Source organism: Microcystis sp. BLCC-F210, from assembly GCF_042134685.1.
In the GTDB taxonomy this organism is placed as follows: domain Bacteria; phylum Cyanobacteriota; class Cyanobacteriia; order Cyanobacteriales; family Microcystaceae; genus Microcystis; species Microcystis aeruginosa_D.
Genome location: NZ_CP169647.1, coordinates 975,789 through 1,372,500 on the forward strand (window position 1 = coordinate 975,789; position 396,712 = coordinate 1,372,500).

Below are 396,712 nucleotides of genomic sequence, written 5' to 3' on the forward strand. Positions count from 1 at the left end.
ATGTCATGAAACCTTAAAATGAGAACTGCTGGGGTTGAGTCGTAGTCATGGTTATCTGCCGTGAATAATAAGCTGTCCGTGTGTTTAAACTGCTTGTTGAGGTGAGACAAGGGGCAGCAGTAAAGGGATTGGGGGAGATTCAGCTAATCTAAGGATAGGTGGTTAAAGTGGGTCTTAGCCTATTAAGTACCTAAGCAAAATTAATTACACATATCTAACCCCCTCTTGCCTTTTGCCTCTTGCCTTTTGCCTATCTTTACTAGGAAATTAATTTTGCACGACTACTTATTTGTGTTAATCTCATCTTTACAGATCAAAACCCTAAATCGTCTAAGGAGACAATGGCCGCTAATTCTCGGAATAAATCGCCTGTTTTTCTCGGCTGTTCTGGCAGGATCGCTATTTTTTGCCTCTTGATGCTATTATCGGCGGCAATAGGCTGGTTAATCGGGAAACAGTGGGTTAAACACAGCAATCAAACCCAAACCGTTAAACCCGTTTTTGCCACAGAAGAAAATAATTTTAATTCTGCCACAGATCGGGCATGGCAACGGAAAGCTGAGATGAGAAAGCGTCGTCTAGAGTTGGGAATTGATAGTCAGTTTTTTAAAAATCTCGTCAATGAATTGTTTAGCCTCCGCTATGGAGATATCAAAGAGGAAAAACAGAAACAGGAACAAAGAGATATTCTAGCAGCAGAAATACTCGATCGCTTGGAACGTCTTGATTTTGGCACTAGAGAAGCATTAGGTAGCTACGACGAACAACAGCGAGAAAAATGGCGAGAACAAGTAAATCAATTACGATTAAGCAGTAGAGTCCTTAATTTACTTACTGATACTGCCTTTTTTCAGCTATTTCCTGAATTGACAGAAAGACCAAATTTTGATGGCAGTCTGGGGCAATTGTGGAGCGGCTTGGCCTGGAATCAGTTACAATCTTTACAGTCCGGCCTATCCTACCAAGCGATCGAAAGTTTAGACGCAGGGGGAGAGGAGGTTATCGAGGCAATTATCAGCGAGGGACAAGGAAAAGCATATGCGATAAAATTGCGTTCCAGTAATCGGTTAGACTTAAATTTAGAGGCGGAAGGCGAAGTTTTTATCTATTTCTACTCTCCCACCGGTAATATTACCCTTTTAGACAAGTCTAGCGATCGGCAATGGTCTGGTCAATTACCCGAAGAAGGATTTTATGAATTAGTTATTCTCCCCCAGTCTTCTACCCCCGTCCACTTTCGCTTACAGTTAAAATTAAGTCAATGAATTTAACTGTCAGGAGACAGTTATCAGTTATCAGTGATCAGTAAACTGATAACTGAAAAGCTCCCCACTTCCCCACTTCCCCACTTCATAATTTATAATTTATAATTTATAATTCATAATTTATAATTTATAATTCCCCAACCCCTAATCTGCTTTTTTACTTTTTCCCATGTCTTTAACTTTCCAGGCTGTTATCGCTAAATTAAATGAATTTTGGGCTGATCGCGGTTGTTTAGTTGCTCAACCCTATGATACCGAAAAAGGTGCAGGAACCATGAGTCCCCACACTTTTTTAAGAGCAATTGGTCCGGAACCTTGGGCCGTTGCCTATGTGGAACCCTGTCGTCGTCCTACGGATGGCCGTTATGGCGAAAATCCCAATCGTTTTCAGCATTACTATCAATATCAAGTCCTAATTAAACCCTCTCCTGATAATATTCAGGAAATCTATTTAGACTCCCTGCGGGTGTTAGGAATTAACCCAGAAGATCACGATATTCGCTTCGTGGAAGATAACTGGGAATCTCCCACCCTTGGTGCTTGGGGTGTGGGTTGGGAAGTGTGGTTAGATGGTATGGAAATCACCCAATTTACCTACTTTCAACAGTGTGGGGGTATCGATTGTCGTCCCGTGGCGATCGAAATTACCTATGGTTTAGAAAGATTAGCCATGTATCTGCAAAATGTAGAGGCAATTAATAAAATTCAATGGAATGAAAATATACTCTACGGCGATATTTTTCTGCAAAATGAGATCGAACAATGTACCTATAATTTTGAGGCTTCTAATCCTGAGTTATTATTTAGTTTATTCAGTTTATATGAACAGGAAGCTAAACAATTAATCGATCGCTCTCTGGTGATTCCCAGTCTAGATTATGTTCTCAAATGTTCCCATACTTTTAATTTACTCGATGCTAGAGGTGTAATTGCTGTAGCGGAAAGAACCCGTTATATCGGCAGAATTCGCAATTTAGCTCGACAGGTTGCTCAATTGTATTTACAGCAACGAGAAGCTTTAGGTTTTCCCCTACAAACGGTTTAGCAATCTGGTGCATCACCAAAGATGCACCCCTAGCAAATGTACTGCCCTTCTTTTAATAACTTCCTGGCTCTTCTAGGTTGTGTGTGATAAGTTTAACTTACATTATCATTGATCGATCTTTGTGCCCTTTGTGTCTCTGTGGTTCGTTCCACTCCCTCTCTAGGAGGAATGTATCTTAGAGTACATTTTACCCACCAAATCCAAGAGAGCCACTTCCCTTTTACCAAAAATCCCATTTATACTAAATCTTGTTTAAAAACTATAGGATAGTGGGTAAGAAAAAAAGATGTTAGCGATAACATCTTTTTGGCATTTTTTACAATTTAACTTCAATATCAACCCCTGCGGGTAAGTCTAATTTCATCAAAGCATCGATTGTCTTAGAAGAGGGTTGATAAATATCAATAATGCGGCGATGGGTGCGGGTTTCAAAATGTTCACGGGAGTCCTTGTCAACGTGAGGGGAACGCAGGACACAATAAATCTTTCTTTTTGTCGGTAGGGGAATTGGTCCGATCGCTGTGGCGTTAGTTCTATTGGCAGTATCGACAATCTTCTCACAGGAAGTATCAAGTAAGCGCCGGTCAAAAGCTTTCAAACGAATGCGAATTTTCTGTTGTTGTAACGTAGCCATAATTTCACCTATTGCAATTGTCAAGGTACAAGATCAAGACAGTAACGGAGCAGTTTTTTGTCATTAACTGCCCCGTTAATTAGTAGATTAGCCTACTTAATAATTTTCGAGATAACGCCAGAACCGATGGTGCGACCACCTTCGCGAATAGCGAAGCGCATACCCTCTTCAATCGCGATCGGGTTGATCAGTTCCACAGTCATTTTGATCCGGTCTCCCGGCATGACCATTTCTACGCTGCTGCCATCATCGGCGGTGTAGTCTTGGATAGTGCCAGTTACGTCGGTTGTCCGCACATAGAACTGAGGACGATAGTTTTTAAAGAAAGGAGTGTGACGACCACCCTCTTCTTTACTTAACACATACACCTCACCTTCAAACTGGGTGTGGGGTTTGATTGTACCCGGTTTAGCGATCACCATGCCGCGCTCGATGTCGGTTTTTTGGATACCACGCAGGAGGATACCAGCGTTGTCACCAGCCATCCCTTGGTCGAGACTTTTCTTGAACATTTCGATCCCGGTGACGGTGGTCGGGCGAGTTTCTTTGATCCCGACTAATTCCACGTTATCGCCCACTTTCACAATACCGCGTTCGATCCGACCGGTAGCTACCGTCCCCCGACCGGTAATCGAGAATACGTCTTCTACCGCCATCAGGAAGGGTTTATCTACCGCCCGTTCGGGGGTGGGGATATAGCTATCTACCGCGTCCATTAATTCATAAATCGCATCTACCCACTCGTTTTCGCCTTTTTGGGCCTTGGGATTTTTGGTCATGTAGTCGAGGGCTTCTTTAGCAGAACCGGCAATAATGGGGATATCCTCGCCGGGGAAGTCGTAATTGGTGAGAAGTTCCCGCACTTCCAGTTCCACGAGTTCCAGTAATTCCTCATCATCCACCATATCTTTTTTGTTGAGGAAGACCACGAGGTTAGGTACACCCACCTGACGAGCCAGCAGGATATGTTCCCGGGTTTGGGGCATCGGGCCATCAGCGGCCGAGACCACGAGAATACCACCATCCATCTGTGCCGCACCGGTGATCATGTTTTTTACATAGTCGGCGTGGCCAGGGCAGTCCACGTGTGCATAGTGGCGATCGGCAGTTTCGTACTCAACGTGAGCGGTGTTGATGGTGATCCCGCGAGCCTTTTCTTCGGGAGCTGCATCGATTTCATCGTATTTTTTAGCTTGGGCATTACCCAGAGCCGCTAGGGTCATAGTAATAGCGGCGGTGAGGGTAGTTTTGCCGTGGTCAACGTGACCGATCGTACCGATGTTAACGTGGGGTTTCGTCCGTTCAAATTTAGCGCGTGCCATTTACTTTCTGTTCCTTTGTTTTTTTTCTTCTTCAGGTGGGTGAACAGTAATCAGTCGCCAGAGATCAGTTTTAAGTTAGCAGTTATTAGGGTTGACCGATCGAATTTAAATGATCGGTTTATTCCCACTGCTCACTGCTCACTGGTCACTAATTAACCGTTTCCTTTACTTTTGGTGATAATCGCCTCAGCCACGTTGCGGGGGACTTCTTCGTAGTGGCTAAATTCCATGGTGAAGATGCCCCGTCCTTGGGTTTTGGAGCGAATATCAGTGGCGTAACCAAACATTTCCGCTAGGGGAACTTTAGCGGAGACTTTGGCGATGCCGGTCTCGGTTTCTTGACCTTCGATTTGTCCCCGACGGGAGTTAAGATCACCGATGACGTTACCGATGAAGTCTTCGGGTACTTCCACTTCGACCTTCATCATCGGTTCTAGGAGAACGGGACCAGCTTTCATCACCGCTTCTTTGATCGCCATGGAACCGGCAATCTTAAAGGCCATCTCGGAGGAATCCACATCGTGGAAAGAACCATCTACCAAGGTTGCTTTCAGGTCGATGACTGGATAACCCGCTACGATCCCCGATTCGCAAGCTTCTTTCATCCCCTGTTCTGACGGGTTGATGTATTCTTTGGGGATAGCACCACCGACAATTTTAGAGACGAAGACAAAGCCTGACCCCGGTTCACCCGGTTCCAGTTCAATGACGACGTGGCCGTACTGTCCTTTACCGCCACTTTGACGGATAAATTTACCCTCGGCCCGCACGGGTTTGCGGACGGTTTCCCGATAGGCAACTTGGGGAGCGCCCACCGTCGCTTCAACTTTGTATTCCCGCAGCATTCGATCGACGAGGATCTCTAGGTGCAGTTCTCCCATCCCGGCGATTACCGTTTGATTGGTTTCGGGATCAACTTTGACCCGGAAGGTGGGATCTTCATCGGAGAGAGCTTGCAGAGCTTTGCTGAGTTTCTCGATGTCCTGTTTGGTTTTCGGTTCCACGGCCACGGAGATAACCGGTTCGGGGATAAAGAGGGATTCTAGGATAACCGGGTTTTTCTCATCACAGAGGGTATCCCCGGTAATGGTGTTTTTCAGTCCGATCGCCGCCCCTAGATCACCGGCCCGCAGTTCATCCACTTCGATCCGTTCGTTGGATTTGAGGACGATCAGGCGAGCGATCCGTTCTTTGGTTCCTTTGGTGGAATTGTAGGCGTAGCTGCCTTTGGCTAGTACACCGGAATAGACCCGCAGGAAGGTTAAACGACCGAAGGGATCGGCCATGATTTTGAAGGCCAGGGCCGAGAAGGGCGCATCGTCCTTAGCTTCCCGGATTGCCTCGCTGCCATCGGGAAGAATCCCTTTAACGGCGGCTACTTCCGAGGGTGAGGGTAGGTAATCGACGACGGCATCGAGGAGCAGTTGTACCCCTTTGTTTTTGAAAGCCGATCCGCAGAGGACGGGAACAATTGTACCAGCAATCGTCCCTTCTCTGAGACCGCGTTTGATTTCGGCTTCGGTGAGTTCTTCACCTTCTAGATATTTTTCTAGGAGTTCTTCATCCGCTTCTGCTACAGCCTCCACCAGCTGTACGCGGAATTCTTCGGCCTTTTTCAATAAGTCTTCGGGAATGTCGGTTTCTTCTATGTCCTTCCCTAGATCATCCTTATATATGTAGGCGCGCATTTTGACGAGATCAACGATCCCGCTCAGTTCGCTTTCTGCGCCGATCGGCATTTGGATGGGAACGGCGTTAGCTCTAAGGCGATCTCTTAATTGTTCGTAAACTTTAAAGAAGTTCGCTCCCGTTCTGTCCATTTTGTTGATAAAGGCAATCCGGGGTACTTTGTACCGATCGGCTTGTCTCCAGACGGTTTCTGATTGGGGTTGTACACCGCCAACAGAGCAGAAAACCGCCACTACTCCATCGAGTACCCGCATGGAACGTTCCACTTCAATGGTGAAATCGACGTGGCCGGGGGTGTCAATGATGTTGATGCGATGATCTTGCCAACTGGTACTGATGGCGGCGGCGGTGATGGTGATTCCTCGCTCCCGTTCCTGTTCCATCCAGTCGGTAATTGCTGTTCCGTCGTGGACTTCACCCAGTTTATGGGCGACTCCCGTGTAGAACAGGATTCTTTCTGTTGTCGTTGTTTTGCCCGCGTCTATGTGAGCGGCGATTCCGATGTTTCGCACTCTCTCTAGCGGGATAGTCCGTGCCACAGCAACCTCCTTGCTTTGCTTGCCAGTGATGGGGTTTTGTTCTAGGATTTTTTACACTATTTACAATTCTATACTTTTCTTGACAGTTTTTTGGCGGCAGCAGTGTAGTCCACCGCCCTTAAAGTATCTTTAAAGTATCTTTCTTAGTAACGATAGTGGGCAAAGGCTTTGTTCGCCTCTGCCATCCGGTGGGTTTCTTCCCGTTTTTTGATTGTGCCGCCAGTTTCGTTGGCCGCATCCATGATCTCGTTGGCTAGTTTACCTGCCATGGTTTTGCCGCCTCTGGTTCTGGCATAATGGACTAACCAGCGTAGCGCTAATGTACTGCCACGGTTGGTGCGTACTTCCATCGGGACTTGATAGGTGGCTCCACCGACCCGGCGGGCTTTCACTTCCACTAGGGGAGTGGCGTTTTTAACGGCTTTTTCAAATACTTCTAGGGGTTCTTGACCGGTACGTTCGCCGACGGTTTTCAGGGCATCGTAAACGATGTTAGCGGCTAGGGATTTTTTGCCGGATCGCATGATCCGGCGGATGGTCATGCTGACTAAACAGCTATTGTAAACGGGATCGGGGGGAATAGGACGTTTTTTGACGTTTTTACGGCGAGACATCGGAATATTCCTGAATTTTCTAGGTTAACTTTAACTTTTGCTTGACAGTCGGATGATTACAGCCCATCTCAAACCCTCTCCTGCGAGTTTTCAGTCTCTTGGGTTAACTTTGACCGACTCGGTGGGAGTATTTTTTTTGGTTAATCAATTCCCTGTTTATTTAGCGGCGGGTTTGGGGCGTTTGGTTCCGTACTTAGACCGCGCCTTTTGACGGTTTTTCACCCCAGTGGCATCGAGGGTGCCGCGAATGATGTGATATCTGACTCCGGGTAGGTCTTTGACCCGACCGCCCCGAATCAGGACGACCGAGTGTTCTTGCAGGTTATGACCGATACCCGGGATGTAGGCTGTCACCTCAAATCCAGAGGTCAAACGTACCCTAGCCACTTTCCGTAGGGCTGAGTTGGGTTTTTTGGGTGTGGTGGTATATACTCTTGTACAAACTCCCCGACGTTGAGGGCATTGTTTGAGGGCGGGAGATTTGGTTTTTCTTTTCGCTTTGGATCTTTCGTCGCGTATTAATTGCTGAATGGTGGGCATGATAGGGCTGTATCTAAGGTTACTCTGAACTCCTTTTACCGAAGGTCAAATCGTTGACAAAAGGCCATTATAGCAAATTGTCGCTGTTGTTGTCAAGTCGCTTATCGTGCTTTTCTGAGGTTTAGAGGTTTAGAGATTGTCTTTTTCTTGGGCAGCGGCGGCACTTAATTTGAGCGTTATTAGGCTATAAAACCATATTTTCGTTGTTTTGGCTTGATAGTGCAGTTTTAGCAATAATTATCACCTGATTTATCGGCTAATATCTGAAAAACTGTCTCTAGCTAACCTTATTTTCAGAACTGGTGTCTAGACTATTAGCTCTTAACGCTATATTTAGAGCTTTTGTACTGGATGCACCAGAGGCTACCATAAAATATTGTTAACCTCAAAGGTTAACAATATTACAAGGGTCATCTACAATGGATATTGTCTTTAAGGAAAAAAAATTTGAGAACGAATGCAATAGCCAAAGACTACTGAAAAAACAGTATGGAGAGAAGATGGCTAAGAAAATCAGGCAAAGACTCGACGACTTAAAAGCAGTTATTGTCCTGGAGGAAATGCGAGCGCTGCCGGGACGTTGCCACGAATTATTATATAACCGGGCCGGACAACTATCCCTAGATTTAGTTCATCCCCTCAGACTAATTTTTGAGCCAGCTAATATACCGATTCCTCGAAAAGCAGACGGGGGAATTGATTGGAAGAAAGTAACCGCAGTCGTAATTATTGGCATAGATGACACCCATGACTAATACTATTGAGAACAGATATGCACCGGATTTTATTTCTCCACCGGGAGAAACCCTTGCCGAAATCCTAGAAGAAAGAAATATGTCTCAATCGGAACTTGCCCAACGTATGGGCAGACCGAAAAAGACTATCAATGAGATCATAAAAGGTAAAGCGGAGATTACTATCGATACCGCTTTACAGATAGAGTTAGTGTTAGGAACTCCCGCCAGTTTCTGGATAGAGCGCGAAAGACTTTATCGGGAATATTTAGCAAGAAAAAACGAGAATCAAAGATTAAAAGGTTATTTAGGCTGGTTAAAACAAATTCCTTATCGGCAGATGACTGAATTAGGCTGGCTCAAGTTTTATGAGGATAAAATAGAGCAATTACGAGAGAGCTTGAATTTTTTTGCCGTTGTCTCCCCTGAGCAATGGGAGGAGATTTGGGGGATAAATTTATCGATTGATTTTAGAAAGTCTCAAGCATTTGATAGCGATAAAGGGGCAATAACGGCATGGTTACGTCAAGGAGAAATAGAAGCATCGAAAATTAATTGTGCTGATTACAACGAGTTAAAATTCAGAGATGCCTTGCGACAAATTCGTTCGTTAACTGTTAAGTCTATCGAGGTATTTCAACCGCAAATGATCGAGCTTTGTGCGGCAGCGGGAGTTGCCTTGGTTTTTGTTCCTGAACTTCCGAAAACAAGGGTATGCGGTGCTACCCGTTGGTTAGGTTCTCAGAAAGCTTTAATTCAATTGAGCGATCGATACAAAACAAATGATCATTTTTGGTTTTCTTTTTTTCATGAAGCTGGTCATATTTTATTACATGGGAAACGAATTTTATTTTTAGAGGGGCAAGATATTCAAGATACAATTAAAGAAAAAGAGGCGGATATTTTTGCGGCTAATTTCTTAATTGATTCCAGAGATTGGCAGAGATTTGTCGCCAATAATTCTCTTAGTAAAAAAGCTATTAATCAATTTGCCGAACAACTAGGAATACACCCTGGTATTATTGTTGGTAGAATGCAACATGAGCAAATTATTTCTTATCAAAACTGTAATGATCTCAAGGACAAATATTGTCTAAATACGCAGGATTCCTTTTTGGTATTGACGAGCGACTCCCCAAAAGGAAAACTTCCTATCTCACCCTTGAGATAACTGCTGTAAGCGGAGATTACTACGGATAAATTTGGCAATAATTGACAAAATTGCAATAAAATCAAAAAAAGTCAGGGAGAGGATAGCTATGCTCGATCTTGCGAAATTAGCGGCAAAAATGCCAGGAATCAGTCAACATTTTCAACAGGAAGTGACAGCTAGTCGTGAGCGAGTGCAAAGGGCTAAAATTCTTTTAGAACAGGCTCAACGGCAACAGGAAAAACTGCTAGAACTCTATCATAACTGGCACGATCGCCTAATTTTCTCTGTCGCGCTACCGATCGAACCTCTCGACACCCGCATTACTATCCTTCCCGCTCCCGAAAGTCATAGCGTTTTTGCCACGGATGGTTCCCAAATTGCCCCTTCTCACCACGAAATCGCCTACTGTTATCTAATTAATATCGGTAGGATCATGTTGCACTATGGTCAAAATTTACACCCGCTCCTCGATAGCATTCCCGAAGTCTATTACAAATCAGAAGATCTCTACATTTCTAAACAGTGGGGTATTCGCGTGGATGAGTGGATGAGTTATCGTCGGACGGTATTAGAAAGCCAAATGTTAGCGGAAATGGCTACTCGTTGGGTAAAACCCCCCGGCGCCCATTATGAACCAAATTTAGCCCTTGTGGATGGTTCTTTGATCTATTGGTTTATCGATAGTCTCCCCCCGGAAGCAAAAGATTTAATTTTGCCACCGATTTTTCAGTCTTGGGACGATTTGCGCTCGGCTAAAATCCCGCTTATGGGTTATATTAGTGCTTCTCGTAGCACGGAAAGCTTAAATTTCCTGCGTTTACAATCTTGTCCCCATGATACTCCCAATTGCCTGATCAATTGCGGTGATTTAGACCCAGAAAAAACTCCTTGTCGCGTTGTCGATCCTCTCCGGGATGCTTCTCTCTGGGGTTATTTATTGGAACCGGGGCAAAGAAGTCCTTTTTGGCGCAGTTCTTTGAAGATACTCGATCTTTATGGGGATGAGCATCGCATTTACTTCTGTTATCTCCATGTGGGGACGGAAATCGCTAGAGTAGAGGTTCCTGCTTGGGTGGTGGAGGAGGGAGAATTACTCGATCGCTCTTTGAGTATTTTACTGGCCCAGGTGTTAAAAGGTTATGGTTATCCGATCGCCTTAGCGGAAGCGCACAATTTAGCGGTGATTAAAGGTGGCGATCGCTTGCGTTTTTTTGCCCTTTTGGAACAACAGATGATTAAAGTCGGTTTACAGGATGTGGGAACATCTTATAAGGAAGCGAGAAAGCGCAGTAGTATTGCTTAATTGAGGAGGCAGCAGATGGGGAGTGGTCACTGATAACTGATAACTGATAACTGGTCACTGATAACTGGTCACTGATAACTGAAAAAGGTGGGAATTACCCACCTTAAACTTAATTTTTGCTGAATTTGTCTAGCGACTGCTACGATCTTGGTCTAAGACGCTGACGGGGAAATTATTATAACTAACGTGATGTTTGCTAGTTTTTTGAATTTCTTCTTTGATTTGATCTAGATCAACATAGCGATCGGCTACATTAATTAAACTATCACTGGTCATCGATCGCAAACTAACCACCTCCACTCGCGCACCACGGTAACTGACGGAATCGGCAGCATAGGCCAAATCCCCATCACCACTGACAATGACTGCGGTATCATAGGAACCCACTAGGGCCATTAAATCCACGGCAATTTCCACGTCGAGATTGGCTTTTTTGGAACCATCGGGTAATTGTACTAGATCTTTAGCGATGACTCGATAACCGTTGCGACGCATCCAGAGGAGAAATCCCTGCTGTTTTTCGTTAGTGCGATCAACTCCAGTATAAAAGAAGGCACGCAGGAGACGAGAACCGGCAGTTAAACGACAAAGTAATTTGGTGTAGTCAATTTCGATACCTAATTGCAGAGCCGCATAGAATAAATTAGAACCATCGATGAAAATCGCCACACGACCGCGATTTTCTAGCACTTGTTCGGGGGTGAAGACTGGGGCTGTGTCATAATCATCAAACATTTTATTTTTCCTCGTTTGTTAAAAGTTTAGTGTTGGGTGTTTGCCAGTTGTGTCCGAAAGGACAACAGACCTTAGAAAATAGAGTTATTAAAAAATTCCATTAGGAATCGTTTAACGGTAGTTCTAGTTTAGAAAAGATCGGTTCAGGTGTTCCTAGTTGTGGATTTGTGGGTAATCCCCATTGACAGTGTTGGGAAAAAGAGACACTATCAGGGGAGTTTTCCCCATCTTCCGAACTGAAAGCATTAAAATCAATAACAAAACCTAGTTGTTGATAAATTTTACTGCTCAAGGTCGGTATCATCGGTGAGAGTAGGTATGCACAGAGTCTTACGGATTCCAAAACTGCGTAGAGAACTTGTTCTAGCGCTGCTTGTTGTTTCTGTTTAAATAAACTCCAGGGCGCACTCTCATCGATAAACTTGTTACTAGCGCGAATTAACGCCAATATTTCTTCACAGGCTTGGTTAAATTGTAGCGCATCATACTTCTGTTCAACAATAACCCCTAGATTGATCCCCATATTCTTAAGATGATTATCGTTGGGGATATCTACGCCAGTCAACTGGGGAGGGATATTTTGGCAGTATTTTTTAACCATACCTAGGGTGCGATTGAGGAGGTTGCCTAAATCGTTGGCTAAATCTGCGTTAAGAATATTAACAAATCTGGTTTCCTGAAAATCGCCATCCTGTCCTAATTCAATCTCTTTAACGAAATAGTAACGGACGGCATCGGCTCCATAGCGCTCAACCAAATCGAAGGGATCGAGGGTATTACCGAGACTTTTGCCCATTTTCCGCCCGTCTTTGGTCAAAAAGCCGTGGCCGAATACTCTTTTGGGCAAGGGTAAACCAGCCGACATTAGCATAGCTGGCCAATAAATGGCATGGAATCTTAATATATCTTTACCGATCAGATGCAGATCGATCGGCCACCATTTGGCCAAGGCATTTTCTAGGGTGGGTTCGTCTTCGGGGTCGAGAAGGGCGGTAACATAGCCAAGAAGGGCATCAAACCAAACGTAGATGGTGTGCTGACCATCGTGGGGAATAGGAAACCCCCAAGCGACATTAACCCTAGAAATAGAGAAATCCTGTAGTCCTTGGTTGACGAAGTTAAGAACCTCATTACGTCGGCTTTCTGGTTGAATAAAATTGGGTTGTTCTTGGTAAAGTTGTTCTAGTTGTGCTTGGTATTTAGAGAGACGGAAAAAATAGTTTTCCTCGTCGCGCCATTCGGCGGCCAGGTTAGTGTGAATGGGACAACAGCCATTATCTAACAGTTCTCTTTTTTCCTTAAATTCTTCACAGGCAACGCAATACCAACCCTGTTGGCGATCGAGATAGATATCGCCCTTTTCCCAGACTTTTTCAAAAAATTCGTTAACAATTGCCTGATGACGCGGGGCAGTGGTACGACTAAAGCGATCATACTGGATCTGTAGCTTTGCCCAGAGATTGGCAAAACTGGTGGCAATGCGATCGCAGTGTTCCTGGGGATTGAGTCCTTTGGCTGCCGCAGTCCGTTCGATTTTCTGTCCGTGTTCGTCGGTTCCTGTAATTAGGAGGACAGAATTGCCCTGTAACCGCTTCCATCGTGCCATAACATCCGCTACGATCGTCGTGTAAGCACTACCGATGTGAGGGATATCGTTGACATAATAAAGGGGTGTTGTCAAAGCAAATGTTTTTCGCTCATTCAAATCATTCATGAAATTTATTTTTTTAAATAGACGAGGCCGCCGTAAGGCTGATCCGTAGATGATTGGGAGATAATCCCGATATTTTATGATCCTCTAATTCTGTTTTATCCTTTAGTTGTGATCTAAGTCAATAAAAACAATCTTAAGGCCGATTTTTTTCTCCATGACGCTGCTTACCCCCCTATCTACCTCTCGTTTAATTCTTGATACCACACGCACGAGTCTGTTTACCGTCGGTCAAGAAAATCTACCCGGCCAAGGAGTGGCGATCGTGGTAAGTAACCATCGCAGCTTTTTGGACGCGCCGATTTTAATTCAAGCTTTGGGCAAAACTCTCCCGATCGCCTGTCATCACTACATGGGAAAAACGCCGCTTTTGCGGGAATTAATCGGAGAATTGGGCTGTTTTCCCTTTGATGCCCCTGAAAAACGCCACAGGACTTTTTTTCGGCAAGCAACGGATTTTTTACAGTCTGGACGATGGATCGGTTTATTTCCGGAAGGTGGATCGCCGATGTTAAATTTGACTTATCCTCGTCAAATTAGCCGTTTTCAAAGCGGATTTGCCCATTTAGCCCTGCGTTGTCCCGTGGAGAATCTATCGGTCTTACCTGTGGCTATTCTCTCCGAGTCGGAAACTGCTATTAGTCCTTTTCCCGTGCGTTTGCTGCGCTTATTAGATACCACAGAACCTTTATTCGATCAAGATGGCTGGCATCCTGTTGTATTTTATCATCGTGTCAAGGTGGCGATCGGTCGTCCCTACGAAATTACTGAGAGCGATCGCTCAGATTATCAAGGTAAACAAGGAAAAAAAGCGATTAATCGTTTAATTGGTCATTGTCAGTCGGAAATTAGCGATTTATTGCTGAAAAGCTAAGTCAGGAGACTAACTCATAAGTAGGTAGGCGTTAAAAATCATCAGATCCCCCCGCCTATCGGCACCCCCCTTATCAAGCCATCCATTAGTCACATCTTTCGGGAGCATCTCACCTTTGCAATAAGCATAAATACTTAGTAGAAAAATAGGCTTTTCGAGGGTAATTCTTGTTTTAATTCTCCATGTACGCGGTCTTTAAAAGCCTCTATTTCGTTCCAAGACACGATTAAGAGTGGCTTTTAGGCAAAGTATAATTACTCATCGCGTAAGTGAGATGCTCCCCATCTTTCTTAACATGAAATTTGACAAAAAGAGAAAAGTGTGCAAGATGGCTCAAGGGGGTTCTATGGGGGGACCAATTTGATGAGATAGTTTCCAAGTCTGGCTGATATCATGTAACCTTCGCAGTCCCAACCAAATAGTTTTAACACCTGGTTCACCGTTAACCCGTTCGGCAAAAGCTCACGGCCGAAGCCTGAGAGAAGCCGAAGGGTCGCCTTTTCTACCTAAAAACCCCCCAAGAGAAGCAATCATTCTGACCGCTTCCCTAAAGGAGGGCGGCTTTTCAGGCGGCGGCTCCTTTTTATGAATAGTGGCACACAAAGATTGCCATTCATGTTCTTCCAAAAAACTTTCACAACTCTCCTCTCCGTGTAAGCGTGCTTGATAGGTTAACCAGAGTAATCTCCAGGCTACAATTGAATCCCACATTCCGCACCCTAAGCTGTCACAGAGAGAAATTACGGAGAGAAAAAATCAAAGTGAGCATAAAAATAAACATAAGGAGCGAAAAAAGGCATTTGAGAAACAGTAAAGCACCAAAAATGGCATCAAAACCTATTCTCAATAAGGAGCAATAAGAATTAACACCACCTAGAGGACTCAACAGATAAATAAATGAAGAGATTCAAGAGACAAATCATAAGTTAGACTAATCAATTAAGGTAAAAAACGAAATTATAGACATAGTAAAATGGAGCTATAAATCAAAGAGATTAGCTCATCTTCACTTATAGAAATTAAATTGATAGAGATAATAATTAGGTGACTAATTGATAGTAACGTAAACAATCATCTGGTAAAAGACGCAAGATAAAATCTCTGTCCTTATTCCAATTAGAAATATGTTCCTCCTGATTGAGTGTAATCAAATGAATACAATGAAAGCATTGAAAAATCCAGCGTAAAGTAGGGGAATTAGTTGCTTTACCTAATTGATTTTTAATTGTTGATTTAGACTCTTTCAGAGCATTTCTAATTTGACGTTGAGCCAATGTATAAACCAAGAGACATAAACCCATAATCATTCCCATAGACTCTATTCTCTCAGGACTTTTAAGGAAAATACTATCGGCAAAAAATAATGGGTCTTTGAGAAAACCAAACCCCCGTTCACATGATTGTTGAGCTTTATATTCCCTGAGCATAGAATCATCACTAAGTTCCTGTGAATCTAAAACATTCGTAGCAATAATAAAACGTCCTGCACTCAGCAATTCTGTATTAATTTTACTTTCATCCTGGCAGACTGTAGCTAATATTTGGTAGGATATTTCATTGAGAGAATCTTTTTTATTAGATTTGGCTGGAGTCACCTTACTTTCGTTAATTTGGTGATATTTGAACTGGGTTGATAATTTTGATAATGCCTTGATAGCATCGGCTTCACAAGCAAATCTCTCTTGTGATAACTTTTTCAAATCAAGAACCGCTTTTGATTCGGCTTTGGTAATTTTTTGGGTGAGTTTACGCAGGTCTGATTCTCTTCTTTCTTGACTTTGTACTACTAACCATCTTTGTTCTATTCCTGCATAATTTTCCGTTTTTGATACTAATTTATATCCTGGTATTGTACTATCAATAAATTCTGATTCTGGGATTGTTGATATTAATGATTTTGCTGTTTTTATGCTTAATGGTACTCGACATAACCACTGTAAATCCGACATCATTTTCAGGTTTGATTCTGTATATAATGCTGAGTCAGCAACAATGAGACTATTAACTTCTAATTGTTTTTGATATTCTACTGCTATTTGACCAAAGCATGATGAATCTCCTTGGTTTCCTGATGCTAGTTTTAAAAATATTGGGATGTCTCCATCTCCTGAACATATCCTTTCTATGATGAACTGTTTTAAGTCCGGCCGATGGTCACGAGAATAACCATAAGTGATGGTTATTTCTTTTGGTGATTTTACTGCTATTTCTTCTAATTCTTGGTTATTTCCTATTTTTTGACTCTCAAATATTACTTCTGGTAAGCTAGCGTTATACTGCCCATGTACGTGCATTGATGATGAGTCTAGATGTGATGTTGATAGTGATACTCCAAATTTTTTGGCGGCTTTTACTGCGATGATAAAAAAGATTGTATCTAATCCTTTTATAAATAGTTTATCCATGACTCTCCCCAACTTATCGTCGTTGAGATATTCTGGTTTTACTCCTGTTCCTATTAGATGTTCACAGGCGATTGTTTCAAAATATTCGGGAAACATATATAAGGGTTTGGAAACAAATCCTAACCCGTTGATTATCATGGCTTTTACTACTTGACCTGCATTTACTTTTTCGTCTTTTTCGACTCCTATCAATTCGTTTATTATTTCTACTATTCCGATTGAGTCTATTATTCCTGCCACTATCCCTAGATGGTCTATGTTCTGAATTTCTATTTCTTGGGGTTTTAATTTCACAACAGATTCCTCCACTACTTCTATTGTAATCAATTATTTCTTGTTTTCTGAACAATTATTTTTTTCTCTTGAATTTTCTCTTTCTCGCTCCATACCCCTTTTAATGCTATATATTCTCATTAACCCTTTTAACCTTTGAATTAATTTTAGTTACTATGTACTACTTTAATGGCTTTTTTGATCTGTGACAGTTGAGGGTGCGGAATGTGGGCTAGAGTGATTAGTAACTACAGTATTAAGTTTTATGAAGGGAGGGAATGATCCAGAATCGCGACTATAATGATTAAACAGATCATTCCTGTGTCGGCGAGAGCGAGAAAATATGTCTGCCACTGAATACGAAGCAATTATCGGTTTAGAAACCCACTGTCAACTGAACACCAGCAGCAAGATATTTTGTTCCTGTCCCACCAACTTCGATAGTCCCCCCAATACTAACGTCTGTCCTGTCTGTTTGGGTTATCCGGGGGTGTTACCCGTCCTTAACCAAGAAGTCCTGGCCAGTGCCGTTAAACTGGGATTAGCTATCGATGGTAAAATTACATCTCATAGCAAATTTGATCGCAAACAGTATTTTTATCCCGACCTGCCGAAAAATTATCAAATTTCCCAGTATGATCTCCCTATTGTCGAACAGGGTCAACTAGAAATCGAGATCGTCGATAAAAAAACTAAGGAAGTTAGCCGCAAAATTATCGGCATTACCCGTCTGCACATGGAAGAAGACGCAGGAAAACTGGTTCATGCTGGCAGCGAACGTCTCTCCGGTTCTACCCATTCCCTCGTAGATTTTAATCGTACAGGTGTACCATTATTGGAAATTGTCTCGGAACCGGATTTACGCACCGGCACCGAAGCGGCGGAATATGCCCAAGAATTACGGCGTTTAGTGCGTTATCTCGGCATCAGTGACGGTAATATGCAGGAAGGTTCCCTGCGCTGCGATGTCAATATTTCCGTTCGCAAAAAAGGCGCTAAAAAGTTCGGGACTAAGGTAGAAATCAAAAATATGAACTCCTTTAGTGCTATCCAAAAAGCCATAGAATACGAGATTGATCGACAAATTGAAGCGATCAAAAATGGCGAACTAATCGTACAGGAAACCCGTCTTTGGGAAGAAGCTACTCAACGGACGATTAGTATGCGGAAAAAAGAAGGTTCTAGCGATTATCGCTATTTTCCCGAACCGGACTTACCCCCCCTAGAAGTTTCCCCCGAACAGTTAAAAGCTTGGGCGGAAGAATTACCAGAATTACCCGCTCGTAAACGTCGTCGTTATGAAGAAGAATTTGGTCTTTCTCCCTACGATGCCAGGGTTTTAACCGATGATCGCACCGTGGCCGAATATTTTGAAACTGCGGTAATTGCGGGGGCAAATGCGAAATTAGTCGCTAACTGGATCAGTCAAGATATCGCCGCTTACTTGAATAATAATAAGCTGACGATCACAGAAATTGCCCTGCAAGCGTCAGACTTGGCGGAATTAGTTAAACTGATCGAAACGGGAACAATTAGCGGCAAAATTGCTAAGGAAATTTTACCAGAACTTCTCACCGAAGGCGGTTCACCAAAAACACTGGTGGAAAAGAAAGGATTAATACAAATTTCTGACAGTTCTGCGATCGAAAAACTGATCGAGGAAATTATCGCCTCCCATCCAAGCGAGTTAGAAAAATTCCGGGCTGGTAAAACCAATCTTAAGGGATTTTTTGTCGGTCAAGTCATGAAAAAAAGTGGCGGTAAAGCCGATCCTAAATTAACTAGCCAAATCTTAGATCAAAAACTTTCTGGTTAGTTATATTCAGTGATCAGTAATCAGTGGAAATTATGAATTATGAATTATGAATTATGAATTGGGGAGGAGGGAGAAGAAATAAAAACACTCTCCTGTCTCCTATCTCCTGACAGCTAAAATAACCGATAACTGAAAATGCCAAATTCCCCAACAAACTCGCAATTAAAGCCTAATAGCCCAAAAATTCTCGCTGTTGTCAATGGTAAAGGTGGTGTGGGTAAAACCACCACTGCGGTCAATTTAGCGGCAATTTGGGGGCAGAATCAGCGTGTTTTGCTGGTGGATGCGGATCCGCAGGGTTCCTCCACTTGGTGGGTAGAAAGAAATCAAGCGGGTATGGTATTTGATTTAGCCAAGCAAATTAATACAGAGAAATTAGGAGAATTGCGTCAAATTATCGAGTACGATCTGATCGTGATTGACACACCACCGGCTTTGCGTTCCGAATTACTTACGGCAGTAATAGCAGAATCAGATTATTTAATTTTACCGACTCCTCCCGCACCGATGGATTTAATGGCTTTAATTGACACGGTACGCACGGCAGTTAAACCCCTAGGAATTGCCTATCGGGTTTTGTTAACAAAAGTGGATTCTCGTAGTCTTAAGGAAACTTTGGAAGCACAAAATACTTTATTAGAATTAGGTATTCCCGCCTGTCATGCTTTTGTCAGAAATTATAAGGCCCACGAAAAAGCCGTTTTAGACGGGGTAGCTATTACCAATTGGCGGGGTAAAAATGCCCAAGAAGCCAGCGCCGATTATCGTCGTGTAGCCGAAGAATTAGAAAGGGATTGGTAGATTTATGGACAGGTTTTCTAAGGACAATATTTTTGCAGTAAAGAAATCACTAAATCTAGACCATCGGGCTGAACTTGAATAGTATAGGCTTCGGCTTCAATTTGTCTGCTAAAACCCTGATAATTCATAAAAAATCTTCTGGTCATTGCCGGTGGTTCTATGGCTAAATTAAGAGCTTTAACTGTTTGGCCCCCATGACAAAGTTGAGCGGCATGGACAGCTTCATGAATTAATGTTGGTCGGGCAATACCTAAGTCAAAAACTAGGGGATGAATCCAAATAATTCTAGTTTTACTATCAAATAAACCGTAGGCTCCTCGCACTGGTGGTGGGGCAAGTTTGACGATGAAATTGTGTTTTTCTAAAGCTTTTTGCAGCCGTAAAAAATCAGGATTCGCCGCCGCTAAATTTTCTCCCGCAGCTAATTGTATCCCTAGAAAAACAGCAGCAATTGTGTAATAAATGCCCATCGGGTGATAGTTCCTATTAAAGAAAAATCAAAATTAGCAGGAGGTTATTCATTGATGAATCGAACCATCGGGGAGAATTGTTCCCGTTAAAATTGCTCCAGTTAATTTCACCATAATACGCTTACCAAAGCCAATTTTTGCCCCGCGTAAATCTGCCGCCGACAGATCTGCCCCACTTAAATCCGCTCCGATGAGATTGGCTTCCTGTAAATTTGCGCCTTTAAGGTTAGCTTCGAGGAGATTGGCGCGAAAAAGATTAGCTTTGTACAGATTAGCCTTTTCTAGGTTAACTTTGTGCAGGAAGCTATCGCTTAAGTCGGCATGGCTTAAATCTGCCCCGATGAGACTGCGACTAGAGAAATCTTTTTCCTTCAGGTTGGCTCCCTGTAAATCGGCTCCGTTTAAATCCCGATAGTGAGGGCGCCAGGCGGCATGATTGTGGACCTGATGGTTATTCTGGGAGTGGCTGTGTTGACTATGGGTTTGTTGACTATGGGTTTGTTGACTATGGGTTTTATGACTGTGGGTTTGGGAATTTTGGCTGGGTTGGCTAGAGTGAGGCTGATAGGGGGACGCAGTTTTATAGGCGTGGGCGGGCTGTTTTTCAGTTTTAGGGGGGGAATTGGAGCGTTTAGGAGAATTTTGATGAATTTGCCGCAATTGTTCCCTAGCGTGGTTAATTTCTTGCAGTTTAGCGGTGGCTTTTTCCAAAAGACGCTGATTATCTTTGGGAATGCGATCGGGATGCCAAATAAACACCAAATCTTTGTAGGCTTGATTGATCTCATCGAGAGATGCCCCATGATCTAACCCTAAAACTTTATAGTATCGCTCCAATTCTTTCATCATCGAAGTCCTAATACAAGGATAAAAGCATTAACGGCCACAATTTCTCTGAGTCTTGTCGGATTTTCTAGGAGAGGATTTCTTTTAGGATAATTTGACTCTGGGAGAGTTGCCATAAAATTTGAAAAAATGTCTGGTAATTAAGAAAATCTCGTTTTTCTATCCTGTTTTGTGGCGTAACTGTATAGCACATAACAGCAAAATTAGCAAACTTTTGATACAAAACTTAATTTTTGCTGTGGGGAATGATGAATTATCAAGTGGGGAGATTTGGTCAGTTATCAGTGAACAGTAAACAGTAATCAGTGAAAAGACAGCACTGTTGTTGTCGTCCATATGCTGCTCACTTAACACTCCAGGTTCTTCGGTTTGTGTTATGCAATGGACGAGGTTATAAGGGATGAAATCCTTATAGAGAAAGACATTTAGCGATTTTTGTCAATTGTTTTTGCTCTAGAACGAACTAATCAATTAAGTCTCTTGCCAGATAAGGATTTAGTCGATTTATGCCACCCGATGGAACCATCCCAAGTAACCACTGATAACTGATAACTGATCACTGATAACTGAAAAAGCTGCCTCCTGACTGCTGTATGATAAAACTTGTCCCGATAGGATAAATCAAGGTCGTGAAATTTGGTCAGTGGGTGGGGTTTATCTGTTTAATAATGGCTCTCTATGTATTGTGGCAGATTCGACAGCTATTATTATTGATTTTTATGGCGATCGTGTTTACCGTAGCCTTAAATAGATGTGTAAAAGGATTGCAGAGATTGGGGATTAAAAGAGGTTTGGCTATTTTAATTACCCTGCTGACGAGTCTAGCAATTGTGATTTTATTTTTTATAATTATTGTTCCCCCCTTTATCGAACAGTTTCACAAATTAATTGAGCTTTTACCGAAAGCTTGGGATTTAGTCCGCAATAACTCGATTCAATGGCGACAACAGTTTCAATTTGATTGGTTGCCATCGCTGCCAAATTTAACTGATTTAGTCCAGCAGTTACAACCTTTAGGAACTTTTGTTTTTAGTAACTTTTTTACCTTCTTTTCTAACTCAGTTGCGGCAATTTTACAATTATTATTCGTGCTGGTGTTAGCAATGATGATGTTAGCCAACCCCCAACCCTATCGACAAGCTTTCCTAAAATTATTTCCTAACTTCTATCGTCGTCGTGCCGAGGAAATTCTTACCCTATCGGAAGCGGGTTTGGGTAATTGGTTGTTGGGAATTGCCATTAGTTCAACTATGGTGGGATTATTCAGTGGTTTCGGTCTTTTCGTTCTACAAATTAATCTAGTTCTCGTTCATGCTATCCTAGCAGGATTGCTCAATTTTATCCCTAATATCGGACCGACTGCTAGTGTGATTTTTCCCATCCTCATTGCTGTTATCGATGCACCTTGGAAAATTGTCGCTATTCTGATTCTCTATTTTATTATCCAAAATGTCGAAAGTTATTTGCTGACACCCACTGTCATGGCTAAACAGGTATCTTTATTACCGGCAATTACCCTAATCGCTCAAATTTTCTTTGCTCAAATGTTTGGCATCTTGGGTTTATTATTGGCTTTACCTTTGACAGTGGTAGTAAAAACATGGTTAGATGAATTATTATTCAAAGACATTTTAGATCAATGGGATCACGTCCATAACAAATCTTAAATCATCTCAGCAAAAGTCATGAAATTAATCATTCTTACTCTCGTTATTTTATCTAATATTTTTGCTGCTCTCCCAGCTAAGTCCGAAACGGTTTTGGAAAAAATTAAACGCACGGGATTATTAGAAGTAGCGATGAGAGAAGATGCCATTCCGTTTGGCTATCGAGATAGTAATAATAATTTACAGGGATTGTGCTTAGATTTTATCCAATTGCTTAGAGAGGAACTTAAACACAAATTAAACCTCCAGATCATCAGTGTCAAAATTTATAAATCGACTTTATTTAATCGCTTCCAGTTATTGGAAAATAAAACCGTTGATTTTGAGTGTGGTCCGAATAGTATCAGAAAAAATATACCTGATGGTGTCAGTTTTTCTCGTCCTTTTTTTGTCACGGGAACTCAGTTTTTAGTTCGGAGTGATAATCAGAAGAATTTTAACTTTTCTTCGTCCCTAGAAGGTATAAGTATTGGAGTTTTGCGAGATACCACCACTCAAGAATTATTAAGACAAAAATATCCTCTTGCTACCTATCAAGAATTTCAAGGAGTGACGGGAAGACTGCGAGGTATCCAAAGTTTAAGAAGGAATAGAATAGATGCTTTTGCTAGTGATGGGATTCTGCTAATTGGAGAAGCTGTCATTCTCGGTTTATCCCTAGGAAAAGATTATCAACTTATCCCCCGCAATCCTTTAAATTGTGATTATTATGGTTTTATTCTTCCCGCTAATGATACCCAATGGCAAGAGTTTATTAATGGGGTTATCGTCACCAGTGAGAACAGAAATATTTTTAAAGCATGGTTTGCTGAAGTTGCTGCCTATTTTAGAGATACCTGGCAGTATTGTCGTAATAATACCGAAAAATCCCAGTAAAACTTAACGATTATGCACAAAAAAAATGATTTATTTTGGTTGATTGGTTGCGCGACAATAATTCTGTTTATTTGCAGTGCTATCAGACATATTTTATTTCAATCTAATGCTCTCGATCTTGGTTGGTTCGATCAAGGAGTTTACCTAATTTCTCAAGGTAAACCACCGATTATATCTTTTGTTGGCTACCATATCTTAGGCGATCATATCGCTTTTATTCTCTATCCTATAGCCTTACTTTATAAAATTTATCCTAGCGTTTATTGGCTGCTTTTCTTACAAGCTTTTTCCCTTTCCCTTGCCATTTTTCCCCTCTGGCAATTGGCTATACAAGCGGGATTAAAAGAAAAACAAGCTTATACATTAGCCTTAGTTTATCTGCTCTATCCCCTGATTTTTAATGTTAATCTCTTTGATTTTCATCCAGAGGTTATAGCAGTGCCAGCCATTTTTTGGACAATTTTGGCGGCAAGATTAAATAATCTCTGGGGATTTTGTCTAGGAATCATTATTATTCTCGGTTGTAAAGCAATTCTCTCTTTAACATTGTTGGGAATGGGTATCTGGTTACTTCTCTGGGAAAAGAAAAAAATCCCCGGAATAATTGCCATGATTACTGGCATTCTTTGGTTTATTATCACCACGAAATTATTAATTCCTCTTCTGACAGGAAAATCGGCAGTTATTGAAATGGCTGATTCTCGATATAGTTATCTAGGAGATAGTTTACCGGCAATTATCTTTAATCTTTTCCTCAAACCCGATCTTGTCTTGGGAAAAATCTTTACTGGCAATAATCTAGAATACCTCATCCTATTAATTATTCCCTTAGTTTGGGGTTTATCCTGGCGCTATTCTGCCCCAATAATTGCCGCTATTCCCGCACTCGCTTTAAATTTATTAGCAGATCATGCCCCACAAAAAAACTTAACCACTCAATATTCCCTGCCAATTTTGCCCTTTTTATTTCTAGCGGTTATCGCCACTTTAGCCCATAATAGTAACTGGTTGAAGCAGCCTAAATGGATAATTACTTGGGCAATTATTGCCTTTTTTGCCTTAGCTAAATACGGCTATTTTTGGTCACTATATTTAAATTCCCTCGATACTTGGTCCGCTACCCAAAAAGCTCTCACTCAAATTACCACCAGTGAGAGTGTCTTGACTACTTCTAGAATTGCCCCCCATCTTACCCATCGGGAAATGATCAAATTAGCGATCAAAGGTTCCCAATCCCTAGATTTAAATCAATTTAATTATATCCTACTCGATCGCCGTCATCCCGGTTGGTCTAGTTCACCAGAACTAATTAATGATCACTTAAATAAACTGAATCAAAATGAGAACTTCCGGTTAATCCTTAATCAGGATGATGTGTTTTTATATCGGGCCTTGACAACCCCTCAAGAAACAAAATAATTTTTCGTTCCACCGATTTCAATAAATTTTCTTTATCGATGGGAAACCAGACAATATCAGCATCGGCACGAAACCAAGTGCGCTGACGTTTAGCAAATTGACGGGTATGGAGGATAATTAGATCGATCGCCTGTTCTAAAGAAACTTCCCCGAGGAGATATTGCTTAATCTCTGCATAACCCAAAGTCTGCAAAAGTGGCAAATCCCAACCGTATTTATCCCCCAAATTCTGCACCTCTGCTACTAATCCTTTTGCAATCATTTGATCAGTACGAACAGTGATCCGCTTGTCTAAACTTTCTGGGGAACAATCTAAACCAATTTGTAAAATTGGATAAGTGGGGGGATTTTCTCCCTGCTGACTAGAGATAGGTTTTCCTGTCAGATAAAAAACCTCTAAAGCGCGTAAAGTCCTTACCTGATCATGGGGATGAATTTTTTTAGCGGCATCTTCATCTACCTGGGTCAGAATTTGATAAAGATAGGATTGTCCTAAAGCTTGTAATTGCCGTCTTAAATCCGGTTGAGGAGAAACCCTCGGTATTTTTAAACCTTTGACAATGGACTTGATATAAAGTCCTGTACCACCGACCAAAAACAGAGGAGAATAGTGGAGATTGCTGATTAAATCCTCAGCCTGTTCTTGGTACTGTGCTAGGGTAAAATTATCTTGAGGATCACAAATATCAATTAGATAATGGGGAATCCGCTGACATTCTTCTAAGCTAGGTTTAGCGGTACCAATATTAAATTCTCGATAGATTTGTCGGGAATCGGCACTGAGAATTACTGAATTAAACTTTTCAGCCAATTGTAGGGCCAAACTGGATTTTCCTGTGGCAGTTGCCCCACAAATAACAATTAAAATAGGTAAAGAGGAAGGCTGCATCTCATTTTCGTAAATCTACCAAGTTGGGATTTTTAAGGGGAAACTCTCGGTTAAAATCGGGCTTTACTTGCGATTTTATCACTCAATCCAAGCTTTTGGGGGGTTCTACCCCCCAAACCCCGGAGCGCATTAGCTTTTCGGTGGGATGCTTACACGCAGTTGTTCATACATTTGTACCAATTTCAGAGTCACTGATAATTGCTGATTGTCGGTATTTCTGCAAATGTGAGATGCAGCCAAGAGGAAAGAGGAAGTAGTCATCGATTTTACATGACAGTAATCAGTAATCAGTGAAAAGACAGGACTGTTAAGCTAAGACGCATTTAAACAGGGTATTGTTAAGCTGATTAACAGCTGATCAGCAAGAAATTAAGTTTGTGATTAATTTTCGTTCAACAAAAAAAACAGCACCCATAAGGATGCTGTTTGTCAAGAAAATGTTACAAAACTTAAGCTAAAGCCGCCATTTTCACATCGTTGTGAGCGAGGATATTTTGTAACTCCTCCGCGTCCACGGTTTCTTTTTCCACTAACATTTGCGCTAACTGGTCTAAGATGGCGCGGTTATTGACTAAAACCTCTTTAGCGCGACGATAGGCCTGTTCCACTAAGTTACGCACCTCCTCGTCAATAGCTGCCGCAGTTTCATCGGAGAAATCTCGATCGGAAGCAATATCACGACCTAGGAAAACATTACCATTTTGACGACCTAAAGCCACCGGTCCCAAGCGATCGCTCATGCCGAAACGAGTGACCATTTGCCGCGCTACTCGTGCCACCTGTTGCAGGTCATTAGAAGCACCCGTAGTCACTTCCTCCTCACCGAAGATAATTTCTTCAGCTAAACGACCCCCCAAAGCTACAGCCATCTGATTTTGCAGATAAGCGCGAGAATATAACCCGGATTCCATGCGATCCTCGCTAGGAGTGAACCAAGTTAAACCCCCAGCGCGACCGCGAGGAATAATACTAATTTTCTGGACAGGATCATAATCCGGCATTAAAGCACCCACCAAAGCGTGACCAGCTTCATGGTAAGCAACTAAAGTTTTGCGTTTTTCGCTCATGACGCGATTTTTCTTCTCAGGACCGGCCAGGACACGATCGATCGCATCGTTGATCTCATCCATGGAAATCTCGGTTAAATTGCGACGTGCCGCTAAAATTGCGGCTTCGTTGAGCAAATTAGCCAGATCTGCACCAGTAAAACCGGGGGTACGACGAGCGATTTTATCGAGATCCACGTCTTGGGCCAAAGTTTTGCCTCTGGAGTGGACATTAAGGATTTCCTTACGGCCAGCGTAATCGGGACGATCCACCACCACTTGGCGATCAAAACGACCCGGACGTAATAAAGCGGCATCCAATACATCAGGACGGTTAGTGGCGGCGATAATGATAATACCTGTATTACCTTCAAAACCGTCCATTTCCGTTAATAATTGGTTGAGGGTTTGTTCCCGTTCATCGTTACCACCCCCTAAACCGGCACCCCGTTGACGACCAACAGCATCAATCTCATCGATAAAGACGATACAAGGTGCATTCGCTTTCGCTTGTTCAAATAGGTCGCGGACGCGAGAAGCACCCACCCCGACGAACATTTCCACGAATTCCGAACCGGAAATGCTAAAAAACGGGACTCCCGCTTCTCCAGCTACTGCGCGAGCAAGCAGGGTTTTACCTGTCCCCGGAGGACCGACTAAAAGGACTCCTTTGGGGATTTTTGCCCCAATTGCCGTGAAGCGATCGGCATTTTTGAGGAAGTCCACCACTTCGTTTAATTCTAATTTTGCCCCTTCAATCCCGGCCACATCACCGAAAGTAACCTGGGTTTGGGGTTCCATCTGTACTCTTGCTTTCGATTTGCCGAAGTTCATCGCTTGGGAACCGGGGCCACTTTGGGCGCGACGGAGCAAGAAAAATAGACCAACAAGAAGTAAAATCGGGAAAAAGAGGCTACTGAAGGCTCTTACCCATACTCCTTCTTCTCTTTGAGGCAGTACGGAAATATCAACGTTATTTTCTGCCAAGATGTTGATTAATTGCGGATCGTTGGGTAGGTTAACCAATACGTTTGTACCGTCTTGGGTGGGTACGATCGCCCGTTGCCGGTCGGCACTTAAGCGCACGGTTTCTACTTTACCTTCCCGTACTTCCTGTAAAAATTCACTATACTTCCAAGTTTGTTGCACTGCTGGCTGGCGATCGAAGAAAGCTGAGGCCAAGGCAAGGACTACGATTAACAATAGGGCATATAGTCCCGCATTGCGCCATTTTTTGTTATTACCGTTTTTGTTCACGCTGTCGAACTCCTGATAAATTGAGGATGATCTTATCGGTTGTCAAGGGGTTGTTAATTTATGTTAACGTTTCTCAGGAACAGTGGACAGGTTTTTTTAACGTATCTCGACTTAGTTCGTACATACATAGGGTTTGCTGAATAAATCTGAAACCCTTGTTGGGCAACACTTTTATATCTTTTGGAAATCAAAAATTACTGGATATGGGAATGATCGGGAGGAAAATTCAGAGACTTGTTTCCTGAAAATTAGGTAATTGACCCCAGCGGTTCGGCGGTTCGGCGGTTCGGCGGTTCGGCTGCGCTCACCGTCGAAGTCTCGCCGAACTCTTGTCGAAACTACTGAGCGTTGGACAAAAGCTCAAACCGAAGTCTCACGGCCGCAGCCCACACCCCATACCCCACCCCCACCAACAAACTTTTGAGATACGAGATACGGGATATAGGGATAGTTAGGGAGAGAAATGTAAATGTACATTAAATTCTCGCTTAAAATACAGTTTTTTAGGGTATGTATGAAGTTATCGGAAAGTCGGTTCATGGGATGCTAAATTTATTCATGCAAAATTTTCGAGTAAAGACGGCTGCGACTTCAGTGGCGATCGCAAGCATGGGTACCTTTGCTATCTCGATGACAGCACAAGCAACAACAGTTGCAACAGTGGGAACAAACTTCACGGGAACTTCCATCTCCCAAAGTGGCTTCTTTCCTCCAGACACGATGGGAGCAGTCGGACCAAACCACATCGTCGAGCTAATTAACGGTTCCTACACAGTCTATAACAAAAATGGCTCCGTTCTAAGCCGCATCTCCCTCAACCAGTTCTGGCAGAATGCAGGGGCAACGCCTGCGGGTAATTTCGCTTTCGATCCGAGAGTAAATTACGACCCCTTCAGTGGGCGCTGGTTTGCTGCGTCGGTGGACAATACTAGGGGGATCAACAATTTCCTGGTTGCTGTTTCTCAGTCGTCCAATCCACTGGACGGTTGGAATGGCTATGCTATCCCTAGCGATACTCCCGCTAATACCCGCTGGGCTGATTTTGACACCCTGGGTTTCAACGGACAGAGTGTCACCCTCTCTGCCAATATGTTCCCCATTGGTTCAGGTACTATCACAACAACCATCCTAACTTTGGATAAAGCGCAACTAATAGCAGGAAACCCCACCGGGACAATTTTCCAAAATAACAACCCCAATGATACCGGCTTCACGGTCCAGCCAGTGGTTGACCTGGATAACCGCAACAACCCCCATCCCTTGTTATCCGGCTACAATACCCCAGCTGGCCAGTTCAAGCGATCAGATATTACCGGAAACCCAGCCACAGCAACACTCAGCACGACTGGAGGAATCATATCTGTTACCGCCTATGATAATCCGCTGACGGCGCGACAACCGGGCGGACCCAATAACGTCAATACGGGAGATCTTCGCTTCAGTTCCAATGTGGTTTATCAACTCGACTCTCTAGGGTCTAATTCCTTCTGGGGTGTTCAAACAGTAAAAAGTCCTGTCAGTGGAGCAGCTTCGGCACTGCGCTGGTTTGAGATTGATGCTAATACCAATTCGCTCCGCCAAGAGGGATTAATTTATGATCCGACCGGACTAGAAGATTATTATTATGGCTCCCTTGCAGTCAATGATCAAAGGGAAGTGGTCATCGGTTTTAGTTGTTCAGGGCCTAACCTATTTATGGCTCTTCGGTTTGTGTTATGCAATGGACGGGGTTTATAAGGGATGGAACTCTTATATAGAAAGGCATTTAGCGATTTTTGTCAATTGTTTTTGAGCTAGAGCGAACTAATCAATTAAGTCTCTTGCCAGATAAGGATTTAGTCGATTTATGCCCCCCTATCGAACCATACCAAGTAACGAAGAACCCTATTTATTAGCAGTTGTGCTGTGGTTGGTGAAGATTCTGGCGGAACGACAACCTTTGGTAATCGTCTTCTCCTAAAGCAGGGATCGGCCTCTTACCAACGATTAGATAGCAGCAACAGGAACCGCTGGGGCGACTACAGTGCTACTGTCCTCGATCCTTCTGATCCGACGGGGAGAACTTTCTGGACTTTCCAGGAGTTTGCTGCTGGTAGTACGGAATGGTCGACTCAGATTACTGAAATTAAACTCAGTAAAGTTAATGTACCAGAATCCAGTTCTATTTTCAGTCTCCTCGCCCTCGGCACTCTCGGTGCAGCTTCAACCCTCAAGCGCAAACTGAAGCCATAAAAGTCGGCTGAATTGCTTATAAAATACTATAAATGCCCCTTCATTCAGTCAGTTGATGGCGTTTTATTTTTTGCCTTTTTTGCCTGGGCTTCTACTTATTAAATTTTATTAATTAATTGCTCAAAAGTAGTTTCTTGTGGTAAAACAAGATTTTTTGGATCGATAGAGTAAAATTTAATAAATATTGTAATTCTATACCATAAAGGGAGTTAATTACAGTAGTTATCTTAATGGTGAAATAACTTCTTTATTTGAGGGGTAATTGTCTAGATATTAATTAAGCTTAAAGATGGCATAGCCAACGCATAATTGAAACCAGTTGATTATCATTGGTTAAGTTAGCGGCATTGGTGAGTTTTTTTTGTCTCTAATTGCTGATAAATTTCCCTGGCCATTTTTGTTTCAATAGCAGCGCCGATAAAAAAAGTATAAGGATGCTTAGAGATTTTTCTAAAAGCATCATCAATTCTCTGCAAAGCAGTACGAGCAGTTTTCCAATGTTCATCTGCTCCTGCGGGATCAATCCCACCTTTCAATTCTCCCAAAGCAATGTATAAATCAGCAGATTGTAAGGTTTGTTTTTTGTTTTTTTGATTAGCTAATTGCGTCGAATCACATTTTAAAAGGCACAAATCAATATTGTTGTTATTAACAATGGGAACATTGACATTATAAATTATTGTTCTTGGTTGGCTGTTATTTAACCAGCTAACACCTCTAACCAAGATTTCTAGATTAGGTGTCATTTCTTCAGCTTCTCTCCATTGATTATTACTAGAATTGAGCCAATCATAAGTAATCCCTGCTACTCTTAAAGTTGCTAATAGAGAACGAGTAAATTTACTTTGAGCTAAGGAGCCACCCGCGTTTCTCATTATTCCTCCTAAAGTGTCACCCCGAATCAATAGAAATCTATAGACTAACTCCTCGACAAAATTAGTCCCCGCAGGTTCCAGAAAATTGACAATTAATTCTTGAATTGCTTCTACCTTGTCTTGGGGATGTAAATAATTTTTAGCTTTATCAGAAATTCCCGATGCAGTTAATAAAGCCGATTGAATATCTGGGATGTTTAGTAAATCTCTAGGATTGTTTGCGGTTTGGGCAATAATTTTTAAGGTTCTTGCTTCTGCAATTAAAGGAGTAGCTCTCTGATTTTTTTCTAAGGCTAGAGCAATAAATCCTGAACGGATAGCTTCATAGGTAGTCTCCAAATCACAACTTTGATTTAAATGCAAGAGATAGGGTTTTTCCATTAAGGCTTTCTCCACACATAAATACATTTTCTTAAAGATTCTCTACCATGAGATCCCATTTGCTGACTACTATTACCTTTTCCCTGAGGAACTACTAAAATATTTTCTACTTTAAATCCAATTTCTTCGGCGATTTTTGACAAAATTAAATCTACAGAAATACTAGCTCCCGCATAACGAACGTTATCATTAATCATACAAAAAATACCAGAGGATTTCATAACCCGAAAACATTCATAAATTAGACAAGACATTTCCAGAAAATAACCCCTGATCATCCGAGGAATACCATGGTTATTTAAGGCCTTGCTTGATTTTAATTCCTCTAAATAACCCAGGATACTTTCTAATAATTTTTGACGATCAGTTATGGCAATGGCTGGCGACCAATGTTCATTTATTTTTAGTAACTCCTTCGGTTTATTTTCAACAGTGCAACTAAGCATTTGTTGACGTAATTGTTTTAATTGTAGTTGATCTATTCCCAATAGAGCCAATTCCAAAGCGTAGATACGAGTATAATCATAGCGATTACAATAAGGAGGAGAAGTAATAATAGAATCGTATTTTTCTGAGGAAATCTCTGGCAAAATCTCAAGACAAGAACCTTGATATAGTTGAATTTTTCCCCGAGGATAATCTCTAGAAAAAAGTTCCAATTGTTGCTGACTAGGCTCTAAATCTGCGAGAATTTCTCGTAACTTGCTATGTAGGGCAGTTTTAAAGTCTAAAATTTTTCCTTTGTCAAATATATTTTTGCCCTGTTGTTTACCAGAACGATAATCCCAACGGAGGTATTGACCATCTTTTCTAGTATAGCTAATTGATTCGAGAATAGAAAGTAAGGCAAATTTTAATATCGCTTGCACTCGCTCATTCTCTTGGGCAATCAAACCTAAGTAACTTTCTATACAAGCCTGATTTTCTTGGGGATATGCTCCTTGAGTAATTGGTAATTCTAATAACTGAACTTTGTCATCTACCTGTTGCCAAAGGCTATGGTTAGACCAATACTCTAGACGATGTATATCATCACTATTTAAGCCATTTTCTAAAATTTGTCTAGTAATAATTAATTCCTGTCCAATCGGCAATAGTTCTATTCCATCTGCTAATAAACCCCTAGCCGCCGCCGCAAATAAAGTTGTTCCGCTGCCGGCGAAAGGGTCTAGTATTTTTCCTTGTTTGATACCATATTTTTCTAGAAGATAAACTATCAGATCAACGGAAAAACCCTCTTTATATTTATACCAGCGATAAACCGGTTGGTTCTTATTACCTTGAAAACTCACTAGAGTACGAGATAATTGCTCAGAATCAAGTAATTTGTCTTGAAAATAATTAAATAATTCTCGATCGAGATGGTTGATTTCTAACAATCTTTCTGCTACATTAACCGAACTATTAATCATTTAGGTTTACTGGCGAAATTGCCGAAAAATAATTATCAGAGTTTATCTTTATTTGATCGGTAATTTTAATCAGTGGGGAAAGGGCGATACTTAAGTAGCTGGTTATAATTAAATTGAAGATAGATTTTAGGTTCGATCCCCCCTTAATCCCCCCTTGATAAGGGGGGAACTGATCGTTTTTAACACCTACCTACTTAAGGGTTAATTCTCGCACCGATTCCCCTAGATTTAATCTCAATCCCCTAGACAAATGCCCAAACCCCTGGCGGTTTTGACTAAAGTTTCTTCGAGATCGACGATGCGATAGGTTTTAATCGCCTCCTCAATGGGAACACTGACCACTTGCCGATTTTGCCAGGCCACCATGCGATCGAATTCTCTCCTGGCGATTAGATCCACGGCTGCCACACCAAAAGCCGCCCCCAGTAAGCGATCCATCGGAGAAGGAATGCCCCCCCGTTGAATGTGGCCCAGGAAAGTCACTCTCGTTTCGGCCCCGGTTTCCCTGGCAACTTCTTCAGCTAAATAGCGACCGATACCCCCGAGACGATCTTCCCCTAGGGCTTTCTTTTCCACTAGGCGATCGCCAGTTTCGGTACGCACAGCCTCGGAGACAATAATCAGAGAAAACTGTTTATCCATACGCTGCCGCTGCCGGATCTTCTCGCAGACCTTCTCTAATCGGTAGGGAATTTCGGGGATGAGAATGATATCGGCCCCCCCCGCAATACCGGCAGCCAGGGCGATATGGCCGGCATCTCTACCCATAACTTCTAGAATCATCACCCGGTTATGACTAGCGGCGGTAAAATGGAGGCGATCGAGGGCTTCTGTGGCGATATTAGTAGCTGTATCGAAGCCGATGGAGACTTCTGTAGCTCCCACATCATTATCGATGGTTTTGGGGATACCAATCAGATTAATGCCTCCCTGTTGGGCAATACGGCGCAAAATCGCCAGACTACCATCGCCACCGATGCCGATCAGGGCATCCAGTCCTAGACTATGATAGCCGTCGATGATGTCCTGAGAGCGATCGATCAGGGTTCCATCGGGCATCGGGAAAGCGAAGGGATCCCCCTTATTGGTAGTACCGAGAATTGTTCCTCCCATCACTAACAGGCGATCGACTCCTTCAATATCAAAGATAGTTGTTTTGGGGGGACGGTTAATTAATCCGTTAGTTGCTTCTCGAATACCCACCACTTCCCAGCCATAATTGCCAGTGGCATGGTGGACAACGGCACGAATGGCGGCATTTAAACCCGCACAGTCGCCACCACTGGTGAGAAGTCCAATTCGTTTTTTTTCACCCATAGCTTTAGCTTTTTGTCAGGAGATTAACAAATCTATATTTAGGGAAAAGTTGCGGATAATGCCTAAAAATTAAGAAAGTTTCTAGATCGTCCCTGACAGCTAGGGGAAAAATTTGCCTCTATCCCCTCAGTAATCGATCACGAGCAGGGTATGCAGGGCGACACGGATTCCCACTATACTAGAAATTATATAGCAATCTTAGGGTATTTGTCAACCCTAATATACGAGAAATTTTCTGATAACTGATAGCCAATCAATTTAACTATTTACTGCTTGCTGAAGACGGGATATATCCCAACCTTTTTGATTGAGAAGTAGCCAAGACTGCATTAAATCTGGACCGTGTAACTCCCCCATCAAAGCGGCGCGTAGAGACTTCATCACTAGACCTTTTTTCACCCGATGGGCTTTAGTTGTTGTCTCCACAATACCCTTAGCAACTTCTCCAGTCAAATCGGGAGTAATAGCGGCAAGAATATCCTTAATAATATCCTTAACTCCCTCTAATTGTAATTGACTTAAAGCCTCCTGATTATAATTAGCCACAGGGGTTAAAAGTAAGCGACTTTCAGCGACAGCATCGCTTAAACGAGTTAAACTCGGACCGATGAGAGTAGCCAAACCGATCAACCAAGCTCGATCGGCTTCAGCATCAAAATTATACCCTGCTTCTTGCCAGTAGGGGAGAAGTAAAGGCACTAATTCCTCAGCGCTTAAACGATGGAGATATTGACTATTAATCCAGTCCAATTTAGTCCAGTCAAATTTTGCCCCCGCTTTATTTACCCGTTCTAAACTAAACACTTCAGCAGCCGTTTCAAGGGTAAAAATTTCTTGAGTAGAATCGGGAGGAGTCCAACCGAGGAGAGTCATGTAATTAACCAAAGCTTGCGGCAAAAAACCCAGTTTTCGGAAATCATCGATCGAAGTGACTCCATCCCGTTTAGATAACTTACGACCCTCCTGATTTAAGATCAAAGGAGTGTGGGCAAACTCCGGCACTTTTGCCCCTAAAGCTTCGTATAAAAGAATTTGTTTAGCCGTATTAGCGATGTGATCTTCCCCACGAATAACATGGGTAATTGCCATATCGATATCATCAACAACTACCGCTAAATTATAGAGAGGCTGACCGAAGTTTTTCTCGGCATTTTCGGAGGTACGAGCGATCACCATATCTCCCCCTAAATCACTACCTTTCCAGATGACTTTTTCCCGGATTAAATCCTGCCAAATAATTTCTTGATCGTCGTTAATAATAAAACGAATTACTGCTTTTCTCCCCGCTTGCTCGAATTCCGCTTGTTGTTCGGGGGTGAGATAACGGTGACGATTATCATAACGGGGGGCAAGATTGCGGGCTTTTTGTTCTTCCCGCATTTTTTCCAATTCTTCTGGGGTACAATAACAACGATAGGCTAAACCTCGATCGAGCAGGGTTTGAATGGCCTGACGATAATAATTAAGGCGTTGAGTTTGAAAAAAAGGACCTTCATCCCAATTCAGTCCTAACCATTGTAGGCCCGCTTGAATATTTTCCGTATATTCTGGTCGAGAACGTTCTAAATCTGTATCTTCTACGCGCAAGATAAATTTCCCTCGGTGATGATGGGCAAAAAGCCAGTTAAACACTGCTGTACGCGCTGTTCCAATGTGTAAATTTCCCGTGGGACTCGGGGCAATACGAACTCTCACTGTCACGATCTAACTCCTAGGTTTTTTGCGGCAACGATATCCCATGTTATTGTAAATTCACCTAGGCAAACTGGCGAAATTAAGAAAATTATCCAGCCAGCAAACTGACAGTTTTCAGCGCAGGTTGCCAGCAGCAATTTTCAGTTTTTTTGTACTGATTAAGCTCTGATTGTTAGTACCGAGTAACCGCACTGGGCAACTGGAGAACAATCGGGGCGATGATTGTATCATAACTGCTAAGTAGTTGGACAAAAGTAAAGTTAACGGCTCTTTTGGATTTGGTGGGTAAAATGTATTCACAAGATACAGTCCTGCTGGTGAGGGAGTGGAGGGAACCACAGAGACACAGAGGGCACAAAGATTGATCCCTCATAATGTAAGTTGAACTTATCGCACAGAACCTAGAAGAACCAGTTAACTGTATTTCGACAAGCTCAATGACCACATTTCGACAAGCTCAATGACCACATTTCGACAAGCTCAATGACCACTGGCTTTTTTTGGAGTTGATCGAACCATGTTGCAAGGATGGATTCAAATCGCGCTCACAATCCTGATAATCGTGGCAATCACTCCCTTTTTCGGGCGCTATATGGCTAGGGTGTTCATGGAACGGAGAACCCTACTCGACCCACTGTGCGATCGAGCCGAGAATCTTCTCTACAGCTTCGTCGGGGTGAAAGGAAAAGAGAATATGACTGGCTGGCAGTACGTCCGCGCCGTTCTCTACAGTAACGCGGTGATAGCAATTCTGGTTTTTTCCCTGATTGCGGGCCAAGGAGTCCTTCCCCTCAACCCGACGGGGATCCCCGCCCCCACTTGGGACACCACGCTACATACTGCCATTTCCTTTATCACCAACACCGACCAACAGCATTATTCCGGAGAAACCAGCCTCAGCTACGGGAGTCAGATCTGGGGTCTTGGCTACCAGATGTTCACCTCGGCCGGAACCGGTCTAGCGGTGGGGATCGCCTTTATTCGAGGACTGACGGGGCGACCGTTGGGCAATTTCTACGTCGATCTGATCCGAGCGATCACCCGGATCCTCTTACCGATCTCGATCGTGGGGGCAATTGCCCTGATCATCGCCGGAGTCCCGGAAACCCTCGCTGGCCCTGCGATCTTGCCGACACTAGAAAACCCCAACCTGAGTCAGGCGATCGCCCGCGGTCCAGTGGCCCACTTCGAGATTATTAAGGAATTGGGAGAAAACGGCGGCGGCTTCTTCACCAGCAACTCGGCCCACCCATTAGAAAACCCGAATGGATTCGTCAATCTGGTGCAGTTGGTGGCGATTCTCTCGATTCCCACCTCCCTGATCTATACCTACGGGGTTTTCGCCGATAATCTCAAGCAAGCTCGGTTAATCTATCTAATTCCCCTCAGTATTTTAATCGGCTTTACGATCATCACCGCGATCGGGGAATATAACGGCAATCCAGCGGTTAACTCGCTGCTAGGGGTCGATCAAGCGGTTAACTTCGAGGGCAAAGAAGTACGCTTCGGTTGGGCGCAATCGGCCCTGTATGCGGTAACTACCACAGCCACCATGTGCGGTGCGGTGATCGCCATGCACGATTCCTTGATGCCGAACGGTGGCTTCGCCACCCTCTCGAATCTGTTCCTGCAAATCGTTTTCGGAGGCCAGGGAACCGGCACCGCCTACCTGTTTGCCTATCTAATCCTCGCAGTATTCGTCACCGGGCTAATGGTGGGAAGAACCCCGGAATTCCTCGGGCGCAAAATTGAGAAACGGGAAGTGGTATTAGCCAGTTTTTTAATTCTGCTGGTTCACCCGATCGCCATCCTCATCCCCGGAGCGATCGCGCTTGCCTTTCCCGACTTTCAGGGCATCAGTAACCCCGGTTTTCACGGATTATCTCAAGTTATCTACGAGTACGCTTCCGCCGCCGCCAATAACGGGTCGGGATTTGAGGGACTAGGGGATTCCCAACCCTCGCCAATCGCAATCGCAGATGGAGCAAAACCGACGCTCACAGCCCTTTGGTGGAATCTCAGCACCTCCTTAAGTTTACTGGCCGGACGGTATATCCCGATCGCCGCCCTGCTGTTGTTAGCCGATGGGATGTCCCGCAAACAACCAGTTCCCGCCACCACTGGAACCCTCCGCACTGATACCAGACTCTTTAGCGGCGTGACGGCGGGGGTGATTTTAATTCTCGGAGCGCTGACTTTCTTCCCGATATTAGCCCTCGGGCCGATTGCGGAAGCCTTTCAAATCCCGCGGATGATCGGCTAGGAGTTTAGACAATTTATGAGAACGAACAAAGGAAATTCTAAGTCCCCCCGACCGTTGCGAGTGCCGAGAGGTCGCCGGGACGACCGCCGCCATACCCCCAAGGTAAACCGGACCGGTCTCTATCAACGCGCGATCCGAGAGTCCTTCGTCAAACTCGACCCGCGCATCGCCGTGCGTAACCCAGTCATGTTCGTCGTCTGGTTAGGAACGATCGTCACGGCCTTGGTCACAATCGACCCGAATCTATTCGGCACAATCGCCGCAGACAGCGGACAGCAATGCCTACTTAACGGCATCATCACCCTGATCCTCTTCTCCACGGTGCTGTTCGCCAACTTCGCCGAGGCGGTCACCGAAGGACGGGGGAAAGCCCAGGCCGATGCCCTGCGATCGACCCACAGCGACACGATCGCCCGAAAAATCCTAGCCGACGGATCGATCGAGTCGGTCAGTTCCACGGCCTTGCATCGGGGCGATCGGGTAAAACTGCTGGCCGGGGACGTGATTCCCGCCGACGGGGAAGTGATCGAGGGAATCGGTTCGGTGGATGAATCGGCGATCACCGGAGAATCGGCCCCCGTCCTCAAACAACCCGGCACCGACATCGCCAGTTCCGTCACCGGTGGTACGCGGCTTCTCTCGGACGAGTTGACAGTGCGGATCACCCAAGACCCCGGCCAGGGTTTTATCGATCGCATGATCTCCCTGGTGGAAGGGGCCGAGCGCACGAAAACCGCCAACGAGATCGCGCTGACGGTACTTCTAGCCGTGTTAACCCAAGTCTTTTTAATTGTCGTCGCCACAATTCCGCCGATCGGGAACTATATCGCTGGTTTTCTGGAAACGAGCCTCAGTCCTGCGGTTGCGAATACCTTTCGAGCCAGTTCCAGTATCGCCATCTTGATCTCGCTCCTCGTCGCTCTCATTCCCACGACGATCGGCGGTTTATTGAGCGCGATCGGCATCGCCGGCATGGATCGTGTGGCCCAGTTTAATGTCATCGCCACCTCTGGACGCGCGGTGGAAGCCTGCGGCGACGTGAACACCCTCCTTCTCGACAAAACGGGAACGATTACCCTCGGCAACCGGCTGGCTGACGAATTTATCCCCGTCAACGGTCATAACCTCGAGGAATTAGCCCAGGTCTGTCTCGCGGCCAGCCTTTTCGACGAAACCCCGGAAGGACGCTCGATCGTTGCCTTAGCCCGGAATTTGGGCGCAACCCCCCCCATCGATGGCCAACCCGGCGAGGCAATCCCATTCTCGGCTCGTACCCGCATGAGCGGCACCGATAGAGACGGAGAGGAATACCGTAAGGGTGCTGTAGAAGCGATTAAAGGTTTCGTCCGTTCTAGGGGTGGTTCCGTTCCCGCCAGCCTTGATCAGGCACAGGAAAGGGTTTCCCGTTTGGGGGGGACTCCCCTGGCTGTCTGTCGGGGTAACGATATCTACGGGGTTATCTATCTCAAAGACATCGTGAAACCGGGATTAAAAGAGCGTTTCGACCAATTACGGCGCATGGGGGTGAGAACGATCATGCTCACCGGCGACAACCAGATCACGGCCTCGGTGATTGCGGCGGAGGCGGGGGTGGATGATTTTATCGCCGAGGCTACCCCGGAAGATAAGATCGAGGTGATCCGTCGCGAGCAATCCCAGGGCAAGTTAGTTGCCATGACGGGGGACGGCACTAACGACGCACCGGCACTGGCCCAGGCTAATGTCGGTGTGGCGATGAACTCTGGAACCCAAGCGGCGAAGGAGGCGGCTAATATGGTGGATCTGGATTCTGACCCGACCAAGCTGATCGATTTAGTGACCATCGGCAAACAGTTATTAATTACCCGCGGCGCCCTGACCACGTTTTCGGTAGCTAACGATATTGCTAAGTATTTCGCCATTATCCCGACAATTTTCGCCGCCGCTGGGATCGGTGCTTTAAATATCATGGGTTTGAAAAGCGCTCAATCGGCGATCGTCTCAGCCCTGATCTACAATGCCCTGATTATCCCCGTTTTGATTCCCCTAGCACTTAAAGGCGTTCAATTTCGCCCCCTCACCGCTGACCAACTATTGCGACGCAATATCCTTATCTACGGCGTGGGAGGCATGATTGCGCCGTTTATTGCGATTAAGATTATTGATGAGATAATTTCAGCGATCGGGTTGAGGTAATGGCAAAATCTGCAATATTTAAGCCTAGTTTATTCGGATTGAGGCACTCGAATCGGGATTTTACCCAAAAAGAAACCTGGGGGAAAAATCAATTTAATTCCTCATTTCCAGCTTCTTTGTGCGCTTACTTAGATGGGAAAGGACTGAAAAATGTATATCTGAAACTTGATGAAAATTTAAAAATTCAACCTGCGGAGTTAAGTACAAAAGAGTTATACGGTCTAGCTCCCGATTCCGATAATTTATTTTACGCTTTCGAGAGTCAATTTAGAGGAAAAAGCAAAATGATCACAATCGATTTATTCGCTGGTTGTGGTGGTTTATCTTTAGGTTTCCAGAAAGCGGGGTTTACTATTGTGGCTGCATTTGATAATTGGATACCTGCTATAGATGTCTATAGAAATAACTTTAGTCATCCGATATTTAATGTCGATTTATCTAGAGAATCTAATCAAGAAATATTGGCTCAATATAGTCCTGAGATTATTGTCGGCAGCCCTCCTTGTCAAGACTTTTCCAGTGCCGGTAAGAGAGACGAGGGTTTAGGACGAGCGAATCTAACGCTCACATTCGCTGAAATTGTCACCAGAGTAAGTCCCCAATGGTTTGTTATGGAAAATGTGGCTAGAATTGAGAAAAGTAAAATACTCATTCAAGCAAAACAAATTTTTAAAAGCCATGGTTATGGTTTAACTGGAAAAGTTATTAATTCTTGTTACTGCGGAGTTCCTCAAACTAGAAAAAGATATTTTCTGATCGGTAAAATGAAGGAAGAAGACGATTTTTTAATCGATGAAATCAATGACAATTTATCAAGTCAACCTCTGACTGTATTTGACTATATGGGCAAAGAATTAGATATAGAATACTATTATAGACATCCTAGAAGCTATCAAAGAAGGGCGATATTCAGTATTTATGAACCTAGCCCTACTATTCGAGGAGTAAATCGACCAGTTCCCAAAACCTATCGACAACATCCCGGTGATGCTTGTCATCTCAATGAAAAATTAAGACCGTTAACAACGAGGGAGCGAAGCTATATCCAAACTTTCCCTAAAGACTTTATTTTTACTGGAACAAAATCTAATCTAGAACAAATGATTGGCAATGCTGTCCCTGTTAATTTGGCTAGATATGTGGGCCAATGTATTCTTAACTATGAATTGAAAAAGGGGAAAAAGATAACCTATCGACAACTACAGCTATTTTCTTGATTTACTGGCAAAAACAAATCTCCCAAAAACTCTAATTATTATGAAAGCATCCCTTAGAAAACACCGATTTTTCTGGTATATTCTCTTAAATTTCTGTCTAACAATTCTCTTCTCCTCCATCGTTCAAGCTTCTACGGGAAGCACTATCGATAGGGGGCAAGCTTCCGCGTTAACTCTTTTAGGATTGGTCGCCTTTGCTTTATTTATCTACCTATTTTTTGTCATCTTTATACCGGAGAGGTTTTAATTATGAGTTTTGCACGCGAGGCCGGTAGAGCCATCCGTTCTACCCTAGTTCTCTGGGTGATTACTGCCCTGATCTATCCTTTCTCGATGATCGCCATCGGTCAAATTCTTTTTCCCTGGCAAGCGAACGGGAGTTTAATTACCAATAATCAAGGTCAAGTGGTGGGTTCGGCTCTAATTGGGCAACCTTTCACCAGCGATCGCTATTTTAATAGTCGTCCGAGTACCACCGCCTACAGTACGGCCGATCCAAAAAACGATCCTAACAAGACCCTGCAAACCGGAATTTCGGGAGCGAGTAACCTAGCTCCCAGTAACCCTGTATTGATTGATCGCATTAAAGGAAAACCCGATCCCGATCCGGCAAAAGCTATAGAGGGGGAGATTCCCCGATTAGAGAAAGCGGCAATTAAACCCACTGCGGACCTAGTATATACCTCCGGTTCCAGCCTCGATCCCCATATCACCCCAGAGGCCGCTAGAGCGCAGATCGAGCGGGTGGCGCGGGTGCGGGGATTACCGACGAATCAAGTGGAGATCCTGATTATCAAAAACACCGACGATCGCTTTCTCGGTATCTTTGGCGAACCGGGGGTTAACGTGCTGAAACTGAATCTGGCTCTAGATGCGATCGCCAATACCCGATAGGCCTCTGATACTAAATCCTGTTTAAAAGGTATAGGAAAGTGGGAAGAGAGAGTTTGCTTTTAAAAACCCCAACTTAGTAGATTGGCTCTCTTGGGTTTGGTGGGTAAAATGCATTCTAAGATACATTCCTCCTAGCGGGGGGGTGGAACGAACCACAAAGACACAAAGGACACAAAGATTGATCGATCATATAGTAAGTTAAACTTATCACACAGAACCTAGAACAGCCACGGATTTAGTATGCAGTCGCTAAAAAACTAACTGGGAGAGGATTGTTGACTTGATCTTACCTTGAGATTCACATTTAAAACCCTGATCGCGCCAAGCTTCTAAATCAACAGAATTTAAGGGAATGACTTGCCTACAGGGGGGAGAGATTAATTGTCCGACAAAAGCCCAAATTATACTTCTAGTCAGATCTAACCCAGTTTTTAGCTTTGATTCCTGATTACCCGGAATACCAATTTCTCGAACTGCATCGATTTCTACTGCTATACCGTGGGATTGCAAGTGAATTGCTGCTAACCATTTAGCGCGAGGTAAATGAGTAGGAGAGGTGACAACTTTTACTTTATGTACTCCCCATTGTTTTAAAATTGGCACAGCAAAGAAAAAATTGTCGAAGGTAGAATCGGCGCACTTTTCTAACCAGACGTTAGTTTTTGGTGCTTTTGCGCGTTTAAATAGTAATAAAATACAGGGTTCTTTCGAGCCTTCGGAAATTAAAATCGGTATATTGGGATATTGCCGGGCTAGATTGGCTACATAAATTTCCCGACGAATGCTGCCCCCCAAAACTAAAATGGCATCAACGGGTTTTTGTTGATTAATTGGCCAGCAGATGGCTAGATTAATCACTAAATTAAGGATAATAAACCCAAAAACCGCAATCAGAGTTAGTTTTAACCATCTTTGCCAATGCCGGTGTTTACGAGCAAGATTTTTTGTTTTTTTCGCCATTGTTTTAGAGACGGTGTAGGGTAGCTCAAAAAATAGATTTACTTCAGTATTGCACCGCCTAAAACCCTTATGAAGCCTTAGTTTATTCTCAATTAGTGCGAAGATTTTCTCAATAATTCCAATTGATCGAGGTAAGCTAAAACGCATCTAAGATGCGTTTTAGCAAGACAGGAGGCAAGAGTAATAAGCGGTTGAGAGTTTTTTGAATTATCAAGATATGTAACTTAAGTGCGTCTAAGCTTACCCCCTAGTAATTGATAAGGGAAAAAAGTAAGAGATTTCACCCAGATTACACTGATAGACAAAATTAATAAATCAACTTTGCTGTAACTCATACTACTCAGTCCTCTATGCTAAGATGATCCAAAAAACGCAAGTTTTTAAGTTGATGGGCAAAAAAGTTTAACTTTATTCAATAACCAAGGCGTTATTTATGGGACAGCTCGAAAAATCAAATTTTGAGTGACGGAGCCTCTTGTTAGTTATTTAAAGTTATTCCCTCTTCACCACTGTATATCGGGGAGATTTCCTCGACCGAAACTTTGTTAAAAAAATCTCTTATTCGATGTGTCCTGTAACAATTGTGCTTTGATAATTTTTTCTTCGGGGTTGAGTTTGACTAATTGTGAACCTGTTCCGTCTTTACCCGTAACTGTCACAGTTTCCACCTCTAAGGACAGTTTTCGATTCTGATTGGTACTTAATAATACTATACTCCCCGCCCTGGCTGCTACCATGGCCGCTAAACTATCCTGTTTGTTAACGAATTGTAAAGCGGGTGAACCAAGATCGCCTAATTGTGATAGGCGCAAATTCTCGATCGCCAGTCTTTTCCCGTAACCTAATCCCGAAATCAGCAGCAGATTTTCCCGATGAGGGAGAGAAACACAGCCAGCCAGATTTTCCCCGTAGCGCAACCGCAAAATTCCTACACCCTGTGCAGATTTACCCATAATTGGCAATAATTCCTCGCGCACGGGATAACGCAACACCCGACCGCTACTGGTGGCGATCGCTAAGTCCTGGCCCTCGTGAGTAAAAATAGCAGCATATAGGCGATCGTCTTCTTTCAATTTCATCAGGGACAAACCACGACTACCAACCCCCTCTAATTCATTGATGGGAAGTCGTTTTATTCGCCCCTGTTGACTCAGCAAAAGCAATTCTTGATTTTTTTGAGGTTCTGTCAAGAAAAATTGATTTAACACCGCTTCTGACTCTTTTTGGGCGGTTTTGGTCAGCAGACTAGAGATTAATACTGGTTGATTCGCTTGCGGGGGGACTTCCCGGGTCGTAATCGGGTAAGCTTTGGCATTATCGAGGATAACTAGGAAATTTTCCCGTTTTTCGATCGCCTGTTGATAGATAATTAAACCCTGGTCTGGCGCTCGCTCTTCTGGTGTCGTCCAACTAATTTTATCTTCGGCATCAAGCAATAAAATCGCATTTTCTGGGGGTTCTTGAGGCGTAAATAGGCTTAAACTGGGTGTATTCTCACTCTCGGACTTTTTCTTAACTTTATTCTCCTGTTTTTTAACTTCTGCCTTGAAAGAGGGTGTGGGGTGTGGGGTGTGGGGTGTGGGGTGTGGGGTGTGGGGTGTAGGTAAGGAAACCTCTTTCGTCTGTGGGGGTGAAAATTTTTTCATCGGGACTGTCTCCTGTTTTTTCACCACAGAATCCTGTTTCTTCCCTGCTGTCTCCTGTTTCCTGTCCCCCGACTTGCCGGTGCGAATTTTTGTCCGTCTGCTATCGGCGAATTTTTTCTTTAAAGAGCGCAATTCTTTTTTCAGAGACTTGAGAAACTCCTGACGGTTATGGAGGAGAGTTTCCAACTGTTGAATTTTTGTTTGCAATTCCGTCGCTTCCGTCTCTAACTTTTGTCTTTCCAAACCGGTTAAACGACGTAGGGGCATAGCCAAGATAGAATCAGCTTGAGGGTCACTAATGCCCAATTCTGCCTGAAAACGATACTTAGCCGTCGTCCCATCGGGAGCATTTTTGAGAATATCCACCACTCGATCGATATTCTGCAAAGCTAATAATAAACCCTCCACTAGGTGTAAGCGATCGCTGGCCTGTTGCAACTCATCGCCATACTGACGGGTGAGAGTCGTTTCTCGAAAGCGCAAGAATTCCTGTAAAACTTCTTTTAAAGACAACTGCCGGGGTTGATTATCGACCAAAGCGAGGATAATCGCCCCGAAATTAGTCTGTAGCGCCGTTTGTTGGTATAAAGCGGCCAAAACCTGCTGCGGTTGACTTTCCCGCTTTAATTCAATCACCACCCGAATGCCTTCGCGATTGCTTTCATCGCGGATATCGGCAATTCCCTCCAATTTCCCTAAATTGACTAATTCGGCGATTTTTTCAATCCATGCCGCCTTATTTACCTGAAAAGGCAACTCAGTAACCACAATTGCCGTCCTTTCCCTTCGGCGCTTGCCCTCAATGATAATGGTTTCAGTTTTCGCCACTCCGCGCACGGGAATAATCCCCCTACCGGTGCGATAGGCCTCGCGAATGCCGGTATCATCTAAAATTTCGCCTCCCGTGGGAAAATCGGGACCAGGGATAATTTCTACTAACTTTTCCTCGCTTAAATCGGGATTATCGATCAAAGCGATTAAACCTTCCACCACTTCCCCTAAATTATGGGGAGGGATATTAGTCGCCATCCCTACCGCAATACCCGAACAACCATTAAGAATCAGTATCGGTAACTGAGCGGGTAAAACAACTGGTTCCTGTTGAGAATTATCAAAATTATTGCTAAAATTAACGATCGCTTCGCTAATTCCCCCTAAAACCGCCTGATCACCGATGCCGGCCAAACGGGTTTCTGTGTAACGCATGGCTGCCGGGGGGTCGTTATCGATCGAACCAAAGTTACCATGGCCCGATAAAAGTGGGTAACGACTGGAAAAATCCTGTACCATACGAACCAGTGCTTCGTACACTGACTGATCACCGTGGGGATGATATTTACCCAAGACATCCCCCACCACCCGCGCGCATTTGCGAAAAGGGCGATCGGGAGTTAAACCCAGTTCGTGCATAGCGTATAATATGCGACGATGGACTGGTTTTAAGCCATCCCGTACATCCGGCAAGGCTCGCCCCACGATCACACTCATGGCATATTCTAGATAGGAGCGTTCCATCTCTTGGTGTAAGGCCGTGGGTATAATTTGACCACTAGCTAAGAAATCCAGTTGTTTGGCCATGAGTCTCTCGTTTTTAATCTGTCTAGCTGTGAATCATAAGGCATTTTGCCCTTTTTAACCTTGTTTATCCCTGAGCATCCCTATGACAACTGTTTTGATTGTAGAAGACGACCCGATAAATTTTCGCGTTTTTGCCAAAATTTTGACCAAACGAGGTGGTCTAGAGGTCAAAGGGACTGAAGATGTGGAAGAAGTGCTTCGTATTGCTCGGGATAAGGAAGCGGACGTGATCTTAATGGATGTCTCTCTCTCCCATAGTGTCTATGAAGGGAAAGCGGTGGATGGTATTAAAATCAGCCAAATTCTCAAAGCTAACCCCGAAACCGCCGATTTACCTGTTATTCTCGTCACCGCTCACGCTATGGAAGGCGATCGAGAAAATTTTCTCAAGCAGAGTCGGGCCGATGGTTATATTTCTAAACCAGTGGTTGATCACCAAGCTTTTGTTGAGCAAATTTTGGCGATTATCGATCAGAAGCCGGTCTAAGCTTTGAGTCTTCTTTTGTTAGTATATCAGTATTGATCTAGATCAGCTGCTTTCAGTTTACTCCTAAGGGACTTGCGTAGGAATAATATCCCAGCCAGAAAATCGCTCTGTAGAAGAACCAGACCAGCCAGATGGCACATTATCAAAGCGCAAGTCCCTAACATCTCGAAGGCTCTCCCCCTACTTAGGGTGATCAGCAAACCTGAGCGATCGGAGGGCGCAAGCATTGCGCCCCTACAGTAACGGATTTTGTCCACAATGTAGGGGCGAACTGCGTTCGCCCAAAAGGTACATTATCAAAGCGCAAGTCCCTAACAGCTATCTCCCTAATCCTCTACTCTGCCATAGATGGCGTAGGCTCGATCGAGCGACCAGGCCCACATCTGATCCCCTAGGGAAAAATGCCACCATTCCCCCTTATGTCGGCTAAATCCCGCCTCCTCCATCACTTTCGCCAATAAAACTCGTTTTTGATGATAACTCTGTTCTCGTGGGCTTTTTGCGGCGATGTAATAATCGGGATGCGATCGCTCTCCGATCTCATCGATTTCTCCCCCCATGTCGATGGCTTGTCCCTTCTCGTCCACTAGGGTAATATCGATCGCCGCTCCGGTACTATGGGGGGGTGGGGTGGCGGCATTATCGCTGGGAATTGCCCAAATAGTGTAAACTTCTGTTAAAATTGCTTGACTTTCTGCCTCCGATAGTTTCTCTTTGGCTAATCCTTTTGTGTCTAGGAGAGTCTGAAAAGTATAATCGACCATAAATTGTTGCACTTCCACCGGTCGATAGGCATCAAAAATCAAAATTTGCCAACCGGGTTGATAGACTTGCAGACGGTTTTGAGCGTCAATCAGAGCATTTAACACCCCTTGTCGCAAAAAATAGGGAGATTTACCCCGATAATTAGCCCCCAATTTCTCGTAAGCATGGGGAGAAGGGATAACAAACTTATCTGCGGGTATAGGTACTAGGGGTTCCCCACATTCACGAATAGGAATTTTTTGGTAGGGTTTCATCGCGTGGTCGGGAAATGGTAATTTTATTGATGGTCAACTCGATCGCCAGTTTACGGGTACAATAAACCCGTTATTCCTCCTCCTCATCGGTTGTCGGGAATTTCATGCTGGCCCAAGTTAACTGTTTTTGTGGGTCTTTTTCTGGTTCACTAAAACTCTCTTTGAGTTGTTCTTTCACCTGAGCAATATTGCCACTTTGAGCGGCATTCTTTAGATCATAGACATAACGAGCATTTTCGATCGCTTCCTCTTTACTACGAGAACTAGATTCAAAGCATTTTTCTAGATCTTTGTAAATACCCTTGCGAGAGATTTTGAGAAAATATTGACGTTCTGTATCGATTAGTTTAGCCAATAATTCTAGGTGCATGGAATCCTCGGCACAGATATCCGCGAGTATATCCCATTCTTCACTCCCCAAAAGATTATTATCCGCTCCCGGTCGCGGGTCTTGAAAAGTTTCTCCAGTCACTTGTTTATAAATCTTCGGTAATTGGTCATCAAATTCGTGCTTTTCTTCCCTCCAAATCCGGCGAATTTCGCTGAGTTCCTCCGTGGTAATTAGGGTAATATCTTTCATCTCCTCTGGGGCATTAGTACGCACGCTCTCCTGAGCCTCTAATACCCTTCTCAGCCAATATTCTCGCCATTGTTTAGTATAAGGGCCCGGTATGGGTTCGATCGATATTTCTCCATTTAAGTTTCTTTCAAATAATTGTACTTTCCCAAAGATACGGCGAAAATCCCGTTTTGGTCGGTCATCTTCTATATCTAATTCGTTGCGAAGGTCTAAAAGCGGTTGTAACCATTCTTTTTCTTGGTCATTCTGTATCATTGCCTCCATCGATTTATCTTTATTCACCAACGTACACACCCAACAACCAAAGCGCGAATCTCCACAGCTAGGAGTGGAAGTATCTACCACTAGGGGACATTCATTATCCGCAGTCGCTCCTCGATACATTGCTAATAATTCTTTGTTATCTCCTCCCCAGGGATTTTCCCACTGCATTAAGTACATCCATACCTCGTCAGTACGCCAATCTTCTATGGGAGTATAAACAAGAGAATTAATCAAGTGAGTATGAGGACTAAGACGCTCCCTTAATCTCCCTACTTTATGTCTTTCTATGGTTACTGATCGTGCGGAGCTTTCCGTTTTTCGCGCACCTAAAATAACTATTGCCTCACCATTTTCTCTAACAACATCTCGAATAAAATAATTAACAGGTTGTATTTTCATCCGTTCAGTACACCAGCGAAATCCTCGTCGTGGTGCAGGATAGCCCTTCCCAATCAAACAAACCCAAAAAGTTTCCTTAACAGAAGGATTGATCTGATAAGGTTTAATAGGTATTTGATGATCTTTCGCCGCTATTTCCAATTTTTTTATACATTTGTTAACCCAACCAGAAACAATAGGATTTTCAACCAAAGTATCTGTTGTAATAACATAAATTGTTTTATGTCTTTTTTCTTCTGGCAAACTAGCGATCGCATTCCAAACCAATTGTAAAACTGCCGTACTATCTTTTCCCCAAGATACACCTATGATCCAGGGAATACTGTCTAGACAATATAACTCTTGTATTTCTTGAGTAATACTTTTGATATCTTCTACGAACTCCTCTATAGCACGATTAGGAAAAATAGAAGTTGTTTTTTCAAGCATAATGTTATCAACAAAAAGATAAACTAATTTCTAAAAATATTCTGACGATGCCATTGGATAGCTTCAAGTTTTGGATAGTGATTTTCTAGATTGGGTAATAAAATATTCATACCATGAAAGTCTTTAATGGCTTTAGCATTAGGAGAAATTTCTTGAAAGTCTTTACTAATCATAATTTTGTATTGATCGTCAATAGTAAATAGTCCTTGATCGAATGCCCAATGATGATTTTTACAAAGAGATAAACCATTGTTTATCTGGTTATCATAGAATCTGGCAAAAGGTTTAATATGTGCGCCATCGACAATACTTTGTGTCAAGGAGTGGATTACTTTAAGACCGCAAAAAGAGCATTGATAATCGTATAAATGGACTACTGACTTGCGAAATAACGCATCTCTAACTATAGACTTTCTAAAATAATATTTTATCTGTGTTTCTCCTGCATCTAAAACGCTACGATCTAGTTCAGTGTCATCATTTTGTTGTAAGACTTGATTAATTTCTAAAATATCTTCTAATTGCTTTTGACTAGAAGAAAACCAAGCTTCTATTAGAGTATCAATTAGCTGTCGTCTAGCTTCCGGTTCCTGTAAAAGTTTATACAATTCCTGATCTAAAATCGCATAATCTACATCTGCTCTAATTTTAGGAATAGTTTGAGGACGGCCACCACTATAAATATCACTAAACTTTAGCTTCCAAAATCCGTCATTTTTTAGATGAAAGAATGGTAAAGCTAACCCACCTTTAAAAGTATCTGGGTTTAAACGCTTCCAATACTTATCAAAAGTATCGATTAAGTCATCAGAAATATATATTTTATTGTCTTGAATTTGAGAATCACTAATTAACTCAATTACTGATAATAATAAGATAGGCTTATAAGGTGCTTCACCACTTTGCTTAGACTTATTGACTTTAATTTTGGAAAATAAGTCACAATAATATTTTAAATTGCGTAGGGGAAGACTATCGACCATAGGGGGGGGGGGAGATATGCGGGTAAAAAAAGGAAACTATTACCAGCATACAGAAAAACATCCCAGCGAGATAGAAAAATATAGAAAGCTTACAGAGGTCGTCATAATAACATCAATCGAGTGCGGCTAACGAGCGATCGCACACTACGGAACTTATGTACTATGATCAACCCTTAATCCAACTTTAAAAACCCGCTCCCCACTCCCTCCTATACCTTTTAAACAGGATTTAGCATCACTTTCCCGGGTTGAGGGTTTGAGTCTGGTTAGAGATTTAAAGAATAACTCCACCGTCCACGGGTAAAACCACACCGGTCATATAGGGGTTGATAATCAAACTCAATACTGCTAGGGCGATTTCTTCGGGTTGCCCTAAATGTTCGACAGGTAGAGCAGAAACCGCCCATTTGCTCAGGTCGGAGCGTTCCGAATCACCTTGACTGGTCCAGATGCTTGTATCTTCTATTAATCCGGGGGCAACAACGTTAACGCGAATAGGAGCGAGTTCTAGGGCGAGGGCGCGTCCAAATACGGCTACGGCACTATTAGCGGCGGCTATGACAGAAATTCCGCCCATTTTGGAATATTTGAACATAGTGACGCTGGATGTCAGGGTAATAGAACCGTCCTTGGCCAAAGTTTTCAGGGAGCCGCGCACTGCTAAAAAGGTTGCCCAGAATTTATCCATACCTCCCTGGGCCGTTTCTGTGGTCATTTCAGTTAATAAGGCTCGCGGCATATTTCTGTCTCCCAGAGAGGTGACTACTAAATGGTCAAAGTTGCCAATTTCTGCAAAAAAGGTATTAACAGAATCTTCTTGTAAAAAATTAACAGTTTTGGCTTCAATCTCCCCCGAAATTAGGGCAACAGCGGCAGCTAATTTCTCTTCAGAAGCATGGGAAAGCACGACTTTTGCCCCTAGGGAGAGCAATTTTCGAGCAATCGCTAGGTCAATCCCGGAGCTTGCACCAATAATAACGACTTTTTTACCCGATAAGGAATCAAACATTTTTTTGTCTCCAAAAATTCAAGAAAAACTGACAACTATTACAGTATATTGACTGGCTTTTGGGCAGCAACTAACCAATAAGTTATGGCCGAGGAACTTAGCAAATTATCGAGAGGCTTAAGGTTTAAATTATAGGTTTCTTCGTCTAATTTTCCCGATTGCAATTCCTCTGTTAACCAAGACTTAAGATGGCGAAAATGTCTGAACCAGCACTCCTCCGTCACCTCGACAAATTGAACATCTTTAAACCCTGCCTGTTGATAAAGATTTTGATACTCTGCCCTATCTTTGACCGTGTTTGCTTGGGGAACTGTCCAATCCCCTAAAAGTTCTGTTGTGGCAAAACTCAGATCTGAGAGAATTAAGGTTCCCCCCGGCTTTAATACTCGCCAAGCTTCTTGTAAGAATTGCTGTCTAGTATTAAAATAAAAAGCCGCTTCTACACAAATAATTTGCTCAAAAGAATGATCGGCAAAATCCATCTCCACTGCGTCCATTAACAGAAATTTACCCTCGGGAAAATTCAAGAGACTTCTGGCAATTTGTGTCGGAGAAATGTTAATCCCCACAATTGCTGTCAATGGGTAATATTTGAGAAGATAATGGGTAGTTGCTCCTAAACCACACCCAACATCAAGAATTGTTCCCTGTTTGTTGGGAATAAATTCTAAAAGTTTCTCCATCAGAGTACAGGATGCTTCCTGTTGATCTTGGGTATGGGAGAGCCAATAACCGACATTAAAAAACTCTCTTTTACCATAAAACTCTCGAATCGAAGGAGTACAAATTAAATCATCAAATCTACTAATCCATTCACTTTTATCCATTTTTACAGTCACTTACTCTCTCGGAGGAAAACTACATTAGTCTAACACGATTGGGTTTAGGGGGACAAGGAGAAAGTGATCTGGAAGAAATTTCTGTTAACTGCTTGACATTTGTCCCACGAAGGATTATTATGGACTGGAATACCTGAATCAAGCAAAATTATCTGAATAAATCTAGGCTTTTTACAGGAATTTATTGACACCAATAAATATTGACCTGTGAGCATTAAAATAGGTAAACGTATAGATATTTTTAGCTGATATGAAAGAATCGCCTAAAGTTGTTTTATTGTTGACCCATAGTGGCGATTTTTTCACTATTGACCGCGTGGCTGAGGCGATAGAAAAAAAAGGAGCAACACCTTTTCGCTTAGATACTGATAAATTTCCCTTAGAGGTTCAACTAACGGCCCAATTTAATGGGAAAAAAAGTTTTTATCAATTAACCTATAACCATCAATCTATTGATAGTGAACAGGTGCAATCTGTTTGGACAAGACGTATTTGGCAGCCTGAACTAACAGGGGATTTAGACCCTCAGTTTCGGGAGGCTTGTGTGCGAGAATCCCAGACGACTTTGGCTGGTTTTTGGGATAGTTTAAGGTCAGCGCGTTGGTTAGATAATTTAGCGCAAATTGAGAAGGCTAAAAATAAGTTATTACAACTTCGTTTGGCCTCAGAAGTTGGCTTGATTATTCCCCCTACTTTAGTGACCAATAATCCTGATGCTGCCCGGGAGTTTTTTTCCCAGGTTCAGGGACGAATGGTTAGTAAATTGTTAACTGCGATCGCTCATAGTATGGAGTCGCCAGAATTTTTTCTTTATACCAGTAGGGTGAAAGCAGAAGACCTTGAGGAAGCGGAATCTTTACGTTATTGTCCTATGGTTTTTCAAGCGGAAATTCCTAAACAATTAGAATTGAGAATTGTCGTGGTTAATGGACAAACATTTGTGGGTGCTTTAGAATCTTCTCAGTATAATCATTCAGCCGTAGATTGGCGAAGACCGGGTATTGATCCGGGTGCTTGGCAACATCATACTTTACCCGATTCACTATTGCAGCAACTTCAGATTTTTATGGCTAATTTAGGTTTGAATTTTGGGTCCTTTGATTTTATCTTAACTCCTGGGGGTGAATACGTTTTTTTAGAAGTTAATCCGGGGGGTGAGTGGGGAATGTTAGAACGGGATTTAGATTTACCTATTTCCAATGCGATCGCTGATTTTTTAGTATGCTAAAAATCAAACCAAAACCTAATCAGGATTTTGAGGATTTTAGGATTATCAAGATTCTCAATCCCCAATCTCATCGGGATTTTGAGGATTTTAGGATTATCAAGATTCTCAATCCCCAATCTCATCGGGATTTTGAGGATTTTAGGATTATCAAGATTCTCAATCCCCAATCTCATCGGGATTTTGAGGATTTTAGGATTATCAAGATTCTCAATCCCCAATCTCATCGGGATTTTGAGGATTTTAGGATTATCAAGATTCTCAATCCCCAATCTCATCGGGATTTTGAGGATTTTAGGATTATCAAGATTCTCAATCCCCAATCTCATCGGGATTTTGAGGATTTTAGGATTATCAAGATTCTCAATCCCCAATCTCATCGGGATTTTGAGGATTTTAGGATTATCAAGATTCTCAATCCCCAATCTCATCGGGATTTTGAGGATTTTAGGATTATCAAGATTCTCAATCCCCAATCTCATCGGGATTTTGAGGATTTTAGGATTATCAAGATTCTCAATCCCCAATCTCATCGGGATTTTGAGGATTTTAGGATTATCAAGATTCTCAATCCCAAATCTCATCAGGATTCTCAATCCAAAATCCAAAATCATCAGGGAGATTTATGACTGTTTTACTTGTTACTTTTAGCCACGATAATGAAAGTATTCCTCTGGTAATCAAAGCCATAGAAACCATGGGTAAAAAAGCCTTCCGTTTTGATACTGATCGCTTCCCGACAGAGGTAAAAGTTGATCTTTACTCAGGGTATAAAAAAGGCGGAATTATTACCGATGGAGACCAAAAATTAGAGCTAAAAGAAGTTTCTGCTGTCTGGTATCGACGCATGAGATACGGACAAAAATTACCCGATGGGATGGATCGTCAATTTCGCGAAGCTTCTCTTAAAGAATGTCGGTTAAGTATTCGAGGAATGATTGCTAGTTTATCTGGGTTTCATCTTGATCCAATTGCTAAGGTAGATCATGCTAATCATAAACAATTGCAGTTACAAGTGGCGCGACAATTAGGTTTATTAATTCCGGGGACTTTAACTTCTAATAATCCTGAAGCTGTCAAGCAATTTGCTCAGGAGTTTAAAGCGACGGGAATTGTGACTAAAATGCTTTCTCAATTTGCTATTTATGGAGACAACCAAGAGGAAATGGTTGTTTTTACCAGTCCTGTTACTAAGAAAGACCTAGATAATTTGGAAGGTTTGCAATTTTGTCCAATGACTTTTCAGGAAAACATTCCTAAAGCTTTGGAATTACGCATTACTATCGTCGGTGAACAAATATTTACGGCAGCGATTAATTCTCAACAATTAGACGGCGCTATCTACGATTGGCGAAAAGAGGGAAGAGCGCTCCATCAACAATGGCAACCCTACGATTTACAGAAAACTATTGAAAAACAACTACTTGAATTAATGAAATATTTCGGTCTTAATTATGGTGCAATTGATATGATTGTTACACCAGATGAACGTTATATCTTTTTAGAAATTAATCCCGTTGGCGAGTTTTTCTGGCTAGAACTTTATCCTCCTTATTTTTCTATCTCCCAAGCGATCGCTGAAATCCTCGTCAACTCATAAACCAACCAATACAGAGTCAGAGTATCTTATCGCAATTATCCTATCTGGTGAGGGACAGAAGTTATCGCTTTTGAATTAGCAATGGGGAGCAGAGAACAGGGAAGAAAATTTGCGGATATGATGACTCTGAATACCGCTATAAGTGTCACCGATGGGAGTGCGGGTAAGGTAAGTATTTGACTTGAGTAAGACGGCAATGTATGTTACTATCACAAGGTAATCGCAGCTATCTTGAAAAAGCTGCCACTCAAAACTAGGAATGACCATGAATTATCCCAATACCGAACAAAGTAAAGCAATCCCCTTCTTTGCTCGTTTTTTATCTGCGGACCAAGACGAGGCCCCGACTCCCGATTCCCCCCCCGATTCTAAACCGGCTCCCATTTGGACTTGGAAATGGCCTTCTGACTGGGAAGATAGTTAATTAATTTAAAAATTGCTTTCAGTAATTCAGACAGAAATAAACTGCCGCCATAAGTCAAGCAGGAGTAGGATTTATGGCGGTTTTTTGTTGCATTTAGGGTTTGCTAAACAAGTCAATTGGCCGGTGGAGGCAGCAGGGTAGAGAAGGGAGAAAGTGCTTAGTTAAGTTATAACTACTCTTCAGCAATTTCGACTGCTTTGGGAGCAACGGGTTCTTCGGCAGCAATTTCGACTTCAATAGCCTTTTTTAGGTTAAGTTTTAGAACTTGAGAAATTGGTAAACCTTCCACCTCATTGATGAGATATTCTTGAGTTTCTGTTTCACGACGTTTTAGATAGACCGTTTTAAGCAGTGCCTCAATGCCATAACCCGTCACAATGTCGCCAATAATGATAGAGAGGCCTAAGACCCCAAGTCCACCAATTAGTCCCAGTGGACTGCCTAACCCAAAAAGTGCGTAAATCATAGGATAAGCAGTAGTGCTGGAGGCGGCAACGGCAATAATAAAAATAATGCCGGGGAGTCCAAGAGAAGCAAGTTTTTGAACAACTTCATCCAGAGAAATTCCCCAGGAGACAAGTTTTTTGTTGATTTCTGTGGGATTAATTCCGAGAAAATCATTGGGAATGGCTGTTTCAGTAGTTTCCGTCATTGATGAGACTCCTAAAATCACTAGGTTGGATTGGTTGGTCGGGATTTCAGTCATAAGTAGTCGTGCAAAATTAATTTCCTAGTAAAGATAGGCAAAAGGCAAGAGGCAAAAGGCAAGAGGGGGTTAGATATGTGTAATTAATTTTGCTTAGGTACTTATAAAATCCATGGTAAGGCAAAAGAATACAAATCGGCTGTCTAGCAATCAGATGCCTTGCAGCATTCTACATTAGTCTTACCGTTCACACAACTTGTAGAAAGTCGTCAATTCTTAGATTAAATTCTGTTTAAAAGATAGAGGAGATTGGGGAGAAACAATTGATAACTGAGTTTTTAAAGTTGAATTGGCAGTTAACCATAAGTACCTAAGCAAAATTAATTACACACTTCGATGAAGCTTTTGCCTCTTGCCTATTGCCTCTTGCCTATCTTCACTGGGAAATTTATTTTGCATGACTACTTACTTAAAAACGGGTTTGCTATCAAATCTCAAGGCAAACTTTTAATTCTTCGGCTAAAATCTGGACATGGGGTTCCACCATAATCGAGACATGATTTCCTAGTACGAAATGAATCTCAACTGGCTCTGTAGAAAATTCACTCCAGCCTAAGGAGGAATCCTCGCAATCTCCAGCTATTAAATCTTTATTTGGATCATCAGCTAATTCCTCACTGGCCCGTATAATCGTGATTTTACCGGGATAAATCTGTTTAGGGAGATAATCAATCAGACATAAACAGCTATTTTTATAGGCTTGGACAATTTTTTCAAGCTGCCTAGTTTCCGCATTGGGAGGAAGCATATTAGCCAGTTTAAAAAAGTTTAAGGCGTATTTTAATTGTTCCTCCACTGTTAAGACTTGAAGAGTTTTATAGGAAATATCGATGGTTTTATCTAAATAAACTTCGATACCTTTGCTGACTTCAGCTAACCACCGCGCATGATCCCAATTAATATAATCAAGCAAAATTTGTTTGTCTTTATAAGTGGGTGCTGAAGAATCAATGATTGCTAGTAATGCCACTTGTTGACCCTGATTAACCAACTGTTGAGCCATTTCAAAAGCCACATTACCACCGTAGGAATGTCCCCCCAAAAAGTAGGGTCCTTGGGGTTGTAAATCCTGCATGGCTTGAAGATAAATACTGGCTATATCCTCAATGCGACTGATTTCTCCAAACTGTTGATAGAGATCATTTTCAAAACTGTAGAAAGGTTGATTTTTTCCTAAACAACGTCCTAAATGGTAAAAATAAAATGGTCTTCCTCCAGCGCCTGGAACACAGAAGAAAGGCGGCTTTGAACCCTGGGGTTGAATGGGAACTAAACAAGACTGGTTAGAGGAATCTGCCTCGGTTTGGATAATGGTCGCTAACTGTTCAATAGTTGGGTTTTGAAATATTGTAGTTACGGCAATTTCTTTGCCTAACTGTTCTTTAATTTGGGTGATTAAATAAGGAGCTAAAAGGGAATGGCCACCGAGATCAAAAAAGTTATCCTGCACGCTAATTTTGTCAATCTTTAGCACTTTTGACCAAATTTGCACGAGGTTTAATTCTAACTGATTACGCGCTTCAATAAATCTGTCTGAATCACTGGGGTTACTAGGAGCTTTTAACGCACGGCGATCAATTTTTCCGTTAGCTGTTAAAGGGAAAAACTCCAGCAGCACAAACGCACCCGGAACCATATAACTGGGCAATTTATCGCTAAGAAATTGACGCAAATCGCCACTTGTTAGCTTTACTCCTAGCTTAGGCACAATATAAGCAACTAACTGTTTTTCTCTGGGATTGTCTTCACGAACAATCACACATGAAGACTGTACCGCCTGATTTTGACTAAGTACAGCCTCAATTTCTCCCAATTCAATACGGAAGCCGCGAAGTTTTACTTGATTGTCAATCCGTCCTACATATTCAATATTACCATCGGGTAAATAACGCGCTAAGTCTCCCGTTTTATATATTTTTGACGGCTCATTGCCCCTCTTATTAAGGGGGGTTGGGGGGATCACTTCATCCTTCTCAAAAGGATTAGGGATAAATTTTTCTTGGGTTAATTGGGGACGATTGAGATAACCCTGCGCTAATCCCAGACCCCCAATATGTAATTCTCCTACTACACCAATCGGGACAGGTTGGAGATAGTTATCTAAAATGTAAACCTGTGTGTTGGAGATTGGACAACCAATGGGGATTGACTTTATTGTTGCCTCTAGTTGTTTAGGAATAAGATAGCAACAGGTAAAAGTTGTACTTTCTGTTGGTCCATATCCATTAATAATTTGCGTCAATGGCAAGGTTTCTAGTGCTTTATGAACATGAGCAACCGAAAGTGCTTCTCCACCAATTAGTAGCTGTTTAATTCCTGATAAAGCTTGGGAATCATCGTCAATAATCTTATTGAACAAAGCAGCCGTTAGCCATAAAATAGTAATGCCATGTTTGTCTATTGCATTTCTTAAACTTGTAGCGGTAGGAATATCTTCCGTAAAAATCACACATCTCGCACCATGTAATAAAGCGCCCCAAATCTCAAAGGTAGAAGCGTCAAAAGCAATGGGAGCCATTTGTAAAAATCTTTGTGTTGCATCTAGATGTGCGTAATTTATGCCAAACAAAAGACGATTAACGCTACGATGAATAACCTCAACACCTTTAGGTTTACCTGTAGAACCAGAAGTATAAATAACGTAGGCTAAATTATCCGCAGAAACTGCGCTGTTAAGATTCTCCTGACTTGCCTGATTAATTTGTGACCAATCTTTATCTAAACAGATAACAATAGCCTGATGATTTGGCAGGGAAGTCTGTAAAGATTCGCAGGTTAATATTATTTTAACCTGAGTATCTTGGAGCATAAAGCTAATGCGTTCTTGGGGATAATCTGGGTCAATCGGAACATAAGCACCACCAGCTTTTAAGATTCCTAGTAACCCCACAATCATGTCTAAAGAACGTTCTAGACAAATCCCCACTAATTCCTCTGGTTTTACTCCTAATTTTTGCAGGTAATGGGCTAATTGATTAGCTCGATTATTTAATTCATTGTAGGTTAATTGTTGCTCTGAATATACAACTGCTACTGCGTCGGGGGTGCGTTCTACCTGTTCTTCAAATAACTGATGAATACATTTATCAGAGGGATAATCTGTATGAGTTTCGTTCCACGATGATAACAATTGATTACGTTCTGCATCACTTAACATCGATAACTCAAAAATTCCCATATTGGGATTAGCTGCGATCACAGCTAAGAGATTCTGAAAATGTTGCCCCATTTGGTTAATGGTGCGAGCAGCAAACAAATCGGTACTATAACACCAAACCGCTTCTAAACGATCAGAAACTTCCCAAAAATTTACCTCTAAATCAAATCGCGCTTTAAGCTCCACAGATAAAGGCAAATTCTCCATCTTTAAGCCAGATAAACTGGCCTCAGATTGGGGAGTATTTTGCAGTGAGAACATTACCTGTACCAAAGGATTATGACTTAAATCTCGGTTTAATTGTAATTTTTCTACTAACATTTCAAAAGGCAAATCTTGATGAGCATAAGCTGATAAAGTTGTTTGCTTTACTCGTTCTAATAACTCCAGAAAACTGGGATTTCCCCCTAAATCACCCCTTAAAGCCAAAGTATTGGCAAAAAATCCCATCAATTTCTCAATTGCCGAACTATTACGATTAGCGATGGGAGAACCCACCAAAACATCTAATTGACCACTATAACGAGAAATTAGGACAAAAAAGGCCGCCAGTAAAGTCATAAATAGCGTTGCTCCTGACTCTTGACTTAACCGTTTGAGGCGTTGTGTTAAGTCTTGATTCAGTCGAAAAACCTGTCCATCACCCCGGAAACTAGGAATTGGAGGACGGGGATAATCCGTCGGCAATTCTAAAATAGTAGGCGCATCTTGTAACTGTTTTTGCCAGTAATTAAGTTGACGGTCCAAGACTTCACCGGTGAGCCATTGACGTTGCCATACGGCAAAATCGGCGTATTGAATCGATAATTCAGGGAGAGGGGAAGGCAACCCCCGGACAAAGGCCGCATAAAGTTGAGATAATTCACCAAAGAAGATGCTCAAAGACCAACCATCGTAAATAATATGGTGCATCTTCAACAGCAATACATACTCTTGAGAACCCAGTTTAAGTAACTTAAATTGGACTAATGATTCCTTGGCTAAATCAAAGGGTTTTAAGGAGAAAGCAATCGCTATTTCTTGCAGATGTTCTGTTTGTTCATTCTTTGATAAATTTTGTAAATCTTCCAGGGGTAAACTGACGGGTGAAGGGGGAGCAATGCGCTGAATTGGTTGCCCGTCTACCATAGGAAAAGTGGTTCTTAAAATTTCGTGACGGCGAATTAGTTCACTGAGACTTTGTTCTAAAGCCAACAGATTGAGGTTTCCTTCTAACCGTAAAGCGTCTAACAGATTATAGGAATGACTATCGGGAGAAAGTTGCTGTAGAAACCAGAGTCGTTGTTGAGCAAAAGAGAGGGGTAAATCCTGATCCCGTGACACGGGAATAATCTCTAAATCAACAGCATTAGTCGGGATTTTAGCCGCTTTTAAAAAGGCCAAAATTTCAGGTTTTTTGGCGGCGATTTCTTCTTTAATTTCTGGGGTCATAACCCCTTTGGGAGCCTGAAAACGAAGTTTTTCGCCTTCCAGCCATAGTTTAATGTCTAAACCCTTTAAATAGGCTAAAAATTCTCCTACTTTCACTTACCAATTGCCTCCAAAGTTGTTGTTAAATTAGCTCTAAATCACGAAGTTTGCTCTGAGGATGAAAAAGTCGATCAGATTGCTATTGATTAGGATCAATATTTGTCCTTTGCCGTTTTAGCGGTCTTGCTAAACTATTAAGAGCAGCTAAAACTTTAACTGTTTTTATAATTCACCATCCTCATAATCTTCCAAGCTTTCAGTCATAGCTGTTTCTCCGGGAGTAACGCTAAGAACTTCAATAATTTGGGCTAAATTAGCGATAGTTGGGTATTCCAGCAGATTTTGTAAAGACAATTCCACCGAGAAAAGATCGCGGGAACGGGAGATAACCTGAGTTGCTAACAAAGAATGTCCTCCCAATTCAAAGAAATTATCCTTAATCCCAATACGTTCGACTCCCAAAACTTCACTCCAAATTTGAGCTATTTGAGTTTCAATCGGGGTACGAGGTGCGAGAAATCCCGTAGCTAAATTGCGTGTAGCTGTATCGGGGGTAGGCAAAGCCTGTCGATCTACTTTACCATTAGGAGTCAAAGGTAGGGCATTAAGCAAAACAAAAGCCTGGGGAACCATATAACTAGGTAGCTTTTGTTGGACAAATTCCCGCACCTGTGGCACTAACTTCTGGACTAATTTACCATATAGGGGATTATTCGTATAATCAGTCCAGGATTTGGGAATAATCGTCTCATCATCCCAAAAATTGGGGTATGGTTTTTCATCAATTTTATTTATTATCGGTTCTAGGATGGCATTCTGGCGACAGAAAACCACATCAAAAGAACCATCTTGACTACCTTCCCACCAACTGAGATGAACAGTGTAACCTAACTGTTCTCCCAGTTGCCACATTTGCTCAGGATTAATCCCTATACCGCTATTTTTTGCTAACAATTGCCGCAATTCTCCCACCGTTGTTACCCCGGGAGAATTTTCTAAACAGTCTAAAATTTGTAGTGCCTTTTGTAATCGTTGATTGGGTACATCTCTGATACCTAAATATTCTGGTTGTTCCAGTTTCAGTTTATCTTGTAGTTGCCCTAAAGAAAACCGATCCCGCTGCCAATTTAGCCAAGGAATTGTCGTTTTTTGCCCATCAGTATCCAGATGTAAAGTAACATCATAGCGGAATTGGGTTAACTCATTGTCAGCCTGACCCCGTTTCGGGGCAATTTCTACCCAAGAAATTCGCGGAAAGCGTTGTTTAAGCGCGATAAAGAACTGAGGTGCAATTAACAATTCTTCTTCGGTAGCTACACTTTGATTCACCTGTTTTTGCCATTGTTCAAGGGTTTTATTAGCTTCAGCGCGAGCTAATTGTACCGCCGCGTGGTAAGGCTCTAGTAAGGACAAACTACGAATATCACCTAAGAAAATCTTACCCCGATCTGCAATCGCCTTCACTGCTCCTGCGATAACTTGTAATAGATAATCCACACTAGGGAAATACTGAACAACAGAGTTAATTACTACTCGATCGAAAGTAGCTTGGGGAATGCCGGTAAAATCATCGGCTGTTCGGTGTAATAATTTTACTTTGCCCTCTAAACCCTCAATTGTGCCACATAAATGTTCGAGGTTATTAATGGTAGCAGCGGAATAATCGGCTCCCCAATATTCCTGACAATGTTTCGCCACACGGAATAGCAATAATCCACTTCCGCAACCAATTTCTAACACTCGTTGTGGTGGTTGATTTCCTAAAATTCGGATCACTGTCTGATCAACCCATTCCCGCATTTCTGCTGGGGGAATAGCTTGTCCTGTATAACTACTATTCCAACCACTAATATTAAAAGTGGGGTCTTCAATTTGAGGTTGGGGTTTACTGTAGGATTCTTCGTAAATCTTTTGCCAATCACTAACATATTCACTCTGCCATTGAGCAAGCTGTTCAGGCAATACTTGATCCTTGAGAGCCGGAACTAAGTAGGCTACTAAATTAGTATTAAGCTGGTCATGATCATGATCACTTGCCTGATCAGCGCGAGCTATCACAACCGCTTCTTGTACTAAGGGATATTGGCTCAAAACTGCTTCAATTTCCCCTAATTCAAGGCGGAAACCCCTTACTTTAACCTGATTGTCAATTCGTCCCAGATATTCAATTTTTCCATCAGGTAAATAACGAGCTAAATCCCCTGTTTTATACAAACGTTTGCCTTTTGACTGTTCCTTATTTTCTAAATAGATAAATTTCTCTGCTGTCAATTCTGGGCGATTCAAATAACCTCTGGCTACCCCGGCTCCTCCGATGTGTAATTCCCCGGGTACACCGATAGGAACCGGTTGTAAATGGGAGTCTAAAATATAAACCTGCACATGAGGAATTGGCCGACCAATAGTTATTTTTTCATCAACCGGCGTACATTTAGCTACCGTTGCACAAACACTTCCTTCTGTGGGTCCATAACCATTAAAGAAATTTCGTCCCTGGGACCATTTTTTCACCAATTCAGGAGAACAAGCTTCCCCGGCGACAATAATAGTTTGCAGAGAGGAAAGATTTTCCCAAGGTAGTACCGCTAAAGCTGATGGCGGTAGAGTAATATGAGTAATCTTATTCTCCCGTAATTGCTTGATTAAGGGTAAACCGGGCATTAAATTTTCTTTACTTGCCAAATAAAGTGTCGCTCCTGCTCCCAAAGCCATCAAAACTTCCCAAATACAGGCATCAAAACTAAAAGAAGCAAACTGAAGCACTCGACTCTGAGAAGACACAGCAAAAGTCTGAATTTGTGCCAGAGCAAGGTTACACAACCCTTGATGTTCAACCATCACCCCTTTAGGTTTACCCGTAGAACCAGAAGTATAAATCACATTAGCTAAATTAGAAGCTGTTACCTTCCCCGTCAAATTATCCCGGTTCATTGGTTTAATTTCTTGCCAAGTTTCAGCTAAAAAGATGGTTTTGCCTCGATGATTTGGGAGTTTATCAATCAGTGAACTTTGGGTTAGTAATAAGGGTACTTGACTATCCTCTAACATAAATTGTAGGCGTTCTTGAGGATATTCCGGGTCAAGAGGTAGATAGGCAGCACCGGCTTTAAGGATGCCTATTAATGCCGCAATCATGTCTAAAGAGCGCTCTACACATAAACCGACTATTACCTCGGTTTCTACACCTAAAGATCGTAAATAGTGAGCTAGTTGATTGGCCCGACTATTTAATTCTGCATAGGTCAACTGTTGATTTTCAAAGACTACTGCTACTGCATCAGGGGTACGCGCTGCTTGTTCCTCGATTAATTGATGAATACACTTGTTATAGGAGTAATCAGCTTTTGTCTCATTCCAACCCTCTAATAGTTGATACTCTTCCTCTGGGTTTAATAAGGGTAGTGAAGCTAATGATTGACGGGGATTTTCTACAATTGCCGCTAACAAAGTCTTAAAATGAGTCATCATACGGACAATGGTTTCAGCATCAAATAAATCCCTGTTATAAGAGCAAAAACCGCCCAATCCTTCGGCTGCATCCCAGAGGTAAAGTTCTAGGTCAACCCTAACTGAATCAAGTCCTGATGGTATCTCCTCAATGTTTACTCCGGGTAAATCCCAGGGAGAACTAGGAGCATTCTGAAGGGCAAAAACTATCTGTGTTAAAGGATTACGATCTAAATGACGCTCAATTTGTAATTTTTCGACTAACATCTCGAAGGGTAAATCTTGATGGTCGTAAGCATCTTGAGTAGTTTGTCTGACCTGCGCGAGAAAATCTTCAAAGGTCGGGTCTTGAGATAAATCAAATCTTAACACTAAAGTATTGACAAAAAAGCCGATTAACCCTTCAATTTCGGTGCGATTACGGTTAGCAATTGGTGAACCAATTACCACATCTGTTTGTTGACTATAACGAGATAGTAACACAGCAAAACCCGCTAGTAATGTCATAAAGAGAGTGCTACCGGACTCTTGACTGAGTTTTTTCAGTTGTTGCGTTAGTTGACTATCTAGTTGCAGTCGCTCCGTCCCTCCGCGAAAACTTTGGATTGCTGGCCGGGGACGGTCTGTGGGAAGTTGGTGTAGTAGGGGAACCCCGGTTAATTGTTGCTTCCAGTAGCTTAATTGACGGTCTAATACTTCATTAGTTAACCATTGACGCTGCCACACGGCAAAGTCAGCATACTGTATTGATAAATCAGATAAATCTGCTTTTGTATCGGTGCAGAAACTTCGATAATAGACCGATAATTCGTCAACTAAAACACCTAATGACCAACCATCCGCCGCAATATGATGAATAGCTAATAATAGTACATATTCCTCTGTCTTGACTTGCCATAATTTGACTCGTAATACTGAACCTGATTCGAGATCAAAGGGTTCGGATGCTGCTGCTAATAACAGGTTTTTTACCTGTTGCTCAGAATGACTGAGGTTTTGCAGATTGACAACTGGTAAGGTGAAGGTTACATTAGGATCGATCGCTTGTATTGGTTTGTTATCTTTGAGTTTAAATTGAGTCCGTAGGGGTTCATGGCGTTGAATAATTGCCTGGAAAGCTTTTTCTAAGGCTTTAACATTGAGATTTCCGCGCAAACGCATCGTTAAATCAATAGTATAAGCCCCACTTTCTCCTTCTAATTGATTCACAAACCAGAGACGTTCCTGGGCCCAGGATAGGGGAATATCATCCTCTCGATTAACGGGGACAATTGATGGTAGCTTTAACCCTAAACCTGTTTGCAGTTCTTTTAAAATTACCCCACTTAACTGAGCAATGGTTGGCGATTCAAACAGATAACGCAAGGGTAAAACAATCTCAAAGGTTTCCTGTAAACGAGAAATAACTTGAGTTGCCAACAGAGAATGGCCCCCTAATTCAAAGAAATTATTCTCAATACTGACTCGTTGTAATTTCAGTACCTCACCCCAAATCTGCGCCATTTTTTCTTCAATGGGATTACGGGGAGCTATATATTCACCTTGGCTCTGTAAATCGGGAACAGGTAAAGCACGGCGGTCTATTTTGCCATTGGGAGTTAAGGGGAAAGTATCAAGAAGGACAAATGCCGTTGGAACCATATAGTCGGGTAATTTTGCTCGCAAAAATTGCCGTATTTCGTTAATTGTCAGGTTGATTTCGGGTTGCGGTACAACGTAAGCAACTAAGCGTTTATCCCCTAGATTATCTTCACGAACAATCACACAAGAAGACTGTACCGCCTCATTTTGGTTGAGTAACGATTCAATTTCTCCCAATTCAATGCGGAAGCCACGCAGTTTTACCTGATTGTCAATCCGTCCTAAATATTCGATTTTACCATCGGGTAAATAACGGGCTAAGTCTCCCGTTTTATATAATTTTGACGGCTCATTGCCCCCCTTATTAAGGGGGGTTGGGGGGATCAGTTCATCCTTCTCAAAAGGATTAGGGATAAATTTCTCTTGTGTTAATTCGGGACGGTTAAGATAACCCCTCGCTAATCCCATACCACCAATATGTAATTCTCCTGGAACACCAATCGGGACAGGTTGTAAATGGGAGTCTAAGATATAAACTTGGGTGTTAGCAATGGGACGACCAATAGTTACTTTCACAGTTTCATCTGTCCATTTTTCTACCGTGGCACAAACGCTGGTTTCTGTCGGTCCATAAGCATTAAAGAAATTTCTACCCGTAGCCCATTGTTTGCTCAATTCTTCTGAACAAGCTTCTCCCCCCACAATAATAGTTTGTAACTCGGGGATTTCTTCTAGGGGCAAAGCCGCTAAGGCTGAGGGGGGTAAAATAATATGGGTGATACCATAATCTTTTAATATTCCCATTAATGGCAACCCGGGCATTAAAGCATCTTTGCTGTCTAAATAAAGGGTTGCACCTGCTCCTATTGCCATGATAATTTCCCAGATAGAAGCATCAAAATTGAGGGAAGCAAACTGGAGAAGGCGAGAGTTTGACTGTAAGTTAAAGGTTTTAATTTGCGCTTGAGCTAGGTTAAATAGTCCCCGATGTTCCACCATTACCCCTTTGGGTTTTCCTGTAGAACCAGAGGTATAAATGAGATTAGCTAAATTATTGGCTGTTACTACTCCTGTTAGGTTATCTTGGCTGTTTTGGTTAATTTCTTCTGTGAATCTGTCTAACAAGATTAGCGGCGCTTGATGTTCGGGTAATTTATCGATTAATCCCTCTTGAGTTAGCAATAATGACAGTTGAGCATCAGCGATGGCAAATTGTAGCCGTTCACTGGGATAATCTGGGTCGAGAGGTAGATATGCACCACCCGCTTTTAAGATTCCTAATAATCCCACTATCATCTCTAAGGAACGCTCAAGGGAAATGCCGACTAAAGTATCAGCTTTTACGCCTAATTTCCGCAGATAATGGGCTAGTTGATTAGCACGACAATTTAACTCATTGTAGGTTAATTGTTGCTGGGAACATACCACTGCTACCGCGTCGGGTGTACGTTTTACCTGTTCCTCAAATAATTGATGAATACACTTATACTCAGGATAGTCAACTTGAGTATTATTCCACTCAATTAATAACTGATTAGTCTCACTTTCTGTCAGTAAGGGTAATTGGGAAATCCGCGCTTGAGGATTGGCCACAATTCCCCCTAATAAGTTGAGAAAATGCCCTGATAATCGCTCAATAGTGCTACTCTCAAACAAATCAGTATTATATTCCCAGATACCTTTTAAGCCATCATCGTTGTTAACCATAGCCAAGGTTAAATCAAACTTAGCTGTAGTATTTTCTGGAGGCAAATCTGTCACCGTTAATCCCGTCATTGCAATCTCAGACTTGGGTGTATTTTGCAGGACAAAAGCGACTTGAAATAGGGGAGTATGGCTCAAATCCCGTTCCGGTTGCAACGCTTCGACTAACATTTCAAAGGGTAAGTCTTGATGCGCGTAAGCATCCATTGTCACTTCCCGAACACGGGTTAATAACTGACTAAAACTCGGATTATCTGATAAATCCGTCCGCATCACTAAAGTATTAACAAAGAAGCCGATTAAACCCTCAATTTCACCGCGATTACGATTAGCGATGGGAGTTCCTACTAAAATATCATTTGACCCTGTATAACGATACAATAAAGCATCAAAAGCAGCCAACAGCGTCATAAATAATGTCACCCCTTGTTGGCGACTCAATTCATTCAAAGCTTGGCTAAGTTTGGGGGAAAGGGAAAATTCTTGCTGAGTACCGACAAAGCTTTGCACCGCAGGTCGAGGGTGGTCTGTGGGAAGAGATAATAAAGGGGGTGCAGCTGTTAGTTGATTTTGCCAGTAATTTAATTGAGTTTGTAGGACATCCCCTTGTAACCATTGTTTTTGCCAGAGTGCAAAATCTCCATACTGAATCGGTAAGGGAGCTAAATTTGCGGGTTGATTCTGCACATAAGCATTATATAAGCTGGTCAATTCGTGAATCAACACTTCGATTGACCAACCATCACTAATAATGTGGTGCATACAGACTAATAAGAGATGTTCCGTCTCCGATAGCACCACTAAAGTGATTCTGATTAAAGACTCTTTGGCTAAATCAAAGGGTTGAGTGGCTTGTTTTTGCTTTAATTGCTGTGTTTTTTCTGCTTGCTCTTGGATGGGTAAATCTTGTAAATCAACGACCGATATTGTCTCCCTTGTTGTTTGAATAATCTGAGTCGGTTGTCCATCAATCGTGACAAAATTAGTCCGTAGTACCTCATGGCGATCGCAAATTTCTTGCAAACTTTGTTCTAAGGCCTTTTGATTGAGGTTGCCTCGGAAATGCAACACCATCGGTATATTATATAAAGCGCTATTTGGTTGCAATTGATCTAAAAACCATAAACGCTGTTGAGCAAAAGATAGAGGCATTTCTGTATCCTTAGTTCTCGGTAAAATGGGGGGTACTGTTAGCGTCAGATTTTGCTGCTGTAATTGTCCAATAAGATGCGCTAATTCGGCCACCGTCGCTGCACCAAATAAACTCCGCAAAGGTAGTTCTATTTTAAATAAACTCCGAATCCGGGAGACTAATTGAGTTGCGAGGAGAGAATGGCCGCCAATTTCAAAGAAATTATCATAAATTCCCACTTGCTCTACTTTGAGTATTTCTGTCCAAATTTGCACCAACATCTCTTCAATTCCATTGCGTGGTGCTACATATTGATCCCGGCGATTCCCTATCGTATCTGGTGCGGGTAAAGCGCGACGATCTACTTTACGATTAGTAGTAAGGGGTAAAGATTCCAGAAAAACAAAAGCTTGAGGAACCATATACAAAGGCAATTTACTGGACAGAAACTGACGCAGTTCACTAATCATCGGTATCCGTTCATAATGAGCTACTATGTAGGCGACTAAATATTTATCCCCCGGAGTATCTTCCCGAATAATTACACAAGATGTTTGTACATCAATATTTTGGTTAAGTACCGCTTCAATTTCTCCCAACTCAATACGGAATCCGCGAATTTTAACCTGATTGTCAATCCGGCCAAAACATTCAATATTACCATCGGGTAAATAACGCGCTAAATCTCCCGTTTTATACAACCGATTGAAAGCCGCATTAGCAAAGGGATTATCAATAAATTTTTCAGCAGTTAATTCGGGACGATTCAGATAACCCCGCGCTAAACGAACACCGCATAAATGCAATTCTCCCTTAACTCCAATGGGTACAGGTTGCAGATTTTGATCCAAGATATATGCTTTTGTGTTAGCAATGGGACGACCAATCAGCACCGAATTGATTTTTTCTGACTGATAATCTAGCAAGTCATGAACTATGGCAGTTACAGACGCTTCTGTGGGGCCATAGACGTTAATACATTCAACCCGTTTCCCGACCATTTGTCGCCAAATATTGACGGTTTCTGGTAACACTGCATCCCCTCCCACGGCGACAACTCGCAGACTTGATGGTACAGTAGCTAATGATTGGGAAACGGCGATTGCCCATTCATGCCAATAGGCGGGGGTAATATTTAAAACAGTGAGGCTTTCTTGTTCGATAAAATCAGCAAAATCAGTCAAAGTTGCGAACATTTGCCCCGGTCTTAAAACCACTGTGCCACCTTTTAACCAGGTGGGAAAAATTTCTTCGGCAGCGACATCAAAGCCAAAGGAAGCAAACTGTAAAACGCGATCAGATTCTGTTAAACCGAATACTTCACTAATGCCCCAACTATGATTAACTAAGGCTGCGTGAGTTAACATCACTCCTTTAGGTTTACCTGTGGAACCAGATGTATATAATAGGCATAGTAGATTTTCTGGAACCACTTCACTGAGGGGATTTTCTCGACTTTGAACTGTCAATTTTTCGGCTAATTTATCTAAGACAATTACCCCCACATCTTCTACTGGCAAAGAATCGAGTAAACTTTCTTGAGTTAGCAGTAGAGAAATTTGGGCATCTTCTGCCATATAAGTCAACCGTTGCTGAGGATAATCTGGGTCTAAAGGTATATAGGCTCCCCCAGCTTTGAGAACTGCTAATAATCCGACAATAACTAACAGTGAACGCTCTAGATAAATGCCGACTAAAACTTCTGAATTTACCCCCAAAGATTGTAAATAATGGGCTAATTGATTCGCCTGAATATTTAATTCTTGATAGGTTAATTCTTGACCCTCAAAGACCACTGCTACTGCAGCTGGTGTTCGTGCTGCTTGTTCTTCAAATAAATGATGAACGCACTGATGGAAAGGATAGTCTTTCTCGGTGGCATTCCAGTCTTCTAATAATTCTTTTGCCTCGACTTCGGTTAATAATGGTAGTTGGAAAATTGGCTGTTGTGGGTTAACAACCAATGCTTCTAGTAGGGTGATGAAATTTCCTGTTAATCGTTCAATGGTACTGCGATCAAATAAATCGGTATTATATTCCCATACCCCTTGTAATCCTGCACCGGTATTCTCCATAGCCAGGGTTAGATCAAATTTGGCGGTGTCATTTTCTGTGGTGAGGGGAGTGGCAGTTAAGTCTATTAGTTCTAAGGGAGATGGGGGACTATTTTGCAGCAGAAAATCCACTTGAAATAAAGGCGCGTGACTTAAATCTCGTTCAGGTTGTAGGGCCTCTACCAACATTTCAAAGGGCAAATCCTGATGAGCATAGGCATCCATTGCCATTTCCCGTACTCGACCTAATAACTGATTAAAATTGGGTTTACCTGACAAGTCAATTCGCAGGACTAAAGTATTGACAAAAAAGCCGATTAAACCTTCAATTTCCCTGCGATTACGGTTAGCAATGGGAGTACCAATTAAGATGTCTTCCTGTTCTGTATAACGGTAAAGTAAGACAGCATAAGCTGTTAGCAGGGTCATAAATAAGGTGACACCCTGTTCCTGGGTCAATTGGGTTAGTTTTTCGGTTAATTCTAGGGAAAGGCTAAAGGGTAGATGTCCCCCAGCAAAACTTTGTTGATTGGGTCGAGGTCTATCTGTTGGTAAAGATAGAAGGGCCGGTGCGCCGGCTAACTGTTTTTGCCAGTAGTCTAGTTGCTGTTGCAATACCTCTCCCTGTAGCCATTGTCTTTGCCAAAGGGTAAAATCTCCATACTGGATAGATAGGGGATTGAGAGGCGAAGATAAACCCTGAATATAGGCATTATAGAGGGCGGTTAGTTCCTGAAGAAATACCCCCATTGACCAGCCATCACTGACAATGTGGTGCATACAGACTAATAAGAGATGTTCCGTTTCAGATAACACCAATAAAGTGATTCTGATTAAGGGTTCACCAGCTAAGTCAAAGGGTTGAATCGCTTGATTTTGTGCTAACTCTTGGGACGCAATTGCTTGTTCACTACCAGATAAATGCTGTAAATCCACAACCGTAACTGTCCAGGTTCGTGCTTGTATAACCTGGGTAGGGATACCATCAACGGTAATAAAGTTGGTGCGTAAAGCTTCATGGCGATCGCAAACTTCTTCTAAACTCTGAATTAAGATTTCTGAGTTCAGGTTTCCCTCTAAACGCAAGGCCAGGGGGATATTATAAAAAGAACTATTCGACTCAAATTCAGCCAAAAACCAGAGACGAGTCTGAGCAAAAGATAGGGGTAATTCTGCTGCTTTGTCCCTGGGTAAAATCGGCAGTTCAGTGATTTGTTCTCCTTCGGAAAGCCGTTTTATTTCTTGGGACAATTCGGCGATTGTCGGTGCAACAAATAACTTGCGTAAGGGTATTTCTACCTGAAAAGCCTCACGGATGCGCGAAATTAGTTGCGTTGCTAATAATGAATGTCCACCCAACTCAAAGAAGTTGTCGTGAATCCCCACCTGTGCAACTTTTAATACTTTTGCCCAAATCGAGGATAATATCTCTTCAATGGGGTTACGCGGCGCGATATACTGTTCTTGGCTTTGAAATTCGGGAGCCGGTAAAGCACGGTAATCAGTCTTACCATTAGGCGTTAAGGGTAGGGATTCCAAAATGACAAAGGCACTAGGAATCATATACTCTGGTAACTTGGCTTTCAGGAATTGCCGCAGTTGAGTAATATTAAGTGAATTTTGCTCTTTTGGAGTGGAAATAATCTCTATTTGGGGAATAATGTAGGCGACTAAACGTTTCTGATTTGTCTCATCTTCTTGGGCAATAACAACAGCCGTTTTTACTGCATTGTGCTGACTAAGAACGGTTTCAATTTCTCCCAATTCAATGCGAAAACCCCGAATTTTTACTTGATTGTCAATGCGTCCTAAATACTCAATATTACCATCGGGTAAATACCGACATAAATCTCCTGTTTTATATAATTTTGACGGCTCATTGCCCCCCTTATTAATGGGGGTTGGGGGGATCAGTTCATCCTTCTCAAAAGGATTAGGGATAAATTTTTCTTGGGTTAATTCGGGACGGTTAAGATAACCCCGCGCTAATCCCAGACCCCCAATATGTAATTCTCCTACTACACCAATCGGAACAGGTTGTAAATGGGAGTCTAAGATATAAACTTGGGTGTTAGCAATGGGACGACCAATAGTTACTTTCACAGTTTCATCTGTCCATTTTTCTACCGTGGCACAAACGCTGGTTTCTGTCGGTCCATAAGCATTAAAGAAATTTCTCCCTCTGGCCCATTGTTTACTCAATTCTTCTGAACAAGCTTCTCCCCCCACAATAATTGTTTGTAACTCTGGTATTTCTTCTAGGGGCAAAGCTGCTAAGGCTGAGGGGGGTAAAATAATATGAGTAATACCATAATCTTTTAATCGCCCCATTAATGGCAACCCAGGCATTAAAGCGTCTTTTGTGTCTAAATAAAGGGTTGCACCTGCTCCTATTGCCATGATAATTTCCCAGATAGAAGCATCAAAATTGAGGGAAGCAAACTGGAGAAGGCGAGAGTTTGACTGTAAGTTAAAGGTTTTAATTTGCTCTGTGGCTAGGTTAAATAGTCCCCGATGTTCCACCATTACCCCTTTGGGTTTTCCTGTAGAACCAGAGGTATAAATGAGATTAGCTAAATTATTGGCTGTTACTACTCCTGTGAGGTTATCTTGGCTATTTTGGTTGATTTCTTCTGTGAATCTATCTAACAAGATTAGCGGTGCTTGATGTTCGGGTAGTTTATTGATTAATCCCTCTTGAGTGAGCAAGAATGACAGTTGAGCATCAGCGATGGCAAATTGTAGCCGTTCACTGGGATAATCTGGATCGAGAGGGACATAAGCACCACCCGCTTTTAAGATTCCTAATAATCCCACTATCATCTCTAGGGAACGCTCAAGGGAAATGCCGACTAAAGTATCAGCTTTTACGCCTAATTTCCGCAAATAATGGGCTAATTGATTGGCACGACAATTTAACTCATTGTAGGTTAATTGTTGACCTGAACAGACCACTGCTACTGCGTCGGGTGTGCGTTTTACCTGTTCCTCAAATAATTGATGAATACACTTATACTCAGGATAGTCAACTTGAGTATTATTCCACTCAATTAATAACTGATTAGTCTCGCTTTCTGTCAGTAAGGGTAATTGACTAATTGCTTGTTCTGGATTAGCAATAATCCCGGTTAATAGGTTAACAAAATGTCCTGATAGTCGCTCAATTGTGCTTTGATTAAATAAATCTGTATTATATTCCCAAATTGCAGTTAATCCAGCTTCTTTTACCTGTATAGATAAACTTAAATCGAACTTAGCTGTCTTAAATTCCAAAGGTTGATGAGTGGCTTTTATTCCTTCTAAAGCTATTTCATTGATAGGTTCATTATCTAAGCCAAACATTACCTGAAACAAAGGAGTATAACTCATGTTTCTTTCAGGTTGTAGGGCCTCTACTAACATCTCAAAAGGTAAATCTTGATGGTCGTAAGCATCCGTTGCTGTCTCTCGTACCTGTTTTAATAACTCGCTAAAACTGGGATTTCCAGCTAAATCTGTTCTTAAGACTAAGGTATTGACAAAAAAGCCGATTAACCCAGCTAGTTCACTACGAGTACGGTTAGCGATGGGAGTACCGACTAAAATGTCTGTTTGTCCCGTATAACGATAGAGTAGGGTCCCAAATGCGGTTAAGAGGGTCATAAATAAGGTGACACCTTTTTCCCGACTCAGCTTATTTAACCCTTGACTAAGTTCTGGAGAAAGGATACATTTGATCCTATCTCCCTGAAAACTTTGTTCTAGAGGACGGGGATAATCCGTGGGTAGATGTAATAAAGCTGGTGCGTCCGCTAACTGTTTTTGCCAGTAATTTAACTGGTTTTCTCGGATTTCTCCCTGTAAATATTCCCTTTGCCAAATGGCAAAATCTGCGTACTGGATTGGTAACTCTTGTAAAAGAGGTTCTAAACCTTTAGTATAGGCATTATAAAGGGTTGTCAATTCCTCAATAAATACCCCCATTGACCAACCATCAGAGACAATATGATGCAGACAAATCAGCAAAAAATGTTCTGTGTCTGATAACTTAAGTAGGGTGGACCTAATTAGGGAGTCATTGGCTAAATCAAAGGGTTGATGGCTGTGAATTTCTAGCCATTTTTTGATTTCCTGTTCTTCTCGATATTTTGGGCTGTCTTTACCATTAATAAGCGTTAATTGCCAATTACTTTCTGGTTTGATTATTTGTACAGGATTTCCCTCAATAGTGGCAAAATTTGTGCGGAGGGACTCATGGCGCTGAATAATTTCTTGTAGGCTTTTTTCGAGGACATCTACCTGAAGACTTCCTGTTAAATGCAAGGCCAGGGAAATATTATAAAAGGGACTGTTGGGTTCTAATTGATCTAAGAACCATAAACGCTGTTGAGCATAAGATAGGGGTAATTCTTCAAAATTCATTTTCTTTTTCTTGGTAAAATAGTTGGAACGATGGTATCGGATTTTTTCTGTTTTAACTGTTCAATCCCTTGGGCTAATTCTGCTAGTGTGGCCGAGTTGAATAACTGACGTAAAGGAAGTTCAACTTTCAAGCGATCGCGTATCTGTGCTACTAATTTAGTGGCTAGTAGGGAATGACCTCCCAGTTCAAAGAAGTTATCATTTATACCCACTTTCTCGACTTTTAGCACTTCTGACCAAATAGTTACTAATATATCCTCAATTGGGTTACGCGGCGCAACATATTTGTCTGATGTTTCACTACTAGATTCTGGTGGCGGTAAAGCTCGACGATCTATCTTACCATTAGCAGTAAGGGGTAAGGCATCTAAAATAACGAAAGCATTAGGTATCATGTAACCGGGTAATTTAGCTTTCAGAAATTGCCGTATTTCGTTAATGGTAATCGTTTTTTCCGATTGTGGCACAATGTAGGCCACAAGACGCTTATCTCCTGTTGTATCATCCCTCACTATTACTACTGTTTCCCAAATCTGGGGATGAGATGCTAATAATGCTTCGATTTCCCCCAACTCAATCCGAAAACCCCGAATCTTAACTTGATTGTCAATACGTCCTAAATATTCTAACTCTCCCTTGGGTAAATAACGGGCTAAATCTCCCGTTTTATACAATTTTGACGGCCCATTGCCCCCCTTATTAAGGGGGGTTGGGGGGATCACTTCATCCTTCTCAAAAGGACTAGAAATAAACCTTTCTGTTGTTAATTCAGGACGATTGAGATAACCTTTTGTTACTCCTGCACCCCCCACATACATCTCCCCAGGTACACCAACCGGTACAAGTTGTAAATGTTGGTCTAGTAGATATACCTGTAAGTCGGGAATGGGACGACCAATCACACTAGCTGTACTATCCAAGTCGGTCATACTTAATGGTCGATAGGTGACATGAACGGTAGTTTCTGTAATTCCGTACATATTAACTAATTGGGGGCATTGGTCGCCATGGCGCTGAAACCAAGGTTGTAAGCTGTTAATTTCTAAAGCTTCTCCTCCAAAAATAACTAAACGTAAGCTTAAATCGTTATCTGTTGTCGATGAACGATCCCCCCTAACCCCCCTTGATAAGGGGGGAAAACTTCCTTTTAAGGATTCTTCAACTTGAATTAACTGACGAAAAGCGGTAGGGGTTTGATTGAGAATTGTAACTTTTTCTTGACATAATAGCTGATAAAATGCTTCGGGGGAACGGGTCACTAAGTAGGGTACAACTACCAAGCGTCCACCATATAACAAAGCTCCCCACATTTCCCACACCGAGAAGTCAAAAGCGTAGGAATGAAATAGACTCCAGACATCTTGACTATTGAAATTATACCAAGCATCTGTAGCGGCAAATAATCGCACGACCTTGGAGTGATTGACTAACACCCCTTTCGGTTTACCTGTGGAACCGGAAGTGTAAATAACATAAGCTAAGTTATCTGGAGTGACGGTGTTTTCTGGATTTGACTGGCTGTTTTCGGCGATTTTTTCCCAGTCGGTATCTAAGCAAATAATCGAAGCTTGATGTTGAGGTAGAGTTTCTCCTAACTTTTGTTGCGTTAACAGCACTGATAATTGAGCATCTTCTAACATGAAGCTTAACCGTTCACTGGGATAATCTGGGTCGAGAGGGACATAAGCACCACCCGCTTTTAATATCCCCAATAACCCCACAATCATGTCTAAAGAACGTTCTAGACAAATTCCCACTAATTGCTCAGGTTTTACTCCTAATTTCCGCAAATAATGGGCTAACTGATTAGCTCGACAATTTAACTCATTGTAGGTTAATTGTTGACCTGAATATACAACTGCTACCGCATCGGGTGTGCGTTTTACCTGTTCTTCAAATAACTGATGAAGACACTTGTCAGTAGGATAATCTACCTCAGTATTATTCCAGTTGATTAGCAACTGTTGTTGTTCAACTTTAGTCAATAAAGGTAATTGAGAAATTTCCTCAATTGGATTAGTAATAATCCCCTCAAGCAAAGTCAGAAAATGACCGTTCATTCTTTCAATAGTCTCGCTATTAAATAGGTCAGTATTATATTCCCAAACCCCCATTAATCCCGTCTCTGTATTTTGCATTGATAGGGTTAAATCAAACTTAGCTATTTCACCTTCTAAGGGTAAAGAATCAATAGTTAAACCCGTTAACTCTATTTCAGATAGGGGAGTATTTTGAAGGACAAACATTACCTGAAATAGAGGAGTATGACTAAGATTTCTCTCTGTTTGTAAGGCTTCTACTAACATTTCAAATGGTAAATCTTGATGAGCATAAGCACCTAAAGACATTTCTCTCACTCTCATCAATAATTCCTGAAAACTAGGATTTTCTGAACAGTCAGTCCGCATTACTAAACTGTTCACAAAAAAGCCGATTAAACTCTCTATTTCACGACGGTTACGATTAGCTATAGGTGTGCCTATTAAGATGTCTGATTGTCCTGTATAACGATAAAGTAATATCCCATAAGCTGCTAACAATGTCATAAACATTGTTACCCCTTGTTGCTGACTTAATTCTGTTAGCTTTTGGGTGAGTTCAAGGGATAGTTGAAACTCTTGATGTGCCCCAGTAAATGTTTGGACTGCTGGACGAGGTTTATCTGTTGGTAGTGGTAAGAAAGTTGGTGCTTCTGCTAGTTGTTTTTTCCAGTAATTTAATTGGTTTTCTAAGACTTCTCCCTGTAGCCATTGTCTTTGCCAAATTGCAAAATCAGCGTACTGAATTGGTAAGGGTTTTAAGGGTGAAGATTGACCTTGATTAACAGCATTATATAACGCTGTTAATTCTTCAATAAATACACCCATTGACCAACCATCACTAATAATATGGTGCAGACATAATAATAACCAATATTCGTGATTATTCAGCACGATTAAGGTGGCTCTTACTAATATTTCGTGAGCTAAGTCAAAGGGTTTAAATGATTCTTCTTTGACTAATTTTTTAGCAGCAATTGCTCGTTCTTCCAGTGATAAATATTGTAAGTCAATTACTGATAATGTCCAATTTGTTACTGTTTGAATAACTTGAGTTGGTTGTCCATTAACGTTAACAAAGTTGGTTCTTAATGCTTCGTGACGCTGAATAATTTCCTCTAAACTTTGTGTTAAAGCAGATTGATTAAGATGGCCTTGCAAACGTAAAGCTACAGGAATATTATAGAAAGCACTATTAGGTTCTAATTGGTCTAAAAACCACAAGCGAGTTTGAGCGTAAGACAACAATAATTCAGACTGTTTATCCCTTGAGAATATGGGGGGTGCGGATAGGGTTAAATCCTGTTGCTGTAATTGTTGAATTTGTTGGGATAATTCTTCAATTGTTGGTGCTGCAAATAGACTACGCAAAGGGATTTCTATTTGTAAATTAGTGCGAATGCGGGAGATAAGTTGGGTAGCTAATAATGAGTGTCCTCCTAGCTCAAAGAAGTTATCATTTATGCTTACTTGTTTGACTTTTAAAACTTCAGACCAAATTGTTACCAGTATTTCTTCAACGGGGTTACGTGGTAAAATAAATTTATCTGTTCTTTCGTAACTTTGTTCGGGTGCAGGTAAAGCGCGACGGTCAATTTTACCATTAGGTGTTAAGGGTAATGATTCGAGCATTACGAAAGCACTGGGAATCATATATTCTGGCAGCTTTTCTTTTAAGAATTGTCGTAATTCATTGGGAGTTAGTGTTGCCTCTTTTTGAGGGACAATGTAGGCAACTAAACGTTTATTTCTTGGTGTATCTTCGCAGGCAATAATAACCGATGATTGCACTTGAGAATGTTGAGTTAATACTGTTTCAATTTCCCCTAATTCGATACGGAATCCCCGGATTTTAACTTGGTTGTCAATGCGTCCTAAATATTCGATATTACCATCAGGTAAATAACGCGCTAAGTCTCCTGTTTTATAGAGACGAGAATCTGAGTAATTACTAAAAGGATTAGGAATAAATTTTTCTTGTGTTAATTCGGGACGGTTAAGATAACCTCTTGCTAATCCGGCTCCACCGATGTGTATTTCTCCTGGAATACCTATAGGTACTGGTTGTAAATTTTGGTCTAGTATGTATAACTGTGTATTGGCAATAGGGCGACCGATAGGAATTGAACCGGAAATGTATTTCCCCATAGGTACTTGGTAAATACAACAACCTACAACTGTCTCTGTCGGTCCGTATTCATTGACTAGCAGGGTTTCTGGAGCAAATTCTTGCCAAAAAGCGATGTTTTCTCCTAACAAGTTTTCACCACCGATGATGAATGCCCTGGTTCGACTTGCTGCCTCTCGTGGCGATAATTGCTGATTAAGCAACTCTAGATGAGCAGGTGTGATTTTAACCAAGCTTAAGTGAGAATGGTGACGTAAAGAGTTACTTAGAGTCTCAACGTCTTGGTCTTCAGCCAGGATTTCTACTTGATTACCCACCAATAACGGCGAAAAAAGGCTAGTAATCGTCAGGTCAAAACCTAGGGGAGAGTGAACCAGTGTCCCTGTTCCCTGTTCAACATTATACGCCTGCGTACACCAGCTAAGGTAGTTAACCAGTCCTTGGTGGGGAATCAAAGTCCCTTTGGGTAATCCTGTAGAACCTGAAGTATAAATTACATAGGCTAAATTTTTAGAGGTAACAGTATTAATTAAATTCGACTTACTTGACTCAGAAATAAAAGTCCAATCACTGTCTAAACAGATAAGTTGCCCTTGATGTTCAGGTAATTTATTAATCAATTTATGTTGAGTTAGTAACACCTTAACGGCAGCATCTTCTAACATAAAACTAATTCGTTCAAGCGGATACTCAGGGTCAAGAGGAACATAAGCACCACCCGCTTTTAATATCCCCAATAACCCCACAATCATGTCTAAAGAACGTTCTAGACAAATTCCCACTAATTCCTCTGGTTTTACTCCTAATTTTTGCAGGTAATGGGCTAACTGATTAGCTCGACAATTTAATTCATTGTAGGTTAATTGTTGCTCTGAATATACAACTGCTACCGCTTCGGGTGTGCGTTTTACTTGTTCTTCAAATAACTGATGAATACAGTAATGATCAGGATAAGACGTTTGAGTTTGATTCCATTCTACTAATAATTGCTGTTTTTCCGATTCAGTTAGTAACGGTAATTCCCCGACGGTTTGCTGAGGATTGGCTACAATTCCTTTTAACAAAGTTTGGAAATGACCTACCATGCGGGTGATTCCTTCAGGGGTAAATAGGTCGCTATCATATTCCCAAAAACCTTCTAAATAAGCTCCTTTTTCGGTTTCGATTTCTTCTAAAACTAAGCTGAGATCAAATTTAATTCTCTGGTTTTCGACGGCTAAATATTGAGCCTTTAAATTAGGTAATTCTAAAGCATTGAGGGGGGCATTTTGCAGCGCAAACATGACCTGAAATAAGGGATTATAACTTAAACTTCGTTCGATTTCTAACCCATCAACTACTTGCTCAAAGGGGACATCTTGATTAGCATACGCTTCTAAAACAACATTCCGAGCTTGCTGTAATAATCCCGAAAAAGTCGGATTTCCTTCTAGGGAATTCCGCAGCACTAAAGTATTGACAAAAAAACCAATCAAAGGTTCAATTTCTTGTCGGTTTCTGTTGGCGGTGGGTGTCCCGATTAAAATATCATCTTGACCACTATAACGGAAGAGTAAAGTGTTTAAAGCAGCCAGTAAGGTCATAAATAAGGTTCCCCCCGACTTTTGGCTCAACAGTTTCAGTTTTTCGGTGAGTTCTGAGTTAATTTGAAACGAGATACTATGACCTCGAAAATTGGGAGTAGCTGGACGGGGTTTATCGGTTGGAAGTTCTAATAAAGGAGGAGCAGCCGTTAATTGTTTTTTCCAATAATTTAACTGATTTTCTAAGATTTCACCTTGTAACCATTGTCTTTGCCATACCGCAAAATCCGCATATTGTATGGCTAATTCGGGTAAATCTACGGTTGAATTAGATAAAAATGCTTGATAAAATTCAGATAATTCTTTAAATAAAATGCCCTTTGACCAACCATCGATAATAATATGATGGAAAACGTTAACCAAAATATAATTTTCATATCCCAGATCAAACAGAGTAGATCGTAATAGGGGAGCTTGAGTTAAATCAAAGGGTTTTTGTAGTTCTTCAATAATCTGTTTATCAATTTGATCTTGGGAAATATCTTTTAAATTAATAACTAATAATTTAATCTTTAGAGATGGAGCAATTTCTTGAATAGGTTTTCCTGCAACCATTGGAAAGGTTGTGCGTAAGCTCTCATGGCGTTGAATAATAGCATTAATTGTTTGCTCTAAAATATCAATGTTTAAGCGTCCCGTTAAACGGATAGTTAAGGCTTCATTATAAGCCGAATTTTGCTGATCCATCTGATAGAGAAACCACATTCTCTGTTGAGCAAAAGATAGGGGTAAATCTTCAGTTCTGGCAACGGTATTAATAACCGATTCAAGGGGTTTAGATGGTGTTGTTGCGCTTCTTAAAAAAGTGATAATTTCTGGTTTTCTTGTCCTGATTTCTTGCTTAATTTCTGGTGTCATCGCTCCCTGGGGAGCTTGATATTTTAACTTTTCTTCCTCAAGCCAAAGCTTGATGTCTAAACTATTTAAGTAAGATAAAAATTCTGCGACTTTCATTAATAGTATCCTTTTCCTTGATTAATATTCTGATATTTTTGGAATGGGGGTGATGTTTGGCTGGGTTCAGTAGCCCTAGCTTGAGCTACTGTTAGAGATATAATCAACGTTTTTCATAAATTTAAGTAGCCTCAAAGACTAAACAATATAGACCAAACAAAAATTATCAATGGTAGGGAGTCGGTGGTTATTGTTAAAATCAGTTGCTATGGGAGCAACCGCTTACATACTCCATAAAAAGACTGTTTTAAACCGAAGCTATTCATAGCACATTCTGGATGATAAATTTTAGTGATGGATACAATTTTTTACATTTTTTCCAAAATGGCTCTGAAAAGCTTAAGTTTTAGTTAAGCTATTTTCATAATTCTCCTTCTTCATAATTTTCTGAGGCTGCTGCCATAACTTTATCACCATGATGCCGCAAAATCTGTTATCGCTTTGAGGAAACGAGGAACATAATCGGCGCACCTCATTGCTGTGAAACCTGTATCCCGAAATCCTATCACAGAAAAAAAAATTTGTCATGGTCAACGAAATCCGCTAATATGTGGTATTCTGAGAAGCGCTCACTAGCTTTTGCTATCAAAACAATGGTCACTTGTAGTAAGATAACGAGGGTTAAAGAAGCACGGAAGTATGTTAAGTAGTCGTGCAAAATTAATTTCCTAGTCAAGATAGGCAAAAGGCAAGAGGCAGGAGGCAAGAGGTGGTTAGATATGTGTAATTAATTTTGCTTAGGTACTTAGCACAACTCAAACACAATAACCTTAAAATTGTCGGGGAGCCTTAGATTTTCGCCAATTGCCTTCTACACAGGGGAGGGTTTCTCCTGAAACTAGAACCCAACAGACAACCTCAGGATTAACTCCGCCAATCCAACCAAAATCTAAAATCATTCCGGCAAAATGTCCACAACTCAAATATAAATGCTATATGTCCGCCAAAGTCCCTCAAGCTCAAGATCGATCGACGACTAATATTATTTCCGATGTCAGCAAATTTTGGCACAGTGTCAAGCTGATCGCTGCTCCCTATTGGTATCCTACAGAATCGGGGGGAAGGGCTTTTTCCGATGTGATGAAAGCTTGGGCAATGCTCATCCTACTAATCGGGGCAATCCTAGGAGTTGTGGGATTAAATGCCTTCAATAGCTTTATTAGTAATTACTTAGTTGATGTCATTCTTGAAAAAAATGATTTTGATAAATTTGTCAGAACTTTGGTAGTTTTTGCGGTTGGACTGCTCTTTGTCACCATTTTAGTTGGCTTGCTTAAATTTCTCAGAAAAAGAATCGCCCTGGATTGGTATGCTTGGCTCAATGACTGGATTCTCACAAAATATTTGCATAATCGCGCCTATTACAGAATTAATTTTAAATCCGATATCGACAACCCAGATCAGCGTTTATCCCAGGAAATTGAGCCGATTACCAGTAAAGCTCTCTCCTTTTTTGCAGTTGCTCTAGAAAATGTCCTAGATATGATCACTTTTTTAGTGATTCTCTGGTCAATTTCTTCCTCTGTTGCCATTATTTTAGTCGTTTGGACAATTCTCGGTAACGTCATTGCTATCTATTTTAACCAAGCTCTAAATAAAATTACTCAAGAAGAATTAGAACTTAAGGCTAACTATAATTATGCTCTAACCCACATTCGTAATCATGCGGAGTCAATCGCTTTCTTTGAGGGAGAAAATCAGGAATTAAATATTATTCAGCGGAGATTTAATAAACTCTTAAACAGTGCTAAACGTAAAATTGATTGGGAGAGAGGCACAGAAATTTTTCGTCGAGGCTATCAGGCGGCAATTCAAGTATTTACTTTCGTCATTTTGGGTCCTTTGTATATCAATAGTGAGGGCATTAGTTTCGGACAGGTTGGGCAAGCCTGTTTAGCAGCTAATTTGTTTGCTACGGCACTGGCGGAATTAATTAATGAATTTGGCACTTCGGCACAATTTAGCAGTTATGTCGAACGTCTATCGCAATTTTCCCAAGCCTTAGAAGAAGTCATTAAACAACCAGAAAATTTAAGCACGATTACAACTATCGAAGAAACCCAATTTTCCTTTGAAGATGTCACCTTGCAAACCCCCGATTATGAACAGGTAATTGTCGAAAACCTCTCCCTTTCTGTTCAGCCTGGACAAGGTTTATTAATTGTCGGTCCGAGTGGTCGGGGTAAAAGTTCTTTGCTACGCGCAATTGCCGGTTTATGGAATGCCGGAACCGGCCGATTAGTGCGTCCCCCCCTAGAAGAAGTATTGTTTCTGCCCCAACGTCCCTATATAATATTAGGAACCTTGCGAGAACAGTTACTTTATCCCAATCGCAATCAAGAAACCAATGAGATAAAATTGAGGGAAGTTTTGCAAGAAGTCAATCTCCAAAATTTACTAAATCGAGTCAATAGCTTTGATACAGAAGAGCCTTGGGAAAACATTTTGTCCCTAGGAGAACAACAACGTTTGGCTTTTGCCAGGGTATTAATTACCCGTCCCAGTTTTACTATCCTAGATGAAGCCACAAGTGCTTTGGACTTAAACAATGAGGAAAATTTATATCGGCAATTGCAGAAAACTCACACAACTTTTATTAGTGTCGGACATCGGGAAAGTCTCTTTAACTATCATCAATGGGTTTTAGAACTCTCTAGTAATTCCCATTGGCAACTGCTGACAGTGGAGGAATATCGCCGACAAAAAGCGAAAGAAATTATTGATATTTCTGTGGATAATTCTCAAGCTAGGCTCGAAGATTTACCGAATCAGGAAACCGAGGTCAATCCTAAAATCAATCCTGCCGGGGAACCACCCCCCGAATCGCCAACGACAACAATCTTAACAGAACCCCTAGAAGGACTTTCCCATGCACAAATGAAGGAATTAAGCGACTATTCTCTTAGTAGCATTAGAAGCAAAGCCAGTCAGGGAAAATCAATTACGGGTAAAGATGGACTGACCTATCGCTATGACAAAGACCCTAAAATCTTAAAATGGCTAAGAGTTTAGCCGATGAGAAACGGGTCAAAAAACAGGTTCTTCCGAACTTACAATGTAGAAAATTCCCCAAGCTCCCTCTCTGTCCAGCAATGCTCTAAAGTTGATAAATATCAATCTAACAAAAACTCAAAGCTTTACTATACAAGCTTTACAAGCATAAGTTGTTAATAGTTTTACATGACAGGTTCGGTAGAGCCAAAAAACAACGTTAAACCATTACATAAATTAGCTACCAAAAAAATGAATCAAACCCTGGTCAATCAACAACAGTTCTTCCAAGAAATCGTCCAAGATATCGAGCAAAATAAAATTGCAATTGCGGCGAAAAAACTGCGTCAACAGGAAGCAGATAGCTGTGAAATTCCGGCTCAGTGGCTCTGGAAAACAGCAGCAGCTTTGGAAACCAACGACTGGAGCATTTTATCAGAAGATTTCATTAATTTGAATTTTATCGGGAAAAATGGTTATTTCCTGATGATTGCTCCCTATCGCATCAATCGTCAGGGAGAAAGACAACTCACTTTGAGTGCGATTTACGGAAAAATTCACCAAAATAATCAACCTTCTATCGAACAACTAGAAAGCTTAACTCATGAAAAATTTGGCAGTCTAAGACAACCGATTCCCAGAAATTTATCCTTTACTGAAATTGCTATTTGTGGCACGATTAAAGGTGAAAAGGGTGAGGCTTTTATCGTTCCCCATAGATGGACTTTTCCAGATAGTGTTCAGGGGCCAGCTTTAAATAATGCCAGTGAGCAAAAAAGACGCTTTTCTGGTTCTAGCTACGAATGTATCCGAAAAATTTTTGAGCCAGAAACGGCCGATTTACTATTAGGACCCCTAGAGGATCAAATTAATGGTGAACGCTATCGTCATCTCGATACCCAATTCCATGAAGCGGGTCATGCTAGTGGGTTAGGATTTGACTTGAAACTCAAAAATAAACTGTTTCAAAACTATACCTATGCTGGAGTTGAGGAGTGGCGCTCAGATAGTTTAGGCTTTGAATTTGCCGATTGTGCTTTACCTGCTGAAGAAGCCGGAAAATTAGTCGCTGTTAATTTCTGTATTCGCTTCGGTTTAGATGCTCACCGTTTAGGGGGTTTAGAAAAAGATGTGGATGTCCACGCTAGTTTGATCAGTTTGGAATATCTCTTGCAAAATGATGCTATTTATCTCACAAAAAATGGTCAATTGGCCCTGCGTAATGTTAGTTATCCAGGCTTACTAAAAGCGGTAGAAATGCACCGAACACAAGCTTTGTCTCTAACGCGAAGGGAGTTGAATCTAAATAGTCCAACGGGTCTTTTTGCTCTGTATAAAGTCGAGATTCATCCCGCAACCCAATTAATTTTTCAGGGACTAATTGTAGAGCGATGCCGCGGAATTTGGTCAGAGTTACAATAAGTACCTGGGGTTTGCTGATAACCGGCCAGGGGAGGGATGTCAATCAGCCATGTGCATCCCACCAAAGCCTATTGATGGCGATGGGGATTGGGGTCAACTCCTCTGAGTTTCTGGCCACAGCAAGTGCCGGACTGGGAATATTAGTCGTTGACTTCTAAGTAGCTGTTTGCAATTAAATAGAAGATAGGTTTTGCACTCGATCCCCCCTGCCCCCCTTAATAAAGGGGGTGCCGACAGGCGGGGGGATCTGAGAGTTTTTTACGCCCATCTACTTACACATTTATTTATATATGTATCGCTAGATAACTAAAATGTGTTAAACTGGGGGGTAGAATTCTGGGAAATCACGACCGATAGATCAGTCTCTGATTAGTCAGAATCCCTGAACCCCTGATTACCTCTTTCTCCCCCGGTCGGTGACAAAACCAATGGCTGAACAACGCTCTGTACTAAAATTTAATGGCATCGATGATCATATTGATCTATCCCAGGGATTTCTTGACATCGATCAGAGTATTACCATTACATTTTGGGCAAAAGGGGAAAATAATTTATCCACAGAAACGACTCTTTTAGAAGCTGTTAATCGGGAAAATAACCGCGTTCTACATATTACCCTGCCCTGGGGCGATCCCGTGAAACCTGCGATTTTTTGGGATGCGGGAAATGAAGAAGGTTTCGATCGAATTGAAAAAAAAGTCAAGATTAAAGATTATAGTGATTGGACTCACTGGGCCTTTGTCAAAAATGCCACCACAGGCCGAATGTTAATCCACCGTAACGGGATCATATGGCATCGTGGCAACGGTCATAACCGTGCCTTAACCGGAATTGAAAAAATCATCTTAGGAGCCGCTGTTAATCTCTCCCATTATTGGCAAGGTTGTCTCGCCGAACTTTCTGTTTGGAATCAAGCACTTAGCCAAGAAGAAATCGAAAAAACGATGTATCAATCTCCCAGGGTTGATGACCTTAGCCTAGTCACTTATTTATCACTCAATGGCAATGCAGAAGATCAAACAAGTTATAGCAATCATGGTATTCTTTATGGGACAACCTGGCAACTAGATAGTCTTCCCGCCAAACCGACCTCGCCCCCTAAATCAAAAACTCAGACTAGCAGTAAAGTTAGAAGGAATGCAAAAAGGATAACAATGGTCAACGAAATATTTAACTCCCTTGAAGAAGAAGAAGTAATTGAACAGGATGCTCCAGCCGAACATCAAGAACCCTCCCCAGAAGAGAATCCAGAATCAACTATAATCACCGAAGAAGCTGCCCTTACCAGCAATGAAATGGAGGAAATTACTGAAAAAGCAATTTCTCAACCAGATATACTGACTTATTCAAACCAGAAAAAACGGTTAATTATTTGTTGTGATGGTTCTTGGGAAGACTCGGCCAGTGCTTACCCCACCAACGTGGTTAAATTCGCCGAATCCATTAAATATATTGCCGAAGATCAAACCCCTCAAATCGTCTTTCTGTCAGGTTCTGGCAGCCCAGAAGATAACGAATTCATCAAAAGTTTAGGAAATGAAACTTTTGGCTGGGGACTCGATCGAATGATTCAAGATGCCTATCGTTTTCTTGTCCTTAACTACAATCCCAAAAGCGAAGATGAAATTTATTTATTAGGTTTTAGTCGCGGAGCATATATCGTTCGATGTTTGGCAAGTTTTATCGATAAATGCGGAATCCTAAAACCCTCTAAGATTAAAGAAATTCCCCAAGCTTATCAACTATATCGAGATCACACCGTTAGTTCCGATAGTGCCAAAGCTCAACAATTTCGTGCCGCTAATGCCAAAAAAATTGAGACAGAAAAAGAAGATTTTCAAGATCGTATTCCAGTCAAGATGTTAGGTTGCTGGGATACAGTTGGCAATTTGGGTATTCCCGATTTAACTCCCTGGTTTCCCCTAGCGAAGTTTTATCATAAAAAATATGAATTTAGTAATACAAAATTAAGTCCGATTATCCAAAATGCTTTTCATGCAGTTGCCATTGATGAAAAACGGAAAAACTTCCCTTCCACTGCGATCAAAGCCAATCCCGAAAATCCTGAACAAGTTGTCAAAGAAGTTTTATTTGTCGGTGAACATACCTGCCTAGGTGGTGGCAAAAAAGAATATCAAGGACTTTCCGACTACCCCTTACAATGGATGATTAATCAAGCCAAAAAATTGGGATTAGAGTTTAACTCAAATACCTCTGAATCCGAGGAATTCCAAATTAAACCAGACCCGACCATCAAGTTCGATAATACGGTCAAGGGATTGTCGGCCTTGGGAGGTGAGCAGTCGCGACATTTCAACACAAAAGTTGTTACCGTTCATCACAGTGTAGTCAAACGATTAAAAGCTTTTTCCGATTATCGTCCCAAAAATCTTGAACCGTTTCTTCAAGCCTTACTTGACAGCGATCAGAAGAAAGAGTAACCTTGCTTTAAAATTAAATGAATCCTGCGCTAGAAATTTGAGGTGATTTTTATGGAACTCGATAACATTATTAAAAAAGTAGCAGGTGCTTATTTAGCTTCGGCTATTATTGCCGTCATCGTGCTAATTGTGACCCTCGGACAACCCTTTGTAGTTTTTCTGAGTATCGGAGCGATGGGGTTAGTTACTGTCTTGGGAGATGCGATCGCCGAGTACGGAATTGAAGCGGTTCTGAATTCTTTTTACACTGAGCGAAGTAAAAAAGAATCCCTGGAAACACTTTTAGCTGAAATTGATACTTTACCTCTGACTGATGACCTGAAATTAAAAACCAAAAAACACTTGACTGACCATCAAGAACAGACGGTAAAGCAGCAAGAAACGGTAACTGAGCCAACTCCTGAAAATCCTCAAACAGTTGTTATTGAAAATGAACCAGTTATTGAAGTTGAAAATGTTTAATTAGGTATTGCTCCCTCTTGTAATAGCTGGGAGCAGCCGATGATTATTGGTAAGTACTGAGGAATTTTTTGGTCTAAGATAGCTATGCTAAATAGGAACTCTCCACATCTGATGACCTATAAAAAAATTGCCATTTATGAGCAAAGCTATCAACTTCCTGTATTTAAAAATAGATACCTAAAAAACTTTCAGAAAATCATCAAAGAACGTCGAAAATTAATTCAAGAAGGAGTTCGCTACCATTACTATTTTGGTAAGATTATTAAACGAAAAGAAAAAATTACTCAACAAGAAATCCTGATGGAGACGCAGTTATTAATTAAAGACTATAATTTATTAATTAACGGACTAGAAATCTATCAAGACGGATACTATCGTTTTTTACTCCAACTCAGTGACAATCTCAAAATTTTATTTTCCCAAAAATATCAAGAATTAAAAATCTTAGACTACGAGAGAATAAAGTTAGAGATTAAAAATAATAATAATCAAAATATTCTCAATCAACTCAAGCTAGAAAAACAGGAAAATTTTCGGGCAATTTTGCTACTGGGAAAAACATCTTTTTTGATGTTGAGAAAAACGAAATTACTAGGGGAAGGAGTGCAGAAATTAGCCGAGGATACTCAAAAGCAGAAAAAAATTGTGCAAGCAATTATTCAAGAACTCAAAATTTATGAGGAATTAAATCATTACCAACTCAAATCCCAACAAGTTCGCCAAGAAATTGCTAATCTTGCCCAAAATGCGATTAATTTTGAAAACTACTTACAGGACTATTTTGCTCCTTTTCAATTATTAATAGAAGAAGTCCTTAAGGTGGATGAAGAATTTTATGCAACAGTGGGAGAAATTAAGTATTTGGTAGATAATATTTTTCCACCTCAACCTGATCTTTTAGAAACGTCAGATTCCGCCATAAATTCTGAGTTTTTGTTAAATTTTCTAGCAACTGGTTACGAGAAAGAAGCAAGGTTAAAAGAGGCTTTTTCCTCTGAGCAATTTGATGATTACTTATTCAATGAAAGTGAATGGTCAGCACAATTTATTTCCCTAGAAAAAACCATCAATAAATTATCTGCTCATTTAGCGGAACAAGAGGTTTGTCAAAAAGACACTATCCCCAAAATTCCCCTGGCAATAGTTGTTTCTCAATTCCCTCAAAACAATCTTGACAAATCTTCTAGTTCTAAAAATTCCCCGACTTCTCCAAATATCTTAACTCAAGAATCGGCGGATCTTGATTATAGTCAATTACAAGATTTGCTAAAAAAGCAACAGTGGCAAGCGGCCGATCGCCAAACGACCAAACTACTATTAAAAATTTTGGGTAGAACCTACTGGAATGAGGTTTATCCTCAAGATATTGCTCAATTACCTTGTTCAGAACTGAAAAAAATTGATCAACTTTGGCTGCATTATAGTCATGGTCATTTCGGGTTTAGTATTCAGCAGGCTATTTTCTCTAGTCTCGGTGGTTTAGTGGATTATGAAACTCAAAAGAAACTTGGCGATCGCTTAGGTTGGCGGAAGGAAGGTCAATGGCTCAATTATGAGCAACTAAACTTTCAATTAGAGCTGAATTCTCCCCTCGGTCATTTACCGGTTCATTGGTTGATTTTTGAGGAAAATCTTGGTTATTCATCTGCGAAAGCTTCTGATCATCAAAACTCCGTGGCTTTCTGGAGAGTTGGTAATTGGTTATTATGGCAACTTCACCTCGTTTTCAGCAAAATTCAAGCCTGTGGAATTATTCCTCTTTCTGACTTTTAAAGCCATTATCCCATTAAAAACTGATTGGGTATCCCTACCAATTTCTTGACCGATAGTTAATACTAAATCTGGTTATTAAAGACTGATTATTTATTCCCCTTTTTGCCTTTTGTGAGCAGAAAACGGGTCTCTCCGAGAAACCCGTTTTCTGAGCGTTAATATCGCCAAAAAATCTCCCCTTTTTACTGGAAATAAAAAGGGGGAGAAAATATTAGATAGCTTTAGGATTCAGTCATCCATTCCGTATGGAAAAACTCGCCTCTGGGTTTATCAGTACGTTCGTAGGTATGAGCGCCAAAATAATCCCGTTGTGCTTGGGTGAGATTTTGCGGTAAATTGGCCCGACGATAACTATCAAAATAGTCCAAAGAAGAACTAAAAGCTGGAACAGGAATTCCCAACTTATTAGCTAAGACTAACACCTCACGCCATGCCTCTTGGCGATCGAGGATACTTTGCTTAAATTCCGGCGCTAACAACAAATTCGGCAGGCCCGGATTTTCCGCAAAAGCTTTGCGAATTTTATCCAAGAAACCAGCCCGAATAATACAGCCCCCCTTCCAGATCCGGGCTGATTCCGGCAGACTGATATTATAGTTAAACTCCTGAGAAGCTTTAGCGATTAAAGCCATACCCTGGGCATAGGAACACATTTTCGAGCAGTAAAGAGCATCACGCACCTTATCCACAAATAGTGCCGCATCCCCCAGATAGGTTTCCCCAGGTCCTGGTAACTCTTTTGCGGCGGCCACCCGTTCATCCTTATAAGCGGACATCACGCGAGCATTAACCGCAGCATAAATGGTCGGAATTGGCACCCCCAACTCCAAGGAACTTAACACAGTCCAGCGTCCTGTTCCCTTTTGTCCCGCCGAATCCAAGATTAAATCTATCAGATGATGACCAGTTTCCGGGTCAACGTACTTAAAGATATCGGCGGTAATTTCAATTAAATAAGAATTAAGCTCATCGGTGCGGTTCCACTCGGTGAAAGTTTCCTGTAACTGCTGATTGCTTAGTCCTAGACCATTTTTCAGCACATCGTAGGCTTCCGCAATTAACTGCATATCGCCGTACTCGATGCCATTGTGAACCATTTTCACATAATGGCCCGCACCACCAGATCCCACATAGGTGACACAGGGACCATCATCGACTTGAGCGGCAATTTTAATTAAAATCGGCTCTAATTCCCGATAGGCGAACTCTGTACCCCCCGGCATCAGGGAAGGACCGTGCAGAGCGCCTTCTTCGCCACCACTGACCCCCATGCCGACAAAACCGAGTTTAGTGGTCGATTCTAGGTCGCGGGTGCGTCTTTCCGTGTCCTCGTAGAGGGAGTTACCGCCATCGATAATCATATCTCCTTCTTCGAGAAGGGGTTTTAATTGTTCGATCACGGCATCCACCGGCGGGCCAGCTTTTACCATGACCAGAATTTTGCGGGGACGCTCTAAAATTTGGACGAATTCTTCTAAACTATAGGCCGCCTTGACATCTTTGCCGACGGCGCGAGTTTCCATAAATTCTTTAGTTTTGCTGGCGGTGCGATTGTAAACAGCAATGGGAAAACCCCGACTCTCCACATTGAGAGCGAGATTTTCTCCCATGACAGCTAGTCCGATAACACCGAAGGTACGTTTAGTCATAGAAATTCAGTCTCGGCTGATGCGTTCTTCTTCCCCTTTTAGCGCCTACTTTCCCTAAGATAGCTAAACTTTCCCTATTTCTTAAGCCTTGACTAATCAGGAGTCAGGAGATAGGAGTCAGTAGCCGGTCGTCAGGATATAGGAGTCAGTAGTCGGTCGTCAGGATATAGGAGATTATTTTTTTTATTCTCCCAACTCCCTGCTCCCCATCTCCCCAATTCATAATTCATAATTCATAATTCATAATTCCTCAAAAAAATTAATGGTAATGTTAAATTAAATTAAATTAAGAAAATCCTCATTCTTGTTATATGCAGTTAACTTGGCTTGATAGTAATTCTTGGTTAATCGAAATCGGGGGAAAACGCCTGCTTCTCGATCCTTGGTTGGTAGGTTCCCTGACTTTTGGTAATTTAACTTGGCTATTTGAGGGTAAAAAAACCGCTAATCATGCCATTCCCGAAAATATCGATCTGATTCTTCTCTCCCAAGGTTTGGAAGATCACGCACATCCTCCTACTTTACAGGTACTCGATCGCCAAATTCCCGTGGTAGCTTCTCCGAATGCCGAAAAAGTGGTTCGAGCGCTCAATTATACCCATCGCATCCCTTTAACCCACGGTGCTAGTTATATCTTTGACAATGCGATCAAAATTACTGCTGTCCCCGGTTCTCCAATCGGGCCGACTCTGGTGGAAAATGGTTATGTTATCAAGGAATTAGCGACAAATCAGAGTATCTACTACGAACCCCACGGTTATCATTCTCCTAGCCTCGATTCTCTTGGTAAAATCTCCGTGATTATTACTCCTTTGATTGACTTAAAAATACCTTTCCTTGGACCGGTAATCAAAGGACAAGAAAGCGCCTTAGCAGTCTGTCAACGCTTGCAGCCTCAATATATTATTTCTACGGCTGCCAGTGGTGATATCGAGTTTAAAGGATTATTGATGGCGGTGTTAAGTGCTGGGGGTAGTCCCGAATCTTTTCAAGAATTATTAACATCCCATGACTTGCCGACAAAAGTAATTGATCCTCGTCCTTGGCAACCTTTTACAGTGGAATTAGGCGAGTGCGTCCCTGGTTTGAGCTAATCTGATTTAAGGGAAGAATAGAAAAAAGTTAAAACTTTCTTCCCGATTTTTATCTAAAACAGTAGAACTTTTTAATTGTTTGAAAAAACTGGCTCTCTTGAATATTGGATGTAAAATGGGTAAAACCCCACACCCTACCCCTAGTAAAAACTTTTTCAGCAAACCCTAATTAAAAGTGGCTCTTCTCTGCTAAATTATCTATGAATCAGTTGCCCTTATTTTCTCAGTTAAAATCAGTGCGAGACTTTTATCAACCTGATGCCGAAATAATTCTTTGTCAAGGAGATAGCAATAATTTTATCAAGACTATACCAGATAATTCTGTGAGCTTGATTATTACTTCTCCTCCCTACAATTTAGGAAAAGACTACGAAAAAAAAATCTCTTTGGATACTTATCTGGAAACCCAAACCAAAATTCTGCGAGAATTCTCTAGGATATTGCAAGATAATGGTAGTATTTGCTGGCAGGTGGGAAATTTTGTTCAAGAGGGTGAAGTTTATCCTTTAGATATTTTTTATTATCAGCTATTTAAACAAATGGGTTTCTTTTTAAGGAATAGAATTGTCTGGCATTTTGGCCATGGATTACATACCTCTAAAAGATTTTCTGGCAGATATGAAACTATTTTATGGTTGACAAAAACCGATAAATACACCTTTAATCTTGATCCAGTGAGAATCCCCGCTAAATACCCCGGTAAGCGTCATTTTAAAGGTAAAAATATCGGTAAACCCTCTGGTAATCCTTTAGGGAAAAATCCGAGCGATGTTTGGGAGTTTTTAGCACAAGAATGGGATGAGTTACTATGGGATATTCCTAACGTTAAATCTAATCATCCAGAGAAAACTATCCATCCTTGTCAATACCCGATCGAATTAGTAGAAAGATGTGTTTTAGCCTTGACAAATGAGGGGGATTGGGTTTTTGATCCCTTTGCTGGAGTCGGAACTTCTCTGATTGCTAGTATTATGCACAATCGTCGAGTGATGGGGAGTGAAAAAGAAGCAGAATATGTGAAAATTGCCAGGGAAAGAATCGCCGCTTATTTACAAGGAAATCTCAAAATTCGTCCTTTAGGAAAACCTATTCATCAGCCTAATGGTAAGGAAAAAGTTGCTCAAATTCCCGAAGAATGGCACAATAATATATAGGAAGTAATACTGAATCTCCCCCCCAGGTAGATGGATTTATGAATCCATCTACTATGAGTTGATGCTAAATCTGGTTATTAAAAACTGATTATTTATTCCCCCTGTAGAAAACGGGTTTCTCGGAGAAACCCGTTTTCTGTGCGTTACTCAACGGATTTAGTATAACTCATCTGACAATGATTGATAAGTTTTTTTGTCACCATTTTTAGAGAAAACTTTGCAGAATTGTGGCGGTTTCTTGTCCAGTTTTTTCCCAACTAAAAAGCTCGGCGCGTTGGAGACTCAAGGATTGTAATTTAAGACGTAATTGTTCATTAGTAGCGATTTGCTGCATTGCCTCTCTCATCTCATCAATGCTATAGGGATTAATTAAAATTGCCGCATCTCCTGTGACTTCCGGGAGAGAGGAAAGATTAGAAGTAATTACAGGAGTTCCACAGGCGATCGCTTCTAGTACAGGTAATCCGAAACCTTCCCAAAGGGAGGGATAAACTAAAGCAGTTGCTTGGTTTAAAAGTTGCGGCAATTCTTCATAGAAAACATAGTTTAAAAATTGCACTCGTTGAGAGATTGATAATGCTTCTACCTGTTCCTGTAGAGCCGGGGTGAAACGGGGGTCAAATTGACCGACAATTAATAATTGATATGCGGGATCGATTTGGGAAAAAGCAGTAATTAAACGAGCGAGATTTTTATGAGGATCATAACGACCAAGATAGAGAAAATAGGGACGAGTCGCCAGATTTAGAGGACGAAAATTGTGAGAATCATATCCAGAAAGAATCACGGTTATTTTGTCAACAGGTATGTTAAAAAACTTATTAATATCGGAGGCAGTTGCTTGGGAAACAGCGATAATATGTGCGGCTTTTTTCAGGACTTGGGGTAAATAGTATTTAGTATAAAAAGTTAGGGGAGAAAATTTCGGGAATCGCAGGGGAATTAAATCATGAACTGTGACAATATAGCGGCAATTTCGATAAATAGGTGCTTCGGGAATGGGAGTAAATAATAGGGAAGACTTTAATTGTTGATAGGTTTGATGGAGTTGGGTTTCTGTCCAAATTAAGCGCCTAATATTGCCTTTAGTTCCCTGTTCTTGGGTGAGGTTTGCCGACACAGGATAGGTGTTAAAATCTGGGTAACTATTAGAAGTGATTAGGGTAGGATTTAAGTTAGCTAATTGGGGAATGATATTTTTAGTATAGGTAGTCAATCCAGTATATTTAGTACCAAGAAAAGCGAGATTGATTAATAATTGATGATTTCTATTCATAGATATTAGCTAGTTATTATAAAAGAAAACGATAAGCTTTTATAGTAGCTTGTGCGGTTTTTTGCCAAGAGAATTTTACTGCTTGTTTTTTTCCTTTCGTGATTAAGTCTTGACGGAGAGAGGTATCACTAATAACTTGATAGATTGCCGCAGCAATTTCTAGGGGATTATCGGGATTAATTAATATTGCCGAGTCTCCGGTGACTTCGGGTAAGGATGCCGTATTAGCAGTTACCACAGGACAACCTAAAGTCATCGCTTCTAAAACCGGTAATCCAAAACCTTCATAAAAAGAAGGATAGACAAAAACATCGGCTTTTTGATAATAATCCGCAACTAAGTCATCAGCAAGATAATCAAGATGTTGGATACTATCTCGGAAGGGAGACTGAGATATTTTATCGAAAATTGGTTGATACTTCCATCCTTTTTTGCCAATCAGAATCAGATTATGGTCTAATTTATACCTGTCCTTGAGATAGTTAAAAGCGGTGATGAGATTAATAATATTTTTTCGTGGTTCTAGGGTACTAACAAAGAGTAAATAGGGTTTAGTGATAGGTAGAGATGGGGGAGAATTGGGGAGGGAAGAATAACGACTTGCGAGGGGAGTAACAAAAATTTTTTCTGGAGTTACATCTAAATATTCGATAATATCTCGTTTGGTACTTGCGGAGTTAGCAATAACTAAATCTGTCCATTGTAGAGATTGTTTAATCCGTTGGGTGTAGGTTTTGACAATCCCCGTGACAAACTCAGGATATTTAATAAAAGTAACATCATGAATAGTCATAACTTTGCGACTCTGACGACAAGGATACACCACATGATCCAATCCGTGGAGAATATCGGGAGAATCAAGAAAGTTTTCTAGATAGGGAATTAGAGGATTAGGAAATCGGGTTAAGATATTGCTAAGACTGACGGGAATTGGTAAACATTTAACCTCTGGATAGGATTGCAGTTTTTCAGGAATAGAAAGATTACCCCGCAGCCAGTTTTTTACCGATGGTTGAAAACAGAGGGACAGGGAAAAGTTTTCTTGGTTTTGTAATTTAGCTAATTCGGCAATCAGGTGATAAGCATATAATCCAATTCCACTAGGATTCTGTCTTATCGGTGTACCATCAACTAAAATTTTGAGCATTTGCGGTTAGATGAGATTGACGGGATAGATATTTTTAAAATTACACATTCAATTGTCAATTTTGCTCGGTTAGGACAAGATTAAAATCGACAATAAAGTCCACCCTAATAGTTAATCTTACCCTATAGCGCCCCTAAATAGCAGCCTTTTTGGGCTAGGTTACGGTCAATACTTAATTTATCGGGCAATTTTTTCGATTATTGTCCCCTCACCCACCCTACGACTAGGATTGTCAACGGGTACTTATAAGCTATGAATCTCCTTGACGAAAAACACTGTAATTAGTTATAATCACGGAAGAATAGCTTCCCTGTACTTGTGCTGATCAGAAAAAGTTATCTCAGGGATGAAGTAGTCCCCCAGAGAAAAACTAATATCTGGTAATGCCGAAAAATCTTGATTAACTAATGTTTTCACTATGTTTAATCCCTTAGTATCTTTTAAGTCACTAGAAAGGCCATGAAGGTGAGGTTAAATGTCTAACTTTTTCCCAAGATGGTAAACTTTTGGCTAGTGCCGGAGATGATGGTAATATTCTAATCTGGGAATGGAGAAAAAATCAGAAGTTTTCTTTAACTAAAAAAATTGATAAAGTTTTTGAAGATGATATCAATAAAATGCTTGGATATCTAGAGGATGGGATTAGCAATATATTTGGAAATAAGGGTAGAATCGCTATACCTAAAATTAATGATATGTTCTCAAAACAACCTCAAGTAAAGGTTTCGGAGATTGATGACATATTTCCAAGACATAGACATAAAAGAATCAGGCTCTTCGTTACTCTTTATGCTAAATTAACAGACAAGATGCCAAGACAACATACTTCTAACCCAAAAATTACGAAAGTTTCTAAAGCCATAGCCTCGCCGTTTTATTAGTGGCTCTTCGGGACTTGTTATGGTTCGATGTGGGGGCATAAATTGACTAAATTTTTATCTGGCAAGAGATTTGATTGATACTAAATCTGGTTATTAAAAACTGATTATTTATTCCCCTTTGCCTTTTGCCTCTTGCCTTTTGCCTCTCCTCATAACTAGCCTGTACTCAACGGATTTAGTATGATTAGTTCGCTCTAGATCAAAAACAACTTACAAAAACCGCCAAATGTTTTTCTACATAAGAGTTCCATCCCTTATAACCCCCGCCCATTGCCTAACACAAACCGAAGAACGGGAACTTTGACGATTACCTTTTAACAGAGATTGTAACTTAGCTCGACGTTGGTTATAAAATTGATTCAGGCTTTTTAACGGTCTGCCATTGATCAACAAAGGGATAAAATCCGGTTGATTTGAAGTTACAGCCATCAAATTATTTATACCTAAATCTATCGCAGTTATCTTTTCATTAGGAGCGAAGAACTGTTCAGTTTTCTCATAAATTACCTCGATTACATAACAATCACATTTAGGAACTATTCTGACTTCTGCTAGGCACTCCGTCACTCTCGTCGGCAACGCAATTGAAGTCCCTGATAACTTGACTAACCCTTTGACAAAGCCTCGATTAGAGGAATTACTGTCATGGGATGTGACGATTCCGCCAAGCAGACAAATGGGACTTTATTTTCCTGCAAGTTCCTGGTTACCGATCCTTGTTTGCTGAACTAGCGCCGCGATATTTGAGAGATGAGGAACGAACTGGGTTAGCCACTGTGGGATTATTGGTGATTTTAACCTCCGCACCGCGATATTTACCCCCTCGCTCCTTGACAGGAGCCTCGGCAACTGTTGGCTCAATATAGGCGGCGCCACGGTACTTTTTCTCGCCAGCAGTTTCTGGAGTGGGGACGGGGACATTCTTTTGTTCTTCTCGTCCTTGCCATAAAAAGGTGACGACAATCACAACTGTCAAGAGAATTAATAGCTGAATCTGCCAAGGAGCTAAAACTAGACTCAAAACTAGGCTAATTACCGTAGCGGCACTGGCCAGATAAGCGATCTCATCGCTGGACTTCTGCCAGAAATAGGCAGCCAAGGCAGCGGTGAATAGTGGCAACAAAAACAAATAGGACATTCTGGGTACACCTCACCTTGTTACGCAAGTGAACCAATCTCCCTATATATTACCTCCCTCGCTTCGATCGGCGAAAAATATTAATTTAGCTTATGGGAGCTATAAGTTTTATTTTGTCAATCCTTCTTTACAATTTGTAAAAATGTTGTTACATTTATTCACATGAGCTAAAAGTTAAAGCAAAACAGCTAAGACAGCAAGCCAGTTCAGATCGTCTCGAGGAGTATCAAACAACTTATGGTTCGTTTGTCTCGATACAACGGTGAAAAACTGGGTTTACTAGCTTAAAAAGTTTTCGGGGTTTGGGTTTGCCCCCTTGACAGATTTGCTTGAGTTCTCCTACATAACTTAGCGCTACCTCGGCTGGACACCGAGGTTTTTTATTTGGTTACAGTGTTTTTGAGCAAATAAACCCTAGATAGGGTTTGCTGAAAAAGTGTCTTGGTGAGGTTAGAGTGTGACGTTTTAAAGTTTTTAGATTTATTCAGCAAGCTCTACTTAATTAAAAACTAACTTCGTTTTGATGCACGGAATCCAAATAAAACTTGATCACATCTTCTGATGTACCCTGACATTGCAACTGACCTTTATTTAGCCAAATTGCTTGGTCACAGGACTCTTGAATTAAAGTCAAATCGTGGGAAACGACTAAAATAGTAGCGTTAGAGTTCCAGAATTTTTTTAAACGTCGTTTACACTTATTTTTAAAACTTTCATCCCCGACGGAAAGGACTTCATCAAGAATAAGAATATCGGGGTGAACCTCTGTTGCGATCGCAAATCCTAAACGAGCCACCATACCAGAAGAAAGAGATTTCACCGGCGCCCCTATATATTCTTCTAACTCAGCAAAGTCAAGGATATCTTTGGTTTTTTCCTTCATTTCCTGACGCGAGAATCCCAGCATTACCCCATAGAGAATAATATTATCTTTTACTGGTAAATCTGCATCAAAACCTGCCCCTAATTCAATTAGAGAGGCAATTTGTCCCCTAACTCTCACCATTCCCTTTGTCGGTTCTAGAATACCACAAATAACTTTTAAGAGGGTAGATTTTCCTGCGCCATTAGCTCCAATGATACCTAATTTTGCTCCAGAATTAATGACTAAATCTATATTGTCTAGAACTAATTTTTTGGCTGGTTGACGATATTTACCTTCAAGGAGAGAGAAGATTGTCCTTTTCAGATCGTAGGAGAATTCTTCTTGAGTACGTCTTTGGAGAGACACTTGATCGAGTCGAATTACTTCTGTCATTTATAATAAATCCATAAATAAATGTCGCCATAGTCGGAAGCAAGTCCAACCAATTCCTAAGATGATAATCCCACCAAGTAGAGATTGAAAAATCAAACCAAAATCCGGTAATCCCGGGGAAAGGGACAATTGGCGAATACTTTCAATTACTGGTAATAATGGGTTTAATAGCAGAAATGGTTGTACGGAGGGAGGGATAATTTCTGGGGGATAAAAAATCGGGCTGCTAATCCAAGCGACAAAACAAACAATTTCGTAGAAATAGGGTAAGTCTCTGAAGAAAACGTATAGGGTACTAACGAAAAAACCCACTCCCGTGCAAACAAGAGAAAGACCAGTCACAGGAAGAATCAGAGCAATTACATTAATTAAACTTTGAGACTTCCAGAGAGTTACTATAGCCAAAAGGGGAAAGATACTAATAGCAAATTGGAAAATATTTGCCACTACCATAGAAACGGGAAAAATGCTAACTGGCAGGCGAATTTTATTTAAAATACTGCCATTACCAACGATACTAGGTAAAGCTTGGTTAGTGGAAGCATTAAAGAAATTTATTACGACTAAACCAGTGAAAGCCGCTAGGACATAGTTAACTATAGAATTATCAAAATAAGAGGCGAAAACCGTACCGAAAATTGCCGTGTATAGTGCAGTCATAATCACGGGATTTAACAAAGACCAGTAAACCCCCAGAAAAGAACCCCGATAGCGTCCCTTGAGATTACGTTCCACTAAAACACTAAGCAATTCGTAATATCGCCGCGCTGTTGACCATCTAGTTTTTGTCTGGAGATCGGTCATAGGGATAATTGTCATTTCTTCAGTATTCAGTGCCTTATTCTAAACGATTACCGTCAATCTTGTCTATCGATCGAGAGGGGACTCTAATTTTTGTCCAGTCCCCGACGACTCTCCCTTTGGGGAAAAAGTTCCCCTGCTGGGCTATTTATCCGGCTCAAAAAGCTGAAAAACCGCTAAAAGTCTCTTTTTGTAGGGTTGAATTCGTTTTTTAGGGGCAGCCTCAGCTAATTGACCTAGACTCTAAGTAAGTGGTTCTGATTAAATAGAAGACAGATTTTGCCTTTGATCCCCCCTGAACTCCTTGATAAGGGGGGTGGGTATCCCCCCTGCTCCCCTTAATAAGGGAATCTGACAATTTTTGACAACTACTTAATTAGCAGTTTTGCCCAGAAAATAGACACCAGATCAAAGTCAAGAAATGCCGATTTAAACAGAGCTAATCTCAGAAAAACTGGAGTCAAAAACTAGTAACTGAACAATTTCTCTACGAATCAACTAATAATTTAATCTAATTGATGTCCCGTCAGTGCAACAAAGATATCTTCGAGGTTAGAAGGGCGACACATCACCCCAGTTTTATCGCTCAAACTGTCAAGATAGGCATTAGCATCAGCCACAGTGGGGAAGAATTTATAATCGATTTTATCGCCAACTTGTTTCATAACTAAACCCTCACCATATTTAGTGCGAAAATCCGCTAGAGTTCCTAATTCGATTAATTTGCCCGCATCCATAATACCAATTCTGCCCGGTTTTCCCATAGCATTATCCTGACAGAGAAATTCCACTTCTTCCATGTAGTGAGTGGTTAACAAAATTGTCATTCCTTGCCGGTTTAAATCGCGAATTACTTCCCACAAACGACGACGATTTTGGGGGTCTAAACCGACAGTCGGTTCATCGAGAAAGAGGATTTTTGGTTCGTGAAGAAGCGCACGAGCAATCTGTAAACGTCGTTTCATCCCTCCGGAAAGAGTTTTGGCAAGGGTAGATTTTCGATCGCTTAAACTGACATAATCTAAATAGCGATCGATTAATTCCTGCCTCTGGGGATTGGGGATATGGTGCATCCGTCCGTGAAATTCCATATTTTCCCAGACGGTTAATTCCCCATCAACGCTAATCTGTTGCAAGACTACCCCTATATTTCTTTTCACCTGATCGCGGTATTTTTTCACATCATACCCCGCCACTTCAATTTCTCCTTGACTTGCTTCGGTTAGGGTGATAATCATGCGGATTGTCGTCGATTTTCCCGCACCGTTGGGACCGAGTAAACCAAAGATTTCCCCTTTTTCGATGGCAAAGGAAAGCTCGTTAACTACCGGGAGATTGTTATAGATTTTAGAAACTCGATCGAGAGCAATAGCGGCGGTCATAGTTACAAAAGTTAATATTCTAGCTATGGATTAGTGTAACCGAATTAGCCCAACTCGACGGCGATTTTATCCTTCCCCTCGGGATCATCCTATCGACTTTGGTTTTATCTCATCACAATCAGATTAGAATACGGATAAAAAATTTTGACTTTGCTGGTATCAGATGCGAGTTTTTCTGCCAATTCTCTGTTTATGTCTAGGAATAGGGGAATTTTTCCTCAATCCCCCCATTAGTCCCGTCAATTCCTTTCCCGCAACCACGGTAACTCGAACGGAAACCCGTTTGCTGCTGAATTTAAAAAAAAGACGGGTTTTTGTTTACCAAGGACAGAAAATAATCGCTTCTTACCCAGTGGCGATCGGTCGTCCGGGTTGGGAAACCCCGACGGGACAATTTAGGGTGATTCAGATGGTGCGGGAACCAGTCTGGGAACATCCTTTCAGCGGTCAACTGGTGCCATCGGGAAAAAACAACCCCTTGGGGGCCCGTTGGATTGGATTTTGGACTGATGGCGCGAATTTTATCGGTTTTCACGGTACACCCCAAGAAAATCTCATCGGCCAGGCCGTCTCCCACGGTTGCGTCAGGATGCGCGATCGAGATATAAAAGCTTTATTTGAAAAGGTAAAAATCGGCACTTCGGTGATAGTAATCGCTCAATAAGTAGGGTCTGCTCAAAAAGTTTCTTGGTCAGGTTAGGAGTCGGTCGTCGGTGGTCAGTCCCGATGAAAAAATTTTCACCCCCACAGATGAAAGAGGTTTCCTTCCCTACACCCTACACCCTCTTTCAAGTCAGGAGTAATTTAGATAGTCAACAGTTTAAAATGAGAGAAACTAAGCCAAGAGGATAAGCGGTGAATATTATTGAACTAATCGGGATCGTGGCGGGAATATTAACCACTGTCTCCTTTTTACCCCAAGTGATTAAAACTTGGCGTTATCGTTCGGCTAAGGACTTGTCCCTCACTATGTTTATTTGCTTTTGTCTGGGGGTTTTTCTCTGGCTAATCTACGGGATTTATATGAGCAGTAAACCGATTATTATTGCTAATTTTGTTACTTTTATCTTAGCGGGGACAATTCTCTATTTTAAGATTAAATATGATTAAATTGACAATCCCTTGCAGCCCTCTTGGCTCACGTCATGACAATTCTACAATTTATCCCCACATCTAGGGGCGAGGATAGGATTTTTAGGTTAATTTATTGTTAAGATGATCATCTTTGACCATTGAGACCAAATTTGGGGTCAAGAAACATGAGCGATCGCATCGAGTGGATTAATGCCCTATCAACCCGTCCCTCCCTAGAAGCGGCGGTGACGGAAGTAGTGGAAAAAGTGCGAGATAAGTTAGTTGGATCGGCAGATATAGCCATAATTTTTATTTCTTCTGCCTATGCCAGCGACTATCCCCGTTTAGTTCCCTTAATCTTAGATAAACTCCCTGTTCCTGTCCTGATCGGCTGCGGTGGGGCGGGGATTGTCGGCATGGGTGACAGGGAAAAAGCGCGAGAAATCGAAGCGAGTCCGGCTTTAAGTCTCACCGTCGCCCATTTGCCTAATGTGGAAGTGCAGTCCTTCTATATCGAAGCGGCGGAAATGCCCGATCTCGACAGTTCCCCCTCTAGTTGGACAGAATTATTAGGGGTAGAAGCGGCCAAAAATCCCCAATTTATCCTTTTAGCCGATCCTTTTTCCAGTCGCATCAATGATCTGTTAGAGGGTTTAGATTTTGCCTACCCCGGTTCGGCCAAAATCGGCGGTTTAGTCAGTGGTGGCATGATCGAACGTTCTGGGGGTCTATTCTACCACGATCAACAAAAACCCCGTAATAGCTATCTCTATCGTCAGGGAACCGTAGGAATCGCCCTTTCTGGCAATATTATCGTCGAAACTATCGTCGCCCAGGGTTGTCGTCCCATTGGGCCGATTTATCAGGTAAGTGAGGGAGAACGCAATATTGTCATCTCCATGACCAGTAAAGAGGCCGATGGGACTCCGCAACCACCTTTAAATCTACTGCGGGATTTAATCCCCTCCTTAAGGGAAAAAGACCGAGAATTAGTGCAAAACTCCCTTTTTATCGGTATTGCTAGGGATGAGTTCAAAATGCAGTTGCGGGCCGGGGATTTCTTAATTCGCAGTGTTTTGGGAGTAGATCCTCGTCAAGGTGCGATCGCAATTGGCGATCGAGTTCGTCCGGGGCAGCGGGTACAATTTCACCTGCGCGATGCTGACACTTCCGCCCTAGATTTAGAATTACTTTTGCAAGCTTTTCCCCAAGAAAAACCTGATAGTTCAGAGGTACTAGGGGCTTTAATCTTTTCCTGTCTCGGTCGCGGGGAAAATCTCTACGAAAAACCCGACTTTGATTCGGGTCTTTTTCAGCGTTATTTCGCCAATGTTCCCCTCGCTGGTTTCTTTGGCAACGGAGAAATCGGGCCGGTGGCCGGTCGCACTTTTTTACACGGTTATACCTCGGCCTTTGCCCTCTTTCGTCAGGGAATTTAATGTTATACTAAATAGTTAGTACGCTAGGGAGTAGAACAATGGTAAAAGCCCAATCTTTCTCTGAGTCGGAGATTATCTATGCCGATAGTGATGGTAAACCGATGGCCGATAATACCAAACAGTTTCGCTGGATTGTGACGATTAAGGAAAATCTCGAATGTTTATTCGCAGACAATGACCATGTGTTTATCGCCGGCGATCTGTTGTGGTATCCGGTCGAGGGGGATAATAAAATCTGTCAAGCGCCGGATGCTATGGTGGTGTTTGGCAGACCCAAGGGCGATCGAGGTTCCTATAAGCAATGGTTAGAAAACCAGATTGCGCCGCAGGTGGTCTTTGAAATTCTCTCTCCGGGCAACACTAAAGCGGAAATGCGCCGAAAATGGCAATTTTATCAGCGTTTTGGCGTAGAAGAATATTATCTCTACGATCCCGATACTAATTATCTACAGGGTTGGTGGCGCAGGGGTGATCAATTGGAGATGATTCCCGCGATCGATAATTGGCAGAGTCCGCTTCTACAGATTCGTTTTCAACTGGAGAGTCCCCAGTTAGCTATTTTTTATCCCGATGGCTCGCGGTTTTTGACCACCCTAGAAATCAAGCAAAAAGCGGAATTAGCCGAACAACGGGCCGATGCCGCCGAACAGCAAGCCCAACAAGAACGTCAACGGGCCCGGGAAGCTGAGGCAAAATTAGCCCGCTTAGAGGCGCAATTACGGGCAATGGGGATTAATCTAGAGGAAAGCTAACGAGAGGCGGGAAGGACGGGATTTAACCAGTGGAGAATCTCATCTTTGAGACGGGAATTATCCCGGGCAAGTCCCTGTTTTAACCATTGGCCGATCGCATCGAGGGGAGTAAATACTTCTCCGGTTTGCCAACTGACATCTTGACTCAAGGGAGTGAGATGATTACCCGGGAGAGTTCGCAGGGCAATTAAATCATTAAAGCGTTTTTTTAGCAGGGGATTTAATACCAGAGATTGATCGATCGTGTCGTCTTGAAAACGGATTAAAAGATTGCGACGAATGGCATAATCTTGGAAAATTAACTCGTTTGTTTCTTCGGGGGAAGGGGTAAATTCGAGGTTAAAAGTGGTGTCAATTTGCAAAGGTTCGATAAAAGGAATAGCCCGACGAATGGGATAATTATTAAAGGAAATGAGGATATTTCCCGCCCGTTCCACTTCGTAGAGACTACCGATTAATAAATGTAGTTTACACCCCATACTGTGACCCAATCCGTAGATGGGGAGATAACCTTGGGGCAGACTATGATTCCAGCGCAGACGTTCAATAATATTATCAAAACGGTTTAAAACTGTGCGGGCGATCGATTTGTGATCGAGGGTATTAACAAAGGGAGTCGCGACAATAGCGTATCCTGAATTCCCAAGACTTTCTAATAACCAACGATAGGTAATATTCGGGGCTGCCGCTACAAATGCCCCCCCTAAAAAGTGGATGATACCCCTGGGACGACGGGGGAGAAAAACCCAATTACCCGCTATTTCTTGCCAATTCATAGTTAGTTATCAGTGAATTAATAACTTCTTAGTCACTCACCAAATAAAGACCACTCCCTATTATACTAAATCCTGTGGAAAAGGGATAAGCTAAGACGCATTTAAACCGCTTATTCTTAGATTAGCGGAACCTCCCCCAATCCCTTTGCTGTTGCCTTTTGCCTCTTGCATGAGTGCCTCGTCTCAACAAGCAATTTAAATTACGAACAGCTTAGGAGATTAGCCAGAGAGCAGCCCGCCGGATCAGGATAACTGTTCGCCCAAGTTATAAAAAATCGGTAGGAATAGTTCTAGGGCAGTTTTTTCTTAATAAAAGCCACTAATTGCGACATTTGTTTCTTGATAGTTTCCATTTCTGTTTGCATTTGGGCAATTTGGGCATGGAGAGTCTGAATATCAGTGCTATAATCCCCAGTGAGTTGCTGTAGTTTCGGGCTAGAAACTGTTGGTTTGGGAGAATACTGTTTTGCCTTAGCCATCGCTTCTTTAATCGCTTTTAGCAATTGTTTTTGGTCGAAAGGCTTTTCAATAAAGGCAAAATATTGGAAAGGTTCGGGGATTTTCTCTACCACCTCCTCTTTCCTTCCCGACATTAACACTAGGGGGATACTTTTGAGATTATCTTTGGTTTGGATTTGCTGAAACACCTCCCAACCGCTCATTTTCGGGAGAAGGAAGTCCAAAATAATCAAATTCGGTTTTTGGGTACGGATGAGATTATAACCCTCTAATCCGTCTTTAGCTTCGAGAAATTCAAAGTTACCCTCTGGTAACATATCGCGAATGTGCATCCTGATCACTTTACTGTCATCGATAACGATAATTTTATGATTTGACACGATAGACACCTTAGAAAAGAGACAAAAGATAAGCTCGATGATTCGAGGGGGTATTGAGGAAAACTTTCGGGATAGGCATCGAGGATTCCCAAAAACCCCTTAGAAGTTAACATACATCATAAAGAAAAAACCTCGGTTAATGTCCGAGGCTGCTGTTGTAGGAGAACTCAATGCAAAACAAAGGAAGATACCAAAACCAAAGAGGTTTTTATCGGTAAATCACCTTCGTTGTCCCATTGTAACCCCTGTTCAAGCCTATCGGGATGAAGTAGCACTTTTTAGGGCTAAATAACCTAAACCGAGACATAAAAGCGCATTTACGCCCAAAAACGCCTGAGCGATCGCACCAGAACCTAACCAGATCAGAGTAGGATGGATAATAGCGCTGATACCTAAAGTCACCGCCATGGCTAAACTGACTCCCACCGCTAACCATTTTGCTTGGGGATGACTCAAAAGCAGAGCAATCAGGACAAAGGGCAGGATAACACTGGCAAAAAGCGGATTAAGGGCAGAACTTCCCTGAATAACGCCTCCTAGGTCAGAAAGAGAACTACCCATCACTCGGAAAGGCCATTGGGGTAAATCGAAGATATAAAGACCTCTGAGGAAAAATAAGCCAGAACTGCCAAAAATTAGACCAGCATTCAAAAATCCGTTCCAGGGGAAGGGAAAATAATTTCTCAGCCACCAAGCGAGGAGATAAGAACCCAAAACCATAGCCATTTTGGGTAAAACCGCCACCGCACCGCCATCAATCCAGAAACGGGGATTGAGATAACCGTTATCGCGCAACCAACGCCAAAAATCCCGGAAAGTAATCTGTCCTTTTAATGCTAATTGTACGGCATTGCCTGCGTCTAATTGTCCGGCACCAAAATGATTAAAGGGATCATCATTGATCTTACGGGCTGACTGTTGCAAAACCTCTAAAACTGCATTGGGTTCTTTAATTCCCGTAGCCTTAATTAAAGCTACCACCCCAGCAACGTGAGGGGCTGCCATGCTGGTTCCCTGAAAACCGAGGAACGCCGGTTCACCCCCCTTAGCGGGATCGATGGTTTCTTGGATAATTTTACCCGTATCGGAGCCGCCGGGGGCAGCAATATCGATTCCGGCTCCGAAATTAGAATAGGGGGCTTTATTTCCGGAAGCATCTACCGCAGAAACGCCGATAACGTGGGGAAAACGGGCAGGATAGGCGGCGGAATTATCATCGGCATTACCGGCAGCGGCGACGATTACCACACCTTTACTATAGGCGTATTCGATCGCCTCTTTCATTACTTGGGTTTCGCCTCCACCCCCTAAACTCATATTGATGACATCGGCTTTATTATCGACGGCAAAACGGATCGCTTCGGCAATATCTCCCACGGTTCCCCCACCCGTCCCGGAAAGCACCTTGAGGGGCATAATTTTGGCTTTGTAGGCGATGCCAGCTACCCCATAGTTATTATTGGTCGATTGGGCAATTGTTCCCGCTACATGGGTTCCGTGACCGTTATCGTCCTCGGAATTGCTGCGATCATTGACGAAGTCGTAGCCTTCCACAAACTCGGTTTCTCGCAGATCGGGAACTTTTGATACACCTGTATCAATGACGGCGACGGTAATTCCTTCACCGTGATTTTCTTCCCAAGCGCGTTCGATGTTAATTCCCCGCAGGTTCCACTGTTTGCTATAGTCGGGGTCATTGGGGGCGATAAAAGCATGATAAATATAATCGGGTTCGATCGATTCGGTGTATTTTTTTAGGTCGGAATTGCGGAGAGTTTTCAGTAGTTTGCTATCTCCTGCCACGGTGTAAAGATGTTCATCAATGGAAAAAATACTATTTAAACTAGTGGTTTTTCCCGCTTTTTTGTTAACAGTATTTAACTGCTCATCGAGGACGCTGACTGGTACATCGTCCTTAAAATCGATTAAAATTGATTGATATTCGCCCCGATGTGCTAATCCAGTAAAGTTAAAGAGAGCAAATCCCAGACCGATAACAAATAGGGCTAACAATAAAATTTTTTTCATAGATTTCCTAAGAATGGATCATTACAAGCCAAGGTTTTTTTAGTTTCGATGAGAAAATCTGAGGGAAGTTCCCCTATTTTTGTCTCGATTGAGAATAGGACTAACCAGTCACAAAAAGTCACCTGTTGTTTATTTTAAGCTCGATCGCCGATCGCTGTTAATTGCCGACTGGCAAAAATAGCTTCGTAGTGGCGATAATGTTTAAATTCGAGGAGATTATAGAAAGGATCCTCTAGGAAAAAGGTTTTATGTTCGGTTATCTCCCCATTAAAGCGAGTTTTTGGTTCTAGATAAAATTTTAGTTGATTGACTCGTGCTTTTTCGAGAAGATTGTCCCAATCCCTGGCATCCGGCAGAATTAGACCAAAATGGCGGGGATAAATGCTATTTTGGGGAGTAAGAGGCATTTCGGTGACGTGAGCGACTACCTGATGACCATAGAAATTTAAGATTATCGCTTTCTCGGTTTCCCTTCCTGCTAAACAACCTAAACCATCACAGTAAAAGCTTTTAGCAGTGGACACATCGGTAATCGGAATAGCGAGATGAAAAATTGCGGGTTGATTCATGGCGATCAAGTTTATCGGCATTCTACTAGGTTCCATTCTAGCGATCGAGGGACGACTTTTCCAAGAATTTTTTTAAATTGGCAATTACCTAGGATTGGCCGAATAAATCTAAAAACCTTATTGGATAATATCTTTAGGCTTTGTTTGACATCAAAAAGTGCTGGCCTTTGCAGTAATCGGGGGGGAAAATTAGGCACTTTTTCCCTGAAAATCGATAAAACCCCACACCCTACACCCCACACCCTACACCCCACACCTTACCTAAAGACTTTGCGCAATTCTAAAACCAGCGTGTTGATAAAAATTCCGGCGAAACCAATTGCGATAGTAGGGTAGAATTTCTGTGCCGTTAGTCACCCAAGCTCCTCCTAACATCATTTTATGTTGACTATTAAAGAAAGGAGTGGAATTGTCAGTATAGAGGTAATGGGGTTCAAAGTTAGTTAGGGGATTAAAATCATCTTCTAGCCATTCCCAGACGTTACCGCGTAAGTCATAAATTTCTGAGTTATTGCCTGTATTTTTTAACATTCCCACGGGATTGGGAGAACAGAATTTTAAATTGAGGTTATAGTCATCAAAGTTATCGTTTTCTAGGGTATAACATCGATTTTTTTGACTGCCATAGGTAGCTAAATTCCACTCAGCTTCCCTCATTAAACGTATTCCTTGACCTTGAAAACGACAGTAGGCGATCGCTTCATAATAGTTCACTTCTACTGGCCAATCGAGAGGTAAATCGAGAGCATCAAACATGGCTCGATATTGATAATTTCCGCGCTCATCTACCAGCCAAAATTTAGGATATTTGACTCGATAATGATTTTTCCATTGCCAAGCTTCCTCATCCCAATAGCAGGGATTTTCGTAGCCACCATCATGGACAAATTCTTTAAATTCTCCGTTGGTAATCATATATTTACTCACCAGAAAATTGTTAACTTGAACTTGACGATAACCATACTCGTTATCCCAACCATAAACAGGAGAATCCTGGGGTTTACCAATTTCTACTATTCCCCCAGAAACCTCCACCATTTGATTAGGACTAGCTTGACCAAAAGAAGGGGCATAATGCCAACCGGAAGGACGTTGCAGACAATCTAAGGGCAGTTGTCTGAGTAACATTGAAGATGTTTCAAAGTGAACACGCTGATGCTCAATTCCCATCATTAATGACCAGAGAGAATGCTGCGGATGAATAGGAAGATTGAGGGGTACATTTTTAATTATTTCGACCACAATTTCATAGACTTGTTGCCGATATTCCCAAACTTTATCCACCCTAGGCCACTGAATATGAGCGATGGCAGAGTTTAATTCTTCAGGAGTTGCTGGATCTACTCCCACTCCAAACAATAATTCATAGTCAGGATTAGGGCTTTTTTTTAATAGGTTAACCAGTTGCAATTTATTCAGATAAAAAGCGGCAGCGTGACCTAAATAAAAAATGAGGGGATTTCTTAAATCGTCAGGGTTACAATAAAAAGCTTCTTCTTTGATGATGCTTTTTAACAGCAGCTCCTCTAATTGCCAAGCATTTTCAAAATAGTCTAGTATATTTTCTCGACTACAGTTACTTAGAGAAATAGGAGCCTGTGCTTGCATCTTTTCCATGTTTTAATGCCTCTATTACTGCTAATAATTTTCTCATTATTTACAGGGGTAATTGACACAGAATTAAACCGAATAAATTTTCAGGATCGGTGAAAACCTTGAGCGGGTTTAATCCTTTTGATTCTAGGTCTTTTTGCATAGTTGCTAGGTTGAATTTACGGGAGATTTCCGTTAAAATACTCTCCGATGCTTGAAAATTAACTGTTAAATCAAGTTTTTTGAGATGCACAGGGTGATTTTTTTGACAAATTAAATATATTTCAATTTGAGATTTATCTTGATTATAGATAGCTTGATGACTAAATAAGTCAAGGTTAAAATCAGCTTGAAAACGCCAATTTAAATGGGAAAGTATATTTAAATTAAAAGCGGCTGTTACCCCTTGAGCATCATTATAAGCTGCTTCTAGAATTGCCGCTGGTTTTTGCAGATCAATCCCTAATAAAAAATAATCTCCAGCTTTTAATACAGTGGCAATTTTTTGTAAAAATTTGTCACATTCAGCTGCAGAGAAATTACCGAAAGAACTTCCCAAGAAAAAAATCATTCTGGTATTATCGGCAGCATTTTGATAGTAGGCTAGAGCCTGTTCATAGGTTCCAATTAACCCCTGAATTGGTAAATTAGGATATTCTTTTTGTAATTCTATGGCACTAGCTTGGAGAATAGTTTCACTAACATCAATAGGTACATATTTAGAGGATTTTTTTTGCTGATAGTAAGCGTCCAATAACAGACGAGTTTTAGTGGAACTACCACTACCTAATTCGATCAATTCGCATGCTCCTGTATAAGCGACAATTTCTTGAGCATATTCCTGGAGAATAGCCGCTTCTGTCCTAGTGGGATAGTATTCTGGCAATTGACAGATTTCTTCAAAAAGTTGCGAACCTTGCCGATCATAAAAATATTTAGATGGTAAACTTTTGGGAGTTTTAGTTAATCCTTCAATCACATCTTTACCATCATCTCTAACTATATTTTGTCCCGTAGCAACGGTGGCTAAATACTCAATTTGTAACAGTTCTTGGTTAGGTTGTTTAAGTTGCATAGATTCTTCGATTATTCTCCAGTTTTTTGATTGTTCTCGATCGATACCGAGGATGAAATCCACTTGGACAGCTTCAATGCTGGCAGAGATTATTGTTCCCGGATAATCTTACCACTAAAACGCCGCAAAATTTCTCTCTCGTCTAGATAAACAAAGTTTATGGATCCTCAATAAAAGCTGTTAAATCGCTCAAGATGAGTGCTGATGTTATTCAAGTAAAATTACTGGTTTAATTAATCAGTAAAGACTGCATTTCCTCTAAGCTAAGATTTTCTTGGATATAGCGAGGATTAAGGGGATGATAGGGACTAGCAAGACGATCTATCCTAATAATTCTAGCCGTTTCAGGAATGATCGGAATATCGGGATCGTAGGGAGTGCTGCGGGTAAGGGAACTAGAAAAACCTTTAAAAATAGAGATTTCTTCCTCCTCCTCATCCACAGCAATAGTCACTAATAAAACCTCCTGGGGATTTTTGAGGGTGTATTGTTCGAGTTGTTGACCAATATTCATAGAAAAATGGCTAATCATCGATAGCTAAAAACTTACTGTTGTAAAGCTGAACGTCCCTGTTTGCCAAGGCGAATAAGAAGAAAATGGGAAAAATAGAGAGTATAAAAAGAGAGACCAACCAAACCAAAAAAGCCCAAAACATTAGCGGTAGCTTCTGAATGAAAAATCTCGCGAAACTGCCAGGGTGCTTCCTGCCAAACCTGACAATAGGGAGAATTTAGCAATTCCCCTGACATAGCACAGGAGAGAAAAGGTAAGGTAGAAATCGCGCCCAAAGGACAATAAATCGTGACTGCCCAACGCCAAGCAGTGGTGACAAATTTAATTGGACTGGAGGGTAAATCTTTAATTTCATCGTTAATATCCACCCAAAACCAGAGGGAAATCGGGATTAAAATCTTAGCTAAAAAACTGGTGACAAAACCAATCGGCCAGGAAGCGATCATTAAATATACGGTAATTAATAAAAGACTAGCCACTCGCCAATAGATAATCAACAATTTTTGTAATGATTCGATTTTTGCAAATAAAGACCAAATTAACAAAATTGCCGGAATAATCACCGTAAATAGGACGGCTAAACGATAATCTATCCAAACGAGAGGACGAAACCAAAGTTGATTCATAAATTATTTAGACATAATTACACTGTCAACATTTTACTGTCTTCCGGTGCGGGAGCCAAAATCGGCCACAGCTTGACCAACAAACAAAAAAACGAGGGGCGATCCCTTTATAGCTGAGATCGCCCTAAAGCTAGGATTCTACTGTGAGGAGAGAAAAAACCGTTGCCCGACTCCATTAATCGTCATAAACGCGACACTCGGCGGCATCGGGATTATCATCACAATACTTTTGGAAGTAGGTTTTTTGGGGGTGGTCCTGACGTTGGTGAGCGGCTTCTGCTTGTAATTCTTCCACCGCATCCCAAGCGGCGGCGCATTCGCCAGAGGTGGCACCTTCCGTACTACAGACGGTTCTGGCGTTTTCTAGCTCTTCTTGAATTTTATCTTGGATATTGCTCATGATTCCTCTGGAATTGATCTATTGACACTCTAACAATTATACAGTCACCTTCTCAAACCATAGGATCGGTTATCCCACTCGATCGCCTTTCCTGTGCTATGAAGCCGATCCTAGCGCAATTTTTGAGGAATTTAACATCAAGATTTCCTGACGGGGCCAATTTTTAGCCTACATTCCTCACTGGAGAAATGCCAGAGGAATTTTTCCCCAGGATAGACAGCGAGCAGAACCATATATCGAATCTCCCGACTTCGGGAGAATTGGGGGAGATTCGGCTAATCTGAGAATAAGCGGTTTAAATACGTCTTAGCTTATTGTCGTCATTCATCAATTACCCCCAATCCCAGAGACATTATGGCTAAGATTATTGGGTAGAGGAGGAACAAGAGAGAGAGCTATCGATGAATTAGCCAGATTATCGCCGAATAATCCCCTAAAATCGGCTTCCTTAAACTTATTGTATAATTCGAGTAGAAATCTAGAAGCGTTATCGAAAAAAACACAGGAGGATAGGGAGTTTATTATGCGTTTAGCTCCACTTTACCAACAGGATAGGGAACAAGCGGTTCAAGAAGGGGTACAGCAGGAAGCATTAAAGTTGGTTATTAGACTTCTTCAACGACGTTTCGGTGAAATACCGCAAAATCTTGAGGAAACCATCCGTAACCTTCCTGTGGAGCGGTTAGAAGACTTAGGACTCGCTTTATTAGACTTTGACAATCTGACGGATTTAGATGACTGGTTGCATCCGTGAGCAATGGCGATCATCTCATTCATCCTTGATTATTCTATAGTTAAGGGGTCAACATCGATCGCCATACTTACCTTGGCTAAAACTAAGCTTTTCAAAGGACGCAAAAGACCACTGATATCAGCCTTGTCTCCTGATAATTTTAACAGAATTTGCCAGCGATAACGGTTAGCCACGCGCATAATTGTTGCGGGTGCGGGTCCCAAAATATCCCAATCGGAACCGAAATTATTAACACATTCCTCTGCGACATTTTCAGCACTTTTCTGCACTGCTTCCCCATCTAAACCACTAAAGCGAATTAAGACTAAACTGCCGTAGGGAGGATAATTTAACCCCTCTCTCTGCATTAATTCCGTCTCGACAAAACCCTCATAATCGTGGGTTTGTACTGCTCTAATCACGGGATGTTCGGGAGTATAGGTCTGGATAATTACCTTTCCTTCTGTGTCTCCCCTTCCTGCTCTCCCTGCTACTTGAGTGAGGGTTTGAAAAGCGCGTTCGGAGGCGCGATAATCGGAGTGATAAAGTAAACCATCGGCTGCCATTACTCCTACTAAAGTAACTCGATCGATATCTAATCCTTTGGTGAGCATTTGGGTTCCGACTAAGACATCGAATTCACCATCAGTAAATAGTTTTAATAGTTCCCGGGGAGCATTTTTGTTGCGGGTGGTATCACTATCAAAACGCAGGCAGCGCAAATCAGGAAATTCTTTGCTTAATTCTTGGGTGACGCGCTGAGTACCAGTACCGAAAAATTTTAGATAGGGAGAACCGCATTCAGGACATTGTTTCGGATGGATGCGACCATAGTTGCAGTAGTGACAGCGGAGTAATTCTTGCGCTCCCGGTTCGGTGTGGTGATAGGAGAGGGAGACATCACAGTGGGGACACTCCAGCACATAACCGCAACTTCGGCAAGATACAAAGGTACTATGTCCCCGACGACTGACAAATAAAATTGCCTGTTCTCCCTTGTCGCGCAGGGTTTCCAGCGCTGAACGCAGGGATTGACTGAAAAGAGAACGATTACCTCGCTGCAATTCTCGTCGCATATCGACGATTTCCACCTGCGGTAAGGGGCGATTTTGAATACGATCGGGCAAAGATAGGTAAAGAGGGGGATTAGCTTGGGATTCTAGCCATGTTTCTAGGGATGGCGTGGCCGAGCCTAAAATTACGGGACAATGGTTTAATTGAGAGCGCCATTTAGCCACGGTACGCGCGTGATAGGTGGGAAGTAATTGACTTTGTTTAAAGCTGCTATCGTGTTCTTCATCGAGGATAATCATGCCTAGATGGGGTAAAGGGGCAAAAATCGCCGATCTCGTCCCGATAATAACTTGTGGGGTTCCTGTCAACATCTGTCGCCAAGTATCGTATCTTTCTCCTTCCGAGAGGGCGCTATGATAAACATAGACTCGATCGCCAAAACGGGCCACAAAACGATCGGTTAGTTGCGGTGTTAATCCAATTTCGGGGACTAAAACCAAAGCAGATTTACCCGCTGCTAGGATAGGTGCGATCGCCTGTAGATAGACTTCTGTTTTACCCGATCCCGTCACTCCATGTAAGAGAGTGCTTTCACCACCTTTTAGGGTTTGAATAGCTTCTAAAGCCTGTTTTTGGCTAGAAGTGAGTGTTTTTGGTTGATCCCTGCTCATAATCGCCGAGGATAAGCGGAGAAATTCCCGCTCCTGAACAACTACGTAACCCTTGTCAATGAGTGGTTTAAAATGTTTTGTCCCCGCAAGTTGTGCCAATTCTGGCAGCCACATTTCCCCTCCCTGGTGACGTAAAATTTCGACAATTTTGCGTTGATTTTCGGTTAAATCCGTAGGAAAGTCGGTTATCAGCAAGGTAATAGCTTTTTTTAGCTTAATATTAGGACTTTTGGGTGCTTCTAGATAACTTTCTACCCAACCGCGCTTAACTAAGTCTCGGATACCGTAATTAGCATTTTTTACTTTTTCTTGCAGGTATTTCGCCGAATAATCGCCTTCTTTTTGATTTTTGAGCAGGGATAAAATCTGACGGGAGAAGGGAGTACAAAAAACTTCCGCACCGGGAGGAATCGCTTCTGGTTTTAATCTGATGCGACGTTGAGAACTTCGCAGTAAACCAGGAGGTAAAGCGACGCGAACAACGGTGATTAAATCCGTGGCATAGTATTGGGCGATTTTCGTCAATAACTGCCAATAATTATCGGGGAAAAAGCCCTGAGCAATCACATCTTCCACGGGACGAATTTGACTTTCTTCCAGTCCTGCGGGCAAATTTTCGAGAAATCTAAGAGCAATTCCCCCTATGACCTGAGAACCGAAAGGAACGCTTAAAATATCGCCGATTTCTACCGTTAAATCCGAGGGGACACTATAGGTTAATATTTGCTGATCCTCTTGACTATCTCTGGGATAAGGGCGATCGACCAAAACCTCTAACCACAGTTGCCCAGTTGTGGTTAATTGGTAAGGTGTGCGAGGTTCCCCTACAGTTAGGGTAGCATGGCGATCGAGCATGGTTATCAGTTATTAGCTGTGGATAGTCTTAAGTGGAAAATTGCCGTTTTCCGTTGCCATCTCCTGAAGCTTAAAAACCTAAAGTTCATTGATTTAAAGCATCTTTAAGAGCAGTGCGAGCGGCCAGATGATTGCGAGTCGAGGTGAGAATTTCCGATTCTCGTTGCAGACGACTGACTGTATCGACCATTTCTAATAAAGCTTGTTGCTCCCCGGCCACACCGTAGAGATTACCCGCCACCCAGTAGGATAATTCGAGGGGAAGACTAGGCAAATCGTCGGGGAGTTCAATTTTTTGAGCGGTTAATTTTGCTGACAAATGAACCACATCCCGCAGCAGTCGATCCACTTCTTTGGCCAGAGGTCGCAGATCTTGGGTGGTGGGGACATCTTCAATCCACTCCACTAAACCGACGCGATAGGGTTTTTCCCGGATGTATTCTAGGACGCGGAAGCGCTGTTGACCGATGGTGAGAATTTTTAAGCGATCATCCGGAAGACGTTGACAACGGACAACTTCCGCACAACTTCCCACTTTAGCGATTTCTCCCGTGGACGGATCTACCATTAAGACCCCAAAACGCCGATCCTCTTCCAATATCGTATTCATCATAATCCGATAGCGAAACTCGAAGATGTGCAGGGGCAGGGGACGACCCGGAAATAAAACAACTTCGGGTAGGGGAAAGAGAGGTAATTCTCTAACGGCAATGGAAGAAGTGGCCATAGGTTTAGTAAAAAAAAACCGATCTTCTCTTATTTTTACACAATCCCCCCTGAACCGCTAGGTAGGGGTAATGGACAGGAGTCAATCTCGACGTACAGAAATACTAAAAAATTAACAAAACCCTTATGGAGCTTCTCAGAAAAAATTCAAAAGAGGCTACTGGGTACATTTTTCACTTGAAAATGGACGTTCGGCGATGCTCAGTCGAGCCGTCGAGCCGCTTTACCGTTGACTGTATCTGAAGTAGAGCGATTCTGTGGAGTTGGCTGTCTAGCGATCGCTAACTTGATCGTAACAGATAGTGTCATCAATCTCTAGAGTAAGCGATTTCCTCTGTAGCCATGTTTAGATAGCTAGTACATTTACACTAGAGAAGTTCAGTTATATCAAAGAATTTTAGTTATCTGGCTCTTCGGTTTATGTTATGCAATGAACGGGGGTTATAGAGGATGTAAACCTTGTATAGAAAGGCATTTAGCGATTTTTGTCAATTATTTTTGTCTAGAGCGAACTAATCAATTAAGTCTCTTGCCAGATAAGGATTTAGTCGATTTATGCTCCCCTATAGAACCATACCAAGTAACGAAGAGCCTTTTTTTTAGCATACTTACTCTCCAGCTAATCGAAGAACATCATTGACAACTTTATCAGTTAGCCACATTCCTTGATGGCGTAACTTAGCAATAACGGGAGCAACAGAAGATAGATAGCCCTGCTGCTTCGCTTTAACTAAAACACCAAGCGTTCCTGAATATTTTAAGCGATATAAATTGGCAATACGTCGGGCTAATTGATCATCAAAAATCAGTAAACTATCTGGATTTTCTAATCCCAAAGCTAATACCTCTGCTTCTCCTTGCCCTAAATCAATAATAGCTGGAATTAGACTGACTGATTTAACCAGAGTAATTGAAATCCCTTCAATTGCCTGAATATTGGGAACATCAATTCCTTTATTTTTACCGATTGCTAATTCTTCGACCACTGCTGGAGGAGTCAGGATTTGAGAATACAAGCGTTGGAGTAATTCCAAGTAGCCCACTTGATGTAAGTACAGTAGAGGAGAGGTGTTGACAATGATTTGAGGATTAGGCATTGACAATATCTTGTTCCAATTGTTCAGTCGTTAAAGAAAAAGGGGAGACTTGATAACGTCCCAAAATAGTTAAAAATTCTACCCGTGACATACCGGCTAATTGTGCCGCTCGCCCTGAAGATAACTTATCAAGTTCAAAAAGTTTAACGGCTGCCAATATTTTTAATTCTCTTGATAGATTTTCAGGAGTTTCTTTGAGACTAATTAAGATTTCTTCAGGGATTTCCAGGGAAATAGTGCTCATTTTCTTTCTCTCTCAATAATTGTCTCTATTCTACACCAATAAAATTAGTCCTTCTCTGTGAGCAGAATCAGTAACGGGTTTCCCCCCTCCAACCGACAGAATAGGCAGGTGCAGCCTATCTTGTCTTTAAGGATTTGGAAACCAAACCTCTGCGGTTTTATGGCAATGTATGGGTAGCGGATGGGGTTTCAGGTGGGGTTGCTAATTTTAGCGAATAAAAAAGGCAAGCTCTATCGATCGAGAACTTCTTTTAACGCAATTTAGTTCAAATGTACGGGGGGAGAAAGAGATAATTGTTGCATAGTGAAATACAGATGATTATGGTAGAAAAAACTGATTGAATAGCAGAAAACTACCCCAACCCTAACGAGAACATCTCAATTTGTCAATGACTCTCAAACAACTACCTGACTTAGAGAATCTTGATTCTGGCTTTTTTGTAAGAGTTGAATGGGTTGATGAGTAACCAGAGAATAGAGAACATCAGGGTCAGAAACGTTGAATCCTGTAATAAAACTTTACATTGACAAGTATGGTTCTTCGTTACTTAGTATAGTTCGATAGGGTGGCATAAATCGACTAAATTCTTATCTGGCAAAAGACTTAATTGATTAGTTCGCTCTAGATCGAAAACAATTGACAAAAATCGCTAAATGCCTTTCTCTATAAAAGTTTCATTCCTTATAATCCTGTACGTTGCATAACACAAACCGAAGAACCTTATTTAGGGTTTGCGGCAAAAAGCTTTTCGGTGGTGGCAGGGTGTGGGGTAGTGGGGTAGTGGAGCATTTGGCTGAAATTTCCCTAAACCCCTAAATCCCTATCACCCTATCTCCCGACTCCTGACTCCTGACTCCGCGAGCAGCAATTCTCATTTTGAAACGATTTTGCGTTGTTTCAGCGATCTAGAGATTCGTTAAGAATTATTAACCCCTCTGGGTGCAAGGGTTTTAATGTCATGAAACCTTAAAATGAGAATTGCTGCTCCGCGAGGGATTAACTTGCTTGGGAAGAAACCTCAAAACCCGATAACTCGCGAAAACGGATCTCATCGCGGTGGGGATCAGAGCGACTAACTTGTACTTGAAAGCGATCGCCTAAAGATACCGAGCGCTCAAAACGATGGGGTAATTCTAACCCCAATTCCTCCAATAAAATCAAGCCTAAATTTTCCTCTTCCCGCAGCCAGCGTAATACCAGAGCTTGCCAGACTTGATCTCCCTGTCGTCGCAAAAATTCCAAACTCCAATAACGATTAGTTTGTCGTTCCACCGAGGTGGCTTCCACGGCCGAACTAGCGACACTATAGAGAATTTCCTGCATTCTATCCCGGGTAAAAGGCAGTTGATCGCCCCGAAGATGGGCTTTTAGTTGAAAATGGGTTAAAAGGTCAGTATAACGGCGAATTGGCGAAGTTACTTGGGAATAGGTATTCAATCCCAGACTAGCATGACGGTTAGGAATCGTCGTCATCTCACTGCGCGGCATACAGCGACGCAAGGCACAGGAACGCACCGGGCCCGCAGGTAGTAAAATTAACTCCTCATCGGGGGGTAATTCCGGTTGTGGTTGTCCGCGGAAAGGCACGGGGATCTCGTGTTCTTGACAGTAGCGACCGGCGATTTCTCCGGCTAAAATCATCATTTCCGCTACTAATTGCCGAGATGGGGAAACTTCCTGCAATTCTACGATAATTTCGTCGTTAGCCTTCACCTTAATAGATGATTCTGGCATTTGGATGTTAATCGATCCCTGAGATTTGCGCCATGCGTGGCGTTGTTTTGCCCAACGGTTGAGAATCTTCACTTCCGGTTCATGCTGCAGATCCAGATGTAACATTTCGTCCACATCTTCGTAGGTGAGGCGATAGGTAGGTTTAATTGTACTAGGATGGATGCGATAATCGGCGATCGCCCCCGTTTCATCGAGGATTACCCCAAAACTCAATGCGGGACAAAGTTTACCCTGTACCAAACTCATTGGACCGGCGGCCAACTCTAGGGGAAACATGGGAACCATTCCCGTGGGAAGATAGAGACTGGTACTGCGACGACGCGCTTCTAGGTCTAATTCGTCATCGGGAAGCACTAAACGGCTAGGATCGGCAATATGAATCCAGAGACGATGACCACCATCCGCGAGAATTTCCACCGATAATCCGTCATCGATTTCCTCGGTACTTTCATCGTCGATGGTATAAATTTTTTGGTGGGTTAAATCAAGACGATTGTTGACATCCGCATCCGCAGGGGGATTGAGTAAATTAAGACGCGTCACATCAAGTACCTTTTTCGAGAATTGAACAGGGTAGGAACTGCGTCGCAGGAAAAGGTTTTCGTGACTACTCCACCATTTCAAATCGACTAACAATTCAAAAGCAGCCTCGGGGGTTTGGGAACGGCCCAGCAGCGAGAGTATGTCCATGACTGCCGGATATTTTTGTTCGGGTTGGAGGATAAATTTTTCTAGAGATTCCAGACGACTTCGATCGCTTTCTGACCATTCTACCGTTTCACCGGCTAGGGCCTGTTGGAGACGTTGGAGAAATTGGCTTTTTTCCCGTTGACGCTGTTGTTCCACCTCTAGCTGGTGTTTGATTTCCTCTACCTGATTTTCCGAGCGGGCCTCGTAACCATCCCCTTTATTTTTAAAATAAACTTTATCATCACTCAAGAGACAATGGGCTGCATAGCAAAACTGGGGACTGCGATCGGAAAAGAGGATCTCGGCCATGGTTTCGGGAGTGACTAACTGATTTTCCCCAGCTAATAATTCCCAGGCCACTTCTAAACCACTAGGGTCTAGATAGGGTTGGACTTCCCGCAGAAAATTGCCAATCTCCTTATGGTTGGACGGACCACCCTTGATAATGTAATCGAAGCGTTGGGGACGCAGTTTATGCGGGTTTCCCCCTTGATCGATGACGATCCAATCTTTTTTCCCTTCTGGGCGATCGATCACCCCTAAGCGCCTTTCTCCTTGCACCCGAAATTCTACCAGCGTTCCCTTTTCCACTGCTTCCCCTTACTGCCTATCTATTTTGTCTATTTTCTATCATCCTCGATCGATTACTCGATCGGCAAGAGCAATCATCAATCCCCACCCACTAGATAGGTATAACGTCGCAAACTGCGTTCATAATCCTGTAGGAGTAATTGGGATTCTTCCACCGTCATGCGATTTTCCTGCAAAGCTTGTTCACAACGAAGACGAATTCTTTCTAACAGGTCTTCCGCAGAATACTGCACATAACCTAATACTTCCGTGATCGTATCTCCTTTGACTAGATACTCGATATCGTATCCCTTGGGACTCATCTGAATATGTACCACGTTAGTATCGCCAAAAAGATTATGTAAATTGCCCATAATCTCTTGATAAGCACCCACCAAAAACATTCCTAGATAATAGGGTTCTGGAGAATGTTTCCCGTTTTTGTACTCCAACGGATGCAATTCTAAAACAGATTTTACGTCCCCGCGCAAATCGATAAACTGGGCAATTTTCCCATCACTATCACAGGTTAAATCGGCGAGAATTCCTCTTTGAGTAGGTTCTCGATCGAGACGATGGATCGGCATAATTGGAAATAGTTGATCGATCGCCCAACTATCGGGAACTGACTGAAAAACCGAGAGATTGGCATAATAAATTGAGGCCATAATTTGCTCTAAGTCTTCCAAGTCATCGGGAACATAATCCTCTTGTCGGGCCACTTGCAGAATTTTGTGACAACAAGCCCAGTACAATTGTTCGGCTCTCGCCCGTTCTTTGAGACTGAGATAACCGAAATTAAACAGACTAATCGCCTCCTCTTTGAACTGTCCCGCATCGTGATAAGCTTCCTGATAATTGCGCTCATCGATACCCGTGTAGGTTTCCCAGAGATTACGGAGGATGAGGTGTTCTTTCCCATTGCAGGGATCGGGGGGATTTTGGGGAACCTCACTACTACCCAAGATATCAAAGACTAACACCGATTGATGAGAAGCGATCGCCCGGCCACTTTCACTGATGAGAATTGGGGGTGAAATCTGGGCATCTTCACAAGCTTCTTTGACTTCAGCCACGATATCATTGGCATAATTCTGCATATTGTAGTTTTTTGAGGCGTAGAAGTTAGTTTTTGAGCCATCGTAATCGACCCCTAAACCACCCCCCACATCGAGATAGGTCATATTTGCCCCTAATTTCGCTAATTCCACATAAATCTGACTAGCTTCGCGAATGGCATCCTTAATGACGCTAATAGCGGAGATTTGCGACCCGATATGATAGTGCAGCAGTTGCAGACAATCTAACATCCCCGCTTGTTCTAATTCCGTCACCACCGTCAAGATTTCCGGGACGGTTAAACCGAATTTTGCCCGGTCTCCCGTGGAACATCCCCAACGGCCCACCCCTTTTGTCCCCAGTTTCGCACGCACTCCCAAATGTGGGGCAATTCCTAACTGACGACTGACGCGCAGGGTTAAATATAATTCTTCCAATTGTTCGATGACAATCAAAGGCCGATGACCGAGACGAGTGGTCAAAAGAGCAGTTTCTAGGTATTCTTTGTCCTTATAGCCGTTACAAATTAGCAATGGTTGTGTTTTATCATTTTTGCCGCTTAAGACAGGTTCTAGGGTAGCTAAAGCAATCATTAGCTCTGGTTTTGAACCAGCCTCCAACCCAAATTGATAGGGTTTGCCAAAACGCACTAAAGACTCGACGATGTGACGGTGTTGATTGCACTTGATCGGATAGACACCGCGATAGACATTGGGATAATTATAACGGGCGATCGCTCGATTAAAACAGGCATTCAGACGCTCGATCCGGTCTTCCAAAATATCACTAAACCGAATTAGTAAGGGCAAACCGATATTTCGCCGCTTAATTCCTGAAACTAACTCGTATAAGTCCAAAGAACCTCCCCTTTCTCCTTGGGGCGAAACGGTAATATTTCCCGCGGCATTAATCGAGAAATAGGGTTCTCCCCATCCTTGGATGCGATAGAGATTTTCGCTATCTTCGATCGACCAGTGTTTAACGGGGGCAACTTTTTCGAGGTTGTCACCGTCAGAAGGGGTCAGATCGACTGGAGATAATTGCTTTTCTAGTTTCTTAAGTTGAGTTTTACCCGCCATTGTCTATCGATCGCTCCGTGTGAGACTCAGATATTCTATCTTAAGTCAGACTTCCTGTCTGCGACCAAGATTCCGATCGTGATAGAATCTATTAGCCATCAGGAGGCAAAAGGCAAGGGGCCGCTTTGTACACCCTAAAGCCCACCCCCCAATCTCCCCATTCCCCCATCACCCCAACACCCTTCTACCAAAAATTTTATACTGAACTGCTTATGAATTTATTAGACTCAAAAGGACGTTTATTCGGTAAATTTAGCTTGCTTGATATTGGAGCGGCCTTAGTAATTTTATTGACAATTATCGGTATTTTTGTTGTACCGGGGACAAGTGGTAAAAGTACGATCGCTCAAGTTACCAAAGAACCCATAGAAGTGGATGTTATTGTCCGAGGTTTAAGTGTTCTCAATCCCAATGCTTTGATTAATCAATTCAATACCGAGAAGAAAACTAATATTGTTATTCGTAATCAACCGGCCGGTCAAGTGGATATAAAAAATGTTAAAGCTTTATCGAGAAATGTCTTAGTTCCGCAGCCAGATGGTAGTGTGAAAGTCCTACCCGATCCCCGCACAGAAAACTATTCTCAAGATATGATTATGACTCTCAGTGGTCAAGCGGAAGTTACCGATACCGGTGCGGTTGTTGGCGGTCAAAAGGTGAAAATTGGCACTTTAATCGAGTTGGAAGGAGATAATTATAATTTCAACACCAGTGTTATCGATGTCCGTTTACCAAAAAGGTCTTAATCAGTAATCAGTGACCAGTGAGCAGTGACCAGTAATCAGTGACCAGTAATCAGTGACCAGTAATCAGTGACCAGTAATCAGTGACCAGTAATCAGTGAAAAGACAGTAGGAAACTTCTAAGTACCTAAGCAAAATTAATTACACATATCTAACCACCTCTTGCCTCCTGCCTCTTGCCTTTTGCCTATCTTGACTAGGAAATTAATTTTGCACGACTACTTATTTAATAACACTGCTCACTTGAAAACTCAAATCCGATAACTGATAACTTACCCACTGATAACTGATAACTGATAACTGATAAGGGGATTAACTGCTATTTATACACCGCCTTTAGCTCGTTTGATCGAGCAGTTACAAAAATTACCCGGGGTGGGACCAAAAAGCGCCCAACGTCTGGCCCTGTATATTCTCAAACGACCGGAACAGGATGCGATCGAATTAGCCCAGGCGATCGTAGCAGCGAAAAAACAAGTAGGATTATGTCAGGTTTGTTTTCATCTTTCGGCCGAACCGATCTGTGAAATTTGCCGCAATCCCAACCGAGAAACGGGGACTATCTGTGTGGTAGCTGACTCCAGAGATGTGATTGCTTTGGAGAAAACTAGGGAATATTCGGGCAAATATCACGTTTTAGGGGGTGTTATCTCACCTATGGATGGTATTGGACCGGATCAATTAAATATACAGTCTTTAGTCACCAGAGTCAGCCAGAAAAAAATTCAGGAAGTTATCTTAGCTATCAGTCCCAGTGTCGAGGGGGAAACCACGACTTTGTATATCGGGGGTTTACTAAAACCCTTCACTAAAGTTACCCGTATCGCTTTTGGGTTGCCCATGGGCGGCGATCTAGAATACGCTGATGAAGTAACTTTAGCGAGAGCTTTAGAAGGTCGTCGGGAATTATAGAGCAGGGTGTGATACTAAATCCAGTTATTAAAAACTGATTATTTATTCTCCGTTTTGCATGAGTGCATGAGTAGAAAACGGGTTTCTCGGAGAAACCCGTTTTCTGTGCGTTACTCAACGGATTTAGTATGAGGTTTTGATCAGTTGACTTCTTGGCGAATAATCGAGCATTTGTAGCCGAAGATACAGTTTTATACTGCGTCTTATGCATAGTTGCAGAATTTGTAGCTGCAGAAATCTTTGGGGGGGAATCACCAGCAACTGCACGGGAGAAAGAGAGATCGCTGTTAAAGACTTTAAAGGCCGTTCTAGAATCGCCATTTCGCCGAAACAGTCGCCGTTTCCACAGATTTCCTAGGACAATTATTCGGCCCGACTACTCAACGGGTTATTGAGATTGCCAGTGCCTGGACGTTTAACACTATGGGATTGTAGGAGTGAGATCGCCTGTTGATACTGGGGATCATCCTTAGTTCCCAGCAAAGAAGGATCATCGCGGAAGCGCAGCTGTTGTTCCCGGGTTAACTCGATCTGCACATCGGGTTTAATGCCTTTTTTGTAGATATTTTCGCCGTTGGGGGGATAATAACGGGCAATTGTCACCGCTAATCCAGAACCATCGGAGAGGGTGTGTACCGATTGGACGGTACTCTTGCCATAGGTCGATGTACCTACTAAAGTCGCCCGGCCATTTTCTTTTAGCGCTCCGGCGAGGATTTCGCTGGCACTCGCTGAACCTTTATTAACCAAGACTATTAGGGGTAAATCGGTAATAGCGGTGTTATTGGCAATAAATTGGCGATCTCCGCCCCGTCGATCAACGGTGCTAACGATTTTGCCCTGTTTCATCCACATACGAGCGATATCGACACTAGCAAATAGTAAACCGCCGGGGTTGCCCCGCAGATCGAGAACATAGCCAGATATCTGTTGTTGACTTAATTCCTCGATCGCCTCTTTCATTTGTTCGGCTGCGTGGGAACTAAATTCATCCAGTTTGATATAACCAACTTTCACCCCACCTTCCTGTTTAAGGGTATAGCTAACGGAGGGGATTTCGATATCTACCCGGGTCAAAGTCACTTCAAATACCCCTTGATCGGGACGGGCAAGCTGTAAACTAACGCTAGTACCCACTTCTCCCTGTAGTGCCTCCATTGCCTGTTCTAGGGTCATTAAAGCGGTGGGTTTGCCATTAATTCTGATTAGGCGATCACCGCTTTTCACTCCCGCTTCCTTGGCGGGGGATTTTTTCACCGTATCGACAACGACCAGATCGCTAGTGCGTTTATCGAGAGCTAAACGTACCCCAATTCCCGATAATTCCCCGGAAGTTTGACTAGTGAGGACAGCAAATTCCCTAGGAGTTAAAAAACGGGTATAACTATCACCCAATTCCTTTAAAGCTTCGCGAATTGCTGTGTAAGCTTGTTGGGGATTAGTATAATTTCTACTTAACAATTCTTGACGTTTTTTTTGCCAGTCAATTTGATGGAAACCACGATCTACAAATTCATTATTAACAATTTGCCAAACTTGGTCGATGACTGCTTTCGGGTTATCTTCTAAGGGTTTTTCCCCTTTGGCTGCGGGGGTGAAGACCATCAGGGAACTAACTGCTAGGGTAGCGATCGCACCTCCAGATAGGAGTTTCTGCATGGAAACGAACGAGGGACGCGACTGGTTCATAAAGACAAAGCCAAAATAAGATTGACGTTTCAATAAAGCCATTCAAAAAGCGGGAGCATTTTGCCTTCGAGGGAGGTGAGGAGCAGTGTTAACTACGACTTTCGTATAGATAAGGGAGTTCCTTGTCTGGCTCTAGTATCCACTATAATTCTAGTTCTATAAAATCGAGCAATATCTGGCGATGAATTTTTCCTAAAGGACGAGTCTGATTAATCTTCTGGGAATAGTATTCCCCTTGAAGGATGGCAGCCGGGGGTAATAATGCTAAATCTTGCCCTTCCGTTTGCACTAATTTTTCTAATTCCACGGTCAGGGGTACATGATAAAGATAACGAGAGAGATTATCATCGTTATAACAGCGAAAATGGCGTAAACTAGGAGCTTCGTAGTTAATTTCTTCTTGTAACTCTCGTTTTAACCCTATTTCTGGACTTTCACCCGCTTCTAAGTGACCACCAAATAAACCCCACACCCCCGGATAGAGAATTGTCGGGATGTCGTCGCGCAACTGCATTAAAAAGCGACCGTCCTGTTCTAAAATCGCCAAAGCAACAAATGTCATCAGTTATCAGTTTTTTAGTTATTGGTTATCATACTAAATCTGGTTATTAAAGATTGATTATTTATTCTCTCTAGCTAAGTAGTCGTCCAAAATTAATTTCCTAGTCGAGACAGGACTCTCTTAGGTTTGGTAGGCAAAATGTATTCTAAGATACAGTTCCGCTGGCGAGCTAGTGGAAGGAACCACAAAGACACAAAGGACACAGAGATCGATCCTCTGTAAGTTAAACTTATCACACAGAACCGAGAAGAACCAGCGGGATTTAAATGCGTCTTAGCTTATTCTTCCCACTTCATAATTCATAATTCATAATTCATAATTCCCAATGATAACTGATTAATTGTGCATAACTCGACCGAAACTCCATAATTTTTGATAATAATAACGACTGACGTTATCCCTATCATCGGTGAGTAGATTAATAGCGATACCATTATTACCTGTTTCTTTTCCTGAACTGTGAATATATTGATTATTCCCTAGATATAAAGCCACATGATTAACTCTTTTATCACCAAAAAAAATTAAATCTCCTGGGAGTAATTCCTCTCGGTTTATTTTTTGACAAAAAGCCTCCTGTTGATAGGAATCCCTCGGCAACCAAACGCCAAAAGTGGTAAAAGCAGCTTGGATTAATCCTGAACAATCGTAATTAGGTGCAAGGGTTCCACCCCAGAGATAATGATTGGTACGATTCATTGCTTCCTGAGTAAAAGTGATAATCTCAGGAATATGTTTTTCTATGTCCGAACGAGTTAGAGGAATTTTTTGATAAGCTGTGGCGGCCGCTGCAATTGCATCTAAATCTTCTCGGGATAACCAAGCTAAATAATTATCTTCCCTTAGCTGAATTTGTAGCCCTTTTTCGGTAATTTCTAGGGAAATAAATTTTAATTGTCTTCCCTGTTGTGCTTGGGTAGCTAACTCTTGACAACTGGGAGAATTGTAGAGATTTAAGTCTCTTAGACAGAGATATTCCTGGGTGGATGATGGGGGAAGGGAGATGATTTGCATAAAAAATAGCACTAGCTACTGGCTACTGATCCCTAACCCTAACAACAATTTTTGATTTTTACAACAGGTCTAGGATGGTCCGTTCCTTAACAATATGTTACAATAGCCGGCGAGAGGGGGGTGGCCAATATCTGGAACTTTTGGGCTAGAGATAGATTCTATCGATCAACAGTCACCTCCTAGAGTAAGCTTTTAATCAGATGTTGAGGTTAGTCTATGGCCAATGTTTCGGGGCGGTTTGAAAAGCAAGAATACAGCCAAAACTCAGAAAATACCGTCGCGGTGGTCAGTTCAGTCATGTCCGGTTTAAAAAAAGCATCTCCCTTGCAAAAGGGCTTATTTTGGGGAATAACCCTCAGTTTTACAGCCCTAGTTTCCGCCACTGTTGGGGCTGCCGTCGCTTTAATTAGTCCCTTACCCGCACCAATTGGGGCCATCTTCCAAAAAACATCTTTTCCCACCCAAACAGACATCCTTGAGGATCAAGCTTGGAATAGCTTAATTAATCAGCAGCTTTCTCGTCCTGTTAATATTTTAGTTATGGGCATCGATCGAGTTTTAGATGCCAAAAACAGCGACGATGTATTTAAAGGTCGCAGCGATACCATGCTCCTAGTGCGCTTCGATCCCAGCGATAACACCGTGAGAATGCTGTCTATCCCTCGCGATAGCCGCGTCAGAATCCCCGGCCACGGTTTCACTAAAATCAACGATGCTAACGTTCACGGCGGACCAACTCTAGCGGCAGAAGTGGTCAATAATACTTTAGGGGATGTCACCATTGATCGCTATGTGCGGGTGACTACCGATGCTTTTAAGGAATTAGTCGATTTAGTCGGGGGTGTAGAAGTTTATGTACCCGAACGAATGTATCATAAAGATGTCACCCAAAAATTAGAAATTGATTTACAAGAGGGTTGGCAAAATCTCAACGGCGACCAAGCAGAACAATTTGCCCGTTTTCGTAACCCGCAATACGGCGATATTGGTCGCGTACAAAGACAACAAATTTTATTAAAAGCACTCCAAAAAAAGATTTTTAGTCCGACAATTCTCCCCAGTCTCCCGAAAGCAGTACAGGTTTTACAACAATATATCGATACGAACTTAAGCGTCGAGGAAATGCTGGCTATTGCTAATTTTGGCCGGGAAATTAAACAGGATGACTTAAGAATGATCCTACTCCCTGGCCGGTTTAATAGCCTTGAGGAATACGATGGTCGCAGTTATTGGATTTTGAACCGTCGCGAAATTAGAACCATCGTGGCTAATAATTTTACCGATAACTACGCGGGGGGAGAAACCTCCGTTTATAGTCTGCGGATTGCCATTCAAAATGCCACCCATACCAAAGGTTTAGCCCGTCGTACTCGTAATTATCTGGCCAAACGGGGCTACACAAATGTTTATATTAGCGACGACTCCTCCCAAAAGCTAGAAACCACCGCAATTATTGCCCAAAAAGGTGATATTCAGTCCGCTAACCTCTTGAAAAATCAATTGGGAATCGGTAAAGTAGAATCATCCTCCACTGGTGCTTTAGACTCAGACCTAACTATTCGGGTGGGTGATGATGTGGCCCAGTTTCTCGACGCTCAACAGTAACAATGTTGAAAAATTTTTTCAGTCTGGTTTTAATTATTTTGCTGGCGATTCTGTGGCTACTTTTCGCGGCCCGTCCGGTGGCCTTGGCCCAAGATAAAACGATTAACTATAGTTTTGCACAGCTGCAAGATCGGGATTTTTCCCATCAGGATTTGCGCGGAGGGGTTTTTGCGGCTGCCGCAATGCGGGGAGTTAACCTAGAAGGGGCCGATTTATCCTATAGCATTCTCACCGAGGCTGTCCTCTTAAAAGCTAACTTAAAAGGGGCTGATTTAACCGCCTCTTTAGTGGATAGAGTTACCCTAGATTTTGCCGATTTAACTAATACTATTTTTACCGATGCGATCGCTACTCGCAGCCGTTTTTATGACACAATTATTACCGGGGCCGATTTCACCAACGCGGTAATTGATAACTATCAGGTCAAGTTAATGTGTGAACGGGCCGATGGCATTAATCCCGTCACGGGAGTGGCCACCAGAGATAGTTTAGGCTGTAATTAGCAATTCCGAGCAGATTCTAGCTGACTGCTCAAAAATAGCCTACCCCCTACACCCCGGCTATCTCGATCGAGACAGCAGAGGTGTAGAATGAAAATACTGAGCGAGGCTAGAGAAAGGAGAGAGACTCTTGATAATCGTCATCGATAACTATGATAGTTTTACCTACAATTTGGTCCAGTATTTGGGAGAATTAGCAGCTGAGTTCCCGATCGCCTTGCCGATCGAGGTCTATCGTAATGATAAAATCGATCTGGCCACGATCGAACAAATGCGGCCGGATGGGATTGTCATTTCCCCCGGTCCTGGTCGTCCGGTCGATGCGGGCATATCTCTGGAATTAATCGCCAAATTTGGCCCCCATTTGCCAATTTTGGGGGTTTGTCTGGGTCATCAAAGTATCGGTCAGGTATTCGGGGGGGATGTGGTCTCGGCCCCGGTCTTGATGCACGGCAAAACTTCCCCAATCTATCACAACAGTGAAGGGGTATTTCAAGGCTTAGAAAATCCTTTTACTGCCACCCGTTACCATAGTTTAGTGATCGATCGCTCCACCATGCCGGATAATTTAGAGATCACGGCCTGGGTAGAAGATGGTACGGTCATGGGAGTCCGTCATCGGGATTACCCCCAGATTCAAGGGGTACAATTTCATCCCGAAAGTATTTTAACCACTGCCGGCAAGGAACTTTTAAGAAACTTTCTCCGATCCCTCTAGTGTTTACTAATCCCCAACCCCTGAAATTAACCTTAACTTGATTAATTCTGCATCTACATTTATGAAAAGGCGAGATTTTATCTTATCGGTGGGGACAAGTTTCTTAACCGTGGCAGTAAGCTCAGTTTTAGCGGAAACTAAACCCAAACCCACTAACCCCACTCCCGCTCAAAAACCCGATGATTCCCTCTTAGTTCAATGGTTGGGTCATAGTTGCTTTTTATTCACTGGAGGAGGACAAAGAGTCCTCGTTAATCCTTTCCGGTCCATTGGTTGTACGGCGGGTTTTCCTTTGCCAAAAGTAGAAGCAGATATCGTTTTAATTAGTAGTCAACTCTGGGATGAAGGGGCTGCCGAGGGTTTACCAGGTAATCCGAAAATTTTATTTGAGCCGGGGGCCTACGATCTGGGTAAATTAAAATTCCAGGGTATTAATATCGCCCACGATCGCATGGGAGGGAAACGTTTCGGCATGAATGTGGCCTGGCGTTGGACCCAAGCAGGGATTAGTATTGTCCATTTAGGGGGGGCAGCAGCCCCGCTCGAATTAGAACAAAGAATTCTACTAGGTTCGCCGGATTTAGCTTTTATTCCCGTGGGAGGTGGTCCAAAAAATTATAATCCCCAAGAAGCAAAACAGGCGATCGAAGTTTTACAGCCGCGAATTGCTGTCCCGACGCAATACTTCACCAGTGCCGCCGATAAAAAGGCCTGTGAATTGGTGTCTGTAGATGAGTTTCTCAAGTTAGTCAAGGATAAAAATATCCGTTTAATCGGGGACAATAAATTACGGATTCGTGCCGCCGATTTACCGAAAAAAGGGACGCTCATTCGCGTGTTTGACTACCGCAATCTGTTACAGAAATCCTAATTTTTAGGAGCCAATGACCTGGGCCTATTGATTAACTAATTCCCAATATTCCCTAGGTTACATTGTTGCTAAATCACCCTACAGCCCTGATCATAAATCAGGGTTATAATTATTTTTAATAAATTTTCGGCTCTTCTAGGTTCTGTGTGATAAGTTTAACTTACTATATGATCGCTCTTTGCGTCCTTTGTGTCTTTATGGTTCGTTCCACCCCTTCGCTAGGAGGAATGTATTTTAGAATACATTTTACCCACCAAATCCAAGAGAGCCTGGAAAATTGACTCTTCTAGGTTCTGTGTGATAAGTTTAACTTACAATATGATCGATCAGTCTTTGTGTCCTTTGTGTCTTTGTGGTTCGTTCCACCCCCTCGCTAGGAAGAATGTATCTTAGAATACATTTTACCCACCAAACCCAAGAGAGCCGATTATCTGGTGAGTGGGGATAAATCGGATTTGCTAAAACTAGCCTCGTAGCGACTGTCTTGATTGTCAAGGGGTAACTCAAAAAACAATCAAGGAGTTGCTGTCGAACCTAAAATCTCAAGCCAGAAAAAAGCGCAGCAAAAACTAAGTCGCTCAGGTTAAACCAAAGCAAGCGCAACCCTTGATCAGCAGCAATTCTCATTTTGAAACGATTTTGCGTTGTTTCAGCGATCTAGAGATTCGTTAAGAATTATTAACCCGTCTGGGTGCAAGGGTTTTAATGTCATGAAACCTTAAAATGAGAATTGCTGGTAGGGTGTGGGGGAGTTTTTTGCAGTAAACAGTAAACAGTGAACTGAAATAACTGATAACTGCTATAACCCCCCCCAAACTAATCGGGATACCCAAAAGGGAATTAACAAAAATAAGGCAATAAAATCAGCCCATCTTAACTGTAATTCGTGCCAGCGTACTTGATGCTGATCGGGACTGGTAAAACCGCGAACCTCCATAGCGATCGCTATTTGTTCCGCGCGTAAAAGCAAATTATCTAGTAATTTTTCCACGACTGTTAACCAGACGTTTAAACTTCTTTTAATCCCTAATTTTTGCCAATCGATCGCCCTAGTTCGCACTGCCCTGGCTAGATTTTGCACTTCTTCTAAAACCAGAGGAATAAAGCGCAAAGAGAGGGTCAGAGTCAGAGAAATTTCTGTCACTGGCACATTAAATCGCCGTAAAGGACTGATTAAATTCTCTAAACCTTCGGTAATTTCTTCCGGGGCCGTCGTCAATAAAAAGAGATTAGTGCTATAAATTAAAGTAAAAATTAGGGTACTAATTCTCACTGCTAATTCCAAAGAACGTCGGGTAACAAATAAACGGCCTTTATCCCATAAAACATACTGATAATCACTTGCTGGCGGTAAATTCAGCCCTTCATCTGGTAAACGCGGCTGAATACTCACCGCTAAACCATCGGGAGTGATGGCAGTAATCAGAAAGACGATAATCGCTAAAAATATCAGCCAGCCCATCTGTTGCCGCCAGACCCGGGGGGGGATAGGTGCAAGCAGGGTTAATAATATTAATAATCCCACCAAAGCTAAACGCCACCAAGCATTAGCCAATAAAGGTGCTGCTAAAAACGCCATTAACCAGATAAATTTTACCCTGGCATCTAGTTGATGTAGTCGGGTGATCGGTTGATCGAGATAAAGACCGATGGGCAAACTTCGCAATAAATCCATAAATTAGACCTTGGTGGCTCTGTTAACCGTTTTTTCCACTTCTCGCGCCGGTTTGCCGCGCCAGATTAAGCGGATCGGGGTTCCTTTAAAGCCTAACTGTTGCCGGAATTGCCCTTCGATGTAACGGCGATAGTTATCATTAAAGCGCTGGGGATCGTTAACGAAAAGGGCGATCGTGGGGGGTTGACTCGATACTTGCGTGCCATAGTATAGTTTCCCCTGTTTTCCGCCTCTGGTGGTGGGGGGATTGTGCCATTTAACCGCATCTTCGATCACATCGTTGATTACCGAGGTACTAACGCGACGACGGTGAGATTCGGCGGCAATATCGACTAATTCGAGGATTTTGGTGACTCTTTGCCCCGTCATAGCACTGACAAAGATCATTTCTGCCCAATCCATGAAATACAACCGATCCTGGAGCATTTTGGTGTAAGTATTGATGGTGTAGGTGTCTTTCTCCACCGCATCCCATTTATTGACCACTAGCACCACTGCACGCCCTTCTTCAATGATTCTTCCCGCTAATTTTAAATCCTGCTCGGTGACACCATCTAGCACATCGATGACGAATAGCACCACGTCAGACCGGCGAATTGCCTTAAAAGCACGGTTAATACTGAAAAATTCGGCTCCATAGTCCACATTCTTCTTACGGCGAATGCCTGCCGTGTCAATTAACCGATACACCTGTCCCTCTCGTTCAATTAAAGTATCGATCGAGTCTCTGGTGGTTCCCGAAATCGGACTAACGATCGCCCGTTGTTGTCCGGTTAAAGCATTGAGGAGACTGGATTTACCCACGTTAGGACGGCCGATAATTGCCACTTTAATCTCTTCATTTTCGGGAATTTCCGCCCCTGGTGGCAAATATTTAATTAGAGTATCAAGTAGTTCGCCTGTACCAGAGCCGTGAATGGCCGAGATGGGGAAGGGTTCACCGATGGCTAATTCCCAGAATTCCGTCGCTTGCAGGATACCCTGTTCCACCGATTCACATTTATTGACTGCCAAAAGTATCGGGACATTTTGCTGTCGTAACCAAGCGGCAATTTCTCGATCGCCGGCGGTAATTCCTGCCTGGCCATCGACAACAAAAATCGCCACACTTGCCTCTGCTAGGGCGATTAAAGCCTGTTCGCGGATTAAAGGGAGAAATTCGCTGTCATCGTTAAAAACTAGCCCTCCTGTATCGACAATTTGAAAATCTCGATCGCACCAGAAAGCCGGTTGATAGGTGCGATCTCTGGTAATCCCGGGTTGATCAAAAACGATCGCCTGTTGATCTCCAGCGATACGATTGACGAGGGTGGATTTGCCCACATTGGGACGACCGATAATAGCGACGACAGGCAGTTTCATAAGAGGGGGAGGGGGCGTAAATTCAAGGCCCAATATTCTATCATAGCGATTTGCGATCGAACTTGGTTGATTTAAATGTTGGTTTGCACAAAGATAGTCAGGAGACTATTTTTATTTATTCTCCCCGCACCTCACTTCCCCACTCTTCTATAGCTTTTAAACGGGATTTAGCAATCTAAGACGTATCTAAACCGCTTATTCTTAGATTGGCCGAATCTCCCCCAATCCCTTTACTTTTGCCTCTTGTCTCGTCTCAACAAGCAATTTAAATTAGGAACAGCTTATGGCCGGTCTAGTGACCCAGAAAACAAGGAAGCGCGAGCGATTCATGTTAATTTTTATTAAGAAGCGATCTTTGATGAGAACAGACAACTATGAACTTCGAGATTCCCAGTGCCGTAAAAACTTGGTCACAATTTGGCCATCCCATTCTCATGTGGGTTTTATTAGGATTAACTATCTATGCGCTCTATTCGGGGCTACAATGGCGACGGACGCGGACAGCAGATAAAGACCTAAAAAAAGAATTATTACCCAAAAATTTTCGCACCAAACACTATCAAATTGGCTCCCTAATCCTCGCTTTAATGGTGTTGGGAACGATCGGGGGTATGGCGGTGACTTATATTAATAACGGTAAATTATTTGTTGGTCCCCATCTACTGGCCGGTTTAGGAATGGTGGGTTTAATCTCGATCAGTGCCGCTTTAGTGCCTTTAATGCAAAAAGGCAACGAATTGGCTAGAATCACCCATATTACCCTTAATGTCGTCATTTTAGGTCTTTTTGGCTGGCAAGCCTTCACAGGAATGGATATAGTCCAGCGTATTCTTAGCAAAATGTAAGAAACTCCGGAAAGATAGGATGCGTCCGATGACGCATCCAACCCTAAATCTCATACCTCTTCGACTAAATTTTCAATATCTCAGTCGGAAAACCGACCAGAGGCTAATAAATCAGCCATTTGTTCTTCCCAAAGTCCACAGTCTTGCTCGTAGGATACCATCATCGGTTTGTCTCCTTCTAAGCTCAATGGCTCTTCGGTAACTGTTATGCAAATAATTAACTTAAAATAAAATTCGATGAGAGAGCCTACGCCCAAAAATAGCTGAAACCCATACAGGAAAAGGTTTAAGGCATAAACTGGTTAATACAAAAAGATAGACAATCGAGTTAAGATTTGATATAATAGCCAAAAACCAGAGTATTTTACTTATGATACTTGACAAATTTTTGAACCTAGAAGGAACCTCTATTCAAGGCTATCTACACCTAGAAAATATCGGTATAGTTTGACCAGTCGAATCGAAAAATCAAAAAGCAATCTGTCCTCGTTGTGGGTTAGAGAGCGATAAACTCCACCAAAATCATCGACATTTAGTCAAAGATTTACCAATCTCAGGACAACCAGTGTACCTACAAGTTAATCGTCGTCAATTTAAGTGCGGTAATTGTCAGAAACCCTTTAGCGAAGAGTTAGATTTTGTCGCCAAGAAACGAACCTATACGAAAAGACTAGCCGAGAATATACTCGAACAATTAAAAGAAGGAGATATTTTAAATGTTAGCCGAAGAAATGACGTAACGGAAGAAGAGATTCAAAGAATGATAGAGGACATAGCTGAAGAAATTACAGAGACAGACCTATCGAAATTAAAAAGACTAGGAATTGATGAAATCGCTCTAGTCAAAGGACAAAAAAATTACTGTGCGGTTTTAGTAAATTTAGATACGGGAAAACTAATAGCTATTCTAGAGAAGCGAACACAAGAGGAGTTGAGGGAAACGCTTACAGGGTGGGGAAAAGAGGTGTTAGAGCAAATTGAAGAAGTCAGCATAGACCTTTGGTTGCCCTATAAAAATTTGGTGAAAGAATTGATGCCATCGGCCGAGGTAGTCGCCGATAGATTCCATGTAATGAAACAAATTAATCAAGAGTTAGACGAACAAAGAAAAGCAGAAAAAAGAGCCGTAGAAGCGCAGAAAAATAAAAAACAGAAAGCGGAAAAAGAAGCGAAGCTAGAAGTTTTAAAGCGAAGTAAATATAGCTTGTTAAAAAATGAAAAAGATTTAACGGAAACTCAAAAAATCAAACTAGAAGCTATCAAAGAAAATTTCCCAAATTTGAAAAAGATGCACGAGTTAAAGGAAGAATTTAGAAAGATTTATGAAACCTCAGAGAATCCGACAGAGGGAATGCTATCCATCTCGGAATGGTTGGCAAAATCCTCCAGTGTTTTTACTAAGAGTTGTCAAACAATCCGAAACTGGTTTGGAGAAATAATTAGTTATTTCGAGCAAAGGACAACAAATGGGGTGGTCGAGGGAATCAACAATAAACTTAAACTAATAAAACGGAGAGCCTATGGCTTTAGAAACTTTCGGAATTTTTGGGTTAGAAGTATGTTATCTTGGCATCTTGTCTGTTGATTTAGCATAAAGGGTAACGAAGAGCCAGCTCAATTAACATTACATTTGTGGTGTCATAATGTGTTGTTTTCCTGATTGTCTGAAGATTGAACGCGAAAGGGAGGCGCGACATAATCGGAAGGTAAATAATTTTCGGGAATGGTTGTTGTATTTCCATCTCGTAGGGAGGTGTAACTGGGAGAGAGAATCTCAATCCCAGCTTCATTACACTTATCTTGAATATTTTGATGGAGTTCTGAATAAATTATTACCATCAAATTGGGTTGGTTAGTGTAAGCATTTAATTGATAACTGATGTAAAAATTATCTAGGCTAGTTTGCAGGACAAAAGGTGCGGGTTCTTTGAGAATATGCTCAGTTTCTAGAGCAGCTTCAATTAAAGTTTTGTGGGCTTTTCGCCAGGGCAGATCGTATCCTAGGGTAATCGTTGTCTGAATAATAAGATTTCTGTTTAACTCCCGCGAGGAAATACTAAAGTTAATCACATTACTACTTAATAAAGATGAGTTAGGAATAGTAATGATTTTATTAGTGGGAGTGCAAATGCGAATAACTAGGAAGTTTTTTTCAATTAGATCGCCAATTACCTCTCCTACCTGAATGTGATCTCCGATGCGAAAAGCACGGGTATAGATAAGAATAATTCCCCCAATAACATTGGCGATTGCTGAGGTTGAACCAAGGGATAAAAGAAGACCAAGAAAAACAGAAATGCCTTGAAAAGCTGGAGAATTAAAACCGGGCAAATAGGGAAAAGCCACTATTGCTGCTATGGCAATAATTATGACTAATAGGATATTGTAAGTAGGTGTAGCCCAATCAGTATAAAAACCCGGAATAATCAGATTTCCTCTTTCTATTGCTGTAAAAAAGGGCTTGATTAGCCCGATTAAGTAGTAGGTTATAAAAATAATTATGGCAATAATAAAGGCATTGGGAAGATATTGGCCAATGGACGATAAAACCAGTTCTAATGATTGATAAAAATAACCTAAAATACTCTCGCCAAAAACTCTTGTCCAGGGAAATAAACGAAGTACAAATGTGGCATAATTAAATAATAATAAAAACAGAAAAAATAAGCGAATTATCCGAAGAAATCGCAACCAAAAAAAGCTGATTTTAGAGGAAGATATGATCTCAACATTCCCGATTTGAATGCCCGGTATTAAGGATTCAATCAAACGTCTAATGAAGGGAAATAGTTTTCCTGAAATTTTGATAACTGCAAAGCTAATAATCAAGAAAGCAAAACTAGCTATAACCGTATAAATTATGTTCTTAAGTAGTTGTTCGGGTTTTCGATCTTGGCGATATTGAGCGATAGCGACCTGAATTTTTTGTAAAGCTTGTTGAGCTAAAAGCTCCGGTGTCGAACGATAGGCTTTTGCATCTCGCTCCGTCACCGTTAGAATTACTTCTTGATCTACACTTAAATAAAGTGAGTTATCATCAGGGAGCTGCTTAATTGTCAGGTTCTCCACAGGAATAGAATCATTTTGAGCAATTCTTTCAATTCTCCGGGTAATAGCGTTAGCTCTCTCCTCCGCCGAAAATGAAGAAACTCCCCGCCGGATAAAAAAGAGGGGTTTTCCATCTAACATAACTGGAAAACCGTCAATTTTGTTTTCCAGTTGTGTCGGATTTTGCGCTATTCCCATAAAAGGGGTGCTTAGAGTCAGTAATAAAACTAAGATAAATATTACCAAGATATGCCCAGTTTTTTTCATCCATCTTCTAGTTCTAGATGGTATAGTTGGCATGAAATATCTTTGATTCATATCGAACAATGGTACAAATTGCATAGGATTAAGTCAGATTTTGATCTTTGTCGTAGGGTAAGATTCAGCGATTACTATCTTCAATAAGATACGGATGTACTGAATTGAGACAGGAGGAGAATTTTCATATAGGAAAGCTATTCTTGCAACATTTCGGGAATCATTAAATAACTACCTCCTAAAAACAAAAGTGAACCCGATAAAAAGGAGAAATTTGTTCCCCATTCCTGACAGCAAATCATTGTTCCTTGTCCAAAAAAGCCGAAAATACTGCCACTCAAAAAGCCAAGAGAACCACCTAAATTTAACACCACTATCCACCATTCTATATCTTGAAAATGCCAAGACCAATAACTATGAGAAACTTCGACAATAGCCAAATAACTAGCGGTGCAGAAATGAAGGAAAATAAGGGTACTAGGAATCCAAATTAACAGATCATCACTCTGCCAACTTAAACCCTGTACCATAGCAAAAAAACAATTAATATAGCAATAATCGAGACGGATAAACAATAGGAAAGCATCCCCTGGGTTGCTACCAGCTGCCCCATCCTCCTACTATTAACACTTGTATCGGAGCTTTGATAACAAGCCACCATACAAAAGCCTTGATCGAGAAATTCCCTCCAATTGAGTTGATCGCAATTGGGAAAAACTAGCCCCCTACCATCATAACAGTAGCGCACTGCATCCTAAATCCTGTTTAATTACTGCTACTATGGCAATAGTACCTCTCGTCTGACTTCCACCAGAAGTCTGTTTATAGCTTCGGGAATCGTCAAAACCGAGATGTAGTTAAGATTGGACACCACAAAGGCTAAAACATGGATTGTTATTTATGAGCCATTTATCCCTATCCGAACAGATTACCGAGGAACTTCTAGCAATCCTGGTCGAAGAAGAAGACACCTATCCCTGGGATGTAACCGCTGTTGAGAGTCATGATCCCTTAGACGTGACAGAAACTCCTTTTTCTCTGTGTGAAGGTTTGGAAACAGCAGCGATCGCATCACAAGCTCATAGATTCTTTGACAGTTTACACCAAAAATTCCCGACAGTTTCCGTTTCACCCCAGTCTAATATCTTTGATAAATTTGCTTCTTTACTACCGGACGAATATTTAAATCGTCTAGTAGAAAGTGCTGAAAATCTAGTTAATAGTCAATTAGACCACCTTGATCGCCTTGTTGTTTGTCTTAGCGAGCTTTTTCCCCAATGGTCTTCAGAAGATTTACAGGTTTTTGCTCGTCCCTACGCCTATACTATGCGTAATGGCGAGAGCAAAACCAATATAGAAACCGAAAATTGGCAAAATCTTTCCGAAATTGAACAAATTCGCCGGAGTGCAGCCATTGCCAGCCAGATTTTTCGCGACTTGTCTTCCCCGGAATAGTCATCTGGTTATCAGCTGCACTGCATTGAAACTGCCTATTAGACCTCGACCTAATATTATCTTAAGACTAAAAGTTTGGCTCTCTTGGGTTTGGTGGGTAAAATGTATTCTAAGATACATTATTCCTGGCGAGCAAGTGGAAGGAACCACAGAGACACAGAGGACACAAAGATTGATCTATCCTCTATAATTTAAACTTATCACACAGAACCTAGAAGAGCCGATTTTGGAGAAAACTAAGCCATGCGAACTGCTCAAGATGTAATTAAACAAATATCTGGTTTGTCTCAGAAATTGACAAAGGTTCCTCCTGAGCAGTTTATTCGTGATTTGCCTGATGAGCTTTGTACCATTTTAGAGGCAGACGCCTGTGTTCTTTGGCAAAAGGATAAAGATAATTTTTTTACTGTACTAGCAAAATCGAGACAAGTAAGTGAGGATTACAAGCTATTAAAATTAGACGGGAATCTTGAGCAGATCCAAAAAGGTTATCAGAAAAAAGGTATTTTCTTGTCTTCTAATCTTCAAGGAAAGTGTGTTAAGCTTGTCCATCGGGAACAAATTCAACAGCAAGGTTGGATTTCAATGTTAAGTGCTCCTTTAGTGGTGGGTGGTGAAATTATCGGTATTTTAGATATTTTTACAAGCAGTGAACATCATTTTTCAGACACAGAACAAGAAGCCTTCAAACTTTACGCAAATCTGGTTGCTTTATCTTTTGAGAAGGCTTTATACCAAGATAAGGAAACTTTAAAAAAGTTAACAAATATCATGATAGCTATGCTTAGTGCGAAGGAGATTCATGAGATTATCAACTATCTTTTAACTGGGGCATTAGATTTAGTAAGTTTAGGTATCAATTCTCCGGAGAAAGAAAGCTTAGTTGGTGAAATCAGTATGTTAGATTATTTTACAGGAGAATTAGAAATTATTTGCCAGAGTAAAAATATAGAGCAACATCCTCACTTAAAATTGGGAGAAGGTTTAACGGGTCGAGCATTAAAAGAAAAGAGTGTCGTTAGAGTCAATAATCTTTCTGATAGTAAGGACTATAAGCAATACTGGCAAGAGGCACATTCAGAGATTGCTGTGCCAATTTTTGTAGAAAATATTCCTGTTAGACGGGAAGATAAGGTTACATTAGGTTCTAAGCTGATCGGTGTTTTGAATATCGAAAGCCGAGAATTAGATGCTTTTTCAGAAATAGATGAAAAGTATCTCGGTTTATTAGCTCGATATGCGGCGATTTTAATTGATAAGCAACAATTCGATCACAAGTTGAGTGACTTGCGAGAAAGAGAGAGAGAAATCACTAATTTAGTGAGACATAATGAGATTATGGAGAAAGTAATGGATAGTGTTTTTGATGTTTTAGATTTTCACATGGTTAACATTTCCTTAGTTAATTTTGAAGCTAAAAGGATTAAAACAGAGTTTGTTAAAATTCGAGGAGAAGATGATTTATTAGTAATAGAGCAATTTAAAAAAGCGGCTGATCACCCCTTGGAGAGTACTGATATTCAAGCTTGGGTTGTTAACGAAAAAAAGATTGTTGTCCCCCAAGACGTAAATGATTCGCGTTTTAACACTACAATTCGTGATAAATTTGGACACAAGAGGCTAATTAGGGTTTTTATGCCGATGATTGACCCTTTTAGCAGTCGGGTAATTGGCACCTTAGAAGCAGGCTATCTTAAGACTTATCGAGAGGATATTTATGAACGAGATGTACAAATCCTAGAAAATTTCGTTGATCATGTCGTTTATACTTTAGAACGTAAAAGATCGGGATTTTTAGACAAAATTGCTCATGAAATTCGCTCTCCTCTAGTCGGAATAAGAAGCAATGCCAGTTTTCTACAAAAAAGGTGGTCAGAGTTACCCGACGATTTAATTGATCGCAAGCTAGAGGATATTTTGACTGACAGTGCTATTCTCTTATATCAGTTCGCCGATCTAGAATATATCCTGAAGGGTCATATTACTGGAAAAGCTAAAATCGAGAGAACTTTTATTTTTAGAGATGTAATTATTAAAACCATTAATCAATTGCGTCCCCTTATTGTAGAAGCTGGTTTTTCAACTGATAACATAAAATATGAGCAGATTGATCCTTCTTTGTTCAAGGTTCAAATTCAAACCGATAAACCTAAAATCAATCAAGTTGTTTATAATTTATTGATTAATGCCATCAAATATGCTAAGGTTGATCCTAATCAGTTTAAAATCATTGTTGATATTGACAATAAAAACCGAGATGCCTATATTCTCAAATTTAAAGATTGGGGTATTGGTATTAAGGACGCTGATAAAGAGAATATCTTTAGAGAGGGCTTTCGCTCTTCCGAAGCCATCACTAAAAATGTTCTTGGGTCTGGTTTAGGATTGGCTATTTCTAAAAGCATCATGAGAAATTTAGGGGGTGATCTAATTTTGGCTAATCTTGCTGAACCTACAGAGTTTCATTTAATCATACCTAAAAAATTTTCATTTCCCATTAAAGCTAAAGCTTAATTTACAAATTAATGAGAAACTAGAGGATAATGACTATGAAATCCAAAATTTTATTTGTAGATGATGAACTTACAAACATGAATAGTTTCATTTTGGAACTACAACTTACATTAACAGATTATGAAGTTGTTCAAAAGAGAGATGTAGATTCTGCGTTTAAATATCTTGAGGAGAATTATGGCGAGATTAAATTACTGATCTTAGATATTCTTATGCCATCGGGAAAGATTACTGAAAATATGGATACAGCAGATGGAGTAGAAACCGGACTTCGTTTTCTAGAAAAGGTTCGGGAAAGGTTCAGCGATTGCATTTCAATCCTTATTTTTACCAACACACGTAATGACATGACAAAAAAAGCAGAAGATTCTAAGAAGCTACGTATTCTTTATAAACAAGATTTATTACCTTTTGAACTAGCAGAAGAAATTCAAAAAATCTTAACTGATTGAGTTCAATGAAATTCATGAAAATACACTATTCACAATTTATTTTAATCAAAAATAGAGGTTGATATGCCTGCAATAACAATCGAACATCTTAAAAAACAAAAACAAGAGATTGAATCTAATGTTAAGGAGCTTGCAATTAAAGTTTCGGAAACTCTTATTTGTTCTGAAAATTTACTTTCTCCAGTGGGGAATAAAAAATTAGAGACACAAAGACTTGAAACGTTGGACAGAAAAATTCAGTCATTGCTAAGTGAAGTTACCACTGGGGAGCATGGACAAATTCTTAAAACGGATACCGCACTTAAACAAGAAATTAAAGATTTACGAAATCATCATGAATATTTATCCAGAAAGATACAGCTTTTTTATCCTGATACTTCAGACAACTTTAAGAAAGCAATTTGGTGGTTTCTAGACTCAGGAATAAGCGATGGGTTATCTCTGATACAAGACGTTAAGGGTAAACCGCCCTATAATGATCAGGAGATTCAAAACTTATTTAAAAAAGCTGAAACAAGGCTTGCCCAAACTTCCCAAGAATCCCCTGAAACTATGATAGCGATCGCTGAAATTAAAGATCATGCCCCTGAACAGCCCTTACAAATGGGTCAATCCTATTGTCTTCAGACTGGCATTAAAAATGAAGGTTTAGACGAAGAAGATCCAGATCTTGCTGAATTAGATGTTGTCGTTTGGGCCGAAGGAATGGAAATCTTACCTAAATGGACACAAACTTATTTGCTAAACAAAAATCAAGAATTATCCTTGATACAGTTTCAGCTAAAACCGACTAGCTTAGGAAAGAAGAAAATTCGCGTTGAATTTTACTATGAACTTCATTGGTTAGGTGAAGTCAAATTTGAAACCCAAGTGGTGGAAGCAAAACAGCTTGTGAATATCTAAACTATTACGTCTATCTTCACATTGAGGAATAAAATCATGCCTGAGCAAGGAAAACTTTCTAAAATAAAATATCAAAGTTATCCAATAGATATAGCTTTTAGAATTGAAAAATCTGATGGTAGATACGAATTATTGATTAGAATAAGTGGCTATGAATCGAAAAAGTTTTCTTTGCAAATCAGAGAACATGATTTAGCACAACTCAGTGAAGAACTGCATAAAAAACTTAGTAATATGGTCAGGAATAACGGTGATATTGATTTAACAAATGAGGACTTATATTCTCTTGCCAAAGTAGGAAATGATGCTTTTATACAGATTTTTGGTAATATTGATGAAGCTCTTTTAGAAATTATTAAAGAAATTATTGCGGATGGAGATAAATGTCTTGAAATTACTTCTGATGAATTTCTTTTTCCTTGGGAATTAATTTATCCTAACGATCCCCATGAAAAAGAGACGCTTTCTATTAAAAGCTTTTGGGGATTAAAACATATCGTTAATCGCGTACTTTGTTTGAAAATACCATCACCATCACTGATAAATTTCTGTCCAAGATTAGGACTATTGGCTTATGAAGGACTACCGACCGTAAAATCTTCAGAAGTTCCTCAATTTTATGATTATCAAAACCAGAGTCTTATCAATCTCATACACTTAGTTTTTACAACAACAGAAGCGGAAGATTTGAGAACTGAGTTTAAAACATTTTGGCAAAATGATTTTGACTTAACGCATTTTGCTTGCCATGCTCAACATGATAATGCTTATGGAAGATCTTATATTCGTATTAATGAAAATTTTGATGTTACCATTCAGGAACTTCGTACTTTTGGTATTAAAATTAAAGACAAGCCTCTGGTGATCATTAATGCTTGCGAAGCTGGAATAATGAATTCGTTATCTGTTTCAAATTTTGTCAATATTTTTTTAAATCTTGGAGCAAGGGGAGCTATTGCAACAGAATGTACGGTTCCTGATCAGTTTGCGGCTGACTTTTCAAGAAAGTTTTACGAATACTTTTTAGAGCAGAAGCGACCACTAGGAGAAAGCCTACTAGCAACAAGACAATACTTCTTAAACGAGTATAATAATCCTTCAGGTTTGCTATACTCTATGTATGCCCCTCCCAATATTCAATTAGCAGGAGATTAACCATGAGTGATGACACTATTTTAGTACGAGCTAGTGATGCCACCGTAAGACGAGGTGACGGGCCAAAAGAACTGAAAGTGGAAGTTCTTGCAGAAAACGTAAACCTCTTTTTAACTCAAGTTGAAACCATTCTGCAAAAGGCTCCTGATCAAGTAGGCAATTTTCACTTTACCGAGTTTTCCGTTTCCGCAGAAGTTTCTGCCGATGGCAAACTGGTTTTGTTTGGTTCTGGAGTGGAAACAGGCATTAAAGGCGGTTTAACTTTTAAATTTCAAAAGAAAAGTTAACAAACATTGCCCACAATTCTTTGGAGACACAAACTTGCTTTAAGTTCAAAAACACACAAATTAAGGGCTCTTCGGGACTTGGTATGGTTCGATATGGGAGCATAAATCGACTAAATCCTTATTTGGCAAGAGATTTAATTGATTAGTTCGCTCTAGATCAAAAACAATTGACAAAAATCGCCAAATGTCTTTCTATATAAGGGTTCCATCCCTTATAAACCCCGTCCATTGCATAACACAAACCGAAGAGCCGGAATCTAACCAAATAAAAATGACCTTAATTGTCTCATATTTTTTCAGTGAAATTGAATTAGCAAAGATAAGTACCTAAGCAAAATTAATTACACACTTCGATGAAGCTTTTGCCTCTTGCCTATTGCCTCTTGCCTATCTTCACTGGGAAATTTATTTTGCATGACTACTTAGATACACATTTCAGCTTAGAACTATTCATTTAGACAAACGTAGGGTGCGTTAGACGGCCAAAATTTCTGCTTTAACTTCAAGCTAACAATCCGTCGTAACGCACCACCACCATTGACTATGATTGGAATGATTGAATGATGGACTACAATGATGGATAATTATAGGAGGATGCTGTCTGGACTGTGATTAGGAGAGATTGTTAAATCCCTACAATAATTTTTATTATTTCATCATCAAAAAAAGGATTAATTATGATCAAAAAAATTAAAATCGCCGATGCTCAAACCGATTTACAGAGTCTCGTTAAATCGGTTACAGAAGATAACAAAATTTATGCCATTGAGAATCAGGAGGACTCTGTAATTTTGATTTCCCAAAAAAACTATGAAAGTTTACAAGAAACCATCGAATTACTATCTATTCCCGACTTAAGAGAAAGCTTACAACTATCTCTACAGCAAATTAATGAAAATGAAACCTATTCTCTTGAGGAAGTGTTGGGAGACATTGATTAATGGTTTATGAAGTTAGATTTACCAAAGAAGCTAAAAAAGATGTTGATAAGCTAACCCCTAAACTTAAGAAAAAACTGAAATCAATTATCCAAGATACCCTGAGTATTTCTCCCTATAGTGGCAAAAAATTAGTAGGAGATTTAACGGGTTTCTATTCAATTCGCTTAAGTTATCAAGATAGAATAATTTACACCATTAATGATGAACAGAAGTTAATCTATATTCATCGTGCTAAAACCCATTAGGCTCTTCTAGGTTCTGTGTGAGCATGGTATAATAGTAACACAGAATAGGAGGTGGGTTATGTGGATAAATTTTGATCAACTCCTCGATTTACAAAATGTAACAGTGGTCAATTATCAAAAAATTGCTCAGACAATTTTCCTAAAGCTTGCTCTTTTAAATGAAACAATTGAATGTCCGAATTGCCATCAAACCTTAGACAGAATCAATCAGACAGAGTATAATCTAGTCAGAGACTTGTCAATATTAGGTAATCCAGTATATTTAGAAGTACCACGCCGTCAGTTTCATTGTCAAAAGTGCCAAAAGTATATCAGCGAAAGACTGAGTTTTATGAGATTAAGACAGCATCATACAATTCGCTATGAATCGATGATTTATGAGAGAGTAAAAAATTGTAGCATCGAAGAAATAAGTCGAGAAGAAGGGTTAGGATGGGAAGAAGTTGAGTTAATATTTAATCACTGTGCTAAAGAACTAGAAAAGGAAGAGTGGGAAGCACCAGAACGAATAAGCTTAGATGAATTTAGTAACTTAAAAGGACATAAAGATTTCATAACAACGGTCGTAGATCTGGACAAGAAAATTTTACTAGATGTGATTAAAGGACATAAGCAAGAAGAATTAATGGAAGCCTTAAAAGCACAGCCAGACGCAGTTCGGGAGAAGGTGAAAGAAGTGAGCGTCGATATGTGGTCAGGATTTACGGCAGTGATCAAGGAATTATTTCCCAATGCTAAAATCATCTATGACCGTTTTCATGTAATGGCTATCATCAATGACGAGCTTAATAACTTGAGAAAGTTAATGGGGGTGCATGAAAAAGGATTACCTCATTTATTATGGAAGAATAAAGAGGACTTAAAGGATGAGCAAAAACAACAACTAGAAGTTATCCTGAAAGAACATTCATGCTTAGGAATAGCCTGGGAAATGAAAGAAGAAATTAGACAAATTTATCAAAGTTGTAGAACGTTCAGAGGTGCTGAGAGAAAATTGGAAAAATGGATAAGAATAGGCGGGATATTATATCAAAGTAGTGCCAGCATGATCCAGAAGCATTTGCCAGGTATTTGTAATTACTTTGAAAATCATACAACCAACGGATTAATTGAGGGAATGAATACCAAAATAAAGCTTATTAAAAGAATGAGTTATGGATTTACCAATTTTGAACATCTTCGACTTAAGCTGTTTGCTTGCTTTAATTCATAACAAAAATTAACACACAAAAACCAGAAGAGCCGCACTTTCTGGGACAGCAGAGAAAGAACGAGTTGGTTCTCTAGGTTCAGATCTTAATACACCTAAAAATCTAATTATCGCTCTTTCGGGAGTCTAGGAATATCCTGATTGTGTCTAATACTAAATCCAGTTATTAAAAACTGATTATTTATTCTCCCTTTTAGTAAGTAGTCGTGCAAAATTAATTTCCTAGTAAAGATAGGCAAAAGGCAAAAGGCAAGAGGCAAGAGGCAAAAGGCAAGAGCGGGTTAGATATGTGTAATTAATTTTGCTTAGGTAATTATATAAGTTAAACTTATCAAACAAAGTCGAGAAGAGCCCTTTTTAAGTTTCTTATCTTTTTGTTAATCAAAGATGTGACCAATGGATGCCCTAAAAGGGGCGAGGTTTTAAACCCAAAATTCTGATAAAGTAAAAATCGTCCCAATACCTTGACTGGTTAAGGGAGAGAACGTCAATAGTTTGTTAAATAGTACATATAAACCAATGCTACGTCTTCGCTCGATTATTTCCCTAGTTTTAGTCCTAGTTACTACCCTGCTGGTTAGTTGCAGTGGTCCCCAAGCAACTATCCCCACCGTTTACAGTCCCCAAAAAATCGAACAGTTACAGGTTTACATCCAACCCATAGAAGGATTTCGCGAAAAAATGAGCGTTTTGCAAGACCTCATCGCTGACAAAAATTGGGTAGATACTCGCACCTATATCCACGGTCCTTTGGGGCAATTGCGTCAGGAAATGGTAGGATTATCCCGTAATTTACTGCCCAAAGACCAAGAAAAAGCCAAGCAGTTAGCGAAAAATCTTTTCGTTCACTTTGAACGTATCGATGCGGCAGCCAAAGAAAAAGATGCTAGTCTCGCTGCTAATCAATTCCAAGAAGCATTAAAAGACTTCGACGCTTTCTTAAATATTGTTCCTAGTTAGTTTTTATCAGTGATCACTGATCAATTATCAGTGATCACCGACCAGGCCGCAGCTAAAAAACCGATAAATGCTATTTTGGTTTAGTTTGGACGCTAATAGGGCCATTAACCATGGTTTGACAGGCTAAACGATAATTTTCGGGTTTTTTCTTCAGACAGCGCTGTTCAAAGTCGGTTTTAGCGGAGAGATTTTCCAGACCCTCGACAATTGCCACTATACAAGTACCACACTGACCGTAACCGCCACAATTCATCAATTTACCGCTAAAAGTGTAGATATCAACGCCATTCTGGATTGCTTTCTCTCGTAAATTCGCTCCATCTGCCGCTACTACGATCTTATTCTCTTTGACGAAGTTGATGTTACCCATGACTGTATTACCCTAAATTTTTGCAAATTAATATTAAAAAATATTAAATTTTTTTGATTGTAACATTTTTGGCTCGTTCCTCTAAATATTCGGCGATGGCAATAGCGATCGCTTTTTTACCGATAAATTTCCCCAGTGCCGCTTTTGTGACCAAATAAGCCACCTGTTCCCCGTGATCGCCCTTTTCCTCACCCCTATTAGCAATGACCGCCTGATAGCCCTTTTCTAGGCGTTTACGGGCGATTTCCAGTAACTCCTCCTGACTGACTCCCTCCTGATACTTGAAAGTCACCATCTCTAAATCGGGAAAATTTTCTCTCACCTTGTCAATCACTTTTTCCGTCGGCACAAAATTAAGATTTAACTGCCCTCCACTGGGAATCTTACCAGAAAAAGGGCTTTCTAAGCGATAATCGGCCACGGCTGCCGAGAAAATCCCAAATTGATAATCTTTACTCCCTAATTCTCCCATCACCTTCCCTAGATACTCGTCATAAGTTTCAATAATTTCGTGGGGTAAATAAGCGGGGGGTGTATAGCTGCCGCGTCCGTGGATTAACTGCACCTTAGCCCCGCGCAGGTACAATTCTTCTGCGATAGCGACTCCTAACTGTCCAGTAAAACGATTGGTTAAACGACGGATATTATCGATAATCACGGGTGTAGGTCCACCGGTGACTAAAATCGTCCTATTTTTCAGCACAGAATTACTGAGAATCCCACAGACTGCCACGGTAATCTCTTTTTCTCCGGGGAGATTGTGCTTACCGTAATCATCCCGGGGTGGCATAATCTCGACTCCCAAGCGATCGAGAGTTTGTAAAGATTCGCTCAGAATAGCATTATGTAAACTGCCGTGCATGGTGGGGACGAGCAGAATTTTAGTTTTTCCCTTTTCCTGTCGTCCCAAGGCCGAGGCCAAGCATGAAGTGATCACTCCGTCAGCGATTCCGTAACGAAACTTATTAATCGTGTTATAGGTAGCAGGGGCGACTAAATAAAGATCAAAGGGAGATTGATCGCTTAAATGTTCTGCTTTTGCCGTTAATTGACTAACTACGGGATTAACCGTACTCCATTCCAAAGCTTCCTTAGTGACGTATCTTAAAGCTTCTTCCGAGACAAAAGCCACGACTGTAGCCCCGAATTTCCGCAAAGATCGGGCAATTAGCGGCGCTTTCATGGCCGCAATCCCTCCTGTCACCAGTAAAGCAATCCGTTTACCCCAGAGATGATGATTTTCTAAGGGTACTTCGCGATCGCCTAAGTCTGAATCCGTGGGAGAGGAAAAATTCCAAGTCATAAATTTTCAGTGATCAGTAAACAGTAAACAGTAATCAGTGAACCGAAAACTCAAATCTGATCACTGATCACTGATAACTGATCACTGATAACTGATTTCAAGATTTGTCTATCCCTGACCGAGAAACTGGTTATGCTAGTAAATAAAGGGTTGCTTCGGTGTTCTTATGATTGACAAAATTTTAACTAAAGTTCGATCGCTTGCCAAGCCGTTATTAGTTCTAGGATTAGTGACAACGCTGATTTTAGGCAATATTCCCAGTGCTTTAGCGGCATCGGGGGGTAGAATGGGTGGCGGTAGTTTTCGCGCCCCTAGTCGCAGTATTAGTCCTTCTAGAGGTGGTGGTTACAGTTCCCCGGGTTACGGTGGAGGTATTGGGTTTCCCTTCCTCTTACCCTTCTTTTGGGGTGGTGGTGGCGGTGGTTTAATTTCTCTGTTAATCTTTTTTGCTATTGCCAATTTCCTCGTTAATGCTTTCCGTAGTCGTGGAGGCAGTGATGAGAATGGTATGGCTGTTGAACAGGGATATGAAACCGTCTCCGTGGCTAAAGTACAGGTGGGTTTGTTGGCTAATGCCCGTTATCTGCAACAAGAATTAAATCAAATCGCCCTAACTGTAGATACTAGCACCTCTGAGGGACGGGTCGAAGTCTTACAAGAATCGGCTCTGGCCCTATTACGTCATCCAGAATACTGGGTTTATGGTAACGTCGATTGCCAACAAACCAGCCTCAGCAGTGCAGAAGCAAAGTTTAATCAGTGGTCTCTCAACGAACGCGGTAAACTAACGGCGGAAACCTTAACTAATTACAATAATCAATTGCGTCAAGGTTCTACAGAAAATATTTTACCCGAATCGGCTGGAGAATTAGCGAAAAACGCGCCAGAAGGCTATATTTTGGTGACTATTTTGGCTGGCATTGTCGGTAGATTTTCTCTACCTAAAATCAATGATTCCCAAGACTTGAAACAGGCCCTGCAACAAATTGGTAGTATGGGAGGCGATCGACTTTTGGCAGTAGAAGTGATTTGGACTCCTCAAAGCGAGGGTGATATTCTCAGTCAAGACGACATTCTCGCTAATTATCCCGATCTAAAATTGGTGTAATTTGTCGGGTAATAATGCTAGACTTTGGCTAAAATCTCCCTGTAAAGGGGGGATTTTTTGATTATTAAGGAATTGCTCCTCTAAATAAGTACCTAAGCAAAATTAATTACACATATCTAACCCCCTCTTGCCTTTTGCCTTTTGCCTTTTGCCTATCTTTACTAGGAAATTAATTTTGCACGACTACTTACTAAAAGGGAGAATAAATAATCAGTTTTTAATAACTGGATTTAGTATTAGACACAATCAGGATATTCCTAGACTCCCGAAAGAGCGATAATTAGATTTTTAGGTGTATTAAGATCTGAACCTAGAGAACCAACTCGTTCTTTCTCTGCTGTCCCAGAAAGTGCTTCTATCGACTTCTAAATGGGATATTTTCAACATGAAAACTAAATTATCTCAGCTTTATGAAACTGATTTTAATTTGTGGATTGAGCAAACCGTAAATCACTTAAAAAAAGGCCACTTAGATGCCCTTGATTTAGATAACTTAATCAAAGAAATATCTGATATGGGATGTAATAATAGACGGGAGGTATTTAGTCGTTTAAAAGTTCTCTTGATGTACTTACTTAAATGGCAATATCAACCGGAAAAATGCACTAATAGCTGGATAAATACCATTGATGAGCAAAGAGAACAATTAGAGCTTATTTTAAGGGATAGTCCTAGCTTAAAAACCTATTTGACCGATATTTTCACAGAATGTTATCAAAGAGCAGTGCGAGGGACAGTAAATGAAACTAATTTACCAAAAGAAACTTTTCCGGTTGATTGTCCTTTTAGCCAAGAACAGGTTTTAAATTGGGATTATTTTCCTGAAAATAGCTTTTGAACAATAGCAGTTTTATGATAAAATTGCCCTGCTGTCAAGACTGCTTTTTTTCTTGCCAAATAGCTAAGGCCATTTGATGAACAAATCGCCAAGGTAGATGATGCTGACGGGCAATTGCGGCACAATCTTCGTATTCTGGTTGTACGGTAATCGGTTGATTAATTGACTCTTTGTAGGCAACTTTTAGCCGAATTTGTCCATAGACAGTATCGATCGATTGTATCTCTCTTTTTAAGACTGATCGCTCTTGAATTGTCCTTCTAATGCCTAAAGTTGTGGTTTCCTGAAAGATCATATTTTCACAAATAGCAATTTTATCCAAGGCACAAATTACTGTCAAAAGTATCCCCAAACGAGATTTTTTCATAGTAATTGCTTGACTAAATACATCCAAGACACCCACTTGTAATAAAGCCTCACTTAAATAAGCGATCGCTTGCGGATTTAAGTCATCAATTTGAGTTTCTAACACTGCCACAGTTTCGCTTTCATCTAGCTTTTCTGGTGTTTTTTTTCCTAACCAAAGCCGGACAAGATTGGGAATCGGTAAATCTTTTGTCCCTGCTCCTAAACCGACCTTTTCTAACTGCATTTTCGGCGGTTTACCGAAACTTTTAGCTAAAGTTGTCACAATAGCTGCCCCCGTGGGTGTTACTAATTCTGCTTCGATGTCATTACTATAAATTGGTACTTGTCGCTTACTTAACAATTGTACTACTGCTGGTACGGGAACTGGTAAACGACCATGAGCGGCCTGAACTGTACCGCCGCCGGTAGGTAGAGAAGAACAGTATAATTCACTCACCGATAGCCAATCCAAACCCAAGCAAGTCCCGACGATATCGATAATGGCATCGGTTGCCCCGACTTCGTGAAAATGGACTTTTTCCGGTGCGATCCCGTGAACAGATCCTTCTGCAATCGCAAGTTGTTGAAAAACCTCTAAACTCCATTCTTGGACTTTCTGGAGTAAATTTGCCTGTTTAATTAAATTTTCAATCTCCGGTAAATGGCGAGTGGGAGTATGATGGTGATGGTGGTGATGATCAGAGGACTTCTCGGCAGTGACATCGACGTGAATCTTAGTGGCAATTTGACCGCGACGATGCACTTTTTCGGCCTTTAACTGATATTCATCCTCGATTCCTAAAGTTTTTAGTTGTGCGATCAGGTATTCTAAGGGAACTCCTAAATCTACCAATGCCCCTAAACACATATCCCCGGCGATTCCCGTGGGACAATCCCAATAGGCGACGATTTTGCTATCATGGCTATTATTTACTCTCTCCATCCGGAAAATCCCCAACAACGTTATATCCAAGAGATCTGTCATGCCCTGAAAAATGGGGCAATTATGCTTTATCCTACCGATACCGTCTATGCGATCGGTTGCGATCTCAATGTGAAATCCGCCGTCGAACGAGTTCGCCAAATCAAGCAACTATCTAATGATAAACCCTTGACGTTTCTCTGTTCTTCTTTGTCGAATATTTCCGAGTACGCAGTGGTCAGCGATCATGCTTATAAGATTATGCGACGAGTTATACCCGGTCCCTACACTTTTCTCTTACCGGCGACTAAATTAGTACCGAAAGTTGTGATGAATCCGAAGCGGAAAACCACTGGTATTCGGGTTCCCGATCACGTTATCTGTCACACTATTCTCGAAACCCTAGAAAATCCCATTATCTCTAGTTCTGCTCATCTTCCCGATCAGGAGGGGGATTTTCCCACTAAGGGGTTAGAAACCGCTAGGCTATTCGATGACCTCGATCATATCGTTGATTTAATTATCGAAGATGGTTCGGCTCCCGGTTCGGAAGTGTCAACAATTGTTGATTTTACCGGCGATCAACCGGATATCGTGCGTCAGGGTTTGGGTTGGCCGGAATTACAACAATGGTTATAACGAAGGCAAAAGGCACAAGGCACAAGGCACAAGGCACAAGGCACAAGGCACAAGGCAAAAGGCACAAGGCAAAAGGCAAAAGGCAAAAGGCAAAAGGCAAAAGGCAAAAGGCAAAAGGCAAAAGGCAAAAGGCAAAAGGCAAAAGGCAGCTTTGCTCTCCCCACACCCCACACCCCACACCCCACACCCCACAACTTCCCCACTTCCCCACACCCCACACCCCACACCTCACAACTTCCCCACTTCCCCACTTCCCCACTTCCCCACTTCCCCACTTCCCACACCCCACAACTTCCCACTGATAACTGATAACTGATAACTGATAACTGATAACTGAAACTGTATCGGTTATTGCGACTTTTTATTTCCTGAAAACCGCCTTGTGGAAGTCAAGTTAGTTGCTTAAGATAGAGGTAATCGCAGTCAGAGAAAACCTCTCAAGGAAATTATTACTATGGCTTTCACTCTTTATTCTCCCTTCCTCGAAATTAATTCTGTCCAACGTCAAATCGACCAACTTTTTCAAGAAGTATTACCGACAACTTCCTTCGGATCTCGTCCTCCAGTGGAAATCTCTGTTAACGAGGATTCTGTGGAATTAAAAATCGAATTACCTGGCATGGATATTAAAGATATCGATGTAGAGGTTAGCAAGCAAATGGTGGCGATTAACGGGCAACGTGAATGCCCTGCCGAGGTAGAAAACAGCGAATTTTATTATGGTAAATTTAGTCGCTTGATTACCCTACCAGTGGAGGTGCAAAATAGCCAAGTTACCGCTAACTATCAGAACGGTATTCTTTATCTCACCCTACCGAAAGCGGTGGCAGAAAAAAATAAAGTGGTTAAAGTTAATCTTGGTTAGATGAGAAAAAGACTGGAGAATTTCTCCAGTCTTTGGTTTTATTTGTAGTCGCTAACTGTTAATTGGATTCTTTGCTATTTAGGTTGACGGGACGGGGTTGAATAACACCAAAACCGCCGTGATTGCGTTGATAGATAACATTGATTTCGTTAGTGTCTTTGTTGCAGAACATAAAGAAATCGTGATCGACTAATTGCAATTGTGTTAGTGCTTCCTCAATAGTCATCGGTGGCATGGCAAAATATTTCATCCGCACTACTTCCGCAGGTAATTCAGGAGTGCGATCGCCAATTAGGTTATCATCTAAGGGTTTCTCTTGCACCACCTCGCTAGTTTTAACGGTGGTGTGGGTGCGATGATCCACCAGTCTTTCTTTATACTTGCGGAGTTGACGAGCGATTTTATCAGAAACTAAATCAATACTTGCGTACAGATTTTCGCTTCCTTCTTGAGCGCGAATCACTGTTCCATTAGCATAAACCGTTACTTCTGCCTTGTGGCGATCAGGAATGCGCGCATTCTTTTCCACGGAGAGGTGAACATCGACTTTTGTGGTTATGCCGTTAAAATGTTTCACCGCTTTCTCCAGCTTTTGTTCCACATAATCATGAATAGGTTCGGTGACAGCGATATTATTGCCCTGAATCAATAGCTTCATACTCACTACTCCATCTAAAAATTTTGCTATGGACTGCCCACATCAACTATTTTTAAGGGGTGTTGATGCTAGGAATTTAATCCTCAAAAAACTGCTCAATCGCGCTGTTGAGTGAAAGTCAATTAGAGGTCACAGTCTAGATATTGTCGGTGTTCTCGTTCTCCTTTTTTTGTCGGATCGCGCGGAAAATTCATCGGGTCGAGCGCCTATTTGCAACTGGATTTATTTACCTCTATTCTAACAAGTTTCTCTAAACCTTTTCTTAACAGAAGTGCGAAGTTCTGTTAACTTTTATTTAAAGAAACCGATTTTGGCCGCCGGCAGGGGAATCTGGTGATTGTTTCTCCCGTGGGACGGTTAACCTCGGAATAGATGGGATAACCCTAGATTAGCACTTAGTATTCTCCCCAACATCTATATCTTCCCTTCTTTTAATTTTCCTTTGCGCTCCTTTACATTTCTTAAATAATTTGACAAATTTCGCAATGAATGCCTAAAAAATACCTCGTCTCTGTGGGCTAAAAATTCGGGCAATTACTCCCGCTGCTCTCGTGCCAACAGCGATCGCTAGTGCCGGCGAGAATTGCTAATCCCGACGCTGACTCGGATGTTAAGTTTGTTAAATTTAATCTTGACAAATTTCCAGCACAGTTAAGAGCGATCGCTTATTGCTTTTTTCAATATTGGTAAGTTAATCCTAAGCTAAAACCTCACTTAGAAACAGCCCAAGAACGCACTTCACCTAGAGTTACAGGGGTGCGATCGCTAACATCAATAGTAAAGCGAAAAACTCGTTTAGCGCGCAGACCATTTTCGGGATCAAAGAATTTTAATTTCACATCCCAGCATTCACTTCCGTAGCGACAAAAGGGGCTTTTTTCCACTTCAATACTGTGTAATTCCATTCCCATTGCTACTGCTTGGGAGAAGGTTTGTACCGCTTGAAAGGCGTTAGTAGCGGCAAAATTTAAGGCGCGATCGCGGGCGATTTGTCCGACGTTGCGTAAGTCATAATAAATGCGATTTAAGAAACTGGTTAGAGAACGCCGCATCCTCGCTTCATCGGCGATTTCATGTTCGGTGCGAACAGTTTCTATGGCTGATTCAATCAAAGTATTAACTTTCCAGCCATACATTCCTCGCGGACTATTAACTTTAATGACGGGAACAATTTGACCAGAAAAAAGTCTCACGGTTTCCTCGGTCAGCATACCCGGGATACTCACCCTTTCAATATAATCTTCGTTAGCTTCTGGCAATATTTGACCCGCTAACATATATTGCATGACTTGATAAATCTCGGCGGCAAAAGCTCCCACGGGTTTAATTGCATAGATGGGAGTTAGTTCTAAATTGACTGTCCAAATTAAAGACTTAGTTTCTGATAAATTACTTTCTAAATAATCTACCATTTGCCGCGCATCGTAGGGATTGGATGGTAATTCAAGATTATCGATCGCGATGGTTGGCATTAATTGTTTAAAGGTGTCCCGACGCGCTTCTGTGCCGAAATCATAGCCTAAAGTTCCTAACACATAAACGAGGTTTGAACGTTGACTAGGAACTACATTATTTAAGACAATATTATTGTTTGCTTGATTATTTTGTATCAATCCGGTTGAGGAAACATTTTCTGAAGCATTGCTAGGAGCGATCACCAGTTCTAGTGTCGCTGCTGTTGGGGTGGTTACAGTTGTTCCCTGAGTCGCCATCTCGGTTGTATTGGATGGGATAACAGAGGTTGTCACGGTCATCGGAATTACCGCCGATTCTATGATATTATTCGACGAATTGTTATCCGCTTCAACAGTTTGTAATTTCTCTCCCGTCAGCAGTTCATAAGCACCCGCAATATTGATTTTTCCCAATAAACAGCGTTCCGGTTCTTCTACTTCCTTAGGGTCGCAAGGGATGGCACTATTTGTCAAAGCGGCCCTTACTGCTTCAGCATCAGGAGATAAACCCTGTTCTAATTGTAAACTCATTAATAAAGCGGCTGTTCCTGTCACAATTGGAGCAGCACAGCTAGTACCTTTTTTGCGGATGGGGTCATCGGTTGCGGGTTGAGCGCCTAAAATATTTTCGCCTGGAGCGAGAATCCCTTGACTTGCATATTTACCGCCAAAATTACTAAATTTAAATGGCTCACCTGTATCTTTCATCGCTCCTACGGTCAGGACATTTTCTAACACCGCAGGAACACACCAACACTCTCCCTTATCATTACCTCCAGGAGCAATCACCAGGATATTATTAGCTTGAGCCTGACGAATTGCTTTATCAATAAATTCGTGCGCTAATCCGCTTTGAGTTGGATGACAAGCGGCACAATGAATAATATTCACTCCCTGTTCAATCGCGGTACTAATTGCGCGAGAAAGATTGAGAGGATTAATAAAATCATCGTTGCTATAGGTGATGGGAATATTAATTACAGTAGCGTTAGGAGCAATCCCTTCTACCGGTGAATCTGGCTGTCCACAAATGGTGCTGATAATATGGTTAGCATGGAAGCGCAAATGTAAACTAGCGCGGATGTTTTCATCGGGGATTGCTTCTTTCAGCAGAGCCTCTTTTTCTTCATCACTTTTGCCACTTTTTTCTACATCTAAAAAGGCTTGTAAGTGTTGCGGATCGATGGGAAATTCTTCCGACCAATAGGGATCAAGGCGGGTAATATTTGCTGATTGGAAACAGGCGCGATCTAAATCAATTGGTCCATCAAGAACGGCGATTTTGATGCGTGGATCGCCTTTTGTCTGGGAGCGAAGAGAGGTCATCCCGGGGATAGCATTGAGATCAGGCATAGTTTTTGCAGGTTTTCAAGAACAGTTATAGAATAAAAGCTAGACAACAAAAATAGGGGAATTAAAGATGAGTTCAATGACCCAAACGGTACAATCCTCAACCACAATTCAGGAACCTTCGACCACGGCGTATTGCGCTTCCCCTTTACCCGACCACACCCAACTCCCCGATAAAGATGGAAGTTTTGTGAAAAACTATCAAGAGCCTCCCCAAGCAGACCTTTTAACGCATACTATTACACCCCTTTTAGAGCAATTACATCCTGACGGTAATTACTGTCTGGGTCGAGATTGTGGGATTTATTGGCGATTACCAGAGTATCCAGAATCCCTAGAAAAGGGTGCTGTTGCTCCCGATTGGTTTTATGTTCCCCATGTCCCCACGACTATTGATGGTCAAGTTCGCCGTTCTTTTGTGATGTGGAAAGAAACCATTGAACCGGTTATTGCCTTAGAATTTGTCTCTGGTAATGGTGAAGAAGAACGGGATAAAACGCCTGTTAAGGGTAAATTTTGGATCTATGAGCGAGCGATTCAAATTCCTTTTTATGGGATTTATGAAGTTAACAAGGCCCAGATCGAGATGTACCAGTTAGTTAATGGTCGTTACCAAAAAATGACTCCTAATCAGCGCGGTCATTATCCCATTACTCCTTTAAAGGTAGAGTTAGGAATTTGGCAAGGGGAATACCAAAATCAGTTCTTTCCCTGGCTTCGCTGGTGGGATGCGGAAGGTAACTTGTTGTTAACTTCCCAGGAATCTACTCAACAGGAACGACAACGAGCCGAACAGGAACGACAACGAGCCGATCGCCTAGCGGAACAGTTAAGGGCCTTGGGGATAGAACCGGAAGATTAATTGAATGTGTCTAACACCAGATGCGACCCCGACGAAACGGCGGATCATTGGGATTCGCTTTACGGTCTTGGAACATCAATTTCCAACGTCCGTAATCTTCTAAACCAGTGGCGGGAATATATTTAGCTTTAGGTTGAGTTGTTTCTGGTTGCTCAATCTTGGGTTTTTCTGTGGTTGGTTGGTCAACATTCGCAGCAGCGGGTGTTGATTCTGGCGCACCTTTAGGTTTACTAGCCATTGTTTGATTTCCTCCAGTGTTTTTTACTAGGTTTTAGAAGTCGATACTAATAACGGAAACCGCCAAAAGAGGACATTTTCAGATAGCCATAGTGAGGGTATTGAAACTGAGCCGGATCATTGTAGTTAGCGCCATGAACTAACTTAACCAAAATAGATACCAAGTCTTCGCCATCACCGTGAATAATATCGACGCATTCATGGGGATGAATAAAATGGGGTCGTTTGACGGGAGCAGACTGTTTGGGAAGTCTCATGGTTGTTTTCGGGTAAATAATGGGGGTAGGGGCGAAGCATTCGGGCATAACCTATCGCTGAAACCTTAGATTTCCTATCCGAATGCTTCCCCCGTACTTGAAGTCAGAAGTCAGCGCAGGGGAGAGGACTAATAAGGAGAAGACCAGGAACGAACTTCGCCCAAGGTGACAGGAATTAAGTCACTGACATCAATGGTAAAACGGAAGATTTTACGAGCGCGGCGGCTATTTTCCGGGTCGAAGAATTTTAACTGTACGTCCCAGCAATCGCTATCCAGCCGACAAAAAGGACTCTTAGAAACATTAATACTATCGAGTTCCATCCCTGCACCCACAGCCTCAGAAAAAGTTTGCGCTGCTTGGAAAGCATTAGTCGCGGCAAAATTGAGGGCGCGGTCTTGGGAAGTTTGCCCTAAATTGCGTAAATCGTAGTAGATGCGGTTCAGGAAACTGCTCAAAGTGCGGCGCATTTGGCTTTCTTGGGCTTCTGTTTGTTCTGCACGGCTTCTATTGCTGCACTGACTAAAGTATTAACGTGCCAACCATAAATTCCCCGGGGACTATCCGGTTCAATAACGGGAACAACTTGTCCTGAGAACAGGCGTACTGTCCGCCCAGTAATCCGTCCCGGAATACTGACCCGCTGGATATATTCGGCGCTGTCTTCTGCTTGCACTTGTCCTGAAAGAAGTTCCTGTAAAGCCGCATAAACTTCCCGGGAAAAAGAGCCAAGGAGTTCAATCGCGTAAATTGGCGTAAGTTCCAAATTCAAAGTCCAGATTAAGGATTTAGCCTCCGAGAGGTGGTCAGCCAGGTAATCCACCATCTGACGGGCATCGTAGGGATTAGAGGGAACTTCAATCAGCAATTCTCATTTTGAAATAAATAGAGCATTAACCCCGATTTTGGCAGGGAAAATATAGTACGAAGCAACTATTTTCTAGAAGAGGCGAACAATAAAAAAACAATTGGCTAGACAAATTAAGTATAAATACTCAAGCAATCAAAGAGGTTGGCTGAGAACGAACGGGGTTAAATCAGGAAGATAGTTCTGTTTTTAGAATAGAGAATTCAAGGGAAATAAAAATTTATAATTATTGTCAGCTAAGGTAAAATGGGTGAGATAGAAATCCACCAGCACGTCAAATTATTCCAAGATGGCTCAAAAAGCGGCAACCCTAGAAATTTCGGAATTAACGCAATTTTTACATCAAGAATTAGATGATTTACCCGATGAGAGGAAACCTGGAAATAATAGAAAATATGAGATAAAAGATGCCGTGATGGCTGCATTTTCAGTCTTTTTTACTCAGTCGCCGTCTTTTTTAGACCATCAACGTTTAATGAAAAGCAATAAGGGAAAAGATAATGCTGAAAGTTTATTTTCAATTAAAAAAATTCCTGGGGATAATCAAATAAGAAATTTGCTAGATCCAGTGCCAGCATCTAATATCTCTAGGACTTTTCAAAAAGTCTATGAATGGTTAAAAGAAAAGGGAGTTTTGAAAAAGTTTCTCTACTTAGATGGAGAAATATTAGTGGCGTTAGATGGCACAGAATATTTCTCATCCAAGAAAATTAATTGCCCTCATTGTAACTGTCGTAATCATCGAAATGGAACTACAACTTATTTTCATGGCTGTGTCACACCGATAGTAGTTTCTCCTAAGCAAAAACAAGTAATTAATTTAGAGCCAGAATTCATTAAAAAACAAGATGGACATCAAAAACAAGACTGTGAAAATGCGGCCGTTAAAAGATGGTTAAATAGGAATCATAAAAATAAGTATGGTTATACTGTAACTCTTTTAGGAGACGACTTATAGCATTTCTGATTCACAAGAGGTACATTCTCGATCCTGAACAGCTTAATCAGCAAAGGTTTAACTGTGCTGCACAGATGCGAGAAACGCTATATATTCTCACGAACCTGTCTGTAAATTAGCGGTAAAACAAGGTTATAATTTTATTTTTGTTTGTTTGGAAACGTCGCATAAAACTTTATATGAATGGCTAGAATTTTTAGAAAAAAGTGGCGAAGTTAGGACCGTTGAAAAGAAACAATGGGATGGACGAAAAAATCTAATTTATCGTTATCGTTATGCTTCTAGAGTTCCCTTAAGAGAGGGGGACTCAAGTCTCGAAGTTAATTGGTGTGAAGTGACTGTTATCAATGAAAAAACCCAGAAAACTATCTACCAAAATAATTGGATAACTAATCATAAAATCACGGAAAATAATGTCGAAGAAATTGTCAAAGCTGGACGTAGCAGATGGAAAGTTGAAAATGAAGGCAATAACGTTCTTAAAAATCACGGTTATAATTTAGAGCATAACTTTGGTCACGGTCAGAATCATTTGTGCGAGTTCTTATTGTCTTTAAATTTACTAGCTTTTTTATTTCATACCGTGTTGGATTTAGTTAATTACACCTATCAAAAGATTCGTGAGCTATTAGTAACTAGGACTTCTTTCTTTAATGATATTCGTACCCTATTAAAATTTATTTGGTTTAAGAATTGGTCGGAATTTTTCTCATTTATTCTAACCGAATATGTCCCATTTAAAAAAGTAAATTCTAGTTAAAAATGTCAATTTTTCGAGAGAAGGAAAGATTATTTTATTCATTGAAAAAACCACAAATTAGGTCAGAATTTCAGCTAAATTTATGAGTTGAGATAAGTTTTTTATGGGCAGATATTTTAAAACTGTCTCTTGAAGCTAATTATGATGATTATCTTGAAAAAAAATGATAATTAGACAGAAGTTCTCTATGTGAACAAGAGAACTTTATCTTCTTTTGTTTTCAAAATGAGAATTGCTGATATTTCTCTCGTTACACATCTCGACGGCGCGAATTAGCCAATCTTCGGCTTCTCCCATATCAGTGAGGGCCCCGCCGCTAATATTAATCACTTTTGCTCCGTTTTCGGCGGCTTGTTCAATCGCCCTCGCTAAATCGAGTTGGGAGAGTTTGCGGTTATCGTCAGAGAAGACGGGGACGAGTAGGCCTCGACACTGGGGGGCGATGCCAGGGATTTCGCTGTTGGGTTGTGCAAAGATGAGGCTGGCAATATGGGTTCCGTGAGTGGACATTTGCCCCGCGGTGGCTTGATGCTGGACGAGGGTGGATAAACGGGTTAGGTCTGCCCCGTTGAAGCAGGGATGGTCGGTATCAACTACACCATCAAGAATGGCGATGGTTATTTCTGATGTACCTTTGGTTTGTTTTTGTAGTTCTTTTAGTCCTGGAATAGTTGGGAGATTAGTCATTAGTAATTTTCTAAGCTATTTGTAATAGTTTTGGCGAGGGCAAAGGTTTATTTTCTTGGGTATATATATCTACCAAATCTTCTAAAACTTCTTGGGCATTATCAAGGGCTTCTTGATAGGTGCTGCCGTGAGTTCGAGCGTATTTTCCCCATTCGGGTAAACTGGCAATATAGGCATTATCTTCTTCAGACCATTGAATTAAAATGCTATATTTCATGATTAATTATCTCCTTGTTCTAATTGTTCTAATTCTTTAATTGCTGTCATAATATCCTTTTCTTGATAGGGTTGGGCATCTTTACCATCTTTACCGGAAAGAACGATGGGATTTGACATTAAAGGATGTACCCAATAGGAATGACTGCCTTTTCCTCGTTTAGGTAATAGTGTAAATCCTGCTTTTTGTAACATTTGTTTTAATTCTCTAATCTTTTTTGGCACTTTTTAGAATGATCGCTGTTGTTTGAGGGAGTTTTTTTGAATGTCAGCAACTATCATAAGTTCAAATAAACTTTTTTGTTGCAATAATCTCTTTCATTCATCTTCTGTTAATAAGGTTTTTAATTCATCAATAATATCTTCTAAAGGTTGCGGTTTTAATTCCCCTCTTTGAAAAGCTTCCCTCGCTTCTTTAGCATTTCGGGCTATTTCGTCTCGATAGGATTCTATCATTTGATTTTTGACAATTTCTATTAACATTTCTCTCTGTTCAATAGGTAGTTCATTAACTGTCATAAGAGCTTGTTCTAATGTCATCATAATTTATCCTCTCTTGATTGTTGTAAAAGGTAATAGGTTCGACAGTAATCATTGGTTTGAATTTTCTTGATTAAATACTTGAAAAACTTTTAAATTAAGTTGACCAAATGTAGAAGATTTTACTAAGTCATCATTGCTAAAATTACCAATTTCTGTATAAGTATTTTCTCTTAATTCTAAGACTAAAATGGTTTGAGTTTGAGGATCAACTATCCAGTATTCGGGAATACCACAATCTTGATATTGGCTTCTTTTGGCGATGTAATCTCTCTCTCTTTGGATTTCCCCGGGACTAACCACTTCAATGACTAATAAGGGGGGTAACATGGAAAGAAGAATCGTATTTCTCTGGGAGAGTAATTGAATATGTTCTTCTCGAATAATGGTTAAGTCAGGGTAACGGTTTTTCGGTTCGCCTCTCACTTCTAATTCTAAACCATGTCCTCTGACTCTCCGATGTCCAACAAGTGAGGCAAATTTGAGAAAAAGAAAGTTAGCGATTTCAAAGTTAAGTCCTGATTCTGGTGGCATTTCTACCAATTCTCCGTTAAATAATTCATAGTGTTCCTCTGAATTATCCTCATAATGTAGATATTCAACGAAGGTTTGAAAGCGGGGTTTTGTGATTAACATAAAACTTACTCCGTTTTACAGAATTTAAATATGCCTAGAAAACCTCGAAATCTTCAAGCTGGTTATTCCTACCACGTCACCACACGCTGCAATAACCGAGAATTCAAATTATCCAAGCGGGAATGCCGGGAGGTATTTCTTTATGCCATCAAGAAGGCTTTAGACAAACACCAGTTTAAGCTTTATGCTCTCTGTATCATGTCTAATCATGTCCATTATCTCATTGAACCTGCCCAACCTGAAGATTTACCCAAAATCATGCACTTCCTCAACTGGTACACGGCGATGTGTTTTAATCCGATGCTCAGAAGGACAGGACACTTTTGGGAAAAGCGTTATTTTTGCGATGGTTTCCCTCCTTCAGATAGAGAAAGAGCATTAAATACCTTACGTTACATTCACGGCAACCCGAAAGCCGCCAAAATGCGTTCTGGTTTTTTCTACGATTTCAGTAACTACGGCAGTTATGAACGTTTAACCGATGATGGCTTAACTCAATGGCATCCTGCTTTTCTTAAACTGGGTGACAGCTTAGAAGAATGTGCCAGAAAGTACAAAGGCTTTTGCCAGAAATACAAACCCAAGGAGAAGAACACCGCTACCCGATGCCACTGGGGGAGTAAGCTATTGGCAGGGGTTCATCTCCCTGAATCTAAATCTTCTAGCACTCGTGAACCAAGGAAAAGGGAGACAACAGAAGAGCAAAAACCTGTACTCCCCCGCTCCCTCTCTCCCCTGCTCAGCGTGCCAGGTATCCGAAAGCCCTGCTTTAACTAGGGTTATACGTCAATTCATTGAGGCAAACCGTGCGCCCTGGCAAGGAGAAAAAGACTTTTGACATTTTTTGAGGTTCGTGCTAGAATCGGGGAGATTACTCTGCGTCGTCTCCCGCAAAAGGACTCCAGGACTCCCATCGCTCCTCAAAAAATCCAAAATCCGTCCGAATAATCAGACTGGGGGGCGATCGCATTACCATCACGAGAGACGGTAGCGGTATTTTCCCGTTGGACAGGAGCAGCATTGCGGGGTGTCAGCTTTTTGGTTTTCATGGGGTAAGTCAGACCTAATTGTTGTTGATTCCAATCATACTAATTCTTTTCTGCCGAATCAATAGTTTTATTCTGAGTTTTTATCTATCTTTGTTATAGTTTTTTATCTATATTTAAGGTCATTACAGTTTTTCTGTTTAAATTTCCCGAAGAAAAAAACCACCAGATGCAAATACTGGGGAGCAGGGAAGAATGATACCCTTAGCTTGATGCGATCGCTTTCTTAATCAAGATCAAACATAGCATCTAAATCTCTATATCCACTAACTACTCTTGCGATTTCAATTCCGTTTTCAAGAGGAAAATAAAAGATTAGATAATCTTCTACAGGAAAACTTCGTAAACCCATAATCAATTCATTCCTGTTTTTTCCCATATTAGGAAAACTAGCTAAGATTTCAAATTTATCAAGAATCTTATCTAACAACTGATTGGCAGCTTGAATATTAGAATAAGGAATCCGATCATTGATAATTTCTAAATCCTCTTTAGCCTTTGAAGATATTAAAATAACCGTCATAATTCAATATCCACTATCCTGAAGATTTGTGGCTTTTAATCTGTTAATGAATTCTCTACCATCAAAACTTTCCCCACGCCTTAACTCTTGCACACCAATCATGACTTCCTGTTTCAATTGCTCAAATCTTCCTCGATAAATTCTGTCTCTTTCTGCCAATAAACGCAATCCCTCTTGAATAACGGCTAAATCATCTTGATATTTGCCTGTTTTAATTTGTTCAGCAATCAAATTTTCTATTTCTGGTGTCAGTTGGATAGTGTTCATTGCTTCTCCATAATTACTTTTATATCATCCTAGCTGATTATTATAGCGCAGACTTTTTAGCATCTTATAATTTTAACAGATTTTGGACAAACTGCGAGATAGACAGGTTCATCTCCCTGAATCTAAATCTTCTAGCACTCGTGAGCCAAGGAAAAGGGAGACAGCAGAAGAGCAAAAACCTGTACTCCCCCGCTCCCTCTCTCCCCTGCTCAAGAAGCTTCTCCCTGACAAAAGTAGCTGGTTGCAATTAAATATAAAATGTGGGATGGGCATCTTGCCCGTCCACAGGCTGGAAGCCTGTTCCACTATCTAACAATTAAGGCTCTTCGGTAACTGTTATGCAAATAATTAACTTAAAATAAAATTCGATGAGAGAGCCTACGCCCAAAAATAGCTGAAACCCATACAGAAAAGGACTTAAGGCACAAATAGGTTAATACAAAAAGATAGACAATCGAGTTAAGATTTGATATAATAGCCAAAAACCAGAGTATTTTACTTATGATACTTGACAAATTTTTGAACCTAGAAGGAACCTCTATTCAAGGCTATCTACACCTAGAAAATATCGGTATAGTTTGACCAGTCGAATCGAAAAATAAAAAAGCAGTCTGTCCTCGTTGTGGGTTAGAGAGCGATAAACTCCACCAAAATCATCGACATTTAGTCAAAGATTTACCGCTCTCAGGTCAACCAGTGTACCTACAAGTTAATCGTCGTCAATTTAAGTGCGGTAATTGTCAGAAACCCTTTAGCGAAGAGTTAGATTTTGTCGGCAAGAAACGAACCTATACGAAAAGACTAGCCGAGAATATACTCGAACAATTAAAATCAGGAGATATTTTAAATGTTAGCCGAAGAAATGACGTAACGGAAGAAGAGATTCAAAGAATGATAGAGGACATAGCTGAAGAAATTACAGAGACAGACCTATCGAAATTAAAAAGACTAGGAATTGATGAAATCGCTCTAGTCAAAGGACAAAAAAATTACTGTGCGGTTTTAGTAAATTTAGATACGGGAAAACTAATAGCTATTCTAGAGAAGCGAACACAAGAAGAATTGAGGGAAACGCTTACAGGGTGGGGAAAAGAGGTATTAGAGCAAATTGAAGAAGTCAGCATAGACCTTTGGTTGCCCTATAAAAATTTGGTGAAAGAATTGATGCCATCGGCCGAGGTAGTCGCCGATAGATTCCATGTAATGAAACAAATTAATCAAGAGTTAGACGAACAAAGAAAAGCAGAAAAAAGAGCCGTAGAAGCGCAGAAAAATAAAAAACAGAAAGCGAAAAAAGAAGCGAAGCTAGAAGTTTTAAAGCGAAGTAAATATAGCTTGTTAAAAAATGAAAAAGATTTAACGGAAACCCAAAAAATTAAACTAGAAGCTATCAAAGAAAATTTTCCAAATTTGAAAAAGATGCAGGAATTAAAGGAAGAATTTAGAAAGATTTATGAAACCTCAGAGAATCCGACAGAGGGAATGCTATCCATCTCGGAATGGTTGGCAAAATCCTCCAGTGTTTTTACTAAGAGTTGTCAAACAATCCGAAACTGGTTTGGAGAAATAATTAGTTATTTCGAGCAAAGGACAACAAATGGGGTGGTCGAGGGAATCAACAATAAACTTAAACTAATAAAACGGAGAGCCTATGGCTTTAGAAACTTTCGGAATTTTTGGGTTAGAAGTATGTTATCTTGGCATCTTGTCTGTTGATTTAGCATAAAGGGTAACGAAGAGCCATAATTTTCTGTGTTTTTTCATTAATGACCGTGACTTCACACCAATTAACTTCGAGACTTGACTCGACCTCTCTCAGAGGAACTCTAGAAACATAACGATAACGATAAATGAGATTCTTTCGTCCATCCCATTGTTTCTTTTCTACGGCTTTAACTTCTCCACTTTTTTCTAAAAATTCTAGCCATTCATATAAGGTTTTATGAGAAGTTTCAAGACAAACAAAAATAAAATTATAACCTTGTTTTAGAGCTAACTCACAGATAGGTTGGCGAGAGTATAAGTCATCTCCTAACAGGGTTACAGGATAACCATACTTCTTTTGATGATTCTTATCTAACCATCTTTTAACAGCCGCATTTTCACAATCTTGTTTTTGCTGCCCATCTTGTTTTTTAATAAATTCTGGTTCTAAATTAATCACTTGTTTTTGCTCAGGAGAAACCACAATTGGCGTGACGCAACCATGAAAATAAGTTGTCGTTCCATTACGATGATTGCGGCAATTACAATGGGGACAACTAATTTTCTTTGAAGAAAAATATTCCGTACCATCTAAAACTATTAAAATTTCCTCATCTAAGTAGAAAAATTTTTTAATAACTCCCTGTTTTTTTAACCATTGATAGACTTGTTGAAAAGAGCCAAATATTGTGGCAGCTGGGATAGGATATAACAGGTTTCTGATTTGATTATCACCAGGTATTTTTTTGATACCAAATAAACTTGAAGCATTATCTTTTCCCTTACTACTTTTCATCAAACGTTGATGCTCTAAAAAAGAAGGTGACTGAGTAAAAAAAACCGAAAAAGCCGCCTTAACTGCATCTTCTACCTGATATTTGGTATTGTTTCCTGGTTTTCTGTCATCGGGTAAGTCATGTAATTCTTGAACTAAAAATTGTATTAATTCAGGAATTTCTAAAGTCACAGCCTTTTTCGTCATCGCAGAACAGTTTGATTAATTAATATTTCCAACTTAATAATTTTACCTCAACAGACAACAATCATCAATTTTTATTTGGTTCTCTTTCTGATGTAGAGAACTTTTGTTCTAGATTTCTCCCATCTTTCAAATATTTTGAGTATAAATACTCTATATACTCACTTCTCTGCGATGCAGTCGCACTCGCGGGAGCGCATTTTGTAGCTTGCTTAAAGCTTTGTTTCTGTCTGTATCACTTGTTACTTTTTAAAATGAGAATTGCTGCCCTGAGTTAACTAGGGTTGTACGTCAATTCCTTGAGGCAAACCGTGCGCCCTGGCAAGGAGAAAAAGACTTTTGACCTGATTTGAGGTTCGTGCTAGAATCGGGGGGTCTACTCTGCGTCGTCTCCCGCAAAAGGATTACTGAAGTACCGTGACCGGTGGTCAGCCAGCAAGGGGGTGATCGCATTGCCATCACGAGAGACGGTAGCGGTATTTTCCCGTTGGACAGGAGCAGCATTGCGGGGTGTCAATTTTTTGGTTTTCATGGGGTAATTCCGACCTTATTGTTGTTGAGTTCAGTCATACCACCTTTTTTCTGCTGATTCAATAGTTTTATTCTGAGTTTTTATCTATCTTTGTTATAGTTTTTTATATATGTTTAATGTCATTACAGTTTTTCTGTTTAAATTTCCCGAAGAAAAAAACCACCAGATGCAAATACTGGGGTAGTAAACTTTGCCCGATTTCATCACTTTCTATGTTCTAAAACTTTAGCAAAATCTCTTACTTCTCTTAATAAATTAGGGGATAAAGCATTGATGATTTCTAAAACTTCGCCAATGATTAATTCTTGTTCTAGTTGAATATCAGCTTTTGCTAAAGTTAATAAAGCCAAAGTTCCCCCTTCATCATTGATAAACTCTACCTCATAAGCTTGTTGATCATCATAACAATGAACAACCGCTCCTTGAGTTCCCTTTTTTAAACCATGTTCTTGAATGTCATGGGTTAAAGTAATTACATCTAGCTCTTTGATCATAATTCTGGTTAGCCTTTATTTTTTAAAAATGGTCGAGCAGTAACAAACCTGGCTCTTCTAGGTTCTGTGTGAGCATGGTATAATGGTAACACAGAACAGGAGGTGGGTTATGTGGATAAATTTTGATCAACTCCTCGATTTACAAAATGTAACAGTGGTCAATTATCAAAAAATTGCTCAGACAATTTTCCTAAAGCTTGCTCTTTTAAATGAAACAATTGAATGTCCGAATTGCCATCAAACCTTAGACAGAATCAATCAGACAGAGTATAATCTAGTCAGAGACTTGTCAATATTAGGTAATCCAGTATATAGCGGTTCTCGCATCTGTGCGGCACACTTAAACCTTTGCTGATTAAGCTGTTCACAATCGTGAATGTACCTCTTGTGAATCAGAAACGCTATATTTAGAAGTACCACGCCGTCAGTTTCATTGTCAAAAGTGCCAAAAGTATATCAGCGAAAGACTGAGTTTTATGAGATTAAGACAGCATCATACAATTCGCTATGAATCGATGATTTATGAGAGAGTAAAAAATTGTAGCATCGAAGAAATAAGTCGAGAAGAAGGGTTAGGATGGGAAGAAGTTGAGTTAATATTTAATCACTGTGCTAAAGAACTAGAAAAGGAAGAGTGGGAAGCACCAGAACGAATAAGCTTAGATGAATTTAGTAACTTAAAAGGACATAAAGATTTCATAACAACGGTCGTAGATCTGGACAAGAAAATTTTACTAGATGTGATGAAAGGACATAAGCAAGAAGAATTAATGGAAGCCTTAAAAGCACAGCCAGACGCAGTTCGGGAGAAGGTGAAAGAAGTGAGCGTCGATATGTGGTCAGGATTTACGGCAGTGATCAAGGAATTATTTCCCAATGCTAAAATCATCTATGACCGTTTTCATGTAATGGCTATCATCAATGACGAGCTTAATAACTTGAGAAAGTTAATGGGGGTGCATGAAAAAGGATTACCTCATTTATTATGGAAGAATAAAGAGGACTTAAAGGATGAGCAAAAACAACAACTAGAAGTTATCCTGAAAGAACATCCATGCTTAGGAATAGCCTGGGAAATGAAAGAAGAAATTAGATAAATTTATCAAAGTTGTAGAACGTTCAGAGGTGCTGAGAGAAAATTGGAAAAATGGATAAGAATAGGCGGGATATTATATCAAAGTAGTGCCAGCATGATCCAGAAGCATTTGCCAGGTATTTGTAATTACTTTGAAAATCATACAACCAACGGATTAATTGAGGGAATGAATACCAAAATAAAGCTTATTAAAAGAATGAGTTATGGATTTACCAATTTTGAACATCTTCGACTTAAGCTGTTTGCTTGCTTTAATTCATAACAAAAATTAACACACGAAAACCGGAAGAGCCGAGACTTTAGCCACTGCTCCTAAGCAACATTTCTCCAGCATGGGACTTAATCGATTATTCTTGCTTAATCCTAGTTTATCGGCTTGTTTCTCGCTTATCTTGACTTTCCCTATGATACTGCTTACGCTTTTGGTTCGCCCTGCTTGGGTTCCTGTTGCTGATTCAAAAAAAAATTGCCTATGGCAGGACCAAATGTAGTCAGCCAATGGTCTCGCAGGGCGGTTTCAATGCCCTCAAAGCTACGTAGTTGTTCTTCTGGGGTATTATCGACTAGAATTTGAGCAATGGCTTTTAAATGTTGATATAGTTGTTCTTTTTGGTCTGTATTCATGATTCTACCGTTTAATTGTTTCTCTTTATTTTGCCTTAGCTAACGTTTTTAGTCTCTAAGCATTTATACTTATTGCAAAATTGGGATGCTCCCTTTTTACCTTTAGATTAGCTGATGGTTGGGAGGGCGGGATATTGAGATTGATGACCATAGAATTTTGTTGATTTATCGCTTTACTTCCTTATTTTATTGGAAGTCATGATAAGTATGAGGCATTTTTTGGTAAGTTAGGATTTAGAGAGTTGCGTTGCCGAAGGCACACTGTGTGATCACTCGTTTTCAATTATGGGTAATATCAATTATGGCTAAAATGTTTCCCCCAGATGCGCCTTCTAATCCTGATTTACGGGGAGAATCAGACGTATATCATTTACTATCTCAACTTGACGATGATTTTTACATTTTTCAAGACAGATACTGGATTTTTAAGAATAAATATGGAGCTAGAACTGAAAGAGAAACGGATTTCTTGTTAGTTCATCCCCAGAAAGGTCTATTGATTATTGAAGTCAAGGGAGGAACTCGATTTTCTTACGACGGGGAACATGATAAGTGGAAATCGGGAGATAATATTTCTTATCAAAATCCCTACAAAAAACAATTAGCTAACTCAAATAATTTGCCGTTATTCCTAAAAAGTAAACTACCTAGTTTGACAAATCATTGGATAACTTGTGGATATGCAATTTGTTTTCCTCATATTGATATTTTAGAGGGAAATTTAGCTCCCTTTATGGAAAGAGAAGTTACTTTATTTAGAGATGATCTGAAAAATCTAGGTGAGAAAATCAACGAAATATATAGTCATTATAGTAATAATAGTCATAAACATCTTGGTAAAAATATAGTAGAAGAAATTAAAACTTTAATTACCCGTAATTCAGAATTTAGAAAATCCCTCAGTGCAGAACTAGAAGATGAGAAACAAACTATAATTAAGCTGACTAAAGAGCAACAAGAAATTTTAGATGGTTTTTATAAAGTTAAAACTCCAATCCTTATTGATGGACCTGCGGGAACAGGAAAAACTCAACTCGCAATCTCACAAGCTATTTCAGATATTCAATCTGATAGATTGGTTTTATTCATTACTAATTCTCAGGATTCAAAAGATTATATCTATAAGGAAATTTCGCTTAATGTTGAAATTAATAATGATCTTTTAAAGATATTTACGCTTAAAGAACTTAGTTTATTACAAAAAGTTTTAGAAAATAAAGAAAATTTAGAAGAAGTCAGAATTATTATTGATGAGGCACAACAATTAGATGGTGATTTTTTGAGAAAAATAGCTGACTATGCTAGTCAAATGTTTAATCTATCAATTTTAATTTTTAAAGATGATTCTCAAAAAACTAATGAAAATTATATACAAGAGATATTTAAACCCTTTAATTATACCCTGCAAAAAGTAATCAGAAACACAATTAATATTTTTGATTCTTACGAAGAATATATTAGTCCAACCTATAAAGTAAAAAAGCCTGTCAGACAGTTTAAGGAAGTCATCACAGATTATTACATAACTGATGAAGACTTAATTAAAGCCATAAAAAGCAATATTTTGGCATTAATAAAGGATGAAAAGGTTTTACCTAAACACATAACAATCCTCTTTTCTAAACAACCAAGTCAAAACTTTCTTGACTCGATAGCATCAAAAATTTCTACTTTCAAATTTAAGCGATTCTCTCTCGCTAGTCCTCTTCATCCACAAACAATTACTTGGTCAACTATTTACGATTTTCAAGGCTTAGAAAATCATATAATTTTATTAGTGGAATTAGAACCAGAACCCATTTCTGAGACCATTCGCTTAAGAAGATTAAGATATATTGGTCGCTCAAGAGCTTGTAGTATTTTATACATCTTTTTAAGAAAAGATATGTCTTCAGATATAATTGATATTGCCGATATATTTTAAAATTTGTAAAAGTCATTAAGTCATCTAATCCTTCACTCTCACTATTCTAATCCTTCACTCTCACTATTATTCGATAGCTCAGTAAAATCAAAGTAATCACAAAAGTTGAAATTATCTTTATGGGAAAAAATTGATGACAAAACCCTTGAAATAGTATGAGAAATTGGTCGAGGTAAATAATTTTCTACATTTTTACGAAATAAATTTTCATCAAAAGTCTGGCCATTATCTTGATGAGATAAGATCCATAATGCGTACAATGAGTTGAGATTTAAGTCAATGGATTTTGTAGAAAGAAAGGTTTGAAATTGAGCAATTAGTTTTTCACGCAATCTTTCACGATTTTTAATCATCATGAGAATATATGGCGGATCTTTTTTTCGAGGTTTTACTAAATGATGAATTAATCTTGTTCTGGCATAATCCATGATATTTTGATTCTTAAAAATATCATTCATTGCTTTGTATGCGGAAGATATTATGTTATTAGGAAATCCAAAGATAATAAATTCAACAACAGTCCAAGTATTTTTTTTGATTGTTTTTGGATACTTACAAATGATTTCTGGGATTTTATTGATTAATTGTATAACCAAGTTTTCATCGTAATCATGATCATTTTTTAAATAAAATAAATAATTAGTTATTCGATGACAATCTTTTTCTTGAAGGTTGGCTGTAAGATTAATAGTATTTATGTCAAAATCTTCATCTTCATCTTTTTCTGTTTTCTGATTATCTTCCCAATGTTCCTCATTTATAAGTTCATTACCATAAGCTATTTGATGATCTTTTCTAAAAAAATCTTTGACATATTTAGGATTATGTATAATTTCCGTTTTTGCCGAGTTTAAGTTTAGTCCTATCCTATGTAGTTCTTCTTGCAAAATATTAACCGCTTTGATTACTTCATCTTTAGTATTAGTAATAATTTTAATATCATCAACGTATCGAGCATAATGAAAGCCATAAGCAATCATCAATTCATCTATTTTACTTAGTAAAATATTTGCCAAATAGCCATCAGTTCCATTACCTACTAAAAGTCCTTGTTCTTTTTTTTCTAACTTTAATAATTTATCAGCAACTGAGTAAAATTCAATTTCTGGCTGCAATATTTTCTGCAACAACGGTTTATATTTTTGAGGTAGAATACTCCCTGTTAAATCAAAAAGATTATTGATTAAGTAATGAGGTGATACACTATCATAAAATGATGTTATGTCGGCGTTTAATAAATAAGACTCTCTCTGCTCTTTTTTAAATTCTTTAATAAGATTTTCCCCCCATTGGATGAATTCTTTATATTGATCATTATAAGGTTTAAACAAATGGATAAATCCACTGAGTGATCGTCGAGTTCGGTTAGCATAGCTTGTTTTAATAAAAGAATTTTCAACTGCCAAGGAAAGGACATTAATCAAATGATATCTAATTGCATATTCTTTGAAAGGCAAATATACACATCTTCTAATAAAGAAATCTTCTTTGGGATAAGCATAAGCAAATGACTCATCTGGTATATAAGGTTGTTTTAAAGAGTAGATATTTTTAATATATTCAACTAAAAGGTTGATTTTATTTTGATTTTTACAATTAATACTTAGTTCAAAAAAATCACAAAATTGATCGTCATTAAGCCTACTATACATTGCATAGGAAATCGACATTTTAATTAATTTTGTATCCGTTAAATAGTCTTCTATGTTAAAATTAAGCATAAATATCCTCTTGGCTCTAAATCTATATTAGAGCTATATTGCCGTTTATTTTTCCCTTAGAGCCAAATTTTTTAAGATTCTTTCGATGTTTGCAGTTTCTCATCTCAGCAAAAGAGAGAAAACAGCGATCGCAAACTGCGCCTTCAAATTCTTCAAACTCCCACAAAGCAGAAATCTTAAACTTTTTCTCACGATTTGGACATTTAGACAACAACTTTAAGTTATGCTTCTCACACCTCCCAACCGACTTAAACTGCCATTCAATTCTATGACAAAGCAAGTCATCATTTCTGTTCAAATTGTCTCATAAAAGCTCGATCGATCCGATCTTTCCATAACCATAATAACGGTGATTGCCAGCCAAAACCGCCCCAAGATGCGATCGCTTTTTGGTCTCCTGTCCCGATTAAACTTAGATAATTTTTCTGGGGAAAATAGGGTTTTAGGGGCTGATTTTGCAGAATTCTGACTAAATTATCGAACAGGGGTTTTCCTTGTCGGACGGCAAAAACTCCCGCTTTCGGACGGGGATAATCTGGAATCGTGGCAATATCTCCCACGGCAAAAATATGGGGATGGGAAAGAGATTGCAGATAATTATTCACTAAAATAAACCCTTTTTCATCTGTCAGTAATCCCGAAGCTTTAATCCAACTAGGGGCCGAGGCAGCCGTTACCCAAATTGTATAATCTACGGGCAAAACTAACCCCGATGAACAGATAATCTGATCTGCTTGCACTGCCGTCACATCCGTTGATAAATATAATCTAATTCCCCTTTGTTGACAAATATTCTCTAAACGTTGACCGACCCAATTATTATGGGCTGGTAGGAGTTTTTTTCCTCGATGAATTAGAGATAAATTCAAATTACTGCTAGAGTTGAGAATTTTGGCCAAACGGGACTGCATATTTAAAGCCAATTCAACTCCGCCTGCGCCTCCACCAACAATGACGATATTTAAAGTATTATTGGGGTTACTAACCGCTTTTTTGAGGATTTCTTGCCATCCTTGCCGAAAAATCGGTACTGGTTTGGCGGGAATAGCGTACTCTTTAGCACCGATAACATTATCCACTGCTGGGATACTGCCGATATCGATCGAGAGATAATCAAAGGGAATCTGTAAAGAATTATGACAAATTACTTGACATTTTTCTGTATTTATGCTACTAGCCTTAGCTAAACAGAATTGTGCTTGAGAATACCTAGCTAGAGAAGGTAAATCGATATGAGTCTCGGCAAAATCATAAAAACCGGCGATGTGGCCGGGTAACATTCCCGAATAGGGGGTATGGGTGACATCGGTAATTAAAGTTAATTGAACGTTTTTTAGGGGTGATTGCCCCCAAAGACGAAGAGCGATCGCATGACTATGGCCACCACCGATAAAAACTAGACGCTTGACTAAATCCATAAAAAAAGGGGATTGCTGGCGGAAAAGTTAAATTCTAATGAATATATCTTCTGACACAGAAATTCTGTTGCAAGATCGAGGGTAGATAGACAAAAACTCAAGACATCGGGGCCAGGAACTTTTAACCAATGACAGTCAATTGGGATTTTGATCTTTTCGGACTCGATATTCTTAAGTAAATTCTATCTATTATCTTCGCTTCCCAATAGAGAGAAGTCTATGCAAGAAGTTTATATCGTGGCCGCTGTCCGGACTCCAATTGGTCGTTTTGGTGGGGGATTAATCGGATTATCCCCGGCCGATTTAGGGGCAACAGTGATGAAATCCGCCCTAGAAATCGCTAATTTGCCCCCAGAAGCCCTCGATTTGTACATTTTCGGCAATGTTTTGGGATCGGGTCATGGTCAGTTAATCCCCCGACAAGCGGCGATTAAAGCGGGAATTCCCGTAAGCGTGGACGGATATCGGGTGGATATGGTTTGTTCTTCGGGAATGATTGCCGTTAGTAACGCTGCCACCTCAATTCGCGCCGGAGAAGCGGATCTCGTCCTCGCTGGTGGTATTGAATCCATGTCCCAAACTGGCTTTTTTCTCTCCCATCGGGCCCGGTGGGGTTATAAATTCCTTATGGGGGCGCCGGAACAATTAACCGACCTATTACTCCACGATGGCTTAACCGATGCTACCACGACTGAGGGCATGGGTTCCCAAGTCGATCGCCTCTGTCTCGATCGCGGTGTCTCTCGGCAAGCATTAGATGAAATTGCCGCTTTATCCCACCAAAGAGCGGCCACAGCCACAGAAAAAGGCTGGTTTAACGGTGAAATCGTGCCAATTGAGCTTAAATCTAAGAAAGGTTCCACAATTATCGCTCAAGATGAGGGTATTCGTTCCGATAGTACCCCGGAAGGTTTAGGAAAACTGCGGCCGGCTTTTAATCCGTCGGGAGTTTTAACCGCGGGGAATAGTAGTCAGATTTCCGATGGGGCCGCCGCTATCCTTTTAGCCAGTCAAAAAGCTGTGGATCAGTACGGTTTAAAACCAATTGCCAAAATCCTTGGCGGTGCTGTGGGTGCTGGAAAAACCGATCGCTTTCCAGAATTTCCCGTCCTCGCGGTGAAAAAATTACTGGCATCCCTAGATAAAACGATCGAAGATTTCGATTTAGTGGAAAATAACGAAGCTTTTGCTTTAAATAATCTCCTGTTTGAGATGGATCTGGGGTTAGCAAGGGAAAAACAAAACGTTCACGGTGGTGCGATCGCATTAGGTCATCCCATCGGTGCTTCCGGAGCGCGGATTCTGGTGACGTTAATTAACGCGTTGAAAGTACAGGATAAAACCCTCGGTATGGGGGCCATCTGTCATGGGACCGGTGGCGGAACAGCGATCGCAATTGAAAGAGTTTAGGAGGAAAAAGCTATGGTATCTCTGGGACTAGAGGAAAAAGTTATCGTCGTTACGGGCGGAAATCGAGGCCTTGGGGCGGCTATTGTCTCTCTTTTGATAGATTTGGGGGCCAAGGTGGCCTACACGGATTTAGTCGCCGATAATCCCCAGGGTTTAGGCATTGTCGCCGACGTGACTAAGTTGGAATCCATGGAGGCGGCAGCTCAACAAATTGAAGCGGAATTGGGACCGGTTTACGGTATCGTCGCTAACGCGGGGATTACCAGAGATAACTTTTTCCCTAAATTAACGCCGCTAGATTGGGATTTGGTGATTAATGTCAACTTAAAAGGGGTTAATCACACGATTAAACCGTTTATTGAGGGAATGTACGAACGACAAGCGGGATCGATCGTTTGTATTAGTTCTATTTCTGGTGATCGCGGTAATGCCGGCCAAACTAATTACGCGGCCACAAAAGCGGCAGTTATCGGTTTAGTCAAATCCTTGGCGCGAGAAGCTGCCCGTTATAATATTCGCGCCAATGCGATCGCACCGGGGTTTATTAACACGGAAATGACTTTAGCGATTCCCGATAAAGTTCGCGATAAAATCACCGCCGAAATTCCCTGTCGTCGCTTCGGTGAACCCGCAGATATCGCCTGGGCAACTGCTTATTTACTCTCTCCTGTTGCCAGCAGTTATGTCTCTGGAGAAGTCCTCAGAGTTAATGGGGCCCATCACACCTGATCAGTTATCAGTTATCAGTTATCAGTTATCTAATTCAAAGATGGAAAATGTGTTTGTTATTGTCCCTGCTAAGTTGCTTGATTCAGTGGGTGAGTTTCGTTTTCTGACAATAGGACAGTCAAAATCACAAAAGCTGTTAGTCATATCCCATACAGAAAGAGAAAATGAGATTCGCTTAATTAGCGCCCGTTTAGCTAGTAAACAGGAGAGAAAAAATTATGAATCAGGAGTCTGAAGAAACGATTAATGACGAGATGCAAACTGAATATGACTTTTCCGGTGGTATTCGTGGCAAATATTATCAAGCTTATCGACAGGCTAGTAATGTGATAATTCTCGATCCCGATGTGGCGGAAATTTTTCAAGATTCAGCCTCAGTCAATGAAGCGTTAAGATTACTAGCAAAAATTGTCAAGTCTGGAAAAATATGACTTATCAGTTATCAGTTATCAGGTGTAGGGTGGGTTAGTAAACTAGAGAAATTAGAGTTAAAGGAAAAGGGCAAAAATAATGGATAAACCGACACAAGCTTGGAGTGAAATGGCCGCCGATTACGTCAATCTTTGGACGGAAACCGGAGCAAAAATGTGGTCAAGTTGGTTTGATATGATGGGAGCGATACCGACTCCTATGGGCAATATTAAACCAGAATTGCAAGAGGCAACCCAGCGCTATTTTGATAATCGGGATTTATTGATCAAATTCCTAAAATTATCGATGGAAGCTTGGGAAAGTATCTTTCCGAAAATGCAAACAGGAGAAGACTGGCAAACAATTTTAGATAATTATACCCAACAGATGCGCGGCCAACTGAATAGTTTTACTACCACCACTTCCCAAAGTAGTCAAGATGTCAGTCAACTATGGACAATTTACCTGCAACAATTACAAAGTCTCAATCATTTATGGTTCGATCCTTTCGTCCTGTCAAATGACACAATAACCAAAGCTTGGTTAGGTAACACTTCTTCCTTGATCGAACTCAATAATATCTATTGGCAGAAGTTTTATGATGAGACTTTTGGCCAATGGTTACAGATGCCTTTATTGGGATTGCCACGAGAATTTAACCGCAAATTACTCGATAGTTTTGAAACTTGGCGCGTTCTTTATCAAGCTAGTATTAACTATCAAATTGTGCTGGCTGATATTCAAGTTAAATCCTTTGAAGCTTTAACTAAAAAATTAGTTTTCTTAGCAGAAAAAGGTCAACCTGTCAAGGATTGGCGAGAATTTCAAGATGTGTGGAGTGTCGTCGCTGATGATATTTTTGAAAAGGCTTTTTGTCAACCAGAAAACCTAAAAGTAAGGGGAAAATTTATTAATTCCCTCAATGATTATCGCCTCAAACAGCAGGATTTAATGGAAATTTACCTGCGCTCAATGAATCTGCCTACCCGCAGCGAAGTCGATGAAATTCATCGGACTATCTATGAATTACGCAAAGAGGTAAAAAGTCTCAAAAAAGCTTTAGGAGAAAAACCAGCAGTAGAAAGTAACAATTAGTTAATTGTGCTTGATAATCAGTTATCAGTGACCAGTTATCAGTTATCAGTTATAATTCATAATTCATAATTCATAATTCCCACTCCCCACTTCCCTATCACCCTACTTCCCTAGGAGAATTAAATTATGTGGCCATTTTTGACGCAAGTTAAACTGGAAGACTTTACCCAAGATTATCTAGAATTAACTCAGAAAAATCTCAAAGGTTTAGACAATCTCAAACGAGTTAAAGAAGAAGATATTCAGTGTGGAATCTCAGAAAAAGAAGCAGTTTATCGGGAAGATAAAATCATTCTCTACCACTTTAAACCTGTGGTTGAAAAACCCTTCGAGATTCCCTTGCTGATGGTTTATGCTTTGGTTAATCGTCCCTATATGGTAGATTTACAGGAAGGGCGTTCTTTAGTGGCAAATCTGCTAAAATTAGGCTTAGATATCTACTTAATTGATTGGGGATATCCAACCAGAAGCGATCGCTGGTTAACCCTTGATGACTATATCAATGGTTATGTGGATAATTGCGTCGATTTTATTCGTCAAAGTCACCATCTCGACAAGATTAATCTCTTAGGAATCTGTCAGGGAGGAACCTTTAGTTTATGCTACAGTTCCCTCTATCCCGATAAGGTAAAAAATCTGGTGACAATGGTGACACCGGTGGACTTTTATCAAACCGAAACCCTCTTAAATATGCGCGGGGGATGTTCCTTGGGTTCCGAAGCATTAGACATCGATTTAATGGTAGATACCATGGGTAATATTCCGGGAGATTTTCTCAACTTAGAGTTTCTGGAATTGAAACCTTTACAGTTAGGTTATCAGAAATACCTCGATTTTCCTGACATCATGGAAGACGAATCGAAATTAGTTAATTTTCTGCGTATGGAAAAATGGATTTTTGATAGTCCCGACCAAGCAGGAGAATCCTATCGACAGTTTCTCAAGGATTTCTATCAGCAAAATAAACTGATTAAAGGGGAAGTGATGTTAGGAGATAAACGGGTAGATTTACACAATCTGACTATGCCAATTCTCAATCTTTATGCGGATAAAGATCACCTTGTCCCTCCCGCTTCTTCCCTCGCTTTAGGGAATTATATCGGTACTTCTGACTATACCGCTTGTGCTTTCCCCGTCGGACATATCGGAATGTATGTCAGTGGCAAAGTGCAACGGGATTTACCCCCCGCTATTAGCGATTGGTTAAAAGCAAGAGCTTAACAATCCTTGCATTTATCCCCTTTTCCTGTTTTGGGAGAGGGGTTTATACTAAATCTGTGGCTGTTCTAGGTTCTGTGTGATAAGTTTAACTTACTATATGATCGATCAATCTTTGTGTCCTTTGTGTCTTTGTGGTTCGTTCCATCCCCTCGCTAGGAGGAATGTATCTTATACTAAATCCGTTGAGTATAGGTAACATATCAGGATAGGCAAGAGGCAAAAGGGGAAATAAATAATCAGTTTTTAATAACCGGATTTGGTATTAGGTTAAACTTTAATTCCTAATACTTGTGTATGGGTTCCCCGCGCTTGGGTGACACCGATGGTTCTTTCCGATGCTTCAATCATCGGCCGACGCAAACTAACGACAATAAACTGCGCTTGTTGTGCTTGTTTTTGGATCATTTTAGCCAATTTTTCTACATTAGCCCCATCTAAAAACATATCCACTTCATCAAAGGCATAAAAGGGAGAAGGACGATATCTTTGTAGGGAAAAAATAAAGCTTAAAGCGGTTAAAGATTTCTCACCTCCAGACATAGAACTTAATCGCTGTACGGGTTTTCCTTTCGGATGGGCTACCAGATTTAAGCCACCATTAAAGGGGTCATTTTCGTCTTCTAATTGTAAGTAACCATCACCGTCGGACAGGGTGGCAAATATATTCTTAAAGTTTTCGTTAACGGCAGTAAATGCTTCCTGAAAAGCATTAAATCTGAGGGTAGTAAAGTTTTCTATGCGTAAAAGTAGTTCGGTTCTTTCTCCTTCTAGAGTTTGCAGTTTTTCTGATAGTTCATCTAATCTCTCTTTAGTTTTTTGGTGTTCTTCTAAAGCTAACATATTCACAGGTTCTAAAGCTTCTAATTTCTTTTGTAACTGCCGAATATCGCTTTGGATTTTCTCGAAATCTCGATCGCTTTCAGGAATTTCGGGCAAGGGATTGGGTAAGTCGCTTTCTAGTTGACTAATTTCTGTCTGTAAAGTGGTTAGTAATGCTTGTCTTTCCTCTTGATTGTTGACTAACTTTTCCAATTGCCAGATGGCCTGTTGTTGTTGGTTTTGTTGTTGTCGTAAAACTGTCTCTAATTGGTCTCTTTTTTGCTTGGTTTCCCCCAGTTGTTGCGATAATTGCTGTAAAGCTTGATTGATTTCTAAAATATGGCGATCAAGTTTTTCTATCTCCAGATTACCGATATTTCTCTGATTAACTGCATCGGTGATTATTTTCTCAATCTCGGTAATTCTATCCGCAGACTCTTGACTTTTTTCCTCTAGTCTGATCTGTTGATTTTGTAGATCTTTTAACTGTTCGCGGACTGTCGCGAGGTGATTTTCTTGGGTTTGTAACTGCAATTCTTGAGCGCGAATTATTCCCTGTACCTGTTGCCATTCACTATGGGTATGATTGGCCTCTAAAGCAGTTAATTTCTCCTGTTCTTGCTGTAAAAATAACTCTAACTCAGGAATTTCTCTGGTTAATACCTCTAACCGTTGACGAGAAATAGTAATTTCCTCTTGCTGTCCCGATAATTGACGGGTTAAATCCTCTTTTTCTGTGGTTAAACGTTGTAAATCTTTGCTTAATTGTTGTAGAGATAATTGATTTTCCCGATGACTTTGACGGCTTTCGGTTAACTGTTGGGTTAACTGACTGATAAGATGATTAACTTGGGTGATTTTTTCTTCGTTGCGGGTCAGAATGCGATCGATTTCTGCTAATCTTTCCCGTAGAGATTCCGCTTCACTAGACTCCTTGGCAGAAATTTTACCAAAACGCAGCCCCGATCGCGTCGGTTGGCTGCCTCCGGTCATAGCGCCAGTCATCTCTAATAACTCGCCATCCAAAGTAACGATGCGATATTGATTGATATAATAACGGGCAGAGTCTATATCCTCAAAAACCACCGTACTGCCAAAAATATAGTTAAAAACCTCCCGATACTGGGGTTGAAACTTAACCAAATTCACCGCTAAATCCAGATAACCCCGCGCATGACGCACAGAGGAAATATCTTGGGGACGGGGGGGACGAATTTTATTCAGGGGTAAAAAAGTGGCCCGACCGATGCGACGCTGTTTTAGTAAGGCAATTCCAGCGGCCGCAACGCTATCATCTTGAACGACTACATGACCTAAACGACCTCCTGCGGCGATTTCAAGAGCAATTTGATAACGTTCCTCTACTTCGCCCAATTGTGCCACTAATCCGCAGATTCCGGGCAAATCTGACTGTAATAATATTTGAGTGGCATAGGTTCCCTGGGCCTCCTGTTGCGCTTGCTTGGTCGCTTCCAGTTTATCTAATTCCCTCTGTTTGTCCCGTTGTTCCTTGAGCAGACGTTTTTGGGTGTCCTGACTGATAACGTGATTTTGTTCAGCAAGGGTGAGTTTTTGGGCTAAATTTTGGATATCGGGGGCTGCTTGATTAATTTTTTGTAATATTTCTTGACTTTCTTCGGTTTTTGTGCTAGTGACTTGCTCTAATTCTTGCAGACGTTGACCAGCTTCTACTATATTAGTTTGCAATCGATCACATCTTTCGGTCAATTGGGCCCGTTGGCTACGGTAGGGGTTTAATTGTTCCTGAAGACGGGTAATATTGCGGGAAAGGTCGCTTTGTTCTTTTACCCAAGCTTCTGACGCTTCCGCGAGACTACTTGCTTGCAGACGATGGGTTTCTAGGGTTTCCCTTGCGGTTTGGGTTGTCCGTAGGAGACTGGGTAAAATTTCAGTTTCTAAACGGCTTTTTTCAGCAGTAATCTGGTTTAATTCGAGATTGTAGCGATTAATTTCCTCTAAAAGTCTGGTTTTCTGTGCCTGAGATTCTTTTTCGAGGTTTTCTAGCTCTTTTTGTCGTTGTTGCTGTTGTTGTCGTTTGGCCTGTTGACTCGCTAATCGGGAAGTCAGGGACAGGTGTTCATCTTCCCCGAAAGCTTTGACCTGTTGATTGAGTTTCTCTAATTCTTGACTATTTTGGGCGATTTGTTCGGATAAATTGGCGATAGCCTCCGTTAAAACCTGTTTTTCCCTTTCTCCAGCTTGAATTTGTCCTTGTACTTGCTGGCAGCGCTGCTGGAGATTTTGCCAATGGAGGACAATTTCCCATTGTTGTTTTTCTTGGACTTGGGCCTTGAGTTTTTGGTATTTTTCGGCTTTAATACGATCGAGTGCTAATTTCTCCAGAGATTTTTGCAATTCTGTGGCAATAATTTGGCAGCGTTCTTCCCTTTCTTTAACCGAATCGATATTCTCCTTAGTTTTCTCAATTTTGCGGTCAAATTCAGCTACTCCTGCCAATTCGTCGATAATTTCCCGTCTTTCCTTAGCATTCATGCTGATAATTCGGGTTACGTCCCCCTGTAACACCACGTTGTACCCTTCGGGATAGATGCGTAAACGGTTTAATTGGTCGTGAAGTTCGCTAACCGTACAGGTTTCCCCATTGATATAGTAGGTAGAAGTATAGCTGCCACCCTTAGCCACTTTTAAGCGTCGGGAAACCGTCCAATCCCTATCGGTTGCGTCAGGAATATCGGCAATATCAAAAGTCACCGAAACACTCGCTTCTGAGCTATGACGTTGACTGTTATAGCTATGATTGACTAAATCCGGTAATCTTTCGGCCCGCATTCCCTTGGAAGTAGCTAATCCCAAGCAAAATAACAATGCGTCGAGAATATTCGACTTTCCTGAACCATTTGGACCGGAAACCACCGTAAACCCCGGTAAAAAGGGTATGGGAGTTGTTCCCCCGAAGGATTTGAAGTGTGAGAGTTCGACCTTTTTGATGTAAACCATGGCAATAAGCAAAAAGTAGGCAAGCTATCAGCTGTCAGCTTGAATCGATAAGGGATAAATCCGGTTTATCCTTGACAATATCCTCAGACTTGACCGGAGATGAGTTTGATTAGTTGCGTAGTTGGAAAATTTTATCAAGATACCCTTATAGAAAAATATAGCTGATAGCCCCCTTAGATGGCTTGAATCCATTCCTTGACTTGGTACTCTGTCCAGATGCCATTTTGCCAGTAGGGATCCGCTTCGATTAATTCTCGCACTTCTGACTCGCTGGCTGCCTGATAAATTGCGAAAACTTGGCTTAAATCTGCCGTTGGTCCGATAGTAATGAGAATTCCCCGTTCTTTCTGTTGATTTAATCCCTCTAGATGCGCTTGACGATAGGGTGCGCGTTTTTCCAGCACATTTTCACAATAACTACCCCAGACAACAAATTTCGGCATATTTGACCTGTACTCTCTTGCTCTGTTGCTATTTTACGATCGAATCGTCAATCAGGCTAAATTGCTATGGAAAAGTGGGTGAAGTACACAGATACTGTAGAATGGAGATGGTTGGGGTGATGATTTACAAACTTATTCGGATCGTTTACGGGGTTCTCAAATCAGGAAAAAGGCAGCCTATAATTATTTTTTAAGATAAATACGAACTCCTTGAACTTCATCAACTAGCCGATAATTTTTCTTGATAAACCTAGCAATTTCAGGAAAAACTTCGTGTCCCTGAGTTTCTCTATCGGTAAAGAAAAACATTCTTGGAGCTACAGCATCAACAAATAACTTAGCATTAGAATTAATAAGATCGTCTGCGTATCTTTTCAGAAAATATTCCTGCAGTGAACCTGGTAGGATTTGCCAAAGGGAAACACTATCTATTGTCGCTGTTACCAGTCCCGTGTCAACATATAACTCTGATGCCCATCCCCAGACAGCCATAGATTCACCAGGAGAAGCATACTTTAGAATAGTTTTAGCAATCGGACTAAGATAATTTTTAGCAAATACTCTGCGATTATCGAGGTAAACATTATCTGATGTTATCGTTGTGGCAAATTCTAAAAAACTACTAGCAACTGTAATAAAAATGACACCTTTTAAAAGAGAGAAATTTAAGTTTGAACGGGTTAATTTTGACACTTGTAAGACTTGTGCCAGTTCACCTATAAAAACACCGATGAGAAATCCAATAGGTATGATTAGAAACAGTAAATAATGAGTAAACCCGTTCCCCGGTCTAATAATTGAATAACTCGATGCTGCCCAAATAAATAAACTGTAATAGACAAAGCAAAATGTCTGGGACTTTTCTTGATTTTGGCTTAAGGAAACACGCTTTAATATTAGAAATGGTACTCCTAATATCAAGACAATTGCTGTTAGTAAAAATAATATCCTTGTATCTGGCACTCTTATTAACATCCGAATAAATATGTTGATTTTTCTGAAAAAGCTTAGTTGATTTACGTTTCCCATCAAACCATGGGTAGAATAAATCAATAAATTTTGTTGTATATAAGATTTCCAGAAAGCATCATAGATTGAGAAAATTGTTAGATATAGTATGACCAGAGCCGAGAACAACATTCCCCCAAGAAAGAAAGCAGCAAAACTCCTGATAAATTGACCGCTTGCGCTGCTTTTTAGCCAGAGTATGTGCAAAAATATACAAGCAATTGAGAAAGCTATAGGAACTGACTGAATTTTGGCAAAAGGAGTAGTTCCCAGGATAAAACCCAAGGCAAATATCAGGCGATTAGGATTAGATGAATTACCAGCATAATATTTACAAACGATTAACAAAGCCACACTTAATATTGCCACCGAAAAATGTTCACTTGTATAATGCACATAGTCGAAAAATGTCATGAAGGCGACAGTGGTAACCACAGGAACTATTGCTAGGCGAGAAAGGCTCTTATCGTAGAGAGTGGATAAAGTATAATAAAGACAAACAATAGCAGCAATGATCATGATTAAGCCGATCACTCGACTACTAGCATATTCAATTCTGAACCCGAAAAAAGCTGGTAGAGTCAGAGGATAGACATTGAGCGGTCCAGATGAACCTGTATCTACCGCACGCCAGAAAACTGGATCTTTCAACAGTTTTATTGCACCTGCGGTAAATAGTGCCTCATCTGGGTTTAGCATTGGTGGCAAGAAACCTGGCCAGCGTGCTGCTAAAATAAAAGTCACTAAAGACGTAATAAATATTAGATTTGACAATAAAAATTTCTGGAGCTTACTCGTGGGAGTTCTCAGGAATATGAGAGGAGAAAAAGCTAAAAAAATGAAGATAATAAAAGTGACTATTACCGATATTCTGTAAATAATTGACAAAGATTGAACATTTGCCAAGTTACTAAGTAGCCACCACCGTAAATCAATTTGGTTATTTACCATTTTTTCACTCTTTGGGGATCAATCTAAAGGAGAGTGGCTTATATTATAGTCTGTCTTAAGCATTTTTTCGATGTTTACAACTGAGAATAATGACAACTGAACCCTCATCGTCTAATTCTCGCACTTCTGACTCGCTGGCTGCCTGATAAATTGCGAAAACTTGGCTTAAATCTGCCGTTGGTCCGATAGTAACGAGAATTCCCCGTTCTTTCTGTTGATTTAATCCCTCTAGATGCGCTTGACGATAGGGAGCGCGTTTTTCCAGCACATTTTCACAATAACTACCCCAGACAACAAATTTCGGCATATTTGACCTGTACTCTCTTGATCTGTTGCTATTTTACGATCGAATCGTCAATCAGACTAAATCGCTATAGAAAAGTGGCAAGTAGCAGGTTTTTCGGTTATCAGTAAACAGTCATCAGTGAACTGAACAGTCAAATCTGATAAGTAATAACTGCAATAGTTAATTTTTGTAAAAAGTAGTTGACAAATTGCCAGTGCTTTCAAGTGGGATTTACGTCACTTAACTTCTTGTTAATAGCCTAAACTTCTATGGTTACTATTGAACTTATTCAATAGACTGGGGCTATTAATTAAAGGAGGTAAGGAGATGAACGTAATTATCGAGTGGAATGACGTTTTTTTAGAAACCATTCGGAAAATTGGTGGCGGTCCGACACCGATTGCCCGGGCGGGGGCGATGTTACAGGTGGCGATGTTTAACGCCATTAATGCCCTTTCGGGGAATTTATACAGTCCCTATCCCAGCAATTTAAAGTTAACGCCCCATCCCGGTACTTCTCCTGAAATAGCGGCGGTTTATGCGGCCCATCGTATTCTTAGCCGGATTTATGTCAATCTGACCATGACTTTTAATACTGCTTTGGATACATCCCTGCAAAGATTAAACGTGGTTAAGATGTCCGATGCCGATACCAAAGGTAAAACGTTTGGGCAGGCCGTGGCCGATTCGATTCTCACCCTGCGTCAGAATGACGGTTCTGGCCAACCTCCCCTGTATAAACCGGGTAATCAGCCGGGGGATTGGCGACCGACAGGATCTGGGGATGCAGTTGCCCCCCAATGGCCAGACGTGACTCCCTTTGTCATGACTTCTGGTAGTCAATTTCGGCCACCCTTTCCGGGTAACTATGCTAATACAATCGACCTTCTTCGTAGTCCTGAATATGCGGCCCAGTTTAACGAAGTCAAACTGTTAGGGGCGGCCAATTCCTCTGCGCGTACTGCTGCACAGACTAGAATTGCCTTTTTCTGGGCCAATGATGTGGACGGAACCTATAAACCCCCCGGCCATCTGTTCCGCATTACCCAAATTGTCGCCCAACAAAGAAATTTATCTCTACTGGAAACAGCGCGTTTATTTGCCCTAGTGGGTTTAGTCATGGGTGATGCCGCTATTGTCGCTTGGGATGCTAAGTACCGGCTACCGATTAATCTCTGGCGACCGGAAACAGCGATCCGTCTGGCCGATCAAGATGGTAATCTTTTAACCGAAGCTGATCCCAATTGGCAACCCCTATCAATTAATACCGCTGGTCAGCGTTTTAGTCCCGCTTTCCCTGCCTATACTTCGGGTCATGCCACTTTTGGGGCGGCCCACGCCGGGATTATGCGTAATTTCTTTGGCACTGATAACGTCACTTTTACCGCCGACACGGACGATCCTAACGCCGAGGGGATTAAACGCACCTATAATAGTTTTAGTTCGGCAGCTTTGGAAAATGGTCGCAGCCGTGTTTATCTGGGGGTTCACTTCCAATGGGACGGTGACCACGGTTTCTGGTCGGGTACACAGTTGGCTGATTTTGTCTATGCCAGAGTTTTACAGAAAGTTTAGGTAGAGTAACCGATAAACTACGCCTACCCATTAGTTTGAGGTAGGCGTTTTTAGCTAAGGAAGTCTCAAATTAGTTAGGGACTTTTGCGGAGGACAAGACCTATTCCTCCCAAAGTAATTAAACCGATAACGATAGAAGGTTCAGGAACTTTGCTAAAAGTTAGGCTACCTTGTCCTGCAATACCCAAGCGAGGAGTATAGGTAAAAGCCGCTTCACTGAGGTTAAACAATCCGCTAGTCAGGGCAAAATTAGCGATGGGAAAGAAAGCATTAGTAGAGGTGACACTATAATCGATGCCGAGAAAAGTCCCATCGAAATAATTAGCCACAGGAGGGGCATCGGCCGAAGCGAGATTAAAGCTATGGTCGAGGAGATTAAAACTAATATTGGTCAAGGGGGTAGATTCAAAATCTATGCCTGTAATCCCCGCATCATCAAAACTGGCCGAACCGGAATAAGTCCCATTCAGACTTCCAGAAGTTATAACACCTTGAAAATTGTAGGTGATATTTGCCGCTTGTAAACTATTGACATTGGAACCAAAATATGCTAGGGCTAAACCTGTGATTACAGCAACTTTATTCATGGAAATTACTCCTTAAAAAAAACGGTGGGCATTGATAGCCCACCCAAAAAAACTAGAACAGGAAATTGGCAAGGTTATTCAAGGCCGCCACCGCAACGTTATTAATTAACGCTAGGGATAAAGGACTTGCGGCAGTTCCAAAACCATCAGCATCGATATTGAGAACCGTACTACTACCACGAGCAGTAAAAGTGATATAACCATCAGCAATGGGATTACTGCCGGTGTAATTCAAACTATTAAGCAGTTGCGTGAGAACAATTTTGTCGCTGCCGACGGTAAAATCAGTGATAGTATCACTGCGATCGCTCAAACTGACATAAACAAAGAAATCATTACCACCTAAACCAGTTAGGGTGTCGCGACCTTGGAACCCGACTAAGACATCATCACCGGTAGTACCTATTAGATTATCAATGCCGGCCGTACCCGAACGAGTGGAACGAAGAACCTCATCGCTGCGGAAATTGAGGTTTTGCAGACGGGTATCAAATTCTCTGCTCGCATCTTCCCCTAAAAAGGGTTGATTGAAGAAATTCGCCCGTAAATACTCTGCAAAAGCGTCCTGTTCCGTACCATCGGGGGCAAAAGTTGCATTTCCAGTGAAGTTGGGTGTACTGCCTAGCAAATTGACGCGATTGCGCTGGGGAATGGTATAACCATCCCCGCCATCAAGAAGAAAAGAAAGCGTTACCATGCGGAAGCTACGATTAGCATCACCGACAATTGCGCCATTTTGCACCACCACATCGATAACTGTGCCGTTTTCATCCTTGATTACCAAAGATTTTATCCGACTACCCGTAGGATCATCGAGGTCGAAACTGAAGGCTATTCCTCCCACTTGCGGGAAACGTCCTTGGGAATTAGCAGGGTCGTTTGTACTAGCCGCCAGTCCGTATTCCAAAATCCCCTTTAATTCAGTAGCGGTGACAGTGGTGAGACTGAGGGAATTATTAAAACTGAGGGCATTTTTAATCGCTACTTCCGAAATTCCCCCGGCCGGTTTCACCCCCGGTACTTCTTCCGGTGCTACCCGTACTGCTTCCGCACCAGTGGGAACGATGATACTGCCAATGCTATTGCGAATACCACCGCCATTTTTCAGGGAAATAACCACGTTAGCATCGGTTTTTTTGGCCTCAGCTAGGTTAGCATCGGCGGTAATATTGCCGAGGTTGGTTTCCTGTTGGCGAACTCCATCTAATCCTGTCCCCGACCGTTGACCATTGAGGAAAACCCTGGTAAAACCGAAGAAATTGCCCTCTTGAGCGTTAATAACCTCTCTGAGGGCATTGGTAATCCCCCGAATTTCGGGGTCTTCTAATCCTGTTCCCCCCACTTCCGTCACCCCTTGGGCATCGGTGGCGTAAGCGCCGCTAATATTGGGATTGTAGCTTTCGGGAATGATATGACCACTGCTATCAAAATCGAGAACTAAGCGTCCGACGTACTTATAATTGGCATCGGTATTAACTACCGCTACCGGTTTTCCCTCTGGGTTAGTTTTGATAATGGGGTAAACGCCCTGGAAGGTGTCTCCGGCGCGTAAACGGTCATTTTCGTCGGTTAAACGAGTATGGGAACCACCAGCGACGATAATATCGACATTGCGTAAACGTTCTGCTAGGGACTGTTCGATCGATAATTGTTGCATATGGGCTAACAAAACGACCTTATTCATCCCCGGATTAGCGGCCACAAGTGCATCGACGGAAGCTTGAATAATGGCCGCTAAAGCATCAAGGTCATCTGGATTAGCAGGAGAAACTCCCACGTTACCCGGACTGGAAATTGAGCGTAAAATTGGGGTAGTTGCCCCAACAATGCCAATTTTCTCACCATCGGGCAGAGTAATCACCGTACTCTTAGCGATTTTATTAGCAATGGTACTCGCTTCCTGACCATCGGCAGTCACTAAACTGGCTAAGTTGGTATCGGGGGCAAAATTAAGATTAGAACTGAGATAGGGGAAATTTGTACCAGGATAGTTGCCACTGGCAAGAATTAGATTACGGACAACTGCTGTACCTTGGTCAAATTCATGATTACCAAAAGCGTTCGCTTGTACGCCCAAATTGTTGAGAATCTGGATATCGCCGCGGCCAACTGCCCCGAATACCTGTTCGCTGGCCCCGAAAAATAGCCCCGGAATGTAGGCATCTCCAGACGCAAGGGTGAGGGTATTGGCAAAACCTGCTACACCATCGTTATCGATGTCCTGCTGTTTGAGGGCATTTAACACCGCACTCATGCGCGGGGCATCATCAAGGGCTGAAATTCCGCCTTCGTTGTCGGAAAAATGGAATAATTGCAGTTTAAAGGGTTGAGGTGTGCTTAAATTTAAACCAATTAAAACGGGATCGTGATCACTGGTACGATAGGGGTTAACTTGGTAGAGTGCAGAGGGGTTTAAGGGAGGATTGGAGGGATTTTCTCCGGGGTCAACGATATTGTCATCGTAGTCAAAAACACTAGGTTCATCAGCGTTAATGTGCCATTCCGTCACTCCCGTTACCTGGGAGGCTAAACTAGCATTAGCGAGAGCATGGTCGAGATAACCAGCTTGTCCATCGAAAACGTAAGAATAAGCGTTAATACCCCCAAATTGATTGACTAAGTTTGTATATCCGGCGGATTCGAGCGCTCGAATTGGGTCTTCTTGGGCGTAGGCATTGAGATCTCCGATAATTAAATAATCCCTATCACCGCTATTAGTGGGATCCGTGGCTATCCAATCCCTTAAGGCTAAGGCCGCATTGGTACGACTGGCATTCCAGAAACCTTGACCATCCCCTCGATCGAAGTTAGGATCACTTGTATTAGTTAAACCCGATTGACCTTTTGATTTTAGGTGATTGACGACTAAATTAAATTTGGCACCGGTATTGACCTCTTGGAAGGCTTGTGCTAGGGCGGGACGATTGCGAGTATCATCGAAACGAGGATCAACGCTACTGTCTAAGACCTTAAAATCACCTACAGGGGTCACTTTAGCGGGTCGATAAATCAATCCCACCTTAATCGCATCAGTGCCAATTGTACCTGTGGGGATGAAAGCGTAGGTTCCTGCACCCGCAACGGCATTTAAAGCGTTAACAAGGGCAGATATCGCCCCATCGCCGTTATTTTCCAATTCTATCAACCCGAAAACATCGGCATCAAGACCGATAAGCGCCGTGACTAATTTCTCCTCTTGACGCTGGAATTCGTTGACACTATTGGCACCCCTGGCATTATTAGTGCCATTGGCGATGGTGGTAAAGTAATTAAGGACGTTATAACTGGCAATTTTTAGGCGACCACCCACATTAGTGGGCGTTTCTGAGCGATTATTGACCGCTTGGAAGTCCACACCTTGGTTATTCTGGACGCGATAGACTCCGAAACGTTGGTCTAAAACTCCGGTTAATCCCGTTACTGTGTCCCCTGCTCGTAAAATATTACTGGTACTGAGGGGATTGCCACCACGTCCGAATAAAGTCGTCGGAAAAGTGAGATTACTACCATCATCTAGGGTAATTCGTCGCAGATTATTACTCGCTTGTAAAGTATTGGCATCTGTCCCCGGATTGGTAACGTTAGTGGGTTGTTGTAAACGTCCCCCGGAGGATAAAACCACACTACCAAAACGACCAAGTTGGAAATATTCGGTTAAAGAGAGAGTTTCGGCGAAAGTTGTCCGCATTCCCTCAAAAGCTTCTAAAACTTGCGGTTGAGCATTCGCGTTCGAGAGATTGCTAATAGTGGCGGCCGTGGGTAAGGGATTATTATTAGAAATAATTAACGCTTCTGTGATGCTGCTCAGTTGGGTTAAGGATACCCCCGCGTTACCGAATTCACTAACTGTTCCTGTAATTCTAACTTTATCGCCGATAGTAACGTTAATAATCGGGATATTGCCTTCAAAAATAAATAAACCTTCGGAAGTCAGAGGATTACTATCGCTGTCGCTATCTTCCTCCTGGAGATAAAAACCACTTAATCCCGTATTACCCTGGAAATCTCCCACCACGATCGCTTCTACAGTCACCAATTGATTTAAAATTGGACTGACTAAACTCGTGCCTTGAATTTCATGGATTTTTACGAGGGTAGGAGTGGGCGGAACAATTGTACCGGAAGCGGCTAAACCAGTCACGGCAATATCATCAATTGCGTATTCATCGCGACTACCGCTACCACTAACATCATCTCCTGTCCAACGCAGGAAAAAATTACTATTAGCGGCGATACTTAATCCAGAAAGAGTGATAGAACGAGTTACCGACTGCCAACCAGAGGTATCGGAAGCCTCCGGGGTGATAAAATTCAAACTGCTAACAGCAGTAAAAATATTTCCGTCCCCAGAATAGGAAAAATTGAAAGAATTAGCCCTAGGTTGGTCGTTGCGAAAGCGGATGATATAGGAAAGAGTAATCGAATCCACTAAGCTATTAGTGACATTCTGTAAGCGTAGGGTGATAGCGCCGGGGGTAAAATCATCTCCTGTGGGTTGTACCCCAAAAGCATTATTTCCCGAAGCGACGCTGAAAGCATAAACTCCCCCAGTGGTGACAGGGTTAGATGTCTGTCCTCTGGCAAAATCTCCTAAAGAAGTACGGGTGTCCCCATAGGTCATGCTGCCATCGGAAAGACCGGAAATAATCCAAAGGTCGGAATCTAGCTGACCCAGACTCGGAATCGGGGCGAATCCTGAACCAGTAAAAGTATTAAAATTTTCTGTAAAGGTAGCGTTACTCATACTGTAGTGATGAAGATGCCTTTACTACCCTAGAGTTCAAGGATTAATGACTGGTAAACTCTTCTTTAATGACCTGTAAACCTTTGGTTAAAAGAGATTATTCGTTAAATTCTAGCTTTTTTGGTTCTTCGTTACTTGGTATGGTTCGATATGGGGGCATAAATCGACTAAATACTTATCTGGCAAGAGATTTAATTGATTAGTTCGCTCTAGATCAAAAATAATTGACAAAAATCGCTAAATGCCTTTCTATATAAGGGTTGCATCCCTTATAAACCCCGTCCATGGCATAACACAAACCGAAGAGCCAAAAAAACTAAAAATTTTGTTAGAATTTCATCCAGATTTATGAGTTGAAATCGATTTTTCGTGGACAAAGTTCTTAAAACCTGTCTATCTCCAGCGTTGGATGATAATTATCTGTCAAAAAATAATGCTTCTACACAAGTTCTCTATTTAAATAAGAGAATTTTATCTGATTTTGGCTCTTCTCGACTTTGTGTGATAATTTTTGCTTATAGAATCGTGAAATATTTACCTAGAAAGACTTTTAGGACTATTTTGCTGAAGAAACTATCAGTATAGACCCCGTTTCCACACAGAAACCAGAAGAGCCTGATTTTTTTCAAAATGATAATTGCTGGGTCATTATACAGCAAGCTGTTTAGCCACATCGTCACTCCGTCAGGTATTTATTGCTGGAAAATTATCCTGAAAGACAGCCTGTAGATTAGTTAACTTTTCAGAAAGGGAGAGAGTGCCTAAAATCCCCATTTGTGAGCCATTTTCAGCCCCTCTGAAGATTTCACTAGGTGTCATATAACTAAGTTGTGCATACCCTGGATTACCATAAATCCGTGAAACAAAAAAGGGTTGTAATAATTCTGATCGTGAATCTGAATAATCGGGTTGACATCGATACTGTGATGGTGTTTTAGATTTAGAGGGAACATAACTGAAAGAAATATAACCTTCTTGCCGTTTCTGTACAAGCAGCAATTCTCATTTTGAAATAAATAGAGCATTAACCCCGATTTTGGCAAGGAAAATATAGTACGAAGCAACTATTTTCTAGAAGAGGCGAACAATAAAAAAAACAATTGGCTAGACAAATTAAGTATAAATACCCAAGCAATCAAAGAGGTTGGCTGAGAACGAACAGGGTTAAATCAGGAAGATAGTTCTGTTTTTAGAATAGAGAATTCAAGGGAAATAAAAATTTATAATTATTGTCAGCTAAGGTAAAATGGGTGAGATAGAAATCCACCAGCACGTCAAATTATTCCAAGATGGCTCAAAAAGCGGCAACCCTAGAAATTTCGGAATTAATGCAATTTTTACATCAAGAATTAGATGATTTACCCGATGAGAGGAAACCTGGAAATAATAGAAAATATGAGATAAAAGATGCCGTGATGGCTGCATTTTCAGTCTTTTTTACTCAGTCGCCGTCTTTTTTAGACCATCAACGTTTAATGAAAAGCAATAAGGGAAAAGATAATGCTGAAAGTTTATTTTCAATTAAAAAAATTCCTGGGGATAATCAAATAAGAAATTTGTTAGATCCAGTGCCAGCATCTAATATCTCTAGGACTTTTCAAAAAGTCTATGAATGGTTAAAAGAAAAGGGAGTTTTGAAAAAGTTTCTCTACTTAGATGGAGAAATATTAGTGGCGTTAGATGGCACAGAATATTTCTCATCAAAGAAAATTAATTGCCCTCATTGTAACTGTCGTAATCATCGAAATGGAACTACAACTTATTTTCATGGCTGTGTCACACCGATAGTAGTTTCTCCTAAGCAAAAACAAGTAATTAATTTAGAGCCAGAATTCATTAAAAAACAAGATGGACATCAAAAACAAGACTGTGAAAATGCGGCCGTTAAAAGATGGTTAAATAGGAATCATAAAAATAAGTATGGTTATCCTGTAACTCTTTTAGGAGACGACTTATATTCTCACGAACCTGTTTGTGAATTAGCGATAAAACAAGGTTATAATTTTATTTTTGTTTGTTTGGAAACGTCGCATAAAACTTTATATGAATGGCTAGAATTTTTAGAAAAAAGTGGCGAAGTTAGGACCGTTGAAAAGAAACAATGGGATGGACGAAAAAATCTAATTTATCGTTATCGTTATGCTTCTAGAGTTCCCTTAAGAGAGGGGGACTCAAGTCTCGAAGTTAATTGGTGTGAAGTGACTGTTATTAATGAAAAAACCCAGAAAACTATCTACCAAAATAATTGGATAACTAATCATAAAATCACGGAAAATAATGTCGAAGAAATTGTCAAAGCTGGACGTAGCAGATGGAAAGTTGAAAATGAAGGCAATAACGTTCTTAAAAATCACGGTTATAATTTAGAGCATAACTTTGGTCATGGTCAGAATCATTTGTGCGAGTTCTTATTGTCTTTGAATTTACTAGCTTTTTTATTTCATACCGTGTTGGATTTAGTTAATTACACCTATCAAAAGATTCGTGAGCTATTAGTAACTAGGACTTCTTTCTTTAATGATATTCGTACCCTATTAAAATTTATTTGGTTTAAGAATTGGTCGGAATTTTTCTCATTTATTCTAACCGAATATGTCCCATTTAAAAAAGTAAATTCTAGTTAAAAATGTCAGAACTCTTGAAGAAAAAAAAGAAAGTTGTTCATAAAAAAAACTAAAAATTTTGTTAGAATTTCATCCAGATTTATGAGTTGAAATCGATTTTTTGTGGACAAAGTTCTTAAAACCTGTCTATCTCCAGCTTTGGATGATAATTATCTGTCAAAAAATCATGCTTCTACACAAGTTCTCTATTTAAATAAGAGAATTTTATCTGATTTTTTTCAAAATGAGAATTGCTGCTTCTGGATCGAGTCGATGGACGCGTACTCGGAACTCGCCTTTTCTTTGATCCGCCTCAAGCCAGGAAAACACCCCGATTTTTCTAGGGGTCTAACGGCTATGCGCCTTATCCAGCAAGCCTTTTAGTCGCCTTGTCACCCCTTGAAAATCGAGACTCATGGACTCCTCATCGGTCAACTCTTCCATTCCAAAGATAATTGTCCGGTAGTTGCATCCAAAAAGTCGGCTGAGATAGCTAATGCCCCCATACCCTAATTTCAAGGCTTCAATCGCCGCATAGCGGCGACTATCTTTCTCCGATAACGACTGATAGAATCGTTGCATTTGAGTTTCGATTTCAGGAGGATAGGGACTCATCTTACCCACTGTATTGTTCTTTGTCTCCTCATCCTATCAGCTTAACTCGCTAGTTTTACATTTTATTTAATCCACGATCCTAACTTCCTTCAATAGTAGGTCAGTTTCTTTTTGAGCAGCGGTTAATTCAGCTTGAGCAGCAGTTAATTCAGCTTGAGCAGTCGCTAATTCGGCTAAGATTCGCCATACGTCTTCGGATGTAGTTGCCATAGATGATTTTTTCCTTCTGATGTGGTCTATTACTATTTTACTAAATTTTGCCGATTCATGAAAAAAAAGTGTTGCTGCCTTTGGCTAAGATAGAGCGATTACATTTCAATTTTTAATAAGGTCGAGGTTGAAAATTATCAGGAATATCTAATTCAAATACTTGGTCATGAATCCGAGCCACATAAAACCCTTCTTGCAGAATTTTTTCTCGTAATTCGTTGGATAAGTCAACCCATGCTAGTATGCCATAGAGTTTTTTATCTTTGTGTTCAGGAAAAAAGCTGCGAAACCGTTGCAAAATACTTTTTAATTGTGTAATAGATTCTTCTCTAGCATGACTTTTAACCTCAACGATATAGGCAGTATTTAGCTCACCATTAGTATAGGCAAGAACATCAATTTCTAGGTGTTGTCCATTTTTACTGACTCGCACACTGGGACTGATAACTTCCATACCAAAGCGTTGTCTGAGAATCGTTTCCATTGAGGGAAGAGCAAGTCCTTCGGTAAAGCTGCCGAATTTTGCACCAAGTCCCCCAATTTGCCGTCCTAATTCTTTGAGTTGTCGGTCGGTTTCCTGTTGTCGTCGCTCGGTTTCCTTCTGTTGTCGGTCAGTTTCCTTGAGTTGTCGGTCAGTTTCTTTTTGAGCAGCAGTTAATTCAGCTTGAGCAGCAGTTAATTCAGCTTGAGCAGTCGCTAATTCGGCTAAGATTCGCCATACGTCTTCGGATGTAGTTGCCATAGATGATTTTTTCCCTCTAATTTGGTCTATAGCGTTTCTGATTTACAAGAGGTACATTCACGATTGTGAACAGCTTAATCAGCAAAGGTTTAAGTGTGCCGCACAGATGCGAGAACCGCTATATTACTATTTTACTGAATTTTGCCGATTCATGAAAAAAAAGTGTTGCTGCCTTTGGCTAAGATAGAGCGATTACACTTCAATTTTTAATAAGGTCGAGGTTGAAAATTATCAGGAATATCGAGTTCAAATACTTGGTCATGAATCCGAGCCACATAAAACCCTTCTTGCAGAATTTTTTCTCGTAATTCGTTGGATAAGTCAACCGATGCTAGTATGCCATAGAGTTTTTTATCTTTGTGTTCAGGAAAAAAGCTGCGAAAACGTTGCAAAATACTTTTTAATTGTGTAATAGATTCTTCTCTAGCATGACTTTTAACCTCAACGATATAGGCAGTATTTAGCTCACCATTAGTATAGGCAAGAACATCAATTTCTAGGTGTTGTCCATTTTTACTGACTCGCACACTGGGACTGATAACTTCCATACCAAAGCGTTGTCTGAGAATCGTTTCCATTGAGGGAAGAGCAAGTCCTTCGGTAAAGCTGCCGAATTTTGCACCAAGTCCCCCAATTTGCCGTCCTAATTCTTTGAGTTGTCGGTCGGTTTCCTGTTGTCGTCGCTCGGTTTCCTTTTGTTGTCGGTCAGTTTCCTTGAGTTGTCGGTCAGTTTCTTTTTGAGCAGCAGTTAATTCAGCTTGAGCAGTGGCTAATTCGGCTAAGATTTGCCATACGTCTTCGGATGTAGTTGCCATAGATGATTTTTTTCCTCTAATTTGGTCTATTACTATTTTACTGAATTTTGCCGATTCATGAAAAAAAAGTGTTGCTGCCTTTGGCTAAGATAGAGCGATTACATTTCAATTTTTAATAAGGTCGAGGTTGAAAATTATCAGGAATATCTAATTCAAATACTTGGTCATGAATCCGAGCCACATAAAACCCTTCTTGCAGAATTTTTTCTCGTAATTCGTTGGATAAGTCAACCGATGCTAGTATGCCATAGAGTTTTTTATCTTTGTGTTCAGGAAAAAAGCTGCGAAACCGTTGTAAAATACTTTTTAATTGTGTAATAGATTCCTCTCTAGCATGACTTTTAACCTCAACGATATAGGCAGTATTTAGCTCACCATTAGTATAGGCAAGAACATCAATTTCTAGGTGTTGTCCATTTTTACTGACTCGCACACTGGGACTGATAACTTCCATACCAAACCGTTGTCTGAGAATCGTTTCCATTGAGGGAAGAGCAAGTCCTTCGGTAAAGCTGCCGAATTTTGCACCGAGTCCCCCAATTTGCCGTCCTAATTCTTTGAGTTGTCGGTCGGTTTCCTGTTGTCGTCGCTCGGTTTCCTTCTGTTGTTGGGCGTTTTCCTTCTGTTGTTGACTAACTTCCTTCAATAGTAGGTCAGTTTCCTTGAGTTGTTTGTCAGTTTCTTTGAGTTGTTGGGCGTTTTCTTTCTGTTGTTGACTAACTTCCTTCAATAGTAGATCAGTTTCTTTTTGAGCAGTCGCTAATTCGGCTAAGATTCGCCATACGTCTTCGGATGTAGTTGCCATAGATGATTTTTTCCTTCTGATGTGGTCTATTACTATTTTACTAAATTTTGCCGATTCATGAAAAAAAAGTGTTGCTGCCTTTGGCTAAGATAGAGCGATTACATTTCAATTTTTAATAAGGTCGAGGTTGAAAATTATCAGGAATATCGAGTTCAAATACTTGGTCATGAATCCGAGCCACATAAAACCCTTCTTGCAGAATTTTTTCTCGTAATTCGTTGGATAAGTCAACCGATGCTAGTATGCCATAGAGTTTTTTATCTTTGTGTTCAGGAAAAAAGCTGCGAAACCGTTGTAAAATACTTTTTAATTGTGTAATAGATTCCTCTCTAGCATGACTTTTAACCTCAACGATATAGGCAGTATTTAGCTCACCATTAGTATAGGCAAGAACATCAATTTCTAGGTGTTGTCCATTTTTACTGACTCGCACACTGGGACTGATAACTTCCATACCAAACCGTTGTCTGAGAATCGTTTCCATTGAGGGAAGAGCAAGTCCTTCGGTAAAGCTGCCGAATTTTGCACCGAGTCCCCCAATTTGCCGTCCTAATTCTTTGAGTTGTCGGTCGGTTTCCTGTTGTCGTCGCTCGGTTTCCTTCTGTTGTTGGGCGTTTTCCTTCTGTTGTTGACTAACTTCCTTCAATAGTAGGTCAGTTTCCTTGAGTTGTTTGTCAGTTTCTTTGAGTTGTTGGGCGTTTTCTTTCTGTTGTTGACTAACTTCCTTCAATAGTAGATCAGTTTCTTTTTGAGCAGTCGCTAATTCGGCTAAGATTTGCCATACGTCTTCGGATGTAGTTGCCATAGATGATTTTTTCCCTCTAATTTGGTCTATTACTATTTTACTGAATTTTGCCGATTCATGAAAAAAAAGTGTTGCTGCCTTTGGCTAAGATAGAGCGATTACATTTCAATTTTTAATAAGGTCGAGGTTGAAAATTATCAGGAATATCTAATTCAAATACTTGGTCATGAATCCGAGCCACATAAAACCCTTCTTGCAGAATTTTTTCTCGTAATTCGTTGGATAAGTCAACCGATGCTAGTATGCCATAGAGTTTTTTATCTTTGTGTTCAGGAAAAAAGCTGCGAAACCGTTGTAAAATACTTTTTAATTGTGTAATAGATTCCTCTCTAGCATGACTTTTAACCTCAACGATATAGGCAGTATTTAGCTCACCATTAGTATAGGCAAGAACATCAATTTCTAGGTGTTGTCCATTTTTACTGACTCGCACACTGGGACTGATAACTTCCATACCAAACCGTTGTCTGAGAATCGTTTCCATTGAGGGAAGAGCAAGTCCTTCGGTAAAGCTGCCGAATTTTGCACCAAGTCCCCCAATTTGCCGTCCTAATTCTTTGAGTTGTCGGTCGGTTTCCTGTTGTCGTCGCTCGGTTTCCTTCTGTTGTCGGTCAGTTTCCTTGAGTTGTCGGTCAGTTTCCTTCTGTTGTTGGGCGTTTTCCTTCTGTTGTTGACTAACTTCCTTCAATAGTAGGTCAGTTTCTTTTTGAGCAGCGGTTAATTCAGCTTGAGCAGCAGTTAATTCAGCTTGAGCAGTGGCTAATTCGGCTAAGATTCGCCATACGTCTTCGGATGTAGTTGCCATAGATAAATTTTTTCCTCTGATTTGGTCTATTACTATTTTACTGAATTTTGCCGATTCATGAATAAGAGGGTGTTTTTTCCTTTAGCTAAGATAGAGCGATTACATTTAAATTTTTAATAAGGTCGAGGTTGAAAATTATCAGGAATATCGAGTTCAAATACTTGGTCATGAATCCGAGCCACATAAAACCCTTCTTGCAGAATTTTTTCTCGTAATTCGTTGGATAAGTCAACCGATGCTAGTATGCCATAGAGTTTTTTATCTTTGTGTTCAGGAAAAAAGCTGCGAAAACGTTGCAAAATACTTTTTAATTGTGTAATAGATTCTTCTCTAGCATGACTTTTAACCTCGACGATATAGGCAGTATTTAGCTCACCATTGGTATAGGCAAGGACATCAATTTCTAGGTGTTTTCCATCTTCGCTTGCTCGGACACTGGGACTAACAACTTTCATGCCGAACCGTTGTCTGAGAATCTTTTCCATTGAAGGAAGGGCAAGTCCTTCGGTAAAGCTGCCGAATTTTGCCCCGAGTCCCCCAATTTGCTGACCTAATTCTTTGAGTTGTTTGTCAGTTTTTTTCTGTTGTTGGGCGTTTTCCTTCTGTTGTCGGTCAGTTTCCTTCTGTTGTTGACTAACTTCCTTCAGTTGTTTGTCAGTTTCTTTTTGAGCAGCAGTTAATTCGGCTTGAGCAGCAGTTAATTCGGCCTGAGCAGTCGCTAATTCGGCTAAGATTCGCCATACGTCTTCGGATGTAGTTGCCATAGATAATTTTTTCCCTCTAATTTGGTCTATTACTATTTTACTGAATTTTGCCGATTAATTATTAATTAATCATTGTTAATTAATAGGACAAGAATCACCGCCACCAGCGACTAACATCCTTAATACTTTGATACACTTCTCTTAAGGCGACCTCCTCCCAAAATGAAGGATTAAAGGTGCTAAATTGGGAATAGAATTAACAATTATCTTCATTATCTTGGATTTTTTGGGCTAATTTACGGCTGGTTTGTATTTCTGATTACCATTCTTCTGCTGTGTAATCAATAATGGAAAAACCATACTCAGAGAGAAGTGTATAAAATGTATATTTATCGCAGCCTAATACTTGTGCGCCGATTCCTGCTGAAATTTTTCCTTCTTGATAAAGATGCCCTAATGTATAAATTATGACTTTACGAGAGAATGTTTCTTTTTCTTCTCTGGCAGCAATGAGGAGTTCTTCGGGAAATGTTACGTTAATGTTCATGAGTGTTTAAAAATAATTTGTTTTTCTTGATTTTAGCAGGAATAATATCGCTAATTAATTGATGGTTGATAATTAATATTCTCTATATTGTTCTCTTTAGTTGTTTATAAATTTCATCATCGTTTCGTTTGTCAATCAGCAAGATTTCTATTGTTTGCTCCTCAACACGATAAACGATTCGATATTCACCAATATCGGCTCTATGATAAGAGTATCCTTTTAACTTTAGAGAATCTTGGGGATAGGGATTTGTTCTCAGTTCGGTTATTTTTGTGGCTACTTGTTTGGCGTGTTTATCTGGCAGTTTTTTTAAGCGTTTAGTTGCCTGTCGAGATAGGTTAATCTTAAGCATTTAAAATTTCTGACAGTAAAGCCTCACTTTCTGTTGTTCCGATAAAACCTTCTTGATGAGCTTTTTCTGCCTGTAAAGCCAAAAGTTGATTTTCTAACTCGGAAAATCTCTCAAATTCCTCGATTGACAGCACGACTGCAACATTACGTCCCTTTTTTGCTATCTTTACTGGTTCTCTTCGAGCCAAGTCTAACAGTTCGCCAAAGCGATTTTTTGCTTCTGAGGCTCCTAATGTTTTCATAACTAACCTTTATAGAAACTAGCCATTATGACCATTTTAGCTATTATAGCAATTATTGACAGGAGAATCACCGCCACCAGCGACTAACATCCCTAATCCCTTGATACACTTCTCTTAAAGCAACCTCCCCCCTGTGAGCGCCTTTTTGGTGAATAGTTAATAGTTATCTATTGTCAATTGTCCATTATCAATTAACCGCGATCACATAGAAATAATTATCTTCTAGTCTTTAAGATAATCCAGTATAAGTCTAAGCAAAGATGGCATTAATTCGAGGGGTTAGATGTTCTCTTTGTTCTCTCTCAAGACGAGTTGTAAGTGGAAGTTCTAAGGCAGGTTGAAGAATTGTTTGAGCTTTTTGTTTGTTGCCTCTTCGTAGCTCTATTTCTGCGAGTTCGAGTGCGGCAGGTAGGTTAATATTTTGCTCTAAAGAGTTCTTGAAGCAGGTGATAGCTTGGGGAATATTATTCATACTTTCTCGATAAAAACAACCAAATTCATACCAAATGTAACCGTTTTTTTGTTGATCATATTGGATCGCTTTTTTGTAATAATCAATGGCTTGTTGATGTATTTGTTTTGAAGAAAATTGCAGATAGCTTTTGGATTTAGCTTGATATGCTTTGGCTAAATACAAGTTGATAAGACAATGTTCTGGGTTTTTTGACAGCAACCAGTGAAGTTTTCTAATGGCTTCGTTCCATTGAGGTGGAGTTAATAAAAGCAAGAGATAAGCATGATTTAGAGAAGCAAAATCTAATGTTTTTTCAAGACTCTTATTATTTTTATTCTTGATTTGATAGGTTGCACCTTTAATGATAGGCAGATATAGATTTTTAGCTCTTTCTAATTCTCCATAATCTCGAAAGAAATTAGCTATGTATATTTTGATTTGCCATTGATTTATAGGGAGCTGTATAAACTCCAAAGATTCAGCCAATTGATAGCAAGTTTCATAGTCAAGGTAATCCCGATAGTAACCAAAAAACAAACTCATAATAAAGCGATTATTTGGGTTAAATTCTAGCCAATTACTTGTCTGAACAATTGCTTGCTGCTTTTGGTCAGAGGTTCCATTTCTTCCTACTAATGCTAGATAGCCTTGTCGAATGTGAACATCATCAGGATGAGATTCTAACCAAGTGTTTGTTTGGATAATGGCTTTCTGCTTTTGGTCAGAGGTTCCATGGCTTCCTATTAATGCCAGATAGCCTTGTCGGACATTAACATTATTAGGATGAGATTCTAACCAAGTGTTTGTTTGGATAATGGCTTTCTGCTTTTGGTCAGAGGTTCCATTGCTTCCTATTAATACCAGATAGCCTTGTCGGACATTAAAATCATCATGATGAGATTCTAACCAAGTGTTTGTTTGGATAATGGCTTTCTGCTTTTGGTCAGAGGTTCCATGGCTTCCTATTAATGCCAGATAGCCTTGTCGGACATGAACATTATTAGGATGAGATTCTAACCAAGTGTTTGTTTGGATAATGGCTTTCTGCTTTTGGTCAGAGGTTCCATTGCTTCCTATTAATGCCAGATAGCCTTGTCGGACATGAAAATCATCAGGATGAGATTCTAACCAAGTGTTTGTTTGGATAATGGCTTTCTGCTTTTGGTCAGAGGTTCCATGGCTTCCTATTAATGCCAGATAGCCTTGTCGGACATGAAAATCATCAGGATGAGATTCTAACCAAGTGTTTGTTTGGATAATGGCTTTCTGCTTTTGGTCAGAGGTTCCATGGCTTCCTAGGCTTCCTATTAATGCCAGATAGCCTTGTCGGACATGAAAATCATCAGGATGAGATTCTAACCACATTTGGAATTCAACAATTATTTCTCGTATTTGCTCTGCTTTTCCTCTCTTTTTTATCCAGTTAAATTTATACTGAAATTCATATCCATCCTCTGGTTTAAGAGAAAGAAGTAAATCGAAAACGTGTTCGCTCTTCTCTTTCATATCAATGTTTCGATAAATATCTTGCCACCTAATCAGATTACTAACTCTACATTTCTGTTGAAGAATTGCTACTTTTTCAGAAAAATCTCGTAGAATTTTCTTGACTAAATCCTGCTGATTATTGCTTGTTAAATCTCTTAATTGATGACAAAACCAGCGTTGATGAGTTTCAACTTCACTCTCTAAATTAGGAATTATTACTCTCAAATATTTTTCCAATAAATTAAATAAATAGGGCAAATTCTCTTGATTATTGCGCCGTTTATAGGTGACAGTAATGGCGTATTTAGCAATTTCTTGATGAATCGCTGTTAGTCCCTCGTAACCTGCATAAGAACCTATTTGAATTAATCCTTTTAAATCAGTATCTGGTGCTAGATTAACCACATTATCAATCGCATCTTGAGAATAATTGGGCAAACATAGCGCAAGAATATTTGGATAAACAGCAATACCATACTGATAAAAAGCACAAACTACACCAAATGCTTGATAAACAGGATAATTTGGTTCATTCGGTAACTTTTTGATCACATCCGCAATAATCTGATCAAACGGTTTTCCCTCAGAAAGCTGTAACATTAACGTCAACATCGTCGGCGCATTCATTAATTGAGCTAACTCATTCATAGAAAGACGATTCAAGCGTTCATTAACTCCTTGATCAGCTTGGCGAATTTGCCTTAAAATGCGTTCTCTTTCCTCAATTGAAGATAACTTTAAATCTAAACCCTCAATCCGATAACCCTGATACTCTAATCGCTCTTGCTGATTCTCATTCCAGCGAGTCGTGCCGATAATAATAAGCGGAAACTGAAGCTCATTCTCCTCCAATGCTTCCAGAAAATACTCATCTTCCCGAAACAAATCATCCGCAATTAAATAAATCGGTTTCTGCTGAACTTGTTGCGAAAACTCATAAAGCAAATCCAACCAGGCAAAATTATCTTCCTGCTTTTGTAAAACAATTTCATTCTGCTCCGTTAACTGATAAGCCAACCATTTCATTAATGCCGTTTTACCCTCTCCGGGGTTTCCTCGAATCAAAAAAAATGAAATTCCCTGATAATCTTTCAAACTTTTGGCTAAATTTAAGGCTTCTCCTTGTTGCTCGCGCTCAATATAACTACCTTGAGTAATCAATGACCAATTTTTTGCCGCCGAAGGCAAACGTAAAATCGGAATATTTTCCCCTTTTCGTTTCTTATAAAAATCATGATCTAACAACTCAAACTCAGTCGGCACATAGTCCCGAACTTGACTCAAGGGGTCTTTAGAACTTAATCTTGTTTCGTCTTCATGACCTAAACCTGTTGTAGTAGGATTTGGATCAATGTCACGTTTTTCTAATATTTCACACCATTCAGGATTATCATAAACTCTTGCCAAAGATTCAGCTTCTAAAGATGCCAGACGCTCTCTAATTGGCTGTTTAGATTGTACCCCAATCACTAACCCATAACAAACAATTGCTGATCCCGATGTTCCCTCCCAAAGAGATTGATTTTCTGCTAATCTTTCTAACTGTTTATCTGTTGGTTGAATATCTGGACTATCTTTAATATTTAATAACAAACGGTTATGAGGCGCACGATTAGACACATCGATAGTTCCCTCAATATGTAACCCTGTGGCGTATTTTATACCATCTTCAGAATACCGTAAAAATTGGGGAAAGCCCAAACAGTCAAATTTAACTTTTTGGGTGCTACTCGCATCAGGTAACACCCCAAAACCTACAGGATTACAAGTTTCGATAGTTTCTGGTAATTCTACTAAGGCTATATCGATATTATCGGGAGCTTTCCAAATTACCTTAGCGTCTATGTCTTGCTTATCAGAATAGTTTGATGCTGATCTAAATCGTACTTTACAGTCGTTACTATTATCAAATAGATGCCGACAAGTCAAGAGTAAACGTCCCCCAATTCGATAGGCAGTGCCGTATTTAGGGGCAACAATTTCTAAAGCGCGATCGGGTTGGAATTGGGGCATAACTTATCGGATTGATGTAACCTATTCTTCTGGGATGGCGATGGGTTACGCTTCGCTAACCCATCCTACAAATTAACTGCTTTGGGGGCAAGCATTGCGTCCCTAGGGGTATAAAATTCTAATCGGGAATATCATCACTTGCTGTCTTGATAGGTCCTCCATCTTTCCCAATGGGTTTAAGGGGAATTTTAATTCTATGGGTTATCGTATCCTTGTTGGTGACACCCCCACCCATTTCTACTACCCAAAATTTTAGCCCACCTTTGCCTTCTTTCGACTGCTCAACCACAAATTGAACCTCTAATTCAATTTCACCCACCTCAAAGCGAATCTGCTCACCCTCAGAGGCTAAAATAGATTTACTCAGTTCAACCCGCAATGCTTCTAAGGTTTCTCGAAGTCCAACATTATTGATGGCCATATTAATTCTCTAGTTATTTTTGAAAGATGCAAACCAAAACCCTTTCAACTCTATCGTTTTTCTGAAACATTAGGGCAGAGGGATTGCCTTTCCCAAATTGAGATAATAGCCCAACCCGATCGCTAAGGGAAGCGCGGGTTAGGAAAAGAAATCGTCATTCGGCTCCATTACCGACCTCAACAAGGAAATTACAGATTTTTTCAAGCTAGGATCAAAGATTTTGTATCGAAAAATACAAAACCTGCGAAAGTGACTGTTTAGGATGGTTTTTTTGAGAAGCTTAAGAACCGATCCATACATCAAAGGAGTTTTCCATGCCCGAAACGCCACAAGAAGTCTTGAAAATGATTCAGGACAACAATATTAAGATTATTGACCTGAAATTTATTGATATGCCCGGTATCTGGCAACATTGCTCGTTCTACTACGACCAAATCGATGAAAGCTCTTTCAGCGATGGTGTTGCTTTCGATGGTTCCAGTATTCGCGGTTGGAAAGCAATTAACGAATCTGATATGGCCATGGTTCCCGATCCTACCACCGCTTGGATCGATCCCTTCTACAAGGAACCGACCCTAAGCATGATCTGTAGCATTAAAGAACCGAGAACCGGTGAATGGTATAGCCGCGATCCTCGCTCTATTGCCCAGAAAGCGATCGATTATCTCGGCACTACCGGTTTAGGTGATACCGTATATTTTGGACCGGAAGCAGAATTTTTCCTTTTTGATAGCGCTCGTTTTGACCAAACCGCCAACGCCGGCTATTATTACATGGATAGTGTCGAAGGTCGTTGGAATAGCGGTAAAGACGAAAAAGACGGAAATCTTGCCTATAAACCCGCCTACAAACAGGGTTATTTCCCCGTTAGTCCCACCGATACCTCTCAAGATATTCGCACGGAAATGCTCTTAACCATGGCCGACTGCGGAGTTCCCATCGAAAAACATCACCACGAAGTCGCTACCGGTGGTCAAAATGAGTTAGGGATTAAATTCTCTACCCTAGTACGGGCCGCCGACTACTTGATGACCTACAAATACTGCATCAAGAACGTGGCTAAGAAATACGGTAAAACCGTCACCTTTATGCCTAAACCCATCTTTGGTGATAATGGTTCTGGGATGCACGTTCACCAGTCTATCTGGAAAGATGGTCAACCCCTGTTCGCTGGCGATAAATACGCTGGACTCAGCCAAATGGCACTGTACTACATCGGTGGTTTGCTTAAACACGCTCCTGCACTCTTAGCTTTAACTAACCCCACCACCAACTCTTACAAGCGTCTCGTCCCCGGTTTTGAGGCCCCAGTAAACCTGGCCTACTCCCAAGGTAATCGCTCCGCTTCGATTCGGATTCCTTTATCGGGAAGCAACCCGAAAGCTAAACGTTTAGAATTCCGTTGTCCTGACGCGACTTCTAACCCCTACCTCGCTTTTGCAGCTATGCTCTGTGCGGGTATCGATGGGATTAAAAATCAAATTGAACCGGGAGAACCTCTCGATGTGGATATCTACGAACTCAGTCCCGAAGAATTGTCAAAAATACCCTCTACCCCCGGTTCTCTGGAAGCAGCTCTAGAAAGTCTCGAAAAAGATCACGCTTTCTTGACCGATTCTGGTGTTTTTACCGAAGACTTTATCCAAAACTGGATCACCTACAAACTCGATAACGAAGTTAACCCGATGCGCTTACGTCCCCACCCCTACGAGTTCTCTCTCTACTACGATGTTTAAGGTTTGATTGAATAATCATCAATCCTAGGGTAGGCTTTTTGCCTGCCCCTTTTTTTCGGAATCAGCAGGGGAATTATGAATTATGAATTATGAATTATGAATTATGAATTATAAATTATAAATTATATAGCGGTTCTCGCATCTGTGCGTCACACTTAAACCTTTGCTGATTAAGCTGTTCAGAATCGGGAATGTACCTCTTGTGAATCAGAAACGCTATAAATTATAAATTATGAATTATGAATTATGAATTATGAATTATGAATTGGGGAGCGGGGAGATGGGATAATAAATAAAAACTGAATACTGATACTAAATCCGGTTATTAAAAACTGATTATTTATTTCCTTTTGCCTTTTGCATGAGTAGAAAACGGGTTTCTCCGAGAAACCCGTTTTCTGTGCGTTACTCAACGGATTTAGTATTACTGCCTAATCAAACAACAATCTTAAGCTTTATCTCCTCAGTCCTCAACAGTGATAGAATTGCCCTCATAGCTAGGGGTGTCTGAGATAATCAGGCTGAGAAAGACCCTTAGAACCTGAGACTGGGTAATTCCAGCGTAGGGAAGCTGTTTACAGAGGAAATAAAATTATGAGACAAGAATGGGTTGCCCCCCGGCGCGGACAGGCAAATGTATCGCAAATGCACTACGCCCGTCAGGGGATAATTACCGAAGAGATGACGTATGTGGCAAAACGGGAAAATCTCTCTCCCGAATTGATTCGCAGCGAAATCGCCCGAGGAAGACTGATTATTCCCGCTAATATCAATCACCTCAACCTCGAACCTATGGCGATCGGTATTGCTTCTAAGTGTAAAGTTAATGCTAATATCGGGGCTTCCCCTAACTCCTCGAATATTAACGAAGAACTGGAAAAATTACACCTAGCGGTCAAATACGGCGCGGATACGGTGATGGATCTTTCCACTGGTGGCGGTAATTTGGACGAAATTCGCACCGCGATTATCAATGCTTCTCCTGTCCCCATCGGTACTGTACCCATCTATCAAGCGGTGGAAAGTGTTCACGGCAATATTGAAAAACTCACCCCCGAAGATTTCCTCCATATTATCGAAAAACACGCCCAGCAAGGGGTAGATTACATGACGATTCACGCGGGAATCCTCATCGAACACCTGCCTTTAGTCAAAACCCGTCTGACCGGGATTGTCTCCCGGGGTGGTGGTATTATTGCTAAGTGGATGTTACACCACCACAAGCAAAATCCTCTCTACACCCATTTCGACGAAATTATCGAGATTTTCCAGCGTTATGACGTTTCTTTTAGTCTCGGTGACTCCCTGCGTCCCGGTTGTACCCACGATGCTTCCGACGCGGCCCAATTAGCGGAATTGAAAACCCTCGGTCAACTAACGCGTCGCGCTTGGGAACACGATGTACAGGTGATGGTGGAAGGACCGGGCCATGTTCCCATGGACCAAATTGAATTTAATGTGAAAAAACAGATGGAGGAGTGTAGCGAAGCACCTTTCTATGTTCTTGGTCCCCTTGTCACCGATATTGCCCCAGGCTACGATCATATCACCTCGGCGATCGGAGCGGCTCTGGCGGGTTGGTACGGAACGGCGATGTTATGTTATGTCACCCCGAAAGAACATCTCGGTTTACCCAACGCTGAAGATGTGCGAAATGGCTTAATTGCCTACAAAATAGCGGCTCATGCGGCAGATATCGCCCGTCATCGTCCTGGAGCGCGCGATCGTGACGATGAACTCTCCATTGCTCGTTATAACTTCGATTGGAACCGTCAATTTCAGTTATCCTTGGATCCTGATCGCGCTAAGGAATACCACGATGAGACTTTACCCGCAGATATCTATAAAACTGCGGAGTTTTGTTCGATGTGTGGACCGAAATTCTGTCCTATGCAAACTAAGGTCGATGCCGATGCGATTACGGAATTGGAAAAGTTTCTCGCTAGTCAGAATCAAGACAATTTAACCCCAGTTTAAACGGGAGTCATGGGAAGGGCTGACTTGATTTCAGCCCTATTCCTAGGATAAAATTCAAAATTATGGCAATAGCCGCCATTTTTTTGACTAATTGACCCGTTTTTCCAGATATTGACCGATCATCAATTCTTGACCGGCGCGAGAGATAATAGTTTGTCGAGTGCGATATTGTTGACCGATAAGTTTAATTTCTTCTTCAAAGACAGAACCGGCGTATTCTGTTCTCAGACAGAGAGTAGAGGGGTTAGGAAAGGTATAAATGGCACTAACGGGTTTATCCGTCGCAAATCCCCGATCGCGATAGAGAATATTATCTAAAATACCGAATATAGTGGAACCGTTGGAGGGTTTTTTACTCTGGGGACGGAGATAATTACTTTGCCAAGTCACTTCCGTGCCACCTAATAAAGTTGTATCTTCCAGATTATGTAAACGGGCCAGTTGAATTAATGGTTCGCTGCCCTGGGGTAAATATTTAATCTCGATGGCGCTGATAACTTCTTGGGGTTCCGTTTCTTGGGTGAGGGTGTAATAACGTCTCTGGGATTGCCAGCGTCCTTCTGTCTGCTTAAAAAAGGCTAAAGCCAAAGTTTCTAGGGATAATTGGGCGGTTTGAATTAATGTCATAGAAATAAAACCTTTCCTGTTTTTTGGTAGAGCAGATTTGTTATCCTTTGTCAAGAGTTTGCCAGAGAACTGTTACACATCTTAATACAATTATAAGCTGTTAAGTATTTAAATTGCCGGTTGAGATGAGGCAGGAGATGGGGTGGTCACTGCGTGCGCGTTGCGGGGGGTTTTGGGGTTTTGGGGTTTTAGTTGAAATTCCCCCACTTCCCCACTTCCCCACTTCCCCACTTCCCCACTTCCCCACTTCCCCACTTCCCCACTTCCCCACTTCCCCACTTCCCCATTTCCCCATTTCCCCACTTCCCCATCTCCCAACCCCTTTTTTACTTTTTACTTGTCACCCGATCTGTCCAGTCTTGCTATTGTTAAAAATATAGAACCTCCGAAAAAGGTCTCAACTCTGTGCAGTTAAAACAAGTCATCATCGCTCATAAGGCCAACCATCCCCAAAGTAAAGCATGGGCGGAAAAATGCGCTAAACAGTTAGAAGCCCGTCAGTGTAAAGTTTTAATGGGACCCAGTGGCTTTAAAGATAATCCCTATCCGGTATTTTTAGCCTCAGCATCGGAAAAAATCGACCTTGCCATCGTTTTGGGGGGAGATGGAACCATTTTAGCCGCCGCTCGCTATTTAGCTCACGAAGACATTCCAATTTTAGCGGTGAATGTTGGCGGCCATCTGGGATTTTTAACGGAACCTTTGGAGATTTTTCAAGATACAGAGACGGTCTGGGAGCGTTTACAATCCGATCGCTATGCGGTACAACAACGGATGATGTTAATGGCCAGAATCTATGAAGGAGATAAAAGAAACCCGCAGCCAGTGAGCGAGGCATTTTATGCCCTGAATGAGATGTGTGTGAAACCCGCTAGTATCGATAGGATGCCCACCTCGATCCTCGAAATCGAAGTGGACGGGGAAGTAGTAGATCAGTACCAAGGCGATGGTTTATTAGTGGCTACTCCCACGGGGTCCACCTGTTACACCGCTTCCGCTAATGGTCCGATTATACACCCCGGCATGGAAGCGATCGCTGTCACCCCGATTTGTCCCTTGAGTCTCTCCAGTCGGCCGATTGTCATTCCCCCAGCATCTCTGGTTAGTATTTGGCCCCTAGGAGACTACGAATTAAATACTAAACTTTGGATGGATGGTGCTTTAGCCACTTCCATTTGGCCCGGGCAATGGGTGGGAGTTACTAAAGCCGAAAAATTCGCCCAATTTATCATCCTGCGGGAAAGTTATTCTTTTTATCAGACTCTACAGGAAAAATTGCAATGGGCCGGGGCGAGAATTCATTATGATGGCAATCGTCATAATTAGGGTTTGCGGCAAAAAGTTTGTTGGTGGAGGCAGGGTGTGGGGTGTAGGGTTTTACTGATTTTGAGGACGTTCGGCGAGACTTCGGCGTGAGCTCAGTCGAACGCTCAGTCGAGTGGACGGTGAGCTTGTCGAACCGCCGGGGTCAATTACCTAATTTTCAGGGAAAAAGTCCAGGAATTTTCCCCCCAATCACTCCCATATTTGGTACTTTTTGATTGACAAAAAGTCTAAAAGTCTTACCCAACAAGGTTTTTAGATTTATTCAGCCAACCCTAATTAATGATCGACACCGCTAACTTCTAAGCGCCAGCAATCTTTCAATAATTGAATTAATTCCCCTCTAGAGCAATGGAGAGAACGCAACACACCCAAAAGCTGAACTAAATCGTAGGGTGACTCGATCTGCACCGTCAGGGGGGAGTACATTGGACATTGACAGCAAATACCAAGGGAAAGAAGACGATAATAGACTTCCCGTCTTTCCCCAGAGGAGAGAGGTGGGCAGTAAAGGAGTTTTTCGGGGGGACTATTCATGGTTGCGGGGGAAATATTATAACTTCATTATCACACAGTTGCAAATAATTATCAATTGGTTGAAAGCTAATTGCGATCATTCTCAGTCTCGATCGAGGGGATATTTCGAGGTGAAATCTTGGTCTTTGGCTGTTGACAGCTTTGAATGAGGGGTATAAGGAAGCTCATCTTTGGTAAGTCCCATCAGTTGGAGGAAATTTTTCTGGAATATCCCTGTTGATTTTATTGAGAAAATCATGCAATAATTAGAGGGGAAGGTAATTCTACTAGCGGTGGTACTTATGCGGGAACCTCTCGTCACTCGTCTATTTCAACCCCGTGACCCCCTACCCTCGCGTCTGGATGCTCTTTGGTTAATCAATCGCGGTGTGGTTAAGGTGATGACGTGGGATGAGGAAGGAGAAATCGTCATCCTCGGCTATTGGGGAGAAAATGATGTGGTCGGCCGTCCCCTATCGCAGATTCAACCCTACGAGATGCAGTGCTGCACTAGCGTTGAAGCTACTTGTCTTCCTCTTGAACGGGGTAGCAGTCTTTCCTCGGCTCTCTGTCGTCACGTTCAACAAACTGAGCATTGGCTCTGTTCCCTGCGTCGCGATCGGCCTAGGCTGCGTTTTCTGAAAACTCTAATTCAATTATCGCAAAAGTTCGGTCGTCCCGCAGAAACGGGCCAGCGTATCGATATCCGTTTCACTCATCGGGAATTAGCCGAAATGGTCGGGATGACCAGAGTGAGCATTACCCGACTCATCAATGAATTCGAGCAACAAGGTCTGATTTCTCGTGCGGGAGGACATATTATTGTTTTACCTTCTGCTGACACCCAATTTCATCCTTATTAGGAGATAAACCTATGGCGATTATTCACTGGGATAAATCGATTCTGACTTTTCATCTCAAAGAAATTATCGAAGATCACGAATCAGGAGATCGAACGGCTCTCTTTGGTTTGGGAACAATTGTTATCGGTGCGGTTGTGCTGCCAGCTGCGGTCAAATTAGGCCGACCAATTCTCAAACAAATTATCAAAAGTGGCCTATCTCTCCAAGCTCGATCGTCACTAATCAAAACTCCTACTATTCCCCACAACCCGATCAATAATTAATTGGATTGCCTCTAGTTAGGGTTTGTGGCAAAAAGTTTTTCCTGTGGGGTGTGGGGTTTTATCGATTTTGAGGGGGTCAATTACCTAATTTTCAGGGAAAAAGTCCAGGAATTTTCCCCCCGATCACTCCAATGGTTGGGACTTTTTGAGGAAAAAAAAGTCCAAAAGTCTTACCCAATAAGATTTTTAGATTTATTCAGCAAACCCTACATAACTGAGGTAAGAGACTCTTGCTGACTTGGTTGCAGATGGGATTGAGCGCGAACAGCGCGGAACATCCCAAAACGACATAAACCCGTGCCAAAGGCCAAACGCATCAGCAGAATTGTCGGCACTTCTCGGACGGATTTAAGCAACCCAGTTAGACCAAATTGCCACCAACCTTGGGGACGAATCACCCCCTGCCAAATGGTATCAATCCAAGAGGGTAGAGTGGCTGTTGTCCAGTCAGCAGTCATCACTTCCCCATCTACCAATCCCGTGGCCGCTAACTGTTCGGCAAAACCTTCGATGCTGGCAAAAGCGGGGTGAGACCACTGATCCAAAAGTTGGCGCATGACGGGACGTTCCCAGAAATTAAGCGGTTTTTGACGGTCATCTCGCTGATTCCAGTCCGCTACCACCAGGACTCCCCCTGGTTTGAGAACTCGCAGTAATTCCCCAGCAAAAACGGCTTTGTCCGGCATATGGGGACCGGCTTCAATTGACCAGACCACATCAAAACTCTCGTCAGGAAAAGAAAGGTCCATGGCATCATCGACCAAAAAGCGAGCATTTAAATCTGGGGGTGTTAGTTCTTTGGCCCGTGCCACTTGTTTGGGACTAATGGTGACACCGGTAACGGCAAATCCGTAGTCGCGGGCCAGAATGCGACTGCTGCCACCAATACCACAACCGACATCAAGGAGAGTTGCACCGGCGGGTAGTTTATCCAAACCTCCCCAAGAGACCATTTCCGCCACAAAGTCGGCTTTTGCCGCTAGAAAGTCTTTTTTTTCTGGTGGGGAACCGTAGTGACCTAAATGGATGTGTTCCCCCCAATAATATTCTAAAATGCCGTCCTCGGTCCATTGGTCGTAGGAATTGGCCACCGAGTCCGACGATTGGTACTTGCGAGAGGAAACAAAATAGACGACGATAGCGATCGCTAGGAGTAACCCTAAAGATGATGTCACCAAAAGTATATTCATTCAATCCTGCTGGGCAAACTGACACAAAGCTTAATAACTCTTAAAGATTATACAACTTTGAGGTTCTGCGGGTTGAGTGACTTTGGTTCCTCGCCAGAAATTAACTATCCCAGTTGAAAGCGACTGATAATAGAGCAGTTATCTTAATGGTGAGATCACCTCTGTAGTATTAAACTTTTAGTTGTTTGCTCCTGTGGAATTGCCCTCAATCCATTCGTAAAAAGCCATAGATTCCGGGGAACAACGGCTGCATCCTCCGCATTTTTCTAGGGAAATCAGACGAATTCGCCCTTTTTTTAGCAAGCGATCGAGCATGGGACTTAGGGCATCCGCTGACATCCGAAAGTGTTTGGATAAGTCAGCCAGAGATGCTTTCTGATTTTTGGCAAGATAAGCCTGTATATCGGTTAAAATCATCTTTTCAAATAAAGTTGGGGGAATGGGAAATGGGGAAGTGGGGAAGTGGGGAGGGAGCATCTCAACTTTGCAATAAGCATAAATACTTAGTAGAAAAATAGGCTTTTCGAGGGTAATTCTTGTTTTAATTCTCCATGTACGCGGTCTTTAAAAGCCTCTATTTCGTTCCAAGACACGATTAAGAGTGGCTTTTAGGCTAAGTATAATTACTCATCGCGTAAGTGAGATGCTCCCAGTGGGGAGTGGGGAGTGGGGAAGTGGGGAAGTGGGGAAATTTTAACTAAAACCCTAAACCCCCAAAACCCTAAAACCCCAAAACCTGACCACTGATAACTGAAATTAAATTGCGGGACGGTTGATTTTTCGGGGAGGGAGATTTTTTAAGGTGAATAAAACCCCGACTACGGTTAAACCCATCAAGACTATCCAAAAGAGAGAAAATCCCGGATGTCGAGAAAAAGTGGCGATTTGATAGAAGGAAGTGGCAACAATATAGGCCATTCCTGTGGTCCAGAGGGCAATAAAAACAGTCCAACCGGCATTAGTTTCGCGATATACGGCCGATGTGGCCGAAACACAGGGAAAATAGAGCAGAACAAACAAAAGATAGGCAAAAGCACCCGCTTGACCATCAAATCTTTTCGCCATCGCTCCAAAGATTCCTAAATCTACCTCTTGCTTCTCGGCAGCCGTTTTTTGATCTTGCAGGTCACCAATATTCAAACCCAAGGGATCAAGTAATTGATTGGGTAATTGCGCTAAATTGGCGGGAATAGTGGCGATAGCTGCCTTAATTTGCCCCCAAAAGTCGAATTTTTTGGCTGCTACCCCCTGATTAGGGTTATCTTCCCCCGCTAGTTGGCTGTAAATTGAGTTTAATGTGCCTACCATCGCTTCTTTGGCAAAAACTCCCGTAAAAATGCCCACCGTTGCCGGCCAATTTTGCTGCTCTAGTCCCATGGGTGAGAAAATAGGAGTTACAGCTTTACTGGTGGCACTTAAAACCGATCGCTCGCTGTCTTGATTACCAAAAGAACCATCAAAACTGACGGAGTTGAGTAGTCCCAAAATCATCACCATTAAAACGATAATTCGTCCAGCTTTCCATAAAAACGCTTGCAGACGTTCCCAAGTGCGAATTAAAACCCCTTTTAGACGCGGTAGATGATAGGGAGGCAATTCCATAATAAAGTGACTGACTTCTCCCTTGAGTAGGGTTTTTTTCATCACCAATCCCGTCAAAATAGCGGCGAGAATTCCTAAGATGTAAAGACCAAAAACGATGTTTTGACCACCTATGGGGAAAAAAGCCGCCGCAAATAGGGCATAAACAGGTAATCTGGCCCCACAGGACATAAAAGGGTTCATCATAATCGTCATTAAACGATCGCGAGAATTTTCCAGAGTCCTGGTGGCCATAATTGCCGGCACATTGCAACCAAATCCCACTAGCATGGGAACAAAGGATTTACCCGGCAATCCCACCAAACGCATCAATCGGTCCATGACGAAGGCTGCCCGGGCCATATAGCCAGAATCCTCTAAAATTGACAAAAAGAGGAACATAAAGCCAATTACGGGGATAAAAGTGGTGACGGTTTGCACACCTCCCCCCGCCCCATCAGCGAGCAGAGCAATTAGCCAACCCGGGGTATGGATTGTTTGTAAAACTTGGGCAAAACCATCGACAAAGATAGTCTGGGCAGTTAAATCGAAGAAATCGATAAAGGCAGCACTAACATTGATGGTAAACAAGAACATTAGGTACATTACGCCCAAAAATATCGGAATTCCCCACCAGCGATCGAGAACAATCCGATCAAGGCGATCAGACATGGTATCATTTATCTGTCCAGTCCGTTGAGTGGCTCCCTGGGTAACTTGTTGAATAAAGCCATAACGAGTATCAGCAATTAAAATATCAAGGTCTTCCCCTAAAACTTGGTGTATTTGTCGTCTATGCTTGACGATAATGCTTAATAGTTCCTGGGAGCGCAATTCTGGGGCGATGCGATCCTCGTATTGCAGTAGGTTTAAAGCAGTCCATCTTGGCTCAACGATCCTTTTACTGCTATGGTCGTCAATGTAGGCAACAATCTCGTTAAGAGCTTCCTCAATTACCGCAGGATAAGCGACATAAGCGGCAGTATGGCTAATATTACTGACTAATTCCCCAATTTTTTGCTTTAATTCTCCGATTCCTTCCCCTTTAACCGCACTAATCGGCACGACAATTGCATCCATGCGAACGCTTAAGAGTTGCGGATTAACCAGAATACCCCTAGTTTTGGCCACATCCATCATATTTAGGGCAATCAACATCGGTAAACGCATCTCCATGATTTGGGTAGTCAGGTAGAGATTCCGCTCTAAATTAGAAGCATCGACGATATTAATCACTAAATCCGCCTCTCCTGACAGCAGATAGTCCCTAGCGACTAATTCATCCATTCCCGTTTCCCCTTCTTCCACATCGAGGGAATAGACTCCGGGTAAATCCACAAGGGTGATATCTTCCCCGTTAACTTGAAATCGTCCCTCTTTGCGATCGACTGTTACTCCCGGCCAGTTGCCGGTCCGTTGATTGGCCCCTGTGAGAGCATTAAAAAGGGTAGTTTTGCCACAGTTAGGATTGCCAATTAAGGCGATAATCGGTTTGACCATAATTTAGGATATTAAGTGACGAATAAGCTGAGATGATTAAATTTAGCTTTCTGGGTCTATTTCTTCGACGATTAAAGCGTCTGCCTCCTGTTTACGCAGACTGAGATGAAATCCCCGCACTTGAATCTCGACAGGATCCCCCAAAGGTGCCACACGAATGACGGTAAACTCTGTCCCCGGAGTTAATCCCATTGATAACAATTTTCCTTTGTATCCTCGTAATGCTCGGTCATAACCGACGACTTTACCCGCTTTTCCTATGGGTATCTCCCGCAGAAATGTTCTTACTTCAGGTAGGTCTTTTTTGGGTTCCAGTTTTTTCGGTTGACTGTCACTAACGAGGATTTTTTCGGCCATTTCTGCCCCGATACCAATACGATTGTCTTGAATGGCAATTAAAACTGACCCCCTTGGTTGGGAACTAATGACCTGTAATTGAATACCGGGGTTTAATCCCATACCTAGTAGTCGATTAATCCCTCCCGTCCCCTGAAATCCCGCTAACCAGACGGTTTTTCCCATTTCCACTTGTGCTAAAGGATAAGTGGCAGCCAAGTCATTACCCCGGGGAGTGACATTATCTAATTCTGCCTCTGTACCGCCCCAATAGGAGAATTGGTCGTCTTTTTGCCAGTTTTCTGGTTTTTCTGGTTCATTAGCTCTAATTTTATCGTCCATGCTTTTCTTATCTCCAAAGGTAATGAAGGTCTTTCATTCAAGAGTGACAATAATTTCTTGATAGCTCATCGAGTTTACTGAAGTAGCCAAAAGGTGAGAACTGCGCTAACGTCAGCCTCAGTCAACGGTTTTTGAACTGTCTCAGAATTGCGATCGCTATAATAAATGCTAATTATTCTCAATTACCAGTGTAATCCCAAAGGGGAGACAGAAAAGAAAAATATTTCTTTAAAAAAATCACCAGTCTCTGGTAAATGGCGATCGCTGAGGGACGAAAATATTCTTAATGCCGAAAAATTCGGCTCTCTTGGGTTTGGTGGGTAAAATGTATTCTAAGATACAGTCCTGCTGGCGGTCGCAACGCGCTCGCTACGCGAGACCGAGTGGAAGGAACCACAGAGACACAAAGGACACAGAGATCGATCACTACTATATAAGTTAAACTTATCACACAAAGAATAAGAGAGCCAAAATTCTCTCTTGCAAGGGAGATTCCCCCAGCTATCTACCAATTAATTGCACCCAGCGACTGGGAACAGAAAAAGCTATATTTAATAAGTAAATCGAATCTGTCTTTCTGTTTAAAGACCTATGGATAACAAAATTCTCGACGTTCACCATCTCACCGTTGAATTTTCCAATCAGAAAAGAACAACAGTCGCCGTTAATAACATTAGTTTTAGCTTGCAGAAAGGTCAAGTTCTCGGTTGTGTGGGGGAGTCGGGTTCAGGAAAATCTGTCACCTCCCTCGCACTCATGGGATTGGTTCCCTCTCCGGGGAAAATTACCGGGGGAGAAATTTGCTTTCGTCCGGCAAAAGGTCAGTCAATGCAAGCAGTAGATTTATTATCTATTCCTCCGGAAGAATTGCGTTATTATCGCGGGGGAGAAATGGCGATGATTTTCCAAGAACCCATGAGTTCTCTTAATCCAGTGTATAACATCGAGTTTCAAATTACCGAAGCCATTTTACTGCATCAAAAAGTCAGCACTGAACAGGCAAAAAATCAAGCCATCTCTCTACTGCAAGAAGTGCGCTTATTACCCAGTGATGAACAGTTAGAGGAGAAGTATATAGAAACTTTTCCCTTAGAAAATAAGGGTCATGTCAGGGAAAAAATTAGAACTTATATTCAGGAACAAAAAGAGGCAATTCTCAAGCGTTATCCCCACGAATTATCGGGGGGACAATTACAAAGGGTAATGATTGCCATGGCGATTTCTTGTAATCCTACCCTATTAATTGCCGATGAACCAACCACCGCTTTAGATGTGACTGTCCAAGCAGAAATATTAAGATTATTACGCGATTTATGTAAAAGTGATCGAGAAATGTCGATGGTTTTTATCTCCCACGATTTAGGAGTTATTAACGAAATTGCCGATCAAATTGTCGTAATGTATCAAGGAGAAATTGTCGAACAGGGAACTAAAGAAGAAGTATTAAATTATCCCCAACATCCCTACACAAAAGGTTTACTTGCCTGTCGTCCCCGCTTAAACTCTCGTCCCGAAAAATTGCCCACCGTCAGCGATTTTTTACAAGTGGAAAAAGACTCCGAAGGTAAGATTATTGAACTACAGGAAATTACTCCACCAGCAGTTAAATTTATTACTCTCCAAGAAGAAGAAAGCAGAATCGAAGGTTTACAACATCACGAGAATATTTTATCAGTAGAAAATTTATCCGTTAGATTTCCAGTTAAGGGAGTTTTCGGGCAAGTAAAGACCTTTTTTAATGCCGTAGATCAGATCAGTTTTGCCGTTAAACAGGGGGAAACCCTCGGTTTAGTCGGTGAGTCGGGCTGCGGAAAATCCACCTTAGCAAGGACAATTCTGCGCTTAATTCCTGCCACTTCTGGAAATATCTATTTCCGAGGAGAAAATCTCGCTAAATTAAACCCCAGTGAGCCAAAATTAAGATCACTACGCCGGGAATTACAGATAGTTTTTCAGAATCCCTACAACTCCCTAAATCCCCGTTTATCCATTGGTAAAGCAATTTTAGAACCGATGATTATTCATCATACCGGCGGCAATTCCCAAAAGCGACGGCAACGAGTAGAATATTTATTAGAACGAGTTAAACTTGATCCTAATTGGTTCGATCGCTATCCCCATCAATTATCGGGAGGACAACGACAAAGGGTTTGTATTGCTCGCGCTTTAGCCTTAAATCCTCAGTTTATTATCTGTGATGAATCTGTCTCTGCTTTAGATGTTTCTGTGCAAGCGGGAGTCTTAAATTTACTCAAAGAATTACAGCAGGAATTTAATCTAACTTATATCTTTATTTCCCACGATTTAAGTGTTGTCAGATTTATGAGCGATCGAATTATGGTGATGAATAAAGGTAAAATTGAGGAAATTGGTACAGCTAACGAAATTATCAACTCTCCCCAAAGCGATTACACCCGTAAGCTTATCGCTTCTATTCCCCAATTTACCGAAAGTCTTGCTAGTTAAAATTAGCAGTCAAACTGAAAGGATTAGCTGCCTCTAATTGTGCCGATAAACCTAACAAAGTGATTTCATCAGCAGGTTTACCCACTAACTGAATTCCCACAGGTAAACCCTGACTATCCACTCCTGTGGGTAAAGCAATCGCAGGTAAACCACTCGCATTAGCAATAGGAGAAGGTGCAATCCAACGAATCATTCTGTCAACCGCTTCTTGCGGTGGTAAATTTTCCCACTCACCAATTCCGGGAGGTTGATGTAGGAAAATGGGCAAAAGTAAGACATCAAAATTATCAAACATCGCCACAATTTGCCTCGAAATAACGTGCATCTGCTGGACTGCTTGCAGGTACTCCCCCGCGCTGCCAGAATTCTCTAATAACCATTGGTTAAGGGGACTTAATAACTGCTTGGGAATTCCTGTCGCTGCCGTTCCCGCTTGCCAAATACAGCGAAAAGGAGCGATTAAAGCCTGTAAATCGGGGGAATATTCGGTTAAATGATGCCCCATACCCTCTAAAATTTTAGCCGTAGCGAGGACAGCATTTTTATAAACGGAAGCCGCCTCACCGAAGGGGGATATGGAAGTAGAAAAAGCGATTCTCAGGGGTTTTACGCCTCTCTGAGTGGCTTCTAGGAAAGAAAAGGGCGGATCGGGTAGCCAGTAGGGATCGCCCGTCGTATAGCCCGAAATCACGGTAAGCAGCGCCGCCCCATCTGCCACCGTCTTAGAAAGAGTGCCGTTAGTGGCGATACCGCTTTGAAATTCCCCCACTGGGGCATAGGAAACGCGCCCACGACTGGGTTTTATCCCCACCAAACCGCAACAACCCGCCGGAGTACGAATGGACCCACCACCGTCGGAACCCTGGGCAATCGGGCAGAAACCCGCCGCTACCGCCGCCGCCGCGCCGCCACTGGAACCTCCTGCGGTATAATTGCGGTTGAAGGGGTTACGAGTTGGCAAAAAACCCGGATTTTCGGTGTAGGGAAAGGAACCTAGCTGGGAAGTGGCGGTTTTGCCCAGAAGGATAAAACCCGCCATTTTCATTCTGGTGACGATTCCTTCGTCGTATTGGGCGATATTTCCCTGTAAAGCGGCGACTCCGTAACTAACCGGCATTCCAGCGACGGCATTTAAGTCTTTAATGGCGGTGGGAACTCCAAAAAAAGGCGGTAATTCGGCAGTATCGGTGATTTGACTTAATTGTTCCGTTTGGGTGCTGGCGGTGGCTAGGGCGCTTTCCCCGGCGACATGGACAAAACTACCAATTTGACTGTCAAATTTTTCAATTCTGTCGAGGTATAAATGGGTTAATTCTAGGGGGGAGATTTGTTTAGTGCGAATCAGTTGGGCTAATTCTAGGGCAGATTTTTGCAATAATTCATCACTCATGAGCGATCGAGGTAAAATAAGTAGATGAAAACAATTATATTCTTTAATGATAGAGATGGTTTTAAAGGAAAAAAGAAAAAGTAAAAAAGACCATTACTATAACAATTTCCCTATCCCACCTTGTTTTGGAAAATTATGACCTCACAGTTAATTGAAATTCTCTCGGCTGACGAAATTCGTCGCACTATTACCCGTTTAGCTTCCGAAGTTATCGAAAAAAGTGGCGATTTAAATAACTTGATTTTGATCGGTATCTACACGCGAGGAGTGCCTTTAGCTAATTTAATTGCTAGTCAAATTGAGAGCTTAGAAGGGGTAAAAGTTCCCGTGGGAGCGATCGATATTACCTTCTATCGCGACGATCTCGATCGCATTAAAACCCGCACTCCTGCTAAAACCAAAATGCCCCTAGATGTCACGGGAAAAACTGTGATTTTAGTCGATGATGTTATCTACAAAGGTCGCACAATCCGCGCCGCTTTTAATGCTATTATTGAGTATGGCAGACCGCAAAAAATCCGCTTATTAGTCCTCGTTGATCGTGGTCATCGGGAATTACCAATTCACCCGGATTTTACGGGCAAAAAACTCCCCACTGCAGCCGAGGAACAGGTAAAAGTTTATCTACAAGAGATTGACGGTAAAGATGGAGTGGAATTAATCAAATAAACAGATAATTGGTAACTAATCCCCAGAGCAAAATAAACAGAATTGCTTCGATAATAGCGGCAAAAATAGCAGTTCTTGAGTTTTTTCCTGTTGAAAACACTGAACAAGTTTAACCATCAAATCAACAAAGTGTGCTAAAACTTTTACCCTCTATATATTTGCTAAATACAAAAATAATCTATTTTTATGGCAAGGTAAAAGCAGCAATTACAGGATAATGATCGGAAGGAATAAGATTCAACCAACGAGAACGATCGACTTTTGCCCAATCTAACTGCAAACGGCTATCATAATAAATGGTATCGATGGCTAAATAAGGGGTATCGGTGTAATTATTAAAGCTCATTTGTTCTGATAATTCCAAATCGGCTAAAGCATCCTTTAATTTAATTTCTGACTGGAGAGGTTGAGTTAAAATCTGACGGGGTAATTGCTGAGAATTAACATTAAAATCCCCCGTTAAAAATAGGTAATCTTTTGTTAAATCTAGTTGACAAAAATGCTCCTGTATGCACTTAGCCCCTAAGTCCTTAGCTTTGTCGCTATAGTAATCGAGATGGGTGTTATAAAACTGCAAAGTTTGCCCCTCAAGAGTGCTAAATTTAGCCCCCGTTACCATGCGGGGATAACGATTACCCCAAGCTTCAGTGATACTGCCAATGATATCGGGAGTTTCTGATAGCCAAAATTCGTATATTTCTAAACATTTTAACCGACTTGGTTGATATAAAATCGCACAATGTTCATCTAATCCTGTACCTCTACGATCGCATCCTAAACTTTGGTATTTTGGCAATAGACGGTGTAAATCTAATAATTGATTAGCGCGAGCTTCCTGAGTACCAATTATATCAGGAGAATAGTGAGCAATTAAAGCCGCTACTGCTTCCCTTCTTATTCGCCAATTACGCTCATCAGGATCGGGTTTATCGTAGCGAATATTCAAGGACATTGCTGTTAGTTTCATAGGAAAATGGGGAAGGTAATTATGAATTAGGGAGTGGAGAGTTTTGTCAGTGAACAGTAAACAGTAAACAGTAAACAGTAAACTCACATCTGATAACTGATTCAAGGCTGACTTCTAATAATTAATTATCAGGGTTTTTTGGCGATTGTCCAAAAGGGAAAAGTTTGACTGGGATTAATGATAACTCCCGTGATGCCATGACGAGCAAAAGCGTATTCCTTGGTTTGCCAAAGGGGAATATAAGGAACTTCATCGGCGAGAATTTCTTGAATTTTACCAAAAATTTGCCTTCTTTTGGCTGGGTTACTTTCCCGACGGGATTGGGCAATTAATTCATTCATTTCTTGACTATAAAAAAATGAGCCTTGACTTTGGGATCCTCCCTCTTCGCAGCCAGTTTCTGGAGAACCTTTAGCACAATCTAAAAAGGGATAAATGTAGTTATCTGCATCCAAAAAATCGGGATACCAATTAGATAGAGCAGTGGTATAAAGTCCCCGGCTAATATTACGAAAAAAGGCTGCTCCTAGAATACTATTGGGTTCAAATTGAATCATATTATCTAAATCCCGTTTTGCTAGAGCTTTCATCACTGCTGCCACGCTGCTGGAAGTGATCGATCCCGAGGAGTGCCAAACTTCTACAATTGCGGGGTTTTCTGGACTATAACCAGCAGTTTTTAGTAATTGTTTGGCTTGTTCTATATTATGGTTGCCATAGCGCTCTTTAAACACCGGTTGTGACTCGGAAAAAGTAGTAGGAATGAGACTAAAAAGAGGGATGCCTTGACCTTGTAAAATGCGATCATTAAGTAAATCTCGATCTACTAGAGAAGCAATTGCTTGTCGCACTAAAATATTATCGGTGGGTTCACTTTTGAGATTGACGCTCATAAAGTTAATTGCTGACCCAGAAGATTCGATCGCTTGCCATTTTCCCTGGGCTGCTTCTGTGCGTAATTTTCTCACTTGAGGAGGCAGTAAAGATTGATAGGCAATATCCACCGCTCCCGTCTGAAAACCGTTAAATAAATTGGCAGGATTGGAGAGATAAATTTGCACATTAACTCCCTTATTTTTGGCTGGTTCTCCCCAATAGCGATCAAAGGCTTCTAAACTAAAAGAATCGCTAGTAACTGCTTTTAATCGATAATGTCCTGTGCCGATAAATTCTTCAGGTTTAAATTTACCCTCGCCAATTTGATAAAATTTGGGTGAAACTGCACAGGCTCCGGGATAAGCTAAAAGAGCGGGAAAGGCAGCAAAAGGTTTGGTTAATTTAATAGTAATTTCGTCTTCTTTGCTGGCGGTGATGTTATCAATTGTATCCCGGAGCAGAAAGGAAGGTTCGCCACCATTTTTAATAAATCTTTCTAGGGAAAACTTCATCGCCTCTGCGTTAAAAACCGTGCCATCATGAAAGATAACTCCTCGACGTACTGGGATAGTATAAGTCAAACCATCGGGGCTAATTTTGGGTAATTCCGTGGCTAGGAGAGGCTTTAAATTAGTGGTTCCTTCGGCGTAGGTGTAGAGAGTTTCACCGAGATTATAAATAATAAAAAGTCCCGCTAACTCATAACTATCGGCAGGATCGAGCGAGCGTGGTTTTAGGGTTGTCCCAATTATCAGGCGATCGCTATTCCCTTGGGGTAAATTGGAATTAGTGGACTGACAGCCCACAGTCAGAAGAAGACATAGGCAAAATAAACTTAAATAGCGATAAAGTTGGCGTAAAGGTCTCATCGATGGCTATTAACGGCAGCTAGGTATCAATCAATCCTATCATTTTTGTGCATAATCTTTCCTTCTAGGTTCCCTTAAGGAACTAGGTTGATTGCCTAATTGGTTGGGAAAAATTCTTCAATAACTGCACTGATTACCCAGACAATTAAACTAAATTTTCTGGTGGAGGATGGCAAAAACTTGATCAATTTGACCAAGAGGAAGACCCAAGGCAGCAAAGGGGTTAAATGGTTCAGAATAGCTGGAGACGTGGAGGTAGATAGCAACTGATTAGAAACTCATCTTCTTTTATCTATCAGCCATTTAAGTAAGTAGTTATAATTAAATTGAAGATAGATTTTGCCTCTGATCCCCCCTTAGTCCCCCCTTAGTCCCCCCTTGATAAGGGGGGTGCCGATCCCCCCTTAGTCCCCCCTTGATAAGGGGGGTGTCTGATAATTTTTAACGACTACCTACTTAGGTTAATCCTGTCCCTTCTAAACAAGCTCGATCGAAAATTGCCCCCGTGGTTACTGCCGAGGCTAAACTAGCACAAAGAAGATTGGCATCAGTAAAATTTGTTCCGCGTAAAATCGCCCCGAAAAAAATTGCTTCCTCTAAATCGGTAGCTGACAGATCTGCCCCAGACAGATTAGCGCTAGTAAAATCCGCTTGGGTTAAAATCGCCCCGACAAAACTCGCTCCCCGGCCATCGATACCGCGAAAATCCACCCCAGACAAATCTAGATGATTAAAAACCGCCCCGGCTAAAAAAGCGCCGGCCAAACTTGCCCCAGTCATGATCGCATCAAGGAGAATTGCCCCGCGTAAATCGGCATTACGAAAATCTGCTCCCCTTAAATTTGCCCCTGTCAGGTCAGCACCGCGCAAATTTGCGCGTAAATTCGCCCCTGCTAAGTCTGCACCCGCTAAATCAGCCCCTGACAAGTTCATGCCCGCTAGATCTTTTATCTCACCCCGACGAATTGCTAATAAATCAATACTGGGAAAAGTCATGTTCAGCCACGGTTAAATACTGTAAAAATATCTTAGAATATTCGTAAACCTTTGTTAAGAAAGCGCTCCATGTCCCTAGAGCTATTATCCCTAGAAAATATTGAAGAAATCGCCCACCAATACGGATACTGGGCAGTATTTATCGGTATCACCCTCGAAAATACCGGGATTCCTATCCCAGGAGAAACCATCACCATTGTCGGCGGCTTCCTTGCCGGTAGCGGTGATTTAAACTATTGGTTAGTTTTAGTCAGCGCAATTACAGGAGCAGTTTTGGGCGATAATTTTGGCTATTGGCTCGGTCGCGCTGGAGGTTGGCCGTTTTTGTTAAAAGTTGGCAAATTCTTTCGGATTTCGCCTCAAAAACTAGAATTAGCCAAGGATCAATTTAGTAAAAATGCACCCCGGGCGGTCTTTTTCGGTCGTTTCGTGGCTTTGTTAAGAATCTTTGCAGGTCCCATGGCGGGAATTGCCCGAATGCCCTACGGTCGCTTTTTCCTCTGTAATCTGGGTGGGGCGACGGTGTGGGCGACGATTATGGTGACATTATCTTTCTTTTTAGGCCGTTTGTTCCCCTTGCACCAGTTAGTTAGTTCTATGGCTCGTTTTGGTATCTTGGCTTTAATTATCGTCCTAGCCTGGACAATTATTCACCCCATCCTTGAGTCACGGAAAAAGGTGGCTTAAGTCCGTCATTTCAGTTATCAGTTATCAGCTTTTGAAGGCAACAGGCAAAAGACAGAATCTGACAATTCTCCTACCTAAAAAGAAGGCTTATTACCTGATTCTTGACGGTGAGGGATTCATGGTGTTAATATAATTTTGTCCAAGATTACAAATATACATCAACGGTGATAGCCAAAAAAATTACTTTTTCTAATGGATTGGAATGTTACTACAGTAGTAGCAAAGAGGAAACAGAATACATTTTTTCGGAAATATTTACTGAAAGGCAATATGAAGGCCATAATATCGTCATCAAAGAAGGCGATGTGATCTTTGATGTTGGAGCTAATATCGGTCTATTCTCTATTTTTGTCAAGGGAGTTGAACCAACAGCAAAAGTTTTCGCCTTTGAGCCAATCAAGGCAACTTTTGAGGTTTTGCAAAAAAATATTCATTTGCATTCTTTAGAGGATGTTGTTTTATTTAACTGTGGATTAAGTTCAGAGAATAACCCAGCAAAAATCTTTACTTTTTATCCTAATATGTCTGCTAATTCAACCACAAAGCCAGAGGATACCTTGGCTGAATTAGAAGATATTCAAGTCGATCAGAATTCCCAAAAAATAGAAAATTTGTTTGAAGAGTTTTTCCAAGAAAAAGAACAAGTAGCCTGTGAAGTAAGAACTCTATCTTCCGTAATTAATGAACTCGGTATTGACTCAATCGATTTATTGAAAATTGACGTGGAAGGAGAAGAATACGAAGTATTTGAAAGCATCGAAGCTAAAGACTGGCCAAAAATTAAGCAAATAGTGGCTGAAATTCACGATAAAAAGGGACGCTTAAAGCAAATAAGCCAAATGCTGGCAGACAATGGCTTCAAAGTTCAACTAGAAAAAAGAGAATTACTACCTTTGACATTCGTGGATATTTTCCATTTATACGCTGTGCGTTAGTAGTTGAACTTTTATTCTCAAAGTTAATCTATTTTTCCAGAAAATTGGTTAATAACTGACTGAAACGTTGGGCAATAATCGGCGCATCAAATTCTGAAACTTTTGCTCTACCTGCCTTCCCTAAGGAACGAGCTTTTTCTGGATTGAGAAGCACTTCTGCTAATTTACTGGCCAAATCTTCAGCATCTAAGGGATGGGCTAATAGACCTTGTACACCATCTTCAATCAACTCTGGTGTCGAGGAAGAACGACTGGCGACAATCGGTTTATAACTGGCCATAGCTTCAGCAAAAACTATGCCAAATCCTTCTTGCAGACTAGGTAAACAAAAAACTTGACAATCAAGATATTCTTGAATTAGTTCTTGATAGGAAAGATAGCCGAGAAAAGTAACATTTTGCTCTAAATTGAGTTCTTGTGCCAGACGGCGTAAATTATTCCATTCAGGACCTTTGCTGGCAATTCGTACCTCTACATCAGGTATTTGACGGCGGAGAATTGCGGCGGCGCGGATCAAAGTGGCAACATTTTTGCGGGGATACTGGACACCGACACAAAACACAGTCGGCCTCCTCTGCTCGCCGTTTCTTTCCTCATACTTGACTGAGGCGACCGCTGCATCCCAACCTTTGAGATCAATTAGAGAGTGAACAATTTCGATATTGCCATCATACTGATAAAGTTGCTTGAGTCTAGTACGCGAATACTCACTGATAGAGACGACCAGATCCGCACGATGGACGCTCACTTTCTCGGCCTTTGCCATCAATTCTAAGGAAGTTCGCACCCAACCCCGCTCAAAGGTAGCTTCATCGGCAATAATACCAAGAATATAAACGATAAAAGGGACTTTCAGGCGATCGCTTATGGCGTAACCATCCATATCGTAACCCACCACCACATCATAGTGGTCAAAGCGACGGGGATCGAGTCGCCAATTCCAAAGAAAACGATGCGTCATATAGCCTAACGGCCCCGATGCTTTGGTTGGCGAGAAGACATCAACGATATGACCCTGGGAGCGTAACTCGTTAGTCAGATGGATATTGGTGACGAAAGTACCACTTCCGAGCTTGACATTTTGGGGAGTTGCTGTGATGATTGCTATCTTCATTTTTTGTCAAAGTTTATGGCAGCGGTTGGATGATGATGGGAAAATCAGAACAAATAAGGTGGACAGGAGTAGGTGCGAATCAAATCTTGATTTTTCCTATCTATGAATCTATGGACGAACGGATATCCTCGCGTCCGTTGGCTTTTTTCGTCAAAACGATGAAATATCCCTATGGAGTATTAGGATGTTAGAAAACAAACGCAGATTGATTAATTATCAATAGGAAAGCGGTTATTTGTGATAACCGCTTCTGGAATTTTACAAGAATATCTTTAACGTTCGCGGCGCCCGAAGTTTTTCCGCTCACCGCCGCCACCACCACCAAAATTATCTTCTCTGGGACGAGCTTTGTTGACTTTCATCTGTCGTCCCATCCATTCGGCCCCGTCAAGAGTTTCGATCGCTTTTGCCTCTTCCTCATCGGAGGACATTTCCACAAAACCAAAACCGCGCATTTTACCCGTTGCTTGATCTACGGGCAAGTAAACGCGAACAACCGTGCCGTATTCAGCGAATACGCCCTGCAAGTCCTCTTTCGTGACTTCATAAACCAGATTACCAACGTAAATCGTCATGGATTGTCTCCCAATATCACAGCCATTTCGAGAAGGAGATCGGATACAACCCAGTCAAGGCCATCAGGGAAAAACCACTTCTGTTTGAAACCAATGCTGCTACCGAACCTAACTACTCTCTCTAAACTAGCATAGCTTATCAGTGATCAGTGGGAGTAGGGAGTATTAATAGCATTTTTCTTTATTCGTCGCCCTCTCCCTTTCTGGGAGAGGGCGAGAGCAATTAACCATCTCTGCCATTGCTTGTGAAAAATCGCGTTAGGCGGCATTATCTTGGGAATCTTTCATCCCTAAAGGCCGAGATTTTTTCTTGAATGTGGCCATGGCACCACCAAGAGTTAAAATTGCCAACACTGTGCTAGGCTCTGGTATAGCTTGTGAAGCGATACCGATACTTCTTGCGTTTAAATTAGGTTCAAAGGCTTGTGAAGCGATACCGATATTTTCTATAACGTTTAAATCAGGTTCAAAGGCTTGTGAACCGATGCTTTTTCCGTTTAAATTAAGAGAATCAACAAACCCATCCCCTGCAACTAAACCAGCGGTGTCCAAACGTTCAGAGGTGTCCAAACGTTCAAAGGCTTGTGAAGCGATACCGATATTTTCTATAACGTTTAAATCAGGTTCAAAGGCTTGTGAACCGATGCTTTTTCCGTTTAAATTAAGAGAAGCAACAAACCCATCCCCTGCAACTAAACCATCTGTGTCCAATGACAAGGATAAATAGGCAGCTAGTATATCTGAACGGGTAATTTTGAAGTTAAAGGGTACAAAGCCATTGGTTATAGCAAAAGCATTGGAACCAGCTAAGGTCAGATCAATACCATCTGCTGGGATCGCGCCAGGGGGAGTTGTAAATTTAGAAGAGGATTGTGATGACAATTTTTCAAAGAACAATGTAATTATTATCTTCCCCCGAGGAGTCACAACAATATATATGATCTTGTGAATACGAATTGGTCTTGGTCTTCGAGAATTATCAATTCTGAAACTTAAATCAAAAGTATCGCCAGGCTTAAAAGTAGAAGGCAAAAAGCGAGAAAACTCGCTTTCGTAACTGACGATAGCCGCATCTGCTTTGGCACTACTAAGCAATGCTAAACTGACGCCCAATGCAACACCTAATGCAGGGAGTTTTTTCATGGTGATATGAAGTTGTTGTAAGCCGATGTGAAACGATGATAAGTATTTTTACTTAATCTGTCAAGCAATTTTTATTAAGTTCAATATTTCTGATTGAATATTATTCAATTGATAAGATATATATATGGCATTGAAATTTTAATAGCAATTTCAGCGAGAAGATAGCCTGCGAGCCTGAATCTGAAGCGGCAGCCAAGCTTTTAGCTATCAGCCGTCAGCTTTTTTCTCCCCAACTTCCCACCGATTACTGATTACTGTTTACTGATCACTGATTAGGGCAGCCAAGGATATTGACTAAAATCGGGGGGACGTTTTTCGAGGAAAGCCTGTTTACCTTCGGCTCCTTCGGCGGTCATATAGTAGAGTAAAGTGGCATTACCCGCCAACTCTTGTAAACCCGCTTGACCATCACAATCAGCATTAAAAGCCGATTTTAGGCAACGAATCGCCAAGGGACTTTTTTCGAGAATTTCTAGAGACCATTTAACCCCTTCCTGCTCTAATTCCGCCACCGGGACGACATGGTTAACCAAACCCATTGCCAGAGCTTGTTGGGCGTTATACTGCCGACAGAGAAACCAAATCTCGCGAGCTTTTTTCTGACCCACTACCCTGGCCAGATAACTAGAGCCAAAACCGCCGTCAAAACTGCCCACTTTCGGACCGGTCTGGCCAAAAATGGCGTTATCCGCTGCTAAGGTTAAATCACAAACCAAGTGTAAAACATGACCGCCCCCGACCGCATAACCTGCCACCAGCGCGATAACTACCTTGGGGATAGAGCGAATTAATTTCTGTAAATCCAGCACATTGAGCCGGGGTACGCCATCATCGCCAATATAACCCGCCTGACCGCGCACCGTCTGATCGCCGCCGGAACAAAAAGCATATTTGCCGTCGCTGTGGGGACCTGCACCCGTGAGCAATACTACCCCAATGCGGGCATCCTCGCGAGCATCACAGAAAGCGTCGTAAAGCTCAAAAACTGTCTTCGGACGGAAGGCATTACGCTTATGGGGGCGATTAATGGTAATTTTGGCGATTCCCCCCCATTTATGGTAAAGAATATCCTCGTAAGTTTTTACGGATTGCCATTCAACGCTCATAGTCTCGGTTATAGGCACAGCTTTTTTACCTTACTTCATTTTGTCCCCCACTTGGAAGCAGAATAGTCAAACTTAGTTTTTTTGTCCCGAACGAGAGTATATTCTGAGATAGATCATTATCAATCTAAGGATAAAAAACTGTCATTTCACCCGATATAACCTTTTATTTGCCCTTATGACTGTCAAAATTGCTCTTAAACCCAATCAGATTCAAAATCTCGATCTCTCATCTTTAGAGACTGTTATTCAAGATTATCAGTCGCAAGCAGCGATCGCCAAACTGGAACAAGCTCTACAATTAGAGATAGATTATCCTCGTGCGGAGGGTGATGTGCGGGAATTATCAGAGATACCAGAAGTTAGGCTGTGGTTTCTGCGTTTAGATGCGGTTTATCCTTGGTTAATCTTTATTCTTGACCCAAAACATGGAGAAATCGCTCGCTATGCTGCTATGTTGGTTCCCCATCAATTCCATCGCGGGGAAGGAATTCAATATAACCCCGAAGCTTTAGAGATTTTTGTGATGCAAAAAATCTTTATTTTGTCTGATTGGCTGAAAAGTCAGCAAATTCCCGCTTTATCTCGCTTAAAATTTTTCGCTCAACAGTTTGGTTACGATATCGACGAGGAATTTCTCTCTCGTCTCTAAAGACTCCCCTGGCTGACTAGATAGGGTATTTTAAATATATGGCAAGCTACTGTCTCGCCCAATTTAGCGCCACCAATACCCCTATCAGAGAATCATGGATACAAAATCCTTTAAACGCACCTTACAGCAATCGGATAAATATAACCGCAAGGGATTCGGTCATAAGGACGAAGTGATGGATGCGATGACCAATGAGTATCAAAGCGACCTGATCCAAGAAATTCGTGAAAATAATTATCGTTTACAACGGGGTGACGTGACGATCTATCTCGCTCAAGCTTTTGGTTTTTGTTGGGGGGTAGAACGCGCTGTCGCTATGGCCTACGAAACTCGTCAACATTTTCCCCAGGAACGTCTCTGGATTACTAACGAAATTATTCACAATCCCTCGGTTAATCAGCGTCTGCGTTCCATGGCCGTGGGTTTTATTCCGATGGAAAATGGCCAAAAAGACTTTACTGTGGTGGAATCGGGGGATGTGGTGATTTTACCTGCTTTTGGGGCCAGTGCCTCGGAAATGCAAATCCTTAACGACAAGGGTTGCATGATTGTGGATACCACTTGTCCTTGGGTTTCTAAGGTGTGGAATTCCGTGGAAAAACACAAAAAAAGCGACCACACTTCGATTATTCACGGGAAATATAATCACGAAGAAACGATCGCCACTAGCTCTTTTGCCGGCACCTATCTAATTGTTTTAAATTTGGCTCAAGCTAATTATGTCGCTAATTATATTCTCCACGGTGGCGATAAAAATGAGTTCTTAGAGAAGTTTAAAAATGCCCATTCCCCGGGTTTCGATCCCGATCGCAATCTGGATTATATCGGTATTGCCAATCAAACCACGATGCTGAAAAGTGAAACTGAGGAAATTGGCAAACTTTTCGAGCATACTATGTTGAGAAAGTACGGACCGATCAATTTTAAAGATCATTTTATGAGTTTTAATACCATCTGTGATGCCACTCAAGAGCGTCAAGATGCTATGTTTGAACTGGTGAAAGAACCGCTTTCTTTAATGGTGGTAATTGGTGGTTATAATTCCTCTAATACCACTCACCTACAGGAAATAGCGATCGAGCGTGGTATTCCCTCCTATCATATCGATAGTGCCGAGCGTATTCTCCCTAGTAATCGCATCGAACATAAACCTTTAGGTGGCGATTTAATCATCACTGATAACTGGTTAAATGAGGGAAAAATTATCGTCGGAGTGACTTCCGGTGCTTCCACTCCTGATAAGGTGGTAGAAGAGGTGATCGAGAAAATTTTTGCTCTCAAATCTTCTTTGATCTCTCGTTAATTAGCCTAGGTGTATTAGTCTTTGGCAACGGCTGCATCTCAATTTTAAAGAAATATCTATTTTGGGCGCACTCAGTTTGATAAACTGACTAACCACGGTGCGCCCCTACCATTGATGCAATAATATTTAGGGTCTGCCTCAAAATCGGTAAAACCCTACACCTACGAAAAACTTTTTCAGCAGACCCTAGATAACTGTTGTCTCACTGTATTGTTTTTGTTGTTCGCAACAAAAATTAAAGTTTGACAGGCTGTCTGTTGACAAGATTTTCCAAAAATTATCACAATGTAAAGTGTTTTCATTGTACCTAGCAGCAAGAGGACAAGAAAATGTTGTTAAAATCTCTAACCCTTGGTTCCCTTGTGGGATTATCCTTAGTTACATCTGTCCCAGTCTTGGCAAATCCTGCCGTTTCTCCAGTACAAACTGACGAAGCAATAATTGCTGTCGGTCAACAAAAATCCGGTTTATTTGTTAATTTAACCACCGATGATCCTTGGCGAGCTGCAATGGCCATTGGTGTCGCTACTAATATGCTGAAAAAAGGTCACTCAACCACCATTTTTTTGAATATTACAGGGGTACACCTTGCCGCGACGACAATTCCTCAACACACTAACGGTATCACCGGTAAAACCCTGCAAGCAATGTTAGTAGATTTCATCAGTCAAGGGGGAAAAGTGTTAATTTGTCCTTCCTGTATGAAACAAGCGGCAATAAAACCCGAAGATCTAATTGCTGGTGTGGTGACAAGTTCCCCGGACTCCCTAGAAGCAAATTTATTTAAGGAAACGGTTAAAGTAATTAGCTGGTAAATCGAGCACTTCTAGAGAATCTAGAGGCTGCATCTCGATTTTGTCTGAGATGCAGCCAGATGACTGTTATCTCAATTGTTATAATATGGTTTCGTGGGAATATTTTCTTCATCTTCCACTTCTGTCTGCTCTACATAATAAAATTCTAGCTCATGCAGGCTATCGGCGATCGCTTTTTCCACAGCAATTCTTATTCTTAATCTTCGGGTGTGGGGATCGTGATATTTCTCTCCCAAAGTTTTGAAACTACGGGGCAGAATTTGGATAGCATTATCAATGACTTGATCGACTTTAATTTCCGAGCAATACTGGCGAAAAGAATCGGGTAAATTCCTTAACTGTTCCTGCACTTCTGCCATCACTAACTGCTCAACAAAATTTAGAGGAGGTTGGTTCATGAAACAATTTCTTAGCGATCAGAAAGTGATTCTATATTAATACTGATCGATAAATAATAGGGTGATATTATCCCGTCGTAATGGTGATTTAACTCACTGTTTTATCCAAGCTGATGGCCAAATACCGCCAATTTCCAGAGCAGCTAGACTACTGGAAGTATTTATAAGGATTTTACCGCAACCATCAGTCAATTTTATTGATAATTGACCTTTGAGAGTATCTTGACAAGCAAAACAGAGACCTTTTTCTGTGGGTACACGCACGCGATCGGGAGGATGCTCACTGATACCGATTAAGACAATGGTATAATTCTCGTTAGTTGCCCTCATTTCCCAGTATCCCCAGGGTTGCACTGTCCAAGTTAGTTGAGAATCCCAGATATCAAACTTATAAAAGCGATTTTGCCAGTGAATGCCGATAATTCCCACCGATTCCGTCCAGTGGAGAACTTTCCGGGTAGAACCCACTGCGGTTAAGGTTAAATCGGGATTTTCAGGGAAAGCATTACAATTAATCCAAAACCACTTTTCAGGGAAAGAATAACCCCAATTTTTCTCGCTATAAAAAGGTACATTCTCAAATGGGTAATTTTTTCCCCCATAGGTAATCATTCCCGTTGCTAAACCATGGGCAGTTAAAATCTGCCAACCCGGGTCAAAAATCGGTAAATAAGATAATATTCCTGCTGTTGCTTGGGGTGAACGCTTGTTATCTCCCCAACTGTACCTAGTTTCAACGCAATAATCCCATTGACAGATTTCTCCAGTGACGGGATCATAAATTCGTCCTTGCTGCTGGTTTGCTGTTGCTTGATAACCCTCTTGAATAGACTCAAAAAAATCTGACGGAGAAAGCAGACGGGGACGGATTTTTAAGTTAGTTTTTCCCCAATGGATGATAGCTAATTCCTGACGACTTCCCCAAAATTTATCCGTATCGGGAAAAGTGCGACAAAGATAATTAGATTCTATGGCTAAAATTTGTACTGCTCCGCCGCTATTGACTTGACCGCCGCTTGGATCTTGAATAGAATACATAAAGGCGAATCCGTCGGCTAATTGCGGAATCATGACTCGGAAGTACCAACCTTCAAAAAATCGGGGAGTGATACCATCCCAATGGTAGCCAGAATGAGGGGGTTGTGAAAACATCAATGAGTTTATCTTTAGGTATTGATTTTGGCACATCGGGAGCGCGAGCGATTGCTATTGATTCTAGCAAAAATATCGTCGCTGAGGTTCATTATCCCTTCACTAATGCCAATTTTCAGGATTGGCAAAAGTCCCTATTTTATTTATTGGATAATCTAGGGGATTCGGTGCGTTCAGAACTTAAATCGATCGCGATTAATGGTACTTCCTCGACGGTGTTATTATGTGATAATTGGGGTAATCCTCTTTCTGAGGCCATATTATACAATGACGGGCGAGGAATTGCATTTTTAGACGCAATTAAAGCTATAGCACCCCCTCACCATCCCGTGATTAGTGTCACCTCTAGTTTAGCCAAATTACTTTGGTGGAGTGAACAAGAAATTTTTTCGCAAGCGCGTTATTTTCTCTCGCAAGCGGATTGGTTAGCATTTCTCCTGCACGGTAAACTGGGAATTAGTGATTATCACAATGCCTTAAAGTTAGGTTATGATCTCGAAAATCTCTGTTATCCCGATTGGTTAGAGAATTTACCGATGTTTAATTTGTTACCGCAAATTTTTCCACCGGGTACAGCGATCGATACTATTAAACCAGATTTAGTGACTCGTTTTGCTATCCCGAAAGATTGTTTAATTTATACGGGAACCACCGACAGTATAGCGGCATTTTTAGCCAGTGGTGCTAATTCTTTAGGGGCTGCAGTGACATCTTTAGGTTCAACTTTAGTTTTAAAATTATTAAGTAGCCAGAAAGTTGATGATAGTAACTATGGTATCTATAGTCATCGTTTAGGAAATTTGTGGTTAACTGGTGGAGCATCTAATACGGGGGGAGCAGTGTTAAAGAAGTTTTTTTCTCATGAAGAATTGAGAAATTATAGTTTAGCAATAGATGGACAAAAAGAAAGTCATTTAGATTATTATCCCCTCCTAAAAGCGGGCGAGCGCTTTCCCATTAATGATCCTTTTTTACCCGCAAAACTGACTCCTCGCCCCGATAATCCTTTAGAATTTTTGCATGGTTTACTAGAAAGTATTGCCCGCATTGAAGCTTTAGGTTATCAGCGTTTACAGGAATTGGGGGCCAATAAATTAGAGCGAGTTTATAGTGCGGGTGGTGGGGCAAAAAATCCGACTTGGAGAATAATTCGTCAGCATCATTTAGGGGTTCCCGTGCTTTTATCTCAACAGGATCAAGCAGCCTATGGTACTGCCTTATTAGCCCAGCAATCGGTTACGCTATTGAAATAGTCTCATAACGGAGTCGGTCGTCAGGAGTCGGTCGTCAGGAGTCAGTATTCAGGAGATAGGGTGATAGGGATTTGGGGGTTTAGGGTGTTGAGGTGTTAGAGTTTTAGTTGAAATTCCCCCACTTCCCCACTTATCCACTTCCCCACTTATCCACTTCCCCACTTATCCACTTCCCCACTTATCCACTTCCCCACTTCCCCACACCCTTCGTTAATTAACCATAATAGGGTGGCTCATTACCCAGTTTCCATTTGATATTACAGCCTAAACTGGGTTTTTGGTCTGTCGGCACCGGTTGACCGCTTAAAACCTTGTCAATAGCGGCCCGGAGATCTTTGCCTGTCACTGGTACACCATTACTAGGACGACTATCATCCAATTGACCGCGATAGACTAGAATGCGCTGACTATCAAAGAGGAAAAAATCGGGAGTACAGGCTGCCGTGTAAGCTTTCGCCACTTCTTGGCTTTCGTCATAGCATAAATTGAATTTAAAGTCAAGAGTTATCGCCATTTTTTTCAAATTTGCCGGTGAATCATCGGGATATTTCTCCACATCATTAGAACTAATGGCGAGGATGCCGAGATTGGTGTTAGCATAATCGCGACCTAGACGGGTAAGTTCTTCTTGAATGTGTTTGACAAAGGGACAATGTTCACAGAGGAAGATGACTAACAGAGCGGTTTTAGCCGCAAAGCTGTCCAGAGAGATAGTTTCACCCGAAACCACATCAGGTAAGGCAAAACTGGGAGCTTTTGTCCCCAAATCTAACATTGTGGACTCGGTGCGTGCCATAAAGTTTCTACTCTTTTCTATAGGGAAGACTGAGATTTTTATAGCATTTCATGCTTCATCGCGCAAATTTAACGCCTTAATCAGTAAACAGTAATCAGTAATCAGTTATCAGTTATCAGTGAACTGATAAGCCATTGACCTATCTAAATTGCTGGTTAGAGCTGCATGGAAATGGGGAAGTAGGGAAGTGGGGAGATGAGAGAAAAAAAGCTGATAACTGAAAACTCACGTCTGAAAACTGATAACTGATAACTGCCATAATTTACTGAAACTGATTTGACCAATTTTCGATTACACGCTGACTTTCGCGAGCAATAACTAAAGCATTATCGGGGACATTTCTAGTGATAGTTGAACCAGCGGCCACAGTGACATTTTTTCCTAATTCTAGAGGAGCCACTAAAACACTATTTGCACCAGTTTTTGTGCCACTGCCGATCATAGTTTGATGTTTTTTCACACCATCGTAATTGGCAGTGATTGTTCCCGCACCAACGTTAACTTTTTCCCCTAAAGTGGCATCTCCCAGATAGGATAAATGGGCAATATTGGTTTTATTTCCGATGTCACTTTTTTTAATTTCAACAAAATTACCGACTCGACAATTAGCCCCAATTTTCGCTTCTCCGCGCAAATGAGCATAGGGACCGATGCGACAACCAGAATCCACCTGACTATCAGAAATAACTGAAAACAAGACCGTTACATCGCTGCCTATGCGACTATTTTCGATTAAACTCCCCGGACCTATACGACAACCAGAAGCGATTATCGTCTCACCGCGCAAATGGGTTTGGGGTTCAATAATCACATCGGCACTGAGGGTGACAGTATCCTCAATGGTGACACTATCGGGGTCAATAATGGTGACTCCGGCGGCCATCCAATCATCTTTGACTCTAGTTTGCAGGATATCATAGGCGGCGGCCAATTGTTTACGATCGTTAATGCCGCTAATTTCTAAACAATCCTCCACATCCACGGCCATGACAGGATCGAGAAAATTGACCACATCCGTGAGGTAATACTCACCTTGATCGTTATTGGGCGTTAAATTAGGCAGTATTGCCGCTAATTTTGACCAATTAAAGCAGTATATACCTCCATTAACCCGGTGGTTTTGTCTTTGGCCATCGTTACAGTCTCTTTCTTCGACAATCTGCTTAACGAGATTATTGCCATCACAAAAAACTCGACCGTAACCTTTCGGGTTAGGGAGGTTAGCAGTTAGGAGGGTGGCAGCGTTACCATGGTTTTTGTGAATCTGGAGAAGATTTTGCAAGGTTTCGGGACGCAACAGGGGAACATCGCCATTTAAGACCAACAAATCCCCCTGAAAATCCTCTAAATGGGGGATTAACTGCTGAATAGCATGGCCAGTGCCTAACTGTTCCTTTTGTTCGACAAATTCGATATCCGCAAGATGCTGTAGAGTATTTCGCACCTGTTGCCCTTGATAACCGATAATTACCAGTTTTCGCCGGGGATGTAAGGATTCGCTGACATTAAGGACTCGTTCCACTAGCGATCGACTGCCGAGGGGATGTAAAACTTTCGGAAGGCTGGACTTCATTCGGGTTCCCTTACCCGCTGCTAAAATTGCTACCGCTACCATGGTCATGCTTGCCAATATGGTTCGCGACTGAGTATATCGCACTCCGATCCCCTTGGTTGCAAGAATTTTTTCCCTCTTTGATCCTGTGCCAGTTGAGAAACTACCATAAAAAGGTTTTCTTTAAGACATTGTTAAGGTACTATACACAAATTGAAACAATTGAACATAATCAGCACTCTATAGATACCGCTATGACAACTGTACTAACTAAGGAATCCTCCGCCATGAAACAGATTCGCACCACCTACCAAGCTGACCAACAGGTTAAATACCTGCATCTAGAAGCGGAAATCGAGGTACTGCTGCAACAACTGCAAAACCTCAAGCGCAAAAACCAAGAGAATCAACACCTAAATTAAAGAAAATTTCCCTAAGAATTCTCAAATCCCACCCTCTGATCGGCGAGAAGGTGGGAAAATGTTTTTTGAGAATTCCAGATAGGTGTAGATTAATGATCAATTTTGCCTTACAGCAAGCCTTCGCCCGTCGTCATGCCCTGAAAGTGATCAGTGGGTTAAATAATTTTGATCGCTCGCAGGTTCTCTCCGTAGTTAAAGCCGCTACAGCCGGAGGAGCAACTTTCGTCGATATTGCCGCTAATGCTGACCTAATTCGGGCGGTAAAAGCCTTGACAAATTTACCCGTATGTGTATCGGCCGTCGAGCCAGAATTGTTGGTGATGGCAGTGGACGCGGGAGCCGATTTAATTGAGATCGGTAATTTCGATAGTTTTTATGCTCAAGGACGCATTTTTGAAGCGGCGGAAGTTTTAGCCCTAACCCGTCAAACTCGCAACTTACTGCCCGAAGTTACCCTGTCTGTGACAGTTCCCCATCTCCTACCCCTCGATCAACAGGTGAGACTAGCGGAAGCTTTAGTTAGTCAGGGTGCTGACATTATTCAAACCGAAGGCGGCACTAGCAGTCAACCCCGTCACGCCGGCATTTTGGGACTGATTGAAAAAGCTGCCCCGACTTTAGCGGCAGCCCACGCTATTTCCCACGCGGTTAAAGTTCCCGTCCTCTGCGCTTCGGGTTTATCCATCGTCACTGCACCGATGGCGATCGCTGCTGGAGCGGCCGGCATCGGTGTTGGTTCGGCGATCAATCAATTGGATAATGAAGTGGCTATGGTGGCAGCCGTGCGCGGTTTAGTCGAATCTCTGCAAGCACAACCGGTCTATGTTGGCAACTAGAACAATTTTTGTCTAGATACGGCGGAGAAGGGGCTGTTTTCCCTTCTCTTTTTTCCTTTGTAATCAGTCATCAGGAGTCGGTCGGCAGCTTTATTCTCCCCACACCCCAATTCATAATTCCCACACCGGACACCCCACGAAAAACTTTTTCAGCAAACTCTAGATAGTCAACCGCTTACCTCATCATTGAGATAACGGCTCTTCTCGATTTTGTGTAATAAGTGTAACTTATATAAGTGCCTAAGCAAAATTAATTACACATATCTAACCCCCCCTTGCCTTTTGCCTTTCTTCACTAGGAAATTTATTTTGTACGACTACTTAGTAGAGATCGATCTTTGTGTCCTTTGTGTCTCTGTGGTTCGTTCCACTCACTCGCCCGCAACACTATATCTTAGAATACATTTTACCCACCAAACCGGGGAGAGCCAGATAACTGCTATAAATTTTTTCATTATGTTTGATTGATTGAAAAAAATCGACAATGGGACGAGGATAATTAACCCCTAACATCACCCCATAACGCTTTTGTTCCTCAGGAGATAATTTATAAGGTTCGTGAATTTTATCGCCTTTTATTAGGGCTAATTCGGGCAACCAGTGACGTAAATAATCACCTTTGGGATCATAATCTTTCGACTGTTTAGGGATATTAAAATAACGAAATGCTCGCGCATCATTGCCGACACCAGCAGTGTAATTCCAATTACCCCAATTACTACAAACATCATAATCAATTAATAATGACTCGAACCATTCTGCTCCCATGCGCCAATCAATACCGAGATTTTTGGTCAGAAAACTAGCGACATTTTGCCGGCCACGATTTGACATAAATCCTGTAGCGGCTAACTCTCTCATATTAGCATCTACAAGGGGATAACCGGTTTTTCCCTCACACCAAAGATTAAAGCTTTGCCAATCTTCTAACCAGGGTAAATTAAGTTCTTGCAAACCAGATTTATAGAAGATTTTATTCCCGTGCTTACTGCAAATCAATCGGAAAAAATCTCGCCATAATAATTCAAAAATCAGCCAATAGGTAGAGTCATTTTTTACTCTTGTTTGCTCATATTTTTTTACTGCCTCATAGATATAACGGGGGGAAAGACAGCCAAAACCTAACCAAGCTGAGAATTTTGAGGAATAATTAGTCCCTAACATTTCATTACGGGTTTCCTTATAGGTCTTTAAGCACTCACTATCCCAAATATATTCTTTAACCCGTGATTTTCCTGCCATTTCACCCCCTTGAAACGACAAAACACCTCGCCGGTCTAGAATGGGTTCTGTTAAGCCTAAATCATTAAAATTAGGGAGGGTTCCCCAATCTATGTTAGGCAATTTTGTCAACTTTCTCGGACTGGGATAAGTTGTTCTTATTTCCCAATGACGTTCTACTTGTTTACGAAAATTAGTAAATAATTCCGGCAGTTGATTAAGGGCAAAAGGTAAGTCATCAGGATGGTATAAGGTGGCTGTCCAAAAAGTTTTTATCTGCACGGGAAACTCAGATAAAGCCTTATCAACAGCTTTTTCTACCGCTAATTCCTCTGCTGTCACCTCTTGATGATAATAAACCCTAGCTATCTGCAATTCTTGAACTAATTGCGGGATAATTTCTTCAGGTTTTCCTCCTCGGATAATTAAATTACTGCCTAAACCTTCTAGAGATTGTCGTAAATTTGCTACGCTTTCTAATAAAAATTTGGTGCGGAACTTGCCAGTTTTTGGAAACCCGTAGGAAGTAAAACCAAATTGACGCTCATCAAAACAATAGAAGGGAATTATCTCTAATTGTTCTTGAATGGCTTGATAAATTGCCTCGTGATCGTGAACCCGTAGATCGTTGCGATACCAAATTAAAACCCGCATTTAACATCAATTAAAAGTCGATAAGTAAGTGGTTCTAGTTAAATAGAAAAGAGATTTTGGGTTCGATCCCCTCTTAATTCCCCCTTGATAAGGGGGGTGCCGATCCCCCCTGCCCCCCTTGATAAGGGGGGTGCCTGAAAGTTTTTAACACCTACCTAATTAACTAATAAATAGTAACTAGGATGGGATTTAATTATCTTTTGGCGTAGTAATCACCATAGTAACTATAATTGTGGTCTTTCCGACTAACATTATTAGCCACTAAACCTAATACGGAAATATGGGATAGTCTCAGGTCTTCGAGCAGATTTTTCAGGGCAAAGCGATCGGTTTTGCCCAGTTTGGTGACGAGAATCAGTCCGGTGGCCATGGCGGCGAGAATTTTGGCATCGGCAAAAGCGGCGATCGGTGGTAAATCGTAGATAATTAGATCGAAGGCGTGATCTTGCTGTAATTGCAAAATAATTTCCTGCATTCTCTGGGAAGAAAGCAAGCGGGTTGGGTCTGGGGGAATTGAACCCGCAGTAAGAATTGATAAATTCTCGTAGCAGGGTAGGGATTGAATTGCCTCGTTCCAATCGAGACCCTCGGCAATGACATTACTAAGGCCGTGGTTGTTATCGAGATTAAGTCGATGGTGAATCTGAGGTCGTCGCAGGTCGGCATCCACCACCAAGACTTTTTGTCCCATACTAGCGGCGGCCTTAGCGATATTTATTGCCATGGTGGTTTTACCATCTCCCGGTGACACAGAACTAATCACAAGGGACTTGAGGGGGGAATCGGAACCGAGGAGGCGAATATTGGTGTTAAGAGTGCGGAAAGCTTCCGAAAAAGGGGAGAAATTATAGTGGGAAGGGTTTTCGTAGACCGATTTTGGGGTAGTGTTAGGGACAGTAATTCTGCGATCGCCGACTGTTAACTGGGGTAGGGCGGCGGTGATCACTTTTTCGAGCATGCCAAGGTCTTTTTGCCAGGGAATTGCGCCTAAAAGGGGTAGATTAGCATCTTCTTTTAGTTCATCTGCACTATGATGAACGGGGTCTAATCTTTCAGCCAAAAAAGCCGCCCCTAGTCCTAATAAAAGGCCACCGATAACCCCTAAAGCCAGATTTCGCACGGGTTTAGGAGAAACGACTTCTTCCTCTACCTCTGGTGGGGAAATTAGTTGCCAAGGGACGACCTGTTGTGCCACCTTGAGTTGGAGTTTTTGTTGTTCCTCCAGAAAACGTCCGAGACTGGTGGTGGCGATTTCCAATTCTCGCTGCAAATCCGTATAACGACGAGCTAAAACCGCCAAATTTTTGACCGATGCTTTTTGTTGTTCGAGGGCTTGGGCAAGGGATTTGACTTTAATTTCTAAGGTTTGGCGAGTGTTCGCGGCTTCTACCAATTGCTCGGTTAATTCTACCCGCAGAGCGCTCTGTGACACCAAAGCAGGGGAGTCACCCACTGTCTGGGGCAGTTTTTCCCCTAGAGTTCTCTGGGCTTCGTTTTGCAGTAGGGGTAGTAAATTAGCCCGTTTTTCCTCTAGGGTGGCGATTATCGGGCTATCTTTGGCGAAAACTGCCGATTGTTTGGCCAATTCCACTTCCACTTCCTGCAGCTGCTTGAGCAAATCTTGATAACCGGGAGATTCACTGAGATAAGTGGCGATAATTGCTTGATTAGGCGCCAATCCAACCTGTTGCTGTAAAGCTTGATAGCGAGAGTTAATTTCGTTAAGGGCGACTTGGGCTGCCTGATAATCTTGTTCGGTAGCCGTTAACTGTTGTGATAAACGAGTCGCTTCTTTATCAGGATCGAGGAAATTATATTGCTGCCGGAATTGCTGCATTTGTTTTTGTAGAGTATTGACTCGTTCTCGCAGCACGGGCAATTGATCGTTAACAAAATCTAACCCTTGATTAATTTCGGTCTTGCGTTCCTGAGAACTATAGTTTAGGTAGTGACTAGCTAAATTGTTTAAAACCAGCTTGATTTTTTCCGGTTCCGCATCCTGATAGGAAATTTCTAAAACTTTCGTATCTTCTAATTGACTAATTTTAAGATCAGATTTGCCAGTCTTACTAATTAAATCGCTGTAAGTAAAGTCGGGATATTTAGGAGTTATTTTACTAAGGATGGGGTTAAGGAGTTGAGGACTTTTCAGGACAGCGATTTGGGTTTCATAATCGATGTTCTCTCCACCCAACTGAGGCAGGATATCTTGGGCTGCCACTTTGAGAGAATTTTTATTTTCCTCAATCGGTTGACCGATGAGCAGCAGGAATCTACCTTCATAGATAGGGGTTTTTAAGAAAGTCCAAGCAGCGATCGCTCCTGTCACCCCTAGGGTGATGCCGGCGATTAACCACCAGCGATGCTTGACGACAGAAAAAACTTGGCGAAGGTTGAGTTCATCTTCTTCCTGTGCCACGGAGGAGATAAAAGCAGCCTGAGTGAAAACTGGCAGATTTCCTTGGCTTTGGGTTTTCAAAGCCCCGTTTTGTTGGTTGTTCATCATTAATCGAATAGTCAAGGGATAACTTTATTAAAAGATTTTGCGGTAGCAATCTGGCTCGATCAGTCACCGCTCAATCATAACACCGTGCTACGATGATAACCCTAGTTTTTCCAGAACCGCTAATTTTTGTCCCGCCTCGTCTTATAGTCAAGCTTGCTGATAAGCTGTTGACTATCTAAATTACTCATCAAGACTGCACCAGAGTTGGGATAAGGGAGCCGGGAAAGGAAGTTTGAGCATTTGTACTAAAATTTCCAATACGCAGCTTAAATTCAGAATAGCTTAATCTTGACAACAGATCAGAAAATCCATAGGTAGCTATTCCACACTCAGGAATACGGTGGATTTAGGCTGAGTCTCGTAGAGCTTCTCAGTGGAAAGGTTTATGCAATAAGGAGTTGTCTGTGTTGGATGGATAGAGGAGCCGCCGTAAATAGTTAATCGGTTAGATGACCAAGAATTTTTTCAGAGTAAAGGGGGAAAATTAGGATAAGGAGAGACAATTAACGGATAGAGCCGAGAAAAATAATTTATTAATTAATGCCTAAAAACAGCTTTTAAACCAGTAAAAGCTGTTTATCTAGTTAATATGCTCAATTTTCAAGACAGTTGCTCACCTATGGCGTTTCTCGCACCTGTGTGGCACAATTAAACCTTTGCTGATTAAGCTTTTCAACATCGATGATAATGTACCTCTTGCCAGCGGGAAAGGCTATATCTTGAGAATTGCCCAAACTACCATCCTGAGTTGACAAGGAGGCTGAAATCGATTAGACTGACCAAGAGCGGATCGTCTGTATCACTGGTCTAGAGTAAAAAATTAAAATACAATCATCGGAAAATGTGTCTAAATTGCTTGATAACTTGACCTATCTGCTGAGCATTATTCTGCAAGATATCGAGTTAGGGTTGACAGTTTTCTGGGGTTAAAAAAATTTAAATTAGTAAGGACGAAAGCAGGAGAAGATAAAAATTATCGAGATATGTATGAAAAATTTAAGCACAAATCTAGAATTACCACTATCTTATTTAGAGTAGATATGCAGTTCTAAATACTTTAATTATTTTTATACGAAGGAAGAAATCAAAAAATTTTATTCACGATGGACTAAGTAACATCTCTAAAACAACGAAAAAGATGAAAAAAACTCCCTTAAAACTAAAAGAACGTTTAATTCGAGATGCGACGGGTTCTCTTGGTTTAAGAGTTGCTTTTGTGGCTCTTAGTTTTCTAACCAGTGTTATTCTAGCCCGCTGGCTCGGCAAAAGTGGCTTTGGGGTTTATACCTATGCGATGACTTGGCCGCTTTTGCTAGGCATTCCTGCGACTCTGGGCTTTAATGACTTATTAGTCAGAGAAGTGGCTATCTATAGCAGTCAGTCAGCTTGGGGATTAATGCGTGGTTTATTGCAATGGGCAAATGCAATTGTCTTAATAGTTTCTAGCCTAATTGCATTAGTTACTATTGTTATTTTTTGGAATCTAGAGCAAGTCGGTGAACCAGGTTTATTACCCTCCCTATGTTTAGCGATGATTTCCTTACCAATTGTCTCTTTAACCAGCTTGAGACTAGCGACGATGCAGGGTTTACACCGAGTGGTTTTAGGGCAAATGCCAGAAGATTTACTATCTCCTTTAATTTTTATTATTCTGACGATTTCTAGCTACTGGTTTCTTAGAAATCAAGAAAATATCACCGTCTGGGTGGTGGGCTTAAAATTGATAGCTCTTGGCACCACTTTTGTCGTTGGTGTGGTACTATTAGCCAGAGTGCTTCCCCAAGAGGTTAAACAGGCTAAACCTGAGTACAAAATTTTGACTTGGCTGAAGGATAGCTTGCCATTTATTTTGTTGGGAGGACTAATGCTGATTAACTCGCGTATCGATATGTTGATGCTCGGTGCCTTGAAGGGTGCAGGTGCTGTGGGAGTTTACGCAGTGGTCAGTCGAGTGACTTCTCTGATTGTTTTTGGCTTGGGAATCTTGAATAATGTCCTTTCGCCAACTTTTGCGACACTTTATGCCGAGGGGAAACGGGAAGAATTGCAAAAGCTGGTTACTCATAGCACACGTTTAATCAGTTTGTTTGCTCTAGTCATGACTTTGGGATTGATTACATTGAGATACTGGGTTTTACAGCTTTTCGGTGCTGAGTTTATACAAGGACAAACAGCTTTGATAATTTTAAGTATTGGCTATCTGGTTAACGCTCTGACGGGTTCCGTTGGTATATTGCTTAATATGACGCGCCATACTAAATTTATTGCGGCAACTATGGCCTTTGCCGCTTCGTTAAATGTGTGTCTTAACTGGCTACTAATCCCGAAGTGGGGTGTGAATGGGGCGGCCACTGCCACTACAATTGCCATGATCGTTAGCAATGTTATCTGTGTTATCTGGGTACGCCAAAAATTGGGAATCAAATCTACGGCGATTTAAGTATTTGCGTTTCGGTGTTATCATGGAAAACTTACTAAGGAGATATGATGAGCGAAAATGAGATTAACTTAGTTAAAATAGTAACCTTTGCCTGGCTTTTATTTTGGGCTTTTTTGTCTGTCAAGAATATAATATTTAAGCGCTACTACTCCGCTTACTTAGTAATTATCATTAATTTTCTGTTTTTTGGTGTGCCGTTGTTATTAGATTTAGTAATCGGTGAACCTAAGTACAATTTTTTCCCTGGAATGGATAATCTAAGAGTGGCTGTTAGGGATGAAACAACCTTTTTAGTTTACTGCATGTACATTGCTATCGTGCCAGTAGTATTGTGGTACAATGGAGTACCTAAAGATAAGGAGAATCACGGGCGATTATTAGTCAATAATCAAACATTTTTAGTTGACTTAGCTGGTTTTGGCAATGGGTATAAGCTCGGTAAACAGTTTAAGTTATTAATCATACTTATTGGTTACTTTCTTTTATTCTTACCTTTCATTGTTTGGACATTTAGTCCTAATCCAGGTATCTACAGTACTTACGGAGTAGCAGGTTCTGCTGCATTCTCGGAAGCAGAGTACAAATTTCACCAATTTATACATCATTCTTCTTTATTGAGTTTAGGTGGACTAATAACAATAATTATCTTGCAAAAAGATAAAAATTTGTCATTAATGAATTTGTATTTTTGGGCAAGTGTTCTAATACCAACATTCATAACGGTATGGCTTAACGGCAAGCGACATATCATTGCTTTCGTGATTTTTGCTTTGATTCTGACTTTACTGTTAAAAAAAGCTTTTAGTAGAGTAAAAATCTTAGTATTTTTCTTGGGTTTATTATTGACTTTTGCCATTTTTTCCTATTCTTATCAAACTTCCTTGGTCAGGAGTATAGCCACAAAGCAAGTCTATGAAATATCCCGTTTTGACTATGCTAGAGACGCTGTGCTTAAAACGTCTATTTATTCAGAATTAAATCCTGATAAACTTAAGATACTGGATCATCGACTTCAGACAGTTTATCATGCTTTAATTTTATATACTATTCCTCGCTCTTTGTGGTTAGATAAGCCCATTCCTTATGATTACCAAGTATATATAACAGCGGTCTCCTTTAAAATATCTCCCAAAGATGTTATCTTCGGTCTAACAGGGACTTGGTTGGCGGAATCCTTGTCTAATTTTGGTTGGGTAGGAGCGTTTATCGGTCCGATGACAATTGCATTAATTTGTAGATTTGGAGATTCTACAAGAAATAATTTCTTGATTATTTGTACTTCCTTTCTTTCTATATATTTGCTATCATTAAGCCTAGGCTATACCGTTCCTTTTTTGATTATTTGGTTGATACTTTTAACCAGAGAATACTACACAAAAAAATACAAGAAATACAAAGGACATAAAATATGACTTCAATTCTATAAACGGATGCCAATTCAAAAATGAAACGCATCAACCTCAAGAGTTGACAGAGAAAGGCTCATCAGGTACTGTTCGATCATTAACAAACACAAATCAGACCCAAAAATGAGCCAAAAACGTCTTAACATAGAACAAAGAAACTTGCTCTATCAACTTAGTCAAGAGGTAAATTTATCTCAACGGCAAATGCCCCTCTAGCTCGGATGTCATCAAAACACGATATCACGAGAATTAAGAAGGAATCAAAGTTCCCTCGGCTCCTATCTACCTGACACAGCACAAGCTGAAAGCGAGACGTGCCGAAAAAATGCCAAACAACCCTTTAAAAATGTCAGCGAGTCGGCCTTAGAGTTGGTGAAATAAGGATTGAAAAATTATCATAGTCCCGAACAAATAGCAGGTCGTCTGAAAAAAGCTGGTCAAGAATAGCTCAGCCATGAAACCATCTATCAAATCATCTATCAAAACTACCCTTGACTGTGGAAAATATCAAGAATACCTACGTCAAGGACTAGGAAAAAGAAAGAGTCGAAATGGAGCAAAAAGTAAGCGTGGAGGGATTCTATGGCGTGTAGATATCAGCGAGCGACCAGCAATTGCTGACCAGAAAACCGAAATCGGTCATTGGGAAAGTGACACAATGATTGGAGGCAATCATCTAGGAGTTCTCGTTAATCGGTTATTGGGAAAGTGACACAATGATTGGAGGCAATCATCTAGGAGTTCTCGTTACATATATGGACAAAGCCTCGAAATTTTTAGTAGCAGGATTAGCCAAGAACAAAACCGCATCGGAAATCAACCCTTGTCACCGAAAAACTTTTCCAAGAGATTCCCCCTGACCAAAGAAAAATTTTTACTTGTGACAAGGTCAGGGAATTTTGTGAACATCAAAAGTTGAGTCAGAAACTAGGAGCATATTTTTATTTTGCTATTCCTTATCATTCGTGGAAGAGGGGATTAAACGAGCATACCAACGGACTATTGAGACAATTTTCTCCCAAGGGAACGAATTTGAAAATCCTTAAGCCAGAGGTGGTAGAAAGAGCCGTAAACTTAATTAACAATCGTTCTCGAAAATGTCTTGACTATCGTACCTCGAATGAGGTATCCTATAAGGGTAGATCAGACAGTGATGCAATTCAAACTTGAATTAGTCTAAGGACAAAACCTTATGAAAAACATACTATCCTTTCCACTGAATTCTTTAAAAATATTGACCTTGCCTAGTCGAATAGCAAAAAAGATCAAGTATGGGCGTTCTCTGCACAGAAATCATGTGGTAGAGGATGTTTTCCTCGTTTCCTATCCCAAATCAGGCAATACCTGGTTCAGATTTCTAATTGCTAATGCTATCAAAGTTCATTATCGAATAGATCAAGATGTCAACTTTTTTACTATCGATGGTATCATACCTTCTCCACGAGGCAAAATAAACCTACAGCCAACTGGTCCTTTTGGAAGAACAGACTTATCTAGAATTATTAAAAGTCACTCTGCCTATCATCCATACTATTATAGAGTCATCCTCCTAGTCAGAGATCCAAGAGATGTAATGGTTTCCTATTATCATTATCTCCAAGGACTAAAGCAAATTTCTGAGACAACTACCATATCAGAGCTAATCAGAGACGATAAGTACGGAATTATGAGTTGGGTAAAACACAGCAAGTCTTGGTATTTTGAGCACAACCCAGCCAGTCAGAGAATCAAAATATTTAGATATGAAGATTTTCTCGAAGACACTAAATTACAACTCTTTCTTTTAATGGAGTATTTGGGTATAATAATGGATAATGCTTCTCTGGAAGAAGCGATCACATTAAGCTCAAAAGAACGAATGAAGGAATCAGAATTAAAGCACGCATCTTTAAATTTGGTTAATGAAAAAATGTCATTTGTTCGTCAAGGGTTAGCGAATCGTGGACGGGAGTTATCTGATTCAGATAGAAAGTTTATAGAAGATTCAAGTCAGGATATTGCTAGTTTATTGGGTTATCATTTCTAATTAATTACTGTTATTGGTAGAGATATTGGTTCACCAAAGTCTAGCACCACATCCCTAGCTCAATACTTGGCGCAACACCCAGAAGTTTACATAAGTCCTAAGAAAGAACCCTATTTTTTCGCTTTTGAAAATGAGCAAGTAGATTTTCTTTGTCCTGGAATTCAAGGGAAAGACCACATAATTAACAGTGCTGTGGTGGTTGATCTAGAGGAATATCGCCATCTTTTTCAAGGCGTTTCCAACGAGGTAGCAATTGGAGAGGCATCAACTTTATATCTTTCTTTCCCTAAAGCCGCCGAGAGAATACAATACCATATACCTGATGTTAAACTAATAGCAATTCTTAGATATCCTGCTGATCGTGCTTATTCAGCTTTTATGCACGCTCTTAGAGATAATTACGAATCTATTACTGATTTTTCTAGTGCATTAGCAGCAGAAGAAGAGAGAATAAAACTTAATTGGGTTCTCCTGTGGCGCTATCAAGATCAAGGCTTCTATTATCGGCAACTAAAACGGTATTTTGGGCTTTTTGATAGCCATCAAATTAAAGTTTATTTATACGAAGATTTGGTGAACAACCGCTCTTGCTTGATTAGAGATGTCTTTGATTTCATTGGAGTTGATCAAGATTTTATCCCAGATACTTCTGCTAAATATAATGTCACTGGTATCCCTAAAAACAAATTATTGCATGAATTTTTGTCAAAGCCAAATCTAATCACCACCTCTGTTAAACATCTTATTCCACGTTCCCTTCGACAGAAAATAATTAACAATGTAATAAATTCTAATCTAGCCAAGCATCAACTAACACAAACCCTAAGGCAACAACTAATAAACATTTATCGAGAAGATATATTAAATCTTCAAGAATTGATTCAAAGGGACCTGTCTCCATGGTTAAAATAAATAATGAATTTTGTGAAAAAGTCAAGAGTTAGTAATTTCAGGGTGAGAGCATCTCAAAATCTATTGACAATTGGCCAATTTTGTGATCCGCTTGCTGTGTGGTCATTTCAGGTGATACCAGTCAATCAGAATAGTTACGAAATCTTAACATTTGGTCGATTTTTGCTTAACAATTGAGATGGCAAATTCTCCTCAAATATGCCTGAATCGTCCTCTGGGCAAGCAACCCACACAAAGTTCATTTTGTTAAGGATTGTTAAGATGCGCTTGCCCTGGTAAGTACCTAAGCAAAATTAATTACATACATCTAACCACCTCTTGCCTCTTGCCTTTCTTCACTAGGAAATTAATTTTGCACGACTACTTAGTAATTTTAAGCAATGGTTGACAAAATACTATTTATGGGCTCAACTGGAGTTGAGGGGGAAAAGGTATAATGGAGATACAGAGTCGGAGGTAAGACCATGGACTGGCACCTTGACCGTTTGCTTAAACTACCGAACATGACTAGATCTCTTGCAAAAGTAATCAAGATATATATTTTTCTCGGTAACGAAGTTCGTAATTGTAGATACCAGCAATCAAATTCAATTTCAGACCAAATCGCCGTCTGCGATTTCTGTATCTTGATGAAAGTATCCGAAATATTTTGAGACGACGATGAATATGTTCTATAACTATGCGCCGTTGTGATAACTGACGATTGGCTTTTTTTTGCTCTTTACTTAGTTTTTCTTTTTTCTTTTTTTATGAGGGATTTGACTGTTTTGATGGATTTTCTGAATCCATTGATAGCCTTTATCCCCTAATATTTCTATTTCCTTATTTAACCCTATTTTACTCTCTTTCCACAACCGAAAATCATGGACTCTTCCTTTCTCACAACGGACACAGATTACCTGCTCGCTTTTTTGGTCGCAACGCGCTCGCTGCGCGAGATCGGCAATGACTTGGGACTTTAATGTGTGGTATCCCTGCTTCCCGCTATAGTATGATTTCTGTTTTTTTTGGGGTCTTTCTATCTCCTGTTCTGACATATCCACCACTATTACTTCTATTTCACTATTAATTTCTAATAGGGATTTTTTTCGGTACATTAAACAGACCTGATTTGATGAGAATATTCTCTACTTTTTTAACAATTCTATACGCCGTTGATTCGTTCACACCCCAACTATTTCCCAGATGAAAATAGGTGCGATATTCTCGCTAATATTTTAATGTTATTAGTAGTTGGTCTTCCGTACTCAATTTGCTCGGTCTACCTGTCTTTTTTTGCCAAACTTTTTCTGCCTTTAGGACTGTTACCATATCCTTAAATGTCTCTGGATAGATGCCACACAAGCGTTTGAACTCTGTTGGCTGTAAAGTTTTTACTTGTTCGTAAGTCATCTTTCAATCTTAACTCTTGGACTATTTTATCTTATTTTGTCTCGACTTATGCAAGAGGTCTTATCAAGAGGTGGTTAGATATGTTTAATTAATTTTGCTTAGGTACTTAACTAATTTTAGCTGACGTTTGATAACTGATCACTGATTACTGATTTAAGGTCTTTGCAGGAAGATTAATTCTTCAACGGGGAGGAAATCATAGTATTGACCTTGATTAGCTAAAACTGCGATTAGATGGAGACGAGCATCGGGTTCAATGTGTAATCCTTCCCAGGGGACAGCAATCTCCAAACATTGATTAAAAGAAGCTTTGGCACTACTAGGAACTCGTTGCCACGTAAAATATTCTTGAGCGACTTCTAACCAAGTATATTCCGTGATTAAATTAACTCCTAGATGATGATGATAACCGTAATCGAGGGGCGATCGAGGAGGAATATCTGTTAGAGGAATTGGACTTTGCAGACGATGCACTTCGTCATAATACCAATATAAATGCACTTCAGGCGGGATATCTTTGCCTAATTCTGCCCCCAGTTTCCAATCGAAACGCAGATAAAAATTGAGGTGATCCCAACCGAAAAAGAGCCTTTGTACTAAGGAAGTCCGGTGCATCGTACCACTGGCGCCGCCAATTTCGATCCGTCCAGCTTTATCCCAATCCTGTTCGTCCCCAAAACCGTCAATAATGGGGTGAATAAAAGCTAGTGGACGATTACTTTGTTTATCCCCGTGTTCTTCCACTGGTTCGAGCAAATAAGATGGAATTGGCTCATTTAAAGCTTGATAAAGAGCGATTAGGTGTTCGCGGAAAAGTTGGTCAAAAATTGCGTCATGATTGGAGGAATGGCCATAACCAAACCACCAAAACCAATCGGAACCTTCCGCTGCATACAATGCTTCCCACGCATCGGGGTTATTATCTTCCGTCGCTTCCGGGTGATTAGCGAGGGTTTGACGGGCTAAAATTAGATATTCCCAAGCTTTATTTTTAGCGGGATCGCCGATCCAAGTGGTAAAATTGGCATCGATCCAAGAGCCGCTATGAAGTTGATTGACAGGGATTTTAGCATTAGCCGGAAAGCGATCGAGATATTCCGAGACAGTGACTAATTCGATCGCTTGGTGGTCGCTTAAAAGTTGATAAAGGTTCTCTAGGAAGGGTAAACCGTCTTGATGATAGTTTTCCCAGCAGTTTTCGCCATCTAGCGCAATGGTAACTAACCAGGGTTTTTCTAGCGTCGTGGTTTCTGCGTTGGTTTTCAGTTGCTCGGCGATCGCTTCTAGGTGTTTAACTAAGTCTGTAGCGGCCTCTTGCGCTTTCATGCCACTATAGCTAAATCCGATCAGATCCGAGAGACGATGATCCCGGAAAACCATCGATAAATTGCCGTTGCTAGTTTCCAGAAGGTAGGGACGATAAAGCAATTCCGGTTCGCTAATATTGCCCTTTTCGTCGCGATGAAAGTAATGTCCCAGGGACCAACCTAACACTCCCTCATCGGAACATAACCACTGAAAACCCTGTTTAGCAACAGCGGGGAGAATTGCGGGACTAACGGATTGTTCCGAGGGCCAAAGTCCTCGAGGTTGTTTATCAAAGCGATCGATATAGATTTGCCAAGCTTTCCGGAGATGGCGCGAAATATCTTCAGGATAGTGGAAATATTGGCGAGGAAGGGTCATATTCGGCACCGCTACCCGGCCGGCTTCCGAGTTGGCCAGCAGGGGTAAAATCGGATGGGTGTAGGGACTGGTAATGATTTCTAGTTGTCCTGTTTCCTGCATTAACCGATGTTGCGGCAAGATACGACGCAGAATTTGACGCTGTTTAGAGATAATTCGCTGGCGATCGCTTAAAGTGAAGTTTTTTCCCTGTTCTAACCAAGTAGCGATTTCTGGGTCACTGTGAAAGATAGGATCGATCCAAGCGAGGTTATGCCAAGCCAAAAGATCGCTATAATCTTGCAGATGCCAATGGTTAATACACCAACTATGACCGTTTTCTTGACGCTGTGCGTATAATTGGGCGTAACGGGGGTGCGGATCGATCAGGGTACGATGGTTAGCATCGAAAAAGTGTTCGAGGATAAAGTGTTTTTGTGCCAGGGTTAATTGCGCTTCTGGGGTGACGGTGAGAGCAAGATAGGGGTCTATAGCTAGTCCGTTGACGTAATCCTCTAATTGCAGGATTAAAGAGGGGACAAGGTTGACGGTTTGGTGTAATTTGGGAAAACGTTCTAGAATCAGGATTAAATCGAGATAATCTTTCACTCCATGCAGTCGCACCCAGGGTAAGCGATATTGTCCCGAAGCATCGGTGCTAGTTTGAGAGGATTTGTAGAGGGGTTGGTGTTGATGCCAAATAAAAGCGACGTACAGAGGATGGGTCATGATAATACCGAGAAAAAGTGCATATAACAGACTATTTAGCCGTTATTTAGATAATAATCGACAATAAAGCCCATTATAGATTCTTAAAAGTTAATTTCGGTCACTACCATAATCCTATCAACGGGTTTTGAGAGGGTATCGTCTCTTTGTATTTGTTAAAGGATCGGATTCTCCGGTGGTGAGTATTGGGAGTTCAATTGCCGCAATTCTTACTGACGACCGACGACCGGCTCCTTACCCCACAGTTAACTTTACCTTTGTCCAACTATTTAGGATAAGCTGGAATTATCGAAACCGTAGAAATATATAGATAAAATGAGTAATCTCCTCTGGCCGCGTTTTCTCAAGAAAGCTTACCGTCAAGAACCAATAACTAGCTTTATCTTTACCGCAGCGGCAGTAGATGTCATCATCGGGGTTCTAGGACAAAGATGGACACTGCTATCTTTAGGGGCAACGATTATGGCGATCGCTATATTCGCTAGGTGGCAACAGAGCCAAAAAACCGAGCAAATCAACAGAGAAGAAGCGGCGAGATACTATTTACCGCCCCAATCAGGTCAAGTAGCTTTACCAAACCTGAAAAACGAAAAAAATCGACCTTCTTAGCTCAAAAATTCCACCTTGCTTGGCAATCAATCCCCTCAAAGGCTAGAATCTATAGCACCGTTCATTTGTTAATATTCAACTAAATTTATGAAATTCCGATTTACGGGTGGGGAGAAACTTGTCGGGGCAATTGTGGTCAGTGTTCTAACCACGCTGACAATCGGGCAACATCAGCTTACTCAGGCCCAAAGTCCTATTGCCCCCCCTAAACCCGCAGCTGAAAGTGGCGAAAAAACCCCAGAAACTATCCTAGTAGAAGGTTTAGGCAGACTTACCCTCGCTAAAACCTTAGAAGGGCAACAATCCACCCCGAATGCTGTGATTTTCAGCCCCGATAACCAATTAGTTCTCGCTGGTGGTAGTGATACGGATCCTCTCCTGAGAATTTGGTCGGTAAAAACAGGGCAAAAAGTCTCCCAAACTCGCGCCCAAAGAACCAGCGTCAAAGCTTTAGCTATTAGTCCTAACGAAAGATTATTAGTTAGTAGCGGTTTAGATGGTTCTATTAATTTTTGGAATCTGGTGGAAGGCAAGTATTTAGGAATTGCCCTCGAACATGGTAATACTGTCCTCGCCCTCACCGTTACTCCCGATGGTAAAACGTTAATTAGTGGTGGTTTGGAAGGAATTCGCCTCTGGACAGTGCAACCCCCCCGTCGTCCCCTCTATCGTTTAAATTGGGTGGGTAATTTTGTTTATTCCCTAGGGATGAAATCCGATGGTGTCACCCTTGCTAGTGGTCATGAAGACGGTGAGGTACATTTTTGGGACATCCGCGAGGGCAAATTTTTATCGAAATTTGCTGCCCATCCCCAAGCGGTTAGCCAGCTTTTATACACTCCCGACGGTAAAAATTTAATTACGGGTAGTTTAGACCGCACGATTAAAATCTGGGATACGAGCAATAATCAGTTATTATTTACCCTCATCGGTCATACAGCCCGAATTCGTTCCCTCGCACTCCATCCTAACGGACAAATTCTCGCTAGTGCCAGTAATGACGGTGTGCGTTTATGGGATGTGACCACGGGTAAACAATTGGCCTGGTTTGATAATAATTCCGACTGGGTGGAATCCCTAGCTTTTAGTCCCGATGGGCAGTATTTGGCTAGTGGTAATTATGATTTTAAAATTCGCCTCTGGCAATTCGTCCGTTAGGTAAAAATGCCTCCATTTAGCCTTTAAACACTTCTAGAAAAGCTGATTTCGCCGCTGCCTGTTCCGCTGCTTTTTTGCTTCTGCCAGTTCCCACTCCTAATTTTTGCTCATTTAACCACACTTCCGCACAAAAACGCTCTTGCTCTAAACCATTGATTTCTTTAACTAAATATTGCGGCAGTTTTTTGTATTTTGCTTGTGTCCACTCCTGCAAGGCATCCTTATAATTCTGTCGGGCCGGATCTCGACGAATTTCGGCCGCTTTTTCCCGCAGTGGTTCATCTAACCAAGAACGCACTAAAACCATCGTCTTTGTACTAAGATATAAAGCTCCCAAGACCGCCTCAAAAGCGTCTGCTAGTCGGGAAATTCGCCCCGCTTGATCAATACTCGTACTACTTGACACCAACAAATAACGCTCGAAACCGTAGCGATCCGCAAATTCCGCCAGAGTGCGATCGCTAACCATCATCGATCGCAGCGCGGCAAATTCTCCCACGAGTGCCTCTGGATAGGTTTCTAACAATACCTCCGCCGCCACGAGTCTTACCACAGAATCGCCCACAAATTCCAATTGTTCATAATTCTTATCACGGGAAACACTGGGATGAGTTAGAGCTAAATCCAATAAATCCCACCTGACGGGGACATCAGCTGATAAACCCAGCTTTTCCACTAGGGTTTTTAATTGTTTTTGGCGACGCAGATCACTTAAGGACATGGGAGCGGGAATTATAAATTATGAATTATAAATTATGAAGTGGGGAGATTTTTTTCAATGATCAGTAAAAAGTAAAAAGTAAAAAGTAAACAGTGAACTGGTAACAAAGGCCGAATCTAAAACCTAATTTGTTAAGCTAAAAGCTTTGATGTACTTAGTTTCTACCCTTCTTTTTAGGTAGGAGATTTGCCAGATTCTTTTTTGGAGCCTTTGCCTTTTGCCTTCAGTAACTGATTACTGATTACTGATTACTGATTACTGATAAAGGAGAGAGTCAGACATAAGCCGAATTCTGTATTTTCCAACAGCAGTAAAATTGCTTTTACCTTTGTTGGAATAGAGGTTATCTATCTGGGATAATTGTTACCAATTACCTCAAGCGGTTCCTAAAAACGGGACAGGAAAAAGACCAACCTTTGTCCCTCCACCTTGCTCCCCACCGGGGTTTACCGAGCCAGTACCTCTCGATACTGCTGGTGCGCTCTTACCGCACCTTTGCACCCTTACCCCCAATCAGTTATCAGTTATCAGTGGAAAGTTATCAGTGGAAAGTTATTAGTTATCAGTGAATTTACTTTCGTTACTGTTTACCGATCACTGTTTACTGGACGGCTACACCGTGCCTTTGGCAACACTGAAAAAGGGGGCGGTATTTTTCTGTGGCACTATCCTCACGCTCGCGCGCACTGGACGTTATCCAGCAAGTGTGGTCTTTCGGGAGTTCGGACTTTCCTCGGAATCATTGATAAAATGATTCCGCAACCTCTAGACCAACTCTCTCCTATTCTCTAGTATGACTTACCAGAGACTCGATCGCTCATATATCCTAGTCAATAATCAGTGATCAGTAAACAGTAAACAGTGAACAGTGAAAAGACAGCAGGAAACTGCTGTTTAATACTGCTCGCTTAATAGACCTCTTGTAAAAATCAAAAATTGTTGTTAGGGTTAGGAGTCAGTAGCCAGTAGTCAGTAGTCAGGAGAATTAAGAATGAATAATAATCAGTTACATGGTCTATTTACAGACTTTATGCCATTTAATCCTTATTTTTGCCATTTTTGAACCCTGAAAAATTAATTATGCAAGAGGTTTAATACATAAGTACCTAAGCAAAATTAATTACACATTTCGATAAAGCTTTTGCCTCTTGCCTATTGCCTCTTCCCTATCTTCACTAGGAAATTTATTTTGCACGACTACTTACTGCTCACTTAAAACTCAAATCTGATAACTGATAACTGGTAACTGATAACTGATAACTGATAACTGGTAACTGATAACTGATAACTGATAACTGCTCCATGTCGATCGCTCTCAACGTTAAGATCAAAGGCAATGGCTATCCGATTCTCTGTCTGCACGGTCATCCCGGTTCGGCTGTTAGTATGTCTGTATTTACCGATCATTTTTGCCAACGCTGGCAAACCCTGGTCCCGGATCTGCGCGGCTACGGGAAAAGTCGTTATCGCCTGGATTTTCAGCTAGAAGAACATCTAGAGGATTTAATCGAGCTGCTCGATCGCCAAAAAATCCAGCAATGTTTAATTCTCGGTTGGTCTTTGGGGGGTATAATCGCCCTGGAATTAGTATTGCGGCATCCCGATCGCTTTCCCGGTTTAATTCTAGTGGCCTCGGCCGGACGGCCTTGGGGTAGTCATCCTCCCATCACCACCACGGATCTGATCTTGACGGGGATAGCGGCAATTCTCAATCAGATCAAACCAGGATGGCGTTGGAATATTGATACTTTTGCCCGTCGTTCCCTGTTTCAGTACCTTTTTTCACAACATCAAGCGATATCTTATAAATATCTCGCTCAAGATGCTGTTCCCGCCTACTTAGGCACTTCTCCAGCTGCTAATCGCGCTTTAAATCGGGCTTTAAAAAAAGGTTACAATTGTTTAAAATCTCTTGACAAAATCACAATTCCCTGCTTAGTTCTGGCAGGGGCAAATGATCGCCATATTACCAGTGCTTCGAGCCAAGAAACAGCCGAAAACCTGAAACTGTCTCAGTGGAAATGTTACCCCGATACGGCGCATCTGTTCCCCTGGGAAATCCCCGACCTAGTTTTAGGGGATATTGATGCTTGGTTAGCCGAGCATTTTAGCGATAAACTGGCAGAGTAAAGTGAAAACTACTGCCCTGGTCAGGGACACTATCCACCCAAATTTGACCGTAGTGGGCGCGAATAATCTTGCGACAAACCGATAAACCGATGCCATAACCTTCTTTACCCTCATCCCGTTTGAGACGCACATGACCCTCAAAAATATGCTCTTGTTTTTCTTCGGGAATGCCGGGACCGGTATCACTGATGCTCACCTGTACTTTTTGAGTAGTACGATGGAGAACAGAAAGGGTAATTGCGCCGCCGGGGGGGGTATATTTGATCCCATTCTCCAAGAGATTAATAATCACCTGTCGGATTAACTCCTCATCAGCATAGACGGGGGGCAGATCTTGGGGGATATCGCTTTGGAAAATTAAAGTCTTTTCTTGAAAAATATCGGTAAACTGAGACAAAATTTCCTGACAGAGGGCTTGCAGATAGAATTTACTTTGTTGGAGAGTGAATTGCGCCGCCATGCTCTTAGAAGCTTGTAGAATGTCCGTGATCAAACGGTTCATAATCCGGAACTGTTTGCGGGCCTGTTGGTGCAGTTGTTCTCGTAATTGCAGACTGCGCTCCGTATCTGGTTGATGATAGGCTAATTCGAGGGTTTCCACAGCGATGGAAGCAGCGGTGAGAGGACTGCGTAAATCGTGGGCTAACATAGCCAAAATTTGGTCTTTAAATTTTAATTGTTCTAATAATTCTTCCTTTTCCTGTTTAAGACGAAAAACCTCATCAGCAATGCGGATGAGTTCGCCCGAATGTTCCACCTCTTGACGTTGTTCATCCTCAGCGTGATGATTTTTGACCTCCTCTTTAATCGCTTTTTGCCAGCGTACCAACCATTTTTTAAACTGTTCCACCAGATTACTGCCCGCGAGGGTATGGCGGGGGCCGGGGGCGATTTTGACCAAGGCTGGGGTAGCTACAAGGCGAAAATGTTCGACTAAATGAGGTTGCTGGCGAATTTCGATGATTTGTAGGTCAATCGGGTAATCAGACTTTAAAGACTGGAGATAGGCCTGAATTTGACGGATAATTTCTTGAGAACTGGGACGGTCATCAACAAATAGCAAAAGTTGAATCGAGAGAGGCGTTGTCGTCTCTCTCCCTAAAGCAGTCAGTGGCTCGTTAGATGGGAGCATCGGAAAATTAGTAAACCTAGGGATTGCGGAGATCGATCGATCGTCGATCGACTTTTATCATATTCTTTATTGTAGAAGCTTAAGATAGTATAAAATCTACTCAACCTAATCTTAAAGTTTTATTCCTTAATTCTAAGAAGAAATCCTATGGCTTTTGGCTATGTTGCCCTAGTTCTCCACGCGCATCTCCCTTTCGTCCGCCATCCCGAAAGCGATTACGTCCTCGAAGAAGAATGGTTATACGAAGCAATCACAGAAACCTACATCCCTCTCCTGCAAGTTTTTGAAGGTCTCAAGCGGGACGGTATCGATTTTAAAATGACCATGAGCATGACTCCGCCGTTGGTGTCGATGCTGCGGGATCCGTTACTGCAAGAGCGTTATGAAGAACACTTAGGTAAGCTAGAAGAATTAATTGCTAAAGAAATCGACCATAATCAACATAATGGCCATATTCGCTACTTAGCCGAATATTACGCTGAATCCTTCCAAAGTATCCGACAAACTTGGGAAAAATACGATGGAGATCTGGTCAAAGCCTTTAAACAATTCCTCGACAGTAATAACCTAGAAATTATCACCTGTGGTGCGACTCATGGTTATATGCCCCTGATGAAAATGTACCCGCAAGCGGTGTGGGCGCAAATTGAGGTGGCCTGTCAACACTACGAAGAAAATTTCGGTCGTCGTCCCAAGGGCATTTGGTTGCCGGAATGTGCCTACTACGAAGGGGTAGAAAGAATGTTAGCCGATGCGGGCATTCGTTACTTCCTCGTCGATGGCCACGGTATTCTCTACGGTCGTCCGCGCCCCCGTTACGGCAGTTATGCGCCCATTTTCACAGAAACTGGAGTGGCCGCTTTCGGTCGTGACCATGAATCTTCCCAACAGGTTTGGTCTTCCCAAGTTGGTTATCCGGGGGATGTGGTCTATCGCGAATTCTATAAAGATTTGGGCTGGGAAGCGGAATACGAATATATTAAGCCTTATATCATGCCCAACGGTCAACGCAAGAATATAGGCATTAAATACCACAAAATTACTAGCCGGGACGGTGGTTTATCGGAAAAAGGGCTTTATGACCCCTACTGGGCCAAAGAAAAGGCCGCCGAACACGCGGGCAATTTTATGTATAATCGCGAGCGGCAAGTGGAGAGTTTAGCCGGAATTATGGGCCGTCCTCCTCTGGTTGTTTCTCCCTACGATGCCGAGTTATTTGGTCACTGGTGGTATGAGGGACCCTGGTTTATTGATTTTCTGTTCCGTAAGTCCTGGTATGACCAAAATATCTATCAAATGACCCATTTAGCCGATTATCTCCGGACTAACCCCCATCAGCAGGTCTGTCGTCCTTCCCAATCCAGTTGGGGTTATAAGGGTTTTCACGAATACTGGCTGAATGAAACCAACGCTTGGATCTATCCTCACCTGCACAAAGGCACGGAACGGATGATTGAATTAAGTCATCATGAAGCGGAGGATGAATTGCAGGAACGGGCTTTAAATCAGGCGGCCCGGGAGTTATTATTAGCACAATCTTCTGACTGGGCGTTTATTATGCGAACCGGTACGATGGTTCCCTACGCTGTCCGGCGCACTCGTTCCCATCTGCTGCGGTTAAATAAAATCTATGAAGATGTGAAATCCGAGAAGATTGACGCTGGTTGGTTGGAAAAAGTCGAGGAAATCGACAATATTTTTCCCAATATTGATTATCGCGTCTATCGACCTCTGTAATCTGGGTGAGTAGTATAGATAAAAAGGGGGGTTAGTTAATGCCTCCCTAATTTTTTAGGGCTGTGGGGGTAATTCTGAAGCCAATTTGCCCAGAATCTGGGGTTTAAGTTCATCAAGTTTCCGTTTTAACGTCCGCTTGCTAATTTGCGGGCTGCCCACTGGGGATAATTGACTATCTCTCACCCATTGCTGCAAAATTTGGCATTGATTGGGGGGAATATTAGCGGTGATCACATTTTCACAGATCGGGCCGCCTTCGAGGGAGAAAAATAAAATCCAGTATTGACCAGTTTCGCCAAGGGTTTTGGTCATTTTTTGACCCTGGGGGGTTTTTAAGTCCAAATAACAGGGCAACCAACGGGGACCCTGTTGACGATGATAGAGGACAGTAATCCAGAGAATCATCGGGTGGGGTGTGGGTAAGAAGAGGAATTGATTATAACGGACACTAGCAACCCGGACGGGGATATCTTCTCGATCCAACATTACCCATAAACTGGCAAAAACGCCGTCAGCAGCCCAGAGACATTGTGGAAAGACAATTTTTTGGCGCGGTTTATCCTCGGGCCAAATGGACTTGAGACAGATATCCCTGGCACTAGCAGCAACACTGGTTCGATCTAAATCATCAAGGGTTTTAGTTTTGCCAGTGTCATTATCGGTTTTTTTGACTATTTCATTTTTAACTAGGGGTTCAAGTCGTTCGAGACGTTGTAGTATATCTGTAACACTTTGCGGTCGATCGCTGGGTGCTTTGGCTAAACAGCGCAGGATTAACTGTTCTAATTCTGGGGGTAATTGCAAGCTAGGATTAAAGGGACGGGGTTCAGCGTAGTGGTGAACCTCATACCAACTGCCAAAGGAGGAATTATCGGTAAAAAGGGGCGTTTCTCCCGTGATCATCTGGTACATCATAATCCCGAAACTGTAGATATCGGAACGATGATCGAGTTCTTTCCCTTCCATCTGTTCTGGGGAACAATAGGCTAAGGTTCCCATAAACGATTGGGTTTGGGATTCTCCCGATTGGATGAGTTTAGCGATGCCAAAATCGAGAATTTTCACCAATTCCCCTAATCCTGAGTCCTGAATGACGATAATGTTGCTTGGTTTGATATCCCGGTGAATAATTGGACAGATTTCGCCTTGGAAGATAATACCCTTATGGGCGCATTCTAGGCCGAAACCAATTTGACGGGTGAGATGAAAGAAGCGCGGGAGAGGCAGCGGGTGATATTTGATGATTTCAGCCATATTTTCCCCCTGCAAAAATTCCATGACGTAGAAGGGGACTTCCTTTTCATCCACACCATAATCACGAACCTTAACAATATGGATACTTTTTTCGCCTAAAAGTGCCGAAATAGTTGCCTCTCGCTCGAAACGCTCACGCATTCTATTGTTGAGAAGAGTTTGCGAGAGGAATTTCACGGCGACGGTTACGCCACCTAAGAGTTTATCTTCTGCTCGATATACTTGTCCCATGGCACCACTACCGATCAACTCGACCAGTTGGTATCGATTGGCAAGTAAGCGCCGATGTCTAGATTCTGCCGACATAACTAGGCTACCGTTTTAATTATGGTGAGTCTGATGGAGAGGGTTTTTTTAAGAACCGCTGTCATCCTTGGGTAATCGAAAGGACTTAACCCTAGAATGGCCTTTTTTTTAGGCTAAAAGCATGATTGTTAACATATATTTTCAGGCATTTTCAGTCCTTGTCTCTGGGATAATTAATTTTCGGGGGTTGAAAAAATGAGAAAACTAAGTATAAAGTAGCATAAAATCTCTAAATAGACCATTTAATTGATTTTTCTCCCTCCTAACTGCTGCCTACTGACTCCTAAACAACTAATACAGGCCAATCCCTAGCCCCTGGGAAACTTTTTTGCCGAAAGTGACCGATCTGCGTAATAATTCTTTAATAAAGATTTGTAAACTTGAAAATGATTATCCCTTCGCAGCGCTAGAGATTTAATGAGACGACTAATTGCGATCGAAAAAGCTCTGCTCATCGGTCATATTGTATCGATGGCTTTTGGACTAGCAGGATTGTTGCTAGTTCTGCCCCATCCCGAATTTGTGGCCAATTTACCAGATTTTGGCAAAACCTTCTTTGCTTGGTCAATGGCCGGGGGGGGTGTGGTGTATATGGTGTTAGGAATGGCAGCCGTGGCTGTTTATGCCTATCGGACTCTAGGAGTGTGGCACTGGTTAGGATTCATGGTTCCTGCTATCAGTTTATCCCTTTGTAGCGAACTTTTGGGAACCAGTACCGGCTTTCCTTTCGGTCATTATCGTTATCTTTCGGGCTTAGGTTACAAAATTGCGGGTTTAGTCCCCTTTACTATCCCCCTATCTTGGTTTTATCTCGGTTTTAGTGCCTATATCATCGCTCGTGTTGGTTTATCCACTCTTGCTATACCCCAGTGGCTACAAAATCTAGGATCGATCGCTATCGGGGCGGTATTATTAACTTCCTGGGATTTTGTCCTAGATCCGGCCATGAGTCAAACTACCATCCCCTTCTGGATTTGGGAACAACCGGGGGCTTTTTTTGGGATGCCCTACGAAAATTTTGCCGGTTGGTTTGGCACGGGTTGTGTTTTTATGACGGTAGCCACTTTAATTTGGCAAGTGCAACCGGTGAAACTGCCAAGTCAAGATTTAACCCTGCCTTTTGTGATGTATTTAGGTAATTTTGGCTTTGCTACGGTCATGAGTATGGGCGCTGGTATTTATCCGCCGATTTTCTTAGGATTACTCACCGGTATTCTGCCTTTAACACTCCTCTATAATCGCGCCAAGACTGTTGCTTCCGGGCAAACAGTGCCGACAAGCGAAGTAACAACCCTAAAAATCCCCGTTGTTTCGGTGAGAGGAGCCAAATAAGTTGTTAACTGAGATAATTCTCGGTGCATTCTGCCTGGGGCTACTGCTGTCTCAGGCTGTTGCCTTTTTTATCCTTCTTTCCCGTTTGCTAAAAGGGGCGAGTCGTCGTCCTCCCCTGACTCCCCAACCCCCCACCCCGGAGATGTTAGGGACAGTAAGCGTGATTGTGCCGACGTTAAACGAAGTGGCCAGGATTGACGGTTGTTTACAGGGATTGAGTCAACAGAGTTACGAAGTGCGAGAAATTCTGATTGTCGATAGCAATTCCCAAGATGGTACGCGGGAAAAAGTCAAAGAGATGGCGGCAAAAGACCCCCGCTTTCGCCTGAAAACCGATGATCCTTTGCCCTACGATTGGGTAGGTCGTCCCTGGGCGTTACACAATGGTTTTTTGTTTAGTTCTCCTGAAAGTGACTGGATTTTGGGCATTGATGCCGATACCCAACCCCAAGCAAATTTAGTCGCTAGTTTGGTCAAAGCTGCGATCGCAGAAGGTTACGATTTAGTTTCCCTGTCGCCGCAATTTATCCTCTCCTATCCGGGAGAATGGTGGTTACAGCCGGCTTTATTGATGACTTTGCTCTATCGCTTTGATGCGGCCGGAGTGCGCGGGCAAGATCCCCAACGAGTCATGGCCAATGGTCAATGTTTTCTCTGCCGGCGGTCAGTTTTAGCGGCTTTAGACGGTTATAGCGGGGCAAAAGGTTCTTTTTGCGATGATGTCACCCTGGCCCGTCTAGCGGCAACGAAAGGCTATCGGGTGGGATTTCTCGATGGGGCGAAGTTGATTCGCGTGCGGATGTACGAAGGACTTAAGGAAACTTGGCGCGAATGGGGCAGATCTCTTGACCTCAAAGATGCCTCCTATCAGGGGCAATTATGGGGCGATTTAGCTTTATTAGCTCTTACTCAGGGATTACCGATAATTATCACCCCTTTACTGCTCACAGCTTTGATTTTTGGCTACAATTTCCTGAGTTTAAAAATTGTTTTGACTTTAAACCTGCTGCTGTTATTGATTCGTTTTGCCCTGTTGTTTGCCGTTTTCCCCAGCTACTATCGAGGGAAAAAAGTCAATCTATCTTCAGGATTATTTTGGCTATCTCCCCTCGCGGATCCGCTGGCAGTTATCCGCATTTTTATCTCTGCTTTTACCCGTCCCCAAAGTTGGCGCGGTCGATTGTATCAGTGAATTGGAAAATAAACATTGGGTGTATGAGGCTCCTCTAACGGTAGATTGATTCATGAATCAATCTACTATGAGAGCAAAAACCTGTACTCCTCTACTCCCTAGCTTACCTCATAAGCCATTAAGAGTAGCAAAAAAAAGAATTAGATTCGGAGAATGAATCAGCCCCAGTATTAAGGGGGAATTGGCACCCTCCTTATCAAGGGGGGCAGGGTAGGGTTGATTCATGAATCAACCCTACTATGAATCAACCCTAGAAGGCAGGGGGAGATCGAAGGCAAAATCTATCTTCTATGTAATTAGAACCACTTACTTAGAACAGCCTTAATTATACTAGCCTTTTCACTTAAAACTGAGGAATATGATTAAAAAGATAACGCATGACCACAAACTCCCAACAAAATAACGAATAGCCATAACCCTGCTGCTCCACCGTCCTCACCTGAGCTTGTAAACCCTTTAAGGAAAAATCAGGATTCCAACCCGCATATAAACCCACCCCCACTGGCACATACCTGGAAGCTGTCGCCAGTCCCGATCCCGAAAGACTTGCCGCCACCTGATTGGGAGTTTTCCGATAGATCTGTAAGACCACCTCATCCACAATCCCTTGACGCACCCAAGCCAACCAATTTTGATTATATTTATTCACCGCAAAAGAGTGAGGATTAGGCGAAAGACTCACCACCAACTTGGGATTAATCGCCTTGACATGATCATGTAACTTGCGAGTTAAATTCGTTAAAGCCTGACTTTTATTACCAAAAACACGCGGAACTGCCCAATGATCATCTAACTGAATCCCCGCCAAATCTTTTTCTTTTAAAATATCCTCCATATTGCCCAAAAGATAGGCTTGTACCTGCGGATTCGCCGGATCTAACCAGACATTGGTTTCCACCACCGTCTTCCCTGCGGGCGTTTTTAATAGCCAATCCGGATGCTTTTTGGCAATGGGATCATTAGGGGATAACATCAAACCATACTCAAACCAAGCATAGGGCTTCAAACCCTGCCGTAAAGACTCCTTAACCGCCGCTCTCCAAGGATTGCTCAACGGCGGCACAAACAACCAATTCGTCGGACGTTGGGAAGTCGGATAAAGCGTTCCCCTAAACCCATAAACACTAAAATACACCCGGTCATAACCCGATCGCGAAAGATGATTTAACACCTCGTCTAAGGACGTAGTGTGATGTAACAATATCGTGCCAATATTGGTTAACCAAACCCCCTTCATCTGCTCATTTTCCACTGCCTTTCGGGGAGCCGCTCGGTGAGTAACCAACAACAAAAAAGCCACTCCAACAACAATCCCAAACCTCTTTAGGTACTTGCTAAACTTAACCATGATTGCCGATTAATCCCACCAAGATATTTGATAATAGTATTATTTTAGTCCGATTTTTGATATTCAGTTCATCATCAGCAGGCCCTATTTAGTCATACTCAATCCGGTTATTAAAAACTGATTATCAGTGAACTAAAAAATAGATATCGGGTGTATTAGGCCCCCCTAACACACCCAGAAAAGATTTTAGGAAAAATTAACCGACCACACAGAGAATATCCGATGCGTGACTAGCGGTATTCACTTTGTCATCCACATGGCTAATTTTGCCTTCTGCATCGATGATATAGGTGACGCGCTTAGAATAGCCACCACCATCGACATCATAAGCTTTGGTGATAGCACCATCGGTATCTACGAGCAATTGGAAGGGTAAACTGTATTTTTCTTTAAATTGTGCATGGGAACCCTGGTCATCCCTGCTCACCCCGAAGACTACTATTTCCTTGTCTTGGTATTGTTCGTAGTTATCCCGGAAGCTTTGCGCTTGCTTGGTGCAGCCGGGGGTATCATCTTTGGGATAGAAGTATAAAACTACGACTTTACCTTGAAAATCCGACAGGGAAACGGTTTTTCCAGTATCGTCGGTGGTGGTAAAGTTCGGTGCGATTGTTCCAACGGTTAAAGCCATAACTCCGATTCCTTTACAAAAGTTAATCTATATCGATCATAAAGGATTAGGGTCAAAAACAGGGAGAGGGGTGATGGGGTGATGGGGTGATGGGGTGATGGGGAGAAGAAGTCAGAGCATTTGTACTAAATTTCCTGATCAGTTTAAATACAGTACAGCTTAGAAGACGAACAACAAACCTCCAGAATTTGTCCTAGGATAATATTTGTGGCTCTTCTCGAATTTCTGTGATAATTTTTGCTTATGGAATCGTGAAATGTTTACTGAGAAAGACTTTTGGGACTATTTTTCTGAAGAAACTATCATTATAGACCTCGTTTCCACACAGAAACCAGAAGAGCCTATTTGTCAGCTAAGAGGGGGATAATATGGGGCTATTCTGGTTAAAGGTGAGAACTTTTGGGCAAAATATCTTAATTGGTTGGGGTTTAGTGCTATTAATCGGTTTTTATCACAGTATCAGCGCTAAATCTACCTCATTAATGATTGTTTATCCTCCCGATAATCATCAAACCACGGCCGCTAGAATCTTTTTTATTGGTTCTGCTCCTCCATCGGGTCAAGTTTTGCTCAATAATCAACCGATTCAACGCAGTGCTAAAGGATATTTTGCCCCTAGTTTTCCCCTAGAAGTTGGCGAAAATAATTTCACTATTCGCTATCAAAACCAAACTATTAATCGTCAAATAATTCGTCGAGATACTCAAGCAGTTATTCCCCAAGACTTAGCTTTTGCTGATAACTCTCTCAGTCCTTCTGTCCAGAAGACGAGGTTAGTGGGGGAATGGATTTGTTTTAGTGCGATTGCCACTCCCCAAGCTCAGGTTTCTGTGCAGTTAGGAGATAAAATTCTGCCTCTTTTACCCCAACCTCAAACCACAAAACTGCCTAGTAATGCCGCAGTTTTAACTAATCTTAATCAAGCGAATTCCGAGGATAAAACTGGTTACTATCGAGGTTGTCAGCAGTTTAAGCAAGAGGCTAACTTAGGAAAACCTATTTTTACAGCACAATTAAATAATCGATCAATTAGTCAACAAGGTCAAGGAGAAATTAATATTATTAGCGATCAAAATTTACCAGTGATTGAAATTATAGCTGCCCAAGGGGTAGCACGCACGGGACCGGGTAGTGATTATTCCCGTTTAACTCCTTTACCCCAAGGCACAAAAGCGAGAGTCACTGGGAAAGAAGGGGATTGGTTGCGGTTAGATTATGGTGGTTGGATTTTAGAGCGAGAAACCCGTTTAATAGTTAATGAAGTCCTAGATAATGCTAATATTCGTGGTCTCTCTTCTCGCAGTGTCAATCAAGCAACGGAAATTATTTTTCCTCTCTCCCATCCTGTACCCATCGCCGTGGCACAAGAAGATGATAAATTTATTTTGACTCTCTATAATACCATTGCCCAAACCGATACAATTTTTCTGGTGGATAATCCTTTAGTTAGACGTTTAGATTGGCGACAAATTAACCCGACCACGATAGAATACACTTTTAATCTTAATCAAAAACAACAGTGGGGTTATAGTCTTCGTTATCAAGGGACAAATTTAATCTTAACCCTGCGTCATCCCCCAGAAAAAAGTGCTAATTTACAGGGGAAAGTTATTTTATTAGATCCCGGACACGGAGGCAAAGAAACCGGTGCTGTCGGTCCGACGGGTTACACGGAAAAAGAGATTAATTTAGTTATGTCTAAATTGATTAAACGGGAGTTAGAAAAATTGGGGGCAACAGTTTATTTAACCAGAGAAACCGACATTGAGCTATCCCTACCAGCACGGGTAGAGATGATTAATAATCTGCAACCAACCCTAGCACTATCGGTTCACTATAATGCTTTACCCGATGATGGAGATGCCTTAAATACCAAAGGAATTGGCATATTTTGGTATCATCCCCAGGCAGCGGATTTATCAGTTTTTCTCCATGATTATTTAACTAAAAATCTTAACCGTCCTTCCTATGGAGTATTTTGGAATAATTTAGCTTTAACTCGTCCCTATAGTAGTCCTTCTTTGTTATTAGAGTTAGGATTTATGAGTAATCCTCAAGAATTTGAATGGATTACCGATACTCAAGCACAAAAACAACTAGCGCAGGTTTTAGCCGCCGGAATTAGCCAATGGTTTCAACAATCTGGGGTAATTGCTTCCAGTTAAAATTTAATGGCAATCGTAGAGAGATAAGCTTAAATTTTTGTGAAAAATCAAGCCCTAGCTGGAAAGCCGGTGATAGGATTTTCTGGAGTCTTTATTTTAGTCTGAGGAAATTAAATCAAGTCGATGGAAAAAATGTTACCAGTGAACAGCCATCGGACAAAATAACTGCTAGATTACATATAGCCGATCACTCTCTAGTAGATATTCAAACAGCGATCGCTCTGTGATAAAAATCTCTGGATTAGCCAACAAATAAAGATAGTTTACCTGAAAATTTCCCAACAATTCACGCCCTTAATCCCCCCTTAATAAGGGGGGCAGGGGGGATAAAAACCACCTTAATAAGGGGGGCAGGGGGGATAAAAACCACCTTAATAAGGGGGGCAGGGGGGATAAAAACCACCTTAATAAGGGGGGCAGGGGGGATAAAAACCACCTTAATAAGGGGGGCAGGGGGGATAAAAACCCACCTCGTTATTCATTATTATTCTTCATATACCCATGACTAACTCTTTATATATCAGCACGACAGCAACGGGAAGCGGTAAAGCGTTAGTAGCTTTAGGAATTATTGACTTAATTCTCCGCAAAACTAATAAAGTTGCTTTTTTTCAGCCAATTGTTCTCGACTGTTCCGAAGGTCATCGGGATGAAGACATTGACTTAATCCTCAATTATTTTAAATTAGAACAAACCTACGAAGAGGCCTTTGGTTTATGTTATGACGAAGTGAAGGAGTTATTGGTACAACAAAAATTTGATGAAATCATCGAAAAAATTATCAAAAAGTTTAAAAACTTAGAAAATAAGTATGATTTTATCCTCTGTGAAGGTTCCGATTATCTGCAAGAAAATTCCGCCTTTGAATTTGAACTAAATACAGAAATCGCCAAAAATCTCGGCCATCCCATCTTAATATTAGGCAATGCTCGCCAGCGCAGTATCGAAGATGCCCTTAGTCCGATCCTGATTTCCTGCGACACCTACCAAGATAAAGGTTGTAAGGTGATTGGCATTATTATCAATCAAGCTGAAGAGGAAAAAACAGAGGAATTACGGAAAACCCTCACTAAAATTTTCCCCCCCCAAGAATATGCCCTAGGAGTGATTCCCCATAATGCTAAACTTAGCAGCCCGCGAGTAGCAGAAATCGCCCAACAATTACAGGCAAAAGTTCTCTACGGACAGCACAGATTAGATAGTTTAGCCAGTAACTTTCTGGTGGTGGCCATGCAGATGCAAAATGCCCTAGAGCGGATAAAAGAAGATAGTTTAATTATCACCCCTTGGGATCGCGGCGATGTAATTATCGGGATGTTACAGGCCCACCAATCGGCCAATTATCCCCAATTAGCTGGTATAGTCTTAACAGCAGGTCATCACCTCAATCCTTCGATCGCCCGTTTAATTGAAGGTTTGCCCGATCCCTTACCGATTCTCTCCGTCACCACCGATACCTACACCACGGCCGAACGCGTCCACAATGTGCGAACCACCCTGACCTCGACGGACTACGATAAAATCAACCTCAGTCTGCAGCTTTTTCACAGTAACATCAATCTCGATCGCCTAGAAGCGCAAATTCGCACTTTGCGGACCCAGGGGATTACCCCGAAGATGTTCACCTATAATCTCGTACAACAGGCCAAAGCGCAAAAACGTCACATCGTTTTGGCCGAAGGAACCGAACCGCGCATCCTCCAGGCAGCCACAGTTTTAATCGAACAGGATATCGTCGATTTAACCCTCTTGGGACAACCGGACGAGATTGCAATGGTGATTAAAAAACATGGTATCACTCTCGATCTCGATCGCCTGCAAATTATTAACCCCGTGGCTAGTCCCCATTTTGAAAGCTATGTGCAGATCCTCTACGAAGCGAGAAAAACCAAGGGAATGAATCTCGACATGGCCCGGGATTATGCACAGGATGTCTCCTATTTTGCCACTTTAATGGTGTATCAAGGCGATGCTGATGGTATGGTATCGGGGGCAGTGCATACCACTCAACACACGATTCGGCCTGCACTCCAGATTATCAAAACTAAGCCCGATTGTGCGATCGTCTCCTCGGTCTTTTTTATGTGTCTAGAGGATCGAGTCTTGGTCTATGGGGATTGTGCGGTGAATCCCGACCCCAGCGCCGAGGAATTAGCCGAAATTGCTCTATCTTCTGCCGAAACCGCCCAAAAATTCGGAATTGAGCCGCGAATCGCCCTGCTTTCCTATTCTTCGGGTCAATCAGGCCAGGGAGAAGACGTGGAAAAAGTACGACAAGCGACTAAAATCGCTAGGGAAAAACGCCCCGATTTGAAGCTAGAAGGACCGATTCAGTACGATGCGGCGGTAGATAGGGAAGTAGCCGCCCAAAAAATGCCGGGATCAGAGGTGGCCGGCCAAGCAACAGTGTTTATTTTTCCTGACCTGAATACAGGTAATAATACTTATAAAGCCGTGCAGCGGGAAACGAAAGCTTTAGCCATCGGTCCAATCCTACAGGGATTAAAAAAACCCGTCAATGATCTCAGTCGCGGTTGTACCGTTCCCGATATTATCAATACGGTGGTGATCACGGCCATTCAATCCCAATCTTTTTGATTTATCAGTTTAAGAGGCGATTCCTAGGGATTGCTAATTCGGGCTAGACTAAATTAAAATAATTAATTAAACCCAATCATTTGTTTATTTATTTATGAGTCAAGCTGCTGCTGCAATCAATACTAAACTAATTGATTCTCTTGCTCCAATTATCCTTTTCTTAACTGACCAAAAACAACAGCTTCTCGATCATAAAATTCAGCATCCAGCACTAGCAGCCAAGGAAATTTAACGTCAATAGGAGGTATTTAAACGCAACATCGATCTAGGAATAGAACAACTCAGGCAGGGTGATTATACTGAATATAAATAATCCTCATTACCTAGTTTATTAGAAACTATTAAGATGCTTGGAAAACAGCGACTTCAAAGATTTTCTATATTATCTTAGTTTCCTGAACTTGGTAAGCAGTGTAACGATGGCTCTTCTAGGTTCTGTGTGATAAGTTTAACTTACAGAGGATCGTTCAATCTTTGTGTCCTCTGTGTCTCTGTGGTTCCTTCCACTTGCTCGCTGGGAAGACTGTATCTTAGAATACATTTTACCCACCAAACCCAAGAGAGCCTAACGATTTACTAACAAGAATTAGAAGTCTTGCAAATGAACCTTATCTTTAAAAACGATTGGCAACTTTTCCACGAATTAGTGATAAAGTGACAAAATAAACAGTAATTTTTTCCTTAACCATAATCTCTCACCAACAATAAAATTATGATGCACAGCTTTATTCCCCCACATCGTTATTTTCCCTATCTTACTTGGACTGATATAGATTCAATGCCAGACAAAGAAAATGTGGTAATTATTCAGCCAATTGGTGCGATCGAACAGCATGGACCTCATCTACCTATTGCCGTTGATGCTGCCATTAGTTTAGGGGTTTTAGGTAAAGCTTTCGAGAAATTAGATACAAACATTGCCGCCTTTGCTTTACCCTGTATCTACTACGGAAAATCTAACGAACATTGGTCTTTTCCCGGCACAATTACCCTCTCGGCAGCCACCTTATTAATGGTCATTCAAGAGATAGCTGAAAGTCTCTATCGTTCCGGTTTTCGCAAGTTAGTATTAATGAACTCTCACGGTGGACAACCCCAAGTTATGGAAATTGCCGCTAGGGATATCCATCAACAATATCCCGATTTTTTAATATTTCCTTTGTTCACTTGGCGAGTTCCCCACAATGGGGCTGAATTATTCTCGGAATATGAATTAGAATACGGTATTCATGCAGGAGATGTGGAAACTAGCATTATGTTATCATTAATGCCAGAACAGGTAAAAATTGAGCGCGCCGTCCGAGAATATCCCCAAGGTTTGCCAGAAAATAGTTTATTAACTATGGAAGGAAAATTGCCCTTTGCTTGGTTAACTAAAGAATTAACTAAAAGTGGAGTCATGGGGGATGCTACTAATGCAAGTAAACAAAAAGGCGATCGATTATTAGAATCTGTTGCTAACGGTTGGGTACGCGCAATCACTGATGTTTATCAATTCCGTCAACCGAAGTTATCTTAATAGAAAATTAATCAGAACTGTCAATAAGATGTACTGCATTTAAACGGACTATTGGTAATTTTAGTACAAAATTTAAATGCAATAGAGCTTATAGCTTCCTGAAATACACGCATATCGAGTAATCCACATCACGAGGTTGTGGAGGATGATTTTTGACTTTTTTTCCAGATCAAGGAAAATTTTATCATCACTCTTACTAATCTTTATCAAAATAAAAATACCCTCATCCCTGTTAAAGCGAACTATCCTTCCTCCTATATTAATAATTATTTTCAATAATTCCAGTGGACTAATTTTTTCTAGAATGGGGAGAGAAGTAATTACCATCGATCCATGATTCAGAATATTTCGTCCTCTTGGTTGTCTGAGTATTCCTCGGCAGTTGCCGCAGGAATTTGCGCTATTTTAGTCTTTTTTGGTTGGTTATGCCTACACCTTAATCTGATCGGCCTAGCTTTAATCCTACTACCGATCGCCTATGTGGTGGGAGGATACGAGAGTACCCAAGCAGGATTAACGACTTTATTCGAGGAAAAAGAACTGGATGTGGACCTGTTAATGATTGTAGCGGCGTTGGGGGCGGCGATTTTGGGACTCTGGGACAGTAATTACTATCTGATCATCGATGGAGCCATTTTAATCCTAATTTTCGCCATTAGTGGCGCATTAGAACAGATTGCCCTGGCAAAAACCGATCGCAATATTCGTTCTCTCATGGCCATGACTCCCGATACTGCTAGATTAATCACGGGAGACAGCGAAAAAGAGGTTCCTATCAAGCAATTACACATCGGTGATACAGTTTTAGTCAAACCGGGTGAATTAATCCCCATTGATGGCATTATTATGGAGGGAAACAGTCCCATTAATCAAGCGCCCATTACTGGGGAATCGCTTCCCGTGGATAAAACCATCGGTGAAGAAGTCTTTGCGGGAACTCTCAACGGTGCGGGGGTGCTACGTTTAAAGGTGGAAACTCCCCCCGAAAGTCGCTTAATTGAGAGGGTGATTCGTTTGGTAGAAAAAGCGCAAAATGAATCCCCTCCCTCCCAACAGTTTATCGAAGGTTTCGAGCGGGGTTATGCGAAAATTATCGTGATTTTGGGCTTAATTTTCGGGATTTTACCGCCTTTTCTCTGGGGTTGGACCTGGGAAACCACTATCTATCGGTCCTTAATTTTTCTCGTGGTGGCTTCTCCCTGTGCTTTAATGGCCTCAATTATGCCAGCTTTGTTATCGGGTATCGCTAACGGGGCAAAACAGGGGATTTTATTCAAAAATGGCGCAAGATTGGAGATGATCGGCCGCATACGAGCGATAGCTTTTGATAAAACCGGCACTCTCACCCTTGGTAAGTTGCAAGTGGTGGAAATTATCCCTATTCATGCAGTCAGCGAAAATGAGGTGTTAGCGGTGGCTGCAGCCCTAGAATCCTGTTCCGAACATCCCATCGGATCCGCTATTACCGCCACAGCCAGGGAACGTGGTATAAATTTCTTCAGTGCTAATCAGGTACAAGCGGTATCGGGACGGGGTATCACGGGAAAAATTGCCGATAAGTCGGTATCTGTGGGCAATTTTGCCTATATTCGTGACCATATTACTGATCTTGACCAGAATATTTTAGCTACCCACGAACGTTTACAAAAAGAAGGTAAAACCCTCGTTTGGGTAGTACAAGAGAATCAGATGCTCGGTGCGATCGCTGTGGCCGATACCCTTCGTGACTCGGCAGTTAATCTGGTGGAGAAGCTAAAAAAGATCGGTATCGAACATATCGTTTTAATTACGGGTGATAATCAACAAAGTGCTGATAAAGTCGCTGAAAAACTCGGCATTGAGGAGGTTTACGCTGATTTACTGCCCGAAGATAAGTTAACCGTGATCAAAAATCTGCAAGAAAAATATCACACTGTCGCTATGGTAGGAGATGGCATTAATGACGCGCCCGCTTTAGCTATGGCTAATGTGGGGATTGCCATGGGAAAAGCGGGTAGTGATGTGGCCTTGGAAACGGCCGATATTATCCTTATGTCCGATAATTTAGCCAAAATTCCCAGCGCAATTAACCTTGGTCGTCGTGCCAATCGCATCGTTAAACAGAATATCACTTTCGCCCTCGCATTTATCGGCATATTGCTGATAGCCAATTTTGTTGGTGATATAACTTTACCTCTAGGTGTCATCGGTCATGAAGGATCGACGGTATTAGTGACTCTCAGCGGTTTAAGATTGTTGAATTAAGGATAAAAATACAGGGAACTATGGGCGAAATTCAGGCAATCCGAGGCACAAAAGATATTTTACCGGCGGAGGTCGGTTACTGGCAGTGGTTAGAGGAAACTGCCGGCAGAATTCTAGGAACTGCGCTGTATCAAGAGATACGAACTCCCATTTTTGAACAGACGCAACTTTTTGAACGGGGTATCGGGGAAGCGACGGACGTGGTAGGTAAAGAAATGTACAGTTTCCTCGATCGCGGTCAACGTTCCCTGACTTTGCGACCGGAGGGAACGGCTGGGGTCGTTCGCGCCTACATTGAACACAAATTACAGGCAGCTGGAGGAGTACAAAGACTCTGGTATAAGGGGCCGATGTTTCGTTATGAACGTCCGCAAGCGGGTAGGCAGCGACAGTTTCATCAAATCGGGGTCGAATTGTTGGGAAGTGATGATCCTAGGGCGGATGTGGAAGTAATTACCCTTGCCAGCGAGATATTAAAAGCTGTGGGGCTAGAAAACCTAAAATTAGACCTTAATTCCCTGGGAAATGCCCAAGATAGGCAAAATTATCGTCAGGCCTTGCTAGATTATTTAACTCCCTACAAAGCTGATTTAGACGCGGATTCTCAACAGAGATTAGAAAAAAATCCCCTGCGAATTTTGGATAGTAAGGACGAGAAAACCAAGATTATCTGTGAGAATGCTCCCAGTATTCTTGAACATCTCGGCAGTGATTCTCAAAAGCATTTTGAACGGGTGCAATCTTTACTAACTGATTTGGGAGTTATCTATAATCTTAATCCCTGTTTAGTTCGAGGATTGGACTATTACACCCATACGGCCTTTGAAATTCAATCCGATGATTTAGGCGCTCAAGCTACGGTTTGCGGTGGTGGTCGTTATGATGGTTTAATAGCTCAATTAGGCGGACCAGACACACCAGCAGTGGGTTGGGCGATCGGTTTAGAACGTCTGATTATATTATTACAACAAAAGCAGTCTTTATCTTTTTTGGTTCCCGATTTTTATCTCGTCTCCAAAGGAGAAAAAGCTGAGGCCCGCAGCGTGGTGTTAGCGCAACAATTACGCGGATTGGGGTTTAGCGTCGAGTTAGACTTGAGTGGCAGCGCTTTCGGGAAACAATTTAAACGGGCCGATCGAGCCAGGGCCGTGGGCTGTATAATTTTGGGGGATGCTGAGGCTGAAAATGGCACGGTACAACTGAAATGGATGGCCACCCAAGAACAAATTAGTCTAACCCAAGCGGATTTATTGACACAAGCAGGGGAATTAAAAGCGCAAATCTCTCGGCACAAATCCTAAGTTTTAGCGTCATGGGGAAACATTAGGCTCTCTTATTCTTTGTGTCCTTTGTGTCTTTGTGGTTCGTTCCACTCGCTCGCTGGCGGGACTGTATCTTAAAATACATTTTACCCACCAAATCTAAGAGGCCAAACATTAGACCTAGGCTAAGATTATGGAATTTATACTGCAAAAACAAGGGGAAAATCACGGACGCACAATTTCTACTAATTCCCTAGAAATTGTCTCGGGAAACTATCGTCTTTTGGCCCGTCTGGATTCTCCTTTTGCTCATATTGAAGTGCGTATCGATTACGAATCTCCCGAAAGTAGCGAACGATATACCCATTATTATCGATCGGATGCCGGGGGTTGGCTGGAAATTTTTTCCTATCGAGATTTAGGAATAGGTAGCTGGCAAATTCGCTGTTATGGGGATATTTTGGCCGAATTAGGGGGGCAAGGTTGGCAAGAAATGTTAACTTTAATTGTTACTCCTGTTAAGATCAATTATCTGGCTCAATTAGAACAGTTAATTAAAACCGAAATTGAACCTTTCTTAGCACAAGAATCCTCTCCAGAGATGGTAAAATTAGAATTGGCTGATTTAACTAATAATTCCGCCTTTGTTTTTGATTTATGCCTACCAGAGGAAACAATGACTGCTAGGGAAGGGGTAACTCTAGAACTGCCGGAACCTGCTAATATGAAAAAGAGCCTTCAAAGTTTATCTAATCGCAATTCTGCACCCCTACCCCCGAAAATATCCGGTTCTAATTCTCGCCGAAAATCACCGCAACTGCCCCCAATTCCTAAAAATAAATAACCTTAGGGACTTGCGTGGGAATAATATCCCAATCGATCGGAGGGCGCAAGCTTTGCGCCCCTACAGTAACGGATTTTGTCCACAATGTAGGGGCGAACTGCGTTCGCCCAAAAGGTACATTATCAAAGCGCAAGTCCCTTATAGTATGTAACGATGAGGTAAGGCAGCAACTTAAACCTAAGATTTTTTCAAGAACTTCTGACGAACTCGCGAGATTAATAGGTCTAATTCAGGTAACTTCAATAACATCGCACCGAGGAGGAATAAACCCACTGCTACGGTCGAAGCAAAACCTAACTGTAATAATTGTAGGAAAATATTACCAGCACCGAAAACCTTTTCCCAACCCCAACTAGCACCCCAACTAGCAACACCAGAAAGCATTGTAATTACCGTTAATCCCAATAGGGATAAACCCCATTCTCCTAAGGGTAAACCTCCTAAACGACGATTTAAAATCACCGTAAAAATGCCCATAGAAAGGATATTAACCCCCACGGTTGCTAAAACAATCCCCGGAGTACCAAAAGGTCTATACAAGAGGAAATCCAGCGCACCATTGAGAAAAATATTTACCATACTCACCTTAAAAGGAGTTTCGCCATCACCCAAAGCATAGAACACTCGTACTAAAACATCGCGACCGAGATAGAAAAACATCCCGAAACCGTAGGCCATTAATACGGGAACCACCTGTTCCGAGGCAGCCAGATTAAAGGCACCCCGTTGATAGATAACTCGCACTACCGGGAAAGCGAGGGCGATAAAGATAGCGGTAAAGGGTAACATGGTTAAAGCCGTCAATAATAAACCCTGACGGATTCTTTGCTTCAATTCCCCCCTATTTTCCGGTTCCGTCAGTCGAGAAAATATCGGCATAAACGGCACGAGAATCATGTTAGACATGATGCCCAAGGGCGTGAGAACGATAAAACTGGCGTAACGCATGGAAGCGGCGGCATTTTCGATAAAAGAAGCGAAAAAGAGGTCAGTATAAACGTTAATATGCAACATTCCCGAAGATAAGGTCGCCGGAATCATCACCCGCAACACCTCCGACACCCCCGGAATCCGCCAATCCCAACGAAATGTTAATTTTCCTAAACCTGCCTTGACTTGTGCGCCCACTTGTGCTAGCCATTGCCAAAGCGCCCCAACGAGAGTACCGCCAGCGAGGACAAAACCCCCCAGTTGCACATATTGCGGCTCATCAATGCGATCGCCAACGAACCAGGCCAGCAAACCCACCCCGATAATCACCGCCACACTGGAAAAAAGCGGACTGAGACTCGGTAGCCAGTATTGATCCGCTGCGTTGAGAGTACCGAAACCGATGCCGATTAAACCGGCTAAAACCGCCATGGGGGCCATAATTTGCAGTTGTTGAATGGCCATGCTGCGGGTGGCGGCATCTAAACCGGGAGCGAGAACATCGATAAAAATATTGGCAAAAACGATTAAAAAGACGGTGACAGCTAATAAAATCGCACTGACTAGGGTGGTAATAGTCTCGACAATCGGTGCGGACTCGGATTTATCTCTTTTGGCCAAAACACTGACCAAAGCGCTGTGAAAGGGGCCGTTAATACCACCGAGGAGAATTAACAGAAAACCGGGGATAACGTAGGCAAAAGCGTAGGCGTTCACCACTGGCCCAACACCGTAGGCAGCGGCGATTACCTGTTCGCGGACTAAACCAAAAACCTTACTGATTAAGGTGGCAATGGCGACAATTCCGGCAATACCGGCTAAGGAACGGGTAGCTTTCTTATTAATGACGACACCTCGAAAGAAAACAACTGCATTGATCGATTCTACCCGTTTCTGTGTTCCCGCCGAAAAGCGATCGCTAGTTGGCAAATTTAATTTGACTGGAATGTATAACACCCATTTCCCCACAGACATTCGTATAATACCAAGAGCCAACCGAACCATAAATATTGATGGTTCTACGTTCTCTGACTGAACAGATGATATTGCCATTGGGGGATGTTCTCACATTTGATGGTGGAGAAAAGACTATTGCTGTAGCGATTCTTGATGTGGATTGAGAACTATTGAATCTGTAACTACACACCACCTCTAGCATCGTTTGAGTCGCCTGAGAGCGGGGACGATGAATTTGTCTTTCGGGAAAAGTCGTCCAAGTTCCGTTATCACAATTAGCTTGGCTAACCAGTCGTTGATTTCCTAAATAATAAACAAAGTCAACACTACGGGAACTAGCCGGAACAATTGAACATAAATCGATGTTAACGCTTTTTCCCGTCACAGCAGTTCCAGCAAAGTAATTACAAGTTTGAGCCAAAACTATATTCGGTTTTGCCCAGGAAGTACCGACTATCATTGTTAAAGATAGACTAGAAATCAAAATAATTTTTTTCATGGTTGATTTGACATTTTCTGGAGGCTTTTTCTGAGATTATTCTATACTTTATAACTAGGTAGGTGTTAAAATTTTCGGCTCTTCGTTACTTGGTATGGTTCGAGCAGGTTGCATAGATCAACTAAATCCTTATCTGGCAAGAGATTCAATTAATTAGTTCGCTCTAGATAAAAAACAATTGACAAAAATCACCAAATGTTTTTCTCTATAAGGGTTTCATCTCTTATGATCCTGTCCGTTGCATAAGACAAACCAAAGAACCATTATTCTTCACTTAAATTAAAATCAATGCGTTGATAAATATCCAGCAATGACATTTGAAAATCCACAGAATGAAACCTTAAAGCATCTTTGTCTGATTCAGAGGCTTTAAACAACCATTCCCCATTATTTTGTTGATAAAATTGTTCAACATAATAACGGTATTGATCAATCAAAATATATTCTTTAAACTCAGGAATTGAGCGATAAAACTTAAACTTATCAGTACGATCATAATCTCTAGTTGATTTCGATAAAACCTCGACAATGATTAACGCATTAGTTACAGTGTTTGTGCCTTTTCCTTCATATAATGGTTTGTCTTTAATCACCATGACATCAGGATAAGTATAAAAGCGATATCTTGGCATCCATAACCGTACATCACTCATAAAAGCCCAATAATCTTGATTGTTAATCTTAGTCGGAAAATTTTTATAAAAATTACCAGCAATCAGATTATGATTGATTGTTGCTCCCGTCATAGGAATAATATCTCCATCTAGATATTCATTTTTGTATTCTGCTGTTTCTTCTAGCTGACAATATTCTTCAGGTGTGTAATAGCGTTTTTCGATTTGAACTTGCATACTAACCTCCCTTATCTTGGTTAAATTGCCATTCAATAGCAACTTTAATATTAGCTTGTGCTGAACCTTTTGTCACCAAAGGAATCCCCGTTTTATCCTCAACTTGTAACCCAAATTCTAAAGTAACCTTACTGGATGGATTGGATCGGGAAATCAGGGTAAGCGCATCTAAAAATGTAGCAAATTATACAGACATCTAGAACAAGTGATAGAGTGTAGGCAAGGGACATGGCAAATTTTCAGCCTTTCTTGTCTGAATCTGGCTGCTAATCTAAGAATAAGCGGTTTAAATGCGTCTTAGCTTATTAGCATTTCTTCTCTAATTCCCTGTTTCCGCCGAAAAGCGATCGCTAGTTGTCCAATTTAACTTGATTCAAGTGTATAACAGCCATTTCCCCACACAGATCCCTAGAGAGTGTTTCTGATCAAATCGACGATCGACTCCCACCGGAGCATTAAGATAACTGTTATCAGTAATTATTGAGAAAATAAATCTCCATACCTTATTTTCTCGTGGCACAATAGAGAGAAAGTATAAAAAACTTAACAATAAGGAGGGGTTCGATGGTTGCTACACCAGTCAAAACAAAACGTCTCACCGTGCAGGTGGCCGATCTCACCGCAGACATCACCGCTATTCGTTCCCTCGATTGGGATCGCGATCGCTTCGATATTGAATTCGGATTACAAAACGGTACGACTTATAACTCCTATCTGATTCGTGGGGAAAAAATCGCCCTTGTGGATACCTCTCATGAAAAATTCCGTCAACTATATTTTGATAGTCTCAACGGATTAATTAACCCCCAAGAAATCGATTATTTAATTATCAGTCATACCGAACCCGATCACAGTGGTTTAGTCAAAGATCTGCTACAACTCGCTCCCAATATTACCGTCGTTGGGTCGAAGGTAGCAATTCAGTTTTTAGAGAATTTAGTTCATCATCCCTTTCAACGTCAACTGGTCAAAAATGGCGATCAGTTAGACCTAGGCAATGGTCACATTCTCGAATTTGTTAACGCTCCTAATTTACATTGGCCCGATACTATTTTTACCTACGATCACGGTTCGGGAATTTTATTTACCTGTGATGCTTTTGGAATGCACTACTGTTCCGATGATCTTTACGATGAGCAATTAAGTGCTATTGAACCGGATTATCGCTTCTATTATGAATGTTTAATGGGTCCTAATGCTCGTTCGGTACTAGCGGCGATGAAACGGATGGAACCCCTAGGTAATATTAATCTCGTGGCTAATGGTCATGGACCGTTATTAAAACATAATGTTACTGAATTATTGACCCGTTATCGTGATTGGAGTCAGGCACAAACTAAGGCAGAAAAAACCGTCGCTGTTTTCTATATTTCCGATTATGGTTATAGCGATCGCCTCTGTCAATCGATTGCCAAAGGTATTACTAAAACTGGTTTAGCTGTAGAAACTTTAGACCTGAAATCCGCCGATCCCCAAGAGGTAAAAGAATTAGCTTCTTCTGCGGTGGGAATCGTTATCGGTACTCCCCCTGTTTCTGGTATTAATACCCAGGAAATTACGGGAAATCTAGGCACAATTCTCGCCTCGGTTAACCCCAAACAATATATCGGAATGTTTGAATCTCAAGGGGGTGACGATGAATCAATTTTACCTCTATTTAATAAGTTTCGTGAAGTTGGTTTAACCAAAGCTTTTGATCCCATTCGTAGCACAGAAACTCCTAACGAAAGTCTCTATCAACGCTGTGAAGAAGCGGGTACAGACATGGGACAACTATTAACCCAAGAGGTAAAAGTTAAACAAAGAAAATCCCTCGATACTGACCTTGATAAAGCCATCGGACGGATTAGCGGTGGTCTATATATTATTACCACCAAGAAAGGAGACAGAAGCGGTGCAATGGTCGCTTCTTGGGTGACGCAAGCAAGTTTTGATCCTCCCGGTTTTACCGTTGCTGTGGCCAAAGATCGGGCGATCGAGTCTTTAATGCAAGTGGGGGATCAATTCATTTTAAATATTCTGGAAGAAGGCAATTATCAAACCCTGATGAAACACTTTTTAAAACGTTTCAGACCAGGGGAAGATCGTTTTGCAGGAGTCAATACTCACACAGCTAATAATGGTTCCCCAATTTTAGCCAATGCTCTCGCTTATTTAGAATGTGAGGTCGTTAGTCGCATGGAATGTGCTGACCACTGGATTGTTTACAATAAAGTCACCGATGGTCGCGTTTCTAAACCTGATAGTTTAACGGCCGTTCACCATCGCAAAGTCGGTAATTATTATTAGGATTCTTGCTTGATTTGACTGGTTGAGAAAATACAGATCAAGATGCTTGCTCTCAGCTTTTGAGATGGTTTAACCTCTCAACCAGTTAGTCATACTAAATCCGTTGATTATAGGCTACATATCAGAATAGCCGAACGGCAAAAGAAGTAGAAGGGCATCGGAGGGGTTCAACGAGAGAATAAGGATTTTAGCGATTGTCTTACCCCCTCAGATGCTTATAGATTGTCACAACAACATAAACTTAGCTTATGGTAATACTCAAAGAAAAGGTTTTTCTCCGCGCCACTACCTTGTACTAAATCTGGTTATTAAAAACTGATTATTTATTCCCCCTTTTGCCTCTCCTCATAACTGGCCTGTACTCAAAGGATTTAGTATTAGTCCTCCTTTTTCGGTGAACGGTCAATTCTTTAATGGCATTGGCAGGATGAGTTGAGTTACACTGTAAACAGTGTAATTAAAAGTTAAAAAAATTGATGTCCCAAGTTGTTAGCACCAGACTGCCCGACCACACAGCAGAAAGACTGAAACGGTTAGCCCGCCGATTAGGAAAAACCCCTAGCGAAACCGGCGCGATTTTAATCGAGGAATCCCTCCGAGAAAGCGAGTTCCCCTATATTGAATTTCGCCATTCTCCTTTGGGGCGGCAGCCCTACCTAAAAAACTCCAGTTTGGCTCTGTGGGAAGTAATTCAAATCGCTCAAAGCTACGGACTAGATGAAGAAAAAACGGCGGCACATTTTCATCGACCCCTGGAATGGGTACGCTCTGCCCTGCTCTATGCCGAAGCCTATCGGTCCGAAGTCCAAACTGCGATTTCCGATGCTCAAGCGATGAATGAAACGACGATAAAGCGGCTCTTACCGCAATTGGAAACAATGACGGTTTCTGCTGATTTGAGCGGGGAATAGCTAAAATGCTATCTTTTTTATTGGATGAACATATTTCTCCGACGGTTGCCGAACAAATTAGTTATAAACGTCCAGAAATCTCGATTTTTCCTTTGATAACTTGGCAAAAAGGTAGATATTTGGGCTATTCGGATGAAATTGTCTTAAAAGCGGCGGCTGAAGCCCGATTAACTCTAGTAACCTACGACCAGAACAGTATTCCCCCGCTTTTGTGGGAATGGGGAGAAGCTTGGAAAAGTCATAGCGGCGTTATTTTTATCGATTATGAGTCTATTCCCCCTAGCAATTTCGGTCTTTTGATCCGTTCGCTTTTAGCCTTGTGGGAACTGCAAGGAAAGCAGGATTGGACTAACCGACTTGTTTATTTGAAGCCAAAAGTCTAATTCTTTTGCACAGATTGCGATCTGATGTGTTATATTAGTTAGAGGTGTGGCATAAATGACTACAATTATCCATCGCGAAAAGACCTGATTTTTGTCTACGCATGGAGACGTAGTATGAAAATCACCAAAATCGCCGGCATTAAGCTTTCCGCGTTAGTTGTCTGTAATGTAGTCTCGTTAGTTGCACCTCACCCAGCGATCGCACCTACGCTAAACGTTCTGGTCTGGGGATCGATCGAAATCTGCATCAACAACAGAAAGCCAAAAGATGAAAAATAAGTAATCAATATCCCCTAGTTTAAATAAAAACTAGGGGAACGTATTTTTTATAGGGATTTGGCTAATTTTTCGAGACGATGCTTTAAAGGGGTATAATCATTTTCCGTCCATTCACATAGGGTTTCCAATGCAGAAATAAATTTATCTTTAATCTTCGTTTTATAAACCTCATCTACGTTTTGATTTAGATTAATCCTTTGAGAATTGCAATAGCTAACCTTGTCTTCAAGATACTTTCTTAATTCCTCGGGATTGGTGAGATAAAGAATCACTTCTTCTTTTTTTACTCCCCGTAAATTGTGCATTAGTTGGTTACGGCGATCAAATTCATGCTCTCTGTCTCTTGTGGATGACCAAATTAATAATTGCCAATCATTATCATCTCCAATTTTCGTAAATTCTTTGAGTAAAGGAAAAAGTTCATGAGGACTCTGAAATTTATAATTGTCACCTTTATCTAATTTAAGTTGCTTAATCACTTGCTCGACATTTGTTTCTTTTAAGTTAAGTGATAATCCTTTCTCGTTCCATTCTTTAAAACCTCCGGGTATATGTTTTTGTAAATAGAGTGAAATAGAAGCTTTTAAAAACGTTTCTTGAGCGGCAGATAATAGAATAATTGCTTGAAGATAGTTTTCTTGTTTCAAGAAATATTCGATTAAATCTAAGGTTTTACGAACTCTCTTGATCGCTTGTGTCGGATCAAATTCATCGCCAGTATCTATGGTTTTAATATTAAAAAGATCGATGTAGCTTTCTAGCTCCTTAATTTTTTCTGAGTTATTGTATCCTACCTCTTTTAATAATGCTAATGCCGACCCCGGAAAACCATCTGTGATTAATTTTTTAGCCTTCTGTATTTGTAATTGTTTCCAATAGCTAGAACTCGGAATAATTTCGGGGCTTGTTTTAATATTATTTTCTTCATAATATCGATTAACTATCAAGAACTTGACGTTAGAGAAGTAACCAATACTGACAAATTGAACAGCCGAGGAAATAGCGGGGGTACTAGCTTGATGACTGATGTAAAAAACATCGTCTTGCTGTATTTTTGTTAACTCTTCGGTGACAAGAGTTAACACTTGATCCCAGTGATCTAGTCCTCTATTATTAACAGAAGGCTGTAAAGTGATAAAATCCGGTTTTAGCTTAAGTTTGGTCTGGAAGTACCATTCAAAAAGCGGTTTTAAGGTACAGGTATCTTGCCAGAAAGGACAGGAAGAATTTTTGATGTCCGATGTTTTAAAAAGCTTTTCTTGATCGGTTAGGATGATATAAACTCGATCGGGAGATTTTTTATCTTGAAATGCTTGAATTAAAACATCAAGCAAAGGGAATACTAAATCTGAATAACAATGTTCATGATCTTTATAAACTAATCCCAAAACTCTAGCGGCAACGGGAAAAAAGTTAGTATTTTTTTCTTTTTTTGGCTCGATAAAATCTTGACCCGTTCCTTGGCAATGACAGAGAGGTTCTTTCTCTCTAGCCGTGGTAAAGAATTTCTGCCCTCTCGTCCAATTGGCATCGGTATTTAATTGAATATCGCTGTTTCCCGTTGTGATAATCCAAGTAGTCATGGTTTTACCCGATAAATATGGTTTGCTGAATAAATGGGCAATATGGACGAGGTAAGGGTTTTAGGGTTCTGTTTTGCTCTCACAGGTGCAAGATTTTGATCGTCGTTCAAAACCTTGCGTCTTTATCGGCCCGCGTCCTGTAGGGGCGAAGCATTCGGGCAATAACCTATCGGTGAAACTGTAGATTTTCTATCCGAATGCTTCGCCCGTACTTTTTCAGCATACCCGATAAATATGACAAATATTACCAAATTTTTACAAAGTCCGATCGCTCGTTGAGAAAAGCGATAAAATGAGCGCTATCCTCGGTTGGTTCGGGAAAGAAAGTCAATAGTTCGATCGGTGGTTTCTGTTGTTGCAGTTTACCTTCAGAATTCAATTGATAATAAGGGTAAATTCGATGCCAAAGTCTTCCAGTTTGCGAGTCCCGTCCGATACTTCCTTGTAAGTTCCGCAGGGTGTGGGTTCCCCCGTAAGGTTGATGAAACCACGTGATCGCTTTAATCCGATCCTCGACAATTCTTCCCCAGACTTGCACCCCACCTTGATTATCGTAAGGATACCAAGCTTCTCGCCAATTACAGTGTACAGGATTATCAGGATGAATAGTATAGCCTTGTTTAGCGGCGTAATTCTGGAATCGTATCCGAAGGCGATCGATAAATCGTGATAGATCTTGTTGTAAATCGGTGATAGGAAGATAAAGAGATTCTGAAGAGTCTATAAATTTCCAATGACACCCGATCATCGGTTTATTGCCTTTTTCTAAATAGGGATGGAAAAACTGCCAGTGATCCGCTCTTCGCCACGATTTGCCGAATCCACCGAGTAAGAGAGAGAATTGCACTATTGCCTTGGCTAATTCCGCGAGTTCTTGTCGTTCTTCCGAGGAAGTGCGAGGATTCATACAGGAAATTTGTAAAGTTCCCCGTTTGAGATTGTATAGAGGCATAATTTGCTCGCTTTTACCCGGAGGAGTGTAACGATGTTTGTCAAATTTTAAATCACCATCTTCATAAGTGAAACTGATGCCGAGTTGTCCCAGAATCGCCGCTCCGTCGATACCCCCCCAGAGGATTTGGGTCAGATGTTTAGCGGTCTTTTCATCGGTCATTCCTCCTAGTAAACGTAGGGTATGACCTCGAAGGGCTGCTTTAAACATATTGGGACGGAATTCGGGAGTTTTGTCGAGTAATGTAGCGGCGATTCCCTGTCCTTTGAGATGAACTTGTAAGAGGGTTTCTGGTGAGGGTACATCTTTAAAGCGACCGTATCCGGCGCTAACTCTGGAACCGAGTCCATTGCCGAGCGCTTTCTCCCAAATTTGCCAGATCGTTCGCCATTCTTGTTCGTCGAGGGGAATGGTACTGGAAATCCCGAAGTTGAGAGTTACCTCGTGAAAAGATAAGAGTACATTAGCGTTAGTTTTTTCGTCTTGAATAACTTGTTTTTTCTGCTGGGGATGAGCGATATCGACTAAGTTTTTAGTCCAGTTATTATCCGTAGGATAGCCTCCTAGAAAGCGCAGAATACCTGGTTCGGAACCCTGATCGCCTTGGGAGGGTTTGCCGCAATATCTGAAAGCTTGTTCGGTAGTACAGGCACAGGCACGACGGAAAGCCCCTTTCATCGATGATCCGGGGTAGTAGGGATAGCCTCGCGCACCGATAGCTGGTCGGATAATGCCATCATCTTGACCTCCATTGGTGACGAGTCGCCAAGTCATAGTATAGGGTCGCGTCTTGGCTTCTCTGCTAAATTGCGGTGGTTCGGGGGAGTTATTTCTGTTGACGGGAGATAAATTTCGTCTCCATTGGTTACTGTTATCGGGTTGTGGGGATTTACCCCCACTATCGTCAGCAGAATGATAAAATTTTGTCCACTGATCGACCCAATCGTAGGCTCGCGATTTTTGTTTATTTTCTTGTCTTTGTAGTTGACATCTTCCCTCGATCTGTGCTTGATAGAGGAGGGGTACATCTGACCAGTCTGGCATTTTATTCTTCCTCCTCGATCTTGGAATTTTGGGGGTTGGTGCTAGATTGTTTGTATCGTTGCGTCCACCAGACCAAGCTATCACAAAGTTGGGTGAGGACGTAGAGAGCGATTCTCTGATCTTCTAGGGGAAAAGTTTCTTGATTCCAGAACTCTCTGGCGATCGCTTGGATAGCTTTGGTTTGAGCTTCCGGTTTATCTTGAGGATTAATCTTGCCACGGGGAACCCGTAATCCCGCATCTTCTAAGATATCGACGAATTTCTGCCAGACATCTCGCCAGTATCGTCCTTTTTGTCGATCAGTAGCGTCATTTTTGTCGATCAATCTCAGGTGTTCACCCCAAAAACGTTCTAAACCGTAGGCGACGGTGGTTCTCATTTTGTGGGATTCATTTAACACTTTCTCGCTGTCTCGGTATTTTAAGACCAATTCCTGGGCAGCCCGATCGAGGTTATAAGGATTCCATGTCATGAAGCACCTCCCGATAAGTTTTTCAAGGTCATCATGCAGTGGCCGAAGCCGACCGATTCGAGTCCCCCTAGATAAATATCCCCCGTTTTATCTTGTTCCAGTGGTTTCCAGTTGTCCCAAACGTTATCATCGATCGGTTTAAGGGCAAGGGGAAAAGCGAGGACTGTTCCTTCTGGTATTGCCTCGACATTAAAAAACGCTTTATTAGCCGCCACTTTCCGATCTTCTTCTAACTGCACGCGACTCTGACGATAGAGGGCCATATCGTGGATCATACCCATATCATTGTCATCGACCACCACGGCGGGCAGGTTTTTGAGGGGAAACCAGGGTGTTAGATCCCGATTCGGGTAACTCACCGTGATAAACCCCAAGTTGAAGAAAAGTACGGGGTCAGAGTTGTTTTTGGAACGGGTTTTTAGAGTTTGCGAGCCGGTGTACGCGGGGGGGATGTCTGCCTTCACGTCGGCAATGCGTTGGTAGCGTCGTAGTAAACTCGGACAACTAACCCAAACGATCGGTTGTCCGGGGCAGAAAACCGGCAGCCAGACGATCGAGGCGTGTTCTGGTTTGATAATCGATTCGTAATCGTAGTTTTCCTGTCGGTTTTTTTCCGCACCGCGGCCGTACCAGCGTTCCACTTCTTGTAATGCGCTCGTTTTGGCCTGTTCTGGGGATTGCCCTCGCTTCTTGTATTGGCTTGTTAAACGGGCTAACATATCGGAGCGGAGACGACCGCGTAGGGAACTACTGGGGATTATGCCTGTTTGGGTGAACTGATCGCGAAAGATTAGGTTAAGGTTGCCGCTTTCTTCCCCGGCGGCGGCTCCCAGATGGAGTGGGGCAAGGGTTTCAATGATGCCGTAGGCTTTTAGATACATTCAATTCAATCCTTTTATTGTGAGCGGTAGAGATAGTCCACAGCCGATATGTTTGAGGGGAAACCCCTCTCTAGGAAACCAGTCTTCCGGCCAGTCCCACCACGATCGCCCGATCGGTTCTTCCAGCACATACACGCTTCCCGAAGGAACGGAATACCTACCCCGTCCCAAGCGTCCACCTAAACCGTAACGGTAGGGGATGGGTTTGTCGGTGAGCAGCAGTTGAACTGAGGGGAAATCGGGTTGTTCGGGAATTCGGGAGGAAAATCGTTTCGATCCCCAGATGGCCGGAGTAATCGTCGCAAAGGCCTGTTCGATTGGCTGTCTCAGCAATTGATAGATGGCCCAATCCGGTTTCATCTCAACGCTCTCGATCTCGACTAGATGATTTTCTCCGCCGAATTTATACCATCCCGGATCGAGGGGATGGGTGGCTAGATAGATCAAACAGGTTTCCTCCTTCATCTGCACGGCGTATTCTAAAAACAGACCGTCCTTCTCGACGGTACAGCGTCGATCGATCTCTAGCTTGGGATGTAGGATCGGGGTAAATTCCCACGGCGAGAGTTCCGCCAATCCGTTGTCGGCGATGTATTGCGCCAATTCTGTCCAATCTTCACTAGAAATCCAGGAAAATTCGGGTTCTATTGAGTCCTTGTCGCAATCTCGCTCCCAGACGACTTGTCGATCGGGTGCAGCTATGATTCGCCATTCGTCGGATTTGTCGGTGGCGATTATTTTCGTGCGGGGAATCGGGATATAGACGTTACGAAGACTATTGGTTTTGGCCCAGAAAGGGCCGGCGATGAAGAGGTTGTCTCTTAATTCCCGATGGCTATACTGATGGGTCGTTTTATTGGCGCTGAAAAATAGTCCGGATAGGGTGGCGGCATCGGGGGGAAATTTAGAGCCAGAACGTCCGACAAGGTTTTCTGGGGAGAGGAACGCGCCGGAACTGCCGTACATCATGCCGAGGGGTTTAATGATGATGAGATGGGAAAACATAAGTAGGGTCTGCTGAAAAAGGTTTTCCTGGGGGCAGGGTGTGGGGTGTGGGGTGTGGGGTGTGGGGTTTTAGCGATTTTCATCTGGTCAATTACCTAATTTTCAGGGAAAAAGTTCAGGGATTTTACCCCCGATCACTCCAATGGTTGGCACTTTTTGAGGGAAAAAAAGTCTAAAAGGTTTACCCAACAAGGTTTTTAGATTTATTCAGCAAACCCTAAGTAGTCGTGCAAAATTAATTTCTTGGTTAGGATAGGCAATAGGCAATAGATTCGGATTTAGGATTATTTTTTGATCGTTTCCCCGATCGAGAGATGCCAACCGATCGCGATCAGTTCGTCTATCCAGCGAATGATCGCCCTAGCGTAGTCCTTCGATGGCGCGCCCTCTGGGAGGGAGACGATCTGATCATCTTCTTCTTCTAAAATTTCTTTATAGCCGCTAAAGTATAGATCGAAAAACTGTAGGAGTGTGGAGAGGTTATCGAGGATTTCCAAGTCTGCGCCATCGGAATGGCTTCTAGGGTTATCGAGATAGCCCAGACCAAAAGCGTGACGGGCTTTTAGTCGGGCGAAGTCGCTATAGATATGACCCCAGTTTTTCCCACCGTCCCGATCTCGATAGTGGTTTAGCGTGTTCAAGTATTTCCATCTGGTTGTCCATTGAACATATTGCCCGTTGTTAAATAAAACGCGGATGGTGAGGCGATCGCGTCCTAGTTTTTTCGAGCGCTGTTCTGCTTCCCGACAGTGCTGTAAAACGTCTCTCTGGGGAATGCTGTGGGCTGCCCAAACGAAGCCGAGACTTAGAGTCACCCGTTGATTGATCTCTTCAGTTTTTCCAGTTTTCCACTGTTGATCGAGGGTTTGTAGCCAGTGAAAAACTCGATCAAGATCGATCGAGTCGAGTTGTGGATCGGGAAATTGGCTATTATAAACGATGCCTAAAAAATCATCTCCTCCCGCGTAAATTATTCTGCCGAGTTCGGTCTGGTTAAAGTCCCTCTGAAATTTTTGTCCCCACTGACGCATAATCTTGCTGAAATCTCGGATTTTTTGGTCTGAGCCGAGGTTTTTCAGGTAATCGCCTACTTTATCGCCATCTCCCATGAACCAGCCCGTTTTTTGTCCCACTGAGGCGGGGTTATCTTGCGGTCTCCTGATCAGGTCTCGAAATCCTCGCTGGCGAAGTTCTTCGGGAAGTTCGACTCCTAGAGAGCGGGCGATATGTGGGAGAGTGATCAACCGTTTGGTTAATTCGGGAATATTCAATCTTTCGTTTCCATCGATGTATTTGCCTTCCGGTTGTTTATCTTTGGGTTGACCGTCAGGATCGTTAACTCCATCGAGTAGGAAGGCTAATCTTCGGTAGAATAGGGCGATATGTCGGTTTTCTTCGCTCCAGTCAAGCGTTTTCATATCTTGGTTTTCCCGATCCATCCCGTACCAAGCGATCGCGTCAGTCCCGGACAGACTAGAGCTTTCCCCGACCCAATTCACCCCTTGCCAATTGCGGGCGAGTTTACGATTTTCTAGATCGACCATGGCGGACTCTAGATTGTCCCCCATGCCCCAGAAAAATTCCCAGGTGCGTTTTTCCCACTTTTTCCAGCTTTTTTGCCAATTCCATTCTGAGGATCGATAGTAAGGCGCGAGGGCGTTTTCGACCCATTTTCTACAGGTTGCGAGAATATTTTTCCAACGATTTAAAAAGGCTCGTTGCAGTTCCGCAATGATTTCCTCGGAGGAGGAGGACTGCATTTCGCTATCGATTTTCAGGAGAACACGGTTGGGCATTCCCTGTTGGGAGTTTAGGAGTCCGGGGCTAATTAGGTGGTACTGCTCGGGCCGGTGGGTGACGATTGTACTGGTCAGATCCGAGAGAATCTGAGAGGCTCCGTACAGGTCCCTCAATTTGCGGGATTTTTCAATAAAGCTTTGGACGGGGGAGAAGGTGATCGCTATATATTTGGGCATAAAGCTATAGAAAACTCGATTGTTTAAGAGGTATATTCAACAGCCTTGAAAAGACCTAGAAAAGACTTATCTCTGGCTAAAAAAATAGGATTGTTAGATTAATTGGCTCTTTTGTACTTTTATATCTATCACTAAATTTCTAATTATTGTGTTAATTTTAAATAATTTTTCTTAAACAATCTTTATTTTTATTGATTTTTATTAATTAAGCATCGTTTCTATTCAGGCACTTAACTAATTGGAATTAAAAAAATTGTAGGGTCAATTCATGAATTAACCCTACACATTGTTTCCATTCATACGCTTCACGAATTGGAAGCAAGTCTTGGTTCTGCGGAGTTGGCCGCGGTGTGTGTTGTGTTTCCATTCATACGCTTCACGAATTGGAAGCAAGACCTCAAGGATGCCCTCATGGCCGCCTTGGACGAAATCGTTTCCATTCATACGCTTCACGAATTGGAAGCAAGGCTATCTTAAAAAAGGGAGAAGTTGGGGGCAAGATACTGTTTCCATTCATACGCTTCACGAATTGGAAGCAAGCTTTATTATCAGTGCTTTCTTCCCTCGGAACTTGCTGTTTCCATTCATACGCTTCACGAATTGGAAGCAAGAAAAAATGTACGAAATCACAGAGGATGATATCAAGGCGATATCGTTTCCATTCATACGCTTCACGAATTGGAAGCAAGAAAAAATGTACGAAATCACAGAGGATGATATCAAGGCGATATCGTTTCCATTCATACGCTTCACGAATTGGAAGCAAGGATCTCAAAAAATTTATCAAGTGGTTGTTCCACTTGTAAATGTTTCCATTCATACGCTTCACGAATTGGAAGCAAGACGAGGGCCTGCCCACGGGCACGTCCGCAATATACGAATACGACAGGTTTCCATTCATACGCTTCACGAATTGGAAGCAAGTATTGCTGTTTTGTGTTTTGTTTGCGCTTATTTAGTTTCCATTCATACGCTTCACGAATTGGAAGCAAGATAAAGAGGAGGTAGTGTGCACAATAGAGGACGAAAAGTTTCCATTCATACGCTTCACGAATTGGAAGCAAGGTGGAGAAAGGCCGCCAAGTCTTTCTAAACACCATAGTTTCCATTCATACGCTTCACGAATTGGAAGCAAGCCAGCTCTAAACTGTCTGAAAATGAAATCAAGTTTATGCGTTTCCATTCATACGCTTCACGAATTGGAAGCAAGGCGGATGAAGGATGCTAAGGATGCTGAAGAGAATCCGTGTTTCCATTCATACGCTTCACGAATTGGAAGCAAGAAACCTGTTGTTGATGTGTACGTGTCCCCAGGCAGTGCCGACGTTTCCATTCATACGCTTCACGAATTGGAAGCAAGAATAATCTTTCATTCGCTGATGGTAATATCGCAATCGCGGGTTTCCATTCATACGCTTCACGAATTGGAAGCAAGAAGCATTGGGGTAGCCAGTGGACCACTGGGTGCAACGACGAGTTTCCATTCATACGCTTCACGAATTGGAAGCAAGCTTTACCTTAACATTTCGTTGCTCCGTGAGGACCAAATGTTAAGTTTCCATTCATACGCTTCACGAATTGGAAGCAAGGCAAAAGCAGTTGTTGAATTTAAGCTGGAAACAGGTTTCCATTCATACGCTTCACGAATTGGAAGCAAGGATCTAGAAAAAAGCGGCGAGACCCGCCTCCTCTGGTTTCCATTCATACGCTTCACGAATTGGAAGCAAGATCAAAAGCTCGAAAGAGCAACCCAAATCTACAACGGGTTTCCATTCATACGCTTCACGAATTGGAAGCAAGTCAAAAGGATATAGCTTTAGGGATTGGCGGATAGTTTCCATTCATACGCTTCACGAATTGGAAGCAAGTAACTGAAATAGTTTCACTGCATACCGGCTACATTCGGTTTCCATTCATACGCTTCACGAATTGGAAGCAAGACTAGCTTTGCAAAGCTAGGCTGTACAAGGATTGTACAACGATTTTTCGTGGGATACTGAAAAGCATAGACATTATTAATAATAATTTTCAATAGTCACCTCGGTCATCAGGCTCAAAGCCTTACTGGACAAGGCATCGACGCACCTCAACGAAAACTCTAGATTTTCAGCCATTTTGTCTAACCCGCGAAAAATGTTGATAACCGATAACTGATAAGTAGCTGGTTATAATTAAATTAAAAATGGATTTTAGGTTCGATCCCCCCTGCCCCCCTTGATAAGGGGGGTGCCGATCCCCCCTTAATCCCCCCTTGATAAGGGGGGTGCGGATCCCCCCTTAATCCCCCCTTAATAAGGGGGGCATCTGACAACTTTTAACGCCTACCTACTTAACTGATAACTGATCACTGTTCCTATGGACTAATACCCGCAGATTTAAGGGCTTTGTCCATTAAAATTACATGGGTACTGCTTTCCTGTCCCTCATTGTCAGGACGACATCGCTTTTTGATGATGAGGAATAGCGATCACTTTTGGGATAAGCAACTTTTTTGGCGATTTTGATGAGGAGGAGTGCGATCGCTTTTGGAAGGAGCATTTTTTTGGAATGGAAGTAATTAAACTAAAACTAATCAGAATAAATATCTCGACGATGACCAACTTGATGAATCGTAATAAAGTCATCATCAAAAGAATATATCACCCTGTAATCGCCAATTCTAAGTTTAAACAAACCGCTTAAATTAGAACTTAAACTTTGATGTCTAATATCATCAAAATTTTCATTTATCCAACGAACTTTTTTAAAAGACACGCTCCCGAACAACTGCTGTAAGCGACTCTAAACCTTCAAAAGCTTTATCGGTAAATTCTATATGGCGAGGCATTACCAATCTAATCCTAATCTTTGAGCTACTTCTTCCGCAGAAATTCCCCGTTCTCCATTTCGAGTTCGCTGTAAAGAGTCAGCTAGAGATTGAGAGACTTCGGTTTTAAGTTGTTTATCAACATCAGGATCATTTAGTAGAGATTGAACTGTTTCTGTAACAGTTTCTTGAATCAAAAACTTAAAATCTTCAACACTTAGGTCTTTAACTTGCATTCTTGTAATTAGAACTCACTATTCTGACTATAGCATCGTTTAAGAATAGCGATCACGTTTTGTGGGGATACAATTGGAGGATGCGATCGCTTTTTGATGATGAGGAATAGCGATCACTTTTGGAGAGTCAACTTTTTTGGAGATTTTGATGAGGAGGAGAGGCGATCGTTTTATTATCAAAGTCCTATAGAAATGAGATAGGATCAGGAAATTCCTGTAAAGTGTCAAGAATTTATGAAATCCATTAAAATCATTGTGGAAAAACATTCTGATGGCTATATCGCCTATCCATTGGGAATTCAAGGCGTAGTAGTCGGTGAGGGTGATACCCATGAAGATGCTCTTATTGATGTGCAATCGGCGATCGCTTTTCATGTTGAAACCTTTGGGGAATCAGTTCTCGAAGCTGACTCATCTTTATTAGAAGCCTTTGTTGTAGAAGCAATAGTCTAATGGCAAAATTTCCGGCTGATGCCCCTAAAGCCAAAGTGATTAAAGTTCTTGAAAAATTTGGTTTTTCAATTGTTAGATAAAAAGAGCATATTTCTATGATTAGAAAAAATCCAGATGGAACAACAACACTTTTAACGCTACCCAATCACAAGCAAATTAAAAGCTCTACACTAAGGATTATTTGCACTCAAGCGGGTATCTCACGAGATGATTTTATTGCTTCCGATGAAAAGATTTAAAGCAAAATCCTTTAAATGTGATTATTTGGTCTTTTGAAAGTGCGATCGCTACTTAGGGTTTGCTGAAAAAGTACGGGCGAAGCATTCGGATAGAAAATCTACGGTTTCACCGATAGGTTACTGCCCGAATGCTTCGCCCCTACAGGACGCGGGCCGATGAAGACGCAAGGTTTTGAAGCACGATTCTCTCAAAATCTTGCACCTGTTTCACGAGAAAAGCCACAAAACCCTGACCTTGCCTACATTTCACATTTATTCAGCAAACCCTACTTATGAGGGGTTTGTAGCCAGTGGAGAACTCGATCGAGATCGATCGAGTTGTGGATCAGGAAATTGGCTATTATAAACGATGCCTAAAAAATCATCTCCTCCCGCATAAATTATTCTGCCGAGTTCAGTCTGGTTAAAGTTCCTCTGAAATTGTTGTCCCCACTGACGCATAATCCTGCTGAAATCTCGGATTTTTCTTAACCGATGAGATGGGATTGATCCCTGGCATTCTGTTTCCATTCATACGCTTCACGAATTGGAATTAAAAAAATTGTAGGGTTAATTCATGAATTAACCCTACACATCGTTTCCATTCATACGCTTCACGAATTGGAAGCAAGTTAACCCCCAAATCCAGCGTTTGCTGGAGAAGGGCTGCGTGTTTCCATTCATACGCTTCACGAATTGGAAGCAAGCGGAATGTAGCACCCGCACCCTTGTGCGGGTCGCTTAATAAGAGTTTCCATTCATACGCTTCACGAATTGGAAGCAAGGGCTGCGCGCCTCGCCTTTGCCAAGGCTGCTGTGTGGTTTCCATTCATACGCTTCACGAATTGGAAGCAAGAATAGCGGTTTTGGTCGCCCTCTTGGGCGAGATTTAGTTTCCATTCATACGCTTCACGAATTGGAAGCAAGATAACCGCCATGGAGGTCACTCCCGACCAATTATTCTCGTTTCCATTCATACGCTTCACGAATTGGAAGCAAGATTGTCGCACCTGAGGATTGTCAATTTTCTGCTTGGTGTTTCCATTCATACGCTTCACGAATTGGAAGCAAGCAGAAGAAGAGGAGTAAAATTCTCTAATCCTCTCGCTAGTTTCCATTCATACGCTTCACGAATTGGAAGCAAGACTAGCTTTGCAAAGCTAGGCTGTACAAGGATTGTACAACGATTTTTCGTGGGATATTGAAAAGCATAGACATTATTAATAATAATTGTCAATAGTCACCTCGGTCATCAGGCTCAAAGCCTTACTGGACAAGGCATCGACGCACCTCAACGAAAACTCTAGATTTTCAGCCATTGTGTCTAACCCGCGAAAAATGTTGATAACTGATAACTGATAAGTAGCTGGTTATAATTAAATTAAAAATGGATTTTAGGTTCGATCCCCCCTGCCCCCCTTGATAAGGGGGGTGCCGATCCCCCCTTAGTCCCCCCTTTAATCCCCCCTTAATAAGGGGGCATCTGACAACTTTTAACGCCTACCTACTTAACTAATAACTGATAACTGATCCTATGGACTAATACCCGCAGATTTAAGGGCTTTGTCCATTAAAATTACATGGGTACTGCTTTCCTGGCCCTCATTGTCAGCACGACGCTGAATATAACTGCCATCGGATTGTAATTCCCATGCTTGTCGGTTATCTGACAACATAATGCCGAGAATTTCTTCCAGTTCCTTGGCGATCGCTGGTTCATCGATGGGTGTCACTGCTTCCACGCGACGAGTCAGGTTCCGCGACATCCAATCGGCGCTACCAATATACACCTCCTCCTGACCACCATTGTAAAAGTAAAAAATGCGGGAATGTTCCAAAAAGCGGCCGATAATGCTAATTACTCGGATATTTTCGCTTATTTCTGGCAATCCGGGCCGTAAACAACAGATGCCGCGAATAATCAAGTCAATCTGCACACCGGCACGAGAAGCGGCGTATAAAGCTTCTATAATCGGTTTATCCACAAGAGCGTTCATTTTTGCCACAATGCGCCCCGTACCGCCATTTTTACAGTTTTTGGCCTCGCGATCGATCATTGCTAACATCCGTTTTCGCAAACTCACCGGAGCAATTAAAAGTTTGCGGTAGGATTGCTGACGGGAGTATCCAGTCAGAAAGTTAAATAAATCGGTGATATCTGCCCCTAAATCCTCGCGACAGCTAAGTAAACCCAAATCAGTGTATAATTTGGCAGTTTTTGGGTTATAATTGCCCGTGCCAATATGGAAATAACGACGGATTTTATCCCCTTCTTTTCTGACCACGAGAACCACTTTTGTGTGGGTTTTTAGACCAACTAAGCCATAAACAACGTGAACTCCGGCTTGTTCGAGCTTTTTCGCCCAACTAATGTTATTTTCCTCATCAAAGCGAGCTTTTAGTTCCACTAACGCCGCTACCTGTTTCCCATTTTCCGCGGCTGCAATCAGGGAATTGACAATCGGGGAATCTCCAGAAGTACGATACAAAGTCATTTTAATCGCTAAAACATGGGCATCATAGGCCGCCTGGGCGATAAACTGTTGTACCGAGGCACTAAAGGAATGGTAAGGGTGATGAACGAGAATATCGTTATTGCGAATTAAAGTAAAAATATCTTCGCCATCCTGTTCTAAAATGCCGTCTTCGTTACCGTCAACTATTTCTCGCAATCTCTGTAAAACCGGTGGGGTGACGGGACTCCAAGGGGGATCCTTCAGTTCGGGACAGGGTAAAGACAGAAAATAAAATAAATCTTTGTGTCCCAGCAGTCCATCCACATCGTAAACATCGATCTCCTCAAGTCCCAGATCGCGCATGATCCGGTCTTTAATATTGCTAGGAGTAGAACTGTGGATTTCCAGACGTACTGCCGATTTACCGATGCGGCGCTTGCGTACTTCTTCCTCGATCGCTAATAATAAATCATCGGCCTCATCTTCTTCAACGGAGATGTCAGCATTGCGCGTCACCCGAAAAGGATAACATTCTTGGATGATCATGCCGGGGAAAAGTGCCTCTAAATTGTGCATTACCACCTGTTCAAGGGGTACTCCAGTCCAAATCGAAGCTTTTCCGTCTTGGTGGCGTAATTCTTTGGATAATGCCAGAAAACGGGGGAAAACCTGCGGCACTTTCACCCTGGCAAATAGTTCTTTATCGGTGTCGGGATCGCGAACGACTACGGCTAAATTGAGACTAAGATTAGAAATATAGGGAAAAGGATGACTAGGATCCACCGCTAGAGGAGTTAAAACGGGGAAAATATTTTGTTCAAAGTAATCGTGGAGATAATTGCGCTGTTCTTGATGTAAATCCACATAGTTAATCAGATGAATTCCCTGTTCCACTAAGAGGTTTTTTAGGGTGTGTTCAAAAAGACGATCCTGCTGTTGTACAAGGGGACGCAGACGTTTACTGATCTCGATTAGCTGTTCCGAGGCAGTCCGGCCATCGGCACTTAAAACGGCTACATTTGCCTCTACCTGTTGTTTAAGCACTGCCACCCGTACCATAAAAAATTCGTCGAGATTGGCACAAAAAATGGCGGTAAATTTTAATCTTTCCAGTAGGGGAGTCCGAGGATCAAGTGCTTCATAAAGCACGCGACGATTAAATTCTAACCAGCTTAATTCTCGGTTGAAGTAATATTGCGAATCTTTAAGATCGATTTCAGAAGTTACGGTAGAAGCTTTAGCCATAGAGTCTAATACCTAAATAATAGATTAAACAGTTAGTAAGAAGCCACTCAAGTCTAAATTTGACTATTTTTGGCGTTTTTTTAGGCTAGAATGCCCCAGATTAACCAAAGTTACCCCGATTATCTTGGATGCTAGTCCTACTGATTCTAGCCTGACTGGGGAAAAAATCAATTTATTAAAAGGTTAAGAAATCAGTCCCGACCGATTAAGGTTAAATTAATCTTTCGGTGAAATTAGAGTGCCAAGAAGAACAATAGGCATGATCTGCTGAGAATATTGTTTTTAAAGCCCAGCTTTGATCATAACACAAAATCGAGCCGATCTGACTTGTTAAATATATCATCTCCAACTTCAGGCAATAATCCGAATCAGAATATTTTATAAGGATGATGATTAGATTGCCAATTAATCATTAGTGTATATAGGGCTTGCTGAAAAAGTACGGGCGAAGCATTCGGATAGAAAATCTCCGGTTTCACCGATAAATTATTGCCCGAATGCTTCGCCCCTACAGGACGCGGGCCGATGAAGTGCCTACATTTCACATTTATTCAGCAAGCCCTAATTAATTCGTCAATATTTATTGACAGCTTCTCTTTGTCAATAAACTTACCAAACTTTAATCCTTCAAACTTTAAATCCAACTTATTTCTAAGAGATAGCAATCTTAATTTACCAATTTCCTGCCCTAACTTTAGTAAAGTTTCTCTAATATCTTTGGAAAAAGCTGCAATTTTTTCTTCACTTCCTCGTTCTTTTAATAATTTATCGAAAGCAGCAGATTTAATTAACATCATTTCCAAATCATGTTCATCGGTTAAAAAGAGATTATTACTGTCGGAAATTTGCTGTTCTATTCTCGAAAAATCCGCATCTATAACAGCAACAACTCGGCAAAAATTTTCTTTTTCTAAGATGGATAATGCTTTGATAGCATTATTTTTACCAGAGGCAATTGTGATCCTAACCTCTTGCTTGTTTACTAATCGCTCATAAATAAGTTTATCACTATGACCTTCAACAATTAAAAAAACTCCCTCATGATCGCTGCGTAGTAAACGAATGCTATTAGCAATTCTGTCAGGTGTTATCTGTTCTCTCATCTTTGCTTTTTTGCTTTGGTTTCTCTAATTCAACTGTCAAATCCCAACGATCATTAATAATATCAGGAGAATGGGTAGCCATCAAAATATCTAACCCGGAAAGTTTCGTGATTTCCTGTAAATCTTTTAAAAATTCCTGCTGCCATGAAATATGAAGTGACATTTCTGGTTCATCAATTAAGATCAAAGTATTAGGTTTAACTTTAAATAACAATTCATATAAAATTACTAATTCGTGCTGTTCCCCAGAAGATAAATCTGTTGGTGATAAAACCTCCCCTTCTTGGGTAGTGAAGATAAACCCTTTACTTTGATCAATAGTAACACTTTTGAAAGAATATTTTTTATTAATTATATTTTTAAATAGCTCTACTTTCGGATAAATGTCATTGAATACATTGAGCTTTTTATCTACATCCTCAATATAAACCGATAATAACTTTCTGGTGCTATCATCAATACTATCTCTAACTTGAAAGTTAGAATCTTCATCTTTTTTCAACAGTCCTGCACTAATTAATTGATTTCTTTCCCTTTCAAGTTGATCAATTTTTTCCCTTAGTTCATCATCGGTCAATGATGCCTTTTTTTGTACAACTCTCGCTGGAAAGGTTCGGTCTAAAGTTTGAGATAGTTGTCCATACTCTGCTAATTTAGTTTGAATATTTTCTGCTAAATCTTCAGAATAGCTGGCCACAGAGTACAATGTCATCGGCCTCCTTATAGTTCTGCCAATTTTGGCACTATTGGCAATATCTAATAGACGTTGTGATTCAATAAAACGAACATTAATAGAGTCTCGAATTTTCTTTAACCAATCAGGATATTCTTTCTGGAATTGCTTGGGTAAATATTCTCCAAATCGTTCATAAATATCTTCTAGATACAGAATTTCTCCTGTGGGGGGATAGAGCCATGTTTCTGATCCAACTCTATCTAAATCGGGTATGAAATCATCTATCATACCGAGAGGGAAAGAGATTGTTTTCCCGTCTGGTGAATCAGGAGAAAAAGTCGGTTCTTCTTTTTGATCGGAGGAAGTAAAATTAAAAGTAATCTTTGGTCTTGCATTACTTTTTTTATTTCTACTGGTGGAAGGTTTGAGAATATCCACAAAGCTTTTATCGTCAAAAATTATAGTAAATTTTTGAAAAGGAATAGCTCTTATCTCTGAATACTTTGAGTTAAAAAAACCATTGACCAATCGCAGTATTGAGGTTTTCCCAAAGCCATTTTTACCATGAATAATAGTTATTCTTTCCTGCATATTGAGATTAATTGTATGGTCAAATATGCCAAAAAGATGCTTAACTGTAATTTGTTTAATTCTCATACCAGCTTAATTCTCGGTTAAAGTAATATTGCGAATCTTTAAGATCAATTTCAGGCTTTTCTCGGCTTTGTGTGATAATTTGGTTCTTCCGAACTTACAATGTAGAAAATTCCCCAAGCTCCCTCTCTGTCCAGCAATGCTCTAAAGTTGATAAATATCAATCTAACAAAAACTCAAAGCTTTACTATACAAGCTTTACAAGCATAAGTTGTTAATAGTTTTACATGACAGGTTCGGTAGAGCCGATAATTTTTGCTTATGGAATCGTGAAATGCTTACTGGACAAGACTTTTAAGACTATTTTGCGGATATTCTATCAGTATAGACCTCGTTTCTACACAGAAACCAGAAGAGCCAATTTCAGAAGTTACGGTAGAAGCTTTAGCCATAGAGTCTAATACCTAAATAATAGATTAAACAGTTAGTAAGAAGCCACTCAAGTCTAAATTTGACTATTTTGGGCGTTTTTTTAGGCTACATTGCCCCAGATTAACCAAAGTTACCTCGATTATCTTGGATGCTAATCCTACTGATTCTAGCCTGACTGGGGAAAAAATCAATTTATTAACAGGTTAAGAAATCAGTCCCCGCAAGACGAGAGATCAAGGTTAAATTAATCTTTCAGTGCAATTAGACTAGAAGGAAGAAGAATAGGAATAATTTTCTGGAAATATAGTCGGCAAAACCTTGCCTAGCAAGACTTCTAGGGATGATAAGCACTGATGATCACACAAAGTCGAGCAGAACCGAAATTGGACTTATTGGCGAACTAGACAGTGACTTTGCATCCTCTCAAGCTTCTTGATTAGGATTGACCTTGAATACCTAGAGAGTAAGCAATATAACCATCTGGGTGTTTTTCGACAATCATTTTAAGGCTTTTCATCAACAAGATATTGCCTCATAACTGATATGTTTCCTGAAAAACTGGGCAATCTAAGACTAGACAGCATCGTGATTAGGGGGATAGGACTTTGGACTCCGCTAACAATCAGAAAATTCTCGGCTATTTCATCGAAGAAGCAGAAGAACACCTAGAAACTTTGGAACAGGGGATTTTAGACTTAGGCAATCTCGTCAACAACACTGAACAGATGAACGAGGTGTTTCGTGCCGCCCATTCCGTCAAGGGGGGAGCGGCCATGTTAGGTTATAGTAGTATCCAAAACACTGCTCACCGTCTTGAGGATGCTTTCAAAATACTGAAAGAAAATCCTGTAGAAGTCGATCAAAAATTAGAATCTTTGTTCCTCAAGGGTTATGATCTGCTGCAGACATTGATCAATAAGCTACGGGCTCCCGTGGGTTTACAGGCCGAGGAGGCTAACGTTATCGTTAAAAAGGGTGAACCGACTTTTGCCGAATTACAAGCCCATCTTAACTATCTTCTCGACCAAAAAAAATCTACCCCAGCTGTTGCGGCAACCTCCTCTATCTCCATCCGCGTCAGAGATATACTCAAACAGATGTTACAACTGTTCAAACAGGAAGAAACCAGCGCTTCCCGTCAGCAATTACAAAAATTAATTTCATCTCTGTCTAAATTGGCTTCAGAACAGCAACAATGGCAATATTTAGTTAAAAATGCCCAATCAGCCCTAGCCAACCCCAAACATTCCTACCGCACTCTCGCCCCAGTTATTATTAAAGAATTAAAACAAGCTAGTGATTTATTAGAATGGGGTCGCAGCGAAGAAATCACCGTCAGTCAAGAATTGCAGCTATTAGCCTCCGCCAAATTACCACAAATCTTGATCACCCTAGAACCGGAATTAGTAGCTAGTACCCTGCTGCAAATGTTCAATCGCCAACAGGTGTCGCAACTGGTACAGTTATTACAAACGAGACGTTGACATCTGCCCCGGCGTAAAAAAGTGGGAGCCAAACCAGAAAAAGCTAAGATATGGCAAGATAAAAACTTAATGCTGAGGGCTGACCAATATCAGACCTGATGCAGTGTCTCTTCAGTCACCGGTCAAGCTGGGATTTACTGAGAGTAAGCAATCTGCTAGAGTTTTAACGTTCGTTAAATTTCTCTGGCAGAGAAAACAAACAAAACCATAATGGTGTTAACGGGTGTGTGGAAGTGCTTAAAAATCTCAACTTTTCGAGGCGATACTCCTCGCTGGCCCTGCTGCTGGCTATTTTCGGATTATTTCACGGGACTGTAATGGCCCAAGAAGAACCGCAAGAAACGGTTTTTCCCCGCGTCGAGCAGCTAGTACAGTCTCCTCCTGCGACGGCAGAAACTACGCCACCCGCGGCAGCACCGACGGAAACCCCGACGGAAACCCCAATCCCTACAGAACCCGCCACCGCAGCTCCACCGGCACCGGCGGAGGAGTCGCGAGTTTTGGTGGCTGAAGTGGTAGTACAAGGGGCTAATCGAGAATTAGAAAATCTAGTTTATAACACCATTCGCACCCGACCTGGACGCAGCACGACTCGATCGCAACTACAAGAAGATATTAACGCCGTTTTTGCTACGGGCTTTTTTGCCGATGTGCGGGCAGTTCCCCAAGATACACCCCTAGGGGTGCGAGTCACCTTTGAGGTGCAACCTAACCCCGTTTTTCAGGGCGTACAGATTCAAATTGCCCCGGAAACCGTGGACAAATCGATTTTACCGGCCGGGGTGGTCGAGGAAATTTTCGCTAGTCAATACGGCAAAACCCTGAATTTACGGGAACTACAGGCGGGGGTAAAAAAAATCAATGACTGGTACAGCAAAAACGGCTATGATCTGGCCCAGGTGATCGGGTCCCCGCAAGTCACTCCCGATGGTCGGGTGATTTTGGTCATTTCCGAAGGTTTAATCGAAAAAATTCAAGTACGTTATTTTAATGTCGAACAGGAACCAGTCAAGGGTAAAACCAGAGAATTTATCATTACTAGGGAAATGCGCCTAAAAGCGGGGGATATTTTCAACCGCAATACCGCCCAACAGGATTTACAGCGTGTTTTCGGTCTCGGTTTATTCGAGGATGTGCGTCTGTCTTTTTCCCCCGGCAGCGACCCAAGGGAGGTGATTGTTAACGTCGATGTGGTGGAAGGTAATACCGGTTCCGTGGCCGCTGGGGGTGGTATTAGCTCGAATGCGGGACTATTCGGCACTGTCAGCTATCAACAGCGCAATTTTGGCGGTAATAACCAAACTTTGGGGGCGGAAGTTCAGTTAGGGGAACGGGAATTTTTATTCGATCTGAGTTTTTCTGATCCTTGGATTGCCACGGATAATTTCCGCACCTCCTACACGGTCAATGTTTTCCGGCGACAGTCGATTTCTCTAGTTTATGATGGGGAAGATTCCTCAATTCGGACTCTTAACGATAATGATAGTCCCCGTATCGTCCGCACGGGTGGCGGTATTACTTTTGTCCGTCCTTTGGCCCCTGATGTGTTTACAAAACCAAAATGGGTGGTTTCCCTAGGTTTTAACTATCAACAGGTACAGGTGCAGAATGCCAATGGTGACATCTCCCCCTTGTCTGCACCTCTCAATGGTTTTAGCAGTCAACAACTGTCTTTTAGTTCCTCTGGGACTGATGATCTACTTTCCCTCAATATTGGCGCTATTCAAGATTTTCGCGACAATCCCCTGCAACCCACCAGTGGTTCTTTCCTGCGTCTAGGTTTGGAACAAACTATCCCCGTCGGTTCTGGCAGTATTTTCGGCACTCGTGTTCGGGGTAGTTACAGTTACTTTATCCCCGTTCGCTTTATTAATTCCTTTAATCTCTTTGAAACCGATATTTTTAAAGGTCAGCAATCCCTCGCTTTTAATGTGCAAGCAGGGACAGTATTAGGCGATTTACCCCCCTACGATGCTTTTATTGTGGGGGGTAGTAACTCTGTACGGGGTTACGCCGAGGGAGAAGTGGGTAGCGGTCGCAGTTATTTCCAAGCGACGGCCGAATATCGTTTTCCCATTGTGGCAATTATCGGAGGGGCATTATTTGTCGATTTCGGCACTACTATTGGTTCCCAAGGTGATGTCCCCGGTCAACCCGGTATTGTCCGGGATTTACCCGGTACTGGTCTCGGTTACGGTTTAGGTGTTCGGGTACAATCTCCCGTCGGCCAAATTCGGGTTGACTACGGTTTTAATGTCGATGGTAGTTCTCGTATCCATTTCGGTATCGGGGAACGATTCTAATCAGTTACCAGTTACCAGTTACCAGTTACCAGTTACCAGTTATCAGTTACCAGTTACCAGTTACCAGTTACCAGTTATCAGTTACCAGTTACCAGTTACCAGTTACCAGTTACCAGTTACCAGTTACCAGTTATCGATAAATTTAGGGACTTGCGTAGGAATAATATCCCAGCCAGAAAATTGCTCTGTAGAAGAACCAGACCAGCCAGATGGTACATTATCAAAGCGCAAGTCCCTTAGTTATTTTTGCTGTTCACTGATAAAAGCTTTATTACTTGATAATTATGGTTTCTACTATCTCTAAACAATTTGAATTATCGGGAATTGGCCTACATTCGGGGGAAATAACCCAGGTGCGCGTCTGTGGGGCCAATCCGGGAGAAGGACGTTATTTTGTCCGTAGAGATTTAGCCAATCAACCGATTATTCCTGCTCTAGTTTCTTCGGTTTACCAAACGACTTTATCAACGGAATTGGGACAAGGAGAAGCAAAGGTTAGAACTGTTGAGCATTTATTAGCAGCCCTAACCGCTTTGGGGGTAGAGGATGCTCGCATTGAGGTGGATGGTGCGGAAATTCCCCTCCTTGACGGTTCGGCTAAAATCTGGGTGGCAGCGATCGAAAATGCCGGTTTAAATAACTCTTTTTCTCCATCAGATTTAACTATTTCTCAACCGATTTGGTTGTACGAAGGAGATGCTTTTGTAGCGGCGATTCCTTCCCCTGAATTACGTTTTACCTACGGCATCGATTTTACCTATAAACCGATCGGTAATCAATGGTATAGTTGGAGTCCTGAGCAAGAAAGTTTTCGAGATGCGATCGCAGCTGCCCGGACTTTCGGTTTTGCTGATCAAATTGAGTATCTGCAAAAGGCTGGTTTAATTAAAGGAGGCAGTTTAGAAAATGCTTTGATCTGCGATCAAAATCAATGGTTAAATCCTCCTTTACGCTTTGAAAATGAGCCAGCAAGACATAAATTATTAGACTTAATTGGTGATTTAAGTTTACTGGGAACCATTCCCACTGCTCATTATATGGCTTTTAAAGCCAGTCATAAACTTCACGTTCAACTAGCTAAAGCAATTCAGAGTTAATTATTTCTTGGATCAAGGGGACGAACAAGAAAAATACCGATGGCTTTGTCCACTTTACTGATATATTTTTGTAGGTCTTTAGCAATGGTAACTTGACCAGCAGGAGAGGCATGAATTAAGCTAATTTTGCCATCGGGAAAGCGATAAACTAGACCGGTATGGGTGGTATCTAAACCAGCGATATTAGTCACAACACCGATAATATCTCCAGCTTGTAGTTGTGGATAAATATCTTTAATCTTAGCAGTGGGAATATAGGTTAAGGATAAGCTTTCTAATTGCCGTTCTACCTGTTGAATACAATCGTAATTACTTTGAGGTTTTAACTGGGGATATAGAGGGCGATTTTTACTCATAAAACTGAGCTTTTTGTCAAGAGTAATTCCACCTAACTTTTGAATTATATTTTCTACATTACCTCGTTTTTGGTTGTCATTAATCCAATCGGAAAAGTAATGCAGACGACTACAATAACCGTCGAGAATACCGTGGCGATAACGCTGATTGAAAACCTGCTGACTAAAAGCAGAATAGTGATAATTTTTTAAAGCAAAATTGTGACTCAAAGCGAGAACTGTTTCCAGAAAAAGGACACAATCAAACTCTTTTAAAGAGATAAATAATTTTTCTGTTGCCGAGCGATCGATTAATCCTGCTTGATATTTTGCTCCTAAAAATTGAGGGGCGATATTCTGAATTATATCAGCCATCGGTAAGCGATCGAGGTGTTGATTTTGAGCGTACTGCACCAGTTTTTGATAATTAGGATCGCTGACTTCTTGAGCAAGAATAGTGGCTCTTCTAGGTTCTGTGTGATAAGTTTAACTTACATATGCTCGATCGATCTTTGTGTCCTCTGTGTCTCTGTGGTTCCTTTCACTTCCTCGCCAGCAGGACTGTATCTTAGAATACATTTTACCCACCAAATCCAAGAGAGCCATCAATTGAAACCACTTAACTTAATCAAGCTAAAGCGGTGAACTTCTCCGACGCAGACCCAACCACTGACCTTTAAACTTTGACCCCTTCCCGAAAACCCCATCACCCCATTTACCTAAAAATATTAAGAGATGTAACTATTTAGCCCTAACCTAGAAAGTGATTACTCAACAGGGGTGAGATCAGGATAGTCTAGATCGAGCAGTCAGATAGATGTTTAGTTAAATTCCTAACTTCAGATATGTCCGTTTCTAGTCCTCCTCGTTCCCTGCGTATCGGTTCGCGCAAAAGTCAGTTAGCCCTAGTACAAACTTATTGGGTACAATCAGAATTGAGTAAACACCATCCCCATCGACAGTTTGAGGTGGAGACGATGAGTACCCAAGGCGATATAATTCTCGATGTGGCCCTGGCGAAAATCGGTGATAAGGGTTTATTTACCAAAGAATTAGAAGTGGGAATGTTGAATAGATCGATCGATCTTGCCGTCCATTCTCTCAAGGATTTGCCCACTAATTTGCCCGAAGGTTTAACCCTGGGTTGCGTCACCGAAAGAGTTAATCCGGCCGATGCTTTGGTGGTAAATAGCAAAAATCAAGACTATCAATTAGACAATTTACCGGAAGGTGCAGTGGTGGGGACTTCTTCCCTGCGTCGATTAGCCCAGTTACGTTACCATTATCCCCATCTGACTTTTAAAGATGTGCGCGGCAATGTTAACACCCGTCTGGCAAAACTGGACGCAGAAGAATACGACGCGATTATTCTGGCCGTAGCAGGATTAGAAAGGTTAGGATTAAGCGATCGAGTTCATCAGGTTATCCCAGCAGCAATTTCTCTCCATGCGGTGGGACAGGGGGCTTTAGGGATAGAATGCCGCGATGATGACCCAGAGGTTTTGGAAGTCCTAAAAGTGTTGGAACACGCCCCTAGCCGCGATAGATGCTATGCTGAACGAGCTTTTTTACGGGAGTTGGAGGGAGGCTGTCAAGTTCCGATCGGAGTCAATACGGCGATCGAGGATGGTATCCTAACTTTAACGGGTATGGTGGCTAGTCTCGACGGTCAGCGCCTGATTAAAGACTCGGTCAGCGGTGATCCTAGCCATGCGGAAGTCCTAGGGCAAGATTTAGCCCATAAAGTGCGCGAGGCTGGTGCTGGAGAGATTTTAGCCGATATTTTCGCTGAAGTGGGGCGATAATCAGTTATCAGTTATCAGTTATCAGCTTCTGAAAGCAACAGGCACTCATGCAAAACAAAAAATCTGACAATTCTCCTACCTAAAAAATGGAAAGCTTATTGAGGGTTTTACCATTATTCAGCAAGCCCTATTTAAAACCAAAATATTCTAATCATTTCATTGTCGAAAAGTGGCCACCGAGCTTTGTCAAAGTATCGTGCCTCCCTATACCATTAAGTAGTCGTGCAAAATTAATTTCCTAGTGAAGATAGGCAAGAGGCAAGAGGCAAGAGGCAAGAGCGGGGTTAGATATGTGTAATTAATTTTGCCTAGGTACTTATATCGGTTAGGGCTTCGACGGTGAGACTTCGGCGTAAGACTTCGGCGTGAGTTCAGTAGTTCGACAAGCTCACTAACACGAACGCTCAGACTTCGACAGTGAGACTTCGGCGTGAGACTTCGGCGTGAGCTCAGTAGTTCGACAGGCTCACTAACACGAACGCTCAGTAGTTCGACAGGCTCACTAACACGAACGCTCAGCCGAACCACCGAACGTTTTCATCCTAACATTTGAGATAAACTATCTAGAAAATAGAATAATCTATACAATTAGCACCGCCTGTCTATTACCGCTTATGCACCCGTGGATATACTATCTAAGACAAAATCCCTATTTATTACTCCATAGCGAAAAGGGACAGCGTTTTTTCCCTCTCGTAGGGAGATCTTACTGGACAATCGGACGGAGCAAAGATAACGATATCGTGATTAAGGATCACTGCATCTCTCGTAATCACGCTATTTTACAATCCACGGAAACAGGAGATTTTTATCTGATCGATCTCGGTAGTCTCAATGGAACTTTTGTTAATGGCAGAAGGGTAGGTGTTCCCGTGACTATACATAACACAGATCAGATCACCTTTGGCAAAACCGAAGTGCAGTTCTATCGTCCCACTGGCACTAATGTGGACAAGCAACTGTGCAATTTAGAATGGGATACCCTCACCTCGGCCGTCCATGAACGGCGCTTAACATCGGTGATGGTGGTGGATATGCGAAATTTTACGGCTTTAACGAGACAATTAGACGAAAAAGTGCTTTCTTCCCTAATTGGCAGTTGGTTTCGCCATGCTGGGAGTATCATCCGCAGTTCTGGCAGTTGGGTCGATAAATATATTGGTGATGCAATCATGGCCATCTGGTTTCACGGCCAACAGGAAGTCAATCGAGACGATATCTTACAAATTTTTCAAGCAATCACGCAAATACAGAACATGACTCGCAGCCTGAACCAACAATATCCCTTACCCTTTAAATTAGGCATCGGTGCCGCAGTGAATACTGGTTATGCCATGGTGGGTAATACTGGTAGTGATGAACATCCAGATTATACGGCGATTGGTGATACGGTCAACGCCGCTTTTCGTTTAGAGTCGGCTACTAAAGAAATAGGTAGGGATTTGGCCATCGGAGCAACTACCTACAGTTATCTCATCGGTTTACCCTATCTCCACCAAGCTTTTGAGCAATATACCGTCAGTCTAAAAGGATACGATGATAGCACCATTACCTACGGAACCACTTTTGATGATTTGGAGCGTTTCCTCGATGCCAATAGTAGTGAGGAGATGACTGGAATTACAGGAGTTGCCAGTGTTGGGCCAATTCAAGTCTGAATTGGCGGTAGGAAACCAAATATTCTGATCTGCCATTAACGTATAGAGCAAGGAATCTCTTCGATGACCAACAACTTCACTGTTTCTGATTAAAAAAAACTTGGTCATGAGAATTGATAAAATCCCACAAGCAAAGAATAATTTGTTCATATCTTCGCAAAATATTCTCGTAAATAGGGCTTGCTAAATAATGGTAAAACCCTTTTAAAATAAGGCTTTTGACCTGTTAAAATCCGATGTTATACTAAATCCGTTGAGTACAGGCTAGTTATGAGGAGAGGCAAAAGGCAAGAGGCTTCGGCCGTGAGCTCAACGTTCGACAAAAGCTCACGCCGAAGCCTAACCCCACCAACAAACTTTTTCAGCGAACCCTAAATATCATCAGGATAGGCAGCGGACAAGAGGAGGAATAGATAATCAGTCTTTAATAACCGGATTTGGTGTAATACAGATATTTCTGCATCTTTAATGAGAAACCCCTTAGAGCCGTCAATTTTAACTCAACAGACCCTGGGGATGAGGGACTTTTTTTAGGGGTAATCCATGGCAAAAACCGCATCTAAAACTGATTATTGTCTGGGGAAGGGGGAGTAGATTCAACTATTGGCGGTGGGGCCGGAGGTTGGAGAATATTACGCCAGCCTTGCATTTGAGAGCGAGCCGAACTATAAGCAGTACTCTCTGGGGATACGGATTCAGCAAGGCGAATGGCTTCCAGATAACGACCATTATTAGCTTGATCCGTGGCTAAGGACAAAAGTTGATAACTCCAACGTTCCAGCAATTCAGTCCGTTGCACACCCGCATCGGTTTTAGTGGAAATATTGGTAACTAAAGCAATCGCCCGGGTTAAACCTTCTGCGGTTCCTATCGCCGCTAATTGATTAGCCTGTTGGAGATTTTGAAGGGCCCGCAACTCTCGGCGCCAACGACGGATATTTTGGGAAACTTCCGCAGAAAGAGCGCGACCGGGGGGAATTTGATTGGCAGTTCCGATCGCTGTGCTATAGTCTTTGAGATTAGCCAAAGCTTGAGCCTGATCTAAAATCGGTTGATCCTCCAGGCGTTCAATCCGTACTTGCCAGTCGCCAATTTCCCGTTGAGCATCTCGGTATAAGGTCCGATTTTTACCAATAGCCCGCGCCTGAATAATAGCACTACTGAGGGAATTAATATCGCCGGGGATAGCGATTTCCCGGGCCTGTTCTAAAATCGGCCGGTCTTCTATGACTTGTATTTGACGATTCCAAGAGCCAATTTCCTGTTGTGCTTGCGACCAGAGGGGATTATTCCGGGGAACCTCGCCCGCTTTTGCGATAGCGGCGCTATACTGCTCGATTGTACCTGCTTGTGCTAAATCTCTAGCCTCAGACAAGATTTTTAGATCCTGTACCTGTAACTGCCAGCGCTCCCTCATAGCTAGGGCCGTTTGATGGAGGGGTCGAGAAGCGTCGATTTGTTCTAGTCCCAGTATGCCAGCTTCTAATCCGTCCACCGTGCCAGTTTCCGCATCTAAGGCCGCTTCGGACAAGACAGACCAATCGGTGACATCTTGTTTAATTTTGAGGTCTTTGGGACTTTCGTTGGCCAAATCCCGGAGAGCTTGCCATTGCTTCTGCTCAATTAATCTTTCGGCGTATTCTTTTAGTTTATCCTCGGTTTTCCCGATTAATTTTTGTGCCTCCTGATAGGCATAACTGCTGGCTTGAATTTTTCTAGCTTCTTCGATGACTTTCAACCAATTGTCGAGACCGCCTCGCGTAAAGAGATTAAAGGCATTATCTAATTTACTGCTATCTTCCCGGGCGACGGTAATTTTAGCGAGCGCTTCATTATATTTAACCGTTGCCCAATATTCGTTATTTAAGTTCAATAAATCCACTGCTAGACGGAAAGATTGATTCCAGTTGGAAGCGCGGAGATTTTCCTCTAGTTTGCTTAAGATATCGTTGCCTTGCGTCCAAGTTCCTTGCCACTTAGCGATTCTTTCTTCAATAATTGCCGCTACTGCCATATTATTGGGGATTTGACGAGCTTTAGCGATCGCTTGCTCCAAATTTCCGGCTTGATAGTCTTTTTCCGCCAAATTCAGGATATCTCGCGCCCATTCTTCCACCTGTTGATTAACTTGCGATCGCAAGGGATGGTCTTCGGGTAAAGCTTCCACCAGGGCAATTGCCGCGAGTAGTCCTTCCACGGTGCGACTATCGGCGGAAAGTTGAGCGCAGTAGAGACGCAGGGAAGCAGAAGCAACAGGCCAGAAGATTTTGGGACAATTGGGCGACTTCTGCATATTTAATAACTGCCAAGTGGCTAGAAAACCAACACCGCCAAAAACGACCACAAATAAAGCCGCCCAAACTTTCCAAGTGAAACGATGCTGGTATCGGGACCAAAAGAGAAAAAGAAAAGACTTAGTTTTCTCTGGCCAACGAGTCAGGGAGTCAATCGATTCTCGTTTGACTAGATTTTCGGTTAATTCTTTTCCTTTAGACATTCACGACTCCCTGACAGATATTTTAGATAGATTTTACCCTAATGGCGCTTATTACCCAACTTCTCAGCAAGATTCAGCTTGTAGAGACTCGACTAATTCAATTAATTGCGTCTCGTTGGCACTATACACTTCCTGGCAAAACTCACAGATGGCTTCCGCTTGTTTATCCTTTTCAATAATGTCTTTTAATTCATCGACCCCGAGAAATTTTAAAGCTCCTAGGGCCCGTTCAAAAGAACAATCACAATCAAAACGCAGCAGCTGCACAGCCGGAAAAATTTCTAGACCCATATCTCCGAGAAGTTCCTGAAAAATATCTTCTAGACTTTTTCCTGCTCGTAAAAGAGGCGTAAATCCCGTTAATTTTCGCAATCTCGACTCTAAACGAGCCACTAAGACCTCATCCCTGGCGGCCTCTTTCGAGAGAACTTGTAATAAAATTCCCCCAGCGGCCGTTACTCCTGTGGTTGTACCGACAAAAACCCCCACTTGCAAAGCGGAGGGAATTTGTTCGGACTGGTCTAGATAGTAGGCGATATCTTCCCCCACTTCCCCAGAAACTATCTCGACGATGCTTTCCTGAAGTTCATTTCTCTCCTCACCTTTTTCTTCCCGTAAGACTCGCACATAACCTTTGTTACCCACGGCGCGACCCACATCTAATTTACCCTTAGCATTGGGGAGTAATTCCACCTGGGGATAGTCCACATAACCCCGCACCGTGCCATCGAGTCCAGCATCAACTAAAACACCACCTAGGGGACCGTCGCCTTTAATGCGAATATTGACCCTAGAACCGGGTTTTTTTAAACTGGAAGCCAAGAGTAAAGCCGATGCCATCGTGCGACCGAGAGCGGCAGTGCCTACGTTAGATAATTTATGTCTTTGGCGGGCTTCTTCGGTTAAACGGGTGGTAATCACTCCTACTACTCTAATTCCGCCATCGGCGGCCGTGGCGCGGATTAATTTATCTGCCATACTACTTACTGTTATCCTTGGAAAACGCTGTCCCGATTTTTAGTTATTCTTTAACTAACTTAACAAAAATTATCAGACAACAATATGTTCGGCAATTTTCAACAAAGTCAGCTGCGTATCGAAATCTCGGCCAGTGAACAGGCTATCCGGGATAGTTTGCTCCAAACTGATCATCTCCGTCAATGGCTGTGGCCGCAAATGCTCTCGCCTAATCTACCCGATAAATTAGAGGAAGGCTTGACTTTTACCTCTTGGTTAGGTTTAATTCCCGTACAACATCAGGTTTTATTGGCCAATGACCAGTGTTTACGCTTACTTTTGAGTCAAGGTATCGATGGCTATCACGAATGGTATTGGGGCGATGGTTGGTTACAATCGCGGTTAGAAGGCATTTCTCTCCTTCCCCTCAATCTCGGTCAAACTCTCAGTTTATTGAAATTACGACTATTTCTGAGCAATCAAAAGTTAGGAGTTAGGGATTAGGAGTGGCTAGTAGGGGAAAATTTAGGGACTTTTTCCCTGAAAATTAGGTAATTGACCAGATGAAAATCGCTAAAACCCTACACCTTAACCCTTTTTGGTCAACCAGAAAGGGGATCATGAGCAAGCGGTATCAAACTTGACAAAAATTACCTCAATTTCTATAATCCTGAAACCGTTAACAAAATTGAGTGATAAGTAGCCTAGCAAAAAATCAAGAAAAACAGCAAAAAAACGTAGTTCCCCCCTTGACAAATAGCCACAACTAAGCATTAGTTAAATTTAATGATTTTTTAATAAAAACCGCTTTCTATCACCAGAAAAAGCGATCAGTAGATTTTTATCAGAGTAATGTAATCATCTTTACAACTATCGGGGATCAAAGGATGTTACGGTGAAGGAGCGATGACAAACCCACTTTAAGATCACCTCAATTGCTATGGCACAGATTCTCGATCCCCTCCCCAACGGCAAGAAAAATAGTATTCTTTGTTGCTATGTCAATGCGACCAGTCATATTCAAATTGTTCGCATCACCAATATTGCTAACTGGTATTTTGAAAGGGTGGTTTTCCCCGGGCAGCGTTTAGTATTTGAGACCCTAGCGGATGCTTTCTTAGAGATTCATACGGGTATGATGGCCAGCGCCATCCTTTCCGATAATATCCCCTGTGAACGCCTTTATATCAGCGATGGGGATGACGATGACTCCGATGGTCAATTAGACAGGGAAATATTTTATCCCCATTCCCTAGAGGAAAGTCAAGGGGCGAAAATTGACAATACCGTACCCTTCGGTTTAAGTTTAGCTTCCGCCTAGCTAATCAACTAATCTGATAATTCCCCTCGCACGAGAATCACAGTGCAATTAACCGCACGGGCAATCGTCGAGGGGATATTGCCATTTAATAACTGATTGAGCAAACTTTCCCTAGATGCACCCAAAAGCACCAAGGAACAATCCTCCGATTCTACCAGATTAATTATTGCCTCGGCCGGAGAGGCCGAAGGAATCGGTAAAGGCACAATCGGCTGTGCGATCGCTTTCTGTAAAGATGCTTGTAAAACTTCCAAAATAGACAGATCTGGCAGTAACTCCGTCGGAGAATAGATTTTACATAACCAAAGTTTGGGATAATCCGAAGACTCGGACAAAGACAGCAAACTAGGCAATAATGCTAAGGCGCGTTGGGCATTCGGACCACCAGCGGTGGGAATCAGCCACATCCTTTCCCGATGAGGATCGTTGGGAAAACAATCCTTTGTCCCCAATTTTACCAAGATAGTTTCACAGGGGGCCTGAGCAATCAAAGTATCGACTAAAACCCCAAAAATCGCCCCAGTGGTGGATCTTTCCCCCGTCCAACCCATAATTAATAAATTGCTGTGTCGTTCGCGAATCGTGGCCAAAATCCCGTCGGCAATATCCTGAGCAACGGAAATTTGTGTATGAACAGAGATATTCTGCTGTCGGGCTAATCTTTCCAGGCGATGAAGTAATTTGCGTCCTTCGCGCGTATCTACCCGGACTTCCGCCGGAGAACTAAGACGAGGTACAGTAATCACATAGAGACAATCTATCTCATAATTGCGTTCACGGGCGACAGCAGCGGCAATTTTAAACAAAGCGGTAGCGGTATCGGGATTAGCAATCGGTAACAAAATCCGGCCTATTCCCACGGCCGGGGAACGAGTTTGATAAACCACATAGGAAGGGGTAGTGGGTTGAGGCAGTTGACAAACCCCCCCCAATTGATCAGCTTCCACCCGGATAATATCGGTGCGGGTGATGATCCCCACCAGTTTTTGACCATCGGTAACGGGTAAACGGGAAAGCTGATAACGATTTAACAGAAATAAAACATCGCTTAAAGCTGCCTGGGGGGCCACAGTAATCGGATTGGGAGTCATGATCTCCCGCAGGACGGTTTGACTGTTTTTTGATCGCCATTTATCCAGATCACTTTGGGTAAAAATCCCCAATAGTCGCCCCTGTTCCACCACGGGAAAACCGCGATGATGGGAACGGGACATAATTTTCACCACTTCCCCTAGGGGTAAATCTGCCGGCAGAATTTCCACCTGGGATTGCATCACATCCATAGCTGACAGATGGGCCAGCACATCATTAGCAGGGGTTTCCTCGTTGAGAATAATACCACTAGCGGAAAGTAAATGCTGATAGAGAGAACCGGGTAGAATGCTTTCAGCAGTGATATAAGAAACGGCACAGGTCAACATCAGGGGCAGCACAACATTAAAATTGTGATGCAGTTCAAAGACAATTACGATCGCCGTTACCGGAACCCTGACTACTCCCGTAAAAAAGGCCCCCATACCGGCTAAAGCATAACTAGGTTCGCTGCCGAAACCCATAATTTTCGTCTCGATTCCCCCCACCAGAAACCCCAAACAGGATCCCAACACCAAAGCGGGGGCGAGCAGCCCTCCCGGAGCGCCGGAACTATAGGAGATCATCGTCAGGAAAAAATAGACCACAAAAGCGAGGGCGGTATTCTGCCAGTTTAATTCCCCTGCCAGCAAAAATTCCCGTAAACCCGTATTATCTCGAAAAAAGTCGGGTAAAAAAGCCACTACCGTTCCCGATAAGCAACTGACCAGACCGATGCGCCAAGCTAAAGATAACCGCCAACGCCGCTGCAGCTGACTACAAAAAAGGATGCCTTGATTGAATAAAGACCCCAATAAGCCCGCTAAAACCCCCAAAAGGCAATAAATGGGTATTTCTTGGGCAGAGAAGCTAATATTGGCATATTCAGTGATGATCGAGGGGGTATTCTGCAACATCATCGAAACCACCGCCCCTGTAAAGGAAGCCACAATCGCCGTTTCTAGGGTCAGACTAGAAACATCGCGCATTAATTCCTCGATCACAAAGAGGACCCCGGCGATGGGAGTAGTAAAACCGGCCGCTAACCCGGCGGCTGCCCCAGCTGCGATCATCTGACGACGGTGATCGGGACTGGTGGGCAGCCAGACGCTTAATTGGGCCGCTAGGGCTGCTCCGATGTGTACCGTGGGGGCCCGACGACCAAGGGTTAAACCACCGCCAAGGATCAGGATCGCCCCGATCATTTTTACTAGGGCGACGCGCCAAGACAGGGGCAAAGGATATTTGGCTAAGGCCGCTTTTACTTGGGGAATACCACCCCCGGCGGCTGCGGGGGAGAAGTGTTCCACAATCCAGCCGGCGCCGTAACCAAGCAGAAAACCACCGAGGGGCAAAACTAGGAAAGGAGAGGAATTGGCTACTAGATGCACCCGCCAACCACCTAACCAACCGATGCCCAATTTCAGGATAATAGCGGCAAGGGCGGAGAGAATTCCGATTAAACAGGCAACCAGTAAAGCATAACGACTATCGGTGGCGCTACGTCCGAAGTGTTGAGATTTAAACCACTGACGGAGGTTTTGGTGAAGGGCAAAAAGTCCCATAATTATCAGGGAGAATCAAGGCAATGGCGGAGCGAGGATTTTTTTCGGGTTCTGATTCCTCGTCTCTTTAATCATAGGCCGTTAAGTTCTTTGACTGTTCACCTTGTTTCTACCAGTGCATCCCATAGTAGTTTTTCGATCGATGGGCTAGGATCAAAGGTTGTTGGCTCTTCTCGGTTCTGTGTGATAAGTTTAACTTACAATATGATCGATCAATCTTTGTGTCCTTTGTGTCTTTGTGGTTCGTTCCACCCCCTCGCTAGGAGGAATGTATCTTAGTAATACATTTTACCCACCAAATCCAAGAGAGCCAAAGTAACTTGCAACTATCAATTTATCTCATCAATCATAAGTACCTAAGCAAAATTAATTACACATATCTAACCCCCTCTTGCCTTTTGCCTCTTGCATGAGTGCCTATCTTTACTAGGAAATTAATTTTGCACGACTACTTACAATGTCTTTGCGGAAAAAAGCCGCTCCACTTCCCTGGACAGCAGCTTTTCTAAATAAATAACTATATAGTGATATAATTATATTAATTTGGCTCAAGTGCCGAAGCTCTTATCATATTTTTTAGCTAATGTCAATAAAGTTATGAAACGATTTCTGTTATTATTTTGTGTTCTCGTGAGTTTTTTGCTATTTATCAGCCTTAAAATCGATTTTTCCTTGTCCGCACTAGCTCTAACTCGACAACAGCTAGAAGGACCCGGGCAGCTGTTGTATCAATCCCGTCATAGTTTGCGCGATGATACCGGTAGTCCTTGGCAGGTGGTGTTATTCAAACGGGTTAAAGATGGGGAAACGGTAGAAATTAGTTTGCGCTTGGTGGGATTTCCAGAGGGGATTGAGTTTCTTCACCCGGAAAGATTAACGATAACCACTGCTAAAGGTCAAATTTTAGCGGCTGAGGATGCTTTTGCCCAAGAATCACCCGCAGCTAACGTTGGTCAATACAATATGCAGGATATCTTAACGCAGCTACCCGTTACCGAAGCGATCGAGCTTTCCCTACCCCTAGACAATCCCCGCTCTCTCAGTATCCCGATTCCTGTACTTTTAGAATGGCAAAGTCTGCTTTTTTCCGTAAATGGGGAAAATCCCAATCACCAGCGATCAAAAAATTGAGAATCACCTTGGGGCTGTTTTACACTTTATTCATAACTACAATGCCCAATTAGCAAAAGTTTCAGCTATCACCACTACAATGAAATCACTCTCGGACAATTTCAATTATCTGACTACAGTTGTAAAGCTTCGTAGATGTACAATTTATTCAAAAAACCGACGGTACTGAATTGATAACTAGGTAAAGGGGGAGGGAACAATAATTCCGTTTGATAAACGCTGAAAATGAGAAAATTCCTTCTAGTGGTGTTAGTAGCGATCGCTTCTTGTAAAAAAGGATGACCCGTATCCACCAACATTTTACAGTAACCCCGTAAGAGAGCTTGCACCTCGATGGAAGCTTGCGCCCGAGCGCAGACATGATCCTTAAGATAGCTAGTTAACCTCTGGGAAGCGTATTGTTCGTAATCTTGACGATTGGGGTTAGTTGTCAGCAATATCCCCGCAATTCCCCCTAAAACCACTCCTAACACCATTCCCCCTGACCGTACCAATTTCATAAGCTCTCACATCATCACTCACTTACCCTAACCATAGCCTGAATTAGGATAAAAAACCTCTTGTCAACCATTGGCCTTGTGCTATACTTGAAAAAGTGTACGGCGAGCGTAGCCAAGTGGTTAAGGCAGTGGATTGTGGTTCCACCACTCGGGGGTTCGAGTCCCCTCGTTCGCCCTCTTTTCAAGGATCGCTAATTATTCCTTCCCCATATCTTCCCTAATTTTCCTCGGTATCCACAACAATTTGTCAATTGACTGAACCCCGAAATCGGGCAGCTTTATAATAACCGGATTTATTATCACTTTTGACTTTTGACTTGCGAGAAAGAATAGATGAACAGTCAACAAGAATATAAATATGATGTTTTTAGGCTCTTCGTTACCCTTTATGCTAAATCAACAAACAAGATGCCAAGATAACATACTTCTAACCCAAAAATTCCGAAAGTTTCTAAAGCCATAGGCTCTCCGTTTTATTAGTTTAAGTTTATTGTTGATTCCCTCGACCACCCCATTTGTTGTCCTTTGCTCGAAATAACTAATAATTTCTCCAAACCAGTTTCGGATTGTTTGACAACTCTTAGTAAAAACACTGGAGGATTTTGCCAACCATTCCGAGATGGATAGCATTCCCTCTGTCGGATTCTCTGAGGTTTCATAAATCTTTCTCAATTCTTCCTTTAACTCCTGCATCTTTTTCAAACTTGGGAAATTTTCTTTGATAGCTTCTAGTTTGATTTTTTGAGTTTCCGTCAAATCTTTTTCATTTTTTAACAAGCTATATTTACTTCGCTTTAAAACTTCTAGCTTCGCTTCTTTTTCCGCTTTCTGTTTTTTATTTTTCTGCGCTTCTACGGCTCTTTTTTCTGCTTTTCTCTGTTCGTCTAACTCTTGATTAATTTGTTTCATTACATGGAATCTATCGGCGACTACCTCGGCCGATGGCATCAATTCTTTCACCAAATTTTTATAGGGCAACCAAAGGTCTATGCTGACTTCTTCAATTTGCTCTAACACCTCTTTTCCCCACCCTGTAAGCGTTTCCCTCAATTCTTCTTGTGTTCGCTTCTCTAGAATAGCTATTAGTTTTCTCGTATCTAAATTTACTAAAACTGCACAGTAATTTTTTTGTCCTTTGACTAGAGCGATTTCGTCAATTCCTAGTCTTTTTAATTTCGATAGGTCTGTCTCTGTAATTTCTTCAGCTATGTCCTCTATCATTCTTTGAATCTCTTCTTCCGTTACGTCATTTCTTCGGCTAACATTTAAAATATCTCCTGATTTTAATTGTTCGAGTATATTCTCGGCTAGTCTTTTCGTATAGGTTCGTTTCTTGCCGACAAAATCTAACTCTTCGCTAAAGGGTTTCTGACAATTACCGCACTTAAATTGACGACGATTAACTTGTAGGTACACTGGTTGTCCTGAGATTGGTAAATCTTTGACTAAATGTCGATGATTTTGGTGGAGTTTATCGCTCTCTAACCCACAACGAGGACAGATTGCTTTTTGATTTTTCGATTCGATTTGGAAAACTATACCGATATTTTCTAGGTGTAGATAGCCTTGAATAGAGGTTCCTTCTAGGTTCAAAAATTTGTCAAGTATCATAAGTAAAATACTCTGGTTTTTGGCTATTATATCAAATCTTAACTCGATTGTCTATCTTTTTGTATTAACCAGTTTGTGCCTTAAACCTTTTCCTGTATGGGTTTCAGCTATTTTTGGGCGTAGGCTCTCTCATCGAATTTTATTTTAAGTTAATTATTTGTATAACAGTTACCGAAGAGCCGAAATATTTACCTGGAAAGACTTTTAGGACTATTTTGCTGAAGAAACTATCAGTATAGACCCCGTTTCCACACAGAAACCAGAAGAGCCACGATCTTTTGCCGAGAGTGCCGAGAGTGCCGAAAGAGCCTTATCGATTCTCATTTTTAAAAACTTCAAACACCTGCCGGCTGAAATATTTTAACTTATCAGCCACCTTAGCAGAAGGTTGATAATTACCCACTAATTGCCAATTTTCCACCGTAGATAGTCGCCAAGCGGTTCCTTGATGGTTAAAAGCCTGCATTTCTAAGCCAATCAAACGCTGATGCTGATCCTCGCTATCGAGATGAAAACGAATTTGTACCAGAATACTGCGCCCTTGAATTCTAGGACTCCAACCGGGAAAATGGAAAGCGATATCGATCGAGTCGGGATCCGTTAACTCTCTTGTGTGGGGATCGTTGCGCCAAGGTTTCAGATCTGCCTTTGCATCGGGGAATTGTTGTTTAAACAGGTTGACAAGTGTGGCGATCTTCGCCGTTAATTCTAATCCTTTTGCCTGTTCCGACGCATTCATGCTCACCTCTGATAATTGCTTATAAAGTAACTATTTATACAGTTTAGCCCTGCTTTTTGCGACTATTGGAACAATTATAACGATATTTTCTCGATCGAGTCCAAAATGCCGCACCTGTCAATCCAGATAGCCGCTGCCAAAAAGACAAAATCAAAACTACACTAGAAAATAGGATAATCGAGAGGAACAGTATTTTCTATGAATCCCCAAGAGTCTCTATTACAATCGATCGAAAAATTAGGCTATCGGGTTACGGTGGGTGATGTGGCGGCAAAATCGGGTTTAGAGATTAATGCTGCACAACAGGGATTATTAGCTTTAGCTGCGGAAGCGGGGGGACATTTACAGGTAGCAGATACGGGGGAGATTATCTATCTTTTCCCCGAAAATTTTCGCTCGATTCTCCTGAATAAATATTGGCAATTGCAGTTAAAAGCTTTCGCCAGTAAAATCTGGAAAGTAGTTTTTTATGTTATTCGCATTTCCTTTGGCATTGTTTTAATTATTTCGATTTTAATCCTGTTGCTGGCTATTCTGGCGATCCTGATCGGCTTAATGTTCAAAGATAGTGACTCCGATAACAATTCTGGAAATAACAACATTAATATTAACTTCTTTCCCACGGACTTTTTCTGGATTTTTTATCCCAATTTTGGTAATAACTACTACGAAAGAAGGGATAGGGAAGTTAAGGCAGAAAAACCTCCTAGTAAGATGAATTTTCTCGAGGCAGTTTTTTCTTTTCTTTTTGGCGATGGCGATCCTAATTTTAATTTAGAGGAGAGACGCTGGCAAACTATCGGTAAAGTAATTCAAAATAATCGCGGCTCGATTATTGCCCCACAAATTACCCCCTATCTCGATAGTATTACTCCCAGTAATGAGGAGACAGAAGATTATATACTCCCAGTTTTAACCCGCTTTAATGGATTGCCGCAAGTGTCCGATCGAGGCGATATTATCTATTATTTTCCCGATCTACAGGTGACAACCAAAAAGAGAAAATTACAAACAGTTTCCCCCTATCTAAAGGAAAAACGCTGGAAATTTAGCGAAGCAGATAGCGGTCAAATTATCCTAGCTTTAGGTTTAGGGGTGGTTAACTTTATCCTCGCTTTAGTTTTAGGATCTTTGCTCAACAGTGATAGTGTGGATTTGAGTGGTTCTCTGGGGTCGATAGTCACAGGAATCTACGGTTTTCTCCTCAGTTATGCTGGTGCTTTTTTGGGGATTCCCCTCGGTCGTTATTTCTTTTTACAGTGGAGAAATGATCGGGTTAATCAACGCAATCAACAGCGAGAAAAAAGAGCAGATTTATTAGCCCAAAGTAATCCTGAATTAGAGCAAAAACTGGCCTACTCTCGTCAATTTGCTGACCAAAAAGTGATTACAGATGCTGATATTAGTTATTCTACCGATCAAGACTATCTCGAACAAGAGATCGAGCGATCAGATAAAATTGATCGAGAATGGCAAAAACGCTTAGAATCGCCCGATTCCTGACTCCTGACTTGAAAGAGGGTGTAGGGTGATGGGGAAATGGGGAAATGGGGAAATGGAGAAGTGGGGAAATGGGGAAATGGGGGAGTGGGGAGATAGGAGAATTTCAACTAATACCCCAAAACCATAAAACCCCAACTCCCTAAAACCCCAACTCTCAACTCCTGAATCCTGAATCCTGACGACCGACTCCTAACCCCACCAACAAACTTTTTGCCGCAAACCCTAACTTAAACGATCGAGAGTGCGATACTGAATTGCTTCGGCAACGTGAGAACTTTTCAGCATTTCACTATCTCCTAAATCGGCAATGGTGCGGGCAACTTTAAGAATACGATCCATTGCTCGGGCCGATAAACCCAATTTTCGGATTGCCCCTTCTAAAATATGGCGACTGCTATCATCCAGAGCGCAAAAACGCCGCAAATGCTCGGAATTCATCTCCGCATTAGAGCGAATCCCCGTATTCTGAAAGCGATCGCTGGCCTTTTGTCGGGCCCCTTCTACCCGTTGCCGCACCTGCTCAGAAGCTTCTCCCCGACTCTCTTGGGTCATTTCTTCCGGTTTCAGGCGATTTACCGTCACTTGTAGGTCAATACGGTCTAAAAGCGGCCCCGATAATTTCGCCCAATATTGTTCCCGTTGTCGCGGTGAACAGCTGCAGGGTTGCACCGAATCGCCGTAATAACCACAGGGACAGGGATTGGTACTCGCCACCAGGGTAAAACGGGCCGGAAAAGCCACAGAAAGACGAGTGCGAGAAATGCTCACATAACCATCCTCTAGCGGTTGTCGGAGATATTCCAAGACACTGCGCTTAAATTCCGTTAATTCGTCTAAAAATAAAATACCACGGTGGGAAAGGGAGATTTCCCCCGGTCGGGGATAAGTACCACCTCCCACCAGCGCCGCTCCGGAAGCGGAGTGATGGGGACTGCGAAAAGGACGCTCGCGCACCAGAGAACCTCGATCCTTCAGTAATCCAGCGACGGAATGAATCTGGGAGACTTCTAGGGATTCGGCAAAGGTCAGCTGGGGCAGAATACCGGGTAAACGTCGCGCTAACATGGTTTTACCGCTGCCCGGTGGCCCGACAAAAATTAGGTTATGACCTCCAGCTGCAGCAATTTCCAGGGCCCGCCGGCCAATTGCTTGGCCTTTGACATCCTTGAGATCGGGGAGATTTACCCGCGATCGCCCAAATTCCTCGGCAGCGTTAAAAGTCATTGGTGAATAGCGATCGGGTTCATTTAAGAAATTTACCACTTCCGATAGATGACGAAACCCATACACTTGTACGCCTTTAACCACGGCCGCTTCTTTGGCATTATCGGCGGGAACCACTAAACCCTTGATCCCCATTTTTTCGGCGGCGGCAGCAATGGGTAAAACCCCCGCCACGGGACGCAAACTACCATCAAGGGATAATTCGCCTAAAAAGAGAAAATCCCCCAATAAATCGGCTTCTACCTGTTCGGAGGCTCCTAAAATGCCGATACTAATCGGTAAATCATAAATTGGCCCCTCTTTGCGGATATCGGCGGGACTTAAATTGATGACAATTTTGCGGATGGGAAAGGCAAATCCGGCATTTTTTAGAGAAGCTTTTACCCTTTCTTTCGACTCCTGCACCGCGGTATCGGGTAAACCCACCACGGCAATTCCGGGCAATCCCCCCGATACATCCACCTCTACCCCGATTTTAATGGCATCGATGCCGATAATTGCCGCACTCCAAACCCTTGCTAACATTTTGGCTCAAGTAAAAATAAAGTGAGTTCTTAGAAAAATAAAACAGGATGTTAGGCTAGTTTTCCGCATAAAAATGCTTTTATTTGGGAATTTAACCTGAAAATTACCCTATTTCTCGGTATAACCTAGCCAGAAAAGCTGAGAGCTTAATGGTATAGTTGAAAAAAAAAGTAATCTGTCTATGAGTGAGACTATTTTTAGCAAAATTATCCGGAAAGAAATTCCCGCCTCGATCGTCTATGAAGATGATCTGGTTCTCGCTTTTCGAGATGTTAATCCCCAAGCACCCACCCATATCCTCATTATCCCCAAAAAACCGATTCCGAAACTAGAGGAAGCCAGCGAAGGCGATCGCGATTTATTGGGACATTTGTTACTAACTGTTAAAAAAGTGGCCGCCGAAGCTAAATTAAGTCAAGGTTATCGAGTAGTGATCAATAATGGGGAACATGGGGGTCAAACCGTCGATCATCTTCATGTCCATCTTTTAGGCGATCGCCTAATGGCTTGGCCTCCGGGTTAAATTCCTCTTATTTTTCCGCATTTTTGGGGAATTATAGAGCTAGAAGCGTTCTTTTCCGAGTCGGTCTTCTCGATGTTGAACCCATGAATAAGTCTATTTCTGCGATCGCATTGGCCAGCACCCTGCTGTTATTTCCCTTCACTCCTACGACTCTCGCTCAATCGGAATGCTTTCTCCAAAGAGCAGATGGACAACACATAGATCTTAGCCGTCTCTGTGGCGGTTCGTCTAGAAATAGGAAAAATTCCCCGCAAGTTTATCAGTTACCGATTCAACGCCGGGTTAACGGCATTCCTACGGTGATGGTAGTTTTTAATAACCGTCACTATTATGAAATGCTTTTTGATACAGGTGCTAGTGGTATCGTCCTCACCGATGCCATGGCGAAAGCAATGAAAGTCAAACGGGAAAAGGAAGTACTCGCTCATACCGCCGGCGGTGTCGTTACGGTTTATCTTGGTCGCATTAATTCTGTTAAAGTTGGCGAGGTGGCTTTATCTAATCAGATTGTTGGTATTTCTCCCCAAATGGAAGGATTAGGACTCTTGGGACAAACTTTTTTTGGTTCCTATGATGTCACGATCAAAAAAGATGTGATTGAATTACGTTATCGTCCATAGTCTGACGGTAAAAATGCTCCCTTTTCCGATTCTAATCCAAAGTTCCTCGCTGTATTTGTTCCCGTTCGATCGCTTCAAATAAGGCCTGGAAGTTGCCTTCTCCAAAACCTCTAGCGGCATGACGGCGCTCGATTAATTCAAAAAAGAAAGTCGGCTGGGAAAAAATTGGTTTAGTGAAAATTTGCAATAAAGTCGGCTTTTCTAATAGGGAATAACTATTTTGTTCAAAATCAATGAGAATTTCCTGTTTTTTAATTTCTAACCATTCCCAATCAGCAATATTAAAATCTTTTTTTTGATAGCTAATTTGTTGATAATAACTGTCGGGAACTGACAAAAAATCTACCTTTCTTTTTTTTAATTTTTGAGTTAATTTTAAAATATTTTCTGTTTTTAAAGCAATGTGTTGAATGCCAGATTTTTGATTAATATCCAAAAATTCTTGAATTTGAGAACTGTTACTATCTGGTTCGTTAATCGGTAATTTTAATTCGGTTTCTGGGTGAACAAGTACCTGCGAATAAAGACCAGAACGCTCCGTTTTAATAGTAAAAGTTTGCCTTTTTTTAAAGCCTAAATTTTCCTCATACCAATTGGCTGTTAACTCTAAATTCCTCTGAAAAACATTTAAAACTAAATGATCAATCGCCAGAATATCCTGATTATATTGTTCCTTACTATCATACTCAATCAGATTAGGATCGTCTAAAATTGGCGTGATTCCCTGTCTTTCAATTAACGTATGTTTGAGATTAGCAATGCTAGAGATTTGACAGCTTTTTATCTTCCCCCTAGAAAAAGCAGTTTCCTGAATAAAAATATCCTGTTTAATTCTCCTAGCTAAAGCGTCTAAATCCTCCACTTGAAAAGCTACATCCGCCACCCCTTCAGGATATTTACCTAAAAATTCCGCCACGGGACTGAGAGAATTTAAAGGAGAAGATAAGATAAAAATAATCTGTTTAGTTTTATCTTTTTGGATGCCATTGCCAACTATTTCCGTGTGCGTATGGAGATTAACTAAACTTGCGATCGCATGAAAATCCATCACCCGCACCAACCAATCTCGCCATTTTTTGGCCGATTCTACATAAAAATGAATATGATCAATAAACATAAATAAAGTCAAAAAAGTGGTTGAGTGTTAGGAATTATGAATTATGAATTATGAATTATGAAGTGGGGAATGAAGAAGTGGGGAGATAAGGGAATTTCAACTAATACCCCAACACCCTAAAACCCCAACGGGTGCATCCCACATTTGCAGAAACACCGACAATCAGCAATTATCAGTGACCCTTAAATTATTACAGATATATCAGCAGCTGCGTGTAAGCATCCCACCGAAAAACTAATGCGCGGGGGGTTTGGGGGCGGCGCCACGCCCCCAACGGGGGGTTTGGGGGGTAGAACCCCCCAAAAGCTTGGATTGAGGTATAAAACCAGAAGTAACACCCGATTTTAGTAGCAAGAAAGTTTCCCTTTAAAAATCCCAACTTAGTAGATTGACAAAAATGAGATGTACCCAACCCCAACTCCTGACTCCTGATGACTAAAAAAAGAGATGACTATCGGGTTGAATATTAATTTCCATCGGGACAGCTTGGGGTTCAGCATTCATGGCAAAATAGATAGCATCGGCGGCGGTTTGAGCGGTTAACATTTTATTGCGATCAACTTTTAAGCTCACCTGATCCCAAAAAGGAGTATCAACACCACCAAAATAGAATAGAGTCATTTTAATACCATAGCGTTTTAACTCATCGGCCAAACATTTACTAAAACCCACCACCCCGTACTTAGAAGCACAATAAGCGGCAGCCATAGCCATAGAATGCTTACCCAAAATTCCCACCACATTACAGATATGACCGGCCTTATTTTCCTTCATCACATTAGCCGCAGCCTGACAGGTATAAAAACTCCCCTTCAGATTGAGGTCGAGCATTTTATCTAAATCTTCCGGCGTGATTTTATTATATTGTTTCATCACACCGGCTCCGGCCGCATTAACCAACACATCCAACCGGCCGTAATGGGAGACAATTTTGGCCATCAAAGTTTCCACCTGAGTGGGATTGGTGATATCCGTCGGTACAATTAAAGAAGGACAAGACAACTCACCAGCTAAATTAGATAAATTATCGGCATTTCTGGCCACTAATACGAGTTTATGACCATTAACAGCTAGTTTACGCGCTAAAGTGGCACCGATCCCCCCCGTAGCACCGACAATCAGAACAACTTTTTCGCTCATAATTATTTATAAATTTTTACAAATCTTATTGTAAACGGTTCCAACTGGAAAATCATCGCCAGACCCAACCCCTTGATTAAGGGTTAACCAACTTCTGATAGGATCAACCGTGACAATGTAAAGAAATTTTTATGACTGTACTGACCGAAGGAATCGCGCCCCACGGTGGGCAATTAATTAATCGTATTGCTACCGCTGCCGAAAAAGCCGAATTTCTGGCCCTAGCTGAAAAACTACCGCGAGTTTCCTTAGATGAACGATCGCTCTCGGATTTAGTTATGATTGCTATTGGTGGTTTCAGTCCCCTCAAAGGCTTTATGGAACAGGACGACTACGAAAAAGTCGTCGATGATATGCGTCTAATCAATGGTTTACCCTGGGCAATTCCCGTGACTCTTTCCGTTAGCGAAGCAGTGGCGGATCCTCTCAAAGAAGGCAACTGGATTCGTTTAGACGACAGCGAAGGCAACTTTGTCGGAGTCCTGGAACTAACCCAAAAATACCGTTATAATAAGGCCCACGAAGCAGTTAACGTCTATCGCACCGACGACCAGAAACACCCCGGGGTAAAAGTCCTCTATGAACAGGGAGAAATTAACCTCGCAGGTCCAATATGGTTACTTCAGCGCGATCCTCATCCTCAGTTTCCCAAATATCAGATCGATCCTCTGCAATCGCGCAAGATGTTCCACGAAAAAGCTTGGAAAACGATTGTCGGTTTCCAAACCCGTAATCCCATCCACCGGGCCCACGAATACATTCAAAAATGCGCCCTAGAAGTGGTAGATGGTTTATTCTTGCATCCCCTTGTCGGCGCTACCAAAAGCGATGATGTGCCGGCCGATGTGCGGATGCGTTGCTATGAGATCATGATGGATAAATACTTCCCCCAAGATCGCGTTATTCTAGCTATCAACCCCTCAGCTATGCGTTATGCCGGCCCCCGGGAAGCAATTTTCCACGCTATTATCCGTAAAAACTACGGTTGTACCCATTTTATCGTCGGTCGTGACCATGCCGGAGTCGGCGACTACTACGGAACCTACGATGCCCAGTATATCTTTGATGAGTTCGAGCCGGGGGAATTGGGAATCGTGCCGATGAAGTTTGAACACGCTTTCTACTGCACCCGCACTTCGGGAATGGCAACCACCAAAACTAGCCCCAGTTTACCAGAAGAGAGAATCCACCTTTCGGGAACGAAAGTCCGGGAACTGCTGCGTAAAGGAGAATTACCACCTCCCGAATTTTCCCGTCCAGAAGTGGCTGCCGAATTAATCCGGGCTATGCAAGGATCATGAACATAACTAGGCGAGAATTGCTCCAGCAGACAGGTTGGGGGTTGCTGACTTTGGCCATTAGTCAAGGAACCCTTAACCGTCATTTGGCTGCTCTCGCCGCCCCTAATCCCCGAAAATTGGCTCTTTTAGTCGGTATTGACCAGTATGGGGCGAATATTCCGCCGCTGCCCGGTTGTCTTACCGATGTGGAGTTACAAAAAGACCTTCTCCGTTATCGTTTTGGTTTTCAGGATGCTGATATAGTGACTTTAACGGGACAAAAAGCTAGTGGAGAAGCGATCGAATCGGCTTTTTTAGAACACCTGATCGCCCAAGCCAAGGCAGGCGATGTGGTCATTTTTCACTTTAGCGGTTATGGCAGTGTTGGGGCCGGAAAAGAGGTTTTTATTACTGCTCATGGGGCAGAAAATGCTTTACTTAAGGAAAATATCCTGCTGATGGCTCGCTGTCTAGCTACGGATAAGTTTAGCTTGATTTTTGATAGTAGTCATCTCCCCCAACCTCAGCCCTATCTCGGTAATCTCCGCGTTCGTTCCTATCCCGAAGCCCTGACTGATCTTAACCCCGCCGAGTTAACTTTCGCTGCCGATATTAAAACCCGTTTTAACCTCAAAAATAAGCTTAGTAACGGCGTTATTCTCGCTGCCGCTAAACCAGAGCAAATCGCCCTGGAATTGAGCGGTAATAGCCCCAATGCTGGCTTATTCACCTATGATCTCACCCAGTATCTCTGGCAAGCTTGCCCCAGTCCGACAATTGCGATCGCTTTTCCCCATCTCCGTAATCTTGTCGCTAGTCACAGCAGTGAACAACAGCAGCCGGCAATCCTAACCAATCAAAAAAATAATTCTGCGCCGCCCTATCATACAACGTCAGAAACGTCAAGGGGGGGCGCAGCAATTGTTACAAATCTTATTGATGAACGCACCCTAGAAGTCAATCTGGTGGGCCTGCCCTTAGAAATCCTAGAAAATTACGGAATTAACTCCTGTTTAAGCTTTATTGAGGCGACTGGGGAGGAAATTAGCCTACAAATTCTCTCCCGTCAGGGTTTAAAAGCCAAAGCGCAATTATTATCCCCGGCTGCTTCCCTAGAAATAGGACAGATTCTACAGGAAAAATTGCGGGTTTTTCCGAGTCAAATCGGTTTAATCGTCGGTTTGGATAGTAATTTAACCCGGATTGAACGGGTAGATGCCACCAGTACCTTTGCTGGTTTGCCCGATGTGGCCGCCGTGGTTAACATTGGCGAACAAACGGTAGATTGTCTCTTAAGTCGAGTTGGTAGCGAAGAAACTGGCAATTATCAGTTATTATCTGCCAATGGCTCCCCAATTATCGGTAGTTTAGGGGCGGCCAACGAAGCAATTAAATCGGGAATCAAAAGACTGCAATCGCAACTAGAAACCCTACTGGCCTGCAAATTGTGGCACTTGTTGATCAATCAAGAATCCTCTGGTTTAGCCGTCATTGTCACCCTAGAAAGCCTCGATCAAACCTATATCTCCACGGTACAAACCCAAAAAATTGCGGGTAGCAAGGGGAATAATACCGCTAAAAATGACTTAATTCTGCCCGTTGGGACGGAAATTCGCTATCAAATCGAAAATCAAGAAGAACAACCCCTCTACGCAATAATCCTTATCCTCAACAGCGATCTCCAACCGCTTTTATACTGTTCCCGTCCCGAAAACCCCGATAATTTCAGCAATTCTAGCCCATTAGCCCCCTTTGTCGTGGCCGCCAAAACCAAGGCCACTATCCCCAATTCAACCCTAGGACATTGGAAAATTAGTCAACCCAAGGGCATCAGAGAGAATATACTGATCCTCAGTCGCCATCCTTTCCCGAATACCTTGACCCTTCTCAATGCCGCTCAAAGCCTCAAGGGAGAAGCAACCCAACTGCTCACCCTGACTAACCCCCTAGAAATAGCCAGAGCTTTCTGGAGCGATCTAAAATTAGATTTAGGCTTAAAAATGGATAATTCTGGCAGTGTCATTGATGAATACGCCTTTGATCTAGGAACTTGGTCAGGTTTCCGGTTTATCTATCAGGTTATGGACTAAATCGATAGAATAATTCTTATGGAATCCTTGAAAAGAAAAGGTTAAAATCCTAACACAGCTACCCCTAAATTTCCCGATGAATCTTCTGCCCCGGACAACCCAAAGCCGCCTCAAAAAAATTCCACAAATTCCCAGTGTTTGGGAAGGAGATCGTCGTGCTTTATCCTTATCCGAGAGAATGCCCCGGGCTACCCTAGAACCAAATCAAGAAAGCGGTGGCGAGTGCGTGATCTGGGTGGATGGTAGCGAGGGCTGTGTACGCTCTATGGAAGTAGTTTCCCCCGAAACCGGGCCCGAGGCCATGGTGAGAACCTTAATCCGCGCCATCGAAACGCCGCAAAGTCCCGCCCGGCCAGCTAGACCGAAAAAAATTATCGTCCGCGATCGAGAAACACAGTTTTTTCTGCGTGGGGTGCTACAAGATCTCGATATCACCATCGATTATGTCCCCAATTTGCCCCTGATCGATGATCTCTTTCGTGGATTCGACGAATTCCAAAATAACCGCCCCCCAGCAATTCCCCCCGCTTGGCAGTCTGCTTTAGTGAAAACTGCTCACGAAATTTGGAAAGCTGAACCCTGGTCCTGTTTAGCTGATTACGATATTTTGGAAATTAAGCTCGATCGCCCCGATTTCCCGCATCTTTACGCTTGTGTCATGGGAATGCTCGGTCGGGAATACGGAGTCATTCTCTATCGTTCCCTAGCATCCCTCAAACAATTCCGCCAGTCCGCTTTAGAAGAAAAATCGATGGAAAGATTAGAAAAAGCCTTTCTTTCCCAAGATTGTTGGTTTTTAAGCTACGAATTGGCCGATGATGATGAGGACGATGATGAGGATGACTACGATCTGGCCTCGGTCGCCCCTTCCCAAATCCATCCAGTTTTCGGCAGCGTGCATCCCTACGAAGGCATTCGACCCTATTTAGATGAAGAAGAAGCAATCACGGTATATTTAGCTTTAATAGCTCTGTTGCGCTTTTTTAAAGGCAATCAATCCGCTTTATCCGAAGAACCGATCGGAGAATTACAGCGTCGTTTTCGCATACCCCTCGATCCCGAACAAGCAAAAGGAGAAACCGTGGCCGTGACAGTGGCCACGATGCCCGATCTATGTGCGGAATTTATGCAACTCTTAGAGGAGGAGGAGGACGACGATGATGATGAGGATGATGAGGAAGAATCCGTACTCAAAGAAAATCTAGTCCCTGATAATGCTCACCTCAGTTTGGGAATGGTTCCCTGGCAATTATTGGATAAAATTCGCAGTCGTCCAAAAATCCATTATCAACCCCAATCCGTACCCACAAAAGGGGAGGGTTTTCCCGTGGTCATGATCCAGACCTCCCGACCAAAGGCCAAGGAACTGATCGAAAAAATCGAACAAGCTGGCGGTTTGGCGGCCATTGGTTTTAACCCCGGCGAAGATCCCCTAGAAGATACCCGTTATGATCTCGGGATTCTGAAAATGGCTAATGGTGATCTCTATCTATTTGGAGAATTCGAGCAGGATGATCCCGATCACCGTAATGCTCGCCGCAATTGGCAAAAACGCATCAAAAATACCGAGGGTTATTGTGGTTTGATTATTGCCATGGGGGTAACGGGTTCCTCCTGCGGTAATCCCCAATTAAACGATATGTTAGCCCTCTACGAGGCAAAATCGATCGATAGTAAAGATTTAGACTTGGGAGTTTTGACTCTTATGCCTCACTTCGGTTAATTTGAACCGGCAGCGGCGCAGCTTTTTTCAGTGAACAGTGAACAGTAATCAGTTTGCTTGGCAAATTCATTGACATACTCCCACCGTCAAGCTGCGCTATGAAGTGTAGAAATATGCCCATGACGAATCGATTTTTACCGCCGCGCATGGGCAGAAATTCGCTTAATGGGTAGGTCAACTTCGATCAGGCGTTTAGGGTAGGTCATCAGGGTTAAAATTTTACAATTTGGTTAAAAAATCCCACTCATTAAACCAAGTCGAGCGATCAACAAGATTGAGTAATGAAATAAAATCTTGCTCAATATTGAACTCTATATTATAAGGTTTGGTCACTTGATTGATAATTGCTTGAACATCATTTTTATTAGCCATTTTATAAAATTCACGATTGTCATTGATGGTTTTTAAATACCTCCTAAATCGAGTATTTAGACTAATATCCTTTTCTCTAATAGGATTTTGGTTATTCAAAAAATCCCTTTTACTTAGTTGTTCCCTGACGTTGGCATACCGATGGCAAGTATCATCAATATATTTATCATCAAGACTCTCTAGCTTTTCTTGCATAATTGTTAAATAATGATTCTCTAGGGATTGTACCAAAGCAGATCGATCAATATTAATATCATCTTTTTTGGCTTCTAGCCATTTTTTTAGTAGATGAGATAACTTGATCAAATCCATTAATAAAATTGACTCAAAAGTATAAGACGGAGTGATATAAGTTAGAATTTTAAAATGACTACCCAGTGCTTCAATAAGCTTATCACGGTGATCATCTTCAATAAAATCACGATCAAAGACGAGAAAAGCCTTACTCCAAAGCGTTTCTTGATTCTTAATTTGCTGAAAAACTGTCTTATAACTAGGTAAATCCTTAAAAATTTGAGAGACTCCACCTATCACCCAAAAGACATATTTTTTGGTATTTACCCCTAAAGTCATTTTTTGTAACAATGTATAAATTGCTTTTGCATCATCCTGACCTTCCACAAATAAAATATGATCTGCCTCAATAGCATTGATAACGTCTAAACCATTACTATTACCCAAAGAACTAATAATCGGATTTAGACTAGAGGGATAAATTCCTTTAAAACGAGAGCCAACATCTAAACTCTGTTCATCTTTAACCACAGAAGTATAGTGATAGTTGGGTCTGTTTTCAATATGAAAAAGCTGATACAGAGGAACCTGACGAATTAGAGTCTCATTATGAGTTGTTAAAAAGATTTGAGTATTTGTCGAAAATCTAAGAACCGTATCGATTAAACGTTTTTGAATATCCCGATGAATATGACTATCAGGCTCATCAAATAAAATTAAGTTTAGGTCTCTAGTTTTTTCTGGTGCGTAAAGATTCAATAAAATAACAATAATTTGTAACGTTCCACTTCCCAACAGAGAAATATCTTTCTCAATATCTTTTGACTCGATTTTATAATCAATCACTGATTTTATATCTTTTTGGATATCACTTTTAGGAAAAAACTCAATTCTTTTCTCGTTGTTAAAGAGAATATACGATAAATGTCCAATAAAATTATCGTAAAGATTTTCATTTCGAGTTGTATCATAATAAAGATTGTATAAACGATTACGAACAACTTCAACAGACTCTCTTTTTTGAATAGATTCAATAATTTGTGGACGAGTCACAAATCTCTCCTCAGTTCTGATGGTGGCTACAGGAGAGGCAAAAGATGCACTAATAGGGTTGGGAAAATTTTCAAAAAACTCATTGAATCCTCTAAAGTTATATTGGCTATAATTCAAAAGCTCGATAACATAATTTAAACCAAAAGTCTTGATAGAAAAACCAATTTCTAAATTTATATTTTCTTTATTTAAATTAATAGACAATTCAATAGGAGCAGTTGTATCACGTTGATAAAAGATATCGTCAATATTTGAAGTTCTAACCGTTTTAATAGTTTCGTAAGGAAAATATTTTTCTGTTGTATGACCGAGAATATAATCACCTTTTTTGTATAACTCTTTATATCCTTTGCCCGCTTGCCGAATTAGCTTATTAAAACACTCATGCCAAAGAGCGATCGCCTCTAGCAAATTGGTTTTTCCTGAATTATTAACCCCAGTAAAGACATTAAAATCAGGATCTAAATCTACGGTAACATCTTGAAAAGACTTAAAATTTTTAATCTGAATTTTGCTGATCTTCATTCCCGTTCATCCTGCCGTAGAATTGCCTCTAGTCCAAGCTGATAATGTTCAATGCTTGAACAGGTTGCCGTCCTAGCGTAACCGCATCTCGAATGACATAAACTTCCGACATTGTCCCACAGTTAAACACCCTATAGAGCCAATAGTCCCGCTTTAATCGTTCGGCTGTTTTATACTTATCTCTGATGCTAACACAATTGGGAAGTAGGTTAGCCCAATTAAATCTAATTAGGGGGCAGCCTCGTAGGTTGGTTTGAGCGAAACAATACTTGGGAGAAAACCTATTAATTCGATTGAAAAAGCGAAACCCAACAAACCCAACGCTTACTACTTAACTCTCAGAGTAATTGGCTGATAGCATTTTTATTTATTCGTGGCAGGCATCCTACTCGCCTCTCCCCTTCGCCGGACAGGGGTTGGGGGTGAGGGTAATTAACCATCTCTGTCATTACTTTAGAAAAATGGTATCAGTAGATTGACAAAAATTGGGCTGCAGCCTTAGTTCTGATCACTGATCACTGAAATCGCCAAAATTAAGCGATAATGTAAAGTAAAGTAAAACTTTCTGGACAAATTCTTATTATGGTGTTATTCGGATTCGGAAAAAAATTAACTTTGCCTACAGTAAGGGAAGCACTACCCGGGCGATCGGAAAAAATGCCCGTACCTAGCAGCCACTACGTTAACGGTCATCCTTTGCAGCCCCCCTTTCCAGTCGGTATGGAAAGCGCAATGTTCGGTTTAGGCTGTTTTTGGGGAGCAGAGCGGAAATTTTGGCAATTAGAAGGAGTTTACACCACGGCCGTGGGTTATGCGGCTGGTATCACCCCCAATCCCACCTATCAGGAAGTCTGTACCGGCATGACTGGGCATAATGAAGTGGTCTTAGTGGTTTATGATCCCAGGGTGATTTCCTACGAACAACTGTTAAAGGTTTTCTGGGAAAGTCATAATCCCACCCAAGGAATGCGTCAGGGTAATGATACGGGAACTCAGTATCGATCGGGTATCTATACTTATAGTCCCCAGCAAAAGCAATTAGCGGAAAAATCTCGATCGATCTATCAAGACGCTCTCAATAAAGCGGGCCATGGTCAAATTACCACGGAAATTATCGACGCACCTGAATTTTATTATGCTGAAGGTTATCATCAGCAGTATTTAGCGAAAAACCCCGGCGGTTACTGCGGTTTAGGGGGAACGAAAGTGGAATGTCCGATCGCTCTTGATCTGAAGTTAAATTAAGTAGGGTTAGGAGTCAGTTATCAGTTATCAGTTATCAGTTATCAGTTATCATTCATAATTCATAATTCATAATTCATAATTCAGATCATAAAATATCTTTTCTTTTTTGCAACCAATAGGTAAGGAGAAAATAAATAAGGGAATGAAGAATTAAAACTCCCCAATTCAATAACAAATTATTGATAGATAATTGATAAACTTGATTGACATCCTCAAAGGGTAAAGGGATATTAAAGGTATTTTGTTCTTTCGCTTCTGCAATCATAGCTTCCACCTCTACTAATACCCCGTAGGCAGCAATCGACCAGCGACTAATCATCAACCATGATAGATATTTCCCCAGACCTTCTAAGCTAAATAATACCCCAGCAAAGATAATCTGAGGAATTAAAATTAAAGGTAAGGCGCTATTTGCTTGGGTGATATTACTAACCCCAGCAGAAATTAATAAACCGAGATTAATTGCCGCAAATATAGTTAAAAATGTGGTAATAAAACAGCCAGTTAACCAGGTCATTAATTCCGGTTGCGGGTCAGTAAATCCCCAAGATATCACGCAGGTAATTACAATTGTTTGCAGAAAAGCTAAGGATGCTAAAACCAGAATTTTTGAGAATAAATAGGGTAATAATCCCAAATTAACTAATCTTTCTCGCTGATAAATGGCTGATTCTTTAACAATTTCCTGTAGGGAACAGGCAAAACCTACCCACAATTGCGCGCAGGTAAAAACAAAGAGAGTTTTTAATGCTAAAGGTGCCGATTGGATAGCCTGATCAAAACTAGGACTATCTCCCAAAAATAAAGGATTTTTGCCACCTAAAACCATAGCCATTAAGAAAATTCCGATCGGTGCGGTTAATAGGTATAAAATTAAACTAAATTGATCACGGATAATTAATTGGCTATAGCGTTGACATAAAACCTGTAGTTGTGGCCAAAAAGATTGTTGAACCTGTTGCGGTTTACTATGATTTTGCTGAAATATTTTAGCGATTCTTGCTTCAATATTATTTTTGTAGTAGTCGGATTGTTGGAAACGTTGGCATTCTTGCTCAACTTTTTCCCTAGTTTCCAGATGAATATAAATATCGGCAAAATCCCCCTGAGGTAAAGAGAAAAAATTTAAGGCCTCCCCCGGAGAACCAAAATAACATAAATTGCCTCCTTGACCAAGAAAAACTAATCGATCGCAGAGATTGATATTATTAGTAGCATGGGTGACTAGGAGAATTGTTCTGCCTTCTTTGGCTAATTTTGCCAGTAATTCCATCATCTTTTTATCTAAACCGGGGTCTAATCCCGAGGTGGGTTCATCTAAAAAGAATAATTTGGGATTGGCTAATAATTCTACCGCAATACTCACCCTTTTTAATTGACCACCGCTTAAGTCTTTGACTAAAGTATTTCTTCTTTCTAATAATTCCACCTGCTGCAGGGTTTTCTCGATCACTTCTTGGCAATTAAGATCGGGAGGTAGCCTTAATTTAGAAGCGTAATATAACACTTCTCCCACAGTTAAATCCCTGTGAACGATATCGTATTGGGGAACATAACCGATTTGGGTGCGATAGATATTAAAATTCTGGCGCAGCTCTTCCCCATTCAGATAAACAGTTCCCGAGGTGGTGGGTTCAATTCCTAATAAAGTCTTTAATAAAGTCGATTTTCCCGCACCACTTCCCCCGACAATTGCCACTAATTGACTCGGTTCGATCGGTAGGGAGATATGATTGAGAATTATTAAAGGTCGTTTCTTTTTATCCCGCACCATCTTGACGATATTTTCGGCATCCAGACGGATATTATCCCCCGTATCTAATAAAACTAAGTCATCTCCCTGCAAACGAAAACTATAGGGTCCGATTCTCACCGTACAACCATTAGTTAAAATGGCACTACCTGATACTTTTTGTCCGTCGATAAAGACTCCATTGGTGCTTTTGTCGTGGAGAATATAACGATTTTGGTTATCGCTGTCGATAATCGCGTGTTGTCGGGAAATTGTCGGAGCGTCTAAAACCACAGTGGCAGCATTATCTCGTCCTAAAACTACACTGCGATTACCTAGGGAAACCGATTTAAAAGCTAAAGGTGGGCTTTTTACCTGTTGGTTAGGATGATAATAGGTAATCTTGACGCAATTTTTGACATCTTGACCGATATTAATCTCATCCCCATTTCGTAAAAGATAGCCCTCTTTGGGAGTAATGACGCGATTGTTGATAAAAAGTTGATTGGAACTAGGATTAGTCCCGTCTCCATCGTAGATATAGTAATCATCTCCCTGACGACGAAAACAAGCTTGTACTCGACTCACCACCGTCCAGTGTTGGGGAACAACTAAATCCACCTGTTGACCATCCCGACCCAATTTATAATTAGGACGACTCAGATTAATAGAAGGGAGAATTTCTCCCTGATTGTTAAGAATAATGTAGGGTTCTTGACTAATAACCGTTTTAATGTTGGGAGAATTGGTCATAAAAATTTGATCGGTAGATGGCGTTCGCGGGGGACGGTAAGAAGTTAAGATAGAATTAATGTCTCGATCGCTACTGTTAACCTCAGAGTCTGGAACGAACTCTAGAGATCATGTTAGTAAAACTTCTTAGGATCGATCGAGCTTATCTAAATTCCTATTCCTAAGACCTATCCACAGGTTATCGTGCTGTTAGACGATGGTTACAACTCCTATTTCTCCTACCGCTAAGGTTTCTAAAGTCGAAGGTATCAAAGAACGCAGTAATTATCTACGAGAACCTTTGGCCAGTGAACTCCTCGAAGATACAACCCATTTTACCGATGCGGCGGTTCAGATTCTCAAGTTTCACGGTTCCTATCAACAGGATAATCGCGACAATAGAGCCAAAGGTCAAGAAAAAGACTATCAAATGATGTTGCGTACCCGCAGTCCGGGGGGTTTTATCCCCGCGCAACTATATCTTACCCTCGATAGTTTGTCCGATCGCTACGGGAACGGCACTTTACGGGTGACAACTCGCCAAGGCTTCCAATTACACGGTATTTTAAAGAAAAATCTCAAAGCTACCCTCGGGGAAATTATCCGCAGTATGGGATCCACTTTAGCGGCCTGTGGTGATGTTAACCGCAATGTCACTGCACCGCCAGCCCCCTACAAAAATCGCCCTGAATACGGCTATGCTTGGGAATATGCCAATAATATCGCCGATTTGCTCACTCCCCAAACTGGAGCTTACTACGAAATTTGGCTCGATGGCGAAAAAGTGATCAGTGCAGAAGAAGCGCCAGAAGTCAAGGCATCGAGACAAAAAGATACAAATGGCATTAACAAAAATGATCCGATCGAACCAATCTACGGTCAACATTATATGCCCCGTAAGTTCAAGATCGGTGTCACCGTGCCGGGAGACAACTCCATCGATATCTACACCAATGACCTCGGTTTAGTGGTGATTACCGACGCAAACGGTCAATTACAGGGTTTTAACGTCCTTGCGGGGGGTGGACTGGGAAGAACCCACAATAAGGAAGAAACTTTCCCCAGAATGGCCGATGCGATCGGTTATGTGAGCAAAGAGGAGGTATATGATCTGGTAAAAGCGATCGTGGCAACCCAAAGAGATTACGGCGATCGCGGCGATCGTCGTCATGCGAGAATGAAATATATCCTCGAAGAATGGGGAGTAGAGAAATTCCGCAGCACTGTTGAGGGTTATTTCGGCCAAAAAATTGCCCCCTACCAACCCCTCCCCGATTGGAAATATCAAGACTTTTTGGGATGGAATGAACAGGGAGACGGAAAATTATTTTTTGGTCTTTCTGTGGAGAATGGCCGGGTCAAAAATGAAGGCAGTTTTCAGCTAAAAACCGCCTTAAAAGTGATTATCGAGCGTTTTGAGCCACCCATGCGCTTGACGGCTAATCATAATATCATTCTCTACGAAATTGAACCCAAGGATCAGCAAGCGATCGAGGCGATCCTGAAAGAACACGGAATTATCACCAATCCCGCCGAAATTGACCCTTTAACCCGTTATGCCATGGCCTGTCCCGCTTGGCCCACCTGTGGATTAGCGATTACTGAGTCAGAAAGAATTTTACCCAGCGTGATTGAACGCATTCGCACCCTGCTTAATCGCTTAGGATTATCCAAAGAGGAATTTGTCATCCGCATGACAGGATGTCCCAATGGCTGCGCGCGTCCCTATATGGCAGAATTAGGATTTGTGGGTAGCGCTCCCAATTCCTACCAACTCTGGTTAGGGGGAACAGCCGATCAAACTCGACTAGCGCGCCCCTATTTGGATAAAATGGCGATCGATGATCTAGAAAAGGTCTTAGAACCGATTTTCGTTTACTTCCAACAGGAGCAACAAAATAACGAAACCTTCGGAGAATTCTGTCACCGAGTCAATTTCCCTGCTTTACAAGCATTTTCAGCCACCTACACACCTAAAATGACCGAAACTACTACCACTGAATCAAAACCCAAACGCGTGCGTAAAAATCAAAACCGTGTCAGCGTCCCCGATGATATGTTTGTCCGTCTCAAGGAAGCTTCGGAAACGGAAAAACGGCCGATGAATCAAATCATCAATGAGGCGCTAGAGGCCTATTTCAGCCAAAAATCCTAATCAGTTATCAAGGTGGGACTTAACCCACCTTTTTTTAATTAGTATATTCATAGGGTCGGTCTGTCGAAAAAATCATCGTCCATCACATCATCACATCAATCTCAATCAAAGCAATGAATGAACAACGCGCTCAAGCTTATGTGAATTTAATTGAACAGTTGCTTGCTCGTGCTGATGATGAGGAACTCAATAATATTCTGCAAGCAAATCAGGAATTGATTGACCCCCAATTTTTGCAGGTGATGGAAAACTATGCAACAGGTTTAATTGATATTTCAGAGTCTCCCTTGGGAAGTCGGGCTAATAATCTGGAAATCGCTATTATAGGCTATCACACCCTGTTAAAAGTATATAGCCGTGATGCTTTTCCTTATGAATGGGCAAGGATACAAAATAATCTGGGGAATGCTTATAATAAGCGTATCAGAGGGGAAAGGGCAGAAAATTTAGAGTTAGCTATTGTTGCTTATAATCTGTCTTTAGAAGTATATACCCGTGATGCTTTTCCTTATGAATGGGCAATGATACAAAATAATCTGGGGAATGCTTATAATAAGCGCATTCTTGGGGAAAAGGCAGATAATCTAGAGTTAGCGATTGTTGCTTATAACCTGTCATTAGAAGTCTATACCCGTGATGCTTTTCCTGAAGATTGGGCAGTAACACAAAATAATCTAGGGACTGCTTACATAAACAGAATCAAAGGAGATATAGTAGAGAATATAGAAACCGCAATTTTCTGTTATCAAGAAGCCTTAAAAATTCGTACTTTTGATGTCTTTCCTCTTGACTGGGCAACTACTCAAAATAATTTAGGTAATGCTTACAGTGAACGAATTAGAGGCAATAAAGCCGAGAATATCGAAAATGCAATTGTCTGTTATCAAGAAGCCTTAAAAATTTATACCCGTCAAGCCTTTCCAGGAGATTGGGCAGAGACACAATATAATTTAGCCAATACTCTCAGAGAACGATTTAAACTTCTTGGTAAAGTGACAGACATTCAACAAGCAATTAACTCTTATAAACAAGCTGGAGAAATTATTGAAAAAACCGAAGACAAAACCTTATATTTTAACTATTCCTATCAATTAGGAAAAGCTTTATTTGAGGGCGGATATTATACAGAAGCTATTGAACACTTAGAAAATTGTCAGCAACTTTATCAAAAACAAAAGGATATTAGTAGTTTGGCTCCAATTTTATTGGAACTTGCCCGTCTCTATCATCGCACTGGTAGGCTCGAACAGGCAAGACTTTATTTTAAAGATTCTTTACGTCTATTCCGTCGTTTAGGTGATCAAGATAATGTGGCTTCTGTGACAACTGCACTGGGCAATCTAGAAATACAAATTGGCAAGATTTCCCAAGCTTGTAGTCATTTAAAAGAAGCACAAACATATTATCAAGAAAACAATGATAAGGAACGACTAGAGGAAATTAATTATCTACTAAAAATTCTACAATCTGCGTAAAAAATGTCAAGACTCAGCCGTTATCAATCAACTCTCAAAAAATGGGGACTTATAGAAAATCCTTTTCGACCAACTCCCCCCGATGATCGCAAAAAATTAGCAAAGATTTTTTATGGACGAGATCAAGTTTTAGATGTCGTTATTCCGACCCTCTATGAAGGACGTAATATCTTAGTTAGGGGAGCTTGGGGTATTGGTAAAACCGCCTTAATTTTTAATTTAATTAACCAGTTACAACAGGAAGTTAACCAATTAAATGAAAAAATGTTATTGCTTTATATTAGCAGTATTCCTGGGGAAAGTTCCACGGAATTTTATCGTGCTTTATTATTAGCTGTAGCCGATAGTTTAGCGGATAGTGATCAAGAATCAAGAGACATTGCTAATACACTTTTAGGGTATTCTATTCAACGTAATAAAACCACTATCGAAGGGCAAGTTAGATTAGGCTTTTTATCCTTTGGCAAAAAGGAAGAATCCCCTGCTAATCAACTGACTCCCACTGCCAATGCTGATCCCTATCCTTTACTCATTCGTTTATTAAATAGAGCCGAAGAAATTTATTCTCGTATTGTTATTGCTATTGATGATTTTGACAAAAAAGACCCCATTGTTGTCCAGACAATTTTAGAAAGTAGTTTAGATTTATTTCGGATGGGAAAACATCGAGGATTTATTATGACAGGAAGAGGCTTTACCGAGCTTCAAGAAGCAACCTTAAAAGCCCTTGGTATCTTTTCTGAAGATATTCCCCTTGAACCCATGAGTCAAGATGATTTACGTCACATTGCTATTAATTATCTTAATAGTGCCAGAAACGAACAGCGAAATGATCCCTATCCTTTCACAGAGGAAGTCATCAATTTAATTACGGGTTACGCTCAAGGAATTCCTCGAGAACTGAATACTATCTGTGAAAAAGTATTAAGGCAAGCTGCTTCAGAAGGATATGAAATTATTGATGAAACTGCTTTTTATTCAATTTGGCAAATCCTTCAAAAAGACTTTACTGATTATTTAAGTCCTCAGTTTCGTCATTTATTATACGTTGCTCATCAAGCCGGTGGCATTAGTGAGAATATTTCTGATCAAACTTTGGCTAAACTTGATGCTATAACCTTTGTTGCTCTCTTGCCCCAACTTAAATCGATGGAAGAACAAGGATTATTAATTCGTCAAGAAGATCAAAGCGGTTTTCGTTTTCTTCCTTCCCAATTATTTCAACCTAAGTTACTCCCTGAGTCTCAGTCTGAGTAAATAATAATTGAAGCCATTAGGGGAGTTATAAAAATCGATCGAGCAAAAAAGCAACTAGGTAATGATTGGGTAGTGGTGGTGAGCCATGGTGCTTATCTTGTATGAAGTGTGTAAAATATTTGTTAATAACAATAATTTGCTTAACTCACTATCTTTATCTAAAAAAATTGAGAATCCCGTTGGGGCTATTTGATACTTTATTTATGACTAAGATAAACAACAAAGCAAAGCGTTAAACCTTCATCCCCACTCCCCTTTGCCCCCCCCGACGTTGGGGGGGTTTTGCCTCTTGCTTCATCTTAACAGGCAATTTAAATTACGAACAGCCTAACAATTTAAGGGAATTAACTTTCGTCAAGAAGATCAAAGCTGACTAATGCTCAAATATATCTTTGTATTGCTGTAAATCTAAAGCGGTGAAGATGGGGATACAACTAAAGCATTTTTGGGTTAATTCCCATCTTTCTTCTCTTTGCAGCATCAAAATTAATTTATCTCGCACTGACAGTAAATAGCGCACATCATTAGCAGCGTAACTCAGTTGTTGTGGGGTGAGATTAGCAGCATTTCCCCAATCAGAACTTTGAGCGGTTTTGTCTAATTCTATACCTTCCAATTCCTGCACGAGACTTTTTAACCCGTGACTACTGGTATAAGTCCGAGCGAGTTTACTAGCGATTTTAGTGCAGAAAATTGGTTTAGTGGCAATGCCAAAAGTTTGGGACAATTGAGCCACATCAAAACGGGCAAAATGAAAGACTTTTTCTATCCGCTCATCCTCCATGACCTTTTTGAGATTAGGAGCCTCTGTTTGCCCCCTAAAAACGCGAATAGCGGTGACAAAACCACTGGGATCACAAAGTTGAATTAAACACAGTCGATCGCGCCCTGGGATTAATCCCATAGTTTCTGTATCTACAGCGATCGAATTAACCCCTAGATAACGCAATAATAGGTCATCGCTTAAATCTCGATCGCACACTTGAAAATTGTCTAAGTTCATATAGTTAGAAGATAGGAGAGCTTTTTTCAGTTATCAGTTATCAGTCATCAGTGATCAGTAAAAAGACAGCACTGTTAATGCGATTTAATACTCCTTACTTAAGACTGTCCACTGAAAACTCAAATCTGATAACTGATAACTAATGTTAAAAACTGATAGTTAAATTTAAATATTATCATGGTCATTTTGTCAACGCTTTTTAACAAAAAGTTGTGTGAAATAATATTCACCAGCATTATTTTTAGCGATACCGATACCGGTGAGATTATAATCACCAACCATATTTTTTTGATGGCCAGGACTATTAATCCAACCCTTGACAGCAACAGCAACAGGGTCAGGATATCCCTTCATAAAAGCCAAGTTTTCGCCCATTTTTTCTAAAGGAATCATCCTTTGTACTGCCTTAATTCTTCCCTCAAAACCATCATGACTAAAAGGAGCCTGTTTGTTGGCCATTTTTTGACTAAATAAGCGAGCTTCATGACTAACGCGAGCATCCAGACGTAGGGGCGGTAAATTTTGAGAAATTCGGTAGCGATTAACTTGATAATTAGTGTTTTCTTCAAGGGTAATAAAAAAAGCTTGATTCCCGATAGGATCATAGCTAAGGGGATTAGTAGCAACGGGAGCGGATTGACGTTTTAAAAATATTTGAGTGAAGTACAATTTTCCTTGACTATCCGTCGCTACTCCAATCCCGGTACTATCAAAATCTCCCTCCATATTTTCCCGATGACCTTGACTTTTAATCCAACCATCCACAGCAATCATTACTGGGTCATTATAACCTTGATTAACTGCCACATTTTCCCCCACCGCTTGATAGGGAATTGAAACACCAATAGTTTGCGCTCTTTTGTCAAAATCTTGATGACTAAAAGGAACTAAACCCGCAGCCATACGTTGACTATGTAATCTTGCTTGTTGCGAAATTTCCTGATTGAATAGTAGGGGAGATAAATTGTGAGATTGACGATAGCGATTGACCTGTTGATAGATTTTATTCTCTAAAACAAGTAAAGTTGCCGCATCTAAAGGAGAGGGAGAAGGAGAGGGAGAGAAAGATGGTACGAGTTCCGTAAAAGAGCTATAGTTTAAGGCACTACAGGCCATTAAACTTGTGGATACAAGCATCAAAAATCCTAACTGATAACGCTTCTTAAAAGAACTTTTCATATTAAGCTAGTCTAGAACAGAGAACAGGTCAAAACTAATATCAAATTTAGATGCACAATAGGTGATCCCTCTCACTGATAACTGTTAACTGATAACTGCTCACTGTTAACCATTCATCGATAGATGTTTAGCCACCGATTGCACATCTTTATCACCCCGTCCGGAGAAATTAATAACAATGCGAGGACTACCGGTTATTTGCGGGCAAAGAGTTTCTAAATAGGCTAAAGCATGGGCAGTTTCTAGGGCCGGAATAATCCCTTCTAAACGGGAAACTCTTTGAAAAGCTTCTAGTGCTTCCTTGTCAGTAACACTGTAATATTCAGCGCGACCACTATCTTTTAAAAAGCTATGTTCTGGCCCGACTCCGGGATAATCTAAACCGGCACTAATCGAGTGGGCCTCGATAACTTGACCTTCGTTATCTTGTAATAAATAACTCATGGCCCCATGTAAAACCCCCGGTTGACCTTGGGTAAGGGTGGCGGCGTGTTTTCCGGAGGCGATACTTTCCCCGGCAGCCTCAACACCAATTAAACGCACGGAAGTTTCTTTAACAAACTCATGAAATAAACCCATAGCATTAGAACCACCCCCCACACAAGCGAGGAGAATATCCGGTGAACCGCCCCATTTTTCCAGACTTTGCTGACGAGTTTCTTGACCAATAACCGCATGAAAATCGCGTACCATCATCGGATAGGGATGGGGACCGGCCACGGAACCAAGGATGTAGTGAGTGTTTTCCACATTAGTTACCCAGTCGCGAATCGCTTCCGAGGTGGCATCTTTCAGGGTTCCCGTCCCGGCGGCCACGGGTTGCACCGTCGCCCCAAGCAGTCTCATGCGGAAAACATTGAGTTCCTGGCGTTCCATGTCGTGAATTCCCATATAAATCACGCATTCTAGACCAAAACGAGCGCAAACCGTAGCGGTGGCCACGCCGTGCTGTCCTGCCCCAGTTTCGGCGATAATTCGCTTTTTCCCCATGCGTTTGGCTAATAAAACCTGACCAAGGGCGTTATTAATCTTGTGGGCTCCAGTATGGTTTAAATCTTCCCGTTTTAGGTAAATTTGCGCCCCAGTACCGTCAGCTTTGGCATAATGGGTGGTGAGACGTTCAGCAAAATATAAGGGACTAGGTCTGCCGACGTAATCTTTGAGCAGTTGATTTAATTCTTGTTGAAAATCGGGGTCGTCTTTATACTGATTATAGGCCGTTTCTAGTTCACTTAAGGCTGGCATCAGGGTTTCTGGGACGTATTTGCCCCCGTAGCGTCCAAAACGCCCAAAAGCATCGGGATACTGGCTTGCTGTGCTGGCTGAGGCGGTATAAATCGGCGTGATAGTCATGTAAACCTTCGATGAGAGACTTATGATCCATTATAAATCTAAGGGTTTAGTCTCTGGGTTAACCTGAGTTCCGGGGCAATCATCGCCTAACCTACTCAATAATTAAAGGGTGAGCATTGCCCACCCTGTTACTGATTTTACATCCAAATACTCACATCAACTTTTAACACCTGTCCTAATAGTAATAACCATTTTAATTGAGTCATCGGCCAGGGACAGGCAGCATCTATTGAATTAGACTGCAAACAATTAGGAACTAGACGCTCGTGGAAATAATAATAGTATAATTCCTGAGAGCGATCGAGGGATAATCCTAGCTTTAATTGTTGGCTAACTTCAATTAAACGGGTGATTAAGCGAGTATCCTCCTCCGCCGTTAAAGGATCGCCATCGTGTAATAATTTCCAAAGAGATTGCCAGAGCAAACTTTCTAAGGTTTGACGCGCTTCGGGAATATTTAATTGACAGTGTAAATGATTGGCTTCTTTAGCAATAGCCAATAATTGATCGAGATTATTTTCCGTTGCTTGCCGCTGCTCAAAATCTTTTTCTAGGGCATTAATCACCTGTAAACAACGGTGAGAAATGGCTATATCGGCCGCTACCTGTAACTCTTGCGGTACGGGCAGCTCATCCCGTTGGAAAGCCGCTAAAATGCCGTAATTATCCCGATAAACTTGGGTGTATAATTGGTCAAGACGTTTTTTAGTTTCGGCTGTCACCTTCTGCATAATTCGGTGTCTTTCATCGGCAAAAAGATGGGGTAAAGCAAAGAAGTTTTCTCCCAATCCGCGCCCCATTTCTACGATCATGGTCGAAACACTGGCCTGTTGTAAAGATTGAAAGAGATGATCCTTAAGATTGCTATAGATTAACCGACTGTTAAACGGTTGAATGCAGCAGTAAAAATCCCAACCTCCTAAATGTAGAACAGCAAAGACAAAATGTTCACTTTCTTGGGTAATTTCCGAGGTTAATTCCACCTGTCCCACCGCTAAAGTTAAAGATCCGATCGCTTGTTTTTGATAATCTAATTGACGGGCATTGTAACAATAAATCCGATGATGACTGGGATAATTGGTAAATAGAGAACTAATAGCGTAATGGGCCGCCACCCGTTCCAAATCCACCCGCGCAGAAGTGACCAATTGTCGATAGACATCGGCCCCATCTTGATATAACTTAACGTTACTGGGAGCGAAAGCTAGACGACTGAGGAAATTCATTTCTAATTGAATTCCAGCCACTTCTCCGGCTAATTCCAGGGACCGGCCAGCATATCTCAAAATTTGCGTGCCTTCAGGTCGAGAAATTTCCTCAAAAAACCAACCACAACTGGTAAACATTAATAAAGCTTGTCTTTGCATTTCTAATAAACGCAAAGCATCGATTTTCTCGCTTTTACTCAGGGTACGACTTTGATGCACAGCTAAGAAATGTTCGATCGCGTCTGGGGATCGATCTAAAATAACTGCAATGTAGTCATCCCTTGTCTGCCAAGGATCCCGGAAAAATTCCTGTCCCTGAATCTCATAGACCTTAATCAACTCATCTCTGAGCCAATTTAGGGACTCCCGCAGGGGTTTACGCCATTTTTGCTGGTAATTTCCCCCTCCCCCGCAACCACAGTCATCCTGCCAACGATTTACACCATGAACACAACTCCACGCGGTCACGGGTTTTAATTCCACTTCCCAAGTGGGGGGGCAAATACTGAGATAATGGGCGAAATTGGTGACTGTCCAGCCGTTTTTAGGAAAAGATTCCGTAAAAGCATAGCTAAGACACTTCTCTGTCCCCTGTTTGTGGTGGCCAAAGGTTTCCCCATCGGTAGCGACGCTGATTAACTGGGAAGGACGATGATCCCCTTTAATTGCTTGTCCCAGACGACCGACGAGAAAATCACTACTGGCTAGGACATCATTAAAGCCCATATCGCGAGAAATCGGACCATCGTAGAAGAAAATATCTAGATAACGACCATCGGGGATGTAACAGCGATAGGGACGGGTGGGATCGATTTGACCTCCGGCCACCGCGTGCCATTGGGGATGGGGATCATGGTCGCTAGGGAAAGGACGACAGCGCAAGGCCTGGGAAGGGGCTAAAATGGTGAATTTAATCCCTTCATCGATTAAAGCTGTCACTGTGGCTAAATCAATGGCTGTTTCTGCTAACCACATTCCTTCGGGATCGCGGCTGAAACGGTGCTGAAAATCGGCTTTTCCCCAACGAATTTGGGTGTATTTGTCCTGTTTGTTGGCTAGGGGCAGAATGATATGATTATAGACCTGGGCGATGGCGTTACCATGACCGTTTAAGCGTTGACAACTTTTTTTATCTGCTGTCAGGATGCGTTGATAAACTTCGGGATCATGGGATTGCATCCATGACATGAGGGTGGCCCCGATGTTAAAGCTGAGATATTCGTAGTTATTGACTATTTTGATCACTTCCCCCCGGTCATTGTAAATACGCGCAAAAGCATTGGCACGATAACACTCGTGATGGATGCGTTCATTCCAATTGTGGAAGGGATGGGCGCTCGGTTGCCGTTCAACTCTGTCTAGATAGGGATTTTCTCGCGGTGGTTGGTAAAAATGTCCGTGAACCGTGATATAAACTCCGTGAGCGGTTTTCAGGGGATCAACCCCCGTATCGGTATAGGAATAAAAGGTTGTAGAAGGATTTTCAACAAGATAAGTCATAGAAATGCCTAGAAAATCGGTTTTTTTGAGCGAAAATAGCTGTAGAATGTAGCGACCTGATGTTTAAAAAGACTGAAAACCTTGCCGTTTTTTACGGACTCGGTGTCACAATATCATATTTTGCGTTCCTAGCAAAGCTAAGATTAACAATTCGCAACTTCTCGATACACAGCCCTAAGTAATAATAAATTTTGTCACAAAATCTAGCTTTTTTGGGTAAGCTGTTGACTATCTAGGGTCTGCTGATTGCCGCCTTCTCTTAAGAATTCACAGCCATAAGTTTCTAAATGACGAATTAAGTTTATGCGTTTCATGCAGCCCAGAAAGTAACAGACTCTCGAATCACTTCTTGTCCTTGCAGTTGCTCTTCAGCTAACATACGATTAGCTTCTAAAACTAGCTCAATTGCTTCTTCTAAATTGCTTCTAGTTTCTTCTAGAGTCTCTCCTTGAGTATTAGCTCCTGGCAATTCTTCGACAAAACCAATATAGCCTTCGGGAACTTTCTGGAATATTTTTGTTAGTTTTAGTTGCATGATTTACCTCAGAATTTTAAATTATATAACCCACTATCATTAAAGTTAGCGGTGCGTTACGACTGCTGAAGTGAAGCTAACGATATAATCGGATACAGCCCAAGCTGCATAATTAAGAGCCTGACGAATATCTTCCTGCTCCAACTCTGGATAAGTCTCTAAGACTTCCTGAATAGATAACTGACTAGCCAACAGTTTCAGCACAAATCCTACAGTGATACCCATTCCTCGAATCGTTGGCTGTCCAAGACATATTTGTGGATTAACAGTAATATGGTCTAGCTCTCTAATCACTGTGGAACTCCTGAGATAAACTCCTCCTGTATTGTTGTGAAGATTACCAAAAAGGGCAAGAAAAAACCACAAAGGCACAAAGAACACAAAGTTTTTTGTTAATTGGCTAATTATAGCTTGATTGCTAACCCAATACCTTGATGGTATAAGTGTTCGACTCAATCCCAGGAACTAAAACCGCAATCGCCCTTAATCCCTTTCCCCCAAAATCTAAACTGCGATCGCAGTTTTAATTGATAGTTGATAATGAATAGTTGATAATTATCCATTGTCAATTGCCTATTATCCATTGACCGCGATCGCCTTTTGACCTTTGACCCCTTCTCCTTGAACTGCGATCGCTGATTAGTTGATAGTCAATAATTAATTGAAAAAACACGGATGAGAAGCTAGGGACATTTCTTCTCCGCCAATTCGCTAGAATGGGACTAGACTTCTCAATCTTGAAGAATCTTCTTATGTCAGACGCTGTAACGATCGCCGATATTTACAAGTTATTTGAAAGAACTGAAGCCCAATTTGCCGAGTTTCAAAAGGAAGCCGATCGCCGCAGTGCCGAAGCCGATCGCCGCAGTGCCGAAGCTGATCGCCGCAGAGAGGAAGCTAATCGCACGATGGAAGAATTAAAAAAACAGGTACAAGAAACGACCAAAGCTGTTAATAACCTCACAACACGCTGGGGTAGATTCGTTGAAGAAATGGTAGAGCCTGCGGTTGTGCGTTTATTTCAGGAACGGGGCATTGATGTCACCCAAACGATGAGTCGCTTGAAAAGTAAGCGTCCTGGGGCGGCAATGGAGATTGATATTGTGGCGGTGAATGGGAGCGAGTTGGTGGCTGTGGAATGTAAATCTCGACTGTCGAGGGATGATGTAGATGATTTTGTCAGCCGATTACAGCGATTTAAGGTGGCTTTCCCCCAATTTCGAGAGTTTCGGGTTTACGGAGCGGTGGCGGGTATTGAAATTGACGAGGGGATAGATGTCTATGCCTATCGGCGCGGTTTGTTTGTGATTAAGCAGTCGGGGGAAACGGTTAAAATTATCAATGATGCTCAGTTTCAACCTTTGGGTTTTGCTTAAGCTGTTTAATCTCTTTTTTAAGAAGATGTAATTCTGCGATCGCCCTTTTAATTAATAATCAATAGCTGATTAGTTGATAGTCAATAATTAATTGAAAAAACACGGATGAGAAGCTAGGGACATTTCTTCTCCGCCAAGTCGCTAGAATGGGACTAGACTTCTCAATCTTGAAGAATCTTCTTATGTCAGACGCTGTAACGATCGCCGATATTTACAAGTTATTTGAAAGAACTGAAGCCCAATTTGCCGAGTTTCAAAAGGAAGCCGATCGCCGCAATGCCGAAGCTGATCGCCGCAGAGAGGAAGCTAATCGCACGATGGAAGAATTAAAAAAACAGGTACAAGAAACGACCAAAGCTGTTAATAACCTCACAACACGCTGGGGTAGATTCGTTGAAGAAATGGTAGAGCCTGCGGTTGTGCGTTTATTTCAGGAACGGGGCATTGATGTCACCCAAACGATGAGTCGCTTGAAAAGTAAGCGTCCTGGGGCGGCAATGGAGATTGATATTGTGGCGGTGAATGGGAGCGAGTTGGTGGCTGTGGAATGTAAATCTCGACTGTCGAGGGATGATGTAGATGATTTTGTCAGCCGATTACAGCGATTTAAGGTGGCTTTCCCCCAATTTCGAGAGTTTCGGGTTTATGGGGCAGTGGCAGCAATTGAAATTGATCAGGGGATAGATGTCTATGCCTATCGGCGCGGTTTGTTTGTGATTAAGCAGTCGGGGGAAACGGTTAAAATTATCAATGATGCTCAGTTTCAACCTTTGGGTTTTGCTTAAGCTGTTTAATCAGCAGCTTAACAGGAGTCGCACTCATGGTTCTGGTATTTGTAAATCTCGACAAATTTTTCGCGTCAAGAATTCATTGATTTCACGATGGCGCGGAATGGCTGAAGATTTCTGATTGACACGATTTACATAAATCGTATGATTGCCGCCTTCTCTTAAGAATTCACAGCCATAATTTTCTAAATGACGAATTAAGTTTATACGTTTCATGCAGCCCAGAAAGTAACAGACTCTCGAATCACTTCTTGTCCTTGCAGTTGCTCTTCAGCTAATATACGATTAGCTTCTAAAACTAGCTCAATTGCTTCTTCTAAATTACTTCTAGTTTCTTCTAGAGTCTCTCCTTGAGTATTAGCTCCTGGCAATTCTTCGACAAAACCAATATAGCCTTCGGGAACTTTCTGGAATATTTTTGTTAGTTTTAGTTGCATGATTTACCTCAGAATTTTAAATTATATCACCCACCATCATTAAAGTTAGCGGTGCGTTACGGCTGCTGAAGTGAAGCTAACGATATAATCGGATACAGCCCAAGCTGCATAATTAAGAGCCTGACGAATATCTTCCTCCTCCAACTCTGGATAAACCTCTAAGATTTCCTGAATAGATAACTGACTAGCCAACAGTTTCAAAACAAATCCTACAGTGATACGCATTCCTCGAATCGTTGGCTGTCCAAGACATATTTGTGGATTAACAGTAATACGGTCTAGCTCTCTAATCACCGTGGAACTCCTGAGATAAACTCCTCCTGTATTGTTACATACAGCAATGAATGTTGAGCAAGTTTCTGCGCTGCTGCGTGTGAATTAAGCGGCGACGAGAGTAAATATACAGCATTTATCCACCAACTAACACCAATCACGGGTTGAGGTTTCGTTGAGGACATCGAGAGGGAAAAGCCTTTTTGGATATTCTGAGCGTTAGCGGTGGTTTTAGAATACACCATCTCTAGGAGCCTATCTTGCTATAATGTAAACTGTCAGGAGTCATTTTGGAAACCATCATGGAAATAAAAAACATTAAACAAAAAGCCAGAAATTTAATCGATAAATTGCCGGATAATTCTACATGGGATGATTTGATGTATGAGATTTATGTGAGACAGGCAATTGAAGCAGGATTAGCCGATAGTGAGGCGGAAAAGGTTATTTCTGTGGCAGAAGTACGCACTAAGTTCAAGCTAGAGCCATGAAAGTTTTCTGGACAGAAACCGCCGTTAATCATTTATCATCCATCTACAACTACATATCACAAAACTCCCCTCAATATGCTCAAAGACTGGTGGAAAGATTGACCAGACGCTCAGAACAGATTGCTAATTTTCCCTTTTCGGGTCGTCTTGTTCCGGAGTTTGAAACTGAGCAGATCCGAGAAGTATTGAGTTCCAGGGCATTGATCGGCTTAACTATACCAAGGGCATCAGGGTAACGGTGATGAGTGATCGGCACAAAGATGGCAGACCGAAGACACTACAATTGACAAACCTGTAAATCCATGTTACAATTAATAATTGATAGATAAAACTATCATTAGCATGATTGTTCTTAATTAACCATAATACTTTTTTTATTCTCATCAGCCTCGACATTTCAGTTTGAGTGTGATGGGAATCTTGAGTAAATTGACTAAATTTCAAGGAGCAACTAAATGCCTGAGAGTTTACAAGGTGAGAAATGTGACGATACTGCAACTAAGGCTAATCAATTTTTAAATACTAGAAACGACCTTATAAGTTATCAAACAAAAAGATTAGACAATCTTTCTGATTTTGAACAACTTGAGCAAGCCTTAATGAATTTTACAAGCAATAAGAAAGATACGGTAAAATATATTCTAAAAAAAGTTTGTGAAGAAGCTAAGTGTCAAGTTGCAGCGATTTTTTTAATCTCTAAGGATGATGTACTAGAGCGTTTTGCCATTCAAGGCAAAGACGTTAATGGTGAGCCAATAGATGATACATGGCTACAAGAAGAGAGGTATGCGAAAGGGGAGAGTTTCACTGGCAGCGCTGCCAATCCATCTGATGGATCATATGGGAAGGTTACTGGAGAGCTTTTCCAGTATGAAAATTTGAAGTATAGACAGGAATATTCTGATAAGCTAGGCAAATTAATCTCTGCCATTGCCTTACCTTTGAATGGACGAAACAAAACCTATGGAGTATTGAGAATTATAAACAAAGTTGACGATCAGGGCAATATTGACGATCTGGCCAGCTTTGATCCCTGTACAGTAGCTTTCTTAGCAGGAGTCGCCTCTGCTAAACTATCTAATATTCACAGGGATTCTGAGATTAATATACTCAATTACTTGACATACCTTGCAGATATTATCCCAGTTGATTCCTTTGACAAGTATCAAGAAAGGATGTATGACGAAATTTTCAAATACTTAGTCGGCAACGAGACTCCATATAAAGTTGCCATTCTTTACAGAAAAAAATTGTCTTCTGAAGCAATGGAAGTTTTACGATTTTCTGAAGTATCTGGAGTAAGTAATTCATGTCGAGTTTATCTTGAAGAGGTTGGAAAGGAGTTTGCAGAAAAAATCTCTTCAAATACTTGTCAATTTATTGAAGGAGTACATGAGGAGAAAAACAATAATCGGTTTATTCAAACTGATTTAAAACATTTTGAAGATTCAAAACTTGAAGCCTTTGGCGTTTTCCCACTTTTCTTTGAGGGAAAATTCATCGGAGCTATTGCTCTATTTTTTGGATATAAGTTCAAGCTATTCGATAATAATCTTAGCTTTTTACAAAGTTTTTCTTCTTTACTTGCCATATTAGTTAACAAGCAAACTCGGGCAGAGAGACTAAGGGAGTTTGAAAGTCTTGCTGAAGATTGGATTAATGAAACAAGTCATTTATCCTCAACCCATGAGGCGATTATACATCCTAACTATCAGAGAATTATTGGAATGGGGCAAGATGTTATACCATTTTTGCTCAAAAATCTTAAAGAGCCAAAAAGCCTTCCTAGCCGTTGGTTTTGGGCATTAAAAGCTATTTCTGGTGAAGATCCGGTTCCTAAAGACAGCCGGGGTAAGTCTAAGGAGATGATCGATGCTTGGTTGCACTGGGGTATCCGAAAGGGATATATTAAAGGGGATATATTAATGAACACTAAATCATCTATTTAAAAAGTATGTGTATTGTAATCATTAACGGTGATAGTCATATAACCAGTCGGAGAACTCCTTATTACAATTCCTTTGCTTGGGCAGTAAATGATCAAGAGCGTTGGTGGTTTCCCGATCGATTTGAGACTGAATATTGGCCAGCTGGAATACCAAGGGAGAACACTCTAAGTGCCTTCATAGATGCCTATAGGACCGAGCATTTTGAAGTTTGCCCAATTGGTGATCCTAATTTAGAGTTTAGTCCTAACGGTTTTTTTGTTGAAAAAATCGCTATTTATACTATTAATGGTAGTCCCTCTCACGCCTGTCGGCAATTAAACACTGGAAGATGGACGAGTAAAATAGGAGTTCGTGAAGATGTACGACATGAATTTGTGGAACATTTTATTGTAGAAATTGAAGGGATACCTGATATTCTTAATCTTGGAAACCGCAGCATTATTATGAGGAGAATACATCATTAATAGTAGGCTAGAGTCTAGCTTTGCTTTCAAATAAGATATGTATCTTAAGTTTGCTTGTGGAAGTTCTGCAATTGTAAAGATATGCTATAATTGGAGTGAGTCAAAGTACCAAAGTTAAGCGTTTAGAGGAAGTAGCGAATTGCCATCAAAAGCTAAATATTATGTTCGGCAAGTCTTTCAGCAAAATTAAGTCTCTGACTATGTACACCAAAATAGCTAAGTTATAATTTATGGAAAATAATCAACTTATAGAAAGAAGGTTTGACGGCAAGATAGGTGATGATTATAGTCTCTGGCAATCTGCTCGTCCTCATCTTAAAAAGTTAAGACAAGAGTTAGTCAAACTACTAATTAACTATCAAAACTCTTGCCCAAAGGAATCGCTGATCCTAGAAATTGGGTGTGGCGATGGAGAATTAACTGAGATGATCCTATCTGAAGCAAAAAATATTAAGATAATCGCTATCGATAACGAACCTTCGATGATTCAAAAAATCCGCTCAAGGCTTTCACATTACCTATCTCAAGAGACTCTTGTTGTTATTCAGGATGATGTTTTAAACTTTTTGCAAAGTTATCCTTTGAATAACTTTAATTTTATTGTTTCTGGATTCACTTTTCACAATATGTTGGCACTCTATCGTTTTCAAGTATTTCAACTATTATATAGTCGGCTTCTCATTGGAGGTAAGTTATTAGACGCTGATAAAATCGCGCAAAGAGGTGAACAGCATAACCGTGATATAAAGTGGCAATATGATAAATTCTTTGAAGTCCTTGTATCTGCTGAAAGGTTCGATCTCCTGAAAGAGGTTATGTTGCACTATACTACGGATGAACAACCTAATAGAATACGCTATGAAGATGAAACAATCTCTGAACTTTCAGAAATTGGATTTCAAGAAGTTACCTTATACTTACGTCAATATATGGATGCACTGATTATAGCCTCTAAATAGAATTTTACCCGATTGTTAGCACCTAAGTTAAATATTTTGGGATTCAAGTCTTGAAGCTAACGTAGAAATTCTCCTCGCTCCATAAACAATTCCCCCACCCCCACCTTGGTAAAAGTGATGGTATATAAGAATTGGAAATGTAAAGTCGCTCAAGTCTGCTGTGGCAGGATATTCTATATTTTCAAGCTCCAACCATATACCTCCTTGTCGCCAACCTATGCAATCGCCAAAACTACCCCATACTTCCCGATTATATTCTTCTGTCCCCCCAAGGTCACGGTAAATTTTCGCCTGTCTCTTAATACCAAATTTCCCTTCGCTGTATTTCACCCAGAGACGGTCAATTTCATTGATTACATCTAGGGATACCTGACTAAAAAGGTCATAAAAGTCATTATAATTTTCTATGACCATCCACTGATACATAATAAAAGCGGTTTCGTAGTCGGCTTTTTTCCAATCCTTTTGCCCTAGGTACTCCTCTAACTTTTGATAGATTTGCCCTTGGCTTGCTACAAGATACTCCCTTCGTTTTCTCAGTTCTTTTTCATAAGCTTGATCGGCTGCTGGTTTCTCTTGCACTTCGATCATCTTATGGAATTGTTCTCGGTAGCGATCTGGATTTTCCTCGGCCGCAAAAGCGAGGCGGAATATCTCCCCCCATCTTTCCTCATTGTTGTTCTCTTTATTTCCCCATAGTTCGGTTAAAGCCTTGGCTGCTGTTGCCGCTAAAGCAGAAAGCTTACTTGCATCTTTGGGAAGCTCGATATGGGGGTTAATGTGTTTGATGTGGGAGGCGCGGTAGAGGGTTTCTCTGTGCTCATTGCGGATTACCTCAATCAAGCCTTTATCCTGTCCCTGTTGTAATTTTTTCTGATAGTTGGGAACAGATTGACAAACCGCTTCTAAAGCAGCCAAAGGGACAGGAATTTCATAGATTAGGCAATTACTGACCACTTTTTCAAGAGCTTCATCCGTCAAGAGTTGAGGTTTTTCCTCTAACCGCCAGACTATCTTATCGCGCCAAGTAACATCAGATTCATTCTCAAATGACTGCAATTTAGCATCTATATCCCCTGAACTTAAAACCTCATTGTTGAGCCATTCCAACAGACGGGGGTTGCCATCAGCAAGGTTTAAAGCTCTTTCTATATAGTTTTTATCGATCTTACCCGAACTAAAATGCTCTAACCGCCGCAGTTTCTTTTCTAAATCTGACTCTTTGTATTTGAAAGAGGGTAAAGACTCCAGATGATAAAATTCCTCTAATAGAGGGGAATTGAAGGTATAGCGCGAGGTAATAATCAGGCGATGATAGTAATTGGTTTCCTGTATCGCCCAAACGAGAGCTTGTAATAGGGGAGCGACTCCTGCTTTAAGGATATAGTCATCGCTGGATGAAGGGCATTCCAAGTTCCACTCGAAATCATCAAGAATAAGCAGAAGAGGCTGGTTCAACTGACCAAAAACATCCCTTAAGCGATAGTCTAGATCCTCATTAGAATCCAGAAGGATTTGACGTTGTGGACGGTCTAATTTTTTAGCTAGGGTATTAACCAAGCTAGTTTGATCAATTTGTTGATGCCAGACAAGCTTAGTATAGTCTGGAAGGCGATCGCACAGACGAGCAGCGAGGGTACTTTTCCCGTTACCACCAAAACCTTGCAGGAAAACCCCAGCTTTATGAATTGCTTTAGAATTATCAAAGGGTTTTTTCAGCACTTGTAAGCAATCCTGAAGATCGCGGCGGCGACCGATAAAAGTTTCCCTTGTGGCTACCCGCAAATATTTCGTTTCTGGGTCTACAAATTGGTCAACAACGGATACGGTAGGTAAAGGTTTTTTCTGTCCTCTCCTTACCAAAGCTTCTGGGATACTTCCCCGGACATAGAGGCGTAAACAATGCCAATCCCTCGCCTGATTTCCCAATAATTTCTGATAGGCAAAAGCTAACGACTCGCTTAAAGTAAAGCCTTGGGAAAGCTTTTCATAGAGGATGGCCGCCGTGTCAGCAGCTTCGTTATCCCTGACGGGTTGACCCCACCCCAAAACAGCTGTAGCCCCATTTTCTAATAACTTCTCGGCCATCGAAAGGATCTCATCACCATCGGAGTAGCCTGTCCGACACCCTGATAAAAACAACAGCTTGGGTAAATTAAACTGTAATTCTCTGGCAATATCTTCGGCGCTGGTATCTTGCCTATCTCCGTATTCCGTCTCGGTAATAAAATAGGGTTTCTGATCCTTGATGGTGGCGTGTCCGCTCAAGTGGATAACATCGAAATATCCTCTATCTTTACTGGCTATCAATTCGCCTAATTCTTTAATACATCCGCTCTCTTCAACGGTTAAAGATAGGGGTTTTCCTCTAGTTGCTTTGAGGATCTTCCCTTCTTCTGCCTCAAAATCTAGTATAGGCTTTACACCCTTAGCAGAACTTGCCATGAAAACTACATTTAAGGCTCGATCCTGCGGGTTGTTGTCCACAGTTAACAGCCTTTTATCAACCGTTTTCATCCACCGCAGGGGAATGATTGCGGGAAGCTTAGACACCAGAAAACCCTGACCATCGTGTAATAATTCCCAGGGTAGATGGACTAATCCTTTGCTGGTGCTGATAGCTAGAACTATTTTCTCTCCCCGGTGGCTATCTAATTCGTTCTGGAGGATGCGCTCCGTACCATCTAACCATCGGTACAAACCTTTTCCTGTTTTGGCGTGGTCTTCCGGTAAACGGGTATAGTAATCGGTGTCAGCCTTTTTACTTAGGTTGTCTATTTCACTCAAGGATCTTGTGTAGAAATCAATCTGGTTGGGGTTGTCCCAGAAAAATCGGAACTCAACGCTGTTGCTATCCATCTCCTTAAGGTCAATATGCAGTATCTTCATGATTTTTCTTGTTCCAAGAGTTTTTGTAGTTGCTCTAGGGTAGCATCTTTGAGCAGCAGGCGATCGCCGTTTTTGCTCACAATTAACACTCGTTCGATTTTCGGGGTTTCAGGAGAGTCAATTTTTTGCTTTAACTGGTACAATTTCTCAGCGATGGCGATTGTTCCGCTAATAATGCCGATGATGGTGGCAATGGTGGCAAGGGTTCCCTCTCTCTCCACTTCGGAGATAACTTCGTAGCTGCCTTGCACCCCTTCCATATCTAGGATGTCCTGAGCAACTTTGATAGCATCGAGGCCTTCAATTTCTATCTGCATCAGTTTTGTTCCTCCTGTCAGTACCCAAGCAAAATGATACTAAATCCAGTTATTAAAGACTGATTATTTATTCCCCCTTTTGCCTGTCCTGATATGTAGCCTATACTCAACGAATTTAGTATGACTAGCTTAGTTGGGGAAAAAATCTCAATTACCGTCAATGGTTGACCTAAGAAAATATTTCAGTCTCTCCGTCGGGAAATAACCTATTAGAGACTGAAAAATCTTAGTCATTCCATTCCCCTTTGGGTGGTACGGGGGGATTGCGTCGAAGATGACGGGTTAAGTCCTCATCCGGTTGTTTCTCTCCTCTTAGCCACTGTTTAATCGCTGTTTCGATAATGCGACTAGGATCGTTAGTCAGGTGTTTAATCTGGTCTAAAACTTCCGAGTCAAGGTGAATAGCGATTTCAACTTTCTCCGCCGTGCGCTGAGTCGGTGTAGCATTGTCGTTCATAAGCTCTATTAATGATTGCTATCTATCATTCTACCCGTCAGTCGAGGATTCTCATCCAAGAGTTTATCTATAGTAATCCGATTTGGACAAATCATAGAGCTTTTCCTTAGCCATTGCCCTTTCCCTGATTTTGTCACCATAATCAAGCCTACCATAGTTTCCTGTGGATGCCGAGAGGGAAAGCCAAGGCCAAAACCCTGACTATACTTGCAGTTTAGCTTTTTTTACCTTTTACTTTTCGCTTTTGCTCCAGCCTTAGAGACTTTACCTCTACAATGAATTAAGGAATCTAAAATTTTATAAACCCCTGACTTTTGCCAACAGTGAACCACGATGACTGACGTTCCCGTTTCTCGCATTCGCAATTTTTCCATCATCGCTCATATCGATCATGGTAAATCAACTCTCGCCGATCGCCTCCTGCAAATTACAGGAACCGTAGCCCAACGGGAGATGAAAGAACAATTTCTCGATAATATGGACTTGGAACGGGAACGAGGTATCACCATCAAGTTACAGGCGGCACGCATGGATTATACCGCTAAGGATGGTCAAAAATACGTTCTTAATCTGATTGATACCCCCGGCCATGTGGATTTTTCCTACGAGGTTTCTCGGTCTCTAGCGGCGTGCGAGGGAGCTTTATTAGTTGTGGATGCGTCCCAAGGAGTAGAAGCGCAAACTTTAGCCAATGTTTACCTAGCACTGGAAAATAACCTCGAAATTATCCCAGTTTTAAATAAAATCGACCTACCCAGTGCCGAACCGGAACGAGTCGCGGCGGAAATCGAGGAAGTGGTGGGTTTAGACTGTAGTGAGGCGATTCGGGCCTCGGCTAAGGCTGGGATCGGTATTAATGATATTCTAGAGTCGATCGTCCAATTAGTTCCCCCTCCCCAAGATACCCTCGAAGAACCCTTCCGAGCTTTAATTTTTGATAGTTATTACGACGCTTATCGAGGGGTAATTGTCTATTTCCGCGTTATGGATGGTCGGGTGAAAAAGGGCGATAAAATTCGTTTTATGGCTTCCGGTAAAGAATTTGTGATCGATGAATTGGGAATTTTATCACCGCAACAGGTACAGGTAAATGAACTTCACGCGGGAGAAGTGGGTTATCTGGCAGCCGCGATTAAAACTGTTGCCGATGCCCGGGTGGGTGATACGATTACTCTAACCGCTAAACCAGCACAAGAGCCTTTACCCGGTTATACAGAAGCAAAACCGATGGTTTTCTGCGGATTATTCCCCACCGATGCTGATCAGTATGCCGATCTCAAAGATGCCCTGGAAAAGTTAAAATTAAACGATGCAGCTCTATCCTACGAACCGGAAACTTCTAGCGCCATGGGTTTTGGTTTCCGTTGCGGTTTCTTGGGATTGCTACACATGGAAATCGTCCAGGAAAGACTAGAAAGGGAATATAACTTAGATTTAATTACCACTGCTCCCTCGGTAGTTTATCGGGTTACTACCACCGATGGGGAAATTGTCGAAGTGGATAATCCTAGTTTGTTACCTTCCCCACAAAAACGGGAAAAAATTGAGGAACCTTATATCCAAGTGGAAATGATTACTCCGGAAACCTATGTAGGTGCTTTGATGGAATTATGTCAAAGTCGTCGGGGAGTTTTCAAGGATATGCGTTATTTTACTAAAACTCGCACCGCTTTGATTTATGAGTTACCTTTAGCAGAAGTGGTGACGGACTTTTTTGATCAATTAAAATCTCGATCGCGCGGTTATGCTAGTATGGAATATCAATTAATTGGCTATCGGGAAAATGAGCTAGTTAAATTAGATATTATGGTCAATGGTGATCCCGTTGATGCTTTAGCGATGATCGTTCACCGGGATAAAGCTTATTATGTTGGTCGCGCTTTAACTGAAAAGTTAAAAGAATTGATTCCCCGGCATCAATTTAAGGTTCCCATTCAAGCAGCTATTGGTTCTAAAATCATCGCTAGTGAACATATTCCCGCTTTAAGAAAGGATGTCTTAGCTAAGTGTTATGGTGGTGATATTAGCCGCAAGAAAAAGCTGTTAGACAAGCAAGCAAAAGGGAAGAAACGGATGAAAGCGATCGGAACTGTTGATGTCCCGCAAGAGGCATTTATGGCAGTCCTAAAACTCGATCCTCAGTAAAATCTTGGGGTGAGTCAATCCTCACCCTTTTTAGTTTTAGCAGTGGGGAATTATTATGAAACTTTTGAGATTATCCTATCAAGATTTATCCTCTGGATTAAGTATATATTCTTGCAAATTTTTTCCAGATTTGAATTTATTAGTCGGTATCTCAGGTGCCGGAAAAACCTCGATTTTAAAGGCTATTAGTAATTTAAAAAGAATCACTAACGGTGCATCGGTAAATGGGGTGAAATGGGATGTAGAATTTTTAACTAATGATCATGTTCGTTATCATTGGTTGGGTGAATTTGAGGTTAGAAAAGCTCGTTCTCTCATCAAGATTGAAGAAGACGAAGTCAATAGTAATGACAGCGAAAATAAGGTTAGTATAATTAGTGAAACTCTTTTAAAAGATCAAGAGGTTTTGATCGAAAGAAAGCAAGAGGTAATTGAGTTTAAACATTCAAAGACACCAAAACTACCATCTTATTTAAGCTGTATAGAGCTTTTCAATCAAGAAGAAGATGTTTTCCCTGTTCGACAGGAATTTAACAAAATGATTTTCAATCCACTTAAGTTTAATATCTCATATTCAGCAGTTGATAAAATCTTGGAAAACGACGAATATGCCAAATATAACTCTCTCTCTGAATTACAATCGAGTCAACTTCCTATTTCCGACAAACTACTGATCACTTATAAAAAATATCCCGATACGTTCGAGATAATAAAGAGAAAGTTTTTAGATATTTTCCCTCAAGTTGAAGATTTAAAAATAGAATCTTTAGAGCCATCCGAACTAGGTGATTTGCTTGTTTCATTAACTAGAATTGGTTTACTTGAAGACTTACCTCGCATACAAATAAAAGAAAAAAACTCTCATGTCTGGATTGTAGAACCAAATATCTCCTCTGGAATGATAAAAAGCCTGATGTTCTTAGCAACGATCGAATTATCTCCTGATGGCAGCGTTATATTAATCGATGAATTTGAAAATAGTTTGGGGGTTAACTGTTTGGACACTTTAACAGAAGATTTATTAGTTAATTATCGAGATTTACAGTTTATTATTACCAGTCATCATCCCTATATAATTAATAATATCAGTCCTGCCTATTGGAAAATAGTCACTCGTAAAGGAGGAGTAATTAAGGTAAACAATGCGGCTGATTTTCATATTTCTAAAACTCGACAAAAAGCCTTTATTGATCTTATCAATGTCTTAGAAGAATTTCCCCAAGGAATTAGTTAATCGATGAATATTTATTTTTTATTTGAAGGAAGAAGTACCGAAAAAAAGCTTTATACTGCAGCGTATCGATAAAACTGAACACTTAAAAACCTTTCAGAAATTTATTAATTTTTGTGATAATATTCGCCAAAATTTCCGATAAATTGATCTGTGGTGCTTCTGACGAGGATGAAATATAAGCTGATTTGGCATCGTCTCCTGACTAATAGCTGATCGAGAATACAAGACTATAACAAGGCTTTTGTCCTAGAAATTTCTAGTTCGGCAGATTTTTGTAGTATTGTAGTATAATGGTAACTCCAGAAAAACAACCCTAAAAGTGCCGTCAGTCTCTTCAGTTAGCAGTTACCAGATAGAAGTTAAAAATTGGCAATTTACTTGATGTTATGGCTTCCTTAAGGGATATTCTCAGTTACTATCACAATTATCAAAAAGCCGCCTTTTTGAGCATTGCTGCCTCCAGTGTCTTTGAAATTATCGATCTGATGGTTCCCTATGCTGTCGGACAGATTCTTAATGTTCTTTCTGATCAACCTTTAGATGGATTCGTGCAATCTTTAGTTAATCGCACGATGATTTTAACTCCCTTTGCCTCAGAAAAGTGGGTTAGTTTGGCGGTATTATTAGGCTTAATTTTCCTAACCACGGTAATTAAAGCACCAATTCAGCCTTGGGTGGGTGTCTGGTTTCACTGGGAAATATCCTTAAGAGCGCGACGAGATCATCTCGGAAAAATTATTGCCAAAATTCTCACCTTACCCCTATCTTTTTACGATGAAAATAATCCGGGACGCATCGCTAACCGGATCGCCAAAGGTATAGAAAATCATACTTGGACTTATCCTGAAATAGCGGGAATGATGATCCCAAAACTGTTTAGAGTTTTCGGTATCTTTATTGTTATTTGGATAATTCAATGGCAAATCGCCCTCGCTTTTGTCATTTCTTTTGTATTAATTGTAGTTTTTATTGTCAGAGATTTAAAAGATTTAATGCAAAAAGAAAGAACTCTTGATCGGCACATCGAAAATACTCAAAGTCGCAATTCTGAGATTATTACTAATATCAAAACTGTCAAGGCTTTTGCCACAGAAGGACAGGAATTATATCGTCAAAAACAACGTTTAGAGAGAGAATTTACCTACGTTATCCATCGCATTCATAAGGGTTATGTGGACTTAATTACTTGGGAAAAAACCCTCGTCCAAGCTAGTTTATTTGGAGTATTTTTCTTTACTCTCCTAGCTACCGTTCAACAGAAAATCTCGATCGGGCATTTTATCACCACCTATACCCTCGCTAGTATGGCTTATGCGGAATTAGATCCCCTATCTCAAATGGCAGAAACTTTCGCTCGTCGCTATGCTTCTATGGCACGTCTAAACAAATTTATTAACTTGCCTAGTGGAACTGATGCTGGTAGTCTTTTAGCCGATCATGCTCAACATAATCCCTATCATTTTACCGGGAAAGTAGAATTAAGTAATCTTAGCTTTGGCTATAGTCCAGAAAGAACGATTATTAAGGATATTAATCTGCTGATTGAACCCTATCAAACCGTGGCATTAGTGGGAAGATCTGGTTCAGGAAAATCCACTTTAGTTAAGTTACTTTTCCGCTATTTTGAACCAAGTCAAGGGCGAATTCTGATAGATGGCGAGGATATTAGTCGCTTGGATGTGACCTGGTATCGGCGACGGTTAGCGATTGTCCATCAAGAAGTAGATGTGTTTAATGGTACGGTGTTAGAAAATCTCACCTACGGTAATCCTAATATTAGCTTCGAGAAGGTAGAAGAAGCCTGTAAAATTGCCCGTGTCGATGAATTTATTCAGGAATTACCTAATGGTTATTCCACTATTGTAGGGGAAAGGGGCGTGCGTCTTTCGGGGGGACAAAGACAGCGTTTAGGAATTGCTAGGGCGTTAATTGTTGATCCAGATGTGTTAGTTTTTGATGAGGCCACTTCTAGCTTAGATTATGAGTCAGAAAGAGCCATTCAACTAGCCATGAAATCCATTTTAGGCACTCGCACCACGATTATTATCGCCCACCGTCTCAGTACCGTTCGAGAAGCTGATCAAATTGTCGTCTTAGATAATGGTCGCATTGTCGAGATCGGTAACCATGATCAATTATTAAATCAGCAGGGAATCTATCAACGTCTCCACTCTTTACAAGAAAGTGCTGAATTGGTTTAGCCTTAAAATAGTCCCCGATAGCGGACAGAGAAAATATATCTAATGGGAGTTAATACCATGTCTAACGAAACCGTTACCTATTCCCTAGAAGCTGTTTTGACGAGAATTGAAGGGAAAATTGACAATCTCCAAAAAGATGTTGACCAAAAATTTGAAAGTCTCCAAAAAGATTTTAACCAAAAATTTGACAAAATCGACGAACGGTTAAATAAGCTAGAGGTAGGACAGGCAAAGTTAACCGAAAAGGTTGAGGGCATCGATAATCGCCTAAAATCAGTGGAAGGAACCCAAAAAAATCAGGTTTGGACATTAATTATTCTTTTGGCAAGTGCGATCGCTACAGCTGGTTGGAAAGTATTTTTTTCAGGTAATCCCTAGAATTAATCTCTGGCTATTAGTCACAGTTTCAAGTTTTGTTAACCCAGAAAAACGATCTTCTCAGAGAACTGGTTTAGTCTTAAAATAGTCCCCGATAGCGGACAGAGAAAATATATCTAATGGGAGTTGATACCATGTCTAACGAAACCGTTACCTATTCCCTAGAAGCTGTTTTGACGAGGATTGAAGGGAAAATTGACAATCTCCAAAAAGATTTTAACCAAAAATTTGACAAAATCGACGAACGGTTAAATAAACTAGAGGTAGGACAGGCAAAGTTAACCGAAAAGGTTGAGGGCATCGATAATCGCCTAAAATCAGTGGAAGGAACCCAAAAAAATCAGGTTTGGACATTAATTATTCTTTTGGCAAGTGCGATCGCTACAGCTGGTTGGAAAGTATTTTTTTCAGGTAATCCCTAGAATTAATCTCTGGCTATTAGTCACAGTTTCAAGTTTTGTTAACCCAGAAAAACGATCTTCTCAGAGAACTGGTTTAGTCTTAAAATAGTCCCCGATAGCGGACAGAGAAAATATATCCAATGGGAGTTGATACCATGTCTAACGAAACCGTTACCTATTCCCTAGAAGCTGTTTTGACGAGGATTGAAGGGAAAATTGACAACGTACCATTCTAGCTGCTTTTCTTCTTGGTTAGTAAAGGGGTCAGTAATCGTAATCGGGTAGCTGTTACCGTCATCAAAATTGAGACTAGCAGTAAAGCCACCATCGTTAATTTCTTCTTCGCGGATGGTGAGGACTAACATAGAGATAAGTTGAGAATTGTTCTATATTATACTGGAAAAAACCTATTGCTTTGAGCCTATGGATGTTCGAGCGGCAGTTGCCCTAAAAGCGGGAAAACCCCTAACTATTGAAACGGTACAATTAGCACCACCGCAAGCGGGGGAAGTGTTAGTAGAAATCAAAGCCACGGGAGTTTGTCACACCGATGCCTATACTCTCTCTGGGGCCGATCCTGAAGGCTTATTTCCCTCAATTTTAGGCCATGAAGGGGCTGGAATCGTGGTAGAAGTGGGAAAAGGTGTCACTAGCCTAAAAGTGGGTGATCCTGTGATTCCCCTATACATTCCCGAATGTCGTCAATGCGAATACTGTCTCAGCTTTAAAACCAATCTCTGTCAAGCAATTCGTCTTACCCAAGGTCGGGGAGTAATGCCGGATGGAACCAGTCGTTTTTCCCTCGATGGTCAGCCTCTTTATCACTACATGGGAACCTCGACTTTTGCTAACTATACCGTACTGCCAGAGATTTCTCTAGCTAAGATTCGCCCCGATGCTCCCTTTGAAAAAGTCTGTTATATCGGCTGCGGAGTCACTACAGGTATCGGTGCGGTGATTAATACCGCTAAAGTGGAACCGGGGGCAAAAGTGGTGGTTTTTGGTCTGGGAGGTATCGGTTTAAACGTTATTCAAGGGGCCCGCTTGGTGGGGGCCGATATGATTGTCGGGGTCGATATCAATCCCCAGAAACAAGCTTTAGCGACCAAATTCGGGATGACTCATTTTGTTAATCCCCAAGAAATCGAGGGGGATTTAGTGGCCTATCTGGTGGATTTAACTAAAGGTGGGGCCGATTATAGTTTTGAGTGTATCGGCAATGTCCAGATTATGCGTCAAGCTTTGGAATGTTGCCATAAAGGTTGGGGTGTTGCCACTATTATCGGTGTAGCCGGGGCCGGCCAAGAAATTAGTACCCGTCCTTTTCAATTAGTCACCGGACGGGTCTGGAAAGGTACGGCTTTTGGTGGGGCGAGAGGTCGTACAGATGTACCAAAAATAGTCGATTGGTACATGGACGGCAAGATTAATATTGATGATTTAATCACCCATGTTCTGCCTCTGGCAAGAATTAACGAGGCCTTTGACCTGATGCACCAAGGGGATTCTATCCGCAGTGTGATTACATTTTGAACAGGGATAATGTTACATATAGTTAAGAAACACTTGACAAACTCTTAACTATATGTATGCGCCAGTTTCCTCGCTCTCTTTAACTTACTATAGAAGCGATCAATCTTTGTGTCCTCTGTGTCTGGAGTGATTCCTTCCACTCCCAGTATTTACACTTATTTTGTTAAGATATATTGCAGATACCCTGAACTTTAGTAAACAGAGGAGCTAAATCACCTAGTATTGCGTCTTTTTCAGTGAACAGTAAACAGTAATCAGTAATCAGTGAAAAGACAGTGGCAGACTACTATTTAATACTGCTCACTTAGAACTCAAATCTGATACGGGACTTGCGCTTTGATAATGTACCTTTTGGGCGAACGCAGTTCGCCCCTACATTGTGGACAAAATCCGTTACTGTAGGGGCGCAAAGCTTGCGCCCTCCGATCGATCAGGTTTGCTGATCACCCTAAGTAGGGCGAGAGCCTTCGAGATGTTAGGGACTTGCGCTTTGATAATGTGCCATCTGGCTGGTCTAATTCTTCTACAGAGCGATTTTCTGGCTGGGATATTATTCCCACGCAAGTCCCTAACTGATGACTAATAACTTTTAAATTTTTAACTTTAAGCAAATGCGTAATAGCGGACTCCTATCAAAAACTAAAGTCAAACTGAAACGGAAAAAAACGCTCACCTCGCCGACGCGGCCAGCACCGAATAAATTACAGAATAAAATCAAAGATAAAGAGCGTCTAGTCGGTCGTCAGCGTCAGTCATGGCTAATTATGGGATTAATTAGCATTGTCCTGCTAGGAGGAGTTGGCTCACGATTGGCCTATTTACAACTGCAGCAAGGACAAATTAACCGAGAAAGGGCAGAAAATAACCGGATTCGCATTCTTCCCAAACCTCCAGTCCGGGGCAACTTATTTGATCGCAATGGCAAAGTTTTGGCCACGGCCCGCTTAACCCATGCGGCCTATATTTGGCCCAAATCCCAGCGTAATCCCGCCCAAAAACTCAATCTTGACCGTTTAGCCAGTATTTTAGCCATTCCCAGAAGCGACCTAGAAAAACGCATTAACGAAGCGGACGAAAACCCCTCCACCCTGATCCGCATCGCTAGGGGTTTAACTCCGGCCCAAATTATCGCCCTAGAGGAATACAAAGACGAATTAACCGGCATTGAAGTGGACGTGGAATCAGTGCGCTACTACCCCAATGGTAAAATCGGGGCGCATATTCTCGGTTATACTGGGGAACTAACCCCGGAGGAATATCAAGCCAAAAGACCCCAGGGCTACCGATTGGGAGATGTCGTCGGTAAAATGGGTGTAGAAGCCGCCTACGAGTCAAAATTGCGGGGAGAATGGGGGGGAATGCAGTTAGAGGTCAACGGATCGGGACAAGTAATCCAAATTCTCGGCCAAAAAATTGCTAAACCGGGCCAAGATGTCACCCTGACACTAGATTTAAAACTCCAAAAAGCCGCCGAGGCCGCTTTAGGAAAACGCAAAGGTGCGATCGTGGCGATCGATCCCCGGGATGGTTCCGTGCGGGCCATGGTCAGTTATCCTAGTTTCGATCCCAATGTTTTCTCGGCCCCAATTACCACCGCCACTTGGAAAAAACTACAAGCGGAGGGCAACCCGTTTGTTAACCGCGCTCTCCAAGGATTCCCCCCCGCTTCCACCTTTAAAGTCGTCACTGCCACTGCCGGCATGGAATCGGGGAAATTTCCCCCTAATACGGTCTTAAATACCTTTGCCGCCCTTTATGTGGGGGGGACAGCTTTTGGAGAATGGAATCACGCTGGTTTTGGTCCGATCGGTTTTGTCCGGGCCATGGCCATGAGTAGTAACACTTTTCATGGTCAAATTGGTCGCGGAGTGGGGGGACCTGCTTTAATTTCTATGGCCCGGCGCTACGGTTTCGGTCAGAAAACGGGGATAGAATTAGCGGAAGAAACCCCGGGGTTAATTGCCGATCGCGATTGGAAACTGCGTAATTTTAAAAACTGGGATTGGTCCGTAGGCGATACGATTAATATGTCGATCGGTCAAGGATTTACCCTGGCGACTCCCCTACAGGTAGCTGTGATGTTTGCTGTCCCCGCTAACGGCGGTTTTTTGGTGAAACCGCACCTTTTACAGGATGCCCGGGATGTTAAGGAATGGCGAAAGTCTTTGAACATGAAACCTAGCACCCTAGACACCCTGAGAAAGTCCCTGAGAGCCGTGGTAGCGGAAGGAACCGGTCGGGCTCTATCCGACCCCGCTTTACCACCTGTAGCGGGCAAAAGCGGCACAGCAGAAGCACCTCCGGGCAAGTCCCACGCTTGGTTTGGAGCTTTCGCCCCCTTCGACGTAGCTCAGGGTAAACCTTTTGATAAGCCCGAAATTGTTGTGGTCGCCTTTGTAGAACATTCCGGCGGTGGTGGTGGGAAAGTGGCCGCACCCATGGTACGTCAGGTAATGGAGGCTTATTTTAATGTCAAACCCAAAGAAGAAAAACCCCGGCCGAAGCCTTAGAGACTCGTGGCGGTAAGCTGCACACAGCGCACGGTAATTCCCGTGGCCTCGGCGATTTTTTCCGCCCAAATTGCCAATATTTCAGCGTTTACGGGTTTGGGAACTTGTATTCCGTTACATGAAAAAAGACGGAGAGGGAGGGATTCGAACCCTCGGTACGGTCTTACGATTCGTACAACAGATTAGCAATCTGCCGCATTCGACCACTCTGCCACCTCTCCAAGATGACATTACTCCAGTCTAACATGAAGGGTCGATTTTTGGCAAGTAATTTTTGGGCAGTTAATCGCTTAAACGACCATCCTCCATATTGACAATGCGATCGGCGATGTCGAGAATCCGGTTATCGTGGGTGACGAGTAAAATCGTGCAACCTTGTTCTTTTGCCAATTTCTGCATGATTTCCACCACATCGCGCCCGGATTGTTTATCTAAGGCCGCGGTCGGTTCATCAGCGAGGACTAATTTGGGATGACTGACGAGGGCGCGAGCGATCGCAACCCGTTGTTTTTGTCCCCCCGATAGATCGTGGGGATAGTAATCAACGCGGTCCCCTAAACCCACCGATTCCAAAATTGCGGTGGCTTTTTGATCGAGATCTTGTTCTAAAAACTCCTCGTGCAGTTCCAAAGACATCCTAACGTTTTGTTTCGCTGTCAGGAATTTTAGTAAATTATGTGATTGAAAAATATAGCCAATTTGTCGGCGAATTTTCAGCATTTTGCCCTTACCAATTCCTAACATTTCTTGGCCGAGAATTTTTAAACTGCCCGCTTGTGCCGATCGCAAACCTCCCATTAAACTCAATAAAGTAGTTTTCCCCGATCCCGAAGGACCAGTCATAATCACTACTTCCCCCGCTTTAATTTCTAGATCGATATCGTATAAAACCTGTTTTCTTAATTCCCCCGTGCCAAAATAGTGATTTAAGCCTTTAATGGCAATTACGGGTTCATTAGGGCTAAAATCGCCTAATTCTCGCTCTTTTTGAAAAATCAGCATTATTTCACCCTTGATAGCTTAGAAAATATCGGCTGGATCTGCTGTCCTTAATTTGCCCATAGCGACAATTCCAGAGGCAATACACATAATAATTGTTAGGATTAAAACTTCGATCGCCCTAGCGGTAGTCATCATTATGGGTAAAAGTGTAGCGGAGGAAGCGAGATTATAAACACCGAGAGAGACGATAAACCCCGGTATGTACCCCAAAACCGCTAGTAATAAAGCCTCTTGCATCAAAACCCCGACTAAATACCAATCACCGTAACCCATAGCTTTTAGGGTAGCGTATTCGGGTAAGTGATCGGTGACATCGGAATAGAGAATCTGATAGACAATAACGATCCCGACGATAAAACCGACTACTGCACCTAAACCAAAGATAAAACCAATCGCTGTACCATTTGCCCAATAGGTTTTTTCCTTTTCAGCAAATTCTTTTAAAGTAAGGACTATTACTTCATTTTTAGGGAAAAGTGCCTGTAAATTGGCTTTTACTGCCTCGATGTTTGCCCCCGGTTGCAGTTTCATCAGTCCTATATCGATTTCGTGGGGTTGACGTTCGGGAAAGAGCCTTAAAAAGGTAGAATCACTGCTAATGACGTTACTATCGGCAGCAAAGGAGGCACCAAGGGTAAAAATTCCCGCTACCTGTACCTCTTTTTTATTTAACTGAACTGTCAAATCGGGGTTTTTCTGGAGTAAATCGGCAATTGGACCGAATTCTGGCCTACCAGCTTGATCGTACAAGACGCGATTTAACATCTTTAGATCACTGGATTTTTGATTGACTTCTGGGAGAGTAAAAACCCGTTGACTGGGATCAAAACCAAAGACTAAAGTAGTTCTTTCCAGGGCAGTTTCGGGATTGCGCCACTGGGCTGAAGCAATATAAACTGGGGCTATAGATTGAATGCCCTCGACTCTTTTAGCTTGGTACAAGCGATCGCGTGAGAAACTTTTCACCGCAAAGAGGGTGTCGAATTGGGGATTAATCAGGACTAAATCCGCATCGAGGACATAATGGGGTTTCACGGAAGCATCAAATAAGGCATCCCGAAACCCCAACTGTGTGAAAATTAGGAAGTCAGCAAAAGCAATCCCAGCAATAGCCACAATCAAACGGGTTTTCTCTCGTGTCACCTGTAACCAAGATAGGGGCGTTTTTTTGAATAGATGGGTTAGTTTCATTGGGTGTTGGAGTTTTGGGGTGTTGGGGTGTTGGGGTGTTGGGGTGTTGGGGTTTTAGGGTTTTAGGGTGTTGGGGTTTTAGTTAAAATTCCCCACTTCCCCACTTCCCCTAAAACCTACTCATTGATAGTTACAGTTACTTGGGAATTGGTTAAACCTGCCACTTTTTGACTGTTTTCGCGATCTAAGGCAATACGGACAGAGATAACTTTGCGATCGAAGTTTTCTCCTGGTTGATTGCTGAAGATATTTTGTTGGTCAACTTTTAAGGCAATTAAGCGCACTTTTCCCCTAACTTCGCCCTTAAACGCCGATCCGGTAATTGTGGCAGTTTGTCCCTTGCGAATTTTCCCGATATCGCTTTGATAGATTTCGGCAATTACTTCCATGCGCTCGGTTTCAGCGAGGTCAACAATTCCTTGATCGCTGATTTGTTCCCCGATACGGGTATTGACTTCAATTACTTTGCCGGAAATTGGCGATCGAATATAAGCCTGATTTAACTCAGTTTGGGCTTTTTTAACGGCAATTAGGGCAGCATTTACCTCCGCTTCGGCTGCCCGCACATCGACTCCCCGCACTTCCGAGACTTGATTTAAAGTGGATCTGGCTTCTTTGATCTGCTGTTGACCGGTGGATTCAATCCGGGCTAGGGTAGTCTTGGCTTCTTCTATCTCTTGTTTACCGGTGCGTTCAATTCTCTCTAGGGTAACTTTTGCTTCTGTTAGTTGTTGATTACTGGTTTCTAAATTCAGTCTTTTACTATCAAAACTAGAGGCGGAAATTGCCCCTTCTTGATAGAGTTTTTCGTAGCGATCGAATTCAGCTTTGGCATTGCGATATTCGGCTTCTAATTTAGCAATTGTCGCTTTTTGGGCAGCCCTATCCCCTTCTAATTGCGCTGTTAATCTTTGGATAGTTGTCCGTTGGGTTGCTTGATCTCCTAACCATTGTGCCTCGATTTTCCGCACGTTAGCAGCATTAGCATCGATTTCTCCGACTTTTGCCCCAGCTTTCACCTGTTCTAGCTTGGCTGCGGCAACTTTCACCTGTTCTTGTGCCTGTCGCAGGTTATCCTCTAATCTTTCCTGACTTTCGAGAATGGCGATTATTTGTCCCGTTTTGACGCTATCTCCTTCATCGACTAATAATTGCTTGACTCGATCGGAATCAAGCAACATCGGAGCAGATATACTGATAATTTCTGTCCTCGGTTCAATTCTGCCTAAAGCGGTGATTTTTTGCGGTGTGGGTGACGCAATTACAGGGGTTTTAGTTTCGGGTTTGGTGGCGACTTGGGAAAGACTATAAAAGGTGGTTATTCCTAATAATCCTGTGCCTAATACTATTAACCCGATAATTAACTTTTGATTTGGTTTCACAAAAGTTTTACCTTTCATAATTTTTTAGTTAATAAGTGATTGTTGGCGGTTAAGAGTTTTTCTGCAAATAAGTAGTAAGAATTTTACCTAATAATTCTCTTGGTTCATCGATCGCAATTTGTGCGATCACCATCTAAAGGTAAGGGAGCATCTAGACGGATAACCTCACTTTCAGGCTCTAATCTTGCCAACGCAGCTACTTTTATAATAAGGGGTGTTGTTGCTTTTGGTTGAGAAATAGGTGACTTACCCCATCTCCAGGGCGAAACTTGGTAAACTAACCCCACACTGGTAACACTTGTTTTCATAACGGCAAGGGCTAATAGCTAGGGCCAAGGATGACAAGGTTGAGATAATGATTAATTGTTCATGTTTCATGACTTATCATTAATTAAATAAGGGATAAAAAATAAAGGATATATTAGTAAAAAAAGATTGGGGAGCCACCAGGTTAAATCAAAATCTTCTCTAATTATCCAAAAAGTAATTGCTTGTAATCCCGAGCAAAAAGTTAAAACCAAAGAAATTAAAGCTAATTTCTTTGATTTTTTTTTGTTTTTGATAAAGTAAAGACTGAGAAAACCGGTGAAGGATATTAATAAATCCAGAGGTAAAAAAGACCAATTCCAGGCTACTAAAATAGGATTATAATAGTCTCTAAAAAGATATTCTGGAGGCAGCAAATGGCAAATGGTAATAAACCAATACAAAATAAAGCCTGAATCAGTGATGAGAAAAAATAGTTTAAGAAATTTAGGATAAATCATACTGAGTTTGAGCGACGATTTAAAAACGGATATTCACAGAACTGAAAAAATACTCGAGATAAAATTAAAATTACGGGAACACCAATAACTAATAGTGCCAAAAATTCTGATACTTTATCCCATCCTAAAGGACGTAGTATATAACGCCAAAGCATTTCCAAAATTGGCGCATGAATTAAATATATGCTGTAGGAAAAAATTCCTATAAAAACAAGAAATCGAGAGCCAATAAACTGAGAAAGTTTATTATGTTTTAACTTGGCTCCAGCAATCAGTATAGATAAAGTAGCAAAAGCACATAAGCTATCTAAAAACGCCAGATTTTGTTCCACTTGGTCGAAGCCCCAAAAATAACATAGTCCGATAATTAATAAAATCAAAATTCCTGCGATGAGTTCCCAAGAAAAGCTTGAGCGTATTTTGATCCAGATACTGTATTGAGAAAAAACAATTGTTGCCGCCAAGACACCTAAAGTAAAATCGAAAATCAAACCTATGTATTGAGGAGGGACATCTTTAATTTGAGCCATCTCAAGCAGCAGGATAGTTGTATAAGATAAAAAAGCTACAGCAATTGTTGTACCTAAACCGCCTAAGCGTTTCCAACTAAGAACAATGAGGGGAAAACAAAGATATAATTGCCAAATTACCGCCAAAGACCAGAATACATAATTAATTTGGGTAGGAGCGAAAAAATCTTGCACCATTAACAGACCAGAAATTACTCCTATTGTAGTCACAGGAATACTAATATCCCATTGCGAGCCTGTTTTTGTGCCAATGAAAAAATAGATAAGAAATAGAGAAAGTAAAAGCGCACAGTAATAAGGTGGTAAAATCCGCTTTGAGCGCTTTTTAATAAATTCAATTGTTCCACCTGGCAAATTACCATTTCCTTCAACAACAGGTAACATTAGACAAAACCCAGATAGGACAATAAAAACAACAACGGCAAAGTGTCCATAGTATAGCCAACTCGTCAGATGTAAGATCAATCCTGTGGGACGTTCACGATAGCCAAAAGGTTCTGCTGCTGCTGGCCAAATTTGATACCATATATGACTAACTAAGACAAATAAAGCAGCTACTGCTCGTAAGCCATATAAAAAGCTAGAGTATTGTTTGGTTAATTGTAGTTTAGCCATTGACTGAATTTTTCTTTTCATATTTTTGGTATTTTTCTCTAATCAATGAAGTTTCAGGGTTAGATTTAGTCCCACCACTCCCAGAATAATCCAGCCAATGGAAACAATTTTTAAGGTACTGAGATTTTCTTTAAAAATCACAAATCCTAAGATAGCAACTAGAGCCGTTCCTAAACCCGACCACACAGCATAAGCAACATTCAAATGAATCCCTCTCAGGGACATAGTAAAAATCGACAAACTAGCAATATAAAAGACTACAATCAAAGCAGAAGAAATAAGATTAGTAAATCCATTGGATAACTTCATAAATATAGTTCCTATTGCTTCTAACAAAATTGCAGTTATCAGATAATACCAACTTATCATAAACCCAAAGCTCCTAAGTAAAAGTTAAAAAAGCCAGATATTGATACCATCTCTATCTGGCGATGCAGGTTTAATTCTTGAGAGATAATAAGGCACAAAAATCGTGTTTTACTAATACAGGATTCTGTGCATCGAATCGCTGATTAGCATACTGAATAAAATTGTCAAAAACTTCAGCTACTAAATCAGGATTTAAAGCATTAATAAACCCTGCTGATGCGCCAGATTTTAGCATATAATCAGCTACTTGTTCTCCATTAATACAAGGGATTATGACTTCTCCATTCCATGCTTCTTGCACCTTAAAATTACGTTGACAAAAAGCTTTAATTAAGTAATCTTTACCCTTAGGCAGGTGGAGATCAACACTCTTGTTCATAGCTTGGGGATAATCCATTAAAACTTGGGTAAACAAATTAGAAACTTCTTTGAGAGAACAAGCCCGATTTTCAATAATTCCTAAAAATCCTTGAGGTTTTAGAACTCTTTGCATTTCTTTGCTTAATTGAGAATGATTCATGTAACAAATACCCCAACCACAAACCAATCCATCAAGAGAATTATCAGCGAGACTAGCTAAAAATGAAAGACCATCTGATTGAACAAAGCGAATATTATTTAAGTTTTGACTCAAGGTTTTCTCTTGATTCTTGGTCAGCATTCCCAGAGAAAGATCAACTGCAATTATTTGTCCTGTTCCTCCAACTGCTTCAGCTAACTTGCTGGTAAAAAAACCAGTTCCACAGGCAAGATCTAAAATGGTTTGTCCTTGTTTAACGGGTAATTTTTTCCAAAGAGTTAAAGCACTTTTACCTAGATACTTAGAGTAGTAATCGTCGTAGGAAATAGCGGCTTTATCATAATCAGCAGTCTGATCAGATTTAACTTTACTAAGTTTGACTTTAGCGACTTGATAGAGCAGCTTGGGCATTTTCAAAAGGGGGGTCATTTTTTACCTCACAATGGGGAAAACTAAGAGATATAAAGAGGAAGTCAAGAGAACAAAACAGAACAAAATAAGAAACTTGATAACTATGAGTTGGTGAATTTTTTCAATTCATCAACTGCCGCTTCAACGGTAAAATGCACTTGCTTTTCTGTGTGAGTACAACTCATAAAAAAGCGTAATCGTGCAGTGTTATCTGCAACAGCTGGATAAATCAGCGGCTGAACATTAATTCCTCGATGAAAAAGAGATTGAGATAGTTGGATACACTTTAATGAGTTGCCAACAATTATCGGGATTACTGCCGAATCTTTACTTAGTCCAGTATTCAGGCCATGTTCTTTAGCTAAGTTCAAGAATAGGTTAGAGTTTTGGTGTAAACGTTTTACACGCTCTGGTTCTGACTTTAATAATTGAATTGAGGCTAAAGCAGAGGCGGCATTAGGTGGGGAAATTCCCACACTATACACAAAGCCAGGAGCCGTATATTTGAGGTATTCAATTATAGCTTTTTTTCCGGCAATGTAGCCACCACAACTAGCGAAGGATTTACTTAAAGTTCCCATCCATAAGTCAACGTCACTGGGGTTAACTCCGAAATATTCCCCAATACCACATCCAGATTTACCCAGTACACCAATGGAGTGAGCTTCATCAATCATCAATGCAGTACGATAGCGCTTCCGCAGTTCAATAAACTTAGGTAAGTTAGGGATATCGCCATCCATGCTATAAACTCCCTCAATAACAATCAAAGCTTTTTCATATTGACAGCGTTTCTCTTGCAGGATTTGTTCTAAAGCTTGCCAATCATTGTGAGAGAAAGAGAACAAACTTGCTCCCGAGTTGATGCAACCCTGAATAATGCTATTATGACTGAGTACGTCACATACAATTAGGTCATTTTTGCCAAAGAGATGACTAATGGTAGTGACATTAGTGGAGTGGCCCCCAACATAGACTAAAGCATCGTCTACACCGACTAAATTAGCGATTTCTTGTTCTAATTCCCGATGAAGGAGTTTTTCACCAGAAACTACACGACTGGCCGATACAGAAGTTCCGTAATCATCAATAGCTTCTTTAGCTGCTTGACTAATCTTGGGTTCTCCCGACATTCCGAGATAGTTATAACTTGAATAATTAATCAGTTCTTTTTCTCCTATTCGGGTAATATTTTTAGCTACCCCTTGATTAATTTTGAAGTATGGGTTTTGTAAGCCAAGAGTTTCCAATTGTTTAATTTGATGTTTGATTTTTTGGTAAGCTGGATCTTGCTCAAAGTTAGTCAAATCAACTGAATTAACCAAGGAAGTATTTACTATTTTTTCAGAACTTAATCCATTTGGTGCTAAATAGCGAGCAACTGCATGAATGCTAGGATATTCATAAACCAGCGTGGGAGATACAGTTTTTCCGAGCCATTGCTCAAGCTCTCCCGAAAGACTTATTGCTGCTAAAGAACTTAGTCCATAACTTGCTAAGTCTTGTTTAACATCTATTTTTTCTGGTGCTATTTGTAAGATACCTGCAATTTTTTTAGTTAGCCACTTTTCAATTGCTCCTTGAGTATCTGACAAAATTTTATTCTGATCATCCTCGGATAATTCTTCAACAATCTGATAACTTTTGACTTGTTTTAACAGACAGTTAATATCTGATTTAAGCTGCTTAAATCCATTCTTGTGTTCAGGATTCTTACTCCAATCCCCAATCACATCAAGAGTTCCTGCTAGGAAAGCAGTCCGACAAGCTATTCGTTGAATTTTACCACTAGAGGTTTTAGGAATACTTGCTGTCTTAAGAAGTGCCACGGCATAAACATCTAGTTGATGTTCTTCGGCAACAGAGCTAATAATTTGCTGAATTACGGCTGGATAGTCTAATTTACGCAGATAACTCCGCTCTACCTCTTGGACAACCACTAGCCTCTCTTGACCGGCTATTTCAATAGAAAAAGCAGCACCATAATCTTTTCGCAGCGCCGAGTTACTTTGTTGGACTGTAGATTCAATATCTTGAGGATAATGATTACGTCCTTGAACAATAATTAAATCCTTGAGTCTTCCTGTGATAAATAACTCACCAGCTAGTAAAAATCCTAAATCTCCTGTCCGCAGAAATGGACCAACCTGGGTATCAGCTAAATAAGCTTTGAAAGTTTCTTCTGTCTGTTCGGGTCGATTCCAATAACCCTGAGCTACACTATCACTAGATACCCAAATTTCTCCTATTTCTCCATCTCGACATTCAGTTAAAGATTTAGGATTCACAATCACAATTTTTTCTGATAACCAAGCGTGACCACAACCGACCAATAACTGAGCATTCGGGTGTTGACAGTTAATAGTAACGGCACTATTTTCTAAAAGAGCTAATTTATCAACTGCTTCAATCACAGGAGATTGGCTTTTAATTCCACCGGACACAAATAGAGTAGTTTCAGCCATCCCATAACAAGGATAAAATGCCTCTCTCTTAAAACCATAATCAGCGAAAGTATTAGCAAATTTTTCTAAGGTAGCTGCTCGCACAGGTTCAGCCCCAGTAAAAGCTACATCCCAACAACTTAAATCCAGATTTTCTCGCTCTTGAGGTTTAATTTTAGAGGCACATAATTCATAAGCAAAATTAGGACCACCACTACTGGTAGCTTTGTAGCGAGAAATAGCCTGTAACCATCGGAGCGGTTTTTGGATAAATGCTTCTGGAGGCATAATCACAGAAGGAAATCCGACGTATATGGGTTGTAATACGTGACCAATTAGTCCCATATCATGGAATAGTGGCAACCATCCTACACCAATAGTTTTGCTTGTGTGTCCAAAGGCAGAAGCAATCAGTCTTTCATTATGAAGTAAATTTTTATGACTAACCATAACTCCTTTAGGCATACCTGTTGAACCGGAAGTATATTGTAGGAAAGCTATGTCTTCTAAAGAAAGATTCAGTTTTTGCCAGTTTTCTGCTTGCTCATCCGGGATGTTATTAGTAGCTAGGCAAGGTACGGTTACTAACTCAGGGTCACTCGAAAATTTTTCCTCAATAGTACTTAATAAAGATGTAGTAGTTAAGGCCAGTTTGGCTTGAGCATCTTTAGTGATTGCTTGTAGTCGGGAGAGCTTTTGATTACGTCGGGGGGGATAAACAGGAACAGCAATAACACCAGCATATAAACAGGCAAAGAAAGCAATGATAAATTCTTCCCCTGATGGATAGAGCAATAAAGCTCTTTCTCCCGGAGACATTTGTAACTGAAGTTGAGCCGCCAAAGCTTTTGCTTTTTGCTCTAATTGCCGATAAGTCAGTCTGGCGGTTTCTGTTTCTCCATTAGCCAAAAAGATATAAGCTGTTTGCTCGGCTTGCTGCAATGCTCTATGGTTCAAAATATCTACAAAAGTAGAAATGTCCTGAAAAATTTCGCCTTGAGATTTTGACTCTACAGATAAACAAAGCATTTTTTCCTCTACAACTGATTTCTGAAGTTCTTTTAACTTAAAACTAATTATCGGCGAATTATTTTGGAACTACAACCTAAGTTTAGGAAGTTAAGAAAGAAGTTAAGGATAACGTAATCTAAGTTTAGGAAGTTAAGAAAGAAGTTAAGGATAACGTAACCGGGCTCTTCTCGACTTTGTGTGATAATTTTTGCTTATAGAATCGTGAAATATTTACCTAGAAAGACTTTTAGGACTATTTTGCTGAAGAAACTATCAGTATAGACCCTGTTTCCACACAGAAACCAGAAGAACCGTAACCCGTTCAGGAGAGGTGTCAAGCCGCCAGTGGCATTGACTCTGTGGAAGGACTCTCAAGGAGAAGCGCTGCCTTTCCTAGAAGAGCGAATCGCTTCGGTCATAAGTAAGCTGTTCGTAATTTAAATTGCTTGTTGAGACGAGGCACTCATGCAAGAGGCAAAAGGCAACAGCAAAGGGATTGGGGGAGGTTCCGCTAATCTAAGAATAAGCGGTTTAAATGCGTCTTAGCTTACCTAAGCAAAATTAATTACACATCTAAGCCGTCAGCCGTCAGCTTTTTGAGTGATCAGTAAACAGTGATAATTACTTCAAGGGGTGACAAGGCGACTAAAAGGCTTGCTGGATAAGGCGCATAGCCGTTAGACCCCTAGAAAAATCGGGGTGTTTTCCTGGCTTGAGGCGGATCAAAGAAAAGGCGAGTTCCGAGTACGCGTCCATCGACTCGATCCAGAAGCTCCCATAAGTACCTATCCAAAAATCGCTATGTCTTTCCGGACCGCGTTTCGCTTCTTTGGAGCGACAAATATAATCGCGAGTTCCCGATTTCTTGAGATTTTGACCACGGGTTGTATTCAAAGAGTAAGCGATAGCGATTAATAAAATTAAGGCGAGAAAGCGAGGCTCGCTCACTTTCGTTTTTTCAAGATTATATCCTCCCGTTTTACAATCTTTGAACATCGCTTCAATCCCGAATCGAGATTTATATAACTTGAGAGTTATCTCTAAAGATTCTAGGTTGGTCAATAAATACCAAGGCTCTTTAGACCCTTTAGTTCGATAACCTCTTTTCCAATAAGTTGCTAGGTTGAACCCCTCGATCTCATGGCTTTTCGTGTGGGTCACTCCCCGAAAGAAGTTTCGCTCGCCCCGGTTCGGTTCTAACTCGGAAAGGGCTTGATAGTTTTCTCCATCTTTCAATCGCGTGTAGGTACTTTTCTTTTGACGGAAGATAAAAGCTACACCTCTGTCGTCAAGCCACTTCCCTAATTGCGCTGACTGAAATTCACGGTCTCCCATTACGACGAGCGGATAGGGTTTCAACAACCCTAAGACTGGCTTGAGGAATTTTTTCTGTTCCCCGAGAGCGCTACTTCCTTTTTTATTCAGTAACACCCAATATACGGGCAAAGCTCTCCGACCACAAATCACACTGGCGACGAATAAATTTCTCCCCTTCCAATCGGTTCTATCTATGACGACTAATAATCTTCCCGCGTGTTTCAGTTTTTTGAGCCTTCTTCTTTGCTCTCGATTTTTATTTTTTCCGCTAAATTCTAGCTTGACGATCTGTTTGATCAAAGGAAACCACAAGAGTTTCACGTTTAGTTGCGGGAGCTTAAGAAATCTCTGCAAATTCCGTCTTCTACTTTCAAAGGTTATCGGTTGCGGGAAAAGAGCGGCCAGTTTCTCTAGTTGGACTATCCGATGACTTTGTAAGAGCAGGATTAGGAGCTGTAAGGTCAAATAGCTCGCCTCGCTAAGGTTCGCCTGTAAACAAGCCTGATAGAATGAAGGTAACATTTTAAAATTTTGAGTGGTTGTCCTAACCACTCTATTTCTTTAGGGGGTCGTTTGGCTAGACCCCCCGCTCTATCTAGCTTGTAGCCCCTCTGTCACCCCTTGAAGATAATTACTATAGATGGAGAGCGGTCGTCCCTTTGCCTGTATGCTAGAAGGAGGAGCTAATTCGTTATTGAGCGAGCTTTTTCGCAAGGATTGACAGTATGGGTAATATTCACGAGCAGTTATTAGAGGAATTAGCCGAAGTGGAGTGGAGCGACTTGATCCCCCATGCTCAAAGGGATGCGCTGATCCTGGTTTCCGATTCCCTCAATTTAATCGAAGTGGCAGAAGCGATCGCTGGTGATCGGGTTGCTCAAGTGCAGAATTGGATCGGGGAAAAACTACTAGAAAAACCGACACAAGAGCAATTAAGCGATTGGAATTCCCATCCCGATAACCTTTTTAATACACTAATCGTGCAACCTTTTGTGTTAATTCAGACCATAGCTTAGATTTAGATAAAACCAAACCCCCCAATCTGGTGAGATTGAGGGGTAGGAAAGAATAATCCTGGCATCGAGCTATTGTCCCGGTCGGCAACCCGACAAGTATCTTGGCCACGGTGAAGTTTCACAACCGAGTTCGGGATGGAATCGGAGTGGTGCCATCACGTTAAAGACACCAGGAAGGGTAGAACCCTCAAGACTGCAAAAGCTAGGAAAAAAGTGGTGAAAGAAGAATGAGGTCAAGCCCTCGGTCGGTTAGTACTCCTCGACTGCACTCGTTACCGAGCTTCCATCTAGAGCCTATCAACGGGTAGTCTACCCGAGACCTTACTGGCTTAATGCCATGAGAGCAATCATCTGGAGGTGGGCTTCCCACTTAGATGCTTTCAGCGGTTATCCGCTCCGCACATGGCTACCCTGCGTTTACCGTTGGCACGATAACAGGTACACCAGCGGTGCGTCCTTCCCGGTCCTCTCGTACTAAGGAAGGCTCCTCGCAATGCTCTTACGCCTACACCGGATATGGACCGAACTGTCTCACGACGTTCTGAACCCAGCTCACGTACCGCTTTAATGGGCGAACAGCCCAACCCTTGGGACCGACTTCAGCCCCAGGTTGCGATGAGCCGACATCGAGGTGCCAAACCTCCCCGTCGATGTGAACTCTTGGGGGAGATCAGCCTGTTATCCCTAGAGTAACTTTTATCCGTTGAGCGACGGCCCTTCCACGCGGTGCCGTCGGATCACTAAAGCCGACTTTCGTCCCTGTTCGACTTGTGGGTCTCACAGTCAAGCTCCCTTCTGCTTTTGCACTCTATCGTCCCATTTCCAACGGGACCGAGGGAACCTTTGCGCGCCTCCGTTACCTTTTAGGAGGCGACCGCCCCAGTCAAACTGCCCACCTGAAACTGTCTCCCGCCCCGATTAGGGGTCAGGGTTAGAATTCTAGCCTCGCCAGAGTGGTATCTCACCGTTAGCTCCACCCTCCCCACGAGGAGAGTTTCAAAGCTTCCCACCTATCCTGCGCAAGCGAAGCCCGAAGCCAATTCCAGGCTACAGTAAAGCTTCATAGGGTCTTTCTGTCCAGGTGCAGGTAGTCCGTATCTTCACAGACAATCCTATTTCGCCGAGTCTCTCTCCGAGACAGTGCCCAGATCGTTACGCCTTTCGTGCGGGTCGGAACTTACCCGACAAGGAATTTCGCTACCTTAGGACCGTTATAGTTACGGCCGCCGTTCACCGGGGCTTCGGTCGTCAGCTTCAGGCTTCGACAAGCTCAGCCCTGACCAACTTCCTTAACCTTCCGGCACTGGGCAGGCGTCAGCCCCCATACTGCGTCTTACGACTTGGCGGAGACCTGTGTTTTTGGTAAACAGTCGCCTGGGCCTATTCACTGCGACCCTCTTGCGAGGGTACCCCTTCTCCCGAAGTTACGGGGTCATTTTGCCGAGTTCCTTAGAGAGAGTTATCTCGCGCCCCTTAGTATTCTCTACTTCCCCACCTGTGTCGGTTTCGGGTACAGGCAATTAATGATTAACGTGGTTCGGGCTTTTCTAGGAAGCTTGATCAGCGCCACTTCCCTCCCGTGGGAGGTGGGACTCGCGTCTTAGCTCCTGGTGTTTTCTCCACCTCTCATCGCCTCGACTGCTTGCACTGGTAACCAACATCCAGCTGACGTTGACCTTCTCCGTTCTCCGGCACAATCATTAATCGGTACGGGAATGTTAACCCGTTGTCCATCGACTACGCTTTTCAGCCTCGCCTTAGGTCCTGACTGACCCTCCGCGGACGAGCCTTGCGGAGGAAACCTTGGGGTTTCGGGGTGTGGGATTCTCACCCACATTTTCGCTACTTAAGCCGACATTCTCACTTCTATAGAGTCCACAGCTGCTTGCCGCTACTGCTTCACCCCCTATAGAACGCTCCCCTACCACAGTTCGCTTACGCTCACTGTCCACAGCTTCGGTAGATAACTTAGCCCCGTTCATTTTCGGCGCAGGAGCGCTTGACCAGTGAGCTATTACGCACTCTTTTAAGGATTGCTGCTTCTAGGCAAACCTCCTGGTTGTCAATGCACTCCCACCTCCTTTCTCACTTAGTTATCATTTGGGGACCTTAGCTGGTGGTCTGGGCTGTTTCCCTCTTGACGATGAAGCTTATCCCCCACCGTCTCACTGGTAGTTTTTTTAGCCGTATTCAGAGTTTGCCTCGCCTTGGTACCGGTCTCCCAGCCCGCGGCGAAACAGTGCTTTACCCCGACTAAACTTCCACTACCGCTGCGCCTCAACACATTTCGGGGAGAACCAGCTAGCTCCGAGTTCGATTGGCATTTCACCCCTAACCACAGCTCATCCGCTAATTTTTCAACATTAGTCGGTTCGGACCTCCACTTGGTTTTACCCAAGCTTCATCCTGGCCATGGTTAGATCACCCGGGTTCGGGTCTACAAATTATGACTTTTCGCCCTGTTCAGACTCGCTTTCGCTGGGGCTGTGGGGTCTTCCCCCTTCACCTGCCATAACCTGTAAGTCGCCGGCTCATTCTTCAACAGGCACACGGTCAGACGTTCAATCGTCCTCCCATTGCTTGTAGGCTAACGGTTTCATGTTCTATTTCACTCCCCTTCCGGGGTTCTTTTCACCTTTCCCTCGCGGTACTGTTTCTCTATCGGTCACACGGGAATATTTAGCCTTACCTCGTGGTCGAGGCAGATTCACACGGGATTTCACGTGCCCCATGCTACTCGGGATGCAGTTAAGCTGGTTCCTTTTTCGACTACAGGACTTTCACCTTCTCTGGTGCGGTTTTCAGCCGCTTCGTCTAAATTTCCCAGTCTTTTGTTACTGTCCCACGACCCCAAGTTCCGAAGAACTTGGTTTAGGCTGTTCCCTTTTCGCTCGCCGCTACTGGGGGAATCGCTGTTGCTTTCTTTTCCTCTGGCTACTAAGATGTTTCAGTTCACCAGGTTTGCTCGCTCCACCCTATGTATTCAGGTGGTCGTGTTTAGGGTTGCCCCATTCGGATATCTTCGGATCAATGCTTGCTTCCCGCTCCCCGAAGCGTTTCGTCGGTAACTACGTCCTTCTTCGCTTCCGTGTGCCTAGGTATCCACCGTTAGCCCTTATTAGCTTGACCTTGCGGTCTTCTTTTTTGGCTTTTTCAC

310 protein-coding genes, 2 tRNA genes, 2 rRNA genes, 1 other RNA gene, 24 pseudogenes, 2 CRISPR repeat arrays and 1 riboswitch are annotated in these 396,712 nt (G+C 41.7%); of the genes and pseudogenes, 150 read left to right on the forward strand and 189 right to left on the reverse strand.

Going from position 1 to position 396,712, the window contains the following annotated elements; all coding sequences use genetic code 11:
- Positions 1-341 precede the first annotated feature (341 nt).
- Both ACE3JL_RS04820 and glyQ read left to right on the forward strand, forming a co-directional pair.
- The gene (locus tag ACE3JL_RS04820; protein ID WP_375328959.1) at positions 342-1,265 is read left to right on the forward strand and encodes a serine/threonine protein kinase; all 924 of its coding nucleotides are present in this window, start codon (positions 342-344) and stop codon (positions 1,263-1,265) included.
- Between the two features lie 169 nt (positions 1,266-1,434).
- Complete coding sequence (glyQ, locus tag ACE3JL_RS04825; protein ID WP_271990495.1) at positions 1,435-2,310, forward strand: glycine--tRNA ligase subunit alpha; 876 nt, start codon at positions 1,435-1,437, stop codon at positions 2,308-2,310.
- Positions 2,311-2,626: 316 nt separating this feature from the next.
- On the opposite strand, the gene rpsJ is transcribed toward glyQ, so the two are convergent.
- The 5 genes from rpsJ to rpsL form a co-directional block, all read right to left on the reverse strand.
- Positions 2,627-2,944, reverse strand: a complete 318-nt coding sequence (rpsJ, locus tag ACE3JL_RS04830) for a 30S ribosomal protein S10 (protein WP_002800099.1) — start codon at positions 2,942-2,944, stop codon at positions 2,627-2,629.
- A 92-nt stretch (positions 2,945-3,036) separates the two neighbouring features.
- Positions 3,037-4,266, reverse strand: coding sequence for an elongation factor Tu (tuf, locus tag ACE3JL_RS04835; protein ID WP_271990498.1), 1,230 nt, complete (start codon positions 4,264-4,266; stop codon positions 3,037-3,039).
- A gap of 152 nt (positions 4,267-4,418) precedes the next feature.
- Positions 4,419-6,494, reverse strand: coding sequence for an elongation factor G (gene fusA / locus ACE3JL_RS04840; RefSeq protein ID WP_271931581.1), 2,076 nt, complete (start codon positions 6,492-6,494; stop codon positions 4,419-4,421).
- 143 nt (positions 6,495-6,637) lie between these two features.
- Positions 6,638-7,108: a 30S ribosomal protein S7 gene (rpsG, locus tag ACE3JL_RS04845; protein ID WP_002739653.1), complete on the reverse strand. Its 471-nt coding sequence runs from the start codon at positions 7,106-7,108 to the stop codon at positions 6,638-6,640.
- 156 nt (positions 7,109-7,264) lie between these two features.
- Positions 7,265-7,648: a 30S ribosomal protein S12 gene (gene rpsL / locus ACE3JL_RS04850; RefSeq protein WP_002740176.1), complete on the reverse strand. Its 384-nt coding sequence runs from the start codon at positions 7,646-7,648 to the stop codon at positions 7,265-7,267.
- A 419-nt stretch (positions 7,649-8,067) separates the two neighbouring features.
- Between rpsL and ACE3JL_RS04855 the strand changes: the two genes are divergently transcribed.
- The 3 genes from ACE3JL_RS04855 (at position 8,068) to ACE3JL_RS04865 (ending at position 10,838) form a co-directional block, all read left to right on the forward strand.
- Entirely contained in the window at positions 8,068-8,403 is a 336-nt protein-coding gene (locus ACE3JL_RS04855; protein WP_002743582.1) for a type II toxin-antitoxin system RelE/ParE family toxin, read from the forward strand.
- Positions 8,396-9,553: a HigA family addiction module antitoxin gene (locus ACE3JL_RS04860; protein WP_271990502.1), complete on the forward strand. Its 1,158-nt coding sequence runs from the start codon at positions 8,396-8,398 to the stop codon at positions 9,551-9,553. Before ACE3JL_RS04855 ends, ACE3JL_RS04860 begins: the two co-directional genes overlap by 8 nt.
- 88 nt (positions 9,554-9,641) lie before the next feature.
- Positions 9,642-10,838: a DNA double-strand break repair nuclease NurA gene (locus ACE3JL_RS04865; protein ID WP_271990505.1), complete on the forward strand. Its 1,197-nt coding sequence runs from the start codon at positions 9,642-9,644 to the stop codon at positions 10,836-10,838.
- Between the two features lie 129 nt (positions 10,839-10,967).
- Here the strand turns inward: ACE3JL_RS04865 and ACE3JL_RS04870 are convergent, their stop codons facing one another.
- Positions 10,968-11,573 carry an NYN domain-containing protein gene (locus ACE3JL_RS04870; protein WP_002743578.1) on the reverse strand — a complete coding sequence of 202 codons (606 nt, stop codon included), beginning with the start codon at positions 11,571-11,573 and terminating at the stop codon, positions 10,968-10,970.
- A 100-nt stretch (positions 11,574-11,673) separates the two neighbouring features.
- The gene (gene metG, locus ACE3JL_RS04875) at positions 11,674-13,287 is read right to left on the reverse strand and encodes a methionine--tRNA ligase (RefSeq protein WP_271990507.1); all 1,614 of its coding nucleotides are present in this window, start codon (positions 13,285-13,287) and stop codon (positions 11,674-11,676) included.
- A 154-nt stretch (positions 13,288-13,441) separates the two neighbouring features.
- Between metG and ACE3JL_RS04880 the strand changes: the two genes are divergently transcribed.
- Positions 13,442-14,158 carry a 1-acyl-sn-glycerol-3-phosphate acyltransferase gene (locus tag ACE3JL_RS04880; RefSeq protein ID WP_271990509.1) on the forward strand — a complete coding sequence of 239 codons (717 nt, stop codon included), beginning with the start codon at positions 13,442-13,444 and terminating at the stop codon, positions 14,156-14,158.
- 333 nt (positions 14,159-14,491) lie between these two features.
- Here the strand turns inward: ACE3JL_RS04880 and ACE3JL_RS04885 are convergent.
- Positions 14,492-14,860, reverse strand: a pseudogene (locus tag ACE3JL_RS04885) (IS4 family transposase); the annotation flags it as partial.
- 338 nt (positions 14,861-15,198) lie between these two features.
- Entirely contained in the window at positions 15,199-16,857 is a 1,659-nt protein-coding gene (locus ACE3JL_RS04890; RefSeq protein ID WP_375328960.1) for an IS1634 family transposase, read from the reverse strand.
- A 322-nt stretch (positions 16,858-17,179) separates the two neighbouring features.
- On the opposite strand from ACE3JL_RS04890, the gene gatB reads away from it, so the two are divergent.
- A complete protein-coding gene (gatB, locus tag ACE3JL_RS04895) occupies positions 17,180-18,652 on the forward strand; it encodes an Asp-tRNA(Asn)/Glu-tRNA(Gln) amidotransferase subunit GatB (RefSeq protein WP_271987746.1) in 1,473 nt (490 codons plus the stop codon).
- A gap of 135 nt (positions 18,653-18,787) precedes the next feature.
- A complete protein-coding gene (locus ACE3JL_RS04900) occupies positions 18,788-19,453 on the forward strand; it encodes a ParA family protein (protein ID WP_008205760.1) in 666 nt (221 codons plus the stop codon).
- 17 nt (positions 19,454-19,470) lie between these two features.
- Here ACE3JL_RS04900 and ACE3JL_RS04905 read toward each other — a convergent pair whose 3' ends face one another.
- Positions 19,471-19,923, reverse strand: coding sequence for a hypothetical protein (locus ACE3JL_RS04905; protein WP_271987749.1), 453 nt, complete (start codon positions 19,921-19,923; stop codon positions 19,471-19,473).
- 48 nt (positions 19,924-19,971) lie between these two features.
- Positions 19,972-20,769: a pentapeptide repeat-containing protein gene (locus ACE3JL_RS04910; RefSeq protein ID WP_271987752.1), complete on the reverse strand. Its 798-nt coding sequence runs from the start codon at positions 20,767-20,769 to the stop codon at positions 19,972-19,974.
- A gap of 369 nt (positions 20,770-21,138) precedes the next feature.
- On the opposite strand from ACE3JL_RS04910, the pseudogene ACE3JL_RS04915 reads away from it, so the two are divergent.
- The 4 genes and pseudogenes from ACE3JL_RS04915 (at position 21,139) to ACE3JL_RS04930 (ending at position 24,731) form a co-directional block, all read left to right on the forward strand.
- A pseudogene (locus ACE3JL_RS04915) lies at positions 21,139-21,318 on the forward strand (hypothetical protein).
- 80 nt (positions 21,319-21,398) lie between these two features.
- Positions 21,399-22,436 carry an AI-2E family transporter gene (locus tag ACE3JL_RS04920; protein ID WP_375328961.1) on the forward strand — a complete coding sequence of 346 codons (1,038 nt, stop codon included), beginning with the start codon at positions 21,399-21,401 and terminating at the stop codon, positions 22,434-22,436.
- 18 nt (positions 22,437-22,454) lie between these two features.
- Positions 22,455-23,312, forward strand: coding sequence for an amino acid ABC transporter substrate-binding protein (locus tag ACE3JL_RS04925; protein WP_271987755.1), 858 nt, complete (start codon positions 22,455-22,457; stop codon positions 23,310-23,312).
- Positions 23,313-23,324: 12 nt separating this feature from the next.
- Positions 23,325-24,731, forward strand: a complete 1,407-nt coding sequence (locus tag ACE3JL_RS04930) for a DUF2079 domain-containing protein (protein WP_375328962.1) — start codon at positions 23,325-23,327, stop codon at positions 24,729-24,731.
- Here the strand turns inward: ACE3JL_RS04930 and miaA are convergent.
- Together miaA and ftsH3 are read right to left on the reverse strand one after the other, a co-directional pair.
- Positions 24,673-25,620 (reverse strand): tRNA (adenosine(37)-N6)-dimethylallyltransferase MiaA, encoded by a 948-nt coding sequence (gene miaA, locus ACE3JL_RS04935; RefSeq protein ID WP_375328963.1) that lies wholly within the window; start codon positions 25,618-25,620, stop codon positions 24,673-24,675. The two genes, ACE3JL_RS04930 and miaA, sit on opposite strands and share 59 nt — an antisense overlap.
- 449 nt (positions 25,621-26,069) lie before the next feature.
- Positions 26,070-27,923 carry an ATP-dependent zinc metalloprotease FtsH3 gene (gene ftsH3 / locus ACE3JL_RS04940; protein ID WP_159292339.1) on the reverse strand — a complete coding sequence of 618 codons (1,854 nt, stop codon included), beginning with the start codon at positions 27,921-27,923 and terminating at the stop codon, positions 26,070-26,072.
- 510 nt (positions 27,924-28,433) lie between these two features.
- Here ftsH3 and ACE3JL_RS04945 point away from each other — a divergent pair.
- Complete coding sequence (locus ACE3JL_RS04945) at positions 28,434-29,660, forward strand: hypothetical protein (RefSeq protein WP_375328964.1); 1,227 nt, start codon at positions 28,434-28,436, stop codon at positions 29,658-29,660.
- A gap of 168 nt (positions 29,661-29,828) precedes the next feature.
- Positions 29,829-30,155, forward strand: coding sequence for a PEP-CTERM sorting domain-containing protein (locus ACE3JL_RS04950; protein WP_375328965.1), 327 nt, complete (start codon positions 29,829-29,831; stop codon positions 30,153-30,155).
- Between the two features lie 283 nt (positions 30,156-30,438).
- Here the strand turns inward: ACE3JL_RS04950 and ACE3JL_RS04955 are convergent.
- The 4 genes and pseudogenes from ACE3JL_RS04955 to gltX form a co-directional block, all read right to left on the reverse strand.
- Positions 30,439-31,438 (reverse strand): annotated as a pseudogene (locus tag ACE3JL_RS04955) (type II restriction endonuclease).
- Complete coding sequence (locus ACE3JL_RS04960) at positions 31,411-32,823, reverse strand: DNA methyltransferase (protein WP_375328966.1); 1,413 nt, start codon at positions 32,821-32,823, stop codon at positions 31,411-31,413. Before ACE3JL_RS04960 ends, ACE3JL_RS04955 begins: the two are co-directional and overlap by 28 nt.
- 234 nt (positions 32,824-33,057) lie before the next feature.
- The gene (locus ACE3JL_RS04965; protein WP_271987768.1) at positions 33,058-34,140 is read right to left on the reverse strand and encodes an ATP-dependent 6-phosphofructokinase; all 1,083 of its coding nucleotides are present in this window, start codon (positions 34,138-34,140) and stop codon (positions 33,058-33,060) included.
- A gap of 258 nt (positions 34,141-34,398) precedes the next feature.
- Complete coding sequence (gltX, locus tag ACE3JL_RS04970) at positions 34,399-35,841, reverse strand: glutamate--tRNA ligase (protein ID WP_375328967.1); 1,443 nt, start codon at positions 35,839-35,841, stop codon at positions 34,399-34,401.
- A gap of 511 nt (positions 35,842-36,352) precedes the next feature.
- Between gltX and kdpA the strand changes: the two genes are divergently transcribed.
- The 5 genes from kdpA to kdpC are packed head-to-tail and all read left to right on the forward strand — an operon-like array spanning position 36,353 to position 42,384.
- A complete protein-coding gene (gene kdpA / locus ACE3JL_RS04975; protein ID WP_375328968.1) occupies positions 36,353-38,098 on the forward strand; it encodes a potassium-transporting ATPase subunit KdpA in 1,746 nt (581 codons plus the stop codon).
- 15 nt (positions 38,099-38,113) lie between these two features.
- A complete protein-coding gene (gene kdpB, locus ACE3JL_RS04980; protein ID WP_375328969.1) occupies positions 38,114-40,273 on the forward strand; it encodes a potassium-transporting ATPase subunit KdpB in 2,160 nt (719 codons plus the stop codon).
- Positions 40,273-41,490 carry a HindVP family restriction endonuclease gene (locus ACE3JL_RS04985; RefSeq protein ID WP_375328970.1) on the forward strand — a complete coding sequence of 406 codons (1,218 nt, stop codon included), beginning with the start codon at positions 40,273-40,275 and terminating at the stop codon, positions 41,488-41,490. The genes kdpB and ACE3JL_RS04985 overlap by 1 nt, the downstream gene beginning before the upstream one ends.
- A 40-nt stretch (positions 41,491-41,530) precedes the next feature.
- Entirely contained in the window at positions 41,531-41,737 is a 207-nt protein-coding gene (gene kdpF, locus ACE3JL_RS04990) for a K(+)-transporting ATPase subunit F (protein ID WP_271987778.1), read from the forward strand.
- A gap of 2 nt (positions 41,738-41,739) precedes the next feature.
- Positions 41,740-42,384, forward strand: a complete 645-nt coding sequence (kdpC, locus tag ACE3JL_RS04995; RefSeq protein WP_271987780.1) for a K(+)-transporting ATPase subunit C — start codon at positions 41,740-41,742, stop codon at positions 42,382-42,384.
- A 249-nt stretch (positions 42,385-42,633) separates the two neighbouring features.
- Here the strand turns inward: kdpC and ACE3JL_RS05000 are convergent, their stop codons facing one another.
- The gene (locus ACE3JL_RS05000; RefSeq protein WP_375328971.1) at positions 42,634-43,344 is read right to left on the reverse strand and encodes a YdcF family protein; all 711 of its coding nucleotides are present in this window, start codon (positions 43,342-43,344) and stop codon (positions 42,634-42,636) included.
- Positions 43,345-43,889: 545 nt separating this feature from the next.
- A complete protein-coding gene (locus ACE3JL_RS05005; RefSeq protein WP_375328972.1) occupies positions 43,890-46,568 on the reverse strand; it encodes a DNA topoisomerase (ATP-hydrolyzing) subunit A in 2,679 nt (892 codons plus the stop codon).
- Positions 46,569-46,650: 82 nt separating this feature from the next.
- Here ACE3JL_RS05005 and ACE3JL_RS05010 point away from each other — a divergent pair, with 82 nt between their 5' ends.
- A complete protein-coding gene (locus ACE3JL_RS05010) occupies positions 46,651-47,055 on the forward strand; it encodes a response regulator (protein ID WP_150975415.1) in 405 nt (134 codons plus the stop codon).
- Positions 47,056-47,381: 326 nt separating this feature from the next.
- Here the strand turns inward: ACE3JL_RS05010 and ACE3JL_RS05015 are convergent, their stop codons facing one another.
- The 5 genes from ACE3JL_RS05015 to ACE3JL_RS05035 all read right to left on the reverse strand — a co-directional run bounded on the left by ACE3JL_RS05015 (position 47,382) and on the right by ACE3JL_RS05035 (position 52,565).
- Positions 47,382-48,074, reverse strand: coding sequence for a M15 family metallopeptidase (locus ACE3JL_RS05015; protein ID WP_375328973.1), 693 nt, complete (start codon positions 48,072-48,074; stop codon positions 47,382-47,384).
- 70 nt (positions 48,075-48,144) lie between these two features.
- Positions 48,145-49,746 carry a DNA phosphorothioation system sulfurtransferase DndC gene (dndC, locus tag ACE3JL_RS05020; RefSeq protein WP_271992760.1) on the reverse strand — a complete coding sequence of 534 codons (1,602 nt, stop codon included), beginning with the start codon at positions 49,744-49,746 and terminating at the stop codon, positions 48,145-48,147.
- A 23-nt stretch (positions 49,747-49,769) separates the two neighbouring features.
- Entirely contained in the window at positions 49,770-50,729 is a 960-nt protein-coding gene (locus ACE3JL_RS05025) for an HNH endonuclease (protein WP_271992762.1), read from the reverse strand.
- Positions 50,730-51,003: 274 nt separating this feature from the next.
- Positions 51,004-51,738 (reverse strand): SDR family oxidoreductase, encoded by a 735-nt coding sequence (locus tag ACE3JL_RS05030; RefSeq protein WP_375328974.1) that lies wholly within the window; start codon positions 51,736-51,738, stop codon positions 51,004-51,006.
- Positions 51,739-51,776: 38 nt separating this feature from the next.
- Positions 51,777-52,565: a class I SAM-dependent methyltransferase gene (locus ACE3JL_RS05035; protein WP_375328975.1), complete on the reverse strand. Its 789-nt coding sequence runs from the start codon at positions 52,563-52,565 to the stop codon at positions 51,777-51,779.
- 262 nt (positions 52,566-52,827) lie between these two features.
- On the opposite strand from ACE3JL_RS05035, the gene ACE3JL_RS05040 reads away from it, so the two are divergent.
- The 4 genes from ACE3JL_RS05040 to ACE3JL_RS05055 all read left to right on the forward strand — a co-directional run bounded on the left by ACE3JL_RS05040 (position 52,828) and on the right by ACE3JL_RS05055 (position 55,826).
- Positions 52,828-53,805 (forward strand): MvdC family ATP-grasp ribosomal peptide maturase, encoded by a 978-nt coding sequence (locus tag ACE3JL_RS05040; RefSeq protein ID WP_271992765.1) that lies wholly within the window; start codon positions 52,828-52,830, stop codon positions 53,803-53,805.
- Positions 53,799-54,431 (forward strand): hypothetical protein, encoded by a 633-nt coding sequence (locus tag ACE3JL_RS05045; RefSeq protein ID WP_375328976.1) that lies wholly within the window; start codon positions 53,799-53,801, stop codon positions 54,429-54,431. Before ACE3JL_RS05040 ends, ACE3JL_RS05045 begins: the two co-directional genes overlap by 7 nt.
- On the forward strand, positions 54,428-55,402 hold the full coding sequence (locus ACE3JL_RS05050) for an MvdD family ATP-grasp ribosomal peptide maturase (RefSeq protein ID WP_375328977.1): 975 nt from the start codon (positions 54,428-54,430) through the stop codon (positions 55,400-55,402). Before ACE3JL_RS05045 ends, ACE3JL_RS05050 begins: the two co-directional genes overlap by 4 nt.
- A 265-nt stretch (positions 55,403-55,667) precedes the next feature.
- Entirely contained in the window at positions 55,668-55,826 is a 159-nt protein-coding gene (locus ACE3JL_RS05055) for a microviridin/marinostatin family tricyclic proteinase inhibitor (RefSeq protein ID WP_271989009.1), read from the forward strand.
- Positions 55,827-55,998: 172 nt separating this feature from the next.
- Here ACE3JL_RS05055 and ACE3JL_RS05060 read toward each other — a convergent pair whose 3' ends face one another.
- The 6 genes and pseudogenes from ACE3JL_RS05060 to ACE3JL_RS05085 all read right to left on the reverse strand — a co-directional run bounded on the left by ACE3JL_RS05060 (position 55,999) and on the right by ACE3JL_RS05085 (position 83,081).
- Entirely contained in the window at positions 55,999-56,478 is a 480-nt protein-coding gene (locus tag ACE3JL_RS05060; protein WP_375329583.1) for a hypothetical protein, read from the reverse strand.
- A 481-nt stretch (positions 56,479-56,959) separates the two neighbouring features.
- Positions 56,960-61,216 (reverse strand): amino acid adenylation domain-containing protein, encoded by a 4,257-nt coding sequence (locus tag ACE3JL_RS05065; RefSeq protein ID WP_375328978.1) that lies wholly within the window; start codon positions 61,214-61,216, stop codon positions 56,960-56,962.
- Positions 61,217-61,381: 165 nt separating this feature from the next.
- Complete coding sequence (locus ACE3JL_RS05070; RefSeq protein ID WP_375328979.1) at positions 61,382-75,478, reverse strand: amino acid adenylation domain-containing protein; 14,097 nt, start codon at positions 75,476-75,478, stop codon at positions 61,382-61,384.
- Positions 75,475-78,765, reverse strand: coding sequence for an amino acid adenylation domain-containing protein (locus tag ACE3JL_RS05075; protein WP_375329584.1), 3,291 nt, complete (start codon positions 78,763-78,765; stop codon positions 75,475-75,477). The genes ACE3JL_RS05070 and ACE3JL_RS05075 overlap by 4 nt, the downstream gene beginning before the upstream one ends.
- 69 nt (positions 78,766-78,834) lie before the next feature.
- Positions 78,835-82,182, reverse strand: a pseudogene (locus tag ACE3JL_RS05080) (amino acid adenylation domain-containing protein); the annotation flags it as partial.
- A gap of 770 nt (positions 82,183-82,952) precedes the next feature.
- Positions 82,953-83,081: a hypothetical protein gene (locus tag ACE3JL_RS05085; protein WP_375328980.1), complete on the reverse strand. Its 129-nt coding sequence runs from the start codon at positions 83,079-83,081 to the stop codon at positions 82,953-82,955.
- Between the two features lie 37 nt (positions 83,082-83,118).
- On the opposite strand from ACE3JL_RS05085, the gene ACE3JL_RS05090 reads away from it, so the two are divergent.
- The 5 genes from ACE3JL_RS05090 to ACE3JL_RS05110 all read left to right on the forward strand — a co-directional run bounded on the left by ACE3JL_RS05090 (position 83,119) and on the right by ACE3JL_RS05110 (position 91,271).
- On the forward strand, positions 83,119-85,194 hold the full coding sequence (locus ACE3JL_RS05090; RefSeq protein ID WP_375328981.1) for an ATP-binding cassette domain-containing protein: 2,076 nt from the start codon (positions 83,119-83,121) through the stop codon (positions 85,192-85,194).
- A gap of 231 nt (positions 85,195-85,425) precedes the next feature.
- Positions 85,426-86,595, forward strand: coding sequence for a DUF6014 family protein (locus ACE3JL_RS05095; protein WP_375328982.1), 1,170 nt, complete (start codon positions 85,426-85,428; stop codon positions 86,593-86,595).
- Between the two features lie 428 nt (positions 86,596-87,023).
- Complete coding sequence (locus ACE3JL_RS05100) at positions 87,024-89,036, forward strand: phospholipase effector Tle1 domain-containing protein (protein ID WP_375328983.1); 2,013 nt, start codon at positions 87,024-87,026, stop codon at positions 89,034-89,036.
- Between the two features lie 51 nt (positions 89,037-89,087).
- Positions 89,088-89,498, forward strand: a complete 411-nt coding sequence (locus ACE3JL_RS05105; RefSeq protein ID WP_375328570.1) for a hypothetical protein — start codon at positions 89,088-89,090, stop codon at positions 89,496-89,498.
- A 111-nt stretch (positions 89,499-89,609) separates the two neighbouring features.
- Positions 89,610-91,271 (forward strand): GUN4 domain-containing protein, encoded by a 1,662-nt coding sequence (locus ACE3JL_RS05110; RefSeq protein ID WP_375328984.1) that lies wholly within the window; start codon positions 89,610-89,612, stop codon positions 91,269-91,271.
- Between the two features lie 221 nt (positions 91,272-91,492).
- On the opposite strand, the gene gnd is transcribed toward ACE3JL_RS05110, so the two are convergent.
- On the reverse strand, positions 91,493-92,920 hold the full coding sequence (gene gnd, locus ACE3JL_RS05115; protein ID WP_271992346.1) for a decarboxylating NADP(+)-dependent phosphogluconate dehydrogenase: 1,428 nt from the start codon (positions 92,918-92,920) through the stop codon (positions 91,493-91,495).
- Positions 92,921-93,231: 311 nt separating this feature from the next.
- On the opposite strand from gnd, the gene ACE3JL_RS05120 reads away from it, so the two are divergent.
- Both ACE3JL_RS05120 and ACE3JL_RS05125 read left to right on the forward strand, forming a co-directional pair.
- On the forward strand, positions 93,232-94,014 hold the full coding sequence (locus ACE3JL_RS05120; RefSeq protein WP_375328985.1) for an MBL fold metallo-hydrolase: 783 nt from the start codon (positions 93,232-93,234) through the stop codon (positions 94,012-94,014).
- 200 nt (positions 94,015-94,214) lie between these two features.
- Positions 94,215-95,168 (forward strand): DNA-methyltransferase, encoded by a 954-nt coding sequence (locus tag ACE3JL_RS05125; protein WP_375328986.1) that lies wholly within the window; start codon positions 94,215-94,217, stop codon positions 95,166-95,168.
- A gap of 205 nt (positions 95,169-95,373) precedes the next feature.
- On the opposite strand, the gene ACE3JL_RS05130 is transcribed toward ACE3JL_RS05125, so the two are convergent.
- Entirely contained in the window at positions 95,374-96,444 is a 1,071-nt protein-coding gene (locus tag ACE3JL_RS05130; protein WP_375328987.1) for a glycosyltransferase family 4 protein, read from the reverse strand.
- Between the two features lie 16 nt (positions 96,445-96,460).
- Complete coding sequence (locus tag ACE3JL_RS05135) at positions 96,461-97,591, reverse strand: glycosyltransferase family 1 protein (RefSeq protein ID WP_271992339.1); 1,131 nt, start codon at positions 97,589-97,591, stop codon at positions 96,461-96,463.
- A gap of 506 nt (positions 97,592-98,097) precedes the next feature.
- Here ACE3JL_RS05135 and ACE3JL_RS05140 point away from each other — a divergent pair.
- On the forward strand, positions 98,098-98,472 hold the full coding sequence (locus ACE3JL_RS05140) for a hypothetical protein (protein WP_271992351.1): 375 nt from the start codon (positions 98,098-98,100) through the stop codon (positions 98,470-98,472).
- Between the two features lie 234 nt (positions 98,473-98,706).
- Here ACE3JL_RS05140 and ACE3JL_RS05145 read toward each other — a convergent pair whose 3' ends face one another.
- The 5 genes from ACE3JL_RS05145 to ACE3JL_RS05165 all read right to left on the reverse strand — a co-directional run bounded on the left by ACE3JL_RS05145 (position 98,707) and on the right by ACE3JL_RS05165 (position 103,051).
- Positions 98,707-99,051 carry a transposase gene (locus tag ACE3JL_RS05145; protein WP_375328988.1) on the reverse strand — a complete coding sequence of 115 codons (345 nt, stop codon included), beginning with the start codon at positions 99,049-99,051 and terminating at the stop codon, positions 98,707-98,709.
- Between the two features lie 127 nt (positions 99,052-99,178).
- The gene (locus ACE3JL_RS05150) at positions 99,179-99,610 is read right to left on the reverse strand and encodes a DUF4278 domain-containing protein (RefSeq protein WP_271992337.1); all 432 of its coding nucleotides are present in this window, start codon (positions 99,608-99,610) and stop codon (positions 99,179-99,181) included.
- Between the two features lie 502 nt (positions 99,611-100,112).
- A complete protein-coding gene (locus ACE3JL_RS05155; RefSeq protein WP_271992336.1) occupies positions 100,113-100,868 on the reverse strand; it encodes an ABC transporter ATP-binding protein in 756 nt (251 codons plus the stop codon).
- On the reverse strand, positions 100,869-101,672 hold the full coding sequence (locus tag ACE3JL_RS05160; RefSeq protein ID WP_271992350.1) for an ABC transporter permease: 804 nt from the start codon (positions 101,670-101,672) through the stop codon (positions 100,869-100,871). It abuts the gene before it with no gap.
- A 503-nt stretch (positions 101,673-102,175) separates the two neighbouring features.
- The gene (locus ACE3JL_RS05165; RefSeq protein ID WP_271992335.1) at positions 102,176-103,051 is read right to left on the reverse strand and encodes an ABC transporter ATP-binding protein; all 876 of its coding nucleotides are present in this window, start codon (positions 103,049-103,051) and stop codon (positions 102,176-102,178) included.
- A 163-nt stretch (positions 103,052-103,214) separates the two neighbouring features.
- Here ACE3JL_RS05165 and ACE3JL_RS05170 point away from each other — a divergent pair, with 163 nt between their 5' ends.
- The 4 genes from ACE3JL_RS05170 to ACE3JL_RS05185 all read left to right on the forward strand — a co-directional run bounded on the left by ACE3JL_RS05170 (position 103,215) and on the right by ACE3JL_RS05185 (position 106,316).
- Positions 103,215-103,715, forward strand: coding sequence for a L,D-transpeptidase (locus ACE3JL_RS05170; RefSeq protein WP_271992334.1), 501 nt, complete (start codon positions 103,215-103,217; stop codon positions 103,713-103,715).
- 191 nt (positions 103,716-103,906) lie between these two features.
- Complete coding sequence (locus tag ACE3JL_RS05175; RefSeq protein ID WP_002776654.1) at positions 103,907-104,161, forward strand: SemiSWEET transporter; 255 nt, start codon at positions 103,907-103,909, stop codon at positions 104,159-104,161.
- A 149-nt stretch (positions 104,162-104,310) separates the two neighbouring features.
- A complete protein-coding gene (locus ACE3JL_RS05180; protein ID WP_375328989.1) occupies positions 104,311-105,564 on the forward strand; it encodes an FIST N-terminal domain-containing protein in 1,254 nt (417 codons plus the stop codon).
- A gap of 38 nt (positions 105,565-105,602) precedes the next feature.
- Positions 105,603-106,316 carry a Uma2 family endonuclease gene (locus tag ACE3JL_RS05185; protein WP_375328990.1) on the forward strand — a complete coding sequence of 238 codons (714 nt, stop codon included), beginning with the start codon at positions 105,603-105,605 and terminating at the stop codon, positions 106,314-106,316.
- On the opposite strand, the gene ACE3JL_RS05190 is transcribed toward ACE3JL_RS05185, so the two are convergent.
- The 9 genes from ACE3JL_RS05190 to ACE3JL_RS05230 all read right to left on the reverse strand — a co-directional run bounded on the left by ACE3JL_RS05190 (position 106,313) and on the right by ACE3JL_RS05230 (position 114,736).
- Positions 106,313-107,092, reverse strand: coding sequence for a DUF1350 family protein (locus tag ACE3JL_RS05190; protein ID WP_004162891.1), 780 nt, complete (start codon positions 107,090-107,092; stop codon positions 106,313-106,315). The genes ACE3JL_RS05185 and ACE3JL_RS05190 overlap by 4 nt on opposite strands.
- A gap of 290 nt (positions 107,093-107,382) precedes the next feature.
- The gene (locus ACE3JL_RS05195) at positions 107,383-107,931 is read right to left on the reverse strand and encodes a response regulator (RefSeq protein WP_375328991.1); all 549 of its coding nucleotides are present in this window, start codon (positions 107,929-107,931) and stop codon (positions 107,383-107,385) included.
- Between the two features lie 255 nt (positions 107,932-108,186).
- Positions 108,187-109,959 carry a S8 family peptidase gene (locus ACE3JL_RS05200; protein ID WP_271992330.1) on the reverse strand — a complete coding sequence of 591 codons (1,773 nt, stop codon included), beginning with the start codon at positions 109,957-109,959 and terminating at the stop codon, positions 108,187-108,189.
- Positions 109,960-110,093: 134 nt separating this feature from the next.
- Positions 110,094-110,528: a VOC family protein gene (locus tag ACE3JL_RS05205; RefSeq protein ID WP_002740177.1), complete on the reverse strand. Its 435-nt coding sequence runs from the start codon at positions 110,526-110,528 to the stop codon at positions 110,094-110,096.
- A gap of 261 nt (positions 110,529-110,789) precedes the next feature.
- On the reverse strand, positions 110,790-112,145 hold the full coding sequence (gene ovoA, locus ACE3JL_RS05210) for a 5-histidylcysteine sulfoxide synthase (protein WP_375328992.1): 1,356 nt from the start codon (positions 112,143-112,145) through the stop codon (positions 110,790-110,792).
- Between the two features lie 40 nt (positions 112,146-112,185).
- Positions 112,186-113,196 (reverse strand): L-histidine N(alpha)-methyltransferase, encoded by a 1,011-nt coding sequence (gene egtD / locus ACE3JL_RS05215; protein WP_375329585.1) that lies wholly within the window; start codon positions 113,194-113,196, stop codon positions 112,186-112,188.
- Positions 113,197-113,425: 229 nt separating this feature from the next.
- Entirely contained in the window at positions 113,426-113,710 is a 285-nt protein-coding gene (locus ACE3JL_RS05220) for a hypothetical protein (RefSeq protein WP_271992328.1), read from the reverse strand.
- Positions 113,711-113,742: 32 nt separating this feature from the next.
- Positions 113,743-114,336, reverse strand: a complete 594-nt coding sequence (locus tag ACE3JL_RS05225) for a DUF3177 family protein (RefSeq protein WP_375328993.1) — start codon at positions 114,334-114,336, stop codon at positions 113,743-113,745.
- A 175-nt stretch (positions 114,337-114,511) separates the two neighbouring features.
- A complete protein-coding gene (locus ACE3JL_RS05230; protein WP_046661993.1) occupies positions 114,512-114,736 on the reverse strand; it encodes a Calvin cycle protein CP12 in 225 nt (74 codons plus the stop codon).
- A gap of 313 nt (positions 114,737-115,049) precedes the next feature.
- Between ACE3JL_RS05230 and ACE3JL_RS05235 the strand changes: the two are divergent.
- A pseudogene (locus tag ACE3JL_RS05235) lies at positions 115,050-115,490 on the forward strand (DUF4351 domain-containing protein); the annotation flags it as partial.
- 29 nt (positions 115,491-115,519) lie between these two features.
- Here ACE3JL_RS05235 and priA read toward each other — a convergent pair.
- The 6 genes from priA to speA all read right to left on the reverse strand — a co-directional run bounded on the left by priA (position 115,520) and on the right by speA (position 125,208).
- On the reverse strand, positions 115,520-118,009 hold the full coding sequence (priA, locus tag ACE3JL_RS05240; RefSeq protein WP_375328994.1) for a primosomal protein N': 2,490 nt from the start codon (positions 118,007-118,009) through the stop codon (positions 115,520-115,522).
- Between the two features lie 85 nt (positions 118,010-118,094).
- The gene (locus ACE3JL_RS05245; RefSeq protein WP_271987804.1) at positions 118,095-118,736 is read right to left on the reverse strand and encodes an LON peptidase substrate-binding domain-containing protein; all 642 of its coding nucleotides are present in this window, start codon (positions 118,734-118,736) and stop codon (positions 118,095-118,097) included.
- A gap of 607 nt (positions 118,737-119,343) precedes the next feature.
- Complete coding sequence (locus tag ACE3JL_RS05250; RefSeq protein ID WP_271987806.1) at positions 119,344-119,832, reverse strand: DUF3368 domain-containing protein; 489 nt, start codon at positions 119,830-119,832, stop codon at positions 119,344-119,346.
- The gene (locus ACE3JL_RS05255; RefSeq protein ID WP_002764591.1) at positions 119,825-120,076 is read right to left on the reverse strand and encodes a UPF0175 family protein; all 252 of its coding nucleotides are present in this window, start codon (positions 120,074-120,076) and stop codon (positions 119,825-119,827) included. Before ACE3JL_RS05255 ends, ACE3JL_RS05250 begins: the two co-directional genes overlap by 8 nt.
- Positions 120,077-121,072: 996 nt before the next feature.
- The gene (locus ACE3JL_RS05260; protein ID WP_271987807.1) at positions 121,073-123,091 is read right to left on the reverse strand and encodes a ribonuclease catalytic domain-containing protein; all 2,019 of its coding nucleotides are present in this window, start codon (positions 123,089-123,091) and stop codon (positions 121,073-121,075) included.
- A 77-nt stretch (positions 123,092-123,168) separates the two neighbouring features.
- On the reverse strand, positions 123,169-125,208 hold the full coding sequence (gene speA, locus ACE3JL_RS05265) for a biosynthetic arginine decarboxylase (protein WP_375328995.1): 2,040 nt from the start codon (positions 125,206-125,208) through the stop codon (positions 123,169-123,171).
- A 212-nt stretch (positions 125,209-125,420) separates the two neighbouring features.
- Between speA and ACE3JL_RS05270 the strand changes: the two genes are divergently transcribed.
- Positions 125,421-125,954 (forward strand): DUF4330 domain-containing protein, encoded by a 534-nt coding sequence (locus tag ACE3JL_RS05270; RefSeq protein WP_193960299.1) that lies wholly within the window; start codon positions 125,421-125,423, stop codon positions 125,952-125,954.
- Between the two features lie 318 nt (positions 125,955-126,272).
- Entirely contained in the window at positions 126,273-126,863 is a 591-nt protein-coding gene (recR, locus tag ACE3JL_RS05275; protein WP_043999193.1) for a recombination mediator RecR, read from the forward strand.
- 123 nt (positions 126,864-126,986) lie between these two features.
- Here the strand turns inward: recR and ACE3JL_RS05280 are convergent, their stop codons facing one another.
- The 4 genes from ACE3JL_RS05280 to ACE3JL_RS05295 form a co-directional block, all read right to left on the reverse strand.
- Positions 126,987-127,214, reverse strand: a complete 228-nt coding sequence (locus ACE3JL_RS05280) for a cyclic nucleotide-binding domain-containing protein (RefSeq protein WP_375329586.1) — start codon at positions 127,212-127,214, stop codon at positions 126,987-126,989.
- A 12-nt stretch (positions 127,215-127,226) separates the two neighbouring features.
- Positions 127,227-128,552: a carboxyl-terminal processing protease CtpB gene (gene ctpB / locus ACE3JL_RS05285; RefSeq protein ID WP_334311235.1), complete on the reverse strand. Its 1,326-nt coding sequence runs from the start codon at positions 128,550-128,552 to the stop codon at positions 127,227-127,229.
- A 142-nt stretch (positions 128,553-128,694) separates the two neighbouring features.
- Positions 128,695-129,114 carry an NUDIX hydrolase gene (locus tag ACE3JL_RS05290; RefSeq protein WP_271987815.1) on the reverse strand — a complete coding sequence of 140 codons (420 nt, stop codon included), beginning with the start codon at positions 129,112-129,114 and terminating at the stop codon, positions 128,695-128,697.
- Positions 129,115-129,450: 336 nt separating this feature from the next.
- Positions 129,451-130,128, reverse strand: coding sequence for a C40 family peptidase (locus ACE3JL_RS05295; RefSeq protein ID WP_271987817.1), 678 nt, complete (start codon positions 130,126-130,128; stop codon positions 129,451-129,453).
- Positions 130,129-130,344: 216 nt separating this feature from the next.
- Here ACE3JL_RS05295 and ACE3JL_RS05300 point away from each other — a divergent pair, with 216 nt between their 5' ends.
- The 4 genes from ACE3JL_RS05300 to ACE3JL_RS05315 all read left to right on the forward strand — a co-directional run bounded on the left by ACE3JL_RS05300 (position 130,345) and on the right by ACE3JL_RS05315 (position 133,822).
- Positions 130,345-131,733 carry an LCP family protein gene (locus ACE3JL_RS05300; RefSeq protein ID WP_375328996.1) on the forward strand — a complete coding sequence of 463 codons (1,389 nt, stop codon included), beginning with the start codon at positions 130,345-130,347 and terminating at the stop codon, positions 131,731-131,733.
- Positions 131,734-131,735: 2 nt separating this feature from the next.
- Complete coding sequence (locus tag ACE3JL_RS05305; RefSeq protein WP_002768627.1) at positions 131,736-132,236, forward strand: pentapeptide repeat-containing protein; 501 nt, start codon at positions 131,736-131,738, stop codon at positions 132,234-132,236.
- 127 nt (positions 132,237-132,363) lie between these two features.
- Entirely contained in the window at positions 132,364-132,951 is a 588-nt protein-coding gene (locus tag ACE3JL_RS05310; protein WP_193957846.1) for an aminodeoxychorismate/anthranilate synthase component II, read from the forward strand.
- Between the two features lie 61 nt (positions 132,952-133,012).
- Positions 133,013-133,822: an MBL fold metallo-hydrolase gene (locus tag ACE3JL_RS05315; RefSeq protein ID WP_271987821.1), complete on the forward strand. Its 810-nt coding sequence runs from the start codon at positions 133,013-133,015 to the stop codon at positions 133,820-133,822.
- A gap of 799 nt (positions 133,823-134,621) precedes the next feature.
- Here ACE3JL_RS05315 and ACE3JL_RS05320 read toward each other — a convergent pair.
- Both ACE3JL_RS05320 and der read right to left on the reverse strand, forming a co-directional pair.
- Positions 134,622-135,497 (reverse strand): energy-coupling factor transporter transmembrane component T family protein, encoded by an 876-nt coding sequence (locus ACE3JL_RS05320; protein ID WP_375328997.1) that lies wholly within the window; start codon positions 135,495-135,497, stop codon positions 134,622-134,624.
- Between the two features lie 3 nt (positions 135,498-135,500).
- On the reverse strand, positions 135,501-136,859 hold the full coding sequence (gene der, locus ACE3JL_RS05325) for a ribosome biogenesis GTPase Der (RefSeq protein WP_108935495.1): 1,359 nt from the start codon (positions 136,857-136,859) through the stop codon (positions 135,501-135,503).
- A gap of 374 nt (positions 136,860-137,233) precedes the next feature.
- Here der and ACE3JL_RS05330 point away from each other — a divergent pair, with 374 nt between their 5' ends.
- Entirely contained in the window at positions 137,234-137,704 is a 471-nt protein-coding gene (locus ACE3JL_RS05330) for a DUF4079 domain-containing protein (protein ID WP_271989892.1), read from the forward strand.
- An 83-nt stretch (positions 137,705-137,787) separates the two neighbouring features.
- On the opposite strand, the pseudogene ACE3JL_RS05335 reads toward ACE3JL_RS05330, so the two are convergent.
- Positions 137,788-137,868, reverse strand: a pseudogene (locus tag ACE3JL_RS05335) (DUF29 domain-containing protein); the annotation flags it as partial.
- 206 nt (positions 137,869-138,074) lie between these two features.
- Between ACE3JL_RS05335 and ACE3JL_RS05340 the strand changes: the two are divergent.
- Positions 138,075-139,289, forward strand: a pseudogene (locus ACE3JL_RS05340) (ISL3 family transposase).
- A gap of 53 nt (positions 139,290-139,342) precedes the next feature.
- On the opposite strand, the gene ACE3JL_RS05345 reads toward ACE3JL_RS05340, so the two are convergent.
- The 3 genes from ACE3JL_RS05345 to ACE3JL_RS05355 form a co-directional block, all read right to left on the reverse strand.
- Positions 139,343-141,094, reverse strand: coding sequence for a mechanosensitive ion channel family protein (locus ACE3JL_RS05345; protein WP_375328998.1), 1,752 nt, complete (start codon positions 141,092-141,094; stop codon positions 139,343-139,345).
- 113 nt (positions 141,095-141,207) lie between these two features.
- Complete coding sequence (locus ACE3JL_RS05350; RefSeq protein WP_375329663.1) at positions 141,208-141,585, reverse strand: hypothetical protein; 378 nt, start codon at positions 141,583-141,585, stop codon at positions 141,208-141,210.
- Positions 141,525-141,758 (reverse strand): DUF1345 domain-containing protein, encoded by a 234-nt coding sequence (locus tag ACE3JL_RS05355; protein ID WP_375328999.1) that lies wholly within the window; start codon positions 141,756-141,758, stop codon positions 141,525-141,527. The genes ACE3JL_RS05350 and ACE3JL_RS05355 overlap by 61 nt, the downstream gene beginning before the upstream one ends.
- Before the next feature lie 152 nt (positions 141,759-141,910).
- On the opposite strand from ACE3JL_RS05355, the gene ACE3JL_RS05360 reads away from it, so the two are divergent.
- From ACE3JL_RS05360 to psbQ, 10 genes are all read left to right on the forward strand, one after another.
- Positions 141,911-142,465 (forward strand): hypothetical protein, encoded by a 555-nt coding sequence (locus ACE3JL_RS05360; RefSeq protein ID WP_375329000.1) that lies wholly within the window; start codon positions 141,911-141,913, stop codon positions 142,463-142,465.
- A 243-nt stretch (positions 142,466-142,708) separates the two neighbouring features.
- Complete coding sequence (locus ACE3JL_RS05365) at positions 142,709-144,979, forward strand: GAF domain-containing protein (RefSeq protein WP_375329001.1); 2,271 nt, start codon at positions 142,709-142,711, stop codon at positions 144,977-144,979.
- 35 nt (positions 144,980-145,014) lie between these two features.
- A complete protein-coding gene (locus ACE3JL_RS05370) occupies positions 145,015-145,431 on the forward strand; it encodes a hypothetical protein (protein ID WP_375329002.1) in 417 nt (138 codons plus the stop codon).
- A gap of 63 nt (positions 145,432-145,494) precedes the next feature.
- On the forward strand, positions 145,495-146,334 hold the full coding sequence (locus tag ACE3JL_RS05375; RefSeq protein WP_375329003.1) for a hypothetical protein: 840 nt from the start codon (positions 145,495-145,497) through the stop codon (positions 146,332-146,334).
- A gap of 36 nt (positions 146,335-146,370) precedes the next feature.
- Entirely contained in the window at positions 146,371-147,489 is a 1,119-nt protein-coding gene (locus ACE3JL_RS05380) for a CHAT domain-containing protein (protein WP_375329004.1), read from the forward strand.
- A 2-nt stretch (positions 147,490-147,491) separates the two neighbouring features.
- A complete protein-coding gene (locus tag ACE3JL_RS05385) occupies positions 147,492-147,776 on the forward strand; it encodes a hypothetical protein (protein WP_375329005.1) in 285 nt (94 codons plus the stop codon).
- A 677-nt stretch (positions 147,777-148,453) separates the two neighbouring features.
- A complete protein-coding gene (locus ACE3JL_RS05390) occupies positions 148,454-148,717 on the forward strand; it encodes a type II toxin-antitoxin system Phd/YefM family antitoxin (protein ID WP_002748707.1) in 264 nt (87 codons plus the stop codon).
- Entirely contained in the window at positions 148,717-148,962 is a 246-nt protein-coding gene (locus tag ACE3JL_RS05395) for a type II toxin-antitoxin system RelE/ParE family toxin (protein ID WP_375329006.1), read from the forward strand. The genes ACE3JL_RS05390 and ACE3JL_RS05395 overlap by 1 nt, the downstream gene beginning before the upstream one ends.
- 58 nt (positions 148,963-149,020) lie before the next feature.
- The gene (locus ACE3JL_RS05400; protein ID WP_375329007.1) at positions 149,021-150,175 is read left to right on the forward strand and encodes an ISL3 family transposase; all 1,155 of its coding nucleotides are present in this window, start codon (positions 149,021-149,023) and stop codon (positions 150,173-150,175) included.
- Positions 150,176-150,691: 516 nt separating this feature from the next.
- Complete coding sequence (gene psbQ / locus ACE3JL_RS05405; protein WP_002789746.1) at positions 150,692-151,132, forward strand: photosystem II protein PsbQ; 441 nt, start codon at positions 150,692-150,694, stop codon at positions 151,130-151,132.
- A 70-nt stretch (positions 151,133-151,202) separates the two neighbouring features.
- On the opposite strand, the gene ACE3JL_RS05410 is transcribed toward psbQ, so the two are convergent.
- Both ACE3JL_RS05410 and ACE3JL_RS05415 read right to left on the reverse strand, forming a co-directional pair.
- Positions 151,203-151,502 (reverse strand): 2Fe-2S iron-sulfur cluster-binding protein, encoded by a 300-nt coding sequence (locus ACE3JL_RS05410; RefSeq protein WP_193955941.1) that lies wholly within the window; start codon positions 151,500-151,502, stop codon positions 151,203-151,205.
- A 43-nt stretch (positions 151,503-151,545) separates the two neighbouring features.
- Positions 151,546-152,805 (reverse strand): phosphopantothenoylcysteine decarboxylase, encoded by a 1,260-nt coding sequence (locus tag ACE3JL_RS05415; RefSeq protein ID WP_271990890.1) that lies wholly within the window; start codon positions 152,803-152,805, stop codon positions 151,546-151,548.
- A 166-nt stretch (positions 152,806-152,971) separates the two neighbouring features.
- On the opposite strand from ACE3JL_RS05415, the gene ACE3JL_RS05420 reads away from it, so the two are divergent.
- Entirely contained in the window at positions 152,972-153,913 is a 942-nt protein-coding gene (locus ACE3JL_RS05420; protein ID WP_375329008.1) for a DUF1517 domain-containing protein, read from the forward strand.
- 385 nt (positions 153,914-154,298) lie between these two features.
- The gene (locus ACE3JL_RS05425; RefSeq protein WP_375329009.1) at positions 154,299-154,751 is read left to right on the forward strand and encodes a DUF29 domain-containing protein; all 453 of its coding nucleotides are present in this window, start codon (positions 154,299-154,301) and stop codon (positions 154,749-154,751) included.
- A 34-nt stretch (positions 154,752-154,785) separates the two neighbouring features.
- Here the strand turns inward: ACE3JL_RS05425 and larC are convergent, their stop codons facing one another.
- Positions 154,786-156,042, reverse strand: a complete 1,257-nt coding sequence (gene larC / locus ACE3JL_RS05430; RefSeq protein ID WP_375329010.1) for a nickel pincer cofactor biosynthesis protein LarC — start codon at positions 156,040-156,042, stop codon at positions 154,786-154,788.
- Between larC and ACE3JL_RS05435 the strand changes: the two genes are divergently transcribed.
- On the forward strand, positions 156,019-156,660 hold the full coding sequence (locus ACE3JL_RS05435; RefSeq protein ID WP_375329011.1) for an L-threonylcarbamoyladenylate synthase: 642 nt from the start codon (positions 156,019-156,021) through the stop codon (positions 156,658-156,660). The genes larC and ACE3JL_RS05435 overlap by 24 nt on opposite strands.
- A gap of 454 nt (positions 156,661-157,114) precedes the next feature.
- Positions 157,115-157,525 carry an Hsp20/alpha crystallin family protein gene (locus tag ACE3JL_RS05440; RefSeq protein ID WP_271992278.1) on the forward strand — a complete coding sequence of 137 codons (411 nt, stop codon included), beginning with the start codon at positions 157,115-157,117 and terminating at the stop codon, positions 157,523-157,525.
- Between the two features lie 58 nt (positions 157,526-157,583).
- Here ACE3JL_RS05440 and hpf read toward each other — a convergent pair whose 3' ends face one another.
- The gene (gene hpf / locus ACE3JL_RS05445; RefSeq protein ID WP_271992279.1) at positions 157,584-158,183 is read right to left on the reverse strand and encodes a ribosome hibernation-promoting factor, HPF/YfiA family; all 600 of its coding nucleotides are present in this window, start codon (positions 158,181-158,183) and stop codon (positions 157,584-157,586) included.
- Positions 158,184-158,683: 500 nt separating this feature from the next.
- Here hpf and ACE3JL_RS05450 point away from each other — a divergent pair.
- Positions 158,684-158,822 (forward strand): annotated as a pseudogene (locus tag ACE3JL_RS05450) (lipoyl(octanoyl) transferase); the annotation flags it as partial.
- A gap of 71 nt (positions 158,823-158,893) precedes the next feature.
- Here ACE3JL_RS05450 and ACE3JL_RS05455 read toward each other — a convergent pair.
- Entirely contained in the window at positions 158,894-160,990 is a 2,097-nt protein-coding gene (locus ACE3JL_RS05455; RefSeq protein WP_375329012.1) for a PatA/PatG family cyanobactin maturation protease, read from the reverse strand.
- 67 nt (positions 160,991-161,057) lie between these two features.
- On the opposite strand from ACE3JL_RS05455, the gene ACE3JL_RS05460 reads away from it, so the two are divergent.
- Positions 161,058-161,849 carry a Uma2 family endonuclease gene (locus tag ACE3JL_RS05460; protein WP_375329013.1) on the forward strand — a complete coding sequence of 264 codons (792 nt, stop codon included), beginning with the start codon at positions 161,058-161,060 and terminating at the stop codon, positions 161,847-161,849.
- Positions 161,850-161,859: 10 nt separating this feature from the next.
- Here the strand turns inward: ACE3JL_RS05460 and ACE3JL_RS05465 are convergent, their stop codons facing one another.
- From ACE3JL_RS05465 to ACE3JL_RS05475, 3 genes and pseudogenes are all read right to left on the reverse strand, one after another.
- Positions 161,860-162,087, reverse strand: coding sequence for a cyanobactin biosynthesis PatC/TenC/TruC family protein (locus tag ACE3JL_RS05465; protein ID WP_002771632.1), 228 nt, complete (start codon positions 162,085-162,087; stop codon positions 161,860-161,862).
- A 46-nt stretch (positions 162,088-162,133) separates the two neighbouring features.
- Positions 162,134-162,391: a cyanobactin biosynthesis system PatB/AcyB/McaB family protein gene (locus ACE3JL_RS05470; protein ID WP_024969138.1), complete on the reverse strand. Its 258-nt coding sequence runs from the start codon at positions 162,389-162,391 to the stop codon at positions 162,134-162,136.
- 80 nt (positions 162,392-162,471) lie between these two features.
- A pseudogene (locus ACE3JL_RS05475) lies at positions 162,472-163,205 on the reverse strand (PatA/PatG family cyanobactin maturation protease); the annotation flags it as partial.
- Positions 163,206-163,500: 295 nt separating this feature from the next.
- On the opposite strand from ACE3JL_RS05475, the pseudogene ACE3JL_RS05480 reads away from it, so the two are divergent.
- Positions 163,501-164,843 (forward strand): annotated as a pseudogene (locus tag ACE3JL_RS05480) (ISNCY family transposase).
- Between the two features lie 290 nt (positions 164,844-165,133).
- Here ACE3JL_RS05480 and ACE3JL_RS05485 read toward each other — a convergent pair.
- The 5 genes from ACE3JL_RS05485 to ACE3JL_RS05505 form a co-directional block, all read right to left on the reverse strand.
- The gene (locus ACE3JL_RS05485) at positions 165,134-165,616 is read right to left on the reverse strand and encodes a S8 family serine peptidase (protein ID WP_375328491.1); all 483 of its coding nucleotides are present in this window, start codon (positions 165,614-165,616) and stop codon (positions 165,134-165,136) included.
- Between the two features lie 10 nt (positions 165,617-165,626).
- Complete coding sequence (locus ACE3JL_RS05490; RefSeq protein ID WP_002771627.1) at positions 165,627-165,833, reverse strand: type II toxin-antitoxin system HicB family antitoxin; 207 nt, start codon at positions 165,831-165,833, stop codon at positions 165,627-165,629.
- Positions 165,834-165,835: 2 nt separating this feature from the next.
- A complete protein-coding gene (locus tag ACE3JL_RS05495) occupies positions 165,836-166,057 on the reverse strand; it encodes a type II toxin-antitoxin system HicA family toxin (protein ID WP_002771625.1) in 222 nt (73 codons plus the stop codon).
- Between the two features lie 93 nt (positions 166,058-166,150).
- A complete protein-coding gene (locus ACE3JL_RS05500) occupies positions 166,151-166,375 on the reverse strand; it encodes a hypothetical protein (protein WP_002762738.1) in 225 nt (74 codons plus the stop codon).
- 48 nt (positions 166,376-166,423) lie between these two features.
- Positions 166,424-167,008, reverse strand: a complete 585-nt coding sequence (locus ACE3JL_RS05505; protein ID WP_271992235.1) for a Uma2 family endonuclease — start codon at positions 167,006-167,008, stop codon at positions 166,424-166,426.
- Between the two features lie 30 nt (positions 167,009-167,038).
- Between ACE3JL_RS05505 and ACE3JL_RS05510 the strand changes: the two genes are divergently transcribed.
- Positions 167,039-167,785, forward strand: coding sequence for a transposase (locus tag ACE3JL_RS05510; RefSeq protein WP_375328489.1), 747 nt, complete (start codon positions 167,039-167,041; stop codon positions 167,783-167,785).
- A 94-nt stretch (positions 167,786-167,879) separates the two neighbouring features.
- Here ACE3JL_RS05510 and ACE3JL_RS05515 read toward each other — a convergent pair.
- The 3 genes and pseudogenes from ACE3JL_RS05515 to ACE3JL_RS05525 form a co-directional block, all read right to left on the reverse strand.
- Positions 167,880-168,057, reverse strand: a pseudogene (locus ACE3JL_RS05515) (anacyclamide/piricyclamide family prenylated cyclic peptide).
- A 223-nt stretch (positions 168,058-168,280) separates the two neighbouring features.
- Positions 168,281-168,577: a type II toxin-antitoxin system RelE/ParE family toxin gene (locus ACE3JL_RS05520; RefSeq protein WP_375329014.1), complete on the reverse strand. Its 297-nt coding sequence runs from the start codon at positions 168,575-168,577 to the stop codon at positions 168,281-168,283.
- 3 nt (positions 168,578-168,580) lie between these two features.
- On the reverse strand, positions 168,581-168,844 hold the full coding sequence (locus ACE3JL_RS05525) for a type II toxin-antitoxin system ParD family antitoxin (RefSeq protein WP_271992231.1): 264 nt from the start codon (positions 168,842-168,844) through the stop codon (positions 168,581-168,583).
- 501 nt (positions 168,845-169,345) lie between these two features.
- Between ACE3JL_RS05525 and ACE3JL_RS05530 the strand changes: the two are divergent.
- Positions 169,346-170,560 (forward strand): annotated as a pseudogene (locus ACE3JL_RS05530) (ISL3 family transposase).
- Between the two features lie 31 nt (positions 170,561-170,591).
- On the opposite strand, the pseudogene ACE3JL_RS05535 reads toward ACE3JL_RS05530, so the two are convergent.
- The 3 genes and pseudogenes from ACE3JL_RS05535 to ACE3JL_RS05545 form a co-directional block, all read right to left on the reverse strand.
- Positions 170,592-171,530, reverse strand: a pseudogene (locus ACE3JL_RS05535) (ISNCY family transposase); the annotation flags it as partial.
- A gap of 373 nt (positions 171,531-171,903) precedes the next feature.
- Entirely contained in the window at positions 171,904-172,059 is a 156-nt protein-coding gene (locus tag ACE3JL_RS05540) for an anacyclamide/piricyclamide family prenylated cyclic peptide (protein ID WP_375329015.1), read from the reverse strand.
- 203 nt (positions 172,060-172,262) lie between these two features.
- On the reverse strand, positions 172,263-172,553 hold the full coding sequence (locus tag ACE3JL_RS05545; protein ID WP_375329016.1) for a DUF4926 domain-containing protein: 291 nt from the start codon (positions 172,551-172,553) through the stop codon (positions 172,263-172,265).
- A gap of 109 nt (positions 172,554-172,662) precedes the next feature.
- Between ACE3JL_RS05545 and ACE3JL_RS05550 the strand changes: the two are divergent.
- Positions 172,663-173,911 (forward strand): annotated as a pseudogene (locus ACE3JL_RS05550) (ISL3 family transposase).
- A gap of 30 nt (positions 173,912-173,941) precedes the next feature.
- On the opposite strand, the pseudogene ACE3JL_RS05555 reads toward ACE3JL_RS05550, so the two are convergent.
- A pseudogene (locus ACE3JL_RS05555) lies at positions 173,942-174,273 on the reverse strand (ISKra4 family transposase); the annotation flags it as partial.
- A 301-nt stretch (positions 174,274-174,574) separates the two neighbouring features.
- Here ACE3JL_RS05555 and ACE3JL_RS05560 point away from each other — a divergent pair.
- Positions 174,575-176,197 carry an NERD domain-containing protein gene (locus ACE3JL_RS05560; RefSeq protein WP_375329017.1) on the forward strand — a complete coding sequence of 541 codons (1,623 nt, stop codon included), beginning with the start codon at positions 174,575-174,577 and terminating at the stop codon, positions 176,195-176,197.
- A 41-nt stretch (positions 176,198-176,238) separates the two neighbouring features.
- On the opposite strand, the gene ACE3JL_RS05565 is transcribed toward ACE3JL_RS05560, so the two are convergent.
- Both ACE3JL_RS05565 and ACE3JL_RS05570 read right to left on the reverse strand, forming a co-directional pair.
- The gene (locus ACE3JL_RS05565; protein ID WP_375329018.1) at positions 176,239-177,918 is read right to left on the reverse strand and encodes an RNA-directed DNA polymerase; all 1,680 of its coding nucleotides are present in this window, start codon (positions 177,916-177,918) and stop codon (positions 176,239-176,241) included.
- Positions 177,919-178,202: 284 nt separating this feature from the next.
- Positions 178,203-179,336 (reverse strand): FAD-dependent oxidoreductase, encoded by a 1,134-nt coding sequence (locus tag ACE3JL_RS05570; protein WP_375329019.1) that lies wholly within the window; start codon positions 179,334-179,336, stop codon positions 178,203-178,205.
- A gap of 219 nt (positions 179,337-179,555) precedes the next feature.
- Here ACE3JL_RS05570 and phaA point away from each other — a divergent pair, with 219 nt between their 5' ends.
- From phaA to ACE3JL_RS05600, 6 genes are all read left to right on the forward strand, one after another.
- Complete coding sequence (phaA, locus tag ACE3JL_RS05575; RefSeq protein WP_375329020.1) at positions 179,556-180,746, forward strand: acetyl-CoA acetyltransferase PhaA; 1,191 nt, start codon at positions 179,556-179,558, stop codon at positions 180,744-180,746.
- A gap of 12 nt (positions 180,747-180,758) precedes the next feature.
- Positions 180,759-181,475: an acetoacetyl-CoA reductase PhaB gene (gene phaB, locus ACE3JL_RS05580; RefSeq protein ID WP_271991761.1), complete on the forward strand. Its 717-nt coding sequence runs from the start codon at positions 180,759-180,761 to the stop codon at positions 181,473-181,475.
- Between the two features lie 40 nt (positions 181,476-181,515).
- Positions 181,516-181,710 (forward strand): BrnT family toxin, encoded by a 195-nt coding sequence (locus ACE3JL_RS05585; RefSeq protein WP_002769587.1) that lies wholly within the window; start codon positions 181,516-181,518, stop codon positions 181,708-181,710.
- On the forward strand, positions 181,694-181,906 hold the full coding sequence (locus ACE3JL_RS05590) for a hypothetical protein (protein ID WP_271991756.1): 213 nt from the start codon (positions 181,694-181,696) through the stop codon (positions 181,904-181,906). The genes ACE3JL_RS05585 and ACE3JL_RS05590 overlap by 17 nt, the downstream gene beginning before the upstream one ends.
- Positions 181,907-181,985: 79 nt before the next feature.
- Positions 181,986-182,981: a class III poly(R)-hydroxyalkanoic acid synthase subunit PhaE gene (gene phaE / locus ACE3JL_RS05595; protein WP_375329021.1), complete on the forward strand. Its 996-nt coding sequence runs from the start codon at positions 181,986-181,988 to the stop codon at positions 182,979-182,981.
- 126 nt (positions 182,982-183,107) lie between these two features.
- Entirely contained in the window at positions 183,108-184,202 is a 1,095-nt protein-coding gene (locus tag ACE3JL_RS05600) for a class III poly(R)-hydroxyalkanoic acid synthase subunit PhaC (RefSeq protein ID WP_271991751.1), read from the forward strand.
- Positions 184,203-184,469: 267 nt separating this feature from the next.
- On the opposite strand, the gene smc is transcribed toward ACE3JL_RS05600, so the two are convergent.
- The 4 genes from smc to ACE3JL_RS05620 all read right to left on the reverse strand — a co-directional run bounded on the left by smc (position 184,470) and on the right by ACE3JL_RS05620 (position 190,709).
- Positions 184,470-188,000, reverse strand: coding sequence for a chromosome segregation protein SMC (gene smc, locus ACE3JL_RS05605; RefSeq protein ID WP_375329022.1), 3,531 nt, complete (start codon positions 187,998-188,000; stop codon positions 184,470-184,472).
- Positions 188,001-188,173: 173 nt separating this feature from the next.
- Positions 188,174-188,443, reverse strand: a complete 270-nt coding sequence (locus ACE3JL_RS05610; RefSeq protein ID WP_002771659.1) for a YciI family protein — start codon at positions 188,441-188,443, stop codon at positions 188,174-188,176.
- A 183-nt stretch (positions 188,444-188,626) separates the two neighbouring features.
- Positions 188,627-190,195, reverse strand: a complete 1,569-nt coding sequence (locus ACE3JL_RS05615; protein ID WP_375329023.1) for a hypothetical protein — start codon at positions 190,193-190,195, stop codon at positions 188,627-188,629.
- Positions 190,196-190,457: 262 nt separating this feature from the next.
- Positions 190,458-190,709 carry a YciI family protein gene (locus ACE3JL_RS05620; protein WP_375329024.1) on the reverse strand — a complete coding sequence of 84 codons (252 nt, stop codon included), beginning with the start codon at positions 190,707-190,709 and terminating at the stop codon, positions 190,458-190,460.
- Positions 190,710-191,015: 306 nt separating this feature from the next.
- On the opposite strand from ACE3JL_RS05620, the gene ACE3JL_RS05625 reads away from it, so the two are divergent.
- Complete coding sequence (locus ACE3JL_RS05625; RefSeq protein WP_375329025.1) at positions 191,016-192,263, forward strand: phosphatase PAP2 family protein; 1,248 nt, start codon at positions 191,016-191,018, stop codon at positions 192,261-192,263.
- Between the two features lie 74 nt (positions 192,264-192,337).
- On the opposite strand, the gene ACE3JL_RS05630 is transcribed toward ACE3JL_RS05625, so the two are convergent.
- Together ACE3JL_RS05630 and ACE3JL_RS05635 are read right to left on the reverse strand one after the other, a co-directional pair.
- On the reverse strand, positions 192,338-192,850 hold the full coding sequence (locus tag ACE3JL_RS05630; RefSeq protein ID WP_375329026.1) for a PEP-CTERM sorting domain-containing protein: 513 nt from the start codon (positions 192,848-192,850) through the stop codon (positions 192,338-192,340).
- A 52-nt stretch (positions 192,851-192,902) separates the two neighbouring features.
- Positions 192,903-197,594: an ExeM/NucH family extracellular endonuclease gene (locus ACE3JL_RS05635; protein WP_375329027.1), complete on the reverse strand. Its 4,692-nt coding sequence runs from the start codon at positions 197,592-197,594 to the stop codon at positions 192,903-192,905.
- A gap of 1,289 nt (positions 197,595-198,883) precedes the next feature.
- On the opposite strand from ACE3JL_RS05635, the pseudogene ACE3JL_RS05640 reads away from it, so the two are divergent.
- A pseudogene (locus ACE3JL_RS05640) lies at positions 198,884-200,132 on the forward strand (ISNCY family transposase).
- Between the two features lie 413 nt (positions 200,133-200,545).
- On the opposite strand, the gene ACE3JL_RS05645 reads toward ACE3JL_RS05640, so the two are convergent.
- The 13 genes and pseudogenes from ACE3JL_RS05645 to ACE3JL_RS05705 all read right to left on the reverse strand — a co-directional run bounded on the left by ACE3JL_RS05645 (position 200,546) and on the right by ACE3JL_RS05705 (position 211,214).
- The gene (locus ACE3JL_RS05645; RefSeq protein ID WP_375329028.1) at positions 200,546-200,812 is read right to left on the reverse strand and encodes a hypothetical protein; all 267 of its coding nucleotides are present in this window, start codon (positions 200,810-200,812) and stop codon (positions 200,546-200,548) included.
- Between the two features lie 81 nt (positions 200,813-200,893).
- Positions 200,894-201,022: pseudogene (locus ACE3JL_RS05650) on the reverse strand (DUF3782 domain-containing protein); the annotation flags it as partial.
- Positions 201,023-201,134: 112 nt separating this feature from the next.
- The gene (locus ACE3JL_RS05655) at positions 201,135-201,764 is read right to left on the reverse strand and encodes a DUF3782 domain-containing protein (protein ID WP_375329029.1); all 630 of its coding nucleotides are present in this window, start codon (positions 201,762-201,764) and stop codon (positions 201,135-201,137) included.
- Between the two features lie 206 nt (positions 201,765-201,970).
- Positions 201,971-202,579, reverse strand: coding sequence for a DUF3782 domain-containing protein (locus ACE3JL_RS05660; protein ID WP_375329030.1), 609 nt, complete (start codon positions 202,577-202,579; stop codon positions 201,971-201,973).
- Positions 202,580-202,691: 112 nt separating this feature from the next.
- Positions 202,692-203,384, reverse strand: coding sequence for a DUF3782 domain-containing protein (locus ACE3JL_RS05665; protein WP_375329031.1), 693 nt, complete (start codon positions 203,382-203,384; stop codon positions 202,692-202,694).
- A 112-nt stretch (positions 203,385-203,496) separates the two neighbouring features.
- On the reverse strand, positions 203,497-204,189 hold the full coding sequence (locus tag ACE3JL_RS05670) for a DUF3782 domain-containing protein (RefSeq protein WP_375329032.1): 693 nt from the start codon (positions 204,187-204,189) through the stop codon (positions 203,497-203,499).
- A gap of 112 nt (positions 204,190-204,301) precedes the next feature.
- Positions 204,302-204,994: a DUF3782 domain-containing protein gene (locus ACE3JL_RS05675; protein WP_375329033.1), complete on the reverse strand. Its 693-nt coding sequence runs from the start codon at positions 204,992-204,994 to the stop codon at positions 204,302-204,304.
- A gap of 113 nt (positions 204,995-205,107) precedes the next feature.
- The gene (locus tag ACE3JL_RS05680) at positions 205,108-205,758 is read right to left on the reverse strand and encodes a DUF3782 domain-containing protein (protein WP_375329034.1); all 651 of its coding nucleotides are present in this window, start codon (positions 205,756-205,758) and stop codon (positions 205,108-205,110) included.
- Between the two features lie 196 nt (positions 205,759-205,954).
- A pseudogene (locus ACE3JL_RS05685) lies at positions 205,955-206,245 on the reverse strand (UPF0175 family protein).
- A gap of 82 nt (positions 206,246-206,327) precedes the next feature.
- Positions 206,328-206,597: a type II toxin-antitoxin system RelE/ParE family toxin gene (locus tag ACE3JL_RS05690; protein ID WP_002787830.1), complete on the reverse strand. Its 270-nt coding sequence runs from the start codon at positions 206,595-206,597 to the stop codon at positions 206,328-206,330.
- A complete protein-coding gene (locus tag ACE3JL_RS05695) occupies positions 206,590-206,838 on the reverse strand; it encodes a type II toxin-antitoxin system Phd/YefM family antitoxin (RefSeq protein WP_002739617.1) in 249 nt (82 codons plus the stop codon). The genes ACE3JL_RS05690 and ACE3JL_RS05695 overlap by 8 nt, the downstream gene beginning before the upstream one ends.
- Before the next feature lie 250 nt (positions 206,839-207,088).
- A complete protein-coding gene (locus ACE3JL_RS05700) occupies positions 207,089-210,793 on the reverse strand; it encodes a trypsin-like serine protease (protein ID WP_375329035.1) in 3,705 nt (1,234 codons plus the stop codon).
- A gap of 118 nt (positions 210,794-210,911) precedes the next feature.
- Complete coding sequence (locus ACE3JL_RS05705; RefSeq protein ID WP_271988203.1) at positions 210,912-211,214, reverse strand: trypco2 family protein; 303 nt, start codon at positions 211,212-211,214, stop codon at positions 210,912-210,914.
- A 314-nt stretch (positions 211,215-211,528) separates the two neighbouring features.
- Between ACE3JL_RS05705 and glnA the strand changes: the two genes are divergently transcribed.
- Together glnA and thiC are read left to right on the forward strand one after the other, a co-directional pair.
- Positions 211,529-212,950 (forward strand): type I glutamate--ammonia ligase, encoded by a 1,422-nt coding sequence (gene glnA, locus ACE3JL_RS05710; protein WP_271988204.1) that lies wholly within the window; start codon positions 211,529-211,531, stop codon positions 212,948-212,950.
- Between the two features lie 489 nt (positions 212,951-213,439).
- Positions 213,440-213,536: riboswitch (TPP riboswitch) on the forward strand.
- 8 nt (positions 213,537-213,544) lie between these two features.
- Positions 213,545-214,927, forward strand: a complete 1,383-nt coding sequence (gene thiC, locus ACE3JL_RS05715) for a phosphomethylpyrimidine synthase (RefSeq protein ID WP_002757174.1) — start codon at positions 213,545-213,547, stop codon at positions 214,925-214,927.
- A gap of 87 nt (positions 214,928-215,014) precedes the next feature.
- Here the strand turns inward: thiC and ACE3JL_RS05720 are convergent, their stop codons facing one another.
- Complete coding sequence (locus ACE3JL_RS05720; protein WP_002738011.1) at positions 215,015-215,554, reverse strand: phycobiliprotein lyase; 540 nt, start codon at positions 215,552-215,554, stop codon at positions 215,015-215,017.
- Positions 215,555-215,662: 108 nt separating this feature from the next.
- Positions 215,663-215,857: a hypothetical protein gene (locus ACE3JL_RS05725; RefSeq protein ID WP_375329036.1), complete on the reverse strand. Its 195-nt coding sequence runs from the start codon at positions 215,855-215,857 to the stop codon at positions 215,663-215,665.
- Between the two features lie 102 nt (positions 215,858-215,959).
- Here ACE3JL_RS05725 and ACE3JL_RS05730 point away from each other — a divergent pair, with 102 nt between their 5' ends.
- Positions 215,960-216,880 (forward strand): NAD(+) kinase, encoded by a 921-nt coding sequence (locus tag ACE3JL_RS05730; protein WP_271988618.1) that lies wholly within the window; start codon positions 215,960-215,962, stop codon positions 216,878-216,880.
- Positions 216,881-217,156: 276 nt separating this feature from the next.
- Here ACE3JL_RS05730 and ACE3JL_RS05735 read toward each other — a convergent pair whose 3' ends face one another.
- Positions 217,157-217,414 carry an Asr1405/Asl0597 family protein gene (locus ACE3JL_RS05735; protein WP_375329038.1) on the reverse strand — a complete coding sequence of 86 codons (258 nt, stop codon included), beginning with the start codon at positions 217,412-217,414 and terminating at the stop codon, positions 217,157-217,159.
- Positions 217,415-217,695: 281 nt separating this feature from the next.
- Here ACE3JL_RS05735 and ACE3JL_RS05740 point away from each other — a divergent pair, with 281 nt between their 5' ends.
- Genes ACE3JL_RS05740 through ACE3JL_RS05750 form a run of 3 tightly spaced genes read left to right on the forward strand, consistent with a single transcriptional unit; the run spans position 217,696 to position 218,756 of the window.
- Positions 217,696-218,256: a Crp/Fnr family transcriptional regulator gene (locus ACE3JL_RS05740; RefSeq protein WP_002742223.1), complete on the forward strand. Its 561-nt coding sequence runs from the start codon at positions 217,696-217,698 to the stop codon at positions 218,254-218,256.
- Positions 218,257-218,267: 11 nt separating this feature from the next.
- Positions 218,268-218,519 carry a hypothetical protein gene (locus ACE3JL_RS05745; protein ID WP_002742221.1) on the forward strand — a complete coding sequence of 84 codons (252 nt, stop codon included), beginning with the start codon at positions 218,268-218,270 and terminating at the stop codon, positions 218,517-218,519.
- A 48-nt stretch (positions 218,520-218,567) separates the two neighbouring features.
- Entirely contained in the window at positions 218,568-218,756 is a 189-nt protein-coding gene (locus ACE3JL_RS05750; RefSeq protein ID WP_271988631.1) for a hypothetical protein, read from the forward strand.
- Here ACE3JL_RS05750 and ACE3JL_RS05755 read toward each other — a convergent pair.
- From ACE3JL_RS05755 to ACE3JL_RS05770, 4 genes are all read right to left on the reverse strand, one after another.
- Positions 218,726-219,709 carry a methyltransferase domain-containing protein gene (locus ACE3JL_RS05755; RefSeq protein ID WP_375329039.1) on the reverse strand — a complete coding sequence of 328 codons (984 nt, stop codon included), beginning with the start codon at positions 219,707-219,709 and terminating at the stop codon, positions 218,726-218,728. The two genes, ACE3JL_RS05750 and ACE3JL_RS05755, sit on opposite strands and share 31 nt — an antisense overlap.
- Positions 219,710-219,886: 177 nt before the next feature.
- Positions 219,887-220,126, reverse strand: a complete 240-nt coding sequence (locus ACE3JL_RS05760; protein ID WP_271988620.1) for a FeoC-like transcriptional regulator — start codon at positions 220,124-220,126, stop codon at positions 219,887-219,889.
- Between the two features lie 339 nt (positions 220,127-220,465).
- The gene (gene feoB, locus ACE3JL_RS05765) at positions 220,466-222,790 is read right to left on the reverse strand and encodes a Fe(2+) transporter permease subunit FeoB (protein WP_375329040.1); all 2,325 of its coding nucleotides are present in this window, start codon (positions 222,788-222,790) and stop codon (positions 220,466-220,468) included.
- A 42-nt stretch (positions 222,791-222,832) separates the two neighbouring features.
- Positions 222,833-223,468, reverse strand: coding sequence for a FeoA family protein (locus ACE3JL_RS05770; RefSeq protein ID WP_002742205.1), 636 nt, complete (start codon positions 223,466-223,468; stop codon positions 222,833-222,835).
- Positions 223,469-223,633: 165 nt separating this feature from the next.
- On the opposite strand from ACE3JL_RS05770, the gene ACE3JL_RS05775 reads away from it, so the two are divergent.
- Complete coding sequence (locus ACE3JL_RS05775; RefSeq protein WP_271988624.1) at positions 223,634-223,792, forward strand: hypothetical protein; 159 nt, start codon at positions 223,634-223,636, stop codon at positions 223,790-223,792.
- A 267-nt stretch (positions 223,793-224,059) separates the two neighbouring features.
- Positions 224,060-225,934, forward strand: a complete 1,875-nt coding sequence (locus ACE3JL_RS05780) for an ABC transporter ATP-binding protein (protein ID WP_271988625.1) — start codon at positions 224,060-224,062, stop codon at positions 225,932-225,934.
- Here the strand turns inward: ACE3JL_RS05780 and ACE3JL_RS05785 are convergent.
- Complete coding sequence (locus ACE3JL_RS05785) at positions 225,927-227,324, reverse strand: amidase (protein ID WP_271988626.1); 1,398 nt, start codon at positions 227,322-227,324, stop codon at positions 225,927-225,929. The genes ACE3JL_RS05780 and ACE3JL_RS05785 overlap by 8 nt on opposite strands.
- A gap of 135 nt (positions 227,325-227,459) precedes the next feature.
- On the opposite strand from ACE3JL_RS05785, the gene pyrR reads away from it, so the two are divergent.
- The gene (gene pyrR / locus ACE3JL_RS05790) at positions 227,460-227,993 is read left to right on the forward strand and encodes a bifunctional pyr operon transcriptional regulator/uracil phosphoribosyltransferase PyrR (protein ID WP_002769862.1); all 534 of its coding nucleotides are present in this window, start codon (positions 227,460-227,462) and stop codon (positions 227,991-227,993) included.
- Between the two features lie 184 nt (positions 227,994-228,177).
- On the opposite strand, the gene ACE3JL_RS05795 is transcribed toward pyrR, so the two are convergent.
- The 3 genes from ACE3JL_RS05795 to ACE3JL_RS05805 all read right to left on the reverse strand — a co-directional run bounded on the left by ACE3JL_RS05795 (position 228,178) and on the right by ACE3JL_RS05805 (position 231,701).
- On the reverse strand, positions 228,178-228,960 hold the full coding sequence (locus tag ACE3JL_RS05795; RefSeq protein WP_271988628.1) for an endonuclease/exonuclease/phosphatase family protein: 783 nt from the start codon (positions 228,958-228,960) through the stop codon (positions 228,178-228,180).
- 128 nt (positions 228,961-229,088) lie between these two features.
- On the reverse strand, positions 229,089-230,705 hold the full coding sequence (locus ACE3JL_RS05800) for an ABC transporter substrate-binding protein (RefSeq protein ID WP_271988629.1): 1,617 nt from the start codon (positions 230,703-230,705) through the stop codon (positions 229,089-229,091).
- A gap of 456 nt (positions 230,706-231,161) precedes the next feature.
- Positions 231,162-231,701, reverse strand: a complete 540-nt coding sequence (locus ACE3JL_RS05805) for a pentapeptide repeat-containing protein (protein ID WP_271991148.1) — start codon at positions 231,699-231,701, stop codon at positions 231,162-231,164.
- A 69-nt stretch (positions 231,702-231,770) separates the two neighbouring features.
- Here ACE3JL_RS05805 and ACE3JL_RS05810 point away from each other — a divergent pair, with 69 nt between their 5' ends.
- Both ACE3JL_RS05810 and ACE3JL_RS05815 read left to right on the forward strand, forming a co-directional pair.
- Positions 231,771-232,388 carry a DedA family protein gene (locus ACE3JL_RS05810; protein WP_271991162.1) on the forward strand — a complete coding sequence of 206 codons (618 nt, stop codon included), beginning with the start codon at positions 231,771-231,773 and terminating at the stop codon, positions 232,386-232,388.
- 164 nt (positions 232,389-232,552) lie between these two features.
- Complete coding sequence (locus tag ACE3JL_RS05815; RefSeq protein WP_271991151.1) at positions 232,553-233,323, forward strand: FkbM family methyltransferase; 771 nt, start codon at positions 232,553-232,555, stop codon at positions 233,321-233,323.
- Positions 233,324-233,351: 28 nt separating this feature from the next.
- On the opposite strand, the gene ACE3JL_RS05820 is transcribed toward ACE3JL_RS05815, so the two are convergent.
- The 4 genes from ACE3JL_RS05820 to menB form a co-directional block, all read right to left on the reverse strand.
- Positions 233,352-234,437: a glycosyltransferase family 4 protein gene (locus ACE3JL_RS05820; RefSeq protein WP_271991155.1), complete on the reverse strand. Its 1,086-nt coding sequence runs from the start codon at positions 234,435-234,437 to the stop codon at positions 233,352-233,354.
- Between the two features lie 272 nt (positions 234,438-234,709).
- Complete coding sequence (locus tag ACE3JL_RS05825) at positions 234,710-235,012, reverse strand: RNA-binding protein (RefSeq protein ID WP_004161448.1); 303 nt, start codon at positions 235,010-235,012, stop codon at positions 234,710-234,712.
- 258 nt (positions 235,013-235,270) lie between these two features.
- Positions 235,271-236,155: a PEP-CTERM sorting domain-containing protein gene (locus tag ACE3JL_RS05830; RefSeq protein WP_110579382.1), complete on the reverse strand. Its 885-nt coding sequence runs from the start codon at positions 236,153-236,155 to the stop codon at positions 235,271-235,273.
- Positions 236,156-236,427: 272 nt separating this feature from the next.
- Positions 236,428-237,261: a 1,4-dihydroxy-2-naphthoyl-CoA synthase gene (gene menB / locus ACE3JL_RS05835; protein WP_271991164.1), complete on the reverse strand. Its 834-nt coding sequence runs from the start codon at positions 237,259-237,261 to the stop codon at positions 236,428-236,430.
- A 175-nt stretch (positions 237,262-237,436) separates the two neighbouring features.
- Here menB and ACE3JL_RS05840 point away from each other — a divergent pair, with 175 nt between their 5' ends.
- From ACE3JL_RS05840 to ACE3JL_RS05850, 3 genes are all read left to right on the forward strand, one after another.
- Entirely contained in the window at positions 237,437-237,910 is a 474-nt protein-coding gene (locus ACE3JL_RS05840; protein WP_271991158.1) for a CRR6 family NdhI maturation factor, read from the forward strand.
- Positions 237,911-238,004: 94 nt separating this feature from the next.
- Positions 238,005-239,213 carry a 4-hydroxy-3-methylbut-2-enyl diphosphate reductase gene (locus ACE3JL_RS05845; protein WP_271991160.1) on the forward strand — a complete coding sequence of 403 codons (1,209 nt, stop codon included), beginning with the start codon at positions 238,005-238,007 and terminating at the stop codon, positions 239,211-239,213.
- Positions 239,214-239,542: 329 nt separating this feature from the next.
- Positions 239,543-240,028 carry a DsrE family protein gene (locus ACE3JL_RS05850; protein ID WP_271988379.1) on the forward strand — a complete coding sequence of 162 codons (486 nt, stop codon included), beginning with the start codon at positions 239,543-239,545 and terminating at the stop codon, positions 240,026-240,028.
- Between the two features lie 71 nt (positions 240,029-240,099).
- On the opposite strand, the gene ACE3JL_RS05855 is transcribed toward ACE3JL_RS05850, so the two are convergent.
- Both ACE3JL_RS05855 and ACE3JL_RS05860 read right to left on the reverse strand, forming a co-directional pair.
- Positions 240,100-240,426 (reverse strand): hypothetical protein, encoded by a 327-nt coding sequence (locus ACE3JL_RS05855; protein ID WP_375329041.1) that lies wholly within the window; start codon positions 240,424-240,426, stop codon positions 240,100-240,102.
- 93 nt (positions 240,427-240,519) lie between these two features.
- The gene (locus ACE3JL_RS05860) at positions 240,520-241,578 is read right to left on the reverse strand and encodes a tocopherol cyclase family protein (RefSeq protein WP_271988377.1); all 1,059 of its coding nucleotides are present in this window, start codon (positions 241,576-241,578) and stop codon (positions 240,520-240,522) included.
- A gap of 2 nt (positions 241,579-241,580) precedes the next feature.
- Here ACE3JL_RS05860 and ACE3JL_RS05865 point away from each other — a divergent pair, with 2 nt between their 5' ends.
- Positions 241,581-242,831 carry an FGGY-family carbohydrate kinase gene (locus ACE3JL_RS05865; protein WP_375329042.1) on the forward strand — a complete coding sequence of 417 codons (1,251 nt, stop codon included), beginning with the start codon at positions 241,581-241,583 and terminating at the stop codon, positions 242,829-242,831.
- A gap of 214 nt (positions 242,832-243,045) precedes the next feature.
- On the opposite strand, the gene ACE3JL_RS05870 is transcribed toward ACE3JL_RS05865, so the two are convergent.
- Both ACE3JL_RS05870 and glmU read right to left on the reverse strand, forming a co-directional pair.
- Positions 243,046-243,627, reverse strand: coding sequence for a thioredoxin family protein (locus ACE3JL_RS05870; protein ID WP_271988966.1), 582 nt, complete (start codon positions 243,625-243,627; stop codon positions 243,046-243,048).
- A 262-nt stretch (positions 243,628-243,889) separates the two neighbouring features.
- A complete protein-coding gene (gene glmU, locus ACE3JL_RS05875; RefSeq protein WP_271988970.1) occupies positions 243,890-245,242 on the reverse strand; it encodes a bifunctional UDP-N-acetylglucosamine diphosphorylase/glucosamine-1-phosphate N-acetyltransferase GlmU in 1,353 nt (450 codons plus the stop codon).
- Positions 245,243-245,433: 191 nt separating this feature from the next.
- Between glmU and ACE3JL_RS05880 the strand changes: the two genes are divergently transcribed.
- Both ACE3JL_RS05880 and ACE3JL_RS05885 read left to right on the forward strand, forming a co-directional pair.
- Complete coding sequence (locus ACE3JL_RS05880; protein ID WP_002756735.1) at positions 245,434-245,601, forward strand: hypothetical protein; 168 nt, start codon at positions 245,434-245,436, stop codon at positions 245,599-245,601.
- Between the two features lie 92 nt (positions 245,602-245,693).
- Positions 245,694-246,437, forward strand: coding sequence for a DUF561 domain-containing protein (locus tag ACE3JL_RS05885; RefSeq protein WP_375329043.1), 744 nt, complete (start codon positions 245,694-245,696; stop codon positions 246,435-246,437).
- A gap of 387 nt (positions 246,438-246,824) precedes the next feature.
- Here ACE3JL_RS05885 and ACE3JL_RS05890 read toward each other — a convergent pair whose 3' ends face one another.
- On the reverse strand, positions 246,825-248,312 hold the full coding sequence (locus ACE3JL_RS05890) for a DASH family cryptochrome (protein WP_375329044.1): 1,488 nt from the start codon (positions 248,310-248,312) through the stop codon (positions 246,825-246,827).
- 193 nt (positions 248,313-248,505) lie between these two features.
- Positions 248,506-250,818, reverse strand: a complete 2,313-nt coding sequence (locus ACE3JL_RS05895; protein WP_375329587.1) for a GumC family protein — start codon at positions 250,816-250,818, stop codon at positions 248,506-248,508.
- Between the two features lie 1,138 nt (positions 250,819-251,956).
- Between ACE3JL_RS05895 and ACE3JL_RS05900 the strand changes: the two genes are divergently transcribed.
- The 5 genes and pseudogenes from ACE3JL_RS05900 to ACE3JL_RS05920 all read left to right on the forward strand — a co-directional run bounded on the left by ACE3JL_RS05900 (position 251,957) and on the right by ACE3JL_RS05920 (position 257,602).
- The gene (locus ACE3JL_RS05900; RefSeq protein WP_375329045.1) at positions 251,957-253,258 is read left to right on the forward strand and encodes a flippase; all 1,302 of its coding nucleotides are present in this window, start codon (positions 251,957-251,959) and stop codon (positions 253,256-253,258) included.
- A gap of 44 nt (positions 253,259-253,302) precedes the next feature.
- Complete coding sequence (locus ACE3JL_RS05905; protein WP_375329046.1) at positions 253,303-254,670, forward strand: oligosaccharide repeat unit polymerase; 1,368 nt, start codon at positions 253,303-253,305, stop codon at positions 254,668-254,670.
- 117 nt (positions 254,671-254,787) lie between these two features.
- Positions 254,788-255,834 (forward strand): annotated as a pseudogene (locus ACE3JL_RS05910) (IS30 family transposase).
- Positions 255,835-255,856: 22 nt separating this feature from the next.
- Complete coding sequence (locus tag ACE3JL_RS05915) at positions 255,857-256,690, forward strand: sulfotransferase domain-containing protein (protein WP_375329047.1); 834 nt, start codon at positions 255,857-255,859, stop codon at positions 256,688-256,690.
- A gap of 24 nt (positions 256,691-256,714) precedes the next feature.
- Positions 256,715-257,602 carry a sulfotransferase gene (locus tag ACE3JL_RS05920; protein ID WP_375329588.1) on the forward strand — a complete coding sequence of 296 codons (888 nt, stop codon included), beginning with the start codon at positions 256,715-256,717 and terminating at the stop codon, positions 257,600-257,602.
- A gap of 528 nt (positions 257,603-258,130) precedes the next feature.
- Here ACE3JL_RS05920 and ACE3JL_RS05925 read toward each other — a convergent pair.
- Positions 258,131-258,994 (reverse strand): annotated as a pseudogene (locus tag ACE3JL_RS05925) (IS5 family transposase).
- A 153-nt stretch (positions 258,995-259,147) separates the two neighbouring features.
- Positions 259,148-261,388: a glycoside hydrolase gene (locus ACE3JL_RS05930; RefSeq protein WP_375329048.1), complete on the reverse strand. Its 2,241-nt coding sequence runs from the start codon at positions 261,386-261,388 to the stop codon at positions 259,148-259,150.
- 315 nt (positions 261,389-261,703) lie between these two features.
- Here ACE3JL_RS05930 and ACE3JL_RS05935 point away from each other — a divergent pair, with 315 nt between their 5' ends.
- Both ACE3JL_RS05935 and ACE3JL_RS05940 read left to right on the forward strand, forming a co-directional pair.
- The gene (locus ACE3JL_RS05935) at positions 261,704-261,997 is read left to right on the forward strand and encodes a hypothetical protein (protein ID WP_271988736.1); all 294 of its coding nucleotides are present in this window, start codon (positions 261,704-261,706) and stop codon (positions 261,995-261,997) included.
- A gap of 87 nt (positions 261,998-262,084) precedes the next feature.
- Entirely contained in the window at positions 262,085-263,155 is a 1,071-nt protein-coding gene (locus tag ACE3JL_RS05940; protein WP_271988735.1) for a WD40 repeat domain-containing protein, read from the forward strand.
- A gap of 16 nt (positions 263,156-263,171) precedes the next feature.
- Here the strand turns inward: ACE3JL_RS05940 and rnc are convergent, their stop codons facing one another.
- Complete coding sequence (gene rnc / locus ACE3JL_RS05945) at positions 263,172-263,876, reverse strand: ribonuclease III (protein ID WP_375329049.1); 705 nt, start codon at positions 263,874-263,876, stop codon at positions 263,172-263,174.
- Between the two features lie 266 nt (positions 263,877-264,142).
- Positions 264,143-264,654: RNase P RNA component class A (gene rnpB, locus ACE3JL_RS05950), an RNA gene on the reverse strand.
- A 524-nt stretch (positions 264,655-265,178) separates the two neighbouring features.
- On the opposite strand from rnpB, the gene ACE3JL_RS05955 reads away from it, so the two are divergent.
- The gene (locus ACE3JL_RS05955) at positions 265,179-266,006 is read left to right on the forward strand and encodes an alpha/beta fold hydrolase (protein WP_271988733.1); all 828 of its coding nucleotides are present in this window, start codon (positions 265,179-265,181) and stop codon (positions 266,004-266,006) included.
- Here the strand turns inward: ACE3JL_RS05955 and ACE3JL_RS05960 are convergent.
- Positions 265,984-267,138, reverse strand: coding sequence for a histidine kinase (locus tag ACE3JL_RS05960; protein ID WP_271988731.1), 1,155 nt, complete (start codon positions 267,136-267,138; stop codon positions 265,984-265,986). The genes ACE3JL_RS05955 and ACE3JL_RS05960 overlap by 23 nt on opposite strands.
- 147 nt (positions 267,139-267,285) lie before the next feature.
- Here ACE3JL_RS05960 and ACE3JL_RS05965 point away from each other — a divergent pair, with 147 nt between their 5' ends.
- Positions 267,286-268,875: a glycoside hydrolase family 57 protein gene (locus ACE3JL_RS05965; RefSeq protein WP_375329050.1), complete on the forward strand. Its 1,590-nt coding sequence runs from the start codon at positions 267,286-267,288 to the stop codon at positions 268,873-268,875.
- Positions 268,876-268,929: 54 nt separating this feature from the next.
- Here the strand turns inward: ACE3JL_RS05965 and ACE3JL_RS05970 are convergent, their stop codons facing one another.
- Complete coding sequence (locus tag ACE3JL_RS05970; RefSeq protein ID WP_375329051.1) at positions 268,930-270,435, reverse strand: serine/threonine-protein kinase; 1,506 nt, start codon at positions 270,433-270,435, stop codon at positions 268,930-268,932.
- A 417-nt stretch (positions 270,436-270,852) separates the two neighbouring features.
- Between ACE3JL_RS05970 and cruF the strand changes: the two genes are divergently transcribed.
- Both cruF and cruG read left to right on the forward strand, forming a co-directional pair.
- Complete coding sequence (gene cruF, locus ACE3JL_RS05975) at positions 270,853-271,767, forward strand: gamma-carotene 1'-hydroxylase CruF (protein WP_271988728.1); 915 nt, start codon at positions 270,853-270,855, stop codon at positions 271,765-271,767.
- 1 nt (position 271,768) lies between these two features.
- Positions 271,769-272,959: a 2'-O-glycosyltransferase CruG gene (cruG, locus tag ACE3JL_RS05980; protein WP_375329052.1), complete on the forward strand. Its 1,191-nt coding sequence runs from the start codon at positions 271,769-271,771 to the stop codon at positions 272,957-272,959.
- 343 nt (positions 272,960-273,302) lie between these two features.
- Here cruG and ACE3JL_RS05985 read toward each other — a convergent pair whose 3' ends face one another.
- Positions 273,303-274,307: a glycoside hydrolase family 10 protein gene (locus ACE3JL_RS05985; protein WP_375329053.1), complete on the reverse strand. Its 1,005-nt coding sequence runs from the start codon at positions 274,305-274,307 to the stop codon at positions 273,303-273,305.
- A gap of 196 nt (positions 274,308-274,503) precedes the next feature.
- Positions 274,504-274,938, reverse strand: a complete 435-nt coding sequence (locus ACE3JL_RS05990; protein WP_061431517.1) for a peroxiredoxin — start codon at positions 274,936-274,938, stop codon at positions 274,504-274,506.
- A 368-nt stretch (positions 274,939-275,306) separates the two neighbouring features.
- On the opposite strand from ACE3JL_RS05990, the gene ACE3JL_RS05995 reads away from it, so the two are divergent.
- From ACE3JL_RS05995 to ACE3JL_RS06030, 8 genes are all read left to right on the forward strand, one after another.
- Positions 275,307-277,103: an N-acetylmuramoyl-L-alanine amidase gene (locus ACE3JL_RS05995; protein ID WP_375329054.1), complete on the forward strand. Its 1,797-nt coding sequence runs from the start codon at positions 275,307-275,309 to the stop codon at positions 277,101-277,103.
- Positions 277,067-277,330 carry a hypothetical protein gene (locus ACE3JL_RS06000; RefSeq protein ID WP_271988353.1) on the forward strand — a complete coding sequence of 88 codons (264 nt, stop codon included), beginning with the start codon at positions 277,067-277,069 and terminating at the stop codon, positions 277,328-277,330. Before ACE3JL_RS05995 ends, ACE3JL_RS06000 begins: the two co-directional genes overlap by 37 nt.
- 274 nt (positions 277,331-277,604) lie before the next feature.
- A complete protein-coding gene (gene pta / locus ACE3JL_RS06005) occupies positions 277,605-279,701 on the forward strand; it encodes a phosphate acetyltransferase (protein ID WP_375329055.1) in 2,097 nt (698 codons plus the stop codon).
- A 94-nt stretch (positions 279,702-279,795) separates the two neighbouring features.
- Positions 279,796-279,933 (forward strand): hypothetical protein, encoded by a 138-nt coding sequence (locus ACE3JL_RS06010; protein ID WP_271988355.1) that lies wholly within the window; start codon positions 279,796-279,798, stop codon positions 279,931-279,933.
- 480 nt (positions 279,934-280,413) lie between these two features.
- A complete protein-coding gene (locus ACE3JL_RS06015; protein WP_375329056.1) occupies positions 280,414-281,220 on the forward strand; it encodes a creatininase family protein in 807 nt (268 codons plus the stop codon).
- Between the two features lie 333 nt (positions 281,221-281,553).
- Positions 281,554-283,464 (forward strand): heavy metal translocating P-type ATPase, encoded by a 1,911-nt coding sequence (locus tag ACE3JL_RS06020; RefSeq protein ID WP_375329057.1) that lies wholly within the window; start codon positions 281,554-281,556, stop codon positions 283,462-283,464.
- 20 nt (positions 283,465-283,484) lie between these two features.
- Positions 283,485-284,765, forward strand: coding sequence for a histidine--tRNA ligase (gene hisS, locus ACE3JL_RS06025; RefSeq protein ID WP_375329058.1), 1,281 nt, complete (start codon positions 283,485-283,487; stop codon positions 284,763-284,765).
- Between the two features lie 154 nt (positions 284,766-284,919).
- Positions 284,920-285,570: a hypothetical protein gene (locus tag ACE3JL_RS06030; RefSeq protein ID WP_271988359.1), complete on the forward strand. Its 651-nt coding sequence runs from the start codon at positions 284,920-284,922 to the stop codon at positions 285,568-285,570.
- A gap of 177 nt (positions 285,571-285,747) precedes the next feature.
- Here the strand turns inward: ACE3JL_RS06030 and murJ are convergent, their stop codons facing one another.
- The 5 genes and pseudogenes from murJ to ACE3JL_RS06055 form a co-directional block, all read right to left on the reverse strand.
- Positions 285,748-287,475: a murein biosynthesis integral membrane protein MurJ gene (gene murJ, locus ACE3JL_RS06035; RefSeq protein WP_375329059.1), complete on the reverse strand. Its 1,728-nt coding sequence runs from the start codon at positions 287,473-287,475 to the stop codon at positions 285,748-285,750.
- On the reverse strand, positions 287,420-287,956 hold the full coding sequence (locus tag ACE3JL_RS06040) for a hypothetical protein (protein WP_375329060.1): 537 nt from the start codon (positions 287,954-287,956) through the stop codon (positions 287,420-287,422). Before ACE3JL_RS06040 ends, murJ begins: the two co-directional genes overlap by 56 nt.
- Before the next feature lie 65 nt (positions 287,957-288,021).
- A pseudogene (locus ACE3JL_RS06045) lies at positions 288,022-288,207 on the reverse strand (hypothetical protein).
- A 12-nt stretch (positions 288,208-288,219) separates the two neighbouring features.
- Positions 288,220-288,807, reverse strand: coding sequence for a Uma2 family endonuclease (locus tag ACE3JL_RS06050; RefSeq protein ID WP_193958857.1), 588 nt, complete (start codon positions 288,805-288,807; stop codon positions 288,220-288,222).
- Between the two features lies 1 nt (position 288,808).
- Entirely contained in the window at positions 288,809-288,964 is a 156-nt protein-coding gene (locus ACE3JL_RS06055; RefSeq protein WP_375329589.1) for a CU044_2847 family protein, read from the reverse strand.
- Positions 288,965-289,371: 407 nt separating this feature from the next.
- Between ACE3JL_RS06055 and ACE3JL_RS06060 the strand changes: the two genes are divergently transcribed.
- The 3 genes from ACE3JL_RS06060 (at position 289,372) to ACE3JL_RS06070 (ending at position 292,390) form a co-directional block, all read left to right on the forward strand.
- Positions 289,372-291,096: a diflavin flavoprotein gene (locus tag ACE3JL_RS06060; RefSeq protein ID WP_375329061.1), complete on the forward strand. Its 1,725-nt coding sequence runs from the start codon at positions 289,372-289,374 to the stop codon at positions 291,094-291,096.
- A gap of 476 nt (positions 291,097-291,572) precedes the next feature.
- Positions 291,573-292,007 (forward strand): hypothetical protein, encoded by a 435-nt coding sequence (locus ACE3JL_RS06065; RefSeq protein WP_002774994.1) that lies wholly within the window; start codon positions 291,573-291,575, stop codon positions 292,005-292,007.
- A gap of 5 nt (positions 292,008-292,012) precedes the next feature.
- Positions 292,013-292,390 carry a DUF5615 family PIN-like protein gene (locus ACE3JL_RS06070; RefSeq protein ID WP_002774995.1) on the forward strand — a complete coding sequence of 126 codons (378 nt, stop codon included), beginning with the start codon at positions 292,013-292,015 and terminating at the stop codon, positions 292,388-292,390.
- A 326-nt stretch (positions 292,391-292,716) separates the two neighbouring features.
- On the opposite strand, the gene ACE3JL_RS06075 is transcribed toward ACE3JL_RS06070, so the two are convergent.
- The 9 genes from ACE3JL_RS06075 to ACE3JL_RS06115 form a co-directional block, all read right to left on the reverse strand.
- On the reverse strand, positions 292,717-294,252 hold the full coding sequence (locus tag ACE3JL_RS06075) for a hypothetical protein (protein WP_375329062.1): 1,536 nt from the start codon (positions 294,250-294,252) through the stop codon (positions 292,717-292,719).
- A 244-nt stretch (positions 294,253-294,496) separates the two neighbouring features.
- Positions 294,497-296,248, reverse strand: a complete 1,752-nt coding sequence (locus tag ACE3JL_RS06080; protein WP_375329063.1) for an RAMP superfamily CRISPR-associated protein — start codon at positions 296,246-296,248, stop codon at positions 294,497-294,499.
- A gap of 1 nt (position 296,249) precedes the next feature.
- On the reverse strand, positions 296,250-296,720 hold the full coding sequence (locus ACE3JL_RS06085; protein ID WP_271987669.1) for a hypothetical protein: 471 nt from the start codon (positions 296,718-296,720) through the stop codon (positions 296,250-296,252).
- Complete coding sequence (locus ACE3JL_RS06090) at positions 296,717-297,601, reverse strand: RAMP superfamily CRISPR-associated protein (protein ID WP_375329064.1); 885 nt, start codon at positions 297,599-297,601, stop codon at positions 296,717-296,719. The genes ACE3JL_RS06085 and ACE3JL_RS06090 overlap by 4 nt, the downstream gene beginning before the upstream one ends.
- Positions 297,602-298,606 carry a CRISPR-associated protein gene (locus ACE3JL_RS06095; RefSeq protein WP_375329065.1) on the reverse strand — a complete coding sequence of 335 codons (1,005 nt, stop codon included), beginning with the start codon at positions 298,604-298,606 and terminating at the stop codon, positions 297,602-297,604. It abuts the gene before it with no gap.
- 284 nt (positions 298,607-298,890) lie between these two features.
- Positions 298,891-300,582, reverse strand: a complete 1,692-nt coding sequence (locus ACE3JL_RS06100; RefSeq protein WP_375329066.1) for a type III-B CRISPR-associated protein Cas10/Cmr2 — start codon at positions 300,580-300,582, stop codon at positions 298,891-298,893.
- A gap of 214 nt (positions 300,583-300,796) precedes the next feature.
- Positions 300,797-302,522: direct repeats of the CRISPR family, unit length 35 nt; unit sequence GTTTCCATTCATACGCTTCACGAATTGGAAGCAAG.
- 457 nt (positions 302,523-302,979) lie between these two features.
- Positions 302,980-303,120 (reverse strand): hypothetical protein, encoded by a 141-nt coding sequence (locus ACE3JL_RS06105; RefSeq protein WP_375329067.1) that lies wholly within the window; start codon positions 303,118-303,120, stop codon positions 302,980-302,982.
- A 30-nt stretch (positions 303,121-303,150) separates the two neighbouring features.
- Positions 303,151-303,336, reverse strand: a complete 186-nt coding sequence (locus ACE3JL_RS06110; RefSeq protein ID WP_223210821.1) for a type II toxin-antitoxin system RelE/ParE family toxin — start codon at positions 303,334-303,336, stop codon at positions 303,151-303,153.
- Positions 303,337-303,408: 72 nt separating this feature from the next.
- Positions 303,409-303,624: a hypothetical protein gene (locus tag ACE3JL_RS06115; RefSeq protein WP_002741152.1), complete on the reverse strand. Its 216-nt coding sequence runs from the start codon at positions 303,622-303,624 to the stop codon at positions 303,409-303,411.
- Between the two features lie 234 nt (positions 303,625-303,858).
- Between ACE3JL_RS06115 and ACE3JL_RS06120 the strand changes: the two genes are divergently transcribed.
- Both ACE3JL_RS06120 and ACE3JL_RS06125 read left to right on the forward strand, forming a co-directional pair.
- Positions 303,859-304,077, forward strand: a complete 219-nt coding sequence (locus tag ACE3JL_RS06120) for a type II toxin-antitoxin system HicB family antitoxin (protein WP_002741155.1) — start codon at positions 303,859-303,861, stop codon at positions 304,075-304,077.
- Positions 304,078-304,172: 95 nt separating this feature from the next.
- A complete protein-coding gene (locus ACE3JL_RS06125) occupies positions 304,173-304,316 on the forward strand; it encodes a hypothetical protein (protein WP_375329068.1) in 144 nt (47 codons plus the stop codon).
- Between the two features lie 502 nt (positions 304,317-304,818).
- Positions 304,819-305,440: direct repeats of the CRISPR family, unit length 35 nt; unit sequence GTTTCCATTCATACGCTTCACGAATTGGAAGCAAG.
- A gap of 387 nt (positions 305,441-305,827) precedes the next feature.
- Here ACE3JL_RS06125 and ppk1 read toward each other — a convergent pair.
- The 3 genes from ppk1 to ACE3JL_RS06140 all read right to left on the reverse strand — a co-directional run bounded on the left by ppk1 (position 305,828) and on the right by ACE3JL_RS06140 (position 310,432).
- Positions 305,828-307,996 carry a polyphosphate kinase 1 gene (ppk1, locus tag ACE3JL_RS06130; protein WP_375329069.1) on the reverse strand — a complete coding sequence of 723 codons (2,169 nt, stop codon included), beginning with the start codon at positions 307,994-307,996 and terminating at the stop codon, positions 305,828-305,830.
- Positions 307,997-308,547: 551 nt separating this feature from the next.
- Positions 308,548-309,099 (reverse strand): DUF4435 domain-containing protein, encoded by a 552-nt coding sequence (locus ACE3JL_RS06135; protein ID WP_375329070.1) that lies wholly within the window; start codon positions 309,097-309,099, stop codon positions 308,548-308,550.
- Positions 309,077-310,432, reverse strand: a complete 1,356-nt coding sequence (locus tag ACE3JL_RS06140; RefSeq protein ID WP_375329071.1) for an AAA family ATPase — start codon at positions 310,430-310,432, stop codon at positions 309,077-309,079. Before ACE3JL_RS06140 ends, ACE3JL_RS06135 begins: the two co-directional genes overlap by 23 nt.
- Positions 310,433-311,406: 974 nt before the next feature.
- On the opposite strand from ACE3JL_RS06140, the gene ACE3JL_RS06145 reads away from it, so the two are divergent.
- From ACE3JL_RS06145 to lpxC, 3 genes are all read left to right on the forward strand, one after another.
- Positions 311,407-312,285 (forward strand): Hpt domain-containing protein, encoded by an 879-nt coding sequence (locus tag ACE3JL_RS06145; RefSeq protein WP_375329072.1) that lies wholly within the window; start codon positions 311,407-311,409, stop codon positions 312,283-312,285.
- Positions 312,286-312,602: 317 nt separating this feature from the next.
- The gene (locus tag ACE3JL_RS06150) at positions 312,603-314,588 is read left to right on the forward strand and encodes a BamA/TamA family outer membrane protein (RefSeq protein ID WP_271988518.1); all 1,986 of its coding nucleotides are present in this window, start codon (positions 312,603-312,605) and stop codon (positions 314,586-314,588) included.
- A 284-nt stretch (positions 314,589-314,872) separates the two neighbouring features.
- Entirely contained in the window at positions 314,873-315,685 is an 813-nt protein-coding gene (lpxC, locus tag ACE3JL_RS06155) for a UDP-3-O-acyl-N-acetylglucosamine deacetylase (protein ID WP_375329073.1), read from the forward strand.
- Here the strand turns inward: lpxC and ACE3JL_RS06160 are convergent.
- A complete protein-coding gene (locus ACE3JL_RS06160; protein WP_375329074.1) occupies positions 315,682-316,434 on the reverse strand; it encodes an N-acetylmuramoyl-L-alanine amidase-like domain-containing protein in 753 nt (250 codons plus the stop codon). The two genes, lpxC and ACE3JL_RS06160, sit on opposite strands and share 4 nt — an antisense overlap.
- A 431-nt stretch (positions 316,435-316,865) precedes the next feature.
- On the opposite strand from ACE3JL_RS06160, the gene hemC reads away from it, so the two are divergent.
- Positions 316,866-317,825, forward strand: a complete 960-nt coding sequence (gene hemC, locus ACE3JL_RS06165) for a hydroxymethylbilane synthase (RefSeq protein WP_271988521.1) — start codon at positions 316,866-316,868, stop codon at positions 317,823-317,825.
- Positions 317,826-318,439: 614 nt separating this feature from the next.
- Positions 318,440-319,483 (forward strand): FHA domain-containing protein, encoded by a 1,044-nt coding sequence (locus ACE3JL_RS06170; protein ID WP_375329075.1) that lies wholly within the window; start codon positions 318,440-318,442, stop codon positions 319,481-319,483.
- A 559-nt stretch (positions 319,484-320,042) separates the two neighbouring features.
- Here ACE3JL_RS06170 and ACE3JL_RS06175 read toward each other — a convergent pair.
- Positions 320,043-321,980, reverse strand: a complete 1,938-nt coding sequence (locus tag ACE3JL_RS06175) for a chromosome segregation ATPase (protein ID WP_375329076.1) — start codon at positions 321,978-321,980, stop codon at positions 320,043-320,045.
- A 63-nt stretch (positions 321,981-322,043) separates the two neighbouring features.
- Positions 322,044-322,958: an Hsp33 family molecular chaperone HslO gene (gene hslO / locus ACE3JL_RS06180; RefSeq protein ID WP_375329077.1), complete on the reverse strand. Its 915-nt coding sequence runs from the start codon at positions 322,956-322,958 to the stop codon at positions 322,044-322,046.
- 84 nt (positions 322,959-323,042) lie between these two features.
- On the opposite strand from hslO, the gene ACE3JL_RS06185 reads away from it, so the two are divergent.
- Both ACE3JL_RS06185 and ACE3JL_RS06190 read left to right on the forward strand, forming a co-directional pair.
- Positions 323,043-323,441, forward strand: coding sequence for a hypothetical protein (locus ACE3JL_RS06185; RefSeq protein WP_150975626.1), 399 nt, complete (start codon positions 323,043-323,045; stop codon positions 323,439-323,441).
- 436 nt (positions 323,442-323,877) lie between these two features.
- Positions 323,878-324,258, forward strand: coding sequence for a DUF1830 domain-containing protein (locus ACE3JL_RS06190; RefSeq protein WP_271988525.1), 381 nt, complete (start codon positions 323,878-323,880; stop codon positions 324,256-324,258).
- A gap of 8 nt (positions 324,259-324,266) precedes the next feature.
- Here ACE3JL_RS06190 and ACE3JL_RS06195 read toward each other — a convergent pair whose 3' ends face one another.
- Entirely contained in the window at positions 324,267-326,894 is a 2,628-nt protein-coding gene (locus ACE3JL_RS06195) for a chloride channel protein (RefSeq protein ID WP_375329078.1), read from the reverse strand.
- A gap of 597 nt (positions 326,895-327,491) precedes the next feature.
- On the opposite strand from ACE3JL_RS06195, the gene ACE3JL_RS06200 reads away from it, so the two are divergent.
- The gene (locus ACE3JL_RS06200) at positions 327,492-328,025 is read left to right on the forward strand and encodes a DUF3122 domain-containing protein (RefSeq protein ID WP_271988527.1); all 534 of its coding nucleotides are present in this window, start codon (positions 327,492-327,494) and stop codon (positions 328,023-328,025) included.
- A 113-nt stretch (positions 328,026-328,138) separates the two neighbouring features.
- On the opposite strand, the gene ACE3JL_RS06205 is transcribed toward ACE3JL_RS06200, so the two are convergent.
- On the reverse strand, positions 328,139-328,525 hold the full coding sequence (locus ACE3JL_RS06205) for a DUF4359 domain-containing protein (RefSeq protein WP_150975629.1): 387 nt from the start codon (positions 328,523-328,525) through the stop codon (positions 328,139-328,141).
- 102 nt (positions 328,526-328,627) lie between these two features.
- Here ACE3JL_RS06205 and ACE3JL_RS06210 point away from each other — a divergent pair.
- A tRNA-His gene (locus ACE3JL_RS06210) sits at positions 328,628-328,700 on the forward strand.
- Between the two features lie 221 nt (positions 328,701-328,921).
- Here the strand turns inward: ACE3JL_RS06210 and ACE3JL_RS06215 are convergent.
- Positions 328,922-330,136 (reverse strand): ISL3 family transposase, encoded by a 1,215-nt coding sequence (locus ACE3JL_RS06215; RefSeq protein WP_375329079.1) that lies wholly within the window; start codon positions 330,134-330,136, stop codon positions 328,922-328,924.
- Between the two features lie 157 nt (positions 330,137-330,293).
- On the opposite strand from ACE3JL_RS06215, the pseudogene ACE3JL_RS06220 reads away from it, so the two are divergent.
- A pseudogene (locus ACE3JL_RS06220) lies at positions 330,294-330,500 on the forward strand (hypothetical protein).
- On the opposite strand, the gene ACE3JL_RS06225 reads toward ACE3JL_RS06220, so the two are convergent.
- A complete protein-coding gene (locus tag ACE3JL_RS06225; protein ID WP_271992767.1) occupies positions 330,447-330,875 on the reverse strand; it encodes a hypothetical protein in 429 nt (142 codons plus the stop codon). The pseudogene ACE3JL_RS06220 and the gene ACE3JL_RS06225 overlap by 54 nt on opposite strands.
- A 198-nt stretch (positions 330,876-331,073) precedes the next feature.
- Between ACE3JL_RS06225 and ACE3JL_RS06230 the strand changes: the two genes are divergently transcribed.
- A complete protein-coding gene (locus ACE3JL_RS06230; protein WP_271992768.1) occupies positions 331,074-332,378 on the forward strand; it encodes a hypothetical protein in 1,305 nt (434 codons plus the stop codon).
- Between the two features lie 222 nt (positions 332,379-332,600).
- Here the strand turns inward: ACE3JL_RS06230 and ACE3JL_RS06235 are convergent, their stop codons facing one another.
- Entirely contained in the window at positions 332,601-334,076 is a 1,476-nt protein-coding gene (locus ACE3JL_RS06235) for a YifB family Mg chelatase-like AAA ATPase (RefSeq protein ID WP_371413389.1), read from the reverse strand.
- A gap of 232 nt (positions 334,077-334,308) precedes the next feature.
- On the opposite strand from ACE3JL_RS06235, the gene ACE3JL_RS06240 reads away from it, so the two are divergent.
- Positions 334,309-334,650: a histidine triad nucleotide-binding protein gene (locus ACE3JL_RS06240; RefSeq protein ID WP_271992771.1), complete on the forward strand. Its 342-nt coding sequence runs from the start codon at positions 334,309-334,311 to the stop codon at positions 334,648-334,650.
- Between the two features lie 83 nt (positions 334,651-334,733).
- Positions 334,734-335,270, forward strand: a complete 537-nt coding sequence (locus ACE3JL_RS06245) for a TIGR02281 family clan AA aspartic protease (RefSeq protein WP_271992773.1) — start codon at positions 334,734-334,736, stop codon at positions 335,268-335,270.
- A gap of 31 nt (positions 335,271-335,301) precedes the next feature.
- Here ACE3JL_RS06245 and hppD read toward each other — a convergent pair whose 3' ends face one another.
- Positions 335,302-336,387 carry a 4-hydroxyphenylpyruvate dioxygenase gene (hppD, locus tag ACE3JL_RS06250; protein WP_271992775.1) on the reverse strand — a complete coding sequence of 362 codons (1,086 nt, stop codon included), beginning with the start codon at positions 336,385-336,387 and terminating at the stop codon, positions 335,302-335,304.
- A gap of 435 nt (positions 336,388-336,822) precedes the next feature.
- Positions 336,823-337,527 carry an SDR family oxidoreductase gene (locus ACE3JL_RS06255; protein ID WP_271992776.1) on the reverse strand — a complete coding sequence of 235 codons (705 nt, stop codon included), beginning with the start codon at positions 337,525-337,527 and terminating at the stop codon, positions 336,823-336,825.
- A 131-nt stretch (positions 337,528-337,658) separates the two neighbouring features.
- Between ACE3JL_RS06255 and sat the strand changes: the two genes are divergently transcribed.
- The 3 genes from sat (at position 337,659) to ACE3JL_RS06270 (ending at position 342,620) form a co-directional block, all read left to right on the forward strand.
- Complete coding sequence (gene sat / locus ACE3JL_RS06260) at positions 337,659-338,828, forward strand: sulfate adenylyltransferase (protein ID WP_193958109.1); 1,170 nt, start codon at positions 337,659-337,661, stop codon at positions 338,826-338,828.
- Complete coding sequence (locus ACE3JL_RS06265) at positions 338,825-340,897, forward strand: caspase family protein (protein WP_375329080.1); 2,073 nt, start codon at positions 338,825-338,827, stop codon at positions 340,895-340,897. Before sat ends, ACE3JL_RS06265 begins: the two co-directional genes overlap by 4 nt.
- Before the next feature lie 76 nt (positions 340,898-340,973).
- On the forward strand, positions 340,974-342,620 hold the full coding sequence (locus ACE3JL_RS06270; protein WP_271992780.1) for a DUF6930 domain-containing protein: 1,647 nt from the start codon (positions 340,974-340,976) through the stop codon (positions 342,618-342,620).
- Between the two features lie 219 nt (positions 342,621-342,839).
- On the opposite strand, the gene ACE3JL_RS06275 is transcribed toward ACE3JL_RS06270, so the two are convergent.
- Positions 342,840-344,804, reverse strand: coding sequence for an ATP-dependent endonuclease (locus ACE3JL_RS06275; RefSeq protein ID WP_375329081.1), 1,965 nt, complete (start codon positions 344,802-344,804; stop codon positions 342,840-342,842).
- 582 nt (positions 344,805-345,386) lie between these two features.
- Between ACE3JL_RS06275 and msrA the strand changes: the two genes are divergently transcribed.
- Positions 345,387-346,049, forward strand: coding sequence for a peptide-methionine (S)-S-oxide reductase MsrA (msrA, locus tag ACE3JL_RS06280; protein ID WP_271992783.1), 663 nt, complete (start codon positions 345,387-345,389; stop codon positions 346,047-346,049).
- An 85-nt stretch (positions 346,050-346,134) separates the two neighbouring features.
- Here msrA and ACE3JL_RS06285 read toward each other — a convergent pair whose 3' ends face one another.
- Entirely contained in the window at positions 346,135-348,534 is a 2,400-nt protein-coding gene (locus ACE3JL_RS06285; RefSeq protein ID WP_375329082.1) for an ATP-binding cassette domain-containing protein, read from the reverse strand.
- 196 nt (positions 348,535-348,730) lie between these two features.
- On the opposite strand from ACE3JL_RS06285, the gene sir reads away from it, so the two are divergent.
- From sir to ACE3JL_RS06300, 3 genes are all read left to right on the forward strand, one after another.
- Positions 348,731-350,668 (forward strand): sulfite reductase, ferredoxin dependent, encoded by a 1,938-nt coding sequence (gene sir, locus ACE3JL_RS06290; protein ID WP_375329083.1) that lies wholly within the window; start codon positions 348,731-348,733, stop codon positions 350,666-350,668.
- Between the two features lie 113 nt (positions 350,669-350,781).
- Positions 350,782-352,143 (forward strand): tetratricopeptide repeat protein, encoded by a 1,362-nt coding sequence (locus tag ACE3JL_RS06295; RefSeq protein ID WP_375329084.1) that lies wholly within the window; start codon positions 350,782-350,784, stop codon positions 352,141-352,143.
- Positions 352,144-352,146: 3 nt separating this feature from the next.
- Positions 352,147-353,400, forward strand: coding sequence for an AAA family ATPase (locus ACE3JL_RS06300; protein WP_375329085.1), 1,254 nt, complete (start codon positions 352,147-352,149; stop codon positions 353,398-353,400).
- A gap of 373 nt (positions 353,401-353,773) precedes the next feature.
- On the opposite strand, the gene ACE3JL_RS06305 is transcribed toward ACE3JL_RS06300, so the two are convergent.
- The 6 genes from ACE3JL_RS06305 to ACE3JL_RS06330 form a co-directional block, all read right to left on the reverse strand.
- Positions 353,774-354,403, reverse strand: coding sequence for a ribonuclease D (locus ACE3JL_RS06305; protein ID WP_375329086.1), 630 nt, complete (start codon positions 354,401-354,403; stop codon positions 353,774-353,776).
- 189 nt (positions 354,404-354,592) lie between these two features.
- Positions 354,593-355,582 carry a CAP domain-containing protein gene (locus tag ACE3JL_RS06310; protein WP_375329087.1) on the reverse strand — a complete coding sequence of 330 codons (990 nt, stop codon included), beginning with the start codon at positions 355,580-355,582 and terminating at the stop codon, positions 354,593-354,595.
- A gap of 105 nt (positions 355,583-355,687) precedes the next feature.
- Positions 355,688-356,935 carry a tryptophan synthase subunit beta gene (trpB, locus tag ACE3JL_RS06315; RefSeq protein WP_271992792.1) on the reverse strand — a complete coding sequence of 416 codons (1,248 nt, stop codon included), beginning with the start codon at positions 356,933-356,935 and terminating at the stop codon, positions 355,688-355,690.
- A gap of 137 nt (positions 356,936-357,072) precedes the next feature.
- Complete coding sequence (locus ACE3JL_RS06320; RefSeq protein ID WP_375329088.1) at positions 357,073-359,643, reverse strand: DUF3536 domain-containing protein; 2,571 nt, start codon at positions 359,641-359,643, stop codon at positions 357,073-357,075.
- Between the two features lie 310 nt (positions 359,644-359,953).
- Entirely contained in the window at positions 359,954-360,178 is a 225-nt protein-coding gene (locus tag ACE3JL_RS06325; protein ID WP_002770935.1) for a type II toxin-antitoxin system HicB family antitoxin, read from the reverse strand.
- Positions 360,179-360,223: 45 nt separating this feature from the next.
- Complete coding sequence (locus ACE3JL_RS06330; RefSeq protein ID WP_271992804.1) at positions 360,224-360,472, reverse strand: DUF433 domain-containing protein; 249 nt, start codon at positions 360,470-360,472, stop codon at positions 360,224-360,226.
- A gap of 458 nt (positions 360,473-360,930) precedes the next feature.
- On the opposite strand from ACE3JL_RS06330, the gene ACE3JL_RS06335 reads away from it, so the two are divergent.
- Positions 360,931-361,554, forward strand: coding sequence for a DUF3782 domain-containing protein (locus ACE3JL_RS06335; protein WP_375329089.1), 624 nt, complete (start codon positions 360,931-360,933; stop codon positions 361,552-361,554).
- A 182-nt stretch (positions 361,555-361,736) separates the two neighbouring features.
- Positions 361,737-362,339, forward strand: coding sequence for a DUF3782 domain-containing protein (locus tag ACE3JL_RS06340; RefSeq protein ID WP_375329090.1), 603 nt, complete (start codon positions 361,737-361,739; stop codon positions 362,337-362,339).
- A gap of 33 nt (positions 362,340-362,372) precedes the next feature.
- Here ACE3JL_RS06340 and ACE3JL_RS06345 read toward each other — a convergent pair whose 3' ends face one another.
- The 3 genes from ACE3JL_RS06345 to ACE3JL_RS06355 are packed head-to-tail and all read right to left on the reverse strand — an operon-like array spanning position 362,373 to position 363,073.
- The gene (locus tag ACE3JL_RS06345; protein WP_002762193.1) at positions 362,373-362,558 is read right to left on the reverse strand and encodes a type II toxin-antitoxin system HicA family toxin; all 186 of its coding nucleotides are present in this window, start codon (positions 362,556-362,558) and stop codon (positions 362,373-362,375) included.
- Positions 362,555-362,779 carry a type II toxin-antitoxin system HicB family antitoxin gene (locus ACE3JL_RS06350; protein WP_002734968.1) on the reverse strand — a complete coding sequence of 75 codons (225 nt, stop codon included), beginning with the start codon at positions 362,777-362,779 and terminating at the stop codon, positions 362,555-362,557. Before ACE3JL_RS06350 ends, ACE3JL_RS06345 begins: the two co-directional genes overlap by 4 nt.
- A gap of 45 nt (positions 362,780-362,824) precedes the next feature.
- Positions 362,825-363,073, reverse strand: a complete 249-nt coding sequence (locus ACE3JL_RS06355) for a DUF433 domain-containing protein (protein WP_375329091.1) — start codon at positions 363,071-363,073, stop codon at positions 362,825-362,827.
- A 281-nt stretch (positions 363,074-363,354) separates the two neighbouring features.
- On the opposite strand from ACE3JL_RS06355, the gene ACE3JL_RS06360 reads away from it, so the two are divergent.
- The 5 genes from ACE3JL_RS06360 (at position 363,355) to ACE3JL_RS06380 (ending at position 366,915) form a co-directional block, all read left to right on the forward strand.
- The gene (locus tag ACE3JL_RS06360) at positions 363,355-363,543 is read left to right on the forward strand and encodes a hypothetical protein (protein ID WP_002762197.1); all 189 of its coding nucleotides are present in this window, start codon (positions 363,355-363,357) and stop codon (positions 363,541-363,543) included.
- Complete coding sequence (locus tag ACE3JL_RS06365) at positions 363,540-363,779, forward strand: type II toxin-antitoxin system RelE/ParE family toxin (protein ID WP_312675179.1); 240 nt, start codon at positions 363,540-363,542, stop codon at positions 363,777-363,779. The genes ACE3JL_RS06360 and ACE3JL_RS06365 overlap by 4 nt, the downstream gene beginning before the upstream one ends.
- Before the next feature lie 219 nt (positions 363,780-363,998).
- Positions 363,999-365,492, forward strand: coding sequence for a hypothetical protein (locus tag ACE3JL_RS06370; protein ID WP_375329092.1), 1,494 nt, complete (start codon positions 363,999-364,001; stop codon positions 365,490-365,492).
- Between the two features lie 5 nt (positions 365,493-365,497).
- On the forward strand, positions 365,498-365,956 hold the full coding sequence (locus ACE3JL_RS06375; RefSeq protein ID WP_052276597.1) for a hypothetical protein: 459 nt from the start codon (positions 365,498-365,500) through the stop codon (positions 365,954-365,956).
- Between the two features lie 230 nt (positions 365,957-366,186).
- The gene (locus ACE3JL_RS06380) at positions 366,187-366,915 is read left to right on the forward strand and encodes a trans-aconitate 2-methyltransferase (protein ID WP_185237259.1); all 729 of its coding nucleotides are present in this window, start codon (positions 366,187-366,189) and stop codon (positions 366,913-366,915) included.
- A 27-nt stretch (positions 366,916-366,942) separates the two neighbouring features.
- Here ACE3JL_RS06380 and ACE3JL_RS06385 read toward each other — a convergent pair whose 3' ends face one another.
- The 3 genes from ACE3JL_RS06385 to ACE3JL_RS06395 all read right to left on the reverse strand — a co-directional run bounded on the left by ACE3JL_RS06385 (position 366,943) and on the right by ACE3JL_RS06395 (position 370,578).
- Positions 366,943-369,804: a CHAT domain-containing protein gene (locus ACE3JL_RS06385; RefSeq protein ID WP_375329093.1), complete on the reverse strand. Its 2,862-nt coding sequence runs from the start codon at positions 369,802-369,804 to the stop codon at positions 366,943-366,945.
- The gene (locus tag ACE3JL_RS06390; protein WP_375329094.1) at positions 369,801-370,121 is read right to left on the reverse strand and encodes a hypothetical protein; all 321 of its coding nucleotides are present in this window, start codon (positions 370,119-370,121) and stop codon (positions 369,801-369,803) included. The genes ACE3JL_RS06385 and ACE3JL_RS06390 overlap by 4 nt, the downstream gene beginning before the upstream one ends.
- A 226-nt stretch (positions 370,122-370,347) precedes the next feature.
- Positions 370,348-370,578: a type II toxin-antitoxin system CcdA family antitoxin gene (locus tag ACE3JL_RS06395; RefSeq protein ID WP_002732463.1), complete on the reverse strand. Its 231-nt coding sequence runs from the start codon at positions 370,576-370,578 to the stop codon at positions 370,348-370,350.
- Between the two features lie 333 nt (positions 370,579-370,911).
- On the opposite strand from ACE3JL_RS06395, the gene lepA reads away from it, so the two are divergent.
- The 5 genes from lepA to ACE3JL_RS06420 all read left to right on the forward strand — a co-directional run bounded on the left by lepA (position 370,912) and on the right by ACE3JL_RS06420 (position 376,958).
- Positions 370,912-372,723 (forward strand): translation elongation factor 4, encoded by a 1,812-nt coding sequence (gene lepA / locus ACE3JL_RS06400; RefSeq protein ID WP_002744314.1) that lies wholly within the window; start codon positions 370,912-370,914, stop codon positions 372,721-372,723.
- A gap of 55 nt (positions 372,724-372,778) precedes the next feature.
- Complete coding sequence (locus tag ACE3JL_RS06405) at positions 372,779-373,957, forward strand: AAA family ATPase (protein ID WP_375329095.1); 1,179 nt, start codon at positions 372,779-372,781, stop codon at positions 373,955-373,957.
- A 386-nt stretch (positions 373,958-374,343) separates the two neighbouring features.
- Positions 374,344-376,158 (forward strand): ABC transporter ATP-binding protein, encoded by a 1,815-nt coding sequence (locus ACE3JL_RS06410; protein ID WP_375329096.1) that lies wholly within the window; start codon positions 374,344-374,346, stop codon positions 376,156-376,158.
- Between the two features lie 57 nt (positions 376,159-376,215).
- The gene (locus tag ACE3JL_RS06415; protein ID WP_190357192.1) at positions 376,216-376,536 is read left to right on the forward strand and encodes a DUF4164 family protein; all 321 of its coding nucleotides are present in this window, start codon (positions 376,216-376,218) and stop codon (positions 376,534-376,536) included.
- A gap of 134 nt (positions 376,537-376,670) precedes the next feature.
- Positions 376,671-376,958, forward strand: a complete 288-nt coding sequence (locus ACE3JL_RS06420) for a DUF4164 domain-containing protein (protein WP_375329097.1) — start codon at positions 376,671-376,673, stop codon at positions 376,956-376,958.
- Between the two features lie 203 nt (positions 376,959-377,161).
- On the opposite strand, the pseudogene ACE3JL_RS06425 reads toward ACE3JL_RS06420, so the two are convergent.
- Positions 377,162-377,302: pseudogene (locus ACE3JL_RS06425) on the reverse strand (CHAT domain protein); the annotation flags it as partial.
- Positions 377,303-377,360: 58 nt separating this feature from the next.
- Between ACE3JL_RS06425 and ACE3JL_RS06430 the strand changes: the two are divergent.
- Together ACE3JL_RS06430 and mrdA are read left to right on the forward strand one after the other, a co-directional pair.
- Positions 377,361-378,470: an S-(hydroxymethyl)glutathione dehydrogenase/class III alcohol dehydrogenase gene (locus ACE3JL_RS06430; protein WP_271988272.1), complete on the forward strand. Its 1,110-nt coding sequence runs from the start codon at positions 377,361-377,363 to the stop codon at positions 378,468-378,470.
- A gap of 611 nt (positions 378,471-379,081) precedes the next feature.
- Positions 379,082-380,980 (forward strand): penicillin-binding protein 2, encoded by a 1,899-nt coding sequence (gene mrdA, locus ACE3JL_RS06435; protein WP_375329098.1) that lies wholly within the window; start codon positions 379,082-379,084, stop codon positions 380,978-380,980.
- On the opposite strand, the pseudogene ACE3JL_RS06440 reads toward mrdA, so the two are convergent.
- The 12 genes and pseudogenes from ACE3JL_RS06440 to ACE3JL_RS06495 all read right to left on the reverse strand — a co-directional run.
- Positions 380,977-381,087 (reverse strand): annotated as a pseudogene (locus tag ACE3JL_RS06440) (radical SAM protein); the annotation flags it as partial. The gene mrdA and the pseudogene ACE3JL_RS06440 sit on opposite strands and share 4 nt — an antisense overlap.
- A 22-nt stretch (positions 381,088-381,109) precedes the next feature.
- A tRNA-Ser gene (locus ACE3JL_RS06445) sits at positions 381,110-381,201 on the reverse strand.
- A 61-nt stretch (positions 381,202-381,262) separates the two neighbouring features.
- Positions 381,263-381,982: a DevA family ABC transporter ATP-binding protein gene (locus tag ACE3JL_RS06450; protein WP_271988274.1), complete on the reverse strand. Its 720-nt coding sequence runs from the start codon at positions 381,980-381,982 to the stop codon at positions 381,263-381,265.
- A gap of 18 nt (positions 381,983-382,000) precedes the next feature.
- Positions 382,001-383,173 carry an ABC transporter permease DevC gene (devC, locus tag ACE3JL_RS06455; protein WP_375329099.1) on the reverse strand — a complete coding sequence of 391 codons (1,173 nt, stop codon included), beginning with the start codon at positions 383,171-383,173 and terminating at the stop codon, positions 382,001-382,003.
- Between the two features lie 116 nt (positions 383,174-383,289).
- Entirely contained in the window at positions 383,290-384,573 is a 1,284-nt protein-coding gene (locus tag ACE3JL_RS06460; RefSeq protein WP_375329100.1) for an HlyD family efflux transporter periplasmic adaptor subunit, read from the reverse strand.
- Positions 384,574-384,659: 86 nt separating this feature from the next.
- The gene (locus ACE3JL_RS06465; RefSeq protein ID WP_375329101.1) at positions 384,660-384,863 is read right to left on the reverse strand and encodes a hypothetical protein; all 204 of its coding nucleotides are present in this window, start codon (positions 384,861-384,863) and stop codon (positions 384,660-384,662) included.
- A 66-nt stretch (positions 384,864-384,929) separates the two neighbouring features.
- Positions 384,930-385,322 (reverse strand): DUF5360 family protein, encoded by a 393-nt coding sequence (locus ACE3JL_RS06470; RefSeq protein WP_375329102.1) that lies wholly within the window; start codon positions 385,320-385,322, stop codon positions 384,930-384,932.
- The gene (locus tag ACE3JL_RS06475) at positions 385,319-386,488 is read right to left on the reverse strand and encodes an acyltransferase family protein (RefSeq protein ID WP_375329103.1); all 1,170 of its coding nucleotides are present in this window, start codon (positions 386,486-386,488) and stop codon (positions 385,319-385,321) included. The genes ACE3JL_RS06470 and ACE3JL_RS06475 overlap by 4 nt, the downstream gene beginning before the upstream one ends.
- A gap of 21 nt (positions 386,489-386,509) precedes the next feature.
- The gene (locus ACE3JL_RS06480; RefSeq protein WP_375329104.1) at positions 386,510-386,836 is read right to left on the reverse strand and encodes a DMT family transporter; all 327 of its coding nucleotides are present in this window, start codon (positions 386,834-386,836) and stop codon (positions 386,510-386,512) included.
- 70 nt (positions 386,837-386,906) lie between these two features.
- Positions 386,907-387,785, reverse strand: a complete 879-nt coding sequence (locus ACE3JL_RS06485; RefSeq protein WP_375329105.1) for a class I SAM-dependent methyltransferase — start codon at positions 387,783-387,785, stop codon at positions 386,907-386,909.
- Between the two features lie 83 nt (positions 387,786-387,868).
- Positions 387,869-391,240, reverse strand: a complete 3,372-nt coding sequence (locus tag ACE3JL_RS06490; protein ID WP_375329106.1) for an aminotransferase class I/II-fold pyridoxal phosphate-dependent enzyme — start codon at positions 391,238-391,240, stop codon at positions 387,869-387,871.
- A 627-nt stretch (positions 391,241-391,867) separates the two neighbouring features.
- Complete coding sequence (locus ACE3JL_RS06495; RefSeq protein ID WP_149989937.1) at positions 391,868-393,061, reverse strand: IS4 family transposase; 1,194 nt, start codon at positions 393,059-393,061, stop codon at positions 391,868-391,870.
- Between the two features lie 203 nt (positions 393,062-393,264).
- On the opposite strand from ACE3JL_RS06495, the gene ACE3JL_RS06500 reads away from it, so the two are divergent.
- Complete coding sequence (locus tag ACE3JL_RS06500; RefSeq protein WP_002787597.1) at positions 393,265-393,555, forward strand: DUF2288 domain-containing protein; 291 nt, start codon at positions 393,265-393,267, stop codon at positions 393,553-393,555.
- A gap of 56 nt (positions 393,556-393,611) precedes the next feature.
- Here the strand turns inward: ACE3JL_RS06500 and rrf are convergent.
- Both rrf and ACE3JL_RS06510 read right to left on the reverse strand, forming a co-directional pair.
- Positions 393,612-393,729 (reverse strand): 5S ribosomal RNA (rrf, locus tag ACE3JL_RS06505).
- Between the two features lie 55 nt (positions 393,730-393,784).
- Positions 393,785-396,684: ribosomal RNA gene (locus tag ACE3JL_RS06510) — 23S ribosomal RNA — on the reverse strand.
- Between the last annotated feature and the right edge of the window lie 28 nt (positions 396,685-396,712).

Excerpts from the sequence above, each read along its gene's own strand:
- ACE3JL_RS06135 (WP_375329070.1), bottom strand. The coding sequence starts at position 309,099 with ATGAGAGAACAGATAACACCTGACAGAATTGCTAATAGCATTCGTTTA.
- ACE3JL_RS06125 (WP_375329068.1), top strand. The coding sequence starts at position 304,173 with ATGATTAGAAAAAATCCAGATGGAACAACAACACTTTTAACGCTACCC.
- ACE3JL_RS06095 (WP_375329065.1), bottom strand. The coding sequence starts at position 298,606 with ATGTTTTCCCATCTCATCATCATTAAACCCCTCGGCATGATGTACGGC.
- ACE3JL_RS05130 (WP_375328987.1), bottom strand. The coding sequence starts at position 96,444 with ATGAATAGAAATCATCAATTATTAATCAATCTCGCTTTTCTTGGTACT.
- ACE3JL_RS05250 (WP_271987806.1), bottom strand. The coding sequence starts at position 119,832 with ATGCCTAATCCTCAAATCATTGTCAACACCTCTCCTCTACTGTACTTA.
- ACE3JL_RS06490 (WP_375329106.1), bottom strand. The coding sequence starts at position 391,240 with ATGCTTTGTTTATCTGTAGAGTCAAAATCTCAAGGCGAAATTTTTCAG.
- tuf (WP_271990498.1), bottom strand. The coding sequence starts at position 4,266 with ATGGCACGCGCTAAATTTGAACGGACGAAACCCCACGTTAACATCGGT.
- ACE3JL_RS05705 (WP_271988203.1), bottom strand. The coding sequence starts at position 211,214 with ATGGCCATCAATAATGTTGGACTTCGAGAAACCTTAGAAGCATTGCGG.
- ACE3JL_RS05245 (WP_271987804.1), bottom strand. The coding sequence starts at position 118,736 with ATGGCCACTTCTTCCATTGCCGTTAGAGAATTACCTCTCTTTCCCCTA.
- ACE3JL_RS05005 (WP_375328972.1), bottom strand. The coding sequence starts at position 46,568 with ATGGCCAAACAACTGGATTTCTTAGCTAGTGGTCAAATTATACCCACG.
- ACE3JL_RS05230 (WP_046661993.1), bottom strand. The coding sequence starts at position 114,736 with ATGAGCAATATCCAAGATAAAATTCAAGAAGAGCTAGAAAACGCCAGA.
- ACE3JL_RS05460 (WP_375329013.1), top strand. The coding sequence starts at position 161,058 with ATGAGTTCAATGACCCAAACGGTACAATCCTCAACCACAATTCAGGAA.
- ACE3JL_RS04870 (WP_002743578.1), bottom strand. The coding sequence starts at position 11,573 with ATGTTTGATGATTATGACACAGCCCCAGTCTTCACCCCCGAACAAGTG.
- ACE3JL_RS05860 (WP_271988377.1), bottom strand. The coding sequence starts at position 241,578 with ATGTTTTCACAACCCCCTCATTCTGGCTACCATTGGGATGGTATCACT.
- ACE3JL_RS06040 (WP_375329060.1), bottom strand. The coding sequence starts at position 287,956 with ATGAAAAAAATTATTTTGATTTCTAGTCTATCTTTAACAATGATAGTC.
- murJ (WP_375329059.1), bottom strand. The coding sequence starts at position 287,475 with ATGTCTGTGGGGAAATGGGTGTTATACATTCCAGTCAAATTAAATTTG.
- ACE3JL_RS05965 (WP_375329050.1), top strand. The coding sequence starts at position 267,286 with ATGGCTTTTGGCTATGTTGCCCTAGTTCTCCACGCGCATCTCCCTTTC.
- ACE3JL_RS05170 (WP_271992334.1), top strand. The coding sequence starts at position 103,215 with ATGCGAGTTTTTCTGCCAATTCTCTGTTTATGTCTAGGAATAGGGGAA.
- thiC (WP_002757174.1), top strand. The coding sequence starts at position 213,545 with ATGAGACAAGAATGGGTTGCCCCCCGGCGCGGACAGGCAAATGTATCG.
- ACE3JL_RS05560 (WP_375329017.1), top strand. The coding sequence starts at position 174,575 with ATGGCTAAAATGTTTCCCCCAGATGCGCCTTCTAATCCTGATTTACGG.
- hemC (WP_271988521.1), top strand. The coding sequence starts at position 316,866 with ATGTCCGTTTCTAGTCCTCCTCGTTCCCTGCGTATCGGTTCGCGCAAA.
- ACE3JL_RS06120 (WP_002741155.1), top strand. The coding sequence starts at position 303,859 with ATGAAATCCATTAAAATCATTGTGGAAAAACATTCTGATGGCTATATC.
- ACE3JL_RS05025 (WP_271992762.1), bottom strand. The coding sequence starts at position 50,729 with ATGGTCGATAGTCTTCCCCTACGCAATTTAAAATATTATTGTGACTTA.
- ACE3JL_RS05015 (WP_375328973.1), bottom strand. The coding sequence starts at position 48,074 with ATGAAACCCTACCAAAAAATTCCTATTCGTGAATGTGGGGAACCCCTA.
- ACE3JL_RS06470 (WP_375329102.1), bottom strand. The coding sequence starts at position 385,322 with ATGATTTATCCTAAATTTCTTAAACTATTTTTTCTCATCACTGATTCA.
- ACE3JL_RS06230 (WP_271992768.1), top strand. The coding sequence starts at position 331,074 with ATGAATCCCCAAGAGTCTCTATTACAATCGATCGAAAAATTAGGCTAT.
- ACE3JL_RS06475 (WP_375329103.1), bottom strand. The coding sequence starts at position 386,488 with ATGAAAAGAAAAATTCAGTCAATGGCTAAACTACAATTAACCAAACAA.
- miaA (WP_375328963.1), bottom strand. The coding sequence starts at position 25,620 with ATGCAGCCTTCCTCTTTACCTATTTTAATTGTTATTTGTGGGGCAACT.
- ACE3JL_RS05885 (WP_375329043.1), top strand. The coding sequence starts at position 245,694 with ATGATCAATTTTGCCTTACAGCAAGCCTTCGCCCGTCGTCATGCCCTG.
- ACE3JL_RS05700 (WP_375329035.1), bottom strand. The coding sequence starts at position 210,793 with ATGCCCCAATTCCAACCCGATCGCGCTTTAGAAATTGTTGCCCCTAAA.
- ACE3JL_RS05360 (WP_375329000.1), top strand. The coding sequence starts at position 141,911 with ATGAGCCATTTATCCCTATCCGAACAGATTACCGAGGAACTTCTAGCA.
- ACE3JL_RS05935 (WP_271988736.1), top strand. The coding sequence starts at position 261,704 with ATGAGTAATCTCCTCTGGCCGCGTTTTCTCAAGAAAGCTTACCGTCAA.
- ACE3JL_RS05090 (WP_375328981.1), top strand. The coding sequence starts at position 83,119 with ATGTCCGCCAAAGTCCCTCAAGCTCAAGATCGATCGACGACTAATATT.
- ACE3JL_RS06240 (WP_271992771.1), top strand. The coding sequence starts at position 334,309 with ATGAGTGAGACTATTTTTAGCAAAATTATCCGGAAAGAAATTCCCGCC.
- ACE3JL_RS05510 (WP_375328489.1), top strand. The coding sequence starts at position 167,039 with ATGCCTAGAAAACCTCGAAATCTTCAAGCTGGTTATTCCTACCACGTC.
- lpxC (WP_375329073.1), top strand. The coding sequence starts at position 314,873 with ATGGTTTCTACTATCTCTAAACAATTTGAATTATCGGGAATTGGCCTA.
- dndC (WP_271992760.1), bottom strand. The coding sequence starts at position 49,746 with ATGCTTGAAAAAACAACTTCTATTTTTCCTAATCGTGCTATAGAGGAG.
- ACE3JL_RS06460 (WP_375329100.1), bottom strand. The coding sequence starts at position 384,573 with ATGAAAGGTAAAACTTTTGTGAAACCAAATCAAAAGTTAATTATCGGG.
- ACE3JL_RS05830 (WP_110579382.1), bottom strand. The coding sequence starts at position 236,155 with ATGAAAAAACTCCCTGCATTAGGTGTTGCATTGGGCGTCAGTTTAGCA.
- ACE3JL_RS05135 (WP_271992339.1), bottom strand. The coding sequence starts at position 97,591 with ATGCTCAAAATTTTAGTTGATGGTACACCGATAAGACAGAATCCTAGT.
- speA (WP_375328995.1), bottom strand. The coding sequence starts at position 125,208 with ATGGCGGGTAAAACTCAACTTAAGAAACTAGAAAAGCAATTATCTCCA.
- ACE3JL_RS05850 (WP_271988379.1), top strand. The coding sequence starts at position 239,543 with ATGTTGTTAAAATCTCTAACCCTTGGTTCCCTTGTGGGATTATCCTTA.
- hslO (WP_375329077.1), bottom strand. The coding sequence starts at position 322,958 with ATGGCAGATAAATTAATCCGCGCCACGGCCGCCGATGGCGGAATTAGA.
- ctpB (WP_334311235.1), bottom strand. The coding sequence starts at position 128,552 with ATGAACCAGTCGCGTCCCTCGTTCGTTTCCATGCAGAAACTCCTATCT.
- ACE3JL_RS06190 (WP_271988525.1), top strand. The coding sequence starts at position 323,878 with ATGGCACAGATTCTCGATCCCCTCCCCAACGGCAAGAAAAATAGTATT.
- der (WP_108935495.1), bottom strand. The coding sequence starts at position 136,859 with ATGAAACTGCCTGTCGTCGCTATTATCGGTCGTCCCAATGTGGGCAAA.
- ACE3JL_RS05465 (WP_002771632.1), bottom strand. The coding sequence starts at position 162,087 with ATGGCTAGTAAACCTAAAGGTGCGCCAGAATCAACACCCGCTGCTGCG.
- ACE3JL_RS05395 (WP_375329006.1), top strand. The coding sequence starts at position 148,717 with ATGGTTTATGAAGTTAGATTTACCAAAGAAGCTAAAAAAGATGTTGAT.
- ACE3JL_RS05345 (WP_375328998.1), bottom strand. The coding sequence starts at position 141,094 with ATGCAATTTGTACCATTGTTCGATATGAATCAAAGATATTTCATGCCA.
- ACE3JL_RS05970 (WP_375329051.1), bottom strand. The coding sequence starts at position 270,435 with ATGTCGGCAGAATCTAGACATCGGCGCTTACTTGCCAATCGATACCAA.
- ACE3JL_RS05525 (WP_271992231.1), bottom strand. The coding sequence starts at position 168,844 with ATGAACACTATCCAACTGACACCAGAAATAGAAAATTTGATTGCTGAA.
- ACE3JL_RS05160 (WP_271992350.1), bottom strand. The coding sequence starts at position 101,672 with ATGACCGATCTCCAGACAAAAACTAGATGGTCAACAGCGCGGCGATAT.
- ACE3JL_RS06030 (WP_271988359.1), top strand. The coding sequence starts at position 284,920 with ATGGAATTTATACTGCAAAAACAAGGGGAAAATCACGGACGCACAATT.
- ACE3JL_RS05735 (WP_375329038.1), bottom strand. The coding sequence starts at position 217,414 with ATGAATAGTCCCCCCGAAAAACTCCTTTACTGCCCACCTCTCTCCTCT.
- ACE3JL_RS06415 (WP_190357192.1), top strand. The coding sequence starts at position 376,216 with ATGTCTAACGAAACCGTTACCTATTCCCTAGAAGCTGTTTTGACGAGA.
- ACE3JL_RS05050 (WP_375328977.1), top strand. The coding sequence starts at position 54,428 with ATGACTGTTTTACTTGTTACTTTTAGCCACGATAATGAAAGTATTCCT.
- ACE3JL_RS06405 (WP_375329095.1), top strand. The coding sequence starts at position 372,779 with ATGAAACTTTTGAGATTATCCTATCAAGATTTATCCTCTGGATTAAGT.
- larC (WP_375329010.1), bottom strand. The coding sequence starts at position 156,042 with ATGGAGAGAGTAAATAATAGCCATGATAGCAAAATCGTCGCCTATTGG.
- hisS (WP_375329058.1), top strand. The coding sequence starts at position 283,485 with ATGGGCGAAATTCAGGCAATCCGAGGCACAAAAGATATTTTACCGGCG.
- ACE3JL_RS04910 (WP_271987752.1), bottom strand. The coding sequence starts at position 20,769 with ATGAAAGAATTGGAGCGATACTATAAAGTTTTAGGGTTAGATCATGGG.
- ACE3JL_RS04960 (WP_375328966.1), bottom strand. The coding sequence starts at position 32,823 with ATGATTAATAGTTCGGTTAATGTAGCAGAAAGATTGTTAGAAATCAAC.
- ACE3JL_RS05565 (WP_375329018.1), bottom strand. The coding sequence starts at position 177,918 with ATGCTTAATTTTAACATAGAAGACTATTTAACGGATACAAAATTAATT.
- ACE3JL_RS06065 (WP_002774994.1), top strand. The coding sequence starts at position 291,573 with ATGTCCCAAGTTGTTAGCACCAGACTGCCCGACCACACAGCAGAAAGA.
- ACE3JL_RS05040 (WP_271992765.1), top strand. The coding sequence starts at position 52,828 with ATGAAAGAATCGCCTAAAGTTGTTTTATTGTTGACCCATAGTGGCGAT.
- ACE3JL_RS06200 (WP_271988527.1), top strand. The coding sequence starts at position 327,492 with ATGAAACGATTTCTGTTATTATTTTGTGTTCTCGTGAGTTTTTTGCTA.
- ACE3JL_RS06140 (WP_375329071.1), bottom strand. The coding sequence starts at position 310,432 with ATGAGAATTAAACAAATTACAGTTAAGCATCTTTTTGGCATATTTGAC.
- ACE3JL_RS05295 (WP_271987817.1), bottom strand. The coding sequence starts at position 130,128 with ATGCAAATCATCTCCCTTCCCCCATCATCCACCCAGGAATATCTCTGT.
- ACE3JL_RS05960 (WP_271988731.1), bottom strand. The coding sequence starts at position 267,138 with ATGCTCCCATCTAACGAGCCACTGACTGCTTTAGGGAGAGAGACGACA.
- ACE3JL_RS06185 (WP_150975626.1), top strand. The coding sequence starts at position 323,043 with ATGTTCGGCAATTTTCAACAAAGTCAGCTGCGTATCGAAATCTCGGCC.
- ACE3JL_RS05840 (WP_271991158.1), top strand. The coding sequence starts at position 237,437 with ATGACTGTCAAAATTGCTCTTAAACCCAATCAGATTCAAAATCTCGAT.
- ACE3JL_RS06300 (WP_375329085.1), top strand. The coding sequence starts at position 352,147 with ATGTCAAGACTCAGCCGTTATCAATCAACTCTCAAAAAATGGGGACTT.
- ACE3JL_RS05330 (WP_271989892.1), top strand. The coding sequence starts at position 137,234 with ATGAACTTCGAGATTCCCAGTGCCGTAAAAACTTGGTCACAATTTGGC.
- pta (WP_375329055.1), top strand. The coding sequence starts at position 277,605 with ATGACTAACTCTTTATATATCAGCACGACAGCAACGGGAAGCGGTAAA.
- ACE3JL_RS05370 (WP_375329002.1), top strand. The coding sequence starts at position 145,015 with ATGAAATCCAAAATTTTATTTGTAGATGATGAACTTACAAACATGAAT.
- ACE3JL_RS05455 (WP_375329012.1), bottom strand. The coding sequence starts at position 160,990 with ATGCCTGATCTCAATGCTATCCCCGGGATGACCTCTCTTCGCTCCCAG.
- ACE3JL_RS04985 (WP_375328970.1), top strand. The coding sequence starts at position 40,273 with ATGGCAAAATCTGCAATATTTAAGCCTAGTTTATTCGGATTGAGGCAC.
- ACE3JL_RS05985 (WP_375329053.1), bottom strand. The coding sequence starts at position 274,307 with ATGGTTAAGTTTAGCAAGTACCTAAAGAGGTTTGGGATTGTTGTTGGA.
- ACE3JL_RS05755 (WP_375329039.1), bottom strand. The coding sequence starts at position 219,709 with ATGAATATACTTTTGGTGACATCATCTTTAGGGTTACTCCTAGCGATC.
- ACE3JL_RS06000 (WP_271988353.1), top strand. The coding sequence starts at position 277,067 with ATGGTTTCAACAATCTGGGGTAATTGCTTCCAGTTAAAATTTAATGGC.
- ACE3JL_RS05780 (WP_271988625.1), top strand. The coding sequence starts at position 224,060 with ATGGATAACAAAATTCTCGACGTTCACCATCTCACCGTTGAATTTTCC.
- trpB (WP_271992792.1), bottom strand. The coding sequence starts at position 356,935 with ATGACTATCACGCCGATTTATACCGCCTCAGCCAGCACAGCAAGCCAG.
- ACE3JL_RS05855 (WP_375329041.1), bottom strand. The coding sequence starts at position 240,426 with ATGAACCAACCTCCTCTAAATTTTGTTGAGCAGTTAGTGATGGCAGAA.
- ACE3JL_RS06430 (WP_271988272.1), top strand. The coding sequence starts at position 377,361 with ATGGATGTTCGAGCGGCAGTTGCCCTAAAAGCGGGAAAACCCCTAACT.
- ACE3JL_RS06265 (WP_375329080.1), top strand. The coding sequence starts at position 338,825 with ATGAACATAACTAGGCGAGAATTGCTCCAGCAGACAGGTTGGGGGTTG.
- ACE3JL_RS06485 (WP_375329105.1), bottom strand. The coding sequence starts at position 387,785 with ATGACCCCCCTTTTGAAAATGCCCAAGCTGCTCTATCAAGTCGCTAAA.
- ACE3JL_RS04900 (WP_008205760.1), top strand. The coding sequence starts at position 18,788 with ATGCCAAATTCCCCAACAAACTCGCAATTAAAGCCTAATAGCCCAAAA.
- ACE3JL_RS05940 (WP_271988735.1), top strand. The coding sequence starts at position 262,085 with ATGAAATTCCGATTTACGGGTGGGGAGAAACTTGTCGGGGCAATTGTG.
- kdpB (WP_375328969.1), top strand. The coding sequence starts at position 38,114 with ATGAGAACGAACAAAGGAAATTCTAAGTCCCCCCGACCGTTGCGAGTG.
- ACE3JL_RS05690 (WP_002787830.1), bottom strand. The coding sequence starts at position 206,597 with ATGCTTAAGATTAACCTATCTCGACAGGCAACTAAACGCTTAAAAAAA.
- ACE3JL_RS05740 (WP_002742223.1), top strand. The coding sequence starts at position 217,696 with ATGCGGGAACCTCTCGTCACTCGTCTATTTCAACCCCGTGACCCCCTA.
- kdpA (WP_375328968.1), top strand. The coding sequence starts at position 36,353 with ATGTTGCAAGGATGGATTCAAATCGCGCTCACAATCCTGATAATCGTG.
- ACE3JL_RS05440 (WP_271992278.1), top strand. The coding sequence starts at position 157,115 with ATGGCTTTCACTCTTTATTCTCCCTTCCTCGAAATTAATTCTGTCCAA.
- ACE3JL_RS05760 (WP_271988620.1), bottom strand. The coding sequence starts at position 220,126 with ATGATTTTAACCGATATACAGGCTTATCTTGCCAAAAATCAGAAAGCA.
- ACE3JL_RS05255 (WP_002764591.1), bottom strand. The coding sequence starts at position 120,076 with ATGAGCACTATTTCCCTGGAAATCCCTGAAGAAATCTTAATTAGTCTC.
- mrdA (WP_375329098.1), top strand. The coding sequence starts at position 379,082 with ATGCGTAATAGCGGACTCCTATCAAAAACTAAAGTCAAACTGAAACGG.
- ACE3JL_RS04945 (WP_375328964.1), top strand. The coding sequence starts at position 28,434 with ATGTATGAAGTTATCGGAAAGTCGGTTCATGGGATGCTAAATTTATTC.
- ACE3JL_RS05105 (WP_375328570.1), top strand. The coding sequence starts at position 89,088 with ATGGAACTCGATAACATTATTAAAAAAGTAGCAGGTGCTTATTTAGCT.
- ACE3JL_RS05900 (WP_375329045.1), top strand. The coding sequence starts at position 251,957 with ATGAAAAAAACTCCCTTAAAACTAAAAGAACGTTTAATTCGAGATGCG.
- ACE3JL_RS05890 (WP_375329044.1), bottom strand. The coding sequence starts at position 248,312 with ATGCGGGTTTTAATTTGGTATCGCAACGATCTACGGGTTCACGATCAC.
- ACE3JL_RS06360 (WP_002762197.1), top strand. The coding sequence starts at position 363,355 with ATGGAAATAAAAAACATTAAACAAAAAGCCAGAAATTTAATCGATAAA.
- ACE3JL_RS06245 (WP_271992773.1), top strand. The coding sequence starts at position 334,734 with ATGAATAAGTCTATTTCTGCGATCGCATTGGCCAGCACCCTGCTGTTA.
- ACE3JL_RS05955 (WP_271988733.1), top strand. The coding sequence starts at position 265,179 with ATGTCGATCGCTCTCAACGTTAAGATCAAAGGCAATGGCTATCCGATT.
- devC (WP_375329099.1), bottom strand. The coding sequence starts at position 383,173 with ATGAAACTAACCCATCTATTCAAAAAAACGCCCCTATCTTGGTTACAG.
- ACE3JL_RS05485 (WP_375328491.1), bottom strand. The coding sequence starts at position 165,616 with ATGACTAATCTCCCAACTATTCCAGGACTAAAAGAACTACAAAAACAA.
- ACE3JL_RS05045 (WP_375328976.1), top strand. The coding sequence starts at position 53,799 with ATGCTAAAAATCAAACCAAAACCTAATCAGGATTTTGAGGATTTTAGG.
- ACE3JL_RS06285 (WP_375329082.1), bottom strand. The coding sequence starts at position 348,534 with ATGACCAATTCTCCCAACATTAAAACGGTTATTAGTCAAGAACCCTAC.
- ACE3JL_RS05385 (WP_375329005.1), top strand. The coding sequence starts at position 147,492 with ATGAGTGATGACACTATTTTAGTACGAGCTAGTGATGCCACCGTAAGA.
- kdpC (WP_271987780.1), top strand. The coding sequence starts at position 41,740 with ATGAGTTTTGCACGCGAGGCCGGTAGAGCCATCCGTTCTACCCTAGTT.
- phaE (WP_375329021.1), top strand. The coding sequence starts at position 181,986 with ATGGATAAACCGACACAAGCTTGGAGTGAAATGGCCGCCGATTACGTC.
- ACE3JL_RS05095 (WP_375328982.1), top strand. The coding sequence starts at position 85,426 with ATGAATCAAACCCTGGTCAATCAACAACAGTTCTTCCAAGAAATCGTC.
- ACE3JL_RS06350 (WP_002734968.1), bottom strand. The coding sequence starts at position 362,779 with ATGCAACTAAAACTAACAAAAATATTCCAGAAAGTTCCCGAAGGCTAT.
- ACE3JL_RS05845 (WP_271991160.1), top strand. The coding sequence starts at position 238,005 with ATGGATACAAAATCCTTTAAACGCACCTTACAGCAATCGGATAAATAT.
- msrA (WP_271992783.1), top strand. The coding sequence starts at position 345,387 with ATGGTGTTATTCGGATTCGGAAAAAAATTAACTTTGCCTACAGTAAGG.
- smc (WP_375329022.1), bottom strand. The coding sequence starts at position 188,000 with ATGGTTTACATCAAAAAGGTCGAACTCTCACACTTCAAATCCTTCGGG.
- ACE3JL_RS05570 (WP_375329019.1), bottom strand. The coding sequence starts at position 179,336 with ATGGATTTAGTCAAGCGTCTAGTTTTTATCGGTGGTGGCCATAGTCAT.
- ACE3JL_RS05500 (WP_002762738.1), bottom strand. The coding sequence starts at position 166,375 with ATGATGACATTAGAACAAGCTCTTATGACAGTTAATGAACTACCTATT.
- ACE3JL_RS04965 (WP_271987768.1), bottom strand. The coding sequence starts at position 34,140 with ATGGGTGAAAAAAAACGAATTGGACTTCTCACCAGTGGTGGCGACTGT.
- ACE3JL_RS05665 (WP_375329031.1), bottom strand. The coding sequence starts at position 203,384 with ATGGCAACTACATCCGAAGACGTATGGCGAATCTTAGCCGAATTAGCG.
- ACE3JL_RS06335 (WP_375329089.1), top strand. The coding sequence starts at position 360,931 with ATGTCAGACGCTGTAACGATCGCCGATATTTACAAGTTATTTGAAAGA.
- ACE3JL_RS05070 (WP_375328979.1), bottom strand. The coding sequence starts at position 75,478 with ATGAATTTTGAAGAATTACCCCTATCTTATGCTCAACAGCGTTTATGG.
- ACE3JL_RS06375 (WP_052276597.1), top strand. The coding sequence starts at position 365,498 with ATGTGTATTGTAATCATTAACGGTGATAGTCATATAACCAGTCGGAGA.
- sat (WP_193958109.1), top strand. The coding sequence starts at position 337,659 with ATGACTGTACTGACCGAAGGAATCGCGCCCCACGGTGGGCAATTAATT.
- ACE3JL_RS05125 (WP_375328986.1), top strand. The coding sequence starts at position 94,215 with ATGAATCAGTTGCCCTTATTTTCTCAGTTAAAATCAGTGCGAGACTTT.
- ACE3JL_RS05545 (WP_375329016.1), bottom strand. The coding sequence starts at position 172,553 with ATGATCAAAGAGCTAGATGTAATTACTTTAACCCATGACATTCAAGAA.
- ACE3JL_RS05085 (WP_375328980.1), bottom strand. The coding sequence starts at position 83,081 with ATGATTTTAGATTTTGGTTGGATTGGCGGAGTTAATCCTGAGGTTGTC.
- ACE3JL_RS05645 (WP_375329028.1), bottom strand. The coding sequence starts at position 200,812 with ATGAGTCCCTATCCTCCTGAAATCGAAACTCAAATGCAACGATTCTAT.
- menB (WP_271991164.1), bottom strand. The coding sequence starts at position 237,261 with ATGAGCGTTGAATGGCAATCCGTAAAAACTTACGAGGATATTCTTTAC.
- ACE3JL_RS05505 (WP_271992235.1), bottom strand. The coding sequence starts at position 167,008 with ATGTTAATCACAAAACCCCGCTTTCAAACCTTCGTTGAATATCTACAT.
- ACE3JL_RS06310 (WP_375329087.1), bottom strand. The coding sequence starts at position 355,582 with ATGAAAAGTTCTTTTAAGAAGCGTTATCAGTTAGGATTTTTGATGCTT.
- ACE3JL_RS06070 (WP_002774995.1), top strand. The coding sequence starts at position 292,013 with ATGCTATCTTTTTTATTGGATGAACATATTTCTCCGACGGTTGCCGAA.
- ACE3JL_RS05010 (WP_150975415.1), top strand. The coding sequence starts at position 46,651 with ATGACAACTGTTTTGATTGTAGAAGACGACCCGATAAATTTTCGCGTT.
- ACE3JL_RS06215 (WP_375329079.1), bottom strand. The coding sequence starts at position 330,136 with ATGATACTTGACAAATTTTTGAACCTAGAAGGAACCTCTATTCAAGGC.
- ACE3JL_RS05470 (WP_024969138.1), bottom strand. The coding sequence starts at position 162,391 with ATGCCCGAATGCTTCGCCCCTACCCCCATTATTTACCCGAAAACAACC.
- ACE3JL_RS05930 (WP_375329048.1), bottom strand. The coding sequence starts at position 261,388 with ATGACCCATCCTCTGTACGTCGCTTTTATTTGGCATCAACACCAACCC.
- ACE3JL_RS04855 (WP_002743582.1), top strand. The coding sequence starts at position 8,068 with ATGGATATTGTCTTTAAGGAAAAAAAATTTGAGAACGAATGCAATAGC.
- ACE3JL_RS05625 (WP_375329025.1), top strand. The coding sequence starts at position 191,016 with ATGAACGTAATTATCGAGTGGAATGACGTTTTTTTAGAAACCATTCGG.
- ACE3JL_RS06020 (WP_375329057.1), top strand. The coding sequence starts at position 281,554 with ATGATTCAGAATATTTCGTCCTCTTGGTTGTCTGAGTATTCCTCGGCA.
- ACE3JL_RS05435 (WP_375329011.1), top strand. The coding sequence starts at position 156,019 with ATGGCTATTATTTACTCTCTCCATCCGGAAAATCCCCAACAACGTTAT.
- ACE3JL_RS05635 (WP_375329027.1), bottom strand. The coding sequence starts at position 197,594 with ATGAGTAACGCTACCTTTACAGAAAATTTTAATACTTTTACTGGTTCA.
- glmU (WP_271988970.1), bottom strand. The coding sequence starts at position 245,242 with ATGGTAGCGGTAGCAATTTTAGCAGCGGGTAAGGGAACCCGAATGAAG.
- ACE3JL_RS05425 (WP_375329009.1), top strand. The coding sequence starts at position 154,299 with ATGAAAACTAAATTATCTCAGCTTTATGAAACTGATTTTAATTTGTGG.
- ACE3JL_RS06275 (WP_375329081.1), bottom strand. The coding sequence starts at position 344,804 with ATGAAGATCAGCAAAATTCAGATTAAAAATTTTAAGTCTTTTCAAGAT.
- ACE3JL_RS05380 (WP_375329004.1), top strand. The coding sequence starts at position 146,371 with ATGCCTGAGCAAGGAAAACTTTCTAAAATAAAATATCAAAGTTATCCA.
- ACE3JL_RS06115 (WP_002741152.1), bottom strand. The coding sequence starts at position 303,624 with ATGCAAGTTAAAGACCTAAGTGTTGAAGATTTTAAGTTTTTGATTCAA.
- ACE3JL_RS05600 (WP_271991751.1), top strand. The coding sequence starts at position 183,108 with ATGTGGCCATTTTTGACGCAAGTTAAACTGGAAGACTTTACCCAAGAT.
- ACE3JL_RS06170 (WP_375329075.1), top strand. The coding sequence starts at position 318,440 with ATGCACCCGTGGATATACTATCTAAGACAAAATCCCTATTTATTACTC.
- ACE3JL_RS05200 (WP_271992330.1), bottom strand. The coding sequence starts at position 109,959 with ATGAAAAAAATTTTATTGTTAGCCCTATTTGTTATCGGTCTGGGATTT.
- ACE3JL_RS05610 (WP_002771659.1), bottom strand. The coding sequence starts at position 188,443 with ATGCCGAAATTTGTTGTCTGGGGTAGTTATTGTGAAAATGTGCTGGAA.
- ACE3JL_RS06325 (WP_002770935.1), bottom strand. The coding sequence starts at position 360,178 with ATGCAACTAAAACTAACAAAAATATTCCAGAAAGTTCCCGAAGGCTAT.
- hpf (WP_271992279.1), bottom strand. The coding sequence starts at position 158,183 with ATGAAGCTATTGATTCAGGGCAATAATATCGCTGTCACCGAACCTATT.
- glnA (WP_271988204.1), top strand. The coding sequence starts at position 211,529 with ATGCCCGAAACGCCACAAGAAGTCTTGAAAATGATTCAGGACAACAAT.
- ACE3JL_RS05770 (WP_002742205.1), bottom strand. The coding sequence starts at position 223,468 with ATGGACGATAAAATTAGAGCTAATGAACCAGAAAAACCAGAAAACTGG.
- ACE3JL_RS06340 (WP_375329090.1), top strand. The coding sequence starts at position 361,737 with ATGTCAGACGCTGTAACGATCGCCGATATTTACAAGTTATTTGAAAGA.
- ACE3JL_RS05590 (WP_271991756.1), top strand. The coding sequence starts at position 181,694 with ATGAATCAGGAGTCTGAAGAAACGATTAATGACGAGATGCAAACTGAA.
- ovoA (WP_375328992.1), bottom strand. The coding sequence starts at position 112,145 with ATGGAAAAGATGCAAGCACAGGCTCCTATTTCTCTAAGTAACTGTAGT.
- ACE3JL_RS05305 (WP_002768627.1), top strand. The coding sequence starts at position 131,736 with ATGTTGAAAAATTTTTTCAGTCTGGTTTTAATTATTTTGCTGGCGATT.
- ACE3JL_RS05880 (WP_002756735.1), top strand. The coding sequence starts at position 245,434 with ATGACAACTGTACTAACTAAGGAATCCTCCGCCATGAAACAGATTCGC.
- pyrR (WP_002769862.1), top strand. The coding sequence starts at position 227,460 with ATGACCTCACAGTTAATTGAAATTCTCTCGGCTGACGAAATTCGTCGC.
- ACE3JL_RS05865 (WP_375329042.1), top strand. The coding sequence starts at position 241,581 with ATGAGTTTATCTTTAGGTATTGATTTTGGCACATCGGGAGCGCGAGCG.
- ACE3JL_RS05055 (WP_271989009.1), top strand. The coding sequence starts at position 55,668 with ATGAATTATCCCAATACCGAACAAAGTAAAGCAATCCCCTTCTTTGCT.
- feoB (WP_375329040.1), bottom strand. The coding sequence starts at position 222,790 with ATGGTCAAACCGATTATCGCCTTAATTGGCAATCCTAACTGTGGCAAA.
- ACE3JL_RS05800 (WP_271988629.1), bottom strand. The coding sequence starts at position 230,705 with ATGAGACCTTTACGCCAACTTTATCGCTATTTAAGTTTATTTTGCCTA.
- ACE3JL_RS06305 (WP_375329086.1), bottom strand. The coding sequence starts at position 354,403 with ATGAACTTAGACAATTTTCAAGTGTGCGATCGAGATTTAAGCGATGAC.
- ACE3JL_RS05155 (WP_271992336.1), bottom strand. The coding sequence starts at position 100,868 with ATGACAGAAGTAATTCGACTCGATCAAGTGTCTCTCCAAAGACGTACT.
- ACE3JL_RS05620 (WP_375329024.1), bottom strand. The coding sequence starts at position 190,709 with ATGCCGAAATTTGTTGTCTGGGGTAGTTATTGTGAAAATGTGCTGGAA.
- ACE3JL_RS05415 (WP_271990890.1), bottom strand. The coding sequence starts at position 152,805 with ATGACTTGGAATTTTTCCTCTCCCACGGATTCAGACTTAGGCGATCGC.
- ACE3JL_RS06050 (WP_193958857.1), bottom strand. The coding sequence starts at position 288,807 with ATGCAAGTTCAAATCGAAAAACGCTATTACACACCTGAAGAATATTGT.
- ACE3JL_RS04880 (WP_271990509.1), top strand. The coding sequence starts at position 13,442 with ATGACGCTGCTTACCCCCCTATCTACCTCTCGTTTAATTCTTGATACC.
- ACE3JL_RS06370 (WP_375329092.1), top strand. The coding sequence starts at position 363,999 with ATGCCTGAGAGTTTACAAGGTGAGAAATGTGACGATACTGCAACTAAG.
- ACE3JL_RS06205 (WP_150975629.1), bottom strand. The coding sequence starts at position 328,525 with ATGAAATTGGTACGGTCAGGGGGAATGGTGTTAGGAGTGGTTTTAGGG.
- ACE3JL_RS05660 (WP_375329030.1), bottom strand. The coding sequence starts at position 202,579 with ATGGCAACTACATCCGAAGACGTATGGCAAATCTTAGCCGAATTAGCC.
- ACE3JL_RS06090 (WP_375329064.1), bottom strand. The coding sequence starts at position 297,601 with ATGTATCTAAAAGCCTACGGCATCATTGAAACCCTTGCCCCACTCCAT.
- rpsJ (WP_002800099.1), bottom strand. The coding sequence starts at position 2,944 with ATGGCTACGTTACAACAACAGAAAATTCGCATTCGTTTGAAAGCTTTT.
- ACE3JL_RS06295 (WP_375329084.1), top strand. The coding sequence starts at position 350,782 with ATGAATGAACAACGCGCTCAAGCTTATGTGAATTTAATTGAACAGTTG.
- ACE3JL_RS06500 (WP_002787597.1), top strand. The coding sequence starts at position 393,265 with ATGGGTAATATTCACGAGCAGTTATTAGAGGAATTAGCCGAAGTGGAG.
- ACE3JL_RS06465 (WP_375329101.1), bottom strand. The coding sequence starts at position 384,863 with ATGAAAACAAGTGTTACCAGTGTGGGGTTAGTTTACCAAGTTTCGCCC.
- ACE3JL_RS05290 (WP_271987815.1), bottom strand. The coding sequence starts at position 129,114 with ATGACATTTGTTGCTTTGGCGATTTTAGAACAGGACGGTCGCTTTTTA.
- glyQ (WP_271990495.1), top strand. The coding sequence starts at position 1,435 with ATGTCTTTAACTTTCCAGGCTGTTATCGCTAAATTAAATGAATTTTGG.
- ACE3JL_RS05100 (WP_375328983.1), top strand. The coding sequence starts at position 87,024 with ATGGCTGAACAACGCTCTGTACTAAAATTTAATGGCATCGATGATCAT.
- ACE3JL_RS06075 (WP_375329062.1), bottom strand. The coding sequence starts at position 294,252 with ATGACTACTTGGATTATCACAACGGGAAACAGCGATATTCAATTAAAT.
- ACE3JL_RS05895 (WP_375329587.1), bottom strand. The coding sequence starts at position 250,818 with ATGATGAACAACCAACAAAACGGGGCTTTGAAAACCCAAAGCCAAGGA.
- ACE3JL_RS05670 (WP_375329032.1), bottom strand. The coding sequence starts at position 204,189 with ATGGCAACTACATCCGAAGACGTATGGCAAATCTTAGCCGAATTAGCG.
- ACE3JL_RS05795 (WP_271988628.1), bottom strand. The coding sequence starts at position 228,960 with ATGAAACTAACAGCAATGTCCTTGAATATTCGCTACGATAAACCCGAT.
- sir (WP_375329083.1), top strand. The coding sequence starts at position 348,731 with ATGGTTACAACTCCTATTTCTCCTACCGCTAAGGTTTCTAAAGTCGAA.
- ACE3JL_RS05720 (WP_002738011.1), bottom strand. The coding sequence starts at position 215,554 with ATGACATTAATTCAAACCGCCCAATTATCCCTAGAAACTTTGGCTTTA.
- ACE3JL_RS06450 (WP_271988274.1), bottom strand. The coding sequence starts at position 381,982 with ATGCTGATTTTTCAAAAAGAGCGAGAATTAGGCGATTTTAGCCCTAAT.
- ACE3JL_RS05390 (WP_002748707.1), top strand. The coding sequence starts at position 148,454 with ATGATCAAAAAAATTAAAATCGCCGATGCTCAAACCGATTTACAGAGT.
- ACE3JL_RS05400 (WP_375329007.1), top strand. The coding sequence starts at position 149,021 with ATGTGGATAAATTTTGATCAACTCCTCGATTTACAAAATGTAACAGTG.
- ACE3JL_RS05420 (WP_375329008.1), top strand. The coding sequence starts at position 152,972 with ATGATTGACAAAATTTTAACTAAAGTTCGATCGCTTGCCAAGCCGTTA.
- ACE3JL_RS05180 (WP_375328989.1), top strand. The coding sequence starts at position 104,311 with ATGAGCGATCGCATCGAGTGGATTAATGCCCTATCAACCCGTCCCTCC.
- ACE3JL_RS05995 (WP_375329054.1), top strand. The coding sequence starts at position 275,307 with ATGGGGCTATTCTGGTTAAAGGTGAGAACTTTTGGGCAAAATATCTTA.
- ACE3JL_RS06225 (WP_271992767.1), bottom strand. The coding sequence starts at position 330,875 with ATGAATGCGTCGGAACAGGCAAAAGGATTAGAATTAACGGCGAAGATC.
- ACE3JL_RS05120 (WP_375328985.1), top strand. The coding sequence starts at position 93,232 with ATGCAGTTAACTTGGCTTGATAGTAATTCTTGGTTAATCGAAATCGGG.
- ACE3JL_RS05820 (WP_271991155.1), bottom strand. The coding sequence starts at position 234,437 with ATGAAGATAGCAATCATCACAGCAACTCCCCAAAATGTCAAGCTCGGA.
- ACE3JL_RS05185 (WP_375328990.1), top strand. The coding sequence starts at position 105,603 with ATGGTAAAAGCCCAATCTTTCTCTGAGTCGGAGATTATCTATGCCGAT.
- ACE3JL_RS05300 (WP_375328996.1), top strand. The coding sequence starts at position 130,345 with ATGGCCAATGTTTCGGGGCGGTTTGAAAAGCAAGAATACAGCCAAAAC.
- ACE3JL_RS05775 (WP_271988624.1), top strand. The coding sequence starts at position 223,634 with ATGCTAATTATTCTCAATTACCAGTGTAATCCCAAAGGGGAGACAGAA.
- ACE3JL_RS04905 (WP_271987749.1), bottom strand. The coding sequence starts at position 19,923 with ATGGGCATTTATTACACAATTGCTGCTGTTTTTCTAGGGATACAATTA.
- ACE3JL_RS05520 (WP_375329014.1), bottom strand. The coding sequence starts at position 168,577 with ATGACGGTTATTTTAATATCTTCAAAGGCTAAAGAGGATTTAGAAATT.
- ACE3JL_RS06385 (WP_375329093.1), bottom strand. The coding sequence starts at position 369,804 with ATGAAGATACTGCATATTGACCTTAAGGAGATGGATAGCAACAGCGTT.
- ACE3JL_RS05190 (WP_004162891.1), bottom strand. The coding sequence starts at position 107,092 with ATGAATTGGCAAGAAATAGCGGGTAATTGGGTTTTTCTCCCCCGTCGT.
- ACE3JL_RS05060 (WP_375329583.1), bottom strand. The coding sequence starts at position 56,478 with ATGACGGAAACTACTGAAACAGCCATTCCCAATGATTTTCTCGGAATT.
- ACE3JL_RS05630 (WP_375329026.1), bottom strand. The coding sequence starts at position 192,850 with ATGAATAAAGTTGCTGTAATCACAGGTTTAGCCCTAGCATATTTTGGT.
- ACE3JL_RS05205 (WP_002740177.1), bottom strand. The coding sequence starts at position 110,528 with ATGAATCAACCCGCAATTTTTCATCTCGCTATTCCGATTACCGATGTG.
- ACE3JL_RS05990 (WP_061431517.1), bottom strand. The coding sequence starts at position 274,938 with ATGGCTTTAACCGTTGGAACAATCGCACCGAACTTTACCACCACCGAC.
- ACE3JL_RS06270 (WP_271992780.1), top strand. The coding sequence starts at position 340,974 with ATGAATCTTCTGCCCCGGACAACCCAAAGCCGCCTCAAAAAAATTCCA.
- ACE3JL_RS05165 (WP_271992335.1), bottom strand. The coding sequence starts at position 103,051 with ATGACCGCCGCTATTGCTCTCGATCGAGTTTCTAAAATCTATAACAAT.
- ACE3JL_RS06320 (WP_375329088.1), bottom strand. The coding sequence starts at position 359,643 with ATGACTTATCTTGTTGAAAATCCTTCTACAACCTTTTATTCCTATACC.
- ACE3JL_RS05365 (WP_375329001.1), top strand. The coding sequence starts at position 142,709 with ATGCGAACTGCTCAAGATGTAATTAAACAAATATCTGGTTTGTCTCAG.
- ACE3JL_RS04860 (WP_271990502.1), top strand. The coding sequence starts at position 8,396 with ATGACTAATACTATTGAGAACAGATATGCACCGGATTTTATTTCTCCA.
- ACE3JL_RS05030 (WP_375328974.1), bottom strand. The coding sequence starts at position 51,738 with ATGTTTGATTCCTTATCGGGTAAAAAAGTCGTTATTATTGGTGCAAGC.
- ACE3JL_RS06150 (WP_271988518.1), top strand. The coding sequence starts at position 312,603 with ATGGCCCAAGAAGAACCGCAAGAAACGGTTTTTCCCCGCGTCGAGCAG.
- ACE3JL_RS06480 (WP_375329104.1), bottom strand. The coding sequence starts at position 386,836 with ATGATAAGTTGGTATTATCTGATAACTGCAATTTTGTTAGAAGCAATA.
- ACE3JL_RS04865 (WP_271990505.1), top strand. The coding sequence starts at position 9,642 with ATGCTCGATCTTGCGAAATTAGCGGCAAAAATGCCAGGAATCAGTCAA.
- ppk1 (WP_375329069.1), bottom strand. The coding sequence starts at position 307,996 with ATGGCTAAAGCTTCTACCGTAACTTCTGAAATCGATCTTAAAGATTCG.
- ACE3JL_RS05675 (WP_375329033.1), bottom strand. The coding sequence starts at position 204,994 with ATGGCAACTACATCCGAAGACGTATGGCGAATCTTAGCCGAATTAGCC.
- ACE3JL_RS04930 (WP_375328962.1), top strand. The coding sequence starts at position 23,325 with ATGCACAAAAAAAATGATTTATTTTGGTTGATTGGTTGCGCGACAATA.
- ACE3JL_RS06365 (WP_312675179.1), top strand. The coding sequence starts at position 363,540 with ATGAAAGTTTTCTGGACAGAAACCGCCGTTAATCATTTATCATCCATC.
- ACE3JL_RS05035 (WP_375328975.1), bottom strand. The coding sequence starts at position 52,565 with ATGGATAAAAGTGAATGGATTAGTAGATTTGATGATTTAATTTGTACT.
- psbQ (WP_002789746.1), top strand. The coding sequence starts at position 150,692 with ATGCTACGTCTTCGCTCGATTATTTCCCTAGTTTTAGTCCTAGTTACT.
- phaB (WP_271991761.1), top strand. The coding sequence starts at position 180,759 with ATGGTATCTCTGGGACTAGAGGAAAAAGTTATCGTCGTTACGGGCGGA.
- ACE3JL_RS06410 (WP_375329096.1), top strand. The coding sequence starts at position 374,344 with ATGGCTTCCTTAAGGGATATTCTCAGTTACTATCACAATTATCAAAAA.
- ACE3JL_RS06100 (WP_375329066.1), bottom strand. The coding sequence starts at position 300,582 with ATGCCCAAATATATAGCGATCACCTTCTCCCCCGTCCAAAGCTTTATT.
- ACE3JL_RS05320 (WP_375328997.1), bottom strand. The coding sequence starts at position 135,497 with ATGGATTTATTGCGAAGTTTGCCCATCGGTCTTTATCTCGATCAACCG.
- ACE3JL_RS06015 (WP_375329056.1), top strand. The coding sequence starts at position 280,414 with ATGATGCACAGCTTTATTCCCCCACATCGTTATTTTCCCTATCTTACT.
- ACE3JL_RS05000 (WP_375328971.1), bottom strand. The coding sequence starts at position 43,344 with ATGGCGAAAAAAACAAAAAATCTTGCTCGTAAACACCGGCATTGGCAA.
- ACE3JL_RS06085 (WP_271987669.1), bottom strand. The coding sequence starts at position 296,720 with ATGACATGGAATCCTTATAACCTCGATCGGGCTGCCCAGGAATTGGTC.
- lepA (WP_002744314.1), top strand. The coding sequence starts at position 370,912 with ATGACTGACGTTCCCGTTTCTCGCATTCGCAATTTTTCCATCATCGCT.
- ACE3JL_RS06380 (WP_185237259.1), top strand. The coding sequence starts at position 366,187 with ATGGAAAATAATCAACTTATAGAAAGAAGGTTTGACGGCAAGATAGGT.
- ACE3JL_RS05150 (WP_271992337.1), bottom strand. The coding sequence starts at position 99,610 with ATGTCCTATTTGTTTTTGTTGCCACTATTCACCGCTGCCTTGGCTGCC.
- ACE3JL_RS05695 (WP_002739617.1), bottom strand. The coding sequence starts at position 206,838 with ATGAAAACATTAGGAGCCTCAGAAGCAAAAAATCGCTTTGGCGAACTG.
- phaA (WP_375329020.1), top strand. The coding sequence starts at position 179,556 with ATGCAAGAAGTTTATATCGTGGCCGCTGTCCGGACTCCAATTGGTCGT.
- ACE3JL_RS06175 (WP_375329076.1), bottom strand. The coding sequence starts at position 321,980 with ATGTCTAAAGGAAAAGAATTAACCGAAAATCTAGTCAAACGAGAATCG.
- ACE3JL_RS05805 (WP_271991148.1), bottom strand. The coding sequence starts at position 231,701 with ATGACTTTTCCCAGTATTGATTTATTAGCAATTCGTCGGGGTGAGATA.
- ACE3JL_RS06010 (WP_271988355.1), top strand. The coding sequence starts at position 279,796 with ATGAGTCAAGCTGCTGCTGCAATCAATACTAAACTAATTGATTCTCTT.
- ACE3JL_RS05655 (WP_375329029.1), bottom strand. The coding sequence starts at position 201,764 with ATGGCAACTACATCCGAAGACGTATGGCGAATCTTAGCCGAATTAGCG.
- gnd (WP_271992346.1), bottom strand. The coding sequence starts at position 92,920 with ATGACTAAACGTACCTTCGGTGTTATCGGACTAGCTGTCATGGGAGAA.
- ACE3JL_RS06255 (WP_271992776.1), bottom strand. The coding sequence starts at position 337,527 with ATGAGCGAAAAAGTTGTTCTGATTGTCGGTGCTACGGGGGGGATCGGT.
- ACE3JL_RS05490 (WP_002771627.1), bottom strand. The coding sequence starts at position 165,833 with ATGAAATATAGCATTTTAATTCAATGGTCTGAAGAAGATAATGCCTAT.
- rnc (WP_375329049.1), bottom strand. The coding sequence starts at position 263,876 with ATGTCCTTAAGTGATCTGCGTCGCCAAAAACAATTAAAAACCCTAGTG.
- ACE3JL_RS05225 (WP_375328993.1), bottom strand. The coding sequence starts at position 114,336 with ATGAATCAACTTTGGTTTCGTCCTCTCGTTTGGATAGATTATCGTTTA.
- ACE3JL_RS05745 (WP_002742221.1), top strand. The coding sequence starts at position 218,268 with ATGGCGATTATTCACTGGGATAAATCGATTCTGACTTTTCATCTCAAA.
- ACE3JL_RS04925 (WP_271987755.1), top strand. The coding sequence starts at position 22,455 with ATGAAATTAATCATTCTTACTCTCGTTATTTTATCTAATATTTTTGCT.
- ACE3JL_RS05270 (WP_193960299.1), top strand. The coding sequence starts at position 125,421 with ATGAATTTATTAGACTCAAAAGGACGTTTATTCGGTAAATTTAGCTTG.
- kdpF (WP_271987778.1), top strand. The coding sequence starts at position 41,531 with ATGAAAGCATCCCTTAGAAAACACCGATTTTTCTGGTATATTCTCTTA.
- ACE3JL_RS06420 (WP_375329097.1), top strand. The coding sequence starts at position 376,671 with ATGTCTAACGAAACCGTTACCTATTCCCTAGAAGCTGTTTTGACGAGG.
- ACE3JL_RS05810 (WP_271991162.1), top strand. The coding sequence starts at position 231,771 with ATGTCCCTAGAGCTATTATCCCTAGAAAATATTGAAGAAATCGCCCAC.
- ACE3JL_RS05915 (WP_375329047.1), top strand. The coding sequence starts at position 255,857 with ATGAAAAACATACTATCCTTTCCACTGAATTCTTTAAAAATATTGACC.
- ACE3JL_RS05110 (WP_375328984.1), top strand. The coding sequence starts at position 89,610 with ATGACCTATAAAAAAATTGCCATTTATGAGCAAAGCTATCAACTTCCT.
- egtD (WP_375329585.1), bottom strand. The coding sequence starts at position 113,196 with ATGCAACTTAAACAACCTAACCAAGAACTGTTACAAATTGAGTATTTA.
- rpsG (WP_002739653.1), bottom strand. The coding sequence starts at position 7,108 with ATGTCTCGCCGTAAAAACGTCAAAAAACGTCCTATTCCCCCCGATCCC.
- ACE3JL_RS05785 (WP_271988626.1), bottom strand. The coding sequence starts at position 227,324 with ATGAGTGATGAATTATTGCAAAAATCTGCCCTAGAATTAGCCCAACTG.
- ACE3JL_RS05540 (WP_375329015.1), bottom strand. The coding sequence starts at position 172,059 with ATGAAAACCAAAAAATTGACACCCCGCAATGCTGCTCCTGTCCAACGG.
- cruF (WP_271988728.1), top strand. The coding sequence starts at position 270,853 with ATGAGACGACTAATTGCGATCGAAAAAGCTCTGCTCATCGGTCATATT.
- ACE3JL_RS06080 (WP_375329063.1), bottom strand. The coding sequence starts at position 296,248 with ATGCCAGACTGGTCAGATGTACCCCTCCTCTATCAAGCACAGATCGAG.
- ACE3JL_RS05315 (WP_271987821.1), top strand. The coding sequence starts at position 133,013 with ATGAAAAGGCGAGATTTTATCTTATCGGTGGGGACAAGTTTCTTAACC.
- metG (WP_271990507.1), bottom strand. The coding sequence starts at position 13,287 with ATGAATGATTTGAATGAGCGAAAAACATTTGCTTTGACAACACCCCTT.
- ACE3JL_RS05410 (WP_193955941.1), bottom strand. The coding sequence starts at position 151,502 with ATGGGTAACATCAACTTCGTCAAAGAGAATAAGATCGTAGTAGCGGCA.
- ACE3JL_RS05870 (WP_271988966.1), bottom strand. The coding sequence starts at position 243,627 with ATGGCACGCACCGAGTCCACAATGTTAGATTTGGGGACAAAAGCTCCC.
- ACE3JL_RS06495 (WP_149989937.1), bottom strand. The coding sequence starts at position 393,061 with ATGTTACCTTCATTCTATCAGGCTTGTTTACAGGCGAACCTTAGCGAG.
- priA (WP_375328994.1), bottom strand. The coding sequence starts at position 118,009 with ATGCTCGATCGCCATGCTACCCTAACTGTAGGGGAACCTCGCACACCT.
- ACE3JL_RS06345 (WP_002762193.1), bottom strand. The coding sequence starts at position 362,558 with ATGAAACGTATAAACTTAATTCGTCATTTAGAAAATTATGGCTGTGAA.
- ACE3JL_RS05375 (WP_375329003.1), top strand. The coding sequence starts at position 145,495 with ATGCCTGCAATAACAATCGAACATCTTAAAAAACAAAAACAAGAGATT.
- gatB (WP_271987746.1), top strand. The coding sequence starts at position 17,180 with ATGTCTGCCACTGAATACGAAGCAATTATCGGTTTAGAAACCCACTGT.
- ACE3JL_RS06060 (WP_375329061.1), top strand. The coding sequence starts at position 289,372 with ATGGTTGCTACACCAGTCAAAACAAAACGTCTCACCGTGCAGGTGGCC.
- rpsL (WP_002740176.1), bottom strand. The coding sequence starts at position 7,648 with ATGCCCACCATTCAGCAATTAATACGCGACGAAAGATCCAAAGCGAAA.
- ACE3JL_RS05825 (WP_004161448.1), bottom strand. The coding sequence starts at position 235,012 with ATGACGATTTACGTTGGTAATCTGGTTTATGAAGTCACGAAAGAGGAC.
- ACE3JL_RS06395 (WP_002732463.1), bottom strand. The coding sequence starts at position 370,578 with ATGAACGACAATGCTACACCGACTCAGCGCACGGCGGAGAAAGTTGAA.
- ACE3JL_RS06105 (WP_375329067.1), bottom strand. The coding sequence starts at position 303,120 with ATGCTCCTTCCAAAAGCGATCGCACTCCTCCTCATCAAAATCGCCAAA.
- ACE3JL_RS05680 (WP_375329034.1), bottom strand. The coding sequence starts at position 205,758 with ATGGCAACTACATCCGAAGACGTATGGCGAATCTTAGCCGAATTAGCG.
- ACE3JL_RS05585 (WP_002769587.1), top strand. The coding sequence starts at position 181,516 with ATGGAAAATGTGTTTGTTATTGTCCCTGCTAAGTTGCTTGATTCAGTG.
- ACE3JL_RS06390 (WP_375329094.1), bottom strand. The coding sequence starts at position 370,121 with ATGCAGATAGAAATTGAAGGCCTCGATGCTATCAAAGTTGCTCAGGAC.
- ACE3JL_RS05905 (WP_375329046.1), top strand. The coding sequence starts at position 253,303 with ATGATGAGCGAAAATGAGATTAACTTAGTTAAAATAGTAACCTTTGCC.
- ACE3JL_RS06195 (WP_375329078.1), bottom strand. The coding sequence starts at position 326,894 with ATGGGACTTTTTGCCCTTCACCAAAACCTCCGTCAGTGGTTTAAATCT.
- hppD (WP_271992775.1), bottom strand. The coding sequence starts at position 336,387 with ATGTTTATTGATCATATTCATTTTTATGTAGAATCGGCCAAAAAATGG.
- ACE3JL_RS05220 (WP_271992328.1), bottom strand. The coding sequence starts at position 113,710 with ATGAATATTGGTCAACAACTCGAACAATACACCCTCAAAAATCCCCAG.
- ACE3JL_RS04820 (WP_375328959.1), top strand. The coding sequence starts at position 342 with ATGGCCGCTAATTCTCGGAATAAATCGCCTGTTTTTCTCGGCTGTTCT.